This window comes from Pseudoalteromonas undina, from assembly GCF_000238275.3.
GTDB classification, from domain to species: Bacteria; Pseudomonadota; Gammaproteobacteria; order Enterobacterales; family Alteromonadaceae; genus Pseudoalteromonas; species Pseudoalteromonas undina.
Genome location: NZ_AHCF03000003.1, coordinates 1,268,770 through 1,730,142 on the forward strand (window position 1 = coordinate 1,268,770; position 461,373 = coordinate 1,730,142).

At 39.7% G+C, this 461,373-nt stretch carries 410 protein-coding genes, 7 tRNA genes and 1 pseudogene (2 of these 418 cut by a window edge); 190 read left to right on the top strand and 228 right to left on the bottom strand.

Features of this window, described 5'->3' with window-relative positions; translation table 11 throughout:
- On the bottom strand, nt 1-124 hold the beginning of the coding sequence (locus tag PUND_RS09515) for a M28 family metallopeptidase (RefSeq protein ID WP_010390101.1). Its footprint begins 1,502 nt before the window's first position; 124 of the gene's 1,626 nt are visible here — the first part of the coding sequence; it begins with the start codon at nt 122-124; its stop codon lies beyond the left edge, outside the window.
- Nucleotides 125-231: 107 nt separating this feature from the next.
- On the opposite strand from PUND_RS09515, the gene PUND_RS09520 reads away from it, so the two are divergent.
- Genes PUND_RS09520 through PUND_RS09530 form a run of 3 tightly spaced genes read left to right on the top strand, consistent with a single transcriptional unit; the run spans nt 232 to nt 3,030 of the window.
- Nucleotides 232-1,044, top strand: coding sequence for a DUF3025 domain-containing protein (locus tag PUND_RS09520; RefSeq protein WP_010390099.1), 813 nt, complete (start codon nt 232-234; stop codon nt 1,042-1,044).
- Nucleotides 1,041-1,829: an ABC transporter ATP-binding protein gene (locus PUND_RS09525; RefSeq protein WP_010390097.1), complete on the top strand. Its 789-nt coding sequence runs from the start codon at nt 1,041-1,043 to the stop codon at nt 1,827-1,829. The genes PUND_RS09520 and PUND_RS09525 overlap by 4 nt, the downstream gene beginning before the upstream one ends.
- Nucleotides 1,822-3,030 (top strand): ABC transporter permease, encoded by a 1,209-nt coding sequence (locus tag PUND_RS09530; protein WP_010390095.1) that lies wholly within the window; start codon nt 1,822-1,824, stop codon nt 3,028-3,030. The genes PUND_RS09525 and PUND_RS09530 overlap by 8 nt, the downstream gene beginning before the upstream one ends.
- A gap of 181 nt (nt 3,031-3,211) precedes the next feature.
- Here the strand turns inward: PUND_RS09530 and PUND_RS09535 are convergent, their stop codons facing one another.
- From PUND_RS09535 to PUND_RS09555, 5 genes are all read right to left on the bottom strand, one after another.
- Nucleotides 3,212-4,936 (bottom strand): proline--tRNA ligase, encoded by a 1,725-nt coding sequence (locus PUND_RS09535; RefSeq protein ID WP_010390094.1) that lies wholly within the window; start codon nt 4,934-4,936, stop codon nt 3,212-3,214.
- 129 nt (nt 4,937-5,065) lie between these two features.
- Complete coding sequence (gene tsaA / locus PUND_RS09540) at nt 5,066-5,770, bottom strand: tRNA (N6-threonylcarbamoyladenosine(37)-N6)-methyltransferase TrmO (RefSeq protein ID WP_010390092.1); 705 nt, start codon at nt 5,768-5,770, stop codon at nt 5,066-5,068.
- 167 nt (nt 5,771-5,937) lie between these two features.
- The gene (locus PUND_RS09545) at nt 5,938-6,507 is read right to left on the bottom strand and encodes an outer membrane beta-barrel protein (RefSeq protein WP_010390091.1); all 570 of its coding nucleotides are present in this window, start codon (nt 6,505-6,507) and stop codon (nt 5,938-5,940) included.
- Nucleotides 6,508-6,753: 246 nt separating this feature from the next.
- Entirely contained in the window at nt 6,754-7,218 is a 465-nt protein-coding gene (locus PUND_RS09550; protein WP_008113812.1) for an acyl-CoA thioesterase, read from the bottom strand.
- Nucleotides 7,219-7,319: 101 nt separating this feature from the next.
- Nucleotides 7,320-8,966, bottom strand: coding sequence for an electron transfer flavoprotein-ubiquinone oxidoreductase (locus PUND_RS09555; RefSeq protein WP_010390088.1), 1,647 nt, complete (start codon nt 8,964-8,966; stop codon nt 7,320-7,322).
- Between the two features lie 220 nt (nt 8,967-9,186).
- Between PUND_RS09555 and PUND_RS09560 the strand changes: the two genes are divergently transcribed.
- From PUND_RS09560 to PUND_RS09570, 3 genes are all read left to right on the top strand, one after another.
- Nucleotides 9,187-9,936, top strand: coding sequence for an electron transfer flavoprotein subunit beta/FixA family protein (locus tag PUND_RS09560; protein WP_010390086.1), 750 nt, complete (start codon nt 9,187-9,189; stop codon nt 9,934-9,936).
- Nucleotides 9,937-10,863, top strand: a complete 927-nt coding sequence (locus tag PUND_RS09565; RefSeq protein ID WP_008113818.1) for an electron transfer flavoprotein subunit alpha/FixB family protein — start codon at nt 9,937-9,939, stop codon at nt 10,861-10,863.
- A gap of 185 nt (nt 10,864-11,048) precedes the next feature.
- Nucleotides 11,049-12,128, top strand: a complete 1,080-nt coding sequence (locus PUND_RS09570; protein ID WP_010390084.1) for an acyltransferase family protein — start codon at nt 11,049-11,051, stop codon at nt 12,126-12,128.
- Nucleotides 12,129-12,253: 125 nt separating this feature from the next.
- Here the strand turns inward: PUND_RS09570 and asnS are convergent, their stop codons facing one another.
- The gene (asnS, locus tag PUND_RS09575) at nt 12,254-13,651 is read right to left on the bottom strand and encodes an asparagine--tRNA ligase (RefSeq protein WP_010390082.1); all 1,398 of its coding nucleotides are present in this window, start codon (nt 13,649-13,651) and stop codon (nt 12,254-12,256) included.
- 286 nt (nt 13,652-13,937) lie between these two features.
- Between asnS and PUND_RS09580 the strand changes: the two genes are divergently transcribed.
- Nucleotides 13,938-14,372: an ATP-binding protein gene (locus tag PUND_RS09580; protein WP_008113825.1), complete on the top strand. Its 435-nt coding sequence runs from the start codon at nt 13,938-13,940 to the stop codon at nt 14,370-14,372.
- A 3-nt stretch (nt 14,373-14,375) separates the two neighbouring features.
- Here the strand turns inward: PUND_RS09580 and PUND_RS09585 are convergent, their stop codons facing one another.
- The 6 genes from PUND_RS09585 to bioA form a co-directional block, all read right to left on the bottom strand.
- On the bottom strand, nt 14,376-15,005 hold the full coding sequence (locus PUND_RS09585) for a Vat family streptogramin A O-acetyltransferase (RefSeq protein ID WP_010390077.1): 630 nt from the start codon (nt 15,003-15,005) through the stop codon (nt 14,376-14,378).
- 30 nt (nt 15,006-15,035) lie between these two features.
- Nucleotides 15,036-16,046 carry an ABC transporter ATP-binding protein gene (locus PUND_RS09590; RefSeq protein ID WP_010390075.1) on the bottom strand — a complete coding sequence of 337 codons (1,011 nt, stop codon included), beginning with the start codon at nt 16,044-16,046 and terminating at the stop codon, nt 15,036-15,038.
- Between the two features lie 12 nt (nt 16,047-16,058).
- On the bottom strand, nt 16,059-17,558 hold the full coding sequence (locus PUND_RS09595; protein ID WP_010390072.1) for an ABC transporter permease: 1,500 nt from the start codon (nt 17,556-17,558) through the stop codon (nt 16,059-16,061).
- Complete coding sequence (locus PUND_RS09600) at nt 17,558-18,598, bottom strand: ABC transporter substrate-binding protein (protein WP_010390071.1); 1,041 nt, start codon at nt 18,596-18,598, stop codon at nt 17,558-17,560. The genes PUND_RS09595 and PUND_RS09600 overlap by 1 nt, the downstream gene beginning before the upstream one ends.
- Entirely contained in the window at nt 18,599-19,411 is an 813-nt protein-coding gene (locus PUND_RS09605; protein ID WP_010390070.1) for a hypothetical protein, read from the bottom strand.
- A gap of 179 nt (nt 19,412-19,590) precedes the next feature.
- Complete coding sequence (gene bioA, locus PUND_RS09610) at nt 19,591-20,892, bottom strand: adenosylmethionine--8-amino-7-oxononanoate transaminase (RefSeq protein WP_010390069.1); 1,302 nt, start codon at nt 20,890-20,892, stop codon at nt 19,591-19,593.
- Between the two features lie 95 nt (nt 20,893-20,987).
- On the opposite strand from bioA, the gene bioB reads away from it, so the two are divergent.
- The 7 genes from bioB to PUND_RS09645 all read left to right on the top strand — a co-directional run bounded on the left by bioB (nt 20,988) and on the right by PUND_RS09645 (nt 28,044).
- Nucleotides 20,988-22,028 (top strand): biotin synthase BioB, encoded by a 1,041-nt coding sequence (gene bioB / locus PUND_RS09615; protein WP_010390068.1) that lies wholly within the window; start codon nt 20,988-20,990, stop codon nt 22,026-22,028.
- Nucleotides 22,029-22,042: 14 nt separating this feature from the next.
- Nucleotides 22,043-23,197 carry an aminotransferase class I/II-fold pyridoxal phosphate-dependent enzyme gene (locus PUND_RS09620; protein WP_010390067.1) on the top strand — a complete coding sequence of 385 codons (1,155 nt, stop codon included), beginning with the start codon at nt 22,043-22,045 and terminating at the stop codon, nt 23,195-23,197.
- The gene (locus tag PUND_RS09625) at nt 23,194-24,027 is read left to right on the top strand and encodes a methyltransferase domain-containing protein (RefSeq protein WP_010390066.1); all 834 of its coding nucleotides are present in this window, start codon (nt 23,194-23,196) and stop codon (nt 24,025-24,027) included. The genes PUND_RS09620 and PUND_RS09625 overlap by 4 nt, the downstream gene beginning before the upstream one ends.
- Before the next feature lie 10 nt (nt 24,028-24,037).
- Nucleotides 24,038-24,721: a dethiobiotin synthase gene (gene bioD, locus PUND_RS09630; RefSeq protein ID WP_010390065.1), complete on the top strand. Its 684-nt coding sequence runs from the start codon at nt 24,038-24,040 to the stop codon at nt 24,719-24,721.
- 156 nt (nt 24,722-24,877) lie between these two features.
- Entirely contained in the window at nt 24,878-26,425 is a 1,548-nt protein-coding gene (locus PUND_RS09635) for an FAD-dependent oxidoreductase (RefSeq protein WP_010390063.1), read from the top strand.
- 262 nt (nt 26,426-26,687) lie between these two features.
- A complete protein-coding gene (gene htpX / locus PUND_RS09640) occupies nt 26,688-27,551 on the top strand; it encodes a protease HtpX (RefSeq protein WP_010390062.1) in 864 nt (287 codons plus the stop codon).
- Nucleotides 27,552-27,711: 160 nt separating this feature from the next.
- Nucleotides 27,712-28,044, top strand: coding sequence for a hypothetical protein (locus PUND_RS09645; protein ID WP_010390060.1), 333 nt, complete (start codon nt 27,712-27,714; stop codon nt 28,042-28,044).
- 62 nt (nt 28,045-28,106) lie between these two features.
- On the opposite strand, the gene gloA is transcribed toward PUND_RS09645, so the two are convergent.
- A complete protein-coding gene (gene gloA / locus PUND_RS09650) occupies nt 28,107-28,634 on the bottom strand; it encodes a lactoylglutathione lyase (RefSeq protein ID WP_010390059.1) in 528 nt (175 codons plus the stop codon).
- Between the two features lie 378 nt (nt 28,635-29,012).
- On the opposite strand from gloA, the gene PUND_RS09655 reads away from it, so the two are divergent.
- The 17 genes from PUND_RS09655 (at nt 29,013) to PUND_RS09730 (ending at nt 41,469) form a co-directional block, all read left to right on the top strand.
- A complete protein-coding gene (locus tag PUND_RS09655; protein WP_010390058.1) occupies nt 29,013-29,948 on the top strand; it encodes a hypothetical protein in 936 nt (311 codons plus the stop codon).
- A 43-nt stretch (nt 29,949-29,991) separates the two neighbouring features.
- On the top strand, nt 29,992-30,456 hold the full coding sequence (locus tag PUND_RS09660; protein WP_010390057.1) for a hypothetical protein: 465 nt from the start codon (nt 29,992-29,994) through the stop codon (nt 30,454-30,456).
- Nucleotides 30,457-30,542: 86 nt separating this feature from the next.
- Nucleotides 30,543-30,929: a hypothetical protein gene (locus tag PUND_RS09665; protein WP_010390056.1), complete on the top strand. Its 387-nt coding sequence runs from the start codon at nt 30,543-30,545 to the stop codon at nt 30,927-30,929.
- Nucleotides 30,930-31,125: 196 nt separating this feature from the next.
- Nucleotides 31,126-31,407, top strand: a complete 282-nt coding sequence (locus PUND_RS09670; protein ID WP_010390055.1) for a hypothetical protein — start codon at nt 31,126-31,128, stop codon at nt 31,405-31,407.
- Nucleotides 31,408-31,537: 130 nt separating this feature from the next.
- The gene (locus tag PUND_RS09675; protein ID WP_010390054.1) at nt 31,538-32,224 is read left to right on the top strand and encodes a DUF4386 domain-containing protein; all 687 of its coding nucleotides are present in this window, start codon (nt 31,538-31,540) and stop codon (nt 32,222-32,224) included.
- Nucleotides 32,225-32,797: 573 nt separating this feature from the next.
- Nucleotides 32,798-32,923: a hypothetical protein gene (locus PUND_RS18440; RefSeq protein WP_276311924.1), complete on the top strand. Its 126-nt coding sequence runs from the start codon at nt 32,798-32,800 to the stop codon at nt 32,921-32,923.
- Nucleotides 32,924-32,973: 50 nt separating this feature from the next.
- Nucleotides 32,974-33,444, top strand: coding sequence for a hypothetical protein (locus PUND_RS09680; protein WP_021033138.1), 471 nt, complete (start codon nt 32,974-32,976; stop codon nt 33,442-33,444).
- A 234-nt stretch (nt 33,445-33,678) separates the two neighbouring features.
- Complete coding sequence (locus PUND_RS09685) at nt 33,679-34,017, top strand: hypothetical protein (protein WP_010390052.1); 339 nt, start codon at nt 33,679-33,681, stop codon at nt 34,015-34,017.
- A gap of 138 nt (nt 34,018-34,155) precedes the next feature.
- Nucleotides 34,156-34,389 (top strand): hypothetical protein, encoded by a 234-nt coding sequence (locus tag PUND_RS09690; protein ID WP_010390051.1) that lies wholly within the window; start codon nt 34,156-34,158, stop codon nt 34,387-34,389.
- A 374-nt stretch (nt 34,390-34,763) separates the two neighbouring features.
- Nucleotides 34,764-35,108, top strand: a complete 345-nt coding sequence (locus tag PUND_RS09695) for a GNAT family N-acetyltransferase (RefSeq protein ID WP_010390050.1) — start codon at nt 34,764-34,766, stop codon at nt 35,106-35,108.
- Between the two features lie 115 nt (nt 35,109-35,223).
- Complete coding sequence (locus tag PUND_RS09700) at nt 35,224-35,403, top strand: glycine zipper domain-containing protein (RefSeq protein ID WP_010390049.1); 180 nt, start codon at nt 35,224-35,226, stop codon at nt 35,401-35,403.
- 665 nt (nt 35,404-36,068) lie between these two features.
- Complete coding sequence (locus PUND_RS09705; RefSeq protein WP_010390047.1) at nt 36,069-37,778, top strand: amidohydrolase; 1,710 nt, start codon at nt 36,069-36,071, stop codon at nt 37,776-37,778.
- 333 nt (nt 37,779-38,111) lie between these two features.
- The gene (locus PUND_RS09710; protein ID WP_010390045.1) at nt 38,112-39,068 is read left to right on the top strand and encodes a cyclase family protein; all 957 of its coding nucleotides are present in this window, start codon (nt 38,112-38,114) and stop codon (nt 39,066-39,068) included.
- A gap of 151 nt (nt 39,069-39,219) precedes the next feature.
- Nucleotides 39,220-39,798, top strand: a complete 579-nt coding sequence (locus tag PUND_RS09715; RefSeq protein WP_010390043.1) for a cold shock domain-containing protein — start codon at nt 39,220-39,222, stop codon at nt 39,796-39,798.
- A 121-nt stretch (nt 39,799-39,919) separates the two neighbouring features.
- Nucleotides 39,920-40,228 carry a DUF6419 family natural product biosynthesis protein gene (locus tag PUND_RS09720; protein WP_010390042.1) on the top strand — a complete coding sequence of 103 codons (309 nt, stop codon included), beginning with the start codon at nt 39,920-39,922 and terminating at the stop codon, nt 40,226-40,228.
- Between the two features lie 267 nt (nt 40,229-40,495).
- Nucleotides 40,496-41,098 carry a hypothetical protein gene (locus tag PUND_RS09725; protein WP_198501064.1) on the top strand — a complete coding sequence of 201 codons (603 nt, stop codon included), beginning with the start codon at nt 40,496-40,498 and terminating at the stop codon, nt 41,096-41,098.
- A complete protein-coding gene (locus PUND_RS09730; protein WP_008113868.1) occupies nt 41,095-41,469 on the top strand; it encodes a hypothetical protein in 375 nt (124 codons plus the stop codon). Before PUND_RS09725 ends, PUND_RS09730 begins: the two co-directional genes overlap by 4 nt.
- Before the next feature lie 87 nt (nt 41,470-41,556).
- On the opposite strand, the gene PUND_RS09735 is transcribed toward PUND_RS09730, so the two are convergent.
- From PUND_RS09735 to PUND_RS09745, 3 genes are all read right to left on the bottom strand, one after another.
- Nucleotides 41,557-42,750 carry an acetyl-CoA C-acyltransferase family protein gene (locus tag PUND_RS09735; protein ID WP_010390039.1) on the bottom strand — a complete coding sequence of 398 codons (1,194 nt, stop codon included), beginning with the start codon at nt 42,748-42,750 and terminating at the stop codon, nt 41,557-41,559.
- Nucleotides 42,751-42,973: 223 nt separating this feature from the next.
- Nucleotides 42,974-44,431, bottom strand: a complete 1,458-nt coding sequence (locus PUND_RS09740; protein WP_010390038.1) for an aerolysin family beta-barrel pore-forming toxin — start codon at nt 44,429-44,431, stop codon at nt 42,974-42,976.
- A 182-nt stretch (nt 44,432-44,613) separates the two neighbouring features.
- A complete protein-coding gene (locus PUND_RS09745) occupies nt 44,614-45,495 on the bottom strand; it encodes a LysR family transcriptional regulator (protein WP_010390037.1) in 882 nt (293 codons plus the stop codon).
- Between the two features lie 589 nt (nt 45,496-46,084).
- On the opposite strand from PUND_RS09745, the gene PUND_RS09750 reads away from it, so the two are divergent.
- On the top strand, nt 46,085-46,255 hold the full coding sequence (locus PUND_RS09750) for a hypothetical protein (RefSeq protein WP_010390033.1): 171 nt from the start codon (nt 46,085-46,087) through the stop codon (nt 46,253-46,255).
- Between the two features lie 102 nt (nt 46,256-46,357).
- On the opposite strand, the gene msrA (PUND_RS09755) is transcribed toward PUND_RS09750, so the two are convergent.
- Nucleotides 46,358-46,954, bottom strand: a complete 597-nt coding sequence (msrA, locus tag PUND_RS09755) for a peptide-methionine (S)-S-oxide reductase MsrA (RefSeq protein WP_010390031.1) — start codon at nt 46,952-46,954, stop codon at nt 46,358-46,360.
- A 128-nt stretch (nt 46,955-47,082) separates the two neighbouring features.
- Between msrA (PUND_RS09755) and PUND_RS09760 the strand changes: the two genes are divergently transcribed.
- Nucleotides 47,083-47,670: a MepB family protein gene (locus PUND_RS09760; protein ID WP_010390030.1), complete on the top strand. Its 588-nt coding sequence runs from the start codon at nt 47,083-47,085 to the stop codon at nt 47,668-47,670.
- A gap of 92 nt (nt 47,671-47,762) precedes the next feature.
- Complete coding sequence (locus PUND_RS09765; RefSeq protein ID WP_010390028.1) at nt 47,763-47,957, top strand: CPXCG motif-containing cysteine-rich protein; 195 nt, start codon at nt 47,763-47,765, stop codon at nt 47,955-47,957.
- Between the two features lie 501 nt (nt 47,958-48,458).
- On the opposite strand, the gene PUND_RS09770 is transcribed toward PUND_RS09765, so the two are convergent.
- Complete coding sequence (locus PUND_RS09770; RefSeq protein ID WP_010390026.1) at nt 48,459-48,662, bottom strand: hypothetical protein; 204 nt, start codon at nt 48,660-48,662, stop codon at nt 48,459-48,461.
- 99 nt (nt 48,663-48,761) lie between these two features.
- Between PUND_RS09770 and PUND_RS09775 the strand changes: the two genes are divergently transcribed.
- Complete coding sequence (locus tag PUND_RS09775; RefSeq protein ID WP_010390023.1) at nt 48,762-49,271, top strand: GNAT family N-acetyltransferase; 510 nt, start codon at nt 48,762-48,764, stop codon at nt 49,269-49,271.
- Complete coding sequence (locus PUND_RS09780; protein WP_010390021.1) at nt 49,268-50,164, top strand: alpha/beta hydrolase; 897 nt, start codon at nt 49,268-49,270, stop codon at nt 50,162-50,164. The genes PUND_RS09775 and PUND_RS09780 overlap by 4 nt, the downstream gene beginning before the upstream one ends.
- Nucleotides 50,165-50,526: 362 nt before the next feature.
- On the opposite strand, the gene PUND_RS09785 is transcribed toward PUND_RS09780, so the two are convergent.
- The gene (locus PUND_RS09785; protein WP_010390018.1) at nt 50,527-51,048 is read right to left on the bottom strand and encodes a TetR/AcrR family transcriptional regulator; all 522 of its coding nucleotides are present in this window, start codon (nt 51,046-51,048) and stop codon (nt 50,527-50,529) included.
- 111 nt (nt 51,049-51,159) lie between these two features.
- On the opposite strand from PUND_RS09785, the gene PUND_RS09790 reads away from it, so the two are divergent.
- Complete coding sequence (locus PUND_RS09790) at nt 51,160-51,342, top strand: hypothetical protein (protein WP_010390016.1); 183 nt, start codon at nt 51,160-51,162, stop codon at nt 51,340-51,342.
- A gap of 97 nt (nt 51,343-51,439) precedes the next feature.
- Here PUND_RS09790 and PUND_RS09795 read toward each other — a convergent pair whose 3' ends face one another.
- Nucleotides 51,440-52,648, bottom strand: coding sequence for a porin (locus PUND_RS09795; RefSeq protein ID WP_010390015.1), 1,209 nt, complete (start codon nt 52,646-52,648; stop codon nt 51,440-51,442).
- A 613-nt stretch (nt 52,649-53,261) separates the two neighbouring features.
- Between PUND_RS09795 and PUND_RS09800 the strand changes: the two genes are divergently transcribed.
- From PUND_RS09800 to PUND_RS09830, 7 genes are all read left to right on the top strand, one after another.
- Nucleotides 53,262-54,848 (top strand): ABC-F family ATPase, encoded by a 1,587-nt coding sequence (locus PUND_RS09800; protein WP_084601854.1) that lies wholly within the window; start codon nt 53,262-53,264, stop codon nt 54,846-54,848.
- Between the two features lie 153 nt (nt 54,849-55,001).
- The gene (gene purE, locus PUND_RS09805; protein WP_008114610.1) at nt 55,002-55,484 is read left to right on the top strand and encodes a 5-(carboxyamino)imidazole ribonucleotide mutase; all 483 of its coding nucleotides are present in this window, start codon (nt 55,002-55,004) and stop codon (nt 55,482-55,484) included.
- A 2-nt stretch (nt 55,485-55,486) separates the two neighbouring features.
- Nucleotides 55,487-56,629, top strand: a complete 1,143-nt coding sequence (locus PUND_RS09810; RefSeq protein WP_010390011.1) for a 5-(carboxyamino)imidazole ribonucleotide synthase — start codon at nt 55,487-55,489, stop codon at nt 56,627-56,629.
- A 64-nt stretch (nt 56,630-56,693) separates the two neighbouring features.
- Nucleotides 56,694-56,918 carry a DUF2798 domain-containing protein gene (locus PUND_RS09815; RefSeq protein ID WP_010390007.1) on the top strand — a complete coding sequence of 75 codons (225 nt, stop codon included), beginning with the start codon at nt 56,694-56,696 and terminating at the stop codon, nt 56,916-56,918.
- Between the two features lie 3 nt (nt 56,919-56,921).
- Nucleotides 56,922-57,851 carry a YeiH family protein gene (locus tag PUND_RS09820; protein WP_010390003.1) on the top strand — a complete coding sequence of 310 codons (930 nt, stop codon included), beginning with the start codon at nt 56,922-56,924 and terminating at the stop codon, nt 57,849-57,851.
- Entirely contained in the window at nt 57,851-59,020 is a 1,170-nt protein-coding gene (locus PUND_RS09825; RefSeq protein ID WP_010390002.1) for an endonuclease/exonuclease/phosphatase family protein, read from the top strand. Before PUND_RS09820 ends, PUND_RS09825 begins: the two co-directional genes overlap by 1 nt.
- Nucleotides 59,021-59,125: 105 nt before the next feature.
- Nucleotides 59,126-61,627: a S9 family peptidase gene (locus PUND_RS09830; RefSeq protein WP_010390001.1), complete on the top strand. Its 2,502-nt coding sequence runs from the start codon at nt 59,126-59,128 to the stop codon at nt 61,625-61,627.
- 43 nt (nt 61,628-61,670) lie between these two features.
- Here PUND_RS09830 and rrtA read toward each other — a convergent pair whose 3' ends face one another.
- Nucleotides 61,671-62,258 (bottom strand): rhombosortase, encoded by a 588-nt coding sequence (gene rrtA / locus PUND_RS09835; protein WP_010390000.1) that lies wholly within the window; start codon nt 62,256-62,258, stop codon nt 61,671-61,673.
- Between the two features lie 95 nt (nt 62,259-62,353).
- Between rrtA and ggt the strand changes: the two genes are divergently transcribed.
- The 3 genes from ggt to PUND_RS09850 all read left to right on the top strand — a co-directional run bounded on the left by ggt (nt 62,354) and on the right by PUND_RS09850 (nt 67,002).
- Nucleotides 62,354-64,132, top strand: a complete 1,779-nt coding sequence (gene ggt, locus PUND_RS09840) for a gamma-glutamyltransferase (protein WP_010389999.1) — start codon at nt 62,354-62,356, stop codon at nt 64,130-64,132.
- Nucleotides 64,133-64,489: 357 nt separating this feature from the next.
- Entirely contained in the window at nt 64,490-66,184 is a 1,695-nt protein-coding gene (locus PUND_RS09845) for an NAD-dependent malic enzyme (RefSeq protein WP_010389997.1), read from the top strand.
- 107 nt (nt 66,185-66,291) lie between these two features.
- A complete protein-coding gene (locus PUND_RS09850; RefSeq protein WP_010389996.1) occupies nt 66,292-67,002 on the top strand; it encodes an SIMPL domain-containing protein in 711 nt (236 codons plus the stop codon).
- Here the strand turns inward: PUND_RS09850 and PUND_RS09855 are convergent.
- Entirely contained in the window at nt 66,999-68,360 is a 1,362-nt protein-coding gene (locus PUND_RS09855) for a DUF2254 domain-containing protein (RefSeq protein WP_010389994.1), read from the bottom strand. The genes PUND_RS09850 and PUND_RS09855 overlap by 4 nt on opposite strands.
- Nucleotides 68,361-68,482: 122 nt before the next feature.
- Between PUND_RS09855 and PUND_RS09860 the strand changes: the two genes are divergently transcribed.
- From PUND_RS09860 to PUND_RS09910, 11 genes are all read left to right on the top strand, one after another.
- A complete protein-coding gene (locus tag PUND_RS09860; protein ID WP_010389993.1) occupies nt 68,483-68,851 on the top strand; it encodes an MAPEG family protein in 369 nt (122 codons plus the stop codon).
- Between the two features lie 6 nt (nt 68,852-68,857).
- Nucleotides 68,858-69,754 carry a type 2 periplasmic-binding domain-containing protein gene (locus tag PUND_RS09865; protein ID WP_010389992.1) on the top strand — a complete coding sequence of 299 codons (897 nt, stop codon included), beginning with the start codon at nt 68,858-68,860 and terminating at the stop codon, nt 69,752-69,754.
- Between the two features lie 6 nt (nt 69,755-69,760).
- On the top strand, nt 69,761-70,399 hold the full coding sequence (locus tag PUND_RS09870) for a sulfotransferase (RefSeq protein ID WP_010389991.1): 639 nt from the start codon (nt 69,761-69,763) through the stop codon (nt 70,397-70,399).
- 68 nt (nt 70,400-70,467) lie between these two features.
- A complete protein-coding gene (locus PUND_RS09875; protein ID WP_010389990.1) occupies nt 70,468-71,040 on the top strand; it encodes a MiaE family protein in 573 nt (190 codons plus the stop codon).
- A 183-nt stretch (nt 71,041-71,223) separates the two neighbouring features.
- Nucleotides 71,224-72,192: an ATP-dependent 6-phosphofructokinase gene (locus tag PUND_RS09880; RefSeq protein WP_010389988.1), complete on the top strand. Its 969-nt coding sequence runs from the start codon at nt 71,224-71,226 to the stop codon at nt 72,190-72,192.
- 27 nt (nt 72,193-72,219) lie between these two features.
- Nucleotides 72,220-72,645, top strand: a complete 426-nt coding sequence (locus tag PUND_RS09885) for a DUF1090 domain-containing protein (RefSeq protein WP_010389985.1) — start codon at nt 72,220-72,222, stop codon at nt 72,643-72,645.
- Nucleotides 72,646-73,001: 356 nt separating this feature from the next.
- Nucleotides 73,002-73,385: a response regulator gene (locus tag PUND_RS09890; protein WP_010389983.1), complete on the top strand. Its 384-nt coding sequence runs from the start codon at nt 73,002-73,004 to the stop codon at nt 73,383-73,385.
- An 8-nt stretch (nt 73,386-73,393) separates the two neighbouring features.
- Nucleotides 73,394-74,299, top strand: a complete 906-nt coding sequence (locus PUND_RS09895) for an AAA family ATPase (RefSeq protein ID WP_010389982.1) — start codon at nt 73,394-73,396, stop codon at nt 74,297-74,299.
- Nucleotides 74,300-74,303: 4 nt separating this feature from the next.
- Entirely contained in the window at nt 74,304-75,293 is a 990-nt protein-coding gene (locus tag PUND_RS09900; RefSeq protein WP_010389981.1) for a DUF58 domain-containing protein, read from the top strand.
- Nucleotides 75,286-77,259, top strand: coding sequence for a transglutaminase TgpA family protein (locus PUND_RS09905; protein WP_010389980.1), 1,974 nt, complete (start codon nt 75,286-75,288; stop codon nt 77,257-77,259). Before PUND_RS09900 ends, PUND_RS09905 begins: the two co-directional genes overlap by 8 nt.
- Nucleotides 77,256-78,578: a Na+/H+ antiporter family protein gene (locus tag PUND_RS09910; protein ID WP_010389979.1), complete on the top strand. Its 1,323-nt coding sequence runs from the start codon at nt 77,256-77,258 to the stop codon at nt 78,576-78,578. Before PUND_RS09905 ends, PUND_RS09910 begins: the two co-directional genes overlap by 4 nt.
- Nucleotides 78,579-78,775: 197 nt before the next feature.
- Here the strand turns inward: PUND_RS09910 and PUND_RS09915 are convergent, their stop codons facing one another.
- Genes PUND_RS09915 through PUND_RS09925 form a run of 3 tightly spaced genes read right to left on the bottom strand, consistent with a single transcriptional unit; the run spans nt 78,776 to nt 80,884 of the window.
- Nucleotides 78,776-79,210 (bottom strand): acyl-CoA thioesterase, encoded by a 435-nt coding sequence (locus PUND_RS09915; RefSeq protein ID WP_008114650.1) that lies wholly within the window; start codon nt 79,208-79,210, stop codon nt 78,776-78,778.
- Nucleotides 79,211-79,215: 5 nt separating this feature from the next.
- On the bottom strand, nt 79,216-80,034 hold the full coding sequence (locus PUND_RS09920; protein WP_010389978.1) for a M23 family metallopeptidase: 819 nt from the start codon (nt 80,032-80,034) through the stop codon (nt 79,216-79,218).
- A complete protein-coding gene (locus PUND_RS09925) occupies nt 80,027-80,884 on the bottom strand; it encodes a 6-carboxytetrahydropterin synthase (protein WP_010389977.1) in 858 nt (285 codons plus the stop codon). Before PUND_RS09925 ends, PUND_RS09920 begins: the two co-directional genes overlap by 8 nt.
- Nucleotides 80,885-81,079: 195 nt before the next feature.
- On the opposite strand from PUND_RS09925, the gene fabA reads away from it, so the two are divergent.
- Complete coding sequence (gene fabA / locus PUND_RS09930) at nt 81,080-81,595, top strand: bifunctional 3-hydroxydecanoyl-ACP dehydratase/trans-2-decenoyl-ACP isomerase (RefSeq protein ID WP_010389976.1); 516 nt, start codon at nt 81,080-81,082, stop codon at nt 81,593-81,595.
- 63 nt (nt 81,596-81,658) lie between these two features.
- On the opposite strand, the gene rmf is transcribed toward fabA, so the two are convergent.
- Nucleotides 81,659-81,829, bottom strand: a complete 171-nt coding sequence (gene rmf, locus PUND_RS09935; RefSeq protein WP_008114656.1) for a ribosome modulation factor — start codon at nt 81,827-81,829, stop codon at nt 81,659-81,661.
- A 375-nt stretch (nt 81,830-82,204) separates the two neighbouring features.
- Here rmf and acuR point away from each other — a divergent pair, with 375 nt between their 5' ends.
- The 3 genes from acuR (at nt 82,205) to PUND_RS09950 (ending at nt 84,371) form a co-directional block, all read left to right on the top strand.
- Nucleotides 82,205-82,840, top strand: coding sequence for an acrylate utilization transcriptional regulator AcuR (gene acuR, locus PUND_RS09940; RefSeq protein WP_010389973.1), 636 nt, complete (start codon nt 82,205-82,207; stop codon nt 82,838-82,840).
- Between the two features lie 49 nt (nt 82,841-82,889).
- Nucleotides 82,890-83,882 (top strand): acrylyl-CoA reductase (NADPH), encoded by a 993-nt coding sequence (acuI, locus tag PUND_RS09945; protein ID WP_010389972.1) that lies wholly within the window; start codon nt 82,890-82,892, stop codon nt 83,880-83,882.
- 72 nt (nt 83,883-83,954) lie between these two features.
- Nucleotides 83,955-84,371 carry a VF530 family protein gene (locus PUND_RS09950; protein ID WP_008114664.1) on the top strand — a complete coding sequence of 139 codons (417 nt, stop codon included), beginning with the start codon at nt 83,955-83,957 and terminating at the stop codon, nt 84,369-84,371.
- Between the two features lie 56 nt (nt 84,372-84,427).
- Here PUND_RS09950 and PUND_RS09955 read toward each other — a convergent pair whose 3' ends face one another.
- Nucleotides 84,428-84,859, bottom strand: coding sequence for a DUF3859 domain-containing protein (locus PUND_RS09955; RefSeq protein ID WP_010389971.1), 432 nt, complete (start codon nt 84,857-84,859; stop codon nt 84,428-84,430).
- Between the two features lie 56 nt (nt 84,860-84,915).
- A complete protein-coding gene (locus tag PUND_RS09960; protein WP_010389970.1) occupies nt 84,916-86,733 on the bottom strand; it encodes a protein kinase domain-containing protein in 1,818 nt (605 codons plus the stop codon).
- Between the two features lie 212 nt (nt 86,734-86,945).
- On the opposite strand from PUND_RS09960, the gene PUND_RS09965 reads away from it, so the two are divergent.
- The 3 genes from PUND_RS09965 to PUND_RS09975 all read left to right on the top strand — a co-directional run bounded on the left by PUND_RS09965 (nt 86,946) and on the right by PUND_RS09975 (nt 92,372).
- The gene (locus PUND_RS09965) at nt 86,946-88,961 is read left to right on the top strand and encodes a TonB-dependent receptor (protein WP_010389969.1); all 2,016 of its coding nucleotides are present in this window, start codon (nt 86,946-86,948) and stop codon (nt 88,959-88,961) included.
- Between the two features lie 162 nt (nt 88,962-89,123).
- Nucleotides 89,124-90,641 carry a leucyl aminopeptidase gene (locus PUND_RS09970; protein ID WP_010389968.1) on the top strand — a complete coding sequence of 506 codons (1,518 nt, stop codon included), beginning with the start codon at nt 89,124-89,126 and terminating at the stop codon, nt 90,639-90,641.
- Nucleotides 90,642-90,824: 183 nt separating this feature from the next.
- Nucleotides 90,825-92,372 carry a methyl-accepting chemotaxis protein gene (locus PUND_RS09975; RefSeq protein WP_010389966.1) on the top strand — a complete coding sequence of 516 codons (1,548 nt, stop codon included), beginning with the start codon at nt 90,825-90,827 and terminating at the stop codon, nt 92,370-92,372.
- 49 nt (nt 92,373-92,421) lie between these two features.
- Here PUND_RS09975 and PUND_RS09980 read toward each other — a convergent pair whose 3' ends face one another.
- The 10 genes and pseudogenes from PUND_RS09980 to PUND_RS10025 form a co-directional block, all read right to left on the bottom strand.
- Nucleotides 92,422-92,973, bottom strand: coding sequence for a cytochrome b (locus PUND_RS09980; RefSeq protein WP_010389965.1), 552 nt, complete (start codon nt 92,971-92,973; stop codon nt 92,422-92,424).
- Between the two features lie 368 nt (nt 92,974-93,341).
- Nucleotides 93,342-93,895 (bottom strand): annotated as a pseudogene (locus PUND_RS09985) (transposase); the annotation flags it as partial.
- Nucleotides 93,896-93,967: 72 nt separating this feature from the next.
- Complete coding sequence (drt4, locus tag PUND_RS09990) at nt 93,968-95,608, bottom strand: antiviral reverse transcriptase Drt4 (protein ID WP_010389960.1); 1,641 nt, start codon at nt 95,606-95,608, stop codon at nt 93,968-93,970.
- A gap of 352 nt (nt 95,609-95,960) precedes the next feature.
- On the bottom strand, nt 95,961-96,731 hold the full coding sequence (locus PUND_RS09995) for an SDR family oxidoreductase (RefSeq protein WP_010389959.1): 771 nt from the start codon (nt 96,729-96,731) through the stop codon (nt 95,961-95,963).
- A gap of 9 nt (nt 96,732-96,740) precedes the next feature.
- Nucleotides 96,741-97,640: a 3-hydroxyisobutyrate dehydrogenase gene (mmsB, locus tag PUND_RS10000; RefSeq protein WP_010389958.1), complete on the bottom strand. Its 900-nt coding sequence runs from the start codon at nt 97,638-97,640 to the stop codon at nt 96,741-96,743.
- 4 nt (nt 97,641-97,644) lie between these two features.
- A complete protein-coding gene (locus PUND_RS10005; protein WP_010389957.1) occupies nt 97,645-98,802 on the bottom strand; it encodes an enoyl-CoA hydratase/isomerase family protein in 1,158 nt (385 codons plus the stop codon).
- Complete coding sequence (locus PUND_RS10010; protein ID WP_010389956.1) at nt 98,802-99,581, bottom strand: enoyl-CoA hydratase; 780 nt, start codon at nt 99,579-99,581, stop codon at nt 98,802-98,804. Before PUND_RS10010 ends, PUND_RS10005 begins: the two co-directional genes overlap by 1 nt.
- A gap of 10 nt (nt 99,582-99,591) precedes the next feature.
- Nucleotides 99,592-100,749 carry an acyl-CoA dehydrogenase family protein gene (locus tag PUND_RS10015; protein WP_010389955.1) on the bottom strand — a complete coding sequence of 386 codons (1,158 nt, stop codon included), beginning with the start codon at nt 100,747-100,749 and terminating at the stop codon, nt 99,592-99,594.
- 119 nt (nt 100,750-100,868) lie between these two features.
- Nucleotides 100,869-102,359: a CoA-acylating methylmalonate-semialdehyde dehydrogenase gene (locus tag PUND_RS10020; protein ID WP_010389954.1), complete on the bottom strand. Its 1,491-nt coding sequence runs from the start codon at nt 102,357-102,359 to the stop codon at nt 100,869-100,871.
- A gap of 72 nt (nt 102,360-102,431) precedes the next feature.
- Nucleotides 102,432-103,613, bottom strand: coding sequence for a thiolase family protein (locus PUND_RS10025; RefSeq protein ID WP_010389953.1), 1,182 nt, complete (start codon nt 103,611-103,613; stop codon nt 102,432-102,434).
- A gap of 329 nt (nt 103,614-103,942) precedes the next feature.
- On the opposite strand from PUND_RS10025, the gene PUND_RS10030 reads away from it, so the two are divergent.
- The 9 genes from PUND_RS10030 (at nt 103,943) to PUND_RS10070 (ending at nt 113,405) form a co-directional block, all read left to right on the top strand.
- Nucleotides 103,943-104,377, top strand: a complete 435-nt coding sequence (locus tag PUND_RS10030; RefSeq protein WP_008114692.1) for a MerR family transcriptional regulator — start codon at nt 103,943-103,945, stop codon at nt 104,375-104,377.
- Nucleotides 104,378-104,412: 35 nt separating this feature from the next.
- The gene (locus PUND_RS10035; RefSeq protein ID WP_008114693.1) at nt 104,413-105,588 is read left to right on the top strand and encodes an isovaleryl-CoA dehydrogenase; all 1,176 of its coding nucleotides are present in this window, start codon (nt 104,413-104,415) and stop codon (nt 105,586-105,588) included.
- Nucleotides 105,589-105,597: 9 nt separating this feature from the next.
- Nucleotides 105,598-107,205 (top strand): carboxyl transferase domain-containing protein, encoded by a 1,608-nt coding sequence (locus PUND_RS10040; protein WP_010389951.1) that lies wholly within the window; start codon nt 105,598-105,600, stop codon nt 107,203-107,205.
- Nucleotides 107,206-107,217: 12 nt separating this feature from the next.
- Nucleotides 107,218-107,988 carry an enoyl-CoA hydratase/isomerase family protein gene (locus PUND_RS10045; protein ID WP_010389950.1) on the top strand — a complete coding sequence of 257 codons (771 nt, stop codon included), beginning with the start codon at nt 107,218-107,220 and terminating at the stop codon, nt 107,986-107,988.
- 8 nt (nt 107,989-107,996) lie between these two features.
- Entirely contained in the window at nt 107,997-109,979 is a 1,983-nt protein-coding gene (locus tag PUND_RS10050) for an acetyl/propionyl/methylcrotonyl-CoA carboxylase subunit alpha (protein WP_010389948.1), read from the top strand.
- Between the two features lies 1 nt (nt 109,980).
- The gene (locus PUND_RS10055; RefSeq protein WP_008114701.1) at nt 109,981-110,880 is read left to right on the top strand and encodes a hydroxymethylglutaryl-CoA lyase; all 900 of its coding nucleotides are present in this window, start codon (nt 109,981-109,983) and stop codon (nt 110,878-110,880) included.
- 28 nt (nt 110,881-110,908) lie between these two features.
- On the top strand, nt 110,909-111,607 hold the full coding sequence (locus PUND_RS10060; protein ID WP_010389947.1) for a CoA transferase subunit A: 699 nt from the start codon (nt 110,909-110,911) through the stop codon (nt 111,605-111,607).
- A 15-nt stretch (nt 111,608-111,622) separates the two neighbouring features.
- A complete protein-coding gene (locus tag PUND_RS10065) occupies nt 111,623-112,279 on the top strand; it encodes a 3-oxoacid CoA-transferase subunit B (protein WP_008114705.1) in 657 nt (218 codons plus the stop codon).
- Between the two features lie 247 nt (nt 112,280-112,526).
- A complete protein-coding gene (locus PUND_RS10070; protein ID WP_010389946.1) occupies nt 112,527-113,405 on the top strand; it encodes a LysR family transcriptional regulator in 879 nt (292 codons plus the stop codon).
- Nucleotides 113,406-114,056: 651 nt separating this feature from the next.
- Here PUND_RS10070 and msrA (PUND_RS10075) read toward each other — a convergent pair.
- Nucleotides 114,057-115,364, bottom strand: coding sequence for a peptide-methionine (S)-S-oxide reductase MsrA (gene msrA, locus PUND_RS10075; protein ID WP_010389945.1), 1,308 nt, complete (start codon nt 115,362-115,364; stop codon nt 114,057-114,059).
- Between the two features lie 490 nt (nt 115,365-115,854).
- On the opposite strand from msrA (PUND_RS10075), the gene pxpB reads away from it, so the two are divergent.
- From pxpB to PUND_RS10095, 4 genes are all read left to right on the top strand, one after another.
- Nucleotides 115,855-116,514: a 5-oxoprolinase subunit PxpB gene (gene pxpB, locus PUND_RS10080; RefSeq protein ID WP_010389944.1), complete on the top strand. Its 660-nt coding sequence runs from the start codon at nt 115,855-115,857 to the stop codon at nt 116,512-116,514.
- The gene (locus PUND_RS10085) at nt 116,507-117,445 is read left to right on the top strand and encodes a 5-oxoprolinase subunit C family protein (protein ID WP_010389942.1); all 939 of its coding nucleotides are present in this window, start codon (nt 116,507-116,509) and stop codon (nt 117,443-117,445) included. The genes pxpB and PUND_RS10085 overlap by 8 nt, the downstream gene beginning before the upstream one ends.
- 320 nt (nt 117,446-117,765) lie before the next feature.
- The gene (gene asnB / locus PUND_RS10090; RefSeq protein WP_010389941.1) at nt 117,766-119,433 is read left to right on the top strand and encodes an asparagine synthase B; all 1,668 of its coding nucleotides are present in this window, start codon (nt 117,766-117,768) and stop codon (nt 119,431-119,433) included.
- Nucleotides 119,434-120,210: 777 nt separating this feature from the next.
- Complete coding sequence (locus PUND_RS10095; RefSeq protein ID WP_010389940.1) at nt 120,211-121,791, top strand: BCCT family transporter; 1,581 nt, start codon at nt 120,211-120,213, stop codon at nt 121,789-121,791.
- Between the two features lie 77 nt (nt 121,792-121,868).
- On the opposite strand, the gene PUND_RS10100 is transcribed toward PUND_RS10095, so the two are convergent.
- From PUND_RS10100 to PUND_RS10115, 4 genes are all read right to left on the bottom strand, one after another.
- On the bottom strand, nt 121,869-122,570 hold the full coding sequence (locus tag PUND_RS10100) for a 3'-5' exonuclease (RefSeq protein WP_010389939.1): 702 nt from the start codon (nt 122,568-122,570) through the stop codon (nt 121,869-121,871).
- A gap of 3 nt (nt 122,571-122,573) precedes the next feature.
- Nucleotides 122,574-124,469 carry a DUF294 nucleotidyltransferase-like domain-containing protein gene (locus PUND_RS10105; protein ID WP_010389938.1) on the bottom strand — a complete coding sequence of 632 codons (1,896 nt, stop codon included), beginning with the start codon at nt 124,467-124,469 and terminating at the stop codon, nt 122,574-122,576.
- A gap of 93 nt (nt 124,470-124,562) precedes the next feature.
- Nucleotides 124,563-127,646, bottom strand: a complete 3,084-nt coding sequence (locus tag PUND_RS10110; protein WP_010389937.1) for an efflux RND transporter permease subunit — start codon at nt 127,644-127,646, stop codon at nt 124,563-124,565.
- 2 nt (nt 127,647-127,648) lie between these two features.
- Nucleotides 127,649-128,665: an efflux RND transporter periplasmic adaptor subunit gene (locus PUND_RS10115; protein WP_010389936.1), complete on the bottom strand. Its 1,017-nt coding sequence runs from the start codon at nt 128,663-128,665 to the stop codon at nt 127,649-127,651.
- A gap of 221 nt (nt 128,666-128,886) precedes the next feature.
- On the opposite strand from PUND_RS10115, the gene PUND_RS10120 reads away from it, so the two are divergent.
- On the top strand, nt 128,887-129,315 hold the full coding sequence (locus PUND_RS10120; protein WP_010389934.1) for a hypothetical protein: 429 nt from the start codon (nt 128,887-128,889) through the stop codon (nt 129,313-129,315).
- Between the two features lie 127 nt (nt 129,316-129,442).
- Here the strand turns inward: PUND_RS10120 and trhO are convergent, their stop codons facing one another.
- On the bottom strand, nt 129,443-130,450 hold the full coding sequence (gene trhO / locus PUND_RS10125; RefSeq protein WP_010389933.1) for an oxygen-dependent tRNA uridine(34) hydroxylase TrhO: 1,008 nt from the start codon (nt 130,448-130,450) through the stop codon (nt 129,443-129,445).
- Nucleotides 130,451-130,654: 204 nt separating this feature from the next.
- Here trhO and PUND_RS10130 point away from each other — a divergent pair, with 204 nt between their 5' ends.
- Together PUND_RS10130 and PUND_RS10135 are read left to right on the top strand one after the other, a co-directional pair.
- Nucleotides 130,655-131,977 carry a DEAD/DEAH box helicase gene (locus PUND_RS10130; protein WP_010389932.1) on the top strand — a complete coding sequence of 441 codons (1,323 nt, stop codon included), beginning with the start codon at nt 130,655-130,657 and terminating at the stop codon, nt 131,975-131,977.
- 2 nt (nt 131,978-131,979) lie between these two features.
- On the top strand, nt 131,980-132,810 hold the full coding sequence (locus PUND_RS10135) for a CvfB family protein (RefSeq protein ID WP_010389931.1): 831 nt from the start codon (nt 131,980-131,982) through the stop codon (nt 132,808-132,810).
- Nucleotides 132,811-132,865: 55 nt separating this feature from the next.
- Here PUND_RS10135 and PUND_RS10140 read toward each other — a convergent pair whose 3' ends face one another.
- The 10 genes from PUND_RS10140 to gyrA form a co-directional block, all read right to left on the bottom strand.
- A complete protein-coding gene (locus tag PUND_RS10140; RefSeq protein ID WP_010389930.1) occupies nt 132,866-133,240 on the bottom strand; it encodes a hypothetical protein in 375 nt (124 codons plus the stop codon).
- An 89-nt stretch (nt 133,241-133,329) separates the two neighbouring features.
- The gene (gene pyrF / locus PUND_RS10145; protein WP_010389929.1) at nt 133,330-134,034 is read right to left on the bottom strand and encodes an orotidine-5'-phosphate decarboxylase; all 705 of its coding nucleotides are present in this window, start codon (nt 134,032-134,034) and stop codon (nt 133,330-133,332) included.
- Nucleotides 134,035-134,067: 33 nt separating this feature from the next.
- Nucleotides 134,068-135,204, bottom strand: coding sequence for a lipopolysaccharide assembly protein LapB (lapB, locus tag PUND_RS10150; protein ID WP_010389928.1), 1,137 nt, complete (start codon nt 135,202-135,204; stop codon nt 134,068-134,070).
- Between the two features lie 2 nt (nt 135,205-135,206).
- On the bottom strand, nt 135,207-135,488 hold the full coding sequence (locus PUND_RS10155) for a lipopolysaccharide assembly protein LapA domain-containing protein (RefSeq protein ID WP_008114742.1): 282 nt from the start codon (nt 135,486-135,488) through the stop codon (nt 135,207-135,209).
- 21 nt (nt 135,489-135,509) lie between these two features.
- Nucleotides 135,510-135,797 carry an integration host factor subunit beta gene (gene ihfB, locus PUND_RS10160; protein ID WP_008114744.1) on the bottom strand — a complete coding sequence of 96 codons (288 nt, stop codon included), beginning with the start codon at nt 135,795-135,797 and terminating at the stop codon, nt 135,510-135,512.
- A 67-nt stretch (nt 135,798-135,864) separates the two neighbouring features.
- Entirely contained in the window at nt 135,865-137,532 is a 1,668-nt protein-coding gene (gene rpsA / locus PUND_RS10165) for a 30S ribosomal protein S1 (protein ID WP_002961176.1), read from the bottom strand.
- 95 nt (nt 137,533-137,627) lie between these two features.
- The gene (gene cmk / locus PUND_RS10170) at nt 137,628-138,338 is read right to left on the bottom strand and encodes a (d)CMP kinase (protein WP_010389925.1); all 711 of its coding nucleotides are present in this window, start codon (nt 138,336-138,338) and stop codon (nt 137,628-137,630) included.
- 107 nt (nt 138,339-138,445) lie between these two features.
- Nucleotides 138,446-139,723: a 3-phosphoshikimate 1-carboxyvinyltransferase gene (aroA, locus tag PUND_RS10175; RefSeq protein WP_010389924.1), complete on the bottom strand. Its 1,278-nt coding sequence runs from the start codon at nt 139,721-139,723 to the stop codon at nt 138,446-138,448.
- On the bottom strand, nt 139,723-140,805 hold the full coding sequence (serC, locus tag PUND_RS10180; RefSeq protein WP_010389922.1) for a 3-phosphoserine/phosphohydroxythreonine transaminase: 1,083 nt from the start codon (nt 140,803-140,805) through the stop codon (nt 139,723-139,725). The genes aroA and serC overlap by 1 nt, the downstream gene beginning before the upstream one ends.
- Nucleotides 140,806-141,087: 282 nt before the next feature.
- Complete coding sequence (gene gyrA / locus PUND_RS10185) at nt 141,088-143,787, bottom strand: DNA topoisomerase (ATP-hydrolyzing) subunit A (protein ID WP_010389921.1); 2,700 nt, start codon at nt 143,785-143,787, stop codon at nt 141,088-141,090.
- 178 nt (nt 143,788-143,965) lie between these two features.
- Between gyrA and ubiG the strand changes: the two genes are divergently transcribed.
- From ubiG to yfaE, 5 genes are all read left to right on the top strand, one after another.
- Nucleotides 143,966-144,679, top strand: coding sequence for a bifunctional 2-polyprenyl-6-hydroxyphenol methylase/3-demethylubiquinol 3-O-methyltransferase UbiG (gene ubiG, locus PUND_RS10190; RefSeq protein ID WP_010389920.1), 714 nt, complete (start codon nt 143,966-143,968; stop codon nt 144,677-144,679).
- Entirely contained in the window at nt 144,676-145,356 is a 681-nt protein-coding gene (locus PUND_RS10195; protein ID WP_010389919.1) for an HAD family hydrolase, read from the top strand. The genes ubiG and PUND_RS10195 overlap by 4 nt, the downstream gene beginning before the upstream one ends.
- Nucleotides 145,357-145,766: 410 nt before the next feature.
- The gene (gene nrdA, locus PUND_RS10200; RefSeq protein WP_010389918.1) at nt 145,767-148,049 is read left to right on the top strand and encodes a class 1a ribonucleoside-diphosphate reductase subunit alpha; all 2,283 of its coding nucleotides are present in this window, start codon (nt 145,767-145,769) and stop codon (nt 148,047-148,049) included.
- A 73-nt stretch (nt 148,050-148,122) separates the two neighbouring features.
- Complete coding sequence (gene nrdB, locus PUND_RS10205) at nt 148,123-149,253, top strand: class Ia ribonucleoside-diphosphate reductase subunit beta (RefSeq protein WP_010389917.1); 1,131 nt, start codon at nt 148,123-148,125, stop codon at nt 149,251-149,253.
- Entirely contained in the window at nt 149,253-149,525 is a 273-nt protein-coding gene (gene yfaE / locus PUND_RS10210) for a class I ribonucleotide reductase maintenance protein YfaE (RefSeq protein WP_010389916.1), read from the top strand. Before nrdB ends, yfaE begins: the two co-directional genes overlap by 1 nt.
- A gap of 114 nt (nt 149,526-149,639) precedes the next feature.
- Here yfaE and PUND_RS10215 read toward each other — a convergent pair whose 3' ends face one another.
- From PUND_RS10215 to PUND_RS10225, 3 genes are all read right to left on the bottom strand, one after another.
- On the bottom strand, nt 149,640-150,236 hold the full coding sequence (locus tag PUND_RS10215) for a DUF1287 domain-containing protein (protein ID WP_010389915.1): 597 nt from the start codon (nt 150,234-150,236) through the stop codon (nt 149,640-149,642).
- Nucleotides 150,237-150,259: 23 nt separating this feature from the next.
- Nucleotides 150,260-150,733 carry a hypothetical protein gene (locus PUND_RS10220; protein ID WP_010389914.1) on the bottom strand — a complete coding sequence of 158 codons (474 nt, stop codon included), beginning with the start codon at nt 150,731-150,733 and terminating at the stop codon, nt 150,260-150,262.
- Between the two features lie 127 nt (nt 150,734-150,860).
- Nucleotides 150,861-151,286 carry a tetratricopeptide repeat protein gene (locus PUND_RS10225; protein WP_010389912.1) on the bottom strand — a complete coding sequence of 142 codons (426 nt, stop codon included), beginning with the start codon at nt 151,284-151,286 and terminating at the stop codon, nt 150,861-150,863.
- Between the two features lie 207 nt (nt 151,287-151,493).
- On the opposite strand from PUND_RS10225, the gene PUND_RS10230 reads away from it, so the two are divergent.
- The gene (locus tag PUND_RS10230; protein ID WP_010389911.1) at nt 151,494-151,883 is read left to right on the top strand and encodes a YkgJ family cysteine cluster protein; all 390 of its coding nucleotides are present in this window, start codon (nt 151,494-151,496) and stop codon (nt 151,881-151,883) included.
- A 151-nt stretch (nt 151,884-152,034) separates the two neighbouring features.
- Complete coding sequence (locus tag PUND_RS10235; protein ID WP_010389910.1) at nt 152,035-154,434, top strand: TonB-dependent receptor; 2,400 nt, start codon at nt 152,035-152,037, stop codon at nt 154,432-154,434.
- Nucleotides 154,435-154,523: 89 nt separating this feature from the next.
- On the opposite strand, the gene PUND_RS10240 is transcribed toward PUND_RS10235, so the two are convergent.
- From PUND_RS10240 to PUND_RS10270, 7 genes are all read right to left on the bottom strand, one after another.
- Nucleotides 154,524-155,141 carry a BamJ family beta-barrel-assembly machinery protein gene (locus PUND_RS10240; protein WP_008112467.1) on the bottom strand — a complete coding sequence of 206 codons (618 nt, stop codon included), beginning with the start codon at nt 155,139-155,141 and terminating at the stop codon, nt 154,524-154,526.
- A gap of 69 nt (nt 155,142-155,210) precedes the next feature.
- Nucleotides 155,211-155,534, bottom strand: coding sequence for a hypothetical protein (locus PUND_RS10245; protein WP_010389909.1), 324 nt, complete (start codon nt 155,532-155,534; stop codon nt 155,211-155,213).
- Nucleotides 155,535-155,648: 114 nt separating this feature from the next.
- Nucleotides 155,649-155,739, bottom strand: a tRNA-Ser gene (locus PUND_RS10250).
- Between the two features lie 106 nt (nt 155,740-155,845).
- Nucleotides 155,846-156,223, bottom strand: coding sequence for a hypothetical protein (locus PUND_RS10255; protein ID WP_041709037.1), 378 nt, complete (start codon nt 156,221-156,223; stop codon nt 155,846-155,848).
- A gap of 203 nt (nt 156,224-156,426) precedes the next feature.
- Nucleotides 156,427-156,975: an NAD(P)H nitroreductase gene (locus PUND_RS10260; protein ID WP_010389907.1), complete on the bottom strand. Its 549-nt coding sequence runs from the start codon at nt 156,973-156,975 to the stop codon at nt 156,427-156,429.
- A gap of 110 nt (nt 156,976-157,085) precedes the next feature.
- Nucleotides 157,086-157,775: an HvfX family Cu-binding RiPP maturation protein gene (locus tag PUND_RS10265; protein WP_010389906.1), complete on the bottom strand. Its 690-nt coding sequence runs from the start codon at nt 157,773-157,775 to the stop codon at nt 157,086-157,088.
- Nucleotides 157,776-157,864: 89 nt separating this feature from the next.
- Nucleotides 157,865-159,826 (bottom strand): oxidoreductase, encoded by a 1,962-nt coding sequence (locus PUND_RS10270; RefSeq protein WP_010389905.1) that lies wholly within the window; start codon nt 159,824-159,826, stop codon nt 157,865-157,867.
- A 297-nt stretch (nt 159,827-160,123) separates the two neighbouring features.
- On the opposite strand from PUND_RS10270, the gene sppA reads away from it, so the two are divergent.
- Together sppA and ansA are read left to right on the top strand one after the other, a co-directional pair.
- Complete coding sequence (gene sppA, locus PUND_RS10275; protein WP_010389903.1) at nt 160,124-161,989, top strand: signal peptide peptidase SppA; 1,866 nt, start codon at nt 160,124-160,126, stop codon at nt 161,987-161,989.
- A gap of 70 nt (nt 161,990-162,059) precedes the next feature.
- On the top strand, nt 162,060-163,070 hold the full coding sequence (gene ansA / locus PUND_RS10280) for an asparaginase (protein WP_010389901.1): 1,011 nt from the start codon (nt 162,060-162,062) through the stop codon (nt 163,068-163,070).
- A 66-nt stretch (nt 163,071-163,136) separates the two neighbouring features.
- Here ansA and gndA read toward each other — a convergent pair whose 3' ends face one another.
- The gene (gndA, locus tag PUND_RS10285; protein WP_010389900.1) at nt 163,137-164,510 is read right to left on the bottom strand and encodes an NADP-dependent phosphogluconate dehydrogenase; all 1,374 of its coding nucleotides are present in this window, start codon (nt 164,508-164,510) and stop codon (nt 163,137-163,139) included.
- 375 nt (nt 164,511-164,885) lie between these two features.
- Here gndA and pyk point away from each other — a divergent pair, with 375 nt between their 5' ends.
- Entirely contained in the window at nt 164,886-166,322 is a 1,437-nt protein-coding gene (pyk, locus tag PUND_RS10290) for a pyruvate kinase (protein WP_010389899.1), read from the top strand.
- Between the two features lie 58 nt (nt 166,323-166,380).
- Here the strand turns inward: pyk and PUND_RS10295 are convergent, their stop codons facing one another.
- The 10 genes from PUND_RS10295 to thrS all read right to left on the bottom strand — a co-directional run bounded on the left by PUND_RS10295 (nt 166,381) and on the right by thrS (nt 176,794).
- Nucleotides 166,381-167,205 carry a LytR/AlgR family response regulator transcription factor gene (locus tag PUND_RS10295; RefSeq protein ID WP_010389898.1) on the bottom strand — a complete coding sequence of 275 codons (825 nt, stop codon included), beginning with the start codon at nt 167,203-167,205 and terminating at the stop codon, nt 166,381-166,383.
- Nucleotides 167,202-168,275: a sensor histidine kinase gene (locus PUND_RS10300; protein ID WP_010389897.1), complete on the bottom strand. Its 1,074-nt coding sequence runs from the start codon at nt 168,273-168,275 to the stop codon at nt 167,202-167,204. The genes PUND_RS10295 and PUND_RS10300 overlap by 4 nt, the downstream gene beginning before the upstream one ends.
- 204 nt (nt 168,276-168,479) lie before the next feature.
- Entirely contained in the window at nt 168,480-170,036 is a 1,557-nt protein-coding gene (locus PUND_RS10305) for a SulP family inorganic anion transporter (RefSeq protein ID WP_010389896.1), read from the bottom strand.
- A 116-nt stretch (nt 170,037-170,152) separates the two neighbouring features.
- A complete protein-coding gene (locus tag PUND_RS10310; RefSeq protein ID WP_008110469.1) occupies nt 170,153-170,611 on the bottom strand; it encodes an Lrp/AsnC family transcriptional regulator in 459 nt (152 codons plus the stop codon).
- Between the two features lie 84 nt (nt 170,612-170,695).
- Entirely contained in the window at nt 170,696-171,337 is a 642-nt protein-coding gene (locus tag PUND_RS10315) for an MBL fold metallo-hydrolase (protein ID WP_010389895.1), read from the bottom strand.
- A 1-nt stretch (nt 171,338) separates the two neighbouring features.
- Nucleotides 171,339-173,156, bottom strand: coding sequence for a M14 family metallopeptidase (locus PUND_RS10320; RefSeq protein ID WP_010389893.1), 1,818 nt, complete (start codon nt 173,154-173,156; stop codon nt 171,339-171,341).
- A 316-nt stretch (nt 173,157-173,472) separates the two neighbouring features.
- Nucleotides 173,473-173,835 carry a 50S ribosomal protein L20 gene (gene rplT / locus PUND_RS10325; protein WP_008110477.1) on the bottom strand — a complete coding sequence of 121 codons (363 nt, stop codon included), beginning with the start codon at nt 173,833-173,835 and terminating at the stop codon, nt 173,473-173,475.
- Nucleotides 173,836-173,850: 15 nt separating this feature from the next.
- Nucleotides 173,851-174,051, bottom strand: coding sequence for a 50S ribosomal protein L35 (rpmI, locus tag PUND_RS10330; protein ID WP_004587840.1), 201 nt, complete (start codon nt 174,049-174,051; stop codon nt 173,851-173,853).
- 212 nt (nt 174,052-174,263) lie between these two features.
- Nucleotides 174,264-174,824, bottom strand: coding sequence for a translation initiation factor IF-3 (infC, locus tag PUND_RS10335; protein WP_008466946.1), 561 nt, complete (start codon nt 174,822-174,824; stop codon nt 174,264-174,266).
- A 59-nt stretch (nt 174,825-174,883) separates the two neighbouring features.
- The gene (gene thrS, locus PUND_RS10340) at nt 174,884-176,794 is read right to left on the bottom strand and encodes a threonine--tRNA ligase (protein ID WP_008466944.1); all 1,911 of its coding nucleotides are present in this window, start codon (nt 176,792-176,794) and stop codon (nt 174,884-174,886) included.
- Nucleotides 176,795-177,168: 374 nt separating this feature from the next.
- Here thrS and PUND_RS10345 point away from each other — a divergent pair, with 374 nt between their 5' ends.
- Together PUND_RS10345 and PUND_RS10350 are read left to right on the top strand one after the other, a co-directional pair.
- On the top strand, nt 177,169-177,615 hold the full coding sequence (locus PUND_RS10345) for a DUF3010 family protein (RefSeq protein ID WP_010389888.1): 447 nt from the start codon (nt 177,169-177,171) through the stop codon (nt 177,613-177,615).
- A gap of 169 nt (nt 177,616-177,784) precedes the next feature.
- On the top strand, nt 177,785-179,518 hold the full coding sequence (locus tag PUND_RS10350) for an AMP-binding protein (protein WP_010389886.1): 1,734 nt from the start codon (nt 177,785-177,787) through the stop codon (nt 179,516-179,518).
- A 45-nt stretch (nt 179,519-179,563) separates the two neighbouring features.
- Here PUND_RS10350 and PUND_RS10355 read toward each other — a convergent pair whose 3' ends face one another.
- The 7 genes from PUND_RS10355 to PUND_RS10385 all read right to left on the bottom strand — a co-directional run bounded on the left by PUND_RS10355 (nt 179,564) and on the right by PUND_RS10385 (nt 187,329).
- Nucleotides 179,564-180,670, bottom strand: coding sequence for a GGDEF domain-containing protein (locus tag PUND_RS10355; RefSeq protein WP_010389885.1), 1,107 nt, complete (start codon nt 180,668-180,670; stop codon nt 179,564-179,566).
- A 181-nt stretch (nt 180,671-180,851) separates the two neighbouring features.
- Entirely contained in the window at nt 180,852-182,204 is a 1,353-nt protein-coding gene (gene gdhA, locus PUND_RS10360; RefSeq protein ID WP_010389884.1) for an NADP-specific glutamate dehydrogenase, read from the bottom strand.
- Nucleotides 182,205-182,606: 402 nt separating this feature from the next.
- Complete coding sequence (locus PUND_RS10365) at nt 182,607-183,080, bottom strand: YehS family protein (protein ID WP_008466937.1); 474 nt, start codon at nt 183,078-183,080, stop codon at nt 182,607-182,609.
- 97 nt (nt 183,081-183,177) lie between these two features.
- On the bottom strand, nt 183,178-184,422 hold the full coding sequence (locus PUND_RS10370) for a lipoprotein-releasing ABC transporter permease subunit (protein ID WP_010389882.1): 1,245 nt from the start codon (nt 184,420-184,422) through the stop codon (nt 183,178-183,180).
- The gene (gene lolD, locus PUND_RS10375; RefSeq protein ID WP_010389881.1) at nt 184,412-185,110 is read right to left on the bottom strand and encodes a lipoprotein-releasing ABC transporter ATP-binding protein LolD; all 699 of its coding nucleotides are present in this window, start codon (nt 185,108-185,110) and stop codon (nt 184,412-184,414) included. The genes PUND_RS10370 and lolD overlap by 11 nt, the downstream gene beginning before the upstream one ends.
- Nucleotides 185,103-186,320 carry a lipoprotein-releasing ABC transporter permease subunit gene (locus tag PUND_RS10380; protein ID WP_041709014.1) on the bottom strand — a complete coding sequence of 406 codons (1,218 nt, stop codon included), beginning with the start codon at nt 186,318-186,320 and terminating at the stop codon, nt 185,103-185,105. The genes lolD and PUND_RS10380 overlap by 8 nt, the downstream gene beginning before the upstream one ends.
- 136 nt (nt 186,321-186,456) lie before the next feature.
- Nucleotides 186,457-187,329 (bottom strand): LysR family transcriptional regulator, encoded by an 873-nt coding sequence (locus tag PUND_RS10385; protein WP_174375334.1) that lies wholly within the window; start codon nt 187,327-187,329, stop codon nt 186,457-186,459.
- Between the two features lie 130 nt (nt 187,330-187,459).
- Between PUND_RS10385 and PUND_RS10390 the strand changes: the two genes are divergently transcribed.
- Both PUND_RS10390 and fghA read left to right on the top strand, forming a co-directional pair.
- The gene (locus PUND_RS10390; protein WP_010389878.1) at nt 187,460-188,581 is read left to right on the top strand and encodes an S-(hydroxymethyl)glutathione dehydrogenase/class III alcohol dehydrogenase; all 1,122 of its coding nucleotides are present in this window, start codon (nt 187,460-187,462) and stop codon (nt 188,579-188,581) included.
- Between the two features lie 58 nt (nt 188,582-188,639).
- Nucleotides 188,640-189,482 (top strand): S-formylglutathione hydrolase, encoded by an 843-nt coding sequence (fghA, locus tag PUND_RS10395; protein WP_010389877.1) that lies wholly within the window; start codon nt 188,640-188,642, stop codon nt 189,480-189,482.
- Here the strand turns inward: fghA and PUND_RS10400 are convergent.
- Entirely contained in the window at nt 189,436-189,810 is a 375-nt protein-coding gene (locus PUND_RS10400; RefSeq protein ID WP_010389876.1) for a hypothetical protein, read from the bottom strand. The genes fghA and PUND_RS10400 overlap by 47 nt on opposite strands.
- 202 nt (nt 189,811-190,012) lie before the next feature.
- Here PUND_RS10400 and PUND_RS10405 point away from each other — a divergent pair, with 202 nt between their 5' ends.
- Nucleotides 190,013-191,197 (top strand): acetyltransferase domain-containing protein, encoded by a 1,185-nt coding sequence (locus PUND_RS10405; protein ID WP_010389874.1) that lies wholly within the window; start codon nt 190,013-190,015, stop codon nt 191,195-191,197.
- A gap of 52 nt (nt 191,198-191,249) precedes the next feature.
- Here PUND_RS10405 and PUND_RS10410 read toward each other — a convergent pair whose 3' ends face one another.
- Complete coding sequence (locus PUND_RS10410; RefSeq protein ID WP_010389872.1) at nt 191,250-193,157, bottom strand: beta-ketoacyl synthase; 1,908 nt, start codon at nt 193,155-193,157, stop codon at nt 191,250-191,252.
- A gap of 128 nt (nt 193,158-193,285) precedes the next feature.
- On the opposite strand from PUND_RS10410, the gene PUND_RS10415 reads away from it, so the two are divergent.
- Together PUND_RS10415 and PUND_RS10420 are read left to right on the top strand one after the other, a co-directional pair.
- Nucleotides 193,286-194,296 carry a GlxA family transcriptional regulator gene (locus PUND_RS10415; protein ID WP_021033106.1) on the top strand — a complete coding sequence of 337 codons (1,011 nt, stop codon included), beginning with the start codon at nt 193,286-193,288 and terminating at the stop codon, nt 194,294-194,296.
- Nucleotides 194,297-194,425: 129 nt separating this feature from the next.
- A complete protein-coding gene (locus PUND_RS10420) occupies nt 194,426-195,655 on the top strand; it encodes a sensor domain-containing phosphodiesterase (protein WP_010389868.1) in 1,230 nt (409 codons plus the stop codon).
- Nucleotides 195,656-195,668: 13 nt separating this feature from the next.
- Here PUND_RS10420 and PUND_RS10425 read toward each other — a convergent pair whose 3' ends face one another.
- The 3 genes from PUND_RS10425 to PUND_RS10435 are packed head-to-tail and all read right to left on the bottom strand — an operon-like array spanning nt 195,669 to nt 198,734.
- Nucleotides 195,669-196,181: an MgtC/SapB family protein gene (locus PUND_RS10425; protein WP_010389865.1), complete on the bottom strand. Its 513-nt coding sequence runs from the start codon at nt 196,179-196,181 to the stop codon at nt 195,669-195,671.
- Between the two features lie 13 nt (nt 196,182-196,194).
- Entirely contained in the window at nt 196,195-197,340 is a 1,146-nt protein-coding gene (locus PUND_RS10430) for a GNAT family N-acetyltransferase/peptidase C39 family protein (protein ID WP_010389863.1), read from the bottom strand.
- Nucleotides 197,340-198,734: a RimK family protein gene (locus PUND_RS10435; protein ID WP_010389861.1), complete on the bottom strand. Its 1,395-nt coding sequence runs from the start codon at nt 198,732-198,734 to the stop codon at nt 197,340-197,342. Before PUND_RS10435 ends, PUND_RS10430 begins: the two co-directional genes overlap by 1 nt.
- Before the next feature lie 311 nt (nt 198,735-199,045).
- Between PUND_RS10435 and PUND_RS10440 the strand changes: the two genes are divergently transcribed.
- Complete coding sequence (locus PUND_RS10440; RefSeq protein WP_010389859.1) at nt 199,046-199,381, top strand: zinc ribbon domain-containing protein YjdM; 336 nt, start codon at nt 199,046-199,048, stop codon at nt 199,379-199,381.
- Between the two features lie 52 nt (nt 199,382-199,433).
- Here the strand turns inward: PUND_RS10440 and PUND_RS10445 are convergent, their stop codons facing one another.
- The 5 genes from PUND_RS10445 to PUND_RS10465 form a co-directional block, all read right to left on the bottom strand.
- Nucleotides 199,434-199,985, bottom strand: a complete 552-nt coding sequence (locus PUND_RS10445) for a dienelactone hydrolase family protein (RefSeq protein WP_010389858.1) — start codon at nt 199,983-199,985, stop codon at nt 199,434-199,436.
- A 104-nt stretch (nt 199,986-200,089) separates the two neighbouring features.
- Complete coding sequence (locus PUND_RS10450) at nt 200,090-200,566, bottom strand: GreA/GreB family elongation factor (RefSeq protein WP_010389857.1); 477 nt, start codon at nt 200,564-200,566, stop codon at nt 200,090-200,092.
- Nucleotides 200,567-200,671: 105 nt separating this feature from the next.
- Entirely contained in the window at nt 200,672-201,601 is a 930-nt protein-coding gene (secF, locus tag PUND_RS10455) for a protein translocase subunit SecF (RefSeq protein ID WP_010389855.1), read from the bottom strand.
- On the bottom strand, nt 201,594-203,432 hold the full coding sequence (gene secD / locus PUND_RS10460; RefSeq protein WP_010389854.1) for a protein translocase subunit SecD: 1,839 nt from the start codon (nt 203,430-203,432) through the stop codon (nt 201,594-201,596). The genes secF and secD overlap by 8 nt, the downstream gene beginning before the upstream one ends.
- Before the next feature lie 108 nt (nt 203,433-203,540).
- The gene (locus tag PUND_RS10465; protein WP_010389852.1) at nt 203,541-204,002 is read right to left on the bottom strand and encodes a hypothetical protein; all 462 of its coding nucleotides are present in this window, start codon (nt 204,000-204,002) and stop codon (nt 203,541-203,543) included.
- Nucleotides 204,003-204,115: 113 nt separating this feature from the next.
- Here PUND_RS10465 and PUND_RS10470 point away from each other — a divergent pair, with 113 nt between their 5' ends.
- The 4 genes from PUND_RS10470 (at nt 204,116) to PUND_RS10485 (ending at nt 210,462) form a co-directional block, all read left to right on the top strand.
- Nucleotides 204,116-205,912: an ABCB family ABC transporter ATP-binding protein/permease gene (locus PUND_RS10470; RefSeq protein ID WP_010389851.1), complete on the top strand. Its 1,797-nt coding sequence runs from the start codon at nt 204,116-204,118 to the stop codon at nt 205,910-205,912.
- A gap of 192 nt (nt 205,913-206,104) precedes the next feature.
- On the top strand, nt 206,105-208,183 hold the full coding sequence (locus PUND_RS10475; RefSeq protein WP_010389850.1) for a M13 family metallopeptidase: 2,079 nt from the start codon (nt 206,105-206,107) through the stop codon (nt 208,181-208,183).
- Nucleotides 208,184-208,348: 165 nt separating this feature from the next.
- Nucleotides 208,349-209,062 carry a YebC/PmpR family DNA-binding transcriptional regulator gene (locus PUND_RS10480; RefSeq protein WP_008110544.1) on the top strand — a complete coding sequence of 238 codons (714 nt, stop codon included), beginning with the start codon at nt 208,349-208,351 and terminating at the stop codon, nt 209,060-209,062.
- A 122-nt stretch (nt 209,063-209,184) separates the two neighbouring features.
- Nucleotides 209,185-210,462, top strand: a complete 1,278-nt coding sequence (locus PUND_RS10485) for a protein kinase (protein WP_010389848.1) — start codon at nt 209,185-209,187, stop codon at nt 210,460-210,462.
- Nucleotides 210,463-210,506: 44 nt separating this feature from the next.
- Here PUND_RS10485 and PUND_RS10490 read toward each other — a convergent pair whose 3' ends face one another.
- From PUND_RS10490 to glk, 6 genes are all read right to left on the bottom strand, one after another.
- Nucleotides 210,507-211,631, bottom strand: coding sequence for a sterol desaturase family protein (locus PUND_RS10490; RefSeq protein WP_010389847.1), 1,125 nt, complete (start codon nt 211,629-211,631; stop codon nt 210,507-210,509).
- Between the two features lie 135 nt (nt 211,632-211,766).
- The gene (gene gap / locus PUND_RS10495) at nt 211,767-212,771 is read right to left on the bottom strand and encodes a type I glyceraldehyde-3-phosphate dehydrogenase (RefSeq protein WP_010389845.1); all 1,005 of its coding nucleotides are present in this window, start codon (nt 212,769-212,771) and stop codon (nt 211,767-211,769) included.
- The gene (gene eda, locus PUND_RS10500; protein WP_010389844.1) at nt 212,768-213,400 is read right to left on the bottom strand and encodes a bifunctional 4-hydroxy-2-oxoglutarate aldolase/2-dehydro-3-deoxy-phosphogluconate aldolase; all 633 of its coding nucleotides are present in this window, start codon (nt 213,398-213,400) and stop codon (nt 212,768-212,770) included. The genes gap and eda overlap by 4 nt, the downstream gene beginning before the upstream one ends.
- Before the next feature lie 33 nt (nt 213,401-213,433).
- The gene (gene edd / locus PUND_RS10505; protein ID WP_041709032.1) at nt 213,434-215,284 is read right to left on the bottom strand and encodes a phosphogluconate dehydratase; all 1,851 of its coding nucleotides are present in this window, start codon (nt 215,282-215,284) and stop codon (nt 213,434-213,436) included.
- Between the two features lie 338 nt (nt 215,285-215,622).
- On the bottom strand, nt 215,623-216,636 hold the full coding sequence (locus PUND_RS10510) for a LacI family DNA-binding transcriptional regulator (RefSeq protein ID WP_010389842.1): 1,014 nt from the start codon (nt 216,634-216,636) through the stop codon (nt 215,623-215,625).
- Between the two features lie 29 nt (nt 216,637-216,665).
- Nucleotides 216,666-217,664 carry a glucokinase gene (gene glk / locus PUND_RS10515; protein ID WP_010389841.1) on the bottom strand — a complete coding sequence of 333 codons (999 nt, stop codon included), beginning with the start codon at nt 217,662-217,664 and terminating at the stop codon, nt 216,666-216,668.
- A gap of 290 nt (nt 217,665-217,954) precedes the next feature.
- Here glk and PUND_RS10520 point away from each other — a divergent pair, with 290 nt between their 5' ends.
- Together PUND_RS10520 and PUND_RS10525 are read left to right on the top strand one after the other, a co-directional pair.
- Nucleotides 217,955-218,971, top strand: coding sequence for a LacI family DNA-binding transcriptional regulator (locus PUND_RS10520; protein WP_010389839.1), 1,017 nt, complete (start codon nt 217,955-217,957; stop codon nt 218,969-218,971).
- Between the two features lie 290 nt (nt 218,972-219,261).
- On the top strand, nt 219,262-219,891 hold the full coding sequence (locus PUND_RS10525; protein ID WP_010389835.1) for a trimeric intracellular cation channel family protein: 630 nt from the start codon (nt 219,262-219,264) through the stop codon (nt 219,889-219,891).
- 12 nt (nt 219,892-219,903) lie between these two features.
- On the opposite strand, the gene PUND_RS10530 is transcribed toward PUND_RS10525, so the two are convergent.
- The 11 genes from PUND_RS10530 to PUND_RS10580 form a co-directional block, all read right to left on the bottom strand.
- The gene (locus PUND_RS10530) at nt 219,904-220,143 is read right to left on the bottom strand and encodes a DUF3955 domain-containing protein (protein ID WP_010389832.1); all 240 of its coding nucleotides are present in this window, start codon (nt 220,141-220,143) and stop codon (nt 219,904-219,906) included.
- A 110-nt stretch (nt 220,144-220,253) separates the two neighbouring features.
- On the bottom strand, nt 220,254-220,679 hold the full coding sequence (locus tag PUND_RS10535; RefSeq protein WP_010389830.1) for a GNAT family N-acetyltransferase: 426 nt from the start codon (nt 220,677-220,679) through the stop codon (nt 220,254-220,256).
- Nucleotides 220,680-220,706: 27 nt separating this feature from the next.
- Nucleotides 220,707-221,357 carry a membrane protein insertase YidC gene (gene yidC, locus PUND_RS10540; RefSeq protein WP_010389828.1) on the bottom strand — a complete coding sequence of 217 codons (651 nt, stop codon included), beginning with the start codon at nt 221,355-221,357 and terminating at the stop codon, nt 220,707-220,709.
- 140 nt (nt 221,358-221,497) lie between these two features.
- Nucleotides 221,498-221,896 carry a hypothetical protein gene (locus tag PUND_RS10545; protein WP_010389827.1) on the bottom strand — a complete coding sequence of 133 codons (399 nt, stop codon included), beginning with the start codon at nt 221,894-221,896 and terminating at the stop codon, nt 221,498-221,500.
- 258 nt (nt 221,897-222,154) lie between these two features.
- Nucleotides 222,155-222,511 (bottom strand): hypothetical protein, encoded by a 357-nt coding sequence (locus PUND_RS10550; RefSeq protein ID WP_010389825.1) that lies wholly within the window; start codon nt 222,509-222,511, stop codon nt 222,155-222,157.
- Between the two features lie 18 nt (nt 222,512-222,529).
- Nucleotides 222,530-222,889: a hypothetical protein gene (locus tag PUND_RS10555; RefSeq protein ID WP_010389823.1), complete on the bottom strand. Its 360-nt coding sequence runs from the start codon at nt 222,887-222,889 to the stop codon at nt 222,530-222,532.
- A 943-nt stretch (nt 222,890-223,832) separates the two neighbouring features.
- Nucleotides 223,833-224,678 carry a hypothetical protein gene (locus PUND_RS10560; protein ID WP_010389813.1) on the bottom strand — a complete coding sequence of 282 codons (846 nt, stop codon included), beginning with the start codon at nt 224,676-224,678 and terminating at the stop codon, nt 223,833-223,835.
- Nucleotides 224,679-224,799: 121 nt separating this feature from the next.
- The gene (locus tag PUND_RS10565; RefSeq protein ID WP_010389812.1) at nt 224,800-225,615 is read right to left on the bottom strand and encodes a TIR domain-containing protein; all 816 of its coding nucleotides are present in this window, start codon (nt 225,613-225,615) and stop codon (nt 224,800-224,802) included.
- 148 nt (nt 225,616-225,763) lie between these two features.
- On the bottom strand, nt 225,764-226,267 hold the full coding sequence (locus tag PUND_RS10570; RefSeq protein WP_010389809.1) for a hypothetical protein: 504 nt from the start codon (nt 226,265-226,267) through the stop codon (nt 225,764-225,766).
- 142 nt (nt 226,268-226,409) lie between these two features.
- On the bottom strand, nt 226,410-227,180 hold the full coding sequence (locus tag PUND_RS10575; protein ID WP_010389806.1) for a hypothetical protein: 771 nt from the start codon (nt 227,178-227,180) through the stop codon (nt 226,410-226,412).
- Between the two features lie 95 nt (nt 227,181-227,275).
- Nucleotides 227,276-227,839, bottom strand: a complete 564-nt coding sequence (locus PUND_RS10580) for a hypothetical protein (protein WP_010389804.1) — start codon at nt 227,837-227,839, stop codon at nt 227,276-227,278.
- A gap of 238 nt (nt 227,840-228,077) precedes the next feature.
- Between PUND_RS10580 and PUND_RS10585 the strand changes: the two genes are divergently transcribed.
- Nucleotides 228,078-229,043 carry an integron integrase gene (locus PUND_RS10585; RefSeq protein ID WP_084601843.1) on the top strand — a complete coding sequence of 322 codons (966 nt, stop codon included), beginning with the start codon at nt 228,078-228,080 and terminating at the stop codon, nt 229,041-229,043.
- Between the two features lie 130 nt (nt 229,044-229,173).
- On the opposite strand, the gene PUND_RS10590 is transcribed toward PUND_RS10585, so the two are convergent.
- The 6 genes from PUND_RS10590 to PUND_RS10615 form a co-directional block, all read right to left on the bottom strand.
- Complete coding sequence (locus PUND_RS10590; protein ID WP_010389799.1) at nt 229,174-230,886, bottom strand: alpha-amylase family glycosyl hydrolase; 1,713 nt, start codon at nt 230,884-230,886, stop codon at nt 229,174-229,176.
- Nucleotides 230,887-230,956: 70 nt separating this feature from the next.
- Nucleotides 230,957-233,359 carry a glycoside hydrolase family 15 protein gene (locus PUND_RS10595; protein ID WP_010389797.1) on the bottom strand — a complete coding sequence of 801 codons (2,403 nt, stop codon included), beginning with the start codon at nt 233,357-233,359 and terminating at the stop codon, nt 230,957-230,959.
- Between the two features lie 36 nt (nt 233,360-233,395).
- A complete protein-coding gene (locus PUND_RS10600) occupies nt 233,396-234,886 on the bottom strand; it encodes an MFS transporter (protein ID WP_010389795.1) in 1,491 nt (496 codons plus the stop codon).
- On the bottom strand, nt 234,876-236,735 hold the full coding sequence (locus PUND_RS10605) for an alpha-amylase family protein (RefSeq protein WP_010389793.1): 1,860 nt from the start codon (nt 236,733-236,735) through the stop codon (nt 234,876-234,878). The genes PUND_RS10600 and PUND_RS10605 overlap by 11 nt, the downstream gene beginning before the upstream one ends.
- A 138-nt stretch (nt 236,736-236,873) precedes the next feature.
- A complete protein-coding gene (locus PUND_RS10610; RefSeq protein WP_010389791.1) occupies nt 236,874-238,367 on the bottom strand; it encodes a tryptophan halogenase family protein in 1,494 nt (497 codons plus the stop codon).
- 117 nt (nt 238,368-238,484) lie between these two features.
- Nucleotides 238,485-241,277 carry a TonB-dependent receptor gene (locus PUND_RS10615; RefSeq protein ID WP_010389790.1) on the bottom strand — a complete coding sequence of 931 codons (2,793 nt, stop codon included), beginning with the start codon at nt 241,275-241,277 and terminating at the stop codon, nt 238,485-238,487.
- 659 nt (nt 241,278-241,936) lie between these two features.
- Between PUND_RS10615 and PUND_RS10620 the strand changes: the two genes are divergently transcribed.
- Complete coding sequence (locus tag PUND_RS10620; protein WP_010389788.1) at nt 241,937-243,577, top strand: alpha-glucosidase family protein; 1,641 nt, start codon at nt 241,937-241,939, stop codon at nt 243,575-243,577.
- Between the two features lie 60 nt (nt 243,578-243,637).
- On the opposite strand, the gene PUND_RS10625 is transcribed toward PUND_RS10620, so the two are convergent.
- Nucleotides 243,638-244,192 (bottom strand): TIGR00645 family protein, encoded by a 555-nt coding sequence (locus PUND_RS10625; protein ID WP_010389787.1) that lies wholly within the window; start codon nt 244,190-244,192, stop codon nt 243,638-243,640.
- A 243-nt stretch (nt 244,193-244,435) separates the two neighbouring features.
- Here PUND_RS10625 and PUND_RS10630 point away from each other — a divergent pair, with 243 nt between their 5' ends.
- On the top strand, nt 244,436-244,678 hold the full coding sequence (locus tag PUND_RS10630; RefSeq protein WP_010389786.1) for a hypothetical protein: 243 nt from the start codon (nt 244,436-244,438) through the stop codon (nt 244,676-244,678).
- Nucleotides 244,679-244,842: 164 nt separating this feature from the next.
- On the opposite strand, the gene topA is transcribed toward PUND_RS10630, so the two are convergent.
- Nucleotides 244,843-247,551 (bottom strand): type I DNA topoisomerase, encoded by a 2,709-nt coding sequence (gene topA / locus PUND_RS10635; RefSeq protein ID WP_010389785.1) that lies wholly within the window; start codon nt 247,549-247,551, stop codon nt 244,843-244,845.
- A 253-nt stretch (nt 247,552-247,804) separates the two neighbouring features.
- Nucleotides 247,805-250,507: an Ig-like domain-containing protein gene (locus PUND_RS10640; protein ID WP_010389784.1), complete on the bottom strand. Its 2,703-nt coding sequence runs from the start codon at nt 250,505-250,507 to the stop codon at nt 247,805-247,807.
- Between the two features lie 185 nt (nt 250,508-250,692).
- Here PUND_RS10640 and PUND_RS10645 point away from each other — a divergent pair, with 185 nt between their 5' ends.
- Nucleotides 250,693-252,024 (top strand): dicarboxylate/amino acid:cation symporter, encoded by a 1,332-nt coding sequence (locus tag PUND_RS10645; protein ID WP_008466610.1) that lies wholly within the window; start codon nt 250,693-250,695, stop codon nt 252,022-252,024.
- 82 nt (nt 252,025-252,106) lie between these two features.
- Here the strand turns inward: PUND_RS10645 and sohB are convergent, their stop codons facing one another.
- Entirely contained in the window at nt 252,107-253,123 is a 1,017-nt protein-coding gene (gene sohB / locus PUND_RS10650; RefSeq protein ID WP_010389783.1) for a protease SohB, read from the bottom strand.
- Between the two features lie 100 nt (nt 253,124-253,223).
- On the bottom strand, nt 253,224-255,662 hold the full coding sequence (locus tag PUND_RS10655; RefSeq protein ID WP_010389782.1) for a VolA/Pla-1 family phospholipase: 2,439 nt from the start codon (nt 255,660-255,662) through the stop codon (nt 253,224-253,226).
- 207 nt (nt 255,663-255,869) lie between these two features.
- Between PUND_RS10655 and PUND_RS10660 the strand changes: the two genes are divergently transcribed.
- Nucleotides 255,870-256,616, top strand: a complete 747-nt coding sequence (locus PUND_RS10660) for a YciK family oxidoreductase (protein ID WP_010389778.1) — start codon at nt 255,870-255,872, stop codon at nt 256,614-256,616.
- Between the two features lie 63 nt (nt 256,617-256,679).
- Here the strand turns inward: PUND_RS10660 and rluB are convergent, their stop codons facing one another.
- The 4 genes from rluB to PUND_RS10680 all read right to left on the bottom strand — a co-directional run bounded on the left by rluB (nt 256,680) and on the right by PUND_RS10680 (nt 259,443).
- Nucleotides 256,680-257,549 (bottom strand): 23S rRNA pseudouridine(2605) synthase RluB, encoded by an 870-nt coding sequence (gene rluB / locus PUND_RS10665; RefSeq protein WP_008110001.1) that lies wholly within the window; start codon nt 257,547-257,549, stop codon nt 256,680-256,682.
- Entirely contained in the window at nt 257,546-258,136 is a 591-nt protein-coding gene (gene scpB / locus PUND_RS10670; protein WP_008110002.1) for an SMC-Scp complex subunit ScpB, read from the bottom strand. The genes rluB and scpB overlap by 4 nt, the downstream gene beginning before the upstream one ends.
- Before the next feature lie 151 nt (nt 258,137-258,287).
- Nucleotides 258,288-258,809 (bottom strand): calcium-binding protein, encoded by a 522-nt coding sequence (locus tag PUND_RS10675; protein ID WP_010389775.1) that lies wholly within the window; start codon nt 258,807-258,809, stop codon nt 258,288-258,290.
- A 202-nt stretch (nt 258,810-259,011) separates the two neighbouring features.
- Entirely contained in the window at nt 259,012-259,443 is a 432-nt protein-coding gene (locus PUND_RS10680) for a hypothetical protein (protein WP_010389773.1), read from the bottom strand.
- A gap of 240 nt (nt 259,444-259,683) precedes the next feature.
- Here PUND_RS10680 and xthA point away from each other — a divergent pair, with 240 nt between their 5' ends.
- Genes xthA through rlmA form a run of 3 tightly spaced genes read left to right on the top strand, consistent with a single transcriptional unit; the run spans nt 259,684 to nt 261,943 of the window.
- Entirely contained in the window at nt 259,684-260,490 is an 807-nt protein-coding gene (gene xthA / locus PUND_RS10685; protein WP_010389771.1) for an exodeoxyribonuclease III, read from the top strand.
- Between the two features lie 5 nt (nt 260,491-260,495).
- Nucleotides 260,496-261,143: an energy-coupling factor ABC transporter permease gene (locus PUND_RS10690; RefSeq protein ID WP_010389767.1), complete on the top strand. Its 648-nt coding sequence runs from the start codon at nt 260,496-260,498 to the stop codon at nt 261,141-261,143.
- A complete protein-coding gene (gene rlmA, locus PUND_RS10695; protein WP_010389764.1) occupies nt 261,140-261,943 on the top strand; it encodes a 23S rRNA (guanine(745)-N(1))-methyltransferase in 804 nt (267 codons plus the stop codon). Before PUND_RS10690 ends, rlmA begins: the two co-directional genes overlap by 4 nt.
- Here the strand turns inward: rlmA and yfbV are convergent.
- Nucleotides 261,927-262,373 carry a terminus macrodomain insulation protein YfbV gene (gene yfbV / locus PUND_RS10700; RefSeq protein WP_010389761.1) on the bottom strand — a complete coding sequence of 149 codons (447 nt, stop codon included), beginning with the start codon at nt 262,371-262,373 and terminating at the stop codon, nt 261,927-261,929. The genes rlmA and yfbV overlap by 17 nt on opposite strands.
- 263 nt (nt 262,374-262,636) lie before the next feature.
- Between yfbV and PUND_RS10705 the strand changes: the two genes are divergently transcribed.
- From PUND_RS10705 to PUND_RS10735, 7 genes are all read left to right on the top strand, one after another.
- Nucleotides 262,637-263,851 (top strand): acetate kinase, encoded by a 1,215-nt coding sequence (locus PUND_RS10705; RefSeq protein ID WP_010389759.1) that lies wholly within the window; start codon nt 262,637-262,639, stop codon nt 263,849-263,851.
- A gap of 1 nt (nt 263,852) precedes the next feature.
- The gene (gene pta, locus PUND_RS10710) at nt 263,853-266,006 is read left to right on the top strand and encodes a phosphate acetyltransferase (protein WP_010389758.1); all 2,154 of its coding nucleotides are present in this window, start codon (nt 263,853-263,855) and stop codon (nt 266,004-266,006) included.
- Between the two features lie 222 nt (nt 266,007-266,228).
- Nucleotides 266,229-266,612, top strand: a complete 384-nt coding sequence (locus PUND_RS10715) for an ACT domain-containing protein (protein ID WP_010389757.1) — start codon at nt 266,229-266,231, stop codon at nt 266,610-266,612.
- 6 nt (nt 266,613-266,618) lie between these two features.
- Complete coding sequence (locus PUND_RS10720) at nt 266,619-267,116, top strand: PTS glucose transporter subunit IIA (protein WP_008110014.1); 498 nt, start codon at nt 266,619-266,621, stop codon at nt 267,114-267,116.
- A 4-nt stretch (nt 267,117-267,120) separates the two neighbouring features.
- Nucleotides 267,121-267,465 (top strand): ArsC family reductase, encoded by a 345-nt coding sequence (locus tag PUND_RS10725; protein WP_010389755.1) that lies wholly within the window; start codon nt 267,121-267,123, stop codon nt 267,463-267,465.
- Complete coding sequence (gene dapE, locus PUND_RS10730; RefSeq protein ID WP_010389754.1) at nt 267,465-268,595, top strand: succinyl-diaminopimelate desuccinylase; 1,131 nt, start codon at nt 267,465-267,467, stop codon at nt 268,593-268,595. The genes PUND_RS10725 and dapE overlap by 1 nt, the downstream gene beginning before the upstream one ends.
- A complete protein-coding gene (locus PUND_RS10735) occupies nt 268,595-269,290 on the top strand; it encodes a M15 family metallopeptidase (RefSeq protein ID WP_010389753.1) in 696 nt (231 codons plus the stop codon). Before dapE ends, PUND_RS10735 begins: the two co-directional genes overlap by 1 nt.
- Here the strand turns inward: PUND_RS10735 and PUND_RS10740 are convergent.
- Nucleotides 269,277-270,152, bottom strand: coding sequence for a DMT family transporter (locus tag PUND_RS10740; RefSeq protein ID WP_010389752.1), 876 nt, complete (start codon nt 270,150-270,152; stop codon nt 269,277-269,279). The genes PUND_RS10735 and PUND_RS10740 overlap by 14 nt on opposite strands.
- Nucleotides 270,153-270,348: 196 nt before the next feature.
- Between PUND_RS10740 and PUND_RS10745 the strand changes: the two genes are divergently transcribed.
- Genes PUND_RS10745 through PUND_RS10760 form a run of 4 tightly spaced genes read left to right on the top strand, consistent with a single transcriptional unit; the run spans nt 270,349 to nt 273,259 of the window.
- The gene (locus PUND_RS10745) at nt 270,349-271,713 is read left to right on the top strand and encodes a COG3014 family protein (protein WP_010389750.1); all 1,365 of its coding nucleotides are present in this window, start codon (nt 270,349-270,351) and stop codon (nt 271,711-271,713) included.
- 8 nt (nt 271,714-271,721) lie between these two features.
- Nucleotides 271,722-272,147, top strand: a complete 426-nt coding sequence (locus tag PUND_RS10750; protein ID WP_010389749.1) for a YcfL family putative periplasmic lipoprotein — start codon at nt 271,722-271,724, stop codon at nt 272,145-272,147.
- Between the two features lie 11 nt (nt 272,148-272,158).
- The gene (gene lpoB / locus PUND_RS10755) at nt 272,159-272,776 is read left to right on the top strand and encodes a penicillin-binding protein activator LpoB (RefSeq protein WP_010389748.1); all 618 of its coding nucleotides are present in this window, start codon (nt 272,159-272,161) and stop codon (nt 272,774-272,776) included.
- 15 nt (nt 272,777-272,791) lie between these two features.
- A complete protein-coding gene (locus tag PUND_RS10760; RefSeq protein ID WP_010389747.1) occupies nt 272,792-273,259 on the top strand; it encodes an outer membrane lipoprotein in 468 nt (155 codons plus the stop codon).
- Between the two features lie 81 nt (nt 273,260-273,340).
- On the opposite strand, the gene PUND_RS10765 is transcribed toward PUND_RS10760, so the two are convergent.
- Nucleotides 273,341-273,787, bottom strand: coding sequence for a DUF4826 family protein (locus tag PUND_RS10765; RefSeq protein ID WP_008110031.1), 447 nt, complete (start codon nt 273,785-273,787; stop codon nt 273,341-273,343).
- 121 nt (nt 273,788-273,908) lie between these two features.
- Entirely contained in the window at nt 273,909-275,303 is a 1,395-nt protein-coding gene (locus tag PUND_RS10770; protein ID WP_010389746.1) for a M28 family peptidase, read from the bottom strand.
- A gap of 258 nt (nt 275,304-275,561) precedes the next feature.
- On the opposite strand from PUND_RS10770, the gene PUND_RS10775 reads away from it, so the two are divergent.
- From PUND_RS10775 to yddG, 3 genes are all read left to right on the top strand, one after another.
- Complete coding sequence (locus tag PUND_RS10775; RefSeq protein WP_008110035.1) at nt 275,562-276,017, top strand: phosphate-starvation-inducible PsiE family protein; 456 nt, start codon at nt 275,562-275,564, stop codon at nt 276,015-276,017.
- 109 nt (nt 276,018-276,126) lie between these two features.
- Nucleotides 276,127-277,974 (top strand): ABC transporter ATP-binding protein, encoded by a 1,848-nt coding sequence (locus PUND_RS10780; protein WP_010389745.1) that lies wholly within the window; start codon nt 276,127-276,129, stop codon nt 277,972-277,974.
- A 183-nt stretch (nt 277,975-278,157) separates the two neighbouring features.
- The gene (gene yddG, locus PUND_RS10785; protein ID WP_010389744.1) at nt 278,158-279,060 is read left to right on the top strand and encodes an aromatic amino acid DMT transporter YddG; all 903 of its coding nucleotides are present in this window, start codon (nt 278,158-278,160) and stop codon (nt 279,058-279,060) included.
- Between the two features lie 52 nt (nt 279,061-279,112).
- Here yddG and PUND_RS10790 read toward each other — a convergent pair whose 3' ends face one another.
- Nucleotides 279,113-279,532 carry an MAPEG family protein gene (locus PUND_RS10790; protein ID WP_010389742.1) on the bottom strand — a complete coding sequence of 140 codons (420 nt, stop codon included), beginning with the start codon at nt 279,530-279,532 and terminating at the stop codon, nt 279,113-279,115.
- Nucleotides 279,533-279,799: 267 nt separating this feature from the next.
- On the opposite strand from PUND_RS10790, the gene PUND_RS10795 reads away from it, so the two are divergent.
- Entirely contained in the window at nt 279,800-280,963 is a 1,164-nt protein-coding gene (locus PUND_RS10795; RefSeq protein WP_010389741.1) for a DUF3103 family protein, read from the top strand.
- Between the two features lie 52 nt (nt 280,964-281,015).
- Here PUND_RS10795 and PUND_RS10800 read toward each other — a convergent pair whose 3' ends face one another.
- A complete protein-coding gene (locus PUND_RS10800; protein ID WP_041709027.1) occupies nt 281,016-282,065 on the bottom strand; it encodes an endonuclease/exonuclease/phosphatase family protein in 1,050 nt (349 codons plus the stop codon).
- A gap of 421 nt (nt 282,066-282,486) precedes the next feature.
- Between PUND_RS10800 and PUND_RS10805 the strand changes: the two genes are divergently transcribed.
- Nucleotides 282,487-283,686 (top strand): Nramp family divalent metal transporter, encoded by a 1,200-nt coding sequence (locus tag PUND_RS10805; protein ID WP_010389739.1) that lies wholly within the window; start codon nt 282,487-282,489, stop codon nt 283,684-283,686.
- Between the two features lie 81 nt (nt 283,687-283,767).
- Here PUND_RS10805 and PUND_RS10810 read toward each other — a convergent pair whose 3' ends face one another.
- The gene (locus PUND_RS10810) at nt 283,768-284,229 is read right to left on the bottom strand and encodes a hypothetical protein (protein WP_010389738.1); all 462 of its coding nucleotides are present in this window, start codon (nt 284,227-284,229) and stop codon (nt 283,768-283,770) included.
- Between PUND_RS10810 and PUND_RS10815 the strand changes: the two genes are divergently transcribed.
- On the top strand, nt 284,214-285,395 hold the full coding sequence (locus tag PUND_RS10815; protein ID WP_010389737.1) for a PQQ-dependent sugar dehydrogenase: 1,182 nt from the start codon (nt 284,214-284,216) through the stop codon (nt 285,393-285,395). The genes PUND_RS10810 and PUND_RS10815 overlap by 16 nt on opposite strands.
- A 144-nt stretch (nt 285,396-285,539) precedes the next feature.
- Here the strand turns inward: PUND_RS10815 and PUND_RS10820 are convergent, their stop codons facing one another.
- Nucleotides 285,540-285,932 carry a hypothetical protein gene (locus PUND_RS10820; RefSeq protein ID WP_010389736.1) on the bottom strand — a complete coding sequence of 131 codons (393 nt, stop codon included), beginning with the start codon at nt 285,930-285,932 and terminating at the stop codon, nt 285,540-285,542.
- 669 nt (nt 285,933-286,601) lie between these two features.
- Between PUND_RS10820 and PUND_RS10825 the strand changes: the two genes are divergently transcribed.
- Nucleotides 286,602-287,714, top strand: coding sequence for a response regulator (locus PUND_RS10825; protein WP_240539509.1), 1,113 nt, complete (start codon nt 286,602-286,604; stop codon nt 287,712-287,714).
- A 207-nt stretch (nt 287,715-287,921) separates the two neighbouring features.
- On the opposite strand, the gene PUND_RS10830 is transcribed toward PUND_RS10825, so the two are convergent.
- The 10 genes from PUND_RS10830 to lrp all read right to left on the bottom strand — a co-directional run bounded on the left by PUND_RS10830 (nt 287,922) and on the right by lrp (nt 297,689).
- A complete protein-coding gene (locus tag PUND_RS10830; RefSeq protein WP_010389732.1) occupies nt 287,922-288,350 on the bottom strand; it encodes an aspartyl protease family protein in 429 nt (142 codons plus the stop codon).
- A gap of 690 nt (nt 288,351-289,040) precedes the next feature.
- Nucleotides 289,041-289,526, bottom strand: coding sequence for a hypothetical protein (locus PUND_RS10835; protein ID WP_010389731.1), 486 nt, complete (start codon nt 289,524-289,526; stop codon nt 289,041-289,043).
- 138 nt (nt 289,527-289,664) lie between these two features.
- Nucleotides 289,665-289,955 carry a hypothetical protein gene (locus PUND_RS10840; protein WP_010389728.1) on the bottom strand — a complete coding sequence of 97 codons (291 nt, stop codon included), beginning with the start codon at nt 289,953-289,955 and terminating at the stop codon, nt 289,665-289,667.
- Between the two features lie 38 nt (nt 289,956-289,993).
- The gene (locus PUND_RS10845) at nt 289,994-290,410 is read right to left on the bottom strand and encodes a hypothetical protein (RefSeq protein WP_010389727.1); all 417 of its coding nucleotides are present in this window, start codon (nt 290,408-290,410) and stop codon (nt 289,994-289,996) included.
- 464 nt (nt 290,411-290,874) lie between these two features.
- On the bottom strand, nt 290,875-292,179 hold the full coding sequence (gene serS / locus PUND_RS10850) for a serine--tRNA ligase (protein WP_008110064.1): 1,305 nt from the start codon (nt 292,177-292,179) through the stop codon (nt 290,875-290,877).
- A gap of 9 nt (nt 292,180-292,188) precedes the next feature.
- A complete protein-coding gene (crcB, locus tag PUND_RS10855) occupies nt 292,189-292,569 on the bottom strand; it encodes a fluoride efflux transporter CrcB (protein WP_010389726.1) in 381 nt (126 codons plus the stop codon).
- Nucleotides 292,562-293,905: a replication-associated recombination protein A gene (locus PUND_RS10860; protein ID WP_010389725.1), complete on the bottom strand. Its 1,344-nt coding sequence runs from the start codon at nt 293,903-293,905 to the stop codon at nt 292,562-292,564. The genes crcB and PUND_RS10860 overlap by 8 nt, the downstream gene beginning before the upstream one ends.
- The gene (gene lolA, locus PUND_RS10865) at nt 293,898-294,524 is read right to left on the bottom strand and encodes an outer membrane lipoprotein periplasmic chaperone LolA (RefSeq protein WP_010389723.1); all 627 of its coding nucleotides are present in this window, start codon (nt 294,522-294,524) and stop codon (nt 293,898-293,900) included. Before lolA ends, PUND_RS10860 begins: the two co-directional genes overlap by 8 nt.
- Nucleotides 294,524-297,013 (bottom strand): DNA translocase FtsK, encoded by a 2,490-nt coding sequence (locus PUND_RS10870; RefSeq protein ID WP_010389722.1) that lies wholly within the window; start codon nt 297,011-297,013, stop codon nt 294,524-294,526. Before PUND_RS10870 ends, lolA begins: the two co-directional genes overlap by 1 nt.
- A gap of 196 nt (nt 297,014-297,209) precedes the next feature.
- On the bottom strand, nt 297,210-297,689 hold the full coding sequence (lrp, locus tag PUND_RS10875) for a leucine-responsive transcriptional regulator Lrp (RefSeq protein WP_008110073.1): 480 nt from the start codon (nt 297,687-297,689) through the stop codon (nt 297,210-297,212).
- Between the two features lie 139 nt (nt 297,690-297,828).
- On the opposite strand from lrp, the gene ald reads away from it, so the two are divergent.
- Nucleotides 297,829-298,950: an alanine dehydrogenase gene (ald, locus tag PUND_RS10880; RefSeq protein ID WP_008110075.1), complete on the top strand. Its 1,122-nt coding sequence runs from the start codon at nt 297,829-297,831 to the stop codon at nt 298,948-298,950.
- A gap of 118 nt (nt 298,951-299,068) precedes the next feature.
- Here the strand turns inward: ald and pssA are convergent, their stop codons facing one another.
- The gene (gene pssA / locus PUND_RS10885; protein ID WP_010389720.1) at nt 299,069-300,394 is read right to left on the bottom strand and encodes a CDP-diacylglycerol--serine O-phosphatidyltransferase; all 1,326 of its coding nucleotides are present in this window, start codon (nt 300,392-300,394) and stop codon (nt 299,069-299,071) included.
- Nucleotides 300,395-300,670: 276 nt separating this feature from the next.
- On the opposite strand from pssA, the gene trxB reads away from it, so the two are divergent.
- The 5 genes from trxB (at nt 300,671) to infA (ending at nt 306,656) form a co-directional block, all read left to right on the top strand.
- On the top strand, nt 300,671-301,621 hold the full coding sequence (gene trxB / locus PUND_RS10890) for a thioredoxin-disulfide reductase (protein WP_008110078.1): 951 nt from the start codon (nt 300,671-300,673) through the stop codon (nt 301,619-301,621).
- Nucleotides 301,622-301,927: 306 nt separating this feature from the next.
- Entirely contained in the window at nt 301,928-304,741 is a 2,814-nt protein-coding gene (locus tag PUND_RS10895) for a bifunctional aconitate hydratase 2/2-methylisocitrate dehydratase (protein WP_021033102.1), read from the top strand.
- A 192-nt stretch (nt 304,742-304,933) separates the two neighbouring features.
- The gene (gene aat, locus PUND_RS10900; RefSeq protein WP_010389717.1) at nt 304,934-305,650 is read left to right on the top strand and encodes a leucyl/phenylalanyl-tRNA--protein transferase; all 717 of its coding nucleotides are present in this window, start codon (nt 304,934-304,936) and stop codon (nt 305,648-305,650) included.
- A complete protein-coding gene (locus PUND_RS10905) occupies nt 305,643-306,347 on the top strand; it encodes an arginyltransferase (RefSeq protein WP_010389715.1) in 705 nt (234 codons plus the stop codon). The genes aat and PUND_RS10905 overlap by 8 nt, the downstream gene beginning before the upstream one ends.
- Nucleotides 306,348-306,437: 90 nt before the next feature.
- The gene (infA, locus tag PUND_RS10910; RefSeq protein ID WP_002962494.1) at nt 306,438-306,656 is read left to right on the top strand and encodes a translation initiation factor IF-1; all 219 of its coding nucleotides are present in this window, start codon (nt 306,438-306,440) and stop codon (nt 306,654-306,656) included.
- Nucleotides 306,657-306,856: 200 nt separating this feature from the next.
- Here infA and clpA read toward each other — a convergent pair whose 3' ends face one another.
- Complete coding sequence (gene clpA, locus PUND_RS10915) at nt 306,857-309,118, bottom strand: ATP-dependent Clp protease ATP-binding subunit ClpA (protein WP_010389711.1); 2,262 nt, start codon at nt 309,116-309,118, stop codon at nt 306,857-306,859.
- Between the two features lie 68 nt (nt 309,119-309,186).
- Nucleotides 309,187-309,495 carry an ATP-dependent Clp protease adapter ClpS gene (gene clpS / locus PUND_RS10920; RefSeq protein WP_008110102.1) on the bottom strand — a complete coding sequence of 103 codons (309 nt, stop codon included), beginning with the start codon at nt 309,493-309,495 and terminating at the stop codon, nt 309,187-309,189.
- A 209-nt stretch (nt 309,496-309,704) separates the two neighbouring features.
- Here clpS and cspD point away from each other — a divergent pair, with 209 nt between their 5' ends.
- Both cspD and PUND_RS10930 read left to right on the top strand, forming a co-directional pair.
- Nucleotides 309,705-309,923: a cold shock domain-containing protein CspD gene (gene cspD, locus PUND_RS10925; protein WP_008110104.1), complete on the top strand. Its 219-nt coding sequence runs from the start codon at nt 309,705-309,707 to the stop codon at nt 309,921-309,923.
- A gap of 454 nt (nt 309,924-310,377) precedes the next feature.
- A complete protein-coding gene (locus tag PUND_RS10930; RefSeq protein ID WP_010389707.1) occupies nt 310,378-312,600 on the top strand; it encodes an NADP-dependent isocitrate dehydrogenase in 2,223 nt (740 codons plus the stop codon).
- A 95-nt stretch (nt 312,601-312,695) separates the two neighbouring features.
- Here PUND_RS10930 and PUND_RS10935 read toward each other — a convergent pair whose 3' ends face one another.
- The 3 genes from PUND_RS10935 to PUND_RS10945 all read right to left on the bottom strand — a co-directional run bounded on the left by PUND_RS10935 (nt 312,696) and on the right by PUND_RS10945 (nt 316,217).
- Nucleotides 312,696-313,937, bottom strand: coding sequence for an amidohydrolase family protein (locus PUND_RS10935; protein ID WP_010389706.1), 1,242 nt, complete (start codon nt 313,935-313,937; stop codon nt 312,696-312,698).
- Between the two features lie 11 nt (nt 313,938-313,948).
- A complete protein-coding gene (locus PUND_RS10940; protein WP_010389705.1) occupies nt 313,949-315,331 on the bottom strand; it encodes an amidohydrolase in 1,383 nt (460 codons plus the stop codon).
- A gap of 100 nt (nt 315,332-315,431) precedes the next feature.
- The gene (locus PUND_RS10945) at nt 315,432-316,217 is read right to left on the bottom strand and encodes a hypothetical protein (RefSeq protein ID WP_008110111.1); all 786 of its coding nucleotides are present in this window, start codon (nt 316,215-316,217) and stop codon (nt 315,432-315,434) included.
- 244 nt (nt 316,218-316,461) lie between these two features.
- On the opposite strand from PUND_RS10945, the gene PUND_RS10950 reads away from it, so the two are divergent.
- A complete protein-coding gene (locus PUND_RS10950; RefSeq protein ID WP_010389703.1) occupies nt 316,462-316,824 on the top strand; it encodes a DUF3718 domain-containing protein in 363 nt (120 codons plus the stop codon).
- Nucleotides 316,825-316,926: 102 nt separating this feature from the next.
- On the opposite strand, the gene PUND_RS10955 is transcribed toward PUND_RS10950, so the two are convergent.
- Nucleotides 316,927-317,619: a hypothetical protein gene (locus PUND_RS10955; protein WP_010389702.1), complete on the bottom strand. Its 693-nt coding sequence runs from the start codon at nt 317,617-317,619 to the stop codon at nt 316,927-316,929.
- Between the two features lie 121 nt (nt 317,620-317,740).
- Between PUND_RS10955 and PUND_RS10960 the strand changes: the two genes are divergently transcribed.
- Both PUND_RS10960 and PUND_RS10965 read left to right on the top strand, forming a co-directional pair.
- Nucleotides 317,741-318,607: a fructosamine kinase family protein gene (locus tag PUND_RS10960; RefSeq protein WP_010389701.1), complete on the top strand. Its 867-nt coding sequence runs from the start codon at nt 317,741-317,743 to the stop codon at nt 318,605-318,607.
- 90 nt (nt 318,608-318,697) lie between these two features.
- Nucleotides 318,698-318,901 carry a CPXCG motif-containing cysteine-rich protein gene (locus PUND_RS10965; protein WP_008464077.1) on the top strand — a complete coding sequence of 68 codons (204 nt, stop codon included), beginning with the start codon at nt 318,698-318,700 and terminating at the stop codon, nt 318,899-318,901.
- Here the strand turns inward: PUND_RS10965 and PUND_RS10970 are convergent.
- On the bottom strand, nt 318,898-319,524 hold the full coding sequence (locus PUND_RS10970) for a riboflavin synthase (RefSeq protein WP_010389698.1): 627 nt from the start codon (nt 319,522-319,524) through the stop codon (nt 318,898-318,900). The genes PUND_RS10965 and PUND_RS10970 overlap by 4 nt on opposite strands.
- A gap of 190 nt (nt 319,525-319,714) precedes the next feature.
- Between PUND_RS10970 and PUND_RS10975 the strand changes: the two genes are divergently transcribed.
- From PUND_RS10975 to PUND_RS10995, 5 genes are all read left to right on the top strand, one after another.
- On the top strand, nt 319,715-321,070 hold the full coding sequence (locus PUND_RS10975) for an MATE family efflux transporter (protein ID WP_010389696.1): 1,356 nt from the start codon (nt 319,715-319,717) through the stop codon (nt 321,068-321,070).
- Nucleotides 321,048-322,097, top strand: coding sequence for a DUF3080 family protein (locus PUND_RS10980; RefSeq protein ID WP_010389694.1), 1,050 nt, complete (start codon nt 321,048-321,050; stop codon nt 322,095-322,097). Before PUND_RS10975 ends, PUND_RS10980 begins: the two co-directional genes overlap by 23 nt.
- A gap of 236 nt (nt 322,098-322,333) precedes the next feature.
- Nucleotides 322,334-322,410, top strand: a tRNA-Val gene (locus PUND_RS10985).
- Between the two features lie 29 nt (nt 322,411-322,439).
- Nucleotides 322,440-322,516: transfer RNA gene (locus PUND_RS10990), tRNA-Val, on the top strand.
- Between the two features lie 484 nt (nt 322,517-323,000).
- Nucleotides 323,001-323,816, top strand: a complete 816-nt coding sequence (locus PUND_RS10995) for a hypothetical protein (RefSeq protein WP_010389692.1) — start codon at nt 323,001-323,003, stop codon at nt 323,814-323,816.
- On the opposite strand, the gene PUND_RS11000 is transcribed toward PUND_RS10995, so the two are convergent.
- A complete protein-coding gene (locus PUND_RS11000) occupies nt 323,813-324,736 on the bottom strand; it encodes a V-type ATP synthase subunit I domain-containing protein (RefSeq protein WP_010389690.1) in 924 nt (307 codons plus the stop codon). The two genes, PUND_RS10995 and PUND_RS11000, sit on opposite strands and share 4 nt — an antisense overlap.
- Nucleotides 324,737-325,050: 314 nt before the next feature.
- Here PUND_RS11000 and PUND_RS11005 point away from each other — a divergent pair, with 314 nt between their 5' ends.
- Nucleotides 325,051-325,950, top strand: coding sequence for a substrate-binding periplasmic protein (locus tag PUND_RS11005; RefSeq protein WP_010389689.1), 900 nt, complete (start codon nt 325,051-325,053; stop codon nt 325,948-325,950).
- Between the two features lie 73 nt (nt 325,951-326,023).
- Here PUND_RS11005 and prpF read toward each other — a convergent pair whose 3' ends face one another.
- The 5 genes from prpF to PUND_RS11030 all read right to left on the bottom strand — a co-directional run bounded on the left by prpF (nt 326,024) and on the right by PUND_RS11030 (nt 332,758).
- On the bottom strand, nt 326,024-327,196 hold the full coding sequence (gene prpF / locus PUND_RS11010) for a 2-methylaconitate cis-trans isomerase PrpF (protein ID WP_010389687.1): 1,173 nt from the start codon (nt 327,194-327,196) through the stop codon (nt 326,024-326,026).
- A 12-nt stretch (nt 327,197-327,208) separates the two neighbouring features.
- Nucleotides 327,209-329,818, bottom strand: coding sequence for a Fe/S-dependent 2-methylisocitrate dehydratase AcnD (acnD, locus tag PUND_RS11015; protein ID WP_010389685.1), 2,610 nt, complete (start codon nt 329,816-329,818; stop codon nt 327,209-327,211).
- Nucleotides 329,819-329,945: 127 nt separating this feature from the next.
- Nucleotides 329,946-331,070: a bifunctional 2-methylcitrate synthase/citrate synthase gene (gene prpC, locus PUND_RS11020; protein WP_010389683.1), complete on the bottom strand. Its 1,125-nt coding sequence runs from the start codon at nt 331,068-331,070 to the stop codon at nt 329,946-329,948.
- A gap of 25 nt (nt 331,071-331,095) precedes the next feature.
- Nucleotides 331,096-331,974, bottom strand: coding sequence for a methylisocitrate lyase (prpB, locus tag PUND_RS11025; RefSeq protein ID WP_010389681.1), 879 nt, complete (start codon nt 331,972-331,974; stop codon nt 331,096-331,098).
- Between the two features lie 70 nt (nt 331,975-332,044).
- Nucleotides 332,045-332,758, bottom strand: a complete 714-nt coding sequence (locus PUND_RS11030) for a GntR family transcriptional regulator (protein ID WP_010389679.1) — start codon at nt 332,756-332,758, stop codon at nt 332,045-332,047.
- A gap of 264 nt (nt 332,759-333,022) precedes the next feature.
- On the opposite strand from PUND_RS11030, the gene rsmF reads away from it, so the two are divergent.
- The gene (gene rsmF, locus PUND_RS11035) at nt 333,023-334,462 is read left to right on the top strand and encodes a 16S rRNA (cytosine(1407)-C(5))-methyltransferase RsmF (protein WP_010389678.1); all 1,440 of its coding nucleotides are present in this window, start codon (nt 333,023-333,025) and stop codon (nt 334,460-334,462) included.
- Between the two features lie 514 nt (nt 334,463-334,976).
- On the opposite strand, the gene PUND_RS11040 is transcribed toward rsmF, so the two are convergent.
- From PUND_RS11040 to galU, 18 genes are all read right to left on the bottom strand, one after another.
- Nucleotides 334,977-335,690, bottom strand: a complete 714-nt coding sequence (locus tag PUND_RS11040) for a VpsP family polysaccharide biosynthesis protein (RefSeq protein ID WP_010389677.1) — start codon at nt 335,688-335,690, stop codon at nt 334,977-334,979.
- Nucleotides 335,683-336,411, bottom strand: coding sequence for a tyrosine-protein phosphatase (locus PUND_RS11045; RefSeq protein WP_010389676.1), 729 nt, complete (start codon nt 336,409-336,411; stop codon nt 335,683-335,685). Before PUND_RS11045 ends, PUND_RS11040 begins: the two co-directional genes overlap by 8 nt.
- 11 nt (nt 336,412-336,422) lie before the next feature.
- On the bottom strand, nt 336,423-338,630 hold the full coding sequence (locus PUND_RS11050) for a GumC family protein (RefSeq protein WP_010389675.1): 2,208 nt from the start codon (nt 338,628-338,630) through the stop codon (nt 336,423-336,425).
- A gap of 24 nt (nt 338,631-338,654) precedes the next feature.
- A complete protein-coding gene (locus PUND_RS11055) occupies nt 338,655-339,176 on the bottom strand; it encodes a polysaccharide biosynthesis/export family protein (protein WP_010389674.1) in 522 nt (173 codons plus the stop codon).
- Nucleotides 339,173-340,387 (bottom strand): outer membrane beta-barrel protein, encoded by a 1,215-nt coding sequence (locus tag PUND_RS11060; RefSeq protein ID WP_010389672.1) that lies wholly within the window; start codon nt 340,385-340,387, stop codon nt 339,173-339,175. Before PUND_RS11060 ends, PUND_RS11055 begins: the two co-directional genes overlap by 4 nt.
- Nucleotides 340,371-341,774, bottom strand: coding sequence for an undecaprenyl-phosphate glucose phosphotransferase (locus PUND_RS11065; protein ID WP_010389670.1), 1,404 nt, complete (start codon nt 341,772-341,774; stop codon nt 340,371-340,373). Before PUND_RS11065 ends, PUND_RS11060 begins: the two co-directional genes overlap by 17 nt.
- Nucleotides 341,775-341,964: 190 nt before the next feature.
- Nucleotides 341,965-342,363, bottom strand: a complete 399-nt coding sequence (locus PUND_RS11070) for a hypothetical protein (RefSeq protein ID WP_010389668.1) — start codon at nt 342,361-342,363, stop codon at nt 341,965-341,967.
- A gap of 105 nt (nt 342,364-342,468) precedes the next feature.
- Nucleotides 342,469-344,697: a choice-of-anchor A family protein gene (locus tag PUND_RS11075; protein ID WP_010389667.1), complete on the bottom strand. Its 2,229-nt coding sequence runs from the start codon at nt 344,695-344,697 to the stop codon at nt 342,469-342,471.
- 616 nt (nt 344,698-345,313) lie between these two features.
- Entirely contained in the window at nt 345,314-346,360 is a 1,047-nt protein-coding gene (locus tag PUND_RS11080; protein ID WP_010389666.1) for an acyltransferase family protein, read from the bottom strand.
- Between the two features lie 12 nt (nt 346,361-346,372).
- Nucleotides 346,373-348,274: a hypothetical protein gene (locus tag PUND_RS11085; RefSeq protein WP_010389665.1), complete on the bottom strand. Its 1,902-nt coding sequence runs from the start codon at nt 348,272-348,274 to the stop codon at nt 346,373-346,375.
- Nucleotides 348,271-349,443 carry an O-antigen ligase family protein gene (locus tag PUND_RS11090; RefSeq protein ID WP_084601841.1) on the bottom strand — a complete coding sequence of 391 codons (1,173 nt, stop codon included), beginning with the start codon at nt 349,441-349,443 and terminating at the stop codon, nt 348,271-348,273. Before PUND_RS11090 ends, PUND_RS11085 begins: the two co-directional genes overlap by 4 nt.
- The gene (locus PUND_RS11095) at nt 349,436-350,581 is read right to left on the bottom strand and encodes a hypothetical protein (RefSeq protein ID WP_198501065.1); all 1,146 of its coding nucleotides are present in this window, start codon (nt 350,579-350,581) and stop codon (nt 349,436-349,438) included. The genes PUND_RS11090 and PUND_RS11095 overlap by 8 nt, the downstream gene beginning before the upstream one ends.
- A 22-nt stretch (nt 350,582-350,603) precedes the next feature.
- Nucleotides 350,604-351,110, bottom strand: a complete 507-nt coding sequence (locus PUND_RS11100; protein WP_010389662.1) for a glycosyltransferase — start codon at nt 351,108-351,110, stop codon at nt 350,604-350,606.
- Nucleotides 351,110-351,562 carry a glycosyltransferase family protein gene (locus PUND_RS11105; protein ID WP_010389660.1) on the bottom strand — a complete coding sequence of 151 codons (453 nt, stop codon included), beginning with the start codon at nt 351,560-351,562 and terminating at the stop codon, nt 351,110-351,112. The genes PUND_RS11100 and PUND_RS11105 overlap by 1 nt, the downstream gene beginning before the upstream one ends.
- Nucleotides 351,555-351,872: an acyltransferase gene (locus tag PUND_RS11110; protein WP_240539510.1), complete on the bottom strand. Its 318-nt coding sequence runs from the start codon at nt 351,870-351,872 to the stop codon at nt 351,555-351,557. The genes PUND_RS11105 and PUND_RS11110 overlap by 8 nt, the downstream gene beginning before the upstream one ends.
- A gap of 104 nt (nt 351,873-351,976) precedes the next feature.
- Nucleotides 351,977-352,804, bottom strand: coding sequence for a glycosyltransferase family 2 protein (locus tag PUND_RS11115; RefSeq protein WP_010389658.1), 828 nt, complete (start codon nt 352,802-352,804; stop codon nt 351,977-351,979).
- Between the two features lie 15 nt (nt 352,805-352,819).
- On the bottom strand, nt 352,820-354,163 hold the full coding sequence (locus PUND_RS11120; RefSeq protein WP_010389656.1) for a UDP-glucose dehydrogenase family protein: 1,344 nt from the start codon (nt 354,161-354,163) through the stop codon (nt 352,820-352,822).
- A gap of 1 nt (nt 354,164) precedes the next feature.
- Complete coding sequence (galU, locus tag PUND_RS11125) at nt 354,165-355,067, bottom strand: UTP--glucose-1-phosphate uridylyltransferase GalU (protein WP_010389654.1); 903 nt, start codon at nt 355,065-355,067, stop codon at nt 354,165-354,167.
- Nucleotides 355,068-355,325: 258 nt separating this feature from the next.
- On the opposite strand from galU, the gene PUND_RS11130 reads away from it, so the two are divergent.
- The 4 genes from PUND_RS11130 (at nt 355,326) to PUND_RS11145 (ending at nt 359,962) form a co-directional block, all read left to right on the top strand.
- Entirely contained in the window at nt 355,326-356,024 is a 699-nt protein-coding gene (locus PUND_RS11130) for a transglutaminase-like cysteine peptidase (RefSeq protein ID WP_010389652.1), read from the top strand.
- Nucleotides 356,008-358,014 carry a bifunctional diguanylate cyclase/phosphodiesterase gene (locus tag PUND_RS11135; protein WP_010389649.1) on the top strand — a complete coding sequence of 669 codons (2,007 nt, stop codon included), beginning with the start codon at nt 356,008-356,010 and terminating at the stop codon, nt 358,012-358,014. Before PUND_RS11130 ends, PUND_RS11135 begins: the two co-directional genes overlap by 17 nt.
- Nucleotides 358,015-358,035: 21 nt before the next feature.
- Nucleotides 358,036-358,581, top strand: a complete 546-nt coding sequence (locus PUND_RS11140; protein WP_010389648.1) for a hypothetical protein — start codon at nt 358,036-358,038, stop codon at nt 358,579-358,581.
- A 64-nt stretch (nt 358,582-358,645) separates the two neighbouring features.
- Nucleotides 358,646-359,962, top strand: coding sequence for an O-antigen ligase family protein (locus PUND_RS11145; protein ID WP_174375333.1), 1,317 nt, complete (start codon nt 358,646-358,648; stop codon nt 359,960-359,962).
- Nucleotides 359,963-360,109: 147 nt separating this feature from the next.
- On the opposite strand, the gene PUND_RS11150 is transcribed toward PUND_RS11145, so the two are convergent.
- The 14 genes from PUND_RS11150 to yceD all read right to left on the bottom strand — a co-directional run bounded on the left by PUND_RS11150 (nt 360,110) and on the right by yceD (nt 371,998).
- Nucleotides 360,110-361,969, bottom strand: a complete 1,860-nt coding sequence (locus tag PUND_RS11150) for an alkaline phosphatase D family protein (protein WP_010389646.1) — start codon at nt 361,967-361,969, stop codon at nt 360,110-360,112.
- A gap of 4 nt (nt 361,970-361,973) precedes the next feature.
- Nucleotides 361,974-362,753: a TatD family hydrolase gene (locus PUND_RS11155; RefSeq protein WP_010389645.1), complete on the bottom strand. Its 780-nt coding sequence runs from the start codon at nt 362,751-362,753 to the stop codon at nt 361,974-361,976.
- Nucleotides 362,754-362,770: 17 nt separating this feature from the next.
- Nucleotides 362,771-363,097 carry a PilZ domain-containing protein gene (locus tag PUND_RS11160; protein WP_010389644.1) on the bottom strand — a complete coding sequence of 109 codons (327 nt, stop codon included), beginning with the start codon at nt 363,095-363,097 and terminating at the stop codon, nt 362,771-362,773.
- Nucleotides 363,098-363,109: 12 nt separating this feature from the next.
- A complete protein-coding gene (locus PUND_RS11165; protein WP_010389643.1) occupies nt 363,110-364,024 on the bottom strand; it encodes a DNA polymerase III subunit in 915 nt (304 codons plus the stop codon).
- A gap of 1 nt (nt 364,025) precedes the next feature.
- The gene (gene tmk / locus PUND_RS11170) at nt 364,026-364,652 is read right to left on the bottom strand and encodes a dTMP kinase (protein ID WP_010389641.1); all 627 of its coding nucleotides are present in this window, start codon (nt 364,650-364,652) and stop codon (nt 364,026-364,028) included.
- Nucleotides 364,653-364,657: 5 nt separating this feature from the next.
- Entirely contained in the window at nt 364,658-365,644 is a 987-nt protein-coding gene (gene mltG, locus PUND_RS11175; protein ID WP_010389638.1) for an endolytic transglycosylase MltG, read from the bottom strand.
- Nucleotides 365,644-366,441: an aminodeoxychorismate lyase gene (pabC, locus tag PUND_RS11180; RefSeq protein ID WP_010389636.1), complete on the bottom strand. Its 798-nt coding sequence runs from the start codon at nt 366,439-366,441 to the stop codon at nt 365,644-365,646. Before pabC ends, mltG begins: the two co-directional genes overlap by 1 nt.
- 68 nt (nt 366,442-366,509) lie before the next feature.
- Nucleotides 366,510-367,748 carry a beta-ketoacyl-ACP synthase II gene (gene fabF, locus PUND_RS11185; RefSeq protein WP_010389635.1) on the bottom strand — a complete coding sequence of 413 codons (1,239 nt, stop codon included), beginning with the start codon at nt 367,746-367,748 and terminating at the stop codon, nt 366,510-366,512.
- Nucleotides 367,749-368,017: 269 nt separating this feature from the next.
- The gene (gene acpP / locus PUND_RS11190; protein ID WP_008109873.1) at nt 368,018-368,254 is read right to left on the bottom strand and encodes an acyl carrier protein; all 237 of its coding nucleotides are present in this window, start codon (nt 368,252-368,254) and stop codon (nt 368,018-368,020) included.
- 250 nt (nt 368,255-368,504) lie between these two features.
- Complete coding sequence (gene fabG / locus PUND_RS11195) at nt 368,505-369,251, bottom strand: 3-oxoacyl-ACP reductase FabG (protein ID WP_010389634.1); 747 nt, start codon at nt 369,249-369,251, stop codon at nt 368,505-368,507.
- 11 nt (nt 369,252-369,262) lie between these two features.
- Nucleotides 369,263-370,189 (bottom strand): ACP S-malonyltransferase, encoded by a 927-nt coding sequence (gene fabD, locus PUND_RS11200; RefSeq protein WP_010389633.1) that lies wholly within the window; start codon nt 370,187-370,189, stop codon nt 369,263-369,265.
- Nucleotides 370,190-370,244: 55 nt separating this feature from the next.
- On the bottom strand, nt 370,245-371,282 hold the full coding sequence (gene plsX, locus PUND_RS11205; protein ID WP_008467405.1) for a phosphate acyltransferase PlsX: 1,038 nt from the start codon (nt 371,280-371,282) through the stop codon (nt 370,245-370,247).
- A gap of 11 nt (nt 371,283-371,293) precedes the next feature.
- On the bottom strand, nt 371,294-371,464 hold the full coding sequence (rpmF, locus tag PUND_RS11210) for a 50S ribosomal protein L32 (RefSeq protein WP_008109865.1): 171 nt from the start codon (nt 371,462-371,464) through the stop codon (nt 371,294-371,296).
- 9 nt (nt 371,465-371,473) lie between these two features.
- Nucleotides 371,474-371,998, bottom strand: a complete 525-nt coding sequence (yceD, locus tag PUND_RS11215) for a 23S rRNA accumulation protein YceD (protein ID WP_008109862.1) — start codon at nt 371,996-371,998, stop codon at nt 371,474-371,476.
- A gap of 131 nt (nt 371,999-372,129) precedes the next feature.
- On the opposite strand from yceD, the gene PUND_RS11220 reads away from it, so the two are divergent.
- Entirely contained in the window at nt 372,130-372,735 is a 606-nt protein-coding gene (locus PUND_RS11220; RefSeq protein WP_010389632.1) for a Maf family protein, read from the top strand.
- Here the strand turns inward: PUND_RS11220 and PUND_RS11225 are convergent.
- Together PUND_RS11225 and rluC are read right to left on the bottom strand one after the other, a co-directional pair.
- Complete coding sequence (locus PUND_RS11225) at nt 372,722-373,399, bottom strand: HAD-IA family hydrolase (protein WP_010389629.1); 678 nt, start codon at nt 373,397-373,399, stop codon at nt 372,722-372,724. The genes PUND_RS11220 and PUND_RS11225 overlap by 14 nt on opposite strands.
- A complete protein-coding gene (gene rluC, locus PUND_RS11230) occupies nt 373,396-374,355 on the bottom strand; it encodes a 23S rRNA pseudouridine(955/2504/2580) synthase RluC (protein WP_010389627.1) in 960 nt (319 codons plus the stop codon). The genes PUND_RS11225 and rluC overlap by 4 nt, the downstream gene beginning before the upstream one ends.
- 775 nt (nt 374,356-375,130) lie before the next feature.
- Between rluC and rne the strand changes: the two genes are divergently transcribed.
- The gene (gene rne, locus PUND_RS11235) at nt 375,131-378,364 is read left to right on the top strand and encodes a ribonuclease E (protein ID WP_010389626.1); all 3,234 of its coding nucleotides are present in this window, start codon (nt 375,131-375,133) and stop codon (nt 378,362-378,364) included.
- A 373-nt stretch (nt 378,365-378,737) separates the two neighbouring features.
- Here the strand turns inward: rne and yejK are convergent, their stop codons facing one another.
- A complete protein-coding gene (gene yejK / locus PUND_RS11240; RefSeq protein WP_010389625.1) occupies nt 378,738-379,754 on the bottom strand; it encodes a nucleoid-associated protein YejK in 1,017 nt (338 codons plus the stop codon).
- Between the two features lie 63 nt (nt 379,755-379,817).
- Between yejK and PUND_RS11245 the strand changes: the two genes are divergently transcribed.
- From PUND_RS11245 to PUND_RS11270, 6 genes are all read left to right on the top strand, one after another.
- Entirely contained in the window at nt 379,818-380,030 is a 213-nt protein-coding gene (locus PUND_RS11245; RefSeq protein WP_008109847.1) for a YejL family protein, read from the top strand.
- Nucleotides 380,031-380,035: 5 nt separating this feature from the next.
- Nucleotides 380,036-381,532 (top strand): DUF3413 domain-containing protein, encoded by a 1,497-nt coding sequence (locus PUND_RS11250; RefSeq protein WP_010389624.1) that lies wholly within the window; start codon nt 380,036-380,038, stop codon nt 381,530-381,532.
- Nucleotides 381,533-381,677: 145 nt separating this feature from the next.
- Entirely contained in the window at nt 381,678-382,169 is a 492-nt protein-coding gene (locus tag PUND_RS11255; RefSeq protein ID WP_010389623.1) for a DUF4124 domain-containing protein, read from the top strand.
- Between the two features lie 183 nt (nt 382,170-382,352).
- Entirely contained in the window at nt 382,353-384,071 is a 1,719-nt protein-coding gene (aceK, locus tag PUND_RS11260; RefSeq protein ID WP_010389621.1) for a bifunctional isocitrate dehydrogenase kinase/phosphatase, read from the top strand.
- A gap of 16 nt (nt 384,072-384,087) precedes the next feature.
- Complete coding sequence (locus tag PUND_RS11265; RefSeq protein WP_008468187.1) at nt 384,088-385,026, top strand: LysR family transcriptional regulator; 939 nt, start codon at nt 384,088-384,090, stop codon at nt 385,024-385,026.
- A gap of 171 nt (nt 385,027-385,197) precedes the next feature.
- A complete protein-coding gene (locus tag PUND_RS11270; RefSeq protein ID WP_008468186.1) occupies nt 385,198-385,641 on the top strand; it encodes a ferritin-like domain-containing protein in 444 nt (147 codons plus the stop codon).
- Between the two features lie 65 nt (nt 385,642-385,706).
- Here the strand turns inward: PUND_RS11270 and PUND_RS11275 are convergent, their stop codons facing one another.
- The 3 genes from PUND_RS11275 to PUND_RS11285 are packed head-to-tail and all read right to left on the bottom strand — an operon-like array spanning nt 385,707 to nt 390,379.
- A complete protein-coding gene (locus PUND_RS11275) occupies nt 385,707-388,739 on the bottom strand; it encodes a TonB-dependent receptor plug domain-containing protein (RefSeq protein WP_010389620.1) in 3,033 nt (1,010 codons plus the stop codon).
- Nucleotides 388,740-388,748: 9 nt separating this feature from the next.
- The gene (locus tag PUND_RS11280) at nt 388,749-389,825 is read right to left on the bottom strand and encodes a FecR family protein (protein WP_010389617.1); all 1,077 of its coding nucleotides are present in this window, start codon (nt 389,823-389,825) and stop codon (nt 388,749-388,751) included.
- A complete protein-coding gene (locus PUND_RS11285) occupies nt 389,822-390,379 on the bottom strand; it encodes an RNA polymerase sigma factor (RefSeq protein ID WP_010389615.1) in 558 nt (185 codons plus the stop codon). Before PUND_RS11285 ends, PUND_RS11280 begins: the two co-directional genes overlap by 4 nt.
- 287 nt (nt 390,380-390,666) lie before the next feature.
- On the opposite strand from PUND_RS11285, the gene PUND_RS11290 reads away from it, so the two are divergent.
- From PUND_RS11290 to PUND_RS11315, 6 genes are all read left to right on the top strand, one after another.
- Entirely contained in the window at nt 390,667-391,269 is a 603-nt protein-coding gene (locus PUND_RS11290; RefSeq protein ID WP_010389613.1) for a PilZ domain-containing protein, read from the top strand.
- Between the two features lie 120 nt (nt 391,270-391,389).
- Nucleotides 391,390-392,445, top strand: a complete 1,056-nt coding sequence (locus PUND_RS11295; RefSeq protein ID WP_010389611.1) for an agmatine deiminase family protein — start codon at nt 391,390-391,392, stop codon at nt 392,443-392,445.
- Entirely contained in the window at nt 392,442-393,335 is an 894-nt protein-coding gene (locus tag PUND_RS11300) for a carbon-nitrogen hydrolase (RefSeq protein WP_010389610.1), read from the top strand. The genes PUND_RS11295 and PUND_RS11300 overlap by 4 nt, the downstream gene beginning before the upstream one ends.
- Nucleotides 393,336-393,385: 50 nt before the next feature.
- Nucleotides 393,386-396,859, top strand: a complete 3,474-nt coding sequence (mfd, locus tag PUND_RS11305) for a transcription-repair coupling factor (protein ID WP_010389609.1) — start codon at nt 393,386-393,388, stop codon at nt 396,857-396,859.
- Entirely contained in the window at nt 396,859-397,695 is an 837-nt protein-coding gene (locus tag PUND_RS11310; protein ID WP_010389608.1) for a peptidoglycan binding protein CsiV, read from the top strand. Before mfd ends, PUND_RS11310 begins: the two co-directional genes overlap by 1 nt.
- A 75-nt stretch (nt 397,696-397,770) precedes the next feature.
- Nucleotides 397,771-398,025, top strand: a complete 255-nt coding sequence (locus tag PUND_RS11315) for a hypothetical protein (protein ID WP_010389607.1) — start codon at nt 397,771-397,773, stop codon at nt 398,023-398,025.
- 38 nt (nt 398,026-398,063) lie between these two features.
- Here the strand turns inward: PUND_RS11315 and PUND_RS11320 are convergent, their stop codons facing one another.
- The 3 genes from PUND_RS11320 to PUND_RS11330 all read right to left on the bottom strand — a co-directional run bounded on the left by PUND_RS11320 (nt 398,064) and on the right by PUND_RS11330 (nt 403,390).
- Nucleotides 398,064-399,431 carry a hypothetical protein gene (locus PUND_RS11320; protein WP_010389605.1) on the bottom strand — a complete coding sequence of 456 codons (1,368 nt, stop codon included), beginning with the start codon at nt 399,429-399,431 and terminating at the stop codon, nt 398,064-398,066.
- Between the two features lie 107 nt (nt 399,432-399,538).
- On the bottom strand, nt 399,539-402,244 hold the full coding sequence (locus tag PUND_RS11325; protein WP_010389603.1) for a TonB-dependent receptor: 2,706 nt from the start codon (nt 402,242-402,244) through the stop codon (nt 399,539-399,541).
- A gap of 717 nt (nt 402,245-402,961) precedes the next feature.
- Nucleotides 402,962-403,390 (bottom strand): hypothetical protein, encoded by a 429-nt coding sequence (locus tag PUND_RS11330; RefSeq protein ID WP_010389601.1) that lies wholly within the window; start codon nt 403,388-403,390, stop codon nt 402,962-402,964.
- Nucleotides 403,391-403,727: 337 nt separating this feature from the next.
- Here PUND_RS11330 and ccoN point away from each other — a divergent pair, with 337 nt between their 5' ends.
- From ccoN to ttcA, 11 genes are all read left to right on the top strand, one after another.
- Nucleotides 403,728-405,161, top strand: a complete 1,434-nt coding sequence (gene ccoN, locus PUND_RS11335) for a cytochrome-c oxidase, cbb3-type subunit I (protein WP_010389600.1) — start codon at nt 403,728-403,730, stop codon at nt 405,159-405,161.
- 12 nt (nt 405,162-405,173) lie between these two features.
- The gene (ccoO, locus tag PUND_RS11340) at nt 405,174-405,848 is read left to right on the top strand and encodes a cytochrome-c oxidase, cbb3-type subunit II (RefSeq protein WP_008109817.1); all 675 of its coding nucleotides are present in this window, start codon (nt 405,174-405,176) and stop codon (nt 405,846-405,848) included.
- Between the two features lie 6 nt (nt 405,849-405,854).
- Nucleotides 405,855-406,040: a cbb3-type cytochrome oxidase subunit 3 gene (locus PUND_RS11345; protein ID WP_010389598.1), complete on the top strand. Its 186-nt coding sequence runs from the start codon at nt 405,855-405,857 to the stop codon at nt 406,038-406,040.
- Nucleotides 406,037-407,071, top strand: a complete 1,035-nt coding sequence (gene ccoP, locus PUND_RS11350) for a cytochrome-c oxidase, cbb3-type subunit III (protein WP_010389597.1) — start codon at nt 406,037-406,039, stop codon at nt 407,069-407,071. The genes PUND_RS11345 and ccoP overlap by 4 nt, the downstream gene beginning before the upstream one ends.
- A gap of 149 nt (nt 407,072-407,220) precedes the next feature.
- Complete coding sequence (locus tag PUND_RS11355) at nt 407,221-407,712, top strand: FixH family protein (protein ID WP_010389596.1); 492 nt, start codon at nt 407,221-407,223, stop codon at nt 407,710-407,712.
- A gap of 8 nt (nt 407,713-407,720) precedes the next feature.
- Complete coding sequence (locus PUND_RS11360) at nt 407,721-410,093, top strand: heavy metal translocating P-type ATPase (protein WP_010389595.1); 2,373 nt, start codon at nt 407,721-407,723, stop codon at nt 410,091-410,093.
- Nucleotides 410,090-410,257 (top strand): cbb3-type cytochrome oxidase assembly protein CcoS, encoded by a 168-nt coding sequence (ccoS, locus tag PUND_RS11365; RefSeq protein WP_008109812.1) that lies wholly within the window; start codon nt 410,090-410,092, stop codon nt 410,255-410,257. Before PUND_RS11360 ends, ccoS begins: the two co-directional genes overlap by 4 nt.
- Nucleotides 410,250-410,921, top strand: coding sequence for a sulfite exporter TauE/SafE family protein (locus PUND_RS11370; protein WP_010389594.1), 672 nt, complete (start codon nt 410,250-410,252; stop codon nt 410,919-410,921). The genes ccoS and PUND_RS11370 overlap by 8 nt, the downstream gene beginning before the upstream one ends.
- 42 nt (nt 410,922-410,963) lie before the next feature.
- Nucleotides 410,964-411,701, top strand: a complete 738-nt coding sequence (locus PUND_RS11375; RefSeq protein ID WP_010389589.1) for an FNR family transcription factor — start codon at nt 410,964-410,966, stop codon at nt 411,699-411,701.
- Between the two features lie 107 nt (nt 411,702-411,808).
- Entirely contained in the window at nt 411,809-412,735 is a 927-nt protein-coding gene (uspE, locus tag PUND_RS11380) for a universal stress protein UspE (protein ID WP_010389588.1), read from the top strand.
- A gap of 92 nt (nt 412,736-412,827) precedes the next feature.
- The gene (gene ttcA, locus PUND_RS11385) at nt 412,828-413,742 is read left to right on the top strand and encodes a tRNA 2-thiocytidine(32) synthetase TtcA (protein ID WP_010389587.1); all 915 of its coding nucleotides are present in this window, start codon (nt 412,828-412,830) and stop codon (nt 413,740-413,742) included.
- Between the two features lie 49 nt (nt 413,743-413,791).
- On the opposite strand, the gene PUND_RS11390 is transcribed toward ttcA, so the two are convergent.
- The gene (locus PUND_RS11390) at nt 413,792-414,853 is read right to left on the bottom strand and encodes a hypothetical protein (protein ID WP_010389586.1); all 1,062 of its coding nucleotides are present in this window, start codon (nt 414,851-414,853) and stop codon (nt 413,792-413,794) included.
- 422 nt (nt 414,854-415,275) lie between these two features.
- Nucleotides 415,276-416,334, bottom strand: a complete 1,059-nt coding sequence (locus PUND_RS11395) for a hypothetical protein (RefSeq protein WP_010389585.1) — start codon at nt 416,332-416,334, stop codon at nt 415,276-415,278.
- Between the two features lie 327 nt (nt 416,335-416,661).
- Between PUND_RS11395 and PUND_RS11400 the strand changes: the two genes are divergently transcribed.
- Entirely contained in the window at nt 416,662-417,951 is a 1,290-nt protein-coding gene (locus PUND_RS11400) for an amidohydrolase (protein ID WP_010389584.1), read from the top strand.
- 396 nt (nt 417,952-418,347) lie between these two features.
- Nucleotides 418,348-418,980: a trimeric intracellular cation channel family protein gene (locus PUND_RS11405; RefSeq protein ID WP_010389583.1), complete on the top strand. Its 633-nt coding sequence runs from the start codon at nt 418,348-418,350 to the stop codon at nt 418,978-418,980.
- Nucleotides 418,981-418,993: 13 nt separating this feature from the next.
- Here PUND_RS11405 and recD read toward each other — a convergent pair whose 3' ends face one another.
- From recD to PUND_RS11440, 7 genes are all read right to left on the bottom strand, one after another.
- Nucleotides 418,994-421,012, bottom strand: a complete 2,019-nt coding sequence (recD, locus tag PUND_RS11410; RefSeq protein ID WP_010389580.1) for an exodeoxyribonuclease V subunit alpha — start codon at nt 421,010-421,012, stop codon at nt 418,994-418,996.
- Nucleotides 421,009-424,575: an exodeoxyribonuclease V subunit beta gene (recB, locus tag PUND_RS11415; protein ID WP_010389578.1), complete on the bottom strand. Its 3,567-nt coding sequence runs from the start codon at nt 424,573-424,575 to the stop codon at nt 421,009-421,011. The genes recD and recB overlap by 4 nt, the downstream gene beginning before the upstream one ends.
- Entirely contained in the window at nt 424,562-427,861 is a 3,300-nt protein-coding gene (recC, locus tag PUND_RS11420; RefSeq protein ID WP_010389577.1) for an exodeoxyribonuclease V subunit gamma, read from the bottom strand. Before recC ends, recB begins: the two co-directional genes overlap by 14 nt.
- A gap of 166 nt (nt 427,862-428,027) precedes the next feature.
- Nucleotides 428,028-429,089 carry an alkaline phosphatase D family protein gene (locus PUND_RS11425; RefSeq protein WP_010389576.1) on the bottom strand — a complete coding sequence of 354 codons (1,062 nt, stop codon included), beginning with the start codon at nt 429,087-429,089 and terminating at the stop codon, nt 428,028-428,030.
- Nucleotides 429,086-430,216: an alkaline phosphatase family protein gene (locus PUND_RS11430; RefSeq protein WP_174375341.1), complete on the bottom strand. Its 1,131-nt coding sequence runs from the start codon at nt 430,214-430,216 to the stop codon at nt 429,086-429,088. The genes PUND_RS11425 and PUND_RS11430 overlap by 4 nt, the downstream gene beginning before the upstream one ends.
- A 58-nt stretch (nt 430,217-430,274) precedes the next feature.
- On the bottom strand, nt 430,275-432,548 hold the full coding sequence (locus PUND_RS11435; protein WP_010389574.1) for a TonB-dependent receptor domain-containing protein: 2,274 nt from the start codon (nt 432,546-432,548) through the stop codon (nt 430,275-430,277).
- Nucleotides 432,549-432,743: 195 nt separating this feature from the next.
- Nucleotides 432,744-433,787, bottom strand: coding sequence for an alkene reductase (locus tag PUND_RS11440; RefSeq protein WP_010389572.1), 1,044 nt, complete (start codon nt 433,785-433,787; stop codon nt 432,744-432,746).
- A 156-nt stretch (nt 433,788-433,943) separates the two neighbouring features.
- Here PUND_RS11440 and PUND_RS11445 point away from each other — a divergent pair, with 156 nt between their 5' ends.
- The 3 genes from PUND_RS11445 (at nt 433,944) to PUND_RS11455 (ending at nt 436,910) form a co-directional block, all read left to right on the top strand.
- Nucleotides 433,944-434,522 (top strand): TetR/AcrR family transcriptional regulator, encoded by a 579-nt coding sequence (locus tag PUND_RS11445; RefSeq protein ID WP_008109773.1) that lies wholly within the window; start codon nt 433,944-433,946, stop codon nt 434,520-434,522.
- Nucleotides 434,523-434,589: 67 nt separating this feature from the next.
- Nucleotides 434,590-434,979, top strand: coding sequence for a DUF2750 domain-containing protein (locus tag PUND_RS11450; protein ID WP_010389569.1), 390 nt, complete (start codon nt 434,590-434,592; stop codon nt 434,977-434,979).
- A 281-nt stretch (nt 434,980-435,260) separates the two neighbouring features.
- Entirely contained in the window at nt 435,261-436,910 is a 1,650-nt protein-coding gene (locus tag PUND_RS11455) for a sensor domain-containing diguanylate cyclase (protein WP_010389568.1), read from the top strand.
- Between the two features lie 52 nt (nt 436,911-436,962).
- Here the strand turns inward: PUND_RS11455 and PUND_RS11460 are convergent.
- The 15 genes from PUND_RS11460 to PUND_RS11530 form a co-directional block, all read right to left on the bottom strand.
- Nucleotides 436,963-437,052: transfer RNA gene (locus tag PUND_RS11460), tRNA-Ser, on the bottom strand.
- A gap of 169 nt (nt 437,053-437,221) precedes the next feature.
- Nucleotides 437,222-438,262 (bottom strand): quinolinate synthase NadA, encoded by a 1,041-nt coding sequence (gene nadA / locus PUND_RS11465; protein WP_008466811.1) that lies wholly within the window; start codon nt 438,260-438,262, stop codon nt 437,222-437,224.
- Nucleotides 438,263-438,410: 148 nt separating this feature from the next.
- Nucleotides 438,411-438,486 (bottom strand) — tRNA-Lys (locus PUND_RS11470).
- A gap of 70 nt (nt 438,487-438,556) precedes the next feature.
- Nucleotides 438,557-438,632 (bottom strand) — tRNA-Lys (locus PUND_RS11475).
- A 171-nt stretch (nt 438,633-438,803) separates the two neighbouring features.
- Nucleotides 438,804-439,556 (bottom strand): tol-pal system protein YbgF, encoded by a 753-nt coding sequence (gene ybgF, locus PUND_RS11480; protein ID WP_010392784.1) that lies wholly within the window; start codon nt 439,554-439,556, stop codon nt 438,804-438,806.
- A gap of 13 nt (nt 439,557-439,569) precedes the next feature.
- Nucleotides 439,570-440,109: a peptidoglycan-associated lipoprotein Pal gene (pal, locus tag PUND_RS11485; RefSeq protein ID WP_010392787.1), complete on the bottom strand. Its 540-nt coding sequence runs from the start codon at nt 440,107-440,109 to the stop codon at nt 439,570-439,572.
- 35 nt (nt 440,110-440,144) lie between these two features.
- The gene (tolB, locus tag PUND_RS11490; RefSeq protein ID WP_010392790.1) at nt 440,145-441,503 is read right to left on the bottom strand and encodes a Tol-Pal system beta propeller repeat protein TolB; all 1,359 of its coding nucleotides are present in this window, start codon (nt 441,501-441,503) and stop codon (nt 440,145-440,147) included.
- A gap of 8 nt (nt 441,504-441,511) precedes the next feature.
- Nucleotides 441,512-442,417, bottom strand: a complete 906-nt coding sequence (gene tolA, locus PUND_RS11495; protein WP_010392793.1) for a cell envelope integrity protein TolA — start codon at nt 442,415-442,417, stop codon at nt 441,512-441,514.
- A gap of 4 nt (nt 442,418-442,421) precedes the next feature.
- The gene (gene tolR / locus PUND_RS11500) at nt 442,422-442,853 is read right to left on the bottom strand and encodes a protein TolR (protein WP_010392795.1); all 432 of its coding nucleotides are present in this window, start codon (nt 442,851-442,853) and stop codon (nt 442,422-442,424) included.
- Nucleotides 442,840-443,544: a protein TolQ gene (gene tolQ, locus PUND_RS11505; RefSeq protein WP_010392797.1), complete on the bottom strand. Its 705-nt coding sequence runs from the start codon at nt 443,542-443,544 to the stop codon at nt 442,840-442,842. The genes tolR and tolQ overlap by 14 nt, the downstream gene beginning before the upstream one ends.
- 890 nt (nt 443,545-444,434) lie before the next feature.
- Nucleotides 444,435-445,442 carry a Holliday junction branch migration DNA helicase RuvB gene (ruvB, locus tag PUND_RS11510; RefSeq protein WP_010392799.1) on the bottom strand — a complete coding sequence of 336 codons (1,008 nt, stop codon included), beginning with the start codon at nt 445,440-445,442 and terminating at the stop codon, nt 444,435-444,437.
- A 7-nt stretch (nt 445,443-445,449) separates the two neighbouring features.
- Complete coding sequence (gene ruvA, locus PUND_RS11515; RefSeq protein WP_010392800.1) at nt 445,450-446,067, bottom strand: Holliday junction branch migration protein RuvA; 618 nt, start codon at nt 446,065-446,067, stop codon at nt 445,450-445,452.
- Between the two features lie 2 nt (nt 446,068-446,069).
- On the bottom strand, nt 446,070-446,594 hold the full coding sequence (gene ruvC, locus PUND_RS11520) for a crossover junction endodeoxyribonuclease RuvC (RefSeq protein WP_008114131.1): 525 nt from the start codon (nt 446,592-446,594) through the stop codon (nt 446,070-446,072).
- A 132-nt stretch (nt 446,595-446,726) separates the two neighbouring features.
- A complete protein-coding gene (locus PUND_RS11525; protein ID WP_010392803.1) occupies nt 446,727-449,228 on the bottom strand; it encodes an ABC transporter permease in 2,502 nt (833 codons plus the stop codon).
- Nucleotides 449,218-449,931 (bottom strand): ABC transporter ATP-binding protein, encoded by a 714-nt coding sequence (locus tag PUND_RS11530; RefSeq protein WP_010392805.1) that lies wholly within the window; start codon nt 449,929-449,931, stop codon nt 449,218-449,220. The genes PUND_RS11525 and PUND_RS11530 overlap by 11 nt, the downstream gene beginning before the upstream one ends.
- Between PUND_RS11530 and PUND_RS11535 the strand changes: the two genes are divergently transcribed.
- Nucleotides 449,932-450,555 carry an arylesterase gene (locus PUND_RS11535; protein ID WP_010392808.1) on the top strand — a complete coding sequence of 208 codons (624 nt, stop codon included), beginning with the start codon at nt 449,932-449,934 and terminating at the stop codon, nt 450,553-450,555.
- A 116-nt stretch (nt 450,556-450,671) separates the two neighbouring features.
- A tRNA-Pro gene (locus PUND_RS11540) sits at nt 450,672-450,748 on the top strand.
- A gap of 374 nt (nt 450,749-451,122) precedes the next feature.
- Here the strand turns inward: PUND_RS11540 and PUND_RS11545 are convergent.
- A complete protein-coding gene (locus PUND_RS11545; RefSeq protein WP_010392811.1) occupies nt 451,123-452,019 on the bottom strand; it encodes a hypothetical protein in 897 nt (298 codons plus the stop codon).
- Nucleotides 452,020-452,855: 836 nt separating this feature from the next.
- Between PUND_RS11545 and PUND_RS11550 the strand changes: the two genes are divergently transcribed.
- The 3 genes from PUND_RS11550 to PUND_RS11560 are packed head-to-tail and all read left to right on the top strand — an operon-like array spanning nt 452,856 to nt 456,501.
- The gene (locus PUND_RS11550; protein ID WP_010392815.1) at nt 452,856-454,337 is read left to right on the top strand and encodes a PAS domain-containing sensor histidine kinase; all 1,482 of its coding nucleotides are present in this window, start codon (nt 452,856-452,858) and stop codon (nt 454,335-454,337) included.
- Nucleotides 454,334-454,756 (top strand): response regulator, encoded by a 423-nt coding sequence (locus PUND_RS11555; protein WP_010392817.1) that lies wholly within the window; start codon nt 454,334-454,336, stop codon nt 454,754-454,756. The genes PUND_RS11550 and PUND_RS11555 overlap by 4 nt, the downstream gene beginning before the upstream one ends.
- Before the next feature lie 23 nt (nt 454,757-454,779).
- Nucleotides 454,780-456,501 (top strand): EAL domain-containing protein, encoded by a 1,722-nt coding sequence (locus PUND_RS11560; protein ID WP_010392820.1) that lies wholly within the window; start codon nt 454,780-454,782, stop codon nt 456,499-456,501.
- 17 nt (nt 456,502-456,518) lie between these two features.
- Here the strand turns inward: PUND_RS11560 and PUND_RS11565 are convergent, their stop codons facing one another.
- From PUND_RS11565 to PUND_RS11580, 4 genes are all read right to left on the bottom strand, one after another.
- The gene (locus tag PUND_RS11565; RefSeq protein WP_010392822.1) at nt 456,519-457,058 is read right to left on the bottom strand and encodes a class I SAM-dependent methyltransferase; all 540 of its coding nucleotides are present in this window, start codon (nt 457,056-457,058) and stop codon (nt 456,519-456,521) included.
- Nucleotides 457,059-457,247: 189 nt separating this feature from the next.
- Nucleotides 457,248-457,496: a hypothetical protein gene (locus tag PUND_RS11570; protein WP_008114111.1), complete on the bottom strand. Its 249-nt coding sequence runs from the start codon at nt 457,494-457,496 to the stop codon at nt 457,248-457,250.
- 91 nt (nt 457,497-457,587) lie between these two features.
- Nucleotides 457,588-458,139 carry a redoxin domain-containing protein gene (locus tag PUND_RS11575; protein ID WP_010392826.1) on the bottom strand — a complete coding sequence of 184 codons (552 nt, stop codon included), beginning with the start codon at nt 458,137-458,139 and terminating at the stop codon, nt 457,588-457,590.
- 11 nt (nt 458,140-458,150) lie between these two features.
- Nucleotides 458,151-458,732 (bottom strand): NAD(P)H-dependent oxidoreductase, encoded by a 582-nt coding sequence (locus PUND_RS11580; RefSeq protein ID WP_010392828.1) that lies wholly within the window; start codon nt 458,730-458,732, stop codon nt 458,151-458,153.
- A 121-nt stretch (nt 458,733-458,853) separates the two neighbouring features.
- Here PUND_RS11580 and PUND_RS11585 point away from each other — a divergent pair, with 121 nt between their 5' ends.
- On the top strand, nt 458,854-459,213 hold the full coding sequence (locus PUND_RS11585) for a winged helix-turn-helix transcriptional regulator (RefSeq protein ID WP_010392830.1): 360 nt from the start codon (nt 458,854-458,856) through the stop codon (nt 459,211-459,213).
- A 39-nt stretch (nt 459,214-459,252) separates the two neighbouring features.
- Here PUND_RS11585 and PUND_RS11590 read toward each other — a convergent pair whose 3' ends face one another.
- Nucleotides 459,253-460,746, bottom strand: coding sequence for an acetyl-CoA hydrolase/transferase family protein (locus tag PUND_RS11590; RefSeq protein WP_010392832.1), 1,494 nt, complete (start codon nt 460,744-460,746; stop codon nt 459,253-459,255).
- Between the two features lie 387 nt (nt 460,747-461,133).
- On the opposite strand from PUND_RS11590, the gene PUND_RS11595 reads away from it, so the two are divergent.
- Nucleotides 461,134-461,373, top strand: the 5' portion of a protein-coding gene (locus tag PUND_RS11595; protein WP_010392834.1) for a hypothetical protein. The gene runs 357 nt beyond the window's last position; the window shows 240 of its 597 coding nt (coding positions 1-240); its start codon is at nt 461,134-461,136; the stop codon falls past the right edge of the window.

Consider the following 461,373-nt stretch of genomic DNA (forward strand, 5'->3'; position numbering starts at 1 on the left):
TAGCAATTTCATCGGCTTGAATGCTGTTATAGCCTTTAGCGACATCGTCAGAAGTGATACTTGTTGTTGCACAACCCGCTAGAATCGCTGTTGTGATTAAGGTCAAAGAAAAATAACGTTTCATATTGGCTCTTTTTTTGTTCTAAGTGGCCTTAGTATATGAACTTCTGTTAATTAGAACCAGTTTTTGCGGTAAACTGTTACGGATAAAAATGTACAGTAAAGGTAACAATGAAGCGTTTTACTCCCCCAGAACAATTCCAAGCAACGAGCCTAAACACAGGGGCATTTGCTCACTTACGTCAGCTGTTTAAAATTCATCAACAAACAGACTGGCCAGAACCTGCGTATTTTGCCCCGTACTTAAATGCCATAAACGCAAATAATCTCCCCGTTCGTTTTATCGATGATGCAAAGGTTGACTTTGCTGAGCGCTATTATGAACAAGTTATTTTTGAAACTGGGGAAGTACCTACTCGCCAGCAAAATTGGCATGATCTGTTTGGTGGTTTTATTTGGTGTTTATTCCCAAAAACAAAAGCCCTAATCAATCAGCGTCATGTAGATGAAATAGCTGTGCATGGTTTAAAACAACGCAGTAAACATCGTAACGCATTAACCCTGTTTGACGAGTGTGGCGTAGTTTTAGCTATTAGTGACTCTAATTGGAAAGCATGCTTAAGAGACCATCAATGGAAAACAGCATTTATAACGCATAGAGAGCAGTGGGGTAAAACTATAGCGCCATTCATGTTTGGCCACGCTAATTACGAAATGTTGACCAAACCTTATATTGGGCTCACAGGCAAAGCATTATTTGTGAATGTACCCGATGAAATATTTTGTAAAGATTTAGTAACGCAATATCAGTACCTAGATAAGCAACTTTATGAGATGATTAAAAATGATGATTGTTTAGCCGATAATAAACAGCTTTCACCCTTACCCTTATTAGGTGTTCCTGGTTGGTGTGAGGAGAATAACAATCCATCATTTTACGACAACACGGACTATTTTAGACCGAAACGAAGGACACGAAAATGATAGAAGTCACCGCGCTTAAGAAGAAGTTTAAGCTCACCAAAGATCATAAAAAAAATAAAACAGATGAAGTAGACCCACGCGAAGATAAAGACTTTTTTCATTCAGTAAAAAATGTCAGCTTTAGCTGTGCAAAAGGCGAAGTATTGGGGCTGCTAGGGCCTAATGGCGCGGGTAAAACCACCACCTTAAGAATGATTTCAACCGCATTAAAACCGGATGATGGCAGTATTACTATTGCTGGAAATGACATAATTAAAAAGCCACTCATTGGGCGTAAATCTATCGGTTTTTTGTCTGGCTCTACTGGTTTATATGGCCGTTTAACGGTAAAAGAAAATATCGAATATTTTGCAAAGCTACATGGCATGAGCAAGCAGGCAATCAAGGCACGCTGTGAAGAGTTATTTACCTTACTCGATATGCATAAATTTATTGATAAACGTGCTGAAAACTTATCAACCGGTATGAAGCAAAAAGCCAACATTGCGCGTGCTGTGGTGCATCATCCAGACGTTGTTATTCTTGATGAGCCAACTACCGGGCTTGATATTATGACCACGCAAACAGTGATTAACTTTATTAAAGGCTTAAAAGCACAAGGCACTCCGGTTATTTTCTCAACGCACCATTTAGATGAAGTTGCGCTTTTATGTGACCGTGTAGCGGTTATTAATGAAGGTGTAAGTTGTTTTGATGGCACCCTCGCTGAATTTAAACAAGCAGGTAACAGCGAAGAATTAAACCAAGCGTTTATGAACATATTAACGGAGAAGCAAGATGTTTGAAGTTTTTAAAAAGGAATTAACCGAGCTGCTACGCGATAAAAAAACTTTATTATTCGTGGTGGTATTTCCGATAGTGGTTTTTCCGTTGTTATTTGCTGTGGTTGCGTTTATCTCTTCGCAAGCCGCGCTTGATGCAGAGCAAAAGGTAAATACCTATGCAATTATCAATGGCGACTTTGCCCCAGAATTTACTGATAAAGTGTTTTATCATAAAAGCTTTGAGTTATATAAAGGCGATAAAACCTTTAATAGTGTCGAGGAGCTAAAAACAGGGGTAACTGCTGGCGATATCGACATGGGAATATACTTACCAAGCGATGCAGTGCAAACATTAGATGATAAAAAGCAAAGTGAATGGCAAGTTGTATTTAATGATTCAAAATCAATTAACTTCTTATTTGAGCGTGTAAAAGAACTTGCTAAAGAGTACAGCGATACACTTCAAGAAAGTAAACTATTAAGTTTTGGTATTGATAAAAGTGCTCAAGAATCTATTTTAAAGCCAATCAATGTTATTAAAGTAGATACAGCAGACAAACGTGAAAACTTAGGTGAAAAAGTAGGTGGGTTTTTACCTTATTTACTTATCCCGCTAGTGCTAATGGGGGCAACTTACCCAGCAATTGATTTAGGCGCTGGCGAAAAAGAGCGTGGCACGTTAGAAACCTTATTACTTACCCCCATTACTCGTACAGAGCTAGTATTGGGTAAATTTATTACTCTACTCACAACTTCAATCGCATCAACTACTATCACCGTCATTAGTATGGGGTGTTGGATTGCATTAGCACTGGCATTTGCTGATCTAGAGTTTATTAAAGCCGCATTTAGTACATTAGGCATTTCTGACTTACTGATGATTTTTGTATTATTATTACCAATTGCAGCTATTTTTTCTGCATTAGCATTGGCTATATCAATCTATGCACGTTCGTTTAAAGAAGCGCAAAATTACATGACGCCATTAAGTATGGTGGTATTTTTCCCAATTATTATCTCCATTATGCCTAATATGGAACTGACCGCTAAAACAGCCTTTATTCCGGTTACTAACGTCGCCTTAGCGATTAAAGAAATTATTAAAGGCACAGTCGATTACACGCTGGTGGGATTAATATTTTTGGCTACGGCACTGATAGCCGGTGCACTATTGGCATTTTGTGTTAAATGGTTTAACCGCGAAGACGTGTTGTTTAGATAAGCATCTAAATTGCAAAGTATAAAAAAAAGGTCGCACAGCGACCTTTTTTTATAAATTATTAATTATGAGACAATGCTATTTGCTTAATTTAAGCTCTGTGTTTGAAAATTATTAGATAAGCAATCATAAAAAAACCGCTGTATGAAAAAATCATACAGCGGTTTTTTAATGAGATTACTATTTATGATTTAAATTGCGCTTTAATAGTTTCAATTGCGCTATCAATATCTATCATAAGTTTTTCACCGGTGCGACGGTTTTTAAGTTCTACCTTATTCTCATCAAGGTTACGCTCACCAATGACAAGTGTGTAAGGTACACCAAGTAATTCCATGTCGTTAAACATAACACCAGGGCGCTCTTTACGGTCATCAAATAGCACATCTAGGCCTGCATCTTTTAAACCTTGATATAGGTTATTAGCAATATCAGGAATACGATGCGATTTATGCATATTCATTGGCACAATTGCTAAATCGAAAGGAGCGATAGCTTTAGGCCATGTAATACCGTATTGATCGTTATTTTGCTCAATAGCTGCAGCAACAATACGTGATACACCAATTCCATAACAACCCATAGTCATTATTTGGTTTTTACCTGATTCGCTCAGTACACCTGCTTTTAATGCTTCTGAGTACTTAGTACCTAGTTGGAAAATATGACCAACTTCAATACCGCGCTTAATTTGTAACGTGCCTTGACCACATGGGCTAGGATCGCCTTCTACAATATTACGGATATCAGCAACTTCGTAGTTTGTTACGTCGCGATCCCAGTTAATACCGCTAAAGTGCTCATCATCTTTATTGGCACCGGCTACAAAATCAGCCATTACATTCGCAGTTCTATCAACAATAATAGGCATGTTTAAGCCAACTGGGCCTAAAGACCCTGGTTTTGCGCCAATGGCAGCAACAATATCTGCTTCGGTTGCCATTTCAAGTGGAGAATCAACCAGTGGATGCTTTTCAGCTTTAAGTTCATTTAGTTCATGATCGCCACGCAGTACTAATGCAACTAGGCCGCGTACGCCGTCTTCATTAGGAGTACCATAAACCACTAATGTTTTAACACCGCGATGGGGTTTTACGCCATAGTGTTTTTTAAGCTCATTAATTGTTTTAGCATCAGGCGTTGGGAATGCTTTTAACTCTTTGCTTGCTTCTGGGCGAGCTTCAGTTGGCGCTAATGCTTCGGCTTTTTCAATATTAGCGGCGTAGTCGCTGGCATCACTAAAAGCAATGGCATCTTCGCCAGATTCAGCAAGTACATGGAACTCATGCGATACACTACCGCCAATAGAGCCTGTATCTGCAATTACTGGGCGGTAATCTAAGCCTAAACGTTCAAAAATATTACAGTAGGCTTTGTGCATTACTTGATACGTTGCATCTAAACATTCATCGGTTAAATGGAATGAGTAGGCATCTTTCATAGTAAATTCACGGGCACGCATAACACCAAAACGTGGGCGACGTTCGTCACGTACTTTAGTTTGTACTTGGTACAAAGTAATTGGTAGCTGTTTGTAGCTGTTAATTTCTTTACGAACAAAATCGGTGATCACTTCTTCATGGGTAGGGCCCATGGCAAATTCACGATTATGACGGTCGGTAAAGCGCATTAACTCAGGACCAAACTCACTCCAGCGGCCAGACTCTTCCCATAAATCAGCAGGCTGAATAACAGGCATAAGCATTTCAATTGCGCCGGCTTTATCCATTTCTTCGCGTACTATGTTTTCTACTTTTCTTAGCACACGTAAGCCAGAGGGAAGCCAAGTGTATAAACCCGAAGCGACGCGACGGATCATTCCGGCTCTAAGCATTAATTGATGCGAGACAATTTCCGCATCGGATGGCGTTTCTTTAAGTGTAGCGAGTATATATTGACTAGTACGCATGTTTTTTCCGAAATAGAGTGATATGTTCTTTTAATTAAGGCGCTCAGTTTACCAGCGGTTGCATTGACACTAAAGCGCTAAGTGATTTTTTATCGAATTTTATAGCCATAGCAGGGCTTTAAAGTTAGCTTAACTGAGCTCAATATGAGTAACCAGATGATGAGAATCAGTCACTTGCCAAGTAATATTGTATTCATACAAATTCATACCATAGCTTTGCACGCCTTGTTTTTGCTTTTTGTAGGCAGGGCGCGGATCTTGTTTTAGCACATTACTAATAAACGCTTGTAGCTCAGGATAGTGACTTTGTTTATTTATAAATTCTAAAGCTTGCTGGCTAAATTCAACACTCATTTGTGTTTCTGGACGCGTATCAGCAAATCCAGCGCTTGCATCGGGTAATGAGTCTGAATAGGGTAAATAAGGTTTTATATCTACGATGGGTGTGCCATCAAGTAAATCAATACCGGCGAGCAATAACGCCAACTGGCCGTTTATATACTCAATTCCCTCCAACTTTACTGCACTCATGCCAATAGCATTTGGACGAAAAGTAGCACGAGTAGCAAATACGCCTTTACGCTCATTACCGCCAAGGCGCGGCGGGCGAACCATTGCTGAATAGCCTTTATCTGCAGTTTCATGAAAACGAAATAACAGCCAAATATGGCTAAATTCATCTAATCCGCGAACAAACTCTTCACGATTAAATTCTTTGGCAAAAATCAGTTTGGCTTTAGCCTCGGGTACTAATCTAGGTTGCCTAGGAATGGCAAATTTTTGTTTATACGGAGATTGAATATGGCCAATAGCCGAAATTTGATAATCGCTCATAATGCTCGGTTATAGAAAAAATAGAGCGTTATTCTACCTGTTATTAATGTTGCTGGCATTAGCTTAATTTGGGGATATTTTGTTTTTAGACTAACAGGTTTAAATGTGAAATAAAAAAGGTAAGGCTAAAAATAGCCTTACCTAATGTTTTAACAATTAAGCTATTATTAAAACATGTATTGGAATGATACTGACGCAACATCCATTTCTGGATCAATATCATCTTCTAATTCATAACGCTCATACTCTAAACGCACTTGCATATTGGTTGTAAATGCATATTCAATACCTGCACCGTAAAACACGTCGCCGCCATCTTGAGATGCGCTGATGCTGCCAACCGGTAGCTCTTGAGTAACGTCTGCATCCCATTCAAACCAACCACCTTTTGCATAAACAGAAAAGTCTTCAGTGATCGGCGCTGCAAAACGTGCTGCTAACGATACGCCATCAATTTCAGCTTTGCTGTCTATATCACTCACTTCATCAAAATTTAGATAGGCAAGCTCAAGACTTAAATGTTCATTAAATTGGGTACCAATGTAACCTTTTAACATTTGCGCGTCGTCATCAAAGTCGGTGTCGTTTTCGCTATCTTCAAACTGAAATGAATATTGGCCATAACCAATACCAGTGTAAATACTCGGAGAGTCCATGTCGGTAACATCAGCTTGTGCCGCTGAATTAAAACCCAATGTTGCTAAAGCAAGTGCAGAAAGAGAAAGTGTTTTAATCATTATATAGCTCCTTTAAAAAGTAATATCGATGAATTATTTCATCAAACGTCGATTTACTAATTGCAGTGAGCGTGCCAAGTATTATTTAGCCTAATATTTAGTCTTTATGTGTGTTTGTTAAGCTGTTATGGTGTTTTTGGCACGCAAAACAATCAGGTGTTCAGCGTGCAGTTAATCCATAAAAATTAAAAAATTGTAGCTTTTACAAGTTGTTGTAGTTTCTACATACCTATAAAAGTAACTAAATTAAACTTTATCTAATAAGTTTTCTGTTTCGATGGCTATTTGCTTCATTTTAATTGCGTAGTTCTCAAGCTTTTTGTCTTCATCGGTAACCGATTTAAATTCTGGTACCGCCACTGGGTAACCCGTTTCATCCATAGCAACAAAGCTAATAACGCAGTGATTGGTTTCAACTAGATTTTGCGTTTTCGGGTCGCCACAGCGAACTTGAATAAAAATTTGCATGCTGGTTTTGCCGGTGTGTGCAATTTTTGCTTCAACCTCAACAATTTGGCCAACTAAGATAGGGCGGCTAAACTTAACGCCTGCAACCGATACCGTTACACAGTAGTGGCCGCTCCAGCCCGCAGCACAGGCATAACCCGCTTGGTCAATCCACTTCATGACCACACCGCCATGTACCTTACCACCAAAATTTACATCGGTTGGCTCTGCTAAAAAACGAAAAATTACACTCGACGACGCCATAACACACTCTCATTCATTCATATTACTTAACAGCATAGCGCAAAAAAGGGGCCGAAGCCCCTGCAATTTAGGATAAGTTTATAATTTCTATAGAAAGGTTGTTACATATTGGGATAATTAGGGCCACCAGCACCTTCGGGAGTTACCCAGGTAATATTTTGGCTCGGATCTTTAATATCACAGGTTTTACAATGCACACAGTTTTGCGCGTTGATCACAAAGGATTGCTCGCCTTCTACTTCTTGTACTTCGTAAACGCCGGCAGGGCAGTAGCGCTGTGCTGGCTCGTCAAATTTAACTAAGTTAACGTTAATCGGAATTGATGCATCTTTTAGTTTTAAGTGACACGGCTGCGATTCTTCATGATTAGTATTAGATAAAAATACTGAAGAAAGCTTATCAAAACTGAGTTTGCCATCAGGCTTAGGGTAGTTAATTTTTTCAGCTTGGTTAGCGTCTTTTAAAGTTGCATGGTCAGGTACGTTATCTTTAAAACTAAACGGTAGGGCACCCTTAAATATATTTTGATCAAGCGTGTTATATGCGCCGCCTGCAAATTTACCTAAGGTATGCATAGCAGGGCCAAAATTACGAGACTGATACAGCTCTTTAAACGCCCATGACTTTTTAAACTCATCGCTATACTGGGTTAAATCAGTATTGGCTAAATTGTTTTGTAGCGCATTAAAAATAACTTCAGCGGCTATCATGCCTGACTTCATAGCCGTATGGTTGCCTTTAATTTTTGCAAAGTTAAGCGTGCCTGCATCACAGCCCACTAGCAAGCCACCCGGGAAGTGCATTTTTGGTAATGAATGTAAACCGCCTTTAGCAATAGCACGTGCACCGTAAGCAATGCGTTCTCCACCTTCAAGCGTATTTTTGAAAATAGGGTGATGTTTTAATCGTTGAAATTCATCAAACGGGCTTAAGTGTGGGTTTGAGTAATTTAAATCAACAATTAACCCCACAACCACTTGGTTGTTTTCGCTATGATACATAAAGGCGCCACCGCCAGTGTCGCCACTTAATGGCCAACCGGTTCCGTGTACAACTTTACCCAATTGATGTTTAGATTCATCAACTTGCCAAATTTCTTTAAAACCTAAACCATAATGCTGTGGTGAACTTTCATCGTCTAAAGCAAACTGATTGATCAGTTGCTTACCTAGATGACCGCGACAGCCCTCAGCAAATACTGTGTACTTAGCGCGTAGCTCCATACCTGGCATGTAACCGTCTTTTTCATTGCCATTTTTATCTACACCCATATCGCCAGTAATGATGCCTTTTACAACATCATCTTCAATAATGACTGAATGCGCACTAAAGCCTGGAAATATTTCTACTCCAAGATTTTCTGCTTGCTCTGCTAACCAGCGACATACATTACCCATAGAAACAATGTAGTTACCCTTGTTATGAAATGTATTTGGTGTAGCAAAGTGAGGAATTGAGGTTGCTTTATGTTCGTTGTTAAACCAGTAAATCTCATCATTTATCACTTTAGTCGAAACAGGAGCGCCGAGTTCCTGCCAATTTGGCAGTAATTCGTCAAGTGCTTTGGTTTCAAAAACGGCACCTGATAATACATGTGCACCAACTTCTGAGCCTTTTTCAACTACACATATCATGCACTCTTGTTGTTTTTCTTGTGCTTGCTGCGCGAGTTTAATTGCTGTTGAAAGCCCCGCAGGACCTGCCCCTACAACTACAACATCAAATTCCATGGTTTCGCGTTCAATCATAATAACCTCTTTATCTATGACGGACTCACCTTTGCATTATTTGGCAAAAAGTAAGCTAAGCAACCTGTTTCTTTGTTATGCAAATTAATCGTTACAGGTTGTGAATAGTTTAAGGTTATTTTAGGTTGACGTTTACGTCAACAGGAAGTAGTCTGATTTCATAAAATAAATAGGTTGACGTAGACGTTAGCTTATAGGTTTAAATAATTATGGAGTCCCTATGAAAGTTCTCGTACCAATAAAAAGAGTGATCGACTACAACGTAAAAGCTCGCGTTAAACCTGACAACAGCGGTGTTGATTTAACTAACGTTAAAATGGCCATGAACCCATTTTGTGAAATTGCTGTAGAAGAAGCGATTCGTTTAAAAGAAGCGGGTACTGCAACTGAAGTAGTTGTTGTTACTATTGGCGCTAAAGCCTCTCAAGAACAATTACGTACAGCACTAGCTTTGGGCGCAGATAAAGCGATTCATGTTGAAACAGAGCAAAACTTAGAGTCCCTACATATAGCAAAATTGCTTGCCAAAGTAGTTGAACAAGAATCGCCTGAACTGGTTATTTTAGGAAAACAGTCAATCGATTCTGATAATAATCAAACAGGTCAAATGCTAGCAGCATTGACCAATCGCGGCCAAGGCACGTTTGCTTCTAAAGTTGTTATTGAAAATGGCAAAGTAAATGTCACTCGTGAAGTAGATGGTGGTTTACAAACCGTTGCACTTAATTTACCCGCAATAGTCACCACCGATTTACGTTTGAATGAGCCACGTTATGCGTCGCTACCTAATATTATGAAAGCCAAACGTAAACCGTTAGAAGTTATTGCGGCTGATTCGCTAGGTGTAGATTTAGCCCCGCGTATTGAATTGGTTAGTGTAGAAGAGCCTGCAAAACGTAGCGGCGGGATTATTGTTGAAGATGTTGCACAGCTTGTAGAAAAACTTAAAACAGAGGCAAAGGTGATTTAAATGAAAACTCTTGTAATTGCAGAGCACGATAACGGTGCCTTAAAACCAGAAACCTCAAAAACGATTAATGCCGCTAAAAAATTAGGCTTTGACGTAGATGTATTATTAGCAGGCATAAACCTTGGCGCCATGAGTGAGTCACTCGCGAGCATTGAGGGTGTTGCGAATGTTTTACTTGCTGATAATGCAGTTTATGAGCATCAACTTGCTGAAAGTATGACAGATCTAGTGTTATCACTTGCAGATAGTTACAGCCATATTGTGGCAAGTGCAACTACTACAGGTAAAAACTTTATGCCGCGTGTTGCCGCATTATTAGATGTAGCGCAAATTTCAGAAATTATTGATGTAATTGACGCTGATACATTTAAACGTCCAATTTACGCGGGTAATGCTATTGCAACGGTTAAATCGCTCGATAGTAAAAAAGTGATCACAGTACGTGCAAGTAGCTTTGATTTACAAGGCGAGCAAGCTCCAGCTAATGTAACCGCTGTAGATGCAGTCTCTGATTCACAGTTAAGCAGTTTTGTTAGTGTTGAACAAACTGAATCAGAGCGTCCAGAGCTAACGGCTGCAGATGTGGTTATTTCGGGTGGTCGTGGTATGCAAAATGGTGAAAATTTTGCATTATTAAATGGCATTGCCGATAAACTCGGTGCCGCTATTGGTGCATCACGTGCAGCGGTTGACGCGGGCTTTGTGCCTAACGATATGCAAGTAGGGCAAACAGGTAAAATTGTCGCGCCTAATTTATATATTGCTGTGGGTATTAGTGGTGCCATTCAGCATCTTGCAGGTATGAAAGATTCAAAAGTTATTGTTGCCATTAATAAAGACCCTGATGCGCCAATATTCCAAGTAGCTGATTACGGTTTAGTTGCTGACTTATTTGATGTTTTACCACAGTTAGAGCAAGCACTATAAAGGAAAGCAATAAACCGCTCCTAAAGTAACAAATTCTGATTTAAAGCCGCCGTTTCATTATTGATTCTGCGGCTTTTTTAATTCAACAACTCCACTTATCTAAATTACTTGCGATTTAAGTTTTTTTACTACAAAGTGACAGCGTTGTCATTTGTAGAAATACAAATTATTAAATAGGAGCCAAAATGACAAGGTATAAAGCACTTGATGCTATGCGTGGGCTAACCATAGCGTTAATGATACTGGTAAACACTCCGGGATCGTGGTCCCATGTGTATGCCCCTTTACTTCATGCAGATTGGCATGGCTGTACCCCTACGGATGTAATTTTTCCGTTTTTTATGTTTATTATTGGCTCTGCGATGTTTTTTTCGTTCAAAAAAACTAACAGTGCAGCCAGTGCTAGCCAAGTATTAAGACTAGTTAAACGTGGAGCAATTATATTTGCCATTGGTCTAGCTTTAAATATTTATCCCTTTACTACTAATATAGAAAACTTGAGAATATTAGGTGTACTGCAACGTATAGGGATAGCCTATATTTTAGCGTCTATCTGTGTGTTGTTTTTAAATAGGCGAGGGGTGTTAACGCTATCGGTTATTATCTTAGTTGCTTATTGGTTATTACTGTTAAGCGTTGGCGCTGAAAACGCTTATACACTCGAACATAACCTAGTTAGAGCGGTTGATATTGCCGTACTAGGTGAGTCGCATTTATGGCAAGGCAAAGGGCTCGCATTTGATCCAGAAGGGCTGATCAGTACGTTACCCGCTGTGGTGAGTGTATTATTTGGTTTTGAAGTAACGCGCCTGTTAACGAGCACAAGTTGCCAGTGGGCAAGCATTAAGCGTTTATTAGTTATTGGTGTAGTTGCAGTTGTTATTGGGCAATTAACCTCAATGGTGATGCCAATTAATAAATCACTTTGGACTAGTAGCTTTGTTATTTACACATCCGGGATTGCCTGTATTGTGTTGGCATTTTTTGTTTGGCTTTGCGACATTGTTAAACCTGAGCGCCTTGTTAATCCATTAATTGTGTATGGATCAAACCCACTGTTTATATATGTATTATCGGCTGTGTGGGTACTGAGCTATTCACTGATTAATATTGGCGAGCTAAACTTAGGGGATTGGATATATCAGCAACTCGCCTTAGTTATGAGCGCTAAATTGGCATCGTTCACCTTTGCTTTATTGCATGTTATTGGCTTTTGGGTAATTTCGAATATACTTTATAAACGAAAAATATTTATAAAAATTTAGTATTTATAACAATTTGCTTCCCTAAGCGGGAGGCAAATTGTACAAGTATTTATGCACATGAATATATCAGACAATAAAAAACCAACCCGCGGGTTGGTTTTTTATTTAACGTTACAAAGCTTAGCTTAGTAAGTTGCGCTGCCTTTAGTACGTGGGAACGCAATCACATCACGTACGTTACCCATACCGGTAACATAAGCAACTAAACGCTCAAAACCTAAACCAAAGCCAGAGTGTGGCACGCTACCGTATTTACGGAGGTCGCGGTACCAGCTGTAATCTTCTTTGTTTAAGCCCATCTCTTCTAGACGTGCATCTAATACATCAAGACGCTCTTCACGTTGTGAACCACCAATGATCTCACCAATACCTGGTGCAACTACGTCCATAGCTGCAACAGTTTTGCCGTCTTCATTCTGACGCATGTAGAATGCTTTAATATCACGCGGGTAGTTTTTAATAACAACCGGTGCTTTAAAGTGTTCTTCAGCCAAGTAACGCTCGTGCTCAGACTGTAAATCTACACCCCACTCAACATCGTACTCAAATTTCTTGCCACACGCTTTTAAAATCTCTACAGCATCGGTGTAGTCAACTTGGGCAAAGTCTTTTTCAACAAATTCTTCTAAACGGCTAATGGCTGTTTTTTCAACACGTAATGCGAAAAATTCCATGTCGTCACGGCGTTCTTCTAATACGGCTTTAAACACGTACTTAAGCATGTTTTCAGCAAGTTTTGCGATGTCTTCTAAATTAGCAAACGCAACTTCTGGCTCTACCATCCAAAATTCAGCTAAGTGACGAGATGTGTTAGAGTTTTCTGCACGGAACGTTGGGCCAAAGGTGTAAATTTTTGACATTGCAGAAGCGTACGTTTCACCATTAAGTTGGCCAGATACCGTTAAAAAGGCTTCTTTACCAAAAAAGTCTTCACTGTAATCAATTTCGCCTTTGTCTGTCATTGGCAGATTTTGCATATCAAGCGTTGATACACGGAACATCTCACCTGCGCCTTCACAGTCACTTGCAGTAATAATTGGCGTGCTGATCCAGTAAAACCCTTGCTCATGGTAAAAGCGGTGGATTGCTTGTGCTAAACAGTTACGGACACGTGTTACTGCGCCAATCATATTAGTGCGAGGGCGAAGGTGAGCGTGTTCACGTAAATACTCAATGCTGTGGCGTTTAGCCGACATTGGGTAGGTGTCTGGGTTTTCAACCCAACCTAACACAGTTACTGAGTTAGCTTGAATTTCGAAAGATTGACCTTGTCCTGCTGATTGTACTAATACACCGGTAACCGACACAGAACAGCCTGCTGTTAAGCTTGTAACTTCATCATAATTATTCAGTGAATTAGGAACTACCGCTTGAATAGGATCAAAACACGAACCGTCATGAACGGCTAAAAATGATATTCCTGCTTTTGAATCGCGGCGTGTACGGATCCAGCCTTTAATGGTTACTTGGCTGTCTACCGCAACATTGCCTTTTAATAGCTCTGAAATCGCTAAATGGCTCATCTTCACTCCAATGATATAAGTTGCCTAACTATATAAATTAACTGTGCGTTACTCGTGCTATTTAGCATTTGAGGTCACTGCACTTGAACCTTGTATAATACCTAGTAAAGTAAAATAAAAAAACTGTTGTGGGCAACTCTTTAAAAGTTTTTAGTGGTACGTTGTTTTTTTAACCAATTTTTACAGTTAAATAACCACTATTACCATTTGTTGCTCTGAAATTTCATCAATTTGTGGCATTATTAGCAAATAAACCGAATTGACGTATTAATAAAAAATGGATGCTATGAAACAAGTTTTTATTTTACGAGGACTACCAGGCAGTGGTAAGTCATATTATGCGCAAAATCTCGCCGAGGAACTTTCCGGTGCAGATGAAAGCCAATATTTTATTTGCTCAACAGATGATTACTTTGTTAACGAGCAGGGTGAGTACCATTTTGATAAGTTTAAATTATCGCAATATCATAATTTAAACTTGGCCCGTTTTATTAATGCCTTAGCACAAGGCATTGAACTGGTAATAGTGGATAACACCAATATTAAAAAGTGGGAATTTATTGCCTATTCACAAGCAGCCATTGCTTTAGGCTATCAGGTAAAAGAAGTGATTGTTGGCGAAGTGAAAGATAAATCAATGCAACACTTATACGCAAAACGCAATAGCCATAACATACCGTTAAAAACGATTAGTAAAATGGCTTACATGTTTGAGTGGTAATTATTAAATTTTAGCTAATACGTCTATATCAGAGTGTGTAATGGCATCTAAATGAGCGGTGATTTTTTCACTGCTCCAGTCCCACCATGCAATCGCTAGAAGTTTATTAATTGTCGCATCATCAAAACGCTTTTTTATCAATTTTGCAGGGTTACCGCCAACAATGCCATAGGCGGGCACATCAGACGTTACCACAGATTTACTTGCTATAATGGCACCATCACCGACTTTTACTCCTGGCATAATGGTGGCGTTGTAACCTATCCACACATCATTACCTATTTCAGTATCTCCCTTAAAAGGTAAATCACCTTGTTGAGGTGCAGATTTTTCCCAGCCATTACCAAATATAAAAAATGGATAGGTAGAAAAGCCGGAGGTTTGATGATTAGCCCCATTCATAATAAAAGTAACGTCTTTAGCTATCGCACAAAACTTACCTATGATAAGACGGTCCCCGATAAAATCGAAATGGTAAAGTACATTTTTTTCAAAGTTTTCAGGGCCACCAGGGTCGTCGTAATAGGTATAATCACCAACGTCTATATTCGCAGAGGTGATAAAGTTTTTTAAATAACCTACTTGAGGAAACCCTTCCATAGGTGATGGATTGTTTGGATTTGGTCCGTTCATAGTTTCCTCCAAAGTAGAATATATAAAGCGCTAGCTTTTAAATGCCGCCAGTGGATGAGAGGTACTAAGCGATACATGTACGTTATCACCAGGATTTACCACTACTTCATGACTCACGCGACTTGTAACCACAGTACCACAGGCTAGTTTTATGGCGCATAATCTGCTGCCGCCTTCAAAGCGTACCCAAATTACTTCGCCATTATTTCCTACACTGCTTTGTACTAATAATACATCATCTGGACGAAGTAACACCTCTACCTCACCGTTTTCACAGTCAACACCATGAGCGGGAACATTACCAATATCGGTAAGTGCTTGGCCGTTATTCAGCGTTCCTTTTATAAAACTAGCTTCACCTAGAAAGCGTGCCACAAAGCGATTATTGGGTGCACTAAAGCATTGCTCTGGGCTATCAATTTGCTGTATTTTTCCGCCTTTTAGTACACCCACGCGATCGCCCACCGAAAGTGCTTCTTCTTGATCGTGCGTTACCCAAATAGCGGGTACGCCGGCTTCTTTAAGCGCATTACGTATATCCCAACGTAGCATGTCTTTTAAAGCCGCGTCTAAGTTTGATAGTGGCTCATCAAGTAATACAAAGTCTGGCTGGTGGGCTAGGGTGCGCGCTAATGCAACACGCTGTTTTTGTCCGCCAGAAAGTGTAGCTGGTTTTTTATGTCTAAACGCATCTAAACCGAGTAGCTTTATCCAATGATCGGCAGGGCTGATGTCTTTAAGTTTAAAACACACATTTTGCTCAACCGTTAAATGGGGAAACAACGCAAAGTCTTGAAACACCATACCCACACTGCGTTTTTCAGGGGCTACAGTATGCTTTGGTGTAGCAGTCCATTTAGCAACTTTAATTTCGCCGTCGCTAATTGGTAAAAGCCCAGCTAGGGCTTGTAAAATAGTACTTTTACCACAACCTGTTGGACCAACAAGCATTAAAATTTCGCTTTCACCTAAAGTGAAATTTAAGTCACTAACAACACGATTACTGCCATAATCTATAGACAACTGACTTACAGATAGCATTTATATAAATCCTTAATGTTCAAACTGGTTGCGTTTCTCGCCAGACATCATAATAGCTAAAGCCGCCGCAGAAATCACCACCAACAATAAACCAGGTATTGCTGCGCGGCCAAAATAACCGGCTTCGTAAACACGCCATAAATACGTAGATAAGGTTTCAAAACCAGTTGGACCCAATAATAGTGTGGCTTCTAATTCACGCATCGACTCTAAAAATACTAAAGCAGCACCTGCAATAATACCCCGCATAGTCAGTGGTAAAGTAATACGTGTGAAAGCTTCACGTGGGCTTGCGCCTAACACACGGGCTGATTTTACTAAGCTTGGATCAAGGTGCTCGGTGCTGGTACGCACAGAGCCAACCGCAAGTGGTAAAAAACGTAGCATATAAGCAATGATCAATAAGCCCAGTGTTTGATATAAAAATGGCAGTTGTAAGCCGCCATACACAAGCGCTGTGCCCATAACAATCCCCGGAATACCAAAACCAAAGTAAGTAACGCGTTCCATCACTTTGCCTGCTTTTCCGGTTAAAGCAGCATGCGCCACAGGAATAGCCACAATAACTGTAACAATAGCTGCAATGGCTGAAGCGTAAGTAGAGTGCCATGCAATACTAAAATCAAACGAACTGAAACCATCACGCACTAGCCAAAGTGTAAATACTGCGAGTGGTAAGCCAATAGCAAGTAATAAAATTGGGGCAAAGGTGGCAAACATCGCGCCTAATTGCCATTTTTTTGGGAATAAAATAAGGGGCCGGCCTTGGCGTTCAGACGCAGTTTTAATTTGCGATTCAATCATTAGTAAAAAGCCAACAATTACCATTAGCTGCATAGACAGCATAGCCGCACGGCTCAGTTCAAAGGCGTTATATTCTACGTAAATAACACGAGTGAAGGTATCTAGACGCATCATTGCCGGTGTACCAAAGTCAGATAACGTATACAAGGCAACGAGTAATGAGCCCGCAGCAATACCATTTACAACACGGGGTAAAATAACTTCAAACACGCTTTGTGTCATCGACATCCCCAATGTACGCGCTGCATTGACCATGCTCGCATCAAGACTAAGTAGGGAGGAGCGGGTTGTCATCATTACAAACGGGAAGGTATACAAGGTCATTACAATGGCGGCGCCAGTTAAGCCATACATAGAAGGGGTTTCAAAACCAAGTATGTTATGTATTTCACCACCAGGGCCAAATGCAGCGTAAAGCGTAAATGCCCCTATATAACTTGGTATAGCTAAAGGGGCGGCAAACACCACCAGCCAAAACTTTTTAAACGGCAGCTGCACATAGGCGCTAATAAATGCCAGTGGCACACCAATTAAAATTGAGCCTAATACGGTTAATCCCATTAACGACAGGGTATTGCCTAAAATAGTTAAATTATGACTATCAAAAAAAGAGCTTGCATCACTGGCAAGCGTTATTAAAACAAAAATAGGGGTAAGGGTAACAAGCGCTGCAAGCAGCGCCATAGGATAAGATGGTGGTATTCGCATTATAAAACGCCGCTGCTGCGCATTAAGTCAATAGTTGGGCGTAAGTCAGCCAACTGAGTTAAGTCTATTTTTGGTGGCGAAATACTGGTTAATTTAGGCAAGCCATCAGGTTGCTTTATGTCATTTACTAGCGGAATTTCATACGCTTCACTCGCTAAATAACTTTGTACTTCAACGCTGAGTAAATAGCGCATAAAGTTAGTTGCTAGTGGGTCGTCAGACAGCGATAAAATACCAGAGGCATTCACTAAACAACCGGCATCTTGCTCTGTAAATGCAAGATCAAGTTTAGCGTCGGGCTTACCAGACTTCAAACGTAACGTGTAGTAGTGATTAGCAAAACCAATATCTACTTCACCACGTTCAACGCCCATTACTACACCGAGTTCGCCAGCGTAGGTTTTTGAGCGTTTTTGCACTTTTTTAAGCCATTTAGCAGTTTTATCATCGCCTTCTAAAATTCGCATAGCGGTAACAAACGATTGAAAAGAAGCATAAGCTGGTGCCCAACCAATACTTAAATCACTGTCGGCTATTTCCATAATGCTTGTTGGAATTTGCTCTTTGGTTAAACGCTCAGTATTAAAAGGCAAAGTACGTATACGACCAGTAACAGGTGCCCACTCATCGTATCTAAACTGTGGCTGTAGCTGTGCAGATAAATCACTAGGCATAGGTTTAGCAAGCCCTGCATCGGTTACTAAACCAATAGCGCCCGAATCGACAGCCCAAAATAAGTCTGCACGTTTAACACCCGCTTTGGCTTCGGCAACAATCGTATTAGCCAAAGCTGCAGTTGGACCGCGTCGAATAGCAAGATCTAAATCCGGGTTCTTTTTTTGAATGGCTTGTAAAACGTTTTCGTATAAGCCACCTTCACCACGTCCCAAATAAAGGGTGAGTGCGCCTTTCAGTTTAGGTAATGTATCTACCGACACGGGGTTGGCAATATCAGCGGCAAACGCGCGTGAAAGAGATAGCGGCAAAGCGCCAGCTACCCCTAACGCAGCTAAGCCTTGAATAAAGGTTCTGCGTTCCACTTAAAATACATCCTTACGTGATTTTTCTGCTTTTTCAATTAGCGTTTGTGCACGAGTTAACTTAGTTTGCATATCAACAACCACTTCACGTACTTGATTTACTGTTTTATTACCTGAAATAGCCTGCGGTAGGGTTACGTTAAAGTCTTTTTCAAGAACTTCTACTAAGTTAGCGTCTTGCTCAATGAGTGTGCCTTCTACACCTTCAAATAAATGCAGGTAAGTATCGTGAACTATGCTGGTTGCTTCATCGCTTAAACGCTCTGCGTATTTAGCGACCACTCGGTCTAATTTGTGTTTAATTTCATCAATGGTCGCGCTTTGCGTCATTTCTTTTGTTGCTGTGGCTTTAACGCTTTTTAATAACCCTTTTTGTTGAAACTGAGCCGCTAGCTTAACTGCGCCTAGGCCTTGCCATAAAGCATTGTTCATTGCTTGTTGCTGCAAACGTACTTCTGAGGCTGGCTTTTTGTTATCAACAGCCATTTTTATGCCATATAAACCTTGCCAAATAGAGGCATATACAGGGACATAATTTGTTTCTATGGCGCTGTGAAATTTAACCGATTCCCAGTACTCAATTAAGTCATCAGTATTAACTACTTTAGCGCCTTTTTTCTCGTAATCGCTTACTAGGGTATCAACCTTTGAAACCATCCACTCAACGTCTTCGTTGTAGGTTTTTAAATTAGCTTGAAGGTGATTAACATGCTCACCAATTGGGCCGTTAGCAAGTGCCGGTTGCGCAAAAATCGCAGAAGCGAGTAAAAAAGTTGCACTTAATTTCTTGGCAGGCTTAAGTAATATTTTCATAGCAAGTGAGTCCATAAATGTTATTGTAAATGATAGTCATTATCATATCCCTAAACATCCCTTAGATCAACACACTAAATCAAGCCAAAGGGTTAAATTTACTAAACTTTACAGAGGAATAATAACTAAATAGAAATATCAATTTAATTTTAACTTTAGTGGCTAAAATAATTAACCATCTATACGTAATGTTTACCCTTTATGGCGTTATATATAGCATCGCAAAGCTGTTTAATACTGGCATCGTCACTTATATACGGTGGCATTAAGTAAATTAGTTTACCAAATGGGCGTATCCACACTCCTTGGCTAACAAAATAAGCCTGTATTTTAGCTACATCTACTATTCCTGCCTCATCTGTCAGTTCTACCACGCCAATTGCACCTAAAGTGCGCACATTAACTACATCAGTAAGTGAGCCACACTGATGTAATTGTTGAAGTGCTTGGTTTATTTCACAAATTCGCTGTTGCCAATCTTGTTCAAGCAATAAGTCTATACTGGCACATGCCACAGCGCAGGCGAGTGGATTGCCCATAAATGTAGGTCCGTGCATCAAAACACCGGCTTCACCTTCGCTAATGCCTATCGCTATTTTATCGGTCGTTAACGTGGCTGATAAGGTCATGGTGCCGCCGGTGAGTGCCTTGCCAATACAAAGTATATCTGGCTGTACATTGGCGTGCTCTACAGCAAACATTATACCTGTACGGCCAAAGCCTGTGGCAATTTCATCACAAATGAGCAATACATCGTATTGAGTACATAACTTGCGCACACAGGCTAAATATTCAGGATGATAAAAGTTCATTCCTCCCGCGTTTTGTACTATGGGTTCAATAATAAAGGCGGCAACATGCTGGTGGTGTTTTAAAAAATAGTGTTCTAGTTCATCCGCCTCGGCTTGATTAAACTCGTCATGAAATTGGCTAACAGGTGCAGGTACAAATACATGCTCAGGTAAAAAGCCAGAGTACAAGCTATGCATAGAATTAACCGGATCGCACACACTCATGGCCGCAAAGGTATCGCCATGATAGCCCTTAAACGGAGTCATTAACTTTTGTTTAGTATTAATGCCTTGGCTTAACCAATACTGCAGCGCCATTTTAATCGCTACTTCAACACTTACCGAGCCGCTGTCGGCTAAAAATACTTTATTTAAATGCTCGGGCGTTATTGCTACTAGCTTTTTACAAAGCTCCACTGCGCTGTAATGGGTAATGCCGCCAAACATTACATGGCTCATTTTATTGATTTGCTCTGTCATCGCATTATTTAAAACGGGATGATTGTAGCCATGTATTGCGCTCCACCAAGAGGCCATACCGTCGATGAGTTTCTCGCCTGTTTCTAGGTGTATAAGGTTGTGATTGGCGTTTGTAACAGGATAAACCGGAATTGGTTGAGTCATTGATGTATAAGGGTGCCAAATGTGATTTCGGTCAAAATCAAGGTCTATTGTGTGTTTTGTGCTCATATGTAAACTTTAGCTATATGGGTTTCGTTGACAATGGTACGACAATACGTATTCTAAGCCAATAACACCAAGAGCAAAAAATAAAAGAGAGTATTATGGAGCTTGCAACAGTTCGCCACGATTGGACCCATAGCGAGGTTAAAGCCTTATTTGAAATGCCGTTTAACGATCTGCTTTTTAAAGCCGCGACCGTACACCGTGCTAATTTTAATCCTAATCAGGTGCAAATTTCTACTTTACTATCAATAAAAACAGGTGCTTGCCCTGAAGATTGTAAATATTGCCCGCAATCAGGTCATTATAAAACCGACCTAGAGCGAGAGCGCCTGCTAGAAGTAGAAAAAGTAGTAGAGCAAGCACGCCTTGCAAAACAAAAAGGCGCCACCCGTTTTTGTATGGGCGCTGCGTGGTCAGATCCTAAAGATCGTGATATGCCGTACATTTCAAAAATGGTTAAAGAAGTAAAAGAGCTTGGCCTTGAAACCTGTATGACCCTAGGTAAGCTTACCAATGAAAAAGCCCATGCGCTGAGTGATGCAGGGCTTGACTACTATAATCATAATTTAGATACCTCACCTGAATACTACGAACAAATTATATCTACCCGTACCTTTGCAGACAGACTAAACACTATTGATCATGTGCGTGATGCCGGTATGAAAGTTTGTTCTGGCGGTATTGTCGGTATGGGTGAGCAACCCAGCGATCGTTATGGGTTATTAATGCAATTGGCTAATTTACCGCAGCAACCAGAAAGCGTCCCTATTAATATGCTAGTAAAAGTAAAAGGAACACCGCTTGAAAACGTAGACGACTTAGATCAGTTTGAGTTTATTCGTACTATTGCCACCGCGCGTATTATGATGCCGCACAGCTATGTACGTTTATCGGCAGGGCGCAGCGCAATGAATGAGCAAATGCAATCGATGTGTTTTTTTGCCGGTGCTAATTCCATTTTTTATGGTGATAAACTTCTTACTACTGAAAACCCAGAAGCAGATGCCGATATGCAATTAATTAAAAAGCTGGGTATGAACCCTGAAACGGCCGAAGACTATTCAGATGAAGCCGTTGCTGCGTCGTTATCTTCTAAAGTGGCCGATAAAGCCAGTTCAGAATTGTTTTATCCTGCTTAACATTGTGTATTGCTATGTCATTTGATTTTATAAATAGCCATTTACAAGCGCGCCAGCAAAGCGCGCTCAACCGCAAACGTTATGTTATTGAGCAAGCCAGTGCGCGTGAAATTATAGTTGATAATAAACACTATCTTAATTTTGCTAGTAACGACTACCTAGGCTTTGCCGATGAGCCCACTGTGTTTGAAGGCATGCAGAGCTTAGGAAGTCATAGTTCTGCTTTAGTTACTGGCTATCAAGGTGCGCAGCAACAGCTCGAAAAATACTTATGTGCTCAGTTGGGCTATAACAATGCCATGCTGTTTAATTCGGGCTTTAGTGCTAATAGCAGTGTTATAAAAGCGCTATTTCAAGATAAAGCCATTGCTCAACAAAGTGCGATTTTTCAGGATAAACTTAATCATGCGAGCTTAATCGACGGCGCATTGCATGCAAACGCAGCACTTGTGCGCTTTAACCATAACGACATGAATCATTTACGTTCACGGCTCGAAAAGTCCAATGCTAAGTATAAATTGATCGTGAGTGAGGGTGTATTCTCGATGGATGGCGACCAAGCACCTTTAATTGAGTTACTGAGTTTAGCTAAAGCACATAACGCCTGGTTAATGATAGACGATGCGCATGGCTTTGGCGTACTGGGTAAATCGGGTTTGGGAAGCTGTGAGCCACTTATAGCGGCAGATAATTTGCCAGATATTTTAGTGATCACCTTTGGTAAAGCGGTGGCAAGTAGCGGGGCGTGTGTATTAGGTTCAAGTGAATTTATTGATTACATGCTGCAGTTTAACCGCGATTACACTTATTCGACTGCAATGTCGCCATTTATTGCTTTGCATACATTATCAAGAATTAAAACCATACGTGATGCTAGCCACAAGCGTGCCAAATTAAACGCTAATATTGCTTTATTTAAACGTTTAGCCAATGAACACAAAATTGCCTTAATGGATTCAACAACTGCCATTCAACCCCTAATTTTAGGGTGTGCCGAACAGACCTTAAAAGCCTGTGAGCAGCTCAAACAGCAGGGAATTTGGCTAACCGCTATTCGCCCGCCCACGGTGCAGCATAATACCTCAAGGCTTCGCGTTACCTTAACCGCCGCCCATACCGAGCAAGATATTACAACATTGGTAAATTGTTTAAAAAAGGCCATTGCATGATAAACGCACAAGCTGCAAATACGAACTCGCGTATAAAGTCACCGTTAGCTTGTTTAGCTGTTAATAGTTTAAAGCAGGTAACGCAACGCAGGTTTTCAACGGCGGCAAACCAATATGTAACTCATGCGCATGTACAAAAACAAGCCGCAATCGATTTAATTAAACTCATTGAGCTTGATGCGAGCACAAAGCACAAACATTGTGTTGATTTAGGCGCTGGGCCGTTAGTGAATACCGAAGAGTTACAAGGAATATATAAACAGGTAATTGCCATGGATTTAAGCCTTACCATGCTTAAAAATAGTGCAGTAACCGCACCGCGTATTTGCGCCGACATGGATAATTTACCCTTTCAACAAAATAGTATTGATGTGGTATTTAGTAATTTTGCAATGCAATGGTCGGCTAATTTTGAAATGCTAATGCATTCATTATATTCAGCTTTAAAGCCCGGTGGGCAGGCGTACATAAGTACGGTGGTAGAAGGCTCACTACATGAAATAAAAACGGCGTTTGCCGCGCTCGATTCGCATAGCCACATTAATAACTTTTTAAGTAGCGATAATATAAACCAATCGGTCAAAAAGGCAGGGTTTATTGTTAATAACGCGGCAGAGGTTATTTATACTGATGAGTTTACAAGCCCGCTTAAAGCGATTAGTTCAATTAAAGCCATTGGGGCAACGTCGCAAAATAAAGCAACGCAACGCCCTGGTTTATTAACTAAATCGGCGCTACAAAAAGTATGTGCGGCGTATCCGCTTATAAACAACCAAGCCCATGTATCTTACCATGTGGTATTGTTATCATTAGAAAAAGCAAAAATTTAAAGGTAAGGCAATGCAGCAATTTTTTATTACCGGTACCGATACCGACGCTGGTAAAACCCACGTAACTAGTTTGCTATTAAAGTTACTCGCCCAACATAAGCAGCGTGCAATAGGTTTTAAACCGATTGCATCAGGGTGTGAACTTGCGTTTGATCAGCTCGTGAATGCCGATGCCTTAATGCTAATGGAAAGCGCGACTGTGAGTGCTAAATACGACATTATTAATCCGTTTGCTTTTGAGCCCGCCATAGCTCCGCACATTGCAGCAGAGCAAGTGGGAGTAACCCTAAGCGTTGAAAAGCTACTTACCGCTTATAAAAATGTGAAGCAACAAGGTGCAGACTACCTGCTAACAGAAGGTGCGGGCGGCTGGGCATTGCCAATTAACGACAACGAATATTTATATGACTGGGTAAAAGCAGAGCAACTACCCGTAATATTAGTAGTAGGGATGAAACTAGGCTGTATAAATCATGCATTACTCACTGCAGCACATATGCAAAGTATGGGTGTTAATTGCATTGGCTGGATTGCCAACCAAGTTGATGCCACGATGGATGAATACCAAGCAAACCTAGATTCGCTTAAAACACGTTTACCATTCCCGTTGCTTGCTATAAGCCCCTATACCGAGCAAACCCCTAAATTACAAATTTATAAAACTCTTCTTACTGCACTTGCTATAAATGCCTAAACTATACTGCTTTGTAATTTTATAAATATACAAAGCAGTATATATATTAAATACACCGGTTTAATAAATATGTTTAGCGCCTTGAAATACACACCCTGTATGCATATATAACGCTAATTACACAGTGCTATTGTTACTAAGGAAATAACAAATACCATGACCCACCCATTTATTAAGAACTACGCTTATAATACACAGGTGAAGGCAGAATCAGATCTACCAAAAAGTGCTCTGCCTAAAACCCGTGTAGGTATTTTAGGTGGGGGAACTGCAGGGGCAACAATTGCGATTCGCCTTGCGGCATTAGGCATAAAAACGACTGTATTTGAGAAAAAAACGTCACTTATTGACGGCCCTCCTATGTGCCATCTGCACGCCGGTGGTAATTTATACCGTGAAATTCCAGATCAAGACTGTATAGATTTACTCAAACAATGTATCGATATTTTACGACTATATCCTTACAGCATAGATGTACGCCCAACTGTATTTGCTGTGCCAACGCGTGATGATGATTCACCGGATGATTTACTGCCAAGGTTAGACAAGCTTACTAATGCATATAAAGACTTAATTGAACAAGATCATAATAATAAAGTTCTTGGCGAGCCTGATAATTACTATCAGCTTTATAGCCATGAGCAAATGATAACCTTGAGTAAAAAAGAGCAGGTTACTGAGCCTAAAACGCAAGATGAGTGGATGATCCCCGTTGCTAAGCATTTAAACTTAAACAAAGTAAAATACCCACTTATTGTTGTTCAAGAATACGGTTGGAATATATTTAGATTATCAGCAAGTGCGCAACTTGCGCTTGCCCAGTACGAACACGCTAACGTGCTTACCAGCACAGAGGTAAAGCAAGTCAGCAAAGTTGAGCAAAGTAGTGCTAACAATCAAATGCCAAAATGGAAAATTGAATACCAAAACAACCAAAGCAACACGACCCAAACAGCAGAAGTAGATTACCTTATAAACGCCTGTGGCTTTCAAACCGGTATTGTTGATGACATGGTAGGCGTAAAGCCCAAGCGTATGGTCGAATTTAAAGCCTCATACATTGCACACTGGCAAGGCGCTGGCGGGAAAATACCCGAAATTATTATTTATGGTAACCGAGGCACACCCGAGGGCATGGCACAATTAACGCCGTACCCTAATGGCTTTTATCAAATTCATGGTATGACTAACTCAATTACCTTGTTTAACGATGGCCTAGCAGATACAGCCGAGCAAACGGCACAGCCACAACTGCCTGCTAAGTACTTAAATTATATAAATAATGGTTGGGATCAGCAGGTGCTAAAAGCACGTGGTCAAAAAGCGATTGATTATGTAGCTGAGTTTGTACCAGCATTTAAAAACGCTAATACGCAAAACAATGCCTTGTTTGGCGGCCAACAGATCCCAGGCGAAGACGACACCTTGCGCGTTGCCGACGTAAGTTTATATTCGCATATTAGCTACGCACGAGCTGAAAATGTAAAAGCGTCATCAACTTTAATCGCTGCTGACGAAATAGTAGCTGAATTTATAAAGCTTGGTTTAATTTGCACAGAACACGACAGTAATAACCACCGTAAGCATCACCAATGGGCCTACCTTCAGAACAGTCGCAATGAAGATATAAGTAAAATTGCACAAGTACTTGCAAAAGAGCGAGGCTTCCCCACAGATATGGCAAATGTTAATCACGGTATATAAAAGCGCATAGTATAAAAATGGAATAACTTATTGAATTATATTGTTTTTATAAGTGAGTTTTTACTGTTGAACAGAAAAAATCCTAAAAAGTTTAACTTAATTAAATATATATAAAACTTTAAAAATATCCCTTGCGTTATGACATAGTTTGTCACAGAATAGCGTTGACGTTATGACATAGTGTGTCATAACGCAGTAATTGCTATGGCCGATCAACAAAAAGAAATCGCTCAGCAATAAATGTTATTTTTGGAGACCATGTATGAAACGTGTATTTTTGTTTTTATTAACTAACTTAGCGGTTATGTTGGTATTAGGTGTTGTGCTTTCAATCATAATGAGTGCGCTGGGCTTAAGCCATCGTAGCCTGGGTGGTATTTTATTAATAGCTGCTGTATTTGGTTTTGGTGGGTCGTTTATTTCTTTATATATGTCGAAATGGATGGCGAAAAAATCAACCGGTGCACAGGTTATTACTAAACCAAGTAACGAAACCGAGCAGTGGTTAATGAATACCGTTGCTACGCAAGCTAAAAAAGCCGGTATTAATATGCCTGAAGTGGCTATTTACGACAGCCCAGAAATGAACGCTTTTGCAACCGGCCCAAGTAAAAATAACTCGCTGGTGGCGGTAAGTACGGGTTTATTACACAGCATGACCCAAGATCAAGCTGAAGCGGTGCTTGCACACGAAGTATCGCACGTGGCTAATGGCGACATGGTAACGCTAACGCTTATTCAAGGCGTGGTTAATACCTTTGTTATTTTTGCCGCAAAAGTGCTGGCGGGCATTGTAGATAATTTTATAAATAGCGATGAAGAAGAGGGCGGCAGCAGCTGGACTTACTTCTTATTCGATATGTTATTCCAAGTATTATTTGGTGTATTAGCCAGTGTGGTGGTTGCCCATTACAGCCGCAAGCGTGAATTTGCAGCCGACAACGGTGCAGCTCAGTTGGTAGGCGCAGATAAAATGCGTTCAGCCCTTGAGCGATTAAAGCAAAACCACCCATCGCAATTAGAAGGCTCAATGATGGCCTTTGGTATTGCCAGTGGTAAAGGCATGGCTGAGTTGTTTTCATCTCACCCACCGCTTGATGCACGTATAGACGCACTACGCAAGTAATTACGTAAATTAGTAAATATACAAAGCCAGCTTAACAGCTGGTTTTTTTATACTTGCAATACTTGCAATCTAGTACCTTTTATGCAAGCTTAATGTGGAGTACAAAAAACACTCATTAATTTTTTATTTGTTATAAGCTCTCTAATATAAGGAAATAAATATGAAGTTACTTAAAGTATTAGTCGTTGTTGCAATTGCTTTACCAAGTGTTGTTTTAGCTAATCAGCATGTAATTACAGCAAACAAACAAGTTTTCTCTTCGGATAATAAAACCCAAACATATATAGGTGACGTACACCTTTCATTTGACTATAAAAATAAATTTCAGACCACATCAAACAGCGTTAGCTTTAACAATGGCGATACAGTAATGGAAGGAGAAGTAGTTATCACCTTTAATAATATTACCGCAGTAACTGATAAAGTTACTTTTTCTGAGTCTGATTCAGGTGTTTTAGCTAAAATGGATGAAGTGACTTTTACTTATAAGTAATTGTTTATTTAGAAACACAAAAGCCAGCTTGTTTGCTGGCTTTTTAATATTCTGTATATGGGTTATTTACCAAAAATAATATCGGTAATTCCCTCTGGTGAGAGTATTTCAATCCAGTAACCGTCTGGGTCTTTAATAAAGGCAAGGCCTTTCATTGAGCCGCCATCTGGCTGTTTTACAAACTCCACATCGTATTTAGCAAAGCGTTCGCACGCTGCATATACATCAGGTACGCTAATACCAATATGGCCAAAGCCTTTTGGTTCTTCATTACCACTGTGATAACCGCTAAAGCTGTCGTCGTTTTCAGTGCCCCAGTTATGGGTAAGCTCAATCAGCGCAGGGCGGCGAAACACCCATTGAGTTTTTTCTTTATCATCGCCTTTTGGCATATCTTGCTCATAGCCTAAAAAGTACAAGGTAAATTCCATACCAGGAAAGTCGTATTTACCTAATAGTTTCATACCCAATACGTTTTCATAAAATGCCAGCGACGGTTTTGGATCTTTAATACGCAACATAGTTTGCTGCATCACATAGCCCTCAGTGGCCTGTGCAATTTGCTCTGGAGATTCGTTATAGCTAGACATGAGATAATCCTTAATAAAATGACTGAAAAACCTTAATGGATTTAAAAAGGCAGGGAATACGAACATCATAATCAACAGCGGCAAAAATTAAAACCACCTAGCTAAATTACCAGCCAGTGAGCTGAATGTTTTATAAGCGAAAAATGGCATATTTAGCGGTACTGTTTATTTATACAGTAATGGTGTTTTGTCCAATATTACTGATCTCCACCATTTTGGGGTATCTCTGCATTTATGAAGTATGAGCTGTAGTTAACTAGTTGTTTACAGGTGTTTATTTGAGGGTTAAGATAAATGCAATGTAATATATGGACATTTGTCGGTTTATAAAACGACAGTTGTCGTAGACAAAGTTGTTAAATTCACACGGAGTATTAAGTGACAAGCCAACATTTCGCTGCTGCCTTATTAAATGCATGGAAGATAGAGTCATCTAAATCTAGATTCTCTGAAGTGCAGCAATTCCGCGCATTGATGCGGAGTTTTGGTTCCTTGAACAAATCTTTCAAACTAGAAGAGTTTCACGGAATGAAGCATCAAGTTGTATTCAATGGCCAAGGAACTTGGGGTCGGCCTTCAGCTAGGTGTGAAATTTCCGACCTTTTGATTGTATCTTATAAAACCAAGCCAGTATTTGAAGCTAGGGCTACATTGCTTCAAGCTAAAAAATCTAATGAGAAGCACCCTAATATTTGCTCAAGCTGGCCGAACAACATCGCTCAGACGAGTTTCAAAGCTAACTTAGAGCAATGGGATTTGTTATCAAGACGGCCTGACGTACTCCCATATCCACCTTTTGAGTGTAAGCCGGATATTCTAAGTGGTGCTATTTTGCCATCTGTTGGCTCTCTCGGCATATTTCATAAAGTGAAAGGAACAGAATACGACTTCTTCTATATGTCTGCTGATATGGCTGAGCCTTTGAGCGCCCCAACTCGAAAGCATGCGAAGCTAAAAACTAAAAAAGGCAATCTCATCAGAACCATCAGTGGATATGAGGAGTGTGTTTTCACATGTTGTTTGCCTACTTTTGCAGAAGCGTTATACAAGTTAAAAATTGGCACTCCTATTCAAAAGGATAATCCCGTAGATATCAAAGATGAGAGGTATCGGAATTCATTTAGAGGATGGCTCAAATCAGTTCTCTATAGCCACCTTGAAATGACAAATAACAACTCAGAATTAGCGAGAGAGTTGCTAGAATATCTGCCATCAGATCAAGGTGGAGGTTTTATGATGGAGCCACCGGCAACCATTTTGATAAACTGTGATGCTAATGAATTTAACAAAGCAATGCAGCGGACAAGCCGGTGATTGCGGCGTTAACTGCCTCGATAGTTGAGAGAAATATATCTAAATGAGCTTTCCTGTTTGGACACAAGTGATTACACAGATCGTTACAGCCGTGACTGCTGTTGTAATGGCTGTATTGGCGTACCGAACATATCTTAGAGCACCAGAGCAGGAAGAGACGGAACCTGAGAATGCCTCGGATAATCAAGCAGAGGATAGTCTTCGGGAAATTCTTGTGTTTAGGACATCTAAACAGAAAACTTGGTTGGCGGTTACAGAGCAAGGCCTTTCCTGTCGAATTGATGACAATAGACCAGGGAAAGGTGGTCCTCAATGGGTTCTTTCAAAAGCCGAAGCCAAGGCGATTCTTGGCTCAGGAGCCTATCATGTGAATCCCGGTTACAAAGCAAGAACTGGCACATTCACAATAGGGCCACGCCGAAACTGGCTTTATACCAAATCGCTTTTTCCAGAGCCGGACTATTTAGAAACTGTAGTGAAAAAGTTGCTCGAAAATGCCAGCAGTTAACAAGGCCAATCACGGCGACAGCTATTCCGTTGCGGCTTCGCCTCCACTAAAAAGCTGCGCGTGTTGGCGGCGTTAGGTAACTATGGATGGTCAACCTTCTTAATCAAGCATTACGAAGCAGAGATGTTAGAAAACTCGTAGAACCTCATTTGCACGAAGTTGTTTGGGATTCTGGCGTTGATGAAACCAGCGAGTGGGTAATGGCTTCATTTGAAGATCTAACTCATATCCAAAAATTGGAGTCTTGGTTAAATAGCAAAGAGATTTCGGATTCCATCGAAGTCATTTTAACCGATACTGCTTGGTCTGAACTTCAGCAAACAACTTGGGATGCTCTGCTTAAGAAACCAGACGATTACTTTAATCAAAAACATATGCTTGTAGTTGCAGCAGATAGCTCTTGGATAATGGAGTATACCCCACAACAGATAATTAGATTTGGGCGTTGGGTAAAAGTTACCTGCCGAGTTTGAATTGGCAGTTAATTGAAACGTGGACGGTGTCCACTTTATCGGGTGAAGATCACAAAAAACAGTTGGGTATTTTCACTCCGTTCAACATTTTAGCCAACAATTTTTTGCACTCTTAGTGCGGCGTTGTTATATGTAAATCAATAAGTAGGCATTATGCAGCTATAAACACTAGAAGAATTGCAAGCCAATTAATAAGGTGATTTCTGAAATTGATACAAATGAATTCGATGATGACCTTGTTAGGCAGTTTATAGAGCATCGTGTTATTTCATTAGCTTTTGGTGTTCACACGTATTCAGAAATGATTGTACGTAAGGTTGTGACAAAGGAAGAAGAGAGCAAGTTTAACAAGAACCTTAGTGTTTATAATCAAATTGAAAGCACACTAGCTCAAAGAGCATATGAGTATTCTACAGAAGAGTTGTTTAATCAGCTTGTCGCATGTAAGAAAATTTTGGATGCTAACATTCAAAATTAAAAAATATAACCAGGTAATCAAAGACCGCCCACAAAAGGGCCTGAGGGCTGGACCTCCACTGCTGTGCAGCTCCGGCCCTTTATCTCGGCGTTAGGCATTTAAACACTCAGCAATCACAGGATAATTATCAATGGGGAATAATGGTTCATCATTTAAGTTGTATGTTAAGCATTTAGGTGCTGCGTACTTGATTTATATAATTTTAGGGATGTTTAATTCACTACTATTTAAGCAAGGTATATACAACTTTGGGGCCTTTGATGAGGTTGAGATTAAGTTCAGACTTGCTCAAACTATAGATATTATTATGTTTATAGCGGTTATTTGGGCTTCATGGGCACAGTACTTAGTTACTAAAACGATAAACAAAAATTTTGCTCTCGTGGCACTACTTTTCAGGTTTGGAGAAGGGCTTCTCGGCTTTGTCGCAACAATCATTACATTGGCAGTGATAGCAGTTTTAAAGAATCCAGAATTTTCAACTGTATTTCAAGATGAGCAGCTGCATACATTAGCTAGCATATTTGTGAAAATAAGTGGCTCGATGTGGGATGTTCTTTTAATTATCATGGGTATTGGTGCCACGATTTTCATGTATTTGTTCTACGTTTCCAATTACGTACCTAAGTGGTTGGTTCTTTGGGGACTATTCACTTATATTTCGATGGTGGTGTATGGTTTTTCAAATATTGTTCTACTTAATCCACCTCAAGTATTGAGTTACTTCATGATGCCGGGAGCTTTTTTTGAAATAACGTTTGGGCTTTGGTTGTTAATCAAAGGAATAAACATCCAACCTGATAAAAATAATGCCTAACAAGGACAAATGTAGAACCAAAGAGGTCTGTAGAACCAAAGGGGTCAAATCTTGACTTCAGACATCAAATTCATGCGGCAATCTTATAAGCTGTTTTTAAAATAAAATGCTGGTGGCTCACCGGCTAATTAATCTCTGAGTTAAATTAAGGAAAAGGATTATTTATGAAAGGTATTAAACGTATTTGGTTTACGCTAGTTGTGTGACATTGTTAATTATTTTAGGTGTAGCTACCGAGAAGTATTAGTAAAAAATGTTTAATGTAGTAATTTATTCAAGTGCATAGGCGATTTTATTTATAATTTCTTTGGTAGAAATAAATATAGTTTAAAATAGGCTGTGCGCTTTGACTGTTATTCATTACATCATTCAAATTTTATGGGCTCGTCATGAGTTGACATATTTTTGTCGCTTGAATTTGTATGTAGGCATTGATAATGTGCTCTGATAGTTTTACACTTTTAGTTAGTATTTTAGAAAAATATATTGTTTGAATTACTGGCGTCATTTAGATTTTATCTAAAATACCTTTTAAATTTAATAAATAATTTTCAATACAGTTTAGGAATGAATATGAGTGAAAGGAATTACGCAACTAAATTAGCACAATCAGATCCATTAGGTTTTTATATAAAACTAATAGGGCTAGGGCCTCACGAGAAAGATTTACGTAAAGTCGATAACATTTATACATCTTGACAGGTATCGTTGTCTATAGGCAGCTAGACCATATTCAACGGATGAAAGTAATGGCGGAGATTAATAAAGTCCGCGAAATAAATCGAAAGCTGCATGGTACTTTATTTGCTATCCCTCCACTTATAGTAGCTGATAAATTCAAGTTTAAATGGTCATTAAGTAATTCAGAATTAAAAGCACACTATGAAAGTAGTAACGGAGTATCATCTGCCTTGAGTTTTATAGGTCTAGATATGAGAACGTTTGCTGGTTCAGCACCTTTAATCGGTGAAATACTATTAGAAATATCAAAAAGCGGAGTTAAAGCAGGGGGGAAAGCAGCCTTTAACTCAGTTTCTAATAGTAAATTAACGGCTGAGTTAGCTGGTCAGGCTAAAGTTAGGACCACAACTGCAGTGAAGCTTGGGATGTTTGCCGCTCTAGTTACTGTGCTTGCTAGTGGTGTTCGAACTATGGCCATGGTCAATGAAGAAAAAGCCTTACATGAATTATACCTCAGAGGGATGATTGAACCGAAATGATAGGGCTAATAATAATAGGGTTTGCTTTTTTAGTTTACTACGGCAAAGTTAAGTATAATAAGCCCACTGGTAAAGCTGTTATTAGTGGAGGGAGTAAGACTTTGCTGCTCTATGCTTCCAGTAATGGCCATTTTTTCAGTTTCTGAGCTATTGTTATTGCTGCTCCTGTTTATTGCAATTTTATCGGAATTTATTAATATTTATTTTTATACCGTTTCAAAGGAGTTATAACGCATGTTTACTTTATTTTTTGTGGCTTCTTTGAATGTTGATTTTGCTCTTGCAGGAAAAACTTCTGCGGGCTTAATACTTTGTGAGCAGATAAATAACCAAGTCAGTGGCTCTAAGTTAAATGAGTATAACCGATTAGATAGTGAGCTTAATAGTTATTTAAACCTTGAGTTAGAAGCTAGCTCTGATTTGAGCTACAGCTTTTTCAGTGCTCAAGTTGATTACATTAATTCATTTGAATATGCTGACAAAAACAAGCCTTTAGATGATAATTTACTATCTAAACAAAAATGCCAAGATCACATAGATAATGCAAATATGTTAATTCGAAAGTTTCAATAAATTAAAAAAAAGGTCAAATCTCGACTTCAGACATCAAATTCATGCGGCAATCTTATAAGCTACTTTTAAAATAAAATGCGGGTGGCTCACTTGCTAATAAATCTCTCTGAGTTAAATTTAAGGTAAAAGGAAGTTTTTATGAAAAGTATTAGACGTATTTGGTTTTGGTTTACGCTAGTTGTGTGCCCATTGTTAATTATTTTAGGTGTAGCTACCTTTGCACAGTTATTAGGGCAATACATGTATTCTGAGCAATTTAGTTTTTCGTCGCTGTCTAGCTTTCAAATTGCATTTATTGGTGGTGGTGTTTGTGCTTTTTCTGTATTTTTAAGCACGTTAAAAGAGGTAAAAATACGCTTTTTTGCAAAATAAGGGGTTAATAGAAAAAAGGGGATCTTGTACCTCTGCAAATAAGCCACTTAAACACTTGTGATACCTTCCAAAACGCCAATTCAAACAACAGCAAACCCTCTTTTTTATATTTTATGTAAATCGAAGTAACCGATTGAACCAAAATAGCAACTCGGCTATGGTTAATGCATCAATTAAAATAAATTTAAAACGACTTAATCTACAGGTTCGTTATATGCAATTCAGATTTATGAGTATTATTCAAAGGTTCGTATGGAAAATTTAGTTGTCATTAGGGAAGCGAAAAAAGTGTTCACCCATTTATTTTTGAACTTTCGCCTCATTTAGCTGAAGTTGCTCAGCTAGATTGGCATAGTGACGAAGCTATTCAAAAAATGCAAAATGATTACATTTCAAAAATGCTTCAAGAAACAGCGAAACCAAACATCACCTTTATCGCTGAGATCAATAATATTTCATTGGGTTTTATTCATGTACGAACACATGTGGATGGAATTTCAGGTGAAACTTGTGGAACTATACCGCTTCTTGCCGTATCACCAAAATCGCAAGGTTTGGGCTTAGGTAAACGTTTAATTGAACAGGGTGAAAAGAGGGCTAAAAACTTAGGCTGTAGGTTGTTACATCTAGAGGTCTTTGCAAATAATAAGATAGCGGATAGCTTTTATCAAAATATAGGTTTTAAGCCTAAAACTGTTCATATGATAAAACCAATATAGAGGAATTTGCATATAATAAGTTGCTAACACGTAATAATAACCATTATTTTGCGCTTAACAATGCCTTAGTTTGCTTTAAAAATGCTGAGCCCAATTCAAACACGGGAGTTATAAAATGTCATCAGATAAAAAAGACAAAACTAAATCAAATAAAGTTGGTGCTGGCATAGCGCTTGGTGTTGGTGTCGGCTTAGCTATTGGCGCTTCAATGGGTAATATTGGTGCAGGGTTGGCAGTTGGAATAGCGTTAGGTATTGCTTTTGGGGTTAGTATGCAAAAAAAAAGAAGACTCTAAAAAAGATGACAAATAGATATTATGTCCAAGCTAATTAATAAGAGTGTTAGGTTTTGAAGAAAGATTATGGACATGAAATTTATTTGGATATTGTTACTATTTTTAAGTTTTAATGCACTTGTAAATAGTGACGCTAAGCCTATTAAACTGATTTAGAAAACTAAATTAAACTGATTCAGAATAGGCTGGATTTCGTCGATCAAATGGCTTTCGCAAGCAATTCAGATATAAAAGGCTTAGAAAAAGCAGCCAAAGATAATGCACTCACTTTGATTCTATTTGCTTTTTTTTGTACATGGTGGGCTAAATCAATCGGTAGAAGTGCATTAGGCTGGTTCCAGTATTTCAGTAATCGCTTTTTGTGCTTGGCAGCGCCGAGCAAACATCAACTACTGTAAGAGCTACTCGCATAGAGTCTAATTTATCTAATAATTACTTTAACTACATAGAGCGGGTATTTCTGTGCGTGAGATTTAAGTTTTACAACGATATTTACTTAGTTAAGGCTGAAACTTGTTTTATATAGTCATGAGAAGCTTACTCCAGAGCTGATTAGTAAATTATGTGACGCAATTTCAATATATTAATTATGGGTGTCACTTTATGTTTTTGTTTAAAACATCATGTGCTAAATTTATTACAGCTATATTTACAGGGAAGATAAAATGACAAAGCGATTACGTTTTTTATTACCATCAGTATTATTTTGTTTTGGAACAAGCGCGCTAGCAGCTGAGCCGGTTTTATATTACGGCGGAGATATTCTCACTATGGAAGGAGAAAAGCCGCATTATGAGGAAGCTTTAGTTGAGTCAGAAGGGCGGATTGTTTACCTTGGCAGCTTAGCGAAGGCCAGAGAAAAGTTTGACAATCTACAAAACAAAGACCTTCAAGGGAAAACACTTTTACCCGGTTTTTTGGATGCCCATAGCCATATGTACAATACGGGTTTAATTGCGCAATTGGCAAATTTATTACCTCCTCCCGATGGCCCCGGTGCAAATTTTAATAGTTTAGTGACAACAACCAAAAAGTGGATGGAGTCTGCTGAAGGGAAATTCATTATCGGAAAATTTGGTTGGGTGTTAGCTAATGGATATGACGATTCGCAGCTTAGCGAAAAACAACATCCCACTAAAGATGTTCTAGATAAAATTTCGTCTAAATACCCAGTGCTTATAATGCATCAATCGGGTCATCTAGCAAGTGTCAATTCAAAAGCTCTAGAAGTGGGTGGCTACACAAAGGATACCAAAGACCCCAAAGGCGGTTTAATTAGGCGCTTGGCCGACAATAGTCCTAATGGCGTGCTTGAAGAAGCGGCTTTTTTTAATCTATTACTGCCTATTGTTGCCACTAAATCTGATGCTGAAGTACAACAAAGGTCCATTGAGCTTGCTCAGGTGGAGTATGCTAAAAATGGGTACTTAACAGCTCAAGATGGCCGAACCACAGCGGATGCAACTTCGGCATTAGAAAGAGCAGCTCGTGATAAATCGCTATTCATTGATGTTGTTTCATACCCTGACATAGTTTGGAATAAGTCAGCTGTTAAGCCCGAATTTTATAATTCAGAACGCAGTTATGTTAATCGATACCGAATTGGAGGTGTTAAATTAACTTTAGATGGTTCACCACAAGGAAAAACGGCTTGGTTATCATCACATTATCATATGCCGCCTGAGGGTAAACCGCTGGACTATAAAGGTTATCCTATCATGAGTGATGAGATGGCCATTAAACATATAAACACTGCGTTTAAAAACAAATGGCAGATTATTGCTCACACCAATGGTGATGCAGCGATTGACCAATATATTAAAGCTATTAAAGTGGCTAAAAAAAGTTATGGGTATGATGATCACCGTAGCGTGATGATTCACGGCCAGACTTTACGTAAAGATCAAATCCCGGATTTAGTAGATTTAGGGATCCTCCCATCGTTGTTTCCTATGCACACTTTTTACTGGGGCGATTGGCATGTAGAGTCTGTTTTGGGGCACCCAAGGGCAGATTATATTTCGCCATCACGAGATGTAGTTGAAGCTGGTTTAACGGTTACTTCTCACCATGATGCCCCTGTGACATTTCCAAATTCAATGCGAGTGCTCGATGCAACGGTTAATCGTATTACGCGTTCGGGTAAAGTATTGGGGCCGGATCAACGTTTAACGCCTTATGAAGGGTTAAAAACATTAACGCAATGGGCTGCTATTCAATACTTTGAAGAAACAAGTAAAGGTACGCTAGCTGAGGGAAAGCTCGCGGATTTCGTCATTTTAAGTAACAACCCTTTAAAAGTGGAACCACTTACTATTAAGGATATAAAAATAGTGCAAAGCATTAAAGAAGGTCATGTTGTATATTCAAATTGATATTCAACATGAAACAATTTTAACGTTGAACTATACGACGGCTTTAGTCGCCGTCGTATTAAACCTCAGCCTTGAGATGCAACAGTGAAGTTTGAGATTTAATGAATATTTATAAAACTTCTAACGGTTAATTCTTGTAAAAACTTGTCCCTTTTTTGTTTGCTTTTGAATTCATATGCTAATTTTTAAATGCTCGGTTAAGCGAATAATAATCAAATTTAAGGGTTGAAAATGAAAAAATGTACTAATTTATTGTGAGAATGCATGTAGCGGCTTATTTTAGTCGCTATTTTTTTGGATAGCGCGTTAAACATATACAAATAAGGAGATACGATGAAACTGGCAATGTTGATGTCGTTTATGTTTTTTTTAATTAGTTGTTCGAGCTTAGCGACCAATAGCAAAGAATTAAGTAAATCTAAGCAAACTGAAGAGTTTATTACTCTTGTCAGTCATGCCAAAACCTATGACCTGTCTCATAATTGGGATGAAAATTCCCCAATAGCGTCCGTTAACCCAAAATACTCAATGGCACTTAATGCAAACCATGCTGATACACGTGGTACATTTGGTGATAACAATCAGCTCTCATTCACCTCAGAAATAATGCAATGGAGTGGTCACCATGGAGGTCCTACTATTGATGCGTTAGGTCATATTGGTCGAGATGGTTTACTGTATGGTGGAGTAGATGCGGCGCAAGCGACCAATGATCGCAGAGGAATAGGACGCAGTGGTGTAGGGAGTGACTTAGGAATTGATCATTATCCTGTAAACTTATTGAGTAACCGAACGGTATTACTTGATGTGGCTCGCTTTATTAACGGTGACGATACCCCATTGGCTGCAGATTTTGACATAACGGCGTCACATTTAAAAAGAACAGCAAAATCGCAAGGTGTAAAAATTAAAAAAGGCGATACTGTGTTTATTAGAACGGGGTGGGGGCAATATTTTGCTAATAACCCACAGCAATATATTGCAGAACATGCTGCAGGCGTTGGTTTAAGTGGTGCACAGTTTTTAATAAAGGCTGGTGCAAGTGTTGTTGGTAATGACACCCTTACTTTTGAAAAACGCCCACCTATTGCTACAGAACCCTCATTTCAGGTTTTTCCGGTACATATGATGTTATTAGCAGATAACGGTATTTACATAATAGAAAATTTGTTCCTTGAGGAGCTAGCTAAAGAAAAAGTCTATGAGTTTATTGCCATTGTGCCGCCGCTTAAAATACGTGGTGGCACTGGCTCGGCATTACGCGTATTTGCACTTACAAGTAACTTATAGTTGAATAAAGAGTAAGGTTAATAGTGGTTACTGTTTTTATATACAGTGGTATCGTTTTTTGAAATAAGAAACATACACAAAGAGTATTTTTCTTTATCATGATAAAAGTACTGGCTGTAAAATTAACAATACTTATATGGACGACTCAAGGATGAACAAAGGAATATTAAAATCGTGGAATGACGATAAAGGCTTTGGCTTTATTAAATCAAGCACACTGCAACACGATACCTTTATACACATATCGTCGCTCAAACATATGAGTCGTAAACCTAAAGTGGGTGACATTATCTATTTTGAGGTTGCGACTGAGCCTAACGGTAAAACTAAAGCTGTAAATTGCCGTATTGAGGGCGTACTAGCACAACCACACATAAAAGCTTCATCAAGGCCGGTTAGAATAAGTAAAACCCCAGGTAAGAACTCACCTTTAATGAAACTTATAACACTTGGTATTATTTTTAGTATTGGTTTTAGTGTGTATAAAACCGGTTTTTTAAATACCAAGCAAACACCAGTCGTAACTAATGCTAACTTAGAGTCATTTATGCCCGCGAGTTCAAGCTCACTTAATAAAACACCACCAACATTTCGTTGTGATGGCCGCCAACATTGTAGCCAAATGACCTCGTATGCAGAGGCATTATTTTTTATTCAACATTGCCCAAATACTAAAATGGACGGTGATAGAGATGGCGAGCCTTGTGAACGGCTGTTTGGAAATAGGTAGTTTTTATATTGGGGTTATTAATAAACTAAAAATTAGTTGATACCTGTTAAGTGGAATACGATTTTTAGTAATACAGTTATAAATAGCTGGTGGATTAAAGCCATTTATCATGGAGGTTGTTATGTTTAAAGTAATAATTGGATGTGCTGTTATATTTTCGTTTTTTTGTATGTTACTCGCCACCGCACCTTTTACGCCTGCAATATCAGGATCATTTATTATGCTGTTATTTGCAGGAGCTATTGGTTACAAGGGCTATTTGCAATCAAGTTTGATACTGCTGTTAATTAATACGCTGGCGGTTATTGGTAGCCCAGCTACAGATATAGGCAACACTAATACATTACTGTTTTTACCAATATTATTTTCAATCTCATTTGGTGGTGTTTTATTAGGCGTAAGAAAGTTAACTTTAAAACACGTTTTGTAGACGAGAGTTTTGCCCACGTTTGAGGTAAAAGCGCTTTTTAGAATAAAACTTTATTTAAGTTGAAATGAAGTAGAAGAGAAAATTTAAGTATCAAAAAAATGTTTCAGTTACATTATATATTTTATCAAGAATGAAGGCGGGAGTTATTGACTTCAAGCATCCAACTTAAACGAATTTAATATTGGATTTATGGGCACGTCAACTAGCGTTTACGCAAAAAGAGTCGGCGATTTTGCAGATGCAGTAAAAGATTATCAGAAGTCACTCATGGAATACCGTCAAGCTGTTAAGAGCAAATCCCCAATAAAAGCTGCAGCTAAACAAAAAGCAAAGCTTGCTTTTGAAAAAATGCAGAACAAGTTTAGATTGGAAGTGAAAGCTGTCACTAGTCAAATTAATTCTAGGCGCGGTACTCCAATAAGCAACTTCAAAAGAGGGGCTGATATAGCTAGAAGTAGTCGAAGTGTTGCAAAATTAGACTTAATAAATCCTATACATGCCGATAACGTTGTGAAGTTTACTAAGTATGCAAAGTTTTTAGGTAATGGCTTAGCCGTTATCGACTTTGGAGGTCGAGTAGGAAATATTCATAATTCTTATAAAACAGATGATAATTGGGAACGAGAAATGTTTATTGAATCAACTAGTTTTGTTGCAAGTGCAGCTACAGGTATTGGGGTTGTAAATGCTGGGGCTGCAGTTATGACTTTTCTAGTTGTGGCAACGCCAGTAGGTTGGGTTGGCCTAATTGTTGGTGGGGCTTTGTTAGCAGGTGCAGCTGCTGGGGCTTCAATAAAGGTTAACAAAATTGTAAAAGAAGATGCCGGAGGGATATATGATTATATTATGGAGCAGGTTAATAAATTATGAGTGATAGAGAAATTTGGGTCGCTATATTAATTATGTCATCTATTATTTCTGGGATCCTTTATGTAGTTTTTGGCCAAATGACCGTACGTAAATTAAGAAAAAACCCTAAAACAAAAGATATACTCGGTCTAGAGGTTATTAGTGGTTGGGATATTATAAATGTTGCTCAAGCATTCTCCTTGCCAAGGCGTTGGTTACTTAAAATTGAAAAAAGTAAGTTTTCTTTTATGTATGCGCACTCTTCGTTGTTATTTGAAAATACAACCAAATTCGATAGATTTCTTGGATGTATCTTTTATTGGTTATTAACACTTTCGGGTCTATTTGGCGCTTTACTCGTTGTACTTAACTTATTTGGCGTTTTTAGTTAATTGGTGTAAATATTGAATTGGCTAGTTATGTGACTAGCCAATTCAATTATCAACTTTATTACTACAAAAATGATTTAGCTTTACTCATTAAAGCGCTTTAAAAATGGCTGCTATGCCTTGCCCGCCACCAATACACATTGTGACTAGCCCATATTTGCCTTGAGTTCGTTTGAGTTCGTACAAGCATTTAGTTGATAAAATTGCACCCGTTGCGCCAACAGGGTGGCCTAAGGCAATTGCACCACCATTCGGGTTTACCTTATGGGCAGGGAAATTTAACTCGTTTTCAACGCACAGTGCTTGTACTGCAAAGGCCTCGTTAGACTCAATCACATCCATATCGTCGATGGTTAAGCCGGTTTTTTCAAATACCTGTTGTACTGCAGGAATAGGGCCGATACCCATTAAAGTAGGATCAACGCCGGCTCTGGCATAACCCACTAAGCGAGCGAGCGGTTTTAAGCCTTGGTCATTTGCTTTTTGCTCTGACATAAGTACCAACATGGCTGCACCATCGTTTATACCTGATGAGCTTGCTGCGGTAACGGTTCCACCTTTTTTAAAGTAAGGCTTTAAAGTTGCAAGTTTATCGGCTGTGGTATCGGCGCGAACATGTTCGTCGGTGTCAAAAATATGCGTCCCTTTTCGCGACTTGATTTCTATTGGCACAATCTGCTCTTTAAAGTGGCCTGCACTAATGGCATTAGCTGCTTTATTATGGCTGTTTGCTGCGTACTCATCTTGCTGCTGACGGCTAATTGAATATTTTTCTGCGATGTTTTCAGCAGTTATTCCCATAGGGTTATTATCCCATGGGTCTTGTAAGGTCGTGGTAAGCTCATCAACCATAGTGCTATTACCCATTTTTTGCCCCCAGCGGTTACTTTCGAGGGTGTAGGCAGAGCTACTCATGCTTTCTGCTCCGCCAGCAAGGGTTGCATCTACATCACCTAATTGAATTTGTTGTGCCGCTTGTATGATTGCTTCAAGCCCTGAACCACATAAGCGATTAAGCGTTACAGCGTGGCTGCTTATAGGTAACCCAGCATCTAGTCCAATGACCCTTGATAGGTAAGCGTCTTTTGGGCCGTTATGAATAACTTTGCCTATAACACATGAGCTAATTTGGTCAGGGGTAAGCTGAGATCTGGTTAGTGCTTCTTTTGCGCACAGTGTGCCAAGCTCAGCGGGGCTAAAATCTTTAAGGCTGCCACCAAAGCTACCAATTGCAGTACGAACCGCACTGAGTATTACTACGCTGTTGTTTGTATTTTGTGTCATTGCTGTTCTCTTATTATTTTTATAATCATTTTTGCTGAAATATGTTTAATAGACAAAGGAGATCAATACTTCTATTAACATCAAAGCATAACTTTTAAATAAACTAAAGGCGAGGTTGGGTTGAGCTGTATGTGTTTTCTAATAAAGTAAAATAGGCGTGTGATAATTATATTTTTGTGTAAATTTATAAAATAGGGCTCTCGTTATGAGAGCCCACGGGGATTTATAAATCAATCATTTCAATATTAACAACTACATTTTTAAAACCAGCATCTTCAAACTCTTTTTTTAACTTTTCTGCACTTGAGTAATCACTAGCTGAAACACTTCGCTTACTTCTTTGGTTAGTGACAAGTGGGGTTTCATCACCAAAATAAACGCTACCAGCAAATTGGCTTTGTGCATAAAAGTGGCCTGTTAGGGTTGTTTTTTTAGGTCTTAAAACATGACTTAAATAGTATTGCATTGTTGATAAGCTTGTTTGTTGTATCATCCAAGGCCAATCCCATTTTTTATTCTCACCTGGTATATAGCGGTGTTCCCATTGATACTCAATGCTCTTTTCTTGACCTGCCCAACGGCCTATTACAAAATTAGCAGTGTCATTAGGTCTGTTTTCAGGATGGCTTAATAAAGCATTGCCTCCCCAACGCATAAAGCCATTTATTGATAGATCGTAAGTAATATCAGCATCGAATGAATAAGGATACGATATTGATGATTTAAACAAATCGACCTTAGCATTAAGCTTTGTGAATGCTGGTACATTGGTTCTTGCCTGTACAACAACACGTTCAGCTTCTGAGCCGCCGTTACTTGTTCCCCATGCTTGCTCTGCTGCTATAGTAACCGATAATGAAGTGTCTGATCCGCCAGTAACTGAAGGGGACTTCCATGTATTGGATAAGGTAACTGACTCAGAAATACTGTAGTCATTTGTTTTAGACCAATTAGTAGCTGCATCGTATTCAATGGTAACGACTGACATTTGAGCTGCTGACGTGTCATTCACTGCAGGGACTGTTAACGTTTTAATTAGTTCTTTGTCGGCAGCAACAATATCACCTGTTATTTTATATGATTCGTTATCCATCACATATTCAAAGTTAGATACGGTAATAGCTGACTTTTCATCACATCGATAACCATCACAGCTGCCCCCATTATAACCTTGTATTTTCCATCCAGAGCCCGCTTTAGATACCTCCATGTCATCACCCACATAGCTTGAGCGATTTCCACCAACCCACGCAAAACCCATTGTGTGAGCAAGATATGAAAGGGGTTTTATAAAATCCTCTTTTTGGTTTACTAAGTCCCATTCAATTTGACTTTGACTGCCAGGCGCTACTTTTACGGAGCTTAATTTAGGGATCTCATTAATAGGATCGTTAGGGTAGCACCAAGAATTTACAGCAGACCCTTGTTTTATTTCACCTGCGTAGCCAGAGCCCATAATAACCCAGCCATTAGCTAATCCCGTTATTTGCCACTTACCCATTTTGTTAGTAAGTTCGTTTCTGTAGGTTTGCGCTTCAGCCTTTGTAATTAGTCTATTATCAGCTGAGCAAACTCCAGCACCTAAGCTTTCATTTTTAAGTTGATCTGGATAAATTGCAGTTGTATTAGCACTTACAAAACTTGTGTGTGACAACAGCAATAGAGGTATTATTTTTTTCATTAAGTTACATCCTTTAAAATCATATTTTAATTAGGCCCTAATTAAATAATCTAATTTTGGACCGATTTTGATTCTAAAGAACTCGCTATATTTTTATAGAGTGTTAAATGAAAGTTGGTTTTTCAAAAATATTAGTTGCTTAAATATTACAAAAATTCATTAAGACTATAGTGCTATTGTAGCTACATTTTTACCCCCTTGAGAGAGTACTCTAAAAAATCGATTAGATAGCGTGTGCTTTTTGGGATTAATTTATCAGGCCATATCAGGTTTACATCTCGTTTAATAGGCTTGAATTGCGTTAATACTTCAACCAAGCTTTCGTCTTTTATATGCGGTAATAAACAATATTTTGGACCATAATAAACACCTCTTCCTTCAATGGCAGCTAAGGCACACATTTCTATATCGTTGGAAATAAAGTTGGGTTGAGGTTTAAAAATTACTTTTTCATTTTTATTTGCTTTAAAAGACCAATTTTCGAATGGCGAGCACGATATGTGGGGGAGTTTAGCTAAATCGTCAAAATTACTTGGTATGCCATATTGCTCAATTAAACTCGATGAGCAAGCTAAAACAAAGCTCATTTGGTTAATGACTTTACATATATTTTGTGAGCTATCTAATTTTCCGATTCTAATAGCTAAATCAAACTCGGTGGCTTTTAAATCAAGGCGTTCATCTGATAGCATCATATGAATCTTAATATTTGGATAAAGTAGGGTGAATTGATTTATAACGCCTGAGAAGTACACACTCTTTATAAAGTTTTGCGGTGCTATTAATTTAATTTTACTCACTTTATTTTCACTAGAGTTCTTAAAATTGCACAGCGTACTTTGTAAACCCTCTACGTGAGCTAAGCAATGGCTATAAAAGCTCTTTCCTGGCTCTGTTAATCGCAAACTTCCTTTTTCACGATAAAACAACGCTAAAGATAAGTCTTCTTCAAGTTTTTTTATTTTTCTTTGTAAAGTGGGTAAAGGAATATTTAACTTTACTGACGCTTCATTAAATGTTTTGTAATCATTTACTTTTATAAAAAGCGCGATTATATCAAGCAAGGTAAATCTCCTGTATAAATTTGAGGTATAAAATCGTATTTAGTACTTAATTATTGGTTAGATTCATAAAACTAATCATTTATTTAAAGTACCCATTAGTCCCTTTTGTGGCAACAAAAATTTTACCTTTGTATTAAATGATTTAGTTACTCGTTTTAGGATAGGAAGTACTGAAGGAAAGTATTAGTAATTTTATAATAAATAACTCATTAGAAATAATTAGTAACATTTAATCAAACAATACAATAGACACGTAATAAGCTAGGTATTACGATTAACAAACTCAATAAAAAACGCTATAAAAAGCAGAGAGTTATTATGGAAGGTAAACCAATAGATAAGAGTGTATTCGATTCTTTTTTTGGGGAATATTCATGGATGTTTAAGGCTTGTAGCATTGTTGCTTTTATAATGTGTGTATATATCAGTTTTAATACTAAAGAGTATATATGGACGCTACTTATTAATGGCGATTTAAATTCTACTATGTTGGTTATGATACTCGGTTACTTATCTGAATTTAGATATCGCTTTATTAAAGAATCAAGAAATAATTGATAGCTACTAATTTAAATCTAAGGTACTAGAGATGAATATATTTATAAAATGGTTGATTTTAGCTGCATTAATTATTGCCGCTATTGCTTGTTATTCTTATGGTAGCACTACTGGCTTATTTATTTTTATTATTGCGGGCTTTGTTTTTGAAATGGCGTTTTGGTTTAAGATGTTTCCTATAAAAAAGAAATCGTCATTGTAGAAAGCTATTTAACCGTCTTGAAAAATAAATTTTTTTAGTTAGCGAGATAAGGGAATAAATAAAAAGGCTGCATTTTTTACAGCCTTTTTGGTTTTTATAAACTTAGTGAGTAACTCTATCGCCCCAAATGTCTTCTAGGCGGCTATCACGACCACAGCGCCAGCGATAGGTATTATAACGAATAGGGTTATTTTTATAGTAATCTTGATGATAACTTTCTTTGCCCTTTATCGGGTAAAAGGTTTTCGCATCAAGAATAGGGGTTACCACTGTTTGCTTAGTAAACTCACTAATAACGGCTTGTTTAGATTTTTGAGCTAGCTTTCGCTGTTGCTCATTAGCTACAAAAATTGCGCTACGGTAGCTTGGGCCTTTATCGCAGAACTGGCCTTTGGCGTCAAAAGGATCAATGTTAACCCAGTAATGGTTTAAAATATCTTGATAGCTTAATACGTCAGTGTTGTAGGTAACCAGAACGGCTTCGTAATGACCGCGATGATTACCATTGTAAGTAGGATTTTTAATTTCACCGCCAGTAAAACCTGAGATCACATCGGTTACACCTTCGAGTTTTTCAAAGTCACTTTCCATACACCAAAAACAGCCTCCTGCTAAAATAGCTTGTTCGGTTTTAGCATGAGCAAATGAGCTAGTCAAAAGTACGGCAGAAGTGACTGCAAATACGAGTGTTTTATTCATAAAAATTATCCACCTAGTGTGTGAGTGCGTAAATGCTTGTTATAGTAGACCCGCTAACTGTAAATACTCTTTCATTGTGTAGCAGGTAACTTGTTTTAAATTCGCTTTATATAAAATGGACTCTATAAATGGAAACCAGTAATTCGCGTACTGAATTAACCACACTTTTGCAAACCAATTTTGCTTCTTTAGGCTATAAACTGCCAAGCGCTGATGAACTCGTTTCTCATGACCACAATGCCCAATACCATGGCTATGCATTTACTTTAAACCAAAAACGCATAATTTACAGAAAGGCTAAAGTTACACCCGACAGACCTGACGCTTTTTTAGCACTATGGAAACGCCCAGCGGATTGTAGTAATTCTAAGCCAATTCCTTTTACCAATGAGTTTGACTACTTATTAGTAGCGGTTTCAAGTGATGGATTAACCTCTAGTAACAACCAAGTAGCAAATTCACAAAGTGGTTTATTTATATTTCCGGTTGAGTTGTTAGTTAAAAAAGGCATAGTGAGCTCTTTAAACTCTAAGGGTAAAACAGCTTTTAGAGTGTTTCCACCTTGGAGCGAAAGCAGAGCCTTAAAAAGGACTAGCACATTTAGTAATTCTGCTAAAGTTACTCAGCGTTGGCAATGCGATTATTTCTTAAAGCAAGATCAAAATAAATTAATAGATTTATCTAAGTTAAACAAAATTTTAGCTAACGCTGTTTAAATTTGAACTATTAAGCCACTTTACCAGCATTGTTTTATATAGGGTTGTTTACTAAAGTGAGATCATACAGTCATACGAATAGTAGGTAAGATATGAACCAGTTAACCGAAAAATCAATTAGTTGCCCTTACTGTGGCGAATCCATAGAAGTATTAATTGATGTGGCTGATATTGATGAGCAATACATAGAAGACTGCCAAGTGTGTTGTAAGCCTATTTCGTTTGTCGTATTTGAAGATAACGACGAACTTAATGTAAATGTATACAGTGAAGATGAGGCGTTTTGAATATTTAGTGAAAGTTGGTGAACCGAACTTTTACACAAATCTAAGCTGAAAATTCAGTAACTTTAATTTTTCTTAATGATATTGGTTGTATATGATACCAAAGTGTTTTAAATGCCATGCTAAAATTTCATTATCGTGGTTTATTCTATCTTTAATGTCGACTCGTTATAGATGTATTCGTTGTGGCTCATTGCATGAATTCACAAATCTTCACCGCTATTTAGGCGTATTTTTTGCGGTACCGCTAGTTTTTTTAGTTATTATGCTAGAAGGTTTTATAACTTCAGCTCTACTAAGAGTAATTTTGTTAATTTCTGTTGCTATATTAATCATGATTTTAATACCTGGGCAACACCAATTAAGTGAAAAAGATAATTTGGAAATTAAAAAAAGGAATAGTAACTGATTAGCAAAAGAGTGGTTCTAGTTTTAATGAAAACTTGGGCGATAATTGTCAGAAGGCTGTAAATACTTTCAGCCTTAAGATAACATTCAACTTGATTAGCTTTGCTGCTGTTCACGCGCTAATTGGTTAGGCAGCAACTCCTCCACAATTTCTCTCGCTGGTAAGGTGTAGCGTACGCCATCAAACATAACCGATGTGAACTCATCAATATTAGTAATGCCGGTAAGGGTCCAACCTTCACCACGTTTTGGGCAGTAAACAGTAGTAGTTGGTTGTATTACTTTAAAATTGTCGCTCATAGTTTATCTTAATTAATGCTTGTGAATACGATATGGTAAGTTAATAATGACGTTCTATAAAGTGCTATTTAAAGCGCGTTTATTTTATTTGGCATAGGCATGTTTAAAACGATAAAATTACCCCGCGTTACCTTGCGTTTAATTACCCACAAACATGGCGCAGCGCTATTAACAATTTTAAATAATCCCCTCGTTTATGAGTTTAACGATTATAAAACGCCGCTAAATAAAGAGCATGTTAAGCAATTAATTCAAGATGATATATCGAGTTATTATCAAGGGGAAGGTGTTCGGCTTGCGATTGAACATAATATGTCTGGCGTCTTAATTGGTACTTGTGGTTTGTATAACATTAATAACCAAACTAAAACTGCTTATTTGGGCTTTGAGCTTGATCCTTTTTATTGGCAACAAGGCTTAATGCATGAAGTACTTAAAGGTTTTGTCAGTGAGATACATCGCTCTTTGAACATTGAACACCTATACGCAGAAATTCATGGTAAAAATGTACGCTGTTATAACTTACTCACTAAACTCGGCTTTGTATTTAACCAGCAAATTAGTAACGGTGTATGGCATAAGCAATTAACTAAAATGGATGGCGCATGAGAATTAAAAAAGCGATTATTTTAAATATGTTACTTACGGCTAGTGTATTTGGGCTTGCAATAACTGGGGTTAGCTATTATCAAAATGATATTTCAGAGTTTGTTGATGTAACCCTAGATTCGAAAGTGCTTAAAGAGTCACGAAAAGTATTTATAAGGTTACCCGGTAGTTTTGACAAAAATAAAGCGTATCCACTTATTATAAAAACAGATGGTAATTTTAATCTAGCTAATTGGGATAAAGCCTTAAAAACATTAAATCATGAAAGTATATTAAATGAGTCTATTTTAGTTGCTATACCAAATCAGTTTTTTACTGATACTAGAAATCGTGATCTTGTGCCACCTTATGCAAGGAAGGACGTTAATACAAATCCTCGACCTAAACATGAAAGTTCGCCTGAAATTTTTGGTAAGGCTGATTTGTTTTTAGCTTTTATAGAGCAAGAGTTACTTACTTATTTAGAGGCCAACTACACATTAACTGAAAATCGAATTTTGACCGGATTTTCAGCCGGGGGCAGCTTTACTTTATACACGCTGCATACTAAACCAAAGTTATTCAATGGTTACTTTGCATTTAGCCCAGCCGCTTGGTATGACGATATGACAGTGACTAAGCGGTTTGATACATTTTTAAAAACAAATATAAATTGTATAAAACAACCGACATTTTTATATATCACTGTCGGTGGGGCAGAGCACTCTTTAATGCTAGGTGCATACAATAATTTAGTTACTAGTTTAGCAAAACATCCAAACGACTGGCTTAAGTGGGGAAGTACAATTAATAATAATGCTGAACATAATCAAAACCCTGCACTGAGTGTCGATAAAGCACTGTTAAATTATACGGCGTTCTTGAGCTCGCAAATTAACACGCCTTCTGATTAATTAATGACGGTGATCAATTAAATATAGTTTGCATTGATTTTTATTGCTTTACTGCTGGAGTACCCACCCAAAAGAACACATCATACTTTGTTTGATTTAAAACAAGTCTTAGCAATAGGTGAATTTTTTAAAATATAATCAGGAAGGGGGGAAATTGGTGGCGTGTATTGGGCGTTTTTTTAACTTATATCTACGCGTTTTATTAAGTGAGTTATGTAGGAACAGGAAAACCAAATTAAACAAAGCAACAATGTAATTATTTAGATGTTCTAAGTTAGACATTTTAATTGCAGCTAACATCGGGTTTTCCATCAATGGTTCAGTAATACACAGACTTAAACTCTAGCTTTTTATAATTGACATTACAACAATGCAATTTTGTTGCTCAGTTGTCTCAGCATGGCTTCTGCATTTGGTATCTCGTCGTTTAAGCCTGTGATCAGGGTCATAAAATAGCAGTCCATCATCACACTTGCTTTTATTTCATCAAATTCTGGTTGTTCACTAAATAGTAGTTTTTTAAATTCATCCATTTGTGCTTTAAAAAAATCCTCACGCCAAATGATGTCGCTAATTAGTAATTTGCTAAATTCACTGTTTTCACAATAAAAGGAATATAGAGGGTGAGCGTAGTGGCGTAATTTCAATCGAGGAGGGCGCTGAGTATCTGATTGCTTTGCTTGCTCGATAATAACTTCAATTTGTTGCTGCATACCTGCCATAAGCAGATCAATTTTATTTTCAAAATGACTAAACACAGTACCAACTGCCACATTAGCTGCAACAGCAATTTCTCTTGTCGATGTGTGGTCATAACCTTGTAGTAAGAAAAGCTCCCATGCTGAAGCTAAAACTTTATCCCGTGTTTTTTCTTTTTTACTCATACTATTCAACGCTTTATATTTTTGTTAGAAGTTGGGCCTAAATCAGCACTTGATTAATTGAGCGCGCTCAATTAAATTTATGAGCATGCTCAATTAATCTAAAGGTGATACATGGAGTTTATCAAACGTGTTATTGGTTATGTACTTTTTATTCCACTTATTTATTTTTATTCTTTTATTCTCGGCCCAATCCTAAAAGCCGTTTTAGTCCCAGGTGGGGTTGTGTTTTTGTGGCTTATTTTAGGGCCAAAAGAGGGGACGCGTGCGTTAAAAAAAGCATTTAAGAGAAAGTAGTTAAGCCTTCTGCAAAAACAATAAAAAAGCCCTGCTATTTTGCAGGGCTTTAGTCAGTTTAACTTTGCAAATTTAAGCTTGAAAGCTCAACAGGCCATTAAAGAACGTATCTAAAACCAAAAGCAATACCGTCATCTTCCGATTGTTCCATTTGTGCTTGCTGTTGCTTATTATCACTTTCAAAATCACCAAAGTCTTTACGCGCTTCTACATAAAGTTGGGTGTTTTCATCTATTAAGTAATGCACTCCAATAACAGCAAATTGACGCTTAAATACATCGTTAGGATCGGCGTTAAAGTTTGGTTGAATTACGTAGTCATCACCTGCATCAAATAAGTTGTAGGCAATAAATGGTCTAAAATCGTTTTCAAAACGATAAGACACAAATGTTTCAATACCAATTGCATCTTTAATTAAACGACCAATGTTATCTGTGTCGTGGTTTTCGTTTTTATTGATATTAGCAGCTACATATAAACCTGGCGCATCAATATTGCCCCAAATAACACCGGCACCGTAAATTAAATCGTCAACTGAACGGGTTGTTCCGTCGCCATAAGTTAATTCAAACTCGCCACGGTTAATACCGGCAGTCAGTTTTAGCTTATCAGTCACGTTATAAGTTACTGCACCGCCAAATGTATAGTTAAATTCAACTTGTTGCGCCGCAGTATCGCCTGACTCAAAATTAGCCTGGCATTGTGATTCTGTAATATCACTTACATCACAGGTATAAAATGCGCTATTTTTTAACTGAGTTTGTACACTAAAATCAAAATCACCGTAACTATTACGGTATTGCAATGTTTTATCGCCACGTCCCGTACCATTTACAGCACCGTCGTCTTTGTTGTAGGTATATACACCTGCGGCATTGCCATCCCAAACATAGCTGTAGTTAGTTGCATATACTACGTCAAACCACGCCCCCCATTGTTTACCAATAGTAATTTGGCCGTATTTGTCGTGTTTAAGTCCTGCATAACCTAAACGATTATACAAAAATTCATCTTGAATTGATTCAAAACGGTTGTTGTATACAATATCGCTACTGCCAACAGGGTTTACACCCCATTCAACTAAAGCCATTGCTTCCCAGCCGTTCTTTAGTTGACGTTTAAAATCAAAATTAATTCGTGAGGCACCATTAACCACTTCATTTTGACCTTGAGTATTAATTACTCGCGCATCTATATAGCCGCCAATAGCGACTGTATTTTTTTCATCCTTAAATACTTCAATTGCTGAAACACTCGGTGTTGTTAAAACACCTGCAATCGCGAGCGATACTAATTTTATTTTCATTGTGTGTGCCTTGCCTAAAAAAGACGTTTTTATAATTACTAAATTCGAAGTCGTGCAGACTAGCAAAGCAATAAAAGGCTCAAAAGTGAAAAATTATCAACGATAATTAATACAAAATACGCAGCTTGTTCACTTTAAGTTAATGCTGTATTTATTTTGTAGCCGTATAAACCGCTATTTAATTTTGGAATAAGACATTAGGATTAAATGCAGGAGGGGGAGAGTTGAATTTTTTTCATAGTTGCTACTATCGGCATAGGTAGAGCTAAAACTCTAATGCTATAAAAAACGTTAATATAGCCGTATTAAATGTTAATAAAAGTAAAATGCGACCAATTAGCGATTTAGTACGTTTAAATTATTTATTTTTCTGTAACGGTGATTGTTTTTTTATTAAACATATTTTTACCGCGTTAACAGCATAATAGTGAATTTCACTTCGCTTTTTTGCACATTTACTCGTTCATCTCTTTGGCTGTTTTAATCCTTCAATAGCTAATAAACAACTACTGTTTACTTTAGGTTGTGCTTTAAACTTTCATAGAAAAAAACGCTGATTTGGTTTAAACTGCGCGCAATTTAAATACTTCAGTCTCCCTTGGAGGGTAGCGCTATTATTAGTACAGCTAACATCACCATGCAATTTGGTGCTAAACCGTTATTTGAAAATATCTCAGCTAAATTTGGTGAATCAAACCGCTATGGTTTAATTGGTGCCAATGGTTGTGGTAAATCAACGTTTATGAAAATTCTAAGCGGTGAGCTTGAGCCATCATCGGGTAATGTAAGCACAGATCCTAATGAACGTGTTGCTAAACTAAATCAAGATCAATTCGCTTACGAAGAGTACTCAGTGATCGACACTGTAATTATGGGTCACAAAGAGCTTTGGGATATTAAACAAGAGCGTGACCGTATCTATAGCCTACCTGAGATGAGTGAAGAGGACGGCATGAAAGTAGCCGATCTTGAAACTGAGTTTGCTGAAATGGATGGCTATTCTGCTGAGTCAAAAGCGGGTGAGCTATTATTAGGTGTTGGTATAGCGACAGAGCAACATTACGGTCCTATGTCTGAAATCGCACCAGGTTTTAAACTTCGAGTGTTATTAGCCCAAGTGTTGTTTTCAGACCCTGATATCATGTTGCTTGATGAGCCTACCAATAACTTGGACATTTACACAATCAAGTGGTTGGAAGATGTTCTAAATCAACGTGACTGTACTATGATCATCATTTCGCATGACCGTCACTTTTTAAACTCGGTATGTACACACATGGCCGATATTGACTACGGTGAATTACGTATTTACCCGGGTAACTACGATGAATATATGTTCGCAGCAACCCAAGCTCGCGAGCGTTTATTAAGTGAAAACGCCAAAAAGAAAAGTCAAATAGCAGAACTACAACAGTTTGTATCGCGCTTTTCTGCTAATGCTTCAAAAGCAAAGCAAGCAACTTCACGTGCAAAACGTATTGATAAAATTCAATTAGACGAAGTGAAAGCCTCGTCACGTCAGTCGCCATTTATCCGTTTTGAACAAGAAAAACAGTTATTCCGTAACGCGCTTGAAATGACCAGCTTATCGCAAGGCTTCGAAGAAACTTTATTCTCAGGTTTAGAAGGCTTAGTTGAGGTAGGTGAACGTATTGCCATTATTGGTGAAAATGGTGTGGGTAAAACAACATTATTAAACACCTTATCAGGACGCTTAGCACCTAAAAGCGGTGAGTTCAAATGGTCTGAAAATGCTAACATTGGCTATTATGCACAAGATCATGCCGATGAGTTTGAAAAAGACATGAACTTATTTGAGTGGATGGAGCAGTGGCAGCAAGAGGGTGATGACGAGCAAGTGGTTCGTAGTTTCTTGGGTCGTATGTTGTTTTCACAAAACGATATTAAAAAATCTGTAAAAGTTATCTCAGGTGGTGAGCAAGGTCGTATGCTGTTTGGTAAAATCATGATGCATAAACCAAATATCTTATTAATGGATGAACCGACGAACCACATGGATATGGAATCAATTGAAGCGCTTAACTTAGCACTTGAAGCGTATGAAGGTACCTTGATGTTTGTGTCACACGACCGTCAGTTTGTATCATCAGTTGCTACCCGTATTTGGGAAATTAAAGACGGTAAAATTATCGACTTTAGAGGAAACTACAGCGAATACTTGGCGAGTAAAGAAGCATAACAGCAAGTATTTTCAGCATTTAAAAAAAGCCATGTTTAACATGGCTTTTTTATTGCCTGCTGGTCGCATTACTGCGGCATTTAAGTATATAATACCCGCCATAAAACCGGACATAAGTCCGCTATTTTTAAAATACATTACTGAGGAGTATTTATGACTGTTGGCATTATTATGGGTTCTAAATCAGATTGGCCAACCATGGAACACGCTGCGCTGATGCTAGAAAAATTTGGCATTGCTTATGAAACTAAAGTGGTTTCTGCTCACCGCACTCCTCAATTACTTGCTGATTACGCAAGTTCTGCAAGCGAACGAGGCATTAAAGTAATTATTGCAGGCGCAGGTGGGGCAGCCCACTTACCGGGTATGGCTGCAGCGTTTACATCATTGCCTGTTTTAGGCGTTCCAGTTAAGTCAAAAGCGTTAAATGGTGTTGATTCATTATTGTCTATTTGCCAGATGCCTAAGGGCGTTGCTGTTGGCACATTGGCTATTGGTGAGCCTGGTGCAGCTAATGCCGGTTTATTGGCTGCACAAATATTAGGCTGTCAAAACCCTGAAATTTTCGCCAAAATTGAAGCGTTTCGTAAAGAGCAAACCGACACTATTCTAGCTAACCCAAATCCTGCAGAGTAATAATGACTATATTAATTTTAGGTGCTGGGCAGCTTGCGCGAATGATGAGCCTTGCTGGCGCACCGCTTAATTTAAATGTGGTTGCTTATGATGTTGGCAGCCAACAAATTGTGCACCCGCTAACCAACCAAGTGTATGCAACCACACTTGAGCAAGCTATCGATGATGCAGATGCGATTACCGCTGAATTTGAACATATCCCCGATGATGTATTAACGCTTTGCTGTAATAGCAATAAGTTTTATCCAGGTAAACAAGCAATAAAAACCGGTGGTGACCGTTCGCTTGAAAAAGCTTTGTTAGATAAAACCGAAGTAGCTTGTGCCCCATACCAACTTATTACTGAAAAAGCGCACCTTGAACAAGCAGTTAAAACATTAGGCAAACCGTTAGTAATAAAAACCTGCCAAGCTGGGTATGACGGCAAAGGACAGTGGCGTTTAAAATCAGATGATGAGATAAACACTATTTGGGCTGAAATGGCCGACTTTATTGCCTCAGGTACAGAGCAGGCACCGCACACAATTATTGCTGAGAAAATGATCCCGTTTGATCGTGAAGTCTCTATTATTGGCGCGCGCGACAAAGAGGGTAACGTTGCAATTTATCCACTTACTGAAAACCAACATACCAATGGTGTATTAACGCTTTCACTAGCCGGTAAAGATAATAGTTTAGTTGAGAGCCAAGCAACCTCAGCATTTACCCGTATTGCTAATGAGCTTAATTATGTAGGTGTATTGGCCATAGAGTTTTTTGATGTTCAAGGTACGTTATTAGTTAACGAAATTGCCCCTCGCGTGCATAACTCAGGGCATTGGACTCAGCAAGGTGCTCATTGCTCGCAATTTGAAAACCATATGCGTGCTGTTGCAGGGTTACCTTTGGGTAATACGCAAATTAAGCAACCTACTGCTATGATCAACGTCTTAGGGCAAGAAAAAATCCCAAATGAGGTTTTAAAAACAGCGGATGTAACCAGTCACTGGTATGGTAAAGGCGTTAAGCCCGGTCGTAAAATGGGGCATATTAATGTTTCGGGTGAGAGTTTACAGCAATTAGGTAACCGCCTAGCTGAACTTACATCATGCTTGCCAGAGCAGGATTACCCAGGCGTATTAGCTACTAGCAAATCGCTATTATAAGTTAAAAAATTAAGCGGTAAGTTGAATTCAATTTATCGCTTTACCTTCTAAAGGTTTCTTTTTAATGATCCACCCAAAGTTTCGTACTATTGTGTTTGCTTTTTTTATGGCACTTTTCATGTCAGGGTTTATGTCATTTGTTATTTCAATATTTAATGTGGGCATGGTCGATAATATTGTAACTATATGGCTTAAAGCCTGGTTATTTGCTTTTTGCATTGCCTTTCCTACAGTTATATTTGTTGCCCCCGTTGTCCATAAACTGACTAATAAACTTATTCGGGCTTAAACTATGCTGATCGCTAAACTGCATAAGCCAACATTCATATTATTACTCACACTTTGTATGACTCCGTTTATAGGAGCAGGAAGTGCATTGGTATTAGGCGCCATATTTGCCATTACCTTAGGCAACCCGTTTAGTGAACTTTCTCAAAAAGCCAGTAAAGTAATGCTCAAGCTTGCTGTTGTAGGCTTAGGCTTTGCTGTTGATTTTAATGAAGTAATTGAAGTAGGGCGCAGCTCATTAGTATTAACAATTGTTAGTATTACTGCCATAATCGGGCTTGGAGAGATTTTAACCCAAGTTTTTAAGCTTAATCGTAATACAGGCGTGCTAATTTCATTTGGTACCGCTATTTGCGGTGGCAGCGCCATTGCCGCTATGGCACCGGTCATAAAAGCTAAAGATCACGAAGTCGCTGTTGCCTTAGGGATTGTATTTTTACTCAATGGAGTGGGATTATTATTATTTCCCGCAATTGGGCACTATTTTGAGTTAACCCAACAGCAATTTGGTTTGTGGGCCGCATTAGCCATTCACGATACTAGCAGCGTAGTGGGGGCATCGGCTACTTATGGTGCAGTGGCACTGAGTATTGCCACTACGGTAAAATTGACCCGTGCGATGTGGATCATTCCTTATACAGCGGTTGCGGGAGTGTTTATGCGCTCTGATGAAAAGGCGAGTATTCCTTTATTTATTGTGGGCTTTTTATTAGCCGCATTAATTAATACTTATATGCCGTCGTTTTCATCGACATGGGAGCTTATTAATAGTGCAGCCAAGCAATTATTAGTGGTTACACTGTTTTTAATTGGCAGTGGTTTGTCACTATCGGTTCTTAAGCAAGCAGGTATAAAACCATTTTTGATGGCAATTACTTTGTGGGTTATAGTCAGCAGCACTATTTTATTATTAATTATAGATGGATTCATATAATGAAACGTAATCTGAGTATTACAGCAATCAGCAGTGTGTTATTTGCTGTTTTTTCTAGCAGCCCTGTATTAGCTGAATCGCTACGCGTAGCAACCTTCAATGTTAGTATGGATGCCACTAATTACACCGCAAAAAATCAACAAGTAAAAAGTGATGCATTGGTAAACGCACTGCGTTCAAATCACCAACAAATTAAAAATATTGCTGAAATAATCCAGCGCGTCCGCCCAGATGTAGTACTACTCAATGAGTTTGACTACATTCCAAAAGAGCAAGGTATCGAGTATTTTAAAAGCCATTATTTAAATGTAGGGCAAAATAATCAAGCAGCAATTGATTACCCATACGTTTACATTGCCCCCGTTAATACTGGCTTAGCAACTGAGTTTGACTTGGACAATAACGGCAAAAAAACTGGGGTAATGGGTGATGCACAGGGCTTTGGTTTTTTTGAAGGCCATTACGCAATGGCGTTTTTATCTCGCTACCCGATTGATTTTGACAACATCAGAACCCTGCAAACCTTTAAGCACAAAGATTTACCTAATGTACAAATGCCGGTTGACCCAAAAACTAATACCAATTGGTATAACGATGAAGAGTGGAATACTTTACGTTTAAGCTCTAAATCTTTTTGGGATATACCCGTAAAAGTAAACGATAAAGTAGTCCATATGCTAGCGTCGCACCCAACACCACCTGTGTTTGATGGCGAAGAAGACAGAAACGGTATTCGTAACCATGATGAAATTAGGCTTATTGCCGATTACGTTAATAACGAAAGTTACCTTTATGATGATAATGGTAAAAAGGGTGGGCTTGCAGCAAAATCGCGATTTGTGATTTTAGGTGATCTAAATGCCGCACCTGAAGGTGATAAAAAGCGTACTAATACTACTGATCAAATACTTAAAAGCCCATTGATTAACGCTGGTTTTATTCCAACCAGTGAGGGCGCAAAAGAGCAATACCCGCAAGCTTATGCTAAAAACTATACCGCTAATTGGCAAGCACGCGTTGATTACGTTTTGCCTTCAAACTATGGGTTAACCATTAAAGGTGGTGGTGTTTTTTGGCCGAAAAAACAAAGCGAATTATATCGTTTAATTAAAGATAGAAATGCATCAAGCGACCACCGATTAGTCTGGCTTGATTTAACGATTGAATAAACGGGTTACTCACCCCGATATCAGCGTTGTTTATCTTAAATAATTGCAATTATAAAGGTGCTTCTGCTTAAATATGGTTAATTATAATAACCGTCAAGAAGCACTATGATTTTTAAATTCTCATCTTCTAAAACACTTGTTGCAATCGCTGTTGCATCAAGTGTTATGTTAGCGGGTTGTACAGCAACCGCTACAACTTCTACTGACTCATCTATTCAAACAAATACCACCGTTGCTATTGTTGTTAACACGCCCGCAGATTTGGGCGATTCAAAAATTACCCTTGAACAAGCGATGGCTCACCCTGATTGGATTGGACGCCAACCGCAAAGCGCTTTTTGGAGTGCAGATTCAAGTACCATCATTTACGCGCGTAAGCAGCAAGGTAGTGAGCTAAGAGATTTATTCGCTCAAGCTGTAAACTCACAAACAGCAGAGCAAGTGGCACTAGAAAAATTACACAGTGTTGGTTCAAGTAAAGCTGTTTTTTCAAACGATAAATCACTTCAAGCTTATGTGTTTGAGGGTAATGTATTTATCAAAAACGTAAAATCAGGCGCAATTAAACAAATTACGCAAAGCTCTGCGACAGAGTCAAAACCACAATTTTTAAACGACGGTAACTTAGCGTATCGCCAAGGTAATATCTTTTTTAAAGTAGATTTAACCACAGGTTTAACCCGTGAAATTGCCAACTTAAAACTGTCTGATAAACCACAAGGCGTAAAAGAACCATCAACTTATATTGCCAAAGAGCAACATAAGCTGATTGATTACATTGCACTACAGCACAAAAATAAACAAGACAAGCATGCGCGTAAAGAGCAAGTAAAAGCTAATAACAGCTCAATTGCTAACACCCATTATTATTTAGGCGATGGCAACACGGTTGATGAAGCCGAGCTTTCTCCAAATGGCGATGCGTTAATTGTTGTAGTACAAGAAAAAAGCTCATGGCGTGGTGAAGGCGATATTATGCCTAATTACATCACTGATGATGCGACGATAGAGCCTAAAAAAGTTCGCCGTCGCGTAGCTGATTCTAAAGAGCAAACCTCAGAGCTTGTTTATATTAACCTTGCAGATCAAAGCCAAACCACATTAGGCTTTAATACCTTACCTGGTTTTGATGAAGATGTACTTGCTGAGGTTAAAAAAGAAAACTTCGCCCGTGAAGGTAAAACCTATAAATCTAAAAAACAACCTCGTGGTATAAACGTTATTTCAGATTGGGGTTGGAATCAATCACCGATCAGCTGGAACGATGATGGTAGCCAAGTAGCGATTATGCTTGAAGCATGGGATAACAAAGATCGTTGGTTAGCTACTGTAGATTTTGAAAATAACAAACTTGTCTCTCAACATCGACTACATGACGACGCATGGATTGCGTATGCGTTTAACGACTTTGGTTGGTTAAATGATTCCAATACTTTGTATTACTTATCAGAAGAGTCGGGCTATAGTCAACTTTATAAAAAGCCACTTGATGGTAAAGCCACTGCGCTTACCATGGGTAAATTTGAAGTATCTAATTTAACCCTTACTGATGACAATAGTGCTATTTACTATAAAGCGAATATTGAGCATCCAGGCCTTTATGAAATATACCGCGTTAACCCACAAACAGGTGATAGCGAGCAAGTAACAGACTTAAACGGCATGACGGATTACACTTTAAGCCCTGATCAGTCTAAGTTATTATTAAAGCACTCTAAAATTACCATGCCGACTGAACTTTATGTGGCTGAGGCTAAAGCAAACACAACGGCAACTCGTTTAACTAACACGGTATCTGACGCGTTCTTAGCTAAAAAACTAACGGCGCCTAAAATTGTTGCTGTACCTTCAAGCCATACAGAACAGCCAATATACGCCAAAGTTTATTACCCAGCGGATTACCAAGAAGGTGAAACAGGTAAAAACCGTAAAGCGGTTATTTTTAACCATGGTGCCGGTTACCTGCAAAATTCACACATGGGTTGGTCTGGTTACTTTCGCGAATTTATGTTCCATTCATTACTTGCCGATGAAGGTTACGTAGTGATGGATATGGATTACCGAGCATCAAAGGGGTATGGCCGAGATTGGCGTACTGCTATTTACCGCCAAATGGGAACACCTGAAACACAAGATTTAGCTGATGGCGTAAAATGGATGGCTGAAAATGCTAACGTTGATACTCAAGCGGTTGGTACTTACGGTGGTTCATACGGCGGATTTATGACCTTTATGGCGTTATTTACCGCGCCAGACTTGTTTCAATCAGGTGCTGCGCTTCGCCCTGTGACTGATTGGGCACATTATAATACAGGCTATACTTCTAACATTTTGAATCACCCAGATGTTGACCCAATTGCTTATGAGCGTAGTTCACCTATTTACTATGCAGAAGGGCTTAAAAAGCATTTATTAATAAATGCGCCGATGGTTGATGATAATGTATTTTTTCAAGATTCAATTCGTTTAGTACAGCGTTTGATAGAACTTGAGAAAGAAAACTTTGAAACAGCAATCTTTCCAGTAGAGCCGCATGGTTTTGTGCAGCCTTCGAGCTGGTTAGATGAATACCGTCGAATTTATAAGCTGTTTAAAGAAACACTATAAATAGCGGTAAGTTAATAAAAAAACGCCACAATGTGGCGTTTTTTTATTCTTTATTTTTGCTGATGAATTTAATAATTAAAGGAACGCCCAACAATGCGCCGCCAATCGCGCCAATTAAATGTGCATCAACAGCCACCGTTGAGTTTATCAATGCGCCTATATCAGCACTAGGGCCATTTATTTGTTCAGCGATTAGCTTTACCCACACACCAATAAACAACACATAACCCGATTTAAGTCCAACAGTGATATCTTTTATGGCTCCCCAAATGATCACGCCATGCAAAACTGCACTAAGCCCTGTGTAAATTGTAATTGTGGGGCAAAACCAAAAAACACCTAAGCCACACCAAATTGCCAATGTGGCAATATTAAAGCTATATCTGCTTGGGGATGTGTACTCACCATGCAATAACCAAATAAGCGCGATACCGGCACAATTCAGCCCTAAGTGCGCCCAATTGGCATGTACAAATTGGCTGGTAAACAAACGCCACAGTTGGCCTTGTTCAATCAGTTGACGATTAAATTCAAGTTCGTTGTTTATACCCAGCCATGCTAAGAAAGTACTTAATACAATTAAACATAAGGGAGGGAAAACATAGCGCGGCTGAAGAGGTAAATTAAGCATTTAGCGATCATTTTTATATTTATTTTTGCATATTGTGCCTGTTTAACTTTAAGATGCCAATTATCTTCCATGCAATTTAAGTTTATTAAGTGATTATGAATTTTAAGCTCAACTGTTTATTCGCACTGACTCTAAGTGCCTTGTCTTTTCCTTTGTTTGCACAAAACGCTAGCACAATTGAAACACGTGAACCTGAAGCGGCCACAGGTGTTGTACATAAGCAATTAGTGGCTGGCGATAAGTACATGGTAGCCGCCGCTAATCCGTATGCTTCACAAGCAGGTAAAGCCATTTTAGCGCAAGGCGGCAGTGCGGTTGATGCCGCTATTGCCACCCAATTAGTACTTACATTAGTTGAGCCGCAATCATCAGGTATTGGCGGTGGTACCTTTATGATGTATTACAATAAAGCTAATAATAAACTCACCAGCTTTGATGGCCGTGAAACCGCGCCGAGTAATGCCGATGAAAACCTGTTTTTAAATAAACACGGCAACGCAGTAAAATGGATTGAAGCGGTTGTAGGTGGGCGCTCTGTAGGCGTACCCGGTATTTTACATGCATTTGCCAGCGCTCATAAACAGTATGGCACCTTACCTTGGGCTAGCTTATTTAAACCTGCAATTACCCTTGCTGAGCAAGGGTTTGAAGTATCGCCTCGATTACATGGGTTACTGGTTAGGCAACTAAACCCAGGCGTAATGAGTATGCCGGTGATTAATGAGTATTTTTTCCCTAATGGCAAAGTAATTGAAGTAGGTAGTATTAAAAAAAATCAGCCATTAGCTAATTTATATAAAGACATTGCTTCAAAAGGGATAGATGCGTTTTACAAAGGCGATAACGCCAAAGCTATGGTAAAAGCAGTACAGCAGTCAAAAATTGCGCCTGGTAAATTATCTGAGCAAGATCTTGCTAATTACAGCAGTAAAGAGCGTGCACCCGTTTGTATAAAATACCGAGTTTATAATGTTTGCTCTATGGCGCCGCCAAGTAGTGGCGGTATCTCAGTACTACAAATTTTAGGCTTGCTTGAACACAAAAACATGGCAAACATTAAAGCCAATAGCGCAGAGGCAATTCATTACTTTAGCCAAGCGTCACGTATTGCGTTTGCCGATCGTAATAAATACATTGGCGATCCTGACTTTACCCAAGTACCTACTCAAGAGTTATTAAATAAAGACTATATTGCCACCCGCGCAAAATTAATTACTGAAAAAGATCAAAAAGCATTGCCAGGCAACCCTGTTGATCACTTAAGCTATGCAAATGATGATTCTTTTGAATTGCCCTCTACCTCGCATGTATCAATTGTGGATAGCAAAGGCAATGCTGTTTCAATGACCAGCTCTATTGAAATGGCGTTTGGCTCAACAGTGATGGTTAATGGTTATATTTTAAATAATCAGTTGACTGATTTTTCACTTTCGCCACGTAAAAATGGCAAATTAGTGGCCAATAGGGTCGAAGCGCATAAACGCCCGCGTAGCTCAATGTCACCGGTGATGGTATTTAACCAAGATGGCAGCTTACGTTTAGTGGTGGGCTCTCCTGGTGGGAGTCGTATTATTGATTATGTAGCGCAAGTGGTTATTGGTGTTCTAGATTGGGATTTAAACGCCCAACAAGCCATTAATCTACCGCGTACTACTAATCGTAATGATTATACTAGCCTTGAGAAAGGTACTGAGCTTGAAGCGCTTGTACCGGAGCTTGAAGAGCGCGGCCATGATGTACGTGTTATTGACCTAAACTCAGGCTTGCATGCGGTAGAGGTAAAAAACAACCGTTTGTATGGCGCTGCCGATCCGCGCAGAGAAGGGATGGCGTTATCTGATTTAAGTAATAATAAAGCCTCATTTAAATTTTAAACCATGTATAATAAACAGCAGGTTTGCTGCCTGCTGTTTTAAATGTAACAGATTAATAGTTAATAACTATTTGGTTGAAAATAGCATGTTAACTAACGTAAAAAAATTAGCAAACCTAAACATAATTGGCACTGTTGTAACCATTAAACAAAGCACGCACATTATTTAATGCGCGTTTAACGTTTTAAACCCACATCAGGCAGCTAACATATTCACCAAATATGAGTGGCTTTATACTAAAGTAGCGCTTGTATTTGTACATTTTCAATGGTCTGACAAGCTTAAATGTCATTGCAATTTAGCCTTTAACAATGATAATGGCAGATCATTATTTAAGATTCAGTAAAGCTTGGAAATATGACTACAAATACCGATCCAAATTATCTTTATATTCCTTATTCTGGCCCAGGCCTAATTGAAACCCCATTATTGAATAAAGGAAGTGCATTTAGCCAAAAAGAGCGTGAAAACTTTAATCTTGCTGGTTTACTTCCACCTCGTTACGAAACAATAGAAGAGCAAGTTGAGCGTTGTTACCAACAGTACTCAAGTTTTAATGACAACTTAAATAAGCACATTTATTTACGTGCCATTCAAGACAATAACGAAACGCTTTACTACCGTTTGGTACGCGATCATATTGAAGAAATGATGCCTATTATTTACACCCCAACGGTGGGTGATGCCTGTGAGAAGTTTTCTGATATTTATCGCAGTGCACGTGGTTTGTTTATTTCTTATGAAGATCGCTTTCAAATTGACGATATTTTACGTAATGCCACTAAAGGTAAAGTTAAAGTTATCGTGGTTACCGATGGCGAACGTATTTTAGGCTTGGGCGACCAAGGTATTGGCGGTATGGGTATTCCAATTGGTAAGCTCTCTTTATATACCGCCTGTGGTGGTATTAGCCCAGCGTACACATTACCGGTTATGCTTGATGTAGGCACGAATAACGAAAAACTATTAAACGACCCAATGTACATGGGTGCACGCCATAAGCGTATTGCGCAAGATGAATACGATGAGTTTTTAGATTTATTCATTAAAGCGGTTAAGCGTCGTTGGCCAAGCGTATTACTGCAATTTGAAGATTTTGCACAACCAAATGCTATGCCATTATTAAAGCGTTACCGCAATGAAATTTGTAGCTTTAATGATGACATTCAAGGCACTGCATCGGTTACTGTGGGTTCATTATTAGCAGCGTGTCGTGTTAAAGGTGCTAAACTTTCGACTCAAAAAGTTGTGTTTGTAGGCGCAGGATCTGCAGGCTGTGGTATTGCTGAACAAATTGTTAGCACTATGGTGGCCGAAGGTATCAGTGAAGCACAAGCTCGCAGCCAAGTATTTATGGTTGACCGTTTTGGTTTATTAACTGATGGCATGGAAGGCTTACGCGACTTCCAACAAATGTTAGCGCAACCAACGAGCTGCCTAGCCGATTGGACTTACAGCGGCGAATACGCGTCATTATTAGATGTAATGCACTGTGCAGAACCAGATATTTTAATTGGTGTATCAGGTCAACCGGGCTTATTCACTGAGCAAGTTATTCGCGCTATGCACGCAAACTGTGAAGCACCTATTATTTTCCCGTTAAGTAATCCATCTAAACAAGTAGAAGCTTACCCAGAAGATGTTATTAAATGGACTGATGGTAAAGCGATTGTAGCTACAGGTAGCCCATTTGAGCCTGTTGTTTATAACGGCGTTACTTACCCAATTCCTCAATGTAATAACAGCTACATTTTCCCAGGTATTGGCTTAGGTGTAATTGCTGCTAAAGCAACGCGTATTACCGATGCGATGCTAATAATGTCGAGTGAAATGTTGGCAGAGTCATCACCATTAGCTAATACGGGCAAAGGTAGCTTATTACCTGCGCTAACAGAAATTGAAACACTAAGTAAACGTATTGCATTTGCAGTCGCTAAAAAAGCAATTGAAGAGGGCGTTGCTCTTGAAATTTCAGATGATGCTCTGTGGGCAGCCATCGACAGAAACTACTGGTTACCGAAGTATCGTAACTACAAGCGTTGCAGCATTTAATGCTTCATTACTAAAAAACAGGCTTTTGCCTGTTTTTTTATGCTTGTTCATCGGCAATTAACCACATAAGGTGTTAACTAAGGCAATCAATTTAAAAGGATAGACCTATGAAAACACTTTCGATTTTAACGGCTGCTTTGCTAAGCACGTCAGCCTATGCAACTAATGCCCCTGAAGAGCCTCATATCTATGTAAAAGGTGAAGCATCGGTAACGACTATGCCAGATCATGTTTTATTAACAGTGGGTATTACGGAAATAGATAAAAACTTAATTGCCGCAAAAAAACAAACTGATACTACGATGGCCAGTGCAATTAGTTTAGTAAAAAAACTAGGCGTAGCTGATGCAGATATTAATGCTGGTCAAATCTCAATCTATCGTGATAATCAATATAACCGCGAAACAGGTAAGCAAGAGTTTACCGGGTTTAAAGTATCCAGAACGCTTACAATTAAACTCTCTGCGATTAATAAATACCCTGAGCTTTTACAAAGTTTAGTTAATAACGGTATTAATGAAATTAGACAGACGCAGTTTTTAGCGAGCAACTATGATGAGCTGCACAAAAAAGCACAAAAATTAGCTATTAAACAAGCTAAAGCAGCGGCAAAAGAGTTAACTGATGATTTTGATGTTGAATTGAAAGGCTTATATAGTGCGTCTTTAAGTCCGCTTGATATGCCATCAGTACCTTACATGCGCAGTGAAAAAGTAATGATGGCTGATGGTGCACCGAGTAACTATGTACCCGATGCATATCATGCTGGTGAAATTACAATAAGCGCATCAAGTTACGCAATTTATTATATTGATTAAGCTCTTATAGGTGGGTGGCGCTCAAATCGTGCCACCAACTGCTTTCCTTGTGACTCACTAATACGCACAATGGCATACAGCATATTACTAATCTCTTGACGATCGTATTCGTTAACTATGTGCTGATTAATATCATCAACAATAGCATTTAAATAATTAAACACACTGTTTCGTGCATCCACATTCTCATTAGCAATAAATAAAATATTTTTAAATGCTTCAATAACGTTAGTCATTACATAGGCATCGGCTTTTGCATAATTGCGTAAAGGGGTGAAGTTATCATGAAGTAGTTCATCAAAACTTGTTTCATGAAAGTACAACAATGGTTGCTCATCTTTTTCATAGCATGAATAATTTATTGCATTAATCTTTAGTCGTTCTATTAATAATATACTCAACATATCAATAGATTTAACGGCAGTACCCGGATCGTTTATTCCTGGGCTCATAGCTTTTACGGCAATTTCTGATATTTGTGTTAACCCATAGCGGTAATGGTCGCTAATGTATTCTTCTATATAAAAAATAAAGCAGTCTAAAATTTTCTCAATCAACTCTTCGTTCTCAGATATGCCCTTATTACACTTTAAAAACGGGTAACCTTTAACTGTAAAATAACCTTGCTTAACCGTAATAAACAGCTCAATATTTTCATCTGCTAGTAGGGCACATAATTTATTAGAATGAACCCCTTTGTAGTAACCCTCGGTTGTACTGTTTATTGAATGCCAGTTTGAAAACTCGGGAAAGTTATCCACGGGGTTTTCGTCTTGCATCTTGATAATGTCTTGAATTTCTTTTTTTGTTTGCCTAAACAAGCCATTTAATACGTTATCTACTTGTATTGCTTTTGAAATAGAATGAATAAAAAATACAAATAACCCTAAAGATATTAACCCAAAAACAAGCGCAAACAACACACCAAGAGCAGGAATAGCGGTATTACCATTATCGAGTTTGTTGATATTTATCAGCATTATTATTGAATAAATAATACTACCCAAATAAAAACCTAAAACCATTTGGTGTGATTTACGGGTAATGAGCCCAGGAACAACTCGAGGTGATAAGCTTGCACTGGCTGAATTTAATACCACCATCACCATAGAAAAACTAAATACTGTTAACGAAATAATGCTGCCAGCGAGGGTGCTTAAAATGGTACGTGCGTTTTCTGCGCTATCAACTAATATAAATGAAATTAGTGATTTAAGTTTCTCAATAGGGGCTAAGTACTCGACTGACATCGTCAGCACAGCAAAAAATAAAAAAGCAACAGATAATAAAGAGGGATAAAACCCAATACTGTTAATTATTTCGCGGTAGCTATTGGTTATTTTTGTTCTTAAATACATATTATCCTTACTTATTACGATACCAATCTATAAATCACTCTAGCATATTTGATACTAAAGTAAGTGATTTTACAGCTTAAGTTATGTGTTATTATTGCTTAAAAATTTAATGGAAAAATACTGTGATTATATCGAGTTATGCGGCTTTACTGGCACTATATTATATTTACCTGAGTATTAATGTTGTAAAAATACGCAAGGCTGAAGGCATTTCACTTGGTAATGGGAGCCATCCTGCGCTTGAACGTGCAACTCGAGCTCATGGGAATTTTATTGAGTATGTACCAATTAGCCTAATTTTACTTTTCTTATTAGAGTATCAAGGCTTAGCAAGTCATTATATGCATGCACTTGGGGGTTTGCTATTTATAAGCCGTGCACTTCATGGCTCAGCTATTAGTACTAACAATTTGAAAGCACGTGTATTAAGTATGATGATGACATTTGCTATTCTTTTTGTAAGTTCCTTAATTTTATTGTTAAGTCGATAAATAAAGATGCGATTCGCTATTGTTTTTATAAACTTATGTTTTGCCACTTCGTTGGTGTCATTTGTATGGGCAATAGAAAATGACAATAGCAATCAAAGTATTGATGGTTTAAATTATGTTTATCCTAAAACGATGCGAGTTGGTGAAGATGAAATTCTTTATCCGTTAGTTTTATTGAGAACGGCCTTACAATACAGCGGCGCAAAATATACATTAAAAGCATCGAGTATTTCTATGCCTCAAAGCCGCTCATTAAAACAAATTATACATAATGATGAAGTCAACGTTGCATGGACCATGACTTCACAGCAGCGAGAAAAAGAGCTATTGCCCGTAAGAGTGCCTATTTTTAAAGGTTTATACGGGTGGCGTTTACTTGTCACTACACAGAATAAACAAAAAAAATTATCAAGCTTAAAAAAAATTGATGACTTTAAAGGTATCCACTTTATTCAAGGTCACGACTGGCCAGATACTCAAGTTTTATTAGATAGTGGATTAACGGTATCAACATCAATTGAATACAGCTCATTATTTAATATGTTAATAAAAGGCAGAGGAGATGTATTTCCTCGATCGTTGCTTGAGGTTGAAACGGAGCTAAATACCTTTAAAGGTGATGCAAAACTTACAACTCTTCCTCAGTTAATACTGCAATACCCAAGTGCAATTTACTTCTTTTTTAGTAAAGATACGCCCGAGTTGGCCTATGCAGTTGAAAATGGCTTAGCGGTCATGCGTAAAAATGGCGAGTTTGACCGCTTATTTAATGCGTATCATCGCAGTGCCATTGAGCACGCAGATATTAAAAACAAGATTATTATTAGATTAGAAAACAAAAACTTACCCTTATTAACACCACTTGATAATACTTCACTTTGGTTTTCAGAAAAAGACATGTAAAACCCCATGAAACAAAAAATATTTATTATTGGCTTACCGCGAACCGGTACCACCAGTGTATGTAATGCATTTTTACATTTTGGTATACCAACTGCTCATACTGCATACACTACCGCCTGTTTTGATAATGCGGTCGCAATTGCAGACACCCCCATATTTAACGATTTTAAAGTATTAGATAAATACTATCCTGGCGCAAAATTTATATATTTAGAGCGAGAGCTTACTGCATGGATACCATCAATAAGACAGCTTTTACAACGAATGCACACTAATTTAACCCGTGCAGATGGTGGCTTTAACATTCATTTAAAGCGCTGTTATTTAAATACATTTAAAGACTTTTCACTAGAGAATATAAATAACGACCAGTATTTAACTGATTGTTATAACGTACACATTAATAATGCTAAGGCTTATTTTAGTAATCGAGAACAAGATTTTTTAGCGATAGATATAGCTAAACCTAACAGTTTTAGTCATCTTTGTGATTTTTTAAATATTACCTCTGAGTTAAATGGCTTTGAAAAAATGAATATGGGGGGTAAGGTCACCGCGTGGAATGATATAAAACATCCATTAAAAATTGAATCGACAGCGAAAGGGCGGATAGATAAACTTTTACCTTATGAGACACAAATTTAAACCGCGAGCAAAGATTTTTATTTTTAAATACGCTAAAATCCACGCATTATTTTATAAGTTGTATCCATATGTTTGAATTAAAATACCACACGCCATTTGAATGGACCGAAGTTGTTTTAGCCGACTTTGAAACTTTTTTACAAGACCACGCTGCTGCTGAAAAAAAAGCATCGGGCATGGCTATGTCTATGCTTTCACATTACCCTGATAAGCGTAAATTAGTTAAAGCTATGACTGATTTAGCCTTAGAAGAGTTAATTCATTTCAAGCAAGTGCTGAAATTACTCATTGAGCGTGATACTAATTTAGGTGACGATAAAAAAGACCCTTACATTAAACAAATTCGCGCACACTTTAGACATGGACGCGATGGGTTTTTAATGGATAGGCTACTCGTTGGCGGTGTAATTGAGGCGAGGGGACACGAACGTTTTTCTTTAGTTGCCGAAGCCTTACCAGAAGGAAAAGAAAAAGATTTTTATGTTGCGATAGCCAAGTCAGAAGAAAAACATAAAAACCTATTTGTTGAACTTGCTTACGAATACTTTGATAAACAAGAAGTTGATGAACGTTTAGAAGAGTTATTAATAATAGAAGCAGAAATTTGTAAAAATATACCATTTACTGCTGCTCTACATTAATACCTAACCACGGCATGTTGACATCAAGTTAGCATGCCAATATAAGTACTTCCCTCTATTGTTATGAAAAATATTGTTTAATAACGCATAACTAGATCAACTTAACTGCACTTAGTTAACACTGCCTAACAATAAACAGCTATTATCATTTTAATGTATAGCTTGCTTTAAGGACGTGAACCGATGCAACCAATTAATCATATTGCCGTGCTTACCTCTGGAGGTGATGCTCCAGGGATGAACACCGCTTTATTTGCCATCGTAAAAACCGCTCAACAACAAGGCATAAAAGTGTCAGGCGTTCGAAAAGGATATGAGGGTTTAATTGATAATGATTTAGTGACACTTGATTGCAAAAACCTGCAACAAAGTATGCACTTGGGCGGTACCGTTTTAAAAACCGCACGTAGTGAAAGGTTTAGAACTGAGACAGGCAGACAGCAAGCTTTAGCTACAATTGAACATAATAATATTGATGCATTAATTGTCATAGGTGGCGATGGCTCTTTTAGAGGCTGTTTATGGTTATCACACATAACCAATATCCCTTATATTGGTATTCCCGGCACCATAGATAACGATATTGCAGGCACAGACTACACCTTAGGATTTGATACGGCAGTAAACACATCAATGCAATGTATTGATAATATTAGAGATACAGCAGAATCTCATAATAGGGTGTTTGTTATTGAAGTTATGGGGCGTGATTCCGGATATATTGGCACTTATGCCGGTTTAACCTCTGGTGCCGATTCAGTATTGATCCCTGAAAATGACAAAGATATCGATGATTTATTGCTAAAGATTAGCGATTATCATAGCGAACACGCATTTATCGTGGTGGTATCTGAGGGGGATGAAAATGGTGTTGAATATGTATGTGAAAAAATAACTGCCGTAAATTCAAGTATAGATTTACGTGTAACTAAGCTAGGGCACTTACAGCGCGGCGGAAACCCATCGGCTGCGGATCGTATGCTAGCAATAAAATTAGGCGTACACAGTGTTAAGGCTTTATGTGCTGGAGAAAGCGCTAAAATGGTGGGTATTTTAAATAACACAGTTTCAAATACTTCTATGCAAGATGTTGTAAAACAACATGTTATAAATGAAGAGCTGCAAGGGCTGTTATCTATTTTTTGCCGCTAACGACTAATTAAATAGGAGTAATGAACAATGCGAGATAATAAAAATTATAAAATGACAATTATTAAAGGTATTACAATAAGTTTTTTATTAGCCGGTTCAACAGTCGTATTGGCCAAAGATGATTGTGCAGATTTAACGGGATGTGCGAAAAAAGCCTGTGAAGTTAACCTCGAGTTATTAGCTTCAAAACGCCAAGGTAATTCATACAAAGTTGCAGGTCTCAATAAAGCACTTAATAACATAAACGCATATTGTACCAATGATGGATTAAAAGCAGAGTTACAACAAAAAATAGATGATACAAATTCAGAAATTGAAGAATATAAAATCGATCTTAAAAAAGCTAAGCGCCAAGGTAAGCATGACAAAGTTGAAAAGTATCAGCAAAAGCTAAACGACGAAACTAAACAGCTTAAGCAATTAATTGATGAGCTAAATAGTTTGGTTGATTAAAATGTCATTACAGAGTTTTTATATTTAATAAAGTAGAGCATTTTATTGAATATAAATATTATGCGATAAAAGGGCTAAAATACCGTGTTTGTAAGTGACCTAATTGCCGACAGTTAGTTTGATTAAGTATATTTCTATCGCATTTAACATAATATAAATTATAGGTAGTAGTATTTAAGTGCATGTGCGGCGCTCTATTTTAATAACTTCAAGCTCACTAAGTCCAATACTAGACGGTATCGGACATTGGATGCATTTAAACGACTATTACGGTAATTCATAGTTATCACCTTGAGGTTCCTTAATGCTTGGCTTAATATTAAACCATAAGCCGTAAAAAATGTTGAAGTATTCATATGGAATTTGTACGCCCACTCGAACCTATTTTAATCATTGATGATGTTAAACAGATCCGTGCTGATTTAAGCCAAGTGTTAGCCGGCTTAGGTTTTGATGACATTATTGAGTGTGATAATTTTGATTGTGCTAAACCCTTACTTAGCGAAAAATCACCCAACGTTATATTTTTAGATGTTGATTTACCTGATTCTGAAAGCATCGAAATTTTAGAGTCGATCAATAACGAGCACCCACATGCTCATGTGGTTATGTGCTCAGGCCATAATAGTTTTGAGACCGTACAAAATACTTGGGAACTTGGCGCAAAAGAATTTATAGCCAAGCCTTTCAACGCGCAAAAAGTTGATGCCGTAATGAAACGTTTAGAACTGATAGATTAAAGGACATTATGCAGCACCTAGTTACCACTATTATTGATGACCTATCTACCGTTATATTTGGCAAGCAACAACAAATAAAATTAGCATTAACCTGTTTGTTTAGCGAAGGCCATTTACTAATTGAAGACTTACCAGGTATGGGTAAAACCACTTTATCGCATGCATTAGCTGCTGTTTTGGGTTTGTCGTATCAGCGTATTCAATTTACTAGCGATTTATTACCCGCTGATATTATTGGTACCAATATTTTTAATAATAAAGAACATAGTTTTTCATTTCATAAAGGCCCAATTTTTAGCCAAGTAGTACTTGCTGATGAAATAAATCGTGCGGGTCCTAAAACCCAAAGTGCGTTATTAGAAGCCATGGAAGAACAACAAGTGACCGTAGATGGAGAAAAGTACCCGCTCCCTACTCCGTTTTTTGTTATTGCTACTCAAAACCCTTTATATCAAGCAGGGACTTATCCGCTGCCAGAATCGCAATTAGATCGTTTTTTAATGCGTATAAGCTTAGGCTTTCCACCTAAAAACGCTGAAAAAAGATTACTATTAAACAATCAAAAGCGCGATTACTCCCAATTACCACAGCGAATTAACCAGCAACAACTTAAACAAATACAAGAATCTATAGCTAATATTACGCTAAGCGCTGCGGTTATTGATTATATAATTGAATTAGTGACTTACACACGTGAGGCTCAATCGTTAGCTGCTTCGCTTTCACCAAGAGCCAGTATGGCGCTGGCAAAATCTGCAAGGGCATGGGCCTATATTGAAGGTCGAGACTTTGTTCTACCTGAAGATGTACAAGCGGTATTTTCTAGTGTGTGCCAGCATCGATTAGGTTTGCATGGTGAGTCTGGCAAAAACCAAATTGCAGACATTTTAAAACATGTTTTAGTGCCCGTTTAGATCAATGGGTATTTTAAAATTAAAACGCCCTACTTTTATTCATGCTATAAAAAGTACAATTTTAACGACTTTATTAAAAAATAAGCACAAAAAAAATAGCATCACTTTAACGCATAATACTATTTATGTTTTGCCTTCCACACTGGGTGTATATTTTACGATTGTTGCACTATTAAATTTTGTAATGGGAATTAATTATCAAAATAATTTAATACTGTTTATGGCGTATTTAATGTTTGTGATTATTATTTTTGCCTTGTTGTTAGGTTATAGCAACGCTAAAGGCTTAACTGTCAGCTTTAAGAATACTATTGAGAGTTATGCGCCACAGCCACCTCAATTAGTGTGGCAAATAAAATCAAACGACACATGTCAGTCAATCACCTTAAGTTATCCCAATAATTTAGAACAAGACTGCTATATAGAGAGTGTTAAAGCCGATACCATACAATGTCAGTTACCATTGCCTTATTTAAAGCGCGGACGCTATTTACTAAAGCCAATAAAAATTGCTAGTAATTATCCATTTGGTTTGGTGAGTGTATGGAGCTATATTCAACCAGATCATACCGTTTATGTTTACCCTTCAATTATTAAAACACCAAATCAAAAACAATTAAGCCAAATGACTGCTAATGATGATGAAGGAGCTGAAAAACATCTAGGCGATGACGAATTTGAAAGTTTAATTACCCATTTGCCAGAAATGGGGTTGCAGCGAGTTTCGTGGAAACACTACGCAAAAACTCAGCAATTATTAGTAAAACAATTTAGTGATTTTAAATCTGCCGATACACAATTTGACTTTAATTTAATGACAGGCGATACCGAGCAACGCTTAGGGCAATTGTGTTACCTAGTATGCCAAGCGTTTGAAAGCGACATTAATTACTCGATGAAATTGCCCAATAAATCCATAGAAAATGGATCAGGTAAGCTTCATCTGCAACGCTGCTTACAAGCCTTAAGTAATGTAGGCGCTGATTATGAATGAGATAAAAAATCAACGCGTTATAAATTTTTCTCTGTCATTTATTTACTTAGGTTTAGTGAGCTTTTTTATAGAACACTTGCCCCTACCCTTTATTATTATGCTTAGCGTGTTATGTGGTTGGAATATTTATTTAACTCTTAAACACAAACAAAAGCCCAATGCGTGGCTGGCCAACGGACTCGCTGCAATAGCATTAATTATTATGCTCAGCAGTGTTGGCTTTAAAGATACCGTGGTGCTGTTTGTTGCCATGCTTTTGCTGTCATGCGTTTTTAAATTACTACAGGCAAAAACAAAGCAGCATTATCAATTGATCATCACCCTCACATTCTTCTCACTTTCAGCAGTGTATTTGTTTAGCCAAACTATTTTTACCACTTTAATTATTAGTACACTGTATATTTTAAATTTTGCTGTACTTGGGTTACTTGAATCTAGTCATAGTTTAAAACTGTCATCAAAACAAAGTGCTAAACTAATATTTCTGGCTTTTCCTTTGGCAGTTGTACTCTTAATATTTTTACCAAAACTTCCTGCATTTTGGCAATTCCCTGGCCCTAAAATGGCACAAACAGGCCTATCGGAACAAGTAGACCCATTTGATATTGCAAAGTTATCAAACTCCGATGAGTTGGTTTTTAGAGCGAAGTTTGATGATAACTCAGTCTCTACCCCTTATTATTGGCGCGCTATTGTACATGATGAATTTGACGGTAAAACTTGGAAAACATCTTCGTTTTTAAAACAAGCAATGATGTTACCAAGCCAAAATAGCAGCAATGGAAATACCACTCAATACTCAATAATTGCTGAGCCAGCAATGGCTGATTGGTTATATGGGCTTGGCTATGCCAGTAGTAACAATGAAAATGTAGTTTCCAATTCAGTGGGTTTACTGCGTAAAAAACAATATAAATCCAAAGTGTTACAATATTCTGTTAGTACTAAACCATTATCGACTAAGAAGCTTAATAGCGTAGAGCAGCTTTTTTATAAAACGCTTACTGTGAGTAATAATCAAAAAAGTTATCAACTTGCGCAACAGTTAAAAAACAGAAGTGCTAACGCTGATGAGCTTTTTAATAAACTGTTAGATTATTTTTCGCAAAATAGTTTCAGTTACACTCTTACGCCAACACCTATGCGCGGTGATGATACGCTTGATCAATTTATGTTTAATAATAAACGTGGCTTTTGTGGTCATTATGCCAGTGCAGCTGCCTTTATTTTTAGAAGTGCTGGCGTTCCAGCGCGGGTAGTAAGCGGATATTTAGGCGGAGAGCATAATCAAAACAATGACTATATTACCGTTCGTCAATACGATGCGCATGCTTGGGTTGAGGTATATACTAATGCAGGCTGGAGAATATTTGATGCAACAGCGGTTGTTGCGCCCGAACGATTAAATGGTTCTTTATCACAGAGTGCTGCATTAAATGATGAATTTAAAAATAATATTAATTTTGGTTTAGTTAGCTTAAGTAATTATGCTGCCATAAACTGGCTTCGCCTTGAATTAGAAAACCTCGATTATCAATGGTCTAGTTGGGTGCTGGGATTTGATAAAAATAAACAACAAGATTTATTAGCGTCCCTGTTTGGTATCACTTATGTTTGGTTAGTACCGCTTGGAGTTATTATTGTTTTAATTTTAAGTTTTAGTGCTTATTTTATTTATATGAACCGCCCCAAGGCAACAACCAAACAACCTCCGCTGGTAAAAGAGTATTATCAAATACTCAGTTGGGCTAATAAGCACACTATAAACTACCCTAAAAATGCTACGCCTATTCAAACATTACAACACATTAGTCAACAAGCCCCCTATGCAGAGCAACAAATAACCACCTTTTGTCACTTATTTGAGCAAGTGCGCTATGCAAGGCAACCATTTACCAAAGAACGTAAAAATCAGGCTAAAGATCTGATAAAATTAATTAAATCTATAAAACAGAGAAATCTATGAACGCAGTTATTATAGGCGTTATTTTAATGCTGGGACTCACTTTGGTCCGCGTAAATGTGATTGTTGCAATGACAATAAGTGCGCTTGTTGCCGGATTAACCGCAGGCATGGGCTTAAAAGAAAGTATTGATGCTTTTAATTCTGGCTTATCATCAGGCGCCGAAATTGCTTTAAGCTATGCGATGCTAGGTGCATTTGCCGTCGCTATCTCTAAGTCAGGCTTAACGCGTATTTTGGCTGCTAAGTTACTCGCTAAAGTAAATGCTCAAACAGGCTCTAGTGAAACCATATTAAGCTACTTTATTCTGTTTATTATTTTGATTTGTGCTATTTCTTCTCAAAACTTGGTGCCGGTGCATATCGCTTTTATTCCCATTTTGATCCCGCCGCTGCTTGTTGTGTTTAATAAACTGCGATTAGATAGACGTGCCATTGCTTGTATTTTAACCTTTGGTTTAGCCACCTCGTATATGGTGCTGCCGTATGGTTTTGGGGGTATTTATTTATACTCAATATTACATAAAAACCTAGTTGATAATGGCCTTGAGATTGTTAATACCAGTGTCCCTTTAGCAATGATAATTCCAGCTATTGGTATGTTTGTCGGCTTGTTGATTGCCCTATTTATTAGTTATCGAAAACGCCGTGAATACACAAGCACAGCATTAACTGTGCAAAGCCAACAAGCTGATGTTGAAAACCCAAAAAAGGTAATGCTAGTTGGTTTATTTGCCGTGCTTGCATCACTCATTGCTCAAAATGCCAGTGGCTCAATGATATTAGGTGGCCTAGTCGGGGTGGTTATATTTAGTGTATTTGGTGTTGTTAAGTGGGAAGAAAACGGCGACGTATTTAGTAAGGGTGTTGCCATGATGGCAATGATTGGTTTTATTATGATTTCAGCGCAAGGTTTTGCTGCGGTAATGAAAGAAACCGGACACGTTGCTAGCCTAGTCCATAGCAGCGCCGCCATTTTTGACGGTAATAAACCCATAGCAGCCGCAGTAATTTTATTGGTCGGCTTATTTATAACTATGGGCATTGGTAGTTCATTTTCAACTGTGCCAATAATTGCCACTTTATTTGTGCCTTTATGTTTAGAGCTAAACTTTTCTGTTATGGCAACCGCTGCGCTTGTTGGTACTGCAGGCGCATTAGGCGATGCTGGCTCCCCTGCCTCTGACTCTACGCTAGGGCCAACATCAGGACTTAATGCTGACGGACAACACGACCACATTTGGGATTCGGTTGTGCCAACCTTTATTCACTTTAATATTCCGTTATTGGTGTTTGGCTGGATAGCCGCTATGGTTTTATAATTATTTAAAGGCGTGCATTGCACGCCTTTTTATTAGTCTCATTTATTACTTTAATACGCCCTCCTCATTGAAAAACTAATACTTTTTATCTTATTCAATTGCTAAGTTGCCCATAAGATAAATATAGTATGATGTGTTCTTTGTGGTTAATAATATAAGCACAAATCATGGTGCTTATATTGTTTTTACTTTAGGTGTTATAACTCAAAACCATGCAGCATTTTGTCACACACGACAGGTGTTGGCCTGTGGTTATCATCAACAGCAACAAAGGTAAAGCTGCCTGTAATAGCTGAGTGCTTGTTATCTTTGTGCATAGTTTCTAGAAATATTTCAACATCCACTTTTAAACTGGTATTCCCCACATGCGATACCTTTGATATCAATTCAGCAAATGAACCAGCAGGAATAGCTTCTTTAAAATCGACTCTATCTGATGAAATAGTTACTAATGGTTTACGGCAAAAACGGGTGGCAGCTATAAAAGCAACTTCATCCATCCATGCTAATGCGTCACCACCAAATAGCGTATTATGATGGTTAGTACGCCCAGGAAATACGGCCTTAGTTACCGAAGTGGTCGAATCTTTTATACGTTGCGCAATAATGGCTTCGCGCTCTACTTGAGTCATAATCTCTACTTTTTGTTAGCTAATGTGTCTTGCATTAATAATGCAGGGTCAAGGCGTTCACCTTGCCAATTAAATCGCCAATCTAAATGCGGCCCAGTTACACGGCCCGTAGCACCTATTTCAGCTACCTTTGTACCTTGTTCAATCTTCTGCCCTACTTTTACATCAAGCTTACTTAAATGAATATAAGTAGAAGTAACCCCATGCCCATGATCTAAAATCAAAGTACCACCAGAGTAATATAAATCTGGTTCAGCAAATACTACCGTCCCGCTGATCGGAGCATACACAGGTGAACCTGTTTTGTTTGCTATATCTAAACCAAAGTGTGGCCTGCGAGGTTCGCCATTGAAGTAACGTTGGCTACCATAAACACCTGAAATGCGTCCTTTTGCAGGCCTAAGTACTGGCTGTAAAAAGTATTCTAAATCAGAGTTAACAGCCCGTGCTTTTCGTACTGCGATCGCTTCACGGCTAATACGTTCACTTACCGCTTTTGGCGGCGATACGTATTTTTTAGCAACACCGGTAATTTTATCTATATCGTAATCGCGAAGAGTAATAACTAAATCTTGGCTGTGGCTTTTACCGGTTTTATCTACCCAGCTTAATGTATGTACAGGTTTTGCATCACGGCCAAAACCAAATACAAATAACCCATTATCAGCAAGTTTTAACGACTTACCATTGAGGGTTACCGACTTAGCGTTATCTAATTGCCCTGTTACTAGGCCGCCTTGAGTTAAATGCCCTTTTAGCTCAAGCGCTATAGCACTAAAGCTAGTTGATACAATTAACGCCGAAACGAATAAGGATTTAAGCATAACTAATCGACCCCTTTCCAACACCTTCATAGGCGATAATTTTGACGTCTTTTTCTGGGTGCTCTAATTTCACTTGGCTGGCAATATAGTCAGCAATACATTCTACCGTGGTATCAATTGGTAAAATGTCGCAACGTGATTCACTAATAGCCATTTCAAAGTAACCTTGCGCCGCAGTATACGCAAAACAAACATCATCACTTTTAGCTGAGATATGTTTTAATTCAGAGGCGTTTATTTGATCTTCGCTAGATGCTAAGTAAATATCACGCCATTTATCAGCCCACTGTTTTTGCAAACGAGGCATAGAAATACCGCCAAGGCTTATACCAATTTGTGAGCGATGACCATGAATAATACGCTGGCAATTACCGTCATGCTTTTTAAGGCCATGGCTATAGTGGTAATAAAAGCTCTGATTGTGCTCAGGCTTTAACACCAACTCAATCTTTTCAATATTATCAGGAAGCTGTGGCAGTATTGTGGCAACTAAGTACTCTGTTACTGATTCAACGTTAATCTCATCAGTATCTATTAAGCAATATGCTTGATGAGGCGCACTCATTGCAAGGTGCTTGTTATCAGCAAATGTACAATCTAATGTTTTGTGATCAGCAAACTCGTTGATGCTGCCGTTTATGTTGTTAGGAACAGCTAAACGGTGATCTATACACTCATCAATAATGCCTTTAATTTGCTTTTTAACTAAGCCAAAGTCTAAAACCATAGACTCTTCGTTTAGTTTGCCATGTAAAGTCAAATCAACAATCCAACTTTCGCCAACTGCACCGCGTTTATTGCATAAGTAAGAAAAATCAATCACAGTGAGTGAGTTAACAAAAAGGGTCATAAATTTCCTTTAAACTGATTAAAAGTCAGTCCCAATTATAATGATTTCTGTTAGTAATTGCGCGGTTTAATCATACTAAAATCAGTTGCATTTACTGATTGCTTATAATTAAACCATTTTTTAACTGCTCCGAGTTGTTTAGCGTACAAGTGTACGCTAAAGTACGGGGCAATTTCTAAGCAAAGATAAAGTGTTATGGAACCTAAAAATAGCTATACAAAAGAAGATTTGATCCTTTGTGGTCAAGGTGAAATGTTTGGTGAAGGAAATTGTCGTTTGCCAAGTGACAACATGTTAATGATGGATCGTATCATTTCAATTACCGATGACGGTGGTGAACATGGTAAAGGTCAAATAGTTGCAGAGCTAGATATCGATCCTAGCCTTTGGTTTTTCGACTGTCATTTTAAAGGCGACCCAGTAATGCCTGGTTGTTTAGGCTTAGATGCTATGTGGCAACTTGTGGGCTTTTTCTTAGGTTGGTCTGGTGGTCCTGGTCTTGGTCGTGCACTCGGTGTAGGTGAAGTTAAATTTACCGGTCAAATATTGCCAACAGCTAAAAAAGTAACCTACCGTCTAGACATGAAACGCGTTATTAAGCGTAAATTGTTTATGGGTATGGCTGATGGAACCGTAGAAGTAGATGGCCGCGTGATCTACGAAGCAAAAGATTTAAAGGTAGGCTTGTTCCAAGATACCAGCGCGTTTTAAGTTTAAAACACGCAACAAAAAGGCCTCCATTTGGAGGCCTTTTTGCTTTAATTCGTTATGAGTTTATGTTTTATACATATTGCGATTTTCTATTGCCTCGCGCCAACCACCAAGCCACTCAGACTTAGGATCAACTTGTTGATAAGGGCAGTGCTCTTTTGAGCGACCAGCTAAACCTGCTTTAAAACCTTGAGAATGAGCTCTTTCTAAACGATCTCTTTTCTGTCTCTTCATCGGTAAAATCCTCACCTTTATATTTATATTTTTGTAGCATAAAGTTCATCTACATTTAATAAATAGCCAACAAAAATGTTTAATTCAAACACAAAATACAATTAATTTGTTTGACTTTAACTAAGCTGCTGATGCAATGATAAATTAATTAAAAAATAAATTTACTGCTCAAACTTAATCAACTTTAACCTATATAACTTTATTTAAATGTTCCGACATATCGGCTCAAAAACACATAAGTGTCATATTTGTGACTGGCAACATAAGCTAAAGTTCCTCATTAATTTGTAATCGAAAAATGAACAGATTTCGTTGTTTTAAAAAGATTGCAAATAAACACTTGATTATTTAAAACCGATCGGTCTAATATAAGTTATGAATAAAATATCAGCAGTTACAAATAGGCGTGGCCGCCCACCCAAAATAGCCAGAGACAACGCAGACACTAAAGCGTTGCTCCTTCGTGTGGGATTAGAAACCCTCACTGAGTTTGGTTTTAGTGCCACAGGGCTCGACACCATATTAAAAAAAGCCAAAGTCCCTAAGGGCTCGTTTTATCATTACTTTAAAAATAAAGAAGCATTTGGCTTAGCTTTGGTTGATGCGTACGACACGTTTTTTATAGCTAAACTTAAGTTTTATTTAGAGCAACCTGAAGTACCGCCCCTAGAACGCATTGTTAACTTTACCCAAAGTGCTATAGCTGGGATGCAAAAATATGATTACAAACGCGGTTGTTTAGTAGGCAATTTAAACCAAGAACTCAATCATTTAAGTGACGAGTTTAAAATACGCCTAATGCAGAGTTACCATGCTTGGCAAGCACAGTTAACACAGTGCTTAGACTTGGCTCAACAGCAACACACTATTAAAGCTGATATTGATACCACACAAATGAGTGAATTTTTTTGGATTGGTTGGGAAGGCGCAGTAATGCGAGCTAAACTAACACAATCAAGCAAGCCACTGACTTTATACACAGAAATGTTTTTACGCACATTACTCAAATGATGCATTTTTTATTATCAATTTAAAGACGATCGGTCTAAAAGGAAATCTAATGAGCAATCCTATTAAAGCTATTGTTATAGACAAGCAAGACGACGACTACAGTGCCAATTTAAGCAGCATAAACAGTGATGATTTACCAAACGAAAATGTATTAATTGACGTACTGTACAGTACCCTAAATTACAAAGATGGCTTAGCCATTACTGGCAAAGGTCCTGTAGTTCGCAGCTTCCCTATGGTACCTGGCATTGATTTAGTGGGTACAGTTACTAACAGCGACAGTGAAGAATTTAAAGCTGGCGATAAGGTGATTTTAAATGGCTTTGGTGTTGGCGAAAAACATTGGGGTGGCCTAGCCCAAAAAGCGGCTCTTAGCAGCGATTGGTTAATTCCCCTACCTGCCAACTTATCAGCTAAACAAGCTATGCAAATTGGTACTGCCGGTTACACAGCAATGTTGAGCGTGATTGCCCTTGAAAAACAAGGGATCACCCCTGACTCAGGTGAAGTGTTAGTCACCGGTGCCAATGGTGGCGTAGGCAGTTTTGCTATTTATTTACTAAGCCAGCTAGGTTATCAAGTAACCGCAGCAACAGGTCGCATGGAACAAGCTGACTATTTAAAATCATTAGGTGCAACTAATGTAATTGATAGGAACGAGTTTTCAAACCCAGGTAAACCACTGCAAAAAGAACGCTTTGCTGCTGCCATTGATTCTGTAGGGAGTCACACACTTGCTAATATTTGTGCCTCACTTAAATACGGTGGCGTAGTAACAGCTTGTGGGCTTGCACAAGGTATGGATTTGCCAGCGTCTGTTGCGCCATTTATTTTACGTGGTATTTCTTTAATGGGTATTGATAGCGTAATGCGCCCTAAAGCGGACCGTGTTGAAGCATGGGATCGTTTAGCATCCCTAGTTAGTAGCGATTACTTAGATAAAATTTCGACCGAAATCACACTTGATCAGGTTATTGAAAATGCTGAACAGCTCATGCAGGGCCAAATTCGTGGTCGTGTTGTGGTTAATTGTCAAAGTTAAGCATTTTTGCTATTAAACTCTCGTTATTAAATTTATAATACTGGCCGTATTTTTAATAACGAGAGAACACCTATGAGCAACCAAGAACTTTTCAGTAATAACCCACTGCAAGGCGTTAAATTAGAGCAAGTGGTTGAAGAACTGGTTGAGCAATATGGGTGGGAACTCCTGCATGCCTACTTACAACTCAACTGCTTTAAAAATAACCCTGACATTAAATCTGCGGTTAAATTTTTACGTAAAACCGAGTGGGCACAGCAAAAAGTAGATAATTTCTATTTGTACCGCCTAAAAAACTTACCACGCCCAGATGACGTACAATACGAACTGCCTCCACGAGACCGTATTATCCCTGAAGGCGATAAACCAGGTGAACCATGCGAGTTAAGCTTTTCTGATGCTAAGCGTATTCAAGAGAAAAAAGCAGCCAAGCAACGTGCCCGTACTCGTAAACAACGTTCAAATTCAAGTAACCCTTGGGGTAACTAAGCTAATTTCATAAAAGAGCTAACTTTATTGTTAGCTTTTTTTGTTTATTGAGGAAATTAATAGCCTCGGTGTTTCCAAAAATCATCTTCTGTTTTGGTCTGTTCATTAGTTAGATTAAATGTTTTATCAGCAATGACTTTTCCTGCTAATGATAAGGTCATACGCCAGTTACCTATTTTATCTTCTATAGGCTCCCACACGGTGTCGCCTAAATAAAACGACCAATCGTTATCTTTAACATATACATTCCCCTCAAAAGGCTGCATCACTTCGCCATCGGCATCTATAATACCGGGGTGATAAATACAATAATGTAGCTTTTCGCCTTTGGCTTTTTTGATATTTACTATTAGGCCAAATTCCACATCAATACACGCGGTTACCTTTGTGGTGAATTGCGTGATTTGTGGTAACGATTTACTGGCTTTGTCCCAGTTGGAATATATACCGTAACTTTCTAATGTAATTTGTGGTTTAGATTTTGCCATTTAACTTTCTATTTTTTCTTTCTATTGTTAAGCCACCAGCCTCAGCGAGTGACTTATTAATTAAGTAGTTGTTTTGGATTTTTAGGATAATAATTGCTGGGTTGCTGCTCGCATAAACTAAACTCGCGAGTATTTTTATACGGCAACTTCATAAAACCAGCGACCCCAACATCAGTTATATTAACCGCGTACTGCATGAGTTTATTTAGCAAACGTTTAAATTCAACTTCTTTACTAGCATCGAGTAATCGATAGTAATGGTGAATTTTCATCCTATCTGGTAGTGCTTCAAAAATAATACAACCCGTATGATGTATCTGGTTTAGCTCAAATACACATTTAATCACCTTTTTAGGCAGTTGCAGTTGTTCATCGGGATCTTTACCATCTTCAAAATATGAGTGCGGACGGGTTACCTCGCTGGCTTTTACATTAACCACTTCATAGTCAAGCTCAGGTAACTGGTTAAATTTGAACGCACCGGTGCCATCGCGTTCTAACTGAATTGTTTTGCGGGCATCAAATAAACAACACTTAAATAAGCCTTTTTGACTAATCGCTTGTGCCAGCATTACAGTATTATTTACCGCATCAGTAAACGCGGTGGCTAAAGCTTCATCGTGCATAATAAGTGATGACTCAACATACAAAGAATCATCTTTCCAATGAAAACTCAGTCCCCCTACTACCGGGTATTTCGCTAAGCGACTAATTGACGCTAAAAACGCTTTTTCGGTATCCCCAGTATCAAACAAAAATTCTTTGTAATACCTATCTAACTGGGCATCGTTTACATCGAGTAATTGCTGTTTATGGTCGGCTTGGCGTAAAAATTGTTTTCGGGAACTATATACAACGGTTTCGGGCTCAGGATCTTGGCTAAACCAAAAAGGAATGCGTGCTTTAGTGTCTTGCTTTGGTAGCTCTGGTAAAAATGCTTTTGCCATAGTTTCTATGTTACGCATAAAATAGTCGCCGGCTTTATCCCTTACACTACGCTCTTTTGAAAGCATGCCGTCAATTACATTCGCAAGCTCTTTTGGTAGCATTAAACTACTGGCCGGAATAGCCTGAGCGCCAAATCGACAAGACTGAGCCGATGCAAGTGCATACAACGTTGATGCAACCCCCTGCTCATCAAAACGAGGGGATGACTTTTCGCCAGACATTTGCGCATCACCAATAAAATACACATCACCCATTCGCGCGTTAGTGGTGCTTAAATCACCCGACATTAAATCCATAAAATTACTGGCAATAGGGTTACCTTGTTCATCTACTTGGGCATATACCGAGCTTCCCCAATCAACCAATGAAAGCTGCTTGGCTTTTTCATCCCACACCAAGTTAGAGGGTTTAATATCGCCATGCACAATAGGTTGAGGGCTTAATCCATTTTTATGATGGCGTAAATCAAGCAACACATTTCTCAATTTTACCGCTAAGTTCATTATTTTTGCAGCAGATAGCCGCCCTTGCTTAAGTGATACTTTTTCAAGGTCTTCACCTACTGCACGGGCCATCATTAAAATGCCCTGTTTTTTAATCCGCTCAAAGCCATAAAATTTTGGTATTAGCGGATTATCAATTTGAGACAGCATATACGCTTCGTCTTCAAGGCGATCTCGCACACTTTGTGCCAGCGTTATTCTTGAAAATTTAAACACCCACGGCAGGCCATGTTCATCATCACCCGCAAAAACAAAGCCAAACGCACCAGAGCCAATCATTTCAACATTTTTATAACCAAGTAGTGTTAGCTGTTTAATACAAATGTTAAGCCATTGGCGATGCTTTTTAGCATCACGGTGCGATAACAAATAAACAGACTGTTCTTCGTTAATATAAAAGTTGCGAATTTCTTTTGCTTTCAATGCATGTACTCAAAATAATAAGGTGTAAAAACGCCCTTCGATTATTAGTTTTATATAAAGAGATTACAATAGCTTATAGCTTTGTTTTTATCTGCAGTTATAAATATGATTGATAAAAACATAAATAATAAAAAATATTGCATCCAATATCCTGTTCTGGCCGTTGCTTAATGACATCTAGTTAAAGAATAATGATTTAAAGGACTTTAAGCGTGAAGAAACTAGCATTTATAACATTAGGAATTTTACCGTTTAGTTATGCACAAGCAAGCATAGAGAAATTAACCGTTTACGGACACAGAGATAGCCTAATTGGCGAGTCTATTAGTGCCTCAAGCGGTATTATTGGGCAAGGCGAGATTCAACAACGTCCTATGTTAAGAAGTGCAGAATTGTTGGAACTGATCCCAGGTATGGCAGTAACTCAACATAGTGGCTCAGGAAAAGCGAATCAATACTTTATAAGGGGCTTTAATTTAGATCACGGAACAGATTTCGCCACTAATATTGATGGTATGCCAATAAATTTACCTAGCCATGGGCACGGTCAAGGCTATACCGATTTAAATTTTATTATTCCAGAATCTATATCAAGCATTAATTATCAGAAAGGATCTTATAGCGCTACCCAAGGAGACTTTTCATCAGCTGGGAGCGCAAATTTTAATCTTATAGATACACTAACTCATCAACAAGTAAGTCTTAGTATTGGAGAAGATAACTACAAGCGAGCCACAGTACTCGCTTCAACTGATGTTACAAAAGGTAAACTAATGGCCGCAGCTGAGTGGCAAGGATACTCCGGTCCATGGGATGATATTAATGAAGCTGTTAATAAAAAAAACGCACTCCTTCGATATGTTGGCAAAGCATTTAATGGCGATTTTACCCTCAGTGCTATGGCCTATCACAACAGCTGGAATTCAGCTGACCAAATCCCTAAGCGCGCAGTTTCTCAAGGGTTAATTTCTCAGCTTGGCTCTTTAGATACGTCATTAGGTGGCAATTCTAGCCGCTATAGTTTATCGACCGTTTGGCAAGGTGAAAACCTAAAGGTAAATGCATACGCAATAAGTTATGACTTAGATTTATACTCAAATTTTAGCTATTTTTTAAATGATCCTGTTAATGGCGATCAATTTAACCAAAAAGACAGTCGTAAAGTATATGGTGGCGAATTTAATTATCAGCTTGATACCAAAATGCTAGCTATTAACATGCAACATACGGCAGGGTTAGCACTTCATCATACCAACATTGATAACGTTGGCTTATATAACACAAAAAAAAGAAAGCGATTATCTACAGTAAGACAAGACGATTTAAATCAAACTAGTTACTCAGCCCATTGGGGATCAAAGCTTTTTTTAAGTACCAATCTAGAAGCAAGCTTAGGTATTCGATACGACTACTATAACGTTGATGTTAATAGCAATATTTCAGCTAATTCGGGTAGTCAAAACGATGATTTAGTGAGTTTAAAAGCTAGTTTAAACTACCAATTTACCGATTTAGTAGCCGCCTATGCTAATTGGGGTCAGTCATTTCATTCAAATGATGCTCGTGGAGCAACAATTAATGTAGACCCTGTTACATTAGATAAATCAGAGCAAGTAGATTTACTGGTAAAAAGTGAAGGCGCTGAAATTGGTTTAAGGTTTGCTGAACCAAAAACATTTAACTTATCGGCTGCATTATGGTGGTTAAACCTCGACTCAGAACTTCTATTTGTTGGCGATGCAGGTAATACAGAGCCTAGTGATGCCTCTGAGCGCTATGGTATAGAGATGAGCGCCTATTATTGGGTTAATAATAGTTTTAGTCTTGATGCTGAAGCATCATTTACCCACTCTCGTTTAAGCATAAATAATGTCAAAAACTATATAGAAGGTGCAGTACCCGTTGTCGCAAGCGCTGGCTTAAATTGGCATTTAACAGAACAATGGCAGTCATCGTTACGTATTCGCCATATAGGTAAACGCACATTAACAAGCGACGGAGAAAAACGCTCGGAGCCATTAACCGTAGTTAATAGCTCTATAAGTTATCAGCAAACTCATTGGCAAGTAGAGTTTGAGTTACTGAATTTATTTAACAGCAGAGACCATGATATTGATTATTATTATTCATCGCGCTTACCTAATGAGCCCATTGATGGTGTTGAAGATAATCACTTTCACCCTATAGAGCCAAGAACTGCCCGATTAAGTTTTAGCTTATTATTTTAAATTCCGCCTATGACAATAAAAACGAATGAAAATGATTTATAGAGCGAAAATAACAGAAAAAAGTAACTATATCGTTGTTATTTGCTGTTTCACCGTATCCTACTTAACTACAGTAGGCTAAATAAGGTAAAACACCCCTTTAAATTATTCTTAGGTTAAAAAATGAAACGTATTATAAAAGCCTCTTCAATCGCGCTTGCACTGGGTATGTGTATTAATGCACAAGCAGCAGACTTTAATTTTTCTACAAAAGTAGACAGCGACGCAAATACGCTGGTTGTATTTTATAGCCAAGATGGCAGCAACAGCCAATTTAAAACACTTGATAAACAATTTGATGGCCAATTACAACGTGTTATCGATATAGAAAACTTCACTGGCGATTACGCAAAAGTCGCGCAACTTGTCGCGCCTAGTAAAAGTAACTACAGCCGTATTTTGGTTGTAGGTACAGGTAAAGCAGACGAATTAAATAAAGCAAAAGCGGCTAAGTTAGGCGGTAATATTCATGCTCGCCTAGTTAAAGCTAAAGTAGGCACTGCCAGTGTTATTTTTGATGATGTAACGGGTGCAAATGATAATGCTGCGCTTGCTGCTAATTTTGCCCACGGTGCAAACCTACGCGATCACCGTTTTGAAAACTACAAAAAAAAACCAAGCACTGAAACAGTTAGCTATACGTTTGATGTTGATAACACCAAGCAAACTCGCAAGCTTTACAGCCAATTAGAGAGTATTCAAGCAGGTGTATTTTTAGCACGCGATTTAACCTCAGAAGTGGCTACAGAAATGACACCGGTTGATTTTGCCAATGCAGCAAAAGAATTAGCGTCGTTAGGGGTTACTATCAAAGTGTTAGAGCCTAAAGAACTAAAAGAACTAGGCATGGGCGCATTAGAAGCTGTGGGTAGAGGTAGCCAGCAAGGTGCACGTTTAGTAGTTGCTCATTATAAAGGTTCTGACGCTGCCCCTATTGCCCTTGTTGGTAAAGGCATTACGTTCGACTCAGGTGGTTACAGCATTAAAACCGGCGCGTCTATTGCACGTATGAAATCAGACATGGCCGGTGCTGCTGCAGTGCTTGGTACTGTAAAAGCAATGGCGTTAGCTAAAGCAGATAAAAACGTAGTAGCTGTTATGGGCATGGCAGCTAATATGGTATCGCAATTTGCTGTAGCGCCGGGCGATGTTGTTCGCACCGCTGAAAGCTTAAGTGTAGAAATTTTAAATACCGATGCTGAAGGTCGTTTAGTACTAAGTGATGCAATGTGGTATGCACGTGAGCACTACAAACCAGAGATCATGATTGATGTTGCAACCTTAACGGGTTCTAAAATTCGTGCTGTTGGTAATGAATACGCAGCGGTATTCTCTGATGATGACACACTAGTATCGCAACTTACCCTTGCAGGTAAACAAGTAAACGAAAACCTATGGCGCTTACCATTAGGTTATAAAGATATGTTGAAGTCTGACATTGCTGATATAACAAATGTAGGTTCAGGTGGCCCTGGTGCAACCACAGCCGCTACTTTCTTAGAGCATTTTGCTGGCGACACCCGTTGGGTGCATATCGATATTGCAGGTAATGCCTTAGTGAAAAAAGGTAAAGATGAGCTATCACCAGGGGGAACGGGGTTTGGTGTTCGCTTATTAAGCGAATGGTTATTAGCTAACTAATTGTTTATTAATACTAATAAAAGCGCCAAAGTAGGTTTACTACTTTGGCGCTTTTTGTACGAAAACAGTTTTATAGAGCTCAATACATCACTATTAATAAATCCTTAAAAGTGTGTTTATTATTTGATTTTGTTTGATTTATAATCAAAGATAGAAGGAACAATTAGTAACGAGGTCAAAGGAATGAAAATAACCTACCTGCTCTACAGCATTTTTTATTTAAGCATTTGTTTTCTTTTCTATTTTGAACAGCTCTCCACCATTGCTGCAGCAATTATAGTGCTGTTATCTGCAATTTTTTATATAAAACCAGTAAAATCTGAATCAGCAAATAACAATTCGTCACTAGGTGCCGTGCAGTCGTTCAATAACAAAATTGCACAAAACATTACCAAAGCCACCTCAAAAAATGCCATAGGCGCAGCTGAAGTGTCATTTTATGTTGATAGCTTATCTAAAGAAATAGACGCCTGTTATAAAGAAAGTGAAACTGTCGGGCGTGCCACACACGAGCTTTCACAAAATAGTACTGAACTCAGTGACAGCATGACCACTATTAATCAAGCAATGGTACAAACAGCGCAAGCCTCAAGCTCTGCCGATAGCCGCTTACAAACGGCCACCAGCCAAATTGATTCGTTATCAGGCTCTATAGATAAAGTGGCCCAGCAATTAGATTTATTATTAAAAAGTGCCAGTGATATACAAAGCATTACCCAAGTTATTCAAAACATTGCAGAGCAAACCAATCTACTTGCTTTAAATGCAGCCATAGAGGCCGCTCGTGCAGGTGAGCAAGGTCGTGGTTTTGCGGTTGTTGCCGACGAAGTGCGTAACCTTGCAAATAAAACCAATGAAGCAACCAAACAAATTGCTGACATGCTCACAGACATTAACGCCAACAGTATAAAAACCAATGAAGATATGAAGCAGGTTTCACAGCAAAGTATTTCTGTAAAATCAGAGCTTGAAAACGTGACTCAATCCTTTTTAACAATTAACCAAGATATTGGTGCCTCATCTACCGCGCTTGATAGTATGCATCAGTCTGTTTCTGCATTTCAGCATGCAACCACACAAATAAATAGCTCAGTCACTAGCATCAGTAGTTTATTGGGCGAAGTTACTAAAAAAGGCAGTACAATTTCTCAGCAAGCGTCTTCTTTATCGCTGGGATCAGAATCAATATTTAGAGAGCTTGAAAACATAGAGTATGACGCATTCTTTAAACCAATTCTGATATCGGCTAAACACGCCAGTAAAGCAATTGGCGAATGTTTTGAGGGTTGGATCCAAAGCGGAAAAATAACCCAGCAACAACTTTTTTCGCAAAACTATAAACCCATCGAGAATACTAATCCAACCAAGTACACAACCGATTACGATAAACTTACAGATCAATCACTGCCGGCTATTCAAGAACCAATTCTGGAAAATAAAGACATAATTTTTGCAGGAGCCGTTGATACTAAGGGCTACTTTCCTACTCATAACAAACGCTATAGCCAAGCCCTAACCGGTAACTTTGAAAAAGATTTAGTAAACAACCGTACTAAACGTATTTTTAATGACCCGACAGGAATTCGCTGTGGTAGCCACACCGAAAGCTTTTTATTACAAACCTATAAACGTGATACCGGTGAAATACTGCATGACCTCTCGGTGCCAATTTATGTAAACGGTAAACATTGGGGCGGGTTTAGAATTGGGTTTAAAAGTACAAATCATTAATTCATATAAAAAGGGAGACACATGGTCTCCCTTTCTATATGTGATGTGTTTATTTTTTAGAAAACAGCATACGTTTAAAGGTGTTATCAGCCAAAATGTAATGATGAAATAATGCAGCCGCCGCATGTAAGCCTATTACGTAATAACCAACTTCGCCCGCTGTTTCGTGTATTTCTTTAATGGTTTTACCCAGCTCTTTGTTTTCACTTGCCAATGGAGGCAACTCTAAACCAAAAAATGGCACAGGTTTACCTGCCATACTTAATATTAACCAACCCGCAATTGGCATAGCAAACATAAACACATACAGCGCAAGGTGTACAAATTTAGCTAACTTATCTTGCCACTTTGCAGGCTCAGGGTGTATAGCTGGTACCGAGCCGCCCACTACACGCGCAACTACCCTCACGCTTACTAAAGCTAAAACCGATAAACCCAACATAAAATGCCACATTTTAAAGGCATCACGGGTTTCAGTGCCTTTATCAAATAATTCGCGAAGTTCAATACTACCGTACACAGTCACAATTAAAATAAACATCAACCAATGCAAAGCAACAGAGAGTGTATTGTAATGAGTATCTGTATTTTTAAAATTCATAATACCTCCTAATAAACGCATTAAAGTTAAAAGCTCACTTATGCATATGAGTACATGTATACAGGCTAACCTTTAATCATTCACAGTTTAATGATCTGAAACATAGAATGAGTTAATAAGTCAGTTCAATAGTTTAATGATTCTGGAATTTAAGTATTAGTTATAATAACTGAGCAAGCTTAAAATAAACTTAAATAATAGGCATAAAAAAACGGCAACCTTAAGTTACCGTTTTAAAAATCAACGTGTTTTAGAAATAATAAACAGCAGCAAATGAAAGAGTATCGAGAACGACGAGTGATTTAGACTAGCTAAAGGTAGCAGAATTGGTTCTTATGATGTCTGAAGTCAAGATTTGACCCCATTGGTTTTTTTAGCGCATGAAATACGCGTGGGCTACCATAGGTTTGATGATTTACATTGAACACGTGCTTTATCATCAACAACAAATTAGCATCTGACAGCACTCTAGCTGACACTGTACGCTCACGCCAAGCATAAAACCCACTACGCGAAACATTAAGCCAAGAACACAAGCATTTGACGCCTAAAGCTTGTCCGAACTTTTTGATGAATCCAAATCGTTCTGATGTACTTCCGCCAGATACCGTTGCCACTTTTTTAGCAGGTCATTCTCCTGCTTAAGGCGCTCATTTTCTTTCTTAAGCTTTTGAATGTTATTTAACTCTTTTTTTGTTGGGAGTTTACTCATTGTTTCGTTGTTGCTTTGATAGCGCGGTGCGTTTTTAAACTTACCTTCTCGATACTCTTTTCGCCAACGACTCAGCATTAACGGATGAATATCTAGCGCCTCGGCAACGTCCTTTGACAAGACATCGTCTCGTAAGCTTAGTTCGACTGCTTTGACTTTAAAATTAACGGGATAAAACCATGTCTTTCTAGGTTAGGTATATCTAGGCATTTTAGCCTCCTCAAAGTAATGAGGAGGTGTCCACTAAAACGGGTGAGGAGCATTGTCCTTTTAAACGACTTGTTATGTCGCGGTTTGCTCAACTTTTTCAATTACTTTTGTCGATAGTTTAGCCATTATTTTTTTAATAAAGTTTGGCTTTTTATGCGTTTCTGGGACAAGTTCAACTAAAGAGATAAAACTAACCCCTTTACTTTTTAGAACGTCAAATGATTTTTGATCATGATTGCAAAGGTTTCTCGCCTTATCCTGTCTTTGTTGTTCTGTATTTCCCTTAACTAAGGGCAAGTATTTATCTAAGTTTGTATATGGGTTTTCTAGCTTTTTATCAAAAAACACCTGATACAATAGCAGCCAATATTGGTCGATATCAAAGAGGCTCAATTGAAGAATACTTTTACAAAACACGACAACTTTTTGTTGGTGCGGTGTAAATAAATACAAAGTAGTGATAGCAATAACATCACCAGTCTTTATAATTTTATCCGCCATTTCATCGCTTAATGTTGCCGAGTAATATTTAGCAATATAGAAAAGACACCAAACCATACCATCCGAGTTTTTATTAATTATGCACTCAGTTAGGGTAAAAATAAGTGACTTATAATAACTATCGTTAGGTTTTCTTGTCGCAACTGAAAGTAGATCGCCAATCAATGGTAACAAAATCGGATAATGCATTGTTAAGTTTATAGAGTAATCAAGCAAAGCAATTTTGGCTTTTGGGGTAGCTTTGTTTATTAATGATTTCAATGTAAATTTAAGGATGCTACCACCTGAGTTTTTTTCCTGAAGATCGAGGGCATAGTCGAGCATTTTTATACAATAAAATTCATTCACTTTCTTACGTTGGCTAATTCTTGAGCCAAGGTCCGAAACCCAGTCAGCAGCTGTGGGCTTAGGAAGTTTTTTGATTTCGGTTTTCTTTATGTTTAAAAGCAAACCGTATACAGATAAAAATTCCGACAGATCTCTTATGAAAGATTCTGATTCTTCGTATGTTGAGCAAAAAGCTGTGTAATCATCGATAAATCTATAAAACTCATAACCTTTGCCTTTAAGAAGTTTGTCCACCTCATATAATATGATTTCACTTATGATATTTGATGTCCCTGGCCCTATAGCTACTCCTGTAGTCTCATTCCTTTTCATCATCCTTTGATGTTGGTCTAGTTCATTCTCAAAACCACCATTTTGGTTTATTTTTGCAGCTTGCACGCCCAAAAGTGCCCATGGTATAGAATGAGTGTAAATACTTGGGTAAAAATTTGAAATATCGGAATGTACGATAAATTTTTTACCTTTACAGGAATCATTATATCTCTTTGTTTTACGTTTGGATTGTTCGTAAGTCATTACAATAATTCGACCATCTTTATGTTTTAACGGTCGAATTATGCTGTTTTCATTGTTTTCAATATGACTGAGGGAATCCCAGTTTTCAGTTATGGTATTTACCAAATGTGCGTAAGGTAAAGGGTGAGGAATGGATATTTTACGATGGACATTATTAAATCTAGTTACGTTAAATGACAAATCATCATATCCACCACTTCGTAGTTTTATTGCTACTAATTCATCAGCAATGTCCGCACTAAAAGCACCGGAATTGAATATTGATGGTAATTCTTCATTTCTGTTTTTTTGAAGTGGGAAGTAATTTGATTTAAGAAGTCCTTCTTTCACAAACTTTGAGTCTATCATCCGATCCCTCTGTAGCGACATAACAGCTTATTGAACACCACTTTGGGGAGTTATAGCACCCCAAAACGGCGTATATTACATTGCTCAATAATTCCACTAAATAACTTCAATGTAAACAAGTTATTACGCAAGTTATAAAATTATCGTTGTTAAAATACACCAAAACGACTTTTAATAATGTTCTTGGGCAAAACACCGCACACTGTCTAAATATACAGTATTCTTTTTTAAGTTGAATATCGTTTATGAAATCTCTGTTTCTAACCATGGTTAAATTATAATGGTGCGATTTAAAACAAAAAAGCACAGCTCAAAGAGCTGTGCTTTCAATAATTAAATTAGAGCTGACAAGTTATAAACGTATGCCGCCGTCTATCTCTACTACACGGCCAGTGAAAAAGTCGTTTTCGATAATATACTGAGCAGTATGGGCTATTTCAGCGGTTTCACCTAAGCGCCCTACGGGTGTTACTGCTAGCATGCGCTGTTTAGCTTCTGGCTTCATTACATCGGTCATCGCGGTGCTAATAACACCTGGGGCAATAGCGCCAACGCGAATACCAAAACGGCCAAGCTCTTTTGCCCATGTAGTGGTTAGTGCCACAACACCTGCTTTTGAGGCAGCATAGTTAGTTTGGCCAATATTACCCGCACGCGCTACGCTTGACATATTTACAATTACGCCGCCTTTGCCTGATTCAATCATGTGGCTAGCCGCTTCGCGCCCTGCTAAAAATACACCTGTTAAGTTAACGTCAATTACTGATTGAAATTGATCAAGCGACATTTTTTTTACCACTTTGCCGTCTTTGGCTTTTATAAACATACCATCGCGTAAAATGCCGGCGTTATTAATTAATACCCCAATGTGACCAAAGTCACTGTTAATGGTATTAAATACGTCTTCAACTTCGCTCTCAACGGTTACATTAGCGCTGTAGCCTTTAATAGTGCCTGTTACGCCTGCTAATGCAGATAGTTGCTCGGTTGCTTCATTTAATTGGGCTTGCGCCATATCAATTAAGGCAATATTAGCGCCCATTAAGGCAAACTTTTGCGCCATTGCAAAACCTAAGCCTTGTGCGCCACCGGTAATAACTACGGTATTATTATTTATTTCCACAATACTTTCCTACTTCGAAAACAATTTAAAAATGGCACTAAAATCATCACTGCCTGCACCTTGGTGCTGCATCATAGTGTATAAATTTTTAGCCATTGAGCCCATTGGCGTTAGTGAATTACTCTGCTGCGCCGCCTCCATAGCAAGGCCTAAGTCTTTAGCCATTAAATCAACCATAAAGCCGGGTTTATAGTCGTTACTAGCTGGTGCGGTTTCCATAACACCTGGGCAGGGGTTATAAAGTTCTAACGTCCAGTTACGACCCGAACTTACGCTCATTATGTCACTGAGTACTTTTGCATCGAGACCGTTATTAATGCCCATTTGAATAGCTTCACTGGTACCCGCCATTAAAATACTCAACAGCATATTGTTACATATTTTAGCAACTTGCCCTGCACCAATATCACCAGCATGGAATATGTTTTTACCCATATCGACTAATACAGTATTGGCTTTATCGAATGCAGTTTGCTCACCACCCACAATAAACGTAAGCGTACCCGCTGTTGCCCCTGCTACACCACCCGATACAGGTGCATCAACAAACGCAATACCTTGCTCGCTTAGGGCATGACCTACATCACGAGCCGATTGTGCATCTATTGTTGAACAATCAATCACTAAGGTACTTTTACTTAGTACTTTAATTAAACCCGATTGCTCGTCTGTGCCTAAATAAAGTGATTTAACATGTTTACTTGCCGGTAGCATGCTAATTAGCACATCAGCCTCGTGCGCACAGTCACTTGCGCTTTGCGCCGAACTAGCCCCATGATTCACAAGCTCTTTAACGGCCTCTGCACTTAAGTCAAAAACGCGCACACTGTGACCTGCTTTAACTAAGTTTGCTGCCATTGGGCCGCCCATATTTCCTAAACCAATAAATCCTATATTAAGTTTACTCATCGCTTTACCCTTGTAAATTTAGTTGTGAAAAGTACGGCTCTAGCGGATGTTGCTCGCCAAAGCGATTTGCAAAAAAGCTCTCTACTACTTCGCTTGGCACATTAGCTAAGGTTTTAAACTGCCACTGTGGCGTACCGTCTTTATCGATTAGTAAGGCACGTACACCCTCTTGAAACTCGCCCACTTCGCCAGCACGAACCGACATGCCCAATTCCATTTTAAAACAGTCAGCTAAGTTTTTGCCTTTGCTATGTTTAAGCTGCTCACTCACTAAAGCACAACTTAATGGGCAACCATGCGTCAACGATTTTTGTGCACGTTGTAGCCATTTGTCATCTGTGGTTAGGTTTAAAATGTAATCTACCTGCTGCTGTAACGTGTCAAACTCGCCTAACTTTTGAATTAGCGATAAGTTGGCTTTTAAATTGCCTTTAGGCATACGGCTAGAGTTGTTATCTAACTCAATAAGCAAGTTACTTAGCTTGTCGTGGTTTAAACTTGCTGTTTTACCCCATTTAGTATTGAGTAACGCTTCAACAAGCTCTGGGTATTTATCGGCATTTATAAAGTGGTCGGCAAGCGATACAAGCTTAGCGTCTTCACAATTTATAGATGCCGAGGTCAGCCCTAAAAACAAACCAACATGGGCGGGCATTTTATGTAAAAAATAACTGCCGCCTACATCAGGGTAAAGCCCAATGGTTTGCTCTGGCATGGCAATGCGTGATGTTTCGGTAACCACACGATGGCTCGCACCGGCCATTAAACCTAAACCGCCGCCCATTACAATACCGTTACCCCAGACTAAAATGGGTTTGTTGTAGCAATGAATAAGGTAATCCAGCTGATACTCTTGAGTAAAAAACTCTTCAACCAGTAAGCTCGGTTTACCTTCACTCATTGCTGTGTGCAAGCTCACTACATCGCCACCGGCACAAAATGCTTTTTCACCTGCGCCTTTAAGAACCACTAATGCAATGTTATCGTCTTTGTCCCATTGCTGTAGTTGTGGCTCGAGCAAGCTGATCATCTCAAAATTTAACGCGTTTAATGACTTAGGCGCGTTAAGCGTAGCAAAACCAATGAGTCGGCCATTGTCTGTGGTTGCCGTTTCAAATACCACGGCAGCATCAGCTGAATTTAAACGGGTTAATTCACTCATTAGCCATTCACCCAATTAGCTTTGCGTTTTTCTAAAAAGGCGTTCACGCCCTCTTGCTGATCTTCGGTATCAAATAAACCAACAAACAGTTCACGTTCCAGTGGCAATGCATTCGCCATAGGTTGATGACGCCCTTTTTGAATCAGCGTTTTACATGCAGCAACCGACGATGGACTTTGCTCTGCCACTTGGTTTGCTAGTTTTTGTGCTGCAGCAAAGCTTTCACCTTGTGCAACTACTTCTTCCACTAAGCCAATTTGCAGCGCTTTATCGGCTTTTAAGCGTTCACCGCATAAAATCATACGTTTTGCCCAGCCTTCACCCACTAGCCATGCTAAGTTTTGCGTTCCACCAGCACAGGGTAATAAACCCACTTTTGCTTCAGGCAATGCCATTTGTGCTTGCTCTTCGGCAATACGAATATCACAAGCAAGCGCTACTTCAAGCCCGCCCCCCATTGCATAGCCATTAATGGCTGCAACCGACACACCTCTAAAATTAGTTAGCGCTTCAAACGCTTCACCAAATACACATGACATATCTGCGGCGACACCTTTGTCGCCACTGGCAAATACATTTAGGTCGGCACCGGCGCTAAAAAACTTCTCGCCTTCACCAGTCAGTACTAATGCATAAATATTTTGATTGGTGTTGAGCTGATTAACTGTGTCTTTAAGCGCCACTAAGGTGTCTTTCGTCCAGGTATTCGCTGGCGGATTCGACATAGTTAAAATAGCAACATGACCTTCAATAGTTAATTCAATGCTAGGATTTGACATACTAATCTCCTTATAAAACTTCGCTGGCTGATTCGGCTAGGATACGACGTGCAATAATCACGCGCATAATTTCGTTAGTGCCTTCTAGAATTTGATGAACACGTACATCGCGTACGTGGCGTTCAAGTGGGTATTCTTTTATGTAACCATAGCCACCATGAATTTGCAGCGCATCGTTACACACAGTAAAACCAACATCGGTTGCAAAGCGTTTAGCCATAGCACAATAAGTGGTTTTTTCGCTGTCGTTAGTATCAAGTTTAAACGCAGCGAGTCGAACCATTTGGCGAGCTGCTACAAGCTCGGTATTCATATCGGCAATTTTAAATTGTAGCGCTTGAAATGCTGCCAATGGCTTACCAAATTGGGTACGCTCTTTTAAATACTCACGTGCGGTATTAAGTGCCGCTTGTGCAGTACCGATAGAACAAGTTGCAATATTAATACGGCCGCCATCTAAGCCTTGCATGGCAAACTTAAAGCCTTCGCCTTCTTGTCCTAACAAGTTTGCTGCTGGAATTCGTACATCTTCAAAACTGATTAAGCGTGTTGGCTGGGCATTCCAACCCATTTTTTCTTCTGCTTTGCCGTACTCAATACCTTTGGCATCTGCTGGTACAACAAACGCTGAAATGCCACTTGGGCCATCTGCCCCTGTACGTGCCATTACCACTAAAATTTCTGTTTCACCGGCGCCTGAAATAAACATTTTTGAGCCGTTAATAACATACTCATCGCCATCACGAACTGCTTTAGTTTTTAATGACGCAGCATCAGAGCCAGAGCCTGGCTCAGTTAAACAGTACGATGCCAGTAATTCGCCCATTACCAATTGCTCAACGTATTTGTCTTTTACTGCATCGGTGCCAAAGCTTGCGATCATCCAGGTTGCCATATTATGAATGGTCAGCATAGCTGTAGTTGCTGTACAACCCAGTGCAAGTTGCTCAAAAATAATGCTTGAATCTAAACGAGATAAACCTAAGCCACCGGCTTCTTCTGGTGTGTATAAGCCACAAAAACCAAGCTCACCAGCGGCTTTAATTGTGTCTTTTGGGAAAATATGTTCGCGATCCCACTTAGCTGCATGTGGTGCTAGTTCAGATTCTGCGAATTGGCGCGCCGTTTGCGCAAAAGCTTGTTGATCTTCAGATAAGTTAAAGTCCATGGTAGACCTCTTGTTGTGTTTTGTTTGTTGTCGGTGCATCCCATAACGGGAATTATTAGTGAGGAGCGACAACATTAAGTGTTGTGCCCCTCTTTTTTATTGATTATGCGGTTAAGATACTACTTAAGATTAATACTCATATTTGGGCCTGAAGCGATATCATCTTCAAACCAACGTGAGGTAATGGTTTTAGTTTCTGTGTAAAAACGAATACCTTGTTTACCATACGTGTGAGTATCTCCGTAGAATGAGCCTTTCCAACCCGTGAACGAGAAAAATGGTAAAGGCACAGGAATTGGCACATTAATACCCACTTGGCCTACTTCAATTTCGTGTTGGAATTTACGTGCAACCGCACCACTTGAGGTGAATAATGAAGTACCGTTGCCGTAAGGGCTTTCGTTAATAAGTGCAATGGCTTCTTCAAGGGTATCAACAAACATACACGCCAATACTGGGCCAAAAATCTCTTCTTTGTACAAGTTCATATCTTTGGTTACATCAGTAAATAACGTAGGACCTACCCAGTTACCTTGCTCGTAACCTTCAACGCTAAAATCAGAGCCATCAATTAAACAGGTAGCGCCTTGTGCTTTACCATCAGCAATCAGTGATAAAATACGTGCTTTTGCAGCAGGTGATGTTTGTGGGCCATAAGCCGCGTCTGCATCATCCCAAACACCTGGGCGTACACCTTCAAAGCCTGCTTTAATTTCATCAACCCAGTCTTTTGCTTGACCAACAAATACCGCCACAGAGATACCCATACAGCGCTGACCTGCCGCACCTACAGAGGCACCTACAAGGTTATTAACAACATGCGATTTACTCGCATCAGGCATAATTACCATGTGGTTTTTAGCGCCAACACACGCTTGAACACGTTTTAAGTTTTGTGTGCCTTTAGAGTAAATATAGGCACCTACACCACATGAACCCACAAATGAAATAGCACGAACAGCTTTGTCTTCTAATAAGCGGTCTACTTGTGGTTTTGTACCGTGTACTACTTGTAATACGCCTTTAGGTGCACCCGCTTCAATAAATAGCTCAGCTAAGCGCATAGGAGTAAGTGGATCTTGCTCAGACGGTTTTAAAATAAAGGTGTTACCACACACAATTGCCAGTGGGAACATCCACAATGGGATCATTGCCGGAAAGTTAAATGGCGTAATACCTGCACACACACCCAGTGGTTGCATGTAAGAATACGTATCGATTTTGCGCGCTACGTTTTCCATGGTTTCACCCATCATTAACGACGGCGCATTAGCAGCTTGTTCAACTACCTCTATACCACGCCACACATCACCTTTTGCATCTTCAAAGGTTTTGCCTAGCTCATGACAAATAATAGTGGCTAGTTCATCATGGTTTTCTTTTAATAGCGCCGCGTATTTCATCATAATGCGCGCACGCTCAGTAATAGGCACATCTTTCCATGTTTTAAATGTTTCGCTTGCTGATGCAATCGCCGCATCCATCTCTGCGTCTGTAGCGCATGGCACTTGCGCGAGCACTTCTTGATTAGCTGGGTTTACAACATCAATTAATTCATTTGACGTTGACTGAACGAACTCGCCGTTAATTAGTAAAGGTACTTGGTGCATAATAAATCCTATTGAGTCAATTTAATTGCCGCAGCGCTGTGATTGTTATAGTTGCTGCGGCTTTGTTATCAGTTAAAGTGCTTCGACTGCCATAGCAACGGCTTCACCGCCACCTATACACAAAGACGCAACGCCTTTTTTGAGGCCTCGGTTTTTAAGCGCATGAATAAGTGTTACTAAAATACGTGCGCCACTAGCACCAATTGGGTGGCCTAGTGCACACGCTCCACCATTCACGTTTACTTTGCTTTCATCAAGCTTTAATTCGTTAATAGCCAGCATGGTGACCATGGCAAACGCTTCATTAATTTCCCATAAATCAACATCGGCGGTTGTCCAGCCAGCTTTTTCAAGAACGCTGTTCATTGCGCCCACTGGAGCTACGGTAAATTCACTTGGTTTTTGAGAGTGAGTACTGTGAGCAACAATTCTACAAAGTGGTGTTAAACCCTCAGCTTTTGCTTTTGATTCGCTCATTAGTATTAGCGCAGCACCACCATCTGAAATAGACGATGAATTAGCGGCAGTAATAGTGCCGTCTTTTTTAAATGCAGCTCTTAAGCTTGGAATTTTTTCAGGGCGTGCGTTGCCAGGTTGCTCATCAATTGAAACAGTGACATCGCCTTTACGCGTTTTAATAGTGTGCGGAGTAATTTCGTTATCAAACCACCCATTGTCTATGGCTGCGTTTGCTTTACTTAATGAACCCAGTGCAAACGTATCCATTTGCTCACGACCAATACCATATTCATCGGCTGTGTCTTGAGCAAAGCATCCCATTGCTTTATTGTCGTAGGCATCTTCTAGGCCATCACTCATCATGTGATCTTTAATTTCGCCATGTCCCATACGCATACCGCCACGGGCTTTAGGAATAAAGTAAGGTGCATTGGTCATGCTTTCCATACCACCAGCGATTGCTGATTCAATAGAACCTGCTTTAATAAGGTCATTCGCTAACATCGCTGCTTTTAATCCAGAGCCGCATACTTTATTAATAGTGGTAGCGCCGGTGCTTAGTGCAAGCCCCGCTTTAAGCATTGCTTGACGCGCAGGTGCTTGGCCTAAACCGGCTGGCAATACGCAGCCCATAATTACTTCATCAATTGCATCATTGCTTAAACCCGTTTGAGCAAGTGCACCTGCAATGGCCGTAGCACCTAATTCGGTAGACTGCGCATCACTTAGTGCGCCCATAAATCCACCCATTGGGGTGCGTTTTGCTGCTACAATTACAACGCTTTCGAAAGACATAAAAGGCTCCATTTTCAATTAACGCAAACATGTTTTATTATGTTTAGCTTAATGTTTAAACTAATCTGATAAATACGAGCATACATAAAATTTACGTTTACGCCAACGTAAATCTAAAATCAACTTTCTAATTAGTGTAAAAACTGTAAAGTTAGCTTGCTAAAAATTTATTACATACTGTCTAACTGGCTTATAACGTTTATAAACACTCAACTTCTGCTGCATTTCCGCTTTTATTTTATACGTCTAAAGTATAACAACCAGATCGCACTTTACCTTTACGTAAACTTCACTTATATTGGAGTTATTCGAATGAGGTAAACATTACAATGAAATCAGATAATCAAACAAACTTTGCAAATTCAGCCAACGAGCCGGCTAAAAACGAACAAACTTTTAGCATTAGTGAATTGGCTAAAGAATTTGATATTACCACCCGCTCTATCCGTTTTTACGAAGACCAAGGGTTAATATCACCAGAGCGCAATGGTCAAACACGTATTTACTCAAAGCGCGACAAGGTACGCCTTAAGCTAATACTGCGCGGTAAACGTTTGGGTTTCACATTAGCGGAAACAGGTCGTTTGTTTGAACTGTATGATGCTGATAAATCAAGTGCAAAACAGTTAGTCACTATGCTTGACCTTATCAGTGAGAAAAAAGCCGATCTTTCACAACAGATGGATGACATTAAAGTGGTTCTTATGGAACTGGTCACCGCTGAACGTCGCTGTCGCGACACGCTTAGCAAAATAGATGAATAAAATATAACAACGTCATCAACACACAGGAATTAATCATGAGCACTATTTCACTATATAAAGAAATGAACTTTGGCCTTGGCGAAACTGCAGATATGATCCGCAGTCACGTAAACAGCTTTGCCAGTCAAGAAATTGCCCCACTAGCTGAAAAAACTGACCTTGATAATGCGTTCCCCAATGAACTTTGGCCGCAAATGGGTGAAATGGGCGTGCTTGGCATGACCGTGGATGAAGAATTTGGTGGTGCTGGCTTAGGTTATTTAGAGCACGTTATTGCCATGGAAGAAATTAGCCGTGCAAGTGCCTCTATTGGTTTAAGTTACGGTGCGCATTCAAACCTGTGTGTTAATCAAATAAACCGTAATGGTTCACAAGCACAAAAAGAAAAATACTTACCTAAACTTATTAGTGGTGAGCACATTGGTGCACTGGCGATGAGTGAGCCTAATGCGGGCTCTGATGTTGTTTCTATGAAACTCAAAGCAGAGAAAAAAGGCGATAAATACATTTTAAACGGTAATAAAATGTGGATCACTAATGGCCCAGACGCTGATACGTTGGTGATTTATGCAAAAACAGATTTAAACGCCGGCGCTAAAGGGATTACTGCCTTTATTGTAGAAAAAACATTCCCTGGTTTTTCAACCGCACAAAAGCTCGACAAGCTCGGCATGCGTGGTTCAAATACCTGTGAATTGGTATTTGAAAACTGTGAAGTACCCGAAGAAAATATTTTAGGTAACTTAAACGAAGGCGTTAAGGTACTTATGAGTGGCCTTGATTATGAGCGTGTTGTTTTAGCGGCTGGCCCACTTGGCATAATGCAAGCGTGTATGGATATTGTTGTGCCTTACATCCATGAGCGTAAGCAATTTGACAGCCCTATTGGTCAATTTCAGTTAATACAAGGCAAAATTGCTGATATGTATACACAAATGAACGCAGCTCGCTCATATGTGTACACAGTAGCAAAAGCATGTGATCGCGGCGAAACCACCCGTAAAGACGCTGCTGGCGCAATTTTATATGCTGCAGAGCTTGCAACTAAAATGGCATTAGACGCAATTCAAATTTTAGGCGGTAATGGTTATATAAATGAATACGCAACAGGTCGCTTGCTGCGTGATGCAAAATTATATGAAATTGGTGCAGGCACCTCAGAAATACGCCGTATGTTAATTGGTCGCGAATTATTCACTGAAAGCCGCTAAGGATTAGTTATGACGATTTTAAAATCGAGCGTTAATCCGCATGATCCAAATTTTGTGCAAAATCACAACAACATGTCGGCGCTAGTGGATGATTTACGCAGTAAAGCAGCAACAATACGTTTAGGCGGCGGCGCTGCGCTAAAAGAGCGGCATGAAGGCCGCGGTAAATTGTTTGTCCGTGACCGTATTACCACTTTGCTAGATGAAGGCTCGCCATTTTTAGAAATATCGCAATTTGCTGCCTTTGGCGTTTATGAACAAGATATTCCTTGTGCCGGTGTGGTTGCAGGTATTGGTCGCGTTAAAGGCGTTGAATGTATGGTGATTGCTAATGATGCGACAGTAAAAGGCGGCACCTATTTCCCGCTGACTGTTAAAAAGCATTTACGCGCTCAAGACATCGCCGAACGTTGTCATTTACCGTGTATTTATTTAGTTGACTCAGGTGGCGCAAACTTACCTGAGCAAGACGACGTATTCCCTGACAAACTGCATTTTGGTCGTATTTTTTATAATCAAGCGCGTATGTCGGGTAAAGGCATTCCACAAATTGCTGTGGTTATGGGGTTATGTACTGCAGGTGGTGCGTATGTTCCTGCTATGGCCGATGAAAGTATTATTGTAAAAGAGCAAGGCACTATCTTTTTAGCTGGTCCGCCGCTGGTAAAAGCTGCCACCGGTGAAGTAGTTACTGCAGAAGAGCTTGGTGGCGCCGATGTACACTGTAAAACATCAGGTGTGGCCGATCATTACGCAGAAAACGATGCTCATGCCTTATCGATTGCTCGCCAGTGTATTGAACGAATTAACTATTCGCGCCCTACCTCACCATTACTCGAAGAAGTAAAAGCCCCTCGTTATGATATTAACGAACTTTACGGCATTGTCGGTACTGATCTTAAAAAGCCATTTGATGTCCGTGAGGTCATTGCACGTACTGTTGATGACTCATCGTTTGATGAATTTAAACGCTACTTTGGTGAAACACTGGTAACAGGTTTTGCCAGCATTTATGGTCATCCCGTAGGCATAGTGGCCAACAACGGTATTTTATTTAGTGAGTCAGCGCAAAAAGGCGCACACTTTATTCAATTATGCGCTCAGCGCAACATTCCACTGGTATTTTTACAAAACATCACTGGCTTTATGGTCGGTAAAAAATACGAGTCTGAAGGCATTGCTAAACACGGCGCTAAAATGGTAATGGCGGTATCGTGTGCCGATGTACCCAAATTTACTATTTTAATCGGTGGCTCATACGGTGCAGGTAACTATGGTATGTGTGGCCGCGCGTTTGAACCGACCATGATGTGGATGTGGCCAAATGCCCGTATTTCGGTTATGGGTGGTGAACAAGCCGCTGGTGTGATGGCGCAAGTAAAACAAGATGGTTTAGCCCGCAAAGGCGAAAGCATGAGCGAGCAACAAATTAGCGATTTTAAAAAGCCAATCATCGATCAATACGAACAGCAAGGTCACCCATATTATGCCAGTGCCCGTTTATGGGATGATGGCATTATTGACCCTGCTGATACACGCAATGTTCTTGGGCTTGCACTTAGCGCAGCTAAAAATGCTCCTGAGCGTGAATCAAAATTTGGCGTATTTAGAATGTAATGGGAGCTTAAAATGTCAGTAACACTACAAATAACAAAATCTAATGTGGCTGTACTTGTTTTAAGTCGCCCAGAAAAACGCAATGCCTTTAATAGCGACGTTATCCATGAGCTTATTCAATGTATTGAACATGCTAATACGCTCGATATTCGTGCCCTTGTATTAAAAACTGAGGGTAAACACTTTTCAGCCGGTGCCGATTTAGCCTGGATGAAATCGATGGCAGATAACAACTATAACGATAATTTAGCCGATTCAATGCAGCTGGCTAAGCTAATGCAAGTTCTAGCACAAAGCCCACACCCTACAATTTGTGCGGTACAAGGCGCAGCATTTGGTGGCGCATTGGGCTTAATTGCTTGCTGTGATATCGCGCTCAGTAAAGACGACGCTCAATTTTGCTTAAGTGAAGTGAAACTCGGCCTTATTCCTGCTGTTATAAGCCCTTATGTAATTAAAGCCATTGGTGAGCGCGCTGCTCGTCGTTACTTCTTAACGGCTGAAGTATTTGATGCGCATACGGCTAAACAGCTGGGGCTAGTTCACCAAATTACAGGAAATTTAGACTGTGCACTGGATAACCTATTACAAACGCTGATAGATAATGGCCCGGTAGCGGTTAAAGCAGCTAAAGCGCTAATTAATGATGTGGCAAACAAAGAAATCGATAACGAAATAATTGCGCTCACTGCAGAACGTATAGCCAAAATTCGTGTATCAGACGAAGGTCAAGAAGGTCTAACTGCCTTTTTTGAAAAACGCCCTCCCCAATGGCAACTCTAGGACGCATTATGAACACAGTACACTTACAAAAAATTCTGATTGCTAATCGCGGAGAGATTGCTTGTCGTATTATGCGAACAGCAAAGCAAATGGGCTTGACCACGGTTGCGGTTTATTCAGATGCAGATAAAAACGCCCAACATGTAAAAATGGCTGATGAAGCCTACCATATTGGTGCAGCGCCGAGTAAAGACTCATACCTAGTTGCTGATAAAATACTAAACGTTGCCAAAATGAGTGGCGCTGATTGTATTCACCCGGGCTATGGATTTTTATCTGAAAACAGCGAATTTGCTAATGTTTGTGAAGCCAATAACATTGCCTTTATTGGACCACCAGCAAGTAGCATAGAAGCTATGGGCTCTAAAACCCGTGCAAAAGAAATTATGGCAGCCGCTAATGTTCCTTTGGTGCCAGGTTATTATGGCGATAAACAAGACCCTAGCTTTTTACAAGCTGAGGCTGAAAAAATTGGCTACCCTGTGCTTATCAAAGCGGCCTTTGGTGGCGGTGGTAAAGGTATGCGTATTGTTTCAAAAGCCAATGAGTTTATAAGCGCATTAGAAGGCGCTAAACGTGAAGCTATTGCCGGTTTTGGTAATGATCTGGTGTTGCTTGAGCGCTACGTTGACCAACCACGTCATGTTGAAGTGCAAGTATTTGCTGATAACTATGGCAACTGTGTGTATTTAGGTGATCGTGATTGTTCATTGCAGCGTCGACATCAAAAAGTGATTGAAGAAGCGCCTGCCCCCGGTTTATCAGACTCATTGCGAAAAGAAATGGGCGAAGCCGCGGTAAGATGTGCCCTAGCAATTGACTACCGAGGCGCTGGCACTGTGGAATTTTTACTCTGTGGTGATGAGTTCTTTTTCATGGAAATGAATACTCGCTTGCAAGTAGAGCACCCAGTAAGTGAAATGGTCACAGGCGTTGATTTAGTTAATTGGCAAATTAATGTAGCCAGTGGTTTAGCGTTACCTTTAGCGCAAGCAGATATTCAGCTACAAGGACACAGCTTTGAAGCACGTATTTATGCTGAAGATCCAAGTAATGACTTTATTCCGTGCTCTGGCACTATTGAGGCACTATATACGCCCGCTAACAGTGAATATGTACGTATTGATACTGGTATTGCCCAAGGTGATGAAATAAGCCCGTATTACGATCCAATGATTGCCAAACTTATTGTTCATGATGATAACCGCGACCAAGCACTTTCGCGTTTACAACAAGCATTAACACAATTTCATTTAGCCGGATTTAGCACTAATATCAGCTTTTTATATAATTTAGCGATTCATCCACGCTTTAAACAAGGTGCTCCAAGCACCCACTTTATTGCAGAGCAAGGTGAAGCGTTAGTTACTATTGACCCGTCTTTATTACAAACTAGCCGCTTAATTGCAGGTTTTGCGTATTTAGCATCACTTGGTAGTAATACAAGTAGTGCAAATCCATGGCAACAATTACATGGGTTTAGTTTAAATGCGCCGCAACAAGTTAAAATTCCATTTAGCGATACCCCCTTAAACGCAATAAAAACCGCGCAGGGCTATAGCATGACCATTAATGACAACACCTTTGAAGTGCAAGGTGAGTTAACTAATGGCTACTGCAACGTATCGATTAATGGCGCTAAACACACTGCGCATGTTAGCCACGTTGATAATGCCATTACTGTAATGAACCAAGCACTGCAAACTAAGTTTGAATGTGTTGATAAACATTTCATCAGCTCACATGAAAATGAGGCATTACCCCTTGCTGCGCCACTTAATGGTACTGTAGTTAAACACTTGTTAGAGGTGGGAAGCACCATTACTAAAGGCGATGCAGTGGTTATAATTGAAGCAATGAAAATGGAATACACGCTTAATGCCCCACATGATGGCGTATTAAAAAGTTACTGTTTTGCTGAGGGTGAACTGGTAAGCCATGGCGCTTTACTGGCCATAGTTGAAGACACAACTGCAGAGGAACCCGCTTAATATGAGTTCATTATTACCTAAAGCAGTGCGCATTGTTGAAGTGGGCGCCAGAGATGGACTTCAAAATGAAGCCGCTGTAGAAACTGCTGATAAAATAACGCTTATTAACGCACTCGCCGCTGCAGGCATAAAAGACATAGAAGCTGGTGCGTTTGTCTCACCTAAATGGGTGCCACAAATGGCAGACTCTAGTGAAGTAATAAGCGCACTTAATTTACCTGAGGTTAATCTCAGTGCCCTTACCCCTAATTTAAAAGGGGCAGAGGCAGCAGATGCTGTAGGTATTAAAGAATTTGCAATATTTACCGCAGCGAGCGAAGCATTTTGCCAAAAAAATATTAATTGCTCTATTGAGCAAAGTTTGGCGCGTTTTAGTGAAGTTATGGCTTTTGCAAAGGCGCATAACATTCGCGTACGCGGTTATGTAAGTTGTGTGTTAGGTTGCCCGTATGAGGGAGATGTTGACCCTCATACTGTACTGGCTGTTGCTGCTAAACTCTTAAAAATGGGCTGTTATGAAATTAGCCTAGGTGACACCATAGGTGTTGGCACACCCGCTAAAGTAATAGAGCTACTTACATTGCTACTTAAACATATTGATAAATCTAAACTTGCTGTACATTTTCACGACACATACGGGCAAGCGCTCACAAATATTTACGCTGCGCTAAACCTTGGTATAGCAACGGTTGACAGTGCTGTTGCCGGCCTTGGTGGCTGCCCATATGCCAAAGGCGCGTCAGGAAATGTTGCCACCGAAGATGTTGTATACTTACTGCAAGGACTTGGCATTGAGCATGGAATTGATTTACAAAGGCTTGCTGAGGCAGGTTGGCAAATTACGAGTGCACTGAACAAACAACCTGCTAGCAAGGTTTCTGCAGCATTACACGCACAATAATTAAATAGCACAGAATGAGGAGTGACTCATGGCCGGTTTTGATAAAGTAGTTTCTAGTTATGAAGCTGCAATGGAAGGTTTAAAAGACGGCGATACAATAATAGCCGGTGGTTTTGGCTTATGTGGTATCCCTGAGGGTCTAATTGCCCAAATTAAAAAAATGCAAACTAAAGAATTAACCGTTGTTTCCAATAACTGTGGTGTTGATGACTTTGGTTTAGGGCTGTTACTGCACGACAAGCAAATTAAAAAAGTGGTCGCCTCATACGTTGGCGAAAATGCCTTGTTTGAACAGCAACTACTAAGTGGCGAGATTGATGTAGAACTTACGCCACAAGGTACTCTTGCTGAAAAAATGCGTGCTGGTGGTGCAGGAATACCTGCTTTTTACACAGCCACAGGTTACGGCACACCGGTTGCTGAGGGTAAAGAAGTAAAAGAGTTTAATGGTCGCCCTTATATTTTAGAAGAGTCAATTACCGGTGAATTCGCTATTGTAAAAGCATGGAAAGCGGATCGCTACGGCAACTTAGTATTTCGTCATACAGCCATGAACTTCAATCCAATGGCGGCTACTGCGGGTAAAATTACCATTGCAGAAGTAGAGGAAATTGTTGAGCCAGGCGAACTTGAGCCAAGCCAAATACATACGCCAGGAATTTTTGTTAACCGCGTTATAAAAGGTAACTTTGAAAAACGCATTGAACGTGTTACCACACGAGATTAAGCAGGAGCACTAACAATGGCATTATCACGTGAACAAGTCGCAATGCGCGTAGCTCAAGAGTTACAAGATGGGTTTTATGTTAATTTGGGCATTGGTATTCCGACACTCGTCGCAAACTATGTACCCGATGGCATAGAAGTTATGCTACAGTCCGAAAATGGTCTTTTAGGCATGGGCGAATACCCTACTAAAGCCACTGTTGATGCGGATATGATCAACGCGGGTAAAGAAACCGTGACGGCAGCTACCGGTGCAGCTATATTTAATAGTGCAGATAGTTTTGCCATGATACGGGGTGGTCATGTAGACTTAACCGTTCTGGGCGCGTTTGAGGTAGACCAAAACGGTTCTATAGCCTCTTGGATGATCCCTAAAAAATTAATTAAAGGCATGGGCGGAGCGATGGATTTAGTCGCAGGTGCAAAAAACATTATTGTTACCATGACCCACGCCAGTAAACACGGCGACTCTAAGTTATTAGAAAGCTGTACGTTACCGCTAACGGGCGTTAACTGTGTTAAAAAAATAGTTACTGATTTAGCCGTTCTAGAAGTAAAAGACGGCGCATTTCATTTACTAGAACGCGCACCAGGCGTATCAGTTGATGAAATTATTAGCAAAACGGCAGGTAAATTGCTTGTTAATGGTGATATTCCTGAGATGGTGTTTTAAACCACTCATAATTTCACTCTGTACCGACCTCATTCCCAGTGCCAATGGCGCTGAGTTACCCAAAATCCCTCGTAAGAGGGATTTTTTTTGTCTATATTTTAGTTTTTGCACTATAGTGACAATTTAACGCACCACTTAGGTGAATTCGACCTAATAAAATAAATAAATTGCTGATATAGTTAGCTTTTATTTTTGGTTTAATTATTGCCTATTACTAGGCGATTGAAATAACTTTATACTGGATACCATGCAAACACCTATTCGCGGCCTTCGCTCTTTTTGTTTTGCCGCAAAAAGCTTAAGTTTTAAACATGCTGCTAAAGAGCTTTACTTAACGCCCTCGGCTGTAAGCCACCAAATTAAACAGCTAGAAGAGCAGCTAGGCATTGATTTATTTCAAAGACAAACTCGATCTATTAGTTTAACGCCTGCAGGTAAAAACTTTTTTGAAGCAATTTATCCAATTATAAATATGCTAGAGAGCACCATTAATGAATTTAGTCAGTTACAACAAAATGTAAACTTAACCATTACCCTGCCCGAATTTTTTGCCAGTGAATTGTTAATGCCTAAGCTCAGTGAATGGACCAGCGAGCACCCTAATATTAATTTACACATGGATACCCTCAAAACGCGCAAAGAACTAACTCGCCAAAGTGATTTATCTATAATTTTATCTTCAAGTAAACCGCTTGATGGACTGGCTACTGAGTTATTTAATTTAGAATATATTCCAGCGTGTAATAAAAAACTGCTTGAACAATGGCAAAACGATCATTGTCAGGCACTTAACCAAGTACCCCTTATTGTGCATAAAGCACGGCCTTGGGCTTGGCATCAGTGGGCAGAAAAAGTTGGGATTGATGACTTTTCACCAACACAAATTATTCAAATAGATAGTATGTTTGGTGTAGCAAGAGCGGCGCAACAAGGAATGGGGATTGCACTTATTCCTCTGCCAATTAGCCAAAGCTGGCTGGATGAGCAATGGCTCTATAAACTGTTTGAACAACCCCTTACCACCAAAGATAAATACTACTTGGTACAACACGGCTCTAGTACGGCAAACCACCCGCTCGACTTGTTTGCCAAGTGGGTAATTAACACCTTCAGACAAACAAAGTGACTATTAATTAAACGCCCTTTTATGGGCGTTTTATTATTTACGACCTTTTTAAAATATTTTTTTCGTGTCTCTCGTAAACCTCAAAAAATAAAATATAACCAACATTATCAAACACTTGAGCAGCTCCTTGTTGACTGAATTTATAGATTAGTTTTTTTCACTTATTAGTTTTGTTTTTATCGCTTGTCGAAATTGAGTAAAAGCTCTAAAGTTAACTCAACAAATCAGCAACGACCAAAAATAATAAAACGCGTTACTGAAACCAAATTTAATTAGTTTGTAACAACAAGCTAGTAAAAAAGAATCTTTATTGTGTGTGAAGATGTTGTCAGTGTAAAAAACAGCTCAAGTTCGGTGGTGACTTAGCTTGGGTTGTTTTTATTTTACGCTTACACCCGCCAATAAATATAAGAATCTTTATTGTGTGTGAAGATGTTGTCAGTGTAAAAAGCAACTCAAGTTCGGTGGTGACTGAGCTTGAGTTGTTTTTATTTACATTCACATCAGCAACAATAATTCAGCATTAGTTATTACTAATACAACCCCCCGAATCTTTATTGTGTGTGAAGATGTTGTCAATTGAAATGCAGCGACCTTTTTTAAGTATCGCTGCTTTTTTTTTGCTTAAAATTTGCCTATTTGCTAATTAGCTTAAACATCATCTGATCTGTTTATTTCCTCACGAGCAACAAATTCTAATACAGTGGCATTAATACAATATCTATCTTGACCATTTGGCCCTTCAGCCGGGAATAAATGCCCTAAATGAATCCCGGTACTTTTAGATTTAAGCTCAATACGTTGCATTCCCCAACTGTTATCTTCATGCTGCGTTACGCTGTCTTTTACAGGGTGTGTAAACGACAACCAGCCAGTACCCGAATTAAATCTGTCGCGGGTATCAAACAAGGGTTCACCACTGAGTTTATCGATAAAAATGCCATCGGGGGTGTTTTTAAAAATAGCGTATTCTTTGCAATATGGGCTGTCGGTTTTAGCGTTAAACGCTACTTTATAAGCTTCACTGTCACCGAGTTTAAATGCACCTAGCGCTTTATAAAACAGCTCGGCATCCATATAACCTTGGCGAGAATACACTTCTACTCCATCTTCTAAAAATAGTATGGTGGGTGTAGCCCAAGTTGCACTTTTGATAGTTAAGCCGCTAAGCTGATCAGCATGGCGAAATGTCATTGGTATTGTGCCTTTGTAGTCATTGGCTACCGCCGCTTTAAACTTTTCACAGTAAGGGCAGTAATCGCGAGAGTCTAAAATAACAATTTGTTTGCCAGTCAACAATGCAGTGTTATCAACCTGCTGCTTTTCGTCTTGACTAAAAACAACACCGGTTGAATGGTCTGGGCAATAACCGTTTGGATTTTTTTCAAGGTAATTTTGATGATACTCTTCAGCAGAATAAAATTGCTCTAATGGCTTAATTTGTGTAGCTATTGTTCCATAACCTGCTTTGGTGAGTAACTGCTGGTACTGCTGTGTTACCGCAAGCGCGGTGTTTGCTTGCTCGTCACTTGTAGTTAAAATAATAGAGCGATATTGTGTGCCTACATCATTACCTTGGCGGTTTTTTTGAGTCGGATCGTGGCTTTCGTAATAATTTTGCAGCAGCTCTTTTGCCGAAATAATATTGCTATTAAATGTAACCTGCACCACTTCAGCGTAGTTATCTTCATCAAAGCGACGCGATAGCTTAGTTATATTCCTGTAGGTTGGTTTAAACCCATGCCCATCGGCATAGCCCGACTCTGCATCGAGTACTCCATTAAGTGCTTCATAGCGTTTTTCTGCCCCCCAAAAACAACCCGAGCCAAGCACTAGCTTTTCTACATGCATGGTGGCATTTAAATCACTGGATTTAGTTACCTCATCTGACGAGATAGCGCTCATCGTACTTAGTAATCCCGACATAGCAAATGTAGCTAATATTAACCCCTTAAACATACGATTACCTCTTAGTTTTAGTTACTCTAGGGTCTGTTGACCTTCCAAGGTTAAATTTGCAGCAGTCTGTTTGGTGTTTAGGCAAGGCATAGCCTATGTAGTGTGGTTATTCCCCATAAATAGGCGATAACGCAGCATCAATGCCAAACAGGCGCTGCCCGAAGGGTTCTGCCTAGGAGCGATTTACCCTTTGTTGCCTACATGGATGTAGGTAAGGGGCGTGAGCAGGACGCGGAAGCTTTGCTCGGTTTTTACTTAGCCCACTAGGTTCCAAAACTCGCGCCGCGATTAAACCGCTCCTAGTTTGAACAATTTTAATCCGCAAAGGTCAACAGACCCTAAAGCAGACCTGTAAACTCAACAATTAATTTCACACACAACAAAACTTTACGAATGAGGGAGTTTATTCGATCCGAGCTTGTCTATTAATATCGTAATAGTACAACGACTGTGATAGCTTAAATGTAATTAATATTAATGAGTTATCGATATGAGCATGATTCCTAGTATAAAAATTTTAACGAACTCTAGCCTGCTTTTTGATGTTTCTCACTACAGCGAACCACACATACTTGCAACGCAAAAAAAGCTTTGGGCACTCGCCCAACACTGTAAAAACAGCAATGAATTTATCGATTTGGTACCAGCTATGAACTCGTTAACTTTGTATTTAAAGTCCTCAGAAATGCTTAATAAATGGTACAACACCTTAGCTAAGTTATGGGATGAAGTGGATGATTACCCGTTTGATAGCCAGCACCACCAAATTAATACCTACTACCAAGGTGAAGATTTAGATTACGTAGCTAACTATCATCAACTCACAATTGATGAAGTGATTAACTTACATAGTAAAGAGTTATATCACGTTCTATTTTTAGGCTTTGTTCCCGGTTTTCCTTATTTACATGGGCTCAACTCACGGTTATTTACCCCAAGGCGCGATAACCCGCGAGTGAGTGTACCTAAAGGCGCAATTGCTATTGGAGCAGATCAAACTGGTATTTACCCTGAAGATTCGCCAGGTGGTTGGCATATTATAGCTCACACTGATGTCTGCTTATTTGATTCTAAAGCGGCTAATCCTTGCTTATTTAAACCTGGCGATACCATAGAGTTTGTGCCTGTAAAAGGAGTAAGCAATGATTAAAGTAATCAAGAGAGGTATTCAACTAACAATCCAAGATTTAGGCCGTGTGGGTTTTCGACATTTAGGGGTAAGCCGCTCAGGCAGCCTTGATACCTATGCACACATTATTGCGAACCGTTTATTAAATAACACCGACAACGCTGCCGTGCTGGAATTAACCGTGGGTTTATGCGAACTGCAATTTCAGTGTGATACCGTTATTGCCCTTCATGGAGCCGACCTCAAAGCAACCCTTGATGGACACCCACTTTATCCAGGCTGGAGTTACCCAATAAAAGCAATGCAAACACTTAAATTTGCAACTGGCCGTGGTGGCTCCCGTGCTTATATTGCAGTAAAAGGCGGTATTGAATGCCCAGAGGTTATGGGTTCTAAATCTACCGATTTAGGGGCAGCCATTGGAGGCTTTAATGGCCGTGCACTGCAAAGTGGCGATGTGGTAGCCATAAGTCCTTATACTAAACCTTGGTTATGTAATAAGGGCGCCCTTACCCCGCCAAAACGTAATATTATCCGTTTACATGTTGGTCCTCATTATGAGCTACTAACACCCGAGTGCATTAATGCTTTTTGTGATACCGCATTTACTATTAATCCAAATAGTAATCGTATGGGCGTACGCCTAGACCATAAAAATGCTGATATTATGCAACATACACTTTCATTGCCCTCTGTAGCCGTAGCACCTGGGAGCATACAGCTTCCACCTGATGGCAATCCTATAGTGTTATTAAATGACGGGCAAACAACGGGGGGTTATCCTTTAATAGCGCATGTGATAGAAGCCGACTTACATCAGTTTGCACAATTTAGAACTGCCGATCCAATCACCTTTGAATTTGTATCACTTGAGCAAGCAAATGCTGCAAAAAATAAGCTCGATGCTCACCTAGCACAACTTAAGCTGAGTTTAAGCCGCTACTGGGATTAATTAATAGTGCACTCACGCTCACTCACTGAGTAACTCAACCGCTATTTATTTATTTTTCGCTTTGCACTTTCTTGGTGCAAGGCGAACTAATTGTTGCAATTTAATTTAACTTTAATGTAATTTTAAATTAAAAATTGCACATTGCATTTTAATCTCCTTGCCAATATCACCACATTGGTGCAACGCCAATTTATTTGGTGCATAAATTATTCTTATTATTTTAAAAAAGCCGTGTGACTTAGGTATTTATTTCTGATAAAACAAGGTTAGTCTTTAGCAAACTCGCTATCGTAGGCACTTAATAGGAATGAGGAAAAATTATGTGTTCAATATTCGGCGTACTCGATATTAAATCGGATCCCAGCCAGTTACGCGCTCAGGCAATCGAAATGTCCAAACTGCTTCGCCACCGCGGGCCTGATTGGTCAGGGGTGTATTCATCAGACAAAGCAATTTTAGTGCACGAACGCTTAGCAATAGTTGGCGTATCAAGCGGTGCGCAACCATTATACAACCCAGAAAAAACGCATATTTTAGCGGTAAATGGCGAAATTTATAACCACAAAGAGCTTGCCGCTAATTTAGAAGTCGAGTTTGATTTTCAAACCCAGTCAGATTGTGAAGTTATTTTAGCCCTGTATAAACAAAAAGGGCCTGCATTTTTAGATGACTTAAATGGTATTTTTGCCTTTTGTTTATATGATGAAGAGCAAGACGCTTACCTAATTGGTCGCGACCACATTGGTATTATTCCACTGTATACAGGCCACGACGAGCATGGCAACTTTTATGTAGCATCAGAGCTAAAAGCGCTTTCACCTATTTGTAAACATATTGAGGAGTTCCCACCGGGGCATTACCTTTACAGCAAAGACGGTAAATTAACACCTTACTACCAACGTGATTGGCAAAGCTACGACGCAGTTAAGAACAACGATGCCAAGGCAGAAGATGTAAAAGATGCTCTAGAAGCCGCGGTAAAACGCCAACTAATGTGTGACGTACCCTACGGTGTATTACTATCTGGTGGATTAGATTCGTCGGTTATTTCAGCTATTACTCAACATTTTGCCGCAAAACGTATTGAAGACAACGATGAAAGTGATGCTTGGTGGCCTAAACTGCATTCGTTTTCAGTGGGTTTAGAAGGCTCACCCGATTTAGCTGCAGCGCAAAAAGTGGCTGATATGATAGGCACTATTCACCACCCTATTATTTTTACTATTCAACAAGGTATTGATGCTCTTAAAGAAGTGATTTATCACATTGAAACCTATGATGTAACTACTATTCGTGCCTCAACCCCTATGTACTTAATGGCACGCCAAATCAAAGCTATGGGCATTAAAATGGTGCTTTCAGGTGAAGGAGCCGATGAATTATTTGGTGGTTATTTATATTTTCATAAAGCACCCAATGCACAAGAGTTTCATGAAGAGCTAAACCGTAAAGTATCAAAACTGCATATGTTTGATTGCTTACGTGCTAATAAATCAATGGCTGCCTGGGGTGTTGAAGCACGCGTGCCATTTTTAGATAAAGAATTTGTTGATGTGGCAATGCGCATCAACCCAGAAGCTAAAATGTGTAAAGACGGAAAAATTGAAAAACATATTTTGCGTGCTGGCTTCGATGGCTACCTACCAGACGAAGTGTTATGGCGTCAAAAAGAACAATTCTCTGATGGTGTTGGCTACAGCTGGATAGACACCTTAAAAGAATTTGTAAATGAGCAAGTAACAGATCAAGAACTAGCGAATGCTAAATTTAAATACCCAATTAACACGCCAGATTCAAAAGAAGCGTATTTTTACCGCCGTATTTTTGAATCGCACTTCCCGGGCGATGCCTCTGCTAACTGTGTACCACATGGTAAATCAGTAGCGTGTTCAACCCCCGAAGCACTGGCTTGGGATGCATCATTTCAAAACAATGCAGATCCATCTGGACGCGCCTCAGGCGTTCACAATGAAGCATATAAAAAATAGTTACCCCCCTATCTACGCTGCAGCTTAAAAACTGCAGCTTTTCTTCGCTGTCTTAATGAATAATTTCTTGAAATTTTATTCCACTAAAAGAATTAAATGAGAAATCAAAACCATTCAATTTAATCATTTATGTTTAATCACTGTTATTTGTCACTTCTTTACAAGCGCAGCGTTTCTTTGCCATTTTTGTAAATTAAATCGCAAAGGTGAAATAAACCTTTGACCAATTTAGTTTAAACAGTAAGATTTAGTCGCTTTTTATAAAAACTATTTCAATCTCGCTTTTTCATTAACCTCATGAACAATATCTATCTAGCTCATTATCCCAAATCATAAAAACATAGTTAAAATGTCATTAAAAAATCATTTAATAAATGAATAGTGATTTTAAAACGCTGACTTAGTTTTTTACGTATTCAATAGCGTTTTTTTAGTTATTTACTTGTCTGATTAGGCCGAATATTCATTCACTTAGCTTTGCATTCAATGCTATATACGACTATAAAATAATTAGCTGACACATTAGTTATCATTTGTTCAGCTGCCAGATATGTACAATAAAAAGACAAAAGTAGCTTAAAGTTTTGCCAAAGTGTTAAATCTTTTGCATTTAATATTTAACTCCCCTATTAGTAAAGGTATGATGGGCAATTAAATTAGTTAGTCTTCTAACTATTCGTGTTATTAGCTTTAGTTATAAATCTAATAAGACGAATACAGTGAACTATAAAAAACTGGCATTAAGCCAACCTGTTTCATTAACCAATGAGGTATTGCATGAGCGAGAATCATGACAAGTACAGTATTGATAATACGGACTACACCGTAGGTCAAGACAACGTACAAAAGTGGGGATTTGATATACATAACCCTGTATTCGGGATCAGTGCAGGGTTAATAGCACTTTTTTTAATCGCCGTACTAGTATCAGATGCCGAAGTAGCTAAAACAACACTAAATGGTATCAAAACCGATATTATTAATAATTTTGACGGCTTATTTATGTGGGCTGCCAACTTCTTTGTTATTTTTTGTTTAGTTTTAATTTTTTCACCATATGGCAATATCCGCTTAGGCGGTGACGATGCTAAACCATCGCATTCTCGTATTTCTTGGCTGGCAATGTTATTTGCTGCAGGTATGGGTATTGGCTTAATGTTCTGGGGGGTTGCTGAACCAGTTGCATACTACACTGGTTGGTATGAAACGCCGCTCAATGTAACAGCTAACACACCAGAAGCCGCGAAAATGGCAATGGGTGCTACTATGTTCCATTGGGGTCTTCACCCTTGGGCAATTTATGCTGTAGTTGCGCTTTCGTTAGCATTTTTTACTTACAATAAAGGCTTACCTCTTTCTATTCGTTCGATTTTTTACCCAATTTTAGGTGATAAAGCGTGGGGGTGGCCTGGTCACATAATTGATATTTTAGCTGTATTAGCAACCTTATTTGGTTTAGCAACGTCACTTGGGCTAGGTGCACAACAAGCTTCTGCCGGTATTAATCATGTGTTTGGTTTTGAAGGTGGCGTAGGTTCACAAATTCTGGTTATTACAGGTGTTACATTACTAGCAGTCGTCTCTGTTATTAGAGGCATTGATGGCGGCGTTAAATTACTTAGTAACGTAAATATGCTCATTGCTTTAGTATTACTAGTATTTGTATGTTTAGTTGGTTTTGCGGTCTCTATGGGTAATATCCCTAACACGGTAATGGGGTATGTAGAGAACATTATTCCATTGAGTAACCCACATGGACGTGAAGATGAAACATGGATGCATGGTTGGACAGTATTCTACTGGGCTTGGTGGATTTCATGGTCACCGTTTGTAGGTATGTTTATTGCGCGTGTTTCGCGTGGTCGTACAATCCGTGAATTTTTAACCGCGGTATTACTTATTCCAACAGCGGTTACTATCCTGTGGATGTCTATCTATGGTGGCATCGCAATTGACCAAGTAGTTAATGGTATTGGTGCTCTTGGGACTGACGGTCTAACAAGTGTCCCTATGGCGATGTTCCAAATGCTTGATGAAATGCCAATGGCGAGTGTGCTTTCTTTCATTGCTATTGTATTAGTACTGGTATTCTTTATTACTTCTTCTGATTCAGGATCACTTGTAATTGATTCAATCACAGCAGGTGGCAAAATTGATGCTCCGGTACCACAGCGTATTTTTTGGGCTACTGTTGAGGGCGCAATTGCTGCTGCATTACTTTGGATTGGTGGTACTCAAGCGATTGAAGCACTACAAGCAGGGGCTATTTCAACCGGTCTACCGTTTACCATTGTTTTGCTATTAATGTGTGTAAGCTTAATTTTAGGTTTACGAACTGAGCCTCGCCCAGTTAAATAATACCCTACATTAAAAAACGCCGCTAATTGCGGCGTTTTTTTTACTCTATTTTTCCTATAATATTTTATAACGTTTCGCTAAAGCCAAATTTCACTCAGTGGCGTATCTAACCGATAATGATAACTCAGCTGAGCTTGCAGTAATTCTGCGGTGGCTAAAGCGTCAGTCAGTGCATTATGGTTTTGATACAATGGCAAGGAATAACGCTCCCTTGTATCACTTAACCGTAATGAACCTAGTTTTTTATTAAATAGCCTACCTAGTAGCCCTTGACGCGCTCTAAGCGCTCGCCTTTCAATTTCCATAGTGTCGACTAAAGCAAATTCAATACCTTCTTTTATACGTGTGAGCAGCGCATTATAAAAAAAGTGGCGCTCAATGGCAGCATAATGCACCACCACCACTTTCCCTTTAAGTGCATCAAGAAGTGGGGCTAAAATTCGATTGAGGTCGGGAGCTTCGTCCACTTCTGAGTGGGTAATACCATGGATAACAATCGACTCTTCACTCAAATCTCGTCGTGGTTGTACTACCCAGTGACGGCTCTCTTTACAGTAAATACGATTAACATTGAAAGGCACTAACCCAACACTAACAATATCATCGGTATTAGCGTCCAGACCTGTTGTTTCAAAATCTAGCGCCACAAAAGGTACGTCTTTAAGCGGAGCAGTCTGATTGGTAAATGCCTGCTTATAAAACTCCTTAAGCAACGAGTTTTGCGCACTATGTAAAAGCTGTTCGTAACGACGTGGCCAATCTAACGGTGATTTAGCCATAACTTATTTCACACCTGAATGAGCAGAATAACTAAACTTTAAAAAGCTTTGCGCTTTTTCTAAAATCGCAAAAGCTTCTTTTAAATTACTTTGCTCAAATGGTGAGAGTAAATGCGGATCTAAATCATTATCGGGCGCTTCCCCCTGCTCTATCTGCCATGCCTGATGGCGAATACGTACAGTGGCAATATATTCAAATGCATCACGCAAATCTTGTGCTTTGCCTTTGGGTAATAAGTTAGCCTCGATAATATCCTCTAAGCGCTCAAACGAATTTTGTTTACGTGAACCGACCGCTAATGCATGAACGCGAACCACATCAGATAGCGGCGCTGTACCACGACGTTTTAAGTTCATTGAGCGCTTATGTTGGCCATTGTGCTCAAGTACAAAGCCGTTAAAAAATCCCAATGGTGGCGTTCGATTGCGAGCATTAGCAGCAAGGTTAGCTAAAAAGCGTTTATTTACTTTGCTTTCTTTTGCCACCAGCGTTTTAAGCTCATCGGCCCACTTTAACTTACCCCACACACCATCTAAGTCAAAAAATATCGAGCTATTGAGCAGTGCTTGCGGTTTGGGCTCGGCCATCCAGCTAGCAAATTTTTCTTGCCATTGTTCGCGGGTCATACGCCATTTTTTAAACGAGGCCATAATTTCACCATCACAATAGGTATAGCCACACTTAGCCAAGCCATCACACACAAAGTCTGATAAGTTTTGAAAATACTCATCGTGCAATGCCTCATCGAAGCTATTATCTAAAATCAGTGCATTATCTTGATCGGTTACAATTAACTGCTCATCCCGTGCCATTGAGCCCAGCGCGATAAAACAATAAGGAATGGGCGGCTCGCCAAATTTTTCTTCTGCTAGGGCTAATAGGCGCTGTTTAAATGTACGTCCTATTACTGCCATAGCGGTCCCTATCATATGCGAATTAGCATCTTCGTTTACCATACGCACAAACACATTAGGTAATTGGCGGGCGTAATGAACTAAGTCATCAACCGATTGCTGAGCTAAAATACCGCGTACTAACAATAAGCTACTTTGTGATTCATAGCGTAAAATATCAGATAGAGATATCACCCCTATTGGTCGCTTTTTATGTACCACAGGCAAGTGATGTAAGTTATCTCTTAGCATGGCTAAAACGGCTTCAAACACATAGGCGTTGCTATCAAGTAGTACTAAGCTTGATGTCATTACTTCTTTGGCGGGTGTATCATATGTTAACCCTTGGGCGACCACTTTAGTGCGAATGTCTCTGTCGGTTATAATTCCAACGACTTGACCGTCGTCTTCTTCTGGATCGTCGCTTATTTGTTTTTCTATATCAGTAACAAGTACTGAAGAGACCGATTCTTGTGTCATCAAAAACGCGACGTCTTGTATGGGGGTTTGTGTAGTAACAGTGACTACATCGCGATGTAATAATGATTTAACTTTTGCGGTGGTTAAATCATTGCTGTCGGCTTGCTCTACTATTGCTTGGTGCAAGCGTACGTTGCCATCCACTTCGAAAAAGTCAGCAAAGGTTTCGTATTTATCACAGTATTCGTTGAAGGTATTAACATTAATACAATACGTTAAGGTATCTTCAAGTGCACGAGCTGGAAACCGCACTTTGCGGTTCATCAATAAACCCATTTGGCCAAAAATACCGCCTGTAGCTAAGCGGTTATAGAGTTCACCATTACGACGTGAAATCTCAACTGAGCCACTACGAATAATATACAAGTCACTAATATCTTGCCCTAAATGCAGGATATCAGTTTCGGCACGAAAGTAAGCAACCTCTATTTGCATTGCTAATTCGTTCAATGCCTCAGTAGGAAGCGTATCAAATGGGGGATGTTCAACTAAAAATTGGGCTATTTCAACTTGCTCGGCCTGCATAGGGAATCCTTGTGGCGTGAATCTAGTTGAATTGTGAGCCTAATTGGCTATTTTTTCAAAGAAAAATAGCCAATTTACGTAAATAGTTAGCGATTAATTATCTACTTGCTCTAACTCCTGCGCTAATTGTTTTGACTCATCGCCGCGAGGGCTGGTAAAACGTGCAAGTCCTAAATAAATCACCGGTGTTAAATAAAGCGTAAACAATACCGCTAATGCTAGTCCACCAAACACCACCCAGCCAATCGCATTGCGCGCCTCAGCGCCCGCACCTGTTGACATAATAAGCGGTAATGCACCCAATAAAGTAGAAATTAAGGTCATGGTAATGGGTCGTAGGCGTACCAGTGCAGCTTGTTCAACCGCTTTTCGAACACTAAGCCCGTTATCTCTTAATTGATCAGCAAACTCGACCAATAAAATTGCGTTTTTAGCGATTAAACCAATAAGCATTACCAGACCAATTTGCGAATAAATATTGAGTGATGTGCCGGTTAAGTACAGTGCTAAAATAGCGGATGTAATACCAAATGGCACAGTAATCATCACCACAATGGCGCTGTTAACGTTTTCAAATTGTGCTGCCAATACTAAAAATACAATTAAAAATGCCAATACATAGGTCATTAATACTTCGTTTGAGGTCTCTTCAAATGTCAGAGCTTCCCCTTTAAACGCTAGGGTAATACCTGCTGGTAATGATTGCTCAGACACTTGTTTTATTTGCTCTACCAGTGTGGCAATAGTTAAACCTTCAGGTAATTCCATGCTTAATTCTATGGCACGTCGCTGAGCATGGCGCTCAAGCTCTGCAGCTACGCCTTCCTCTGTAATATTAGCGACACTACTGAGCGGTACTAATTGATTATCGCGGGCGCTTACATATAAATTTGCTAAATCACTGGGGTCATTAATGGTTTGATTTTGAGCCTGTAACATAATTGGTATTGACTGATCGCCAATATTTAAATCGGCTATATCGTCGCCATTAATGGCAGCTCTTAGGGTAATGGCTATATCACTTAACGATACACCGAGTTCTTCTGCGCGTCGTCTGTCTATATTGACGCGAAGTTGTGGTTGCGATGGCTGATACGATACGCGAACCGGTGCAACTTCAGGTACTGCTTTTTCAAGATCTGCTGAAAACTGCTGTGCAGCTTTAAATATTTCAAGGTAATCTTGCCCCAGCAAAGCAATTTCGATTCCGCCACCTTGGCCACGTAAGTTTAAACTATTAGCCCCCCCTGCGTATGCGGGTGCTCCAGGAATATTCATTAAAGGCTGTCGAATTTTATTGATGATTTCTTGTTGACTAAAGTTGCGTTCATCCCAGTGTTTTAAGGGCACAGTAATAAACACAATATTAGGGTCCCATTGACCAACTACTGTGTAAATAGATTCAATTTCACCGCTTTCGACGAAAGGCAGCAAAGTGTCTTCCATTTTAATGGCTTGCCTGTCCATAAAGTTTAAGCCTACGCCATCTGGACCACGAGCAAATATTCTAATTTTACCGCGATCTTCTGTTGGTAGTAACTCGTTATCTAAGCTCATATACAACGCACCTGAACCACCAGCCACTAATAAACAAGCAATAAAGGTAAGCCACGCATGATCGAGTACTTTATGAATTGTTTTGGTATATAAATTAGCAAGTACGTTACCAAGCTTAGCAAATGGATGAAAACCGCCTTGCTTAAGCTTTAGCTTAGAGGTAAGTGCCGGCACTAACGATAACGCAACAAAGCTTGATATGATCACAGCACCGGCAAGAACACCGCCAAACTCTCTGAATAAACGCCCTGCTGTTGATGGTAAAAAAGCGATGGGAACAAACACAGCTGCTAACACTGCCGTGGTGGCTATAACGGCAAAAAATACTTCACGGGTGCCAACAACCGCTGCGGCACGCCTGCCTAGCCCTAATCCACGTTGGCGTTGAATGTTTTCACTCACTACAATCGCATCATCAACGATTAAACCTGTAGCAAGTACCAATGCGAGTAAGGTTAAAATATTAATGGAAAAACCCAGTGCCCATATCAGTGCTAACGAGCCAATCAAAGCAACCGGAATGGCAAATGCGGGCACTAAGGTTGCGCGCCAAGAACCAATAAACACCCATAAAGTGATGATAACTAGCAGCACTGTCAGCACTAATGAGTTAATAACTTCATCCACTGAACTTCTAATAAACTGCGCATCATCTGATGTTAAGGTAAATTCCATCTGAGGAAAGCGTTCACGCATTCCCTCTATAAGCTTTAGAACTTCATCTGATATTTCTATGGTGTTAGATTGCGCTTGGCGGATAATTTCCATACCAATAACGGGTTTACCATTGAGCCTAACCATAGAGCGTGGATCTGCCGGGCCAAAATATACCGCGGCGATATCGCTAATACGGGTATCACCACGAATGATAATATCACCGACTTGATCTGGTGTGACCGAGGTAGCATCAGCACGCACAATGATTTGCTGATCGTTTGATTTTAAACTTCCTGCAGGCACATCAAAGGGAGCTTGCCTGAGAACGTCAGCAACATCAGGAATAGTTAAATTAAAGCTACTGAGCTTAAGCGGATCTATACGTACTCTAAGCACTCGTTCTCTATCACCGTTTAAGCGCACATCAGCAACACCGGGAATAGTTAAAAACTGTGGTGCTAAGTCAACATCAACTCGCTCGGTTAATGCCTCTAACGATAAACTCTCACTTGATACGGTGAGTGATACGACCGCCTCAGCATCATTATCGGCTTTTATAATAGATACACGCTCAACCTCTTCTGGGAGCTCTCTTTGCACTCGCGAAACTGACTCGCGCGTTTCATTAGCGGCATCATCCAGGTTAACACCAGGTCTAAATTCAACCACAATACGTGAGCTGCCTTCTTCACTTTGTGCACGAATAGATTTAACTCCACTCACACGGGCAACAGCACCTTCAAGTTTGCTGGTGACTTCAGTGTCGACGGTTTCCGGGGAACCACCTGGAAACGAAGCTGATACCGTAATACGCGGCCTATCTACATCAGGAAGCTCTCGCACTTCTACGCCAGCTATAGCGGCGATACCGGCAATAATTATTAATAAGTTAAGCACCACAATAAGTACAGGGCGGCGAATTGCCATAGACGGCAAGTCTTGCATCATAGGTTGCTGTTTCATGGCTACTCCTGCGTACTAGCGATAGGTGCAGTAAAGCTTAATTCTTGATTGGCTCGCAAGCGCTGAACGCCTTCAACAACTAACGTATCGTTTGGCTGTAATGCCCCTGATACGAGTAAGCGCCCAGCCAAGCGTTGCTCTATTTTCACATCAACCCGGGTAGCTTTGTTATCCACACTCGTCCACACATATGGACCCGTTGCGCCCCACAGTAGTGCTGCTTCTGGAATAGCGGCAAAGCGTTGACCTAATACTTTTATATGTACTCGAAAACTCATACCCGGTAAGAATTGTTGATCTTTGTTATTTAACTTTGCTTTGACTCTTAAGGTACGAGTTTGTGGGTCTATACGTGAGTCTAAATAGGCTATTTCTGCCTCAACAGGTGCTTGCGATTGCCATGGGAACACGCGTACACTAGCATTATTTCTGAGCATCGCAATCGCTGATTCAGGCGCGTTAAAATTAATGTATAACTGGCGGGTATCATCGATGCTAGCAATCATTGTTTGTGTTGTGATTCTGTCACCCACTTCAATGTCAGTCAGCCCCATAGTGCCATTAAAAGGGGCACGGACTTGGCGGTCTTCTAATTCAGTTTCGGCTTGAGTGAGAGTAACTTTTGCAAGCTCCACGATGGTTTTTGCATCGTCTACATCACTTTGCGGAACAGCTCCTTTAGCTTGGCTTTGTTTTAAACGTTTTAAAGTTCGCTGACTATCTGCTAATTTTATTTTAGCCTCTTCAAGGGCCGCTTTTTGCCTACGTGAATCTAGCTCAAGTAAAATATCACCTTCTTTAACCTTATCGCCAGGTTTAAAATGAACCGCTGCTACTTTGTCACCTACGGCAGGATATAAAATAACAGAATGGATAGCTTCAGCATTACCAACAGCCTGAACCTGCTGTTGGGCTTGTTCCATAGCGATATTTTCAACGACCACGCTAGCACCAGTTACTGGCAAACTAACCGATAAAAATAAGGCCGTTATGCCCATTAAAAGATTTTGCGACTTCAAAGGATCACCCTAATTAATTATTATTTCCATTATGTTACGCAGTTTAACACCTCTATGATCAATAAATAGCTTAGTACGACTAATTAGCAAAACAACACGCTGAAATTAAACACCCACGTATTTAATACATATTCTTACACCAGCCTACAAAATCACCACATATTTTGTGCGTATTAAACACTATGATTTGGTCATTAGAGTGAATATACAAACGAGTATTTATGAATAAAAGTATAATTTTGGTTTTACTACTTAGTGGCTGTGCATCACAAGGGGTTGATCGTACGAGTCAAAATCAATTAATTAAACGCTATTATGCATCTGTTGAGTCAGAGCAAAAAGTAACACTTTCCTCAGAAGTTGGAACAGGCATAGCTGCGGGAGCGGGTTTTGGCTTTGTTGACAGCTTAGATGGCAACAGCGAAGAAATGATTGGTGGCGCTATTGTCGGCGGTTTAGTTGGAGGGTTATTTACTGCATTATTTGAGGGAGGTAATACGGCTTATCAGTATAACTTATACGCTGCTGATGAAGGTGAATTTACGGTTATTCAAAAGAAAAAACTCGATAAAAACACAGAATGTGTTCTTGTAAATTCAGCTAATAAAATTACACTTACGCCGATAGATAAAAGTTATTGTATTCGTTGATTAAGCTCAAAGTGAGTATCAAACCTTTAAGCTGCTAAGCAATGTAGCTCGCTATTTATAACTTACTTTTAAATAAAAAACCTCAGTATTTACTGAGGTTTTTTAATGAATAAATAAACGCGTGGTATTATTTATTTCGTTGTGCGTCTTTTTGCGCTTTTTTTGCTTCTTTACGTTGCTGTAAAGCAGCTTGTGCTTCGTTACCAATGTGGCCTTCACCGCGTGCTTGTGCCAATTCTATTTGCTTTTGACGCTCAGCAAAACGTTCACGCTGCTCGTCGGTTACATCATCAATACAATGATGACACGACACCCCTTCCATGTATTCAGGCTTTTGCTTTTCTTCTTCTGTGATAGGCATCCGACATGCGTGACACTGATCATATGAGCCTTTTTGTAAGTCATGATTTACCGCGACACGGTTATCAAATACAAAGCACTCGCCTTCCCACATGGTTTCTTCTTTTGGTACTTCTTCTAGGTATTTTAATATGCCGCCTTCAAGGTGGTATACCTCATCAAAGCCCTGCTCTTTCATATAAGCTGTTGATTTTTCGCAACGAATACCACCTGTACAAAACATAGCTACTTTTTTATGCTTTTCTGGGTCGAGATTTTCTTTGGCCCACTGCGGAAATTCGCGGAACGTCTTCGTGTTTGGATCGACCGCGTTTTGAAACGTACCAATTTCAATTTCATAATCATTTCGGGTATCAACAAGGATAACCTCAGGATCAGAAATAAGGGCGTTCCATTCATTTGGCTTAACATAACTGCCCACTACTTTTAATGGGTCAACGCCCTCAACACCCATAGTCACGATTTCTTTTTTAAGTTTTACTTTAGTGCGATAAAACGGGCATTCGTCATCATATGATTCTTTAGTAACAATATTGTCTAAATTAGGCTGGGTGTCTAACCACGCCAGTAAGTTATCTATGCCTTCACGTTTTGCTGAAACAGTTCCGTTAATTCCTTCTGCGGCAATTAACAAAGTACCACGCACGTCGTTTTGCTCCATTACATTAAGTAAAGGTTGGCGAAGTGCTTCAAAATCAGGTAAAGAGACAAATTTATACAGTGCGCACACAACAAAGTGATCGCTGGTTACATTATCTTTATGGATAGCAGTCATGGTTTTCCTATTTTGCCTTTAAACCCCGCAAGGGGCGTTTACCGAATCGTAAATCCGGCGCATATGGGGCGCGTATTTTACGCTTTTTTTATTTAAATGCAAAAAAATGGATGATAATGCGCTTTTTACTGTTAGCGCAGTGGCTCAGTGGGCTATAATGCGCGGATAAATTTACAAGACTTGCTCATATTGGAGAAATATACATTGCACTTTACTGATCTTGGGATTGATACTCGCCTAGAAACACAATTAGCGCACCAAGGGATCACCCAGCCTACCGATATTCAAGCTCATGCTGTGCCAACGGCACTCGCTGGACATGACATTTTCGCTCAGTCAAAAACTGGGTCAGGCAAAACTTTAGCGTTTTTATTACCTGCTGTGCAGCGAGTAATGAAACAAAAAGCACTCAGTAAACGTGATCCTCGTGTACTTATTGTTGCTCCAACTCGTGAGCTTGCAACCCAAGTGTTCACCCAACTACGATTACTTATTGCCGGTACCAATATCAAGGCAGTTAAAATTCTCGGTGGTGAAAACTTTAACGACCAAATTAAAGCACTGCGCAACGACCCACATTTTGTGGTTGCTACACCAGGGCGCTTAGCCGATCACTTAAAGCAACGCTCTTTACAGTTAAGTGGCTTAGAGCTACTTATATTTGATGAAGCTGACCGTATCTTGGATTTAGGTTTCACCGACCAGCTTAAGTTAATTAATGAACTGGCAGATCACCGATTACGCCAGACCCTATTGTTTTCAGCGACATTAGATCATGCTCAAGTTGATGCCCTTTCGCGTAATTTATTAAAAAAACCAAAACAAATTATGCTCAGTGCAGCCAATGAGCAACACAGTGATATTAAACAAACATTATATTTAGCCGATCATCTTGATCATAAAGAAGCGCTACTTGAGCATTTTCTTAATCAAGACAATGTAGGGCAATGTATTATATTCACCGCTACACGTGCTGATACCAGTCGCTTAAGCGAGGCATTAAATAGTAAAGGCTTTAAGTCTGTCGCACTAGCCGGGGATTTAACTCAAAGTAAGCGCCTTGATATCATGGATGCGTTTAGCCGTGAGAACTTTAAAATATTAATTACTACTGATGTTGCATCTCGCGGTTTAGATTTACTCAGTGTTACCCATGTTATTAATTTTGATCTACCAAAACACGCTGAAGAATACGTTCACCGTATTGGTCGCACAGGCCGTGCTGGTTTTAAAGGCAACGCGCTATCATTTGTTGGTCCTAAAGATTGGGCAAGTTACTTAGCAATTAAGTCATTTTTAAATGACGAACTGTCGTTTGCGGTGGTTGATGGTTTAAAAGCGAAATTTAAAGGCATCAAAGAGAAAAAAGTGACGCCAGTTAAACCAATTAAAAAGGTAGTGGCTGATAAAAAACCACAGCAAAAACGCAAAGCAAAACCTAAAAAGCCAGCAGCCCCAATTAAAGCACCACTCAACATTGATGGTGATACCCCGATGCGTCGTAAAAAAAAGCCTGAGCAGGAATAATTATGAGTTACCTTGGAACTACCCAAACCCTATTTGTAAAAGAAGTCAGTAATGAAGGTGCCTATTTAGATGGCCATGACTTAGGTGAAGTATTTTTACCTAAACACGAGATTAAACATGAACTTGAAGCTGGCGATAGCATCAGCGTTTTTACCTTTTTAGATAACGCAAACCTGCCAACAGCAACAACTAAAAAACCACACGCACAAGTCGGTGAATATGCCCTACTGCGCGTTAAAGAAATAAACAGCATTGGTGCTTTTTTAGATTGGGGTTTAGAAAAAGACGTGCTTGCACCGTTTAATGAACAAAAACCGCGTATGCAAGAAGGTTACTCGTATTTAGTCCGTTTATACCTAGATAATGCCAGTCAACGAATTTGTGCTTCAACCAACTTTAATCGCTTTTTATCAAAAGACGAGCCGCAATATAGCCACTTGCAAGAAGTTGATTTAATTGTGGCAGGTAAAACCGATATCGGCTACAAAGTACTTATTGAAGAATCTCATTTTGGTGTTGTATTTTACAACATGGTATTTAAAAACCTATTTGTTGGCCAAAAGCTCAAAGGGTTTATTCAAAAAGTACGTGAAGACGGAAAAATTGACGTCATACTTGAAAAGCCAGGTATGGGTAAAGTCAGTGAACTTGGCGAAAAAATTATGGAAAAACTAAAAGATGAAGGTGGCATATTAGCCATAGGCGATAAGTCTGAACCTGAATTAATTAAAAAAGTATTTTCGACCAGTAAAGCAAACTACAAAAAAGCCATTGGTGGGTTATTTAAACAAGGCTTAATTGATATTGAAGCTAAGTCTATTCGTTTAAAATAATTCTATAAAAAAGCCACCTAGGTATAAACTTAGGTGGCTTTTTCGTATTTAAAATTTATAACTTAATGTTTTTGTAAGGTAAGGTACAACGTGAATATTGATTTGAATATTCAATTAATTCTTTCTTAGACGTCATATTTAACGGCGCTAATCTAAAAACTTTTTTTGTACACTCATTCTGCATTTCATCGTGTACATCAACACACTCTTTGCTACTTATATTAAGTCCAGCTAAAACTCCTTCATTTGTATAGCACAAATGCTGAGCATAATTTTGAGCGATTTTTTTAAACTTAAACAAATCAACGGGGTAATCAGATACCAAATCAGTAACATTCGAAACATCATCATACATTTTAGTTGAAAAAACATATTTATTAACAGCAAAGCCACTAATGATAATTACCACTACAAACATTATTAAACGCAAAGTTAGTTCCTCACTGCATAGCCGTAATTAAATGTAGCACAAACAAAAAGAGTTGTAATAAACTCCTTATAATTATGCAAACTTTAAGTTTAAGCTATTGATTTATTTACATCACTCAATACTTGCACCGGGTTTTGTGCCTGAGTAATAGGACGCCCTATTACTAGGTAGTCACTGCCAGCTTCAATGGCTTCTTTAGGTGTCATAATACGTTTTTGATCGCCCGCATCACTACCAGCAGGACGAATACCTGGGGTTACTAGTTTAAATTCTCTGCCTAAAGCTGCTTTTAAACTTTGTGCTTCTTGTGCTGAACACACTACACCATCAAGCCCTGCTTGTTTGGTTAGTTTTGCTAAGTGCATCACTTGCTCTTGTGGTGATTTACTAATGCCTAAACGTTTAAGCTCTGCTTCATCCATGCTGGTTAAAACGGTCACTGCAATCAATAATGGGGCTTTATCGCCAAACTGCTCAAGTGCCTGCTTAGCTTTATGCATCATTTCAAAACCACCACTTGCATGAACATTAACCATCCACACGCCCATTTTAGCTGCAGCAGTTACTGCTTTAGCAACAGTATTTGGAATATCGTGGAACTTTAAATCTAAGAATACATCAAAACCTAAATCAACCAGCTCTTTAACAAATGAAGGGCCAAAATAAGTGAACATTTCTTTACCCACTTTTAATCGACAGGTATCCGGTGATAACTGTTTAACAAAAGCTAAAGCAGTTTGCTGATCATCATAATCAAGAGCGATAAGAATTTTTTTTGATTGTTCGAAAGACATAACTATCCTACTAGTGAGCGAAAAGTATAAAGATTAAAATCCGTCTAAGCCTCTGCTAGGCACAATGGTTTCCCAATGTTTACACGAAGGGCAATTCCAATAAATGGTGTAACTTGTAAAGCCACAATGCTGACATTGAAAGTCAGGCTTAGTAGCAATATATGAGGTAACAAGTTTATCTATTTGATTAAGCACATCTTTTGTATTTTTATTTTCGGCGCTCATTAACTGCAATAAAAAACTAAAACCACGGATGGTGGGCTGACGTTTTAAACTATCAGTTAAAAACTCAAAGGCTTGTTCTGTGTGGCCTTGCTCAAGCAACGCTTGGCAGTGCTGTATTTTTATCATTACTCCACCTTTTTCTAATAACTCAGCAACGAGTTCATGAAACTGATGGGTTAATTTGAGTTGCTTATAACTATGCGCTAACTTATCAATAAATAATGGCGCAAAAAAGGTAAATTGGCAGATAAGTTCTCGCCAATAATAAATTGCTTTAACGTAATCCTCTTTTGTATAGGCAGACAAACCGAGTTCATATAGAGGTCTGATTGTTTTAAAGTTTAAGCTAATAGCTTTGCGCATAAGTTGAGGGTTATTACTGGCAATAGCATGTTCACAGTAAAAGTTTGCGATGGCTTTGAAGTGTTGCTCTTTTGAAAAAAGCTCAGTATGCGCTTCAAACATATTAATGCCATTTTCCCATTCACGGGTCTGTGAATATAAGGAGATAATTGGCTCAAGAGCATCTTCATGGTTATTTTTTACCAGCCATATTAAATGTTCTTCTGCGCTATCGAGTAAACCTGCCATGATATAGTCTTCGGCTAATTCTAACCGGCTATTGGCAGCTTGTTTCTCGTTAAGGCTTGGGTGTTTTAATAGCAATTCATGAATTTTTATTGCGCGGTCGAGCTCACCACGGCGGCGAAACATAGTGGCTAAGGTAGAATAGTGTTCTACAGAGTCAGCAGCTACTTCGAGCAAATTAATTAAATGCTCAAGCCCCTGATCTTCTTCTCTGTCTAGTAAAAACTTTAAGCCTTTACTGTATTCAGAAGTAATTTGACGATTAAATTGATGAGCCTGATTTTTCGCACTGTTTTTCCCCATGATCCAGCCATAACCGGCGGCAACAGGAAGCAGTAAAAACAACAGCTCAATCATAATTAGGTATCTTTGTTGGCAATACGCTTTTTATTATCTTTTTCAGGCGTTAATTGCTTTTTTAAACGGTAATTTTGCCACTTTAATTGCGTAAACAATTTAAAGCTCACAAAGCAACCCACTACAACACCTAACAAAAAGCAGATACTTATTATAACGGCTAAAGGTAATGTATTACTGGCTATTATGTAGTTAATTTGTGTTAATTGTGGATTTTGCGAACCCAATACAAATGCACCAATTAAAAATAGTGCTGCCAGAATAATTTTTAATACCTTGAACAAGTAACTACTCCAATAAGTTTACTAAGCAATGCTCTCGTTTACACGGTCACGTAGTTCTTTGCCTGGCTTAAAATGAGGTACATGCTTACCATCTAACTCTACAGTTTCACCTGTTTTAGGATTGCGACCTGTACGAGGCGCACGGTAATGCAAAGAGAAACTTCCAAAACCTCGGATCTCAATACGATCTGAAGAAGATAATGAGCCGGCCATTTGTTCAAGAATTTCTTTAACAGCGTTCTCAACATCTTTCACAGGAATATGTGAATGTTGTTCAGCAAGTGTTTCTATCAGTTCTGACTTAGTCATAGCGTTTCCTTAAAAAGAAATAGTGGAAGGGCATAAACTGCCCTTCCAATTAAAAGACTATAATTAATTAGTCTTTTTGTGCATTTGCGAAAGCAGCTGCCATTGCGTTTTCGAACACTGGCTCTTCTTTCTTAAGCTTCTCTAGTACTTCTTTCTCTTCTGCTTCGAAAAGAGCTTTAACAGATAAGCTTAAAGTGCGGTTCTTACGATCAACACCAACGTATTTAACTTCGATTTCGTCGCCTACAGAAACAACAGTAGTTGCATCTTCAACGCGCTCTTGAGCGATATCAGCTACACGGATGTAACCTTCAACGCCTTCGATAAGTTCAACAGTTGCGCCTTTCGCATCAACTTCAGTCACTTTACCTTTAACAATAGCACCTTTTTTGTTTGCATCAAGGTAGTTATTGAATGGGTCAGCTTCGATTTGCTTAACACCTAGAGAGATACGTTCACGCTCTGGGTCAACTTGCAATACGATAGCAGTGATTTCGTCGCCTTTCTTGAATTCACGTACAGCTTCTTCGCCAGGTGTATTCCAAGAAATGTCTGAAAGGTGTACAAGACCATCAATACCACCGTCAAGACCGATAAAGATACCGAAGTCAGTGATTGATTTGATCTTACCAGTAACTTGGTCGCCTTTGTTTTGTAGACGAGCAAATTCCTGCCAAGGATTAGCAATACATTGCTTAAGACCAAGAGAAATACGACGACGTTCTTCGTCGATTTCAAGAACCATAACTTCAACAGTGTCACCAAGTGAAACAACTTTTGAAGGGTGGATGTTCTTGTTAGTCCAATCCATTTCAGAAACGTGTACTAGACCTTCAACACCTTCTTCGATTTCTACGAAGCAACCGTAATCAGTAAGGTTAGTTACACGACCAGAAAGTTTAGAACCTTCTGGGTAACGACCAGCGATAGCTGCCCATGGATCTTCGCCAAGCTGTTTAAGACCTAGAGATACACGAGTTTTATCTTTGTCGAATTTAAGAACTTTAACTGCGATTTCGTCGCCAACATTAACGATTTCTGAAGGGTGCTTAACACGCTTCCACGCCATGTCAGTAATGTGTAGTAGACCATCAACACCACCAAGGTCAACGAATGCACCGTAGTCAGTAAGGTTCTTAACGATACCTTTAACTTCTTGACCTTCAACAAGGTTAGCAAGAAGTTCTTCACGTTCTTGTGAGTTTTCTGATTCGATAACTGCACGACGTGAAACAACAACGTTGTTACGTTTTTGATCAAGCTTGATTACTTTAAATTCAAGCTCTTTGCCTTCAAGGTGAGTTGTGTCACGTACTGGACGAACATCAACAAGTGAACCAGGTAGGAAAGCACGGATTGAATCAACTTCAACAGTGAAACCGCCTTTAACTTTACCGTTGATAACACCAGTAACAGTCTCTTGCTCTTCACATGCTTTCTCAAGACGGATCCACGCTTCGTGACGCTTCGCTTTCTCACGAGAAAGGATAGTTTCACCGAAACCGTCTTCGATTGCATCTAGTGCAACATCTACTTCGTCGCCAACAGCAACTTCTAGTTCACCAGCAGCATTTTTGAACTGCTCTGCAGGGATAGCACTTTCTGATTTAAGACCAGCATCTACAAGTACAATGTTGTTCTCGATTGAGATTACTGTACCTTTAACGATAGAGCCTTGCTCTGCTTCAAAACCCTTTAAGCTTTCTTCAAATAACTGCGCAAAATTTTCTGACATACGAATATACGTCTCATATATTAATACCAATAAGCAACCATGCTGCATGGGGTTGTTAAAATAGCACTGGCGTCCTGCTGGTGCATAAAATGTATTTAGCTTCGTTTAGGAAGCTTACCTTCAGAGATGCTTGAATCTAATAAAGTTATAACTTTATCAAAGACTTGCTGTGCGTTGAGTTCGCTAGTATCAAGCTCAATCGCATCCTCTGCAGGTACAAGCGGCGCAACGGCGCGATTCATATCGCGATCATCACGTGCTTGAATGTCTTGTAATAGACCACTTAGTGTAACATCAAGCCCGCGCTCATTCAACTCAACAAAACGTCTGCGAGCACGTTCTTCTGCGCTTGCGGTTAGAAATATCTTTAATGGCGCATCAGGAAACACAACAGTGCCCATATCGCGACCATCAGCAATTAAGCCATTTTCAGTTCTAAACGCACGCTGGCGACGAAGTAACGCTTCACGAACTCGTGGCAATGCCGCCACTTTAGACGCTGCAGCTCCCACTTCTTCATTTCGAATAGTGGTTGTTACGTCTTCGCCTTCTAAAATAATCTTTCCTGCATTAGTGTCACTGTCTATCAAAAACTGCACATCAAGATTTGCAGCTAATGGAACAAGTGCTTCTTCGTTATCTAACGCAATTTGGTGATGAAGTGCTGCAAGTGAAAGTACGCGATAAATTGCACCGCTATCTAACACATCCCAGCCTAATTTTTCAGCCAATAAGCGACAAACAGTTCCTTTACCAGAACCACTTGGGCCATCTACGGTGATTACGGGCATTAATAACGCCGGCATTTAAAACCTCCTTCAATGCACACCAAAATAAACCGCCACATTATACGTCAATTATTAAAGATTATCCGCTTTTAGTATGTAACTTTTTATAAATACTTATAAATAGCCTATTTACTGACAGATGCTAACACGTTGAAAAATGTTGGGAATGTCTTGTACGTACAGGCTGGATCGTTAATCGTTATGGGCTTACCCCCTACTGCCACCATTGCAAAGCACATGGCAATACGATGGTCATCATAGGTATCTACAGCCACATTATTAAACTGTTTTGGCGGTGTGATCTCAATAAAGTCATGCCCTTCTACTACTTCAGCCCCTACTTTTTTAAGCTCAGTGGCCATAGCGTGTAAACGGTCAGTTTCTTTTACTCGCCAGTTATAAATGTTGCGAATTGCCGTTGGCCCTTTTGCAAACAAGGCAACTGTAGCTAGGGTCATTGCAGCATCAGGTATTGCATTAGCATCAATATCAATACCGTTAAGCTCACCTTTACGAACAACTAAACGTTCGTCATACCAATCAATTTTGGCACCGACCTGCTCCATCACTTTAGCAAAGCCAATATCACCTTGAACTGATTTAGCGCCGACGCCTTTAATTTCTATTTCGCCGCCGGCAATTGCTGCAGCAGCAATAAAGTAAGAAGCAGATGAAGCATCCCCTTCGACCATAATTCGCTCAACGGCTTGATACTGTTGTGCACCTTTAACGAAGAACGTGGTGTAATTATCATGCTCAACGGTAACACCAAAACGCGCCATTACATCAAGAGTAATATCAATGTAAGGCTTAGACACTAACGTGCCTTTAATTTTAATGTGTGTATCGCCTTTAAATAATGGCGCAGCCATGAGCAGCGCCGTTAAAAATTGACTTGAAATACTACCGTCAATTTCGACTTCACCACCCGCTATTTTCCCGCCGACAATTTTAAGTGGCGGATAATCTTTATTTTTTAAATAACTAACATTACCACCTAAGGCTTGCAGTGCATCAACCAAGTGGCCAATTGGTCGCTCTTCCATACGTGGCTCACCAATTAACTCATACTCCCCAGCAATCGCTGCAAGCACGGCCGTTAAAGGACGGTATGCTGTACCTGCATTACCTAAAAACAGTGGTTCAGTTGGCGTTTTAAATACGCCACCTACACCTTCTACGGTCGCGATGGTTCGCTCATCATTAAGTGTCACATTCACACCGAGCTGCGCTAAGGCGCCCAACATATGACGAATATCATCACTGTCTAATAAGTTTTCTACAACCGTAGTGCCGTTTGATAGTGCAGCCAATAATAGAATGCGATTTGACAAGCTTTTCGAACCAGGCAGAGTAACACTGCCATTAACCTGTGAAATAGGCGCTAAAGAAAGTTGCTCCATTAGCTGTTCTCCTTTGCGAAAGCCGCCATAAAATCAACTAATGCTTTAACCCCTTCCAGTGGCATTGCGTTATAAATACTCGCGCGCATACCGCCAACAATACGGTGCCCTTCAAGCGCTAATAAGCCCGCTTCTTTTGACTCTTTAACAAACTTATCATTTAGGCTTTCATCAACTAACCAAAAAGGCACATTCATACGTGAACGACAATGCTTCGCTACTTTATTGGTGTAAAAATCAGACTCATCGATAAAGTCATAAAGCAGCTGAGCTTTGGCAGTATTATGTGTTTCCATGGCTTTTACACCGCCATTTTGTTCAAGCCATTCAAATACTTCAGCTGCTAAATACCATGCAAATGTAGGTGGAGTGTTAAACATACTGCCTTGTTTTGCTTCAAGGGCGTAATCCAAAATACCTGGCTTAGCTAGCCCTTCACGCTCAAGTAGCGTTTTACGAACAATTACGATAGCAATACCCGATGGGCCGATATTCTTTTGAGCACCTGCGTAGATTAAATCAAATTGATTAACGTCAATTTCGCGCGATAGAATAGTCGACGACATATCGGCGACAATCGGTGCTGTTGGGTGACTGGGTACATCAAAAATCTCTAGACCATCTACAGTTTCATTTGGGCAGTAATGAATATATGCAGCATCGGCTGGTAAAACCCAATCGGCTACCTGCTTAATAGAAAATAAACCGTTATCATCATTACGTACGTCAATTGTGTGAGTTTGAGTAAACTTATCGGCTTCGCTGGTTGCACTTTTTGACCACACGCCGTTTTCACAATACACCGCTTTTTTTCCATCAACGTGGAGGTTTAAAGGTACGGCACTAAATTGACCTCGACCACCGCCGTGCATAAACAGCACTTCAAACTCATCACTAATATTCATTAAGCGACGTAGACTAGCTTCACACTTAGCCGTTAATGCTAAAAATTCTTTACTGCGATGGCTCATTTCCATTACTGAAACGCCAAGCCCTTGCCAGTCTAAAAACTCTTTTTGTGCTTTTTGCATTACAGCCGGTGGTAACATTGCAGGGCCCGCACAAAAATTATAAATACTCATTACCTTTTCCTCATTCCAGTAATTTACTGTTTAACTTGAACTATAATACCAATCCGCAATAATACTTAATCATTTTACGGGGCTAAACGTGTCGCTACCTGCGTTAAAAAATTCTCATTTAGAACAACTAAATAGCAAATTTTTTGCCTAGCTATCAACACGTTTTTCCAGCCTCAAAATAGACCACTTAATTAAGTGAATTGGTATTAAACTAATTCAAGTGTCTTTAGTTTTTTTCAACCATATAAAAAAAGCGGCCAAGGCCGCTTTTTTCAATCTCAATTATTCTGAAGGAGGATTATCATCCGCTACTTCATCTATAACCGTATCTACTGTTTCAACGTCTTCGATGTCAATCAAGTCACTTTCAGTCACTTCAATCTCTTCTATACGTTGTAAACCAACTACTTGCTCTTCGTCAATAGTTCTGATCAAAATAACACCTTGGGTGTTACGTCCAACCGTAGAAACTTCATTAACGCGAGTACGTACTAAGGTACCACGATTCGAAATAATCATTATTTCGTCGTTGTCATCAACTTGTACAGCACCAACAACGGCACCATTACGCTCACTCACCTTAATTGATACAACACCTTGTGTTGCACGACTCTTAGATGGGTAGTCTTCAAGTTGAGTACGCTTACCGTAACCATTTTCTGTCACTGTTAATATTGCACCGTCATTCTTTGGTACAATCAGTGATACAACACGTTGATCGTCTGGCATCTTAATACCACGAACACCCGTTGCAGTACGACCCATAGGACGTACACCTTTGAAGCGAATCGCAGGCTTACCTTCTTCATCAAGAACAGGGTTACCATTTTCATCAACTACCGTGGTTTCTTCAGCTTCTTTAAAGCGTACAACTTTACCCGCATCAGTGAACAACATAATTTCGTTGCTACCATCGGTAATATCAACACCAATTAAGCTATCACCTTCGTTTAAGTTAACGGCAATAATACCGCTTGCACGTTGACGGCTGTAGGCCGTTAATGGTGTTTTCTTAACCGTACCAAATGCTGTAGCCATAAAGATGTATTTATCATCTTCATAATCACGTACAGGTAAGATAGCTGTAATACGTTCATCTGCTTCAAGTGGTAATAAGTTAACAATTGGCTTACCGCGCGCTGCGCGACTTGCAAGTGGTAACTGGTACACTTTAAGCCAGTATAATCGACCCGCAGTAGAGAAACATAAAATAGTATCGTGGGTATTGGCAACAAGTAGACGTTCAATGAAATCTTCATCTTTCATCTTAGTTGCTGACTTGCCTTTACCACCACGACGCTGCGCTTCGTAATCACTTAACGCTTGATACTTAACGTATCCTTCGTGTGACAAGGTTACAACCACGTTCTCTTCGTTAATTAGGTCTTCAAGGCTAATATCGTGTGCAGCGGCATTAATTTCAGTGCGGCGCTCATCACCATATTGCTCTTTAATTTCAACTAACTCATCACGAATAACTTCCATTAAACGTTCCGGACTTGCCAAAATGAATAATAGTTCAGCAATTAGGTCGAGTAACGATTGGTATTCAGTAAGAATTTTTTCGTGTTCAAGACCCGTTAGTTTGTGTAAACGTAGGTCTAAAATTGCTTGAGCTTGTTGCTCAGAAATATAGTACTGACCATCACGAATACCCAGCTCGCTTGCTAACCAATCTGGGCGTGCAACATTGTCTTCACCCGCTTTATCAAGCATGGCTTTAACATTACCTAATTCCCAAGGACGCGCTGTTAGTGCAACTTTTGCTTCAGCAGGTGTTGGTGACTTACGAATAAGTTCGATAATTGGGTCAATGTTTGCCAGTGCAATCGCTAAACCTTCTAGCGTATGCGCACGGTCACGGGCTTTGCGTAAATCAAATACCGTACGACGAGTAACAACTTCACGGCGGTGAATAATAAACTCTTCAAGCATTTCTTTTAAGTTGAAACACTTAGGCTGGTTATTAATTAACGCAACCATATTCATACCAAACACAGTTTGTAACTGAGTTTGTGAATAAAGGTTGTTCAAAATAACTTCACCTACGTCACCACGTTTGATCTCAATAACGATACGCATACCGTCTTTATCTGATTCATCACGTAATGCGCTGATCCCTTCAATTTTTTTATCTTTAACTAGCTCAGCGATTTTTTCAATCAAACGGGCTTTGTTAACTTGGTAAGGGATTTCATGAACAATAATCGTTTCACGGCCAGTTTTCTCATCAGTTTCGATGTCAGCACGCGCACGCATGTACACTTTACCACGGCCGGTTTGATAGGCTTGTTCAATGCCTTTTTTACCGTTAATAATCGCCGCAGTTGGGAAATCAGGCCCTGGGATGTAATCCATTAACTCAGTAATAGTTAATTCAGGGTTTTGAATAAGCGCTAAACAGCCATTCACTACTTCTGTTAAGTTGTGTGGCGGGATATTTGTCGCCATACCAACAGCAATACCTGACGAACCATTAACTAACAGGTTAGGTATTTTAGTCGGTAACACATCAGGAATTTGTTCTGTGCCGTCGTAGTTAGGCACAAAATCAACCGTTTCTTTTTCAAGATCGGCTAATAATTCGTGCGACATTTTTGCCATACGTACTTCTGTATAACGCATTGCCGCTGCTGAATCACCATCAACCGAACCAAAGTTACCCTGACCATCAACTAGCATATAACGTAGTGAGAATGGCTGAGCCATACGTACGATGGTGTCATAAACTGCACTGTCGCCGTGTGGGTGGTATTTACCGATTACATCACCGACCACACGGGCCGATTTTTTGTAAGGCTTGTTCCAGTCATTACTAAGCTCGTTCATTGCAAACAAAACGCGGCGGTGAACAGGTTTTAAACCGTCACGTACGTCTGGTAATGCACGTCCTACAATTACACTCATGGCGTAATCTAAGTAGGAGTTTTTTAACTCGTCTTCAATATTGACTGGCAGAATTTCATTGGCGAGATCAGTCATTTGATATCACATTCCTTCAGTATCAGCTCTTAACAACCCATTATTAGGTATTAAGAGTGTTTGTTATTATTTCTAAGCAACCATGCTATCACAATTAATTTTAATTTACAGGCGCAAAACTTTGCGATTTATCAATTTAGCCCTATATAATGGCCTCAGATTGACGAGGAAGTATTTTATGACCGAACATCAAAATGTAGATAACGCAGAAATAGCAAAGTTTGAAGCCATCGCAGAGCGTTGGTGGGATTTAGAAGGCGAATTTAAGCCGCTTCACGAAATTAATCCATTACGATTAGATTTCATCGCAGACAAAACTAAAGGATTATTTGACAAAGAAACCCTCGATGTAGGATGTGGCGGCGGTATTTTAAGTCACAGCATGGCGCGAATGGGTGCAAAGGTAACAGGTATCGATATGGGGCAAGAGCCTTTAACTGTCGCTAAGTTACACAGTTTAGAAACAAGTGTACCCGTTGAATATATAAAAGTACCTGCTGAACAATTTGCTGATGAGCACCCTGAGCGCTTTGATGTGATTACTTGTATGGAAATGTTAGAACATGTCCCCGACCCTGCTTCTATTATCCATGCAGTCGCTAAATTAGCAAAACCTGGGGCCGATGTATTCTTCTCCACCCTTAATAAAACCCCTAAAGCTTACTTATACGCTATTGTCGGCGCAGAAAAACTGTTAAAAATGGTGCCAGAAGGTACCCACGACCATAAAAAGTTCATTAAACCTGCGCAATTAATTGCATGGGCAGAACAAGCAGGGTTAAAGGTACGTGCTAGTGCAGGATTAAGTTACAACCCACTCTCAAAGCAATATACGGTTAATGATGATGTTAGCGTAAATTATATGCTGCACTTTGAGAAGTTAGCGCAATGACAAGCTCGCAAACAGCTACTAGCCCAATTGAATATCAAGCATTGCTATTTGACTTAGATGGCACTTTACTTGATACCGCTGATGATTTAGGCGCTGCACTTAATAGTGTGCTGCATAATCACCAACAACCACAAGTGGGCAGTGATATATATCGACCCGCTGCTTCAAATGGCGCAGCAGCATTACTTGCTGCTGGTTTTAAAGAAGGCTGGGGGCAACAATCGCAAGAGCAACTTTTAGCAGAGCTAGTTGCATACTACGCTGCCAATATTGCCACCCATACCCAATGCTTTGTTGGTATAGAACAGCTACTCATTGCCCTTGATAATAAAGGGATCCCGTGGGGCATTATGACAAATAAGCCTGGCTTTTTAACCGATCCTTTAGTCAAGGCGATTCCTGCATTAAAAAATGCGCAAATTGTGATAAGTGGTGATACCTTAGCTGAGTCTAAGCCCTCACCCCTTCCTTTATTACATTGTGCTGAGCAAATGAGTGTTGATCCTTCGCGCTGCCTATATATAGGTGATGCGCTGCGAGATATACAAGCAGGTAAAGCAGCGAATATGCACACCGCTACCGCACTGTGGGGATATGTACCGAGTGTGGACGAGGCATTGGCTTGGAATGCAGATTTTAATTGGCATAGCCCTATAGATGCTTTTAACCACATATAGTGCCACACCAATTAATAAACACTACATGTTGTGATTGTGTTAGTTTTTACGCAAAGCTTGATGATAAAAAAAGCAGACAAAATTTATTTTTAAAAAGCGTAAATTTAATCTTTCCTTAGTTGATTTTTACAAATTTCAACTTAACCGAATGATCAAAGGTTAATGCCTACTAACACAATTACGTTATCCCAACGTTATCCACAATCAGAGCGGTTTCTGTCCCTTGCAAAAGATCACAGACCACACTATCTTGTGATCTCTAATTTGAACAACACCAGATATTGTGGCTAAATGTTATTCAATTAAATTTACCTATGCGGTAGAAATAACAATAAAAGAATAGGCACTGGGCGTTTTGAGTGCACTCATTGGTCAAAAATATTTAATTCCCAAGGAATACAGGCAAAACTATGAACCAACAGTTATCTGTAAGCAAACGTGACGGCCGTAAAGAGCCACTTGATCTAGACAAGATCCATCGCGTTATTGAATGGGCCGCCGAAGGTTTAAACAACGTTTCGGTTTCACAAGTTGAACTTAAATCACATATTCAATTTTATGACGGTATTCGTACTAAAGATATTCATGAGACGATTATCAAAGCCGCTGCGGATCAGATCTCAAAAGAATCACCTGATTATCAGTATCTTGCTGCTCGTTTAGCTGTATTCCATTTACGTAAAAAAGCGTATGGCCAATTTGAGCCACCGCGTCTTTTTGACCACGTTACTAACATGGTTGAACAAAAACGCTACGACGCCCATTTGCTTGTTGATTACACAGAGCAAGAACTTGATGAACTAGATACTTACTTAGATCATTCACGCGATCTTAACTTTAGCTACGCAGCAGTAAAGCAGCTTGAAGGTAAATACTTAGTACAAAACCGTGTAACCGGTGAAATTTACGAAAGCGCGCAGTTTTTATATATATTAGTAGCAGCAAGCTTATTCTCAGATTATCCACGTGAAACGCGTATTGATTACATCAAACGTTTTTACGATGCGGTTTCACTATTTAAAATTTCTTTACCTACACCAATTATGTCGGGTGTGCGTACGCCAACGCGTCAGTTTAGCTCATGTGTACTGATTGAGTGTGGCGACAGCTTAGATTCAATTAATGCGACTTCATCAGCCATTGTTAAATACGTTTCTCAACGTGCTGGTATTGGTATAAATGCCGGACGTATTCGTGCATTAGGTAGCCCTATTCGTAACGGCGAAGCGTACCACACAGGCTGTATTCCGTTTTATAAGCACTTTCAAACAGCGGTTAAAAGCTGTTCGCAAGGCGGTGTACGTGGCGGTGCAGCTACTTTATTCTACCCGCTTTGGCACTTAGAAGTAGAAAATCTGCTGGTACTTAAAAATAACCGTGGTGTTGATGATAACCGCGTACGTCATCTAGATTATGGTGTGCAGTTTAATAAACTAATGTATTCTCGTTTAATTAAAGACGATTACATTACCTTATTTAGCCCTTCAGACGTGCCGGGCCTTTACGATGCATTCTTTGAAGATCAAGATGAATTTGATGCACTTTATGTAAAATATGAGCAAGACGAGTCAATTCGTAAAAAACGCATTAAAGCCATTGAACTGTTTTCTATGTTTGCTCAAGAACGTGCCAGCACCGGTCGTATTTACTTGCAGAACGTTGACCACTGTAATACACACAGTCCGTTTATCTCAAAAGTGGCGCCTATACGTCAATCTAACTTATGTTTAGAAATTGCGTTACCGACTAAGCCTCTTAGCAACGTGAATGACGAAGAAGGTGAAATTGCACTTTGTACATTATCTGCGTTTAACTTAGGTGCCATTGAGTCTTTAGATGAACTAGAAGAGTTAGCTGAGCTTGCAGTACGTGCACTTGATAACCTACTTGATTTCCAAGACTACCCTGTACCTGCAGCTAAAAATGCCACTATGGGGCGTCGTACGCTAGGCATAGGTGTTATTAACTACGCCTATTACTTAGCTAAAAACGGTAAGCGTTATTCAGATGGCAGCGCAAATGCACTCACGCACAAAACGTTTGAAGCAATTCAGTACTACCTAATGAAGGCATCTAACGAACTTGCTAAAGAGCGTGGAGCATGTCCTAAATTTAACGAAACTACATACTCGCAAGGTATTATGCCAACCGATACGTACAAACGTGATTTAGACAAAATTTGTGATGAACCACTGCATCTTGATTGGGATACATTACGTGCCAGCATTAAAGAGCATGGTATGCGTAACTCCACGCTGAGCGCATTAATGCCATCAGAAACGTCATCGCAAATCTCAAATGCAACTAATGGCATCGAGCCACCGCGTGGTCACATTAGTGTTAAAGCAAGTAAAGACGGTATTTTAAAGCAAGTTGTTCCTGACTACGAACGCCTTAAAGATAACTACGAATTACTGTGGGATATTCCATCAAACGATGGTTACTTACAATTAGTAGGCATAATGCAGAAATTTATCGACCAAACAATTTCAGCAAATACTAATTATGATCCAAATAGATACGAAGGCGGTAGAGTACCTATGAAAGTCTTATTAAAAGACTTACTTGGTGCATACAAACTAGGTGTTAAAACACTTTACTACCATAATACCCGCGATGGCGCATCAGATGCTCAAGAAGACACTCCAGAAGTGGAAGATGATGATTGTGCAGGCGGCGCGTGTAAAATTTAATAGTTAAACTTAAAGCGGGCGCCTTGCCCGCTTTGTCCTGATAGTCTTAGTGATAGTTTTTTGAGTGATAAACATGTCTTATACTACTTTTAGCAGAAATCATAATAACCAAATGCAAGAGCCAATGTTTTTTGGTCAAACCGTTAACGTGTCACGTTACGATCAACAAAAATACCCTATTTTTGAAAAACTAATTGAAAAACAATTGTCTTTCTTTTGGCGACCTGAAGAAGTTGATGTAAGTAAAGACCGTTTAGACTTTCAAGCGCTTCCCGAACACGAAAAGCATATATTTTTAAGCAACTTAAAATACCAAACGTTGCTTGATAGTGTTCAAGGCCGCTCACCTAACGTAGCATTACTTCCTATCGTATCAATTCCTGAACTAGAAACATGGATTGAGACATGGGCGTTTAGTGAAACTATTCATAGTCGTTCGTACACCCATATTATTCGTAACGTAACTCAAGCGCCTGAACTCATTTTTGATGATATTGTTAGCAATGACAAAATTAGTGAGCGTGCCGATGCGGTAACTACTTATTATGATGACCTAATCAATTCTGTATCGCTTTACAACCTATACGGTGAAGGCAAACACGAAATTAATGGCCAAACCGTGGTAGTTAATTTATTTGAGCTGAAAAAGAAATTGTACCTGGCAATGATGTCAGTGAACATTTTAGAAGCCATTCGCTTTTATGTGAGTTTTGCCTGTTCATTTGCGTTTGCCGAGCGTGAATTGATGGAAGGTAATGCTAAAATTATAAAGCTTATTGCCCGCGATGAAGCACTTCACCTTTCAGGTACTCAGCATATTTTAAATATCATGCAAGATGGCAAAGATGACCCTGAAATGGCGATTGTTGCCGCACAATGCCGTGAAGAAGCAATTAAGATGTTTGTTGAAGCCGCAGAGCAAGAAAAAGAATGGGCCGAGTACCTATTCAAAGATGGCTCGATGATTGGTTTGAATAAACACATTCTATGTCAGTACGTTGAATATATTACCAATGCGCGTATGACCGCGATTGGTCTGCCTGCACAGTTTGAAAACAACAGTAACCCTATTCCATGGATCAACTCATGGTTAGTGTCGGATAACGTGCAAGTTGCTCCCCAAGAAGCCGAAATAAGCTCATACTTAGTTGGTCAGATTGATTCACAAGTAGATGCCGATGAATTTGGTGACTTTGATTTATAATGACTGATAGAACGACTGCAAGTATCATGCTTGCAGATAACAGCCAGCGCATTGATTTTGCCGCTGGCTGCCCTTCTCTTTTACATTGCCTAGAATCGAATAAGATTGATGCCGCTTACCAATGCCGTGAGGGATATTGCGGTGCGTGTCGAGCAACACTTGTCTCTGGTGAAGTTAATTATAATGAAGAGCCGTTAGCGTTTGTTCGCGATGGTGAAATACTCTTGTGTTGCTGCAAACCAAATGGTGATATCAGTATTAATTTAAAGTAACTAACTCACATTAAGCGTATTTAACAGCACGAGAATAATATAAAACAGCTAGGTTTGTACCAAACCTGTTTGCCGTGTTTTTAAACTCAAACACGCCTACTAGTACAGTGTTATTTACTCTGAATATTCTGCAGGCACAAATCGGTAATGACCCGTAATTGTATACGCAAAAAGCATATCGCTCATTTCTGGTCCACGACCAATATTATGCACAATAAGCTGGTTGCCGCTGCCCTGCGCTATTTCATTAACGACCATACCAATATGCGGTAAATTACCTGGCAGCATCCAAGTAACTATGTCACCGGCTTTATAATCCTCTGCATTAAGCGATTTAGTTAACACTTTTGCATGGCGCTCAAAGTAAACTTGTAAGTTAGGTACACGTCGATGGTCAATGTTTTTATCTGGCTTGGTTAATCCCCAAATACGTTTGGAAGGATATACGCGAAAATTATCCTGCATGTCTTCATGTACTAATTTTTGCAAATCAATACCAAGCTGTCGGTACGACCTAATTAAAACATCGGTACACACACCAATATTAGCGGGCACATCACCACCTGGGTACTCAAGCTTATGATAGGCGCCATCGTAAGTTACTGGTTGTGTTGTTCTATGGATTAATGCATTAACGATATCATCATCAAAAGAGCTCGCCTGCACATGAAAAGCAAATAGGGCTAGTGGATAGAGAAAAAAACGTGACATATAAATTCCTTTTATAATTTTAACTAAAGCTGTTGAATAATATAATCAGGAATATTAAATTTATTTCCATTACTGGTATAGTGCGCATCAAGTTCATAGGCCATTATTTCAAGTGGGGCATCATTGTAACCAAACGTTTGGATTTCATTGATGTAGCGCATTATAAAGGCGTGCACGCTGAGTTCACGCCATTGAACTACATGAACAAGCTCATGAAAATGTACTCTTAAATTATGCACAGCGTTAGGTAATATATAATATGTATTTTTATAAGTTATTCCAGCTACATCCATATCAATAAAATTGCTTAAACCAAGTTCACGTAAACCTGTAAAGTCAGGTTTAGGAATTTTATCAACAACTACATAAAATGCAGTTTTCAAAAATTCATTTGGGTAAAAGCCCTCAAACTCGCTAGCAAATTTTTCACAGCATATTCTTTGATTTGCATACTCGCTATTCGTTTTATCAATCCATTGTTCTATTTGCGCTAGCATTTTTTCTCCAAAAATTACTCGGTAAGTTATTTATAAATATTTTATGAAGTTGAACTTTATCTTCTTCATAAAAAAGCGCCAAGTGTAAACTACTGGCGCTGATTATTAATAATCACTATAAAGTTGCCTAACCTTCTTCTTCAACCAGTGACTCTAATAGTTCATGGATCTCTGACTTTAATTCTTTATCTTCAATTTTATTCGCACTGACTTTAGCATCTTGTAGGTTTTTAATCGCCGCTTCTTTGTCACCCAACTCAAGCTGTAAAGTAGCCATAGAAAATGCAACCGACGACATATGATCTTTGTTATTGATTTCAATCGACTTCTGTAATGCTTTTTCATAAGTCTCAATAGCGTCTTCTAGCTCTTCGGTAAAATCTGCTAAAGTTTCCCACTGTACAGGGTGATCTTTAGCGGTATTTTCGTTTTCAATACAAATTGCTTTGAGCTCTGCATATAAAGATTCGAATTGTTTAGTATCATTCTTATTGGCAGCTGCCATCAGCTTTTCTGCTAAATCGTGAACCGCTTTGTATACTTTAGTATTCATAATTACTCGCTACCTTAATTAATGCGCCTTTTTAATTTTTTACAGCGCTGTATCCGAAACATATGTCTTAATAGTACATTATTATTAAGCGCCGCGTTGTTACAAAAGTATAATAAGCAACAATAAACGCTGTTTAGTTTATTGACGTGGATATTAGGGTGCTACACTTAATGCCTACTATAAAAAGCAACAGTTAATATCTACCCTATGCAAAATTGCAATCAATGCGGTAAGTGCTGCACAAAATACGGTGCGGCAGATTTAGATACTAATCAGGATGAAATTCAAATGTGGGCTTTATTCAACCCTGAAATATTTCAATACGTTAAAAACGATAAATTATGGTTTGACCCAACAACGGGTGAGCAATTAACGCAATGCCCATTTTTAGAGCTTGCCAATAAAGCATCTCCTGAAGAAAAAGATAAATATACTTGCAGTATTTATCATGACCGACCCCAAGATTGCAGGCATTATCCAAGCTTAATTTCAGAAATGATAAACGATGAATGTGAAATGCTTGAACCAGTTGATAAGCAAAATCATTTTAGAGCACAAAAAAAGTTAGACATACTGATGATAGACAGCCGCTCCTAAATTTAACTGTAATAATGCCGTGCTAAATTAAATTTATCGCTCTCTTGTGTTATTCAACGCAAATTTTAAAGTTATAGTATAACATTGTTGATAGCATAATTTTGTAGTGTTATATTATATCACAACATAACAACCACGAATTGAAGTAACTATGACTAAGCTAACACTCATATCCTCAGCACTACTGTCTGTTTTGTGTTCTCACTCTGCACTTGCAGCGACGATTAACGGCACGGTAACAGATACAAAAAAGCAACCCATTGCCAATGCCACGATTCATGTTCATGGTAAGTCAAAAAGCGTGCAAAGTAATGCACAAGGCCAGTTTAGTATCGACATAGATGCTAAAAGTCAATTACATATCAGTAAAGATAACTACCTAGATTCTCGTATATCGCTTGAAAATACAGACAACACTATTAATGTTACTTTAAAGCCAACTTCGGTTGAAACTGTTGTTGTATATGCCTCAGCCCTGCATAAAAATAGCTTAGAAATGATTTCACCAGTAAGTGTGCTATCAGGCGATGAGCTAAAAAATAAAGCTAAGCCGACGCTAGGTGAGACACTTAAAGGCATACCTGGCGTTAATGCTAGTTATTTTGGCCCTGTTTCATCAAGTCCGATTATCCGCGGCCTAGGTGGTCCTCGAGTTAAAATTACTCAAAATGGTTTGGATAGCAGCGATGCGTCTCGCATTGGACCTGATCACGCTACATCAAGTGACAGTCTAGCGGCAGAGCAAATTGAAGTGTTACGTGGCCCAAGCACCCTACTTTATGGCTCTGGTGCTATTGGCGGTGTAGTGAATGTGGTTGATAACCGTATTCCAACCAATAACATTGACTCTTTATCTGGGGCAGCACAATACACGCACGATACAGTTTCAAATGCGAATACATTCGCAGCAAAACTAGAAACTGGCAGCGATAACTTTAATTTCCATTTTGATGGTACTAAACGCAGCGGTGATGATTACCAAACACCTCGTTTTAATTTACCGGATGAACATGAAGAAGGTGAAGTACATGTTGAAGGCGATGAAGAAACAGCTACTTCAGTTGAAAATACCTTTATAGACAGTGAAACAGTTAATTTTGGTACTAGCTATGTGGGTGAGCATTTAACCGTTGGATTTTCATACGGTAATATCGAAACAGACTATGGTATTCCAGGCCATTCACATGCTCATAATGAACACGATCATACACATGAAGAAGCAGGCGAGCATGAAGAACACGAAGGTGAAGAACATGCAGAAACACCTGTTTATGCTCATTTAGAACAAGACCGTTGGCAGGGGCTGGTAAGTTATGCATTTCATGATAACTGGATTGAGTCAATCAACCTACGTGTTGGTTACACAGACTATACCCATAGTGAAATTGAAGACGGCGCTATTGGCACCACTTTTAGTAATGAAACCACTGAAGCACGTTTAAACGTAGAGCATCAATTAAGCCAATGGCATGGCATGATTGGCTATCACTATAGTGAGTCTGATTATGACGCGATTGGTGAAGAAGCGTTTACACCTGCAAGTATCACGACGACTCATGCGCTATATTTACTTGAAGAACGCAAGTTTGGTGACGTCACCGTAGAACTTGGCGCCCGTTTAGAAGATTATGAGATAAAAAGTGATGTGGATACACATCAGCATAGCCATGATGACGAACCTGCATCAGCAGATGAAACTGTTAACTACACCCAAAGCTTTACTAATCTAAGTGCCTCAGCAGGTGCAATTTGGGAGTATATGCCAAGTCACAACCTAGCCGTTAGTTTGTCACATTCAGAGCGTGCACCACTTTCAGCGGAGCTACTCTCTAATGGTGTGCATATTGCTACTGGGACTTACGAACTTGGTTTGGGTTACCATATTGAAGGTAACGAAGCGCATTTTGAGCCTGAAGAAATTAAACAAGAAACATCAACTAATCTAGATATTAGTTTACGTCGCTTTAGTGGAGACTTTGGTTACACTGTCAACTTCTTCTATAACGACATTAAAAACTTTTATTATCAGCAAAACACAGGATTAGTGTTTGATGAAATGGATGGTTTTGAACCTGCTGCCATTGGTCACAGTGACGCAATTGATGTTTATCAGTTCACAAGTAAAGATGCTGAGCTGTATGGTTTTGAATTTGATGTACATTATCAAATAAACCCCAGCGCCATGGTAAAAGTATTTGGTGATTCTACTCGCGCCAAACTAAAAGATAATGAAGGAAATTTACCACGCATTCCTGCTAATAAATTGGGTTCAGAACTGCAATACACCCTAGGTAGCGCACAATTTACCTTAACAGGAACACATTATTTTGAGCAAAATGATATTAGTGCATACGAAACAGCAACAGATGGCTATACATTGATTGATTTACAAGCCAATTATCAGCTTGATTTAGGTACCGTTGACACACAGCTTTACCTAAGTGTTGATAACATTACTGATGAACTTGGTTTTGTACACAGCTCGTTTATTAAAGACACCGCGCCACTTCCTGGCCGTAACTTCCAATTTGGAGTAAGAGGCTACTTTTAAACAAAGATCAGTTTAATGAGACAATAAAAAACCGCATTCATATTAATGAATGCGGTTTTTTCATAACTAAAATGTTATGTACGTTCTAATTAAAGAATTGCGTGTAACTCAACGTCGAATACAAGTGTTGAGTAAGGTGCGATTGCTGCACCGGCACCACGTTCACCATAAGCAAGCTCATGAGGAACGTATAAGCGCCACTTAGTACCTACTGGCATCATTTGTAATGCTTCAGTCCAACCTTTGATCACGCCGCCCACTGGGAATTCAGCAGGTTGACCGCGCTCGTATGAGCTGTCAAAAACAGTACCGTTTACTAAAGTACCGTGGTAATCAACACGTACTGTAGACTCAGCAGTTGGCTTCTCGCCTTCACCTGTTGCAAGTACTTCGTACTGAAGACCTGACTCAGTTACTGTAATTTCAGGACGTTTTGCGTTTTCTTCTAAAAATGCAATTCCTTCAGCAGCGAGTACTTTAGCTTCTTCTTCACGACGAGCTTGGATCTCTTCGTTAATTTTTTCAAATGCAGCTTGGATCTCAGGGATCTCAACTTGAAAAGCACTGCCTGCATACGCATCTTTCATGCCTTCAAATACTGAATTTAAGTTTAAACCTTCAAAAGGATTAGCCTTAAGTTGCTCACCCATTTGTAAGCCAATACCGTAACTTGCTTTTTCAGCATCTGTAGTAAAATTATCTGACATAATGTGTTATTCACGTTTTGTTAGTTAAAAGACCCGTATATGCTATCACAAAATAAAAGGTCTTTGGTGCTAGTTTTTATTGAGTTTTTCTTTAATTAAACCAATAGCAAAGGTACACACAGGCAAACTGAGCAAAATTCCAACAAGTAAGCTCATCGACAATAATCCAGCCACACCGACCAGTAAAAGAGGCACAGCTACTAAACCGATAATGCCAATATAAAACGCGCCCCATACAGGCCAATAATTATCGTATTTTGTAATTAAATGCCCCGATAAAATATTAAACCCGATGCCATATAATAAGGTCATTATTAGTGCGTCGTCTGGATATGCATCAATAGCCATTTTTTGTAATAACGATATGGCGCTTTGGTAACAATAACCAAACACAGTCCATAGAAGAATGTGCTTAAGTAAACGTTTAGAAAAGGATAATTCCGGGGACTGTGACATTATAAAGCTCCAGATAGCAAAAAACCGCCAATAAGGCGGTTTTTTAAATAATGGTGGAGAGATAGGGATTTGAACCCTAGAGGGGCTATAAACCCCTGCCGGTTTTCAAGACCGGTGCATTCGACCACTCTGCCATCTCTCCGTACGGCGCGCATAATAAGATCATACGCTTAGCTTGTAAAGCCCTATTTTAATAAAACCGGCTAAATAGTTAAATATAAACCGCTTTAGTTAGCAATTAGCCATTATTAGTAATATTGCTTAGGCCTACGAGCAATCCAAGAGCACACTAAACAGACCAATAAGCTGGCTGTTAAAAATGCAATACTTTGAAATATTAAATCGAAGCGATTAAGGTCATCGCTCGGGATCACAACCAATACAAATGAAGGCAGTACAGTGAACAGTAAAACATAACAACATATTTTAAAAGCTCTGCCAAAATCAAACCGTTTCGATTGTTGCATCCACCAAGTTAGCAATACCAGCACCCCTATTGCTGAAGCAGCAATAAAATGCTCAGCTTGAGTGCTCATTGCAACATAAAATGTCGCAAGCGCGCCAACTACACCCCAGATTGACCAAGCAAACCAGTTTTCTTTTTCACGTAAAAATAAATTTCCCATCATTTTCGTCTTCTTTATCGTTATTATTGGTAAGACTTTCCATACATTACCAAAAAATAACCGATTAAAAAACAAACTGAAGAAGATTTATTACGTTTAGTGCTTCCGTGCGCTTCTCGCAGCTACAATATTAACCGCAGTAGTGTAACACGATTAACTTAATGAATTATGACTATATTGAATATAAAAAGTTCATACTATTTCTACAAAAAACTAAAATAATTTTCTGGTTTGTGCCTTGGTGACTTTTTGCATTCAATTACCGGCGTCCCTAAATATAAATAACCGACTATTTCATCATCATCATTTAAGTTAAGCGCCTGTTTAACACTGGGGCTTTGTGCAAAGTAACCCGTACGCCAAATACCGCCTACCCCCTGAGCGAATGCGGCTTGTTGCATTGCCAATACGCCACAACCTGCGCTTTGTACTTGTTCAATTCTAGGAACTTTTGGGTGTGGTTGATATTTTGCAATCGCAATAATAATCATGGGTGCTCTAAGCGGTAACTCCTTAGCGCGATTAATTACTTTTTCAGCCTGCTGCTCTGCTATAGCGCTTTGATAATAAATTTCACCTAACTTATGACGCGCATCACCTTGAACAATAATATATTGCCACGGTGCAATACAGCCATGATCGGGCACTCTCAACCCAGCCTGCTGAATAATGTTTAACTGCTCTTCATTAGGCCCTGGCGCTGTCAATTTTGCATCAGATTGGCGAGTGAGTAAAAGCTCAATAGCATCCATAGTGTGCTCTCAAAATTCAAAACGTAAGAGTAACATTTATAAGTAAAAAATAAACACTGCAGGCTTAAAACTACTAAGCAGATAAAATTAATGAAGCGAGTGTTTATATCCTAGTAACTATTGATGTAGGCACCGCGTTTAAACCAATAATCTAGGCTTACAAAACGCCCACCTCCGGTAAAGAATAAGCTAAGTAACATAGCAAAATAAATAGCAGAAAATTCGATGCCGTTATTTAGTATTGATGGTTTACCTTTTTCGTATAGGTAATCTTCAAAGCCATATTCTTCAACTAAGCTGCGAATTTTACCTATGCGGACTTGTACTTCTTTTGAATTTTCAAGGCTTTCTTTGGCACCAGGAACTGATAGCCAATCAAGTACTTGGGCGGCACTTGTTTGTGGATTTGTTGGCGCTATAGCAAACCAGCCGTTATGCCAGTGTACTGTTGTTGCTGCTACCACCATTGTAAACATAAGTGGAATACTCACTAAGCGCGTAAATAAACCAATAAGTAAAAACCAACCTCCTAAAAACTCACTCCAACCGGCTAAAAAAGCAAGCAAATCAGGAAACGGTAATCCTAATCCCCAGTCACTATTGCCAAACCACTGAACGACATCATCAGAGGCTAAAAACTGGTTAAAAAAACCATTAGTATCGCCACTTATTGCGAGTTTGTTATAGCCTGCAATAATCATTACAGGCGCTAAAATCAAGCGAAAAAGCAAAGCAGGCAAACCATCCAATAAAGATAATTTACCTATAATATTGTCGTAAAGTGTAATTAATTTAATCATGCGCACTCTTGTATGTTCATTGTTTATTAAGTTATAGACTATAAACAAACATGACCGCGCACAGAGCTAAATTATTTCGCCCTTAAAGATTAAATTTGCCTTGCTACTTGTAACGCTTCAAATATTGCGCGTTTAGCATCAATAGCAGCAGCGAGTTTAGCGCCACCAATAACATGCACGTTGGCGTTCTCTGCTTGTGCCTTAAATAACTCGTCGTTAGACACTTGACCAATACAGGCAATAACCGTATCAACTGGCAGTACTTGAGTTTCACCAGCAACACTAATGGTTAGGCCGTTTTTATCAAAACTATGGTATTGGCAGTCTGCAATTTGTTTAACACCATGTTGTTTGGCAACTTGACGATGGATCCAACCAGTAGTTTTACCTAAGTCACCACCAAAGCGCCCTGCACTGCGTTTTAGCATATAGAGTTGACGTTCATCTTTATGCGGCTGAGGTTCACACTCTATGCCCCATTGGGTTTTAAAGTCGCTGATGCTTTGTGATTTATGTTCACTTAAAAATGCCACCATATCAAAACCAATACCGCCTGCGCCTAATATAGCAATAGAATTACCCAGCTCTACTTCACCGCGTATAACTTCATCGTAAGCAAATACACGCTTATCATCGCTGCATTTAATCGTAGCTTCACGTGGTCTTACACCAGTTGCAAATACCACATCATCAAACTCAGCTAGCATACTGTCACTAAATGCTTTACCTAATTCAATGGTTACATTTAGACGCTTAAGTTCATTACTAAAGTAAGCTAATGTATGATTGAAGTCTTCTTTACCGGGTATTTGCATCGCTAAATTGAATTGCCCACCCATATGTTGCTTTTGGTCAATCAGGGTTACATTGTGCCCTTTTTGCGCTAAGTAACAGCTAGACGATAAACCTGCAGGCCCTGCGCCAACAACTAATACATTTTTAGCTTTCTCTGCTTTTTCTAACGGGTAATCAAGCTCAAAACCTGCTTGTGGATTTACTAAACAGGTAGCGCGCTTACCTTTAAATACATGATCTAAACAACCCTGATTACAACCAATACAAATATTAATATGCTCAGATTGCTTAGCCGCGTATTTATTAAAAAATTCAGGATCAGCTAATAATGGACGCGCCATAGAAATTAAATCAGCTTCGCCAGCATTTAAAATATCATTAGCAATCTCTGGGGTATTAATGCGGTTTACCGCAATAACAGGCACGCTAATAACATCTTTTAAACGCCTTGACGCTTCTTTAAATGCACCCGGTGGCACCATACTCGCAATTGTAGGTACGCGCGCTTCATGCCAACCAATTCCGGTATTAAAAATATCAACACCCGCTTTTTCAAGTGCAACCGCTTGTTGAGTTACTTCATCAGGGGTTGAACCATTAGGGATTAAATCTATAACGGAGAGTCTAAAAATAATTAAAAATTTATCCGATACTTTTGCTCTTACTGCTTTTACAATTTCAACGGCTAAACGCATTCTGTTTTCAAGGCTGCCGCCAAATTCGTCGTTTCGTTTATTAGTATGCGGTGCCATAAACTCATTAATCAAATAACCTTCTGAGCCCATTACTTCCACGCCATCGTAACCAGCCTTTTCAGCCAAATAAGCCGAGTGAGCAAAATCTTTAATCGTTTTCTTAATTGAACTTAAAGACATTTCCTTTGGTTTATATGGATTAATCGGAGCTTTTATAGCACTTGGTGCCTGATTAAAAGGGTGATACGCATAACGCCCAGCATGTAATAATTGCAAACATATTTTACCACCATGTTGATGAACAGCTTGCGTATATGCACGATGCTTAAATACATCGTAATAACTATTAAATGATGAAGAAATAGGCGTTAACTTACCGCGTAAGTTAGGGCTGTAGCCTCCGGTAATAAGCATCGCAGTGCCACCTTTGGCACGTGCTTCATAAAAGGCACGAAGGCGTTTGCGATTGTGCCAACCTTCTTCAAGGCCGGTATGCATTGATCCCATTACTAAACGGTTGCGTAGTTGTGTGTGTTTTAGTTCTAGTTTTTGTTCTAACATCCTGTGCCCCAATAACTGGTCTAACCTGTGTGTTTGTTCAATTCTGCTTTAATGACGCAGAATAAGCAATATACGAGCAGCTTAAACTTAAACTTTTTAATTTAAAACACCCTAAATAATCTTGTTTTATGTATAACTGTTAATTGTAAAATACGGCTAAAAGTGACATAAACATTCGTATAATCATAAGTGTAATTGAATTTATAAATGTTTCGTTACGATTTAGCAGTTAAATTAATTTATATTCTAAGCTACTATGGCAATAACGTTTTAGCTGTACGAATTTAAGGAGCTATTTTGATAGCGAAGGTATTTAAAGGTATATGGACAGGGATTAACTTCTCGCGTCGTTTAGTACTAAATTTATTATTTTTATTTTTGGTTATCATTTTCATTGTCTCAGTATCAAGTGACGGCGATAAAATCATTGTCGAAGAGGGTTCTGTCCTCAGGCTCAACCTAAACGGTCCTATTGTGGAAGAAAAAACCTACGTAGACCCTATAGAAGCGGCCATTAATGATGCAACAGCAAGCGCTGATACGCCTACTGAAATACTGCTTGATGATGTCATTGAAGTAATCAATGAGGCGTCACAAGACTCTCGTATCAGCGCAATTTTGCTTGATTTACAAGAAATGCCAAAAGCGCACTTAAATAAGCTTAAGCAAATTACAAAAGCACTTGATACATTTAAAGCAACTGGAAAAAAAGTAATTGCCTCAGGCTATTACTATACCCAAGCGCAATATTACATTGCCGCGCATGCAGACGAAATTGCGATGCACCCTTATGGTAGTGTGCTTATTGAAGGCTACGGTATGTACCCGCTTTACTTCAAAGATGCATTAGAAAAATTAGAAGTCACTCAGCATATATTTCGTGTAGGTACCTTCAAATCTGCCGTTGAACCGTTTATCAGAAACGATATGTCAGAAGCAGCTAAAGAAGCAAACCGCGTATGGTTAGGTGCTTTATGGAACGAATATAAGCAAGATGTAAGTGCGGTGCGTCCATTTGACGAATCAAATTTTGATGAAACAATGGATACTTATTTAGCCAAAATGCAGGCTGCCAATGGTGATGCGGGTAAATACGCGCTGGATAATAAATGGGTTGATTCTCTCAAAACTAATCAACAAATTCGTCAACAATTAATTGATCTAGTTGGCGCTGAGGAAGATGGTAAAACATTTAAACAAGTGTCTTTTGGTGAATACTTAAGCTTAGTTAAGCCGCCAATTGAGTTTGATAACCCAATGACAGAAAAAGTCGCTGTTGTTGTAGCTAAAGGTACCATCGTAGACGGTGAGCGTCGTGCCGGTGAGATTGGCGGTGATTCAACAGCTGCACTATTACGCAAGGCACGCCTTGACGATAAAGTAAAAGCAGTCGTTTTACGTATTGATTCTGGCGGTGGCAGCATGTTTGCCTCTGAAGTTATTCGTGCTGAAGTATTGGCACTTAAGGCCGCAGGCAAACCAGTCATTGCTTCAATGAGCTCAGTAGCTGCATCAGGTGGTTATTGGATTGCATCAGCGGCAAATGAAATTTGGGCAGCACCTAGTACGATTACCGGCTCAATCGGTGTATTTGGTACCTTTATGACCTTTGAAGATACCTTAGCTAAAATCGGTGTTTACTCTGATGGTGTAGCGACTACAGAAATGGCCGGTTTTTCAATAACTCGCCCACTAAATGAAAAAATGGCACAAGTGATTCAAATGAGTGTTGAAGAAGCTTATGAACGTTTTTTAAATGTGGTTGCCGATGCGCGTAATATGACCCCTGAGCAAGTTGATAAAATTGCCCAAGGCCGCGTTTGGATTGCATCGCAAGCTCAAGAGCTTGGTTTAGTTGACAAGCTGGGTAACAAGCAAGACGCTATCAAAGCGGCTGCAGAGCTTGCTAAACTTAACTTCTATGAAGTTAAAACAATTAAACAATCACTTAGCCCTCAAGAACAAATGCTCCAAGATATTTTTGGTAGCGCCGCGGTTAAATCAGTGCTTGGACTTGAAACACAAAAATCAGCAGTACTAGCTAGTCAAGCTAACCTGCAAAGCGTGATTAAGCAATTAAGCAGCGAAGTAGAAAACCTGAAAGATTATAACGATCCACAAGGTGTTTACGCGCGCTGTTTAGAATGTACAGTTGCACAATAATGCCCTAACAGGCTGTATTGATTAGCACTTAACGTTATACTAAGCCCAGTTTTTTTACTGGGCTTTTTTTATGAAACGTAAACGCATTTACATCGCTTATACTGGCGGTACTATAGGAATGAAAAAATCAATCCGCGGCTATATTCCTGCCGAAGGTTTTTTAACCGAAACTGTGGTTAATAACGCAGAATTTAATCGTGAAGAAATGCCATTATTCGATATTCATGAATACTGCCCACTGATTGACTCTTCAGATATGTCTCCTGCTCACTGGCAACTTATTGCTGATGACATAAAAAGTAAGTACCAAGATTACGACGGCTTTGTAGTGCTGCATGGTACAGATACCATGGCCTATACGGCATCGGCTTTATCGTTTATGTTTGAAAACTTAACAAAGCCTATTATCGTTACCGGCTCACAAATTCCGCTCTCTCAATTGCGCTCTGATGGTCAAGTTAACCTACTTAATGCCATGTATTTAGCAGCTAACTACCCGATAGCGGAAGTCAGTTTGTTTTTTAATAATCAATTATTTAGAGGCAACCGAGCAACCAAAGCGCATGCCGATGGATTTGATGCATTCGCCTCCCCTAACCTAGAGCCATTAGCGCTGTCTGGCATTAATATTCAACTGTTCAAAGGTCAGTTAAGTCCGTATGTAGAAAATGAATTACAAGTTGCGCAGATCACTCCTCAAGCCATTGGTGTATTGTATTTATACCCTGGGATCAGCAAAGAAGTGGTTAAAAGCTTAGTTAATGGCAACATTAAAGCATTGGTACTGCTGAGCTTTGGTGTGGGTAATGCACCGCAAGACCCTGAGTTTTTGGATATACTTGATGAAGCGAGTAAGCGCGGCGTTATTATCACAAACCTCACTCAATGCCTAAAAGGGCAAGTGAATATGGGCGGGTATGCCACAGGAAATGCGCTACTCAATATAGGCGTGATCAGTGGTTTTGATATGACCTTAGAAGCCTGTTTAACTAAACTGCATTATCTTTTTAGTCAAAACTTAGAGGTCGAAACGATTCGCCATTTAATGCAAGATAATTTGCGGGGTGAGTTAACTCGTTAGGTGTTCAGCAAAACGAATAACAAAAAAGGACGCTATTTAGCGTCCTTTTTATTTACTTAGATTTTATTAACGAACTTTTGCGTCAATATCAACTAAGTCAGTTAAATGACACGTTTCCCCGCTGTGAGTCTTAATGCCATGCTCACCAAAGTAATCACGCTGGGCTTGTACTAAATGCCCATTACTTGGTGTTGTTAACGTTGCTAAGTAGGTTTGTGTTGCACTTAGCACAGGGAATGCCAGACCCGTCATGACCGCTTGGCCCGTTACTTTACGCATTGCGAGTGACTCTTTTTCAAGAGTATCAATAAACTCAACACCTTGCGCTACACTGTCTAAGTAATCTGCACGAATAATACACCCTGCACGCCAGGTTTGTAGTGTTTTGGCTAAATCAACTTTCCACTGATGGGTACGTGAAGCACCTTTAATTAATGCAAGTCCTTGACGATACGCTAGTAAACTTGCAAGAGTAAATGCATCTTTCAATTCATCTAAATCAATATCAACTTGCGTGGTATTTTGCGCGCTATACGTCATCTCTTGTGCAGCAGTGGTATTGCATGCATTAGTTAAATGGCGTGCTTGAACAGCGGCTACTAATGACGGTACCGCAATACCCAATTCAAGTGCATTTTGAGCTGTCCATAAACCAGTACCTTTTGCGCCAACTTTGTTATCAATTAAGTCAACAAGGGGCACATTTTGCGAATTTTCAAGTGACAAAATATGGCTAGAAATTGACAATAAATAGCTATTTAACTGGCCTTGTGACCATTCATTAAATATCTCAGCAATTTCTTTTGGCGAGCGCTTAGTTCCATGACGAAGTAACTGATACACTTCAGCAATAAGTTGCATCAGTGCGTATTCAATTCCATTATGAACCATTTTTACAAAATGACCGCTGGCTGATTGACCAACGCGAGCAAAACACGACTCGCCTTTGTAGCTTGCAGCAACTTTTGTAAACCATGGCTCGACACGCTCCCAGCCACCTTCAGAACCACTTGCCATCATAGCTGGCCCATGACGCGCACCCTCAGCACCACCTGAAATACCCATGGTGGCAAACTCAAACTTGTCTTGGTATTTTAGCTTGCGATTAATTCCGTCTTTGTAATTACTGTTACCGCAGTCAACAATAATATCACTACATTGAACACCCGCTTCAATCAGCTCATTGCAAACCGCATCAACCAACTCACCCGCAGGTACAAGTAATAAAATAGAACGCGGTGTTTCTAAACGCCTAACCATATCCCCTAGATCAGAGACAATGTGAAGTTTGTCAGCCATGCCTTGTGACTTAGCACAGCTTAATAACTCTTCACCCGCATTTGGGTTTTTGTCATAAGCGACCAGCGTTATCCCTTTTTCAATCAAGTTCAGGGCAAGATTTTTCCCCATAACGCCTAACCCTACTAATGCAACTTGCATTTAGTGCCCTCCTCGGTAACAACTATTTGGTTAGTAAATTAAAATAATACCGCGTGCATTATACTCAGGCCTTAACCATGAGCAAAGCTACATGCATTTATTACAGTTAAAATAAACACTGCAATTATATCAAACAACCGCCCTCACAGGGGAAGAAATAGCGCTGCTATTTAAATTTTTAGATCATTGACGCCCTGTGACACCGGTGTCATAATGATGACATATTCATTTTGTATATAATAGTCGCAATGTTATAAAAATTGCCTAAAACTAAAAATTACTATTTAACCTGAAATCTTCTTTGAAGATTTATTAAATAGTCACTAAAACAAAATAACCGTCAACTTGCTTAAAATAAGCGCACAGGAGAATTTAATGTTAAGACGTACAAAAATAGTCGCGACACTTGGACCTGCAACAGACAGAGATAATAACTTAGAAAAAATTATTCGCGCAGGCGCTAATGTCGTTCGATTAAACTTCTCACACGGTGTTGCACAAGATCATAAAGACCGTGCACAAGCTGTTAGAGATATAGCCGCTAAACTGGGTAAGCACGTTGCAATTCTTGCTGACCTACAAGGTCCTAAAATCCGTGTTTCAACCTTTAAAGAAGGTAAAGTAACTTTAGCGGTCGGTGCAAAATTCATCCTTGATGCAAAAATGGAAAAAGGTGAAGGCGATATTAACGCCGTTGGTATTGATTACAAAGAGCTACCACAAGATGTAGCTCCTGGTGATTTACTCCTTTTAAACGATGGCTTAATTCAGCTTTCTGTAGAACATGTTGAAGGTCATTTAGTGCACACTGTGGTTACTGTGGGTGGGGTGCTCTCGAACAATAAAGGGATTAATCGTTTAGGTGGTGGTTTAACTGCGCCCGCGTTTACCGATAAAGACAAAGAAGACTTAATAACTGCGGCTGAAATTAATGTTGACTATATTGCCGTTTCATTCCCGCGTAGTGGCGATGATATGCGTTATGTACGTTCACTTGCAGAAGCTGCAGGCTCTAATGCTCAGCTTTTGGCTAAAATTGAACGTGCTGAAGCAGTAGAAACGCAAGAAGCAGTAGATGATATTATTTTAGCGTCTGACGCTGTGATGGTTGCTCGTGGTGATTTAGGTGTTGAGATTGGTGACGCAGCTTTAATGGGCAAACAAAAACTCATTATTCGTCGCGCACGCTCGCTTAATCGTACTGTTGTAACAGCCACGCAAATGATGGAATCGATGATCGATAACCCAATGCCAACTCGTGCAGAGGTTATGGATGTTGCCAACGCAGTGCTTGATGGCACCGATGCGGTCATGCTTTCAGCGGAAACAGCCGCTGGTGATTACCCAGAAGAAACGGTTGCCACAATGGCACGTGTTTGTTTAGGTGCTGAGTCGCAAAAAGAAACCCATGTTTCTAAGCATCGTTTAGATAGCCGCTTCTCTTCTAATGCGGAGTCAATTGCACTCTCTGCAATGTATGCAGCTAATCACTTAGACTCTGTGAAAGCGATTATCACCCTAACAGAATCAGGTAGTACAGCAAAACTTATGTCGCGTATTAGCTCTGGTTTACCCATTTACTCACTTTCACGTCATCCGAGCACATTAGGGCAAACAGCACTATATCGTGGTGTTTACCCGGTGTTTTTTGACTCTACCAAATGTGAAAAAGATAATATGGTTAAAGATGCATTAAACACGTTAGTGGCTGCAGGTTCACTGCAAACAGGCGACACCGTGATTATCACTCATGGTGATGCAATGGAAACAATTGGTGCAACCAATACAATGAAGATAGTGACAGTGTCGTAAAAGTCACAATAAAAAACGCGAGCTAATTGCTCGCGTTTTTTTATGCTATTTATTAAAGTTAGCTAGCTAATGCTGCTTTTACTTTATCACGGTAACTTCTACTTACTTTAAGCTCTTGTCCGTTATCTAACACTAATAAATATTCACCACTAACCTGAGTTACCAGCTTGCTAATTTGTTTGGTGTTAACAATCGCGCTGCGATGCACACGAACAAATAGATTTGGATCTAATTCTTGTTCAAGCTCTTTCATGGTTTTACGTAATATATGCGTTTGCCCGTCTTGGCAATGCAAACACATATAATCACCTGCGGCATCTACCCACTGTATCGTGGCAACGGGCACTCTAACAATTTCGCCCTGCTCTTTTACTGCTAGTGACTCAGGGTAGCGCCGATCAGTTAAGGTATCACCTGTGGCTAATTTCTTTAAAATTTCTTCGCAGTTATTACCCGTTATCCCAGCTACAAAACTGGCTAATTTTTTCTTATGGGCGTTATCCTGCTGAGTTTTTAAATAGGTATGCACTTTTTCTACCGCCTGTTTTAATCTGTTATCATCAACGGGTTTTAAAATGTAATCTAAAGCATGAATTTCAAATGCTTTAACAGCAAAGTGGTCAAACGCAGTCACAAATACAATGGCAGGCAAGTCTTTACTACTTTCACTCAATGCACGCGCTACCTCAAAGCCATTCATGCCTGGCATTTGAATATCTAAAAATACGAGGTCAATTTTTTCGTTTTTGCAACTTTCGATCGCATCAAATCCTGAGCTACATAGTTTGATCACTTCAATATCAGAAAACTCTTCAAGCCTAACGGCTAAGCCTTTACGTGCTAATGGTTCATCATCAACAATCAGCGTTTTTATTCTTGTCATTTCTTCACAGCCTTCTCAAACGGAACTCGCAGATTAACTTTCAATCCACTTGGCGTATTATGTGATAATACAAACGAGTAATTATTTTCGTAGAGCGTTTTTAATCTGTCTTGGGTGTTTGCTACACCCACGCCTTGTGCATTAACTAACTGGCCATTTACAATTTCAGTGCCAGGGCCATTATCGCCCACTTCAAGTAATAATTCATTAGCAAATACTTGTGCTTTTATATCAATAACGCCACCTTCTGCCATGTGAGCAATGGCGTACTTAATAGCATTTTCAATGATCGGTTGTAATATTAAGCTAGGTACCAATGCTTGTTGAGCTTGCTCACTCACATCAACATTAACCTGTAACCGTTCATCAAAGCGCACACGTTCAATCTCTAAATACAGCATTAATGCATGTAACTCTTGCTCTAGTGGCACTTTTTTAATTGGATCAGTATTGAGTGTATAACGCAAAAAGTCACTCAGCTTAGATACCATTAAATTAGCATCTTTGTTTTCTTTTACCAAAATTAAAGTGGAAATAGCATTGAGGGTGTTAAATAAAAAATGAGGGTTTAACTGATATCTGAGCATTTTTAACTGCGCTTCGTGCGCCATTGTAGTTGCTTTTAACGCTTTTTGGCGTTCACTTTGCAGTAACTGGTAATACTTAACCCCAAAGTACAAACCACTCCAACACAAAATAATATAAACGGAGTCTAGCCCTTGTTGTAAATAATAGAACCATTCTTCAGGGCGATAGCCGTGTCGATAAATTTCCCACAAGTTAAACTTTTGTACCACCGCCCAGAGCGTACCAGTTACATACGAAGCACCAAATACAACAATGATTAAGACCCAAGGCGAGGCATTCCAAATTTTGCGATATATATAACGCAAAGGGACAGTCATTAAACAGCCCGCATAGGCATTAAGTAAAATAACGAATACGTAAATATCACGCATTTCGAATACTTTAGATCCAATGTAATTAACTAACGCATACCCTATCCAGCCAGCGATTTGCAAAAGCCAGAAAAAGCGTTGTCTGTTATCAATTAAAGACTGCCAATTCAAAATTAATTATTACCTTATAAATTTGTTATTATTATATCGATTTATCAACGTGTATAGCACTACCAACTGTCTTACTTTTTAATAGCCCTATCGCAAACGATAACGTTGGCTGATGCTATTCGGTTAAGCGATTCAATTGAGCTATATGCATAAAAAAAGCGAAAGGTATGTACCTTTCGCTTCTCAATGTTTACTTTTTATTTATTAAGCAAGTTTGTCTGAAGCAACTTTATAAGTCGGATCTTCAATTACGTTTACTTCCACTAAATCACGTGCTTTATGAAGTAGTTCAGTACAGTCTTTGCTTAAGTGACGTAAATGCAACTTTTTACCCGCTTTATTGTACTTATCAGCTAGGCTATCAATTGCTTCTATTGCACTGTGATCCGCAACACGGCTGTATTTAAACTCAACAATAACGTCTTTAGGGTCGTTCTTTACATCAAATAAATCAGCAAAGTTTTTAACTGAGCCAAAGAATAAAGGCCCGTGTAACTCGTACACTTTTGAACCTTCTTTATCAATATAGTTCGTTGTGTAAATATGTTTAGCATGCTGCCAAGCAAACACTAATGCAGACACAATAACACCTACACACACTGCAATGGCTAAGTCAGTGATAACCGTCACACCCGATACTAAAACAATTACAAATGCGTCAGATAAAGGCACGCGTTTCATCATTTTAAAACTTGCCCATTCAAATGTACCCAGTACCACCATAAACATAACCCCAACTAATGCCGCTAGTGGGATCATTTCAATTAAGCTTGAGGCAAAGATAATAAACGCAAGTAACATCAGCGCAGCACTAATACCAGATAAACGTGAACGGCCACCTGAATTAATGTTAATCATAGATTGGCCAATCATGGCACAGCCACCCATTGCACCAAAGAAACCACATGTAACGTTTGCCGCACCTTGGCCAATACATTCTTTGTTAGAATGGCCACGTGTTTCTGTAATTTCGTCAATCAAGCTTAGCGTTAACAGCGATTCAATTAAGCCAATTGCTGCAAGAATAAGCGCATATGGGAAGATAATTTGTAGTGTTTCTAAATTAAAAGGCACCATAGGAATATGAAACTGTGGTAAACCACCGGCAATCGTTGCAGCTTCATTACCTGTCATACCTTTTAAGAAATCAAGTACTGTACGCGCTTCTAAGTCAAGGCCAATAACTAAGCCAGTTACCGTCACAATGGCAACCAGTGACGAAGGGACTGCGGTCGTTAATTTTGGCAAAAAGTGAATAATAGCCATAGTTAGCGCCACTAAACCGAGCATAATGTACATTGCACTGCCCGTCATCCATTCTTGACCGCCAGCACCATCAGGCACTTTAAACTGCCCGAGCTGTGCTAAAAATATAACTATCGCTAAGCCATTTACAAAACCGAGCATCACCGGATGTGGAACCATACGTATAAACTTACCGAGCTTAAATACCCCAGCCAATATTTGTAATAGCCCCATCAGCAACACAGTGGCAAATAGATATTCCACTCCGTGATCCAGTACTAAACTTACCATTACAACCGCAAGCGCACCGGTTGCACCCGAAATCATACCTGGACGACCACCAAAAATAGCCGTAATTAAGCCAACAATAAATGCGGCATATAAACCAACAAGGGGTTCTACATTTGCAACAAAGGCAAATGCAACAGCTTCTGGGATCAAGGCAAGTGCCACGGTCAATCCAGAGAGAATATCGTTTTTAGCAGAGCTTGGCGCCCTACTGAGTAAGTTAAACATTGAGTTCCTCAGTTTTATTTAGCTGACAAAAAAAGCGCTGAATTCTATCAAATTAGCGCTCATTTCACAATTATAGTTAATGCAGCCGATTTGTTTATCATCGGCTTATTTTTATTTTACAGTGGTAAGGCTGTACTACGTTTTACACAGGTCATGGTCACGTTAGAATGAACCTCTTGGACGTACTCTAAGCTAAGTAGGTTATCGCGTACAAAGTGCTCATAACCTTCTATGCCTTGAGAAATAATACGCAACATAAAGTCCATAGTACCCGCCATAGTGTAACATTCAGTCACTTCATCATAGCTAAGTATCAGTTTTTCAAACTCGGCTAGATTCTTTTTACCATGGTTTGATAAACGTACATGGGCGTAAACCAACATATCAAAGCCAAGCTTTTTTTCATCAAGCAATGCGACTTTACTTTTGATGTAGCCATCTTGTTCTAATTTAGCAATACGACGCCAACAAGGAGACTGAGATAGGCCTACTTTATCTGCAATTTCAGCGGTTGATAAACTTGCATCTTGTTGTAAAAGTGCCAATATTTGGCGATCTACGTGATTTAGAGACATTTTATTTCTTATTTATCTAATAAATTGGTTAAATTATACAGCCTTTTTAAAAAGCAGTCTGCATATTTTTAACAATTAAACACATCAACCAAATTGACCACTTACAAACGGATTGGTTGCCTTCTCATTGTCGACATCGGTATCTTCACCATGGCCACTTAAAATTGCGGTACTCAGTGGCAACGTCATTATATGGGCCTGTATTGAGCTAATAAGCTGCTTACTGTCTCCTTTTGGAAAATCAGTACGACCGACTGAGCCTTTAAATATAACATCACCCACAATAACGGTGCTTTGCGTATCTTGATAAAATACAACGTGTCCTGGGGTGTGCCCTGGGCAATGCAGTACTTTAAATGCAAGCTGACCAACTTGTACGGTATCATCATGTACTAGCCATTCATCTGGGTAAAAAGCACTGATAGGTTTAAATCCAAACATTGTGGCTTGCATTGGTAAGTTATCAAACCAAAAGCGCTCATCCTTATGTGGGCCAATAATCTTTATATTATGTTGCTCACGTAAACTATGAGCACCACCCACATGGTCTAAGTGTCCATGGGTTAACCAGATGGCTGACAAGCTCAAGTTATGCTGTGTTAGTGTTGCATTAATTTTGTCAACATCACCACCGGGATCTACCACCACAGCTTGCTGGGTTTGTTCGCATACTATAATTCGGCAATTTTGCATAAACTGCGTAACGGGAATTGTGATTATTTTCATCTTATATTTCTTTATTTTTTTGCGCTGGAATGACTATATCTTGTTCATATGACATTAAAATTGGGTATTTTAAATAAGCTTGATCGTAAAACGGGCTATGTTCATAGAGCCAATTTAAGCGCGCCTCAGGATCTGTAGCAAATGCTTTATCTAGCTTCAGTTTTTTATTAAATGCCTCTGCTAATTTCGGATCATCGCTGAGCATTTTCTCAGCGAATGGGAGCAATGCGTAATTTTCCATATACTCTGTTCGCTGAAAAATCGTATTAAATTCACCCCATGCAAAAAAAGAGTCAGGTGCTTCTGGATGCAATAAATGCACAGCTAACTCGCCTGCTTTTTGTTGGGTACTGACTTCAAACCAACCATCTAAATCGACATTCGTGGCCGGTTCATAGTTAAAACGTGCCGACACTCTAAATCGCCCTTCAAATGGTGCTTTATCAAAGCTATATTGCGCCACTTTTGCCATTTTTAACGGCTGAGTATTGGCGCCACTGAGTTTATTAATTGATACCCCATGTAAAGCAAGCTTTTCGATAATATCGGTATACACTGGCGGGATAAAAAACGATTTAGGGACTTCAACCGTGTGCTGTACTTCTTTTTGCCAAAAAATAGGCAGCTTGTCATAATCTTGCTTTTTACCTAAATAACTTACTTCCTGCTGATTTGACAAAGCATTCATATTCTTAGAATAAGCAATGCCTTTAAATTTGATATGAGCAGCTTGCTCAGCGTAACCACGTTTAACAATTAATTGCTTAGGCACAAATTGCTGTTCTTTTTTTACCGCATTGGCGAGTTTATCTTTATGGGTTGCTAACGCTTCAATAGCACCATCTATAAATACATAAGTCCCTAGCACGCGTTGCTTATAGGGTTTTAAAGAATGGTTTTCGACTAAAATAGTTGGCAATGACCTTAAATCACCCCAGCCATTAGAAAAACGAGGCGTCGCCACCCAACCTGCTAAACCTGATTTAAACTCTTGTTTATCCATAACAAACACTAAAGGGCCAGGGATATGTCCTTGCTCAGTTAAAGTGTGGTCAATTACAGGTTTAAAGTAACGGTTGAGCGCATCCGAAATAGCAGGCGACTCGCTAGCAAATACTGGGTTATAGCCGTAGGTGACATCATATTGGTAATCGGCCCCATCAGTCACATGCACGTCTATATATAAATTAGGATTATAATCGTTAATGACTGCAAGTACGCTTTTAACCTCGGGGGTATCTAATTTAGTGAAATCACGATTTAAATTAAGGTTATTGGCGTTTGTTCTAAAACCCATTTTTACCGGACCACGCTGATTAATTCGATTAAATGCGCTACTGCGTTCATGCCCATCAACATTAAGAATGGGGATAAATAGAATGTTTACCTTTTTTAATATATCGCGACGTTTACCCGTGGCAATATCTCTTAACAACATAAACATTGCATCTTTACCATCAATCTCACCAGCGTGAATTCCGGCTTGAATTAGCACAGTTGGTTTAGTGCTGTTAGCCATTTGCCCAGCATCAAAAAAGCCTTGTTCGCTGGCAATCAACATTTTTATTGCACGTTTACTATTACTATAGCCAATCGTTTTTGATTTAAATTGAGTGGGATTCGCCGCTACCAACCTATCAACAAATGCCATGGTATCAGCATAATTAGGAGACGAGACTCCTGCAGAAATTTCAAAGTCTGTGGTTAAAGGTCCCTGTTGTTGCAATAGCGATGTGCTCGCACCTTCCCATGGTAATAATGGCGGTAAATGACTGTTATTCGCCATACTTGCAGATAAAACCAATAAACTTATAAACATATACTTCTCTAGCAAACGCATTAATTAAAAAAATTATAGCAATTAAAGCTTTTTAGATGCCAAAACTGCGGTAGTTCAACAAAAAAATGCAGCCAATTGCAGTTTCCTTTGATTATTTGCTCAAGCCCTAGTCAAGTGCTGATAAAAACATAATTAATATCAACCTTAAGAGCAACAATGAACATGCCTAGAATTCTGGTTTAGCTAGTTAAGTTAAATGGATACACGGCACTAAAAGGTATGACATAGCTAAAGCAGTAAATAGCAGGCACAAAAAAAGGAGCCATAGGCTCCTTTTCAATACTTATACAAAAACTTAAGCTGCCGCTAGGCCTTCTTTTGCTTTTGCTACAAGCGCTGCGAATGCAACTTGGTCGTAAACAGCGATATCTGCAAGGATCTTACGATCGATTTCTACAGATGTCTTTTTAAGACCATTGATAAAACGGCTGTAAGACAGACCATTTTGACGTGAAGCAGCATTGATACGTGCAATCCATAATTGACGGAAAGTACGTTTCTTAGCACGGCGGTCACGGTAAGCGTATTGACCCGCTTTAGTAACAGCCTGGAAAGCTACGCGGTAAACACGTGAACGTGCTCCGTAGTAACCTTTCGCTTGTTTTAAAACTTTTTTGTGACGTGCACGTGCGACAACGCCGCGTTTAACTCTTGCCATTTCTAAAAACCCCTATTAAGCGAATGGTAACATACGTGAAACTAGACCATGGTCATTTTTATGAACCATCATCTTAGGACGTAGGTGTAACTTACGCTTAGAAGTTTTCTTAGTCAGAATGTGACGAAGATGCGCTTGTTTACGCTTGAAACCGCCAGAAGCAGTCTTTTTGAAACGCTTAGCTGCGCCTCTGTGACTTTTTAGCTTGTAAGCCATTGCAATAACTCCAATTGTATTGCTTTAAAATTAGTAAGAAGGCGTGAGATATATTGCTATAGCTCCACTTTAAAGGCCTAGCTTACTGCTATGTTCCGGTGAAAACCCGATATAAATACCGCAATTTTACTTTAAAACCGGTTAACTCAGGTGGACATTTTCATATCACTTGCAAACCTGAGCTAAATTCGGTGCGTATTATCGCCTAATTATTACTTTTTAGCAACCGGCGCCATCATCATAACCATTTGACGGCCTTCAACACGATTTGGGAAAGATTCAACAACTGCTAATTCTTCTAAATCGGTTTTAATACGGTTTAATAATTCGATACCAATTTCTTGGTGAGCCATTTCACGACCACGGAAGCGGATAGTTATCTTAGCTTTATCGCCAGCTTCTAAGAACTTGCGTAAGTTGCGTAGCTTAACCTGATAATCACCTTCATCCGTACCTGGACGGAATTTGATTTCTTTAATCTGGATCTGCTTTTGCTTCTTCTTCTGCTCTTTTAGTTCTTTGCTTTTTTCAAAGATGAACTTACCGTAATCCATAACCTTACAAACAGGCGGCTCAGCATTTGGACTGATCTCTACAAGATCAACACCCGCTGCATCAGCCATAGCTTGCGCGTCTTTTAATGACTGAATTCCAGCTTGTTCGCCGTCGATGTCGATTAAACGAACTTCTTGCGCTGTAATTTCTTCGTTAATACGATTTTTTTGAGCTGTTTGTTGCCCTTTCTTGCCGCCTCTAATAGTACGTTCCTCCAAGAATATCAATAATATAAGCGTGTAGCTGGCTATTTTTGCTTGCCCTACACGCTCGATTTTTACTGTCGATTTTTGATTTCTTCACTGATTTTAGCTACAAAATCATCGACATTAAATTTGCCTAGGTCTTCACCTGTGCGAGTTCGTACTGCTACTTCTTGTTGCTCAACTTCTTTGTCGCCAACAACCAATAAGTAAGGAATACGCTTAAGTGTATGCTCACGGATTTTAAAGCCAATCTTCTCATTTCTCAAGTCAGCAGCGGCTCTAATTCCAAGTTTATTTAATTTTTGTACAATTTCCTGAACATACGGTGCTTGTTTATCGGTGATATTCATAATCACCACTTGCTTAGGCGCAAGCCACGTTGGGAATAAACCAGCATACTCTTCTGTTAAAATACCAATGAAGCGCTCAATAGACCCTAATATAGCGCGGTGTATCATAACAGGTGTACGTCGTTCGTTATTTTCAGCCACATATGTTGCGCCTAAACGACCAGGTAATGCAAAGTCTAGTTGCACTGTACCACACTGCCACGCTCTGTCTAAGCAATCGTACAAAGTAAATTCAATTTTAGGACCATAAAACGCCCCTTCACCTGGTAGGTAATCAAATTCAATGTCATTTGCCTTAAGTGCATCAGCAAGTGCAAGCTCAGCTTTGTCCCACATTTCATCTTCGCCAATACGTTGCTCTGGACGAGTTGAAAGTTTAACTACAATTTTTTCAAAGCCGAATGTTTCATACGTATCGTAAACCATTTTAATACAGGCCGATACTTCATCCATGATTTGCTCTTCAGTACAGAATACATGCGCATCATCTTGGGTAAAGCCACGCACACGCATTAAACCGTGAAGTGCGCCTGATGGCTCGTTACGGTGACAACAACCAAACTCAGCCATACGCAATGGTAAATCACGGTATGATTTTAAACCTTGGTTAAATATTTGTACGTGACCTGGACAGTTCATTGGCTTGATTGCGTATTCACGCTTTTCAGATTCCGTGGTAAACATGGCTTCTGAATATTTTTCCCAGTGACCTGATTTTTCCCATAACGAACGGTCCATCATCATTGGACCTTTTACTTCTTCGTATTGGTACTCACGTAATTTTTCACGCACAAATTCTTCTAGTTCGCGGTAAATGCTCCAACCATCGTTGTGCCAAAATACCATGCCTGGCGCTTCTTCTTGCCAGTGCCATAAATCAAGTGCTTTACCAATACGACGGTGATCACGCTTTTCAGCTTCTTCTAAACGCTTTAAGTACGCTTTAAGTTGTTTTTTATCGCCCCACGCTGTGCCGTAAATACGCTGCAGCATTTTATTTTCAGAATCACCACGCCAGTATGCACCTGCTACCTTCATAATTTTGAAGTTTTGACAGAATTTCATGTTAGGAACGTGTGGTCCACGACACATGTCTACATATTCTTCGTGGTGGTATAAACCTGGGCGATCATCTTGAGCAATATTTTCGTCAAGAATTTCTATTTTGTATGTTTCGCCACGCGCCGCAAACGTGTCGCGTGCTTCTTGCCAGCTAACGGTTTTTTTCACTACATCGTAGTTTGTTTTTGCAAGCTGTAACATACGCTTTTCAATAGCATCAAGATCATCTTGAGATAACGAATGTTCCATATCAATATCATAGTAAAAACCGTTATCGATAGTAGGACCAATCGCCATTTTAGCGTCTGGGAAAAGTTGCTTAACTGCATGACCAATTAGGTGGGCACAAGAATGGCGAATAATTTCTAAACCATCGTCATCTTTTGCTGTAATAATTTCAAGACGAGAGTCGGCTGAAATTAAATCACATGCATCCACACGTTCGCCATTAACACGGCCGGCGATGGTTGCTTTAGCAAGACCAGGGCCAATATCGTTTGCAACATCAAGCGTGCTTACAGGGTTTTCAAAACTACGCTGACTACCGTCAGGGAGAGTAATAACTGGCATTATAAATCCTTACATACAGTGGTGACACCTACAATGTATCACGTGTATTTTTTAATTAATTAAATGAGAATGACTCGACAACGCTTTTACGAATAAGCATTGACTATTTTTCGCCCTCAAAGGCTAATGTAGATGCTGAGTCTGCTCAACTACAAAAAAGATATTGTCGCGTGCTGCAGCGTTAATTACAAGTTTTAAGCTACTAAAAACCACGCATTTTTAACATAAATGTGCAATTAATAACTTTTCTTCAGTCACGCCGCATGAAATTAACGTAAAGCACTATATTAAAGCAGCACACAAAGTGCTTAAACTCGCATTTTAATGCGTGTTGCGTATAATAACCGGTAATTAAGTTATAGTAGAGATTAACAATGAGAACATGTGGTGTAGAAATTACCGGTAGCGATGTACTACTTTGTATTTTAAGTAAAGATAACGACGTTTTTGATATTCGTGACGTGCGCCAAACACGCTTTACCTTAGGTAACGGTAACGACACTGAAATAATGCGTAAATTTCAATTTGATTTTGCAAAGCTGATGCAAGATTATCAAATTGATTCTGTTGCCATTCGCGAACGCCAGCCCAAAGGTAAATTTGCAGGTAGCGCTAAAGGGTTCAAAATGGAAACGGCTATTCAATTAATCGACAACCTCGATGTTCGCGTGTTTTCAACTACTGAAATAAAAGAGCAAGTAAAACGCAACCCAATCCCTATCGCGTTCGAAGACACTGGTCTTAAAAAATATCAAGAAAATGCATTCGTTAATGCTTACGTTTATATCATGAAAAAAACCTACCGCAGCGACGAAATGTAATACCAATTGCATCCTTGTAAAAACGCGTAATAGCTCAATATTACGCGTTTTTTTATGTCTAAATTTTCAAATAAAAGTGTAAGACATTAGTCTAACCCTCTTCCCTTTGTCGACAATTCATGTTTATTTAATCAACAAGCCTTGGATAGATAAAAACATGGAGAATGTCATGAAAGCGACACAAACAGTGCATAAAGAAGTAGAACAAATAAACACTATACCGCTATCAAATAGTTATTTTAAGGGGATTCAAAGCACACCGCTAATAGAGCAAACTATTGGAGAATACTTTGATTCAATTGTCGACAATAACCCAGAGGCATTGGCAGTTGTTGTTGCTCACCAAAATATTCGCTTAAACTATAAGGAGTTTCAGCAGCAGATTGATCAGCTTGCTATGGGGTTGTTGGCATTAGGGGTTAAATCAGGTGACAGGGTCGGTATTTGGTCACCCAATAATATACAATGGTGCTTAACTCAATTTGCCACGGCCAAAATCGGCGCAATCATGGTGTGTATTAACCCAGCTTACCGCCCCAGTGAACTGCAATATGCGCTTAATAGTGTTGAATGTTCCACGCTTATTACTGCTACCTCATTTAAGGGCAGTCACTACGTTAATATGCTACAAAGTTTAGCCCCAGAGCTAAATAGTTGCCAAAAAGGGGAATTAAAAGCCGCTAAGATTCCTTCATTAAAAAATGTAATTTGTATAGGTGATGAGCCAGTAAATGGTATGTTTTCGTTTAATGAAGTACTCGCCATGCCCACAGACGCTCACAAGTTTGAACTTCAAGCAGTGGCAAAAACTCTAAATTGTAATCAAGACATTAATATTCAGTTTACCTCTGGCACCACAGGGAATCCTAAAGGGGCTACGCTAACGCATAAAAACATTCTTAATAATGCACTGCTTGTTGCCCAAGCAATGCATTTTACTGAACATGATAAGCTGTGTATCCCTGTACCACTTTATCATTGCTTTGGCATGGTTTTAGGCAGCTTATTGTGCGTAAGTAAAGGCGCTGCAGCTATTTATCCAAGTGATTCTTTCGATCCAAAAACCACATTAGAGGTGGTACAACAAGAAAAATGTACCGGGCTTCATGGCGTGCCTACCATGTTTATAAGCGAATTAGAGCTTAATAACTTTAGTGATTATGACTTAAGTACATTACGAACCGGCGTTATGGCAGGCTCAACCTGCCCCGAACAAGTTATGCGTAAAGTACAAACACTAATGAATATGAACCAAGTCGTTATAGCCTATGGACAAACAGAGTGTAGCCCAATCAACAATATCACTGAAACCGACTCATCAATTGAGCGTCAAGTCACCACTGTAGGACGAGCGCTTGCGCACACTGAAGTAAAGATTATTGATGAGGTGGGTGAAGTTCAAAAAATAGGCCAACCAGGTGAAGTCTGTAGCCGTGGAGCTGGTATTATGCGTTGCTATTGGAACGATGAAGAAAAAACCAAAGCTACTATCGATAATCAAGGTTGGTTACATTCTGGCGATTTAGGGGTAATGGACAGTGAAGGCTTTGTCAGTATTGTTGGCAGAATTAAAGACATGATTATTCGCGGCGGAGAAAATATATATCCCCGTGAGATTGAGGAAGTTTTATACACCTACCCAGGGATACAAGATGCGGCAATTTTTGGTATTACCGATGAAAAGTTTGGAGAAGAAGTCTGTGCCTGGATCCAGCCTAAAGAAGGTGAAGTGCTTGATGAGCAAGCAATTCGATTATTTTTAAAAGACAAACTCGCCTACTTTAAACAGCCTAAATATATTCGCTTTGTTGAACATTACCCGATGACGGTAACCGGAAAATTGCAAAAATTTAAAATGCGCGAACAAATGCAAGCAGAGCTCGCCGAATCTGCATTTTCATAAGCTGGTTAAATGCAAAGCACTATCAGCTTAGTGCTTTGCATTGTCTTACTCAATTTCAGGTTGTTTAGGAACAACAAAGTCAGTAATACTTATATTTCGTCCTGCATTTTTAGCTTTATAAACCCCTACATCAGCTGTTGCCAACAATGATTTAATTGAAGGTCTATATGTAGTGTATTTATCAATTGCAATACCAGCAGAGACAGTAATACGGTTAAAGGGTGAATACTGATGCGCAATCGGATCGTCTGCAAAGCGTTTAGGTAAGTCACTCAACCAATCTAACTCATTCGCCTGTAATGTTTTTACCAATATAAATTCTTCACCACCAAAACGCACCACAATATCAGCGTCACAATTTTTTAGTCGGTTTGCGACTGCTATTAATACGTTATCTCCCTCTAAGTGGCCGTAGTTATCGTTATAATTTTTAAAATAGTCGACATCAATCATGGCTAACCCTAAATATTGTGATGGCGCTAACTTGTTAATTAATGCTTTACAGCGTCTATCAAAACTATGCCGATTATGCATACCTGTTAATTGATCGGTATTGGCTTTTTCAGTTTCAAATAATTCCGCTTTATATTGCTTTCTTAATAGGGTATCTAGTTGATATTGCACTATGGCCAATACAATAACTATGCTGAAATAAAAATAAAGTGTCCACGCAATCGAAGTAGAAGAAAAAAGCTCAATAAATATCAGGGCAATGCCAATTATTGACCATAAAACCAGTTTATGTCCTAAGTGCAGCATCGGTATGGCTATAAATGCAGCAGCTACAAGCATAGGTCCACCCTCTTTTAATTCACTATAGCGTTGCACATATTCCCAAAAGAAATAACTAAATAAAAAACAAAATAAAACCGCATAACTGAAAAAGCGCGAATGCAAGTACTCTGAACTTAATGTTCTATTTACAATAATGAGGACTATCGATAACAACACCATAGTTACGCGTAAAATTGTTATGGTTGAATTGGCAGGCTCTTGTTGATTAAGCCAAGACATAAAAATAAAAGACAATAAAAACAGTGTTACTAGATAGAGTGATGCATCAGCAAGGCGCATTGAGCTTTTATTGAGTTGATTTTGGAAGTTGTGCTCTGTTGCACTTGAAAAATAAAAAATTGCGGGAATAAGACGCACCGGCACTCTCCTTAATAAGCTCACTTATCCTTATCCACACTATAGTTTATTGTTATTAATTAGCGAGTTAAATTTACCTTATTAAATAATATTATACATTACTTTTGCTATATCCTGAACAATGCCTGCTCAAGATATAGATAAGAATTATTGGGTTCACTAATAAATAGCCGGGGCGTCGCTATACAACGCCCTGTTCAATCATTGCATCTGCTACACGTCTAAATCCAGCAATATTTGCACCAAGTAACAAGTTACCGGGTTGATTAAATTCTTTTGCGGTATCGTTAGCTGTAGTGAAAATATCTTTCATTATTTGCTTTAACTTTTCATCTACTTGCTCAAATGTCCAGCTTTGCATACTGGCATTTTGTGCCATTTCTAATTGGCTCGTTGCCACCCCACCTGCATTTGCTGCTTTGCCAGGTCCATAAGCAATTTTTGCTTCTATGAAACAATCAATCGCTTCTTTGGTTGAAGGCATATTTGCTCCTTCACTGACTAAAGTACAGCCATTTTCAAGTAGTGCTTTTGCATCCGCTTGGGTTAATTCATTTTGTGTAGCACAAGGAAAAGCCGCATCCGCACTGTAACGCCATACCGCATGACCATCTTGAGGGTACTCATCGCGAGGCGTATACTTGGCATGAGGATGAGTATCTAGGTAGTCACTTAAGCATCCTCGTGAGTGCTCTTTTAATTGCTTAATAAGTTTTAAGTCAATGCCACTCTCATCGTACAAAGTGCCTTTTGAGTCACTACAGGCAATAGGCGTAGCCCCTAGTTGATATAATTTTTCCATGGCATAAATTGCCACATTGCCTGAGCCTGAAATTAAACAGCGTTTTCCTGATAAGCTGTCATCACGATCTTCAAGCATATAGTTAGCAAAATACACTGCGCCATAACCCGTTGCTTCTTTGCGAGCAAGCGATCCACCCCAAAGTAAACTTTTACCGGTTAGTACGCCTTCATAGCGCCCTGTTAAGCGTTTGTATTGGCCAAACATATAACCAATTTCTCTCGCCCCTACGCCAATATCCCCTGCAGGTACATCGGTTGTAGGACCAATATGACGATATAACTCGGTCATAAACGATTGGCAAAAACGCATTATCTCGCCATCAGAGCGTCCTTTAGGATCAAAATTAGCGCCTCCTTTGCCGCCGCCTATAGGCAAACCAGTCAGTGCATTTTTAAAAATTTGTTCAAAGCCTAAAAATTTTATGATGCTGGCATTTACACTTGGATGAAAACGTAAGCCGCCTTTGTAAGGGCCAAGCGCCGAATTAAATTCGATACGGTAGCCTTTATTAACTTGAATATTGCCCTCGTCATCAACCCAAGGCACGCGAAACATTAACTGACGCTCTGGCTCTACCATTCTTTGAATAATTGCTTGTTGTTGGTAATGACTGGTTTGCGCAAATACAGGCTCTAGCGAGTCTAGCACTTCTTCTACTGCCTGATAAAACTCACATTGCGCAGGACTCGTCTGCTTTAATTGCGCAATTGTTCTGTGTATATAATTCATATTTATTCTTCCATGTGGGTATTTTTTAATTCGAAACAGGAAAAATGATCAACGTTATTGTTAGTGGAGAAATTGATTATGCGATCATTATTTTTACACTTTAACATCATAGATAAACTGGATGCACGTGTTTGATGTTGAATTAAATTGTTGTTTCTCTTGTATAAAAACCCGTTAAAAAAGAATTTATATGCTAAAAACACCAGTTTAAATGAATAACACGTTAAAAGTATTAAAAAAATAGTAAAACAAAATACGACTCTACGTTTTTACGAGAGCGACAACATAAAATGCTTTATAAGACTGAAGTTGTAGAAGGATAAGACTAATAATAGCGTAGGTTTTAGTGAGTTCGTTTAAGAGGCTTAAATGGAGATTGCTAACCAACCTCCATAAAATGCATTAAGCTTTTTCGCCATCTGGGCGAAAAGTACGCTGCACACCAGTTAAAAATAAACGTAAAACTTGATCGTTACACACACGGTAATGTTTGTTTTCAACTTTACGTGAAAATGCACTGAGCTCATGCTTACTTAAATCAAAATCAACTAAGGCTAGTGTGGCAATCACGTCTTCTGCTTTCATATTTAAAGCAATACGTAATTTCATAAAAATAATATTATTGTTTAATTTAGTCTCTGGGATTGGCTGCTCACCGTCACGTTTACCGCGCTTAGTGTTTATAAAGCCATTTAAAAATACCGCAAATTCGGTGTCACTTATTGGGGTGTAACCTTGCTCGCCCTCTTTAGTTAACCATGCAATCACCTGCTCAGTGCTGACGCTCTGCTCTGCAGCGGCGAACACGTCAACCATTGCTGAATCGGTTAAATCGAAGGTGTAGCGAATACGGCGTAAAATATCGTTATGTGTCAAAGTAAATCCCGGGTAAATAAGTGCTCAGCAAACAAAAGCTGTTTAATAGCGGCGCAGTTTATCAGAGTTACACGTAGCGCCCTATTAAATACTGTGTTTAATTACCCAATACTTTTGCCGGATCAACACGTGTTGCTTGCCATGCTGGATACAGCGTCGCCAATATTGCAAGCACAAAGGTGGCAATAACAGTTAACACAATATCTTGCCAAACTAATTTACTCGGTAAAAATTCGATAAAATACACGCCTTCTAGCGGGTTTTCACCCAGCAATAAACTCAGCCAAGTAAAGAGCTCACTAATATTGATTGCTAGAATAACGCCAATAATAGAGCCTAAAACTACGCCAACAAATGCTTGAGTTAAGCCTTGCATTACAAAAGTAGCCAATATAGTACTGTCTTTGGCACCCATGGTTTTTAAAATAGCAATATTGCCTTCTTTTTCGCGCACTTCCATCACTAATGACGAAACAATGTTAAAACTGGCGACTGCAATAATTAAAAACACCACAATATAAACGATCGTGCGAACCATTTGAATGTCTTGATACAAGCTGCCTTGGGTTCTAAACCAACTCGATATATACACATAATCAGTGACTGTTTGCCCTACTCTCAGCGCTATTTGGTGCGCTGCAAACACATCATCAACTCGTAAACGTAAGCCGGTTACTTGGCTTTGATCGTAACCTAAAGTTTGTTGTGCTTTGCTAAGGTGAATAAACGCGGCACTGCTATCAATAGGACCGCCCATTTCTATAACGCCTGCGAGTGTCAATGTGACCCGTTTTGGCGCAAGTAATGATTGCCCTTTTTCACTAATTTGGGGGATCAATAAAGTGACATTGTCGCCTATTGATATATTAAGTTGAGTGACAATTTGCTTGCCTAAAATAACATCCTCAAGTGCTAGCTGACTGACTAATTTACCTTGTGTAAATTGGTTAACCGCTGATACGTCACTCTCTAGCGAAGGCTCAACACCACGTATTTCAACTGCTTTTAATTGGCTTTTAAATTGCGCCATACCATTTACTGCTATAAATGGGGCTGCTCCTGTTACTTGTGGTTGCTGTTTTAATTTTTCGACTTTGCTGGGCCAATCAGCAATCGGCCTGCTTGGTGCTACATATTCAACTTGTGGCACTACACTTAATAAACGATGAACCAATTGTTGTTCAAAACCATTGATCACCGATAACGCCACAATTAAAACGGCAACACCAAGTAAAATACCAATAGTAGATGCCTTAGCAATAAAACTAACAAACGCGTTTTTTTCATCTTTATGGCCTGAATAGGCTCTGAAACGTTTACTTATAAAGGCACTAAGCAACATGGTTTGACTCTTTTATTGATAATTTACCATCATCTAAATACGCTATTTTACCCAGCTTGTCGGCAAGTTCTAAATCATGAGTCACCACCACAAAACTGGTGTTTAAACTTTTATTTAGCTGGTTAATTAAATCGTAAATTTTAATCGCGTTTTGCTTATCTAAATTACCCGTTGGCTCATCTGCAAGAACCAGTGCAGGCTCAGTCACTAAAGCACGCGCTATGGCAACACGTTGGCGTTCGCCACCAGAAAGTGCCGACGGTTTATGGCTACTTCTGTGCGCAAGGCCGACTTTATCGAGCATGTCGAGAGCTTTTACATTTGCTTCTTTGGCACTCAAGCCTTTTATTAACAGTGGCATAGCAACATTTTCAACCGCACTAAATTCCATTAATAAATGATGAAATTGGTAAATAAACCCTAAGTTTTGATTTCTAAACGCGGCTTGTTGGCTGCGAGAAAGTTTAGCCACATCTTGGTTTTTGATTTTTGCACTGCCAGAACTGGCGGTATCTAAGGTACCCAAAATATGCAATAAGGTACTTTTACCTGAACCTGAGCTGCCTACAATAGCTAGCATTTCACCTTGGGTTAGGGCTAAATCAACCCCTTTTAATACCTCAACTTGGTTTTGCCCGTCTTGGTACACTTTACTTATTTGTTCACAACTAATTACTAAATCATTCATAACGTAATACCTCGGCTGGGTTTACTTTAGCGGCCTGGCGCGCAGGATATAAAGTCGCTAAAAAGCTCATTGCTAAGCTTAAAAGCGCAATCACACTTAAGCTAAGCGCATCAAATTTGACCGGCAGTGAAATCCCCGATAATAAATTTAAGCCAACCAACGCCAGCAGTTCATTAATATATAAGCTAAATAAAATACCTAAAGAGGCACCTACTGCCGTACCAATCACACCGTTATACAAACCTTGAACCATAAATACCGTTTGTACTTGGCTTGGCGTTAGCCCTAGTGTTTGCAGTATCGCAACTTCGCTTTGTTTTTCACTCACCATCATGGTGAGCGCCGACACAATATTGAACACCGCCACCAGCACGATTAAGCCCAATAACATAGACATAATGCGTTTCTCCATCGCCACAGCGGCAAATAAAGTGCCTTGGCTACTGCGCCAATCGGTGTATTTAAAATTCTTTAGAATAAGTTGGCTGTCTTGAATAAATTCATCAAGTGCAAATGGCTCATGCAGTGACACACTTAAATTAGGGGGTGTAGAGCTACTTTGCTTTAATACTCGTTGCAATGACACACCACTGGTAAATGCCAGTCCCATGTCAATTTCTGAACCAGTTTCGTAAATAGCAGCAATTTTGAATAAACGCTGGCTAGGAACACGACCAAGGGGTGTATAAGTTGACGCATTGGGCATAATAACGCGCAGTTTATCGCCCAAGCTAACGCCGAGTTTACGACTTAGATAACGGCTAATAGCAATGTGGTAATTATTATTTAATACGCTTTGCCAATTCCCCTGCACTACTTTGTCAGTGATTTTATAAAGCGAGCCATCATTATCATAGAGCCCTTGCAGTAGCACACCATGCAAGTCTTTATTTGTTTGTAGTATAGCTTCACCATGGCGGTATAAACTAACATGATCAACATACGGTGATTGCTCAAGATCGGCTTTAAGAGTATTCATTTGCGCTTTAGAGTGTTGTTTTGCCTGCACTTCAACGTGTGGAATGAGTCCGAGCATATTCGTTTTCAGGCTGCTTTCAAAACCGTTCATGACACTACTTACTGTAAAGAGCGCCATTAAACCAATCGCTATACCTGCAATAGAAAAAAAAGAAATAAACGAAATAAACACATTGCCTTTGGAAGAGCGACTATATCTAAGTCCGATAAACAGGCTAACAGGTTGAAACATATTAATTAAAACATTAATGCTAAAAGTGTGGCTTTATAGTAGCACGAACTCAGCGCAATTGAATATCACCATAAATGTAAGAAATAATTTATAAATCTTATACTTGGCTATATTATAAGCAAATCACTAAGCCAAGCTAAACTTTTAATCCTGTTACTAGATAATCAAGTAATACCCGTACATTAGTAGCAACAAATTGCCGAGGAGGATAGAGCCCCCACACACCCTCTTGCTGAGGTTGATAAGCTGTTAATATTGGTACTAACTGCCCTGTTTTTATCTCATTCTCTATGTAGTAATCCGGCAACTGAACAATACCCAACCCTTTTTTAGCGCCGTCAACCAGTGCCCAACCGCTATTGCAATGCAACCGCCCTGCTACTTTAATATGTTTGTCACGACCGTTTTCATTTACTCGCCAATAACTACTGTTACCAATTAAGCATTGATGCTGGTTAAGTTCACCTAACGTATGGGGTTCGCCAAAACGCGCTAAATAGCTTGGTGCAGCACACATAATAAATCGCCGAGAGCTCAAGCGTCGCGCTTTTAAAGTCGAATCTTTTAAATGGCCTAATCTAATGGCTAAATCAAAGCCGCCCTCCAGCAAGTTTTCTTGCTCGTTAGAAAGCGTTGCGATTACTTCTACCTCGGGGTGATCATGCATAAACGAATGCACTATCGGCATAATAAAACTTTCACCATACATAACCGGTGCGGTTAATTTAATTTTACCTTTAGGGGATGTTTGCACAGACGCGAGCCCCTGAGTGGCTTCATCCATGGCGTGTTGTAAATGTTTTACTTGGTGTAAAAACTGCTCACCTTCTTTGGTTAATACCACCTTTCGGGTCGTACGCGTTAAAAGTTGGGTATTTAACCGTTGTTCAAGCTTAGTAACATGGCGGCTAATATGGGCAACCGATAGGCCCAACGCCTGTGCAGCTTGAGTAAAACTTCCCTCTTCGCCAACAGCAATAAACTCATCAATCCCTTCCCAACGCATCATTATTACCATACTGTAAAAGTGTTTTATTAATTTAGAGATTATCATTGTTATAGAAATAAATACAATAGGCACATCACCCAAACAGTTTGGGTCTACAATTGATATTCAAACCACTATAAAGGATATACACATGTCTGAATTTATAAAATCAAAAGCAGCGATTGCCTGGGGCCCTAATCAGCCTTTAAGCGTTGAAGAAGTTGACGTGATGATGCCTAAAAAAGGCGAAGTGATGGTAAAAATTACTGCCACAGGTGTATGCCATACAGATGCTTTTACTTTATCAGGTGAAGATCCAGAAGGCATTTTCCCCGCTATTTTAGGCCATGAAGGTGCTGGGGTGGTTTACGCTGTGGGCGAAGGAGTTACAAGTGTAGAAGTTGGCGATCACGTTATTCCTCTATACACCGCAGAATGTGGTGAATGCAAAATGTGTACTTCAGGTAAAACCAACTTGTGCTCTGCTGTACGCGAAACACAAGGCAAAGGCTTAATGCCAGATGGCACAACGCGCTTTTTCAAAGACGGCCAACCAATTTATCACTATATGGGGACGTCGACCTTTTCTGAATACACAGTACTTCCTGAAATCTCGCTAGCTAAAGTAAATAAAGAAGCCTCTTTAGAGGAAATTTGCTTATTGGGCTGCGGTGTCACTACCGGTATGGGCGCTGTAACAAATACGGCAAAAGTAACAGCGGGCGATACGGTGGCAATTTTTGGTCTAGGTGGCATTGGTTTGTCGGCCATTATTGGCGCCAAAATGGCTGGTGCAAGCCGTATTATTGGTATTGATATTAACACCTCTAAGTTTGATCTTGCGACTAAACTCGGTGCTACCGACTTAATTAATCCAAAAGACTTCGACAAGCCAATTCAAGAAGTGATTGTAGAGATGACCGACGGCGGTGTTGATTACTCATTTGAATGTATTGGTAACGTTGATGTAATGCGCTCTGCCCTTGAGTGTTGTCATAAAGGCTGGGGAGAGTCTGTAATTATTGGTGTAGCTGGTGCTGGCCAAGAAATTTCAACTCGCCCGTTCCAACTTGTTACTGGCCGTGTATGGCGTGGTAGCGCATTTGGAGGCGTTAAAGGTCGTTCGCAACTTCCTGAAATTGTAGAGCGTTACATGGCGGGTGAATTCGCTCTTAATGATTTTATTACCCATACCTTGAGCCTTGAAGAAATTAACGATGCCTTTGATTTAATGCACGAAGGTAAGAGTATTCGTACTGTTATTCATTACTAATTTCTTTTAATCACCATTACCAGCCGTTGCTATTAAGTAACGGCTTTTAAGGATTGTTATGTTAGAAAATATCTCAACAGCAAAAGTGGCTGGTGGCTGGCATAAGCAGTATAGCCATACTTCCTCAAGCACCCATTGCAGCATGCATTTTGCGGTATTTTTACCACCAGGCGCCAGTGAAAAAAATAAAGTACCAGTACTTTATTGGTTATCAGGATTAACCTGTACCGATGAAAACTTTATGCAAAAAGCAGGCGCGTTTAAAAAAGCGGCGGAGCTAGGCATTGCTATTGTCGCACCTGATACCAGTCCGCGTGGTGAAAACGTTCCTAACGAAGATAGCTACGATTTTGCCCAAGGTGCAGGGTTTTACGTCAATGCAACGCAGGCACCTTATAATACTCATTTTAATATGTACGATTATGTGGTGAAGGAACTACCTGCATTAATAGAGCAACATTTTCCAGTAACAACTAAAAAAGCAATTTCTGGGCATTCTATGGGTGGTCACGGCGCATTAATGATTGCCCTTAAAAATCCTAAAGCTTATACCAGCGCTACAGCATTTAGCCCAATTGCAAACCCGATAGATTGTCCTTGGGGTGTTAAAGCCTTTACTGGCTACTTAGGTACTGATAAATCAGTCTGGGCAGAATATGATAGCTGCGAATTAATGCAACAAGCCAAACAAGCTGATTATTTACCTATGTTGGTTAGCCAAGGTGATGCAGATAACTTTTTAGATGAGCAACTTAAGCCACAAAAGTTAGTAACTGTAGCTACACAGAAAGGCTATCCGTTAACACTCGAAATGCAAGCTGGTTACGACCATAGTTACTATTTCATTAGTAGTTTTATAGACCAACACTTATTATTTCATCATCAGTTTTTAACTGCTTAGATTCATTACTGTGTAGAGTAGATTTATCGACTTCTACACATTCTTTTAAGACCTTAGTAACCTGCCTACATTTTCTAATCACACCGTCATCTCCTTTTACTAAACTAAATACTGCAGAGTCTATTTTTAAACCTAGCTCTGCAAAAGAAAATCCGTCCTTATCAACGGGAACTGGCTCAAATGGATTTTCATAAGGAGTAGACCGAGCTGGATTTTTCATCCGCTGATTTTCTTGTGCATTTGAGGCTGCTTGTCCATCCAACATAACGCCAAAAAATGTACAGCCATTAAGCATCAGCAATAGTGATAAAAAAAATATTTTTTTCATGTTTAACCCTTTAGTAGCTTCAACTTTAACTATTTAGTTAATAGAGTAACTCCATTAAAAAAGTAAAACTGTAAAAATCTGTTAGTAAGTGAAAATTGTTTACAACATAATTTATACTAAAGTATTTTATTATCACTCTCGCAAAATGATATAATATAACATATAATTAAACTCGTTTTTTCATCCATACCAAAGCATATTTATGTCATTACCTTTATCTCAAAATCGTTTACACCATATAGACTTACTCCGAGGTCTTATCATTATATTTATGGTGATTGATCACGGCATGTATTATTGTCTAAATTATTCAGTGACCGATCCCATGACCATACCAGGAACAGATGCGCTTACTTTTTTCACTCGTTTTATATCGCACTTTTGTGCGCCATTATTTGTATTTTTAGCGGGCCTTTCAGCTGCGATAACCGAGCATAAATACACTTCCACGCAAGCTTTTTCAAAAAGTTTAATTATACGTGGACTAGTGCTTATATTATTTGAATTTACTATTGTGTCATGGTCTTGGAGCTTTAATCCACTGTTTCCAATGTTATACGCTCAGGTTATTTGGGCGATAGGTTGGGGATTTATTATTCTAGGGCTTTTACGCTTAATCGGTCTGTATGCAATTTTTGCCATGGGCTTAATTTTAGTATTTGGCCACAACTTATTTGATGCCGTCAACTTTGAGCCAAATACAATCGCAAATACGATATGGTCTATTTTACATCAGAAAAATGTACTCGAACTTCCTTTTAACTTTAAAATTAGAACCACCTACCCCGTAGCTCCTATTGTTGGGTTAATGGCGTTAGCCTATTGTGCAGGTGTTTATTACAAAGCCAAGCAATACAGTAACCGAGTTATGGATTATGGCTTAATTTTGGGTGTAAGCTGCCTAGTTTTATATACGCTTTTGCGTGGCTTTAATCTTTATGGTGACGCGTCAATATTTACGATTAGTGACTCTTATTTACTCACTATAATGTCATTTTTAAACCCGACCAAATATCCACTTTCCCTGCAGTTTATGTTGTTAACCGTTGGTATAGGCCTAATTATGCTTAAACTATTGAGTAAGCTAAAAAGTGATTTTTCGCCAAAGTTTTTACAAGTATTGGGTAAAACCAGTATGTTCTCGTACTTAGCCCACTTGTATTTACTGCATGCAATAAGTTGGTTACTTCTCCCTGTTTTAGGCTTTAGTTTTTCTGATATGACTTATGGCGAAACACTGGTGGGTTTACCAACTGGATACGGTATGAGCTATGTTGCAACACTGCTATTTATTGCAGTTGTAATTGGCCTAACAGCCGTTCTTGCCAATTATTATCTAGCATGGAAGCAAAAAAATAAACACAGTTTAATTGCTAAGTATATTTGAACAAACATTAAAAAAGGCGCTATAAAAGCGCCTTGCTAACAAGTATGTGTGCTTAGAACATATCTTGATAGGAATTTGTTGTACTAAATGTAATTGCTTTTTCAAAGCCTGGCAGCGTAATGCTGTGCTCATCTAAAACAATCTCATTTTCATCAATCAAGCCATCACCAAAACGGTAAATTAGCGAGTATTGACCTAAATCGGCTTGCGTTTGGTAAATATGCTGTGCATCTTTTACTTGGCTATGTTTTTCAACATAGCTGTTCATCAGTGCATCACCATGGCGTTTAGCAAGCATTTGCATGGTTACTTTTGCGCTCAGCACAGTCGCTGTTGCATTATTTCCACCAAAGCCTTTTGAGTTAATAAACGCAATATCCATATCACCACAATCGTAGTGGCTATTACGAATATCTAAATGTTCGCTGTAAACATCGTCGGCTACTTTATCAATGGTGGTAATACCCGGCATAATATTATGACTAAATACACCTAACGTAATCGCAAGCTGATCGCCACTAGCAGGCGCAATAGTATGGCCTACATAGGCTTTAGGCGCAGTCACTTTCCAGTTATCAATAGCAAATGTTTGCGCTACTTTATGATAAATTAAAGATTCAGTAACACGATTTTGTGGCGTACTTGAGCCGTGCGCTAAAATAAAGCTACGTTGTTGCAGTGCCTCTTTACCTAACAAGCTAGTAGCAAGTGCTGCTGATTTCGCCATGGTGATGTAATTGCCAGGCCCAGGTGAGGTAATTGACTTTTTAACTCCATCGGCATTCACAAATACATCCGGCACACTGCCCATAATATCTGCACCGAGTTCCAGAGCCAGTGCATCATCCATTAATATAGCAACCTGAGCCCCCTCACCTAAGGTAAAACCGCAGTTCTCACCAAATGGACGACTACTTTTACGGTAATCAGGCTCATCATCATTGGTTAAATTATCTAAACGGCGCAAACCTTCAATATTAGCCAGCGCACTCATATTACCAAAACCTTCAACCACTTCTGGAGTAATCGCACATTCAACACTGGCAACCACTGCAACACGGGTACGACCAGCTTGAATATCGTTAACGGCAGCGCGCAAGTTATATAAAAATGTGGCACATGCGCCTGAAGTTGAAAAAGTCGTCCCCACATTCCCAGTAACATAGGCGTTAATAAAATCGGTCGACATCGTATTTAAACCCAGCGCTAACTGTTTAGTACTAACACGATCGCCCTGCTGACGCGCTTTAACTAAACCACCTAAGCCTTTATCATCCATTTGACCAATAACCGATGCTGAATAGGTACCAATTTTATCTGGCTCTACGCTATTCATAATATGTTGCCAATCAAGTCCTGTTGATTTTATTGCATCGGTGGCAGCAAATATGGTCGCTTGTAAACCGCGCGGCTGGTAGCGGCTGTTATACATAATGGCAGGATCAAACCCGGTTGGAAATTGCCCAGCCGACTTAATCGGGTTATCACGGGTTGAGTCATGTTTTACATCTAGCTCAGCAGCAATCGTGACTTTTACTTTTTTATTATCAAGGTCATCTATTTGCCAGTTGCTTGGTAAAGGCGATGGTAAGTCACGACGACGTGTTTCAAACACAATTGCACTATCATCTGAAGCCGTTAAAGTCATTTTTTGCTGCCAAGGTGTGGCATCAACGTCAAAATGTTCTTTTTCAATTTTTCGAATTAATGTACCAGCAATAATTTGCTCACCAAAGCGTGCTTCAATGTCGCTTTGCTCAACATGATTACCTTGGCTGTCTTCAAGTTGGCCGTTTACTGTAGTCACTAAGTTCATTAATGTGGCAAGGCCTAAAAACGTTTCTTGGCGAGCTTGCGCCGCTAAGCTATCTAACACGATACGACGATAACCTTGATGAAAAGAAGTACGGCCAGCGGCATTAATGCCTCCCATGCCTACAATAACGGGTAATGCAGTCATAATTTACCTTTAAAATGCGTGTTATAAGAATATGACATTAGTTTAATTGGATTATAGAGACGTCTTTGTGCTTTAATAGCCAAATAAGCGGCATAAAAGGCCAAAAACAACTGGTCGGAGCATTCACAATGAGCAACAACCCATTAACTCCCCCCATAAATATTGGTATCGCAGTGTTTGAGCATTTGTTGGTAACCAGTCTCACATTACCGATTGAGATGCTGCGTGCGGGTGAGGCTTTTGCTAAAGGCCATAGTGATAAAAATAACTTTAAACCTCTGGCTATTCATTTAGTGGCTAAAAATAGTGATGCCATTAAGACGCGAACTGGACTATCGATTATTCCTGATTGTACTAGCGAAAACTCACCTTATTGCGATTTAGTTATTGTGCCTGGTATTTGGCGTAACCCTCGCCCGGTGATACGCGCTAATCAACAATTAGTCACTTGGCTGATCGAGAGCTTTACCGTAGGAAGTCATATAATTGGAGTAGGCACAGGTAATTGTTTTGTTGCAGAGGCTAGTTTACTTGACGGACATCCCGCTACTACCCATTGGCATTATGCTAAACAGTTTAAGCATGACTACCCTAATGTAAGTTTAAAACCTGATTTTTTTATCACCCAGTCAGAACGTATGTATACCGTAGCCAGTTTAAATGCACTTGCTGATGTTATCGTACATATTATTAGTCAATATTATGGTAAGGAAGCGGCACAACATGTGGAGCGCAACTTTTCCCATGAAATTCGTAAACCCTATGAAGATCAACGTTACTTAGAGGGAGCAGTAGATAGACACCCAGATGAGCTGATTGCACAAATACAGTTTTGGTTAAAAACCAATCTAGCCAGTGAGCTCAACTTACAGGAGGTTGCGGCTCAATTTAGTCTAAGTTATCGCACCTTTACCCGTCGCTTCAGAAGTGCCACTAACCAAAGTCCAATCGAATATTGGCAACAATTACGAGTAGAAGGCGCCAAAGATTTATTGGCATCTTCTAATTTATCGATTCAGGAAGTTGCTTTAGAGGTTGGCTATAATGACCAAGGGCATTTAACCCGAGTATTTAAAAAAGTATTACGCCAAACACCCAGCGAATACCGTAAAGTCGTGCGACGAAAATTATTTGGTTAAGTTTTAACTAAACCGTGTTCACTTTTGATGGTTAGCAAAGATTGATATAGCCTTGATTAGATTTTTTTATATATATAAATTATAGTATTACGCATGAAGCGTGGTGAAATTAATACAGGGAGATAGCTGATGGATAAACTTACCAATCTGCTTGTCGATCAACAAAGCAACGCATCCATTGAGGCTAAACTAGCTGACTTACTCGCGTTAGTTCGCAAACATTTAGATATGGATGTTGCTTTTATATCTGAATTTATTAACGATGAGCGGGTTTTTAAAGTGGTCGATAATCCCTCTGAAAACCAAATTGTTAAAGTGGGTAATGCCGATCCGATTAATGAAACGTATTGTCAAAAAATCACCGATGACAAGCTTAGTCCTATTATTACTAATACCAACGCAAACCCAATAACCAAGGCTATGCCCGTAACCGAAAAGTTAGGTATAGGCGCCTATATCGGTGTACCTATCAACCTGTCAAACGGTAAATTATACGGTACTTTTTGTTGTTATAAATCACACCATGATGAGAGCTTGAACGATCGCGATTTATCGTTTTTAAATATTATTTCGGAAATAGCGACTGGCTTAATTGAAAAAAACTTATCAAAAAGTATATCGCGTAATCACGCCAAGTCAGCTATTGAGCAAATTATTAGCGATAATGATATTAGTATCTACTTTCAACCTATTTTTAGTTTAAAAAATAATAAAGTTGCAGGTTTTGAATCACTTGCTCGATTTTTTACTACGCCTTATAAAACTCCTGATGTATGGTTTAAAGAAGCAAAAAAGGTTGGCTTAAATGAAGCATTAGAAATGCTAGCCATTAAAAATGCAGTCACCAACATAGCCAAATTTAATAATTCAACTTACATTGCCATTAATTGCTCACCATCGCATATCCTAAGCGGTGCACTTAAAAATACATTACAAAACATTGACTGCACTAGGCTAGTATTAGAAATTACTGAGCATTCGCCAATTTCCGACTACGAAAAAATGCGAGCTGCACTTAGGCCTCTCAGAAACAAAGGCCTTCGCTTGGCTATTGACGATGTAGGCGCAGGCTTTTCGTCATTTCAGCATATTTTAGAGCTTGAAGCCGATATTATTAAATTAGATATCAGCCTCACACAGAATATAAACACTGATGATCGTAAGTTTTTGCTAGCAAAAGCACTGTGTGGGTTTGCAAAAGCAATCGACTGCACCATCGTTGCCGAAGGAATTGAAACTGAAGAAGAACTCAACTCGTTAAGAAAGCTCAATGTAGATAGTGTGCAAGGTTATTTTATTGGCCGCCCCGCAGCAATTAACGATGCACTTAGTTTGTTAAACGCAACTCTACCAGCATAAAAAACGCCACTATTTAGTGGCGTTCGCTATCTGTACCGTCTTTTCGATAATAACGTTTGTGATAACTTTTTACTTTAGCGTGCACACCTTTGCTAAGACTTTTAAACTTAGCTTCGAGCACATCAACACCATATAAAATACCAACCACCAATATAGAAAGCTTAATTGCTGCACCTAGGTTTTCGGTTGCGATCATCACCCCAATAGACGCAAGCACCCAAATAGTAGCCGCTGAGGTAACCCCTACCACGGCACCGTCTTTTGCTAGCATAACGCCTGCGCCTAAAAAGCCAATACCCGTGATTATTTGCCCCACTACACGAGAATGATCAATCACATCTCCTTGTAAGTTAAACGCCGTTGATAAAAACAAATATGTACCTAAGGTTATTAACGCTGATGTGCGAATACCTACGGGTTTGCCGCGCAATTGGCGCTCTATACCAATAATAGCGCCACAAAAAGCAGCGGTGCCGATGGCTGCCCATGAGTAAGGCGCTACGTCGATAAAATCTAAAAATGTCACTTAATATCCTAATCTATTTTACTTTACCAATAGCAACTGCCGTTCTGAGCCTTTGGCTACCAAATGCCGACATTTTACTAAAGTCGCTACGTGCAATTGGTACGTACTGACAATCTATTGCTAGCTGGTTATCTTTTCCAGGCTCGCAAAATGGGTCATGTACGTAAACACAATGTGCATCTAAATGGGTTACACACACCCAGTGCGGTGATTTTTTACCATCAAACCGATACGTACTAATTAACAGCAACACACTAAACCCCTGACTCAACCAGTTTTCTATGTCAGTTAATTCAACATCTTTTTGTGTAACTGAAATATTTGCCGCTGCAATACCCTCAACAAACTGTTGATGAACCGTGGCCAATACTGATTTTTTGTTATCACTGCGAACCCCATCTAAAAATAATGGTTCAGATGTATTAACAATTACCTCACTTGTAAAACCGCGTTTATTTGCAGCCAGTGCCAAGCCAAATGGGTGACAACCGCCATGCCCAGAGGTCATAAAAATCGTGGTGCCTTCACGCCACAAAGCTAATTCATGTGACTGACTCAGCTCTGTGTTTGAGTCAAGAGCAGCCATTGCCATTAATAACGCAGCAGGGCCACAGGTAAACTCGGTGGTTTGCTGATACCATGGCGTTAAACGCTCAACCTGCAACTCACTGGTTTGGCGAATATTTTTTTGCATGCGTAAGGCATCACTGTGATCGTCATAATAATCACTGTATTGACCAAATACGCGATACCCCACACTTTTATAAAGCCCAATGGCGCTGTCGTTATTTACTGCAACTTCTAGGCGCAAATAAATACGTCCACGCTCACTGGTCGCTTTTTCAAGTTCATTGAGTAATTTTTTGGCTATGCCCTTGCCCTGCATTGTTGGTAATACGGCTAACGAATACAAACGCGCTAAACGCGTGCCTTTATGGCACCACACTAAGCCATAGCCACATAGTTGCGCATTTTGCTCAGCAACTAATAAAATCCCATGTTTAGCCCCAAGCCAGCGCTTTAAACTACGCGCACTTAGCTTATCGTTACTAAAGCAAGTATTTTCAAGCGCCACCAACGCCTTTAAGTCAGTGGTTATTGCAGGGCGAATAACTAGCTTGGTCGTCACTGTTACTTTTTCAGCCAAAGCAATAGGCATTAGCCGCGGCCTCGTGCTTCTAACCGCTGTTTAAACTCATCCATTATGATCATGTATAGCTCGTCACCTAAGTAACCATCTTCTACTTTGTGATCAATGCTCGGGTTGTCGTTTACTTCCAATACATACGCACGACCTTGGTGCTCTTTAACATCTACACCGTATAAACCTTTACCCACTGTTTTGCAGGCCTTTAAAGCAGCGTCTAACACAGCTTTTGGTAACTCAAAGGTTGGTAGAGTTTCAAAGCCACCGGAAAAAAACCGTTTTGCGTCATGGTTGTATATTTGCCAATGGTTACGCGCCATTAAATAACGACATGCATAAATAGCACGACCATTAAGTACCCCTACGCGCCAATCGTATTCGGTGTACATGTACTCTTGTGCCAATACCAACGCACTCAGTGCGAATAATTCACTAAGCTTAGCTTCTAATTCATCACGATTAGCAACTTTATAAACGCCTTTTGAAAACGATCCTTCTGGCATTTTTAATACCAGCGGATAAGTAAATGCTGCTTCTAATTGTTCAAGCGTTTGGACTGATTGATCAGCCACAACTAGCGTTTTTAAGCTCGGTACTTTTTGATAATTAAATGCATCATGTAAGTACACTTTGTTACAGCACCGTAAAATAGACTCCGCATCGTCAATCACCACTAAACCAAGGCTTTGCGCTTTACTTGCAAGGCGGTAGGTTGGGTGATCAATCGCTGTTGTTTGACGAATAAACAACGCATCAAATTGGGCAATATTATCTATTTCCTCAAAGCTGAGTGCTTTTGCGTTAATACCATGTTTCGCTGCTGCTTTTATAAAGCGAGCTATTGCATCTTTATCACTTGGCGGTACTTTCTCGTTATGATCAACCAAGATCGCCATATCCCAACGAAAACGGCGTTCTACTTTACCAATACGCCATTGCGTTTGGGTAAACTCATTGAGCTTTTCAATAAACGCAGCATATTGTTGCTCACTTAATGAGGTTAAAGAGCCTTGTTGCAATAAACCTTGCTGATCGACAAATAAAATAGGAGCTGGGTATTGTTTAAATACCGATTTAGCCGCTTTACCTTGTAATTCGTTTAGAGCATTACCAAAATAAACTGCGCCATCAATATGCCCAGTATTTAAAATAGGTGCTTGTCCACTTCTAAGCGCGTTTATTGTTTTAACGCTTGGTAATACTTGGTGTTTGCGGGCTTCTGCAAGCAATGAACAATAATAACCCTTACTCAAGTATTGGCTTGAGTCGCATAAATTAATAATGCGGGTTTTAGGTTCGTTACGTTTGGGGTAATCTCGTAAATAGGTGTCAAATGTAATTACATTTTCAAATGAAAGAGCAACTGCTTGCTCATTGTTATCAACCACAATTAAGGTTTTAAACACGACTTTTCCTAGTTAAGTCAAAATATAAATTATACCTTGGCTAGTTAGCTCAGGTAGTTAAACAGCAAATAGAAACACCTATCGCACTAAGTGCAGCAAATAGCAAATCACTTAATACGATAGGTGCTTTAACGAATATCTACTATAAACGTTAGCGCTTAAATTGCTTAAGCGACATGTGATTTATAAGCCCTTTTTTAAATACACACAAACGAGATATTTTTAGCGTGAAGATAAAAATATTTGATGAACTTTTTTATTGTTAATTTGTGTTTTAAAATAGCCAAAATTTACCACTAAAAGTGATCATTATGTCTCTTCCCGCTTGCCCTAAATGCCAATGTGAATACATTTACGAAGACCAACAGCTGCTTATATGCCCAGAATGTGCTTATGAATGGAACCCAAATAATACAAGCGATGAAGACGCTATTTTGGTAAAAGATGCAAACGGCACTTTACTAGCCGATGGTGACAAAGTAACCGTTGCGAAAGATTTAAAAATTAAAGGCAGTTCTCAGGTTATAAAAATTGGTACTAAAGCTTTGGTAAGACGTGTGCTTGATAAAAAAGATCACCAGCTAGATTGTAAAGTAGATGGCATTGGCGAAATGATGGTAACGGCTAAGTTTGTGAAAAAAGCCTGAAATTACAAAAACTCACTTGTAAAAATTAACACAAAGCAATAACGCTTAACTGCTAATTTTTTAGCTCTTTAGATAGCGCAGCTAATGTTTGATCGTAAGCATTCTGATTAAAGTTACTTGAGTGTGGGTTCATAAAACCATGTAAGTAATCAACATGCTTTACGTTAACATTAGCCTTTGTTGCAAGCTCCACCTGTAATGATTTAACATCAAAGTGCGGCTCATAATGCGGAAAAATGAGTTCAATCTCAAATTGTGGTTGTATATCTGTATGGTGCCTAATTTGCGAGCTGTAAAAACAAATGCCCTTAGCTATCGTTTTAATCGCCGGGTGTGCAGACATTGACCAAATTGCCGATGCGCCAACACTAAAACCAATCAATATGGTGCTGCCAGCGAGTGGTTTAATCGCTTTTTGTAAAATAGCTACATACTCATCAAGGCCTATATGCTGACTAAAATACTCATAGGCCTGCTGTTCACTGTTAAATGCCATATCAACCCCGCCATAGGGATCGACAATAGACTGAGCGTTTAGTTTTTCAGCAAATGCTTTTAAAGCCGCTGTATTACCAAAAATATCACTGACCAATACCAAGTTCATAAACGGCTCATCTTTAATTTTATTCTATAAGTTTTAGGCAATAATTTAACAAAGAGGCCTACGAGATGCTGCGCCTCAGAGTAAGAGACAAATAAATACTACATTCAAAGCACTTCAACCACATCGTAACTATGTTTTAGATCACCGAGTGTTAAACTAACTTCATCATCGACTTGTTTACCTAATAACTGTTGCCCTAATGGTGCGCCAGAGGTAAGTACTTGAATGGTTGTGCCTTTAATATCAACGGTTAATCCACCAGCTGCTGGGCCTAAATAAAACCATTTTTGTGTGCTGGCATCGTCTTCTAAACATACCAATGAGCTTATAACGACAGTGCCTGTAACGGGTTCGTTGTATATGGCTTCAAATAGTTGTATTTCTTTATAGCACTCATTAACTCGCTCTGCATGGCCTTGTGCTAAATAGGCAGCTTCAAGCCCGAGGGTATCGTATTGGGTCTCTGCAATACTTTCTTCATGGGTAGCGGTATCGTGAGCTGTTTGAGCTGCAATTTTAGCAGTGTTTAGTTGCTCATCTAAGGCAAAACGAAGGTGCTCAGTAACATGGGCTTTATTCATTTGGAAAATTCACTCAATTCGGTAAAAATAATTTTGCCATTTTAGCATTGTTGCTACATCGAACACTATCCCTTTGCTGTGTAACAACAATGCTAATATTTAAGGCTATGGCATATCCATTAATGCCTGCGTTTGCTGATCCACTTGCTTATCGTAGTTTTTAGCACTTAACCCAAGTAGCTCAGGTAATGTAGCAGCAATACAAATAGACGACAGCGTGCCTACGACTATTCCTGCAAACAAAGCAATGGCAAACCCCTGCAGCGGCGCGCCAGCTAACAGCCAAACACTTGCCACTGTTGCGAGCGTAGTTCCTGAGGTAATAAGCGTACGAGTTAAGGTGCTTTTAATAGCACTGTTGATAATACGACTTGGTTTTAGCGAAATATTTGTTGGTATGCGTAATAGCTCGCGTACTCTATCGCCCACTATTATTGAGTCATTTAGGGAGTAGCCAATAATTGCCAATAAACTGGCTAAAACGGTTAGGTTAAACTCTATTTGTAACCACGAAAATAAGCCAACCACCAGCACTAAATCATGTAATAAAGCCACCACAGAGCCTAATGCTAAACGCCACTCAAACCGAACAGCTAAATAAATCATTACCGCTACCATCGCAGCAAATAAGGCTAAGCAGCCTTGCTCAAATAATTCATCACCCACTTGAGAGCCAATATAAGCCGATGATAAAACCTCAGCGTTTATATCTGGGTTTTGGCTAATCGCGGTTTTCCAAGCATCATTATTAGCTTCCTCACTTGGCGCTTGCGTTAATTGAAAATGATTATTGCCCTGTGCTGTAAGTTCAAATTCACCTTGATGGTTTTTAGCAATAAATTGCTCAAGCTGTTTTAGTTCAACACCTTGGCTGGTGGTAAATTCTGTTAAATAACCACCCGTAAAATCAAGGCCAAAATTAAGCCCTTTTTGTGCAATGGTGAATACTGATAACAACACAAATATGGCACTTATAAGCAAGCCTGTATAACGCATACGTGACCCTGTCTCACATTTTAAAAAAGTGTTAAGCATGCGCGTTTACTCCTGCTTTTTTGCCCAGCTTTAAATATAAGCTTTGGCTTAAATATTTCGATACATACACACCAGTAAACACCGATGTAATAAGACCAAGCGCCAGCGTTATCGCAAAGCCTTTTACTGGGCCATATCCTATGCCATATAAAATAATCGCGGTGATCATGGTGGTAATATTGGCATCAAATATAGTATTAGCAGCCTGTTTATAACCCTCTTGGATTGCTTGATACGGGGGGCGACCTTTGCGACGCTCTTCTTTTATGCGTTCAAATATAATCACGTTAGTATCAACCGCCATTCCTATAGTTAATACTAAGCCTGCTATCCCTGGAAGAGTTAAAACCACCCCAGGTAATAACGACATTAGCCCCACTAAAGAGGTTAAGTTTAAAATTAACGCAACATTTGCAATAAGCCCTAAACGGCGGTACCACAGTGCCATAAACGCAAGTGTTAAACCCATGCCTAACATTAACGCTGCTAATCCATTATTAATATTGTCTTGGCCAATGCTTGGGCCAATAGTTTGCTCATGCACTATCGTTACAGGCGCAGTAAGTGATCCTGCGCGTAGTAGTAGCGCTAAATCGGCAGCGGCTTGTTGGCTCTGCATATTGGTTATACTAAACCGCGAGCTTAAATGCTGGGCAATGTTCGCCACATTAATGACTTCGCTTTTTTTAACCACTTCACCTTTAGCATTTTGTGAATACTCTGAATAGAGCGTTGCCATAGGTTTACCTATATTCGCCTTTGAAAAAGCCGACATAGCATCGCCACCTTGGCCATCTAAGCTCAGTTGTACCAAAGGTTTACCCCAGTCATCACGGCCTATATTAGCGTTATTAATATGCTCACCGGTAAATATAGGTACAGGGTCGAGCTTAATAGTCCCTCCCGATTGCAAATTAAACGTTTGCCCGCCTCTCTCTTTAAGTTGATAAAACCCCAATGACGCGGTTGCACCAATTATGCGTTTTGCTTCAGCTGGATCTTGCACGCCAGGTAGCTCAATACGAATGCGCTGCTTACCTTGGCGCTGTGTAACGGCCTCAGTTATACCGAGCTCTTCTATGCGTGAGCGAAGTGTGGTGAGTGTTTGGCTCATCACTTCTTTATCAAATGCGCTGCGCCCTTGCTCAGAATAGCTAATTTTAACGACCTGTAAGTTGCCATTAGTTGATGTGGTTGTAGTGAGGTTTTCAAAACGGCTTTTAAGCTCTTTTATGACAACTATTAGCTTATCACCAGCATTCTCAAGCGCACTTATTTCAAAGCCCTGATTAGTCTGCTTCGCTTTAACGCCATAGGCTTTTTGTTTAACAATAATAGCTTTTGTTTGTTGATATGCACTGAGTAATTGCTCATCAACCGCTTTTTCTAAATCAACATCAAGTACAAACAATACCCCGCCGTTTAAATCAAGACCCAGCTTTATGGGCGATAAGCCAAACTCTTGTAACCAAATAGGGCTGGTTGCATGTTCAACAATTTTAACTTGTGTGTTTGGAAAGTTTGATTTTAAAGCCGCCTGAGCTTGGGCACTTTGCGTTGGTGTATTTAAAAGTACATTAATATTTGCTTGGTCTTTTAAACTTTCACTCACTTCAAAACCTTGGCTATTTAAAAAGCTAACTAGGTTTTCAGTACTTGGCATTACTTGCGTTTTAACATCAGAAGCTGCACTAATATGCAACCATGACTTATTCGGATATAAATTAGGTAAGGCGCTTATTGCTAGTAACACTAATACAATCAGCATGGCTACATAGCTCAATTTAAACTTAGCCTTAAATGGCTTTTTCTCTTTTTTTAGACTTAACATAGTTATTCCTTATTACTAGGCATAGCCCAGTAACGTACCTATTAGGCACAATTAATCTGCAGGTCAAAACGCGATGCGTTAAAACCAATTAACATTAAATAAGGAACTTTAAGCGTGATAGGTAGTTACAGCGGTGTATAACAGGTTAGCGTCTTTCCAGCCGCTCAAGCGCGACTTTTTACTTTTAAATAGCCAGGTATACCAAGGCTGACTTATGTTGACTGCTTGCGGTCGCAAAAAAATATGCCTACACCCATTTAGGGCAAAAAACTCATGCACTACATCGTATTCAGGATCGCCCTGCGCACTATGTAGAAATAAAAATGAGTTATTGGCTGTTAACCTAGGTTGATGAGCATCAAAATCAGAATGCTTTGAGTTTTTGTGCTTTAAATTGCCAAGCGATTTTGTAGGTGTAGGAGTGTTAGTTAAATGGTCAACATTAACAATATCGGTAAGACTGCTTAAGTTACTGCCTAAACCCTGCTTTACGCTCATAGCATGGCTTTGCACACTAAAGAGTGCAGCAAAAAACAAGCATGTAGCGAAAAAAACGCGAAATTTAAACATTTGCCATTTAAAACTAAAATAAAGGATAGCTAGTATATAAGGGCAGCTAATTAAAATACAATAGCCGTTCTTAAGCTAATTCATTTATATAATATCAAATACTGAGATCCTCGATGCGCTCCAGACAAAGTTCAGTAAAACGCCCCGACGCCATGAATTTAAAACAAAGCGTTCAAACTCTTTGGCCTTATATCACTAAGTTTAAAGGCCGTGTGCTGATTGCTATATTAGCGCTCATCGGTGCTAAAGGCGCGACATTACTCATGCCATGGGCTTTAAAAGAAATAATTGATTCGGTTGATAAATCAATTAATCCACTACTTCTTGTTCCTACTTTATTACTGATTATGTACGGCGCATTGCGCTTTGCTAGTGTATTTTTGGGTGAAGTACGCGATGGAGTATTTTCGCGAGTCACCGAGCATGCCATGCGAGATATTGGACTTAAAGTGTTTAAACATTTGCACTCATTAGATTTAGCTTTTCATTTAGATAGGCAAACTGGCGGCATAAGTCGAGACATAGAGCGCGGCACCAGTGGCTTAAGCTTTTTAATGCGTTTTTTAATGTTTAATATTGTGCCCACGTTGTTTGAAATAATGACTGTGGCGATTATTTTTGGCAGCTTGTTTTCTATTTGGTTTGCGCTGATCACCCTATTGGCTGTGGCTATTTATATTTTTTTTACCGTGACGGTTACCCAATGGCGAAACCGCTTTATTCGTGAGTCAAATGCTGCCGACAACCAAAGTAATACCCGCGCCATCGACAGTTTATTAAATTACGAAACCGTAAAATACTTTAATAATGAACAGCATGAAGCCCAAACTTACGACACATTTTTAGCAACCTGGGAACAAGCACGATTAAAAAATCGACTCTCGTTACTGGTGCTTAATTCAGGGCAAGCGCTGATCATTGCGTGTGCAATAACCGCATTAATGTGGCTTGGTGCCAATGAAGTGGTCACCGGCGAGTTAACGATTGGTGAACTGGTAATGATTAACGCGTATATGATTCAGCTTTTTTTACCCCTTAACTTTTTGGGGTTTGCGTACCGTGAAATACGCCGCGCTCTTACCGACCTTGAAAACATGCTTGGATTACTAAATACCTCTCCCAAAGTAGCAGATAGCGAAACCGCGCAACCATTAGCACTCAAAAATGGGGCAATTAGCTTTGAAAACGTCAGCTTTAGCTACGATAGCAAGCGTCCTATTCTTAAGAATGTCAGTTTTCATGTAAATCCTGGTGCTAAGGTAGCGGTTGTAGGTGCTAGTGGCGCAGGTAAAAGCTCGTTAGCCCGCTTGTTATACCGTTTTTATGAACTTTCATCGGGCGCGATTAAAATTGATAATCAAGCCATAAACACGGTCACCTTGGCAAGTTTGCGTGAAGCTATTGCCATAGTGCCGCAAGATACTGTGTTATTTAATACCAGCATACGCGAAAATATTCACTACGGCAGACCCAGCGCCAGTGAAGATGAAGTAAACAAAGCCATAAACATGGCGCACCTAACAGACTTTATTAATAGCCTAGATAAAGGCGATAAAACCTTGGTAGGCGAACGCGGACTAAAAGTCTCTGGTGGCGAAAAACAACGTATTGCTATTGCTCGCGCTATTTTAAAACAATCGCCAATTTTAATTTTTGACGAAGCCACTTCGGCGCTGGACTCACAATCTGAGCAAGCCATATTAAATGCTATGCGAGAAGTTGCCTCTAATCATACCAGTATTGTTATTGCGCACCGCTTATCAACAATTACCGATGCCGATACAATTATCGTACTCAAAGCGGGAGAAGTACTAGAACAAGGTAAACATGATGAATTACTCATGCAAAATGGTGAATATGCGCACATGTGGACCTTACAACAAAAGCAGTCAAAGGCTGCAATAAACTAAGCCTCTCGGGTACGATTGAAGTATCTGAGTGCTTTTTTTTGCTATTTTGCTAGTATTTCATTCATCTTATCGACCGGTACGGTTATTCACCTCAAAAGGTTTGTTTGCAGTGAAGTTATCAATACAATCAAGTAGCTATTTTTATAACAAAAATATAACGAATTAAATAACGTGAATTCATAGGGGAAAATAATGAAAAAGAGTTTAATTGCAGCGGCGCTCGCTGCCACATTTATTACTGGCTGTTCTGAGCCACAAACAACAAAAACTGAGCAAGTAGCAGCAGTTGCAGAAAAGCCACAAGCAACAGAGCAAGCCGAATTAGGCACGTTTGGGGTTGATTTAACTGCGCGTAACGAAGCTGTAAAACCAGGCGACGATTTCTTCATGTACGCCAGTGGTTCATGGTACGACAACTATGAAATGCCAGCAGATAAAACCCGTTACGGTGCATTCTCTGCGCTAGCTGAGCGCAGTGAAGATCGCGTTAAAGAAATTATTGAAGAAATTGCAGCGCGTGAAAACTTAAACGCCGAAGAGCAACTAGTCGCTGACTTTTATAACTCGTACATGGATACCGAGACGCTTAATAAACTTGGTATCACGCCAATTAAGCCGTTGCTTAACGACATTAATACGGTTGCCTCTACTGATGATTTGGCAAAAGTATTTGGCCAATCTTGGCTTACGGGTGTGCGTGCTCCAATTGGTGGCGGTATGTGGTTTAACCGTTTAGATCCCAATAAATACGAAATGTCATTAGGTGCAGGTGGCTTAGGCTTACCTGATCGTTCTTACTACCTTGAAGATGCAGAACGTTTTGTAAAAACCCGTGAAGCGTATGTTGCACATATTGCCGATATGCTTAAATTTGCAGGGGTTGATAATACCACAGAGCGTGCACAAGCGATTTTAGCGCTTGAAACCAAAATTGCAGAAGGTCATTGGCCGCGTGAAAAACGCCGTAATCGCGATTTAACCCTAAACCAAGTAAAACGTGATGAGCTAAGTACGCAATACCCCGGGTTTAACTGGGATTTATATTTTGCGCAAACAGGTTATAAAGTACCACAATTAAACGTATCGCAGCCTGAACCTGTTAAAGCCATGATTGACCTAATCAATAACGAAGATTTAAGCGTATGGAAAGACTACCTTACATATCATGCGATTAATGGTAACTCACGACTATTATCTGAAGAAATATTTAACACTAGCTTTGCCTTTTATGGAAAAGAGTTAAATGGTCAACAAGAGCCACGTCCACGCTGGAAACGCGCTATCAGCCAAATGTCTGGCACTAGCTCATTGGGCTTTGCAATTGGTAAAATTTACGTAGATCGTTATTTCCCTGAGTCATCTAAGCAACAAATGTCTGAGCTTGTTGAAAACTTACGCACAGCACTTGGTGAGCGTATTGATAACTTAGACTGGATGGGCGCAGAAACAAAAGTAAATGCGCGTGCAAAATTAGCGGCGTTTGTGCCAAAAATTGGTTATCCAGATGAATGGCAATCGTATGAAGGCTTAAGCATTAGCAAAAATGATTTAATGACTAATGTAAAAAATATGCGTGAGTTTTTCCAGGCTGAAAGTGTAGAAAAAGAGCTGAAAAAGACCGATCGTAATCGTTGGGGCATGACACCACAACGTGTTAATGCTTACTACAATAGTTCGTTTAACGAAATTGTATTCCCTGCCGCTATACTACAACCGCCATTTTTCGATCCAAATGCAGATCCAGCAGTAAACTACGGTGGCATTGGCGCTGTAATTGGCCATGAGATGGGCCATGGCTTTGATGATCAGGGCTCAAAATCTGACGCTAACGGCATTCAACGTAACTGGTGGACTGATGAAGATCGTGCTGCTTTTGATGCTAAAGCCGACAAGCTCGCTGCTCAGTACAGCAAATATGAGCCAATTCCAGGTAACTTTGTAAATGGCCGCAACAGTTTAGGTGAAAATATTGGTGATGTGGGTGGTTTAGCCATGGCTTATCATGCTTACAAACTAAGCTTAAATGGTAAAGAAGCACCGGTAATTGACGGTGTAACCGGCGATCAACGTTTCTTCTTAGCATGGGCACAAGTATGGAAAGAAAAACGTACTGAGCAAAGCATGTTAAATCAATTACGTGGTGGTACACACGCACCGGGTCGCTTTAGAGCACAAGCACCTCGTAACCATGACGCTTGGTATAAAGCATTTGATGTAAAACCAGGCGATCAGTTATACCTACCAGAAGAAGAACGCGTTCGTATTTGGTAATCCCCTAACAACCGTTCATCGTTTGTAACGAATAAACAGCCCGCTTATGCGGGTTGTTTTATTTTTGGCTACTAACAATACTTACTAGCCCTGCCCCGCATTTACCTTTAGAATATGGGCTTGCAATTTTTTTCAATTATTTATACATATTAAGGCGAAACGCAGATGGGAAGAGCTTACCAAAACAAAAAAGATTCAATGGCTAAAACTGCGGGTGCTAAAACTAAAGTTTATTCTAAATACGGTAAAGAAATTTATATTTGTGCTAAAAATGGCGGTGTTGATCCAGACGGCAACCTAGCACTACGTCGTTTAATTGAACGCGCTAAAAAAGACCAAGTACCGGCTCACGTAATTGAACGTGCTATTGATAAAGCCAAAGGCGGCGGCGGTGAAGACTATGCAGCCACACGTTATGAAGGTTACGGCCCAGGTAATTGCATGATTATTGTTGATTGTTTAACCGACAACAACAAACGTACTTTTGCTGATGTACGTGTATGTTTTACCAAAGCAAACGCTAAAATTGGCGCACAAAACTCAGTTTCACACTTGTTTGATCACCTTGCTATTTTTGTGTTTGACGGTGACGACGATGAAACCGTACTTGAAGCGCTGATGATGGCAGATGTTGATGTTACCGACGTTGAAGTAGAAGATGGCAAAGTGACCGTATTTGCACCGCACACTGAATACAACAATACCCGCACAGCACTTGAAGAAATGGGTGTGACAGAATTTGACGAAGACTTAATTGCTTTTGTACCTCAAGTTGAAGCTCCTATTGAAGGCGAAGACGTTGAAGTTATGGAGCGCTTTTTAGCCATGCTTGAAGATTGTGACGACGTACAAAACGTGTACCATAACGCTCAATTTTAATCGTTAAGCGAACAACCTGAACTTCGAATGATAAATCTGTTTCAAGCAGAGTTCAGATCAAATAATGTTTAAAGGTCAACTTAGTTGGCCTTTTTGTTTTATGTAAAATGGATTAATTAATTTTGAATACCCTTTCACAACTTCGAAGCGGCCAATTGCTTGGTGCAACACATCTACAATTGGTTGAAACGCTAAGCGACTTTCCTGAAGAAATTTTTACACTTGCTGATACCCTCGAAGTCTTGGATTTATCAAATAACAATTTATCTGATTTACCTGATGGATTTGCTTGCTTAACAAAATTAAAACGACTGTTTTTGTCGTTTAATCAGTTTAACCATATACCTAAAATACTCGCTAAGTGCCCCGCTCTTATTATGGTTGCCTTTAAAGGTAACCAAATAACTGAGTTTGCAGATAACAGCCTGCCTAAAGCGATTGAATGGCTTATTCTTACAGATAATAAAATAGCCAAACTGCCTGCAACATTTGGCCAATACACTGCGCTTAAAAAGCTGGCTTTGGCAGGTAACCAACTCAGTGCTCTACCAACAAGCATGGCAAACTGCCATAACTTAGAACTAATTAGACTCTCTGCAAATCAATTAACTCATGTTGATGATTGGCTATTTGAACTTCCTAAGCTTACTTGGCTTGCATTTGCAGGTAATTGCTTTAATAAATCACAGTGCCTTACCCAATCAAATTTAACCAATAAACCACTGAGTGACTACTCGCTCAGTAAAGTAATAGGCCAAGGCGCATCAGGAATTATTCATCTTGCTTATTCAACAAATAAAGAGCCGGTTGCTGTTAAGTTATTTAAAGGGAGTATTACAAGCGATGGTTATCCGCTGGATGAAGTTAATTGCTGCTTGCAAGCGCTTGAGCATCCAAACTTAATTAAAGTACTGGCTTACATTGAACAACAGCAGCAGCTTGGTTTAGTGATGGAGTTAATTGATTCAAGCTTTACGAATCTAGGCTTACCTCCCAGCCTTGATACCTGTACTCGTGATACATTTGAAAGCGATTGCCATTACTCTGCCGATACAATTTATAGCATTGCAAAGCAAATGGTTAGTACTGTGGCACACTTGCACCAACACAATATAAGCCATGGTGACATTTATGCGCACAATACTATGGTAAACGCGCAAGCAAGGGTTCTGTTTGGTGATTTTGGCGCAGCTACTGATCTTACTATGCTGAGTGATTATCAACGTCAACAAATGCAATTAATAGAAGTGCGCGCTTTAGGGTGTTTAATTGAGGACTTACTTACCACCTGCCACGAGCAAAGTGCTGAAGTAATGCACTTACAACATATTTCGCAGCAATGCATGAGCGAAAATGTTGCACAGCGGCCAACGCTTAGAGTATTAGCTGACTTTTTATGATTGCTGCGGCCATGAATCTTATGGCCGCAATCTAAAACTACAGACTATTTTTGTTTTTTAAACGGGTAAATTTGTTGCTTTAGCATACCTACAGGCATGTAGTCCCCGACAACACCATATTCTTTAGGCCACTCTGCTTGCCCCTTTACCGCAGTACCAAATAAGTAATCTAAAAACGAGAAATGGGCTGCATAATTTCGATCAATGGCAGCTTTATCGGATGCGTGATGCCAATGGTGAAACTGGGGAGTAACCATAAAATATTTCAACCACCCAAATTTTACATTCACGTTAGCATGATTAAATACGGCTTGAAAACCAACAATAATTACATATAAGCTGATTATTTGCTGTGAAAACCCCAGCACAAATATAGGGGTTAACACTAAACTACGGGTGATCAGTATTTCTAAAATATGCTGACGAGAGCCTGCGAGCCAATCCATTTCTTTGGCACTGTGATGCACACCATGAAATCGCCACATAAATGGCACTTCGTGATACGCACGATGCGTCCAATACTGCATTAAATCAGCCACCAAAATAATTAAAAATAGCTGAAGTATAAACGGCATTTGCGCTATGTAAGCTTGCAGTGTGCTCGAAACCGCCCAACCAAACCCATAATGAACAAAATGATTAGTAACCAGTAATACAAAGCCCACTATTAAGTGATTAACAAAGAAATGGTTTAAATCCCCGCGCCATTCACTACGAAGTATTTTTTGCTCTTTACGATGCGGAAGTAGTTTTTCAATTAAAATAAAAATTAAGGTAGAGCCTAGTAAGTCTAATATAAACCAATCTAAGCCAATATAAGGAGTGTTATCTGCAAAGTCATTCACTTCAACATTCGGGCCACCAAAGCTAATGGCCAGTATAATAAAAAACCACGCAGTGGCACCCAAACGCTTATTGGTATTTCGTACAAAATTAAGTAACCCTAAGCTACCGGAAATAATAAGAGCAACAAACATGAGCTGACGTAAAAAGTCAACGCTATAGCTTTTGCGTAATTCTGGAGTCGTTAAATATTCCGGAAAGTGGAATGCAAGCACTCCTAAGCAACTTAATATTGCCAAAAAGCAAGCAATATAACCGCTGATATTACCCTCACCAATTTGCAGGTGACTAGTACGAAATATTTTTTTAGTGACGTGTTTTAGCATTATTTTCCTTAATATAATATGCAGTCCCTATTCTAGTGCACATATTCTAGCAAACTTTGGGCTAACTAAAACACAAAAAAAGCCACGCAGTGCGTGGCTTGGCTGGATAAAGTAAAATTTAACTACACGGAAAAATTATAAATAAGCACCCAGCGCTTTAACTTGATCTAACATGCGGTTTGAGAAACCCCATTCGTTGTCGTACCACGCCATAACTTTAACCAATTTACCATCAGCACGCGTTTGCGTTGCATCAAAAATTGATGATGCTGGGTTATGGTTAAAGTCAATAGAAACAAGCGGTAGCTCATTGTACTCTAAAATACCTTTCATAGAGCCAAACGCAGCGTCTTTAACCACTTGGTTAATTTCTTCAATGCTTGTATCGCGCTTAGCAATAAAGGTTAAGTCAACCAATGACACATTGATGGTTGGTACACGTACCGCCATGCCATCTAATTTACCGGCAAGTTCAGGCAGTACTAAACCAACGGCTTTCGCTGCGCCCGTTTTAGTTGGGATCATAGATTGAGTTGCACTTCGCGCACGGTATAAATCTGGGTGGTATACATCAGATAAATTTTGGTCGTTAGTGTATGCATGAATGGTGGTCATGCTACCTTGTTCAATTCCTACTGTATCGTTAATTGCTTTAGCAACAGGCGCTAAACAATTGGTTGTACATGAAGCATTAGAAATAATGTTGCTATCGGCATTAATTACATCGCTATTTACACCGTGCACTACGGTAGCATCCATATCTGTACCAGGAGCCGATACCACTACTTTTTTCGCGCCCGCTTCAATATGCTTATTAGCTGCTTCGCGAGAAGTAAATAACCCCGTACATTCAAGTACGATATCAACGTTTAGTTCTTTCCACGGTAAATTAGCAGGGTCACGCTCTTGCGTTAGCGTGATCACATCATCGCCAATTAGCATAGTGTTATCTTTAAGTGTTACTTGCTGTGAAAAACGACCATGTACTGAGTCAAACTGAGTCAGATGAGCATTTACATTGGCTGGGGCTAAATCGTTAATAGCCACAATTTTAATTTCATTATTTTGCGCTGATTCATACAGTGCACGCAATACATTACGACCGATACGGCCGTAGCCATTAATTGCTACATTAATCATTTTTGACTCCTATTAACTTCACATGCTTGGCGAGCAAGCGTTTCAATAGCTTGCCAGTCTTTATTTTCAATAAGTTGTTTGTCTAACATCCACGTACCACCTACACAAATAACATTGTTAAGTGCTAAGTAATCAGGCGCTGTAGCTAAACTAATGCCACCGGTTGGACAAAAAGTAATATCAGGTAATGGGCCGCCAATCGACTTAATCATCGCGGTTCCGCCTGCGGCTTCTGCAGGAAAAAACTTTAAAAATTTAAAGCCGTGCGCTGCTAAATTCATCACTTCGCTTGGGGTTGCTGCACCAGGTAAAAAAGGAATACTTGACTCTTTTGCCAATGCTAATAGTTCATCGCTTACGCCTGGGCTCACCATAAAGTCAGCGCCCGCTTCTACTGACGCGTTAAAGCTTGCTTTATCAACCACAGTGCCAGTACCTACATAGGCCTCTGGTACTTCAGCTTTCATTAACTTTACAGCTTGTGCAGCAATTGGTGTACGTAGTGTAATTTCAAGTGCTTTTAAGCCACCGTTGTACAACGCTCTTGCAAGTGGTGCGGCATCTTCTAGTTTTTCGATTACCACCACTGGCACAACGGGTGCCGATGCTAAGATTTTTTCAATACTCATTACTTGTTCCTCATTACCCAATATGGCTAATTATTATTCAAGTCCAAAAGCACTTGCACCTAAGTCGGCACTGCTTACGATATTTCTAAATCCAGTAAATAATTCACGGCCTGTACCAAATGTTTGGCTTGCTTGGCTAATTTGTAGCTCACGCTGTGCAAGATCTTCGTCGCTTACATGCAGTTTTAAAATACCATTTGGCGCATCTAAAGTAACAATATCGCCTTCATGGATTTTAGCTATAATGCCGCCTTCAACTGCTTCAGGTGCTAAGTGGATTGCCGCAGGAACTTTGCCTGATGCACCCGACATACGTCCGTCAGTAACAATAGCCACTTTGTAGCCCTGATCTTGTAATGTTGCCATTACCGGCGTGAGCTTATGAAGCTCTGGCATGCCTTTAGCTTTAGGGCCTTGCTCTTTAAGAACAGCAATAAAATCTTGGTTAAGCTCACCACGGCTATATGCGTCTTGTAACTCACCTTGTGAGCTAAATACTTTTGCTGGCGCCGACACCACTTGATGCGACTCTGCAACAGCAGATACTTTAATAACTGCTTTACCTAAGTTACCCGTTAGTAGCTGTAAACCACCTTGCTTGCTAAATGGATTGCTTACAGGACGAAGTACTTCTTCATCATGTGAGTTTTCAGGACACGCAACCCATTTAACTTTACTAGGGCCATTGGCATCACTCATAATCAAGTTATCGTCTTTATCAAGCAGTGGCTCACACATGTAAGGTGCAAGACCTTCGCCTAAAATAGTAGTCACATCTGTATGTAGGTAGCCAGCACTGGCTAATTCACGCATTAAGAAGCCCATACCACCGGCTGCTTGGAAATGGTTCACATCTGCTGAGCCATTAGGGTAAATACGCGTCAGTAACGGTACAACTGCTGATAAATCAGACATGTCTTTCCACGTAACCTGAATACCAGCCGCTTTTGCAATCGCCACAATATGGATTGCATGGTTGGTTGAGCCACCAGTTGATAGCAAACCAACGAGGCCATTAATAATGGTTTTTTCGCTGATCACATCGGCTAAACACGGACCATCTTTGTTTTCTGTAAGCTGCTTGAGCATGGTCTCAACTGCATTACCCGTTAAGCCATCACGCAATTCTGTGTATGGATTAATAAACGAGCTACCTGGTAAGTGTAAGCCCATAATTTCCATTAACATTTGGTTTGAATTTGCAGTGCCATAAAACGTACACGTACCAGCACTGTGATAAGAAGCACTTTCCGCCTCTAATAACTCATCGCGAGATACTAAACCTTGGGCAAACTTCTGACGAACACGTGCTTTGTCTTTATTTGGAATACCTGACTGCATTGGTCCTGCTGGTAAAAAATACACAGGTAAGTGACCAAATGATAAAGCACCAATTAATAAGCCAGGAACAATTTTGTCACACACACCTAAACAAAACACACCATCAAACACGTCATGCGATAAAGAAACCGCAGTAGACATAGCAATAACGTCACGAGAGAAAAGCGATAGTTCCATGCCGTCACGACCTTGGGTAACGCCATCACACATCGCAGGTACACCGCCAGCGACTTGCGCGGTCGCGTCAAATTTAGTGGCAATGCTTTTAATTAAATCTGGGTATTCTTTGTAAGGCACATGCGCAGATAACATGTCGTTGTATGAATTAATAATTGCAAGGTTTGGCACCTCATCTGCTTTTAAACGCGCTTTGTCATCGCTACTGCACGCAGCCATAACATGGGCAATATTGCCACAGCCTAAACCAGCACGAACTCTTGTTTGTTTTTTTGCGTGCGAAATACGATCTAAATAGGCTTGACGGGTTTGTTTACTGCGCTCAATAACGCGTTCTGTGACTTCTTGAATTCGAGGGTGCAACATAATTTTACTCATCTCTATTCGTTAGAGGATAAAGGCTCAGTAACAATTATAGACTCCACGAAAATAACTGTACTGAGCATCTTTGACTTACCCGTTCAAAGGTACGCTACCAGGGAGCCTCTCACAACAACCCTGACACCGGTGTCAGGGTATTAACGCATGACAATGACACCGGTGTCAACCCTGAGTAATAAAAATAGTCATTTTTTTTAACATGTGCAATAAATAAACGTGAATTTTTAGTGAAATATTAGCGGCAAATAATGAAGGTTAAAAATGCAGATAAAAAAAGCCCGAGTAAGCGTCACTCATACTCGGGCTACTGTGAAAAAGCGGTTTTATTTTACGGCTGCGGTTGACTCTCGCGTGATTAATTTTGCTTCTAAAATCACCTTATACGGCGACTCTTGCGGCTCAATAATATGGGTAATTAACTGGGTAACAGCTTGTTTAGTCATTTCTTCTACGGGTTGCGCTATAGTCGTTAGCCCAGGCCAAATATGACGCGCTATGGGGGCGTTATCAAAGCCAGCAATAGAAATATCATCTGGTACACGCAAGTTACGCTGTGTGGCTAATTTAAGCACGGCGGCTGCCATGTAATCATTCGATGCAAATACAGCAGTAGGTCGTGGCGATAAATCTAAAATACTACGCGCACTGTCTACCCCTGAGTGATAACTAAAGTTACCCTCTTCAACTAAGCGTTCATTAAATTCAATACCATGGCTTGCTAACGCGCGCCTGTAGCCTTTAAAACGTTGCTGTGTAGCACTGTGATCTGGGTGACCTTTAATAAACGCGATAGAGGTATGCCCTAGGTTTATTAAATGTTCGGTAATTTCAAATGCGCCCTGCTCGTCATTACTGGTAACAGAAATAGAGTCATCTTCTAAAATAGCAGAAGCCACTCGAGCATAAGGAATCTTTTTCGACTTTAAAAAGTCAACCAGTTCTGAAAAGTCACAAAATGGTGGCGTAAGTACTAAACCATCAAGGCGTGATGACTGTAATAGCTGCTCTATATTATTAATAAGTGCATCACCTCTGAGCTCACAAGGGTGAATCAGCAAGTTATAGTTGTTTTCTTGGCAAGCAGCTAATGCGCCTGTTTGCACTCGAGTAATATAACTTTTACTTGGGTTATCGTATAAACAACCAATAATAAAACTACGGTTTTGTGCAAGCCCTCGAGCAATGGGATTAGGTGTGTAATCAAGCTCTTTAAATACCGCTAATACTTTCTCGCGGGTGGCCGCGCTCACATTTGGTTCGTTATTCAGTACGCGCGATACCGTTTTTTTAGATACACCGGCATAACTAGCAACGCTATTTATAGTGACTTTTTTCATCTATTTATTTCCAAATGTATGCAACGTAATTAAACCTGTTGACTCGTATGCAAACACGCGGCAGCACCAATTAAAGGAATGTTGTCTTGTGTTACTAATGTGACCGGAATTTGACCTGTATATTGCGACATTATGCCCTTTTGTGAAAAGCGCTCCATGAAGCGGCTTTCCAGTAAACGAGCCTGCATTCTTGGTAATATGCCACCGCCAATATAAAGGCCACCAAGAGCACCGTAAGCAAGCGCTAAGTCGCCTGCTACACTGCCAATCCAATCACAAAACTGATTAAGCGTTGCCTCACATACTTCACATTCACCGCTGTTGGCTAAGCTACTAATTTGTGCAGCGTCTAAATTCTTTGCGGCGACCCCTTTAACTGCAGCCATTGCTTTATATAGATGAGCAATGCCTGGTCCAGAAAACACCGTTTCTACCGATACATGTGGGTGGTCTTTCTTAAGTGCTTGAATAAGCTGAGCGTCAAGTTCATTTACCGCCGCTAGAGAAATATGACCACCTTCTGAACTCATTACCGCACACGAATGTGCAGTTCTTACTAAACACGCTGCACCAAAGCCTGTACCTGGGCCCATTACACCAATATTTGCTGTGTCGTCTGCTTGGCCAGGTTTAACGGTTACGTTTTGAGAAGGATCTAAATACGGAGCGGCGTAAGCGAATGCAGCGAAGTCGTTTATTACGCTTAATTGTTCAAGGTCAAAATGCTGTTTGAAATCATTAACGCTAAAGTGCCAACCTAAGTTAGTTAAGTGAACTTGGCCTGCGTTAATTGGGCCTGCTACTGCTAGGCATGCGCGTTTAGGATTTATATGAGACACTGTTGATAAGTAATACTCGGTAGCACTTTCGAGGGAGCCATAATTAGCACTTGGAAACGTATGATTATGCTCAATGGTAAATTGATTACTTGATTCATCAAACCCCGTGATCAACGCAAAGCGAGCATTTGTGCCGCCAATATCGGCAACCAGAATTGGATCAAAGTGTGTGCTAGAGTGTAAACCCATAGTGTTATCTCTTTTGTTTAAGTAATGAGTACTTATTATTTTAATGGGGTATCATTGATACTTATTTACTTTGAGCTATCACCTCAAAGCAGCTATCACTGTAAAAAAGGCTACCTTTAATAATAAAGGTAGCTAATACGTTTTGACAACAAAATGATAAAACGTCCTTATTGTGACACCGGTGTCATGAAAAAATCAATAAAAAAATGCCTTTATTGACAAATAAGCTTGAAAAAAATCACTAATAAACGAGAATAGCCCCTTATTGTCCTCTTAAATAAGTAATCGTGATGAAAGGTAAAGCCACCTCATTTGATATAGCCCACTATGCTGGGGTGTCTCAATCTACAGTTTCTCGTGCTTTACGAAATAGTCCCTTGGTAAATGATGAAACCCGAAGGCGGGTTCATGACATTGCCAAAAAGCTTAATTACAAAGTTGATAAAAACGCCAGTAACCTGCGCACTCAACAAAGTAGCACCCTAGCGTTATTGTTGTTTGAAGATCCGACCTCAGATGAATCGCAAATCAATCCGTTTTTTTTAGCCATGCTGGGCAGTATTACTCGCGCTTGCGCTAAAGAGGGTTACGATTTACTCGTGTCATTTCAATCTGCCAGTGCTGATTGGCAGGCAGATTACGAAGACAGTCACCGTGCAGATGGCATCATTTTATTAGGTTATGGCGACTACATAGATTTTCAGCCTAAATTTAACACCTTACTTGAACAAAACACCAAATTTGTTTGCTGGGGAGCAAGTGTTGATAACCGCCCTGATTTAACCATAAGTTGCGATAATTATGGCGGCGGTAAACTCGCCGCTGAGCATTTATTGGCACATAGCCGAAAAGACTGCGCGTTTATAGGCGATGCCTCTGATCATAGCCCCGAATTTTTTGCCCGCTTTAATGGCTTTAAAGACGCGTTACAACAAAATGGCATTACACTTAATGAGCGTAAAATTGCCAATGCTATCTCTACCGAAGAATCAGGCTATCATGCCACTCGTTCATTAATTGCTAATAACATTACCTTTAATGCACTTTTTGCTGCCAGCGACCTTATAGCAATAGGCGCAATACGGGCATTAAAAGAAGCCAATATTAACGTACCAAAAGATGTAGCCGTGATAGGCTTTGATAATATATCTATTGCCAGTTACATTAACCCGCCGCTGACAACCATAGAACAAAATACCACTATTGCTGGGCAAATGTTGGTTGAAAACCTATTAAAGCTCATTAGGGGTGAGCAAGTGCAAAGCACCCTACTACCACCGCGTTTAATTGCACGTGGCTCAAGCTAATTTATTCAGTAAAACCACTTTTAAGAAGCAACAAAATTAAAAACAACAGCGCTCTTTTACCTTAAATTAATTCAGGCTTTATTGCATTTTTACGGTCATTTGTCCTTTTTGCTTTCAATACTATAGCTGGTGCTTTCGTAACATTAACAGGCTATTCACACCTCGCTATCACATTAGTTTTTTTAATCTGAAAGCAGCTGTTTTTAATGTGATTTTTCACTCGTCAATGCATGCTTTTATCACTACAATCCTGTTTTTATTTTATTGTTAAAACTTCAAGCGATCATCTCATGCTATTAACCATCGTTTATATTATAGGTATTACAGCAGAAGCCATGACCGGTGCTCTTAGCGCTGGGCGCAGAAACATGGATTGGTTTGGTGTTATGTTAGTAGCCAGTGCCACAGCTATTGGTGGTGGTAGCGTACGAGATATTTTATTAGGTAACTACCCACTTACTTGGGTAAAACACCCAGAATATTTACTGATCACTTGCCTAGCCGGTATTGTTACCACTTGGTTGGCAAAATGGGTGGTTAAATTTAAAGGCATATTTATGCGCCTAGATGCACTAGGTCTTGCTGCGTTTAGTATTATTGGCTGTCAAGTTGGACTTAATATGGGTTTGCACTATGGAATTTGTGTGGTCGCAGCTATAGTAACAGGTGTATTTGGTGGATTATTACGAGATTTAATTTGTCGCCAAGCACCATTAGTACTTCATCATGAACTTTACGCAAGCGTAGCGCTTATAGTCGCGTGTTTATACTTAGCGCTACACCACTACAACATTGATGACAATATCAGCGTGGTTGCAAGTTTAGTGGTAGGCTATTTAATTCGAATGGCATCGGTACGCTTTAAGTGGCGCTTACCAACATTTAATTTATTAGAACCCGCTAATTTAAATAATGAGTAATAACAGCAGCGGTTAATGCCCACCTGCCCTAGCACTTTTAAATAGCCCGAATACTTTTCGGGCTAACAAACTAACCACAAAAAGAACTCCCAAAGCAAAACACAGTATGCTCAAGGGCATAAACAAGCTTTCATGTAGAACACCATTATTATCAATATACTGATACATACTGTTTTCTATCAGCATAAAACCCGTGCCAAGCAATAAAAAGCAAACACTCAATGTGGCTGTTTTGTTTGTAAAAAAGCGCATAATCTATCCATAACTATTTTATTAAATTGTCGGGATAGCAGTTTGAATGAGCGAATATTAATCTACAGTGACTGAGCAACATTAATTTTTTAAAATAAAAGTCACGCTCATTAAACTAAGCTTTTAGACATATAATAAAACCTGTCGTCTGCTTTATCTATGCTGAAACCTGAACGTGTGTAAAGCTTGTGCGCAGGGCTTATTTTAAAAACCCGAAGCCTAAGTTGCATAGCACCTCTGTGCACAGCTAAACGAGAACACTCACTAATTGCTGCTGCACCAACACCTATATTTTGAAACGCAGCATCTACTTGTAAGTCACGTATATAGCAACCCTCATCATCAAAAGCCAAGCGCATTGCACCCACTACATCGCCATTTAACAAAACATCCCAATTTTCAAGGTCTGAAATTTGCTCACATATTTTAAGTTGCTGCCAATCAACGCCATAATGTTCATAATATCCACGCATATTGGTATAGGTTAACTGTGCAGAAGCCATTAAATCGGCTGTGGGCTGATAACACATATTCATTATTGCCATTCCTTTGTTTAGCGACCTTTACAAAACTTGTTGTGCTTGCTGGTTTTTAAAATATCTATTTACTAATAATGACTGCAACAAGCTAGTACTACTTGATGCAGCCCAGTACAAACCAATTGCAGAAGGAAAGTTAACCAGAGTAACAACACAAATAATTGCGGGAATTAGGAACAATAATGTGCTGGTTTGCTCTGCGCTACCAGGCATCATCATCATAGATAAATATGTAATAGCCCCCACTAGTAACGAAAGCGCAATATCAGGCTTTGCAATACTGGCAATCCAAGCAAACTTACTATTAAATACAATTTGTTGCAAAGCTTGAAAAGTTCCAAGGCCAAATACCCCTTGGCTTGCCATATTAGTCACACTTTTTTTATCGATAAACTTAATGTTGTGCTTTTTATACAGCGCCATAGTTAATTTTGCGATTTCGCTGGGCTGGTTTTTATAGTTGTTTTTTATGCTATCTAGCTCAGGTTTTAGTGCGGCAATTGCTTTTTTATTTCTAACCATATTAGCCATAGCAACAAGGTTAATCGGCATTAAAACTAATCGTCCAATAACGGTAAACAAAATAATTGCAACCGCTTGGCTTACGCCCACTTCTTGGGTAAAAAAGGTGATTGATTGCACAATAAAATCAGTAAATAAATTCCAAATTTCCATTTTAGTTTTCCTTTTAATATTATGTATTAAAAGTAATCATTGCGACATATTATGTCAACAGTTTATTTTAAACTAAAAGAGATTTGCTGTGTTCGAGAGTCCACTTAAACGGGGAAAAGAGCAAATTCGAATCTAAAACTTTATTTGGCAGTGTGCTTTTTAATCCACCAGTTTGTAAATACTAAAACTAAAAAAATGCCTAAAAAGAAAAAATGCACTGCAACAAGAAAATAGTATGTCTGCGGACTTTGTTGGACAAAATAGTCAGTATTTCCTTTCCAAGAAATATTCCCCTCCGAAAAAGCATAATATAATTTGCTAGCTAAAATTATGCTGAGCAAAGATGTGATGACTTTTACGAAAACGAGCCTAGAAAAAAAGTCACGGTCTTTGAGAACTTGTCGTTCTTGAGGCTTGTTGGCCGCAACCTCAATCTGTTGGCAAATTTTAAAATACCGAAGTGGGTAAGCTTGCTGATCAATTGAGCTGCGCGCCTCCAATAACTCTTGGAGGCTATAGTTTTGGTAATCTGGCTCCATTAAGTATCCTGCGTAGATGCCTATAGATAATGACTCCCACACGGTGTTAGCTTAATTCAAAGCCAGAGCCATAATTAGTTTGTCAATTAACTAAACTACAAACGTTAACATGAATAAACATTCACATAAAGAATTCAATGACGCCCATCCTAACTGCCAGCTATAAACTTAATCATAATTAAATTCCTAAATACATTCTTACTTCTGTATATGTAAGAAATCCAATTATCTTATAAGTTTATTTTATTGAGCATACACTTAAGTAATAACAGCAGATATTACTATTAATACCCCACTAAACATCAACCAAAAAAAAGCAAAAACAAACCACTTTTGAATATGTTTAGGTATACTCTGCCTTTTTTCAAACATTCCGTAACGCTTAGCATGAAAGGACCAAATAAAAACCGTAGCGTATTGTAGAATTCCGCTAGCGGATAAAAAGATGTTAAGGCTATAAAACTTAACACCATCATCAAGAGTTTCTTCGAGTAATGGTAACCACTTAGTTTTTAAGTAAATAACCAAACCAATCCAAATAAAAACACCTATACAACCACCGAAAAAAAAGTATGCTGAAATGACTTGAATGGAAGATGGATCAATTAATTGCATTAGTACAAGTGACCAACTTTAGCCTAACCCCAAATGTACAATCAAAACAGCAATAAAACATAAAGCAAACGTCACCATAAACAAGCAAAAATAGACGATAAACCATCGCTGAACACTTTTAGGTACTAACTGTCTTTTATCAAATAAGTCATACCGCTTTGCATGCCTGCCACAAAAGAAAACAGTAGCGTAATGCAATATTCCCATTCCAGCTGTTAGTATGTTTAATGAATAAAAAGCCTTGCCATCATCAAGAATATTTTCCACATTTTTTAATTTTCTATTTTTAATAAAAAACAGCATCGGTGTTAATATTATAAAAAATAAAATAGAAATAGTAAGCCCTAAAGCGACTATAAAAAAATCGGGAAGGCTCATCCTTTTTCCTTAACACTGTAAAAGAGCATATAGTGACAGCCACCTTAACTTCTTAATGAACCTGCGCCACAAAATTTACCAACCCTAACATGACACTCATCACAAAGAAATTAAGATGAGTGTAAGCTTTGTTTTTATTGAACCAACAATGTACACAGTAAACCTAATATTCAATTCACAAACAATCACACTTATCAAAAAAATTTAATAAGCACGACAGAAAAATGCCTTACTATTGCTTATTTTTAACCATAAGATAGTCAATAGTTGCAACACATATAGAAAAGTGAAGTACCCAAGGTATTTCCATAATAAGTACTTTGTACTATCGGGTGATGCAATATTAAAAGAAAATAAGCGGCCGTCCTTTATAACAAAGACTAAGGCCAGAAAAAGTAAACAACCCATTATATTTAAATAAGTTAAACGGTTAAGTTTATCAAGAATGAAAATGATAGGAATACCAATTACTGTATTACCCATATATGCAATCACCCCCCCCAAAAAAACAGATCATCTTATAAACTTCCCAGAGTCTACTTTGGGTGACTTCTAACTGTATAGAGAAAACACTAGCGAATAAAAATACAACGCCTAATGCCGGAAATATTATTAAAGGTGCGAATAGCAACATGCTTAAATATCTCAAAGCAACCTCCTTGCTATAAAAAAGCCGCAATAACGGCGTACAATATTAGATGGCTAAACATAGTGTGAGTGATTATATCAACGGATATTACAACAACGTTAGGCCACATCATTATAATGCCCGTTTAGCACCAAATGAATCTGAGGTTAGATACAAAGACTCTAAAACTGTGGCCAAATTAGTTGACCCCTATACTTTAACGCTTTGCTAAGCGGCAATAAAATAGCTGGCTAAAATTAGCGAGGAACGAGCAAAAGCCAGCTGTTTTTTGTCCGTTTAAGCAACTTGTTAGAGCTATTTTTTAAAGGCTTTAATTATGGTCTCGAATGTAGTTAAATTTTTATAAGTAAAACAAAATAAAACAACGTAACAAGCAATACATTTATTTAAATCTATTACTGTAATTTCATTCTCTAACTTTCCGTGTGCAATTAGGTTTCGTATTTTTTTTACTTCACGTAATAAGCCTTGAAACTCTCCCCAGATTGGCACTTGTTTTAGATCGTCCGTAGCAAATGATTCTTTCGCAACAATTTTAACTTTTAAATCTAGTGCTAAGTGCTCTAGTGCATCATGAAGTTCTGTATGAATCTTCAGCTGAATTACATCAAGTTTACTGCGAATAATTGCTTCCATTGCGGAAAAGTACGTAAAAAAAGCCATTTTTATATTATTTTCAGATTCTAATAAATATGCGTCAATAGCCAATTCTTTGTAGAGGCTTAAATTTACATAATCGCTTTTTAATAAGCCTGTTATGCAGATATCTGCTTCGGCATCCATGTCAATATCAGAGTAATCTCCCTGTAGGATACCTCTCAAAGTTACTTTTCTTTGACGTTCATTTACCTCTTCAATCTCATAGCTTAAACCTCGTTCGTCTCCTAAATCAGTATGTAAATCACCATCGATAACAAAGCCGTAATCCTCTAGGTTAGCATTCACAATGAACGAATAATCTGTCGATAAATCAATATCATCTTCTAGAAAGTATTCTTTAAGTGAGAATCTATCATGTCGAATAAGATCAGGGTCTGGATAGGTATTGATCGTTACTCTTTCTGAGTGCTCACCTATTTCCTCAATTAAATCTAAATGTAAAATAGAACCGTCAGATATTCCTTGAATAATTTTTTGCATGCCTAACCTCTGGATAGCTCTAACGCCCGATTAACGGGTAAAAAATTGTGGGCTAAAATTGAGCGAAGCGAATAGCCCGCAAGTTTTTTATCCCTGTTGAATTGCTTGTTATACGCACAAACTACACACTGATTTTGTAACCAGCCGCTTTAAGTTCTCTTATTATTGCGTATGCTTGAGGATCAACTGAACCATCTACCTTTTTATAAACTAGACCGTTCAAATCACTTGGCAAAACCACATCGCCTTTATGCAAGCAACAAACACGATTTCGTCCTAATTTACCTACAAAATACCCAAACTCAAATATGACATTGGGCCTAGCTCTATACTCAATTACTTTATCCGGTTCAGGGATATTAATTTGATCAGCTGTATAACTAATTTCGTCAGGGGTTAACAAAATGAAAGCAAAACCTACATCACTATGTTTTTCAAATTTTTCAATCACAGTAGCGCCTTCATCGGCCTCACGATGAAGGACAACTGGCACTAAACCTATCTCGTGTAAAAAGCGTTCAACATCAGTTTTTAAACTTTCATCATGACCATGCACAACAAAAATTTTATTAGAAAGTGCTGCTGATGTCGGGGTGCTCTTTTCTTCTTTAAGCTCTCCATAAACATCATTTTTTAAAGTCGTTGCCAATATTTTTAATGCTTTAACTAAATTAGATTTTGCTATCTCAAATTTATCAGGCCCATTACCTTCGGTGTATTGCGTAAGCCCTTCGGCAATTAGAGACATTGCAGGAGAATTATCAGAAAGGTGTTTGGATACTATATTTTGAGCTCTTATTTTAAATATCCCCCATTCCGGAGAGTCAGGGCCACCATAACGTCCTTGATAATCACCTACAGCTAAACAAAAATTTTGAAAAGTGAAATTTTCACCTTCCTCAATTAGTCTCTCGACTATCTCAATCTGACTTTCCATAGCTCTCTCTATGATTAAATTTAACGCTAAACTTTAGGTGCGTATAACGCTTTGCTAAGAGGCTAAAATGGTTGGCTGGCTTTTTTGCGGTACTTTGCAAAAAACGAGCAAACTGTTTTAGTCCTTTTAAGCAACTTGTTAGCACTATTTATTGAAGTTGTAAGGAGATGCGAGAATCACCTTTTTCAGATTTTTGGCTTTTAGATGAAGGAACTCCTACTTTAACTCCGTTCACTTTATAAGTAATAACTCTGCTATCTGTAGTCTTAGGGATTAACAAGTTATGTGGAGCACCTGTAGCATAGTAGTCTAGTGCTTCATTTGTACCGTTATATGTATTACTAACAAATGTATATGCAACATCATATACAGGAGATTTTGGAGTGGAACTTTCTGCTTGTGTTACATAAATAAGATTAAAGTTACTTTCATTTTCTTTATTAATATCATTACTAATATGAGTAACGCCAACTTTAGAGTTTCTAAATAATTCAATATTATCAAAAGTTAGCTCTCTCATGGATTGAGCATCTCCAGCTAAAATTGAGACGTGAATTTTCAATTCTAATGGTAATGTTAATTCAGTTGCTGCGTTTACTGTATATGAAAATAAAGTAGATAAACAAAGGCTGGTCAATATTAATTTTTTCAAGAAATTATTCCTTTAAATGTTAAATGATATTCTAGATGTAAGATATAGTGCTAACGCCCGCTTAAGCGGACAAAAATTGTTGGTTATAATGTGGAGCGAAGCGGAACCTAAGCAACTGTTTTTGTTCCGTTTAAAGCTCTTGTTAGCTCACTGCTGATAGTTGAGTACTGAGTCTATTAAGTGGTTGAAGCTCTGACAAAAATGAATCGTTGAGATAATGTATCAGATCTTTAGATTCCTCATACATTACAGTAGCTTTTTCTAGAGTGCATTGTTCTTGCCAACTAGCACTAACGGTTGGGACAGATTCAGAAACGGATCGACTTTCAGCAGAGCTAAAACTTGCATCTACATGTTCAGTTCTACCATGTGCGAGAGCATTTCTAGCCTCAAAAAGTTGATCATTTACCTGCAACCATTTATCGTATTCAGCTTGGGGAGTATTACATGCTTTAAGAACAGATTTGAGCTTATCCTTTGTTGAAAACTTGTACACTCGTTCCATTGCATTGAATTCATTTGAACTCATTATATCTTTGTCAAATGCGTCCCTTTGCTTTCTATGAACCGATTTCCTAAGATACTTCAACATTATGTCTGCTTGCGATTTGTAGCCTAAAATCTCCGCAAGTTTTACATTAAAAGGTTCATTTTTGTTTAAGTCTTTCATCAATTTCAAAGTATTGTGGATTTCTTCTTGATCACTATCGTCTAAATACTTCGATGCACGCGACTCATAGTCATAGATTCTTTCACAAAGGTAGTTTAGGTAGCTTTCAACCATAAATGCAGTTAGCGCAACACTTGTTAAACCAGCACACTGAATGCCAAAATTTTCTGCTGCTAATGTTCTCTCCACTGATGCAGAAAAATATGCATGAGCATAGACAGTACCTTTCGATTGTCCTTTCATTTTATCTCCATAGGAAGAAATTTAACCGGTGAGCTAACGCCGCCATAATTTGACCGCCTGAAGCGCAGCGTAAGGCGGTCAAATTGATGGCTTTGTTAGCTGCCAAACCCGAGCAACTTCTTAAAATCGATGCCGATACCACTGATATTTGGCTGAAGAATGAAAGCGTCTGCTGCAGAGCGCCAGCCACTTTTTTTCTTTATTTCTTTTTGAACCGAAAAATTCGTAAGTTCTTTCTTTTCTTCGATATCTTTAAATATTTTATGAATCAGTGCAACTACGTCACTCGTGGTTTTACAACATTTCTTTAGCGGAATAAGGAGAAGCTTGTCATCAAGCTCACCACTTTCTCTCCATGCATGATTATTTTCTTTAAAGTATCTAGGGTGCAATGTAGTAATCATTAATGCGGGCAGCATTTCTTCACCATGCTCACCATTGATTCCATGAAAGGAAAACACCTCATTTTCAAAATGAATCGGCTCTACACCTGCGATTACAACAGACTTAGATTTCGAGGCCAGCCTAGCCATATTGGTGAAGTTCGCACGCATAGCTTCTGACAACGGCTCATGCCAGCCGTAATCGAGCATGTAAATGAAATATTCCCTTTCCGCATCAGCAGGGAGGTTACCTAAATTATGAACATGTAAACCCATGCCGATTTCTCCATAGCAGCTAACAGCTTATTCAAAGGCTCTAAACCCGCAAGTTGTAGACATAAAATCCTTTGATTTTTTAATACTTTAAGTTTAACTCTGTATCTAAATGTAAATCAAGGGATTTATATTTGTTGTTTTTTTGTTGTTGTAAAATACAAGAAATAATCCCGCGAGTTGTTGAAAAAAAACTAAATACAACTACTGTTTATATATACAGCACCAACTAGAGCAGATTATCGCTTCTATATTTTTAGAATCAATCCGTGACTTTATGATAACGCGTCGTTATGCCAAGCGTACTATAGACACTTATCAATATTGGATAAAATTTTACATTTTATACCATGGTAAAAAACATCCGGCGCAATTGGCAGAGTCGGAGGTTGAGCAATTCTTATCTTATTTAAGTAATCAGCGTAATGTTGCAATGAAAACTCAGGCAACGGCTTTAAATGCTTTGGTATTTTTATACCGTCATATTATTAGTCGACCGTTATCACTTGAAATGAATTTTAATAAATCACTCGTGTCACCTAAATTACCTGTAGTACTGACCCGTGAAGAAATACAGCGTTTATTATTGGCAATGGATCCAAAGTATAAACTTATCGCTCAGATACTTTACGGTAGTGGTCTACGTTTAATGGAAGCTGTAAGGCTACGGGTAAAAGATGTCGATTATGACTATGTCTCATTAATGATTTGGCAGGGCAAAGGCAATAAAAACCGCAGAGTAACATTAGCACTCGAACTACTGCCGTTTTTGCGCAGCCAAAGTCACTTGGTAAATGACTACTGGCATCGAGATAAACAAGCAACAGACTATGCCGGTGTCTGGCTTGCGAATGCATTAGCTAAAAAATACCCAGCGGCTCCTTATGAAATGAGCTGGCAATATTTGTTTCCTTCTGCCCAGTTAAGCATGGACCCAGAAAGTAAAAAGCTGCGTCGCCACCATATTGATGAAACAACAGTTCGTAAAGCAATTAAACAGGCAGCAAAGCTGGCAAAAATTCAAAAAAATGTTACCTGCCATACACTACGGCACTCGTTCGCTACCCACTTACTTGAATCTGGTGCAGATATACGCACTTTGCAAGAACAACTCGGCCATAGCGATGTTCGCACCACGCAAATATATACGCATGTTTTACAACAAGGCGCGAACGGGGTAATTAGCCCACTAAGTAAAATATTATAAAGTATGAATTTAAAAGACTTTTATCTAATCTAATAAACTTTAAAAATGAGCTATAACTTGGGGCAATGCAATAAAAACATTTCTACAAAAAGGGGCTAACGCATGTTAGTCCCTTTTGTGTGTGTTTTATTTACAGTGTGTTATTCAGTAACAACAAACCATAACCAGCGAGTTGCTCGCCATTGAGGTCGTGTTGCCAGTTTGGCGTTAAATCATCGCGTTTGATGCTGCTGACGCTTTGCGGGTTAGCGGTTAAGTTAAACACAAACATACTTTTACTGCCGTTTAACTCGCGGGTTATTTCAACTAGGCCATTGCTATGCTGTGTTAATTCATAACTGCCTTTAATGCCCAGCTCTGGGCGCTGTTTTTTTAGTGCGATTAAGTGCTGATATAAACGCCACAGTGAATTAGATTGTGCTTGTTGCGTTTTTACATTGCGATCAGCAGCATTAATTTGCTGTGCTAAATATTCAGGCCACCACTGGGTGTAGTTATCACCAAACAGTTCAGCCTGCTCAACCCAACTTGTTTGAGCTTGAGTAAAACCAGCTTGGTTGCTGTTATTCCACTGCATTGGTGCGCGTTTATACACATCGTGACCTGTGCCACCTTGTGTTAGGCCAATCTCTTCACCGTAATAAATATACGGCGTGCCAGGAGAGCTAAATAACATGGCAGCAGCAAGTTTTGCTTTATCGTCGTGCTCTGCAAGTTGATAAGCAACACGTTGTTGGTCGTGATTAGTTAAAAACGGTGCAAAAAAATCAAGCGGTGCAGTTGAATCAATACGCTGTTGTAAGTTTTGTTTAAGCACATTGGCATCAACTGTACTCACTTGTTGATTAGACTGCATGGTGCCAAATTGTGCTTCACCACTGGCATCGGGTTTTAATAAGCCCAGTATTTTATAGCCCACTTCAAAATCAAAGCCTTGGTCGAGGCCTTTACCTTCGCCAAAGTATTTTGCTGCAACGGGAATGTCTGCCCAAGCTTCACCTACTAAGTACGCCTCTGGATCAACGCTTTTTACGTATTGGTTAAAGTGCTGCCAATATGCAATGGTTTCGTCGGTATCGGCTTGCGCATCTGCGCCACCTTCCATTGCAAAACGAACTGCGTCTAATCTAAACCCTGCAACGCCTTTATCAAGCCAAAACTTAGCCATTTTTTCCATTTCGGCAACAACATCAGGGTGGCGTAAATTCAAGTCTGGTTGGCTCGCTCCAAACGCACCATAGTAATACTGCTGACGTGTTTCATTCCAATGCCATACTGCGTCGGGTTGGTCGTTATTACTCCAAGCATGTCCCCAACCACTTCCGGCTTTTGGCATATCGTCGCGCCAAATAAAGTAATCTGCATAAGGGGCTTCATTATTTGCTGAACGCTGAAACCATTCATGGTTACTTGATATATGGTTTATAACTAAATCAAGTATGACTTTCATGCCTTTGTCGTCAGCAGCTTTTATAAAGGCTTCAAACTCTGCCATGCTGCCGTAGTCGTTTTCTACTTGGTAAAATTCAGTAAAATCATAGCCATGATAAGAAGGTGCTTCAAACATCGGGGTTAACCACAATGCGTTAACGCCAAGCTCTTGTAGATACGGGAGCTTTTGGGTCATACCATTAAAATCGCCATGACCATCAGCATCGCTGTCGTAAAAACTGCGGGGCCAAATTTGGTAAAAAATGGCGTTTTCCCACCACGGATTTGCTTGTTGTTCAGTATTTAGTGGCGATGTTTCGGTGTTATTAGTGACGTTATTTAATGATGGTGCGCTTTGGCAGCCTGTTAGCATGATTGCTAATGCTAATGCGCTCAAGGTAAATGTTTTCATTTCAGCCTCGTTATTATTGTAATAACTAACATAGCCGTATTTTACTACGGCTATGTTAGTTAGTTTGCGGTTATTTTAGTGCTTTAGTTACCACTGGGTAATGATCCCATACCTGCTTGTCGCTTAGTGAGCGCACTAGCTTAACGTATTCCGCATGTGTCCACGCCAATGGTGTGGCCGAGTTAGTACCCTCGCCTAACGTGTAACCCGCTTTATTAATGCCTACACCATCCCATACTTGTTCAGGTAGCATCATGCCTTGGTTAGCAAATTGCTCTAGGCCTTTTACATAACTATTTTTAATAGCCTGCTGTTTTGTTGCATCTAAACTGTTATTCGCACTTGCGGCGGCAATTTCGTAATGACCACGTTCACCGGTAAAAAATGGCCAAACTCGCCCACGTTGCCCTGGGCTATTTTTTCCACCTTGCGCATAGTTAGCGCCCGTTACTTCGTCTTCACCGTATCCGTCATTACCATAGCGGCGGTAGCCTGCAAATGTGCCGCTGCCGTCAGTAAACTCAAAGCTGTATTTAACTTGTAGGTTATCGGTTAGGGTTTCGTCATCATATTCTGGCAGTGTTTTGACTATGCTGGGCGCTAGTGCATCACGCACGCCATAGCGAACGAGTTCTAAAAATCCACCATCGAGTATTTGCTTTTTATTAAACCCTTCACGGCCATTATTAGCGTTAATTTTAGTATTTGAATTGGCGTCTTTGTCTTGGCCAATACGAATAAAATATTCACCATCAGAGGCACTCGACTCTAAATTACCAGCGGTTGTAAACATTAATTTTTCAATATCATTGTTATAACGCTTAGCTGTATTTAGGTAACGTGTTGCATTGGCATCATCACCTGCTAGTTTAGCGATATCGGCTGCAGTAATTAAACCGGCAACAACCGCGGCGGTGGTTGATGGAGAATACCCTTCTTGCTCTTCCCAGCGTTCTTGCTGAGTAGCTGGCGGCGTTATTTGTGCGTCGTTCCATAGAATGTTTGCACGGCCACCCTCAACTAAAAAGTCTGCTGCGGGCTTTAACATACGGCTATACCAATCGGTGAGCTCTGCATCACTTAATACACCTGCCTGATGGAGTTTCCATGCAAGCATGAGTGGCATTGCTGTTTGGTCTAGCTGTACGCCTACCCATTCTAGTTCACCATCAACATGTGTTTTTTGTAAAAACCACCCTGTATCGCCTTTATTGCCTGGGGTTTTGCTGTTTACTTGAACTTTTTCAAGGTATTCGAATGCGGTTTTAGCGGTCGCATTATCGCCCATGGCCATGAACGCCATGGCAACTTGATAAAAGTCGCGCACCCATACCGCTTTGTAACCAGTAGAGCCTGTTTTAGCCGATACGGTTTCGCCCCAAGGGTTAGATAGTGAGGCAATAAGCGCACCTGCATGAGTTTTATCTTCTTGCGCTTTAAGTACCATTGCACTGGTGTAAAGTAACTTGCCGTTATCTGCGGTTTGTTCGCTCATGTTATTTAGCGGGGCAAGGCTTTGCAGGTAGTCTTGCCAACCAAGCGCTTCGCCTTTACCGTTGTAATTATCAAGCACCGCTTGGTAACCTTTGGCTAACGTAGCTTGGCCTTGTTTAAAGCTGGTTTGTTCGCTATTACCAAAGCTTAGGGTTAAATCGAACTGGCTGTTTTCACCAATTTCACCCAGCTCTGCTAGTAGGCTAACATTACCCGATTGTTCACCGGTATTTTTATAAACCTGAGTAAGCTGCTGAGTTGTTTTAAGCTGGCTTAAACCATCGCTCACACCTATAAAACCAACACTTGTTTGTTTAAATGGCTGAGCACCTTGCAATGAAAGGTAGCTGTTGTCTTGCCATGCAAGCAGTCCTTGTTCTGTGGTTTTAGCAAAATCATCAAGGCCGTTATTGTCAACATACGGGTTAACGCTTACGTATGCCTTAACGCCTTCAAGCTCGGTATTAAAAATACTGCGTACAAATAAGCTTTGCCCATCAGGATCGGTAAATATGTGTTTTTCGAGGCTAAAGCGGCCTTGTTTATCTTTACTTACTACTTTGTAAGCTAATGATAACGGGCGGCCTTTATCGTCTTTGTATAAGTAGTCAATGGTAACGTCTAAATCGTCAGCTTCTGTGACTGTAAAATCCTTTCCTACTACCACAAATTGCATGTCTTTAATTTGCGCTTGGTGAATAAGCCCAAACATTGTTTCGGTGATCATACCTTTAGCAATTGAAAACCATACTTTTGAAACCGCTCCTGTAGGGGCCTCATCACTGTAATGGCCATTTTGATATTGCTCAAATGATGTGCCAATACCGGTTTTACCTGCATAGGCCCAAAATGGATCTGCCCCAGGGGCTCCCGGTGCCGATACCTGAATTACAGCGCTGTTTGATGGCTCTTGCTGCGCGCCACAAGCTGTTAAACCAAGCATTAATAAACTGGTGGTAATTGTATTTAATTTTTTCATTTTAAAGCCTTAATTAATTTCAGTTTACTCGTTACTTTACTGAGTGTGCTTAACACGCAATACCGCAACCGCTGCAAGTACAAACGACACAGCGCCCAGTACTAATGCGTAAATAGGTTGGTTTTCAAAAAAGTGGCGTAATATTAATCCCAGTGCGCTGGCGGCTAATAATTGTGGGATCACAATGAAAAAGTTGAAAATGCCCATGTAAACGCCCATTTTATGACTCGGTACCGAGGTGCTTAACATTGCATAAGGCAGTGATAAAATAGACGCCCACGCAAAACCTACGCCTATCATTGGCCAAATAAGTAAACTGGGATCTTTTATGAACATAAAGCTCGCTAGACCCAACGCACCTAAAATAAGGTTAAGTGCATGTGCTACTTTTAATCCCACGCGTTTAACGATGATCGGGATACATAAAGCAGCAATCGCGGCAAAACCGTTGTATGCAGCGAATAATATACCCACCCAATCTGCACCGTTGTTGTAGGCTAACGAGCTGGTGTCGGTACTACCGTAATGAAAGCTAGTAACCGCTGAGGTGCTATAAATCCACATAGCAAATAACGCAAACCAACTAAAAAATTGTACCCATGCCAATTGCTTCATCGCCTCAGGCATAGTGAATACATCATTCACTACATTATAAAAACCGCCGCTAGTGTGCTGTTTAGCTTTTAATGCCGCTGCAATAAATTGAATAACACCAAAACTAACTAACCCAGCAGCCAGCAAGTAAAGTTCTTTTTCCAGATCCAGCCCTAATACCGTGGCTAAAACAAGCAAACCTAAGCCGCTAAAAATAACGCCGCCTTTGGTAAAGTTTACGCTATTAGTAATATTGGTTTGTGTTGTTTGTGATTCTTGTTGATTAAATTGTGCAAGCTGCTCGGGTGAATACTCTTTTGTGGTGACAATAGTCCAGCCAACTGCAATAAATAAAATAACCCCACCAAAGTAAAACGAATACTTTACAGAATCAGGAATTTGACCAATCGGTGCGGTATTAGCAATATCAAACCAGTTAGTCATCATCCAAGGGAGTGCTGAAGCAACCACTGCTCCTACGCCAATAAAAAAGCTTTGCATAGCATAGCCTGTGGCGCGCTGCTTGTTTGGCAAGTTGTCGCCTACTAAAGCACGAAACGGTTCCATGGTAACGTTAATTGACGCATCCATAATCCACAGCATACCTGCAGCAATCCAAAGCGTAGGAGAATTTGGCATAATAAAAAGCGATAACGTGGTTAATATAGCGCCATATAAAAAGAAAGGACGACGGCGACCTAATTTGCCCCAAGTTTTATCACTCCAATAACCAATAATTGGTTGCACAATTAAGCCTGTGAGCGGCGCTGCAACCCATAAAATAGGAATATCATCGACATTAGCGCCAAGTGTTTGAAATATACGGCTTACGTTACCATTTTGCAGTGCAAAGCCAAATTGAATGCCTAAAAAGCCAAAGCACATATTCCATATTTGCCAAAAGCTTAAGGTTGGTTTGTTGTTATAATTCATGATCAGCCTTATTTGTTAAAACGGCACTACTGAGTGCATCAAGGGTCAGCGTAAAGGTTGTACTTTGTTTCTCATCGCTCACCAAAATACCGTTATGCGACTCTAGTAGGTCGTATAGCGTTGAGTTTGGTTTGAGCATAGTTGCTTGATTCGGCGTGAGCGTAATAGTGACTGTTTGCGCTTGCTGGCTAAAGTTGCTCAGCACCCACAATGATTGCTGCCCTAGGGTGCGTACAAAACCCACCACTCTATCACTGCCTGTTACCATCAAGGGTGCCATATCACCGGCAACAACAGCAGGTAAGCCATTAAGTTCCATAATTGCGATATAGTATTGACGTAACTGTGCTTGCTCAGGAGTTAAATTTGCGCCATCAAACTTGCCATTATTCATCCACGCTTGGTGCGCTGGTACGCCAATGTAATCAAAAATACTAGTGCGTGTAGGCGAACCAAAGCCTGCGTTTTCAGATCCATCTTCACCTACGTCTTGACCAAAATAAAGCAAGGTTGGCGAACGACTAATTAAGTTAGAAACCACCATAGCCGGTTTACCCCATGCAGCGTTGCCAGCAAAGTCAGGACTTGCGATACGTTGTTCGTCATGGTTTTCTAAAAAGTGCAGCATGTGCTGCTCAATGTCTGCCACTTCTGCTTGTGCTTTAAATAGAGTGTTAGCGGGTTGCTTACCTTGCATAATCCCTTTTAGGGTGTCGTAAAAACCGACTTTGTCATACAAGTAGTCCATTTTACCTTGGTGAATATAGGTGCGGTACATCAACGGGTTATATACTTCGGCGAGTAGAAACGCATCAGGTTTATGTGTTTTTATTGATGAATTTAAAAAGCTCCAAAACTCAACAGGTACCATTTCAGCCATATCATAGCGAAAGCCATCAACCCCTTTATCTAACCAATAAAGGGCAATATTTCTAAATTTATACCAACTATTTGGCAGTTCTTTATCTTGCCAAAATTCATAATGTGCACGGTAATCTTGGTTTTCAAGCGATTTAGGTAAAGTTGGAAAGTCTAGGCTGCCATCGGGTTTAACACCGTAGTTAACTTTTACCGTTTCGTACCAGTCGTTTATATCAGGCTTTGGAGCACGTGCACCATTGCCAGTCCATTTTGCTGGGATTTCACTAAATTGACCATCGGCTAAAGGGTGTTTGTTGCCACCTAATACTTGGTAGCTGTCGCTTGTTGGTACTTTAAATGATTCACCCGGTACATAGTAAAAATTATTATTTTTAGCATACGCCTTGCTAGTATCATCGTCCTCACCAAAGTCTTTCACGCCGTTAGGCTTTGCGATTGAGTGATAATCTCGAGCCACATGATTAGGAACAATATCAATAATTACTTTCATATCATGATCATGAGTACGCTCAATTAGCGCGCTGAACTCTTCGAGTCTATTAGTAACATTAATTGCCAAATCAGGGTTTACATCGTAATAATCTTTTATTGCGTAAGGCGAACCTGCACGCCCTTTTACCACATCAGGATCGTCTTGTTTTATACCGTACTCAGTGTAATCACCCACCAAGGCATGATGCAAAACGCCGGTGTACCACACATGCGTGGTACCTAGCTCTTTAATGCCTTTTAATGCCTCGTCGTTAAAATCAGCAAACTTACCAACTCCATTTTGCTCTTTGGTTCCCCATGGCACATTAGCGGTTTGGGTGTTACCAAATAAACGAGTAAATACTTGATATACCACTGGCTTAACTGGGTCTGTTTGCTTAACTAACAAATCTGTTTTTATCTCTTTGTCATCACTGCAACCGTGCACCAGCAATGCGCTGCATATAAGCAACGGCGTGTAAAATCTTTTTTTCATTGTGTGTGTCATTTTTATTTCAGTGTTGTTATAGGTTTATACTAAAGCTAAGTAAGGCTTGGTTACAGTTGCTGCATACGTATTCACAGCCATATTCAGTGACAATTAACCCGCAACCAAAGCACCACGTCACGCCACTTAGTTTGTTTTTAACTTAGCTAAAAACTCTTTATGAGTAGGTAGTTTATCTACCGTTGAATTTATTAGGGTTTTTAACGTTATGAATAAATCCGTTAGTTGTTCACTGCTTAATGAGTCAACAATACTGTTATAGTCATTTGGTATTAGGCCTTGACCTATAAACACTTGCTGCCAAGCTACTTCTGCAAATAACTCGTCGTTTTCGCGCACGACTTTGCCCGTTTGTTTAAATAAATCCATTTTATGCGCTAACGATTGAGGAATTTCCATTTGCTTACATTGACGCCAAAATGGGGTGTCTTCTCGCTCAGTTAATTTATAGTGCAAAATAATGAAGTCACGAATATGCTCGATTTCACTGATGCTTTGCTTATTAAATTCAGTTACTAACGCATCACTAACCCCATTATGAGGAAACAACTTAATTAAACGTGTGACCGCACTTTGTATTAAGTGAATACTAGTAGACTCTAAGGGCTCTAAAAATCCACTAGAGAGCCCTACTGCGACTACATTTTTATGCCACTGCTTTAAACGACGACCTGTTTTAAATTTAATTAAACGCGGGCTTGTTGTTGGCTCACCCGGTAAGTTATTTAATAAAAGCGCGGTTGCCGACTCATCCGATAAATAACGGCTGCAATACACTAAGCCATTACCTGTTCGATTTTGTAGCGGAATTTGCCACTGCCAACCTGCGTTATGTGCTATTGATCGCGTATAGGGCTTTAATTCGTTACTGCCTGTTGATTGCACTGCAACAGCACTATCGCAAGGTAAATAATGTGACCAATCAACAAACCCCGCATTAAGAGTTTGCTCAATTAAAAGTGCGCGCTGGCCAGTACAATCTATAAATAAATCGCCTTGGATTTGGCTATTATCGTCAAGTGTTAAGTTGGTGATATTACCTGTGTCTGGGCATTGCTCAACACGTTCTATTTTTGCATCAATGTGTTTAACGCCGCGTGATAATGCAAGATTTTTTAAATATTCAGCATACAAAGTGGCGTCAAAGTGAAACGCATAACTAAGCCCTGGTAATTGAGTATTAGGAATAGTATTTAGTAGCGTAAATTTGTGCTGTTTAGCGACTTGATAGTTAAGAGAAAAATCCCATAAAGAGTCCTCGCTGCCATTAATGTGCCCTTTTACCCAAAAATTATAAAAGTCACAAAAGGGAAAATCTTTACCAAACGAGCCAAATGCATGCATGTAGCTATGCCCTGGTGTTTTCCAATTTTCGAACTCTATACCCAGTTTGATAGACGCATTAGTAGCATTTATAAAATCTTGCTCATTAATACCGAGCGCATTATTAAGCCCAATAATAGGAGGAATAGTGGCCTCTCCCACACCTATAGTGCCAATGCTACTTGATTCAATAAGGGTAATATTAATTACTTTACCTAACACTTTATTAAGTAGTGCTGCGGTTATCCAACCAGCTGTTCCACCGCCTGCAATGACGACATGTTTTATTGGCTTCATATTATTGCTCACTTTTTTAAATCAGATTTAAAAAGTTTGATAAAACTTAGGTAAAGTAGCTATAAAAAAACCCTTGTAAAACTAATTACAAGGGCTAATAACTTAACTAAATTTCAGTTAAAGCTTGTAGCTAAATCCAAGAATAAAGTTACGCCCATAATCTTGGTAATCACGCACTTGTAAAGCATTATCACCACTTAGTGTTGTAAATGGTTCTTCAGTGATATTTTGTACTTGGAATGTCACATTTAAGCCATCTAAGCTCTCAACACCTGCTTCGCCAAAATCGTAACCAACTTGTACGTCCCAAATTGTTTCACCTAAGATATTCACTTGCTGAGTTTCATAACCTGCGTTGTAAATATCACCTTTAAAGTCGCTACGTTTACGCATACTAGTACGTGCTTGGAAGCCATAGTTTTCATAATAAAAAGTTAAGCTTTCAATTTTATCCGACAAACCAGGTAATTCGTATTCATTACCGTTTTGATCTTCAATATCTTGTTCAATTCCTGTATGGCTGGCAATTAAACCAAAACCTTCTAATGAATCACTAAAAATATTAAACGGTAGAGCAAGAGACAATTCATAGCCCCAAAGATCTCCACCACCGCCATTCACTTTACCTGATCCAGTACCGGTACTATTCTCTGGTATCTCACCCGTTGAAGGGTTAGCAACTCCTGACATATCAACTTCGTATACACCATCAAATATCCATTGGCTTAAGTCTTTATAAAATACAGCCGCTGAGAAGTATCCTTCTGCACTAAAGTAGTTTTCATAAGTAAAATCAAAACCCGTTGCTTCTTTTGGTTCAAGTGTAGGATTACCACCAGATACTGACCAATAGTTGCCATTCTCATCAGGACGCTCAGAATTGTAGCTCGCATTAACAGAAGCATTCATTTCATCTAGGCGGGCTCGTGAGATAGTTTTAGCGGCACCAAAACGCACAGTTTGATTTTCATCTAGCGCTAAAGATAAATTAAGACTAGGTAAAACATGACTATAATCGTGTGACACATTGTTAGGAACGGCTTCAACTAGACCAGTCACGTCATTCGGCACAGCCGCAAAACCTTGCGAAGATTGCTCAGTTCTAACATAGCGAACACCAAAGTTACCTGTTAATGGTAGTTCACCTACTTCAGCATTAATATCAGCTTGAACAAAAAACGCCGTAACTTTTTCTTGAACTGTGTACGACTGCGTAGTGTGTTTTATATCCGTTAAACTTTCTTGAATTGAGTCATAATATCCATCGTCAACTAGTGCACGGGTATCATAGGCAATCATATCCCCCATACCGATAAAGCCTAAGCTAGCTGTTCCGAGGCGATATTGCTCTGGAACGACAAGCGTACCAGGATTATCTAATGAGAAATCGCTTAATGTTAAGTAATACCCTTCAGACTTTTTACTCTTCTCACGGTCGCGATATGACATACCAAAACTTACTTTGCTTAAGTAATCGTTTTCTAATAGCTTGCTTGCTGCTAGTTTTAAAGTATGTAGTTCATCATTAACTTCAGGTGCATTAATAAAGCCATCTTGTGCTGTGTTTTGATAAGCCGTATCATTTAAGCCGTACTTATTATTTAGCGCTGAGCTGGTTCCCCATGACAAAGGACCACCTAACTGAATTAAAGCATAATCACTATAATCTAACTCGTGGCTAAATTTGGCGCCGGTATTGCCGCCATCAAGTGAGTAACCAATGTTGTCAGCAATACCGTTTGCATCGCCACGGCCTGTGCCAGAATAACTTTGTAAGCTCCAGTCCTTACGCTCAACTTCAGATAAGCTCGCATCAAACTCTACCGACCATGAATCGTCAATGTCATATTTAGTATTAAATCCAAATTGCGTTAATTCAGCATCACGTTCTTCAACATCATTGCGAACTACAACGCGTTGACCTTGCGTTGTTGCACTGGTGATAAAGCCAGACTGTTCATCTACAGTAACACTATTTGGGTCGATGCTACCTTGACCCCAGGCGAAAGGTACTTCAATACCACGTAAGATTTTTTCATCGTTAAAATCTACATATAACGCATCAAACGTCATGTTTAGACGATCATTTGGTGCTGCTTCCACTACTAGCATCGCTGAATCACGTTCAAGTGTTGATGAACGTACGAATGGTTTGGCGCCGCCTAAGATTGAATAATTCTGTCCTTCAACGTCGAATTCAGGGTATCCCCAAGAATTCCAGCGTTTTTCTTGGTTTGGTGAGCTCATTGTGTTGTAAGCAAATGCAACACCTATAGTGTCATCTGCAAACTGGTCTATGTATGAAACTGTGCCACGAAAGCCTTTATCATCACCATCAGGATTTAGCTTATCAAAACCTGACTGCTCTAACTGACCATTAAACATGATCACGCGCTCGCCTTTACTTAAAGGCTTTACCGTTTGCATGTCGATTACACCGGCAATACCTTCAGCTTCAATACTGGCACTTGGTGTTTTATAAACGGTTACGCCGCTCATTATTTCTGATGGGTAAAGGTCAAACTCAACACCACGGTTGTCACCAATAGAGACTTGCTCACGACCATTAAAAGTTGTTGCACTTTCGTTTTCGCTAAAACCACGAACACTTACACGACTAGCACGGCCATCAAGACGTTGCGCTGTTAAACCTGGTAAACGTGCGATTGACTCTGCAATAGATGTATCTGGAAGTTTACCAATGTCTTCAGCAGAAATTGACTCAACCACCTGTGTTGAAAAACGCTTAGTATTTATTGATTCAACAACACTACCGCGAAAACCTTTCACTTCGATGATTTCTACATCATCATTTTTTATTGTTTCTTCTTGTGCCGCAGTGGTGGCAAAGCTTGATAATCCGGCAGCAGTTAATGCTAGCGTTAGTATACTTGGTTTGAACATAGCCATAATGTTTTCCCGTTACCCATAATGTGATACCCGCTTACTTGCTTAAGTGATAGTTAAACATGCGAGCTTATTTTGTTGTCGGAATGAATATTAACGCTCGTATTATTTTATTAACAACTTATTGCATACGTATTCAAAATAGCACCGCACGCACAAATTTAACATTAAATTTACAAGCCAACATGTAACCAACTGTTTTAAAATAGGTTATTTTGGTGCAAGAGTATTTTATGAGTTAAGTGATAACCACTATTTATTTTTTTATGAAATAAACCTTTCATAAAACGCTGATAGAGAGAAGCAAGAAAATTTTCTTTTTTAATTAATTACTAAACACACAATCTACACAAATTAAATTGGTAAGACCAATAACTAAAAACACCAATTCAGTGCAGACCTTTGTTTTTGTGCACCTAAACAGCGCAAACAATAAATTAACAACTCCATATTAGAATTGGTAAAATATAATAAGAATAATCCACGACTCAAATCGATTGCCTGAACGATTATTTCATCCAGTTTTAATACCTTAAAATCGGTGCATACGTATGCAGGATTTTTACAGTATGACAGGCTTCAAGTATGCTTTTTCAAATAAACGGGGATTATTACCTCTAAAAAAAGAACAACACAAAGACAGTGTGAAAACGGAGAAAAGCATGGCCCAAAAGCAATGGTATAAAGGTGCGGTTATTTATCAGGTTTATCCGCGTAGCTTTCAAGATAGCAACAACGATGGCATTGGTGATTTAAAAGGGATAATAAATCGTATTGATTACATTAAAAGCTTAGGGGTGGATGCTATTTGGATCTCACCTTTCTTTAAATCGCCGATGAAAGATTTTGGTTATGATATTAGCGACTATCGTGATATTGACCCGCTTTTTGGTAATTTAGCAGATTTTGATGAGTTAATTGCGCAAGCGCATCAACGCGATATTAAAATTATTATTGACCAAGTGCTTAGCCATACCTCAGACCAACATCAATGGTTTATTGATAGTCGTGAAGACTTAACCAACGATAAAGCTGATTGGTATGTATGGGCCGATGCTAAAGAAGACGGCACAGCACCTAATAATTGGTTGTCTATTTTTGGTGGCGGTGCATGGCAATGGGAGCCGCGTCGTGGACAATACTACTTGCATAACTTTTTTACTGAACAGCCTGATCTTAACTTTCATAACCCCGATGTTCGCCAAGCCGTACTAGATAATGTTGAATTTTGGCTTAAAAAAGGCGTGGATGGCTTTAGGTTAGACGCAATTAACTTTTGTTACCATGACGCTTTGCTTCGTGATAACCCAGCTAAACCAAAAGAAAAACGTCAAGGCCGTGGCTTTAGCGAAGATAACCCGTATGCATTTCAGTATCATTACTACAATAACACCCAACCTGAAAACATAGAGTTTATGCGTGATATTCGTACTTTACTCAACAAGTACCCAGGTACCGTGTCATTGGGTGAAATTTCATCTGAAGATTCATTAGCCACAATGGCAGAATACACCCAAGGCGGCGATAAACTGCATATGGGTTATAGCTTTGAGCTGTTAACGGATGATTACTCGAGCGAGTATATAAGAAATACCGTTACTACACTTGAGGAACGCATGACTGAAGGCTGGCCTTGCTGGGCATTTAGCAACCATGACGTAGAACGTGTTGCTAGCCGTTGGAGTGAAACGGGAGAGGTAAACCCAGCTCAATGTAAAATGTTGACCGCCCTACTCGCTTCGCTTCGTGGCAGCGTGTGTATGTATCAAGGTGAAGAACTCGGACTCGGTGAAGCCAGTGTTGCTTTTGAAGATTTACAAGACCCATACGGTATAACTTTTTGGCCAAACTTTAAAGGTCGCGATGGATGTCGTACCCCAATGCCTTGGGAAAACCGTGATAACTCACAACCAAATGCACACAATGCAGGATTTAGCGAGGTAAAACCGTGGTTACCTGTTGATCAACAACACAAGCTCCAAGCAGTTGCTGAGCAAGAGAATGATGCAAACTCAATATTAAATGCGTACCGTGAGTTTATGGCCTGGCGTAAAAACCAGCCAGTATTACTTGAAGGTGATATTGAGTTTATACAAACCGCCGAGCCAATTTTGGCTTTTTACCGCACGTTAAACGAAGAAAAGATGTTGTGTGTATTCAATTTAAGCGGGGCAAAAGCAGAGCTTGCTATTGATATTGTTGTTGAAAAAGAGCATAGCGCGCTTTCTCATTACAACGCGCAGCTTAATAATAAAACACTGACCGTTGAGCCATTTGGTAGTTATTACGCCAACTGCAGTTAATATTTAAAATTATTACAAATAAAAAACCCGAGCATTGCTCGGGTTTTTTATAACAAATTTTTAGTGGTTAATTGTTTTACTATTTAAATAATCAGTAAAAGCAAATAGTACACCTGATACCACAAACGTAACGTGTATCAGTACTTTCCAGAGTAATTCATTATTAGAATGAGACGTGGAACTTATAAATACCTTAAGCAGCTCAACGGCTGAAATGGCCACTATTGCACTGATCAGCTTCATTTTTAAACCAGAAAACCCGACCTTACCCATCCATACAGGGCGGTCTTCATGATTTTCGATATTAAGCTTAGAGACAAAGTTTTCGTAACCGCTAAAAATAATAATCAATAGCAGACCTGCTAACAATGCAGTATCAACTAAAGTTAAAATACCAACCAACAGCTCTTGATTACTAGCAGTAAACGTCGCTATCCCCATCATATATAGTTGTTTAAAAAACTTTATAAGTAGTAAAATCACAGCAAATAATAAACCTACAAAAAATGGGGCGAGTAGCCAGCGTCCTTTAAATATCAACGACTCAAGACCGTGTTCAACTTTATGAACAGGGTGTATTTTTTTATTTGTATTATTTGTGTGTGGCTCTGACATAGGGGCACCTAAAAATTAAAACGCGACATTAGCTTAAATTAAACGCTAACACAATCACTTCAGCCTAAAAGTAGGTACGCAATATGCTTATCCTGACGATAAAAATTTTTCGTTTTCCTTTGTGTGAATTGTGATTAAAAATCAGTTTACCAACAGAGATGTTCTGCCTTGGTTACACTTGTTTTATGTAGGCATTATTTGAATGCATAATTCGATTGTTACTCCATTTTTAGGAATAAAAAAATGAATAAAGCATTACTCGCGTTAATCGTTGCACCGTTTTTCGCTTTATCAGCTGCAAATGCAGTTGCAAGCGATACTACAGACGCTTCAGCCGAAACGATTCAAGAGTTCACAGAAATGTGTATTAGCTGGGCTAAAGAAGACGACGTAAGCGATGAAGCAATTTATAACTATGTTTTAAAGTGTGTGAATGATGAACTAACATCTGAAGGCTATAACAAAGTCACTGCTGTTAAGATTTAATGAATAATTGAGCGGTTCAAACCTAAATTGGTTACATTTTAACTCTGTAAAATAAAAAATCAGGTTAAAAATGCCATTGCGATAGGTTTGATAATGCAAAAAAACCGGAACTGTCACAGGCTGTGCGTTCCGGTTTTTTTATTATTAAAGCGATGAATAATTAATTATTCATCATCTTTTTTTGGTTTGGCTTTAGCTTTACTTTTAGCTGGCGCTTTTTTAGCTGCAGCTTTCTTTTTAGGCGCAGCTTTTTTCTTAGCCTCTTCTACCCATTTACCACCCTCGTAATGGGCCGTCCAACCAGTTGCTTTACCATCAACTTCAGTCATCACATATTGGACTTTGTTTTTACGACTGTAACGCACAACAGCAAGGTTGCCATCAGGATCTTTGGCTGGTGCATCAGCTAGGTAGTAAAACTTAGGCGAAATACGATCTCTAAAGCGTTGTAACTCTTCTACTTTAGGAGCACGTGTTTCTCGTGATTTAGGGAACGTATTTGCAGCTAAGAAAATACCGGCCGCGCCATCACGTAATACAAAATAGGCTTCAGACTTTTCACATTCTAATTCAGGAATATGAACTGGATCTTCTTTTGGTGGCGCAGCTTCGCCATTTTTTAACAACTTGCGTGTGTTTTTACATTCATCGTTGTTACAACCAAAATACTTACCAAATCGACCTGATTTTAACTCCATATCAGCGCCACATTTATCACACTCGATAATAGGTCCGTCGTAGCCTTTAATTTTAAAGGTACCCTCTTCAACAACATGCCCCTGACATGCTGGGTTATTACCACACACATGCAATTTACGGGTTTCGTCGATAAGGTATGAATCCATCGCTGTTTCACAAATAGGACAGCGCTTCATTTGCATTAATGTTTCTGTTTCAACGTCTTCAACATCAGCTGCAACCGCTTCATCACCCGACACTAAATTCATAGTAGTAGTACAGCGCTCTTTAGGTGGCAGGTTATAACCTGTACAGCCTAAGAATACGCCCGTTGAAGCAGTACGAATGCCCATTTTTCTGCCACAGGTTGGACAGTCAATATCGGTTTCTACCATTTGATTAAGACGCATGCCGCCTTCATCTGGTTCGCCTTTAGCAATGTTTAACTGGGTTGAGAAATCAGCATAAAACTTATCGAGAACTTGCGTCCAAACACGCTCGCCTTCGGCGATATCATCTAAACGACCTTCCATTTTAGCGGTAAAGTCAAAGTTCATTAAATCTGTAAAGTTTTCAACTAGGCGATCGGTAACAATTTCACCCATTTTTTCAGCAAAAAAGCGACGATTTTCTACTCGTACATAACCACGATCTTGTATTGTCGAAATAATAGACGCGTAAGTTGAAGGACGGCCAATGCCACGCTTTTCAAGTTCTTTAACTAAGCTCGCTTCACTAAAACGTGCTGGCGGCTTGGTAAAATGCTGCTTAGGATCAAGCTCAACTAAGGTGAGAACTTCACCTTGCTTAACAGCAGGAAGTGATTGATCTTCTTCGTTCTTTTTACGCACTGCTGGCTGTACTCTTGTCCAACCATCAAAGCGAAGCACACGGCCTTTTGCCTTTAATGTGAAATCATTGGCGGCAACGGTTAATGTGGTTAAGTCGTATTCAGCAGGCACCATTTGACAAGCCACGAACTGACGCCAGATAAGCTCATAAAGCTTTTTAGCATCTGCATCCACACCTTCAACATGCCCTGAAAGTACCGATACGCTGGAAGGACGAATCGCTTCGTGCGCCTCTTGTGCATTACCCTTTGAGCTGTAATTAATTGGATCAGCAGGTAAATATTTTGCACCAAACTCATTGGTTACATACTCACGACACATCTCAACCGCATCTTTCGATAAGTTAGTAGAATCGGTACGCATATAGGTAATGTAACCACCTTCATATAGGCGCTGCGCAAGCATCATGGTCTTTTTAACGCCATAACCGAGTCGAGTACTGGCGGCTTGTTGCATGGTTGAAGTAATAAATGGCGCACTTGGGCGACTCTTACTTGGTTTTTCTTCAACGCTTACAACTTTGTATTCGGCATTCTCAAGGCTTTTAACTGCTGCTGTAGCTTGCGCTTCATTTACAGGCTTAAATGGCTTGTCTGCTTGTTTAGTGACTTCTAAACGTAAGTCAGACTCGCTATTTTTAACATCTGCATGAATATCCCAGAACTCTTCAGGAATAAACGCTTTAATTTCACGTTCGCGTTCTACCAATAAACGCACTGCAACAGATTGAACTCGTCCTGCCGATAAACCTCGTGCAACTTTAGCCCACAACAAAGGTGAGACCATAAAACCAACCACACGGTCTAGAAAACGACGGGTCTGCTGTGCAAAAACCATATCGGTGTTCAATTCACCCGGTGTTTCAAACGCTTGTTGTATTGCATTTTTAGTGATTTCGTTAAACACGACGCGCTTATACTTTTCAGGTTCGCCACCAATAATTTCTTGAAGGTGCCAAGCAACTGCTTCCCCTTCTCTATCCAAATCCGTTGCGAGATAGATTTGATCAGCATTTTGGGCAAGCTTTTGTAATTCTTGAACAACCTTTTCTTTACCCGGCAATACTTCGTAATGTGGTTCCCACCCTTTTTCAGGATCGATGCCCATGCGCGCGACTAAGTTAGAATAGTCACGTTGCTGTTTATACGCTGCTTTCTCATCAGGTGGCATTTTACGAACCTCAGCAGGTGTTTTGCTTGCTGGTACTTTGTTTTTGCCCGATCCTGATGTAGGTAAATCTCGTACGTGTCCAATACTGGACTTAACGATAAAATCATTACCTAAGTATTTATTAATTGTTTTAGCCTTAGCAGGTGACTCTACAATTACTAGCGATTTGCCCATAGTTGCCTATTTCTAACCTAGTTTTTTAAATGTGTTTAGCCGACTCATACGGCGCGAATATTTATAGGTATATCTACAAACACTAGTTCTTACAAGCTTTTAATACAAACTTTTCAGTATTTACTGAATAAACAAACAATTTCTGTTGTTAATTTAAACAAACCAGCGTTTTTTGAATAATTGATGTGGAATATATAGAATAGAAACAAAAATGCCAACCTTATTGGTTGGCATTTTTTAGACTTCACATATTCTAAACCTTAGGTTCGTCTAAAATCGACATTACGGTATATTGAGTTTTCACACCACCGGGCGTTTCAAATTCAATGTATAAGAACCCAGAATCAACCTCATTTGGCTCTGACTCTTTAGTAATGTTAACGGAAACTGAGATTGGCGTTTTTTGTGCTGTATTAACCACGGTGTAATCTGTTAACCCTCTTAATACACCATTATCGGCCGTTACAGTAACAGTAGTACCTGCCGGCATTGGGTTGTTATGAATATCACTAAAGAAAATGGTTACTGAAATCGCGCTGTAAGGTGTTGAGTTGCTAATATCAATAAGGTTTATGTCGCACATACCTGCCATATCAGAAGCTTCTAAGCGAATACCATCACTTAAACTACAGTCATTTAAAGCCGTCACAGCTCTAATATAAGGTGTACTACCTGACATAACTAACTCTGAGCGAGCACGCACATTAACAGTTTCACGTGTACACGCATTTGCAGCTAAAGCTTCATCACTACACAACAAGCCGTTATAAATTCCATCACCACTGTCATACTGACCATTATTTAATGGCCCTGAGCGTTCCACGTACCATTCATCCTCACCACCATTAGAATCCACAGGGTTTGTTGGTGCTGGTAAATTCCCATCAAACACACCATTTTCGTTAAAATCTATAAAGGCTTCAGGCAAATCTTGTAAAGTTGAGTCAAACTCGTTTTGATTAAACTCACCGTTGGCAGATACATCATTAAACGACTCTTCACCCACAGAATAAGCAAGTAAGCTAACACGTCCACCAAGTGGATAATCAATTGGCGCGTTATTAGGCGCATCAGTTAGCGCAATTGGATCGCCATTGCTATCTAAATAATTAATTAAATTGCCATTTGCGTCCAGTTCTGACTCTCTAATACCTAAAGAACAAGGAGCAGCTTGACCAAAATAGCGGTCACACTTATCAGCAACAGAATTATTATAAATGCTGTAATGGTATGGGACAGGGTTTTGGCTGCGCCACTGAGCGTTACACACACCGTCTGTGGTGCGACAAAGTAATAAAGGTGTAAATTGTTCATCATCAATAGTGCCAACTGCACCACCTTCACTGGCAATATAAATTGCTGTGTTATCTGGTACAAAATTATTAAAATGATCGGCTGCAAATACGGTTAAGTCTGTAGTTACTCCTGCTTCGTTTAATGACTCGGTATTAAAGGTTTGCACTGCAAGCGTGAAACTATCCTGATCTGGCACACCTGTCGTAATAGTAATGTCATTAGAAACAATAGAGATCACACTATTCTGTGAGGTATCACTACTATCAATCTGATGCGAAGCAATCACAGATAAAATACCAGCAGCTTTTCCTGAGCGAACGTTTACAGTCACTAAACCTTCGTTGTTAGTAAATTGAAATGCGCTGTCTAATAGAGCCCCACCAGGGTTTTGTGAAAGTGCAAAATCAATTTGCTTTTGACCCACTGGATTTCCATTTACATCTAAAAGCTTAAAGGTGAGTTCTGAGTTCTCGGTCAAGGTTTGACCACCCGCTCCTTTAATAGCTAACACTTGATTAGTCGCCCCCATAAACGCAATTGAGCCAGTTTGAGCCGCAGCAACATTTATGTTAATAGTTTTTGTTGCTACATTGCCACCAGTCACCACAGTCGCGGTAATCGTATCTATACCATTACAGCCATCAGCTTTATAAGTTGCACTTGCCGTACCACCAATACTCGTTACCACATTATCGATAGTGGCTTTAGGGGTCGACTCTTCTGCGCAAGCAGAAGTGAATTGCACTTCCAACGGTGTAGTAAATACATTATTACTACCATCTACAATCTGAGCCGTAATAATAGTAGTAGAACCTGCAGATAAAACATCATCCGAAGCAATACCCGCGCTTAAATTAACATTTACTTGAACAGCGTTAATTTCAAATAAAGCACTCGCAATTCCGCCCTGTGCGGTTAATTCAACTTGACCAACACCTGAGCTACTGCCAGGCAATAAATTCAAAATAGCCACACCAAACGCATCAGTTTTAGCTGTTAAGCTTTCTGGTAGTAAAATTCCTAGCGTGGTTGTCGCTTGAACCAGTACATTACGGGCTGGCGTATTACTACCAGGTTTTGTGATTTTTGCATAAACAATCGCTTGTTGCCCAAGTAAGTTGCTATTTTGTGAACAATCAGATGGATCAAGTTCTGTAGAATCTCTATCAATATTTAACCAACTATCAGGACAGTTTTGTAAGATTTTAATGTCAATATTTGCAGCCGATTCATTAGATTGCGGCTCATCACCTGCGGTATAAAAACCGAGCTTACTTGTGGAGCCTTCGTAGCTGGCAACAATAGTTCCCGCTCCTTCAACACTGCCTGCACTGAGCTCAATAGTTGCAACACCACTTGTATTTGTTAATGCGCTTGCTGTAGCAGGTATGAAAGAGCCAAGTGTTGTAGTAAAACTAACTTCTTGACGAACAACAGGCTGTCCATCACTGTCAGTTACAGTCGCAACGACCTCAAGCGGATTGTTAGCGGTAACGATTCGATCTTCAAAATTAAGTTCAACTTGGGTATCTAGTACGGCATTGTCGCCTCCAGTATCACCGCCAACGGTTCCACTTTCTTTCTCAAGTGAGCCCCCACCGCCACAAGCAATGAGTAATGAGCTGAGCAATATAATGCTGAGCAAACGGTTTAAAGGCATAGGTTTCTCCATTGGACAGTTACTAAGTTAAACTTATTTACTTAATGTTAACCTATAACTTAGTCTAAAATCTCAGATTTTTACTCTTTTTTGCGATAAAAATTTTTAAAAAGTTGACGTTTTTTCTGTAAAAAAAATTACATGCTGTTAGTCTATGCCAAATTTATAAAAAATAGATTGGAAATATGTCTAAAATCCGTTCAATGAGTTTAACTACTCGCATCATGATTGGTATGGTGCTTGGTGTTGCAGTAGGCTTTATATTTCAGGCTATATTAGCTGGTGAAGACGATTACCTAATCCCTCTTGGGTTATTCTCTTTGCCAATTAAAGCTTTTTTTGTTGATGGCCTATTTCATGTAGGTGGGCAAATATTTATAGCTAGTTTAAAAATGCTAGTTGTTCCCTTGGTATTTGTATCCCTTGTGTGTGGTACTTGTAGTTTAAGCGATCCTAAAAAATTGGGCCGTTTAGGTGGAAAGTCGATTGGTTTATATCTGGTGACCACAGCAATTGCTATTACAGTGGCAATTACACTAGCGCTACTATTTAACCCAGGTGAAGGTATTGGTTTACCCTCTCAAGCAAGCTACGACGCAAAAGAAGCGCCTACTTTAGCTCGTGTTATCATTGATATGTTCCCTACCAACCCATTTGAAGCAATGGCAAAAGGAAACATGCTACAAGTTATTGTGTTTGCTTTGTTATTTGGTATTGCAATGGCGCTTAGCGGTAAAGCAGGTAAACGTGTAGCAACGGTATTTGAAGACTTAAACACGGTTATCTTAAAACTAGTTACTTTGTTAATGAATATTGCTCCTTACGGCGTATTCTTCCTAATGGCTAAGTTATTTACAACTATCGAACTTAACTTAATTGTAAGCTTAGCTAAGTACTTTGGCGTCGTTGTTTTAGCCCTGTTATTGCATGCATTCGTAAACTACACACTGCTGTTAAAAGTGCTGACTGGATTAAACCCACTTACTTTCTTAGCTAAAATGAAGCACACCTGTTTATTTGCTTTTAGCACCTCAAGTTCAAGCGCTACGATGCCTATCACACTTGAGACTGCGACTAAGAAGCTCGGTGCTAATAATTCAGTGGCCTCATTTACTATTCCATTAGGCGCAACCATTAATATGGATGGCACTGCAATTATGCAAGGTGTCGCTACGGTATTTATTGCTCAAGTATTTAGTGTTGATTTAACTATTTCTGATTACTTAATGGTGATACTAACGGCAACGCTTGCCTCGGTTGGCACAGCAGGTGTTCCTGGCGTTGGCTTGATCATGCTGGCTATGGTATTAAACCAAGTAGGCCTACCTGTTGAAGGCATAGCAATTATAATAGGTGTTGATAGACTACTTGATATGACCCGCACAGCAGTTAATGTAACCGGTGACTGTATGGTAACTTGTGTTGTCGCTAAAAGTGAGGGTGAACTAGATGAAAATATCTTTAACGACCCAAATGCAGCTAAAGATTTAGAAGACTATCACAAGTCAATTGACTAACAGCTCTACCGTTAGTTATAAAAAAAGCCTTGCTACTTTTTAAGTAACAAGGCTTTTTTATTGTCTATAAGCTATCAAAGTATTAAGGGTTTAACGCCTTGAATTTTGACATTAAACTCACACCTGCTTTATTCACGCCATGGCTCAGTCCTATTGCAAACTTATCACTTAGCCCTTTTTTAATTTTGTATTGCACCTTGTATATTTGATGCTGATGTTGCTGCTCTAATAAGGCATCATCACTGGTTTTAATGTTATCAACTAACCCTTTCTCAATAGCTTGTGTTGCAAACCAGTGCTCACCTGTGGCCACTAAATCCATATTCAAACTTGGGCGCTGCGTGCTAACAAAGGTTTTAAATAGCACATGGGTTTGCTCTATCTCTTCGCGGAATTTTTCGCGGGCTTTATCTGTATTTTCACCAAAGAGTGTGAGTGTACGTTTAAATTCGCCCGCCGTAATTTGTTCAAAATCTACGTCATTCTTCTTTAAAATTTTATTAAAGTTTGGAATTTGTGCAATCACACCGATAGAGCCAACAATTGCAAACGGTGCGGCAATAATATGATCTGCGACACAAGCCATCATGTAACCACCACTGGCGGCGACTTTGTCTATCGATACTGTTAACTCAATACCAGCTGACTTAAACCGCTGTAGTTGTGATGCAGCTAACCCATAACCATGTACCACGCCACCACCGCTTTCAAGACGAACTAGCACTTTATCTTTTTTAGGGTCCGCGATTGAAATAATCGCAGTCACTTCTTCGCGTAAACTTTCTACTTCATGCGCATCCATACTACCATTAAAATCAATAACGTAGAGTCGTGATTTAGGGGCTTCTTTTTCAGCTTTTTTTTGCTCTAGTTTTTGTTGCTTTTGGTAGGCTTTTAACTCTTTTTTACCTAGCGTATTATTTAAAAAGCTTTCTTTTATATTGGTAAGTTGCTCTGATAAGTCATCTATTTCTATCTCACCTTTTTTTGCTTTTGGCTTAACAGCCGAGCTTACAATTAAGGTTAAAATAACAGCGATAGCAATAACAAAGGTAATGGTTTTAGCAAAAAACAAACCGTACTCGTATAAAAATTCCAACAGTGTTCTCCATTTATAAATTTCAGCCAATTTAGCATGCTTTAAAATAAAAAAAAGCCACTATACAGTGGCTTTTAGTACTTAATTGAATGGTTGATTATTAATTCGTCACAATCTCAGTGTTTTGCACCATTAAAAGGCGACCTCTTGAAGCTAGGTAAGTAGCAACCTGCAATTGCATTTCAGCATTCGCAGCTGCACTACCAGCAACTGTAGACGACTCACCTTCATCTTGTGCTGGTGTTAATATTGACCCATGATGACCTTGAGTAAACTTAACTAAATAGCTAGAGCCCATTTCTGTTGGCGCTTGACTGGTACTCACCGTGTCTAACCCCATAAAGTTAGCCAAAGGGACAGTACCTGCAATTGGGTTATTGGCAGTCATCGGCGGAATAACTTGATCAGGCTTGTTATTATCTGTGCCATCACCTACCACTACGTTCATGTAAACAGGTGTTTCTAGTGCTTTTACCGTAGCAGCGCAGTTAGTAGGGTCGCCACTGTCTAATGCTGTTTGAGCTGCAAATACAAACTGCGTCATCACGCCTTTAATATTAGCAAGCTTATCAGTTTCGCCGGCCATCGTTAGTGCTTTTGCAAACTCAGTAAAGCCACATGAGATACTTGCTTGCGTTTGCGCTGACTCACCACAGTTAGAAACAGCGGGGCCATCTCTGAATGCCTTAAACTCTATCGATTCAGCAGTACCTGCTTGAGAAAGTACAGAGCCTTGAATAAATGGACCAAATGCTGCTGATTCTAACAAGAAGCTGGCAATACCGCCGCCGCCACTTGCTAATGCTACAGCGTTAACCTTAAATAATGGATCTACTTGATCGGCCAATGGGCTATTAGCTTGTGCAATAAATGCAGGTGCTACAATTGAGCCCAGTGAATGGCCAATATAAGATACATCGGTATAACTGAGTGAACTATCACCGCTGAATCTTAAGCTTAAGCGTAAACCAAGTAAGTCAGCACTTGACTGACGCAAGCTATCTCTAGCTACCAATAACGAATTCAAGTTCATGTAACTAAGTACAGAGCCTTTTCCAGAAGTTGCATTAAAGTCATCATTACCGTCTAAATCAACGTCTACACCACGCTCGCCATGACGAGGATGGTCAATTGCAACTGTGGCAAAGCCTTGCAGTGAAAGCTGCGCCGTTAGTGTTAACATGCTTTCTTTTTGTGTGGTTATACCGTGTTGCATAATCACTACTGGCCAACCACCTGCTGGCATAGCAGTAAATGGCTCTAAACCTAAACCTGTACGGTATGCATTAACAACCGGTAAAATCGGCTTAGTAATTTGCACTGGCACATTAGCCATGCTCTGCACTTTGGGAAGTGAATTATATTTAGTTAAGTGTTTAGTGCTATCAAGCCCTAAATCACGAAGCTGTCCATCACTCAAAGCAGCACACATTGCATCGTTAGTGCTAATAGGATCGGTTGGGAACGCTTCACCAGCTTGCGCTTTATAGCCTAAAATAGCGACAGCACTATCACACATACCTTGCCAGTAAGTATCGTTTAAATCACTGATCTCTTTACCTTCAGGCGTGCCTAAATACATAGGTAATTGAATGCTGCCTTTTTGATACTGTGCAGCTTGGAACACGTCAGGTACAGTCACTCCCTGCAATGCAAAAGCTTGTTGTACGTTAGCCATAGGCTGAGTTGGAATTTGCAACGCAGGGGTTGGAATTGTTGGCTCTGTTAAGCTTGCTGCTAAAATCTTTTTAATCGTGCCAAGCACTGGTCCTGCTGATTGCATAGTCATGGCAGCAGAAAAAATAATATCGTCTTTTGTGATATCGCCTGAGCTAACCACTACATTTTCGTAACTATTAACTGCACCTTGTAGCGCAAGTTGTGATGGCGTCACTAAAGGGGCTTCTTGTTTAACTGTTGCATAGGTCGATGAAGGCTCAATTGCACGCCCTTCTGAATCTTTTAGCCCAGTCGTTAATACATTAATATAAGAGCTACCTGCTTTAAATGGTTTAAGTGGAATAATGGCCACCGCATCGCCTGAAGCTTGGGTCACAAAATCAACACCAAAGGTTAATTCGCCCACTAATTTACACGCAGCACCGGCTGGAGCTTGTGAACATTCGGCATCTGTTAAGCTTGCACCCATTATAACTTCAAAAATACGAACAGAACCTGGAGTGCCCGCTGATGTAGCATCTAGGCTTACATTAGGTGGAAAAGTTAAATCAATTTTAAATGGAACCTGGGTAGACCAACCATCAAGCGCGCCTAACGCTAATTGTGGATCGGCATAGGCTGCGCGAGGGATTGAAACGTTTTCGTCATTTAATTCCCCAGGAATATTCAATGTGCCATCGCGCGTACCGCTCATTAATAAGTCATTAGGAACCGAAATTACACCGTTAGCAGGGTCAAATTTTACCGTAGCTTTTGGAATAACTGTAACCGAGTCATTTTTTACATCTTCTAACGTTTCTCCGCCGCCACAGCCTGCTAGAGCAGCTGCAACAGAGAGCGAGAGTAGCATTTTTTTCATATTGTTCTCCGCACAAATCTTATTTTTATAGTGTGTTTATAGTCAGTGTAATTAAGTTAAAACAATGTAACCAGTATATTAATGAGACATTAGACCAGTTAAACTTAACGTAAAGTTTCTAGTTTCGCCACCTATATTTGCAATAAATTCGATTACTTGTCGATTTGCTATGTTAAAATCAAAAAAAATCTAAACATTGGTACTTTTATGCATACCTATCAAGCAACTGAAAACGCACTCAAAGACAAAGTGATTTTGATCACAGGCGCAGGTGATGGTATTGGCCGTGTCGCAGCTATTACCTATGCTAAACATGGTGCAACCGTTATTTTATTAGGAAAAACAACTAATAAACTAGAATGTGTATATGACGAAATCGTCAATGCAGGCTACCCACAGCCAGCTATTGTGCCTATGGACTTAAAAGGTGCAACCAAGCAGAACTATCGTGATTTAGCCGCAACTATCGAAAGTCAGTTTGGTCGCTTAGATGGGTTATTAAATAATGCGGGTATTTTAGGTACTTTAGGCCCATTGGAACATTTTTGTTCATCAACATTTGAAAACGTCATGAAAGTAAACGTGACGGCACAAGCCATGATCACAAAAGCACTGTTTCCTGTCATGCGCAAATCAAAGAGTGCCTCAGTGGTATTTACTTCTTCGGGTGTTGGTCGTAAAGGAAGAGAGTTTTGGGGACCTTACGCTATTTCTAAATTTGCGGTAGAAGGTATGATGCAAACGTGGGCGTGTGAAGTCGAAAAAACACCAATTCGTGTTAACTGTATCAACCCAGGCGCAACGCGCACATCAATGCGAGCAAGTGCATTCCCAGGTGAAGATCGTGATTTACTTGCGACACCTGAAGATTTAATGCCAACTTATCTGTATTTAATGAGCGATGACTCAAAAGATATCAATGGCCAATCGTTAGACGCACAAGCTAAAAAGTAATATTTAGTTTTAAACGTAAAAAGCCGCTATTAAAGCGGCTTTATTGTTTTATTAGTAGCGTAATTACTTACGTTTAGTCGGTTTTACACGTTGATTATGCTTTTTAACCGCCTTACGAATTTGATTTATTTTCGCGCGCTTATCTTTACGTTTTTCAGGGATAACCGACAGCTTAGTTTGCGTTTCTTTACCAAGTTTAACTGTTTTACGTAAATAGTTAACTGTGTCTAAATCGTACTCAATCCAACCACCTTGTGGTACACGCTTATCAAGCTCTAATTTACCGTAACGTATACGAATTAGGCGTGACACTTCCACATCTTGTGATTGCCATAAACGACGAACTTCACGATTACGACCTTCGTTAAGAGTTACGTTGTACCAGCGGTTAATGCCTTCACCGCCCATAGGCTTAATACCGGTAAATTTAGCCGGACCATCTTCAAGCTCTACACCGCGAAGTAAGTTTTTCATTGTTTCGTCAGTCACTTCACCAAATACACGAGCTGAATATTCGCGTTCAACTTCGTAGCTCGGGTGCATTAAGCGATTTGCTAATTCACCATCATTGGTAAAGAGCATCAACCCTGACGTATTCACATCTAATCGCCCTACTGCTATCCAACGATCGCCATCTATACGTGGCAAACGGTCGAATACAGTACGACGACCTTCTGGATCTTTACGAGTACTTAGTTCGCCCTCTGGCTTGTTGTACATAATTACGCGACAAATTCTGTCAGCTTTTTCTTCAATTTTAACAGTGTGGCCGTCAACACGAATTAAATCGGTTTCTTCAACCCTGTCACCTAACTTAGCTACTTTACCGTTTACACTCACACGATTAGCGTCAATGTATTTTTCCATTTCGCGGCGTGAACCTACCCCTGCGCGGGCTAGGACTTTTTGTAACTTTTCACCTTGTATACTCATTTGGATGGTTCTCTCACAGAAGGATCACTTAATAACTGGGTAATTTTACTTTGCTGTTGCTCTGGCAATGCAGGTAAATCATGAAGTCCGGTTATCGAAAAATAATCTAAAAATTGTTTAGTCGTTGCATAAAGTGCCGGTTTCCCAGGTACTTCTTTATGCCCAACTACTTTAACCCACTCTCTTTCAAGCAGAGTTTTAATAATATTTGAGCCTGTTGCTACGCCCCGTACTTGCTCAATTTCACCACGGGTAATAGGTTGTTTATATGCAATTAGCGACAAGGTTTCGAGTAAAGCTCGCGAGTACTTAGGAGCGCGTTCTTGCCATAAATTACTCAACCATGGGCTTAAACTGCTACACGCTTGAAAACGATACCCACTGCCTACCTCAACTAAGCGTATACCGCGGGTTTGATAATGAACTTGAATTGCCTCTACAGCATCATTAATGCGCGCCATAGAAATTGCTAAATCGTTTAAAACCGTGTCCTTAAGATGACGTTTTGATACGGGCTTATCTGCCACAAAAATCGCCGCTTCAATGATTTCAATTAATTGTTCATCACTAATTCGCCGACCTACCATAATCACTCTTAAGTTAATAAAAACACACAGCCATCTATTATGACAGAACAATCACAAACTAGGAAAACATATTAACAAAATAACGTTTCATAGGCATAAAAAAGCCAGTGAAAAACACTGGCTTGATATCAAGTACATTCAGTAACGTAATTTAACTGTTTTTAAATTGCTCAAGTGCATCATCTTCTGCAACAGAATCACCATGCTTTTGAATATAGCTGTTGAACTCTTTTTTGCTTACTTGTTTATCTTTATTACGATCCATGTAACCAAAATGATTTGATATATCATCGTCATCAGCTTCAGTAACTGAAATGAAGCCATTGCTATCATTATCTAAGCTTTTAAAATCATTTTCTATTTTATCAAACTTAGCAATATCAGCTTTAAATGCAGACTCACTCACTTCACTATCTGTAGCAACTTTTCCAGCATTTAGCTGCATATAAGCATCATATTCATTACGGCTTATTTGATTATCCATATTTGTATCTATGTTTGAAAAGTGCTGCCAAATACTATCATCGTCGGCTTCTGTTTTAGAAATAAAGCCATCGCTGTCGTTATCTAAGCTTGCAAAATCACTGTCGATTTTTTCTAAACCTTGATTTGAAGAACAAGCTGCTAAACTCAATGCGGCTAAAACAGTAGAAGCTATCGTTAATTTTTTCATCAGACGTATCCTTGTATTAATAAATTTCAATTTTAGTGATACAAATACGATGCCAAAAAAATAAACCATTAAAATCAGACAATTAAACAAAAACAACTTCTATTGCGATATTCAATAATGCAATTTATCCAAACTACATAGGTAATTTTTACAAAAAAAAGCTCGGTAAAAACCGAGCTTTTTATATATTAAATACAGTAATTTAGATTGCAGCGTTTTGGTAACGCTTCACAAAATCAGTTACGTTTTGGCCATTACACTTTAATGTGTTTAAGTTACCAATTTGCTTACGCACTGGTTGTAAGCCTTGCTTTAATGCAGTTATACATAACTGTGTTTCTTGATGTGAATCTTTTGCAAATACTTCAACTTTTGATGCTGCAGGCTGTGCTGCAGTTTGTTGTTTTGCAATATCGCGAATGTCTTGACCGTTACATAGGATACTTTTTGAATAACGAGATAAGTATATACCATGCTTTGCTGCCATTTTACGTGCAGCTGAAAAACCTTCATTGGCGCTTACTACGCACAAGTTTGACTCTAATTTATTGTCTTTGCTGTAATACGCATTGCTTTGTGCAGAAGCGGTAACAGAAACAAAAAGAGAGGCAGCTAAAAGTAATTGAGTTTTCATCAGGTAGTCCTATTTGAACGAGTTAAACAAACGATTTTTGCGCATTATATAGACAACTTTTAACATATCAATTGAATATTTTATTTATTTTATTATTTAATAATGCATTTACAATGTTTAAACATTAAACAGTAATTGATCAACAATTGTGCAGTTATTTTCTCATTTCAGTCATGTTATGTCGCTCTAAATGCTGATACAATTTGACGAATAGAAAAAATAAATTTGAAGGTTAACTTTATGAAAGTGATTTCTTTTAATATCAATGGTCTGCGTGCTCGACTACACCAGTTACAAGCTATTATTGATAAACACCAGCCAGATATTATTGGTCTTCAAGAGATCAAGGTACATGATGAAGCGTTTCCGCTAGACGATGTACAAAAGATGGGTTACCACGTTTATTTTCATGGGCAAAAAGCGCATTACGGCGTGGCAATGTTATGCAAAAAAGAGCCTAAATCGGTATTAAAAGGCTTCACTACTGACACCGATGACTCGCAAAAGCGTATGATTAGCATCACTGTAGAACAAGAGAATGGCCGCGATTTACATGTAATGAATGGCTATTTCCCACAAGGCGATAACATTAATCACGAAACTAAGTTCCCCTACAAACGTCAATTTTATAAAGATCTAATGACCCATCTGAATGGCCATTTCACCCCTGATCAAGATGTAATTGTTATGGGTGATATTAATATCTCACCAACCGATTTAGATATTGGCATTGGCGAGGTAAATGCAAAACGGTGGTTAAAAACGGGTAAATGTTCATTTCAACCTGTTGAGCGTGAATGGCTTGCTACCTTATTAAATTGGGGTTTTAAAGACACCTTTAGAGAACAAAACCCAGAAATTAACGACCAATATTCTTGGTTTGACTATCGTTCAAAAGGATTTGTTGATAACCGCGGCCTACGAATTGATGTGGTACTAGCAACGCATGATTTAGCAGCTCGCTGTATCGACACAGGCATAGATTATGAATTGCGCGCTATCGATAAACCATCAGATCATGCGCCTATTTGGTCAGAGTTTAGTTAATAATTATGTTAAGCGTGCAGTTGCAAGGGTTACTGTGGATTGTTGTCATCGTTATCGGCTTTTTAAGCGTTAACAAATCAACATACAGTAATTTATTTAATACCCCAGCAAGACAATCAGGTGTGTTTGCCTGTGCACTGGTACTCGCTTTGTTATGGCGTATAAAGGCCGGTATTTTACCCGGTCTCGATCTGCATATTTTAGGCATTACCGCAGTTACCCTAACATTAGGTTGGCGTCTTGCTATATTAAGTTGTGTACTCGCAACAGCGCTTTTAACTGCTTTTGGACAAATAACACCTGAATTAGTCGCATTAAAACTCATCATTAGTGCGTTTATACCGGTGTTATTCAGCTATTTAGTTTTTATCGTGTGTTATCACTATTTAGCACGGCATTTTTTTATCTATATATTTGTTTGTAGCTTTTTAACAGCGGGTGTCGTTGCCTGTATTAACATTATACTCGGTGGCGCTTTTTATTACACAATAGGTGAATATAGTTGGCATCAGCTGAGCGAGAATTATATTTACCTAAGTCCTATTTTGGCCTTTCCTGAAGCTATGCTAAACGGTATGGCAATCACTGTACTGATCACCTATCGCCCACATTGGGTAAAAACTTTTTTTGATAAGGACTATTTAGGCTCATGAGTCTTCATTACCATTGCCCTATTTGTAAACAGCCACTAGCACTTAATGATAAAACATTACGATGCGATAACAATCACAGCTTCGATTTTGCCAAAGAAGGCTACGTAAACTTACTCCCTGTGCAAAACAAAAACTCTAAACAGCCTGGCGATTCGTTGGAAATGGTGCAAGCTAGGCGCTCATTTTTGGAGCAAGGTTATTATGGCTTTTTACAAACTGCTTTAGCCAATATGGTAAAGCCACTTAATGCTGAAATAGTAATTGATTTGGGGTGTGGTGAAGGGTTTTATACTCACGCTATTGCTAACAACAGCCAGGCTAGCGTATACGGTGTGGATATATCAAAGTCGGCAGTAAAATATGCGGCAAAACGTTACAAGCAATGCCATTTTAGTGTTGCTTCAATTAGCCAAGCGCCTTTTGATGATCAGCTTGCTGACGTTTTGGTTAGTGTATTTGCGCCTTTATTTGACAGTGAACTTGCACGTCTGGTCAAAGATAATGGTTGCTTAATTGTGGCAAGCCCAGGCCCAACTCATTTGAAAGAACTAAAAGATTATATTTATAGCAACGTAAACGAGCACACACAAATAGCAGCACCTGCGGGCTTTGAAAATACATCGCAACAATTAATAACAGAGCAGGTGTCGCTTACATTTAACGATGTTAAGAACTTAATTATGATGACGCCATTTGCGTGGAAGTTTAGACCAGAACATTGGCAAGCACTTGAGCAAAAACAACAGCATAGCGTCACATTGTCATTTTACATTACGCAATTTACTAAAACTGCTCTTTAGTAAACGTTTTATCCATTTTATCGAACATATCTTTTAGTAATTCGGCAAGCTCCAAATAGCGGGGCTTGTTTTTTCCCATTTGCGCGTCGTAACCGTTAGCAACCATTTTTGCAAATAACTCGTTATACCATTGCTGCATAGCAGGCTCTAATTCGGTTTGCGCACGTTTACCTAACCATAAAAGCCCTTGTAATGGCAAAGAAATAAAAAACAGACTACTGGCAATCGCTTGGGGCAGAAAACCCGAGCCTAAATAATTAATCTGAAAAAACAGGGTCAGCATGGCTAATATTGGCATAACTGTAATCGCAAGCTCTGTGGCTCTGATCACCTTAAATTCTGCAAATAATGGCGCAACCTCTTTTCGCATTGGCCATGTTTTAGCATAAGAACGCCCTAATTGAACTTGCGACATCACACTTTTTTGCATTAATAAATCCTCATAGTCACGGTTTGTAACACTTCAACAAACGTAATACTTATAAAAGTGTAACACAATTATAGCTGCTTTCACTTTATCGGTAAAAATGCTCAATTTCATTAGTAAAACTCACAAAAAGCATAAATTATCGAAAGAATTTCACAAAGCCCTTTTAATAAAGTCTACTACACTTTAGTCTACACTTATTTAAGCCACAAAGGCTTATACATCAACCAAGTGTACTGATTAATACTTAAATGGAAAATGAATCTATGCCAACACTCCCAAATAATCCAAACCACGTTTTGGTACTCAATTGTGGAAGCTCAAGTCTAAAGTTTGCGATTATTGATGCAAACACAGGAAACGACATCATATCAGGTTTAGCTGAGCGCCTAGGTGATGATGCTCCCTCAATTAAATATAAGTTTAAGGGAGAAAAAACCACTATTAAGCTTGCTGCTAACCAGGCACATGCCCATGCGATTGATACGCTGGTTGATTTGATAAAAGATCACAACCTCGACGAGCAATTAGTGGCAGTGGGTCATCGTGTTGTACATGGCGGCGAGCACTTTACCCAATCAGTTTTAATTGACGAAAACGTCATTGCAGGTATTACTCAAGCAGCCACACTGGCCCCTTTACATGGTCACGCTAATTTACTAGGTATTTCATCAGCACAAGCATCATTTAAAGATTTACCACAAATAGCTGTGTTTGATACTGCATTTCATCAAACTATGGATGAGGTTGCTTATCTATATGCCCTTCCTTATCAGCTATATAAAGACTTTGGGGTTAGACGCTATGGATTTCATGGCACTAGCCATTTTTATGTAGCAGGTCAAACCGCTAAAATGTTGTCTTTACCTGTTGAAGAAAGTAACTTTATTAGCGCCCACTTAGGCAATGGCTGCTCTGTGTGTGCGATCAAAAATGGTAAAAGTGTCGATACCAGCATGGGCTTAACCCCGCTTGAAGGACTTGTTATGGGTACTCGTTGTGGTGACATTGACCCAGGGCTATTTAACTTTTTAACGACCCAACTTGATTACACCGCACAGCAAATTGATGACCTGCTAAATCAAAAAAGTGGCTTATTAGGAATAAGCGAGCTATCAAACGATTGCCGTACTATTGAAGAGGCTGCCATTGCTGGCAACTCGCAAGCCATGCTGGCACTTAATATGTTTTGCTACCGCTTAGCAAAACAAATAGCCGCCTACATGGTACCGCTGCAAAAATTAGATGCGCTTATTTTTACCGGTGGGATTGGCGAGAATTCCGATATTATTCGCGAAAAAGTACTTACACAGTTAGCCTTTTTAGGTATCAATTTAGACCCTCAAGCAAACCTTGATGCAAGGTTTGGCCAAGCTGGATTAATTAGCGCTGCAAATTCAACAAGCAAAGCGGTGGTTATGCCTACCAACGAAGAATGGGTTATTGCACTCGACGCCGCAAACATCACCAAGGAGTTATAATATGGCTCGTCGTATTATGTTGGTTCCTATCTCTACAGGGGTAGGTTTAACCTCAGTATCAGTTGGTTTAGTAAGAGCGCTGGAACAAAAGACGGTTAAGGTTAATTTTTTCAAACCTATCGCCCAGCCGCGTGCAGGTGAAACAGGCCCTGAAAAATCGACCCAAATTGTCACTCAAGGCTCACCAATTAAGCCGCCAACACCGTTTGCGCTCGATTACGCAGAACAAATGATTGGTGATGGTAAAGGTGATGACTTATTAGAGGAAATTGTTGAGCGTTTTCAAAGTAAGATCAACGATGACGAAGTGGCCATAATAGAAGGAATGGTGCCTACTCGACGCCAACCTTATGCGGGGCGCATAAACCGTGAAATTGCACAAACCTTAGGGGCCGATATTGTATTTGTGCTTACCCCTGGGAATTACAGTATTACCCAAATTGAAGATCGCCTTGAAATTGCTGCTGGAAATTACGGTGGCATAGATCACCCTCGTGTGCTGGGTTGTATTTTCAATAAAGTAAATGCCCCTCTAGATGAAGAAGGTCGCGCTCGCGCTGATTTAGTCGATACTTACAAGCCAGAAGCGCTTGATAACGAGCTTAACCGCCTGGCCTCTTTACCTATTTTTAGAAAAAATCCTTTTATGTTACTTGGTGCCATTCCGTGGGATTTTGAGCTCGTAGCGCCGCGCGTTAAAGATTTAAGTGCCTATTTAAAAGCCACTATTATTAACGAAGGTGACATGGTACATCGTCGACTAAGACGCATTACTTTTTGCGCCCGCACGGTATCAAATATTCTAAATTATTTTACCCCAGGTGCGTTATTGGTCACCCCAGGCGATCGTTCAGATATATTGGTTGCAGCCTGCTTGTCTGCCATGAATGGTACTAAACTAGGCGCTATTTTGCTCACCGGTGGCTTTGAGCCTGAGCCGCGCATCATGGCGCTGTGCGAACAAGCCATGCAAACAGGGCTGCCTATTTTAGCAACCGAAGGGGACACTTGGCGCACCTCGTTATTACTGCATAACTTTAACCTAGAAGTGCCAAGCGATGATGAACAGCGCATTGAAAAGGTAAAAGATCATAACGCAGAGTATATAGATTCTGATTGGTTAGATAGCTTAGCTAAAAGTGTGGGGAAAACCCGAAAACTATCCCCTCCTGCCTTTAGGTATTTATTGACTGAAAAAGCTCGTAAAGCCGAAAAAACAATTGTACTGCCTGAGGGTAACGAACCTAGAACCATTAAAGCAGCCGCTATTTGTGGCCAGCGGGGCATTGCTAAAACAATTTTATTGGGTGACCGTGATGAAATATTGCGTATAGCCGAGCAACAAGGCATTGAGCTTAACGAGCATGTAACTGTAATTGAGCCAAGCAGTATCATAAATGATTACGTAGCACCTATGGTGGAAATTCGTAAAAATAAAGGTCTTACCGAAGTAGTCGCCCAAGAGCAACTTCAAGATCACGTCGTACTTGGCACTATGATGCTAGAGCAAGGTAAAGTCGATGGCCTGGTATCGGGTGCGGTAAACACCACTGCCAATACCATTCGCCCACCGTTACAGTTAATTAAAACCGCGCCAGGTTCATCATTAGTGTCTTCTGTATTCTTTATGCTATTGCCTGATCAGGTTTTGGTTTATGGTGATTGCGCTATTAATCCCGATCCTAATGCCGAACAACTAGCTGACATTGCAATTCAATCTGCCGACTCAGCAGCAGCATTTGGTATTGAACCTCGCGTAGCCATGATAAGTTACAGCACCGGTGACTCAGGCAGTGGGGCTGATGTAGAAAAAGTGCGAGCGGCAACTAAACTGGCCCAGCAAAAGCGCCCTGATCTAATTATAGACGGGCCACTACAGTACGATGCGGCGATTATGGAAAGTGTAGCGATTAAAAAAGCACCTAACAGCCCTGTTGCAGGTAAAGCAACGGTGTTTATATTCCCTGATTTAAATACTGGCAACACCACCTATAAAGCGGTACAACGAAGCGCTGATTTGATCAGTATCGGTCCGATGCTGCAAGGGATGCGTAAACCAGTTAACGACTTAAGCCGTGGCGCATTAGTTGACGACATAGTGTATACCATTGCTTTAACTGCCATTCAAGCAGCGCAAGCTGAGGCACTTAATTAACCCCTTTAACTAACATGTCCTTTTTATAGCCTAGCCATTTTTTAATTACTTATTAATAGGTTAGGCTATTTATACCTTACAACCCCCAAGCTTATCCACAGAAATTGTGGACAATTATTTTTTAATTAATAAAAACTTTAACAACGGCTCAGTTTGGGCCTTTAACTTAGATTCAATACTCTATACTATAAAGCTATTATCTTGCTGCTATGGATGGGTTTTATGTCAAAACAAACACTACAATTACACAGCACTGTTTTATCAATTCATAGTTTAGCGCTTGATGCCGACATCCCTCCTGCCCTGTTAAAGCAACCATTATTTTTTATTTCAAAAACGCACGATGAACTCTCGGTCGTTTGCCCTGATGACTTTATAATTGATAGCCAAGATACAGAATCGAATTGGCAAGCATTAGAAGTAATTGGCCCATTAGGATTTTCGTTAACCGGTATTATGGCAAATATTTCAGGAGTATTAGCAAGAGCTGGCGTGTCAATTTTTTCAATTTCAACCTATGACACCGACTATATCTTAGTAAAAAAGCAAACAGTCAACAAAGCGATGGCTGCTCTTAGAGCCGATGGCTACAATGTGGTAACTTAATTAATAATGAAATCTGAAGACGTTAGCTATTTAACTAAAAATAAAATTGGCCGAAGCGCGATACAAATAACTAGCCCATTCAGTGGCAAAGTTATGCAGATGGACGCGCATCCTGAAGCTTTTTTCCGCTTTGGAACTTTGGGGCCAGGGATTATTGTCAGCTTAACCAGCCATAAAGTGTTAGCGCCATTTAATGGCACTTTATTGCAAGTTAAAAGCGGCGGGTGCGAATTTATTCTAAAAGCTAAAAATGGCTTAAAAGTATTAATAAACTTAGCCGTACCTGATTCTCAAACTCTCACGCATACTCATATTGCTCAGCTTAATGGCAGCAAAATAACCAAAGGACAGCGCCTCGCTTACTTTGATTTGCGTGAACTCGATGCGCCTATTTTAGCTAGCCTTATCATACTCAATGGCCACGACTTAGGCACTTTTCATTATTCTCACCCGCAGGTCAATGCTGGTGTAGATACCTTATTAACTATTATCAAAAAGAAGTAGGTTTATGATCACTCTCTATGGCATTAGCAACTGCGACACAATCAAAAAAGCAAAAAAATACCTAAGCGATAATGACATCGCGTTCACTTTCCATGACTATCGTAAAGATGGCGTTAATCATAATATGGTTAGCGATTTTGCAGAGCATATTGACTGGGAACAACTTGTTAATAAACGTGGCACAACATACAGAGCGCTGTCGGATGAGCAAAAGCAAAGCTTAACTAAGCAAACTGCTATCGATATATTGGTTGAACAACCTGCAATGATTAAACGCCCTGTTCTTATTAATGATGGGCAATATCACTTAGGCTTTAAAACAGCACAATACGATGAGATCTTTAAATAATGACCCATCCAGTAATTACCCTAGCCCAAGCCTTAATTCAGCGAGAGTCGGTTACCCCTGAAGATGCAGGCTGCCAACACATGATGAATGAGCGTCTAAGTGCAATTGGCTTTGACATCGAATCGCTCTTTTTTACTGACACGCTCAATACTTGGGCACGAAAAGGCACGCAATCACCACACTTTTGTTTTGCCGGTCATACCGATGTGGTGCCCACAGGGCCTGAAAAAAATTGGCAGCACCCGCCTTTTGCAGGCCTAATTGAAGACGGTTTATTGCATGGGCGTGGCGCAGCCGACATGAAAGGCTCACTGGCAGCTATGGTTGTAGCCACAGAGCGCTTTGTATCTAAGCACCCAGATCATAAAGGCTCTATCTCGTTTTTAATTACCTCAGATGAAGAAGGCCCTTTTATCAATGGCACTACCCGCGTAATAGATACTTTAGAAGAGCGCGGTGAAAAAATTGATATGTGTCTTGTTGGTGAGCCTTCATCGCGCGATGTACTCGGTGATGTGGTTAAAAATGGTCGTCGTGGTTCTCTAACTGGTTTTTTAACTATAGCCGGTGTACAAGGGCATGTGGCTTACCCACACTTAGCGCAAAACCCAATTCATTTATCCACGCCAGCTTTAACCGAATTAAGCCAAACTGTGTGGGATATGGGTAACGACTTCTTTCCTGCCACCAGCTTTCAAATCTCTAACATTAATGGCGGCACAGGTGCCGGTAATGTGATACCCGGTGAGCTTGAAGTACAATTTAACTTTAGGTTTAGCACCGAAGTTACTCATCAGCAGCTGCAACAAAAAGTGAACGCGATTTTACAAAAACACAATTTGAATTACGAACTAAATTGGATTGTAAATGGCCTACCGTTTTTAACCGATCACGGTCCGTTAGTTGATGCTACCGTCGCTGCAATTAAATCAGTAACTGGCTTAACCACTAATTTAGAAACAACAGGTGGGACATCAGATGGCCGCTTTATTGCTCAAACCGGCGCTAAAGTAATCGAGCTGGGGCCACGTAACGCCACAATTCATAAAGTTGATGAGTGTGTTAGCACAGATGACCTGATCGCGCTGGCCGATATTTATGAACAAATATTAGAACGACTGTTAACTTAATGACTGCAAATAAAGAACTCATACAATGCATCACCGGACAAAGTGATGCACACCTAGTCGCCATACAAAACCATTTTTTGCATACCAATATTGTCAACGACTTTGTTGCACTGCAATCAGCGGCCGCATCCGCTGGCTTTGATTTATGTATTGCATCAAGCTTTCGGGATTTTAATCGTCAATCGGCTATTTGGAATGCTAAATTTTCAAATAAGCGCGTGGTGTTAAATAAAGCGCAACAAGCCGTTGAACTAAATTCACTGAGTGATATTGAAAAATGTACCGCCATAATGCTGTACTCTGCACTGCCAGGGGCAAGTCGCCATCATTTAGGCACTGACTTAGATATTTTTGATAAACGCGCAGTGAGTAACGATTATGAGTTGCAACTAACCCCCGATGAATATCAGCATGGCGGACCTTTTGCCGAACTGAGTCAATGGCTAGACACCCACCTAGCAGAATTTGGATTTTATCGGCCTTATCAGCATGATTTAGGCGGTGTTGCCCCAGAACTTTGGCATATTAGCCACATTGCGCAATCAGAGCAGCTTATGAGGCACCTGTCAGTTGAGGTATTACATAACTGCATTAAAGAAAGTGATTTATTAGGTAAAGACGCTATTTTAACCCACTTACCTGCTTTATATGAACGCTTTGTGCTTAATGTGAGCCCACCTGCTAAGCGGTGTTAGTTTTTTTATTTAACGTAAAAACCAATACAGCCAGTAAAATGATACTGCTGGGGAGCATAAATTGCACAGTTAAGGTTTCTGATAAAAACACCGCTCCTGCAATAGCTGCCAAAACGGGCACGCATAACTGCACTATAGCTGCATGCGTGCTTTTTAATAAAGGCATAGCCACATACCAAATACTATAACCTACGCCTGATGCGATGGCACCTGAGGCTATTGCAAGTAACACCCCTTCCATACGTACATTTTTAAGCTGGCTCATACCCACCACAATTAAAATAGGTAGCACTAATAAGCTGCGAATAAAGTTATAAGTGGTGGCCCTAAGTGGTGACACACACGCTTTGCCTCTAATACTGTATATTCCCCATGCCACGCCACTTATGCTCATTAATACTGCCGCCATTACCGGTGGCGCTGTTTGCGAAGGCAGCATTAAATAAACAAAAGCCACAAACGCCACAATAAATGCAAGCCATTGCACAGCGGTTAAGCGCTCTTGCTTATAGATGCCCCAGCCGATCATGGTAAATTGCACCGCGGAGAATAAAATAAGCGCGCCCATACCGGTATCTAGCTCTATATAAGCTATAGAAAAACACAGCGCATATATCAGCAAGCTCACACTGCTTCGCCAGCTTCCGATATCGTTAATAACGGAGCTACTTAATTGTGCTTTTTTATTTAATTGCTTTGTATAGAGCAGCATAATAATAGCCAAACACACTGCCCCGCTGAGAAGCCGTATAACAGTGAAATTCCACGCATCAATATAACCTTGAGCTAATGCTAAGCGACACAATAACGAATTGGCAGCAAAGGCAACTAACGCGATAATAGTAAACAGAGTGGCTTTCAAATAAATTCCTAACGTGTTGATAAATATATACCGTATTTATATACAGATTAAATTAGCGTCCATTGTTGTAAACGTTAATATGGTTATTTTTTAATGATAAAGCTTCAATGTTTATACACTACGCTTTTTTACAATCTTTCACACCTACATTTATAAGCCATGTGTTAACCTTATAAAATAGATAAAAGGAGTGCGTGTGCGTCACATTTTAATTTTCAGTTTTTGCTTTATTGTAAGTGGTTGCAGCACTATTGGCTTTAACGACTTGTTTAATGATTATGCCACAAACACCACCCCTGTTAGGCAAGCTATTAGCAATAATAATATTGAAAATGCACGCACCCTTATAAAAACCAACAGTAAAGCCCACAGTAATTATTTACTGAACCAATTAGAGCAAGGGCGTATTGCTGATTTAGCTAATAATCCAGATAGTTCGCAAACATATTTTGAAACTGTCTACCAACAGATGCAAGCAAAGCGCCAAGCAGCCAAAATACAAGTAAGTGCAGGGCTTGAACAAAGTAATGCGCTGTTAACTAACGATTCAGCAATAGGTTATATCCCACCAGCCTACGAAATGAGTATGTTGCATAGCTACAAAGCACTTAATTATGTTTATAAACGCGATATTGAGAGCGCGTTAGTTGAAATACGCCGTGCCAATAAAGTACAAGTTGATGCACTACTCGATAATCAAAGCGAGTTTGATAATGCCGTTGCTCAAGCACAGCAACACTATCCAGGCATGGATAATTTAACTCGCTCGGTAAAAAATGGCTTTCAAAATGCGTACACGTTTTACTTATCAGGGTTGTTATATGAAACGGCAAAGCAAGGCGATGATGCCTACATAGACTATAAAAAAGCACTCGAAATACAACCTAATAATCAGTATTTACAGCAAGATATATTGCGCCTTGCTAAGCAGCAAGGCTTTGCGGATGACTACAAACAATTTAAGCGACAGTTTGGTGAAGTAAACACCATAGATAAAAATCAAGGCGAAGTGGTTATATTATTTGAACAAGGCCTAATACCAAAACAGCACGAGTTTAAATTGCGATTGCCTATTTATACTTCGCAGGGGGATGCCCGCTTTTATAGCTTAGCAATGCCCGTTTATATAAATAACGCCTACAGCAGCGCCGTGAATAATATAAAAGTTAATAACCAAGTATTAGCATTAAGTCCGTTAGTGCATTTAGAGGCACTGGCCGCTAAAACGTTAGAGCAGCAAGTAGCTGGGCGTGTTTCAAGGCAAATATTACGTCTTGTCGCTAAAGAAAAAATGCGTGCAGAGCTTGCGCGCAGTGCCGGTGATGTGGGGAACATTTTGGCAAATTTGTATAATCTTGCATCTGAGCAAGCAGATACGCGTAGTTGGCTTACCCTGCCTAATCAGATCAGCCTTGCCCGCAGCGCCGTAAAAGCAGGCGAACATACTCTAAACGTTGGCTCGCAACCGCCAATAAATTTTACCGTTAGTAAGCAAGGGTTAACGTTAATCTACCTAACCTCTGTTAATAACTATTTTAACTCCCATGTAGTGCAACTTTAGGAGCCATCATGAAATACATACTTCCCGTTATTGCGTTAATTATGCTCAGCGCGTGTAGCAGCCGACCTGTAACCTCAGGTATTGGGGTTGAGCAAACTGCCAACGCTTACAAAGAGCAGCTCAATGTTAATAATCCACAATTAGCTAAAAAGCTTTTAATAAGTGATGTAAAAACGCGTCAAACAAATAACCTTACCGACGTGGTAGTTACTTTAGCGAGTACCTATAAAAAATCGCAATACTTACAGTATCAATTTAACTGGTTTGATAAAGATGGCTTTGTTATTAAAGGCAACCACTCACCGTGGCAAGCCCTAACATTATTTGGCTTTGCTAAAACTCAGCTTGCAGGACTAGCACCTAGCTCTAATGCCGTTACCTTCTCATTAGCTGTAAGAGAAGTTTCAACCGACGCACAAGAATTTAAAGATTAAAGGAAATCATGATGATCAATAAACAATTTAAATCACTGTCTAGTTATGCAATTTTAGGCTTAGCGGCACTGACACTTGCAGGCTGTGCCAACAAAGCTGTTGTCAGCTATGGTGATGCCCAAGCCGTAGAAACCACAGATATAAACTTTGGCTCTACTGACTTACAAAAAGTTGCCTCGCAAATGACCGACTCTCTGCTTAGTTCGCCTGTGGTTGGTACTATGACCGCCAATACACGCCCTGTGGTATTTGTAGAGCGTATTAAAAATAAAACCAGTGAACACATAGATACAGAATCAATCACCGACTCAATCTCTACTCAATTACTGCGTAGCGGCAAATTTAGATTTGTTGATATGACCCGTGTAGAGGCGGTTCGTGAGCAAATTACATTTCAAAACGAAGACGCCTTAGTCAACCCAAGTACTGCGGTGGCTTTTGGTAAGCAAATTGGTGCGCAATATATGCTGTACGGTAACCTATCAAGCATTGTTAAATCTAATGCAGATAAAGCCGATGTGTACTACAAATTTACAATGCGTTTAATGGATATGCAAAGCGGTCTTGTTGAATGGGCTGACGAAACTGAAATTCGTAAGACGCGTGAAAAATCAACGTTTGGTTGGTAATAACAGGAGCGAATTATGAAAACGCTTAGCTTAATTTTATGCGCTTTATTAGTAGTAAGTGCCCCAACGTTTGCCAAGTACGAACGAAATAAAGCCGTTCCTGTACAGCAAGTACTATTTGGTAAAGTAAAGTCGGTGCGCACTATTACTGAGCAACAACTAGTACAAGACAAAAGTAACGGCTGGAAAACCTTTGGCGGTGCCTTACTAGGCGGTGTTATTGGTAACCAGTTTGGCGGCGGCAGTGGTCGTACTGTAGCGACTATTTTAGGATCGGTGATTGGTGGTAACGTTGCTCATAATCAGCAGCAAACACAGCGCTATGAAAACACACAGCTCGTTGAATTACTGATACAAGTAGAAAGTGGTGAGCAATTTATGGTGGTACAAGACAACGATCCCGCTATGCGTTTTCACCAAGGGGATAATGTTCGCCTTATTTACTTAACTAATAACACGGTGCGAGTAGATAGCGCGTATTAATATTCTTTTGACGGCATAGCTGAAAAAAAACCTAACTTAGGTAACTAAGTTAGGTTTTTTTAAAAGCTAATTACGCTTATTTTAAGCTGGTTCTTTTGCCCAAAGCTGCTCATTTTCATGCATTTCATATAAGCCATGAGCACGGTTAATCAGTAAGTTTGCAAAGTCGGCTTGGGTTTTATCTCGTGCACCCGCTGTAATAATTTGGTCGGCCTTTAACTGCCACTGCAATGAAAAATAACGCATGGCATCACGTGCATCTTTTGCTGCAGACGCTTCAGCGTGATCTGTTGGTAAACGACCGGTGATCACCCAGTAGCTTTTACCGTTTTGCGCTTTAAATTTCCAAAGCGCGCATAAAGGCGCTAAAAAACGGCTTTCTTTTTCAAGCAAGGTTTTAGGCATAATGCCTTTTTCAGCTAAATGTTTTTGCGCATTTTGAAAACATTCGCGCTGCCATTGAATTTCTTGTTGCTGAAGTTCAGCTTGCTGCTCTGGTGTTAATGGTTTTTGTTCTTGTTGCTGCATTTTAATAACCTTTTTACTTCTTTGTTTACACTTTAAGGGCATAACAAATAAGGCGCAAGCATAAATAGCGTGCTTAACACCTTATTCGCAGCTGTTTGCTGGGTTTTTAAGCAAAGTACACTTACTTTTTGTTGTGATCAAACGAACCCACAGCACCTGGGAATACCACTGGCGACTCAATACCCTGTTTATTCACGCTAGCAACTCCAAAATAGTAATTATCAATAACCACATTTTTTAGGGTAAATTCACTGACCTTATCAACCCATTGACTGTATTGCCATTGTGGTTCACTAGTATAGCGCCAGTATATACGATAGCCTGCTACATTTTTATCCTCTGTTGGCTGCCAAGAAAGTGTGGTACTGGCGCGTACGGCACCACTAATTTTCACCTCTTTTGGTGGCGCAGGGGCCCACGCCATTGACGCAAGGCTTACCGCATTTAATGAGGTAAGTTTTGCGGCGTAATCAAAATCCACCCCATCAATAGTATCACCGTACACTACCCCATTTTCGGTGCGCAGGTCTTGATGTTGGCGATCATAATGCTCGTTGGTTTCCATAATGCGCACAGCCGCAAAACCCGCATCATTAAACGGACGATGATGCCCGCCTCGTGCAAAACGGTCGAGCCTATATACCAGCATGGTATCTAAGTTCTCAATGTATTTATCAGCAATGGTGTCTATGTAACGCGCTAAATTACGGCTCGCTGAGTCAACTTCGCCGCCAGTAAAACGACGTGTACGGGCTTGTTCTTTAGTTTCAACTACACGCGTACCTTCAGAAAAAATACGTGCAGTAGTGTTATCGGTGACGCCATTAATGCCGGTGATGTTACCAATCATGTCGTTATTTAAAACACCATGAACCTGCCAATTATTTTTTTGTGCGTAAGCAGTTAAAATTTTACCGCCAAATAAACCTTGCTCTTCACCTGAGAGTGCTGCATATACCACTGAGCCATTAAATGTATATTGCGATAACACCCGTGCCGCTTCAATCACACCGGCAACCCCTGATGCATTATCGTTTGCCCCAGGTGAATCGCTAGTAAAATCCATAACATCACTAACGCGTGAGTCTATATCTCCCGACATCATCACCATACGGTTAGGATCGGTGTTACCGCGCTGAATCGCAATTATGTTAACCACTTCCACGGGTTCAGGAATGCGCTTTTCACCCGAGATGGTTTGTTTTACTTCTAGTATCTCTAAACAGCCACCACACTGTGCCGAAATTGCTTCAAATTCTTTTTTTATCCAGCGTCTTGCCGCGCCAATACCACGGGTATCCGATTTAGTTTCAGATAAAGTATGGCGGGTACCAAAATCCACTAACGTTTGAATATCATCTCCAATACGCTGCGCTGAAATTTGATCTGCAATATTGTGCAATGATGCTTGTTGTGTGGTTTGTGCCGCCACACTATAAAATGACGCGCTACAAACAGATGCAACCGCACTATACTTAATAATCCGAGTAACTAACTTTAAAGGTGAAATTGACATAGCAGTTTAATCCTTATTGTTGATGTTTTTAAAATGACAGCTCTGCAGGTATACAGCAATGCATTTGAGATAGACGTTAAAAACCTCAGGTTAAATTACATTTAATTAACACGCTTAGTTTAGGTATCGCTTGCTCAGTTTCTAGTTTAATAAAAATAATCACTTATGCTGTTTTGTACGTATATTAAAGAGAGAAACACGATTAATCAGCTATCATTTTATATACCCAGTTTAAAAATAATAAGGTGCTGTAAAAATATGAAGAAACACGAAGAATTACCAGAGGATCATGTTGACCCGCTTATGCAGTATTTACATCATGCGATTCGCTTTGCTATTAAAATATTAGCGGTGCTCATGGTGCTAGTTATTTTTTGGAGTATTGCTGATGTAGTATATGTTTTATATATGCGATTGAGCTCTCCCCCTTATTTTTTATTAAACATTGAAGACATTCTGCAAACCTTTGGTGCTTTTATGGTGGTGCTTATTGCGGTAGAAATATTTACCAATATTCGTTTATATTTAGGCTCAAGTTCACTGCCTGTTGAGCTGGTCATTGCCACCGCACTAATGGCTGTGGCGCGTAAAATTATTGTTTTAGATTTAAAATTAGTGACCTCAGAACAAATTATTGGCCTTGCATTAGTGACTTTAGCCTTAGGTATATCTTACTGGCTGGTAAAAAATAAAACCGGTCATACAAAACTGTAAATCGTTAACTTAACTTAAGATAACAGCTAAATACCTCATTCCCACTGCGCCTTTGCGCTTTACAATGGTATAGTGGGATACCTCTATAAATACTTAATAAGCTTCTAATATGTATCGATTATTTGAACGGATGACTAAACCGTTCCCGGAGCGTACTCCGTCTCAGCCTCCTAATACCTTATTTGCATTTTGCCGCCATTACACCAAAGGCATGGAACTGTCGTTAGTCCTTATGTCGCTCAGTGCCGCATTATTAGCTATTTTAGAAGTGTCTTTATTTAGTTACATGGGACAGCTGGTTGACTGGCTTGGCGAGTACACCCCTGAAGAACTTTTTTCGCAGCAACAATCCGAATTAATAAAAATGGGGTTAATGCTTTTGGTTGTGATGCCTGTGGTAGTCTTTTTTAGGTCAGCTATTTTACATCAAGCACTGTTGGGCAACTATCCGATGTCGATACGTTGGTTAGCGCACCGTTATTTATTACGCCAAAGTGTCAGCTTTTATCAAAATGAATTTGCCGGGCGAATAGCCACTAAAGTGTTACAAACCTCATTAGCTGTGCGTGAGTCAGTCACTAAGTTACTTGATGTATTGATGTACATTGCCGTTTATTTTGGCTCAATGGTGTTTTTAGTAGCCGCCTCAGATTGGCGCTTAATGCTGCCATTATTAGTGTGGTTAGCATTATATATTTGCGTGCAAATTTACTTTGTACCACGGTTAAAAAGCATTGCTAGCTCACAAGCTGATGCACGCTCAGAAATGACCGGCCGTATTGTTGACAGCTACACCAATATTTCAACCATTAAGCTGTTTTCTTATACTCAACGCGAAGAGCAATATGCTAAACAAAGCATGGATGTATTTTTACAGCCTGTATATAAACAAATGCGTTTGGTAACCAGCCTTAACGTGGTTATTCAAAGCTTGAACTATTTACTGGTATTTTCGGTGGCAGCAGTGTCTTTGTATTTATGGTCGTTAAGTGCCATTAGTGCGGGGGCTATTGCAGTAGCATTGAGTTTGTCGTTAAGGCTTAATGGTATGGCCCAATGGATCATGTGGGAAATTAGCAGCTTATTTGAAAACATTGGTACCGTAGCCGATGGCATGCGCACCCTTTCAAACCCGATTGCGGTTGATGACAAGCCAAAAGCCGATAGTTTAAAAGTAACTCAAGGTTCAATCGACTTTAACAATGTACACTTTAATTATGGTAAAGCCGCTAATGAAAATAACCGAGGTCCTGTAATTAACGGTTTAAACTTAAATATTAAACCGGGCGAAAAAATTGGCTTAGTGGGTCGCTCTGGCGCGGGTAAATCCACATTAGTTAACTTGTTGCTACGTTTTTACGATACAGACAAAGGCTGTATTAGTATTGATGGCCAAAATATAACTGATGTAAGCCAAGAAAGCCTTCGCCGCTATATCGCTATGGTCACCCAAGACACCTCACTACTGCACCGCTCAGTAAAAGACAACATCTTATACGGCAGACCTGATGCAACCGAAGCGGAAATGCTCGATGCGACCAAACAAGCCAAAGCGCTCGATTTTATAAACGATTTAGAAGACAGCAAAGGCAATAAAGGCTTTGATGCACAAGTGGGCGAACGAGGGGTAACCCTCTCGGGCGGGCAACGCCAGCGGATTGCTATTGCTCGGGTGTTACTCAAAAACGCGCCTATTCTTATACTTGATGAGGCCACCAGCGCTTTAGACTCAGAGGTAGAAGCAGCTATTCAAGCCAGCTTAGATGATTTAATGACAGGCAAAACGGTCATTGCTATTGCACACCGATTATCAACCATTGCACAAATGGACAGGCTTATTGTGCTTGATGAAGGTGGCGTTGTAGAGCAAGGCAGTCACGATGAGTTAATTGCCCAAGGCGGCATTTACGCTGCACTGTGGGCACATCAAACCGGCGGCTTTATTGGTATTGAATAAAAAAACCATCTCAGAGTAGGTCATCATTTGGCCTGCTCTTGTTTACTAAAATTTAACTTTATTATTGATTTTAAACGCTATTTATAGCCTTTTAGTCGAATTTTATAGCCCACCTCTTGCCTCACTGTTTTTATAATGTCACATTCGCGACTGACTTTTTTATCATTCATCAGGCAATTCACCATGTCTTTATTAAGCAAACATAAATACACCCTTTATGGAGTGCTCGCTATTTTACTTTGGAGCAGTTTAACTGCCTTTATTCGTGATTTATCAGAATTATTTAGCCCAATTGGCGGTGCCGCTTTAATTTATAGCGTCAGTGCGATTTTTTTAATGTTAGTCATGGGTGTACCAAAGCTAAGCAATTATCCAAAACGCTATTTAGTCTTTGGTGGCAGCTTATTTGTTATTTACGAAATATGTTTAGCTTTATCCCTCGGCTTTGCAAATAGTCGCCAGCAAGCGTTGGAAATGGCGATTATTAACTACCTTTGGCCAGCGTTAACCATTTTATTATCGATTATTGTTAACCGTACTAAAGTAAGCATATTAGTATACCCGAGCATATTGATTGCGTTTTTAGGCGTTGCATGGTGCATTGCAGGTAATAGTGGTTTATCTGTAGGAGTATTAACCGCTAATATTAGTGACAATCCATTACCCTACTCCATGGCGTTCGCAGCGGCGTTTATTTGGGCTATATATTGCAGTGTAACGGTTAAACTTAGCGAGGGTAAAAATGCCATTAGTGTATTTTTTGCAGCCACGGCAATCTCTTTATGGATAAGTTACAGATTGAGTAATGAACCCAGCTTTGAGTTTAGCCTAGATTCTAGCTTTACCTTAATATTGGCAGGCGTGGTTATTGGTGGAGGTTACGCACTGTGGAACCAAGCAATAATTGGCGGTAACCTAGTGTTGTTAGGCACCTTGTCTTACTTTATCCCTGTGTTATCAACACTATTTGCTGCTATTTACTTATCAGTATCGCTCACCAGCGCATTCTGGCAAGGCGTTGTGTTAGTGACATTAGGCTCATTAATGTGTTTTATTGTGACCCGAAAAACAAAGCCAGCCCGATAAAATATGTAAGCGAAAAGCTAGAGGCTGTCTGCTTTTCGCTTTAATCATTTACTTAACTAGCTAATCGCAGCCCTAACAGCACTAACATCACAATGTTTGCTATCACACTGATTAAAAAGAAGTAACTACGCGGGCTGGGGTTTTTCTCGGTGGCAATTGCGTAATACAGTGCCATATGAATTAAACGTGCAATCACATATACCCAAATACATATTGCAAATACCGAGCTGTGATAATTCATCACAAAAGCAAATAAAACCGTTCCTATAAACAACGCGCTGTTTTCTAGGGTGTTATGAAAAGTACGATGCGCCCTAAATATAAAACTCTCATGAGATAGCTCTTTATCTATTTTTCCTGGCACTGCACCGGGTTGTTTAGCCTTACTAAACGTCGCCACGGCCCACTGAACTAACATCATAATTAAGTATAAATAAAATGCTACAAACGCAGAATGTGCAATATCGGTCATTGTTTTTTCCTTTGTGTTGTTATTAGAGTAATAGTTACAGCAACTATTAAGCCAAATTTAAACCACTGATATGTATATAAATTATTTTATAAAATATACATTTTTTGTAATAGATTCCTGCTTTATATAAAAATTACGGTGTTTATGTAATGTATATCAAACCGCAAGCCAAGATTAATACTAATTACGTATTTTATAAATTTAACTTGAGCATTTATTCTAATTATTGTTTTATAGTGTTACTAGAAACGGAACGGCGGAATTTGTATGAAAAATAAAATAACCAAATCTTTAGCTACAGCGGCATTATTGAACTTTATATCAGTACCTGCTTTTTCAGCTCAAGATCATATTGAAAATACAGAAAACTTGGTACAGCAAGCTCAATACAAAAACGTAGCAACTATTAAGCGTAATTTCGCAAAGCAAGTAGCGCTTAATTATCCAGTGTTGGATGCTGATTTAAAACAATCATTAAATAAATATAACTTAGTTTTAAATGCTGATCAGTTATCAACTGTAGCACGGCATACAAAGCGTAATATAAGTCAGGCAAATAGCGCCTTACAACAACTTAAAGGCTTACCAAACAATACAGGAAGCTTGTTACAAGTTCGCTTGGCAAGTGAGTCCATGCTTACTGATTGGCAACAAGGTGAAAGCCCTTTATTCGCATTTGCACCCGCTGGTGACGATAGCCAATGGAGCGAGATTGAAGCGTTCGATCAGTTTGGTGACATTCATTATCTGAGCGTTGACCAAATGCCAACCCAACCTGTTTTTATTGTGGAGTTAGATCAACAAAAAGTACAGGATGCGGGTATTGCAGTAATGAAAGGAATTTTGTCTGCTAACAAGTTCAGCAAAAACATGGTTAGCCCACAAAATCAATTAAGTAATGAGCAGCCATTACAAACTAGTGTGCTAAAAAAAATACATTTAGAGGATGATAAAGAGCCTTGGATTTCAGGAAAGGCAGAAGTTTATGCCATCGTAACGGGGATTAATCCTAGCAGAGATGAACCAATATTAGATATTGTTGATTTACCTTATTTAGATCATGACCAAACCACTTACAGCCCTAATCAGGTTTTAATTCATTGGCAACGTTATCGTTGGCAAGCGGTCGATTTGCTTTTAATGGAGCAAGATGACAACACTAATTATAAAACCTTAGCAATGAAATTATTAGAAATATCAGAGCAAGTAATGGCAAGTATCCCTGATTTACAAGCACAGGGCTATACTATTATTCCTAAACTTACTAATGAATTGCTTAAAGCAATGCCTGATGAATGGTTTACCAATAATGATGATTATGTTGATGTTTTTTACACGCTATTTGAAAACAAAGACTATCAAGAATATAAAGGGGCCAGCAGTAATGCTACTATTACCTTGTCACCTTTAGAGATTAACCCTCGTCAGTAAATAGCGACTCGCCACTGTTTGGCTTGGTAACTAAACAGTGGTGAGTTAATCATTACTCCCGCAGTTTAAGCGTGATACATACAACGCCGTGATCGGTACTTAAATCGTCGCGCTCAAACTCGGGGTTAATTAAATGACGATCATAAGTATGATAATCGCTTACTTCAAAAAAACTGTCGTCATAGCCAGAATCAAACTCACAAGACAACAAAATATAATCAAGTACTGAACTGCTTGCGCCAAAGTAATGTGTTGCTTTTCGTAGTGGTTTTAAGCCTTGATTATCTTTATCGATAACACCTTGTATTGACTCATTAGCTACTTCATTAGGCTCGCAGTCATCGTTTAACTTTGTAAATAACTGCCACGCATCGTTAAGACAATATTTTGCAAGGTAGGTTTTACTATCAAACGCAGGGGCAAAACGCAGTGTATTGGTTAGTAAATGGCTTAAAACGCCATCAGCTAGGTCGTTATTAAAATCTCCCATTAGTATCATAGGCTGTTGCGTGGCCTCACGACGGCTTATCATTTCTATCATCAGCAATGTTGCTTCACTACCGCGCTGAATAGTTGAGCCCCAGCCACCCGCTACATTCGCTTTTAAAATTTCAATAATGTTTTTTTCAGCTGTTAGCTCTTTATTAGTTTCATCAATCTCAATTAATGGCCGTTTAGATTTAAAATGCACCACATAGCAATCGGTATTACCGATATGCGGCAAATTTATTGTGGCTCTAAGAACTTTACGACTAAAGGCAAAATCTTCAGTTAAACCTAAAGTATTGGCAAGCTCATAGTCGTGTTTAACGCTCGCTACTTCAACGATGGGGTATTTTGCTGCTATTGCAACAACGGGGCGTTTATAAATAAAATCATCTATTACCTGTGGCTCATCCACCACAGCGAGGTGCGCATAACCTTGCTGCTTTACTAATTCTTTAAGCGACTCAATGCTAAACACTTCCTGAAAGCCAATTACATCGGGCTGATGCTCGGTTAAATAATCAATAATCCAGCGCTGTTTTTTTGCCCATTGCTCCGCGGTATATATCCGCTCAAACTCATAATAAGCATTAGGTGGCTCAAGATAATTAAACAGGTTAAATGTGGCTATTTTTAATGTTGAATTGGTTATCATCATCTCAGGGGATTGTTCTGAGTTATCAGTTAAAGGTGATGTATTACAGTCACTAATAATGGTCGCCTTTGAAAGTTTATATTGTGTGCTATTGTCAACATCATATAAGATTTTTGCTGAGTGCCAAAGCTTGATAACAACTAAAACCAATTAAATCGTTTAAATTTTAAGCAAACGAAACCTATCCCCTTTAAATTTATATACAAGTTGGTATGCTACGCGACCTTTTTTAACATATGGTTATCAAAAAAGGCAAAGCCAAGGGGCGGCTAATGCTGCAAGGCACTTAGTATAAGTGGCAGCAATATTACAGGCATCACGTTAAACAAACGTTAGGTGTAACTTTAAATAGCAATATAAAAAGCACTATTAGGGTCAAACTATGCGATTAGGACCAGGACTACTCGTCACCGCTGCCTTCATTGGACCAGGGACTATTACCACCGCGAGCGTAGCGGGTGCAAACTTTGGTTTTGCACTAATATGGACATTACTATTTTCAGTAATTGCCACCATATTATTACAATCTATGGCGGCGCGCCTAGGCGTAGCCACTGGGCAAGACTTAGCACAAGCACTAAGAGCCCATATTGAAACTCCCCTATTTAAATCTCTCGCTATATTTTTAGTGATCAGCGCCATTGGTGTTGGCAGTGCCGCCTACGAGGCTGGTAATTTAAGCGGTGCCAGCATGGGATTAATTGAAATATTCCCTCAGGTAAATGCCCAACTTTGGACGCCACTGATTGCATTTTTAAGTGCCATACTACTTTATAGCGGTAAACACAAAGTTGTTGAAAATGCGCTTATTTTACTAGTGATTTTAATGAGCCTAGTGTTTATCTCTACGCTTGTTATGGCGGCTCCCTCGCTCAGTGACGTATTAGCTGGTTTTATTCCTAGCATGCCTGAGGGCTCAGTCACCACAGTATTAGCATTGGTAGGTACGACCATAGTGCCATACAACTTATTTTTACACTCAGGGGTACTGGCTGCTCGCCATGACAGCGAGAGTGACAAACAAAAAGTAATTAAAGAAACCAATATAGATACGGGCGTGTCCATCACCCTAGGTGGTGTGATCACCTTAGCTATTTTATCAACCGCATCAGTGGCATTTTATGGCACCGATGCAGGGCAAATTAGCGCTGCCAATATGGCGGTGCAGCTTGAGCCATTACTTGGCGATGCCGCCCATTACTTTTTTGCTATTGGTTTATTTGCCGCAGGTTTAACCAGCGCAATAACTGCTCCTCTTGCGGGCGCTTACGCCGTATGTGGCATGTTAGGTTGGTCAAATAAAATGGATAACGTTCGCTTTAAAAGCGTTGCCATTGTTATTTTATTATTTGGTGCGGCGGTGGCTTCTCTGGGTTTAGACCCTGTCGCGGTGATAATTTTTGCCCAAGCTGCCAATGGCTTATTGCTGCCTATAGTCACCACTTACCTTGTGTGGTTAGTTAATCAAAAAGCAGTAATGGGTAAATACACTAACTCAGTATTGGTAAACCTACTTACTTTACCAGTGTTAGTACTTATTTTTGGCCTAAGTAGTTACAAGCTCTTTAGTTTGATTTTTTAATCCTACTCTGCGATTTATGAACACACAAAAGCCGCTGTATTAATAGCGGCTTTTTACATTGCATTGCAAACCAATACTCACTTAAAAACCGTGATGCTCTGTCTTTTGCTTATTTGCCTTAATGAGTTTTGCAAATACATAACCCCCTACTGCACCTGCACATAATTGCGCATAAAACCCCCAGCCTCTTGCACCCGCAATAATAGTAATATTCATAATAGATTCAATAGCAATTAACGCTGTTGCAAACGCTACAATACCCGCAGTTACAAATAATTGTATCCCCTGATTTTTAAGCTTTTTCGCGATAAACCAAGTCACAAAAAATGCGAGAGCAAGTGCAATCGCAATAATAGCGCCGTAAGTAGGTAGCAAGCCAAGCCAATCTTCAAGGGTTAAATTAACACGATCATTAAAGCCCACCACTACACCTACATTAACTAATTGATTGACAACGTATTGGCTATGAAACAAGCTAGCAAGAGTGAATGTAAGTAACCAAGAAACTAAAAATGAAGGGAGTGTACGTGTTAAAAACTGCATGGTTATCTCAACTTAAAATGAAACTTTTTCCTTACACTAGCAAAGGCTTGCAGGGTAAACAATCTCTACGTTGTATTACGCTACTCTCGCTTTTAACGTTTTCTTGTAACGTCAGTGCCGAATTACCAACACAGCAATATACTGCTAGTACCTTAGCAACAGATCTCAATTCACCATGGAGCATGGTTAAGCTCCCAAACAATACGTGGTTAGTTACAGAGCGTGATGGCCATGTTGTCATCATTAAAAACAACCAACAAAGCCGAGTTAAAATAAACTTCGAGGGCTTATACGTTGCAGGGCAAGGCGGTTTACTCGATATAGTACTTTCGCCAAATTACAGTGAATCAAAAGAAATAATATTCACTTATGCCCAAGGTGAGCTTGATGCAAACAGACTCGTTATTGCCAAAGCTAAGTTTGATGGCGAGCAGTTTTCAGTACCAAAAGTTATTTATAAAGTTGCCACCGATAAGGGCACACCGCAGCATTACTCTGGCCGGGCGCTTGTACTGCCCGATAATAGCTTACTGTTTTCAAGTGGTGATGGCTTTGACTACCGCGAGCAAGCACAAGTTATAACCAGCCAATTAGGTAAAGTGCTACGAATTAATTTAAATGGCACTATTCCAAGCGATAACCCGTTTATTAAACATGAAAACCCTACCGCGCATGCCATTTATTCACTCGGGCACCGTAACTTGCAAGGCTTGGTTTATGATTACGATACCAAGCAAATCATTAGCCACGAACACGGCCCCGCAGGCGGTGATGAGCTCAACTATTTAAAGGCTGGCACCAATTACGGCTGGCCAGTAATAACCAACGGTGATGACTACTCGCAAGCACGTATTTCGCCCTTTAGAGACTACCCAGGCATGGCTAAACCAACCGTAGATTGGACGCCCTCAATTGCGCCATCAGGCATGGCATATTATGGCTCTATGCATGCAGCCTTCCCTTCACTGCAACGCCACGTACTCATTACCACATTGGTCGATAAAAAGCTCTACAGCGTTAATTTAAAAAATGGTGAATTCACCCAGTCGCATATTTTTCCAGAAGCCACAGGCAGGCTCAGAGATGTGTTTGTTACTGCTGAAGGTAATATAGCGATATTAACGGATGGAAAAGAGGCAAGGTTAATGCTGGTAACGCCAAAGTGATATTCACTTAAATGAATGGTGATTATCTCGTAGGATTTATTTTAAAAGTTAAACATTAAAATAAATCCTACGAGACTAAAAGTAGCAGCAAGCTAAATTCATACTTAAAGTCAGACCCTTTAGGGAAGCTTTACTAAAAGATTTTTATAGTGTGTTTAAATTAACTTTGCTCTCGCAGGCTTTTTGAAAATCATCAGGAGAAATTACGATTTGCCGCGTTGTATTTTTAACCTTCTTTTTTATCTCTTCTTTATTAAAAACTAAGTAACAGCCACTGCCGTCACTTATCTCAATTGAAGATAAATATTTATCCATTATTTTTGATTCACTTGATGACTGTTCATATTGCCAAACGTTTACTTCATCTGCTTTTAATGGCATGTCCATTACCTGAGTACCGTACTCAGTTTTAAACACCACTTTAACCATTAATTCTTCAGCCGTAGAGTTTTTAACACTAGCCCAGTAAATACTTGAACATGAGCTCAATACAAAAGTTATTAGTAATCCAAAAATTAATACCTTTAATCTTTCCATAGAACCTCAGAACTCCAAATTAATCTTTTTATATCAACGTCAAGCGCTTCACTGCGTGTAATGCGTTGCTTCAAATTAGCGGTATTTTTTGTGTCATTGTAATACTTCATGAGATCAATCTTTCCTTGATTTGGATAACCTAGAGAAGACGCTTTAACATTTTGAAGGAGAACATTTGTACTACCTTTATGACCCCAAGATAAATTAATACCTCCTACATACATAAGTATACAATGGCCAAACTCATGCGCTGAAACCCAGCGTATCGAGGATAAATACTTTAAACTATTGAGTGAGCTCAGCCCATTGATTATGCCAATCCCATTTTGTGGTTGGGTAACCATGGATCAGTAATAAACTCAGCGCTCCCTCTTCCCCTTGCACATGATATCTAATCTCATGACCTTGAAGTTCAAACGTCGATTGGCTCTTATGCCACGAAGCTAATAGTAAGTAATTATTGTAGTGTTACTAATGACATTCATGACGATTTCGGCGCATTTATAGGATTATAAACAAATGAATAAAGTATCTATCATAATAAACTTTTAATGTGGTGTTACTTAAGTGCTCCATGAAAATGTACATGAATTTATTATTTGCGGGTAGCCATTTCCATGACTAATATCATTTAAGATAGGACGACAATAACGAAATTAAGGAGTCAAAGTGAAAATATTGTCCGTTGACGATAACCCTCAAAATAGAAACATCATGGAAATTGCGCTTTCTAAGCAACACGATATTGCTTCATCTGATGGAACCGAGCCAATATTAGCACTAATGGAACAGCACCAGCCACAAGTCGTCTTAATGGATATTTTACTTAGTAATGGCCTTACTGGTTATGATTTAGTTGAACAAATAAAACAATCCGGTGAATACGATGATTGCGAAATTATATTTATATCCGCTTTAACATCAAGTGAAGACAAACTCACAGCATATGGGTATGGCGGCGATGATTATGTTGCCAAGCCAGTAGACTTTAAGGAACTAAACGAAAAATTAAAGCGTGTTGAACTGCGTATTACAGAGCGAAATAATCTAAAAGAAATGTACGATGTGGCCTCTACAACTGCTTTTACCTCAATGCAACAAGCAAGTGAACTCGGAGAGTTAGTTTCATTCTTTACTGACAACCTTGACGTAACCGATTTAGATACATTATTTGCTAACGTACAGCAGTACTTTACCAATGCAGGCGCCAGCTGCTGTGTAGAGTTTAGAGTAGCAGACCAATATCACCAATTTCCAAAACAAACTATTTCTGAACTAGAAAAAGAAATTCTTGAACTGGGAAGAAGAGCAAAACGAATAGTGCCATTTAGCTCTAACTTATTATTTAACGCACCTGCTTGCTCAATACTTGTAAAAGGAATAAATGCAAAAGATGAAGGCTTACTCGGACGACTTCGAGATAATTTTGCTATTTTACTTACTATTATAGAAAGCCGAATGGAATTTATTGAACAGCAATTAGAAAAAGCGACGATACGTCAACAAGCTTTAAACACCCTCAAGAGCCAACTTGCTGATGATTTTAGTACCATAAAAAAGCTATGCTCAGAGCAAGATAAGCAAGTAAAAATACTCGTTAATGATTTATCTCAAGCTATACAATCAAAAATGATCACTCTAGGTTTGGATGAAGAGCAAGAGTCGGAGCTAGTAGGATTAGTTGATGAAACGAAAGAAATTGTAGAAGAAACCTTAGTCCTGTCTTTTACACTAGAAGAAAAATTACAAGCCATAACAAAACGCTTAAAAGCAGTTGAATAAATTAAGTACAATTTATAGACTGAGCTCGATAGAACCGTAGAACTCTGTTGGGTGGCGCCTTTGGCTTAACCAACCTACCTTTAGACGTAGGTCGGATAAGTGGCGAAGCCACGCCATCCGACAAAAATGATGAATTGACTTGGGGCAACCCGATTTATCATGCTGTGTATAATATGCAAAATTGCGGCTTAAATTAAGCCGCTTTAATTACTCATAATCAGCTAATGGCTCACTAATTGTCAGTGTATCAGTGCCAAAATCTAGCACCGCTTGGTATTTTCTAAAAAATGGAGAGCCTAATAATCCATGTATTATATTGTCACCACCAGCTACCTGAACATGGTCTAGGTTTAGTGTTACAAACTCTGTACTTTCAAACAACTGCCCTGCTAATTCAAATTTCAAAACGTCTATTAAGCCCATCTTGTGGTCGGCTGTACCTAAACCTGCGGCATTTTCTTCACTAAACACTTCTTCTATTCCAAGCTTTTGAATACATGCCCTATCTAAAACAGATGCACCCGCCGCTGTATCTAAAATTAAATTTACTTTATGCCCGTTTATTTTAGCTTGTATTATTTGATGACCTGTTTCTGTTACTTCAAATTTCAAACTTGTGGTTTTGGCTAATTCCATGAATGTTCCTTATTCTATATTTAGGTTAATTAATAGACACTATATTACAAACACTTATGAAAACAACCCACCTTATAAATAAGTAAACAAATGGCTTTTCACCAACGGCTATATCGTAATTATAATTTGCTAAAAATAACTCTCCCCAAATGCACAAAACTTATGTTGGCAAAGCAACATTAATTCACAAAGAGGATAAGAGACGCTTCGCTTTTAGAGGAAGAATAACAGATTAAATTAAGGCGTTTTTGTAAATTTAAGTGCTGATGTCTGAAGTCAAGATTTGACCACCTTTGGTTTTAACAAATAAAATTATTCGAATTCGCATCTGACGCATAACGCTTGCCTAACCGGCGCGAAATAGCAGGCTAAAATTAGCGACGAAGGAGCGCAAGCCTGCTGATTTGCGTCCGTGGTTTAGGCACTTGTTATGTTTCGCTACCACAAAAACTTGCTTTTAATGTTATCGCTCGGAACCATACTTTTCTCTGTTCTGCCCAAAACATCGTACTTTTTTTTGGCAAAAACAGCCATGAAAGTAACCTCTGCTTTACCTAGGTAAATCGTGAATATATCCATCTCAGCCTGTTCATTTCATTCAGGTAATAAATACCTTATGAACTTCAACTGATGTGCTATAGATGAACTAATGGTTCTGAACTGTAAGGTTCCTTTTCTTGTTATGTAGTGTTAGTCGAAAACGATATCAGTTGTATAGTTAGGGAAAGCTTGTGCTAACCTTTTTTTCGATAATTGTAACCAAAGTTTACTTTCACCAATCAAAAATGGAGCTGAAGTATAAGCATTAATTACATTGCCGTGTTTAGGTAAGTTCATAGTGTCGATAAGTACATCGCCATCAGGTTTAACAAACTCGAGATTATCAATATAAATTAAAGTGCCATGCCTTAAAAGAGGAGGAATACAAGGATCTGTCATAACAAATTTTTGCACCCGAGAGAACAAATCGTCAATTTTTTCTTTGTCATTAAAATCTATATCTTTGATAAATATTTGAAACCCGACTCTACTTTTACTTTCAGCTTCAATACAAATAAGACTAGCAGCAGGTAGCTCTGTTTTTTGAACCAGTTTTGAAGCACTATTTTCTTTTTTAGCGGCACATGAGGCTAAAAGGCACATTGACCCAATTAAAATTGATTTTCTAAGATACATATAACGTCATTCAACTAAATAGAAACATAACGCCCTGTTAATGGGCAAAATATAGTTGGTTAGAGTAAGCGACGAAGGAGCAAAAGCCAACAGTATTTTGTCCTTGTTTAACAGTTTGTTAGCTGTAAATTACATTAGTTATTGCATGCCTGCCATTTTATATAAGAAATATGCAAAGCCAGAAAATGCTAGAGCGCCAACAACGACCATGATTGTTAGTGTTTTTGATTTTGTCATTGAATCTACAAGTGCAACTTCGGTTTGCATCCGAATAAGATCTAGATTGTCATTTGATTCTTTTAACTGAGGCTTACCACTTTTCTGTTCCATGAAAATATACTCCATTAGTTGATATGATTCTTGTACTGCTAACGCCGCATTAAGGTGTGAGCGACGCTTGGCTATACTTGAGCGAAGCGAAAGCGCCAAGCGTTGTGAATCACTCTTAAATGCTTTGTTAGGTAAATTTACAAGTGAGAGTAAATTTGTTTAGCACGACCGATATAGTATGGCGGATTTTTAGGACCACTATGATCTACGATTTCAACAGATGACACATTAAAACCATTATTCATCAAGGTTGATTCAATATGACTATACAGTGAACCAGCTTCACTAGGCGGTCTTGTTGCTACAACTAACAAATCACGATTCGATAATGTAGCTAACAATGCTGCTAATGATGTTGTTGAATGACCTGCTTCTTCAAAACTCTGAGTTCTCACTTCGCCAGTAATAAGCTTATTAGTTTTGGAATCAGTGAGATGGAACACACGTTGTCCACCACTTAAACCGACTAAAGGCTTAAAATGCTCTTTGAGTGTGTAACTCTTCCCCGCAAAATGTTCACCAAACACAATTACTGCATTTTTCGCTGATGGCATAAAACTGATCCTATACAAGCTGTTGATAGTACTTAAATAAGGGAGATTACTAACTTTTCAAGGGCTGAACTCAATTATTTACCTAACAACTTTGTATCCGACATTTGTCGCTTTATAAACCGACAAATGTCCAAATATTACAATTAATCTAATTTAACCAGCGAATAAGCACATGTAAACAATTAGTTAGCTCTCATCTAAATTTACTGGATGCAGAAAAACACCAAAATGGTGGAGATCAGTAATATTGGACAAAAAGTGTTGTGCAAATAAACAATAAAGGCAGGTTTATTATTTTTACTGACAAATAGCGTAACTTAGACTTTTATTTTCGCCTTGAGCCTTTCTCCTCGAACCTTTTCCCTTTAACCTTTTCCCTAAAACAAAAAAGCCGCTGTTCGTTAAAACAGCGGCTTTCTTTATTAAAGCTTACAGCTAAAAACTGACAGCTTACAGCTAGTACTTTAAGCTTTCCCAATCACTTCAAGTCCACCCATGTATGGGCGAAGTACTTCTGGTACTACTACTGAGCCGTCGGCTTGTTGGTAGTTCTCTAGTATAGCTACAAGTGTACGGCCAACCGCTAAACCTGAACCGTTTAGTGTGTGTAAAAGCTCTGGTTTTTTAGCGCCTTCACGACGAAAACGTGCTTGCATACGGCGTGCTTGGAAATCGACCATGTTTGAACAAGACGAAATTTCGCGGTACGTGTCTTGCGCTGGTAACCATACTTCTAAATCGTATGTTTTAGCAGCGCCAAAGCCCATGTCGCCCATACATAAAATAACTTTACGGTATGGTAATTCCAGCGCTTGAAGTATTTGCTCAGCATGGCCTGTTAGCTCTTCGAGTGCTTGCATTGAATCTTCTGGTTTTACAAGTTGTACTAGTTCTACTTTATCAAACTGGTGCTGACGGATTAAACCACGTGTATCGCGACCGTAGCTGCCTGCTTCACTTCTAAAACATGGTGTGTGCGCTGTTAGGCGAATAGGTAAATCGCTTTCTTCGTAAATTTCATCACGGGCGCTGTTGGTAAGCGGTACTTCTGCTGTAGGAATAAGGCTAAAACCAGCTTGTTGCTCGCCATCATCGTTCACTAGGCCTAATGTGTGGAATAAATCGCCCGCAAACTTAGGTAATTGGCTGGTGCCGTAAAGGCTTGCGCTATTAACTAAGTACGGTACATACATTTCTGTGTAGCCGTTTGTGTCTGTGTGGGTGTCTAGCATGTATTGGGTAAGTGCACGGTGCATACGTGCTACTTGGCCGCGCATTACGGTAAAACGCGCGCCACTAATTTTAACGCCCATTTCAAAGTCTAAGCCGTTTAGGTCTTGCCCTACGTCAACGTGATCTTTTACCTCAAAGTCGTATTTTTTAGGTGTACCCCACGTTAAAATTTCTACGTTGTCGTCTTCGTCAGCGCCTTCTGGTACCGACTCGTCCGGTAAATTTGGAATTGCTAAGGCAATTTGTTTAATTGCTTCTAACACTTCGTCTTGCTCAGCTTTAGCTGCGTCTAATTCGCTGCCTAAGTTAGCCACTGCGTCTAGCAATGGCTGTGCGTCTTCGCCTTTTGCTTTTGCTTGACCAATGGCTTTAGCACTGGCATTACGTTGACTTTGAAGTTCTTGCGTTTTTACTTGTAATGTTTTGCGTTTTTCTTCAAGTTCAGTCACTACCGCTACATCTAGTTCATAACCACGTGCGGCTAAACGTGCTGCAGTTTGTTCGACATCTTGACGTAAATATTTAGAATCTAACATGTTAGTTTTTTAACCTTTTTGCATTACTAGCTGAAGGCCCAGCCAAGCCATAAAAATACACACCATCACGTTTAAGATGATATTGAGGGCCATTTTAATAAAGTGACCTTGTTGTAATAACAACAACGAATCCATTGAGAATGTTGAAAAGGTGGTTAACGCACCTAAAAAGCCAATTCCGATGAGGGTTTTAGCGGGACTCACGGCAATAACCTGCTTATCGATTAAACCGTACAAAATGCCCATCAACAATGAACCCAGAATATTAACCGTCAACGTGCCAAAAGGGAATCCCCTACCGAGGAGTTTTAGCATGGTTTCGCTAATAAAAAACCGTAAACAGGCTCCTGAGGCTCCGCCAAGGGCTATCATCATGTAAAGTTTAATCATGCTCATAACGTTTTACTGGGCTTTGCGCGTCGCGCTCTTTTAAATAATCGAGCTTTTGTTTAATTTTTTGCTCAAGTCCACGATCACTTGGCTGGTAGTATTGCTTGCTATCCATTTCTGGCGGTAGGTATTTTTCGCCAGCAGCAAATGCACCCTCTTCGTTATGCGCATAACGATACTCTGCGCCATAGCCTAAGTTTTTCATTAAATTAGTGGGGGCATTACGTAAATGCTCTGGTACAGGGTAGCTTGGCTGATTTTTAGCATCATCTTTGGCTTGATTAAACGCCATATAAACCGCATTGCTTTTAGGCGCACTAGCCAAGTACAAGGTGGCCTGTGCAATGGCGCGCTCGCCTTCGCTTGGGCCAACACGTTGGAATATATCCCATGCGTTTAAAGCCACTTCCATCGCTCGCGGATCGGCGTTGCCTATGTCTTCGGTGGCAATTGCTAATAAGCGCCTTGCAACATACAGCGGGTCGCCGCCACCTGCTAAAATACGGCAGTACCAATAAAGCGCACCATCGGGTGAACTGCCTCGCACCGATTTATGAAACGCCGAAATTAAATCGTAAAATTCATCGCCGCCTTTATCGTATTTCGCTAAATGCGTCGGCAGTACTTGGCTGAGTACCTGTTCATCAACATGAAATTGGCCGTTTTGCTCAGTGGTTAAATCGACTGCTTGCTCGAGTAAATTAAGCACTTTACGAGCATCGCCACCACTTGCTTGGCATAGCGCCTGTTTGGCGTTATCTGCAATCACGATGTGTTTTTGGCTTAATTGCTCATCTTGTTTAAGTGCACGCTCTATTACCGTGTATAAATCGCTTTCCTGCAAGGATTTTAAAACATACACCCTTGCACGAGACAAAATCGCGTTATTAAGCGCAAACGAGGGGTTTTCGGTGGTGGCACCAACAAATATAAAAGTGCCATCTTCAATATGCGGTAAAAACGCATCTTGCTGAGATTTATTAAAGCGGTGTACTTCATCAACAAACATTAAAGTGCGCTGACCACGGCTTTGTAAGTTATCGCGCGCTTGGGTTACGCTATCGCGTATATCTTTTACGCCCGCCGTTACTGCCGACATTTGAATTAGTTCAGCGTCGGCATGGTTGGCAATAATTTGCGCTAGCGTAGTTTTACCTACCCCTGGAGGGCCCCATAAAATTAAACTATGGCAACGTCCTGCAACAATAGCTTGATGCAGCGGTTTGTCGCTACTTAGTAAATGCTGTTGCCCTATGTAATCGTTAAGCGATAAAGGGCGCATACGCGCAGCGAGTGGACGTACATCGGGCCCAAAGTTAAAACCTAAATTACTCACCGTTACTCTGATCGTCTATTTCTACACCCGCTGGCGGGGTAAATTCAAAAGTTGTTTTATCAAGCTCAGTATTAACCTGTGCATTGCTAAATATAAACGCAGACAGCTGGCCTGAGTTATCTTTAACCACCAGTTTTGCAAGCCCCTGCTCGTTATCAGCAAAAGTAATATCAAGCTGCTCTACTTGGCTTTCTACGCCTTTATTTGGGGTAATGCTAAAGCCTAAGTCGGTGGCAAGCACACTGTACTTTTCCCATTGCGCAGGGTCTTTAGAGGTGAGCAATATAAACGGTGTAGAGTCAATTAAACCGCTGGTTTTCATGATGGTTACTTGCTCAGCAAAGCTATCAAAGTAATAGGTTTTATCGCCGTTTGACACAAATAAAGTGTCGTCTGGGTTAGTTTGCTGCCAGCGAATCATCAATGGCTGTTGCAAGGCAATATTGCCTTGGCCTTGCATTACCAGTTGGCCTTCACCGTCGGTTACGTTTTGTTTAAATTGTGCTTTAAAGCTTTTTAAGGTCGATAACTTATCTTGTAATGCTTGGCTGTCGTCAGCAAAACTTGGCATAGCAACTAAACTGCCCAATACCAATAATAAACTACTTAATTTTTTCATTAATTTGCTCCATTAGGTACTAATACATCGCGAGCGCCGTTATGTCCTGGTGCACTCACGATACCTGATGTTTCCATTTGTTCTACTAAACGTGCAGCACGGTTATAGCCTACACGTAATTTACGTTGCACTGATGATACCGATACTTTACCGGTTTCTATTACAAAGGCGACCGCTTCGTCGTATAACGGATCTGACTCTTCATCGCCATTTTCGCTGGCTTCACCTGGTAATAGAATATCTTCCGTAGCATCACCATTTAAAATCTCGTCTATGTAGTTTGGTTTAGCACGGGCTTTCCAATCGTTTACTACAGCATGTACTTCATGGTCGTCTACAAACGCGCCATGCACACGCTCAGGTACACTGGTACCTGGCGGTAAATAAAGCATGTCACCCATGCCTAATAAATTTTCTGCGCCTTGTTGATCAAGTATGGTGCGCGAGTCTATTTTACTTGATACCTGAAACGCCATACGTGTAGGTATATTCGCTTTAATTAAACCGGTTATTACATCAACCGACGGACGCTGCGTTGCCAAAATTAAGTGAATACCCGCAGCACGCGCTTTTTGCGCAATACGAGCAATTAGCTCTTCAACTTTTTTACCTACAATCATCATCATATCGGCAAATTCGTCAATAACCACAACTATGCTAGGTAATTTATCTAGCTCATCAGGGCCCTCTTTCATGCCGTCGGTGTCTTTAAATAATGGATCCATAATTGGGTAGCCCGCTTCTTTGGCTTCCATTACTTTTTGGTTGTAACCTTTTAAGTTACGCACACCTAATGCCGACATCAGCTTATAACGGCGTTCCATTTCACCTACACACCAACGCAGTGCGTTAGCCGCTTCTTTCATGTCGGTCACAACTTCACATAATAAATGCGGAATGCCTTCGTATACTGAAAGCTCAAGCATTTTCGGGTCAATCATGATCATACGAACATCTTCAGGGCCCGATTTATACAGTAAGCTTAATATCATTACATTAACGCCCACTGACTTACCTGAACCGGTTGTACCGGCCACTAATAAATGTGGCATTTTACCTAAGTCGGCACACACAGGTTGCCCTGCAATATCTTTACCAAGCACCATGGTTAATGGCGATGGGTTTTGCTCAAACTTAGGTGCGTTTATCACTTCTGACAAACGTACAATTTCACGGTATTTATTAGGCAGCTCAATACCGATATAGGTTTTACCCGGAATAACTTCTACCACGCGCACACTAATTGCCGATAACGAGCGCGCTAAATCTTTTGACAACCCAGTAATTTTAGACACCTTAATACCCGGTGCTAAATCAAGCTCAAAACGAGTAACAACGGGCCCGGGGTAAACTCCAACCACGGTAGCTTGCACGTTAAAATCGAGTAATTTTGTTTCTACAAGGCGCGATACACTATCAAGCTCTTCTTGTGAAATTGGGTTTTTTGCTTTGTCGGGTCTGTCGAGTAAATCTAATGATGGCAATGGCCCCGGAGGTGGCTCTTGCTCTAATAATTGCTCAAACTTCTCTTTGGCAGTTGGCGGCGGTTGAAACCCTGATTTTGGCTTGTTAATTGGCCTTGCTGGTGAAACCACGGTTGTAGCTGGTTTTTCAGGTTCAACCACTGGGCTTTGATCGAGCGCATTAAGTGCTGCTTCTGTGTCCATAGGTTCATCGTCTATGGCGCTAAAACTAATTTCTTGATCGAGTATTTGGTCAAGCTCGTCAAACGGCATAAACTCGTCGTCTTGCGGCGCGTTTACTTTAGTTGTTGGTTTATCGATTGCTTTTGGTTTGTCTGCTTTTTTATTAGCAAGTTCAGGTTCTTGTTGTCGTGTATCGTCTTCAAAATAGGCATCGGGTTGCTCGTCTTGTACTTTACCTGCAATGTGCTCGCGCTGCATCCAACCTCGAGCATAGGTGACCAAAAAGCGGTATAACCTAACTATTAAGTCACCTAAATAATCAACAAATTGTACCCACGACACACCTGTTAATAGCGTTAACCCTGCAAAAAAGAAACACAGCAGTAAAATAGAGGTACCGGTAAAATTAAACGCTGGCATCATCGCCGATGCAATCACATCGCCCACCACCCCACCGGATGAAAAATTATAAATATCATCAAAATTAATACTGCTAATAGCGGTTGCTGAGGTGATAAACAGCGCAAAGCCAATAATGCGTAATCCAAGTGTGGTGTAATCGAGTTGTAAAATACGGTGTGGCTGCTTAAACACCAAGTAACCTAGCAGCTGAATAGCCGCTGGCACAAAATAGGCAAGCCAGCCAAAGGTAAGGAGTAAAATATCGGCCACCCACGCGCCCGCTGTACCCGTAATATTTTGTACATTGGTAAATTCACCCGTTTGCGACCAAGCAGGATCGGCTGGGTGAAAACTAATTAAAGCACATAAAATAAATACCGCTGCAAAGGTGCTGACGATGAGCCCCGTTTCTAATAGTCTTTGTACACCGTTTAGGCGCATAATTACCTATCCCTCATTATTATTTTTTACACTCACTTGGCAATAGAATACCTTAGCAGGAAATGTATTTTGATGCACTTTATCTTAACCATGATGGCCTGATTATGAACAAGTTTTTATTATTTAGTCGTACACTCATTAAAAAAGCAAAGTTGGTTGCAACAATAAAAGTATATTAAAGGCTGTTACTTTATCATTAAGCAACAAAAGGACGAATAACAACGCCTTCTTCACCTTTTACTTCTTCCATCACTACGTAGGTACGACTTTCACTCACATTGGGCAGCTTTAATAATATATCACCGAGTACGCCTCGGTATTCTGACATATCGTTAACCCGGGTTTTTAATAAAAAGTCGAAATTACCCGAAACCAAATGACATTCTATAATTTCCTCGTGCTTTCTAACAGCAGCACTGAACTCTTCAAACACGTCGGGCGATGTTTTAGTAATGGTTACTTCCACATACACAGAAAGCCCTTGACCAAGTTTGGCAGGATCCACCACTGCTTTATAGCCTAAAATATACCCTTCTCGTTCAAGCTTTTTCACTCGCTCTAGACAGGGCGTGGCGCTTAGGCCAACTCGTCGGGCCAGTTCAACATTTGACAGGCGGCCATCAAGTTGTAATTCGACTAAAATTTTGCGATCAATACGGTCTAATAAGTTATGCATGGCTTTTTAGTTTTTTATTCTAATAAAATTAATTTTACAGATACTAACACTACAAAGAGCTTAAAAAAAGGTGAGACACACTACCCTAGCATGAATATAATAGTGGAAAATTTTTATCCCGTTCTAACAAGGCAAAATTATGATTATTGGTGTACCTAAAGAAATTAAAAACCACGAGTACCGTGTAGGTATGGTTCCTGCGAGTGTTCGCGAACTTGTAAATCACGGCCACCAAGTGATTGTTGAAACGAATGCTGGTATGGGCATTGGTTTTACAAATGATGATTATGTTCAAGCAGGCGCTGAAATTTTAGAAACAGCTGCTGACGTTTTTGCAAAAGCAGAAATGATCATCAAGGTAAAAGAGCCACAAGCTGTTGAGCGTGCAATGTTACGTGAAGACCAAATTCTTTTCACTTACCTTCACCTTGCACCGGATCTTCCTCAAACTGAAGACCTTGTTAAAAGTAAAGCAATCTGTATTGCTTATGAAACAGTAACTGATTCACGCGGTGGTTTACCACTTTTAGCGCCAATGAGTGAAGTTGCTGGTCGTATGTCTATTCAAGCAGGTGCACAAGCGCTAGAAAAAGCTAACCACGGTCGTGGTATGTTACTAGGTGGTGTACCCGGTGTTGAGCCAGCTAAAGTTGTTGTTATTGGTGGCGGCATGGTTGGTCGTAGCGCTGCACAAATGGCGGTTGGCTTAGGTGCTGAGGTTGTTGTACTTGACCGTAACATCGACGTACTACGTGCACTAGACGCACAGTTTGGTAACAAAGTTAAAGCTATTTACTCAACAGCTGATGCGCTTGAAAAGCACGTATTAGAAGCTGACCTAGTAATTGGTGGCGTGCTTATCCCAGGTGCTGCTGCACCTAAACTAGTGACTGCTGAACACATTAAAGCAATGAAGCCAGGTGCTGCTATTGTTGATGTTGCGATTGACCAAGGTGGTTGTATTGCAACCTCTAAAGCAACTACGCACGCTGATCCTACTTTCATCGTTGATGAAGTTGTTCACTACTGTGTTGCTAACATGCCTGGTGCTGTTCCACGTACATCGACGTTTGCACTTAATAATGCAACATTACCGTTCATCATTAACCTTGCAAACAAAGGTTACAAAAAAGCACTACTAGATGACGCTCACTTCTTAAAAGGCTTAAACGTAATTAAAGGCCAAGTAACATACAAAGAAGTAGCTGAAGCGTTCAACATGGAATATGTTGACCCACGCACTGCAGTAGAAAACGCGTAACTATTATTGTTACCGCTTATACCTAAGCCATAATTTAGGTATAAGCATTAAAAAAGCAGCTAATTAGCTGCTTTTTTTGTATCTAAATTTTAGGGTCTGTGGTCAACAGACCCTAATGTTATATAAATCGTTTAATAATAAAGTCGACTTTTACGCGCTTAGCTTGACCAAGCAGTTTTTTCACTGGCTGCGGGTAATCGCTCATAGTTTCTAAATCATCAGGGCCGGTTAAACGACGACAATGCTTTAAAATTTCTTGGCGTTCATTATCAATGTCGCGCATTATCGTTTGCTCAGGGTCTTCTATCAGAATACCATTTTCGATATCTAGCCCCCATGCACGCGGATTTAAATTATGCCCGCTAAGTAAATGCACTTTACGGTCACAACAAATCCCTTTTAAATGAAACGAGTTACTCTCGTGTTTCCACAGGTATACGTTTAAGTTGCCATTATCTATGTGGCGTTTTTGCGATTTTACAAATTTATGCAAAATAGTTTCGTATAAATACGGTAATGCACCAATTTTACTAAACGGCTCGCTAGGTGGCAGGTAAAAATCGTTTGCGGTTTTATCGCCCACCACAATAGTGACTTGTTTACCTTGCTTTAATAAGCGACGTAAAGAGCGCATTAAAGGAGCCGGGAAATTAAAATACGGCGTGTATAACACCAACTCTTGCTCGGTAGTATCAAACAGCGCTTTGATTAAGCGATTAAGTTCGTTATTACGACGGCCTAAACCCAAAAACAAACGAATGCCCATTGCATGAGTATTCAATAGTTGCGCACTTTTATAGCTTGCCGATTTAAGCTCACGCATAAGTTGCTTTTGTTCAAGTTTAAAGTCAGCCATGCGTTTAAGCGGTCGTTGATCAATTCTTGGAACTGCTTCAGAGCTCAATAACGTTGATTCGATAAAGTCGACTACTGAGTCACATAACTCGCTTTGCGAAACTAAAAAGTATCGATCAAGTCGGTATCGGTCGCTATATTGCAAATACACATTATTTAAACTGGCACCGCTATATAGCAATGTGTCGTCTATAACAAAGCCTTTTAAATGCAATACCCCAAACAGTTCTTTTGCCTTTACGGGAACACCATACACTTGAACGTTTGAATTAAACTTCTCTAAGCTGTCGCAATATAAGCTTGCATTGCCCTCTGACTTTTCTGCACCAATTAAACCACGCTGTGCGCGATGAAAATCAACCAGTACTTTTATTTCAAGCGAAGGGTTAGCTAACGATGCACTGTGTAGTGCGGCTAATATTTCACGACCCGCTTCATCATCTTGTAAGTAAAGTGTGGTGATATAAATTCGTTTTTTTGCGTTGGCAATTAAATCTAACAATTGCGTACGGTATTCTTGCGCATTGGTTAAGACGTTAACGTCTTTTGAAGTCAACCCAAATGCGGGTTTTTCTTGCCAAAATAACATAGTTGCCTATTCACTTAGGTCACATAATTAAGCAGTGACAAATCAAAATTAGTTAAAAGATAACAAAAAAAATCAGGCTGGTCATGAATTAACGTTGTTTTATTGGCTAACAGTCTATTTATTAGGCGAGCACTGTCTTTAACGCATTTACTAGTACACATTAATGAACAGCTTCGCAATTTGCGAAAAAAAATAATCTCATCTTTTATTTACTTCCTGCTTGTTTTTCTTAGAATCGGGCGCATTAAAACCGTATTAAACGTTTAGGAAAAGATCATGACTGAAGCAAAACATTGTAAGTTACTTATTTTAGGTTCGGGCCCTGCAGGCTACACAGCCGCAGTTTACGCTGCACGTGCTAATTTAAACCCTGTTTTAATTACAGGTATTCAACAAGGTGGCCAGCTAACAACCACCACTGAAGTTGAAAACTGGCCTGGCGATGCACACGGTTTAACCGGCCCTGCATTAATGGATCGTATGAAAGAGCATGCAGAACGCTTTGAAACTGAAATTGTGTTCGACCACATCAACAAAGTTGACGTATCTAAGCGCCCTTTCACACTAACCGGTGACCAAGGTACTTACACATGTGATGCTTTAATTATTGCAACCGGTGCCTCTGCGAAATATTTAGGCTTAGAGTCTGAGACTAATTTCCAAGGCCGTGGTGTTTCTGCTTGTGCAACCTGTGACGGCTTTTTCTATAAAGGTCAAAAAGTAGCGGTTGTTGGTGGTGGTAACACAGCGGTTGAAGAAGCGTTATACCTGTCTAACATTGCTGATGAAGTTCATGTTATTCACCGTCGTGACAGTTTCCGTAGTGAAAAAATTCTTGCTGACCGCCTTGCTGAAAAAGCAGCAAACGGTAATGTTGTAATGCACTACAACCGTACACTTGATGAAGTGCTTGGTGACCAAATGGGTGTGACCGGCGTTCGCATTAAAGATGTGGCGTCAGATGCTACTGAAGAACTTGATTTAGCGGGTGTGTTTATTGCCATTGGCCATAAGCCAAACACCGATATGTTTGAAGGTCAGCTAGAAATGAAAGACGGCTACCTAGTGGTTGAATCTGGTCTTAACGGTAATGCAACTCAAACAAGTGTGCCAGGCGTATTTGCTGCCGGTGATGTGTCTGATCATATTTACCGTCAAGCTATCACCTCTGCCGGTACTGGCTGTATGGCTGCACTTGATGCAGAACGCTTTTTAGATAACCTATAAGCATACATAGCATACTTTTGGGGCTGAATTTTCAGCCCTTTTTTGTGCCCAATTATTACGCCCGAGATAATTGTATCCGCACCAACATTCACTAGGATTATAGTTGAAATTAGTCTTATTTATACAATTAATGGCTCAGGTACGATAGGATCTAAGGGTGAGCAACAAATACCGTCAAATTATATAAGTAAAACTAGCTATAATTATCGTCAGGAATAAAAGCTTTATTCATTTAGGCATTACTAGAAACTGTAAAATCAGTTAAAATGCTTAACTTCATATCAAGTAAATTACCGAGAGTTTTCTATGAGTTTGTATACAAAATATATGGAAGAAATCCAAACCCGTAAAACGGAGCTTGGATTAAGCCCACAACCAATCGATAGCGCTGAACTAGTATCAGAAATAATTAATCAAATTAAAGATACTAATAACGAGCACCGTAAAGATTCACTGCATTTCTTTATTTTTAATACTTTACCTGGAACAACCAGTGCTGCGGGCGTTAAAGCACAGTTTCTAAAAGAAATCATTTTAGGTGAAGAGCACGTTGCAGAGATCACTCCAGAATTTGCATTCGAACTACTTTCACACATGAAAGGCGGCCCATCGATTGAAATGCTAATTGATTTAGCCTTTGCTGATGACGCAAAAATCGCAGCACAAGCTGCAGAAGTACTGAAAACTCAGGTATTCTTATACGATGCAGATATGGAGCGCATTAAAGCGGCCTACGAATCAGATAACCCAATTGCTAAAGAATTACTAGAGAGCTTCTCAAAAGCTGAATTCTTCACAAAACTACCTGACATCGAAGAAAAAATCGAAGTAGTAACTTACATTGCTGGTGAAGGCGACATCTCAACTGATTTACTGTCTCCAGGTAACCAAGCACACTCGCGTGCTGACCGTGAATTACACGGTAAGTGCATGATCACTGAAGAAGCACAACAAGAAATTGTTGCCCTTCAAAAGAAACACCCTAACGCTAAAGTAATGCTTATTGCTGAAAAAGGCACCATGGGCGTTGGTTCATCACGTATGTCTGGTGTGAATAACGTAGCACTTTGGGCTGGTAAACAAGCAAGTCCATACGTTCCTTTCATCAACATTGCACCTGTTGTTGCAGGTACTAACGGTATTGCACCAATCTTCTTAACAACGGTTGATGTAACCGGCGGTATTGGTCTTGACCTTAAAAACTGGGTTAAAAAAGTAGATGCAGACGGCAATACAGTAACTGATGCAAATGGTGACGCTGTGCTTGAAGAAGCCTACTCTGTTGCTACTGGTACTGTGCTAACAATCAATACTAAAGAGAAAAAACTTTATAACGGTGATAAAGAGCTTGTTGATATTTCATCAGCATTCACACCGCAAAAAGTTGAATTCATGAGAGCTGGCGGTTCTTACGCAGTTGTATTCGGTAAAAAACTACAAACGTTTGCTGCTGAAACTCTTGGCATTGAAACGCCGCTTGTTTATGCACCTTCAAAAGAAATTTCACACGAAGGCCAAGGCTTAACAGCGGTTGAAAAAATCTTTAACCGTAACGCGGTAGGTGTACTATCAGATACGCCACTTCACGCTGGCTCAAATGTTCGTGTTAAAGTGAACATCGTTGGTTCGCAAGATACAACCGGTCCAATGACAGCGCAAGAATTAGAAGCCATGGCTGCTTCAACGATTTCACCTCTTGTTGATGGTGCCTATCAATCTGGTTGTCATACAGCATCAGTATGGGATAGCAAAGCACAAGCAAACATTCCTAAACTAATGGCGTTTATGAATAAGTTTGGTTTGATCACTGCACGTGACCCGAAAGGCGTTTACCATGCAATGACTGACGTTATTCACAAAGTATTGAACGACATTACAATTGATGATCGCGCTATCATCATTGGTGGTGACTCGCATACACGTATGTCTAAAGGCGTTGCCTTTGGTGCAGATTCAGGTACTGTTGCTGTTGCACTTGCAACCGGTGAATCTGCGATGCCGATTCCTGATTCAGTTAAAGTAACGTTTAAAGGCAAAATGGCTAAGCATATGGATTTCCGCGATGTTGTACATGCAACGCAAGCGCAAATGCTTAAGCAATTTGGCGGCGAAAACGTATTCCAAGGTCGTATCATTGAAGTTCATATTGGTACCCTAATGGCTGACCAAGCGTTTACCTTCACTGACTGGACTGCAGAAATGAAAGCGAAAGCGTCAATCTGTATTTCAAATGATGAAACGTTAATTAAGTCAATTGAACTTGCTAAGTCACGTATCCAAATCATGATCAACAAAGGTATGGAAAACGAAGCACAAACGCTACAAGGTCTAATCGATTTAGCCGACAAGCGTATTGCAGGTATTCAATCTGGTGAAGAGCCAGCACTTTCTCCAGACGACAACGCTAAATACCACGCAGAAGTTGTGGTTGATTTAGACCAAATCGTTGAGCCAATGATTGCCGATCCAGACGTTAATAACGATGATGTTTCTAAGCGTTATACTCACGATGTGATCCGCCCTGTTTCTTTTTACAACGACAAGCCTGTTGATTTAGGTTTTGTTGGTTCGTGTATGGTTCACAAAGGCGATATGAAAATTATTGCTCACATGCTACGTAACCTTGAGAAGAAAAACGGTTCTATCTCATTCAAAGCGCCATTAGTTGTTGCGCCACCAACATACAACATTGTTGATGAGCTTAAAGCGGAAGGCGATTGGGATATTCTTGCTAAATACGCAGGTTTTGAATTTGACGATGCAAAACCAAAAACGGCTGCACGTACTAAGTATGAAAATATCTTATACCTAGAACGTCCTGGTTGTAACCTATGTATGGGTAACCAAGAAAAAGCAGAACCAGGTGATACTGTTATCGCAACATCAACACGTCTTTTCCAAGGCCGTGTAGTAGCCGATACATCTGAGAAGAAAGGTGAATCACTTCTAGGTTCTACGCCAGTTGTAGTTCTATCTTCTGTTCTTGGTCGTTTCCCGACTATGGAAGAGTATAAGTCTGCGGTTGAAGGTATTGACCTTACATCGTTTACACCTGTTGAAGAAGCAATGACAACTAAGTTCAACGCAGGTGAAGCTGTACCAGTAAAAGTGGTTAGCTAATTCGATTAGTTTACCATTTAATTAAGCGCGTTTTTTAACGCGCTTTTTTTATGCCTGTAATTTGCTTTACAGATATAGTTCTTAGAATGTAAACCGTGTAGGAGGCTTTGGACAACACAATAATTTGTGGTTTGTGATTTTAAAGCAACAGGTTACACTTTATCTTGACCATGCAGTTATTCAATCGGTGTTATGACTAAACAACTTTATCAACTCGCTCAAAGCCACTTTACTTTTCCTGATCCCAACCATGCATTAGATGATCCAGATGGTTTGCTTGCCATTGGTGGATGTTTATCGGTAACGCGGTTAAAAAATGCCTATTTATCTGGTATTTTTCCGTGGTTTAGTGAGCAAGAGCCAATTATGTGGTGGTCACCGAGTGAGCGCGGTATTGTTGAGCTTAATGACTTTCATGTTAGTAAAAGCTTACGAAAACATTTAAAAAAGCACCCGGTCACCGTAACTATTAATCATGCCTTTGAAGAAGTGATAGAAGCGTGCCGCGATCAACGCATTGATACCGATGGCACTTGGATAACCCCGCAAATGCAACAGGCGTACATAAAAGCGCATTACAATGGCATAGCTCATAGTTTAGAGGTATGGCGTGAGGGAGAGCTTGTAGGCGGCTTATATGGGATTATGCAAACTGGCGTTTTTTGTGGTGAATCAATGTTTCATCATCAAACAAATTGCTCCAAACTGGCGATGTGGGCGCTGGTTAATTGGCTTAAGCGCCATAATGCGCATTTTATTGATTGCCAATTAGAAAATCCTTATTTAATGTCGTTAGGTGCCAGCGTGATTCCACGTGAAGAATTTTTAACTAAACTTAATAAAGCACAGTGTTACACCCCAGCTGCCAGTATGTGGCAGCCACAGGAGCTAATCGCGATATATGAATGAACAACTTCCGGCTCGTATAGGCCTAAGCCAACCGTTTGAATGCAGTTATTTACCTGATCGCCAAGAACAATTGCTGGTGATACTCGACCCAAGTTGTTACAGCAGCAACAAGTTTGAATCATTATTAGGATTAGGCTTTCGTCGCAGCGGTAACCAAATTTACCGTCCGCACTGCCCTATTTGCAGCGCATGTAGTTCTGTGCGCGTTTTAGCTGATGAGTTTATGCCGACAAAATCGCAAAAACGTAAACTTAACAAAGCAAAAAACCGCTTTGAGGTAAAATATTCACAGGTTGAACGCGAACAATACTACCCACTTTACAGTAAATACATTAGTTTACGTCATCAAGACGGTTCTATGTATCCACCTGATAAATCACAATTTCAAAGTTTTTTGTTTTGTAGCTGGTTAACCATCACCTTTATAGAGCTTTGGGATCAAGAAAACTTAGTAGCCGTTGCTGTAACTGATTGTATGGACAACGCTATTTCCGCTATTTATACATTTTTTGACCCTGACTACGAACACTTCAGTTTAGGGACTGTAATGATATTACAGCAGCTTAAATTTGCTAAACAGCAACACAAACAGTTTGTTTATTTAGGCTATCAAATAGATGAATGCGACAAAATGAAGTATAAAACCCAGTTTTTACCTGCCCAAAAACAGCTCAATGACCAGTGGGTGGCTATTTAATTTACAAAAATAGCCCCTGCGCCTTTACTTATTGGCGTATTTTGGGCAAAATCTGCAGCGTTTAACTATTAAAGAGGTGTTACGCTAAACATGGCGAAAGAAGACGTAATCGAAATGCAAGGGACAGTCCTTGATACTTTACCAAATACAATGTTCCGAGTTGAGCTAGAAAATGGTCACGTAGTTGTGGCTCATATTTCAGGTAAAATGCGCAAAAACTATATCCGTATTTTAACCGGCGATAAAGTAACGGTAGAAATGACTCCTTACGATTTATCGAAAGGTCGTATCGTATTCCGTGCTCGCTAAGTAAGTGCGTAAACGAGATTTAGTTTTTGGCTAGTGAAAACTAGCTTTAAGCGTTTATTAAATGTAATTACTGGCTACTACCATTAATTACATTTAATAAACAAAAAACCCAGCCTTTGCTGGGTTTTTTGTTGCCTATTTCTTTGGCAAATAAAAAAGCCTGCATAAAGCAGGCTTTTTAAATTGCTAACTTTTTTAGTTTAGGCTGGCGTTAAGTCACTCTCGTAATCAAAACGCAGTTTTTTATCTTTAACCGATACTTTTACCGTACCGCCAGAAATTAGCTCACCAAACAGTATTTCGTTAGCCAATTGCTTTTTAAGATCTTCTTGGATAACACGCGCCATAGGACGCGCGCCCATTGCTTTGTCATAGCCTTTATCAGCCAACCACTCACGAGCTTTAGAAGTAAGCTCAAGGTTAACTGACTTCTTATCCAGTTGCGCTTGTAACTCAACAACAAATTTATCAACCACTTGCAAAATAACCTCTTTTTCGAGGTGATTAAACCAAATAATGTTATCTAAGCGGTTTCTAAATTCAGGTGAAAATACTTTGTTAATTTCACCCATTGCATCGTGTGTGTGATCTTGCTCACTAAAACCAATCGACTTACGCGTGGTTTCTTGCACGCCGGCATTGGTGGTCATCACCACTACTACGTTTCTAAAGTCAGCTTTTCGGCCGTTATTATCTGTTAGCGTACCGTGATCCATAACTTGTAATAAAATGTTGTAGATATCAGGATGCGCTTTTTCAATTTCATCCAGCAATACCACTGCATGTGGGTTTTTGATCACCGCTTCTGTTAATAAGCCGCCTTGTTCAAAACCTACATAACCCGGAGGCGCACCAATTAAACGGCTCACCGCATGGCGCTCAACGTATTCAGACATATCAAAACGAATAAACTCAACACCCATGCATTTAGCTAATTGCTTGGTAACCTCTGTTTTACCTACCCCTGTTGGGCCTGCAAATAAGAACGAACCAACCGGTTTGTTCTCGTTTGCTAAACCTGAGCGCGATAAGCGAATAGCAGAAGTTAATGCATCAATGGATTGATCTTGTCCAAACACCAACATTTTTAAATTACGGTCTAAGTTTTTCAGCGTTTCTTTATCAGACGACGACACATTTTGAGGCGGAATACGCGCCATTTTAGACACAATCATCTCAATATCAGATACACCAATGGTTTTTTTACGCTTAGACGTAGGCAGTAGCCGTTGGCTTGCGCCTGCTTCATCAATAACGTCAATCGCTTTATCAGGTAAGTGACGCTCATTAATGTACTTGGCACTTAGCTCGGCGGCTGCTTTTAACGCTTTTTGCGTATAACGAATACCATGGTGTGCTTCGTAACGATCTTTTAAGCCGTTAAGAATTTTAGTGGTATCTTCAACGCTAGGTTCAAGCACATCAATTTTTTGAAAGCGACGGACAAGGGCGCGATCTTTTTCAAAAATATTCTTGTACTCACCGTAAGTGGTAGAACCCATACAACGTAATTGCCCACTTGAGAGTAACGGCTTAATTAAGTTTGAGGCATCCATTACCCCACCTGAGGCAGCACCTGCACCAATAATGGTGTGAATTTCATCAATAAATAAAATTGAACCTGCTTTTGCTTGTAACTCTTTTAATAAACTTTTAAAGCGTTTTTCAAAATCGCCTCGGTATTTGGTACCGGCAAGTAACGCGCCCATATCTAAGGAGTACACAACCGCATCAGCAATGACTTCAGGCACTTGTTCGTTAACAATACGATAGGCTAAGCCCTCGGCAATAGCAGTTTTACCTACGCCGGCTTCACCAACCAGTAATGGGTTATTCTTTTTACGACGACACAGCACTTGCACTGTGCGCTCTACTTCACTATCACGGCCAACAAGCGGGTCAATATTACCCTCTTTAGCGTGTATATTAAGGTTAGTTGTAAAGCTGTCGAGCTTACTCGCTTCTTCGCTTGCTACTTCTTGCACCTCTTCATGAATATCGTCGGTATCATCGCCTAATTCGTCGTCACCTTTGGCGATACCATGAGAAATGAAGTTAACAATATCAAGTCGAGAAATATCATTCTTTTTAAGTAAGTACACGGCTTGGCTTTCTTGCTCAGAAAAAATAGCGACCAGCACATTAACGCCTGTGACTTCATTTTTGCCAGAAGATTGCACATGAAATACAGCGCGCTGTAATACCCGCTGAAAACCAAGTGTTGGTTGAGTTTCGCGCTCTTCTTCTAAATCAGGAATAACCGGTGTGGTTTCATCAATAAATTCAAGTAACTCTGTTTTTAATCCAGAAACGTCAACACCACACGCATTAAGCGCTTCTCCAGCTGATGGGTTGTCGAGTAGAGCTAATAAAAGGTGCTCTACGGTCATAAACTCATGACGACGTGTACGCGCTTCACGAAACGCAGTGTTCAAAGTTAGTTCTAAGTCTTTATTTAGCATTGGCAACCCCTTACAGAGATAATAATTTTATACCGCACTTCAAAGATGAAAGTTCACCTTTGTGGTATTTATTCCTGCTCACAACTACATAGCAGTGGATGCTCGTTATCCCTTGAGTAGCGGTTAACTTGCTCAGCCTTAGTATGTGCTACGTCGGCGCTGTAAACACCACATATGCCCTTACCTTGCTGATGTATTTGCAGCATCACATCAGTTGCTCTATCGCTATCCATATTAAAAAACGTCATTAAGATCTCTATTACAAAATCCATCGGCGTGTAATCATCGTTGTTTAACACAACTTTATATTTTCGCGGTGGCTGCAACTTTTGCTTTTCACTATCGCGAACGGTGTCGATAACACCAGAATCTTTCATACCACTCATAATTAAATATAGTCTTGTCTTTGTAACTCAAGCAAACTTGAATAAAAAAATAAATAAAATGTTAAAAAATAACCTAAAACACTTGACTGGTTGCTTAAATAAACTACAGTCAAATGGTGATTGATTAAACCTTAGTCAGTCTAGCAAACAATACAGTTTAGGATAACTAAATTAGTCAACTTATAGAAGGATGTAGAAGTATGGCTTGTGGTAAAGTCAAATGGTTCAACAACGCCAAAGGTTTTGGTTTCATCGTAGAAGACGGTTGCGAGAACGACATTTTTGCTCATTACTCCACTATTGTAATGGACGGATACAAGACGCTTAAAGCTGGTCAAGATGTTACCTTCGAATTACAACAGGGCCCTAAAGGTCTACACGCTACTAATATAGCCCCTAACGGCGATATTATAGAGTGATTGTAAATATGAGACTAAAGCGAGCGACCTGTTTAGATCCTCGCTTAATCCCCTAAATATCCCTAACCACTTACATATAAATTGCTTCATTGTTTGTTAATTCAACCCCGCTCCTTGATTTTATTTTATCTACCCCAATAATTTCAGTATTAGATGTTTAACTGCTGGCGTTTGGCGCGTAATCCTAGCCCTTTTTAGCCAAGCTTGTTACACTCTTTATCCTGTAAAACGTAATTACTTTAGCCTAATGGCTAGTTTGTAATTACATAAATTTCAGTTATAAAAGACACTAGTCCGTCAGGTGTGATTATTCTCACCTTGTTTAGGTTATACGAGTACCAACACCTAACAGACTACTCATTGCATATACTAATGCTTTATTTATAAGGTATTAAGCGATGATTTCTTTGCATTGTTGAATTTGGCCAATGCGGCCTACTATCTAGGAATGATGATGACATCAAAAATTATCTATACAAAAACGGACGAAGCTCCGGCACTAGCAACTTATTCGTTGTTACCTATTATCCAAGCGTACACAAATGCGGCAGGTGTTGAAGTTGAAACACGCGACATCTCATTAGCTGGTCGTGTAATTGCGAGCTTCCCGGATTACCTAACAGAAGAACAACGCATTGGTGATGCACTTGCAGAGCTTGGCGAAATGGCAAAAACACCAGAAGCTAACATCATTAAATTACCGAACATTAGTGCATCAGTTCCGCAACTTCGCGCTGTAATTAAAGAGCTTCAAGAAAAAGGTTATGCACTTCCAGAATACCCTGTAGAACCTAAAAACGATGAAGAAAAAGCCATTCAAGCAGCCTACGATAAAATTAAAGGCAGCGCAGTAAACCCTGTTCTTCGTGAAGGTAACTCTGACCGTCGCGCACCAGGTTCAGTGAAAGAGTATGCACGTAATAACCCGCATTCAATGGGCGCATGGAGCAAAGATTCACAATCATACGTTGCAAGCATGGAAGAAGGTGACTTCTTTGGTTCTGAGCAATCAGTAACTGTTGATGAAGTAACGGATGTTCGTATTGAACACGTAGCGGCTAATGGCGATATCACTGTACTTAAGCAAAGCACGCCATTACTTGCTGGTGAAGTAATTGATGCATCACGTATTAGCGCTGCAAAATTACAAGCATTCCTAGAAGCTGAAATTAATGCAGCTAAGGAAAAAGGCGTGTTATTTTCGCTTCACATGAAAGCAACCATGATGAAAGTATCTGATCCAATCATCTTTGGTCACGCTGTAAAAGTATTCTACAAAGACGTTTTTGCAAAACACGGTGCACTTTTTGAAGAGCTAGGTGTTGATGTAAACAACGGTTTAGGCGATGTGTACTCTAAAATTCAAACATTAGATGACGCTAAGCGCGAAGAAATTGAAGCAGATATTCAAGCTGTTTATGCTAACCGCCCTGCTATCGCAATGGTTGATTCTCATCGTGGCATCACAAACTTACACGTACCAAGTGATGTGATCATCGATGCTTCTATGCCTGCTGCAATTCGCTCAAGCGGTCAAATGTGGAATAAAGACGATAAATTACAAGACACAAGCTTTGTAATTCCAGATCGTTGTTACTCTGGCGTTTACCAAGCAACGATTGATTTTTGTAAAGAGCACGGTGCTTTTGATCCTACGACTATGGGTAGCGTACCAAACGTTGGCCTTATGGCTCAAAAAGCGGAAGAGTACGGCTCACATGACAAAACATTTGAAGCAAAAGCTGACGGTACTATTCGTGTTGTTGACACAAATGGCAACACCCTACTTGAGCACAGTGTTGAGCAAGGCGATATCTGGCGCATGTGTCAGGTTAAAGATGCACCAATTCAAGATTGGGTTAAACTTGCAGTAAACCGCGCTCGCGCAACAGGTAATCCGGCTATTTTCTGGTTAGATGCAGAACGTGCACACGATGCTGAGCTAATCAAAAAAGTGAATAAATACCTGCCAGATCACGACACTGCTGGCCTAGATATTCAAATTTTATCGCCAATGGATGCAACCTTATTCTCACTAGCACGCATCAAAGAAGGTAAAGACACGATTTCTGTAACAGGTAACGTGTTACGTGATTACCTAACAGATTTATTCCCAATTTTAGAATTGGGTACCAGTGCTAAAATGCTTTCAATTGTGCCACTAATGAATGGCGGTGGTCTATTTGAAACAGGTGCGGGTGGTTCTGCTCCTAAGCACGTTCAACAGTTTGAAAAAGAAAACCACTTACGTTGGGATTCTTTAGGTGAGTTCTTAGCACTTGCTGCGTCACTTGAGCACCTAAGCACGACAACAGGTAACAACAAGGCACAAGTACTTGCTGATACGCTTGATAAAGCAACGGGTACATTCCTAGCTGAAAACAAGTCGCCTTCACGTAAAGTAAAAGAAATTGATAACCGTGGTTCTCATTTCTTCTTATCTTTATTCTGGGCTCAAGAACTTGCTAAGCAAAATGAAGATAGCGAGCTTAAAGCGCAATTTACACAAATTGCTAGCGACCTTGAAACCAACAAAGAGCAAATTGTTAGCGAGCTAAACGATGCACAGGGTCCTGCAATGAACATTGGCGGATACTTCCAGCCAAATGACGATGCAGCCTTCAAAGCAATGCGTCCGAGCACAACATTTAACGAGATTTTATCTAAACTAGTATAAATCAGTTAAATGAATGAAAAGGCGCTCATAGAGCGCCTTTTTTGTGCCTAAGAAAAAGGCCGCTAATGCGGCCTTTTCAATTCAACTTTAAAAGTTTATTTTGTGTACGCGCGTGGCATGTTCGATTCTGTTGTATAGCGCTCACGCAGTTTATCTTGGCGAGATTCAGTACTAACCTCAACTCCATTGATAAACATTTTATTCACGTGGCTGCTCAGCTCAAACGGGTCGTTACTCCACATAACAACATCAGCGGCTTTACCTACTTCTAAGCTACCGGCATTAATACCAAATACATCAGCTACATTCGAGGTCATGGCCTTTAATGCGCCTTGTTGGCTCATACCGTAAGACACTGCGTTACCGGCATCGTAGCGAAGCTGGTAAACATTGTGGCTGGCATCGCCACCCACAGTTAATAGCACTTTAACACCGGCTTTTTCTAGTATGCCGGCATTATTTAAGCTTGCATTAAGTGAGTCGAAACTGCCTGGTAAGTTATCCATTGCACTAATGATCACAGGAATGCCTGCTTTAGCGATGCGATCTTTAACTACAACGGCATCTTGAGCGCCATTAAGGACAATGTTTACGCCAAACTGCTGTTTCACTTTTATTAGTTCAACAATATCAGCCGAACGCGACACACTAATTAGTAATGGCATATCGCCTTTTAGTACTTTAGCCATTATGGTGTCTTCAGCACTTGGCTTAGCGTCGTCTTTTTTAGCTTCTTTGCTTGCTTTAGTTTGATGCTCATCTAACTTATTGATAAGTGTTTGCAAGGTAAATGCACGAGAGCCTTTGCTGCGTTCACCCAAATGAACCACTAATGCTGCTTGCTTTTTATTTACGCTTTCGAAGCTACCACTTAAATCAACAACACTTGCAAGGCCTGCAAATATGCTGTCACCACCGTAAGGGGTGATCAAATCGCGAGTAATACCGCCTTTACGTGCATAAGGAATTAAGCTTGAACGAGGATTAAATGCCAAGCTTGCATCAAAATCGATACCCGCTTTGTCTTCTCCTGCATCGCGAGAACCGGCAACCGCACCTACTTCAACTAAGCCAAGCTGGTTTACACTGGCTATAAAACCTGGGGTCACTATTTGACCTTGAGCATCAATAACTTTGTCAACTTTAAAATCGCTAGGGTTAATGGCAGTGATTTTGCCATCATTCATAACTATGCTAGCTCCTTCTAATACACCTTGATCTGAAGATGTATGCAAAGTTGCATTAATAATTGCCAGTGACTCTGCGCTCACGGTACCCGATGCTAATAGCCCTGCAGCAACCAGAGAAAGCGAAAACGAACGTGATAATTTTTTCATTCTGGGGCTCCTTATTGTTGACCTAACATAAAATCACTTTGTGCTTGGAATGCGCTATCGTTTCTATCGTAAACTTTTGCACCATCAACAAACACTTGCTCTGCTTTTGCATAAACACTAAACGGGCTTTGATTCCAAATAACAACATCAGCTTGTTTACCTGTTTCAAGTGAGCCTGTTTTATCTTCAATACCTAACGATTTTGCGGCATTAGCTGTGATCCACTTAATTGCATGCTGCTCAGAAATATCAAACCCATTTTGGTTTGCACTGAACATAACTTTCGCTGCTTCTTGGTTTAAGCGTTGAATCGTCGTGTCAGAATCTGAGTGCACAACGGCACATGAGTTTTTAACGGCATCAACAATTGCTACGTTCTCTTGCACCATATCGTAGGCTTCCATTTTAAAGCCCCACCAGTCTGGCCAAAGTGCAGCACACGAGCCGTTTTCAGCCAGTAAATCAGCAATTTTGTATGCTTCAATACCGTGATGGAATGTGCCCGCATGATAATTAAACTCTTTTGAAAGGTCGATCATCATCGCCATTTCTTCTGCTTTGTAGCAGTGATTGTGAATACGAACGTCACCTTCTAAAACACCGCGTAATGTATCGTATTTAATATCTCGGTGTGGAGCTTCTGGGTTTTTACCCGCAGCGTAATCAGCATCGTATTTATCCCACTCACGCTTATATTCTTGAGCACCAATCCATGCTGTGCGATAACCTGCCATATTACCCATACGTGTCATCGGTAATACACCTTTTCGACCGTAAACACGTTTAGGATTTTCACCACAGGCCATTTTTAAACCGTATGGCGCATCAGGAAATTTCATTCCTTGCATGGTATGAGCCGGTACATTTTTAAGGGTAACGCCACGTCCACCAAATAAATTAGCTGAACCTGGTAAAATTTGTAATGACGTAATACCGCCTTCGCGTGCACGATTAAAACCTGGATCTTGTGGCCAAATTGAATGCTCAACCCATACTTCTGCCGTATTAGGGCTGGTCATTTCGTTACCATCTTGATGAGACTCAACCGATGGATTTGGATAAGCACCTAAATGTGAATGAACGTCAATAATGCCTGGTGTTACCCATTTACCTTGCGCGTCAATAGTGGTGTCTGCATTAGCGGTTAAATCTTTACCAACTTGCTGCACTTTACCGTCAACAATCAGTACGTCAGCTTCATCTAAACGCTCACCCGTACCTGTTAATACCGTTGCATTAGTGATCAAGGTGCTTGATGTCGCTACTGGCTGATAAGTACTTGGGTATGGGTTTTTATTAATGGTTACTTTTGGATCTTGTGGGCCGCTTTCTTGGCAACCAACAAGTGCTGCTGCTAAACCAACAGCTAACAATGAGGGAGCAAATTTTTGCATGTTTTTAGGTTCTCCTGTTTTTTTACTACTTTAGCGAAAGCAAACGCATAAAGCTAAAAAAACAGGTGAAAAGGCCGTTATTTAAGGTGAGTTTCTGTAATTATTTTTTTATATAATTGTTATAAAGCTTATCCAGAGCTCCTTCGGTGGTGAGCGATGGATCTTTACTTATAAAGTGTTTAACCGTTCGGGTTACAAAATCTGAGTTTTGCTTATGTAATTTTGAAAAATCTTTAATCAATGTATTACCATCTTTTGCGGCTGTGACTTTATCATGGCGATGTCTGTATTGGCTCAATGCCTTATTAAAATCACCTTGATAGTCTTCCACTAAAATTTTATAAAAATCACTTTTTTGTACCTTTAAAACATTAATGCAATAATTAAGCGCTTCTTTAAAGTCGTAAAATACAGTGCCTTCTACATCAAACTCTTTGGTTTTTTCACGCACTGTGACACGTGCTTCTTCAGTGGCATAACTAAACCCCGTAAAAGCGAGTCGCTCAGCAGCTTCTTTACCGAGTTTCATACCCGCTTGAATACTATGAGCAAATTCATCACTCATGTCAGCGAGCTCGTTTTCTTCCCACATGTTATAAACGCGCAAAGGCTTTGCATACTTATTAGATAACTTCTTTTTAAGTTTGCTAAATCGCTCATCAATGGTCATTAATCGCTCATTGTGAAGTAATGCATGGCATTCATAACAAGCTGCAATGGCAACAAAGTCAGCTTCTTCACCTAGATCAATAATACTTTGTAGCATATGCAATGGCGGGCAATGATCGCGCTCTGTTGCCTCACAGCCGCAATAAAAACATTGGTTAAAATGCTGTTGCTCACAAGCATAAGCTTGCTGGTAGTAACTTGCTAACGTTTTATTCACAATTGCGCTCCAAAAATATAAAATGCCACAAATTTAGGGCGCGATAATAACAGCCTGAAAAAATATTTCAGTAGGAAAACGCTAAAGTGTGTCAAAAATAAATTATTTATGAACAACTTTTCATACACCTACAAAATTGCACGATTTATATACACATCTTCTTACAGCTTACCCCATTCAGTTAACAACATTTCGGCTACATTAAGCAATACTTAAGTTGCATATAAACAAAGAGGCAAATACTATGATTTCTTTCAAAGCAACTCTATATTCAACTGTATTATTGGGCGCAGCAACATTAACAGCTCCTGTAATGGCGGCCACTTTTGTTGCCGCTGATTCATCACCCGGTACCCAAGCTTGCATGGCCGTTGCATCTAACAAAAGACTGACACTGCTCAGAACAATGAAAAATCTACGTATAGATAAACATGTAATTAGCAAAAAATTACTCTGTAATGATTTATCAGTGGGTGACTTTGTAACGCTGTATGATTTAAATAAATCAGCACAATTTTTAAATATTGAAGCATCTACTAGTACGTCAATAAGAGATTTAGCAAAAGTAAACAAACCGCTTGTAGTTATTATGGCGGGATCTAAATAACCTGAGTTCTAATTAAAAAATCGTGAGTTTTAAATGCGTTTAATTTACTCTAGCCAAACACGTTAGGCAGGGCTTAGTACCTGCTTAACGTGTATTTAATTATTAAATAAGCGCTGCCAACAAGCCAAACAAACCACCAAATACCCCACCCCACACAACGAGCCAGCCTAAATGTTCGCGGATCATGGTTTGAATTATTTCTTTTACCATTTTAGGGGTGAGTTCATCTAAGCGTTCATCCACTAACTTAAGCACCGTATTATGCAAACTTTCCGCGTTATTACCTTGGGTTAACATGTCGCTTAATAGCGTTTTAAAATCGTCGGTGTCGCTTATTTGCACCAGCGATAATTGCATTTTTTCAATAAACTTTTCTCGCATTGGCTCAACGGCTTCAGTGCCGCCAAACATTGCAAGCATGCTACCAAATTGTGATTGCTCAATAACCACTAACAAATTATCGAATGCAGGGTTTAAATCTACTTTATAAATTACCGATTCAAAATCAATCGTTGGCTGTGCCTTACTTAGAAGCTTGTCTATTTTATGCTCAGAAAAGAACTCCGTAAGTATTAAATTTCTTATAGCCACTTTAAAGCTTTCAAACTTAAGCGCAATTACACCTGATCCATATAAAAACGGTACTTTTTCAAACAGCATATGAATAGCGAGTAAATTTGTAACCGCACCAGAGAGTGCAAATAAACCCACTGAAAGTACAATGGCTTGATCAAATACAAAACCAATAACAACACAACACGCTGCTAATAAGTTAGTGATAAAACTTTTATTCATTTTTATTCCATTTCAGTGATTTGTATCAGAAATTGATAGTCTTAATTTTACACCGATTAATTTGTTTATTTAATCCCTTTTTGCCATAGTTTATTTATAGGTTTAAAAGGTGACTATTGTTATGTGGAAAACAATCAATCAACAGATCAGCCAAGCTATCCATTACGATTTTAAACACACCCATAAACGTCAGTTGCAAAATACATCCACCGATAAGTTGTTTCACTTAAGCGATGGCAAGCACAATTACTTAGTTAAAATTGCGCAAAAACATGAACTAGAACGCTTTGAGGCTCAAGCTCAAGGTTTAAAACAGCTTACTCAAAACAGTGTATTTATGGTGCCCGACTGCATTACAACTGGGGCCAATATAGAATTCGCCTTTATTGTATTAGAGTGGCTTGCACTTGACGAGCTCCCCCATACCCATTGGTCAGCTATGGGGGAGCATCTTGCTATGTTACATCAAAAACACCAGCAAGCGATGTTTGGTTTTGACACCGACAATTATTTAAGCTCAACACCTCAACCCAATCAGTGGCATAAAAAATGGGATGTATTTTTTGCAGAAGAACGTATTGGTTGGCAATTACAGCTATTAGCTGAAAAAGGCATTGTACTTGCAGACTCCGAGCAACTGATAAATTTAGTAAAAGAGCAACTGCATAATCATCATGTTTTACCCTCACTATTACATGGCGATTTTTGGCGCGGTAATATGGGCTTTGTAAACAACATTCCGACCTTATTTGACCCTGCCTGCTATTACGGTGATCGGGAGGTCGATATTGCTATGAGTGAGCTTTATGCCCCCCTCCCTGAAGAGTTTTATAGTACCTACAATCACCAATACCCTTTAGCTCAGGGTTATGAACAACGTAAGCTTGTTTACCAGCTTTACCCTATTTTAAACAACGCCAACATTTATGCGGGGCATTATTTAAATCAGGCTAAAGACCACGTTGATAAACTAATTAAACTAAAATAAATGTAGTAAACAAAATATAAGCACTATAGTTATTATTAGCTCGTTGTGTGTTACCCACGTAAAAAAACTTAGTTTTTATGAGGTGTTATTATGAAAGACTTTTTATCACAACGTATCGCCTGCCCACATTGTGGACACCATATTCATTTAGATCTCGATGCCAGTATGGGCGATCAAGACTACTATGAAGAATGCAGTGCCTGTTGTAACCTTATACACTTAAACATGCACATAGATTATGCACGTAATAAGTTAGAGTTACATGTAGACAGCGATGACGAACAAATATTTTAACTATGTTGGCGCATGTAGTTTTCAACGGTGTTTATAATTGCATAGGTTTGCTGGTCGACTTCAATATTGAACTCATCACCCACAACGGCTTCACCTAAATTAGTTATATCGAGTGTTTCTGGTATTAAATGCAACCAAAAGCCAAACTCATCAGTATTACCCACCGTTAAACTTGCACCATTAACAGATACAAATCCTTTGTATAGCACATATTTTTGCCATTTTTGTGGTAGGCTGAGCTGTATTTTGTAGTTGTTTTCTAACTTCACTATTTGCGCAATTTTTGCGGTGCAATGAATATGTCCAGATACAATGTGCCCACCCAACTCAGTACCAAACGACACTGAACGCTCGTAATTAACTAAACTACCCAATTCCAGTTGCCCAAAATTAGTTAGCTGCAGGGTTTCATCAATAACATCAAAATGCACTTGAGCAACCACATCATGATTACTTAGCTCTACTTTCACAACAGTCAAACAGCAACCATTTATAGCGATGCTGGCACCTAAGTCTAAATGCTTCACGTATTGCTCATTAACAGAAACTACCAAGCGTAATACGCCCTGTGCATGGGTTTTAGAAACTACCGTTGCTTGAGTTTGAATAATACCGGTAAACATAAAAATCGCTTCTATTTCTTACAAAGTGCTAGTTTAACGTATCAAAAGACAAAATCATTCACTTAATAGCACTTATTCATGGTTATTTTCACCACCAAGATGAATTAAATACAAACACCGACCACCAGCATAGCTTGGCTGATCACAATAGATTACAATGCGACTATGTTTTTCTGAATAGCTGTTTTTTATGACTTTTTGTAGTTGGGAAGCCAAACGTTTACTTTCTCTTGCCGTTCCCGTTTTTTTAGCACAAGTAACTTTAGTATTAATGTCTGTGGTTGACACCATTATGGCCGGACAAGTGAGTCCTACCGATTTAGCTGCACTGTCAATTGCAACGGGGATATGGAACCCAATTTTATTAGCAATACAAGGGATTTTATTAGCATTAACGGGCGTTATTGCACAATTCGCTGGTGCTAAAGATCGTAACGGCATCAGCCATTATTTTCAGCAAGCCCTTTATTTAACACTCCTTTTAAGTATTGCTGGTTTTAGTGCGGCGCAGCTTGCCAATACTGTTATTTTACAGCTAGATACCACCCCTGCAATTGCTGGACTTGCTTTTGACTACATTCATTTTGTTAAATGGGGTGTATTTGGCTTTTTAATTTTTACCGTTTACATAAATATGACCGAAGGCATGGGGATGACCAAGCCTGCATTTTATATTAGCCTACTGGGGCTTGCGGTAAATATTCCACTCAATTATATTTTTATCAATGGCTTATTTGGCCTACCAGCATTTGGCGGAGCCGGTTGTGGTATTGCTACCGCACTCGTATTTACTGTTATGGCCATTGCGCAGGTGACTTATTGCCAGCTCAGCAAAAAAGTAGACGCCAAAGGCTTATTAACAGGCTTTGAAAAACCTAACTTTAAAACCATAGGTATTATTACCAAACTCGGTATTCCTATATCACTAGCCACTTTTTTTGAAGTAACCTTGTTTGCCTGTATACCTTTATTTATTGCGCACTTAGGAGCTGTGGCCGTGTCTGGCCATCAAATTGCAGCCAGTGTTACGGCACTATTATTTATGATGCCTCTTAGCCTCTCAATTGCAATTAGCATACGAATTGGTAATTTATTTGGGCAAAATCATTTAGAACAATTAAAAGTAGCCGTGTCTACAAGTTATATTTTAGCGGCAATTATCGCTCTATTTATTGCTTTTATTACTTTTATAGGTCGCGATGTGATTAGCCAGCTTTATAGCGATAGCCCTGCGGTACTCGCACTTGCTTCATCAATTATGATTTTAGCCTGTATTTATCAACTTCCTGATGCATTACAAGTAGCTGCAAATGGTATATTGAGAGGCTTAAAGCACACCGCGCCTATTTCTTATATCACTTTTATCTCTTATTGGTTAATCGGCTTTAGTTTAGGTTACGTATTAGCAAGAACAGACTTAATAGTGCCAGCAATGGGCCCTCACGGTTTTTGGATAGGTATTATCGTTGGATTATCAGTTGCAGCTGTACTACTGATGCTGACAGTGCATAGGCGATTTAAACGTGAACCATTTATTCTCTCTTAATCAACCTAAAACTACCACACTGCCACTTAAATGGTTACTGGCAGTGTGTTGTATCTTACTTTTTGGCTGCTCAGAGCAGCCCAGTGAGGCAAATAAAACCTATTTGTCTCGCTTAAGTAGTACCTTGCAAGTTCCTAAGCCAAACACAAACCCATTGCAACAACTTACTTTAGTTGAGCCTGTTGAAGCTTTACAACCAGCAATTAAAATTGGCATAACTGAACTTGCTGGTATTAGCCAATGTAAACTGAACGTTTTAATAAGCGAGCATAATAATCAGTTAGGTAAAACAGCCACCGCTGCTAGCCAATTGAAGTACCAAATAGATTTTATTCAAAGCGCGCAAAACTGTTTAAATAGCTTGGATAAACAAAGCAAGATTTACAACAAAATTGCTGCGGCAAAAACTCAAAAACAAGCTCAGCTTACTCAGTTTTTCAACAATATGTTATTTAGTGAGCCCGAACTCAACAGCAGTTGGCAATTAACCGGCCAAGAGCTCAGCACTCAACCGGCTGGGTTTAGCGACACAGTTGAGGGGCTTAAAAAGCTAACTACCATAAAACAGCTAATAGAAAACCAAAATAGTATGGCAATAAACAGTGATGATATTTTGTCAGCGCTTGAGCCGCTTAACAAATACGAGTTTAACCAACAACTTATTCAAGCCGCGCGTGAACAAATTAGCTTAAATCATGCGGCCACCCAGTTTGTAAATACTTTAACGCTTGAAGATATATGCCCAAAGGGTAAAAACAAGCAGCAAGCTAAAATTGTCAGTAATATATTCAATAAATATTATTTGAAACAAATTCAGCCTTATCAAGCTCAGCTTAGTGGCTATTTAGAAACATTGCAGCCGCTTTATGTGCAGCTGTGGTTTAATCAAGCAGTAAGCAGTGAAGAAGTAAATGCCCTTCTTGACCCAAACGCTAAAAACTTACTCGCTCAGCTAAAATCGTCAGCAAAAGAGCATGTTATATGGTGGCAAAAATTTTATAAAACGTGTGAAATCAGTCCAATATGAATAAAAAAACGGCAAATGAACTCAAATAGCATAAACATGCTTGATTCACTCCCCATCACGCTATATATTAGCGACCGTTGTTAAGCAATTAACAACTCTTAAATACATGCAGTACAACTGTAGCTCAGTTGGGCGAGATTGGACCGAAGCAAAGCTTCGCAGCCGAACGAGGTGGAGGCAGGACGCCGACAGGATGAAGCTTCATGGACGAATTAAATAATATGTAGACTTATAGTACGACTGTAGCTCAGTTGGTTAGAGCACTACCTTGACATGGTAGGGGTCGGTGGTTCGAATCCACTCAGTCGTACCAAAATTAGTAAAAAATATATTTAAAATTGTACGACTGTAGCTCAGTTGGTTAGAGCACTACCTTGACATGGTAGGGGTCGGTGGTTCGAATCCACTCAGTCGTACCAATTCAAAAAATACCTTAAGAAAAAGCACTACCCTCTCTTAATCACCCGGTCCACAGGTCGATAACTCGAATCCACTCAGTCGTACCAATTCAAAAACACCTAAAGAAAGAGCACTACCTACTCTTGATCACCCGGTCCAGAGGTCAGTGGTTCGAATCCATTCAGTCGTACCAATCTCCATATCTACACTGTTAAAAAAGAAAAAGCACTACCCTCTCTACATATCTACACAATAAAAAAAGAATGTAGGTCGGTTAAGTGGCGAAGCCACGCCACCCGACATCGGTGAAACACCCCAACACCAAACATCACCCAACATAAAGCAAAACTGCACCGATATTGGTTAATATCCAACACCGTCGGATGACATCCATTTTATCACCCTGCAAAGTCAGTATTTATTGCTTGATAATTCATACTATGTTAACAAATAGACTATCTTTTAAATTAATACATCAAAAGCACGCTAAGAAAGGATTTAACTATGAAGTTTGTTACGCTCATTTTACTAGCCTTACTTGGCTTTTCAGTTGAAGAAGCTCATGCAAAAACGGTGGTTAAAGTAGGTGGCTATGAGTTCCCTCCTTATATAGAAATTGTTGATGGGCGTGCTTCTGGTCTTACCGTTGAATTAATAAGCGAGCTCAATAAAATACAGTCTTCTTATCATTTTGAATTAGTACTAACCACGCCTATTCGTCGCTTTAAGGATTACCAAAAAGGCCTATTCGATTCGGTTTTTTTTGAGAACCCGAACTGGGGGTGGCAACAAGGGAATAATGTAATTAGTAACTCCCCTGTTATAGCCATAGATACAGAAGTATTTATTGCTTTAAGGCAATTTGCAAAATCTCAAGCCTGGTTTGATAACTTAGAAGATAAAACCTTAGTGGGTATTTTAGGCTACCATTATCCGTTAGCTAATTACGAAAGTAGTCCCTCAGTTCTTGAAAACGAATATAAAATGACTTTATTAAGCAGCCATAAAAGAAGTATTGAATTAGTATTAAAAAAACGCAGCGATTGCGCTATTGTTACTCGCTCTTACCTAAATCAATACTTTAGCAAGTATCCAAAAAGCAAGCGTTTGCTACTTGTGTCTGAGCGAGTTGCACAAACCTATAATAATCAGTTATTACTGCGCCCAAACCACACGCTAGATATAAACACCTTGTATAAATGGGTAAAGCAAGCACTCACACAAGGCAATATTGCAGCTAGGCTAAAGCAACTTGGGCTTCAACAATCCCCTCTAACTACACCTTTACTGCTCACTAGCCAAACAAATACTGCTAATTAATGACAGTAACTAGAAAACTTACTATTTTCATCATTTGTCGCAAACTCAACTAATGTCATTAGCAAATCACTGTGCTTATGCGTAAACCCAGTATTAGAAAGACGCTTTTCTAAATAGGCGGTAAAGTTTTTTCGCTGCTGGTGTTGGCTTTGTAACTTAATTAAAAGCTCTGACTGTTTTTGGTTAATTAATCGTGTCTCGTATATCGGGTCTTCATCTGGCCAATTCTCTACTGGAGAGCCCTTTTGTTGAAACACAAAATCACTCAACGAGCGTTCTATTTTATTATAATCATGTTCCCCTAGCAGTTTTTCTATCTCTTTTAGTAAACTTGAGTATAACACCCGAGGAAAAAGCTTATAAAAATCATGATTTTTGAAAGACTCACCAGAGGGCGTTTGCTGCCAATTTTCAAAGCTTGCTCGTAAAGCATGTACTAATATACGCCCTACATAATGGCTTTTTTGAAACGAAACGCCTTGCGACTCTAATCTCGATAAAACATGGTTTAACCTTTGCTTTAAACTACGTACTTCTAGTTGTAGTTCGCTTTTTTGAGTCTCTAGTAATTGTATTTCGTCAGCACTTGTTGTTATTTTTTGTTCTAACTTATTTATTTTAACTTGTGCACCATGAAACAAATCACGTGTATCTTTGAGCTCGGCCAATACACTGGCATTTTGTAATTTTATAGGCGAATTACCATCGCCTTTATAAGTTATGGTCTGTTTACTGTTTTTTAATGCTTCGTTTAACGCGTTCTCTAATTTACTGTCTATTACTTGACCAGACTTACTGCCTTTAAGCAACGTGGTTAGAGTTAAAGAAATATGCTTTTGATACCAATTTTGGATGTGCTCACACTGCACATCAGATAAATTAGCAAATGGATTATCTTCACTTATTGGCTTATTAGCCATAAAAGTTCCCTCTTGTAAAAACACCTCTAATTATCATACCAACACGATTGGTGATTTATTACAGCACCTAGAAATAGAGTGATATGAAAATTATTTATATAGTTGTTCTATTTAATACGATTGAATTTTCATGTTATTAATAAAATAAGTACTAAATCGTATTTAAGTTAAATTACTTGTATTCGCATGTTAATAGTTATCGCTTTTTAAGGCTATATTTAATTGTATGAATACTAAAAGAACCTTACCATTTAAGTTGTTTATTCCAGATAACAAACTAAACTTAACTGTACATATAAAAATGCATTATCCTTATGAGAATATTTTTAGTCGCTACCTTATTTATTTCACTTTTTGCTTACGCAGATCCTGCGCCAGTAACTTACACAGTTAATGATAAAAATATCACCCTTCCTGGCGAAAAATACAAAAGCGGTTACGGTTATAATTTAGAGGCTGATACCGTCCTTCGTTTAGTCACTCTCAACTGGCCTCCCTACATAGACGATAACTTATGCAATAAAGGCTGGCTATACCAGCTCACAGTTAGCATGCTGGTAAAGCGTGGTTATGGCGTTCATATTGAATTTTATCCTTGGGCGCGTGCAGTTCGCGAAGCAGAGCTAGGCAAAGCCGATATATTATTTCCTGAGTACTATATTGACGACGATGTCATATCCGAAAATATTCTAACAAAAACACGAAATCAGTTATTGGCGCTATCAGAACCAATTCCAGGCGGCGATTTATCATTTGTTGCGCTAAAGGATCATACTATTGACTACGATGGCAGCATTAACTCTGTAAAAAACCGAGTGATGGGCGTCGTTCGTTCATACAAGAATAGTGCTAAACTCGATGAACTTATTGATCAAGGTGAAATAAAAACCATTGTGGCAAACAGTGAATATCAGCTTATTCATTTGCTTTTAAACGGTCGTGTTGAGCTTATTGTTGCTGACTTAGAAGTACTTAGAGCCAGCGTTTACAAGTCACTTTTATCAAATAAAGATAAAAAAAGGATGCTAAATGCGCTCGTTGCATTAATGCCAAGCATTGAGTACAAAAATCTATATTATTCTGTAACTAAAAGTGCACCACAATGGCAATCTATTTTGGAAGATATAAATACTGAAATTGCGAATATGCGTGCAAACAATGAGTTTGATAGCTTTATAAAAAATAAAAAACAACAGTGTTATAACCTTGGATAATTAACGATTTATTTTAAACTACATGGTAACTATAAAGCTGATGCTCTCAAAGCCATCAGCTATTATACAATGTTTAAAAATCAAATGGCGCTCTTACCCAGCCTTCCATTAAAACACGCGCGCTGCGGCTCATACTGGCTTTGCTAACCTGCCATTGGCCATTTGTAACCACCGCCTCTGCTCCCACTTTTAATGTGCCCGAAGGGTGACCAAAGTTAACTTCATTAATAGCACCACCACCGGCGGCTAAATTAACTAATGTTCCTTCAACTGCCGCAGCAGTACCAATAGCGACAGCGGCAGTGCCCATCATTGCATGATGTAACTTACCCATTGACATAGCACGGACTAACAAATCGATATCACTTGCATTAATCTGCTTACCACTTGAGGATATATAATCATGTGGAGCAGCCACAAATGCCACTTTAGGTGTGTGTTGGCGTGCTTGTGCTTCATTAATATTATTAATTAAGCCCATTTTTACTGCACCATGTGCACGAATGCTTTCAAGCTTAGTTAGTGCGGCTTCATCAGCGTTTATGTCATCTTGTAGTTCAGTACCGGTATAACCAATATCACTGGCATTTACAAAAATAGTAGGGATACCAGCATTGATCATAGTTGCTTTTAACGTGCCCACGTTTGGAACTTCTAAATCATCAACTACATTGCCTGTTGGAAATAGCGCACCATCACCATCAGCAGGGTCAATAAATTCAAGCTTTACTTCAGCGGCAGGAAAGGTAACACCATCTAACTCAAAATCACCGGTTTCTTGTACTTCACCATTGGTCATGGGCACATGCACTAAAATACTTTTTTTAATGTTAGCCTGCCATACACGCACAATGGCAATGCCATTATCAGGTACTCTGCCTTTATCGACTAAACCATTACTAATGGCAAATGCGCCCACAGCAGAGGTTAAATTACCGCAGTTGCCACTCCAATCTACAAACGCTTTATCAATCGCGACTTGACCAAATAAATAATCAACATCGTGATCGGGCTGTTCACTTTTACTTAAAATAACCGTTTTACTGGTGCTTGATGTTGCGCCACCCATACCATCGGTTTGTTTACCGTATGCATCTGGGCTACCAATAACGCGCAATAATAAGCTATCGCGCGCCTCACCTGCCACTTGGGCAGGTGCAGGTAAATCTGTTAAATTAAAAAACACGCCTTTACTGGTGCCACCACGCATGTATGTCGCTGGCACTTTAATTTGTGGTTTAAACATAAATGTGTGTCCTTATGATGCTTGCGTAGCTTCTAAAAAGTCTTGCGCAAAGCGTTGTAACACACCGCCTGCAGCATAAATAGAAAGCTCTTCTTGCGTGTCTAATCGGCACTTCATTGGTACGTTTAATACCTCACCATTTTTACGTGTAATAACCAGTTCCAAAGTTGCTCCTGGTGTTGGCTCACCCTTTACATCGTAGCTTTCGCTACCATCTAGGTTAAGTGTTTTACGCGTTGTGCCAGGCTTAAACTCAAGCGGCAAAACGCCCATACCAATTAAATTAGTACGATGAATACGTTCAAAGCCTTCAGCTGCAATAACCTGAACACCAGCAAGCCTTACGCCTTTTGCTGCCCAATCGCGAGACGAACCTTGACCATAGTCAGCACCGGCAACAATAATAAGCGGTTGCTTACGTTGCATGTAGGTTTCGATGGCTTCCCACATACGCGTGTTTTCACCTTCTGGCTCTATGCGTGCGTACGATCCTTGCTTCACTTCGCCGTTTTCATCCAATACCATTTCGTTTAATAATTTAGGATTGGCAAACGTGGCGCGCTGCGCGGTTAAGTGATCGCCTCGGTGCGTTGCGTACGAGTTAAAATCTTCTTCTGGCACATTCATTTTAGTCAAGTATTCACCTGCCGCGCTGCTTGCCATAATCGCATTAGAAGGTGATAAATGATCGGTTGTAATGTTATCGCCAAGTACCGCTAATGCACGCATACCACTCATACTGCGCTCACCTGCTAATGCCCCTTCCCAATAAGGAGGGCGACGAATATACGTACTTTCTGGGCGCCAATCGTATAATGGGTCGTTATCTTCGCCGTAATCAACGGTTAAGTTAAACATAGGCTCGTATACTTTTCTAAATTGCTCAGGCTTAACGCTTTGCTTGATCACTGCATCTATTTCTTCATCAGATGGCCATAAATCTTTTAAGGTTACATCGTTACCTTGCTGATCTTTACCGAGTATATCTTTTTCTATATCAAAACGGATGGTCCCGGCAATTGCATAAGCAACTACAAGCGGTGGAGACGCTAAAAATGCTTGCTTTGCATACGGATGAATACGACCATCAAAGTTACGGTTACCGGAAAGCACCGCTGTTGCGTATAAATCGCGATCAATGACTTCTTGTTGAATTTTAGGGTCTAGTGCACCACTCATACCGTTACAGGTAGTACAGGCAAAACCAACAATACCAAAACCAAGCTGTTCAAGCTCTGGTAATAAGTTTGCATCTTCAAGGTACGATTGCACTGCTTTAGAACCTGGTGCCAATGAGGTTTTAACCCAAGGTTTACGCATTAAACCTTTTGCATTGGCGTTACGCGCCAATAAACCTGCCGCAATTACATTGCGCGGGTTACTGGTATTCGTACAGCTAGTAATAGCGGCAATAATACATGCGCCATCGGGCATTAAGCCTTCTTCGTTTTCAACAACGCCCGAAATACCTTCTTTAGCTAAATCGCTAGTTGATACACGACGATGCGGATTTGAAGGCCCTGCAATGTTGCGCCCTACACTTGATAAATCAAATTTAAGTACACGATCGTAATGCGCTGTTTTTAAGCTGTTGCTCCATAGCCCTGCTGTTTTAGCGTAGTTTTCTACAAGGGCAATTTGCTCTTCATCGCGACCTGTTAAACGTAAGTAATCAATAGTTTTATCGTCAATGTAGAACATAGCAGCCGTTGCGCCAAATTCAGGAGTCATATTCGAAATGGTTGCTCTATCACCAAGAGTTAATGCATCAGCCCCTTCACCGTAAAATTCGAGGTAAGTCGATACCACACGTTGCTCGCGTAAAAATTCGGTAATAGCCAATACAATATCGGTTGCAGTAATGCCCGGTTGGCGTTTACCGGTAAGCTCTACGCCAACAATATCGGGTAAACGAATGTACGATGCGCGCCCAAGCATTACACTTTCGGCTTCAAGGCCGCCCACACCAACAGCAATAACACCTAATGCATCAACATGCGGTGTATGGCTGTCGGTACCTACTAAAGTGTCAGGGAATGCAATACCATCACGGTTTTGAATAACCGGCGACATTTTTTCAAGGTTAATTTGATGCATGATGCCATTGCCCGGCGGGATCACATCAATATTTTTAAAAGCAGTTTTAGTCCAGTTTATAAAATGAAAACGATCATCGTTGCGTCTGTCTTCAATAGCGCGGTTTTTCTCAAACGCTTCAGGATCAAAGCCTGCGTGCTCAACAGCTAATGAATGGTCAACAATCAGTTGAGTAGGTACAACAGGATTTACTTTTGCAGGATCACCGCCTTTCGCAGCAATAGCGTCGCGCAGGCCAGCTAAATCAACTAGAGCGGTTTGCCCTAAAATATCGTGACATACAACGCGTGCCGGATACCATGGAAAATCTAAATCTTGTTTACGCTCAATAATTTGGCTAAGCGCATCGGTTAGCATATCGGGTTCACAGCGGCGCACTAAGTTTTCGGCAAATACACGCGAGCTATAAGGGAGAGTAGCGTATGCGCCTGGTTTAATGGCATCTACCGCGGCTTGGGTATCGTAGTAATCTACATTTGAGCCTGGTAATGGCTTACGGTATTGGGTGTTATTAATAATGGTCATAATAAATTCGCTAATTTGGTGACGGGGTTAATCAAGACAGGCTTTAGATTTGAAGGTGTATTGTTTGCATAATTTACTAAAGCCGTAAAAGGTGAGTTGGTAACTCACCTTTGTATGGACTATATGTTTATCTTGATTCAATTGGCGTGTAGCTGCGCGCATCTGGCCCTGTGTAATCTGCACTTGGGCGAATAATACGGTTATTTGCACGTTGCTCTTTTACGTGAGCAGTCCAACCGGTTACTCGGCTCATTACAAAGATAGGCGTGAACAACTTAGTAGGAATACCCATAAAGTGGTACGCCGATGCATGGAAGAAATCGGCATTACAGAATAACTTCTTCTCACGCCACATAACTTCTTCGCAGCGCACTGATACTGGGTAAAGCACATCGTCACCCACTTCTGCGGCTAATTTTTCAGACCATTTTTTAATAATAACATTACGTGGATCTGACTCGCGGTAAATAGCGTGGCCAAAGCCCATAATTTTATCTTTACGCTCAAGCATGCCCATTAGCGCGTCTTCAGCTTGATCAGCACTGCTAAAGCTTTCAATCATATCCATTGCGGCTTCGTTTGCACCACCATGTAATGGGCCACGTAAGGTACCAATTGCGCCAGTGACACATGAATGGATATCAGAAAGCGTTGATGCACATACGCGACCAGTAAAGGTAGAGGCATTAAATTCATGCTCTGCGTACAAAATTAGTGATACATTCATCACTTGTGCAAATAATTCACTTGGCGCTTTATCGTGTAATAGCGTTAAAAAGTGTGCGCCTACTGAATCATCATCAGTTTGGGTTTCAATACGAACACCGTCATGAGTAAAACGATACCAGTAACAAATAATACTTGGGAAAATTGCCACCATGCGGTCAATCGCATCGTTTGCTTCGCTAAAGTCATTTTCCATTTCAAGGTTACCTAGCATAGAACAACCAGTACGCATTACATCCATTGGGTGCGCGTCTTTAGGGATGTTCTCTAGCACTGTTTTTAGTGATTCAGGTAAACCACGTAAGCTCTTAAGTTTAGCTTTATACTCTGACAGTTCGTTTGATGTTGGTAACTCGCCGCGCGAAAGTAAAAACGACACTTCTTCAAACTGCGCTTTTTCGGCCAGTTCGCTAATATCGTAACCACAGTAAGTTAAACCTGAGCCTGTTTGCCCTACTGTACATAATGCCGTTTGTCCTGCTACTTGACCACGTAAGCCTGCGCCACCTAATGCTTTATCTACCATGATTTGTCTCCTGTTGAATTTTTTATTATTTGTCAGATTTTGATGAAAAAAGGTTATCTAGCGTGTTTTCGTACGAGTGATAATCTAAAAAGTCGTAAAGCTCTGCACGCGTTTGCATGCTTTCAATTTGGCTTTGTTGCGACCCTTCATTCAAAATAGCCGAGTACACATTAAGAGCCGCTTTGTTCATAGCTCTAAATGCACTTAATGGGTAAAGCACCATTTCTACACCCACATCGCTTAACTGCTCTTTGGTATAAATTGGGGTTTGGCCAAACTCGGTAATGTTGGCTAAAATCGGCACATTAATCGCTTTGCTAAATGCTTGATAATCAGCAAGGTCGTGAACGGCTTCTGCAAAAATGGCATCGGCCCCCGCTTCAACACAGGCTGCTGCACGGTCTATTGCTGCATTTAAGCCTTCTTTTTGAAATGCATCAGTACGTGCCATAATGTAAAAATCGCTATCGGTTTTAGCATCAACTGCGGCTTTAATACGATCTACCATTTCAGCTTGAGTAACTATTTCTTTATTAGGACGATGGCCACAACGCTTTTGCGCTACTTGGTCTTCAATATGAAAACCTGCAGCACCCGCTTTGGTCATTTCTTTAACGGTACGGGCAATATTAAACGCCCCGCCCCAACCTGTATCGGCATCAACTAATAATGGTAAATCGCTAGCGCCGGTAATACGGCGAATATCTTCAAGAACGTTATCAAGACTCGTCATACCTAAATCTGGCATACCAAATGAGGCATTAGCCACACCTGCACCCGACAAGTAAATAGCCTGATGGCCCATTTTTTCAGCCATCATTGCGGTATACGCGTTAATAGTACCCACAACTTGTAACGGGTGGTTATTTGCAATTGCCTGTTTAAACTTTAATCCTGCTGACATTACCTTCTCCTAACTTTGAACGGGGCTGCTCTTTGGCAGCTTAGTATTTTTTAATAATGTTACATCTGTACTAGTTTGCCATTTCATTTTGAGTGGCTTGTACTGATTGATATCCATCAAATTTTGTTTGTATATTTGCTTGAGAAGCGCTTATATGGCGTTTCATTAGCATTTCTGCGAGCTCACCATCATGATTTTCTATGGCGTTAATAATGGCTAAATGTTCGTCAAACGCTTTCGATACGCGTGGCCCAACCATACCCATTTGTACACGGTACATTCTTATTAACTGGTATAGATCGTGGCATAACAAATGTATTAAATGAGCGTTTTTACTGCCTTTGATGATTCGATAATGAAAGTCTAAGTCGCCTGCTTCTTGATAGTACGACTCACCTTCTTTAACACGCTGAGTTTGCAAATGCTGATTAAGTAATTGTTTCAAGCTTTGTACTTCATCGGCTGCCATATTGTCGGCAGCTAACCTACATGCAAGTCCTTCAAGGGCACTGCGCACCTGATACACCTCAATTAAACGCTCTGCGGTTAATGCCACAACACGACAACCTATATTGGCTTTGCGCTCAACTAAATAACAACTTTCTAAACGGTTTAATGCCTCTCTAAGGGTTGCACGGCTTACACCATAACGCTTTGCCAGTTCTGGCTCTGATATTTTACTGCCTTGTGCAATACTGCCTTCTACAATTTCGCGGCGCATATCTACAAACACTTTATCGGAAGCGGTTGTAACTGCGGTATCGTTTAAAAAGTGCTGTGTCATAAAGTATTTTTATATTGTCGACAATTTATGGGTTAACTATGTGCTTATTAGCTAACAGTGTCAACCCTAAAAGTGCTAAGGATGAGCAAAAAACCACCGCATTGTCGACAGCATTAGCCAAAAGTATAATAATTTTTAGTATTGAGTGCGTTTTTCACAATAAGGTGTCGACACTTTAAAGGTGCTACTATTTCGACTTTAACACTGAAAATAATCGCTAAAAATGCTATTATCCGCCTTTAATTTTATTGTATGAGCCAAATCGTGGACGCTAACACTTATATCCCCAAGCAATTTATTGACGACGTAAAAACTTATCTGCCTGAGCACCTTACGTTAGATGATTTTTTAAGTGCCTGTCGTCGACCTTTACGTAAGTCTGTTCGCGTTAATACATTAAAAATGAGTGTTGAAGAATTTAAACGCCATGCGGCTCAAAAAAATTGGCAACTCACTACTATTCCATGGTGCGATGAAGGTTTTTGGCTAGAGCGCCCAAAAGATGAAGAGCAAAATTTAGCGCTGGGCAATACCGATTTACATTTAAGTGGCGCAATGTACGTACAAGAGGCAAGCTCAATGTTGCCGCCAATAGCACTAAAGCACAGCCTGCAAACTAGTAACACTGTACTCGATATGGCCTCTGCGCCAGGTTCTAAAACCTCACAACTAGCTGCACTATTGAACAATCAAGGTATTTTGGTTGCAAATGAGCTGTCGTCATCGCGCTTAAAAGTACTCAGTGCCACGCTAAAGCGAATGGGGGTTGGTAATTGTGCGTTATCGCATTTTGATGGCGTGGTATTTGGTAATTACATGTTTGAATGCTTTGATAGTATTTTGCTTGATGCGCCCTGTTCAGGTGAAGGCACAGTTCGTAAAGACAGCGATGCATTAAAAAATTGGTCTATCGAATCAAATGTTACTATTGCCCAAGTACAAAAAGATCTGATTAAAAGTGCATTTTACGCACTTAAACCTGGCGGTACATTGGTGTATTCAACCTGTACATTAACCCCTCTCGAAAACCAGCAAGTGTGTGATGCATTGCTAGAAGAGTTTGGTGAGTACATTAAGCCAGAGCCTTTAAATGATCTTTTCCCTGGCGCAGAAAAAGCCACTACAGACGAGGGTTACTTACATGTTTGGCCGCAAACCTTCGACAGCGAAGGCTTTTTTATTGCTAAATTTAAAAAGCACAGCAGCTGCGAAAACCAAAATCTAAAAGTTAAAAAAGGTGCATTCCCTTTTAGTGACTTTGATAGTAAACAGCAAAGTGCGTTTATGAGCTCCCTCAAAAAGCAATTTGGTTTAACGAGTCTACCAGGCACATTAATGCAGCGAGACAAAGAGCTTTGGCTGTTTCCAGATGAATTTGAAGCGATACAAAACAAAATTAAATATGCTCGATTAGGTATTCAGGTTGGTGTTATTCATAAAAATGGGGTACGCCTTGCTCACGAGTTTGCCACTGTATTTGGTAAGCAATGTAAAAGTAATGTACTGGAATTAACCAATCAACAAGCCAGTGATTACTTTAATGGTAAAGACATTCGTTTGGATGAGGTTGTTAAGGCAACTGGCGAAGTGATCCTGACCTTATGTGGTTGCCCTATTGGTTTAGGAAAGTGGCAAAAAAATAAGGTTAAAAACTCACTACCTAGAGATTTGGTGCAAAATACGCAGTTAATAAACTGGGAGTAAACCCTAACTTAAATGTAACAAAGGTGTGCATAACAAATGTAACCCACTGTAATTATTGCAGTATAAAAAACGAACAAAAATGTGTATTTTTGAAGCTTTTGACTATACTTAAATAACTTTCTTCTTCTCCCTAAGAATCTGAAAGTGTCTTTAGTTAGCGCAGGGCTCACATGTGAGCCCCTCTATAACCCAGAGTTCCTTATAGCTCTGGGTCTTTTTTTGTCTAGGCGAAAGTTAACGAGCTTCGGGAGTCGGGTTACGGGCTTAATCACTCACCCAGCCCTATATTACAATAAGAACTTAGTGATTTATTTACCACAGAGGATAGGAGCACACATAGAAAGTAATTAAAGAACTGTTGTTAGTTATTAGATTTTCAAAATTGAAGCTTTTCTCCGTGTAGCGCGAAGCGCCTCGGTATTCTCTGTGGTTCAAAAAAAGGTTAAAGTTCAGAATTAACGAGGTGCGAGGTTCAAGGCCCGTTACTCGAAGCTCGCAACCCGTAGCTCGTGTTTTAACCACAGTATTTATTAAACATCCAACTGTTTCTAATAGCCTCATAATGAGAACCAAATTGAAGCGATAAACACACTATTGGCAAGCGGTTCATTTCTTTCGCCATACTAAAGATGTTATTAAACTTATAACCATATTTAGAGGCTAATTTAAGCTCGTTCACATAAAGGGCTTTGTAGGTGGGTGGTAGTTCATTCCAGTGCATTAACGCAATTTGAATAATACCTAAGTGAACATCTAACTTATATGGGCCAACTTTTTTAGCTTGCTGAATATAATCATATACCCGCTTGGTAGGCCCCTCTTGATAACTTACTACTTGTGCCAAGCTTATCCAGGTTAGCGCCCAAGTTTGTCTAAGCTCAACCGACTTTAATAACGCCTGCTCAGCTTGTTGGTATGTTTGCTTTACTTTATCTGACTGCTCACTTGATGTGGTATCAATACCGGCTAAACCTAACAATTTTATATGGGCTAAAAAATGCCAATAATGAGGATGGTCAGGATCCATATTGGTAGCCAATGTAATCGCATTTTCTGCCGCTTGAAGCGATGAGCCAGACAAAGCACCATCCGACTCTTGCACAATATTAAGTGCATTAAAGTACCACGCATTTGCTCGCATACTTTGCATACTAGTATAAGCAATTACAAGCACTATTAGGGCTAAAATAACAGCAGGCACTACCTTGACCATGTTTAATTTAGTCATTAAATAAGTACTCGGTTAGCTGCAGCGGGTTAGTTACAAAAAGCGCTGTAGCCCGCTCCTCACCTAATAACTGCGCTACTGTTTTCCTAGCTTGACTTAAAATAGGCGGTCGGCGCTTTACTGAATGAGCGTCAGAGGCAACATAATTCACTAAACCATCTTGAAGCATTTGTAACGCTATAGTTTGTGCGCTTTCGCCCCACTCACCCTCAATACTCGATGCCGTTAACTGAAAATCACAGCCTAACTGCTTTAAGTGTTCAATATAATAAAGGTTTGACTGAATATCGCGATTACGCTCAGGGTGCGGAATAATAACGCGTATGTTTTGTTTAGCGAGCCACTGAATAAACTTATCGTAACCTTGCGGCATGTGTGAATGCGGTAACTCTAATAGCAACACGTTTATGTCTGCCATTTTACCAATAAAAGGCAGTTTATTAGCCATCACCATTGCCATAAGCTCTATGTCCAAACGTACTTCAGCAGCCGCAGCCAACTTTATATTAATACCTTCTTTAAGTGCCTCTTGCTTTAAACTCTCTAAATCGTTTTGTATTTGAGCAGTCGCATTGTTAAAGCGGCCCACATGTATATGTGGCGTTGCCACCATATGAGTAATGCCATCGCTTTCGGCCAATTTTAAAAGCGCTAAAGATTCAGTTAAATCTTTAGCGCCATCATCAATACCCGGCAAAATATGCGTATGAATATCAATCATAAGTTACTTAATTACACTTGTGGCTTTTCAGGTTGCTGTGAGTAATCGTAATAATCATAGTAGCCATGGCTATGCTCATCTTTAGATTTACTCATATCTACCTTATTAAGTACCACACCAGCAACGTGCGCTTTTACTTCAAATAAACGTTCAAGGCCGGCTGTAATTGGTTTAATACGAGTAATGTCTGATTTAACAACATAAACAACTGAATCAACACTTTGTGCAATTACCAATGCATCACTTACTGCTTGTGTAGGTGGTGTATCAACAATAATATGATCGTACTGCGCTTTTAACTCACTGAGCAATTGTGCAAAGCGTGAGCTTGACAACAACTCAAGTGGATTAGATGGTATTTGCCCACTTGGCATAATTGTTACACCCGATTGCGTGTCAACATGAACACACTCAGCTAGTTGCTCAGTACCTATCATTAAATTACTTAAACCTGGGTGAAATACCGGTATATCAAATCGTTTAGCTAACGTTGGTTTACGTAAATCTGCATCAATTAGTAGTACTTTGCCCATTTGTGCCAACGACATCGCTAAATTAGCAGAGGTAGTAGTTTTACCTTCCCCTGGGGAGGTAGAGGTAACCGCAATAACTTGATGCGCTCGATCAAGATGAGTGAGTAACAAACTAGTGCGGAAGGTGCGTACCGACTCAGCAAAGCGGCGATAGCTATCTTCTAAATAGGCATGAATTGGAAAATAGCTCTTTTTAGGAACTGCAACATGAGGCAATAAACCTAGCATGCGCTGTGCGAGTTTATTTTCTACATCATTTTTATTTTTAACTGTGTCGTTTAGGGCATCAAAAACAAAAGTCATTACCACCGCAAAGCCAAAACTGGCAACAAAGGCCAAAATAACAATCAGCTTTTTATTAGGCTTACTTGGGTCTTTTGGTGCATAAGCACGGTCTGTAAAGCGCGCAGCAGCTGAGCTAAAGTCACTGGTTACTTCGGTTTCTTTAGAACGTGACAAAAAGGTATTAAAAATATTACGGTTTGTCTCAACTTCACGCTTAAGCTGATTATATTGTGTTTCTTTTCGGGTAATATCTTGGTATTCAGCACGAATTTTAGCTAAATCGCGCTCAAGCGCATTTACAGTTCGCGTAGTTCTATTTAACTCTTTCTCAATACCCGTAATTAACCCTTTAATTTGCTTATTAAGGTTAGTTTTCACTGTGGCAAGTTCAGATTTAGCTGAAATCATTTTTGGGTGCTTAGGGCCGTAAACCTCACTAAGCTCACTTACCTTTCGCTCAACTAATACAACTTCGCGTTTAACATCTTGTACAACACGGTGCGAGGTAATTTCAGGCATACTGCCCAGTAGCTCTATGTTATCGTTACCATATTCGTTAATAACACGATTTATGCTTTCAAGGTTATTTTTAGTTGCTCGCGCATCTACTAGCTGTTTTGAGGTTTGCTCTAGCTCTTGGGTAACAAGTCCTGCTATGCCCTCTATATCAACCAGCTTTTGTTCTTCACGATAGGCTTGCAAACGCACTTCCGAGCTATCTAGTTGTATACGTAATTCAGATAAACGCGTATTTAACCAACTTGACGCCTGCTGTGTAATACCCATTTTAGCGCGCATTTGGCTTTCTATGTAAACTTCACCTACCGTATTAGCCACTAAAGCAGCTAACTTAGGGTCGCTCGACTCAAAGCTCACTTGCACTAATTGTGTTTTACGAATAGGAGACACAGTTAAGCGTGACTTAAATGCTGCAAGCAAACCCAACATCTCACGCTCAGCTTGTTCTTCCTCTGTAATAACAGAGCCCTCTTTTTTATTTAAAAAAGGTAACAGCTGCTTAACCATGCCCTTTACCTCACCTATTAGCGAAGGTTTAGCAATAAAATCCGTATGATCTTTTAAATTAAGTTTAGTAATTACTTCTCGAGCAACAGTGTTAGACTTAATCACTTCAAACTGGGTTGAATAATACTCTTTTTTGGTAGAGTCTAAACCATATATTTCATCAAAGCTAACCGCTTTGGTTTGCTCCGACTCAATTAATAAAGTAGCTGTGGCCACAAACCTTGGTGTTAACGTTAAAGCAACCATTATAGTTAATAGTGTAGCAACAACAGCAAAACCCAATATTTTCCATATACTTTGCTTAATAATATTAAGATAAGCACCTAAATCAATTAGTTCCTCGTTATTGCTAGGCTTTTCAGATAGTGTATTCATTTTATTATTACTGCCTTAAACTGCTTAAAACAAGCGTTGCTCTATTTTTATGGTGTCACCGGCTGCAATTTGGCTGTTTAAACTACCTTTTTGTTGCTGCTGTTTGGTTTGCTCTTTAAAAATAAATATTTTGTCAACCGATGCGCGCTCGGTTAACCCTCCGGCTAATGCAATAGCTTGGTTTACGGTCATAGCAGGCTGGTAAGGGTAACCACCTGGTTTTTTAACTTCACCATGAATATAAAAAGGACGGTACTCTAACACTTGGGCGTACACATTAGGTTTAACTAAATAATCTGGCTGTAAGCCACTAATTATTGTTTGCTCAACCTGCGAAACACTTAAACCAACAAGTTTAACCTTGCCTAAAAACGGGTAGTTTATCTCACCACTATTGCCAAGTAGTGAGGTTACGTCTAAATCAGGCTGACCAAACACTTTTATTTCTATTTTGTCGCCTGCGCCTAATATGTAGTTTTGCGAATCACTCGCAAAACTACCAAAGCTGAGTAACAGAATTAGGCCTGTTAAAATTCTAGCCTTCATTCATTACCCTTTAATGCAAGTGTAAAGTTAAAGCCCACAATAACACGATCAAACTCAATATTAGCTTGAGTTGAATTACGGTCAATAAATTCAACATACCCGGTTACCATGCCAAAATTATTAGCTAAATAATTTAGGCCTAAGCGAGCATTTTTAACTTTATCTTTTCGATTGAAATTACCAGAGTACTGCTGGTCAACGTAATTAGCACTTACTACCGAGCTTAAGTATTCGCTCCAATCATGCTGCCATGTTGCACCATAAACACTTTCACGAATGTAATCGCCTTGCACTAATGGATCTTTGGCAGCACGGCTGGTCACTAATTGTAGGGATGAGTAAGAAAGCGGCTTCCAAACAGCGGCAGCTTCCCAACTCAAACCACTAAAGTTATCGCGCAAGTTCGATTCAAAGTCTTTATTTTGATAACCTACTTTAAAAGAACCAGAAGTAACAGCGGTGGCTTCCCATTCCATACCTAATAATACTTTAACGTCGTCTGAGTCACGTGAAATTCCGTTTGAATCAATAACATCGTATTGGTAGTTTTCTTGCTTTACTTCTAAAAAGGCACGGGTTCCTGCTTGAGTATTATAATAACCTGTAATACCTAGCATAGGTTTATCGTAATCACGAAACTGCGATATTGCCGTAAAGTTTTGGTAATTTTTATTATAATAGCCTGCAGTAAAAGCAACCATTGCTTTAGAGCTAACAGCACCGTATTCATAGCGAGCTATTAGATTTTGCTGCTGGTAATGAACTAGCTCATCAACAACATTACCTTGACCCTCGGTTAAACCCGCACCGCGTGGCTCATATAACCAATCGGCGTCACCAGTAACATCTAAGCGGTGTTGACTAGTAAACTCTTTATGCACACCTGCACCCACATTAACTTGGGTAAAGTTATCGGTAGTGTCTTTATTATGAAACGACGTGCTTGATGCAATATCAAATTTATAACTGTCTGGGCCGTCTTCAATCAATGCTTCTAAACTCGGCGCTATATTCCATATTAAACGTGACTGAGTGGCCGACGGCGTCATAAAAAAGTTGTCGTTGCTGCTTACGCCTAGCTGTAGCGTAGGTGTAATCTCAGCGCCGTCTTTAGTCATCACACTGCCTGGTTGTAATTCTACTGCTAAAGCAGGTGCTGATAAGCCTAACGCAACAAGTAAAGTGGTAATTGTATTAGTACGCATTTTCACTTTTAAATCCCTTAAAAATTGTCATAAAAATTATTTTAACATCAAACCATAAAGACCAATGTTTAATGTAATGTAGGTCGTATTCAACTCGCTTAGCCATTTTATCAAGTGTATCGGTTTCGCCGCGCCAGCCGTTTATTTGTGCCCAACCGGTAATGCCTGGTTTGGTTTTATGCCTAAACATGTAAAATTCTACTTTTTGGCGGTACTCTTCATTATGTGCAACCGCATGGGGCCTTGGCCCAACAATTGACATATCGCCTTTTAAAACATTAATAAATTGCGGCAGTTCGTCTAGGCTAGTACGTCGCAAAAAACCACCTAATGGAGTTATGCGGGTATCGTTTTTAGTTGCCTGAGTCACCACATCGCTGTTTTCGGTCACTGTCATCGAGCGGAACTTCCACACTTTTATTTTTTGCCCATCTAAGCCATAGCGATCTTGCTTAAAAATAATAGGCCCTTTAGATGTCAACTTTATTGCGGCTGCTATCACTAATAAAACGGGGGTAATTAAGGTAACAATAATAGACGAAACAACTATATCTTCTGTTCGCTTTATAAATTCGTGAGTACCAATACATGGGGCTTCAAACACACTTAACGTATCTACGTCACCCACATGCTCAATGCGAGCATGTATTAAATTTGAGAGTAAAAAGTCTGGCACTACGTGTACATCTACTGTGGTATCGCCCAACTGCAATAAAATGTCGGCTATACGTTTTTGCGCTTTCATAGGCAGCGCAATATAAAGTATATCTATTTCGCCATTGCGAGCAGCATCTACCGCACTTTGTATACTGCCCTCAACACCTTGTTGTTCAAGTTGTTCAAATAAGCGTTCAGGGTTTCTATCGTCGTAAAAACCTTTAAAGTTAAACCCAAGCTCATCGTGTTTAACTATTTCAGCATGTAAATAAGCAGCAGACTCAGTAGCACCAATAATGGCCACATTGCGTTGCGATAGTCCTAGTTTACGGCGACTACGTTTATACCAATATACTCCTAAGCGCCAAGTGTATAAATAAGTCACACTTAGTAAAAACCAAATAACTACACCAACACGAGAAAGAGACTCGGTAAACTTAAATACAAAAGACACAACTAATAAAAACGCAAAAGCAATGAGTACACTACCCCATGCACACATTACCATTGTTTTAAATTTACCCGCACGCCAAGAGCGATAGGTAGAGAACAGCTCAGCACTATATAAGTAAGTTAGAGCAACAGTTAATGCTGAAGCAGCATAAATAGGAGTGAGTTTAAAACTGTAGAGTAAAGCTGCGCACTGAAAAGCTAAAAATAACGCAAATATATCAAATAATCGGTAAAAATTGGCATCAGAGGAACCTGAAGATTTAAAAGTCCTTGGAGATGTCATTTTGCTTAATTCCTTATAGCTAATACAGTGTGAGTAGCACCTCACAAAATCCACGGGGATAATATAGTATTAGACGTTTTTGTTCAATTACTGATTCCGACAAAAGTACTAAAATTCATGTTTAAATCTTTTAGCTTATTTTGGCTTTGTTCATTAAGTATAAAAGAAGATACTCACATTTTATTTAAGTTTAATTAAATAAACCCTTAAACCAACTCCAAACTCCAAACGAATATCCGTTAAAAATATTAATTCCCAATGCCGATTTCATTAGATATAAAACTAGCAATGTAAGTAAAATAATTAAAGTAGCCACTGAGCTTAAAATTATCGCTTGAGCTAATCTTGCTATTCTTTGCTCTTTTAAGCTTAATTCACGCCTGTTTCGACCTGCTAAAAAAACATAGTAATAACGGAATTTAAAAAACTTAACCACGCCTCTGCAGTCAACAGTGTGATTACCCCACTGCCTAGCACCAATGGCTATTTTTAAATACGTTAACTGTTCATCAGTAAATGTAGATTGAATGTTTTTAGGCATTCGCTCTAGTAAACTTCTAATAGCAGGATCTTGCTGTAAATTCGACAAAAAAGCCTCAAATTGAACTTAGATATTAATTGCCAATCATTTTAAGCAACTTTTAAACAATTAAAAGCCAATTAAAGTAATTGGCTTTCATGAAAAAATACTTTCTTATTTCAAATTAGCAGAACGGAAAGTATTATTTTTCTGCCAGCTATTTTCTTGCTGTAGTGGTAATGAGCCATTTTGATTTATATTCGTGCCCGAAAACGAATGTTGATTCCATACTCGCGTAGCAGGTGTCCACTTACAGCTTCCTGAAGTTTTAACAGAAATACCATTCGTTCCGATAGCACCATCTGGTAATAAAAGTGTGTTAGAGACAGATACAATTTCTCCAGAGCCATCACCGTCCAAATCAACTATTATTGGGTATTCCCAAATAGTACCTGATGATTGAGGCGAATTATAAATTAACTTGTTTTCAGATGCACTGAATACGTTTAAACCAGTTTCATCAATATTAACTATTTCATCTTTGCCGTCGCCGTTGAAGTCATAGGTAATAACGCCGCCACGTTTGCTGGAAGGATCATTAATATTGAAGGAGTTAATTAATACGCCTTGCTTGTTAAGTACCTTAATAAACTCCCCGCCAGCAACAACAATATCGGGCTCTCCATTACCATCAACATCTCCAATAGAAGGAACACCGCCGCCTAAGTCTTCTGACTGATATTCCCAAATAATTGAGCCATCGTGCTCTAAGAGTTTGACACTACCATCTAGGTCTGTCAGAACAATTTCAGGGTATTCATCATCATCAAAGTTACCAATAGCTGAAAAGCCCTGTTGTGTATTTTTATTCCAAAGTACACTTCCATCTTTAGTAAATAATACACCGTTAGCTAAAACTTCCTGTTGACCGCCAAGATCAGAGTCAAAAGCAATTGAATCAATAACTTTAAAATTACCTTTGTCGTAGTTTAAAGGTTTTTCAAGCTTGACAATAGAACCATCTATTAGATTTACAATGCTATTACCAATTATAAATTCAGCATATCCATCGCCATCTAAATCTGAAATTGATGAGTTTCCGTATGCGAACCCTTTTGGAATAGCTTTTATTAATTCACCTGAATTGCTATAGATTTTAAAGCTATGATCAGTCGAATCTCTAACTATAACTTCAACTAAACCATCGTTATTAACGTCAGCTGCAGAAATAGAATAAGTTGAGGTTGCCTTAATTGTCTTATAATTGAAAGTTCCATCAAGGTTCTCTGTTTTCCATAACTCTTCGCCATCAATGCCACTCAAGGCTCTTACCACGCCTTGTGCACGATAGTTAGCAATATTAAATGTTACAGCAATGATGTCAGTAACATCTTTCTCATCAATTACACCATCGCCATTATCATCATTCAGGTTTACAGCAATAGGGGTTGAGATGACTTGATTATACTCAGGCAAGAACTCACTGCTGTTCCAACTCCATTTATCAACAATATTAATATCGTTACAAATAGGCTCCCCTATTTGCGGTAAATCGCCATCAAATTGGCCACCCAATAACGCCATTGAACCATGAAAACTTTGGCCAATAATTGGCATTTTAGCGGTACCGTACACACCTCTTACATCTGCATGAGGTGCCAATATCACACCTTGCCAACGATTGCCTTTAATATCTAGCTTTTGTGCATTAGTAAAGTTGAATACGGTTTTACTTGCATGACGGCGTAAACGCCAAAAGCTTTTACCTTTTACAACTACGTTGTCATCACCTGTAATATTAAAAATTACTGTTGCATCGGCAGGAATTCCCCATACTTTAAAAGTATGCGCTTTAGCAAAGTCACGAGCATCTAAATTAAATACTTGTCTATCTGAACTGCCATCACCTTGTAGATAAAGACCACCCCATTTACGGTATACTGTGCCTGTTTCGTCTAGCTCGCTTAGTTCTGAGCTTAAATCTTTGTAGTATTGTTCTTGCTCATCAAAATTAAATGGCATGGCCGATTCATCTTGGTTAGAAAGGATTTTAGAACCCCATTCCATCCCCCAGCGTACACCCCAATGAATATCAGCACCACCACCAGCAATCATGCTACCAACATATTGGCGGCCGTATTTAAATTTTATACTTGATTCACTAATTAAATAGTACTCATCGCGACTGTAAGGGCGGGTGTAACCCACGCTGTAACCATTAAGATCAATTTCACCGGCGGCAATTGCCCCATCTGCACGACCAAAATTTGATTTAAAATCTTCAAAAACAAATGCAGAATAGTTGTTGGCTACACCTAGGTCAGCAGCAAGCGTTGATGAGCTGGCTAAACTAAGTGCAATTACAGCACTCAATTTCTTAAGTTTAAGCAAAGAGTTTGTCATTTTATCCCTCAAAAAATGAAAGTGCTGTGTAGGCACCAAATTGATATTATTTGTTTAACAAAGGTATCGTTTCGTTATGTTTCTGTGGGCATTATATATACAAAAAACTCAAAAAGGAATAAAAACACTACAAAAGTACTAAATTTAGTAAGATTTAGAAGAAACAAAATTTTAATTCAATAACTTACAGGTTAAAATTAATTTAAAAAAGGTAAAAACCCTCCAAAAGAATCATTAAATGTTTAATTATTGTTAACAAAATTGCAAAAAGGGGGGGGTTTAAGTTAAAGCAGTTTGATCGTGCTTTTTCAAAAGGTTCTTAGAGTGATTTGCTTTATTATGATAAAAGAGATATTTGATTGGTAAGGGCTTTACAGAATAAATAAAAAATTTATGAAAAAGAACAGTATTCTCACTCCCCCAATGACATTACTTTTATTAAGTAAGCCTCTGATGGTTATTCTGCTCACCCTAACCACTTTGGTTTCAACTTTTTAGATATATTAATATTTCTAACGTCGTTTCGGAGGATATGTTTTACACTTTAGCTTCGTAATTTACTCGCCCAATTTAATATGTACACTATCCTAGAGTCACTATATTTTTACTAAACAGGTCAGTAACCAATGATATATTTACTTTTCTCGTTAAGGAGCTTCTTCGTCAATAACGCCAAGAGCATACTGATCAATACAAAAATGAAAGATAGAGCAATAAAATATCCCCACTGGAATAAAGCCGTTTCAGGAGTTGGTAATTTTAAGTTTCTAAATATGAAAATTAAATAAGGATGTATAAAAAATACAGCAAAGCTTGTACTCGCGAGGTTTTCAAAAAACAAATTACTCTTAGAGTACTTTTCTAACAATAAGAAGAAGAAAAATGAAAGAAGTATCTTTTGTAAAAACATATAATCGATACCTTTAAACTCAAGAAATGGTTTATGGTAGCTTCCCATATCACCTAAATAAGTCTGGATCAGCGTGAAACTGATTGATAATAAAAACAGCAGCCAAAACCGATTGCCTTGAAAAGCCTTTAACAAGGATTCTCTACATTGTGATACCACAGCACCGGTCAGATAAACAGGGAAAAAAAACACAATAGAATGAAAGTGGTTCATATTATCGACCGGTCTATGGATAAAAATCGACACACATGAAAGAATCAGAATCAACGACACCTTAAATTTAAAATCTTTTTTAAGTATGTGAACAACTAATGGCGAGAGTAAAAATAAGAGTAACGCAAAGGGAATATACCAATAAGCGGTCATGAACCGACCTGTTACTTCATATTTTAGAAAAGGTATCATAAACTGTGATATTGCACCTTCAGATTTAGGCAGAAAGTATCCATCTGAAATTGGGTTAGATACATATATATATAAACATATTGGTATGATCGACAACAACAGATACGGCCATAGCAGTTTCGCGGCTCTAGAGAAGTAAAACTTAGAAAAAGTAAACTTCCTTAAAAATACAACTTCAAAAAGAAAACCAGATATAAAAACAAAAAGAATGGTGCCACCAGATAACAAATTTCTAAAAAACACTTCCCAAAAACTATCTAAAACGACACCAGAAACATCGAAGGAATGACCGAAAACAATAAACATTATTGCTATTGCACGGAAATTATTAATTGAATTGTAAAACAAAAGTATATTCCTTTAAATTGGTTTTATCTCAATATTATTTATTTTTCCTGAAAATCCGGTCTTACCAGTAGAGAATCTTAAGCGGCCATATTCCGGTTTACAAATTGGTACTCTGGTATGAAAAATTCCAGAATTATTTATTTTTTTATGAAAATCTCCAATATTAATGTAGGCAGAACCTTCATCAATTTCGACTTTATATTCGAGTAAATATATGGGATATCTTAACTTAGTTTTAATGAAGTAATCACCAGTTATAGAGAACTTATCAGCTTCATAATTTTCAACGGTTACATTACTAGGCCATATATTATCACCTAGTTCATCGATACTATTATGGTCAAAGTTGGTTTCGGATAATATTGGCTTCAAAGAAATAGACTGCATAGCACCAGTAAACGTAGTTTGTGTACTCACTACAGAAACCATATCTTGATTTGGTTCACAAATGATTGCTACAAAGGAATTTCTTCCCTCCTTTGTGATTGGTATAATTGAATCTCCAATGTTTAGAATTGGGATGCCAGATTTAATCTCAGCATCAAAACTTACACGATATAAAGCATAATTTAAATTTCTGTTATTATAGTTTCCTCCAATAATTGAGTATGGTTCAGGTATGTCTACCACAATATCCCCACCATCCCATATGTTGTAACCACTTGTATTTATAGCTGCAGACATACCTGGAGTTTGAGGTGTAATCTCTATTGAAAATTGCACTAACCAATTATGAAGTGGCTGCTGATCTACAAAAGAAATAAACTCTGAGGTATCTCTGATGTTCGTTACTGGAGTTTTCTGATTAGCAGTATTTTGTCTGTCATCTAGTGTAAAGCCACTATCTATTTTTCCACCTACTTCGAGTGTAGTATTAAACTCGAGTACTAAAGAATTACCTTGAATAGACACTTGAGGTATATATTCTATATTACTTGGAGAAATATATTTAAGACCATAACCTGGAGCCTCAGGCAAAGTCTGAGTATCTATAACCAAATCCCCTTCTGGAACATGTAACGTTACAAAAGCTTTGTTATTTTCTATTCTTAAAAACTCAGGTTGTAGTGGCTTCCATTTTTTATTTAATTCAAATGTAGTAAAGATAGCTTTTGCAAAATACTCACCTTGTAAAATGTAACCTTTTGCATTTAAGTGAGTTCTCTCATCAGATCTATTGAAGTAATTTCTGTTGAGAAAATATTTGGGCATTACTAGAGAAACTGTTTCATTATCATTTGCAAACTCCCAAGATGAGATAGCAATATCGTGCCCATAACTTACACCCGTTTGATCCATAAATAAAATTGGATTGCGGGTTTTAGAGGAAGTCGTTTGTACTTTGTTCTTATACGCATTATATAATTTACTAAGTTTCTGCTTATATTCCTGTAAATTAGAGTTTGCGTTAGATTCACCATGGATCCAAGTAATAAAAGGAACATTGAAGTTTTCACCACTTTCAAAAGCTAATCGCTCACCAGCTCTAAGCATTGTGAGTCCATTTTCAAATGGTTCGGTGCCGTATTCCAGTTTACTTATCTTTTGCCCACCACGGCCATGAGGTGCATAAACAAACTTAGGGAAAGGCTTATTCTCAAGTGAATATAAATACTCTAACATTTCAAACATCGAGTATGCATGTGTTTGTCTAGTTAGATCTTTCAAAGGCTCTAAAAACCTGACGTCACTCTCTACTAAGCTTTGGTCGAACCGAGGAGCTGTCGTCCGCACACCGTTAAATAAAAAGACTTTATTAGGGTTAACCTCATCTCGAAAAATTATCGGGTTCATATCTTGGCTAGTGTGACCTATACTGAGAGACTGACCTGAAGACAATACTAAATTGTAGTCATCAATAGCTCCAACACTATTAAATGAGCTTAAAAGAAGTAAAAATAAGTAATACCTCATTTTTCTTTACTTAAAACCATATAAATAACAGGGATTATAGAGTAACCAGCAACACCAGATAAAAATGAGGCCTCAAATAAAGAAGTAATTATAATATAAACAGCCATCGAGTTACCTAACCTATTTTTGCATTTAATAACAAAATTATAGCCAAGAATTGCAGTTATACATAACATGCCACCCAAACCAAGACTAAAAAAAGCTTGCAAAATTAAGTTATGAGCATGAGCAGGTGTATAACCGATAATATCCTCTAATCTCGGTAAAGCTAAAGATGTTACGCCAATACCATAGCCAGTAAAAGGCCGCTCAAGTGCCATATCAAATACCGCAGGCCAGATATAAGTTCTGCCAGTAAAGGTGAGGACTTCTTCAGGATCACCGTGGCGAGATACATGCCCAAGGAAGCCATAAAAGTCAAATGCAGCGTATATTATTAATAAAGAGGTGAAGATTATTCCTGATAAAATCACAAATAGAATAAACTTATTTCTTCTGTATAAAAATAACGATGAAAAAATAAATGATATAAAGGCAGTCTTACTATCACTCAATAACAAAGCAGCTAAAGACAGTAAGAATGCAATAATAAAAAAAGATTTTGTAATAACAGACTTATTAAAAGAATGTAACAAAAACAGGCAATATACAGCACAAAACCCACCCATTGCATTTGATGTTGAGAATACGCCACTCATACGAGGACTTACAAATAAAACATCATTTAACCAATAAATGTGCCTTCCTAAATCGGGTAAAGCTAAATAATAAAAGTAAGAAAAACAAACAACTATAAAGAATGACAAGCTAATTGAATAAAGCAGAAAGTCATCTCCAAACCTGCTTTTTACATACTTAAAATAAAAGTAAAAAGCTGCATATGAGAGCACTACAACAAAGCTACGGAAAGGGAGCATTGAAAAGGGTAACATCAATATGGCTAAGAGAATAAAAGCAAAAAATAAAAACTCATGATTGTTAGACACCCTAAAACCGAATTTATAAAAATATATAAATGCAATTAAAATACCTCCACCCCATGCCATCAATCTTAATACAATTTGAAAATCGACACTATCACTTCCATATTCGCGTATTCTGAAAACAAACAAAGAAAAAATAATAAATATTGAGAAGAGAAATAAGTTAAAGAGTCTTATCCTATTCATGGAAGAGCCCTTTTATAACAATTAGATAATAAGTCATTGCTAAAAACAGCCAACCAATAAAAATATAAAATGATAATGAAACTTGTAAATGAAGAACTAAATTCAATAATAAAAGAGATGAAACACCCAAACCTGATAAAAGGTATGATGAATTCATTCTTTTATACATATTGTTTTTAACGAGCAGCATTTCAACACTTCTGGAGCAAGATAAACAAATAAGGATACCTGCCCAGAATAATAAATCATTAAGTTGAGGGACAGCTTGATCGGCATACACAATTGGAAATAAATAAACAGCTATTAATAGGCAAAGTGATGAAGCAACAAAAGAAATCACAATATACTTTTTGAACAAACTCTTCACAAATATTTGTGCATCATCTTTTATACTAGCTAGTTTTCTTTGATCAATTGCCTCCACTGATTTGATCAATATTTGCACTGGCTGAAATACTGATCGAGCTATAAATAGTATAGAAGAAACTGTTGCAGGATACAGAGCCGATACAAGCAAAAAAGGAGAGTGCACGAGTAATAATTGAGAGATGGATTGAACATTGCGATTTAATAAATTTCTTGTATCACGAAACCAAAAAAAAATATCCCATTGCTGTTCATCCGTATGAGCTTTTTTAAAAACAATGTATATAGCGATTACAATTAACTCTAGAGAAAATAAACATAAATAGGTGTTTATCAAAAGTTTTATAGATACACCATCAAACAATAAAGAAGCTGCAAGAGTAAACATCAAAATAGCAGATACCAATACAGGCAGAAAGTACAGCTTACTCACCATAAATAGATATCTAAATGTTTCATGCATAAACAAAAAAGCGAATAAAGCCGGGGCTAAAAGCCACTGTTCTTGAGATGGAAAAACAAAATAGGTGCTAATGAGAATCAACATCATAAATAGTACTAAGAGAAAAAAAGAACAACTTAGAAACTCAATGACTCTAACTTTACTGCACTTATCTTCCTTTAAATTAAAAGGTATTAGCACAATTGTTCTTTGAAATGATAAGAAAATTAATGAGAGAGTCATAGCAACACCAAACATAACTACTGACTCATTTCCCGCATATTTAAGTAAGAGAAAAGTTATTAGAAAATTAGCACCCGAAGATAGCATCGAGTCCACTAATAAAGATAATTTATATTTCATCATCTATCATTTTTTTTATATATGTACCAAGGTTTTCTGTATCGTGCTCTTTTTCAGTGGTGAAGAAATCATTCATCTCACTTAATTTCTCTATTTCTTGGAAAATATTTTTCAAATTTTCCACATCACGGCACACCCGCATTAAGCTTGTTGATGAGGTCAACGGTTCAAACCTTGAAATAGTATCTAGTTGATGGTCATTTCTGTGCTCATTAAACTTAGCGAGCCTAGGCACAACTATAAGCTTTTTATTTAATTCCAGACACTGAATAATGGTTCCCATACCAGCGTGAGCAATAACAATATCGCACCAATCAAGTTTCGCTTCGTACTCATTGGAGCTCAAAAAATCGATAGTTTGAATACCATCGTAAGCATTCAAATCATCACCAACTTGAGCAAAAACATTCAAGTTTAGTGGTTTATTTATATCGTTAATTGCCTTTATCAATCGTTCAAAAGGTAATTGCGCACCTACGGTTACAAGAACTTTCATTATATAACTCGGCCTTTATATTCAACATTATCGCCAGCTAAATCTGGCCATTGGGTTAATGTTTTATGCGCAAATTTCTTTGCCATTCTTCCCGAAGCAGATAACTGTTTTGTATTCGCAATACTATCCACCCACATGGTTTTTCTAAGTAATATTCGACCAATTACTATAGAGGTTAACCCTGGCATTGCACCTGTGGTTACTATCCATTTAGGTTTATGCTTTAAAATAATTTTTAACAATTGAAAAGCGACTATTGGAGTACGGGCTAAAGTGTCTCTTGACACATCCTCAATTAAGGTTTCATTCTCAAAAGAAGATGTATCGTGCTCATTTACTTTCGTTCGTACAAATAAAATGTCATTAGAATCAAAGTTAGCTTGCTTCATAATTCTGCTCAATTGCACATAATGACCACCCGTTGATGCAATTGCTATGAGTTTCTTACTCATTTATTAATATTCCTAAAGCTTTGGTTTTAATATTTTCACGAATAACAACAGCAGGATTGCCCGCGACAATTGTCCCTGAACTTACATCTTTTGTCACAACAGCCCCTGCAGCTACAATGCATGAATCGCCTAAGGTAACTCCAGGCATTATGATTGAATTGCCACCAATGAAACAATTTTCACCTATTCTCACGTCTTTATGGATGGCTCTACACATGTCATGTGTTAAAATTACAGAACCAAACGCAATATAAGTACCAGCTCCTATGTGAACCCCTTTCGGGTTTGTCTTATCTAACTTTGCTTTCAACGAAATCCTAACACTTTTATGGATATTCATTTTATAAAAATGGATATACCAGAGTGTGATGATGGATAATATAAAATGTCGTACATAGACGTGTATGAATCTTTTCATATTCTTGTGCTCTCGTCCCTTTCCCATTTGATTGTCTTTATTTTTTTAATTTGCAACTTAGCACGAAGCGTAGCTATTGAAATTACCGCTGCATAAACTAAAAAATTAAGCAACGCTTTCTCTTTGATGGCTACTTTAAGCAAAGAAGAAAAACTATTACTACCTGTAGTGGGCGACGTAAACTTATTCTTTAATTCCATATTGCCTAATTTACTTCTCGTTTTAATTTTAATAAGTGACCAAATTGTTCTTGGACTCATTACAACTGAATAACAAGAAGGAATCGTAGTCAAGTTTGCTGAACCTAAGGTACCTTTAACATAACCATCGTCGGCAATAACTTGAGGGAACGTTCCTAAAATATCGCGAGCTTCTGGAGAAATAAGATATGCACCAGAGTTAACCATTCCAACCCTATAAGCAGGAGTGAGTTTCAAAAAACAGTAGTACATATTGGTTAAACAACTGCCATCTTGAATTATTTTTGTTTGTGGAGAAGCAAATAAATACTGTTCATTTTCAATAAACTTAAGAATGTTTCTGACACTTTGCGTGTCTATAATAACATCAGCATCTTGAACAAGCACATGTTGAAACTGCGCAATTTCCAGCCCTTTATTTATAGCCAAGATTTTTGAGCCGGTATCAAGCTCAAGTACTCTAAATGAAGGGAATTTAGCTCTAACAAATTCGGCTGTATTATCTATACAGCCATTTGGTAAGACAATTACCTCAACCTCCAAACTCGAAAAATTCGTTAATTCGGATAGCGTTCTTTCTATACATTTTTCTTCATTATATGCAGGTATTATAATTGTCAGCATTTTAACACCCTTCTACTATAAAGTATTTCGACCAATAGAATAATAATTAAAGCCTTTATTTTTTAACCTCTTAGGTTCGAACAAGTTCCGTCCGTCAAAGATAACAGGAGTCGTTAATAGTGACTTTATTAACGAAAAATCTGGAGCTTTAAAGTTTTGCCACTCAGTACAAATAACAAGGGCATCTGCATTATTTAATGCTGATTCTTTGGTGCCCATAAAGCTTAAGTCATTTCGTGCACCATATATACGCTGCGTTTCTTCCATTGCTTCTGGATCATAGGCTTGCACTTTAGCCCCGGCTTCCCATAACTGCTCCATTAGAATACGACTTGGTGCTTCACGCATGTCATCTGTATTAGGTTTAAAGCTTAAACCCCACAACGCAAAAGTCTTGCCTTTTATTGCATCTGGCTTTTGCTCTAAATCATAATGCTTAGTAATGTATTCAAATAATTTATGCTTTTGAGCATAATTTACTGCTTCAACTGCTTTGAGTATTTTTGATTCGTAGCCTATGCCGTCAGTAGTGCGAACAAGTGCTTGTACATCTTTTGGAAAACATGAACCGCCATAGCCGCAACCAGGATAAATAAATTGATAACCAATTCGCGGATCTGAGCCTATGCCATGGCGAACATGTTCTATATCAGCCCCTACGCGCTCAGCTATATTAGCCATCTCATTCATAAAACTTATTTTTGTAGCGAGCATGCAGTTAGCTGCATATTTAGTAAGTTCAGCACTTTTAATATCCATTACAATAATTTTTTCATGATTTCGATTAAATGGAGCATATAGTTCGCGCATTTGTTCTTCTGCATCAGCTGAATCGGTACCAATAATTATGCGATCAGGACGTTTACAGTCACTAACAGCAGCCCCCTCTTTTAAAAACTCAGGATTTGATACCACTGAAAAGGTTAAGTCACTTTTTCGGCTATCAAGAATTGATTGCACTGTTGCTTTAACCTTATCTGCAGTGCCGACGGGAACTGTTGACTTATCGATAATAACTTTTGGCTTTTGCATATGTGTAGCAATAGTTTCTGCTACTTTTAACACGTATTTTAAATCTGCTGAGCCGTCCTCGTCTGGTGGAGTGCCTACTGCAATAAACTGTAGTTCACCAAATTCAACACCAAACTGGGCATCTGTCGTAAATGTTAAACGCCCTTCGGCAAAGTTTTTTTCCACTATAGGTGTAAGCCCTGGCTCATATATTGGGATAATACCTTTTTTTAAGTTTTCTATTCTTGTTTCATCAATATCGACACAGCAAACATCGTGGCCAGCGTCTGCAAAAACTGCGGCTTGAACTAAGCCAACGTATCCAATTCCGTAAAAAGTAACCTTCATTTTATATCTCTCGTTGTTTAAGCAGTTCTTTCACACGCTTTGTAAACTCTTCACCCATTGTGGTTGACTGCATTGCATACTCGACGTTTGCGAGCATGTAACCTAGTTTTGAGCCGCAGTCATGCGACTTACCTTTTAAATGATACGCTTCAATTGTTTCAAGATGACGTAACTGTAGTAATGCATCTGTTAATTGTATTTCGCCGCCAGCACCGGGAGGGGTATATTCGAGCAAGTCCCAAATAGCAGGCGATACAACATAACGCCCTGTTATTGCTAAATTGCTTGGCGCTTCGTCATTATTTGGTTTTTCAACCATGTTGGTAATGGCTGCATTTTCACCAGGCTGGATTTTTTTACCTGCTAAATCAACCACACCATAGTTGTGTACTTCTTGATGTGGGACGGGCTCAACCATAATTTGGTTATGCTGGGTGCGCTCAAATCGGTCGATCATTTGCGTTAAGTTATCAACCTTTAGGTTCGACTTATATTGATCGATAATTACATCGGGCAACAAAATAGCAAAAGGGTTATTGCCAATGATAGGCCGGGTTTCAAGTATTGCATGGCCTAACCCTAACGGCGCCGATTGACGAACCGATATAATGCTTACATCTCTTGGGATTATTGAACGAACTTCTTCTAGCAAGCTGCGTTTTACGCGGGCCTCTAGAGTGGCTTCTAGTTCAAAGCTAGTATCAAAATGATTTTCTATAGCGTTTTTAGAGGCATGGGTAACCAGCACAATTTCTTTAATACCGGCTTTTACGGCTTCGTTTACAACATATTGAATGAGGGGCTTATCGACTAGCGGAAGCATTTCCTTTGGTGTTGCTTTTGTAGCTGGTAGCATACGGGTACCCAAGCCTGCAACAGGCAAGACTGCTTTTAATACTTTCACTTCAATTCCTTTTATAGTTACTTTTGGTTATAACGTAGATATTTATAAATGCCGCTGCGAATAGCGAGTTTAAAACACTACTAACCATATGGGCGGGTATTATACACAACACATATAATCGCTCAATATAAAAAGCAGCCTTTTTGACTGTTTTAGGTTAATTTTTTGTTAACTGGTTATTTTTGCCTTTTTTGTAATCTATCAATTTACTTTCAATGGGAATATAATAGTGCTGTTAACTTTTAAGGGATGGGATTTGTGCGCGTAGGAATTTGCATAATTATATTAGTGTCTTTTTTTGCTTGTGCACAAGACATGCTTTTACATTTGCGTAATAGCGATATAATTACCCGTGCCAAACAGTTTTACGGCGATGCAGGCCACCAACGAATAAAAACGTGGCTGAGTTTTATAGATGACTCTGCCAATAAAAGTGAATGGCAAAAAATTCATTTAGTTAATGACTTTTTTAATAAGCATATAAAGTACAAAACCGATGACGATCTTTGGCAAAAAAAAGACTACTGGGCCACCCCACTAGAAAGCTTAGGTGTAGGCATGGGTGACTGCGAAGATTATGTTATTGCTAAATACTTTACTTTAATCGCTTTGGGTATCCCAGAAGAAAAAATACGCTTTATGTATGTACGCCAACGTACCGTTAATCAACCGCACATGGTATTAATATACTTTGAACAACCTGACCAAATCCCGTTGGTGCTCGATAATTTTAATACTAAGCTAGTGCCTGCTAGTAATCGTGGCGATTTAAAGCCTATATATAGTTTTAACGGCCAAGGCTTGTGGTTAGCCAAATCGAAAGGGTTAGGTAATAAGGTTAAAAATAGCCGTGGGGTTTCTGCTTGGAACACTATGCTAGAACGAATTGAACAAGGTGAGCTTGCGCCCGCTAATGGTAACAACAAAGGAACTAGTAGTTATGTCTCGAATCTTTAAATATGGATTGAGTTTGAAGACCCAAGTTTATGGCTTGATCATTTTAATTTCGATTATTTCATTTTGTGTACGCGTTATTACCGACGTGGATACAACCCGTAATTACTTACAAACGCAAATGGCCAGTCATGCGCAAGACACTGCTACTAGTTTAGGGCTTTCTATATCTCCTTATTTAGAAGACGACAGCCTAATGATTGCCCAGACGATGGCAACCGCTATTTTTGACTCTGGTTACTACAGTGAAATTAAGTTTACTGATGTACAAAATAATACTGTATTTGAGTTACAAAACCCTAAACGCGTTGAATCAGTTCCTAGTTGGTTTATTAGTGCTGTTGAACTAAGTGCCCCGACTATGCATTCTGAAATAAATAATGGCTGGATGATGGCGGGTACACTTGATGTAACTAGCCATACAGGGCAATCGTATTTAACCTTGTGGCAACACACTCTTCGCAGCTTATATAGCTCGTTTTTACTATTGGCTGCATCACTCGCTATTGCATTTTTAATATTACGTGCGGTATTTAAGCCATTAAAAGCAGTAGAAGATCAAGCCACTTTAGTAACCCGCAAACGCTTTACCTTAAATAAAGAAATACCGGTAGCAAGGGAGCTTCGTACTGTTACACAAGCCATCAATAACATGGTTTTAAACTTACAAAGTACGTTTGATTCATTGACCAAGCAAACTCAAGCACTGACCGAAGAAGTATATATAGATTCGTTAACGGGGCTAGGTAACCGTAAGTCGTTTGAAAACCACTTTAATTCTGTTGTAAATAACATTTCAGACGATGCGCCAATTACTGCGTTGATGCTTACCCTGCCCTCATTAAATAATATAAACCAAATAGTAAGTTACCAAGATGGTGACCAGCATGTATTAGATGCAGCTAAAATACTGAAACATGTCACAGAAGAATTACCAAATTCAACGGTATTTAGATTGAATGGCGGCACGTTTGTGTTACTTGCCCCTTATGACGTTTTATTTTTAAATAAAGCTCGTTTGGAGCTAAGTGATACATTAAGTAAAAAAGAAAACAGCCTACACATAAATGGCTATGCAAATTTAGCTATAGTTGCAGTTGAACAAGGTGTAAGTGTTGGTGAAGTACTGTCGTTGCTTGACACCGGGTGTACTATAGGCGAAGACACTACAATTGATAATAACGATAAAGAGTCACTATTTAGCGTTAACCAGTGGCGTAAGCTGATTAAGTCGATTATCAATGCTGGTGAAGTGAGCTTTTCGGTACAGCCCGTAAAACAAGCTAATAAAGTTAATGCTCAATGTTACTTTGAAGTGTTTTCTCACTTTATCCATGATGGCGAAAAAGTTAATAATGGCCACTTATTTGCCATGGCCGAAAAGTTAAATTTAACTGAAGAACTCGATAAAAAAATTATACGCAATTTTGTTGATATTAAAGAGCAATACCCAAATGAAGTATTTGCACTAAATCTTAGTAAGGCATCTTTATATTCAACTGACTTTATAGAATGGCTTACTCTTTATTCGCATACTAAACCGGTTATAAAAACTAACTTACTGTTTGAACTGCATGAAATAAGCTTATTGTATAATGTGCATGTTGCATCGTTACATATAGATGCAATTAAAGAGTTGGGTATTAACGTATGTATTGAGCACTTTGGCACCAGCTTAACATCGTTTAGATATTTACAAGGTCTTGATATTGAATATGTAAAAATAGATGGTAGCTACATTCAAGACTTAGTAACTAATCCGCAAAGCCAATTTTATATTCAAACAGTTAATAATATTTGTCATGGTTTTGGGATTAAAGTTTTAGCCTGTTTAATTGAAAAAAACGAGACTTTAGAAATACTTGAAGACTTAGGATGTGATGGTGTACAAGGTAATTTAATACTGCCACCATCAAAAATTATTAAATCTAATGAAAATGGCGTAAATAAAGAGTTTACTTTTTGCACCGATGCGCTAAAATTTTGCAATTAGTACTCAACCAAGGGACGAGAAATGAAAAAATTACTTTTAGCTGGCTTAGTCGCTAGCGCAACAGCACTTACTGCTCTTCCAACCTATGCACAAACGGATAATGCTGCGGTGGTTCAAGAAGTGGGCATAAATAGCATAATTGATATTCTTAATAATGTAACAGCAGATACTTCACCTGAGCAATTACGCGAAGATTTAGTAGAAGCTATTAAACGCATTTGTAAAAACAAAGAAGAAGTTAAGTTAGACGAAAAGCTGCTTAATGGCGCATGTGGCGCTGCAGATATTGATGCAATGGTTGCCGCTGTTGTAGCTAACTTTGGTGCAGATAACCCTTTAATTTCTGACTTTTTAGCAGCACTTACAGCTGCAGGCTTAGACTCTGATGCAATTACACTGGCAGCAATTACTGCGGGTGTTGATGCTACGACCGCTTCTGAAGCAACTGCTGCAGGTCCGGGTACTGACCAGCCAGCTCCACCAGTAGTAAGCTTACCAACATTACCTACACCTCCAGGTTCTGGTGGTACAGGCGGTGATAACGGTATATCTGAAGTCGGTAACTAGTTTTTACTTTTAGTATATTTAAACGCAGCCTATTGGCTGCGTTTTTACTTTGTTTGAGTTTATTTTGAATCGTTTTATATTCTTTCTTATTTGTTTGACCCTATTTTTACTCCCTCTTCCTTTAGGTAGTTACCGACCTTGGGCAATTTTAGCTATTGGCATTTTAACTAGCTTTACCTTTATTACTCACCTTACCCACAGTGTGTTAAATAACAACCAATCGCTGTTTCCACCCCGCTATTCTTGGCCACTATTTTTTACTCTAAGTGCAGTTGTTTTAGTTTGTGGTATACAACTATTTAGCGTAAGCGTTGATGCATTTCAAACCAAACAAATGTTATTAAAAAGCAGCTTTTTACTCATGTTGAGCTGGCTCGTATTTAACTACTGCAATAGTGCCGAGCGAATTAAAAAATTAATTTATGCTGTTATTTGTGCCGGTGTATTTCAAGCTTTGTATGCTAGTTATTTAAACTTATCGCCCGATATAGTAAGTCCTTTATTTGGTTACAAACATACAGATCGTGCAATTGGTACTTTTACCTATTCTAACTTTTTAGCTAATTACTTAGCTTTATGTTTATGTTTAGGCATTGGTGTTTTAATTAGCGAATTAAAACGCACTAACAATGGCTATAAACCTACTTTAAAACAAACGCTACGCGCCTGGGCCGAAATATTATTGAGCTCTAAAATCATTTTACGAATTTCGTTAATTATTATTATTGTGGCGCTTATTTTAACTCGCAGCCGTATGGGTAACTCGGCCTTTTTTATCGCTTTAATAATAGTAAGCTTACTAGCGCTGTTTGTTTATAAGCAAAAGCCTAAAGCATTTAAATTGCTGATTGTGAGCTTTTTCATTATCGATTTAATTATTATTGGTGCCATTTTCGATGTAGAAAAAGTAAAACAACGGATTAGCGAAACCAGCTTGCAGTCGGAAACACGGGATGAAGTTGTACGAGACTCAATTCCGCTGATTTTAGATAACCCATTATTGGGCTCTGGTGGCGGTACTTTTTATACTGCGTTTCCTGCGTATCAATCTGAGCCCTACTCTGGTTATTACGACAATGCGCATAACGATTATGTGCAATTTGCAGTTGAGCTAGGCATTCCTGCCACAGCGTTATTAGGACTCCTGGTGCTTTATTGTTTGTGGTTATGTATTAATACTATGCGAACGCGTAAAACAGCGCTTTATCAGGGGGTGGCGTTTGGTTGCGCTACAGCTATTGTAGCAATGATGCTACATTCGTCAGTTGATTACTCTTTACAAGCCGGCGCAAACTCAATGCTGTTTATAGTGGTGTTATGTTTAGCTATATTGACCAACAAGTTACCGGCACCAAAACGGATTAAAAAACGACGAAGTTAACGGGCTGCGGGGGTCGGGTTACGGGCCTAATCTCGAAACCCGTCGCCCGCCGCTCGCGACATTAAAAAAATGACGTGACATGAAATCGCTGCTACAAGTTGGCAATAATATCAACCTAACACCTAAAACCTAATTCCTGTATTTAAATTACTGTTCTTCTAAATCAAATTCGGTGGTGTGGCCGTCCCCGTGGATTAACTGGTACCTTGCTAAATTACCCGCTTCAAGCGTGACTAAACTAATCGCTGAATCGCTTACTAAGTACTTTTGCCCTTTTCCTTTAGTTTGGTGCTTGTCTACTTCCATATGCCAGCGTTTGGTAAAAAAGTTTAGTGGGCTTTTGGGGCCGTATAAAATAGAGTCGAGCTTGTCGAGTACATTTATTAACTTTCGCGGAAACTCATTTTTAATGCCACTTGCAGTCAGTTGCCAAATTCTGTTGGGGTGATCGCCAAAACGCTTTTGCACCGAAAAACAAAATGAATAGTGTACATCGCCGGATAAAATCAGCGTTTCGTTTGGGGTGTCGGTGCGCCTAAAGGTGTTAAGTAACTTTTTGGCTGAGCCTTCGTGCGCCATCCAGTTTTCTACATCAACCATAAGTGGTTGCCCACACATGTTAAACACCGCTTGAATTGCCTCAATCGATTTAACTCCAAACACGGGAGCAGGCGACACAATAATGACTTTGTCGTGGCTTAATAGGCTTTCTTCAAGCTCTGTGAGGCGTTCCCAATCAAGTAAACCTGAAGGTTCGTTAAAATTTTGCTCATTACGCCAACGGTGCGTACGGGTATCGAGCACCACCACTTTAGGAATGGTCATTAACTCATAATGCCAATGGCTAAAGTCGTTCAGGTGCTTATCAAAGCTTTTAAATTGCCACTGCTTATCACCGGCTAAACCGTCGTTAAAAGGGCTCAGTAACGATCCGGTTTTTTGTAGTGCGTCGTTGCCCATTCCCTGAAACAACCAATAGCTCGCTAAGCCATTATTTACAATACGCTTGCTGCTAGGGTTTTGATTAATGGCTTGCTCCCACCCTGCGGTGAGGTTCCAATCGTCGGTTACATCATGGTCATCAAACATCATTAAGGTAGATACGTTGGCAAACAATCGCTCTACCTTTGCTAAACCTTGTGCATAGTCAATTAATGCGGCTTTTTCTGCATTAAATAGCGTTTGATTTTTTTCGTTACCACCTGAGTAACTTAAGTTATTTAGGTCAATGTATTGCCATGCTTGGCTACTAAAATTGAGTAAATACAGCGCTACAAACTCTTCAAAATGAATTAGGTGGTTATACGCTTTAACACTGGAAAAATGCGGTTCGTCCTTTTTTAACCAATAGCCAATACCTAGTTTTGAGCGGTTTTTCCATGAAGTAGTTGGTAACAAGTAATGGCGACCATATAGTTGCTCTGCAATGTCAGCGGGTAAATCTAAATCAAGTGGCTGCTCTTTATAAATACCTAAGTGTTTAATTAGCTGATGTATAGCTAGTAGCATAGGGCCAGCTACATCGTCAGCATAAATTTGATCGCCCGAAAGCAATAATAACTGTGCCCCCTGCTGTTCATTACTTCGCTGAACGGCTTGCCAATGGCTTGAACTTACTAGGCTGTCTTTTGCAGGATGATGCGCATTGCGGCACGAACCATGTAATATTTGTGTCAGTTTTTTGGGGATCACAAATTCAGGTAATGGCTTATTGTTAAAGCTAAACGCAGATAAATCAACAGGGCTGTCATCAAAAAATAGTTGGTATAATAATAAAGTATCGCGCGGGAATTGGCTGTTTATAGGTTTAATTACCACAAACTGTAAGAATAAATGCTCCCCTAGCCTTATGGTGTCTTGTTCGCTATAGCACTCGTAGCCAATTAGCTCTACACGGCAATTTACTGGCTTTGAAGTAGCAAACTGAATACAAACTGCAGCTTTTTCTGCTCGGCGCACCATGGGCCCCATAATTAACAGCGGGTGTTGCACCGAGAGAATCGTCATGAGGTTAGCCTTTAGCTGCTAATTTAAATAAAGAGTAAAAGTTATCAGTAGTGGCTTTTGCCAACTCGTTAAAGCTAATGCCTTTGAGTTCACTAATGTAATAAGCCACGTCTTCAACATGCGCTGGCTGATTAGTTTTACCACGATATGGGACTGGTGCTAAATAAGGCGAGTCGGTTTCAATAAGCAGTCGATCGAGAGGAATTTGCTTTACTACCTCTTTAAGCTCTACCGCATTTTTAAAGGTCACAATGCCTGAAATAGAGATATAAAAGCCCATATCAATGGCTTTTTTGGCCATATCCCAATCTTCGGTGAAACAGTGAAGTACCCCACCGCAATTTTCTGCTTTGTGCTCACGCATTAAATTAATGGTATCGGCACGGGCATCACGAGTATGAATAATAAGTGGCTTTTGTAATTCATTAGCTACCTCAATATGGCCAACAAAACTCGCTTGTTGCACTGCATGGATGTCTTTTGCGTAGTAATAATCGAGCCCAGTTTCGCCAATCGCCACCACTTTGTCGTGTGAGGCTAAATCAATTAATTGCTGTTTGTTGAGTGCGTCTTTTTGATCGAGCGGATGCACACCACATGACGCAGAAACGTCGTTGTAATGTTTTATTTGCTCTAGCATATTGGGGAACTGATCAAGTGTGACGCTTACACATAAAAAATGTTCTACTTTTTTAGCGCGAGCGTTATCAAGTACTTGGTCTAGGTTTAAATCGAGTTTATCAAAATCAAGACGGTCTAAATGGCAATGAGAATCTACAATCAAAATAAGGCCTGTTTTTACTACATGGTATAAGTTGGATTGCCGGAGTTTAACATAGTCCCCAGCAGTTTTTCGATCTTCGCGTTTAGATTGGTTTTGTCATCTAAAAAGCTAATGCCGATCCCCGGTGGATTTGAGCTCTGAGCGCCTTGTGGAGTGACCCACGTAACCTTTCCGGTAACCACGTCATCTTCTAGCGCATCTGGCAAGGTAACGCGTAAGGCAAGTGAATATCCTGGTTCATAACGCATATTGGTGCGTACAAACAAGCCACCTTTTTTTAAAAAAGGCATGTAACAGCGATATAGTTCGTCAAGGTCGTCTATGTCTACTAATAGCTCTTGCATATCTAGTCCTTTTTATTGGTTACGTAATATGTACGCTAGTCGTGATACCGCAAGCGGTAAATTTAGCCCGAGTATTTGTATATTATTCTGTAAAAAATCATTCAGCGCTTGCTGAGCTACTTGGTAAGAGTCAAAACTCATACCATTTAAAAGCTGTTGTTTAAGCTGCTCACTCAAAAATAAAGTGAAAATACGAACAAGCTCAGGCTGTTTATTTATTATATCGACTAACGCATTGAAATTATGGCTTTGTTTAAACTCAGTTGCAAATTTATAAAGCGTATCAATATTTTCTAGCTGATTTTGCTGTTGCCACTGCTTTACTTGTAGTGGTTGGCTATAAAATAACGACAACCACGGATAATTAGGCACATCTAGAGAGCTAAGCCATTGTTGAGCTAATTGATTATTAGTTACTTTAACCTCGGTTTTAGCACAACGGCTTAAAATAGTCGCTGGTAACTGCGCCACTTGGCTGGTAGTCAAAATTAAAAACCGGCTATTACTTGGTTCTTCAAGGGTTTTTAATAACGCATTAGCCGCTGCGGTGGTCATTTTTTCGCAGTTTTGAATAATCGCTACTTTATTGCCACTTTGAGCCGCGGACTGGTGCATAAAATCGCTTATGCCGCGAATATCATCAACACCTATGCTTTGCCCTTCTACTTGGGTAATGCGCTTGTCTGGGTGTGTACCCGCTAAGTTTAATGAACAACTTTTACAGTGCCCACAAGGTCTTAGTACGCTAGTGGGGCTACTTAACTGTGCTTGCGTATTTTGGCATAACAAACTGTTTGCGAGCTGCTCACTTAGTTCAAACTTACCAACGCCAATGGGCCCACACAACAGCTGCGCATGGTGAAAACGCTGCGCTTTATAGCTTTGAGTTAAGCGTTGCTCTACCTCATTAAGCCACGGCAATGCCATATTATTTTAACCCTGAAAAAAATGTGCGTAGTACATTGGTAATATCACGATGTACTTTATCGATGCTTTGGTTGGCATCAACTGTTTTTATGCTGTCATCATCATTTGCAAGCTCAATGTAACGCATACGGGTGCGCTGGAAAAACTCAATGGCTTCTTGCTCAATTCTATCTAGCTCACCCCGGCCTTTTGCACGTTCAAGGCCAATAACAGGGTCAATATCTAGGTAAATGGTTAAATCGGGTTTTAAACCTTTTAACACCATAGACGATAGCGACGCTAACGTGTTTGCACTAATTCCTCGCCCGCCGCCTTGATACGCCTGTGACGATAAATCGTGACGATCAGCCAATACCCACTGGCCTTGTTCAAGCGCTGGGTTGATCACATTATGCATTAGTTGTGAACGCGCGGCATACATAATTAGCAGCTCAGTTTCAAAAGCTATTTCTTCTTGGTGCTCAGCTTTTACTAAAGTACGTAACGATTCAGCCAGTGGGGTTCCACCGGGTTCGCGCACATTAATAAAATCAACATGGTGATGATTTAAAAAGTCTTGGCACAGGGCAATGGCGGTAGATTTACCAGCGCCCTCTAGGCCTTCTATAACTATAAATTTTGGTTTCATAAACACTAATTCTTTTTATTTAAAATATACTGGTTAACCGCCGCATTATGTTGTTTTAATGTGGTTGAAAACTGATGACTACCATCACCTTTGGCTACAAAGTAAACATACTCGCTTTTGGGCGGATTTACCGCAGCTAAAATAGCTTCTTTGGAAGGCATGGCAATGGGTGTGGGCGGTAATCCGTTAATACGATAGGTATTATACGGGGTGTAATTTCTTAGGTCTTTACGTTTGATATCGCCGTCAAAATCTTCGCCTAGTCCATATATTACGGTTGGATCGGTTTGTAAGCGCATATTAGTATTTAAGCGATTTATAAACGCTGAAGCAATTAACGGGCGCTCACTAGCAAGCGCTGTTTCTTTTTCGATAATAGAGGCCATTATCAGGGCTTCATAGGGGGTATCGTAAGGTAAATCACTTGCCCGTTGCTGCCAAGCATCTGCTAATGTTTGCTGCATCTTTTGCGCTGCGCGTTTTAATAAACTGCTGGCAGTATCATTGCTATGGTAATGATAGGTATCGGGGAATAACCATCCTTCTAGATGGGTTTGCTTACCTATTATTTGCTCGCCAAGTTGCTCAAGTTTTAAATCGTTTTGTAAGTGTGTAGAAGTACTCAGGGTATTTAAAACATCCCTAAGTGCTTGGCCTTCAATAATGGTAAAACTAAAACTAATTTGCTCGCCTTGATTTATTTTTTTGATGTTATTAAGCACGCTATCTGCGCTTAGCTCGTACAAGCCTGCTTTTAAATCGGTCAAGGTTGGATCGAGTTTAGCTAATATTTGAAACCGCCAGCAATCCTCTAGCCACTGCTGCTGTTGCCATTGGCGACATAACTTATTAAAACCGGTGCCTTTTTCAACTTTAAATTGGGTATTAGTAGCTACCTTTAGTGGCGTTTGAATGGTTGCTTGTAATTGCTGGTAGCCAATCACAGAGCTAAAAAAAGCCAGTAGTAATACTGATAATATAACTTTTAACACTAAGCCTCCTTGGCTAGTAACTCGTTTAGTAATGATTGGCTGTGCACAATATCAAAATAGTGCTCGCCTATACTTTTTACGGGCACAATTTTCATTAAGCTGTTACATAAAAATACGGCGTCTGCTTGGGTAAGGTCATCAACGCTGACAGTTTTAAATTCAACGGCTAATTTATCACATAAAGATTGTAGAAAAACACCTTTAATACCGCATTCATCTAGCCTTGGGCTAAATACCTTATTATTTTTTATTGCAAAAATATTAGCCGCTGAGGTTTCAATTACATTGTTGTTGCAATCAAGGACTAACGCATCATCGGTATGCTGAGCTTGCAGGGCATTTTTGATCAATACTTGTTCAAGCCTATTTAAAGTTTTAAGCCCAGCTAAATGAGGTTGAACGGCCAGCTTAATCGGGCTAATAGCTAAACTAATGCCGGTATCTGGTAAGCTGTTGTAATGTTTTGGATAAGGTAAAACACTCACAATAATATTTAAATTACATTCACTTGGTGACGCATAGCCTCGCCCGCCCTCGCCGCGTGTTACCACGATTTTAACAACCGCTTGCGCCTGTGATGCTACTTGCTGAGTAATGTGCGACTCAAGAGCTGTAAACTCAAGCGCCGGAAACCCTAAACGCTGCGCGCATTCAATCAAGCGTGCTTTGTGATAAGCCCAATGCTCAACCTGTCCATCAGTAATAATTGCGGTGGTAAAAAAGCCATCGCCATAGTTTAAGCCCCTATCACGGGTGCTTATGCTACTGGTTTCGTTTGCTGCTATTATTGTTTGCATATTTTTTTACACATAAAAAAACCCAGTTAAACAACTGGGTTCTTATTGTCGTTCGTTGTTAAAAAAGATTATACCTTTTTAAACAGTAACGAGCCATTAGTACCACCAAACCCAAATGAGTTACACAAAACGTAATCAAGTTTAGCATCACGTGCTGTATGCGGTACGTAATCTAAATCACAGCCTTCGTCTGGGTTATCTAAGTTAATTGTTGGCGTTACTTTTTGCTCGGTCAACGATAAAATAGACACTATCGACTCAACAGAACCTGCAGCTCCAAGTAAGTGACCCATCATAGATTTTGATGAACTTACCATTACGTCTTTAGCTGAATCACCAAAAATAGTTTTAACCGCTGACGTTTCTGCTTTGTCACCCGCATGAGTAGACGTACCGTGTGCGTTGATGTAGCCAACTTGCTCTGCATTTACTTGCGCATCGTTTAATGCGTTTTCCATTGCCAGAGCTGCACCTGCGCCATCTTCTGGTGGTGAGGTCATGTGATACGCATCACCACTCATGCCAAAACCAACAAGCTCTGCATAAATTTTAGCGCCACGTGCTTTAGCGTGTTCGTATTCTTCAACAACCACCACACCGGCACCATCAGAAAGTACGAAACCATCACGGTCTTTATCCCACGGGCGAGACGCTGCTTGTGGATCGTCATTACGCGTTGAAAGCGCACGTGCGGCGTTAAAGCCACCCATTCCAATTGGCGTACACGCTTTTTCTGCACCACCGGCAACCATTGCATCGGCATCGCCATAAGCAATCATACGTGCGGCGTGACCAATGTTGTGCAGGCCTGTAGTACATGCCGTTACAATTGAAATATTAGGACCACGTAAGCCGTGCATTATAGATAAATGACCCGAGATCATATTAATAATGGTAGACGGTACATAAAACGGCGATAACTTACGTGGGCCGCTGTTTAATAATTTTACGTGGTTTTCTTCAATAAGGGTTAAGCCACCAATGCCTGAACCTACCGCTACACCAATGCGTGATGCGTTTTGTTCAGTAACTTCGAGGCCAGAATTTTGAAAAGCTTGAACACCCGCTGCAATGCCATACTGGATAAATAAATCCATTTTTTTAGCATCTTTTGGTGACATGTAAGCCGATGCATCAAAATCATTGATTAAACCAGCGAAGTGAGTACCAAATTTTGATGTATCAAAGTGGGTAATATTTTGAATACCACTTTTAGCATCTAATAAGCCTTGCCAGGTTGATTGAACATCATTGCCTAGCGGCGTCAACATTCCTAAGCCAGTTACGACGACACGACGTTTAGCCACGGTTTGCCTCCAATAAGGAATTATTATTATACCAATTAACTTAGCTCAGTTTATTTCAGCGTTAACGCTGTTGCTAGTTATGTTATTAGTATTGGGGATGATCATACCCAAGCTACCTCAAAGTGCGAGTCTCAAACCATTAACCAACGCTAAGCAATAACAATTTAATTGCTGATGATGAGTGAGGGTTTGGAATTGAATCATGTACTTTGAGGTGGTTTGGATATAAAGATTAAAGGCAGCGAATGCTGCCCTTAATTTGCGATTAATTACTCAGCGTGAGCTGTAACGTAATCGATTGCAGATTGTACTGTAGTGATCTTTTCAGCTTCTTCATCTGGGATCTCAGTATCGAACTCTTCTTCAAGAGCCATTACTAATTCAACAGTATCAAGAGAGTCTGCACCTAGGTCATCAACGAATGAAGCTTCGTTTTTAACTTCTTCTTCTTTAACACCTAGCTGTTCGATGATAATTTTCTTTACGCGTTCTTGGATATCGCTCATTCTTCTTTCCTTTATTAAAAACGCCAATGCGTTATTTTCAGATTGCGGCGTAGTTTACGTCCGATAATTCTCTGATTCAATCTTTTGACCATAAATAATTTGCTGGTCAAACCTCTTGAGTGTTTATTTTATCTTTTATCGCTTATTTTCACAGCGATTTCAAGTATGTTTAAAGCAAGTTTGCGAAAAATTCAATATTTTTTAGCAAACCCGCATACAATTTGTAGTTTATTTAATTCGCATTGCGAACTTAAACCATGTACATCGCACCATTTACATGCAAAGTTTCACCTGATACATACGCAGCGGCGTCAGATGCTAAATAACATACTGCAGCTGCAATCTCATCTGGCTGACCTAAACGACCCGCAGGTACGTTTGCAAGCGTTGCTGCTTTTTGCTCATCTGTCAAATCATCGGTCATGTCTGTTTGAATAAAACCAGGTGCTACCACGTTTACAGTAATACCACGAGAAGCTACTTCACGCGCTAGTGACTTAGAAAAACCGATAACACCCGCTTTAGCTGCTGCATAGTTGGCTTGACCAGCATTACCCATAGTACCCACTACAGAGCCGATATTGATGATACGGCCGTTCTTTTTCTTCATCATTGGGCGAAGTACGGCCTTAGATAAACGGAAGATAGAACTTAAGTTGGTATCGATAATATCGTCCCACTCATTTTCTTTCATGCGCATCAATAAATTATCGCGCGTAATACCTGCATTATTTACTAATACATCAATATCACCTAAATCGGCTTTAATTGCCGCTAATGTCGCCTCAATCGATGCAGGATCAGTTACGTTTAACGCATAGCCCTTACCGTTATCACCTAAGTAGTCACTAATTTTAGCTGCACCCGACTCGCTTGTTGCTGTGCCCGCTACTTTTGCACCTTGTGCTACTAATGTGTTTGCAATGGCCTTACCAATACCACGGCTAGCGCCAGTGATCAGGACAACTTTGCCCTCTAAAGAAAATAAATTACTCATTTTATATACTCTTATTTAACTGAATCGATTGATGCAAGGTCGTTAACTGAACCACACACCATCGCTTTATCAATACGTTTTGCAAGCCCGGTTAGTACTTTACCAGGACCAAATTCATAACTTTGCGTTACACCTTGTGCAACCAGTGCTTGTACCGTTTCGGTCCAACGTACTGGACTATATAACTGGCGTACTAATGCCTCTTTAATTGCATCAGCTGAACCTTCTGCTTTTACATCAACATTATTGATTACATCACACTTAGGTGTATTAAATGTTAAAGCAGCTAAATCGGTGGCTAATTTCTCAGCAGCTGGTTTCATTAGTTCACAATGTGACGGTACGCTTACCGATAATGGCAGTGCACGTTTTGCTCCGGCTTCTTTACAAGCAACAGAGGCTCTATCAACTGCATCTTTATGACCGGCAATAACCACTTGCCCTGGCGAGTTATAGTTTACTGGAGAAACCACTTCACCTTGTGCCGCTGCTGCACAAGCGGCTTTAATTTCATCGTCGCCTAAACCAATGATTGCGGCCATAGAACCTACACCAGCAGGTACGGCTTCTTGCATGTATAAACCGCGATTTTCAACCAGTTTTACGGCTTCGCTTAAACTGATCACATCGCTACATACTAAAGCTGAATACTCACCCAAGCTGTGACCTGCCATAACGACGTCTGCATCTGGGTTTGCAGCTAACCAATGACGATAAATAGCCACGCTTGCGGTTAATAGTGCAGGCTGAGTACGGTGTGTTTGATTTAGTTTTTCTTCTGGACCGTTAAGTACAAGGTCTGCTAGGTCGTAACCAAGTGCGGTTGAAGCTTCTGCAAATGTAGCTTTTACTATGTCAGAACTCGCTAGTAGCTCTTGTAACATACCCACAGTTTGCGAGCCTTGACCTGGAAAAAGAAGTGCAATTTTTTGTGCCATAATTTGCTCTTTTAATTAAACAAAATAAATAATTTATAACACGGCACGTTAACTGTTATTCAACCGCCGTGTCTTTAGAATGTGTTTTTTCGAAAATAGCAGCTATTTTATCTGGAAGTTGACGTTCTACTTCTTTCACTGCTTCGTCGATTGCGGCATGAAATGCTTTAGCTGAGGCATTTCCATGGCTTTTAACAACAATACCGCGCAATCCTACCAGAGAAGCGCCGTTATACTGGTCGGGGTTCACTCTTTTATAGAGTTTTTTTATGATTGGCGCCAACATAAACGCCATACACTTGTAAACGACGTGCTTTTCGAGGGCACGGGTAAACTTTTTCATGATAAGTTTAGCAATGCCTTCACAGGTTTTAAGTGCAACATTGCCAACAAAACCTTCACAGACAATAACATCAGCCTTGCCAGAAAAAATATCGCTGCCTTCACTGTAACCAATATAATTAATCAGCTCGCTTTGTTGCATTAATTGTGCGGCTTGCTTAATTTCTTCGTGGCCTTTTATATCTTCAGCACCAATATTCAATAAACTCACTTTAGGGTTATCGCAGCCAAGTGCTTGACCTGCAACCACAGAGCCCATAATGCCAAACTGATACAACATTTGTGCATCACAATGCACGTTGGCGCCTAAATCGAGTAAGTAAACGGGGTTTTTACGTTCAGTAGGTACAGCAGAGATAAGTGCGGGACGTTTCACCCCTGGAAGCATTTTTAATACGTAATGCGCCATAAAAAATAGCGCCCCTGTATTGCCAGAGCTAACACAGGCTTGCGCTTCACCCGATTTAACTAAATCAAGGGCAACTCGCATGGAGGAATCTTTTTTTGAGCGTACAGCAACAGCGGGTTCGCAGGCATTGGTAACAACGTCGTTACAATGGCGAATAATTAATCTAGGATGAGAAAGTGAATCGAGTGATTCTAATTGTTTAGCTATTACTTGCTCGTTGCCACATAAAATGAGTTTTAAGTTGGCATTAGCATTTACCGCACGAACGGCTGCGGGGATAGATGAACGGGGGCCGTAATCGCCCCCCATCATATCTAACGCTATGGTTAGATTAGTCAGCATATAGCAATCTCTTAGTTAGAAATTACTTGAACGCCTTTGTAGTAACCATCTGCAGTCACATGGTGACGACGATGAGTCTCACCAGATGTTTGGTCTACAGTTAAAGTTGGACCACTGATCGCATCGTGTGAACGGCGCATGCCGCGTCTTGCACGAGACTTTTTGCTTTTTTGTACAGCCATAGTCTTCTCCTAAGAATCTTTCTTAAGTTGTTTCAAAATATCAAATGGATTTGGTTTATCATCTTCCGCCTTTAAAACACCAAAGCTGGCAGGCTCTGCTGTATAACTGCATGAAGCTTCGTTGTGGGTAGGCACTAATGGCACTGCTAAAATAAGTTCGTCTTCGATTAGCTCAAATACGTCTATTTCACCATTTTCATCAAGTGCTACTTCGTCGTAGCTTTCTGGAAGATCATCTGACTCTGCATCCAAACCGACTGGCGAATACACAAAGTCTTGATCCAAATCCAACCCTAAATCACCATTACAACGTTGACAAGTTACAGTTACGTGTGTGGACAAATTGCCACTAATCACAACTAAACCTTGCTCATCGTTTTTGCAATGAATTTTTACCGCTATTTCACCTACTTCTTCCTGGATAACCCCTCGTAAACGAGGAAGTTTCTCAAGCGGTACAACGCCGTCATACTTTAAACGATGCTGAGCTGCTTTGCCCGGATGAAGGGTGATGGGAATTTTCACCTTTTGCATAGGGGCTGCATCATATAGATAGTTAGTAAGTTAGTCAAAGTAAAAAACCAATTTTACGTTGTTTTTCACGTGTTTTACTCACGGATCTGATTTATCCTAACTCAATCTGATTTACGTTAGGAAAACATGCCATGAAGCACCCCCTTATATTAGCCTCAAGCTCGCCATTTAGGCAGTCTTTATTACAAAAATTTAATCTGCCGTTTGAAACTTTTTCACCGGATGTTGACGAAACGCCGCATAAAAACGAAACACCAAGCACGCTTGTTAAGCGCCTCAGTGAATTAAAAGCGGCTGAAGCCATCGATCATTTTGACCAAGGCCTCGCGATTGGCTCTGATCAGGTTGCTGTATTTGATGGTCAAATATTAGGTAAGCCGCACAATAAAGAAAACGCTATCAAGCAATTGAGCTTATTTAGCGGGCAAACAGTCACCTTTTTAACTGGCTTATGTGTGTACGATATACATACTAAGCAATGCAAAACCATTGTTGAGCCATTCAATGTAACCTTTAAAACGTTAACAACGGCGCAAATAAGTGCTTATTGCGATGCAGAGCAACCTTATAACTGTGCAGGAAGTTTTAAAAGTGAAGGCTTGGGTATTTGTTTATTTGAAAGACTCAGTGGTGATGATCCAAACAGCTTAATTGGTTTACCACTGATTAAACTCAGCCAATTATTGGCTGAGTTTGGTGTTGATGTGTTAGCAGCGCAAATGCCTAGCGCAAATTAACTGATTGCCCGAGTAATATATTTTGCAACTGATGATAGTTGTCAGCGGTTGCAATCGGAGTTAATTCTTTTAATTGCGCAGCGTTGTGCACGCCCATGGTTACCCCTATTCTATCCATACCTGCGGCTTTTGCCATTGCCATATCTATTTGCGTGTCGCCTATCATTAGCGCTTCATCAACATTTATCCCTAGCTCTTCAAGCAATTGATAAAGCATATCGGGAGCGGGTTTTGATTTAGCGTCGTCACTGGTTCGCGTAGCACTAAAAAAGTGACGCAACTGGCTTTCATCTAGAAGGCGTTCCAGTCCTACTCGGCTTTTACCTGTGGCAACCGCCAATATTATGCCTTGATTTTTTAACTCAATGAGTACCTGTGCAACGTGATCAAACACCGGTGTTGGGGTGGTATCAAGTGCATATTGCTGTTTATAACCTGCAATAAGCGTTTCGTGATGTTCGCTGTGATCAGGAAACAAGGTTGCGATTGCGTTTTCAAGCGATAAACCAATAATATTTTTACTAGCGGTATCGCTTGGCGGCTCAATATTATGTGATTGGGCACTTTTGCGAATGCAATTAACGATTTTGCTAATTGAATCCATAATGGTGCCATCCCAATCAAAAATCACCAGCTTGTAATGTTTTATTGGGGTTACGATCACGCTTTTGCTGCTCTAAGTTTTACTAAACAACTTGATAGTGCTTTATCAAGCGGTGCTTCTACTCGCATAGTGGTTTCGTTTTTAGGATGGTAAAAGCTTAAATCATGCGCGTGTAGAAATAAGCGGTTTAAACCGCGTTTACGCATTGACTCATCAAATCCTTGGTCGCCGTACTTATCATCACAGGCAATAGCATGGCCTTGACACTGAGTATGCACACGAATTTGGTGAGTACGACCGGTTACAGGGGATGCTTGTACTAATGAGCAATCGTTAAAACGTTCAAGCACTTTAAAACGGGTATGCGACGGTTTGCCCTCGGTATTATCAACACGTACTACGCGCTCACCCGATTTTAGGGTATTTTTACGCAAACCTTCCGTTACATTTTTTGTTTTAGAGTCCCATTGGCCTTCTACCAATGCCCAGTAATTTTTTTCCATGGTTTTTTCGCGTAATTGCTCATGCAAAGCGGTCAGCACTGAGCGGCGCTTAGCAATGAGTAAACAACCTGAGGTATCGCGGTCTAAACGATGCACAAGCTCTAGGCTGCGCTCTTCTGGGCGTAAAACACGTAATGCTTCAATAAGCCCGTAGCTTAAGCCACTTCCGCCATGCACAGCCATGCCTGATGGCTTGTTAATAACAATCAGGTATTTATCTTCAAATAATATATCGTCTTCGAGGCGCGTTACTTTATCGAGTTTTGAGGGTACAAACTCTTCACGTTCTGACACTCTAATTGGCGGTATACGAATAACGTCGTCTAGCTGCAATTTATAAACAGGCTTAATACGTTTTTTATTTACACGCACCTCACCCTTACGAAGAATTTTGTAAACTGCGCTTTTAGGCACCCCTTTTAAATGGGTAATAAGAAAGTTATCAATACGCTGACCTAAGTGGTCTTCGTTGATAGTGACAAAAGTTACTTGTAAGCCGGTTTTTTCTGACATTGCCTAATCACTGATTTAAGTAAAATAATTTAGTTGCTAACACGGTTATAATAGTGGGATAATCAGCAGCGCAAATATTTAGTATTTGCAAATAACAACGGTGCTTTTTAACACAACAAAACATTCGTGATGCACATTCTGGGTAACCGATCATACAGATCCGAGTTAAGTTTTCCAAAGCTTTTATACATACCCAGTTAACACGTGCGCACAACTAACGGCAATGCGCGTAATATATTGCTGGTTAAGTTTGAACATGAATTGATTTTTAATGTGATAGTAAAAGCAATGAACAGATAATTTGTCTGATAGTGACGGCGTAAAAACACGCCGTTCAGAATTCGCTCAAATATTGTAGTAGTACCGTACAGCAGCTTATTTAGAACTAAAAAAATCTAATAAATAAGCGTTCATTAACATCGGTAGCGATTTTTGCTCATAAAATAGATAACGGTAGTTTTAAAAACGAAACTATGGTTTGAACCTAAAGAGCCCTACGCACCTAATATGAATGCATTTAACAAGATTGATATGACAGGCCAACTTCTGGATAAAACGTGTATTGAGCTAAATAGCCGACACATTTGAATCCTTTTAGAATTTAATAGCGTGATAACACCCTATTGTTTGCCGGCATTTAAAATACTGCGTACCAAAATACAGAGCCGTTCCGTTAAAGACCCAGTCGTGAGGCTGCACATTCTAAAAATAGGAACACCTGAACAGGCGAGAAAAACATCGTCATGTCAGCGACATAAACTAGTAGAGTAACATTATGAAACGTATGCTAATCAATGCAACGCAGCAAGAAGAAATGCGCGTAGCACTGGTTGACGGCCAGCGCCTATATGATTTAGATATAGAAAGCCCAGGTCACGAACAGAAAAAAGCCAATATTTATAAAGGCAAAATCACACGCATTGAACCATCTTTAGAAGCAGCATTTGTTGATTACGGTGCTGATCGTCATGGTTTCCTTCCATTAAAAGAAATTGCTCGTACTTACTTCCCGCAAGGTTACACCTTCCATGGTCGTCCGAATATTCGCGACGTGATCAAAGAAGGTCAAGAAGTAATAGTACAAGTTGATAAAGAAGAGCGCGGCCAAAAAGGTGCAGCATTAACTACTTTTATCAGCGTTGCCGGCAGCTACTTAGTGCTTATGCCAAACAACCCTCGCGCTGGCGGTATTTCTCGCCGTATCGAAGGTGATGAGCGTACTGAACTTAAAGAGTCGCTAAGCCGTTTAGAACTACCTAAAGGTATGGGCTTAATTGTACGTACTGCGGGTGTTGGTAAATCGTTTGAAGAACTAAACTACGATTTAAAAGCATTATTAGTCCACTGGGAAGCCATTCAACAAGCGGCAGACAGTGCTAAAGCGCCATTCTTAATTCACCAAGAAAGTAACGTTATTTTCCGCGCTATTCGCGATTATTTACGTCGTGACATTGGCGAAATTTTAATTGATAAACCACGTGTTTTTGAAGAAGCTAAAGCGCACATTGAGCGTTTTCGTCCTGACTTTATGAGCCGCGTTAAGCTTTATCAAGGTGACACACCATTATTTACGCATTACCAAATTGAAAGCCAAATTGAGTCTGCGTTCCAACGTGAAGTGCGTTTACCGTCAGGCGGTTCAATTGTTATTGACCCTACTGAAGCACTTACCTCTATTGATATCAACTCGTCTAAAGCAACAAAAGGCGGTGATATTGAAGAAACAGCACTTAACACCAACCTAGAAGCAGCGGATGAAATTGCACGTCAACTTCGTTTACGTGACTTAGGTGGTTTAATTGTTATCGACTTTATTGATATGACACCTCCACGTCATCAACGTGAAGTAGAAAACCGCTTAAAAGATGCTGCTCGCCCAGATCGTGCCCGTGTACAAATTGGCAAAATTTCGCGCTTTGGTTTACTTGAAATGTCGCGTCAGCGATTACGCCCTTCACTAGGTGAAGCAAGCCAAGGTGTTTGTCCACGTTGTAGTGGTCAAGGTACTATTCGTTCAAACGAGTCAATTGCACTATCAATTTTACGCTTGATTGAAGAAGAAGCAATTAAAGACAACACTGCACAAGTAAACGCACAAGTGCCTGTTGCCGTTGCCGCTTATTTATTAAATGAGCAACGTCGTAGCGTTCACCGCATTGAAAAGCATCATAAATGTGATGTAGTGATTATTCCTAATCAACACATGGAAACACCACATTACGAAGTTATGCGTTTACGTAAAGACGAAACACTTGAAACAGTAAGTTATGAGCAAGTTGTTGCGCCTGAGCCTGAAGCATTTGAAATGTCTAAATCGCCAGCAGCACCTGTACGTGAAGAGCCGAAGCTTAAAGGTGTCGTTATGCCTTCTAGCCCTGCTCCACAAGCAGCAGCAAAAGCTGCGCCAGTAGTAGAAGCAAAAGCTGAAATTGGCTTATTTACTGCACTTGGAAAATGGATTAAGTCGTTATTTGCAAGTGAAAGTGAGCAAACAACACAAGAGTCTACAGATAAGAAATCTCAAGAGCGTGCCAATAACAACCGTGGCAATGATAATCGTCGTCGAAACAACAACCAACGTCGTCGCAATAATAACCCACGTAATAAACCACGCAACGAACGTAATACAGAGTCTGAAACTAAAAATGAGTCAGCACCTGTAAATGATACGCCAGAAAAGAATGAGAACCGCAATAAGCGCCGTCGTAATTCAAATACGCGTAAACGTCCTGAGCATAAAACAGAAGATAAAACGCAAGTAAAAGCAGAGGCAACTCAAAAAGCTGATACTGCACCTAAATCTGATAAGAATGCAGAGCCAAAAGAGCAAAAGCCTAAAGTACGTCGTCAACGTCGTAATTTACGCAAAAAAGTTCGCGTACAAGACGAAAGTGCTGAGCAAGTTCAAACAATAGAACAACCTGTTGAGCAACCTGTGGTGAAAGAAGAAAAGCCACAAGTGAAAGAGCAAGCACCTGTTGTTGAAAAGCAAACGCCTGTATCAGATGAAAAAGCACCTGCACCTGCTAAAGAACAAGCAGAAGCTGTTGTTGATTCAAACGATAACGCAGTATCACAAGATGAAGAACAAGAGCAAACACGCACTCGTTCACGTCGTTCACCACGTCATCTTCGTGCATCAGGTCAGCGTCGTCGTCGCCCTGAAGGTGAAAACGCGCAAGAAAAGTCTGATGAAGCGCCTGCGTTTGTACCCGTTGCTGATCAAGCTGCAGCTGAATATGAAGCAGAGCTAAAAGCAAAAGCACATAAAACGGCCGTTGATGCCTCTGATGCAGTTGAGCAAAACATTGTTGAAGAAGAATTAGCGAAAACTGAAGAACCAGTAAAAACTGCAGAGCCAGTAAAAACTGAAGAACCAGTAAAAACTGAAGAACCAGTAAAAACTGAAGAACCAGTGAAAGCTGAAGAACCAGTGAAAGCTGAAGAGCCAGTTAAAGCTGAAGAGCCAGTTAAAGCTGAAGAACCAGTAAAAACTGAAGAACCAGTGAAAACTGAAGAACCAGTGAAAACTGAAGAACCAGTGAAAACTGAAGAACCAGTGAAAGCTGAAGAACCAGTGAAAACTGAGGAACCAGTAAAAACTGAAGAACCAGTAAAAACTGAAGAACCAGTGCAAACTGAAGAGCCAGTAAAAACTGAAGAACAAGTGCAAACTGAAGAAGTCGCTATTGAAGCAGAAACCGCACCGGTTAGTGCTACTGAAACACCTGTAGAAGCTAAAGAAGCGCCTTTAGTTGAAAGTCAGCCTGAGAAAGTGTCGCAAGCGAGCTCAGCTAATGTAAACGCTAAAACAGTGATTACAGCTGGACATGCAAGTGCGCCAATGGCACAGCCAACACCTGTAGCTGATAGCGAAATCAAGCATACATCAGTTGCAATGGCACATGACAAGCGTGAGTTAATCCCTGACAGTGGCCTTCGCCCTGGCTCGGTAAAACCTGCAGGTCGTGCTAGCTCAGCAATGACTAAAACACTTAATGCTGAATAAGCACTAAGTTTAGTTAACAGCTAAAAAAACCGCGTTAATTGATTTTAACGCGGTTTTTTATTGCCTGATATTTATGTAACTCGCAACGGGGTTCGGGCTGCGAGGAGCGGGTTAAGGTTAAAACATTTGAAGCTTCGCTTCACACGTGAGCAAGCTCTACGTCTACCAGTTATCTGCTAATACCTGTTTTATCTTCTCATTTAATCCTCATTCTCTTCTCTCCGTGCAATTAGATCTTAAGAAAATTATGCACAAAGAGAGCTAAGAGACGCTGCGCTTTTAGAGGGTAAAGTTACAATCGAAGGTTAACGGGCTGTGGGGATCGGGTTACGAGCCTGAGCCCGAAACCCGTAGCTCGCCGCCCGCCGTGAGTTTAATCTTGCTCTTGTTCCATGAAACGTTGCAGTTGGTCTTTAAGGTTTGGCGGAATGCCCTTGATCACTAAAGTATCAGTGGCTTCATTATAAGTTACACGCTCACCTAAATGCTTACGCTCAAAACTAATGCTCACACCGCCACCTAAGCCTGAAAACTTCACCATACTCGTTACTGTTTTCTTATCGACTGGGAATGACTCTTCTAGGTCATAGCTTTGCTCTTTACAAAAGCTCTCAAACGGGTTGTCGTCGCCTTTAGTCAGCGTTGCTGAAAGCTCACTTACATTAGCCTCTTCGCCAGTAGTGACACAGTCGTTACAATAATCAAATACTTGCTTACGTAAATCGTCTTTTTCAGACTTATCAAATTCTTGCTCTGATAAGTAGTCTTCTACCGCGTTTAGCATTACTTGGCTTTGTTGCTTAGGATCAATGCCCTCTTCACAACCTAAGAAATCTAAAAAGAAGTCAGCCACTTTTCGCCCTGCACGACCTTTAATAAACGAAATATAACGATTATCGTCTGCTTGAGTATCCCATGCTGTTAAATCGATGCGAGCAGCCAATTGCATACGCGAAATATCTAAATGGCGCGATGCGGCTAAATCAAGCTCTGAAGTCATGGAGTAGTGCTCTTTAATGTTGATCATGGCAATCAACATATAATCAGTAGCCACGTACTGATAATGACAAAATACTAAGTAGCCAGTTTCATTAAAGGCGTATTTATCTAACTCTTCTTTTAATACCGTTGATGCCTGCTCGGTCATATGCCAAAAGCCAAGCTCATTATTACGATAGCTTTGCATAGTAGAGGCAACAATACTGTTTTTTTCGCCACTAAAAGCACAAAAACCTTTGCCTGGCTTGCCGTTGTAGGCGTGGTGTAATTGCTCAATGAATACAGCAACTTTGTCGTTGATCATCATTTCGTCGTTGCGAAGGTGAATTTGGGTGTCGTCATCTTTTTTGTCTACATAGTGCACGACTAATTTTTTAACATCTATTGCCATCTTTGTTTTTCACGCCTCTGGTGTTAAAATACGGGAATATAACTATTTTTATTGAACCAACTGATGCCAATCTTATCAAAATACTCTAATGAAGAAGTAGAACAAATCGTCGATCAGCTTATTGATGTTTTATCAAAACACAATGCGCCGGTTGATTTAAGTCTTATGTGTTTAGGAAATTCTATCACGCATATCTTAAAAGAGCATGTACCAACAGGGAAAAGACAAGCTGTTACTGAGAACTTTGCAAAAGCACTCGCTCAGTCGGTTAAATAAACTCTATGAATTTATCGCAGCATAACCAGTTTTCATCGAAAGCAAGTCAATTATTAAGTTGGGGCCATTGGTTTACATTTGCCAATATTGGTTTAGCGCTTTTAATTAGCTTAAGCTATTTATTTGCCGACTCACCGCCCACTACTTATATAGGTATCACTTATATGGTGGTTACGTGGCTAAGCCACACCAGCTTTATTGCCTTTTTAGCGTTTGTGCTGACGGTTTTTCCTTTAAGTTTAGTGTTTCCCTATCCGCAGCATATTCGTGGTATGGCGGCAGTGATAGCAACAATAGGTGCTTCAATACTGACTTTAGACGCTTATGTGTATTTTAACTTGGGCTATCACTTAAATGCCTCAGCGCTGCCTGAAATTATTTCGTTGTTGTGGCACCGCTTAACAAATTCACCTGCGCTTACTACCTTGCTTGCTGGCAGTATTGTGTTACTCATTTTAGGCTTTCAGCTTACGGTTAGTAACTTTACTTGGCACCATTTAGGGCGTTTAAAGCAATTTAAATTTGCGCGTTATGCCGGTTCTTTTTTAGTTATCTGTTTTGCCTTAAGCCACAGTATTCATATTTGGGCTGATGCAAATTTAAAATTTGATATCACAAAACAAGATAACGTATTACCGCTTTCGTATCCAACTACAGCCAAAAGTTTACTCGCTAAAAACGACTTATTGGATGTTGAAAGCTACGAGCAAGCACATAATGTTAAAATTAATAACCAAGGTATTAATTACCAAATACCTACCCCATTAGCAAAATGTGAAGATTACAACGCAGCTAAAGTTGATATTTTAGTGTTTGATAATGACGAACAGTTAGCAAAATTTGTTGCTAGCAAAAAAGGCATTTATAAAAATCAGCAGTTTTTACAACCCACAGATCATAGCGACATGCTTTTTGGTTTGGTGTATGGTCTGCCTGCATTTTATAAAACTGATATTATTGAGCAACAAACGTTACCTGTTTGGCAAAGCCAACGCCGTAGTGTAGAAGTATTTGGTATTGATGAGCTGAGCTTTATTAACGAGCAAGCACACAAAGACAGTGCAATCAGAATTATTAAAGCAACCGAAAATACGACTGTACGCAATGACACTACTGAGTTTTTTGCATTTAGTGTGTCTCAAAACAGCAATGAAATAGTGACCACGTCAACCTTGTATAGCTCAGATAAGTTTATTTCTAAAGTGAATGGCTTAATTCAACCTAGTGACATTCTTGCTACTAGCCTTGGCCAATACTTAAACTGTAATACGCTTGCAGAGCAGACAATGTTAGGGAAAAATTTATACAATAAAAGTAATAACATTGGCGTTAATTACTCACAAGGCGTCGTAATTGCTTATAAAAAAGATAGAATTACGCTGATTGATCGTGATGGAAACTTTAGAAATATTTCCGCAGCTGAAGGGTTTTCAATTGAGCAAGGACTTGATATTCCGTTTTTAGTGCACAGTATTAAAAAGCTTAAAACATTTTCTCAATAGCACCTCATAATACGAGCGAGTCATTAAAACTGACTCGCTTAGTTTCTGTTATTACTCCTTTGCACTTGCTATCCCCCCAAGCTAGGTTATAGTTTTTATCATTAAAAATTATTAACTCGATCAGAATATACAAAGGATAATCATTATGTTCAGCGTTATTAATCTGATCACTACTGCCTGCCTTTTAAGCTTCAGCTCTTTTGCATTAGCTCAAACCACCTATTACAAATGCGTAACCCCAGAAGGGACTACCTTTTCACAATTACCTTGTAGTAACAATGCAACCGTTCATAAAATAACTGCCACCGAGCCAAAACAAGCAGGTGAAGAAATAAACTACACTAAGCAGTTAAACGAACTTGAACGCGACACCATAATTACTAACTTAGAGGCGGAGCTACGCAGTAACCAGCATAAACTCGCTATACTTTCGCGAGAGAAAGACAGAGCTGATTTTAAACAACAACAGCGGTTAAATCATATATTAAGTGCGGATGATAAAAAACGAATTAGCAAAGATATTAAAAAGACGCAAAAAAGCTTAGATAAGCAATATAAAAAAGATAAAACGTTAATTGAAAAGCGAATTAAGAAATTACAAAAAAAGATTGATGCCTACCAAGCAGACTCTAATTAACTTAAATAAATATCATCTTAATTAGCTTGGTTTTAAACATAAAATAACATACCCTTAACAACCGTAGAGTACAAACTCTAATACGTGTTTAGTGATGCAATTTCCTTTGACCCGCTTTTACAAATTAAATGGTATCCACCGGCACTTTGCTAAACACCTAAAGGCGTCAATTAAGGAGTACTGATGCAACCACGCCAAATTGCTGAGTTAATTTTAACCGGATTTAAAAAACATTACCTGCTGTTTCAAAGAACAACAGCAAAAGCACCTTATGCGTTTGCTAAAAGAGATTGGCAAGCAATCAATGATATTAGCCGCCTACGTATTAGCTATTATGATGATCGAGTTAACGAAACCACAAAAACCTTACGTGAACGCCAACAAACAGACCAGCTAAACGAAAGTTTATGGCTTGAAGTAAAAAAAATTTACCAGCATTTTTTATGTTTTCACCCGCAGGCTGAGCTTGCCGAAACATTTTATAACTCTGTATTCTGCCGCTTATACCACCGCCGCTATTTTCATAACGACTTTATTTTTGTTGAAGCGACACTCAAAGATGCGCCCTCAGTGCCTGTAGAAGCAGAATACAGAAGCTACTTCCCCGTCGTGGATGGTTTAAAACCAACAATTAAACGCATTATTAACCACTTTGATTTTAAAGCCGATTTTGTTAACCTTGAGCGTGATATTCGTTTATTAGTAAAAGCGTTTTATAAGCAAGCTCCCGATACTCACCACCAGCATTGGCAAATGCGTTTTGATATATTACACACGCCGTTTTACCGCAATAAAGCCGCATACATTGTGGGGCGCGTTGTATCGCAAAGTGGCGTTCAGCCCTTTATTATTGCCGTGTTACACCATGAAGATAAAGGCCTTTATTTAGATGCCTTACTTACAAAGTCGTCGCAAATGCGGGTTATTTTTGGCTTTGCACGAGCTTACTTTATGGTAGAAACTCACGCCCCCTCAGCGTTAGTGCGGTTTTTAAACCAACTCATGCCGAATAAAACCTTAGCCGAGCTTTACAACGCCATTGGTTTTCATAAACAAGGGAAAACTGAATTTTACCGTGAGTTTTTGAATCATTTAACCCATTCTAATGATCAATTTACCATTGCTCCGGGTACACCGGGTATGGTGATGATGGTATTCACCCTGCCCTCATTTGGTTATGTATTTAAAGTCATCAAAGATAAATTTGGCGAAAGTAAGCCTTTTGGTCGCGAAACGGTATTAAAACGCTATCAACTGGTTAAAAGCCACGACCGTGTAGGGCGAATGGCCGACACCATAGAGTATTCAAACGTCGTATTTCCTTTGGCACGATTTGATAGTAACTTGTTAGCACAGTTGCACAAAACCATTGGCTCATCGATGGTGATTGAGGGTGACTGGTTAATCATAAAACATTTATACATTGAACGGCGAATGACACCGCTTAATTTGTTTTTAGAAAATGCAGACGAAAAAAGTGCTGCCGATGCCATTGAAGAGTATGGCCAGGCGCTTAAAGAAATGATTGCCGTGAATATTTTCCCTGGCGATATGCTGTTAAAGAACTTTGGTGTAAGTAAGCACAAACGTATTATTTTTTATGATTACGATGAAGTGCAATATTTAACAGACATGAACTTTAGAGCGCTACCTAAAGCAAACAGTTATGACGATTATTTAATGGACGAACAAAGTTACTCGGTTGCACCTCAAGATGTATTTCCAGAGCAGCTATGTACCTTTGTAATGCCTAATCCAACATATAAACAATTTTTAACTAGCACGCACCCTGAATTACTTGATGTTAACTTTTGGAAACAAGCACAACAAAATATAAAAAATGGAAAGGTGAGTCATATTTACCCCTATCCTACAGCACAGCGTTTTATCCATTATTGGTAAACGTTAAGGACACACAATGAATATAAGTAAAATAGATTTAAATTTACTGGTTTACCTCGATACATTACTGCGCGAATGTAATGTTACTCGTGCTGCAAACCAGCTTAGCATTACTCAACCGGCAATGAGTAACGGACTTAAACGCCTACGTAACCTTTTTAATGATCCTATTTTAGTGCGTACCAGCGATGGTATGGTACCGACTGAGCGTGCTATTGAGTTGCAGCCTGTGATTCGTGGAATCTTGATGACCCTTGAAGAAACGCTGGCACCTAATCGTGAGTTTGAAGCTAAACAAAGTAAGCGAGTGTTTAGGATCATGGCCAGTGATTACGCGGCCAGTACCATGGCACCGCGTTTATTAGGGAAACTACACGAAGAAGCGCCCGACACCACCTTAGATATTTTAACTCCTAGTGATGTTACCTTTCACGATGTTGAAAACGGTAAAGTTGATATGGCGATTAACCGCTTTGAAAATTTACCACAATCGTTTCATCATAAACGTATTTGGAAAGACAGCTTTTGTTGTTTAGTAAAATCAGATAACCCCATTATTGAAAACTTTAGCCTAGACAGCTATTTAAAAGCTCGCCATATTTGGGTAAGTAAAACAGGCTTTGGTGTTGGTGTGGGGATGGACCCTAAAGATGTGCAAAAGCTGGGCTGGGTTGATGAGGCACTGGCGCATTTTGGTAAACACCGTAATATTGCCACTTTTACTCGTAACTATCATGTGGCTGTTCACTTAGCCAAAGAGAAAAATTTAGTTGCGACTTTGCCCTCAAAAGCGGCCAATATTTATTTAGACGATCCTGGGCTTAAAATACTGGAGCCACCCTTTCCTATCCCGCCATTTGAACTTGATATGATATGGAGTCCTTTATTACACAGAGACGCTAGTCATATTTGGTTACGCCAAAAAGTAGCTGAAGTAGCGGATGAGCTAAAATAACCTTCTTACATACCTTAATGTAAAATTTGCTTGCTAACGCTTAGTTAGCAAGCCTACCAAACTATTAAAAAAATTAAAAACCATAAAATACAAAAGCTTAAAAAACAAAACCTACTTGGAATAGCGCTTGCTTAGTAATCACTGTATTTTAAATTAACAGAGGTCATTATTATGAGCACCCATCAAGGACAAGAAATTAATCATATTACCGACATTATCCAAGTAATGAATAGCGGCATCGACTTTTACCAAACAGCACAAGATAAAGTACAAGACCCCGCTATAGGAGCCCTATTCCAACGTATGATTGACGCTCGTAAAGTCAGTGTGGAGAGTTTACAACCTTACGCAATTAATCAACAAGGTGAGCGCGAAGATGGCTCGTCGTTTGTTGTAGAAGCACGCCGTGCATTTACTACTTTGATTAGTAAATTTGCTAACGATAACGATCAAACCTACGTTAAAGAGCTTGAGGAAGTAGAAGATAAAACCTTAGAAGAAATTAAAGTAGCGTTGAAAAAGCCTCAGTCTCACGATTGTGAAGCAGCGTTATCAAAAGTATTACTTACTATGCAGAGCTGCCATGCTGAAATGAGTAAAATGCAAAAACATTAAGTTTAAAAACGATAAAAGGGCCTTACGGCCCTTTGGTTGTTAAATAACAATAGGAGAGTTATTAATTAAAAGCGGTACTCTGCACCTACGTAGTAGTAAGCACCGTTGAAGCCAAATGGCGCTGAACGACGTGAGTACTTAAATACACCATCGCTGCTTACAATGGTGTTACCTTGAGCATCTACAATTGTGCCTGAACGTGAATTACCTATGGTGTTTTCATCTGGGTAAACATCAAATAAGTTATTTGCGCCAATATTTACCGATAAGTCATCAGTCACAAAGTAATTTACTTTGATGTCAGTTAAAATTTCAGCACCATAAGTCTGGCGGCCGCCATCTTCCACTGTGTATTCACCAAAGCGATTAAGCGATAGGTTTACGGTCCAGTCGTCGCGACGATAAAGTGCACTTAAGTTAATTCGATCTTCTGGCTGCCATTCTTCAATAATAGAAATTTCTTGATCAGAAAACACATCATCGACTGGCACGGTTTCAAGACCAGATCCTGCTGGTGTAAATAACGACACCACATCGGTTTCTGTAAAGTTAGCCGCTAGCGTGAAATCAAGCGTGCCGCCAAGTCCTTCTGTATTCCATGTAGCCACAAAGTCGATACCTTGTGTCTCAGTGTCAGCGCCATTTAAGAAAAACTGCCCTGCACCCGCACCTGAGCTTAATAACGCAGCATCAAGACTGCTTGATAAGCCTTTACCTAAGCGATTACTAATTACAATACGGTCGTCAATATCGATTGAGTAGTAATCTAGGGTTACATTAATATTATCGCTTACGTTATAAACGATACCTAAACTGCGGTTTTGAGATTTCTCTTCTGTGAGCTTAGGAATACCTAAACTTTGCGCAAGGGTTGAATCGTTTCTAAAGGTGCCCACTTCTTCAGCCACTAAGTTACCATTAGGGCCTACAACAAACTGTGTGCTGATGTTGTTAAAATACAACTGCTGCATTGAAGGTGCTCTAAAGCCTGAGCTTAGCGCACCACGAAGTGAAATATCTTCAGTTACTGACCAGTTACCGGCTAGTTTAAAGTTAACTGTATCGCCAAACCCTTTGTAATTGTCGTAACGTAACGCCCCTGAGATAATTACATCTTCAATAACGTAAGCTTCAGCGTCTAAGTAAAACGAGATCACATCACGCGACTCATCAACCGACGACGCTGGCGATGAACCACCAAAGCCTTGTGTGCCACCGGATGCGTTTTCGCTGCCAATACCACCGCTTAGCCCATCGTAAATATTAACACCATTGTTGGTATCGTAATCGCGATATGCATATTCACTACCCTCTAAAATTCGGTACTCATCGGTACGAATTTCAGCACCCATTGCCAATGAGTAATCATCAAAATTTTGAGTAAAATCAAGATTGATCGTTTGCAATGATAGCTCCATGCCATAAGCATAACCTTGACGTGGAATCGTGGCGCGAATATCTGCTGCACTTAGGCCTTGATCATAACGTAAAAAATTCGCGTAAGAGCCGTTAATAGTATCGCTGGTTGTGTAGTCAATACTGTTTTCACCATAGGTGTACGATAAATCTAAGCTTGAGTCGTTATCAAATTCAGTTTTATAACCAAAGTTATAGGAAATATCATCAATCGTGGTATTTATTTTAGGTAAGAAGCCAGCTGGGATAGTTGCATCGCCATCTTGAAGTACCGGGTTACCACCTGCATTAGCATTATGGCGGAAAAATGCTGCTGATTCGTTATCACGAGTTGAATAGGTAATAAAACCGTATAGTTCACCCGCTCCTAATTCGTAGCCGGTGTTAACTGTTAAACCAAATTGTTGAGAATCAGCATCGCCAATTCTGAATGTATCACGCGGTGCGGTTAATTCGCGTGGGTCACCTGCAAGCAAGGTACCATCAGAAAGTTCAGTACAGCCATAGAACTGACATGAGCCATGAAGGCCTGCACGGTTAGTTGGTGCACGATCACGGTAGTTAATAGTTGTATTTAAATAACCGTTATCACCTAAAGCAAAGCCTTTATTAAAGTCGATATTAACGGTTTCGCCATCACCTTCAGAGTACTCACCGTAGTTAACGGCCGCTTTACCACCTTCGCTGCCATCTTTTAGCACGATATTAATAACACCGGCAATTGCATCCGAACCATATTGAGCCGCAGCGCCGTCGCGCAGTACTTCAATACGTTTAATGGCTGAGGCTGGAATCGCATTCATGTCAGTACCCGCAGTACCACGACCAACAGAAGTATTAATGTGGATAATACTGGCTTGATGACGACGCTTACCATTGATCAATACCAATGTTTGATCCGGGCCAAGGCCACGTAAGGTTGCGGGTCTTAATGCATCAGTACCATCACTAATAGATGAACTTGAAAAGTTAAAAGAAGGTGCGATAGCTTGAAGCATGCGGCCAACTTCAGTTTGACCGGTATTTTCGAGTGCTTCTGCACTTAAAATATCAACGGGGACAGGTAAGTCTTCAACTGAACGTCCTGCGACACGACTACCTACAATAGCAATTTTTTCGATGTTTTGTTCTGCGCTTTGTTCAGCGGCATTTATTCCTTGTGAATTAACTGCAAGTAAAGCAGGTAATACGGCAGCACTAACTCCTGAAAGCTTCATCATGTTGTTATCTTTCCTATTGATTTGTTTGAGTTTAATACTCAGTAAACCATTTTGATCAACAACCGCATCGAGCTCAGTCTCAGCTAACAATGCGTTTAGCGCATCGAGTTGAGAATAAAATCCATATAATGAATTTGCCTCGTACTGTTTAGCAAGCTCATACGAAAAAACCACTGTTTGTTCAGTTTGCTTAGCAAATTCTATTAAGGCTTTGTCTGCTCGTTGCGCTTTTATATCAAACTGCATCATTTGTCCCTCAGTTTGACTCGCGTGCACACTGATACTAAAAAATAGCGGTGCAACGAGTCCCAACGGACTTAAATAACACGTATGGTTACTGCGCAACTTATATAAACAGTTAGCAAACAAAAATCCTCTATAGGTTTTTATCATTTTTTTAATCTTTAAATTACTTTTTACACCCTTATGAGTAACATTGATTAACAATGGCGTGATTTTCATTACCATTACCTATGATTTTTTTTGATATTTTAAACTAACAACATGCTCGCCTAAACGTTCATGCTCAATTGAAAAATTATTTTGTAAGCTCTCTAACAGCCCTGCAACATCACCTGCTTTGAAGACGCCAGCCACTTTAATGCGCGCTAATTCATCAGATGATAATTCAAACCGCGTGGCGGTATAACGGCTAACCTCGTTTAAGGCATCAACCAACTGTTCACCATTAAAAATCAACATGCCATTTTGCCAAGCTAAATCGCGTTGTACGTCATCAACCGATAATTGTGTAATTGGTTTAGTTACGCTCTGTTCAATAATAGCTTTTTCACCCGATATCACTATATTGGCATTGATCTGGCGGATTTCGTGATTGCTGTTATCAGCTTGCTGATACGCTTTAAAATCGTCAGCATTAACGGCAACGCTAGGATCGGTGATCATCACTTTACCTTCAGTGACTACCAACTCGAGATCAGAAGAGGTATTGCGCTGAACATTAAAGACTGTACCAAGTGCGGTAAAGCTTTTGTCACCCGCCATCACACTAAATGGTCGTGATGCATCTTTAGCTACGTTAAAACGCCCTTCTCCACGGCTTAGTAATAACTGTCTACGTCCTTGGCTATAAGCGACTTCTAGTGAACTATTAGTATTGAGCTGAACTATTGTGCCATCTGGTAAAACATAGGTTGCTTGTTCGCCAACCTTTGTTTTATAAATTTTTGTGTAATTTACTTTAGCTAAATTTTGGTTAAAGTTGCTCCCCATGTTCAGCAAAAAGTAGCTGCACATCATTAAAGCTGCAACAACACTTGCCGCAATACCATATACATAGGAAGGCTTTGTTTTAATGCCTGCAGAGTGCTTATTAGGAAACAATACGCTGAGCTCGTTAAGCACACTTAAGTCATCCCATAATTGTGCTAATTCATATACCGCATTCTGATGAGCCGTGCTTTGTAACATCCAAAGTTTGAATTGCTCTTGCTCTTGTATATTTAAGCCACGATCAATCGCACTTATCCATTGCGATGCTTTTTCTAAGATTAATTCTTTTGAAGTAAATTGATGGATGTTACTCATTTTACTGCCCTCACTATGTTCGCACTTTGTTGGCAATGTTCACTCTCATCTTGCACTTGATCGCGCATATATAGCATGGTGTTTAGTAGCCCCTTAGCAATGTGCTTTTCTACCGTACTTTGACTTAGCTGCATTTGCTGTGCGATCTCTTTTTGGCTCATCCCATATACTTTTTTTAATATAAAACATTTTCTCACTACAGGGCTTAGCTGCTCAGTAGCACGACAAAATAGTAAAAAACGTTCTTTGGAGGTGTATTCATCTTCTAATTGCATTGATTTAAGCAATTTAGGAAGTTCAGTTTCGTGATTTAAAGGAGTACTAAATTTATTATCCCATTTAGCTATATGATTTAGGGCGAGATGTTTAGCTGTTTTCAACATATAGCTGCGGGTGTATTGAATATCTTGTTTTAGCTCTGCTTCATAACTTTTAACAAAGGTTTCTTGAACAATATCATCAACATCGTCAGGTAACACAATTTTAGACACAAAGCGCCGCAGTTGCGTGGATATATCTGAGAATGTACTGGCTAATTTAATTCCTCGAGCCACGTGGGTAGTCCCTTGTTATTATTATTACGGTAAGATTACGAGTTTTATGGTTAATTACAAGGCATTTTGTTAATTATTGGTTATTTATTAGTTGCGAATATACGTACTCAGTATAAATGTATTAATATTTATTATATTCTTAATCATTATGGCTGTATTAAAAGTAGCACCCCTAGCGTTTTTATAGTGAAGCCAAACCCTTATTTAGCTTAATTTTTATTGGGTTGCTGTGTAGTAATTTAATAACCGCAACGCTACTATTAACGGATAGAGGCTAGGAGTTAAAAATGAATAATCAAAAATTAGCTGATTTTGAGCTTTACTTTCAAATTGAAGAGAGCAATCGCGTCAATCTATTTGCCGTAGATGACGCAGTGGTACCAAAAAGTTTGGCTGAACTAGACGCAGATATTCCGCCTTTATTTAAACTTGCTAACGAAGTCAGTAGTTTAGATCAAAGCGCTTTAGGCCCTTTGCGTAACTTAGGAGATATTGCCCAAGAACTGACGACGTTTTTACAAGCCCAGTCGCGTAAGATAGATTTGATCATGAGCCATATTTTAGCTTCAGAACAACCTGAAGATAACTCAATTTATTGCGATAGTTATGGCGGCGGCGGAATTAAGTTTACCAGTGAACATTTGTACACATTAGGTCAGAAATTTCGTACCAAACTGTTTTTACAGCATGAAGCCTCTGCGGTGTATTGTTATAGCGAAGTTGTTGCTATAGAAAAACAAGACAATGAGCATTACCAGTATACCCTGCTATTCGTATCAATAAGAGACAGTGATCAAGAGTTGGTTGTTAGAGCCAGTTTACATGCGCAAACACGCCAACTTAAAAAGCGCCAACAACTTGAAAAAGCGAAAGAGAGTTCAAACGAGTAACACGAGTGTTTATTTACCTGTTTAAATCGCTTTAAATTGTAGTTCAAACGTTTATTTAAAAGTGACTTAGCTGTAATTGAACTGCTAAACTAGCCCCATCTTTATTTGTATTAAAAATCCATGAACTTTAGACTTTTACCTGAATGGGCCGAGCAAGATGCTGTTATGCTTACATGGCCTCATAAAAATACCGATTGGGCTGATAATTTAGCGCGTGTTGAACCCGTTTATATTGAACTTGCAAAACATATTACCGCGCAACAAGCCTTAGTGATTGTAGCTCATGATGAAGCATTAAAAACCCACATTAACTCATTACTAAATGATGCTGGTATTGAGCAGACCCGTGTATATTTTGTTGTTACTCCCACTAACGATACGTGGGCGCGCGACCATGGCCCACTTACGTGCAGCGCTATAGAAAAGCCAGAGCAATTAAAAGTCTACGACTTTACCTTTAATGGCTGGGGTAATAAGTTTGAAAGTGCCCTTGATAATCAAATAAACCACACATTAGTTAAACAGCTAAGCAATACAAACAACCAGTATCAAGCCCTCGATATGGTGCTTGAAGGCGGTGGTATTGAAATTAATGAACATGGTGTATTGCTAACAACTAGCGAATGTTTACTGAATAAAAACCGTAACCCTGATTTAAACCCAAGTGACATAGAAGTACTTTTAAAAGCGCACTTAGGCGCTACTGATTTTTTATGGGTTGATCATGGTTATTTAGCCGGTGACGACACCGATAGCCACATTGATACGCTCGTTCGCTTTGCACCTAACAACACCCTTGTGTATGTAAAATGTGACGATAAAAGCGATGAGCATTTTAGCGCGCTAGATGCCATGGAAAAACAACTACAAAGCTTTAAAACTGCTGATAACACCCCATATAAGCTAATTGAGTTACCGTGGCCAAAAGCCGTGTATGACGATGAAAATACGCGTCTACCTGCCACCTATGCAAATTACTTAATTATAAATAACGCAGTATTAGTGCCTATTTATGACGATGTAAACGACCAACGTGCTTTAACACAAGTTCAAAAAGCATACCCAGAGCACACAATTATTGGTGTAAATTGCTTACCTATTATTGAGCAATTTGGCAGTCTTCACTGCATTACAATGCAATTACCTCGTGGATTTTTAGCTGGAGCAGCACAATGACAAGCCCTGCACATTTATCAGTTGCCTTAGTGCAACAAAGCAACAGTGACAACGCTGAACATAATATTGAAAAGTCAATTGCGGGCATTCGCGATGCAGCTAGTAAAGGCGCGCAACTTGTTGTATTACAAGAGTTACACCGCAGTTTATATTTTTGCCAAACCGAAGACGTTGATGTATTTGATTTGGCCGAAACAATACCAGGCCCAAGTAGCAACACTTTAGGCGAACTCGCAAAAGAGCTCGGTATTGTTATTGTAGCTTCATTATTTGAGAAACGTGCTACGGGTCTTTATCACAATACCGCCGTGGTGCTTGAAAAAGACGGCAGCATTGCAGGTAAATACCGTAAAATGCATATTCCAGACGACCCAGGGTTTTATGAAAAATTTTACTTTACTCCCGGAGACTTAGGCTTTGAGCCTATTCAAACCTCAGTAGGTAAGCTTGGCGTGCTGGTGTGTTGGGATCAATGGTTTCCTGAAGCCGCGCGTTTAATGGCAATGGCCGGTGCTGAACTTTTGATCTACCCGACAGCTATTGGCTGGGATCCACGCGATGATAAAGACGAGCAAACCCGCCAAAAAGATGCTTGGGTTATTTCACAACGAGCGCATGCGGTTGCTAATGGCGTTCCGGTGATTAGTTGTAATCGAGTTGGTCATGAAAGCGACCCTAGCGGTCAAAGTGACGGCATTCAATTTTGGGGCAACTCGTTTATTGCAGGCCCTCAAGGCGAGATGTTGGCAGAGGCTGATAACCAAAATGAACAAATATTAATGGTAAAACTTGATCAAAAACGTAGCGAGAACGTAAGACGTATTTGGCCGTATTTACGCGACCGTAGGATTGATCATTATCAAGATTTAACAAAAATTTACCGTGACTAAATAATAATGTGGCTCTTATTCGTTAAGAGCCTAATTTAATGGAGTAATTAATGGCGTTTGAGCAATGGGCAGCCTTGCCTTGGGTAAAATCTCAAAAAGATAAAATTCAATGGGGCGAACTTCTAGGCAGTGGCTTAAGCATTGCTATTGCACAAGGTGTTAAGCAGCAAGACAACTTAGTGTTAATTGTTACCCCTGATACACCAAGTGCCCTGCGCCTTGAAACCGAATTAGAGTACTTGCTGCCTGATAACCCAGTAATGGTTTTTCCAGATTGGGAAACATTGCCTTATGATCACTTCTCGCCCCACCAAGATATTATTTCAGCACGTTTAGCAACACTCAACACACTGAAAAAAGAGCAACAAAGCGTACTCATTGTTCCGGTATCAACCTTGATGCTGCGCACCGCCCCAGCATCATTTATATACGGCTCAACGCTGAGTTTTAAAGTCGGCGATAGATTAGATACTCATGCTCTGAGGGACAATTTAGAGCAGGCAGGTTACTTACATGTGCAACAAGTTATGGAGCATGGCGAGTACGCTATACGCGGCTCAATTGTTGATTTATACCCCATGGGGAGTAAGCATCCATTTAGGCTCGACTTTTTTGATGATGAGCTTGATACCATCCGTTTATTTGATGTGGAAACTCAGCGCTCAGACGAAAAAGTAGAAAAAATTGAGCTACTACCTGCTCATGAGTTTCCTACTAACGAATCAGATATTGAACGTTTCAGAATAAGCTATCGTGAAAAATTTGGCGCAAGTGCTGAGCAAGACTCAGTCTACATGCAGGTCAGCAAAGGTAATTGGCCAGCAGGTATAGAATATTACATGCCGCTGTTTTTTGAAGGCTTAGCAACCATTTTTGACTACTTGCCTGACTCAACAACCGTCATGCAATTAGGGGATTTAGAGCATGCAGCAGATAACTTTTGGCACGATGTTAATGTACGCTATGAGAACCGCCGTGTAGATCCTCTGCGCCCACTATTACCGCCCGATGAGTTATATCAGCCAATTAATGAGCTGTTTTCTAATTTAGGCAATTATGGCCGCATTCGTCTATCGCAAGCAAAGTTAGGCACAAAAGCAGGCAATAAAAATCTCGCAGTTAATGAGTTGCCCAATGTACGCATCGATCATAAACAACATCAACCCTACGATGCATTTATTAACTATGTAGCTGAACAAAAAAAGAAAAAAGGCCGAGTTGTTATTAGCGTTGAGTCGGACGGTCGACGCGAATCATTACTGAGTATATTAAAACCCAGCGGCTTAAAATTTAAAGAGTTTGATAGCTTTGAGCAGTTTACCAACAGCAGTAATGACGTTGGTTTAATTGTCAGTCCGCTTGAGCAAAGTGTGGTGCTTAGCACAAAACCTAGCTTGAGCATTATTACCGAGCAAGAATTGCTTGGGATTAAAGTATCACAACGTAGACGCCGTAAGCACAAGTATGAAGCAAGCCAAGACGCGTTAATTCGTAACTTAGCAGAACTTAAAGAAGGTCAACCGGTTGTGCACCTTGACCATGGTGTGGGCCGTTATCAAGGGCTGCAAACGATTGATGCCGCCGATGTGGTGACTGAATTTGTGACTATTACTTATGCAGGTGAAGCAAAACTGTATGTGCCGGTATCGGCACTTCATATGCTTAGTCGTTATTCTGGAGGTGAAGAGGCCAGTGCGCCACTGCATAAGCTCGGCTCTGATGCCTGGGATAAAGCGAAAAAACGCGCCGCTGAAAAAGTACGCGATGTGGCTGCAGAGTTACTCGATATTTACGCACAACGCCAAGCCAAGCCAGGTAATAAGTTTACGCTTGATGGCCAAGCTTATCGCCAATTTAGTGATAGCTTTCCGTTTGAAGAAACAGATGATCAACGTAACGCCATTGAAGCGGTACTTGGTGACATGCAGTCAAAACAAGCCATGGATCGTTTAGTATGTGGTGATGTTGGTTTTGGTAAAACCGAAGTAGCTATGCGGGCAGCCTTTGTAGCTGTTAACGATAATAAGCAGGTGGCTATTTTAGTCCCTACCACCCTACTTGCTCAACAACACTACGATAACTTTAAAGACCGCTTTGCTGATTTTCCAATTGAAGTGGGGGTGCTATCGCGTTTTAATTCGGCCAAAGAGCAAAAAGAAACCCTTGAAAGAATGAATGATGGCAAGCTAGATGTGGTTATTGGCACTCATAAATTGATTCAACAAGATATCAACTTTAAAGATTTAGGCCTGTTAATTGTTGATGAAGAACACCGATTTGGGGTTCGTCAAAAAGAAAAAATTAAAGCCCTGAGAGCAGATGTTGACATACTCACTCTTACCGCAACCCCTATTCCGCGTACATTAAACATGGCGATGAGTGGCATGCGTGATTTATCAATTATTGCCACTCCACCGGCTAAACGTTTAGCGGTTAAAACCTTTGTACGCCAACGCGACGAAGAGCTTATTCGCGAAGCGGTACTACGTGAAATTAAACGTGGCGGCCAAGTATACTTTTTACATAACAACGTAGAAACTATTGAACGTGTCGCTCAAGAAATTAGCGAATGGGTGCCAGAAGCAACAGTAACCTCTGCACATGGTCAAATGCGAGAGCAAGAGCTTGAGCAAATAATGACCGACTTTTATCATCAAAAATACAATGTCCTTGTGTGTACCACGATTATTGAAACCGGTATTGATGTGCCCACAGCAAATACCATAATTATGGATAGAGCCGATAAACTTGGTCTTGCTCAGCTACACCAATTACGCGGACGTGTAGGTAGAAGCCATCACCAAGCCTATGCTTATTTACTTACCGGCAACCCTAAGGCACTCTCTAAAGATGCGAAAAAACGTTTAGACGCGATTGCATCACTGGAAGATTTAGGTGCAGGCTTTGCCTTAGCAACTCATGATTTAGAAATTCGTGGTGCGGGTGAGCTATTAGGCGATGATCAATCAGGGCAAATGCAGACCATTGGTTTTAATTTGTATATGGAAATGCTTGAGCAGGCCGTTAACGCGCTTAAAAATGGTCAAGAGCCAACCCTTGAAAATCTATTACAAAAACAAACAGAAGTAGACTTAAAGCTACCTGCTTTGTTACCAGATGATTATATTCATGATGTTAACGCGCGTTTAGGTATGTACAAGCGAGTAGCAAGTTGTGCTAACCTTGCTGATATTGATGAGCTGCAAGTTGAATTAATAGACCGCTTTGGTTTATTGCCCGATGCAGCTAAAAACTTATTTAGTTTACAACAACTAAAGATGCAAGCGAGTAATCTAGGCATAACCAAAATAGAGGCAAACCCGAAAGGGGGCTACTTTGAGTTTAGTCAAAATACTAAGGTTAATCCTAGCTTCATTATTGGTTTGATACAAAGTGCGCCACATATTTATAAGATGGATGGCGCAAATAAATTACGCTTTGCCATTAGCGAGGCGAATGCCCGTGAACGCTTAAAAATGATCACTGCTATGATTGCAGATTTCGAAAAAAAGGTTAGCCATTAATGTTGCTGAAAAAATCGCTGGTTGTTTTATGCTGCTTGTTTAGTAGTACTGCATTTGCAGAGCGTTGGTTTGAAGTAGAAGTGTTGATATTTAAACAACGCCCTGCTCCATACCTACAAGAAGACTTTAGCTTAAAGCACGACGCCATAGAAGATAAAAACACCTTAGATTTACTAAGCCCTGTTTATAAAAAACAAGCAATGGACGCGTGTATAAATGGCGATCCGCGTTTTCAAAAACGTACCTTTGCTGACACTTTAGTCAACTCAAATCCTCAGTCAGCAGCGTGTAACGACAGCATTGATTATGTAAAAAGTTACGATGTGTTACCAGTAATACCTCAAGCACCTGCACAAGAGACGATGGAGCAAACTTACCTGTTAGCCCCTGAGCAATTGCAGTTTCAATCACAACGCCAAGCTCTAAACCGCAAAGGACTAACTCCTTTATTGCATACCGGGTGGCGATTTGAGGGTGCGAGCAAGTCACGCTCGCCTAGCATTCATTTGTTTGCAGGCAGCCAATTAAAAAACAATATAAACACTGCGATTAGTTACGCCGATTCTGATTTTATTAGCTTAATAAATACGCCTAAACCACTATTTGACGAAGCTCAATCTTCCGACATGAAATGGGAGTTAGATGGGCTATTTAAAATACACTTGCGCCATTACTTATTTATTAATGCACACTATGATATAAGTGAAAAACGTGACAATGGCGATCTAGAATCAGCCCGTTTTTCACAGTTTAGACGGGTGTTTAGTGAAGACATTCATTATTTTGATCACCCTCGTATGGGGATGATTGTGCAAATTCGAAAATTTAACCATTAACAGTATTTAGGGTCTGTTGACCTTTGCAAATTTAATCTTGAAAGATCAACAGACCCCAATCAAAGGAAAATAACAATGAAAAAATTACTCATTATTGCAGCGGCACTGACTCTTGCTGCTTGTTCAAAAGTAAACTTAGAAAATTATGAAAAGATTAAAATTGGTATGGACAAAACAGAAGTTGAAGCTCTTTTAGGCAGTGCTGATAATTGTATAGAAAAAACACTGCATACTAGTTGTACTTGGGGTAATGACGCTAAAAATATCGAAATTACCTTAGTATCAGACAAAGTAACGCTATACAGCAAAAAAGGACTAACGGATAAATAGTCTAGTTTAGTTTAAGTAAAGAAGAGGAATAACCTGTGTTATTCCTCTTTTTTAGTGTCACTGGTGTAAATTAGCTCTATATTAACAATTTTACTGCGATTTAAAGTGATTTTATAGCGTTGATACAGCGCATTATCAGATTCGGTTAAAACCAATACCATATTTAATTGGTAGCGTCTTTCGACTCCCTGCTTAGAAATTTTATTATTTTCTAAATGGTACAGCTTCCCTTCCCCCTTTTTTAAATAACGTGCAAACGGTGCAAGATTAAATTGCAGTGTTTGCTGTAAGCTATCGTAGCCTGGCAAAAATTCTTTAGCACTGACCCGCGTTTCACTAGCAAAATGCAGCCATTGCGCCGCCTGTTTATTTTGCTGACGACGCTTAGAGAAAATTTTCCTCACTTCTTTAGGGATTTTTTTAAACCGCGTGTATTCTAACCAAATAAACTGGCTCGCTACTTTATCTTTTGTAATACTGTTTTTAAAAATAAAGCGCCATTTTGGCCGCCCCCGTACAATAGCACGCCAAATAATACGGGTAATATCTTCTTTAAATATTTCTCTCAGCCCGTAAATAACCCCTAAAATTAAAATTAATGAAGCGGTTATTTCAGTAAAGGTAGAACGCGCATTGAGTATTACTACCATCACAAAGGCCATTATAACAGCCGTTACAGAGCCTTTTACCAAACGTTTTAAATAACTATTAAGGTATCGGGTTTGGCGCTGTAAAATCACTCCATGCTCTATTAAACGCTGTAATAGGCGCATTTTATTGGTAATTCTGTTGGCGTCTTTAAGTGTTGAGTCAGAATTATATTGTTGCTCTGCCCGATACTCACTCTCTGACTTACAAAAGTTTAATAAGTCATTTCGCTCTTTAGCGTGATCGCTACTACGCGGCCCTTCATCAAGCAGCTTTAAAAACGTTTGTTCAATCTGCCAGCTTAGGTAGTTATCGGCATTGGTATAAAACGGGATCAGCTTTTCGTTATCAGGGGTGTAACGTCTGAGTTTTCTGAGTAGACTTTGGCTTTGCTCGCAAAGCTCCATAGCCCGTTGATAAAATTCATCGCTTTCTTGAATTTTTAACGCATCTTTAATATCAGCATCAATAGCAAGGCGTACTTGATAACAATATAAATTTAGATTTTGTCGGTAGTCTTGTTGCTCCCCTTTGTTTTTACTCACAAAGCGGCTTCTTACCAATGGAAGATGGATATTATTAGCGTTGTAGGCTACAAAAGATTTAAATTGATTATTAAAGTAAGACTCTTCGCTAAGTGTTTGTGCATTAATACCCATTTCATTTGGGATAGAAAAATAAAGATCGAGACGCTGCTCTGCACGCGGTGATAATTGCGGTTCAATAACAAACGATAAATTTTCGTCTTGCTTTAACAATGATGCCTCCTTTGGTTATCTACCTGAGTTTACGTGCCTCTTTAATTTTGTTCAACAAAAAAGGCCTAGTAAATACTAGGCCTTTTAATGGTTCTAATTAGTTAAAATTAGAATTTAACGTTTACACCTGCGAAGAAACGACGACCTAGTACATCGTATGTGTACGGGTCAGTATTTGAATCGTTATTACCTGTGTAGTAAGGAGGTTGCTTATCAAACAAGTTGTTTACACCTGCAGATAAAGTTACTGTGTCATTCACTAAGTAATTACCGCTGATATCATGGTAAACTACTGTTGGAGTGCTTGGTGCATAACAAGAATCTTCTTTTCCGATACATGCGAAGCTATCCATACCAGCTATGTAACGAGCTTGGTATTGTGCATCCCAGTTATCGCCTGCAACACTTACAGTTAAGTTAGATTTAAAGTCAGCATATCCACCCGTTCCTGATGTAATAATACCTGCATAGTCAACTGGGTCACCAGTAACTTCTACAACATATTCATCTAAGTAAGTTGTGTCTAAGCTTGTTTTCCAGTTCAGGCCAGCCACTTCAAAGCTGTATGCAAGATTTAAATCAACCCCAGATGTTTTTTCAGAACCAACGTTTTGTAATTGATTATTGAATTTAACACGGCCAGTTGCATCCATAGATACGCCTGCTGACTGACAAAGTGCAGTGCTAGCATTTGCACCATTATTTAAACACTGATCAACAATATATTGGCTATCTACTTTAGTGATTGCATTTTCAATATCGATTTCATAGTAATCAAGCGTCATTGAGAAGCCGTCAAGCCATTGTGGCTCGTATACGACACCAGCAGTTAAAGTATCTGCTTCTTCAGGAGTAAGTGAATCATTACCACCCACAGTTACTTCTGCTTGGTCTTGAGCACCTGGATAATCAATTTGGTCAAACGATGGTGAATTGCCAGAGTACAACTCAGAAACCGTTGGCGCACGGAATGCTGTTGAAACGACGCTACGTAGCATTAGTTCATCATTTACTTTCCAAGTAAGACCTAGTTTCCAAGTCTCATCTGAACCAAATGTGCTGTAATCAAATGCACGAATAGCTGCACTTAATTCAACATTTTGTGCAAGAGGAGCATCTGCTAGTAGAGGTATAGCAAATTCAACATAAGCTTCGTTTACGTCAAAACCGCCGGCTGTTGGCTCAACCATAGGGTCGTTTGCAAGGCCTTGTGCAGTTAAAGAGTCAGGTGTAAACCATGCTTTTTCTTGACGACGCTCTATGCCTGCAGCAAATGCAGAGTAACCTGCTGGTAATTCGAATAACTCACCCGATACAGATGCTGAAAGAATAAACAGCTGGCTTCCGCCGTTATTAACTTCAGTGTACACATTTTTGCGGAAATCTTCAGAAACCCAAGCTGATTGATCAAGTGGGTTAAATTTACCTTCAAGGATTTGATCTTGAATAGCACCCATATTGTGTAAGTTGCTTAGCTTGTCAACAGAGTCATTACGGCCGAAGTTCGCTGACACGTCCCAAGAGTAATCACCAACAAAACCTTCAGCACCCACTACTGCACGAACAGTATCAACTGATTGTTCAAAGTAACGCGCGCCGGTGTCAGACATACGACGGCCGTAAGAAATTGCATCACCATTTACGTAATTCGTTTCTTGTGTGATGTAATTACCATCAGCATCTTTATCTAAATAGCCGTCACCATCTAAATCAACACGCTTATCATAGCTTTGACTTAATAATGAGTTACCCATAGTCGCAGTGTCGTACTCAAAATCAAACCAAACTGGCTGTGGTGCCATCTGTTGCTCTGACCAACGCTTAGTATAAGTAAACTCAGCAAATACGCTCGTGTCATCAGATAGTTCGTATGTAGCGATACCTGTTAAGTTTAAACGCTCCATTGGCGTGTACAGGTAGCTTGCTGGTGAATAGTTATAAGCATCTTCATTAGTATAACGATGGTAATCGCCACCACGTCCTGTTACACCATTATCATTGATTAGAGATACTTGTATTTCTTCACCTTTAGCATCAAGGATAGTCCCTTTCTCGCTTGTACCATTCCAGATATGACCACCTTCATTGTATGAAGAACCAGTGCAATATAAACCGTTAGCACCTTCAGCAATTGGGCAGTTTGAGAAATCACGATCAGCTTGAGATGCTTTACCACGATCAGTGTATTGCATGCCGATAACAATGTTACCTTTATCGAATGAGCTACCAACAGTGAAATCAATTGAGTTCTCTGTTGCGTCACCTTCACCAGTAATTGCTGAATTAACATTCATGTCTAGGCCTTCAAAATTATCTTTTAGGATAATATTTACTACGCCAGCAACTGCATCAGTACCATAAACTGCAGAAGCGCCATCTTTTAGTACTTCCACTGATTTGATCATAGAAACAGGGATTGTATTTAAGTCAACAGTTGATGCTGCACCAGTACCCGATGCAATCATGCGACGACCGTTTACAAGTACTAGAGTACGACTTGAACCCAGACCGCGAAGGTCTATGCGGGCATTACCACCAGAACCATTATTAACGCCTGGGTTTGTCATTGCACCGCCTGTAGCGGTCATTTTCTGTAATACGCTATCAATACTTGTAGCGCCCATTGCTTTGATGTCGTCTGCACCGATAAGTGTAACAGGGCTTGCGTTTTCCATATCTGAACGCTTGATACGAGAACCCGTTACTTGAATTTTTTCAATTGACTTTGCTGCTTCGTCTGCAGCTAAAACCTGAACACTTGAGAACATTGGGATTGCTGCAATAACAGCTAAACCAAGAGTTGATTTTTTCATGAATGAACCCTACTTGTTGAATTTACCTAAATTGGCAACACTCACTTTTATGAGATTTTTGAGTGAGCGGGAGCAACTTAGGCGCCCCTAACTGAATGAAAACTTAACGACAGATCAATAAAAGACCACCCCTATTTGCATGTACACAAAAAAGGTACTGTTGTTAACCATTGTTTCATTGTTAATTAATAAAAACATTTAAAAATCAGCTACTAAAGCAAGCTTAATCACATAAAAAACACACATGAAATCAAATAGGTTGAGTTTGTAATCAAATGTAATTATCGGGGTGATGTGCCCTAAACAGGAAAATTAACATGTTAATCACAGATCGTTATTAAAAAGGTAAAACTAGGTGTTAATTACTAACCATATTTATGCAAGTAGATTGTTTATTTAGTCTGAATAATTTTGCTATATGCTTTAACCAGGTAAATTTTATGCTTATAGTGAATTACGAGCTCACTACACATTAATAAAAAACAGCTGTTAAATCGACGAGGGCTTTATAAATGTATTTGTGGGTAATAAAGGATGGCTATAATCTTTAAAGCAAGTAGATGTGCAAAAGGGATACTTATTATTAAGTTAAAATACTTACACTAAGAGACGTGCTTCAGTTTCAGGTAACTACATGTGAGGTGAAGGACAATGGGCTTTGCCACTAGAGTTATACGGAAATAGCGTAGTTGAAAAACCACACCATAGTAAAAATTTTCAATAAGTGACGTTAAAATAGTAATCAACATTACTACTTATGCCAGTATTTTTATTGCTAGTAGTAAGTACAAGCTTCCACACCATATTTTGCTCTGAGCAAATCCCAACCATAGTATCGGCCAACCAAATATTCCCTTGCTCGGTAAACTGCAATGGAATGTAACCCATATACATAGTTACTCCCTCCAATTTAGCCGCTGTTATTGTTAGATCATTAGGTAAGTGAGCATAAATTGAAAACGGTGTCTCTGGTGATAAGGTTTCTTCGCTTAACCAAACCTTAACTTGATTTTCAAAATGACATGGTTTGTTATTTTTACACTCGGTTTGCGATTGGCTTACTTTTGCTGTTGATGTTGATCCAGAAAAGTCACAACCTAGTAAAAATAATAGAAAAGAAAGTAAGCATACTCTATATATATACATGCAGGTTCTCAAATATCTAATGTATGGGCCCAACATTTAGGGCAAGTTGGTTGATTATCGGCTTTAATGAGTGAGTAAGGTACAAATCACCTCAAAAAATAGACAGCAACTCAATAAAGTTTGATTGATGTCATATTATTACGCAATTGACCTATCTTTTTAAGGCCAAAAAATTTATCATTTCAACCGCAAAAAAAACAAGTATTTCTTGAGATTATTATCTTTAACAACCACATATTGTGGGGTTTGGATAGTATACTTTGGAATAATAGTAGGTCCTACTTTAACAAGTAGGTAATTCATTTCTAAACGCATTTATTGCAGCGGAAGCCAGAAAATGAGCCAAACAGTAGCATCACAAACTGAGTACAATTATAAAGTTGTACGCCAATTCGCTATTATGACAGTGATTTGGGGCATCGTTGGCATGGGTATTGGGGTTCTGATTGCTGCCCAACTAGCTTGGCCAGCACTTAACTTTGACACACCATGGTTAACTTACTCTCGACTTCGTCCGTTACACACGAACGCAGTAATTTTCGCATTTGGTACAAGTGCTCTTTTTGCGACGTCTTATTACGTCGTACAACGCACATGTCAAACGCGCCTTCTTTCAGATAAATTAGCCGCCTTCACCTTTTGGGGTTGGCAGTTAGTGATTGTTCTAGCAGCAATTACTCTACCTATGGGTATTTCAAGTTCTAAAGAGTATGCAGAACTTGAGTGGCCTATCGATATCTTAATTGCTGTTGTTTGGGTAACGTACGCTGTTGTATTTATGGGCACTATTGCTAAACGTAAAGTGGCTCATATTTATGTAGCTAACTGGTTCTATGCTGGTTTCATTATTACTGTTGCAGTACTTCATATTGTTAACAGCATGGCTGTTCCTGTCTCACTAACTAAATCATACTCAATTTACGCCGGTGCGGTTGATGCAATGGTTCAGTGGTGGTACGGACACAATGCTGTAGGTTTCCTTCTTACTGCTGGCTTCTTAGGGATGATGTATTACTTTGTACCAAAGCAAGCGGGTCGTCCAGTTTACTCATACCGTTTATCGGTTGTTCACTTTTGGGCTCTTATCTCGCTTTACATTTGGGCAGGTCCTCACCACCTTCACTACACTGCGCTTCCTGATTGGACGCAAAGCTTAGGTATGGTGATGTCTATTATCTTATTCGTGCCGTCTTGGGGGGGTATGATCAACGGTATTATGACACTTTCAGGTGCATGGCATAAGTTACGTACTGACCCAGTGCTTCGTTTCTTAGTGGTTTCATTGTCTTTCTACGGTATGTCGACGTTTGAAGGCCCAATGATGGCAATTAAATCTGTAAATGCGTTATCGCACTACACAGATTGGACTGTAGGTCACGTACACTCAGGTGCACTAGGTTGGGTTGCAATGATTTCTATCGGTGCTATCTACCACCTTATTCCTGCGTTATTCTCGCAAGGTCGTATGTACAGCATTAAATTAATCAATACACACTTCTGGTTACACACTGTGGGTGTTGTTTTATACATTGTTGCAATGTGGATTTCAGGTGTAATGCAAGGCCTAATGTGGCGTGCAGTTAACTCTGACGGTACATTAATGTACAGCTTTGTTCAGTCGTTAGAAGCCTCTCATCCTTTCTATGTTATGCGTTTCTTAGGCGGTGTATTCATCGTTACAGGTATGCTGGTTATGGCTTATAACGTTTATCGTACAGTTTCAGCGAAAAATAACTCGCTAGAACTTGATGAACAAGCGCAGTTAGCATAACGGAGTCAGATAATGAGCAATAAAAATTCGCAAAATAAACACGAAATTATCGAGAAAAATATCGGCCTTATGGCCATCTTGACTGTTTTCGCAATCAGCTTTGGTGCATTGGTAGAAATTACTCCGCTAATGTTCCAAGACGACACAACTAAGCCAGTTGATGGGTTACGCCCGTTAAATGCGCTAGAGTTTGAAGGTCGTGACATTTATGTGCGTGAAGGTTGCGCTAACTGTCACTCACAGATGATTCGTCCATTTCGTGATGAAGTCGAGCGCTATGGTCACTACTCTGTAGCGGGTGAATCAGTATGGGATCACCCATTCCTGTGGGGCTCTAAACGTACTGGTCCTGACTTAGCCCGTGTAGGTAAACGTTACTCAGACGACTGGCATTATGCGCACTTAGTTGACCCTCGTGCAGTGGTTCCTGAGTCGAATATGCCAGGCTTCCCTTGGTTAGCAGAGAACACGCTTGATACAAGCTTAACTCTGAAAAAGCTACAAATTTTCCGTGACACGTTTGCTATTAACCCAGAAAACCCAAAACACCCGGGGTTAGGTTATGGCAGTGACGAGGAATTAATCGCTGACATTGCTAAAGTTGACGCAATGAATGACGGTAAAGGTGCAACAGAAATGCAAGCCCTTATTGCTTATTTGCAACAACTTGGCACACATTTGAAGTAGATTATTATGGACTACGGGACATACAGAGGCATTTTGACTCTGGTAATTTTAGTATTATTTATTGTGATTGTTGGATGGGCATATAGCAAGCGTAGTAAAAGTCGTTTTAAAGACGCTGCTAATGTCATATTTGAAGATGAAAAAAAACACAACAATACACTCTCTAACGAGGAAAAGGGGTCTGAGAAATGACTAGCTTTTGGAGTATATGGGTTATTGTATTAACCCTTGCATGCTTAATCATTATCTTTGGTCTACTAGTTTGGAACTTAAAAAACTATGTAGGTGTAAAAGAAGGTGAAAGCTGTGGACATGAGTTTGACGGCATTGAAGAATTAAACAATCCACTACCAAAATGGTGGACTTACATGTTCTTCGCAACGTTTGTATGGTCTGTTTATTACTTAGCAGCATACCCAGGTTTAGGTAACTGGGAAGGCTTAGCAAAGTGGACCAGCTCAAACCAAGGTGTTACTTCTTTAACTGAATCGAAAGAAGCAGTCATTGATGCTAAAGAAGATGGCCGCTTTGTAAAGCTAGATGCAGAATATCGTGCTGCTGAAGAGCGTTTTGGCCCAATTTTCAATGAATTGGCACAAATCCCTGTTACTGATTTAGTAGAGTCTAAGTTTGCTGGTGATGCAGCACAACAAGTAGCACTAGAAAACGGTACTAAGCATGAGCAAACGCAAGGTCAACTAGCGGTTGAAATTGGTCAGCGCTTATTTGCTCAAAACTGTGCACAGTGTCATGGCTCTGATGCTCGAGGTGGTACTGGCTTCCCTAACCTAACAGATAAAGATTGGTTATACGGTGGTACACCTGACAAAATCAGAGAAACATTACTTTTAGGTCGAGTTGCAGCAATGCCACCTTGGGGTGATGCATTAGGTGAGCAAGGCGTTAAAGAAATGACAGCTTATGTACTTAGCCTATCTGGTCGTACTGTTAACCAAAAAGATGCCGATGCAGGTAAAGCGAAATTCGCGATGTGTGCAGCATGTCATGGTGCAGATGGTAAAGGTTCAGTTGCACACAACTTACCGTTTGGTGCACCAAATCTAACTGATAACATTTGGTTGTACGGTGGTTCTCAACGTGCAGTTGAAGAAACACTTAACCATGGCCGCGCTGGTGTAATGCCTGCTTGGAAAGAGATTTTAGGCGAAGATAAAATTCACCTATTAACTGCTTACGTTTACAGCTTATCGCAAGATAAATAACGATAAAGTTAACAAAACGTTTCAGTTATAATCTTTTTATTTCAATAGATTAATACAGATCAAAAAAGCCTCCACTCGGAGGCTTTTTTTTAGTCTTTTCGATCTATTTATTATAATATAGCCGCACATTAATTAATTTTAGAGCGACTATGCAACCGACTCCGTGGTATAAAAATTTTTGGCCTTGGTTTTTAATCTTCTTTCCATTAGCTGCAATTATTGGCTGCATTAGTTTATTTATTACAGCCATTGGTAACGGTCCAGATATGGTTGTGGACGATTACTATAAAAAAGGCAAAGCAATCAACTTAGAGCTGATCAAGTTTGATAAAGCAAAAGCCTTGTATTTACATGGTGACCTAAATGTATCTGATGAGCGAGTAAGCTTTAAATTTACTAAAGGCGATACCAGTAATATCCACGCGCTAAAATTATCGTTTTTTCATCGCACTATAAAAGCTCATGATTTTGAAGCTACCCTCACTCCAAATGCTAATCAAGAGTTTACTGCATTATTAGAAAGCTACACGCCTGGTGCTTACTCAGTGTTTATTGAACCCGTTGATGCTAGTTGGAAAATGAAAGAAAGTATTACTTTACCAACCACAGCCACCGTTTTAGTTACTCCTAATTATAAGTAGTATTTAGTATGTCTAAAAATTGCTTTCATTGTCTTGAAAGTGTGCCGGCAGGGTTTAACGCACACGTTATTATAGACAATACCGCTGAGCCAATGTGTTGCATTGGCTGTCAAGCGGTTGCTCAAAACATCATTGACCAAGGAATGACCGACTACTACAAATACCGCACCGTAAGTGCCGGCAAAGTAGAGCAACTTGTCCCTGAACAGCTCGCTTTTATTAAAAGCTATGACAATGAAGATATCCAAGATGAGTTTATTAGTACGCACAACGACAACTCTGAGGTATTACTGAGTGTTGAAGGTATAACCTGCGCCGCCTGTGCATGGCTAATTGAAAAGCAATTATTGAACCTTAAATCGGTAAAGCGCGTTGATGTAAATACCTCAACAAATCGTGCCATGATCCACTGGGATAAAAGTGCCACGCCTTTAAGTGAGCTAATTACCTCATTGGCTGAAATAGGCTATAAAGCTTACCCCTTCCAATCAGATTTAGAAGCCCAGCAAAAGCAACAAACAGCCAAAGCGTATATTCGCCGCCTTGGTGTCGCAGGCTTGATGACCATGCAAGTCATGATGTTTGCCTTTGCAATGTACTTCGGCATGTTCTCTGGAATGGATAGCAACTTTGAACAGTACTTTAGATGGATCAGTTTAATTCTAGCCACTCCAGTCATTTTATACAGCGCCCTTCCCTTTTTAAGTAACGCAATTAACGGCTTAAAGGCAAAGCAGCTGAATATGGACTTACCAGTATCATTGGCTATTTTTGGTGCTTATGGCGCCAGCTGTTATGCCACCGTAATGGAAGTAGGCGAAGTTTACTTTGAATCTATTTGTATGTTTACCTTTTTACTCTTACTAGGTAAATACTTAGAATTTAGAGCGCGTTTAAAGGCCAGTGAATTCACTGCCAACTTGCAAAAGTTGTTACCCCTTACTGCACGTACGCTCGATGAGCAAGGTAATGAGCACATCATTGCCGCCAAAAAACTCAAACTTAACGATATTGTGTCAATAAAGGCTGGCGAAACCATTCCTGCTGATGGCATATTGGTTAAAGGCAGTACCAGTGTTGATGAGTCTATGATGACCGGCGAACATCAACCAGTACGAAAGTATATTGATCATAATGTGTATGCGGGTACGGTGAATCATGATGGTATTATTGAAATAAAAATCAATAAACTAGGCCAAAACACCCTACTTAATCAAATTATTCGCCTGCAACATAATGCCCTAACAAAACGCCCAAGACTGGTTGAAATTACCGACAAAGTGGCGCAGTGGTTTGTTGCTGTATTATTGGTGTTTGCCTCTCTAACCGCCATTGGTTGGTACCAGGTAGACCCTGATGTTGCTTTTTGGATCACTATATCGGTGTTAGTGGCCACTTGCCCGTGCGCATTAAGCTTAGCAATTCCCACCGCGTTAACCTGTGCTGTAGCAACCTTAACTCGCAAAGGTATACTGATTAAGCAAGCACATGTGCTAGAAACTCTATCAAAGCTCACTTTATTTGCCTTTGATAAAACCGGTACGCTTACACAAGGTAAATTTAGCCTCGACGTGGTTGACATACTTGATGATAACTACAGCAAAGAGCAAATTCTTGATATTGCAGCCCAGCTTGAAAGTTACTCTGAACATCCTATTGCCAGCGCATTTAAGGAGTTTAAGGGACAACGTAAATTTGACGATGTACAACTGCATCCAGGTATTGGGATAAGCGCTCAGTTTGATAATACCCATTACGCTATTGGTAAAAGTGGCTGGTTTGACACAAAAAAAACCAACGCGCAGGCCACGCTTTATATAAACAAGCAAGCCGTTGCACGCTTTTACTTTGTAGATAAAGTAAAAACAGATGCCGATAAACTCATTAACTCGTTAAAGGCTGCCAATCTCAATTGCCATATGCTGACTGGTGATGCATCTGATGCCGGTGCCAAAGTCGCTAAAAAATTAAAGCTTGATTCAGTACTTGCAAGCTGCAGTCCAAAAGATAAACAAGTCGCAGTTGAACGCTGGTCATCGCAAGGTGAAATTGTTGCTATGGTTGGTGATGGCGTAAACGACAGCCCAGTATTTGCCAGCGCCCATTTATCTATCGCCATGGAAACCGGTGCCGATATATCTAAAAATAGTGCTGATGTTGTATTGCTAAACAGTGACTTAGCTTCTATCTCGCATTTGTTAACTATTGCTAAACAAACACGACGCATAATTAAGCAAAACTTGGCGCTTTCTTTATTATATAATGGCTCTATATTACCGCTAGCGGCTATGGGCTTAGTTGCGCCATGGATGGCCGTTATTGGTATGTCTGCCAGCTCTATTATTGTGATATGTAATTCACTAAGGCTATTAAAGTTATGAGCATAATTTATATTTTAGTTCCTATCGCTATTTTGTTTGTATTAATTGCTATTGGCGTATTTTTTTGGGCAGTAAAAGGTGAGCAATTCTCTGATTTAAACAAGCAAGGCCATAGTATTTTGTTTGAAGACGACAAAGAGCAGCACAATAAAAGTAATGATTGACCCTGTTTTTGTTAGCGCTTTTTTAATGGGCTTAATTGGCAGTGGCCATTGCATTGCTATGTGTGGCGGTATTGCCAGTTCGTTACAGCTTGCCAGCAACAAACGCCAAACGTGGTTATATTCTCTAGCTTATAACAGCGGTAGAGCTTTAAGTTATATGCTTGCAGGAGCCCTTGTTGCGGGTATTAGTAGCCAGTTTGCCACGCAAAATTCTGCCTTTTCATTATTTTTGTCATTTTTAGCTGGTATTTTTATGTTACTGGTTGGCGTTTATATTATGCGCCTAGCCGCCACCTTACAGTGGCTCGAAAAACTAGGTAAAACCCTCATTTGGCAGCACTTAATTAAACTTAATAAGTATTTAATGCCCATTGATTCGCCTCTAAAAGCGCTTGGTTATGGCGCGTTATGGGGCTGGTTACCGTGCGGTTTAGTATATTCTGCACTTACTTGGGCAATGACCAGTGGCAGTTCCATTAATGGTGCTTTAGTTATGCTGGCATTTGCCCTAGGCACATTTCCTGCCATGATCACCTTAGGCATGGCTGCACAAAAGCTAAATACGCTTTTTAATCACCCATGGACACGAATAACATTAGGCAGTGTTATCATTTGGTATGGTATCTACCTTCTGATCATTGCAACAGATAAGCTAGTGCATTAACATTAGAAAATGTCGTGCATAGAAATTTAACGGATTGAACTTATGGATTTTTCTCAAAGTCGTGCTAAAGGTAATTGTGCCATTAGCTGTAATAACTGCAGTATTAGCCAGTTATGTTTACCATTTTCTTTAAATGGCCAAGAAATGGATAAACTTGATGAGATCATTGAGCGAAAAAAACCATTACACAAGGGTGACTACTTATTTGAATCGGGCGCGCCTTTAAATGCAATTTTTGCGGTTCGTTCAGGTTCGTTTAAATCGTATACTTTGTCTGAGCAAGGCGATGAACAAATTACCGGCTTTCACTTAGCTGGCGACCTTGTTGGGTTTGATGCCATTAATAAAATGCAGCACCAAAGCTTTTCTCAAGCACTAGAAACCTCAATGGTATGTGAAATCCCCTTTGACACACTTGACGAACTCGCTGGTAAGCTGCCTAAGCTACGCCAACAAATTATGCGCTTAATGAGTAGTGAAATAACCTACGATCAAGAAATGCTGTTATTACTCAATAAAAAGTCTGCCGAAGAGCGCCTAGCGAGTTTTATTTATAATTTATCAGAGCGTTTTGGTGAACGTGGTTTTTCACGTAAAGAATTTAGATTTACCATGACCCGCGGTGAAATTGGCAACTACCTCGGTTTAACAGTAGAAACTATTAGTCGTTTGTTAAGTCGTTTCCAAAAAGCTGATTTGATCAAAGTAGAAGGCAAGTTTATTACTATTTTAGATAATGACGCGCTTGCGAAAACAGCTGCGATTGTAAAGCCACGTTAATAAATCAATAAATTGATATAGAACAATAATCTTAGTGCTCCCCCCTTTAACTGTTGTGTATTTGCGTTACACTAAATGTATAACCGTTAAGTGAATGGAGTAGCACAATGGAAACGATTAAACGTATTATCGCGGTTATTGACCCAACTAAAGACGATCAAAATGCCCTCGCGCGTTCAATAGATTTAGCCAAAAAATCGGGTGCGAGCATTACCGCCTTTATGACGGTTTATGATTTCTCTTACGAAATGACTACTATGCTATCAGGTGATGAACGTGAAGCAATGCGCCAAGCCGTCCTCAAAGATCGCGAGCTATGGCTTAAAGATCTAATCTCTCCTTATCAAAATATTAATATTGATACGCAAGTTATTTGGCATAATCGCCCATACGAGGCAATAATTAATACCGTTATCAATGATAAATACGACTTGGTTATCAAAGGTACTCATCAACACGGTGCGCTTAAAGCGGTCATTTTTACTCCTACAGACTGGCACTTAGTCAGAAAGTGTCCAACGCCCGTTTTATTTGTCAAAGATATGCAATGGCCAGCACAAGGGAATATTTTAGCTGCTGTGAACGCAGTCAGTGAAAATGAGCAGCACTTATCACTTAATAAACGCATAATTAAAGATGCACAATTTTTATGTGAACTAGCTAATGCTAAACTTAACTTAGTCAATGCCTACCCTGCTACACCGGTAAATATTGCCATAGAAATCCCAGAATTTAATCCTGGGCTTTACAATGAATCGGTTAAAAAACATCATATTGAATCAACCAATGAACTAGCTAACGAGTTTAACCTAACCTCTGATCAATGCTTTATTGAAGAGGGATTGCCAGAAGATGTGATACCGGATGTTGCAAGTCGTTTAAATAGTGAGTTAGTGGTTATTGGCACTGTGGGGCGTACCGGCTTAAGTGCTGCATTAGTGGGTAACACCGCTGAACATGTTATTGACAGCCTCGATTGTGATGTACTGGCATTGAAACCTGATGGCTATGTAAGTCCACTCGCAGAAAGTTAACGTTTGCTGTAGCTGTGATATTGCATATGGCATATAATACGCCCCTTTATTTTTAGCAATTAATTTTGCCGTACTGTTTATAAGGGGGCGTAGTGTCTCATTCTGCTCAAGCCAAAGCTCAACACAACTTAAATAAGCTTCAAAAGCGTTTACGCCGCCTCACAGGTCAAGCTGTCATGGACTTTAACATGATAGAAGAAGGTGATCGTATCATGGTGTGCTTATCGGGCGGTAAAGACAGTTACACTATGCTCGATATGCTGCAACATTTACAGCGTGTTGCCCCTATTAAGTTTGACCTTTTTGCGGTTAACCTTGACCAAAAGCAACCAGGCTTTCCTGAGCATGTACTGCCTGAATACCTTGATAATTTAAATATTGAATACAAAATTGTCGAAGAAGATACCTACAGTATTGTTACCGATATTATTCCTGAAGGTAAAACAACGTGCTCACTTTGCTCTCGTCTGCGTCGTGGTATTTTATATCGTACGGCTAAAGAGCTAGGCGCCACAAAAATAGCTTTAGGTCATCACCGCGATGACATGATAGAAACCTTGTTTTTAAATATGTTTTACGGCGGAAAACTCAAAAGTATGCCAGCTAAACTAATGAGTGATAACGGCGAGCACATGGTTATTCGCCCGTTGGCTTATTGTAAAGAAGCCGATATTAGCCAATACGCATTTAGCCAAGGCTACCCTATTATTCCGTGTAACTTATGTGGCTCACAAGAAAACTTACAGCGTAAGCACACTAAAAACATGCTAGAACAATGGAATAAAGAGCACCCAGGGCGTATAGAAAGTATTTTTACTGCCATGCAAAATGTTGTACCTTCGCATTTAGCTGATAACCAATTGTTTGATTTTGCTAATCTGCAAACCGGTGACGTTATTGATGGTGGAGATATCGCGTTAGATAAACCAGATATTCCAAAAGCGCCGGTTAATCCTGAACAAGATGAAACAGACCAAGCCGACGTGGTTACTATTAATTTAAGCTAATTTTTTAAGGGTTTGCAGTAATGCAAACCCTTCACTCTGCTCTATGCTGCTACTTACCGGCAGCTAATCCTTGTAAAAACTCTAAACTCTGCAATTCTTGTTTATTCGCCTGATAAGGCAGCTGCTGTAAGCTATCATAAGCAAAATCTTCAATAGTAAACTCACTCACTTTACTTTGCCCAAAGCTGTTTCGCTCACCTGGGCTTGGCGACATACGTTCAATAACAAAGTCGCTCAACCGCAAATCATTCGTTTGCTTAGGCAAAACAGACCAATGCGCTTTAAAATCAATTTGTTCGCTGCCCTCATCTAAGCGAGCTTTAGCAACTAAATGTGCTAATGGCGAAGTACCACTGTATAAGTTAGCTCTTAAGCGATATAAGCCACTTTTTATCACTGTTAAATTAGCAGGCACTATCATATTATCATTACGTGGATATGCGTTATCAAAGCTAGTTAGGGTTGCACTAGGCGGCATATATTGTATTTGTGCCACCACAGGAACCATTTTACCCGCAATGTCGGCTTCAACTAATAACTGTAAATTGCGAGGATAGTCCTCCTCACCTTTAAACGTAATTGCCAGCTCATTGTCACGAGCAACACCGCTGTGTGTTTTTAACAGCTGTTTAGTATCAGTATTACTGAGTGCCACCTGTACTTTGTCTAAATTTTGTGCACTTATGGTTAATTTAATCGCTTGCGGATAGACATAGCGATATTGAGATAAACTTAAGGTTAACTCCCCGCCCTGCTCCCCCACTGGGCTAGTAACCGGAAAAAACTGATTTGGCTTAAGCCGGTCTTCATCATTTACCGTTAAAGGTTGTGAATAAGGCGGGAATACTAAGTTTTGTTGATATTGCTGCGCCACCGCCGATGCTGCTTTAGCTATATCTTCATTAAACTCATGCTGCTCTTTAGGTGTTTTTTTTATGCTTGGTTTAACATCTAGTACCTTAGGTTTTGCTGGCATAGCTACAAATTCAGGTGTTTTTTTATGCTCTTTAGCTGTTGTTTGCGAAGCTGAATAACTAGCATTGCCTTTACCTAAAAACCACATCAAGCCGGTAACTATTATTACTAAAACAATAACGTAGGATTTTTTCATTGTTATTTATCCTATAAATACTAGGGTCTGTTGACCTTTCAAGGTTGAATTTGCAGCAGTCTGTTTGGTATTTAGGCAAGGCAGAGCCTATGTGGTGTGGTTATTCCCCATAAATAGGCGATAACGCAGCATCGATACCAAACAGGCGCAGCCCTTCGGGTTCTGCCTAGGGGCGATTTACTCTTTGTTGCTCGGTTTTGACTTAGCCCACTAGGTTACAAACCTCGCGCCGCGATTAAACCGCCCCTAGTTTGAACAAATTGTAATCCGCAAAGGTCAACAGACCCTAGCAGTTAATCATTGTTAGAGCGATAACCTGTTGCAATTTGCATTCAGGTTTTCTTACCTAAAAATAAATAACTGCATAAAGCGAATTGGTATAAAAAAGCGTGCAACATATAAAGCCGCACGCACAATCACCTTTATGGGATCACATTATATATGAGCGTTGAAGCACTCAAATTATCAGAGCCTTTTACATAGCGGTATTGTTTTTTCCAAAACCAGCTACCGGTAGTTTCATCGACAGTTTCATATCCTAATGTATCGCCAGCCACGCTAATATTATTCATTGCCACCGTTACATTACCTTGGTGCTGCGCTTGTTGAATTTCGTTATGGCTGTAACTGTTAGTCATCATTAATGGATAATGGTATGGCATGAAGCTACTAACAGCATCACCTTGTGATTTTAAACGCCCATTGGTATCAATATTGGCGCTACAACTGCCAAATGAGCTTACCGAGCTTGCACCGCATGATGAGTGAATAGCGACTACCGAATCATCGTTACCACGCAAAAAGCCAGCCGTTAAACCTAAGTATGCATTACCATCGGCCACAAAGCGTAAACGCGGTGTGCGCGCATCAGGTAATGGCGCGATTCTACGTGCATTATTAACTTTTAAATCATGTAATACGCCAACCGCCTCGTTAACTTCACTGCCTAGCCACCAAGTTAATGCAGCATCTACAGCAAAATTCCACGATGCGCCGGTTAACGCACTCACCGCTAAGTCGGCTAATTCACTACCGCCACCAGCACCTGCTAAATCAAAGGTAGCAATAATATTAAGCGGTTTTAAACCCGCGTTTTCTAGCCAGTTTTCCTGGTTATCTATAATATATCGGGCAACTAAGTCACCGGTAGAGTGGGTTACAAACACGCAGCCTGGCTCGCATAAATTTGAGCGAGAGATCTGTTGTAGCTTGGGCCATACCCAATCTGTAGTAATTTTTCCTTCTATTCGTTCATACGCAGGCCAGTCAATGCGCTCGTCGGCACGGTTTACCCAATAAGACTGCCAATAGCTTTGGCCATCGTTTACTACATCACTACCTGCTTTATTGGTAAGTTGGGATACTTGCAAACCATGAATTAAAACTACTTTATACTCTTTACTGAGCGCAGAAAAACTCATTAAGAGCCCTATTGCTGCTGCAAATAAAGTCGCGCGTTTAAAAGTGTGTGTGTTGTTCATATTAATCCTTAACTGATTGAATATTTTTATTATGCTTAGCTTGTTACACGCTGTTGTCAGTGCATGGTAAAAGCAGTGCATTGACCAGTATTGGGAACAAATTTAAAAAATGCAACATTTTGTTATCATTTTCACCGTTGAAGCTAAATATTTGCGTTAAAATACGACAAAAGCGCCAAACTATTGTGTTAAACAAAATAGCTTTATCCCCTTCTTAAGCAGTATCAATAAACTTTCTTTTAACTGTGGTTAACTATTAAACAACACTACTTTTTATTGATGTAATAGCGTAAGTTAATTACACACGATGAAAACCAAGGAATTAAAATGATAAAAAAAATAATTTTTGGCAGTGTTTTATTTACTGCAATTTCAGCGCCTAGTTTTGCTAGTAGTATTAACACCCAACTTGAACAAGCAACACAAAGTGTAAGTGAAAAAGTCATTACATGGCGTCGCCATTTGCATCAATATCCAGAGCTGAGTAATCGCGAATTTGAAACCGCTAAGTACATTACTAACCATTTAAAATCTTTGGGTCTTGAAGTACAAACCGATGTTGCGCATACCGGTGTTGTGGCTAAATTAAGCGGTGGTAAAAAAGGCCCTTTAATCGCCCTTCGTGCCGATATGGATGCTTTACCCGTTACCGAACAAGTTGATTTACCCTTTGCCTCTAAACAAACCTCAACCTATCGTGGTAATGAAGTAGGCGTTATGCATGCCTGCGGGCACGACACTCATGTTGCTATTCTAATGGCCGTAGCAGAGTCACTGGTAAAAATTAAAGATCAATTAGCGGGTGAAGTACTGTTTGTATTTCAACCCGCTGAAGAAGGTGCCCCCGAGGGAGAAGAAGGTGGCGCTGAGCTAATGCTAAAAGAAGGTTTATTTAAACAAAAACCTGAAGCGATGTTTGGCTTGCATGTCACCAGCTCACTTAATACTGGTCAAATTGGCTTTAGAGAAGGGCCTCTAATGGCCAGTGAAGACTCTTTCACAATTAACGTAACGGGTCGTCAAACTCATGGCTCGCGCCCTTGGAATGGCGTAGATCCCATTGTTGCTTCATCACAAATTATAATGGCAACTCAAACAATTGCCTCTCGCCAGGTAGATGTAACTAAAGCGCCTTCTGTTATTTCATTTGGCGCGATTAACGGCGGCATACGCTCAAATATTATCCCCGATAATGTAGAGCTTATTGGTACAATTAGAACCTTTGATCAAACGATGCGTGCCGATATTAAAAAACGTTTAGCTAAAACCGCTGAACTGGTTGCCGAATCCGCGGGGGCTAAAGCTGATGTGCATATAGATCACGGCTACCCTGTAACAGTAAATAATGTTGCACTGACCCAAAAAATGACCCCTACACTTGCCCGTATTGCAGGTGCTGACAACATTATTACCACAGATTTAATTACCGGTGCAGAAGACTTTAGCTATTATGCATTAGAAACCCCTGGGCTGTTTTACTTTTTAGGTGTTACTCCAAAAGATCAAAACGCTAAAACGGCACCAAGTAATCATTCACCTCAGTTTTATGTTGACGAAAGCGCATTACAACTTGGCGTAGAATCATTATCTCAACTGGTCGTTGACTACTTACAATAAGAACCAGCATAACAAGCACTGGGCTAATAACCTTGTGCTTGTAAAGCTAGGGTCTGTTGACCTTTGCGGATTAATATTTGTTCAAACTAGGGGCGGTTTAATCGCGGCGCGAGGTTTGTAACCTAGTGGACTAAGTAAAAACCGAGCAACAAAGAGTAAATCGCCCCTAGGCAGAACCCTTCGGGCAGCGCCTGTTTGGCATTGATGCTGCGTTATCGCCTATTTATGGGGAATAACCACACCACACAGGCTCTGCCTTGCTTTAATACCAAGCAGAGTGCTGCAAATTCAACCTTGAAAGGTAAGCAGACCCTAGTGTTATTCAGCTAATATAAATCCCCAATCGCTTATCTTTTAATGTCTAATATAAATTCTCAATCTGGTAAGGACACCTCAATGACGGCAGAGTATTTTAATTTTTTAAGCCTTATTGGCGTGGCATTCTTTGCAATTTCAGGTTCATTATTAGGCCACGACAAAGATATTGGTGGATTTGGTGTTGTCGTTGTTGGCTCAGTCACCGCGTTAGGCGGTGGCACGCTCAGAGATATTCTGCTTAATCAACCTGTATTTTGGATAGCCAACCCCGATTATTTATATGCCACCTATGGCGCTATTTTTGTCACCGTTATGTTTATTCGCCACTTACCTGATGTGTCTAACTATTACATGTTGCTGGTTGACGCTATTGGTATGGCTATTTTTAATGTGGTCGGTATTGAAAAAGCATTAATTGAAGGTACAACCATGGTGGTTGCGCTTACAATGGGAATGACGACGGGTATATTTGGCGGCTTAATACGTGATGTGATCTGTAGAGAAGTACCACTGGTGATGCGCGAAGAGCTATACTCCACCGCGTGTTTTGCAGGAGGCTTAACCTATGCCACGCTATTTTTATTAGATGTCCCTTATTTATGGTGCATTATAGGTTCATTATTGGTAACCGTCTTTCTAAGATTGGGCGCACTGCATTTTGGCTGGCAACCCAACCTATTTAGAAAACGAACCCCAAAAATAAGAGATTAGTATAAGTATGGCTTTACACTAATCGCTCATACAAGCCTGACGCCCGTGATACACTTTTACCCATGGCCAGTTGTAGCACTTTTTTATCTGCCGCCAGCTCAAAGGTCTGTTTTGCGCGGGTAATTCCCGTGTACACTAATTGCCTATTAATACCGATACTCGCCTGCTTGAGCGGTGGTAACACCATCGCGGTATAACTAAACTCTGAGCCTTGGGATTTATGAATGGTCATTACATACACTTTATCGTGCGCCGGAAGCCGTGCGGGTGAAAATGCCCGTTCATTACCTTGTTCATCAATAAACACTGCCTTGAGTTGGCCGCTATCATCGGGCATTAGAATTCCTATATCACCGTTAAATAATTTTAGCTGGTAGTCGTTTTGACTAACCATTATCGGCATCCCTATATAATGCCGCTGATTAGGATTAACGCTAATTAAACCTTGCTGCTGTAATACCCGTTCAATACGCTGGTTTAAACTATTAACGCCGTAATCGCCTTCACGTACTGCAGCAAGTAACTGATAACTGGCAAAAGCTGCATGCACTTGCGCAACACTGGCACCTTGCGCTATCAGTGTTAGGTAATTAGCATAATGACTTGCGGCACTATTTACTAACTTTTCAATTGGTGTGGAAACAAAATCATAGTCTAAAATAATATCGCTAAAATGCCCTTCGCTACTTTGTTGTTCAACATAGTTTAATATCCCACGGTTGTTGGTATTAACCGCCAGCGCCAATTGACCTATGCCACTTTTTGCATCAAACCGATAGCTATGTTGTAAAAAGGCAATGCAGTCAGCGAGTTTAAACTCACTTTGAGTTTGCGCGTTGAGTTTTACAGTGCCATTAAAGCACAGCGTGTTCAATTGCTCACAGCGTACTTTTGAATAACGCGGTGTTTGTTCAAGTACTAACCCTTGGCATAAATCACTCATTACGCTACCAGTATCAACCGAAGCAAGTTGGTCTTTATCGCCGAGTAAAATCAATCGAGCATGATCTGGCAAGGCCTCAATTAATTTAGCCATAAGTGATAAGTCGACCATGCTGGCCTCATCAATAATCAATACATCAACATGCAACGGATTGCTTTTATCGTGCCGAAATTTATTGGTAAATGGCTTAACTCCCAACAACCGATGAATGGTTTGCGCGCTTTGCGGGATCAACGAATTAATATCATCTGGTATTTCACTAAGCTTATTTTTAGCCCCTAAAATTGACTCTGTTAGTCGTGCCGCTGCTTTACCGGTGGGTGCTACTAATTTTATGCTCAATGGCGCCGCTTGATATAACGATTGTAAAATCGCTAACAGCTTTGTTACTGTGGTGGTTTTACCGGTGCCAGGTCCGCCCGTGATCACACTAAAACCTTTTGTGGCGGCAATCGCACACGCTACTTTTTGCCAATCAATGTCAATACTCGGGTCATCAGGAAAGTAACGGGTTAATAACTGGGCAAGTACTGCATCATCAAGGTTAAGTTGTCGTTCGCTCATTGTCAGTAATCGTTGGGCAAGAGTCTGTTCATAGCCTGCTAAACGAGAAAAATATAATCGTTGATTAAACAATTGCAGCGGCTTTTGCTCCCCAACACTGTGATGTGAGAGTAAATAACGTATTGCTGCCTCAGTCGTATAGTCATCACTAAATGGGCTGAGAGTATCAGGCTGTGTGCCCTCTAGTTTAATAAAGTCGCTTTGACGTAAATTAAACGGATTAGTCCAGTCAACCTCTGTTAGGGTTAAACAGCTATGTTGGCTTTGCTGCGATAAACACAGCATTAAAATTATATAAAAGAGGTCGTCATACCCTTGCTGTGCGTTTGTGCCACTGAGCAATTCAGCCAGTTTTACATCAACCACTCGCACTCTATGTTCGTCCGTTAAATACGTTAGCAACGGCACGACTTCAATACTTTCGCTGGCCTGCATCGTTGGCTGTGCTGTTGTGAGCACAGGTTCATCTAAAGGCGCATCATCTAAGTCATCAAACAAACCCGGTTGTTGATTTAAATCACTCATAGCATGGCTCCTTGGCTAAACAAGCCATCTAAAATAACGACTTGATCTGCACTTAGCTGTTTAAAGTACACTCCCTCACCTGCTGGCATACCGCGTAAAAAAGTATAATAAACACCGCCTAAATGCGCCTCTATTGAATAATCGGGAATTCGCTGTTTAAGCAAGCGATGCAGCGCTACGGTATAAATTAAATACTGTAAATGATATTGGTGGCTGGTCATGGCTTGCTCTAGCTGCTCTGGCACATAATCAGCGGCGGTACTGCCCAAATAATTCGATTTATAATCTAAAATATAATACTTGCCTTGGTAGCAAAAAATTAAATCAATAAAGCCTTTTAGTAACCCTTTAACATGGGCAAACTCAAGTTTACTTTGGTTAAAGCCAAAATGTTTAATCAACACTTCATTAAGCTTAGGGGCACTGAGGCTGCTAAGCGGTAAGTTAAACTCCATTTCGACTAAACAGTCACTTGGCGCTAATTGGCTCAAACTTAAATTATTCTCGCTGTTTAACGGGCAATTAAGTGCATCGAGTACCCATTGCTCGGTAATTTGCTGCCATTGCTCATCAATATGGTATTTTTCAAAAGCACGCTCAATCACAGCCGTTAAGTTTTGCTCTATATTCGTGGGATGATTTACCGGACTGGTAAAATCAAGCTGCTCAAATATTTCGTGCAAGCAACTCCCTGGTTTTGCGCCCTTTGGAAAGCTATACGGTGAAGGAAGTTCATCTTGCTGCACGGCAAACTCATCTTTTTGATGATCTTCATCGCTGCGCCCTGGAGCAAGTTGATCAGCATGCTTTTTAAAGCTCAAAGCACTAAAGCTAGTTGCTCGCCAGTCACGTTCTATCTGCGCCGTTACTGTATTAATAAGTAAATCGTGCTGTTTAGTGTCACTATTTTTTAAGCGAAGTATGCCCTGCTCATGTAATTCGCCTGAGGTAAATTGCTGGTATTGCATAGCATGATTAGCCTCACAAAATTCACTTAAATGGGTGCGCCACACTTGGCTACTGCTTATCTCTAATCCTGAGAACAACACATGCCCCAGCGCACTACTTTGAATTGCTAAACGGCTACTTTGCCCTTGAGAAATGTTATACACGCCCAGCGAACAAAAATGCACTGCTCGGGTCAGTGCCACATAAAGCAAACGTAAGTCTTCTGCTAAACGTTCTTGTTCGGCTTTTTGCAGGGCGTCTTCGTCTTTACTTAAATCGTATATCAGCTTGCCATTTTGATGATAAAGCGCGTCTTTAGTTTCACGATAACCACTGGCAAATGGCATAAATACCAATGGGTATTCAAGCCCTTTAGAAGCGTGCATAGTCACAATTTTAACTAAGTTCGCATCACTTTCTAAGCGAACTTGCACTGTTTCGCCATCTTGCTGGCTCACCTTTTGCGCAAACCAACGTAATAAACGAAGTGTCCCTTCAAGCTCTATTTGTTTTTGCTGCAGTATTTCGCCAAGGTGCCTAAAATCGGTAAGCCACCGTTCTACGTTATAGCCCAAGCCTTGCCATTTGGCACTGAGCTGATTGTGACTCAGTAAGCGTTCGAGCATTGCCATTGCCCCTTGCTTATGCCAAATATGGCTAAGTTGAGCAAAAAAGTTTAGGTGTTCTTGCCAGCTATTTTCATCATCGGCTAGAGCAAAAATATCGTTATAGCTTAAACAAAATAACGGGCCAGCTAATACACCGCGTAGTAACGCCTCATCGTACTGACCATGCAAAGCCGTTAAAAAATTGAGCAAGTGATGACTTAACTCTTGGCTAAATACACTGTCGCGCGACAAATACACACTGGCAATATTAGCTTTACTCAGCGCTTGCTTCATTATTTGTGCTTCAACGCGGTCGCGCACCAAAATACAAATATCAGCAGCGCTTACCGGCGTACTGCCAATACAGGCTATTCCTTGGTTTGCCTGCTCAAGTAAAGTAACAATTTTATTAGTAAAATGGGTGGCTAAATGAGCTTGCCCTAAGCCTTTACTGGTCGGCTTATTTTTTTCATCGCCGGCTTCATCTACAAACACATTAAACTCAAACGCGGTGGCAGGTTTACCGTCAATTAAAAACGACTCATCTGCTTTTTTTCCTTTCGCTTTCACTTTATTAAATGGAATGGCGTCGTTATAAATAAAGCTGTTTTCGTATTTGCTAAATAAGCTATTTACGCTATTTACAATATCACTGCTTGAGCGAAAGTTAGTGCCCAATGTAAATTGTTGTGGCTCATCTACCGCTTCTTTTGCGCCAATGTAGGTAAATATATCTGCGCCCCTAAACCCATAAATTGCTTGTTTGGGATCGCCTATCATAGCTAAAGTGGTATTGCTTTGAGCATAAATTTTACTAAAAATCCCGTACTGAATCGGGTCAGTATCCTGAAACTCATCTATCATTGCCACCGGAAATAACTGCGCTATTTTTTGTGCGAGCACATCACCTTGTTCACTCTTTAAGGCACTGTGTAAATTAGTCAGTAAATCGTCAGGGGTGATCACGCTTTGTTCTTGTTTGCGTTTAACTATGGCCGCTTTTACCCAGCTCGCCGCATATTGCACTATCGCAATTTTTAACCCTTGGTTAATGGTGTTGTTAAGTGCGGCTAAGGCATCGAATTGGCTAATAAGTGGATGAGTCAGTAATGTGCCATTTTTTTTATAATTAGCGGCATTACTTAAGTTCTCGCTACTCCACACCTCAAACGAATACTTACTGGTACCAAATTCAAAAAAGTCATCACTGCCTAAGCAAAATGCTTCAAGTGCAGCAAGACTGCCCTTTCGCCCAGGTGTTTTTGAGCCACTTAAATCGGATGCTTTAACAGCACCAATAAACTCTTGCTCTAGGCAGGCTTTTTTAAAGGCTGGAACACACGCCAAGTATTCATCTCGCGCTTGCCATACCGCATCTAAACTAACTTGCGGGGTTATCTCTGCGTTCGCCTTATTTAAAATACTACTTACATGACTAAATAGTGATTCGGGCGCAGCAAATACCGCTAAAATCGCATCTGTTCTTTCTTTACTGAGTGGGTATACAAACGCACGCCAAAAGTCTTTTATGGTTTCAAGCAGAATATCGCGCTCATCTAAAATGAACTCTAAGTTAAATGCCACACCGGATTCAAACGCATGCTGCTTTAGCATTCGCTGACAAAAACCATGAATGGTAAAAATAGCCGCTTCGTCCATTGATTTAGCTGCGGCATCGAGTAAGTCAAATGCACGGTGCTTGTCATCAACGCCCGCTATTACACTCTCAATTAGCTCATCATTGGGTACTTGCCCAAGTAACGCATCACGCGCGGCAATAATTCGGCTACGAACACGATCTTTAATTTCTTGCGTGGCGGCATCGGTAAAGGTGACTACCAAAATTTGATCAACACTCAATGGCGTATTCAGCTCACCAGGTATTTGCATGCCCAATAAATAGCGCAAATACAAACCCGTGATCGTGTAGGTTTTACCTGTGCCTGCACTGGCTTCAATTAAGCTTTGTCCTGATAATGGCATAGTGAGTGGATTAAGCGCTTGCATAGTCACTCTCCTTGGCGTGCTCAAATAATGGGGCGAGTAACTTATCGCTCCAATGTATAAATTCGTCTTGGCAGTCATTAAGTGATTGCACCGTTAAACGAATATAAGGGTTTTCTCCTTCGCCTCGGCCAATATACTGTGGACTAAATTTACTGTTGGCTTTTGCCATATCACCACCGCTTTTTACGTATTCATAACCACTTACCGGAAAAAACGCCACGGGCTTGTTGCGTAAAGCTTTATAAAGCTCAAACCAATCTGCGAGCAGTAAATCGGCATCGGCTTTACTCATTGGGGCAAAACTAATTTGTTTATCTAAACCTAGCAATAAGGTTTCAACCTCTTGTTGCATGCTTTGTGCAGCAAGATGATAAATAAAGCCTTTAATTAAATCTTTAGCTTTAATACTGGCACTGCGATAAAACACTTGTTTTTGCATATACACATGGTTTAACCAGCCTTCAATGGTGGTGTTTTCAAGCGACAGTAACACTTCTATCGGTTCGCTTTTACCCGCTTTTATTTGTTGTTTTACTTGCCCTGCAAGCGCATCAACGCGATGTTGCATGCTCTCATAAATTAAGCTGCCAACATGGGCTTGCGGCAACTCACCGCGCTGCAGTATTTGTTCGGTACTCAGTGGTGTATCGTTAATATTAGCTTCAAGTATTTCATCAAGGTAAAAATAACGGCGCAGCGCATCTAAGCTAAACGGTTCTTCATCTTTGGCTATATCGTTAAATTGCGGCAAACGTAACCCTAGGCTTTGCTGATAAAAGCTCTCTTGGGCGTGGCACACACTGCGAATAAACATATCAAGATCAAACAGCTCTGGAGGCGTTACATCAAGCGCAGTGATTGCTTTTGGCTCAATTGCCTCGCTAGGCAGCCAAATTGGGTTATAGCTGTGGTTGTTAAGCCCTGCCTGTTCAGCGCTAGCTGGCAAATAATAATGACTATTAAAAGGTTGTAAATGTTGTTGGCTAATAAGACAATCTGGCAAAGGTTTATCACTGGGTTCGCTAAGTTTGAAGCTGCGACCTATGTATTCTAACAATTCACTGACAAGTGTTGATGGCATTCGTGGCTGGTTATCAAAACATGAGCGGCCAATGTAGCTCATATATAAATTATCCCGGGCACTAAGAAGTGCTTCTAAAAAGAGATAACGGTCATCGAGTTTTCGTGAACGGTCACCTTTTTGCTTTTTCGAATAAGGCACTAAGTCAAAACCAATAGGCTGTACGGTACGCGGGTAATCGGCATCATTCAAGCCTAGCATACACACCACCTTAAACGGCACGGCGCGCATTGGCATTAGCGTACAAAAATTCACTTGCCCCACTAAAAATCGCTGGCCGACACCTTTTTCTTGTATGCCTTGTTTAATTAAATAGCTAACAATGCGCTGCGATACGGCCTCACTGTAATCACCGTTATCGTGGTGCTTACCTATATCTTCGAGTACTTTTTGTAGTACTAATAAATCCCAACTGTCGTCGCTTTCGCTTTCATAAATAGTATTGAGCAGCTCATTTAAAATTTGCGCTTTATTGGTGAGTGTGTCATCAGGGGTGAGCTTAGCTTTAAAGTCTTGCAGCACATCAATAAAATGTACCAGCTTATTAAGTGTATCGAGTGCCATACCCTCAACCTCATCGGCACTGTAAATACCATTAAATGGGCATTGTTCATCGCGCATGGCAATACCCAGTAGTAACCGGTTTAAGCCATGTTGCCAAGTGTTTAGCTCTATTGCGGGTAAGTCAAAGCTACTTTTATGTTCCGCGTTTACACCCCATTTAACGCCAACGCGCTCTAACCAATACTGAATTTGCTCATATTCATGCGCTTCTAAACCAAACTTTTCAGCAATTTGGGTAACCTGTAATAAATCGAGAATATCCGACACGCCGAAGCGCGAAAACGGTAAGTTAGCCAAACTGGCAAACGAACTCAGTACAGGTTTTTCTTGCTCTATGGCTAAATCAGCTAGCGCATAAGGTATAAATCGACTGCCCTGTGCACCGCCAAAAACCGCTTCAATGTAAGGGCTGTAGGTACCAACGTCGGGCATCATCACGATGATGTCTTTCGGGGTAAGCGCTGGATTTTGATTAAATAAATTAAGTAAGTAATCGTGCAAACGCTCTACTTCTCGAAGCGGTGTATGGCAATCGCTAAGTGTAATGCTTGCATCGTTTGCAGTAATTGGCAGCTTGCCCTCGTCGTTAATAAACCATTCTTTGTTATCGGTGAGCGACTCACCTTTAAAGGCAAGTTGGTAAATTTCACTTTGCACTTGGCCAAGTAAGCTGTCGTCAAATGCATCTATAAAGCCATCAATCCAGCGGGCATCAAGCTGCACTAGTTGCTCAAAATAATCGCGGCCGAGTTTACCCCACGACGATAACAGCGGATTACCAATAAAATAGTATTCCTCATCGGGGTTGGTGTGCTTTTTTTGCTGTGCTTCCAAAAGCGGCATTTTGGCATATTTAGCGGTGATTTTAGCCGCTGTTTTTTCATCAATTATATCGCCCCAATAATGCTCGCTGGGGTTAAAAAAGAACAAAAACACTTCAGTTTTTTTACTCAAGGCTTCAAACACCTCAAGCTGCGAGCTGGCAATCGCCGATATGCCAAATAAACTAATGCGTTTTGGCAATAAGCTGCTATCCATGCTCTCAAGTGCACTGAGTAACTGCCCTTGCATGTTGGCACGGTGAAATTGGCTTTGCCCTAGTTGTTTGCTTAATTTGACGATACGACGCCATAAATCGGGTTGCCAAGGCGCAATCGATATATCAACATCGTCAAGCTCATCGGTGCCACTATCCCATTTGGCTATCCAATGGGGGCGATACATCAAATATTGGTCGTACACATCGGCTATTTTTTCACATAGAGCAAAGGTTTTTTGGCCGTCAATATCGCCCTCTAAATAGGTTTTAAGCGGTAAGTACAGCGGCTCATTTATGCACTGGGGTAAAATGGCAAATAATTTCCAAGCAAGGTTAGGTTTGTTAAAGGCCGACTCTTTAGGCACGTTTGGTAGTAATTGCTGATACAACTGCCAAATAAAACTCGACGGGAGCGGAAAGTCTACCTGTGCAGCTACGCCTAAATTTTCACTTAAACCGATTTTAAGCCATTGCGACATACCCGGCGATTGCACTAGCACCACTTCTTTATCAAATGGGCTTTGCAATGGGTTTACTTTTAATAGCTGATGAAACTGCGCTTGCAGGGCTTCCATACGGTTTGATTGAATAATATTGAGCATACGATACCAGCCTTACTTGAGATAAAACCAGTGTAAGATATTTTCAATTTAAGCGGTAGCGCTAAGAGGGAATTGGCATCAATAAATCAGCAAGTTAGCCCGCCGATAGATGAAATTTTAAACGCACAGCTTTAACCGCAGTGCGTTTATTATTTAAATGGTGATGCTATTTATAAGGACTAATACTTGAAAGACTAAAATCACTTTGCATGATAACTTGGCCATCAATGCCTTTAAGTTTTAATGAAATAGCAGGGTCGACTTGTTGCCAGTCTATGCTTAAATCACCATAGTTAACATTATGTGTGTAATCACCGACACGATGCTGGTTAGGGCTAACGTCTTTCCACTTTTCTGTCAGACCTGAGCTGGTCATTTCAATAAGCGGGTAATCAAGGTTATGTTGATACCTTGAAATCTCGCCCCAGTGAGTATCGCCACTAATAATAATCACACCATTTACTTGGTGTTTTTTAATTAGCGCAAATAAACGGTTTCGATCCTCAGGAAAATTTGCCCACGACTCCCAGCCGGTAAAATCTGGCAGTAACTGCAAGCTTGACGCTATTAGCTTTATTGCCGCTGGCTTTTTAAGCTCGGCTTCAAGCCATTGCCACTGTGCTTCCCCTAGCATTGATGCGCCTTTAACTTCAGTTGGACTGTACGGGCCTTGGTTATTTGCTTTACGCTTGGTGTAATACTCAATCTCGCTAACAGAATTAAGTGTGTCACGATTAAAGCGTAAATCTGGCATGATCACCTGCACGGTTTGCTCGCCTTCGCCATACATGTACGAGGTATAAATGCCGTCAGCACGGGTACGGCGTTTTGAGTTTGCCGGTTCTTGCCAAAAATCGAGCATGATTTGCCGCGATGCTTCTTTATGCGGATACTCTTTCCCCGCGTCATTTTGACCATAATCGTGATCATCCCACATAGCTATTATTGGTGTTTGTGCGCGTAGTGCTTTAAAGCCTGGCTTTGCTCCAAGGCGTTGGTATTTATTTTTAAGCACAGTCATGTCGTTAGTATCGCCGTAGATGTTATCCCCTAAAAATATAAATAAATCACTCTGCTCTTTGTTAATGGCGTTAAATATAGGAATGTCTTTATCTTGATGTCCGCAAGAGCCAAATAATATTTTAGACGGCGCAGCCATTGCTCCAATGCTAATCACAATAGTCAGTGACAGTGCAAAATGCTTAAGGGTTTTTAGTAACTGTTTCATTTTAAAATCTCGTTAATAGCCGGTGCCATATTAGGGTTAATTATGTGTGGATTTTGCCCAAGTGCTTTTAAAACGGTGGCGGCAACTTGCGCTTGTTTAAGCTCGTTTTTAGTTTTAATTAAGCCGTTATTTTTAATTGCAGGGCCAATAGCTGCCAGCCAAATATGCTCAGAGCCAACTATGCCGTTAGGAAACACATCTGCGCCTAGGTTAAGCTCTAGCAATGCTCGACGAGAGCTGTGATGCTGCCAATCACTGGCATGACTTCCACGGCCATGATCAGTAGTAACGATCAGCGTCGTATTATTTTTATAACCTGCTGTACTTTGAATGGTTTGCCACAAATCTTTTATAAATGCATCGCTTTGCTTAGCCGATTTTAAATAGGCGTCGTAATGCCCATCGTGAGCAAAGTCGTCAGTTTCTCCTAAACTAATAACCAGTAATTTAGGCTTTTTAGCCAGCATATACGCTTTAGCAAATCGATAGGTAAAACTATCAAGCCGCACATTGTGCCAAGGGCTAGGTATCTCTGTTTGTAGCGCATTAAGTAGCGCTGCGTCGGCAAATAAATCATCAGCAACGGGCATAAACCCCGCATTCACCTGCACCTTACTGCGCTGGGTATTTACAATGAAAGGAAACACATCCCAACTACCAAATAACGCGGTGCTGTTTTTAAATTCAGGCTGGGCATTTAAACGCTCTAAAATAGTTTTATTTGGGTTGAATACCTTGTCGTTACTGTTGATACTTTCATCCACTTCACCAGTAAGAATTTCGTTATACCCTGGATATGAAAAATACCACGGATTACTCACCGACATAGTTGAGCCTTTAGCCCTATCGCCAATAATAACGCCTTGTTTTGCAATGGTTTGAGTTAAAAATGGCATTAACAACTGTTGACGCTGTTGCGGACTTTCATGCCAAAATTGGCTCTTTAAATGTGCCGGTTGCTTAACAAATTCTTTATTATTAATCAGCTTGCTATCGGCACCATTAAATACTTCTTGCCAGCGAACCCCATCTAAAGTTACCAACACCACATTTTGTGGTGCTGCCAAAACCGCCTGACTGTTAAGTAAAACCAAACCGATTATTAGTATTGTTACTATTGTTTGCATACACACCTCGTTTAATAAAAAGCCCATCAATGATGGGCTTAATTACGTTTATTACGTTTTAAAACGTGGCCGTTAACGTCACGGCTGCTGTGCTTGGGGCGCCAATAAAGTAAGTGCTTCCATTACCTGTACCGCCCGCTAGGTAGCTTTCATCAGTAATGTTGTAAACCACAAAAGCAATATCAATTGCTTTGAAGGGGCCAGCATTAACTTCAGCTGCGTAGCCTGCATTTAAATCAACCACGGTATAGCTATCTACATCGCCACGCTCGCCAGTGTATTTAGCCGATAAACCAAAGCGGAAATCACCGCTGTAATAATCGGTTGAAAGCACAAATAAATCATCTACTGAATCAATTACTTTGCTTCCTGCTTCAAAGCCTGGCGCATCGCCTTTATATTCAGAGTTATTATTGGTGTATGAGCTATATACATTCCACTGTGGGCTCAACATATAACTTGCTGATAGCTCTAAACCTTTCGATTCAATACCGCCCACATTTAGGTACGAGCCGTTAGTACCTATGGTGTAATCAATACCACCCGTGTCGCTACCTGGCGCTATAAAGGTAATACGGTTATCAAATTCAATTGAGTAAGCCGTTGCCGTTAATTTAAGTGCGTTATTGTCATAACGCACCCCTAAATCAATATTTTCTGCGGTTTCTGGCTCAATAGCTGACAAGTCAGAGCTATCGCGCTCAAGCACACCATCTTTAATGGCGGCAAAGTTTTCGCTGTAGCTGGTAAATAACTCAGTGTTACTGTTTAACTGATATAAAATACCGCCACTAAATAGAAGGTCTGAATCACTGTTTACTTTAGCTGTGGTGGCGTTTTGATAATGGTCATACTTTTCTATGTCTACTAAGTACTTTTTCACCCCTAGATTAAGGGTTAAGTCGCCAAATGCCATTGAGTCTTGGGCGTACCATTTGAGCGTATCGGTCTCAAAGGTGTTTTTATATTGCGTCCAATAAGGGGTGTTATCAAAATGATGATAAATACGCGCATCTATAACTTTATGCCAATCTCGTGACTCATCACGGTCGCTTTGCTCATACCAAAAACCGGCTTCAATATCGTGCATGCCAATGCTTGCTTGATAATTAGCAGTTACCCCTAAACGGTCTTTATTATAATGTGTATGACGATAAGACATAACTGGCGTTGCATCAGCATCGTAACATGCAGGATTAAGCTCAGGGCCTGACTCCCACGGCCAGTTTAAGCTAGCCGTACAACCTGCATTGGGAGCAAGTGGGTTACCATTACTATCTGTAAAGCCATAAGAGCCTGCGTTTGTGCCACCTTCTGTGGTTGGGTTACCATTTTCATCTACAGGGGACGTTAAATAAGGAGGGATCCAATCACCTCGGCCTGAGTTTTTATGATAATAAGGGCTAATGGTTAACAATGAGGTGGGTGAAATCGCGTATTCAAACTTTAAATACCCTAGAGTGTTTTCACGCAGCGTGCCCCAACCTTCTGCAAACATTTGGTCAAAGTGCGGAACGCCTGTCCAGTTCCATGTTAGTTGATCCCAATCTGGAGTTTGTTCAAATTGTGCTAAGCTCACGCTATTATAATTCGTCTCGCTTACATCATCGTAAGATAAACGCCCTGTTATAGTTAACTCATCAAGGGTGGTGACAAATTTCGCTTCAGCATGTTGGTTATCTTTCCCACCATTGCTGCCCGAGCCAATCCAGCGGCTAGTATCGGTTTGCGAATAACTCACATACGCTTGAGTATTATCAAAAATGGTGCCAGTTTCGTGTTTAACGTAATAGCGACTTGCGTCATGGCTGCCTGAGGTATATGCAAAAGTGGTGCTTTTTTCAAAGCTAGGCGCTTTACTTACAAAGTTAAAAGTACCACCTAGCGCCTCTAACGAGGCTGATTTAATATCTGAAGTGCCCTGACCTACTTCCACGGTGACAAGATTTTCGCTATCTAGGTAACGATTCGCTTTAGCACCACCGCCATAATTTGAACCGCCATTAGGAATACCGTCTACCGTCATACCTAATTGCTGCTGGTTTGAGTCAATACTAAAACCACGCATGGTAATAGTGGTTGACCAATCGTCGCCACCAAATGCGTCGCCTTCGTTTATGCTAATGCCAGGTAAGTTATCTATTACTGATAACACACTCGATACCGAGCTTTGTTGCTCAAGCATGGTAGGTTCAATAACGTTGTTTGCATAACTGGTTGGTTTTGCAGTAACGGTTACTTCTTCTATCACGTTATCGTTAGCATAAGCTGAAGTTGATACCGCCATGGCCACAGCCATGCTCAAAATCGATTTATTTTTTAAAGCGTACATTGTTGTCCCGTTTGATTCTAATTATAAAAGGTAATTATGAAAGCGGGCACAGTCTATTTTTTAAATATGACAACGAGGGGGAACTTTATTGACAGCAAGATTAAACAATTATGAGTATATTATGGCAAATAAATGTATAAAAAAAGACACTCACAGTTGTCCATGAGTGTTCTATGGTTTTTACTAAATTAGCTGCTATTTCAATTCAGCTAGCATTTCATCACTGTAAGGTATGACTTCTTCGCCGTTTTTAATTTTGCTAATGTAATCTGGGTTAGCTATAAGCGGGCGACCAATAGCAATTAAATCAAATTTATTGTCGTTAATCGCTTCTTTCGCAGTTTCAAAACTATAACTACCTACACCCACTAAGGTACTTGCATAACCAGCTCGTAAAAATTCAGAGGTTGATTTACCTTCTAGTGAATCAAAACGCATGCTGTCGTCAAAAATACCGCCGTGTAAATAAGCTAACTTGCGGTTTTCAAGTTCTGGTAATAAGTAGTCAAATACTGCTTTATCGCGATTGTCTTCGCTCATATTAAAATAAGCACCTGGCGTTAAACGCATAGCGGTACGCTCATTGCCTACAACATCAATAACTGCATCGGTTACTTCCAATGCAAAACGAGACATGTTTTCTGGTGTTTGCCCGTACTCGTCATCACGTTCATTTGCCGCATAATGTAAAAATTGGTCAATTAAATAACCATTAGCACCGTGAATTTCTACGCCGTCAAAACCCGCTTCCATCGCATTTTCTGCGGCCTTAGCGTAGTCAGCCACTAAGCCTTTAATGTCGTCTGTAGTTACAGGCTTTGGCGTAACATAAGTGAGCTCGCGCATACGCGGTACTGAACCATCAACCCCTATTGCCGATGGCGCCAAAACATCACCACCAAAAAAGTGAGGGTGTGCTACACGGCCAACATGCCATAGTTGTGCAAACATTTTTCCGCCATTAGCATGTACTGCGTCAGTGACTTTTTTCCAACCTTGAATTTGTTCACTAGTGAAAAGCCCAGGTGTATTTGGATAACCTTGAGCATCAGCACGGATAATAATGGCTTCACTAATAATTAAGCCTACATCAGCACGGCGAGCGTAGTAATCAACCATGGCTTGTGTTGGCACTAAATTGTCATCTGCCATACAGCGGGTCAATGGTGCCATAAGTACGCGGTTTTGCAGTTCAATGCTGTTATTTAATTTAAAAGGTGAAAGTAAGTCAATCGACATAATATTTATCCTTTGTTGAATGTACATTCAAGATAAGGTCACTTGAATGAATATTCAAGTATAATTTTGAAACTTTGTTTAAGATTGCGTAAACTCCACCTAGGCCTAAGAAAAATAAATTTATTCATTACTACTCTCTCCACTAAAAGAGTCATTATGAGAACTGCAGAATTTGATAAAGAGTTTGTACTGCGCCAAGCTATGGCCATGTTTATGCTTCATGGCTATGCAAAAACCAGTATGCAAAAACTGACTCAAGCCACCCATTTACATCCGGGTTCTTTGTATGGGGCATTTGGTAATAAAAAAGGCATTTTTTTAGCCGCTACGGAGCAATACCAAACCGATCGCAATACACAATTTACAGCGCTGTTTGAGCACAGTAATTGTATTTTAGATACGCTGAAACAATACCTTAATATCATTGTGCAAGAATGTATTGACGGCGAAGCAACTAAAGTGTGCTTGCTTACAAAAAGCATTAGCGAGGTAGAGGGTAACGATCCACAAATTTGCCACGTATTACGTACTAATTTAACGGCGTACGAGCATGCCTTTGCGCAGCAATTACAAAAAGCGATAGATAACAAAGAAATTACCAATGGACGAAGTGCCATAGAGCTAGCACGATTTTGTGTTATGGGTATTTATGGATTGCGCACTTATGCATTAACAAATCAAGACCCTGACGCACTAAACCAACTAGCCGACGAGCTGCTTGCAGCCATTAGCTAAACTTAATTTTAAAGCGCAGTATGTCGCTGCCTTTTGTATTCCCCCCCACAGTGAGAGAGAGCCAAAAATGACCACTGACAATTTATCAAAGCAAGACGACGTAATTTTAGGCCTTGGCGCAAAAAAACGACTCGCATACATGTACGAAACTGTGCAACAGTTTAAGCAAGTGTGGATTTTAAACGATGACGACGGCTGCGTAATGCTCACTAACGAAGACGACGATTGCGTACCCGTATGGCCAACCCGTGATTTTGCACAAGCATGGGCAACCGGTGAATGGGAAGGATGTACACCTAAAGCAATTCCAACAGCAGATTGGTTTAGCCGCTGGACGCCAGGCCTTGAAGAAGACGACTTACTAGTTGCCGTGTTCCCTACCGAAGAAGACGACGGCACAATTTTATTTCCTGATGAATTTCAAGCGCAGCTCAATGCTAAACCCAAAAAATATTAAACTGCCCATAAAGCCATTTTGACAAATGGCTTTTAAATTACCTTCTTGTTATTAGCAACCGTTCACGCACAAACCATCACTAGAAGCAGTCATACAATAGCCAAACTAAATAAATTATTAACCCTTTAATTAATCATTAACTATATTTTTATAATAACAGCTCACCGTTTAGTGATTAAAGTTAGTAACTACAAAGCAAAAATACGCTAAAGCGGTCATAACTATAATTATTCTGTTAAAAATGCAGTACAATTTTTACCGGTCACTAACTTAGGTATTACATGCGGTACACTTTCAATTTTATATGTTGTTTACTATTTCAAACCATTAGTTTTAATGCTTTTGCTGTAGCATTAAATCAAAATGACAGCTTACAACTAAAGTCTGCTATGTGGCATCAAGTAGATTTAGCTAAACCAACCCAAGGTGAACAACTCGTTAATGCTTATAACAATATAAGTACTCCCGTCACTTCACTGTATAGTGCCCATGGCAGTGCAATAGCAAAAATTAGTTTAACCACAACGAGTGCAGGACGCTGGTATATAATCCCCCAAATTAATTATTTAGATAGTGGCGTTGCTTTTTATCAAGATACTAGTGGGATCAGAAAAGTCGCTGATTTTTCACAAGATAGTGCCAGCCCATCAGCCATTGTAATGCACAGCCAAGCTTTTGAGTTACAGCTAGAAGCTAATTCACACGGTGTTTTATGGCTTTATATTAATGCTAAGCACTTTGCCAAACCTGTTAGTATTAACGTTATTCCTCAATCTGAGTTTGTTAAACTTCAGTTTTATATCAATTCATTAAGCTTAGTGTCTATTACGATAATGCTGACCTTGGCCTGCATGGCCTTAATAATGTTCTTTAAAACACAACATCGCGTGGCGTTATTTTGTGCAGGTTACATAGGGTTACACGGCATTGGCTGGGCATTCGCGGCGGGGATAGTTGCGTTACTTTTTAATTACCACGCAATTAACACCCATTACTTTGGCATGTATATTTTTGCCTTCGCTATTGCTTGTGCCAGCTCATTTGCATATTACTTATTTAACTTTGACCAACATACCCGCACTGGTATTAGCCGATTTTTAAAATACTTCTCCATAACCGCACTTGCCTGTGGTTTTTTAAACCTCTTTTTACCCTTTCATTGGGTGTTTTATTTAGCTCATTTCCTTGCTGCCATTTGGGTGTATTTAAGCTTAAAACTGGGCTTTACAATGCTGGGGATGAAAGACTTTAGAGCGAAATATTTTTTAACTGGCAACCTTGTTTATAGCTTGTCCTTAGTTATTTTTATTTTATCGCACCTAAATTTAATAGAAATAAGTTCACCTGAATTATGGGTACTTATTGCTCTGGCCATTGATTGTATCTGTATTTTACTTTCTTTATCTGAATGGCTAAAAATAAAGCAAAATAATTTTATAAAAGCGCTAGAGCTATCACGCATAGACCCACTCACCAAAGTAGGAAACCGGCTGCAATTACAAGAAACACTTGATAACTTAGATAATTTTTATCTCATTGTGTTTATAGATTGCGACAATATTAAAAGCGTTAACGATCACCTAGGTCATGCTCACGGTGACAAGCTACTCATTGAGGTTACGCGGTTAATACAAAATGCGTTAGCCGACAAAGGCGAGGTATGCAGAACCGGCGGTGATGAGTTTATTTGTGTGTGTAACGTCAAATCAGCACAACAGCTCGCCCAACTCATCCTGAGCATAAACGAGTCATTAAACTATATTCATCAACAAGTTCAAAAACATTGGCCGTTATCAGGCGTGAGCTATGGCTTAGCAAGTAGTGAGGAATGTAATGACTACAAAGCCTGCTTAACTTTAGCCGACCAACGAATGTATACATTAAAACATCAGCGTAAAAACAAACGCCAAGTACAAAGCCAACACGCTTAACTTTATTACAGGCACAAAAAAGGACGTCCTGAGACGTCCTAATATAGAATAATGGTGGAGAGAGAGGGATTCGAACCCTCGTTAGGGATTAACCTAAACACACTTTCCAGGCGTGCGCCTTCAGCCACTCAGCCATCTCTCCACAATGTTGCTTTGCAACAGCGCGCTATAGTATGAAATACACTTGCTTGGTGCAAGGCCTTTTTAACATCATGCTTTTAACTGCTCAATAATCAAACTAACTACTCATAAGCAAATAAAAAGGCGATACCTGAGTATCGCCTTTATCTAATGCATTATATTGCTATTTATTATTTTGCCATATTGGCTGTAAAGTCTAGCATGCGATTTAATGATTTAAGTGCGCCTTCACGCAAATCCATATCAACAAACACTTCTTTACCGCTGGCATCAATCAGTGCTTCCTCAATCGCTTGTAAGCCGTTCATTGCCATCCAAGGGCAGTGAGCGCAAGTTTTACATGTAGCGCCGCTACCAGCCGTTGGCGCTTCAAAAAACTCTTTATCTGGGCATAGTTGCTGCATTTTATAAAAGATACCGCGATCGGTCGCCACAATAAACTTTTTATTAGGCATAGTTTGCGCTGCTTTAATAAGCTGGCTAGTAGAGCCAACAGCATCAGCGAGTTCAACAATTTCAGCCGGTGATTCGGGATGCACCAATACGCCTGCATCTGGATGCAAGACTTTAAAGTCTTTTAGCGCTTTGGTTTTGAACTCATCATGTACAATACATGCGCCGTTCCACATGATCATATCGGCGCCAGTATTCTTTTGAATATAACTGCCTAAATGCTTATCTGGGCCCCAAATGATTTTTTCGCCTTGCTCATCTAAGTGCTCTACTATTTCAAGTGCACACGATGAGGTAACTATCCAATCAGCACGCGCTTTAACCGCGGTAGAAGTGTTAGCATACACTACCACTTTACGGTCTGGGTGTTGATCACAAAACGCTGAAAACTCATCCACTGGGCAACCAATATCTAATGAACAAGTCGCTTCAAGTGTTGGCATAACCACGGTTTTGTTAGGGGTTAAAATTTTAGCAGTCTCACCCATAAAACGTACACCCGCGACGATGATCATATCGGCTTCATGGCGAGCGCCAAAACGCGCCATTTCGAGTGAATCGGCTACACAGCCGCCCGTTTCTTCAGCAAGTGCTTGAATTTCAGGATCAGTGTAATAATGAGCAACAAGTACCGCGTTTTTCTCTTGCAGTAATTGTTTTATACGCGCTTTATATTCGCCTTTTTCGTCTTGTGTTAACGGTGCCGGCTTAGGAGGGAAAATATAACCTTCAGGCATAATAGTTTGAGCTAAACTCATGTTCTCGACCACTTTATTTACAGTGCAATTAATAGCGCAAATTATACGAGAAACGAACGCTAAATAATAGCAATCTAGTCAGGCAGTTTATAAATAAAAATAAGGGAGATACTAAGAAATATATTATACGGAGAAAGTGTACCAGAAGTGGTGGGTCATGATGGACTTGAACCATCGACCAATGGATTAAAAGTCCACTGCTCTACCAACTGAGCTAATGACCCGCTCACTGTGCTTGTTAACACTTTACGTAAATCCGCCGATTAAAGACCAAACTTTATTAACAATAAAGAATGGTGGGTCATGATGGACTTGAACCATCGACCAATGGATTAAAAGTCCACTGCTCTACCAACTGAGCTAATGACCCGCTCTTTTTGTCGCATTTCGAGTGGGGTTACCATTCGTTTGCTGCGGGCGCTTATAATACTTATTTATAAAATGAGTGCAACCGAAATTGTCTCTTTTTTTAAGTTTTTATGTCTAGTTGAGCAAATTTAGACCGCTTATGACAAAAAGCAGTCTAATCAAGCATCAACATTTATTTTGATAAGCGATCTGTGGCTAGTTTAGCAGCAGTTGTACTTGGGTACTGATTGATTAGCTCATTCAGTATTTTTTGCGCTTCAGCCTTTAACCCTTGCTCTTGTAAAAGTGTACCAAGCTTTAACATTGCATCTGGGCGCTTATTTGAATTTGGAAATTCGTTAACAACTACTTTGAAATGCTCGGCTGCTTTTACACCGTCATTTTTAATCGTTAATAATTGCCCAAGCCAATAATGTGCGTTTGAGGTGTACACTGAATTTGGATACGTTGTTAAGAACGCTTGAAACTCTGGAATGGCTTGATCATAGCGCTTATCTTTCATTATAAGCGCAACAGCACGCTCGTACGCTTCGTTTTCAGATAAATCACTGCTGTAGCTCTGATCGCTACCTGGTTGCGTGTAGTCTGTTGTAGGCGCTGGAGTAGCTGGTTTAGCATATGCTTGGCTAACACGGTTTTCTATTTCTTGATAAAGCTCGCGCTGGCGCTGCAATACCTTTTCAAGTTTATAGCTTTGCTCTTCGGTAACACCGCGAATTTGACTCACTTCATCTTGCAGTAAGTTAAGCTGTTGCTGTAACTCTACTTGTAAGAAATTACGCTGTTGCATCATGCTTTCAAGGGTTGCTAAACGCTTTTCAATGCTCGACTGTGAACTTGCAGCTTCTGAAACAGGAGCGGGAGCAGCCATTAACTGGGTGCTCCCGCTCAATATCATGGCTGCCAAAATAATTTTCGGCTTCATAATATCTCTTATCTTAGTAAACTAGTACCGCACGGCGGTTTTTAGCGAAAGCTTCTTCAGTGCGAGATTTAACCATTGGTTTCTCTTCACCGTAGCTAACTACTGACATTTGGCTTGCAGAAACACCTAAGCTTTGTAGGTATTTTTCAACTGCTTGTCCACGGTGCTCACCAAGTGCAATGTTGTACTCTGGTGTACCGCGCTCATCTGCGTGGCCTTCGATTAATACTTTAACAGAAGGGTTTTTAACTAAAAACTCAGCGTGTGCACGAAGTAGCTCGCCGTATTGACCTTGAATCGTTGCAGTGTCAAAGCCAAAGTAAATGATTTGCTCTTGACGAAGCGCTTCGTACTTTTGACGAAGTTGCTCTTCTGCTTTTTGCTCTGGCGTCATTGTTGCTACTTCAACTGTATCAGTTGTTGTTTGCTCAACAGTTGCTTGGTTAGACTGGTTAGCTGCATTTTCATCGATATCTGAAGATGAGCTACAAGCTGCTAGCGTCATTACTGGCACAGCAATTAGCAGGCCTTTAAGTATTTTGTTAAGTTGCATTGAGTAGATTCCTATTTTGAGTAAACCAGCAATTATTACTGTAAATATGGCGACCAAGCCGGTGCCTTCACTTGTCCATCAAGCACAGGTAAGCGTGCTTTAAAACGGCCGTCCATCGATACTAGCGCAAGTACCTGTTTATTATTATGGAGCGTGCTGTATATAATCATCGAGCCATTTGGCGCTATGCTCGGCGATTCATCAAGGCGAGTTCGAGTTAAAACTTGGAACGCACCTGTAGCCAACTCTTTCTTAGCAAGATGATACTGTCCGTTAGTACGGTTTACCATCACTAATTCTTTTCCGTCTGGCGAAATAGAACCCGCTAGGTTCATGTCACCATCAAAGGTTAATCTTTGAGATCTGCCAGTTTTTAAATTTAACTTATAAATCTGAGCATTACCACCCCTTTCCGACGTAAATACTATATCTTGACCATTTGGGTACCACGAAGGTTCGGTATCTATACTACGATGGCGTGTTAATCGTGTCTCTTTACGTGTTAGTAAGTCTAATAAGTAAACCTCAGTTGCACCAGTTTTATCTTTTGACAGCACTAACAGTAGCTTTTTACCGTCTGGCGAGAACTGCGGCGCACCGTTAATTCCTTTATAGCTGGTGATCAATTCACGTTTACCGGTATAAATGTCTTGAATAAAAATTTGGCTCTGGCGATTTTCGAACGTTACATACGCTAATTTAGTCCCATCGGGCGACCATACTGGCGACATTAACGGCTCTTTTGAGCGTAATAGTACTTGTTCATTGAAGCCATCGTAGTCGGCAACCACTAACTGATACGGCTTTTCATCAGTATCACGTACAATAACATAGGCTATTTTTGTTAAAAACGCGCCTTTTTCACCAGTTAGTTTTTCATAAATCACATCACTAATACGATGCGAGTAGCGACGAAAACCGGTTTCACCAATCACGCTTTGACGCGCTTCTAAAATATGGTCTTGGCTTTGAACCAGCTTACCGTTGCTCATCATTTGTGTTTCACCGCCAGTGATTTGGCCGCGAATAACATCAACCAACTCATAACGCACTAAATAGCGTCCATTGGTTTGCTGCTCTACTTCACCAACCAATACAGCCTCGACACCTTTATTAACCCAGGCACCATAATCAATATCAGCATCTTTATGAGGTTGTTGCGGCATTTGCGACACACTCACAGGCTTAAACTTACCGCTGCGCATTAAATCGGCAGCAATTACATCACTTAGCTGCTGTGGAATAGGACCAATACCTTGGTATTTAAATGGCACAATCGCAATCGGTCTTGCGCCGTCAATACCTTCAGTAATAACAATTTCAAGTGCCGCATGTGCAACACCCTGAAACCCTAATATTAAAACTAAACAGGCTATTTTAATTTTGTTAAACATGTCATCCCTTAAAACTCTGGCGCGATGGTTATATTAATATTCTTTAGTTGCTCGAATACGTCTTTATCTTTAGATACCGGTAATGTGTCGGCCATGCGAACAGCTCTTAATGCAGCCTCACACACTAACTTATCACCGCCTAACGATTTAACTTGTGTTACCAGCCCATTAAACCCAAGACGGATATTTATGCGGCATTGCTGGTTTTTCATTTTTTCATCAATTAATAAGTTTTGTTGAATACGCGCCATAATTAATGCGCGGAATTTATCAACTTCACTCACTACTTGCTGTTGACGTATTTTATTACGTGCCGCCTGCTCTTTGGCAAGCTGCTCTTGCAGCATTTGCTCTTGAAGTGCTTGTTGGCGTTTACGCTCAGCTTCTTCAGCGCGCTTTTTACGCTCTTGTTCGGCTTTTTTAAGTGCCGCTTCTTCCGCTTTACGTTTGTCTGCAGCCGCTTTTGCTGCGTTTTCAGCCTCTTGCTTTTGCTTTTCGGCTTGCTTCGCTTTTGCTCGCTCGCGCTGTTCTATTTCACGGGCTTTTTTAGCTTGTGCTTGCGCTTGTGCGGTTTCTTTCTCTTTTGCTCTGCGTTGCTGTTCAAGCTTTTTAATGCGTCTTGCTTCAGCTTCACGCTGTTTGCGTGCATCGGTTGCTCTGCGTTCTAAATCGCGAATACGTTTATCTTCAGCACGCTTTTTATCATCTTCTTTCTTTTTAAGCTCAGCTATTTTTTGCTCAACTTGCTTTTGATCAATCGTAACCGCCGAAACCGCTTTCTCTGGCTCAGGAATAGCCGCATTGAGCGTTACTTCCATTACTTTAGGTTTAGGAGGATGAATGTTTGCTGACGCATACAAAAACCCACCTAACGCTAAATGCAGTAATACTGATTTAATTAGTGAACTACTCATACAGCTACTTGGTCCCCTCAAAGGATTCGGTCATTAACCCTACCGACGGTACACCTGCATTTTTTAAAAAGTCCATTAACAGTAACACTTCCTGATACGACACTTTACCCGAGCCTTTGATCATTACAGGCACATCTGGGTTTTTCATTAGTTGCAGCTTAATTACTGCAGCTACATCTAATGCTTCCATTGGTTCCTCAGGATCGGTACCTACACTCACATAATACTTACCATCGGCATCAATAGAAGCAATTATGGGTGGCGTATCTTTCGTATCAACTAAGTCCGACTCTTCCATTTTTGGTAGGTCTACTTTTACACCATGAGTAATTAACGGCGCGGTGGCCATAAATATAATAAGCAGCACCAACATTACATCAATGTATGGTACTACATTAATTTCTGCGACTGGGCGACGCTTTTTACGATGATACATTCGCTTGAGCCTCTATTTGGGTAGCTGCTTGACGGTGTAAGATATTGGCAAATTCTTCCATAAAGTTAATGTAGTGAGATTCTAACTTTTCAACTTTATTAGCAAATCGGTTATAAGCAATAACAGCAGGAATTGCAGCAAATAAACCCATTGCTGTAGCAATTAACGCTTCTGCTATACCAGGAGCAACCATTTGTAAGGTTGCTTGTTTTACTTCACCTAGAGCAATAAAGGCATTCATAATACCCCAAACAGTACCAAATAAGCCGATGTAAGGGCTAATTGAACCAACTGTTGCTAAAAACGATAAGCTTGATTCTAGTTTTTCAATTTCGCGAGAAAGCGCAACCCGCATTGAACGGTGTGTGCCTTCCATTACAATGCCCGCACTTTGAAAGGTATTTTTTTTATGACGTGCAAACTCTTTAAAGCCTGAGGTAAATAAAGCCTCAATACCAGCAGACTGGCCACCGCGAGAAGAAATTTCGTTATATAGTTTACTTAGGTCAACACCAGACCAAAAACGTTGCTCAAATTTTTTGGCATTTGCTAAGGCGTCAGAGATGGCTTTTTTACGTTGAAAAATAATAGCCCATGACATAACCGACATAGCAACCAACGCTAGCATTACTAATTGCACAAGCAAACTGGCTTCTAGAATTAGATCTAAAAAATTAAGCCCTGATCCCACGTTAAACTCCTAAATAATTAAAAACATCAAATTGATTTATTTGAGTAAGGTAACTTAGCAATACATTAGCCACCATTAAAGTTTTGCTAGTGTATCTAGTGTATTTACTGCTGACAACGATATTGCTGTGAATAGACAACAAAAAACGTTAAAAAAACAGCTTTACTCAATATTTACTACTTAACTCTTGTTCTACTGTATAAATAAATAACAACAAAGCTTTATGGAAGCACGCTTAGTTTCACTAAAGAGTGACAAAAATGCGCTGTTTATTCAAAATTAATGCATAAGCACTCATAACCAGCACATGCTTACCTTAACGTAATAGTAAAACTAATACCGAACGTTAATATGTTAATATACATAAACAAAGCATTTCATTAACTTATAGAATTAATGATTAATTAACATGCAACAATAAGCAAAAACAAAAAACCGCTGCTATTAGTTTTTTTAATCTGAAAATATAAATTTTCTAGTTTGAACAAATTGTGTCGCTTCGGTATTATTCTCCCATACCGAGCTAGCGCATTAAATGAAAGCTATTTCATTGAATCCAGTTCCTCGTAATATGATTTATTTCGTATTACTTTTTTACTTCTTGGGGTATGACCTCAATAAGTAAAACGTAGTTCCCTAGATTACTTCCTTAAACTTGTTGTTTGCCCGCATTTTTTGCGGGCTTTTTTTTGCCTACAATTTATCAAACCATCTCAACTCGGGCTAAATAAGCAGTCGAACAATAGCCTGATATGTCTTAACGCTCAGTGAATTATTGGCAAAGTAAAATACGTAATGTTTGCGCATAAAAAAAGCCACTGTCGTTAAAAAGGCAATGGCTTTAGTATTTACCCTAAACTCTGGATAATAAATCTATCTCAAGCTGCTAATTAGTTTTGCTTGGGAAGTAAACCAAAATGATGATACGCATTATCCGACACTATTCGTCCGCGAGGCGTGCGCTGAATAAAACCTTGTTGAATTAAAAACGGTTCAATCACATCTTCTATGGTTTCTTTTTCTTCGCCTATGGCAGCCGCTAGGTTGTCAAGGCCAACCGGGCCACCCATAAATTTTTCAATAATGGCGAGTAAATATTTGCGGTCCATGTAATCAAAGCCGCTTTTATCAACATCAATCATATCGAGGGCTTGCTGAGCTACCTCGGCATTAACTGTACCATCTGATTTAACTTGGGTGTAATCGCGCACACGGCGCAATAAACGGTTTGCAATACGTGGTGTGCCACGAGAGCGCTTGGCAATTTCTGCCGCGCCATCGTCACACATTTCTAAATCAAGGTAATGCGCTGAGCGCCCCACTATATGCGACAAATCCTCAACAGAATAAAACTCTAAACGCTGTACAATACCAAAGCGGTCACGCAGTGGTGAGGTTAATGAGCCCGCACGCGTGGTTGCGCCAATTAAGGTAAATGCAGGTAAATCAAGCTTAATAGAGCGTGCTGCAGGCCCCTCACCTATCATTATATCGAGCTGGTAATCTTCCATTGCAGGGTAAAGTATTTCTTCTACTTGTGGGCTTAAGCGGTGAATTTCATCAATAAACAGTACATCACCTTCTTCAAGATTAGTAAGCAATGCAGCTAAATCGCCGGCTTTTTCAAGCACAGGGCCAGAGGTGGTTTTAATGTTTACATTTAATTCGTTGGCTACAATATTAGCAAGCGTGGTTTTACCTAAGCCTGGCGGGCCAAATATTAATAAATGATCCAACGCTTCACTGCGGCTACGCGCAGCTTCAATAAATATTTCCATTTGTTGCTTAACATGCGGCTGACCACGATAATCGGCCAGTAACTTAGGCCTAATAGCACGATCTATGGTGTCTTCATTGGTTTTTTCAGCAGCATCTATTAAGCGATCAGCTTCGATCATAATTTACTCACAGCATTGATTTCAAAGATTCTTTAATTAGAACCTCAGTCGACATATCGGGTTTGCTTACTGATTTTACTGCTTTTTGCGCTTGTGGCAATTTATAACCGAGCGCCACTAACGCCGAAACCGCATCATCGGCCGCATTATTAGCTATAGTTGCATTGCTCGCAGGCTCTATTACGGCGCTGTCGCTAAATGGGGTAAATAAGTCGTTGCCCCAATTTTTTAATCGGTCTTTCATTTCGAGCACTAATCGCTCGGCGGTTTTTTTACCTACCCCTGGCAGTTTAACCAAGGCCGTAGCGTCTTCATTATTTACGCAACTTACAAACTGCTGCGCCGACATACCCGACAAAATAGCTAAACCCAATTTAGGCCCTACACCATTGGCTTTTAACAGCTCTCGAAATAAGGCACGTTCGGTTTTATTATTAAAGCCAAACAATAACTGTGCGTCTTCGCGCACTACAAAGTGAGTGTATACAATGGCGTTGTCGCCCACTTTGGGTAAATCGTAAAAACAAGTCATTGGCATTTGTACTTCGTAGCCAACGCCACTCACTTCTAATAATATTTCTGGGGGCTGTTTTTCAACTAACACGCCGTTTAAGCGACCTATCATTGTTATTTCCTTAGACGTCCTCTAACGGTTTTGCTTGCGCTACCCGCTAGTTTTATTAAGTTTTGTTCAGAGTGAGCATGGCAAATCGCAATCGCGAGTGCATCTGCTGCATCGGCTTGTGGCGTACCTGGCAGTTTAAGTATATTTTTAACCATATGTTGTACTTGCGATTTATCTGCTCCACCGTTACCCACCACGGCTTGCTTTATTTGTCGTGCTGAATATTCAAACACTGGTAAGTCGGCCATAGAGGCCCCCACAATGGCAGCACCACGAGCTTGACCAAGTTTTAAAGCAGAATCGGGGTTATGTGCCATAAATACTTTTTCTATGGCAAAGGTTTCAGGCGAAAACTGCTCTATAAGCTGCGTAATACCTTGGTAGATCATTTTAAGTCGGGTGGGAAAGTCATGATCGGCTAATTTAATACAGCCACTGCCTAAGTATGTAAACTTAGCACCTTGGTGCGCAACCACACCGTAACCCGTTAAACGCGAGCCCGGATCGATCCCTAAAATAATGGCCAAACAGCACTCTCATTATTGTTATTTATTAATAATGCTAATAATGCCAGAGCACTGTATAAATTACCAGTACCAAGCCAAAACAAAAATGCCTACTTAAAAAGTAGGCATTTAAACTCTATTTGGCCAAAAAGTTTACGCCAATGCGCGCACTAAGCCTTGGGTGTTTTGTTTGAGCGTACGGGCAATCATAAAATAACCTAAACCTGCTACAAACACGCCACCAGCAACGGGGCCAATAATCCAAATATTTGGATGCAGCTTACCCGCCAAATCAAACATTTGCTGCTGCACTATTAACAGTGCAATATCACTGAAAAATGCAGCGACCAGTCCGGCTAAACCGCCAAGCAATAAAAACTCATATAAAGTAGCATTTTTTATTAATCGACTTTTAGCGCCTAATGTACGCAATATCACAATTTCTTGCATGCGCTCACCTAAGCTTGCTTGCACCTGCGATATTAGTACCAACGCACCACATAACACCACAATAGCCAATACAAAACCAATGGCTAACGACACTTGCTCAATAGTCGATTGTATTTGCTTAACAAAATTATCTACATCAATTGCTGTAATGGTGGGGTATGTACGTAATAACTGGCTAAAGTCGCGCTTTTGCTCAGGTTCAATGCGTACCGATGAAATATAGGTTGCCGGAAAGTCGCTAAGTACATCTGGGCTTAAAATAATAAAAAAGTTAGGCTTGAGTGTGGCCCAATTTACTTTTCGCACACTGGTTATTTTAGCATCGAACGACTGCGCACCGATTAAAAATGTAAGAGTATCGCCTAATTTAACATCGAGGCGCTGCATCATTGACTCTTCCAGTGAGGCCTCGGCAACGGCGTCATCGCCAAACCACTGGCCATCGATAATGTCATTTTGCGAAGGGACTTCGTCAAGCCAGGTTAAATTGAGCTCGCGGCCAATGCCTGAGCGGGCTTCTTCGTCTTTTTTCTCGTTATCTTGCAGTGACACTTCACGCGCAACCGCTTCACCGTTGACGGCATTTACGCGACCACGAATAGTCGGGTAAAACTCCGACACCTGAATGCCTTTTTGTGCTAAATATTCATTAACTGGGTCCAGTTCATTTTGCGTAATATTCACTAAAAAAGCATTAGGTGCATCACTTGGTAATTGTGACTGCCAATCAGAAATAATATCGTTTTTAAGCACAATTAAAAATAATAGTAATTTAATCGCTAACGAAAAACTAATTAACTGTACTGCATTAACATTGGCGCGCTTTTGAATAGACGCAATAGCCAAAGACCAGCTGTTACCCGGCTTTAAGCCAAGCTTGCGGCCACCGCCAAATATTAACTTAGAGATTAAAAATAACACCAAAATAAGCGCAAGCGTTGAGACAAACAAAATAAGCGTAATTTTTATGTTATTACTAAATAACCACATTAATAAAAACACGGTGAGTGCACTTAGCCCTAAATGAATTTTACTTACCGCAAGGCGATCACCTAAGTTACGGCGAAGTACTCTGAGCGGTGGAATATCAAATAAATCTAAAAGTGGCTTAATAGAGAACATAACCGCACAAATAACCCCTGTACTAATCGCCACCAGCCAAGGTTTAAAACCAGCCATGGGCAGTTCGGTACCCATACTTTTAGCTAAATAACCGGTAGCCATCTCTTGCAAACCATAGCCAATAGCTAGGCCAACAACTACCGCCATGGTACATACCATTAATAAGTGCATAAGGTAAATTTTACGGATCATATCGCGGCTGCCGCCTAAGGTTTTCATCATTGCGACTGGGTCGTATTGACGCTCACAATAGCGCTTAGCCGAAACTGCAATAGCAACCGCGGCTAAAATAATCCCTAGCAAACCGGCTAATAACAAAAAGCTTTCAGCTCTATTTAAGCTATTTGAAATAGGCGATTGGCGGTCTTTAACACCATACCAATTTTGGTTTTCTTTAAGTTGCGGTTTTAGCCAATCGTAAAAACTATTTATGTCGCTTTCATCGCCTGCATACAACTGGCGGTAAAATACACGGCTACCAGGCTGTATTACTTCAGTTTTTGGTACGTCGTCAATATTAATAAGTACCCTGCGGCTACTAGAGAACACATTAAACGGCGCATCGGGTTCTTCAACAATCACCTTTTCCACATTGAATAACGCAGCACCCAGCTCAACTTGGTCGCCTACGTTTATATTTAAACTATAAAAAACCGACTCACTTAACCACACGTTACCGGGGGTTGGTGCCCCTGGGGCAACTTCTGTTTCGGCGTTTAAGCCCGACTTAACCTTTAACTGGCCTTTAAGCGGGTAACTGTTTGACGCAGCTTTTACTGAGCTAAATTGCATTTCATCGTTTGCAAACAGCATAGTGTCAAAATACACCATTTGCGCTGTTTCAAGGTTTTGCTGTTTAGCTTGAGTAATATAAGCGGTATCTATGGCATGGTTGCTGGCCAATACCCTATCAGCGGCAATAAAGGCACTGCTTTTTTGTGCAATACTTTGTGCGATTCGCTCAGTCACCATAGATAAAGTAAGCACCGTTAGCACCGCTAAAGCGATGGCAGCACTTATGACGGTTAGTTCACCACGGCGAAACTCTCGAGAAAATAGTTTAAGTGCTAATTTAGCCCACATTTGCCATTTCCTCAGTTGAATTGTGAACCAGCTCACCGGCTTCAATCTGAATAATACGTTCACACTTTTGCGCCAGAGCTTCATCGTGGGTAACTAAAATAAGCGTTGTGCCATTTTGCTTATTTAAATCAAATAATAACGACTCAATCATATGGCCGTTTTTGCTATCTAGGTTAGCTGATGGCTCGTCGGCAAACAGTATTTTAGGCGAACCCACAAATGCACGAGCAATCGCAACACGTTGTTGCTCACCACCAGATAACTGCGACGGGTAATGATCAATGCGATGGCTCAGGCCAACTTTTTCAAGTAACGCGAGCGCTTGCTCTTTAGCATCATGTTCACCTGCAAGCTCGGCAGGTAGCATCACATTTTCAAGTGCGGTTAAACTTTGCACCAACATGAAAGACTGAAATACAAAACCGACTTTAGCGGCTCTCAGTGCTGCTCGCGCTTCTTCATCTAACTTGTGCAAAGGCTCACCATCTAACATTACCTCGCCACTGCTGGCGGTATCAAGCCCTGCTAGCAAGCTCAATAATGTAGACTTACCAGAACCCGATGTGCCAACAACAGCAACAGACTCACCATGCTTGACATTAAAGCTGATGTCGCTGAGGATGGACAACTCACCTTCGAAGGTGGAAACCACTTTAGACAAACCATTTACTTGAATTATATTTAATTGAGAAAGCGCTGACATATGACTCATTCAATCCTACGTTGTGTATTCATTTTATTTTTAGTTATTAACCCACTACACGCGGCAGCTAACAACACGATTTTAATACTTGGTGACAGTTTAAGCGCAGCCTATGGCTTAAAACAAGAACAAGGCTGGGTGCAATTGTTACAAGATAAATACGATGACGAGCAACGCAATATCAACTTAGTAAATGCCAGTATTAGCGGCGAAACCACCGGCGGTGCATTGCGCCGATTAGACGCGCTACTTGAGCAATATCAACCAACTCACGTACTTATTGAGCTCGGTGCTAATGACGGCCTGCGCGGTTTTCCAATCACTAAAATGCAAACTAACTTAACCGCTTTAATTGAAAAAAGCCAAGCTGCAGATGCACAAACCGCACTTATGGAAATATATATTCCACCTAACTATGGCCCACGATACAGTAAAATGTTCACCGATAGCTTTACCAGTGTTAGTGAAGCCACTAACTCGCATTTAATGCCGTTTTTTGTGCTTAAAGTAGCAGGAAAAAGCGAGCTAATGCAAAACGATAACTTACACCCTAACAAAACTGCTCAACCAATACTACGAGATGAAATGTATAACACGATCAACCAGTGGTTAAATAAAGACTAGGGCCGTAAAGAGTCTCCTGCGCAGGCGCTTAAAACTAAGCGTTTGCGCAATAAACATCCAAACAAACAAAAGCTTATTGATTTTTTTATAAATACACGTACTATTGCTATCGAAGTCGGTATGTGGCGCAGCTTGGTAGCGCACTGTCATGGGGTGGCAGGGGTCGAGAGTTCGAATCTCTCCATACCGACCATTTAAATCCTTTCATAATTCTATTTATTCAATAAAAACTGCTTTCCTTTCGTACTACCTAATTTAATACAAAAAAATATCGCACATTTATCGCACTAACTAATCTATTAAAATTATTCCTGCTTTTTGATTTCAGAGGTATTTAGATTATGTGACGCCACAGTTAAATACTTTTCAAAAAATAAAGAAGCACATACCTACTTTTAATTTTTGATGTATTGGCTTAAGTTCGTTGATATGCTGTTATGAGTAGATGCTAAGTAGCCGTAATGCCTGAAGTTTAGGCTTAACTCTTTTGCTCTATATAGTTAAAGAACAATTCTGTTAAAAAAACGACCTAAGGGCTAGATCGTTCTATAATTTGTATAGTAAATTTTATCTAGTGTATGTACAAATATATTTATCAAGATTTTTGGTTGCACAAGTGACTCTCCCTCCAGTCTGAGCCCCCTCACTAGAAGTTGAAGTAAAAGACACTCCAGCTCGTTTTGCCGCATTATAGAAATCGACAAATACATCAGCTCCACCCTTGTTAAAATCATAAGATTCAGCGTTTTTAGTATCGAAATTAGGCTTTACTTTATTTAAATCGACGTCGGTACCACGTTCAAAATCCCAAATTAAATCCCCATTAATCACTGCATATAGAGAAAAAATTGCGGTACTTCCATCACTAAAGCTAACTTGCACCATAATCTTGTCTACATTTAACAATCCTGAGACTTTGTCTGTTGCGTTTGCAAAATTAGTAAGGTCATTCCTGAGATTAGTATTTCCATTATAATGTCTTGCAACTTTATTTTGAATAGAGCTTGAACCAACTAAATCCCATACGCTTCCTGCGATTTCAGACGGCACTTCATCAGCCTTAAGTGATTGTACAGACATCATTACTTGCTTCTTAGCATCAGATAAATTGTAGAAATTATTTAAAACACTTTGTTCTACATTATGGTCTTTAACAGTGACTGAATATGTAGGTACTTTTATACCTTTCATCTTCCCTCCACGCCCATCGGTTACAGAACCAGTTCCAGGAATGGTTCTGTAACCGCTAAACCTTTTTGAAACTTCGAACTTTTTAATAGTTAATGCTTCTAGATTCATTACGTAAACATCGCGGGTTTTATCAAGCTGAGCATTTGACTTCGCTGAAGTTTTAAACTGCTCATAAGAAAAACAAGCTGAACACTCTGTTGTTAAAGATTGTTCATTAGCTATCGTTGAGGTAGAAAAAATAGATAGAAGAGATGCGAAAATTACCTTTTTCATTTATTGTCCTTAATCTGCACTACTTTAAAGTTTAAGATAAATATATTTAAAATAAAAATCAACAAAAGGGGTACAAATACTCATTTTTAACTCACTAACTTTTTAACCCTACATTTAACTAAATAGACTAACATGCTCCATTTTATTGAATTAATTAGCTTTTAATTTCACACTATAGCCTACTCTCCAAAATAGAAAAATAAAGGGATTCTATCTTAATTTCATAGCACTGTTATCACTCTTAACTATCTTCGAAACTTATATAAAATTAGCATTTTTAAAAACCACTACATTAGCTTATTGCGCCAATAAGTAACGCAATTAAAAATCGCGACAAAGCTGCTGCTGTTTGTATTAAGACTTAAAGCAAAGTTTATTTTGGTTGCCAGTGGTACACATAAATAGGTGTTTGTTAGAACTCTTTAAGCTTGATCACTTTAGTTGGTTTATATAAAAGCAAAGCTAAAGTGTTACTCACAATGGTGATGTTTTTAAGCACGTTTTGTTTTAACTTTTCTTCAAGCGCTACCATAGCGCCTGGAAACAAGTAACACACTAGCGTAGACACAGTACGAAATCAGCATTTTTGAAGTCTTTGCAATAGAGAGTAAGATTATTTAAACACTAACTATATTTAGTAAGCACTAAAGTTAACACTCCCCACCCAAAACTAAATAAATCAATGCACCTTTTTCAACCATAATGACTCGCTAAAATATAAGAAGAAACTATTAAAATAAGCATTTAAATAACATGATCTTCCTCTAAATTTGCTGTTCAATACTTGTTCGACTATTACTATATTATAGGAACTACATTTACTTGCGGGATGCTTGATGGACCTTAAAAAAGTAAATAAAAAATCTAATTCACCTAGTTCAAATGTAAATATGGACGAAGCCTTTTTAGCTCAACTAGTTAGTTGTTTACCCATGGGGGCAATGGTAGTCAATACCGATGCTCAGATCCTTTTTGCCAATAGTCAACTATCTGAAATACTGGGCTATGAGGACTCAGAACTAATAGGGAAGAATATAGATAGTTTACTTCCAGCGCAATTTAAAGCGAACCATACCCACTTGATGAGTCAGTTTTTTGCTAACCCTCGAAAACGATTAATGGGTGAAGGCCGTGAGTTATTTGCGAGTCAAAAAAATGGTAAGCAAATCCCAATCGAAATAGGTTTAAACCCGATACACGGACAACAAGAGTTAGTTTTAGCCACACTGGTTGATATATCGCAAAGGCTGCGCGCTAACAATATGTTTCAACGCTCTATTCAAGCTGCACCTCATGGTGTGTTAATAGTAGACCAAGCGGGCATTATTCAAGCGGTTAATCAATCGTTATGTAAATCTTTTGGCTACAGTGAAATAGAATTACTCGATAAAAAAATGGAAATGCTATTACCGCATCGCTATCAAGGGCACCATTCAGCACTTCGCCATTCATTTCATCGTGAACCCAGTGTCAGAAGTATGGGAGTAGGCAGAGATTTAACCGCCTTACACAAAGACGGAAAAGAATTCCCAGTTGAAGTGGGCCTGAGTCCTTTTATAAACACCAATGACGAAGACATGGTATTTGTGTCGTTGTTAGATATAACAGAACGAAAACGAATGGAAACCGAGTTAAAAGAAAATAACACAAGTTTGAAGGAGTTTACCTATGTAGCTTCTCATGATTTACGCTCTCCATTGCGGGGTATTTCAAACTTAATTGAATGGATAAAAGAAGATTTGGGCACTACCACGCCTGAAGTCGAATATAACTTAACACGTATTGATGATCGTATTCATAAAATGGAGACGTTAATAGATAATTTATTGGCCTATGCAAGAGCAGGCAAAGCCACTCTAGATACTCAAGTAATCGATATGCATAAGTTAATTTCTAACGTTACCGAACTGTTAGATTTACCGGCTGGAATGAAGCTTCATAAAGACATTCAATTAGATACCATCGTCACTGCATGGACGCCACTTGAAACCGTGGTCCGCAATTTATTAAGTAACGCTATTAAACACCACGACAGTAAAGAGGGAACTATAGAGATTCGTTGTGTAGCAGAAAATACGCTTTGCCATATCACTGTGACTGATGATGGCCCCGGTATTCCACCAGAGGCTTACGAGCGTATTTTTAGTTTGTTTCAAACAACCTCTGATGATAAGTCGGGCTCAGGTATTGGGCTGTCTATTAGTCGGCGTTTGGCACAAGCTCATGGTGGGCGCATTTCAGTAAGCTCAAATGAACCGCAAAAAGGGTCTACATTTCATGTGTGGTGGCCTCGCTTTGCAAGGAAAGAAAATTTATGATCAAAAATCTATCTATACTGCTTGTTGAGGACGACGATGTTGCCGCGGAAGCCGTTACAAGAAGCCTAAAAAAAGTGGATCCTAAAATTAAAATAATTTGGAAACAAAACGGAAAGCTGGCACTAGATGCGTTACGAGAAAAAGCGCAACAAAAAGAAATATCAGAGCCCTACTTAGTATTGCTAGACCTGAATATGCCAGTGATGAATGGCTTTGAATTTTTAGAGCATATTCGTAAAGATGAAAAATTAAACGATACCGTTGTATTTATACTCACGACCTCCAATGAGGATAACGATCGTACTCGCGCGTACCATAATAACGTAGCAGGTTACATGGTTAAACATGCAATTGGCCCGCAGTTTGCCAAATTAGCGACACTTATGGATGCTTATATACATGCCGTTGAGCTTGAATAAGCCACTTTGCAAGAGATATGGATATGATAACTTCAATAGATAATTTTGACACCTGCGACAGTATTAAACTACTCATTGTTGATGACGATGCGGTTGATAGAGAACAAATACGCCGTATGATATCTCGCTCTAATATACAGGCTAAAATTTCAGAAGCATCTTCTATTGAAAGCTCTATGTCTTACCTTGAGCATAGGGAATTTGATTGCGTCATAGTTGATTACCGATTAGGTATCGGATCGGGGCTTACTCTGCTGGATAATATTAGAAAGTCTGTAAATAACCACTGTGCTGTGATTATGATCACGGGCTTAGGGGATGAAAAAATAGCAGCAGAAGCTATGCGCCTAGGGGCAAGCGATTATTTACTTAAAAACCAATTAAAAAGCGATCAGTTGATACACTCTATATCTAGTTCCATTCAACGCGCAAGCTTAGAAAAAAAACTTCATAACATGGCACATTACGATAGCCTAACAGGCTTAGCAAGCCGCCCAATTTTAATTGATCAACTCCAACAAGCCATTACATCTAAGCAAAAGCTCGCCGTTGCCTATTTAGATTTAGATAATTTTAAACCCATTAATGACAAATACGGTCACGAAACCGGTGACTTCGTTTTGAAAACTATTGCCCAAAGACTAAAAAGCACATTACGCAAAGAAGATACACTCGCGCGTATTGGCGGAGATGAGTTTATCTTTTTATTAAGAGGGGCTGCGCACACGATACAAGAATATGAGACTCTGTTACAAGAGGTGCTGATTGAGGTAAACGACCCAATAAAATTAGCAGAGTTTTCGTGCTCCGTTCAAATTTCAGTCAGCATCGGCGTTGCACTTCCCAGTGATGATGGCTTAACTTGTGATGACATTTTACGCAGAGCCGATCAAACAATGTACCAAGCAAAAAGATCAGGAACAAACCGGATTCTGTTTTTTGATCCAGAAGAAGAAAGCCTAAGGCATGCAAAACATGATTTATTATTGGCTGCTGAAAAAGGCATTGCTCGCAAAGAGTTTATTCTTCATTATCAACCAAAGGTCAATTTGATGGATCACCAGTTGATTGGCGTTGAAGCCTTAATACGCTGGAATCACCCTACTTTGGGTTTACTTTACCCTGGTCACTTTTCAGAGGCATTAGAGCACCCACACATTGGTATATTAATTGGTGAATGGGTACTTGCTGAGGCCTTAAAACAACATAAAATTTGGACAAGAAATCATCTTTCTATGAGTGTAAACATCTCTCCAGCTCATTTACTTAGTGAGGGCTTTGTTGAAAACCTCAGAGAGTTACTCATCAGCACTAATAATATAAAACCAAAAACCCTCGAATTGGAAATTTTAGAGAGCACTACAATTGGAAACGTTGACCAAGCAGTCGACGTTCTCAATGGCTGTAGAAATTTAGGTGTAAGTATTGCGTTAGACGACTTTGGTACAGGTTACGCCTCTTTGAGTTACTTAAAAAAATTACCTTTAGATACATTAAAAATAGATCAAAGCTTTGTTAAAAAGCTCCTATCAGACCATGAAGACAAGTCCATCGTTACGTGTATCGTGGCGCTAAGTAAAGCATTTGGGTATAACCTAGTTGCAGAGGGGATAGAGTCACAAGAGCTCGAAAAAGTACTTATAGGCATGGGTTGCTATCATGGGCAAGGTTATTATATTGCCAAACCAATGTCTGCAGATAACATGAACTTATGGATAAAAAATATGACATCAACTAAGCACTGACCCTAAATAATATCCCTCTATTTGGGTTGCCAGTGATACACATAAATCGGTGTTTGGTAAAAATCTTTAAGCTTGATAACGTTAGTTGGTTTATATGATGGCAAAGCGAAGGTGTTACTCACAATAGTGATGTTTTTAAACACATCATGTTTTAACTTTTCTTCAAGCGCTACCATACCATCAGGAAACAAGTAACACACCAAAGTAGACGCAGAACTGAGATCGGCATTTTTAAAGTCTTTACGATAGAGGGTAAGGTTATTTAAACCTAAACTATATTTAAAAAGCATTGAAATTAACCAAGGAAACCACGATAACTCATAGCCAATAACCTGTTTATTAGGATGCCTTTTGGCAACCGGTATAACAAGCGTTCCCCAACCTGAACCCAAATCAATTAATGCGCCTTTTTCATCCATGCTTATTGCAGCAAGCATAGTTTGGCGCGCTTTGCTTGAGCTCATCATCGGTGAAATTCCCGTTTTTAGCGTGCTCCAAACAATAGATAAAGCGATTAGAAGAACTAAAAAGAAAAATGCGGTAGCAATAAAGTCCATACTAACTAACACCTAATAACGGTTGAATATTGATGATTTCACCTGAGCTATTTCGCTTTTACATAATAAAACTAGTGAAACCATTACATAGCGTGCCATTTGTGTAAATTTATTTTATATTTAACACCTGTTTAAAATAAAACCACAAAAAAAGCGCCATTTGGCGCTTTTTAAATTAGTAGTAAGGTACTAGTGCTTACGCCCTACGCCGTTGCGCACCATGTCTTGTCCGCTTTGGAAGATCTCTTCGGTAATTTCACGTGCTAATAAAAGTTGTTGCTTGTCATCAAACACGGCTACAAAACGGCTGCCGTCAGCATTGTTAGTTGCCATACCCACGCCTGCTACGCCGGTTAAACCTAGGCCGCCGTTTTCAACTTGCAGTAAAAAACTTTCAAGTTCAGCGAGTGTATCGATTGCAGTTAGTTTGTTTTCCATTAAGGTTACTCTGTGTTGCTCGCCATAGCGAGTCTGTAAATAATATGCAGTTATTTTACAGATCATAGTGGCAAACTTAAACCATCAAACATTAACCTTTATGCATTCCACGAATAGGGTAATTATTATCAGGGTTTTTAATCCAAGTTATACCTCGCAATAAAGTAGACAGATCTGGTCTTACAAATGGATTATTTGAGATATCAACAACTTGTACTGTACCGTGTTCATTCACTACATACACAGCAGGCTCAGCAAATAAATGGTCTGTTTCTTGAGCGTTGCGAGGTTGAGAAACATACAGCCCTAACGCATTCATTTGTTCAGGCTTTAATTCAAACGCAATGGGGTAACTCACTGATAACTTCTCTTTATGTGTTAACAACTGCGCTTCGCTGTCGGCCGATACAGCAATTAAAGAAACTCCAATGTCTTGTAATGACTGTTTAATTTCTTCTAACTGATTTAGATACTGCGTACACATAGGACAATGCTGGCCACGATACACAACCACCATTTGCCAAGCAGCGTCTTGCTGGACACGCCCTAACTCTACTTCGTTACTATTTAGTACAGGGCAATTAATCTTTGGGAAACGACTCCCCGGAAGAAGTTTATTTGTATACTGTGATGCATTAGTCATTGTGTTTCCTCTCAAAAGTGTGTACTTATATGTGCTTTAAAGCGCGCTAAGTCAGTATCTATATCGGCGTTTTTCATAACATCAAAACAAGCAATGGTAGGCATTGCTGTCATACCAAAAAACTTAAAGTTCATATGCATTGGGAACATTAAGTCGTCAACACTTTTACCATTAAAAAATTCTTCTGAATTGTTAAATGACTCCTCTGGTGCGTTAAATGTGAGTGACATCATATATTTAGTATCTTTAAGTGTGCCACCTGTGCCATAACCGCTTTTTGGGTCGTCCTGGTGACGACCATCGCCATTACACATGGCGCCACCCATACCGGCTGTATACACCTCGTCCATATATCTTTTAAACGAAAATGGCACGCCCATCCAGTTAATAGGTGATTGCAGTAAGACAACGTCAGCCCATTGATGAAGTGCTAATTGTGCCTCTACATCAATACTATCTGTCATAGTTACGGTTTTAACTTCATAGCCTTTTTCTATCAGTATCGATGATGCTACATCAACTAGGGTGGCATTTAATTTGCCCTCTGAAAAAGAATAATATTGGTGTGCATTTATAATGAGTACCTTGCTCATGTGATCTCTCCAAAAATAGTACAAAAATTGGTCTTCACTTTAATGTGGTATATAATAGTTACCTGAAGAATAGATTCAATTAGTATACTTTTAGTAACCACCCTATTTTAGAGGTTAAATTTTGGAAAGCTCTATAGAAACAGATAGTAAGGGAAGAAAAAAAGTTTTAAATGCCTGCTTAGAACCTTGTGCTATTGAAAAAGGAATGCGCTTAATTGGCGGGAAGTGGACAAGTTCTATTATTTATCACTTAAAAGATGAACCTGTTCGCTTTAATGATCTAACTCGAATGCTAGGTGGAGCGAGCAAAAAAATGATAGATCAACGTTTAAAAGAGTTAGAGGCCAATAAGATGGTTTTAAGGACGGTGATCAGCACTAGACCTATTGCTGTCACCTACGAGCTCACTGAGTTTGGGCGCTCTGCACTAGGAATTCTTCACGATCTTAGGGTTTGGTCTGAGTCTAATATTTTAGACTAATTACAAAATAAAAACCCCGCAAATGCGGGGTTTTAAGTATTAGCTTTGCTTCATTGTACCCTGTTGTTCAAGGCGGGTATGCCAACTAAACGCTTCTTCCAAAAGATGAGGCGTATGGCCGCCACGTACACAGGCACGCTCGTAATAATCAAGCATGGCGTTGCGATAATCTGGGTGTACACAGTGCTTAATGACTTCAATTGCACGTTCGCGTGGTGCTAAACCGCGTAAATCGGCAAGGCCTTGCTCGGTTACTAAAATATCAACATCGTGCTCGGTATGATCAACATGGCTTACCATAGGCACAACACTCGAAATAGCGCCACCTTTGGCAATTGATTTAGTTACAAACACCGATACATGCGCATTACGTGCAAAGTCGCCTGAACCACCAATACCGTTCATCATTTTAGTGCCACATACATGAGTTGAGTTAACGTTGCCATATATATCAAACTCAAGTGCGGTGTTAATCGCAATAATACCTAAACGACGCACAATTTCAGGGTGGTTCGACATTTCTTGTGGACGAAGTATTAGCTTATCACGATACTTTTCAAGGTTATTAAATACTTGTGAGTTACAACGCTCTGATAAAATAATTGAACACCCTGATGCAAAATTAAGTTTACCCGCATCAATTAAATCAAAGGTAGAATCTTGTAGTACCTCTGAATACATAGTGAGGTCTTTAAAATCAGAGTCTAATAAACCCATCATGACTGCGTTGGCTATGTTACCAATACCCGCTTGTAATGGGCCTAAGTTTGCAGGCATGCGCTGTTGCGCTACTTCTTCTTTAAAAAAGTTAACTAAGTGACGTGCAATAGAGGCTGTGTCTGCATCTGGGTCGGTAACAGTTGAAAATGAGTCACTTTGATTGGTAAATACAATACCCACAATTTTAGCCGGGTCGATTGGAATAGCAGTGCTACCAATACGGTCATCTACTTTCACTAATGGCACTGGCGTACGTGTTGGACGATAAGATGGAATATAAATGTCGTGCAGCCCTTCAAGCTCTGGCTGGTGTAACATATTAATTTCTACAATTACCTGTTTGGCAAAAATAGCAAAGCTGGCTGAATTGCCCACTGATGTTGTAGGTACTATGTGGCCTTCTTCAGTAATAGCTACGGCTTCAATGACCGCTACATCAGGCATCGTTAACTGATGATTACGTAGCTGTTCAACGGTTTCAGATAAATGCTGGTCAATAAACATGACCTCACCGTTGTTAATCGCTTTACGTAATGTGCTGTCTACTTGAAATGGCATACGACGCGCTAACGCACCTGATTCAGTTAGTAGCTTATCTAAGTCGTTTCCTAATGACGCGCCCGTCATTAGGTTAATTTTCATTGGGTTTTCACGCACTCGCTCTGCAAGCGCACGTGGTACAGCTTTCGCTTCACCGGCACGAGTAAAACCACTCATACCCACGGTCATGCCGTCTTTAATAAATAAACTGGCCTGCTCTGCAGACATCACTTTGTTGTGTAAGTCGCTACGACGAATTCGTTCTAATTGCATTTGGAACCCCTTAAACCCCATTTTTATTTGGCGCTATTCTAAGTATTTCCTTATGCTTCGTAAGCTAGACCTAAGTCTCATTTACGCATTGTTGATATAAAAACATCGCGAAGCGTTTTAATTTTGTACACTTTATTACTTAACTTATTGGTGATAATAAGGTTAAAATAGTAAAAAACGCATACAACTATTTAACTCACTGAGTTTAAAAACAAACAAAACTAATTAAAATCAACCATTTAAAATTTCAATCAGGAAGGTTGAAATTTTAAATTGTATAAAAATTTAGCCGCGCTATGCGGAGCTTACAAAATAATAAACTGTTCATTCATTGGGCAGTAACCTTGTGAGGAATAGAATCCACAATTTAGGTATTAAGGAAAATACATGGATTTGTCTGACGAAGAAATTAACTTTTTATCTGGCTTATTTGAACCTAGTCAAAGTAGTGCATTAATCAATGAAACAAAGTTAACAGTACAAGCATCAATACCAGAGGGTATTGCGCATTTACTTGGTCAAGCTAAATTAACCTTATTAGCAGAAGTAGCCCACTACCAACTATGGTTCCCACTTCAATTTAAAACCGATGAATTAGGCCATTTCAGTACCGTATTAGAAGCCCCC

What these genes read in the sequence shown, in the direction of transcription:
- PUND_RS09520 (WP_010390099.1), top strand. Translation starts at nt 232, where the DNA reads ATGAAGCGTTTTACTCCCCCAGAACAATTCCAAGCAACGAGCCTAAAC.
- PUND_RS09525 (WP_010390097.1), top strand. Translation starts at nt 1,041, where the DNA reads ATGATAGAAGTCACCGCGCTTAAGAAGAAGTTTAAGCTCACCAAAGAT.
- PUND_RS09530 (WP_010390095.1), top strand. Translation starts at nt 1,822, where the DNA reads ATGTTTGAAGTTTTTAAAAAGGAATTAACCGAGCTGCTACGCGATAAA.
- PUND_RS09535 (WP_010390094.1), bottom strand. Translation starts at nt 4,936, where the DNA reads ATGCGTACTAGTCAATATATACTCGCTACACTTAAAGAAACGCCATCC.
- tsaA (WP_010390092.1), bottom strand. Translation starts at nt 5,770, where the DNA reads ATGAGCGATTATCAAATTTCGGCTATTGGCCATATTCAATCTCCGTAT.
- PUND_RS09545 (WP_010390091.1), bottom strand. Translation starts at nt 6,507, where the DNA reads ATGATTAAAACACTTTCTCTTTCTGCACTTGCTTTAGCAACATTGGGT.
- PUND_RS09550 (WP_008113812.1), bottom strand. Translation starts at nt 7,218, where the DNA reads ATGGCGTCGTCGAGTGTAATTTTTCGTTTTTTAGCAGAGCCAACCGAT.
- PUND_RS09555 (WP_010390088.1), bottom strand. Translation starts at nt 8,966, where the DNA reads ATGATTGAACGCGAAACCATGGAATTTGATGTTGTAGTTGTAGGGGCA.
- PUND_RS09560 (WP_010390086.1), top strand. Translation starts at nt 9,187, where the DNA reads ATGAAAGTTCTCGTACCAATAAAAAGAGTGATCGACTACAACGTAAAA.
- PUND_RS09565 (WP_008113818.1), top strand. Translation starts at nt 9,937, where the DNA reads ATGAAAACTCTTGTAATTGCAGAGCACGATAACGGTGCCTTAAAACCA.
- PUND_RS09570 (WP_010390084.1), top strand. Translation starts at nt 11,049, where the DNA reads ATGACAAGGTATAAAGCACTTGATGCTATGCGTGGGCTAACCATAGCG.
- asnS (WP_010390082.1), bottom strand. Translation starts at nt 13,651, where the DNA reads ATGAGCCATTTAGCGATTTCAGAGCTATTAAAAGGCAATGTTGCGGTA.
- PUND_RS09580 (WP_008113825.1), top strand. Translation starts at nt 13,938, where the DNA reads ATGAAACAAGTTTTTATTTTACGAGGACTACCAGGCAGTGGTAAGTCA.
- PUND_RS09585 (WP_010390077.1), bottom strand. Translation starts at nt 15,005, where the DNA reads ATGAACGGACCAAATCCAAACAATCCATCACCTATGGAAGGGTTTCCT.
- PUND_RS09590 (WP_010390075.1), bottom strand. Translation starts at nt 16,046, where the DNA reads ATGCTATCTGTAAGTCAGTTGTCTATAGATTATGGCAGTAATCGTGTT.
- PUND_RS09595 (WP_010390072.1), bottom strand. Translation starts at nt 17,558, where the DNA reads ATGCGAATACCACCATCTTATCCTATGGCGCTGCTTGCAGCGCTTGTT.
- PUND_RS09605 (WP_010390070.1), bottom strand. Translation starts at nt 19,411, where the DNA reads ATGAAAATATTACTTAAGCCTGCCAAGAAATTAAGTGCAACTTTTTTA.
- bioA (WP_010390069.1), bottom strand. Translation starts at nt 20,892, where the DNA reads ATGAGCACAAAACACACAATAGACCTTGATTTTGACCGAAATCACATT.
- bioB (WP_010390068.1), top strand. Translation starts at nt 20,988, where the DNA reads ATGGAGCTTGCAACAGTTCGCCACGATTGGACCCATAGCGAGGTTAAA.
- PUND_RS09620 (WP_010390067.1), top strand. Translation starts at nt 22,043, where the DNA reads ATGTCATTTGATTTTATAAATAGCCATTTACAAGCGCGCCAGCAAAGC.
- PUND_RS09625 (WP_010390066.1), top strand. Translation starts at nt 23,194, where the DNA reads ATGATAAACGCACAAGCTGCAAATACGAACTCGCGTATAAAGTCACCG.
- bioD (WP_010390065.1), top strand. Translation starts at nt 24,038, where the DNA reads ATGCAGCAATTTTTTATTACCGGTACCGATACCGACGCTGGTAAAACC.
- PUND_RS09635 (WP_010390063.1), top strand. Translation starts at nt 24,878, where the DNA reads ATGACCCACCCATTTATTAAGAACTACGCTTATAATACACAGGTGAAG.
- htpX (WP_010390062.1), top strand. Translation starts at nt 26,688, where the DNA reads ATGAAACGTGTATTTTTGTTTTTATTAACTAACTTAGCGGTTATGTTG.
- PUND_RS09645 (WP_010390060.1), top strand. Translation starts at nt 27,712, where the DNA reads ATGAAGTTACTTAAAGTATTAGTCGTTGTTGCAATTGCTTTACCAAGT.
- gloA (WP_010390059.1), bottom strand. Translation starts at nt 28,634, where the DNA reads ATGTCTAGCTATAACGAATCTCCAGAGCAAATTGCACAGGCCACTGAG.
- PUND_RS09660 (WP_010390057.1), top strand. Translation starts at nt 29,992, where the DNA reads ATGAGCTTTCCTGTTTGGACACAAGTGATTACACAGATCGTTACAGCC.
- PUND_RS09665 (WP_010390056.1), top strand. Translation starts at nt 30,543, where the DNA reads ATGGTCAACCTTCTTAATCAAGCATTACGAAGCAGAGATGTTAGAAAA.
- PUND_RS09675 (WP_010390054.1), top strand. Translation starts at nt 31,538, where the DNA reads ATGGGGAATAATGGTTCATCATTTAAGTTGTATGTTAAGCATTTAGGT.
- PUND_RS18440 (WP_276311924.1), top strand. Translation starts at nt 32,798, where the DNA reads ATGAGTGAAAGGAATTACGCAACTAAATTAGCACAATCAGATCCATTA.
- PUND_RS09680 (WP_021033138.1), top strand. Translation starts at nt 32,974, where the DNA reads ATGGCGGAGATTAATAAAGTCCGCGAAATAAATCGAAAGCTGCATGGT.
- PUND_RS09685 (WP_010390052.1), top strand. Translation starts at nt 33,679, where the DNA reads ATGTTTACTTTATTTTTTGTGGCTTCTTTGAATGTTGATTTTGCTCTT.
- PUND_RS09690 (WP_010390051.1), top strand. Translation starts at nt 34,156, where the DNA reads ATGAAAAGTATTAGACGTATTTGGTTTTGGTTTACGCTAGTTGTGTGC.
- PUND_RS09695 (WP_010390050.1), top strand. Translation starts at nt 34,764, where the DNA reads ATGCAAAATGATTACATTTCAAAAATGCTTCAAGAAACAGCGAAACCA.
- PUND_RS09700 (WP_010390049.1), top strand. Translation starts at nt 35,224, where the DNA reads ATGTCATCAGATAAAAAAGACAAAACTAAATCAAATAAAGTTGGTGCT.
- PUND_RS09705 (WP_010390047.1), top strand. Translation starts at nt 36,069, where the DNA reads ATGACAAAGCGATTACGTTTTTTATTACCATCAGTATTATTTTGTTTT.
- PUND_RS09710 (WP_010390045.1), top strand. Translation starts at nt 38,112, where the DNA reads ATGAAACTGGCAATGTTGATGTCGTTTATGTTTTTTTTAATTAGTTGT.
- PUND_RS09715 (WP_010390043.1), top strand. Translation starts at nt 39,220, where the DNA reads ATGAACAAAGGAATATTAAAATCGTGGAATGACGATAAAGGCTTTGGC.
- PUND_RS09720 (WP_010390042.1), top strand. Translation starts at nt 39,920, where the DNA reads ATGTTTAAAGTAATAATTGGATGTGCTGTTATATTTTCGTTTTTTTGT.
- PUND_RS09725 (WP_198501064.1), top strand. Translation starts at nt 40,496, where the DNA reads ATGGAATACCGTCAAGCTGTTAAGAGCAAATCCCCAATAAAAGCTGCA.
- PUND_RS09730 (WP_008113868.1), top strand. Translation starts at nt 41,095, where the DNA reads ATGAGTGATAGAGAAATTTGGGTCGCTATATTAATTATGTCATCTATT.
- PUND_RS09735 (WP_010390039.1), bottom strand. Translation starts at nt 42,750, where the DNA reads ATGACACAAAATACAAACAACAGCGTAGTAATACTCAGTGCGGTTCGT.
- PUND_RS09740 (WP_010390038.1), bottom strand. Translation starts at nt 44,431, where the DNA reads ATGAAAAAAATAATACCTCTATTGCTGTTGTCACACACAAGTTTTGTA.
- PUND_RS09750 (WP_010390033.1), top strand. Translation starts at nt 46,085, where the DNA reads ATGAATATATTTATAAAATGGTTGATTTTAGCTGCATTAATTATTGCC.
- msrA (WP_010390031.1), bottom strand. Translation starts at nt 46,954, where the DNA reads ATGAATAAAACACTCGTATTTGCAGTCACTTCTGCCGTACTTTTGACT.
- PUND_RS09760 (WP_010390030.1), top strand. Translation starts at nt 47,083, where the DNA reads ATGGAAACCAGTAATTCGCGTACTGAATTAACCACACTTTTGCAAACC.
- PUND_RS09765 (WP_010390028.1), top strand. Translation starts at nt 47,763, where the DNA reads ATGAACCAGTTAACCGAAAAATCAATTAGTTGCCCTTACTGTGGCGAA.
- PUND_RS09770 (WP_010390026.1), bottom strand. Translation starts at nt 48,662, where the DNA reads ATGAGCGACAATTTTAAAGTAATACAACCAACTACTACTGTTTACTGC.
- PUND_RS09775 (WP_010390023.1), top strand. Translation starts at nt 48,762, where the DNA reads ATGTTTAAAACGATAAAATTACCCCGCGTTACCTTGCGTTTAATTACC.
- PUND_RS09780 (WP_010390021.1), top strand. Translation starts at nt 49,268, where the DNA reads ATGAGAATTAAAAAAGCGATTATTTTAAATATGTTACTTACGGCTAGT.
- PUND_RS09785 (WP_010390018.1), bottom strand. Translation starts at nt 51,048, where the DNA reads ATGAGTAAAAAAGAAAAAACACGGGATAAAGTTTTAGCTTCAGCATGG.
- PUND_RS09790 (WP_010390016.1), top strand. Translation starts at nt 51,160, where the DNA reads ATGGAGTTTATCAAACGTGTTATTGGTTATGTACTTTTTATTCCACTT.
- PUND_RS09795 (WP_010390015.1), bottom strand. Translation starts at nt 52,648, where the DNA reads ATGAAAATAAAATTAGTATCGCTCGCGATTGCAGGTGTTTTAACAACA.
- purE (WP_008114610.1), top strand. Translation starts at nt 55,002, where the DNA reads ATGACTGTTGGCATTATTATGGGTTCTAAATCAGATTGGCCAACCATG.
- PUND_RS09810 (WP_010390011.1), top strand. Translation starts at nt 55,487, where the DNA reads ATGACTATATTAATTTTAGGTGCTGGGCAGCTTGCGCGAATGATGAGC.
- PUND_RS09815 (WP_010390007.1), top strand. Translation starts at nt 56,694, where the DNA reads ATGATCCACCCAAAGTTTCGTACTATTGTGTTTGCTTTTTTTATGGCA.
- PUND_RS09820 (WP_010390003.1), top strand. Translation starts at nt 56,922, where the DNA reads ATGCTGATCGCTAAACTGCATAAGCCAACATTCATATTATTACTCACA.
- PUND_RS09825 (WP_010390002.1), top strand. Translation starts at nt 57,851, where the DNA reads ATGAAACGTAATCTGAGTATTACAGCAATCAGCAGTGTGTTATTTGCT.
- PUND_RS09830 (WP_010390001.1), top strand. Translation starts at nt 59,126, where the DNA reads ATGATTTTTAAATTCTCATCTTCTAAAACACTTGTTGCAATCGCTGTT.
- rrtA (WP_010390000.1), bottom strand. Translation starts at nt 62,258, where the DNA reads ATGCTTAATTTACCTCTTCAGCCGCGCTATGTTTTCCCTCCCTTATGT.
- ggt (WP_010389999.1), top strand. Translation starts at nt 62,354, where the DNA reads ATGAATTTTAAGCTCAACTGTTTATTCGCACTGACTCTAAGTGCCTTG.
- PUND_RS09845 (WP_010389997.1), top strand. Translation starts at nt 64,490, where the DNA reads ATGACTACAAATACCGATCCAAATTATCTTTATATTCCTTATTCTGGC.
- PUND_RS09850 (WP_010389996.1), top strand. Translation starts at nt 66,292, where the DNA reads ATGAAAACACTTTCGATTTTAACGGCTGCTTTGCTAAGCACGTCAGCC.
- PUND_RS09855 (WP_010389994.1), bottom strand. Translation starts at nt 68,360, where the DNA reads ATGTATTTAAGAACAAAAATAACCAATAGCTACCGCGAAATAATTAAC.
- PUND_RS09865 (WP_010389992.1), top strand. Translation starts at nt 68,858, where the DNA reads ATGCGATTCGCTATTGTTTTTATAAACTTATGTTTTGCCACTTCGTTG.
- PUND_RS09870 (WP_010389991.1), top strand. Translation starts at nt 69,761, where the DNA reads ATGAAACAAAAAATATTTATTATTGGCTTACCGCGAACCGGTACCACC.
- PUND_RS09875 (WP_010389990.1), top strand. Translation starts at nt 70,468, where the DNA reads ATGTTTGAATTAAAATACCACACGCCATTTGAATGGACCGAAGTTGTT.
- PUND_RS09880 (WP_010389988.1), top strand. Translation starts at nt 71,224, where the DNA reads ATGCAACCAATTAATCATATTGCCGTGCTTACCTCTGGAGGTGATGCT.
- PUND_RS09885 (WP_010389985.1), top strand. Translation starts at nt 72,220, where the DNA reads ATGCGAGATAATAAAAATTATAAAATGACAATTATTAAAGGTATTACA.
- PUND_RS09890 (WP_010389983.1), top strand. Translation starts at nt 73,002, where the DNA reads ATGGAATTTGTACGCCCACTCGAACCTATTTTAATCATTGATGATGTT.
- PUND_RS09895 (WP_010389982.1), top strand. Translation starts at nt 73,394, where the DNA reads ATGCAGCACCTAGTTACCACTATTATTGATGACCTATCTACCGTTATA.
- PUND_RS09900 (WP_010389981.1), top strand. Translation starts at nt 74,304, where the DNA reads ATGGGTATTTTAAAATTAAAACGCCCTACTTTTATTCATGCTATAAAA.
- PUND_RS09905 (WP_010389980.1), top strand. Translation starts at nt 75,286, where the DNA reads ATGAATGAGATAAAAAATCAACGCGTTATAAATTTTTCTCTGTCATTT.
- PUND_RS09910 (WP_010389979.1), top strand. Translation starts at nt 77,256, where the DNA reads ATGAACGCAGTTATTATAGGCGTTATTTTAATGCTGGGACTCACTTTG.
- PUND_RS09915 (WP_008114650.1), bottom strand. Translation starts at nt 79,210, where the DNA reads ATGACTCAAGTAGAGCGCGAAGCCATTATTGCGCAACGTATAAAAGAT.
- PUND_RS09920 (WP_010389978.1), bottom strand. Translation starts at nt 80,034, where the DNA reads ATGCTTAAATCCTTATTCGTTTCGGCGTTAATTGTATCAACTAGCTTT.
- PUND_RS09925 (WP_010389977.1), bottom strand. Translation starts at nt 80,884, where the DNA reads ATGACCCTTTTTGTTAACTCACTCACTGTGATTGATTTTTCTTACTTA.
- fabA (WP_010389976.1), top strand. Translation starts at nt 81,080, where the DNA reads ATGGAACCTAAAAATAGCTATACAAAAGAAGATTTGATCCTTTGTGGT.
- rmf (WP_008114656.1), bottom strand. Translation starts at nt 81,829, where the DNA reads ATGAAGAGACAGAAAAGAGATCGTTTAGAAAGAGCTCATTCTCAAGGT.
- acuR (WP_010389973.1), top strand. Translation starts at nt 82,205, where the DNA reads ATGAATAAAATATCAGCAGTTACAAATAGGCGTGGCCGCCCACCCAAA.
- acuI (WP_010389972.1), top strand. Translation starts at nt 82,890, where the DNA reads ATGAGCAATCCTATTAAAGCTATTGTTATAGACAAGCAAGACGACGAC.
- PUND_RS09950 (WP_008114664.1), top strand. Translation starts at nt 83,955, where the DNA reads ATGAGCAACCAAGAACTTTTCAGTAATAACCCACTGCAAGGCGTTAAA.
- PUND_RS09955 (WP_010389971.1), bottom strand. Translation starts at nt 84,859, where the DNA reads ATGGCAAAATCTAAACCACAAATTACATTAGAAAGTTACGGTATATAT.
- PUND_RS09970 (WP_010389968.1), top strand. Translation starts at nt 89,124, where the DNA reads ATGAAACGTATTATAAAAGCCTCTTCAATCGCGCTTGCACTGGGTATG.
- PUND_RS09975 (WP_010389966.1), top strand. Translation starts at nt 90,825, where the DNA reads ATGAAAATAACCTACCTGCTCTACAGCATTTTTTATTTAAGCATTTGT.
- PUND_RS09980 (WP_010389965.1), bottom strand. Translation starts at nt 92,973, where the DNA reads ATGAATTTTAAAAATACAGATACTCATTACAATACACTCTCTGTTGCT.
- drt4 (WP_010389960.1), bottom strand. Translation starts at nt 95,608, where the DNA reads ATGATAGACTCAAAGTTTGTGAAAGAAGGACTTCTTAAATCAAATTAC.
- mmsB (WP_010389958.1), bottom strand. Translation starts at nt 97,640, where the DNA reads ATGAGTAAACTTAATATAGGATTTATTGGTTTAGGAAATATGGGCGGC.
- PUND_RS10005 (WP_010389957.1), bottom strand. Translation starts at nt 98,802, where the DNA reads ATGAGTGAATTAACCCGTTTAAATTCAGCTGATGCTGCCGTGGTATTT.
- PUND_RS10010 (WP_010389956.1), bottom strand. Translation starts at nt 99,581, where the DNA reads ATGTCAAATCCTAGCATTGAATTAACTATTGAAGGTCATGTTGCTATT.
- PUND_RS10015 (WP_010389955.1), bottom strand. Translation starts at nt 100,749, where the DNA reads ATGGACTTTAACTTATCTGAAGATCAACAAGCTTTTGCGCAAACGGCG.
- PUND_RS10020 (WP_010389954.1), bottom strand. Translation starts at nt 102,359, where the DNA reads ATGCACCAAGTACCTTTACTAATTAACGGCGAGTTCGTTCAGTCAACG.
- PUND_RS10025 (WP_010389953.1), bottom strand. Translation starts at nt 103,613, where the DNA reads ATGTCTTTCGAAAGCGTTGTAATTGTAGCAGCAAAACGCACCCCAATG.
- PUND_RS10030 (WP_008114692.1), top strand. Translation starts at nt 103,943, where the DNA reads ATGAAATCAGATAATCAAACAAACTTTGCAAATTCAGCCAACGAGCCG.
- PUND_RS10035 (WP_008114693.1), top strand. Translation starts at nt 104,413, where the DNA reads ATGAGCACTATTTCACTATATAAAGAAATGAACTTTGGCCTTGGCGAA.
- PUND_RS10040 (WP_010389951.1), top strand. Translation starts at nt 105,598, where the DNA reads ATGACGATTTTAAAATCGAGCGTTAATCCGCATGATCCAAATTTTGTG.
- PUND_RS10045 (WP_010389950.1), top strand. Translation starts at nt 107,218, where the DNA reads ATGTCAGTAACACTACAAATAACAAAATCTAATGTGGCTGTACTTGTT.
- PUND_RS10050 (WP_010389948.1), top strand. Translation starts at nt 107,997, where the DNA reads ATGAACACAGTACACTTACAAAAAATTCTGATTGCTAATCGCGGAGAG.
- PUND_RS10055 (WP_008114701.1), top strand. Translation starts at nt 109,981, where the DNA reads ATGAGTTCATTATTACCTAAAGCAGTGCGCATTGTTGAAGTGGGCGCC.
- PUND_RS10060 (WP_010389947.1), top strand. Translation starts at nt 110,909, where the DNA reads ATGGCCGGTTTTGATAAAGTAGTTTCTAGTTATGAAGCTGCAATGGAA.
- PUND_RS10065 (WP_008114705.1), top strand. Translation starts at nt 111,623, where the DNA reads ATGGCATTATCACGTGAACAAGTCGCAATGCGCGTAGCTCAAGAGTTA.
- PUND_RS10070 (WP_010389946.1), top strand. Translation starts at nt 112,527, where the DNA reads ATGCAAACACCTATTCGCGGCCTTCGCTCTTTTTGTTTTGCCGCAAAA.
- msrA (WP_010389945.1), bottom strand. Translation starts at nt 115,364, where the DNA reads ATGTTTAAGGGGTTAATATTAGCTACATTTGCTATGTCGGGATTACTA.
- pxpB (WP_010389944.1), top strand. Translation starts at nt 115,855, where the DNA reads ATGAGCATGATTCCTAGTATAAAAATTTTAACGAACTCTAGCCTGCTT.
- PUND_RS10085 (WP_010389942.1), top strand. Translation starts at nt 116,507, where the DNA reads ATGATTAAAGTAATCAAGAGAGGTATTCAACTAACAATCCAAGATTTA.
- asnB (WP_010389941.1), top strand. Translation starts at nt 117,766, where the DNA reads ATGTGTTCAATATTCGGCGTACTCGATATTAAATCGGATCCCAGCCAG.
- PUND_RS10095 (WP_010389940.1), top strand. Translation starts at nt 120,211, where the DNA reads ATGAGCGAGAATCATGACAAGTACAGTATTGATAATACGGACTACACC.
- PUND_RS10100 (WP_010389939.1), bottom strand. Translation starts at nt 122,570, where the DNA reads ATGGCTAAATCACCGTTAGATTGGCCACGTCGTTACGAACAGCTTTTA.
- PUND_RS10105 (WP_010389938.1), bottom strand. Translation starts at nt 124,469, where the DNA reads ATGCAGGCCGAGCAAGTTGAAATAGCCCAATTTTTAGTTGAACATCCC.
- PUND_RS10110 (WP_010389937.1), bottom strand. Translation starts at nt 127,646, where the DNA reads ATGAAACAGCAACCTATGATGCAAGACTTGCCGTCTATGGCAATTCGC.
- PUND_RS10120 (WP_010389934.1), top strand. Translation starts at nt 128,887, where the DNA reads ATGAATAAAAGTATAATTTTGGTTTTACTACTTAGTGGCTGTGCATCA.
- trhO (WP_010389933.1), bottom strand. Translation starts at nt 130,450, where the DNA reads ATGACTGCTATCCATAAAGATAATGTAACCAGCGATCACTTTGTTGTG.
- PUND_RS10135 (WP_010389931.1), top strand. Translation starts at nt 131,980, where the DNA reads ATGAGTTACCTTGGAACTACCCAAACCCTATTTGTAAAAGAAGTCAGT.
- pyrF (WP_010389929.1), bottom strand. Translation starts at nt 134,034, where the DNA reads ATGTCTTTCGAACAATCAAAAAAAATTCTTATCGCTCTTGATTATGAT.
- lapB (WP_010389928.1), bottom strand. Translation starts at nt 135,204, where the DNA reads ATGATTGAGCTGTTGTTTTTACTGCTTCCTGTTGCCGCCGGTTATGGC.
- ihfB (WP_008114744.1), bottom strand. Translation starts at nt 135,797, where the DNA reads ATGACTAAGTCAGAACTGATAGAAACACTTGCTGAACAACATTCACAT.
- rpsA (WP_002961176.1), bottom strand. Translation starts at nt 137,532, where the DNA reads ATGTCAGAAAATTTTGCGCAGTTATTTGAAGAAAGCTTAAAGGGTTTT.
- cmk (WP_010389925.1), bottom strand. Translation starts at nt 138,338, where the DNA reads ATGCCGGCGTTATTAATGCCCGTAATCACCGTAGATGGCCCAAGTGGT.
- aroA (WP_010389924.1), bottom strand. Translation starts at nt 139,723, where the DNA reads ATGGAGCAACTTTCTTTAGCGCCTATTTCACAGGTTAATGGCAGTGTT.
- serC (WP_010389922.1), bottom strand. Translation starts at nt 140,805, where the DNA reads ATGAGTATTTATAATTTTTGTGCGGGCCCTGCAATGTTACCACCGGCT.
- gyrA (WP_010389921.1), bottom strand. Translation starts at nt 143,787, where the DNA reads ATGACTGATCTCGCCAATGAAATTCTGCCAGTCAATATTGAAGACGAG.
- ubiG (WP_010389920.1), top strand. Translation starts at nt 143,966, where the DNA reads ATGACCGAACATCAAAATGTAGATAACGCAGAAATAGCAAAGTTTGAA.
- PUND_RS10195 (WP_010389919.1), top strand. Translation starts at nt 144,676, where the DNA reads ATGACAAGCTCGCAAACAGCTACTAGCCCAATTGAATATCAAGCATTG.
- nrdA (WP_010389918.1), top strand. Translation starts at nt 145,767, where the DNA reads ATGAACCAACAGTTATCTGTAAGCAAACGTGACGGCCGTAAAGAGCCA.
- nrdB (WP_010389917.1), top strand. Translation starts at nt 148,123, where the DNA reads ATGTCTTATACTACTTTTAGCAGAAATCATAATAACCAAATGCAAGAG.
- yfaE (WP_010389916.1), top strand. Translation starts at nt 149,253, where the DNA reads ATGACTGATAGAACGACTGCAAGTATCATGCTTGCAGATAACAGCCAG.
- PUND_RS10215 (WP_010389915.1), bottom strand. Translation starts at nt 150,236, where the DNA reads ATGTCACGTTTTTTTCTCTATCCACTAGCCCTATTTGCTTTTCATGTG.
- PUND_RS10220 (WP_010389914.1), bottom strand. Translation starts at nt 150,733, where the DNA reads ATGCTAGCGCAAATAGAACAATGGATTGATAAAACGAATAGCGAGTAT.
- PUND_RS10225 (WP_010389912.1), bottom strand. Translation starts at nt 151,286, where the DNA reads ATGAATACTAAAGTATACAAAGCGGTTCACGATTTAGCAGAAAAGCTG.
- PUND_RS10230 (WP_010389911.1), top strand. Translation starts at nt 151,494, where the DNA reads ATGCAAAATTGCAATCAATGCGGTAAGTGCTGCACAAAATACGGTGCG.
- PUND_RS10235 (WP_010389910.1), top strand. Translation starts at nt 152,035, where the DNA reads ATGACTAAGCTAACACTCATATCCTCAGCACTACTGTCTGTTTTGTGT.
- PUND_RS10240 (WP_008112467.1), bottom strand. Translation starts at nt 155,141, where the DNA reads ATGTCAGATAATTTTACTACAGATGCTGAAAAAGCAAGTTACGGTATT.
- PUND_RS10255 (WP_041709037.1), bottom strand. Translation starts at nt 156,223, where the DNA reads ATGGGAAATTTATTTTTACGTGAAAAAGAAAACTGGTTTGCTTGGTCA.
- PUND_RS10260 (WP_010389907.1), bottom strand. Translation starts at nt 156,975, where the DNA reads ATGGATGCTATTGAGCTTTTACTCACTCGCCAATCTGATGCAAAATTG.
- PUND_RS10265 (WP_010389906.1), bottom strand. Translation starts at nt 157,775, where the DNA reads ATGATTAAATTAATTACACTTTACGACAATATTATAGGTAAATTATCT.
- PUND_RS10270 (WP_010389905.1), bottom strand. Translation starts at nt 159,826, where the DNA reads ATGTTAGAACAAAAACTAGAACTAAAACACACACAACTACGCAACCGT.
- ansA (WP_010389901.1), top strand. Translation starts at nt 162,060, where the DNA reads ATGAAACGTAAACGCATTTACATCGCTTATACTGGCGGTACTATAGGA.
- gndA (WP_010389900.1), bottom strand. Translation starts at nt 164,510, where the DNA reads ATGCAAGTTGCATTAGTAGGGTTAGGCGTTATGGGGAAAAATCTTGCC.
- pyk (WP_010389899.1), top strand. Translation starts at nt 164,886, where the DNA reads ATGTTAAGACGTACAAAAATAGTCGCGACACTTGGACCTGCAACAGAC.
- PUND_RS10295 (WP_010389898.1), bottom strand. Translation starts at nt 167,205, where the DNA reads ATGACAAGAATAAAAACGCTGATTGTTGATGATGAACCATTAGCACGT.
- PUND_RS10305 (WP_010389896.1), bottom strand. Translation starts at nt 170,036, where the DNA reads ATGTTTAACTTACTCAGTAGGGCGCCAAGCTCTGCTAAAAACGATATT.
- PUND_RS10310 (WP_008110469.1), bottom strand. Translation starts at nt 170,611, where the DNA reads ATGTCTCTAAATCACGTAGATCGCCAAATATTGGCACTTTTACAACAA.
- PUND_RS10315 (WP_010389895.1), bottom strand. Translation starts at nt 171,337, where the DNA reads ATGAAAATAATCACAATTCCCGTTACGCAGTTTATGCAAAATTGCCGA.
- PUND_RS10320 (WP_010389893.1), bottom strand. Translation starts at nt 173,156, where the DNA reads ATGTTTATAAGTTTATTGGTTTTATCTGCAAGTATGGCGAATAACAGT.
- rplT (WP_008110477.1), bottom strand. Translation starts at nt 173,835, where the DNA reads ATGGCAAGAGTTAAACGCGGCGTTGTCGCACGTGCACGTCACAAAAAA.
- rpmI (WP_004587840.1), bottom strand. Translation starts at nt 174,051, where the DNA reads ATGGCTTACAAGCTAAAAAGTCACAGAGGCGCAGCTAAGCGTTTCAAA.
- thrS (WP_008466944.1), bottom strand. Translation starts at nt 176,794, where the DNA reads ATGCCAGTTATTACTCTCCCTGACGGTAGTCAGCGTAGTTTTGAAAAC.
- PUND_RS10345 (WP_010389888.1), top strand. Translation starts at nt 177,169, where the DNA reads ATGAGAACATGTGGTGTAGAAATTACCGGTAGCGATGTACTACTTTGT.
- PUND_RS10350 (WP_010389886.1), top strand. Translation starts at nt 177,785, where the DNA reads ATGAAAGCGACACAAACAGTGCATAAAGAAGTAGAACAAATAAACACT.
- gdhA (WP_010389884.1), bottom strand. Translation starts at nt 182,204, where the DNA reads ATGAATTATATACACAGAACAATTGCGCAATTAAAGCAGACGAGTCCT.
- PUND_RS10370 (WP_010389882.1), bottom strand. Translation starts at nt 184,422, where the DNA reads ATGTTGCTTAGTGCCTTTATAAGTAAACGTTTCAGAGCCTATTCAGGC.
- lolD (WP_010389881.1), bottom strand. Translation starts at nt 185,110, where the DNA reads ATGAATGATTTAGTAATTAGTTGTGAACAAATAAGTAAAGTGTACCAA.
- PUND_RS10380 (WP_041709014.1), bottom strand. Translation starts at nt 186,320, where the DNA reads ATGTTTCAACCTGTTAGCCTGTTTATCGGACTTAGATATAGTCGCTCT.
- PUND_RS10385 (WP_174375334.1), bottom strand. Translation starts at nt 187,329, where the DNA reads ATGATGCGTTGGGAAGGGATTGATGAGTTTATTGCTGTTGGCGAAGAG.
- PUND_RS10390 (WP_010389878.1), top strand. Translation starts at nt 187,460, where the DNA reads ATGTCTGAATTTATAAAATCAAAAGCAGCGATTGCCTGGGGCCCTAAT.
- fghA (WP_010389877.1), top strand. Translation starts at nt 188,640, where the DNA reads ATGTTAGAAAATATCTCAACAGCAAAAGTGGCTGGTGGCTGGCATAAG.
- PUND_RS10400 (WP_010389876.1), bottom strand. Translation starts at nt 189,810, where the DNA reads ATGAAAAAAATATTTTTTTTATCACTATTGCTGATGCTTAATGGCTGT.
- PUND_RS10405 (WP_010389874.1), top strand. Translation starts at nt 190,013, where the DNA reads ATGTCATTACCTTTATCTCAAAATCGTTTACACCATATAGACTTACTC.
- PUND_RS10410 (WP_010389872.1), bottom strand. Translation starts at nt 193,157, where the DNA reads ATGACTGCATTACCCGTTATTGTAGGCATGGGAGGCATTAATGCCGCT.
- PUND_RS10415 (WP_021033106.1), top strand. Translation starts at nt 193,286, where the DNA reads ATGAGCAACAACCCATTAACTCCCCCCATAAATATTGGTATCGCAGTG.
- PUND_RS10420 (WP_010389868.1), top strand. Translation starts at nt 194,426, where the DNA reads ATGGATAAACTTACCAATCTGCTTGTCGATCAACAAAGCAACGCATCC.
- PUND_RS10430 (WP_010389863.1), bottom strand. Translation starts at nt 197,340, where the DNA reads ATGCCTATTGCTTTGGCTGAAAAAGTAACAGTGACGACCAAGCTAGTT.
- PUND_RS10440 (WP_010389859.1), top strand. Translation starts at nt 199,046, where the DNA reads ATGTCTCTTCCCGCTTGCCCTAAATGCCAATGTGAATACATTTACGAA.
- PUND_RS10445 (WP_010389858.1), bottom strand. Translation starts at nt 199,985, where the DNA reads ATGAACTTGGTATTGGTCAGTGATATTTTTGGTAATACAGCGGCTTTA.
- PUND_RS10450 (WP_010389857.1), bottom strand. Translation starts at nt 200,566, where the DNA reads ATGAATAAAGCCCATGTTACTGAGCACCTTCGTTTTGCCTTAGATGAG.
- secF (WP_010389855.1), bottom strand. Translation starts at nt 201,601, where the DNA reads ATGCTTAACACTTTTTTAAAATGTGAGACAGGGTCACGTATGCGTTAT.
- secD (WP_010389854.1), bottom strand. Translation starts at nt 203,432, where the DNA reads ATGTTAAGTCTAAAAAAAGAGAAAAAGCCATTTAAGGCTAAGTTTAAA.
- PUND_RS10465 (WP_010389852.1), bottom strand. Translation starts at nt 204,002, where the DNA reads ATGTTTAAATTTCGCGTTTTTTTCGCTACATGCTTGTTTTTTGCTGCA.
- PUND_RS10470 (WP_010389851.1), top strand. Translation starts at nt 204,116, where the DNA reads ATGCGCTCCAGACAAAGTTCAGTAAAACGCCCCGACGCCATGAATTTA.
- PUND_RS10475 (WP_010389850.1), top strand. Translation starts at nt 206,105, where the DNA reads ATGAAAAAGAGTTTAATTGCAGCGGCGCTCGCTGCCACATTTATTACT.
- PUND_RS10480 (WP_008110544.1), top strand. Translation starts at nt 208,349, where the DNA reads ATGGGAAGAGCTTACCAAAACAAAAAAGATTCAATGGCTAAAACTGCG.
- PUND_RS10490 (WP_010389847.1), bottom strand. Translation starts at nt 211,631, where the DNA reads ATGCTAAAACACGTCACTAAAAAAATATTTCGTACTAGTCACCTGCAA.
- gap (WP_010389845.1), bottom strand. Translation starts at nt 212,771, where the DNA reads ATGATTAATGTAGCAATTAATGGCTACGGCCGTATCGGTCGTAATGTA.
- eda (WP_010389844.1), bottom strand. Translation starts at nt 213,400, where the DNA reads ATGAGTATTGAAAAAATCTTAGCATCGGCACCCGTTGTGCCAGTGGTG.
- edd (WP_041709032.1), bottom strand. Translation starts at nt 215,284, where the DNA reads ATGTTGCACCCTCGAATTCAAGAAGTCACAGAACGCGTTATTGAGCGC.
- PUND_RS10510 (WP_010389842.1), bottom strand. Translation starts at nt 216,636, where the DNA reads ATGAAAAAAGTCACTATAAATAGCGTTGCTAGTTATGCCGGTGTATCT.
- glk (WP_010389841.1), bottom strand. Translation starts at nt 217,664, where the DNA reads ATGGGTTTACACTCTAGCACACACTTTGATCCAATTCTGGTTGCCGAT.
- PUND_RS10520 (WP_010389839.1), top strand. Translation starts at nt 217,955, where the DNA reads ATGAAAGGTAAAGCCACCTCATTTGATATAGCCCACTATGCTGGGGTG.
- PUND_RS10525 (WP_010389835.1), top strand. Translation starts at nt 219,262, where the DNA reads ATGCTATTAACCATCGTTTATATTATAGGTATTACAGCAGAAGCCATG.
- PUND_RS10530 (WP_010389832.1), bottom strand. Translation starts at nt 220,143, where the DNA reads ATGCGCTTTTTTACAAACAAAACAGCCACATTGAGTGTTTGCTTTTTA.
- PUND_RS10535 (WP_010389830.1), bottom strand. Translation starts at nt 220,679, where the DNA reads ATGAATATGTGTTATCAGCCCACAGCCGATTTAATGGCTTCTGCACAG.
- yidC (WP_010389828.1), bottom strand. Translation starts at nt 221,357, where the DNA reads ATGGAAATTTGGAATTTATTTACTGATTTTATTGTGCAATCAATCACC.
- PUND_RS10545 (WP_010389827.1), bottom strand. Translation starts at nt 221,896, where the DNA reads ATGGAGCCAGATTACCAAAACTATAGCCTCCAAGAGTTATTGGAGGCG.
- PUND_RS10550 (WP_010389825.1), bottom strand. Translation starts at nt 222,511, where the DNA reads ATGCAATTAATTGATCCATCTTCCATTCAAGTCATTTCAGCATACTTT.
- PUND_RS10555 (WP_010389823.1), bottom strand. Translation starts at nt 222,889, where the DNA reads ATGAGCCTTCCCGATTTTTTTATAGTCGCTTTAGGGCTTACTATTTCT.
- PUND_RS10560 (WP_010389813.1), bottom strand. Translation starts at nt 224,678, where the DNA reads ATGCAAAAAATTATTCAAGGAATATCTGACGGTTCTATTTTACATTTA.
- PUND_RS10565 (WP_010389812.1), bottom strand. Translation starts at nt 225,615, where the DNA reads ATGGAAAGTCAGATTGAGATAGTCGAGAGACTAATTGAGGAAGGTGAA.
- PUND_RS10575 (WP_010389806.1), bottom strand. Translation starts at nt 227,180, where the DNA reads ATGAAAGGACAATCGAAAGGTACTGTCTATGCTCATGCATATTTTTCT.
- PUND_RS10580 (WP_010389804.1), bottom strand. Translation starts at nt 227,839, where the DNA reads ATGGGTTTACATGTTCATAATTTAGGTAACCTCCCTGCTGATGCGGAA.
- PUND_RS10590 (WP_010389799.1), bottom strand. Translation starts at nt 230,886, where the DNA reads ATGAAAACATTTACCTTGAGCGCATTAGCATTAGCAATCATGCTAACA.
- PUND_RS10595 (WP_010389797.1), bottom strand. Translation starts at nt 233,359, where the DNA reads ATGAAAAAATTAAATACAATTACCACCAGTTTATTAATGCTTGGTTTA.
- PUND_RS10600 (WP_010389795.1), bottom strand. Translation starts at nt 234,886, where the DNA reads ATGAATTATAACAACAAACCAACCTTAAGCTTTTGGCAAATATGGAAT.
- PUND_RS10605 (WP_010389793.1), bottom strand. Translation starts at nt 236,735, where the DNA reads ATGAAAAAAAGATTTTACACGCCGTTGCTTATATGCAGCGCATTGCTG.
- PUND_RS10610 (WP_010389791.1), bottom strand. Translation starts at nt 238,367, where the DNA reads ATGAAGCCAATAAAACATGTCGTCATTGCAGGCGGTGGAACAGCTGGT.
- PUND_RS10615 (WP_010389790.1), bottom strand. Translation starts at nt 241,277, where the DNA reads ATGGCTATGTTCAAACCAAGTATACTAACGCTAGCATTAACTGCTGCC.
- PUND_RS10620 (WP_010389788.1), top strand. Translation starts at nt 241,937, where the DNA reads ATGGCCCAAAAGCAATGGTATAAAGGTGCGGTTATTTATCAGGTTTAT.
- PUND_RS10625 (WP_010389787.1), bottom strand. Translation starts at nt 244,192, where the DNA reads ATGTCAGAGCCACACACAAATAATACAAATAAAAAAATACACCCTGTT.
- PUND_RS10630 (WP_010389786.1), top strand. Translation starts at nt 244,436, where the DNA reads ATGAATAAAGCATTACTCGCGTTAATCGTTGCACCGTTTTTCGCTTTA.
- topA (WP_010389785.1), bottom strand. Translation starts at nt 247,551, where the DNA reads ATGGGCAAATCGCTAGTAATTGTAGAGTCACCTGCTAAGGCTAAAACA.
- PUND_RS10640 (WP_010389784.1), bottom strand. Translation starts at nt 250,507, where the DNA reads ATGCCTTTAAACCGTTTGCTCAGCATTATATTGCTCAGCTCATTACTC.
- PUND_RS10645 (WP_008466610.1), top strand. Translation starts at nt 250,693, where the DNA reads ATGTCTAAAATCCGTTCAATGAGTTTAACTACTCGCATCATGATTGGT.
- PUND_RS10655 (WP_010389782.1), bottom strand. Translation starts at nt 255,662, where the DNA reads ATGAAAAAAATGCTACTCTCGCTCTCTGTTGCAGCTGCTCTAGCAGGC.
- PUND_RS10660 (WP_010389778.1), top strand. Translation starts at nt 255,870, where the DNA reads ATGCATACCTATCAAGCAACTGAAAACGCACTCAAAGACAAAGTGATT.
- rluB (WP_008110001.1), bottom strand. Translation starts at nt 257,549, where the DNA reads ATGAGTATACAAGGTGAAAAGTTACAAAAAGTCCTAGCCCGCGCAGGG.
- scpB (WP_008110002.1), bottom strand. Translation starts at nt 258,136, where the DNA reads ATGGTAGGTCGGCGAATTAGTGATGAACAATTAATTGAAATCATTGAA.
- PUND_RS10675 (WP_010389775.1), bottom strand. Translation starts at nt 258,809, where the DNA reads ATGAAAAAATTAACGATAGCTTCTACTGTTTTAGCCGCATTGAGTTTA.
- PUND_RS10680 (WP_010389773.1), bottom strand. Translation starts at nt 259,443, where the DNA reads ATGAAAACTCAATTACTTTTAGCTGCCTCTCTTTTTGTTTCTGTTACC.
- xthA (WP_010389771.1), top strand. Translation starts at nt 259,684, where the DNA reads ATGAAAGTGATTTCTTTTAATATCAATGGTCTGCGTGCTCGACTACAC.
- PUND_RS10690 (WP_010389767.1), top strand. Translation starts at nt 260,496, where the DNA reads ATGTTAAGCGTGCAGTTGCAAGGGTTACTGTGGATTGTTGTCATCGTT.
- rlmA (WP_010389764.1), top strand. Translation starts at nt 261,140, where the DNA reads ATGAGTCTTCATTACCATTGCCCTATTTGTAAACAGCCACTAGCACTT.
- yfbV (WP_010389761.1), bottom strand. Translation starts at nt 262,373, where the DNA reads ATGCAAAAAAGTGTGATGTCGCAAGTTCAATTAGGGCGTTCTTATGCT.
- PUND_RS10705 (WP_010389759.1), top strand. Translation starts at nt 262,637, where the DNA reads ATGCCAACACTCCCAAATAATCCAAACCACGTTTTGGTACTCAATTGT.
- pta (WP_010389758.1), top strand. Translation starts at nt 263,853, where the DNA reads ATGGCTCGTCGTATTATGTTGGTTCCTATCTCTACAGGGGTAGGTTTA.
- PUND_RS10715 (WP_010389757.1), top strand. Translation starts at nt 266,229, where the DNA reads ATGTCAAAACAAACACTACAATTACACAGCACTGTTTTATCAATTCAT.
- PUND_RS10720 (WP_008110014.1), top strand. Translation starts at nt 266,619, where the DNA reads ATGAAATCTGAAGACGTTAGCTATTTAACTAAAAATAAAATTGGCCGA.
- PUND_RS10725 (WP_010389755.1), top strand. Translation starts at nt 267,121, where the DNA reads ATGATCACTCTCTATGGCATTAGCAACTGCGACACAATCAAAAAAGCA.
- dapE (WP_010389754.1), top strand. Translation starts at nt 267,465, where the DNA reads ATGACCCATCCAGTAATTACCCTAGCCCAAGCCTTAATTCAGCGAGAG.
- PUND_RS10735 (WP_010389753.1), top strand. Translation starts at nt 268,595, where the DNA reads ATGACTGCAAATAAAGAACTCATACAATGCATCACCGGACAAAGTGAT.
- PUND_RS10750 (WP_010389749.1), top strand. Translation starts at nt 271,722, where the DNA reads ATGAAATACATACTTCCCGTTATTGCGTTAATTATGCTCAGCGCGTGT.
- lpoB (WP_010389748.1), top strand. Translation starts at nt 272,159, where the DNA reads ATGATCAATAAACAATTTAAATCACTGTCTAGTTATGCAATTTTAGGC.
- PUND_RS10760 (WP_010389747.1), top strand. Translation starts at nt 272,792, where the DNA reads ATGAAAACGCTTAGCTTAATTTTATGCGCTTTATTAGTAGTAAGTGCC.
- PUND_RS10765 (WP_008110031.1), bottom strand. Translation starts at nt 273,787, where the DNA reads ATGCAGCAACAAGAACAAAAACCATTAACACCAGAGCAGCAAGCTGAA.
- PUND_RS10770 (WP_010389746.1), bottom strand. Translation starts at nt 275,303, where the DNA reads ATGTCAATTTCACCTTTAAAGTTAGTTACTCGGATTATTAAGTATAGT.
- PUND_RS10775 (WP_008110035.1), top strand. Translation starts at nt 275,562, where the DNA reads ATGAAGAAACACGAAGAATTACCAGAGGATCATGTTGACCCGCTTATG.
- PUND_RS10780 (WP_010389745.1), top strand. Translation starts at nt 276,127, where the DNA reads ATGTATCGATTATTTGAACGGATGACTAAACCGTTCCCGGAGCGTACT.
- yddG (WP_010389744.1), top strand. Translation starts at nt 278,158, where the DNA reads ATGTCTTTATTAAGCAAACATAAATACACCCTTTATGGAGTGCTCGCT.
- PUND_RS10790 (WP_010389742.1), bottom strand. Translation starts at nt 279,532, where the DNA reads ATGACCGATATTGCACATTCTGCGTTTGTAGCATTTTATTTATACTTA.
- PUND_RS10795 (WP_010389741.1), top strand. Translation starts at nt 279,800, where the DNA reads ATGAAAAATAAAATAACCAAATCTTTAGCTACAGCGGCATTATTGAAC.
- PUND_RS10805 (WP_010389739.1), top strand. Translation starts at nt 282,487, where the DNA reads ATGCGATTAGGACCAGGACTACTCGTCACCGCTGCCTTCATTGGACCA.
- PUND_RS10810 (WP_010389738.1), bottom strand. Translation starts at nt 284,229, where the DNA reads ATGCAGTTTTTAACACGTACACTCCCTTCATTTTTAGTTTCTTGGTTA.
- PUND_RS10820 (WP_010389736.1), bottom strand. Translation starts at nt 285,932, where the DNA reads ATGGAAAGATTAAAGGTATTAATTTTTGGATTACTAATAACTTTTGTA.
- PUND_RS10830 (WP_010389732.1), bottom strand. Translation starts at nt 288,350, where the DNA reads ATGGAATTAGCCAAAACCACAAGTTTGAAATTTGAAGTAACAGAAACA.
- PUND_RS10835 (WP_010389731.1), bottom strand. Translation starts at nt 289,526, where the DNA reads ATGTATCTTAGAAAATCAATTTTAATTGGGTCAATGTGCCTTTTAGCC.
- PUND_RS10845 (WP_010389727.1), bottom strand. Translation starts at nt 290,410, where the DNA reads ATGCCATCAGCGAAAAATGCAGTAATTGTGTTTGGTGAACATTTTGCG.
- serS (WP_008110064.1), bottom strand. Translation starts at nt 292,179, where the DNA reads ATGTTAGATTCTAAATATTTACGTCAAGATGTCGAACAAACTGCAGCA.
- crcB (WP_010389726.1), bottom strand. Translation starts at nt 292,569, where the DNA reads ATGATTAAACTTTACATGATGATAGCCCTTGGCGGAGCCTCAGGAGCC.
- lolA (WP_010389723.1), bottom strand. Translation starts at nt 294,524, where the DNA reads ATGAAAAAATTAAGTAGTTTATTATTGGTATTGGGCAGTTTAGTTGCT.
- PUND_RS10870 (WP_010389722.1), bottom strand. Translation starts at nt 297,013, where the DNA reads ATGCGCCTAAACGGTGTACAAAGACTATTAGAAACGGGGCTCATCGTC.
- lrp (WP_008110073.1), bottom strand. Translation starts at nt 297,689, where the DNA reads ATGCATAACTTATTAGACCGTATTGATCGCAAAATTTTAGTCGAATTA.
- ald (WP_008110075.1), top strand. Translation starts at nt 297,829, where the DNA reads ATGATTATTGGTGTACCTAAAGAAATTAAAAACCACGAGTACCGTGTA.
- pssA (WP_010389720.1), bottom strand. Translation starts at nt 300,394, where the DNA reads ATGTTATTTTGGCAAGAAAAACCCGCATTTGGGTTGACTTCAAAAGAC.
- trxB (WP_008110078.1), top strand. Translation starts at nt 300,671, where the DNA reads ATGACTGAAGCAAAACATTGTAAGTTACTTATTTTAGGTTCGGGCCCT.
- PUND_RS10895 (WP_021033102.1), top strand. Translation starts at nt 301,928, where the DNA reads ATGAGTTTGTATACAAAATATATGGAAGAAATCCAAACCCGTAAAACG.
- aat (WP_010389717.1), top strand. Translation starts at nt 304,934, where the DNA reads ATGACTAAACAACTTTATCAACTCGCTCAAAGCCACTTTACTTTTCCT.
- PUND_RS10905 (WP_010389715.1), top strand. Translation starts at nt 305,643, where the DNA reads ATGAATGAACAACTTCCGGCTCGTATAGGCCTAAGCCAACCGTTTGAA.
- infA (WP_002962494.1), top strand. Translation starts at nt 306,438, where the DNA reads ATGGCGAAAGAAGACGTAATCGAAATGCAAGGGACAGTCCTTGATACT.
- clpA (WP_010389711.1), bottom strand. Translation starts at nt 309,118, where the DNA reads ATGCTAAATAAAGACTTAGAACTAACTTTGAACACTGCGTTTCGTGAA.
- clpS (WP_008110102.1), bottom strand. Translation starts at nt 309,495, where the DNA reads ATGAAAGATTCTGGTGTTATCGACACCGTTCGCGATAGTGAAAAGCAA.
- cspD (WP_008110104.1), top strand. Translation starts at nt 309,705, where the DNA reads ATGGCTTGTGGTAAAGTCAAATGGTTCAACAACGCCAAAGGTTTTGGT.
- PUND_RS10930 (WP_010389707.1), top strand. Translation starts at nt 310,378, where the DNA reads ATGACATCAAAAATTATCTATACAAAAACGGACGAAGCTCCGGCACTA.
- PUND_RS10935 (WP_010389706.1), bottom strand. Translation starts at nt 313,937, where the DNA reads ATGAAAAAATTATCACGTTCGTTTTCGCTTTCTCTGGTTGCTGCAGGG.
- PUND_RS10940 (WP_010389705.1), bottom strand. Translation starts at nt 315,331, where the DNA reads ATGCAAAAATTTGCTCCCTCATTGTTAGCTGTTGGTTTAGCAGCAGCA.
- PUND_RS10950 (WP_010389703.1), top strand. Translation starts at nt 316,462, where the DNA reads ATGATTTCTTTCAAAGCAACTCTATATTCAACTGTATTATTGGGCGCA.
- PUND_RS10955 (WP_010389702.1), bottom strand. Translation starts at nt 317,619, where the DNA reads ATGAATAAAAGTTTTATCACTAACTTATTAGCAGCGTGTTGTGTTGTT.
- PUND_RS10960 (WP_010389701.1), top strand. Translation starts at nt 317,741, where the DNA reads ATGTGGAAAACAATCAATCAACAGATCAGCCAAGCTATCCATTACGAT.
- PUND_RS10965 (WP_008464077.1), top strand. Translation starts at nt 318,698, where the DNA reads ATGAAAGACTTTTTATCACAACGTATCGCCTGCCCACATTGTGGACAC.
- PUND_RS10970 (WP_010389698.1), bottom strand. Translation starts at nt 319,524, where the DNA reads ATGTTTACCGGTATTATTCAAACTCAAGCAACGGTAGTTTCTAAAACC.
- PUND_RS10975 (WP_010389696.1), top strand. Translation starts at nt 319,715, where the DNA reads ATGACTTTTTGTAGTTGGGAAGCCAAACGTTTACTTTCTCTTGCCGTT.
- PUND_RS10995 (WP_010389692.1), top strand. Translation starts at nt 323,001, where the DNA reads ATGAAGTTTGTTACGCTCATTTTACTAGCCTTACTTGGCTTTTCAGTT.
- PUND_RS11000 (WP_010389690.1), bottom strand. Translation starts at nt 324,736, where the DNA reads ATGGCTAATAAGCCAATAAGTGAAGATAATCCATTTGCTAATTTATCT.
- PUND_RS11005 (WP_010389689.1), top strand. Translation starts at nt 325,051, where the DNA reads ATGAGAATATTTTTAGTCGCTACCTTATTTATTTCACTTTTTGCTTAC.
- prpF (WP_010389687.1), bottom strand. Translation starts at nt 327,196, where the DNA reads ATGTTTAAACCACAAATTAAAGTGCCAGCGACATACATGCGTGGTGGC.
- acnD (WP_010389685.1), bottom strand. Translation starts at nt 329,818, where the DNA reads ATGACCATTATTAATAACACCCAATACCGTAAGCCATTACCAGGCTCA.
- prpC (WP_010389683.1), bottom strand. Translation starts at nt 331,070, where the DNA reads ATGGTAGATAAAGCATTAGGTGGCGCAGGCTTACGTGGTCAAGTAGCA.
- prpB (WP_010389681.1), bottom strand. Translation starts at nt 331,974, where the DNA reads ATGTCAGCAGGATTAAAGTTTAAACAGGCAATTGCAAATAACCACCCG.
- PUND_RS11030 (WP_010389679.1), bottom strand. Translation starts at nt 332,758, where the DNA reads ATGACACAGCACTTTTTAAACGATACCGCAGTTACAACCGCTTCCGAT.
- PUND_RS11040 (WP_010389677.1), bottom strand. Translation starts at nt 335,690, where the DNA reads ATGACTAAATTAAACATGGTCAAGGTAGTGCCTGCTGTTATTTTAGCC.
- PUND_RS11045 (WP_010389676.1), bottom strand. Translation starts at nt 336,411, where the DNA reads ATGATTGATATTCATACGCATATTTTGCCGGGTATTGATGATGGCGCT.
- PUND_RS11050 (WP_010389675.1), bottom strand. Translation starts at nt 338,630, where the DNA reads ATGAATACACTATCTGAAAAGCCTAGCAATAACGAGGAACTAATTGAT.
- PUND_RS11055 (WP_010389674.1), bottom strand. Translation starts at nt 339,176, where the DNA reads ATGAAGGCTAGAATTTTAACAGGCCTAATTCTGTTACTCAGCTTTGGT.
- PUND_RS11065 (WP_010389670.1), bottom strand. Translation starts at nt 341,774, where the DNA reads ATGACATCTCCAAGGACTTTTAAATCTTCAGGTTCCTCTGATGCCAAT.
- PUND_RS11075 (WP_010389667.1), bottom strand. Translation starts at nt 344,697, where the DNA reads ATGACAAACTCTTTGCTTAAACTTAAGAAATTGAGTGCTGTAATTGCA.
- PUND_RS11085 (WP_010389665.1), bottom strand. Translation starts at nt 348,274, where the DNA reads ATGAGGTATTACTTATTTTTACTTCTTTTAAGCTCATTTAATAGTGTT.
- PUND_RS11090 (WP_084601841.1), bottom strand. Translation starts at nt 349,443, where the DNA reads ATGAATAGGATAAGACTCTTTAACTTATTTCTCTTCTCAATATTTATT.
- PUND_RS11095 (WP_198501065.1), bottom strand. Translation starts at nt 350,581, where the DNA reads ATGCTATCTTCGGGTGCTAATTTTCTAATAACTTTTCTCTTACTTAAA.
- PUND_RS11100 (WP_010389662.1), bottom strand. Translation starts at nt 351,110, where the DNA reads ATGAAAGTTCTTGTAACCGTAGGTGCGCAATTACCTTTTGAACGATTG.
- PUND_RS11105 (WP_010389660.1), bottom strand. Translation starts at nt 351,562, where the DNA reads ATGAGTAAGAAACTCATAGCAATTGCATCAACGGGTGGTCATTATGTG.
- PUND_RS11115 (WP_010389658.1), bottom strand. Translation starts at nt 352,804, where the DNA reads ATGCTGACAATTATAATACCTGCATATAATGAAGAAAAATGTATAGAA.
- PUND_RS11120 (WP_010389656.1), bottom strand. Translation starts at nt 354,163, where the DNA reads ATGAAGGTTACTTTTTACGGAATTGGATACGTTGGCTTAGTTCAAGCC.
- PUND_RS11135 (WP_010389649.1), top strand. Translation starts at nt 356,008, where the DNA reads ATGTCTCGAATCTTTAAATATGGATTGAGTTTGAAGACCCAAGTTTAT.
- PUND_RS11140 (WP_010389648.1), top strand. Translation starts at nt 358,036, where the DNA reads ATGAAAAAATTACTTTTAGCTGGCTTAGTCGCTAGCGCAACAGCACTT.
- PUND_RS11150 (WP_010389646.1), bottom strand. Translation starts at nt 361,969, where the DNA reads ATGACGATTCTCTCGGTGCAACACCCGCTGTTAATTATGGGGCCCATG.
- PUND_RS11160 (WP_010389644.1), bottom strand. Translation starts at nt 363,097, where the DNA reads ATGCAAGAGCTATTAGTAGACATAGACGACCTTGACGAACTATATCGC.
- PUND_RS11165 (WP_010389643.1), bottom strand. Translation starts at nt 364,024, where the DNA reads ATGGCATTGCCGTGGCTTAATGAGGTAGAGCAACGCTTAACTCAAAGC.
- tmk (WP_010389641.1), bottom strand. Translation starts at nt 364,652, where the DNA reads ATGAAACCAAAATTTATAGTTATAGAAGGCCTAGAGGGCGCTGGTAAA.
- pabC (WP_010389636.1), bottom strand. Translation starts at nt 366,441, where the DNA reads ATGCAAACAATAATAGCAGCAAACGAAACCAGTAGCATAAGCACCCGT.
- acpP (WP_008109873.1), bottom strand. Translation starts at nt 368,254, where the DNA reads ATGAGCGATATCCAAGAACGCGTAAAGAAAATTATCATCGAACAGCTA.
- fabG (WP_010389634.1), bottom strand. Translation starts at nt 369,251, where the DNA reads ATGAGTAATTTATTTTCTTTAGAGGGCAAAGTTGTCCTGATCACTGGC.
- fabD (WP_010389633.1), bottom strand. Translation starts at nt 370,189, where the DNA reads ATGGCACAAAAAATTGCACTTCTTTTTCCAGGTCAAGGCTCGCAAACT.
- plsX (WP_008467405.1), bottom strand. Translation starts at nt 371,282, where the DNA reads ATGCTGACTAATCTAACCATAGCGTTAGATATGATGGGGGGCGATTAC.
- rpmF (WP_008109865.1), bottom strand. Translation starts at nt 371,464, where the DNA reads ATGGCTGTACAAAAAAGCAAAAAGTCTCGTGCAAGACGCGGCATGCGC.
- yceD (WP_008109862.1), bottom strand. Translation starts at nt 371,998, where the DNA reads ATGCAAAAGGTGAAAATTCCCATCACCCTTCATCCGGGCAAAGCAGCT.
- PUND_RS11220 (WP_010389632.1), top strand. Translation starts at nt 372,130, where the DNA reads ATGAAGCACCCCCTTATATTAGCCTCAAGCTCGCCATTTAGGCAGTCT.
- rluC (WP_010389627.1), bottom strand. Translation starts at nt 374,355, where the DNA reads ATGTCAGAAAAAACCGGCTTACAAGTAACTTTTGTCACTATCAACGAA.
- rne (WP_010389626.1), top strand. Translation starts at nt 375,131, where the DNA reads ATGAAACGTATGCTAATCAATGCAACGCAGCAAGAAGAAATGCGCGTA.
- yejK (WP_010389625.1), bottom strand. Translation starts at nt 379,754, where the DNA reads ATGGCAATAGATGTTAAAAAATTAGTCGTGCACTATGTAGACAAAAAA.
- PUND_RS11245 (WP_008109847.1), top strand. Translation starts at nt 379,818, where the DNA reads ATGCCAATCTTATCAAAATACTCTAATGAAGAAGTAGAACAAATCGTC.
- PUND_RS11250 (WP_010389624.1), top strand. Translation starts at nt 380,036, where the DNA reads ATGAATTTATCGCAGCATAACCAGTTTTCATCGAAAGCAAGTCAATTA.
- PUND_RS11255 (WP_010389623.1), top strand. Translation starts at nt 381,678, where the DNA reads ATGTTCAGCGTTATTAATCTGATCACTACTGCCTGCCTTTTAAGCTTC.
- aceK (WP_010389621.1), top strand. Translation starts at nt 382,353, where the DNA reads ATGCAACCACGCCAAATTGCTGAGTTAATTTTAACCGGATTTAAAAAA.
- PUND_RS11265 (WP_008468187.1), top strand. Translation starts at nt 384,088, where the DNA reads ATGAATATAAGTAAAATAGATTTAAATTTACTGGTTTACCTCGATACA.
- PUND_RS11270 (WP_008468186.1), top strand. Translation starts at nt 385,198, where the DNA reads ATGAGCACCCATCAAGGACAAGAAATTAATCATATTACCGACATTATC.
- PUND_RS11275 (WP_010389620.1), bottom strand. Translation starts at nt 388,739, where the DNA reads ATGAAAATCACGCCATTGTTAATCAATGTTACTCATAAGGGTGTAAAA.
- PUND_RS11280 (WP_010389617.1), bottom strand. Translation starts at nt 389,825, where the DNA reads ATGAGTAACATCCATCAATTTACTTCAAAAGAATTAATCTTAGAAAAA.
- PUND_RS11290 (WP_010389613.1), top strand. Translation starts at nt 390,667, where the DNA reads ATGAATAATCAAAAATTAGCTGATTTTGAGCTTTACTTTCAAATTGAA.
- PUND_RS11295 (WP_010389611.1), top strand. Translation starts at nt 391,390, where the DNA reads ATGAACTTTAGACTTTTACCTGAATGGGCCGAGCAAGATGCTGTTATG.
- PUND_RS11300 (WP_010389610.1), top strand. Translation starts at nt 392,442, where the DNA reads ATGACAAGCCCTGCACATTTATCAGTTGCCTTAGTGCAACAAAGCAAC.
- mfd (WP_010389609.1), top strand. Translation starts at nt 393,386, where the DNA reads ATGGCGTTTGAGCAATGGGCAGCCTTGCCTTGGGTAAAATCTCAAAAA.
- PUND_RS11310 (WP_010389608.1), top strand. Translation starts at nt 396,859, where the DNA reads ATGTTGCTGAAAAAATCGCTGGTTGTTTTATGCTGCTTGTTTAGTAGT.
- PUND_RS11315 (WP_010389607.1), top strand. Translation starts at nt 397,771, where the DNA reads ATGAAAAAATTACTCATTATTGCAGCGGCACTGACTCTTGCTGCTTGT.
- PUND_RS11325 (WP_010389603.1), bottom strand. Translation starts at nt 402,244, where the DNA reads ATGAAAAAATCAACTCTTGGTTTAGCTGTTATTGCAGCAATCCCAATG.
- PUND_RS11330 (WP_010389601.1), bottom strand. Translation starts at nt 403,390, where the DNA reads ATGTATATATATAGAGTATGCTTACTTTCTTTTCTATTATTTTTACTA.
- ccoN (WP_010389600.1), top strand. Translation starts at nt 403,728, where the DNA reads ATGAGCCAAACAGTAGCATCACAAACTGAGTACAATTATAAAGTTGTA.
- ccoO (WP_008109817.1), top strand. Translation starts at nt 405,174, where the DNA reads ATGAGCAATAAAAATTCGCAAAATAAACACGAAATTATCGAGAAAAAT.
- PUND_RS11345 (WP_010389598.1), top strand. Translation starts at nt 405,855, where the DNA reads ATGGACTACGGGACATACAGAGGCATTTTGACTCTGGTAATTTTAGTA.
- ccoP (WP_010389597.1), top strand. Translation starts at nt 406,037, where the DNA reads ATGACTAGCTTTTGGAGTATATGGGTTATTGTATTAACCCTTGCATGC.
- PUND_RS11355 (WP_010389596.1), top strand. Translation starts at nt 407,221, where the DNA reads ATGCAACCGACTCCGTGGTATAAAAATTTTTGGCCTTGGTTTTTAATC.
- PUND_RS11360 (WP_010389595.1), top strand. Translation starts at nt 407,721, where the DNA reads ATGTCTAAAAATTGCTTTCATTGTCTTGAAAGTGTGCCGGCAGGGTTT.
- ccoS (WP_008109812.1), top strand. Translation starts at nt 410,090, where the DNA reads ATGAGCATAATTTATATTTTAGTTCCTATCGCTATTTTGTTTGTATTA.
- PUND_RS11370 (WP_010389594.1), top strand. Translation starts at nt 410,250, where the DNA reads ATGATTGACCCTGTTTTTGTTAGCGCTTTTTTAATGGGCTTAATTGGC.
- PUND_RS11375 (WP_010389589.1), top strand. Translation starts at nt 410,964, where the DNA reads ATGGATTTTTCTCAAAGTCGTGCTAAAGGTAATTGTGCCATTAGCTGT.
- uspE (WP_010389588.1), top strand. Translation starts at nt 411,809, where the DNA reads ATGGAAACGATTAAACGTATTATCGCGGTTATTGACCCAACTAAAGAC.
- PUND_RS11390 (WP_010389586.1), bottom strand. Translation starts at nt 414,853, where the DNA reads ATGAAAAAATCCTACGTTATTGTTTTAGTAATAATAGTTACCGGCTTG.
- PUND_RS11395 (WP_010389585.1), bottom strand. Translation starts at nt 416,334, where the DNA reads ATGAACAACACACACACTTTTAAACGCGCGACTTTATTTGCAGCAGCA.
- PUND_RS11400 (WP_010389584.1), top strand. Translation starts at nt 416,662, where the DNA reads ATGATAAAAAAAATAATTTTTGGCAGTGTTTTATTTACTGCAATTTCA.
- PUND_RS11405 (WP_010389583.1), top strand. Translation starts at nt 418,348, where the DNA reads ATGACGGCAGAGTATTTTAATTTTTTAAGCCTTATTGGCGTGGCATTC.
- recD (WP_010389580.1), bottom strand. Translation starts at nt 421,012, where the DNA reads ATGAGTGATTTAAATCAACAACCGGGTTTGTTTGATGACTTAGATGAT.
- recB (WP_010389578.1), bottom strand. Translation starts at nt 424,575, where the DNA reads ATGCAAGCGCTTAATCCACTCACTATGCCATTATCAGGACAAAGCTTA.
- recC (WP_010389577.1), bottom strand. Translation starts at nt 427,861, where the DNA reads ATGCTCAATATTATTCAATCAAACCGTATGGAAGCCCTGCAAGCGCAG.
- PUND_RS11425 (WP_010389576.1), bottom strand. Translation starts at nt 429,089, where the DNA reads ATGAAACAGTTACTAAAAACCCTTAAGCATTTTGCACTGTCACTGACT.
- PUND_RS11430 (WP_174375341.1), bottom strand. Translation starts at nt 430,216, where the DNA reads ATGCAAACAATAGTAACAATACTAATAATCGGTTTGGTTTTACTTAAC.
- PUND_RS11435 (WP_010389574.1), bottom strand. Translation starts at nt 432,548, where the DNA reads ATGTACGCTTTAAAAAATAAATCGATTTTGAGCATGGCTGTGGCCATG.
- PUND_RS11440 (WP_010389572.1), bottom strand. Translation starts at nt 433,787, where the DNA reads ATGTCGATTGACTTACTTTCACCTTTTAAATTAAATAACAGCATTGAA.
- PUND_RS11445 (WP_008109773.1), top strand. Translation starts at nt 433,944, where the DNA reads ATGAGAACTGCAGAATTTGATAAAGAGTTTGTACTGCGCCAAGCTATG.
- PUND_RS11450 (WP_010389569.1), top strand. Translation starts at nt 434,590, where the DNA reads ATGACCACTGACAATTTATCAAAGCAAGACGACGTAATTTTAGGCCTT.
- PUND_RS11455 (WP_010389568.1), top strand. Translation starts at nt 435,261, where the DNA reads ATGCGGTACACTTTCAATTTTATATGTTGTTTACTATTTCAAACCATT.
- nadA (WP_008466811.1), bottom strand. Translation starts at nt 438,262, where the DNA reads ATGAGTTTAGCTCAAACTATTATGCCTGAAGGTTATATTTTCCCTCCT.
- ybgF (WP_010392784.1), bottom strand. Translation starts at nt 439,556, where the DNA reads ATGAAGCCGAAAATTATTTTGGCAGCCATGATATTGAGCGGGAGCACC.
- pal (WP_010392787.1), bottom strand. Translation starts at nt 440,109, where the DNA reads ATGCAACTTAACAAAATACTTAAAGGCCTGCTAATTGCTGTGCCAGTA.
- tolB (WP_010392790.1), bottom strand. Translation starts at nt 441,503, where the DNA reads ATGTTTAACAAAATTAAAATAGCCTGTTTAGTTTTAATATTAGGGTTT.
- tolA (WP_010392793.1), bottom strand. Translation starts at nt 442,417, where the DNA reads ATGAGTAGTTCACTAATTAAATCAGTATTACTGCATTTAGCGTTAGGT.
- tolR (WP_010392795.1), bottom strand. Translation starts at nt 442,853, where the DNA reads ATGTATCATCGTAAAAAGCGTCGCCCAGTCGCAGAAATTAATGTAGTA.
- ruvB (WP_010392799.1), bottom strand. Translation starts at nt 445,442, where the DNA reads ATGATCGAAGCTGATCGCTTAATAGATGCTGCTGAAAAAACCAATGAA.
- ruvA (WP_010392800.1), bottom strand. Translation starts at nt 446,067, where the DNA reads ATGATAGGTCGCTTAAACGGCGTGTTAGTTGAAAAACAGCCCCCAGAA.
- PUND_RS11525 (WP_010392803.1), bottom strand. Translation starts at nt 449,228, where the DNA reads ATGTGGGCTAAATTAGCACTTAAACTATTTTCTCGAGAGTTTCGCCGT.
- PUND_RS11530 (WP_010392805.1), bottom strand. Translation starts at nt 449,931, where the DNA reads ATGTCAGCGCTTTCTCAATTAAATATAATTCAAGTAAATGGTTTGTCT.
- PUND_RS11535 (WP_010392808.1), top strand. Translation starts at nt 449,932, where the DNA reads ATGACTCATTCAATCCTACGTTGTGTATTCATTTTATTTTTAGTTATT.
- PUND_RS11545 (WP_010392811.1), bottom strand. Translation starts at nt 452,019, where the DNA reads ATGAAAAAGGTAATTTTCGCATCTCTTCTATCTATTTTTTCTACCTCA.
- PUND_RS11550 (WP_010392815.1), top strand. Translation starts at nt 452,856, where the DNA reads ATGGACCTTAAAAAAGTAAATAAAAAATCTAATTCACCTAGTTCAAAT.
- PUND_RS11555 (WP_010392817.1), top strand. Translation starts at nt 454,334, where the DNA reads ATGATCAAAAATCTATCTATACTGCTTGTTGAGGACGACGATGTTGCC.
- PUND_RS11560 (WP_010392820.1), top strand. Translation starts at nt 454,780, where the DNA reads ATGATAACTTCAATAGATAATTTTGACACCTGCGACAGTATTAAACTA.
- PUND_RS11565 (WP_010392822.1), bottom strand. Translation starts at nt 457,058, where the DNA reads ATGGACTTTATTGCTACCGCATTTTTCTTTTTAGTTCTTCTAATCGCT.
- PUND_RS11570 (WP_008114111.1), bottom strand. Translation starts at nt 457,496, where the DNA reads ATGGAAAACAAACTAACTGCAATCGATACACTCGCTGAACTTGAAAGT.
- PUND_RS11575 (WP_010392826.1), bottom strand. Translation starts at nt 458,139, where the DNA reads ATGACTAATGCATCACAGTATACAAATAAACTTCTTCCGGGGAGTCGT.
- PUND_RS11580 (WP_010392828.1), bottom strand. Translation starts at nt 458,732, where the DNA reads ATGAGCAAGGTACTCATTATAAATGCACACCAATATTATTCTTTTTCA.
- PUND_RS11590 (WP_010392832.1), bottom strand. Translation starts at nt 460,746, where the DNA reads ATGCAATTAGAACGAATTCGTCGTAGCGACTTACACAACAAAGTGATG.